This is a genomic window from Aquimarina besae (assembly GCF_042434905.1).
In the GTDB taxonomy this organism is placed as follows: Bacteria; Bacteroidota; Bacteroidia; order Flavobacteriales; family Flavobacteriaceae; genus Aquimarina.
This window is the reverse complement of sequence record NZ_CP170199.1, coordinates 3,113,014-3,574,386: the sequence shown is the minus strand read 5'-3', so window position 1 is coordinate 3,574,386 and position 461,373 is coordinate 3,113,014. Positions and strand designations below refer to the sequence as shown.

The following is a 461,373-nucleotide window of genomic DNA, read 5'->3' as shown; positions in this document are numbered from 1 at the left end:
ATTGTGTCGTTCTCTAACAGACCTAGTGATAAAATTATTAAAAAAGGAGATCTAATTCATTGCGATTTTGGAATTACCTATCTTAGGCTGAATACAGATTGTCAGCAGCACGCCTATATTCTTAAGAATGAAGAAATGGCACCACCAGCTTTTCTGACCAAAGCATTCGCGGATGGAAATCGTGTACAGGATATTTTTACCTCAAATTTTCAAACCGGAAAAACTGGAAATCAGATACTACTCCAATCACTGGAAGAAGGAAAAGCAGAGGGTTTAAAACCTGCTATTTACACCCATCCTTTGGGATTGTATGGACATTCATCAGGTACTACTATAGGGATGTGGGATTCACAAGGAGGTGTGCCAGTAAATGGTGATTATCCACTGTATGAAAATACTGCCTACGCAATCGAGTTAAATACTACAGTAACGATTCCAGAATGGAATAAGGATATCAGGATTATGCTGGAAGAGGCAGGATTTTGGGGAGAGAAAGGATTTCAATACGTTAATGGTAGACAAACTGAACTGATCACCATTCCGAGAAGATAAAAGGCTATAAATAAAAAAGCATCCGTAAAATCTTTTAAGGATGCTTTTTGAATATTATATTCTGAATAAATTATAGTTCAATCTCTTCAGTAGTACCATCAGGATATGTTACTGTTGCCTTGTTATCGCAAGTACCATCTCCGTAGTTTATAGAAGCACTCAATGCATTCTTGGTCATGATCAATGTACCCGTAGTAAAGTATCCACAACTTACCGTACCTTCCAAAGCAGGATCAGTAGCTAGTGAATAAGTATCTGCATTTAAAGTAACTGTCCAGTTTCCACTTAAGGAATATGATGCATCAACATCAAAGCCTGTAAGCGCATAGGTTTTAGTTCCTTGTTCTGAAGCTGTTGTTCCATCCGCTAACGTAATGGCAAGATCTGAAGTAACTGTGTAAACAAAATTTCCTCCATCAGTAGTATTCAGAGAATATGACGTACTCTTACTTCCATTAATTGAATTTCCGGCATACGTTAAATTATCAAAAGTGATAGAAGTAGAAACTGAGTTATTCTCTACAACAACACTTACGTTGATTGCTCCGCTAATAGTTTCGCCGTCTTCTGTAGTACAGTCCGTAAAAGTCAAAGTGTACCCTGCATCAGTAACACTAAAATCTGCACAACCAGGTCTTCCCAGTTTTGAAGAAATTTCAGCACTCGATCTATTCGTGGAGATGTTGTCTAACGTTAAGTTATCAATGAAATTAGAAATTTCTTCTACTTCCAAACTCTTCATTACATCTTCTTGAGTGATGTCTGTAGATAGATTGTTATTACTGTCGTCATCACTACAACTCACTATAAAAAAAGAAGCTAATACAGCCAAAGCTATTACTTTAATTTTTAAACATGGTTTGTTCATCATTTATTGTTTTTAAGTTTTCAATTAAAACTGAACTTTCTAATTTTTATTTTATGTACAAACGATTTTTTCTTTCTTATAACTTTCGAGTTTAATATATATAAGGCTTGAATTATACAACAAATAGTATTTTACTGGCAAATCAGTTCATTAAAACTAACGGAAAAGGCTTAGATACGATATCTAAGCCTTTTCTATTAATCAAAAATAGGTTATGGATTATGTTTGTATAACTCCTAGATTAAAGGGTTTCTCAATAGGAGCGTGATCTGCGGCCTCAATGCCCATTGAGATCCATTTTCTGGTATCCATAGGATCAATAATCGCATCTGTCCAGATTCTAGCAGCAGCGTAATACGGAGAAATTTGTCTATCATATCTAGCCTTGATTTTATCAAATAATGCTTTTTCATCTTCTTCAGAAAGTTGTTCTCCTTTCTTTTTTAATGAAGCTGTTTCAATTTGCAGTAACACTTTGGCAGCTTGAGCACCCCCCATAACCGCAAGTTCAGCACTTGGCCAAGCACAGATCAATCTTGGATCATACGCTTTTCCGCACATCGCATAATTACCCGCTCCGTATGAATTACCAATAACTATTGTAAATTTTGGGACTACACTGTTACTAACAGCATTTACCATCTTGGCACCATCTTTTATAATTCCGCCGTGTTCGCTTTTACTACCTACCATGAAGCCAGTAACATCTTGTAAAAAGACTAATGGAATTTTCTTCTGATTACAATTAGCAATAAATCGCGTAGCCTTATCAGCAGAATCAGAATAAATAACACCACCAAATTGCATTTCACCTTTTTTCGTTTTCACAATCTTACGCTGATTTGCTACAATACCAACAGCCCAGCCATCGATACGTGCATATCCGGTAATGATTGTTTGTCCATAACCAGATTTATATTCCTCAAAATCAGAATCATCTACCAATCGATGAATGATTTCCATCATATCATATTGCTCGTTTCTCGCCTTTGGTAAAATTCCGTAGATATCTTTTGGGTCTTTTTTGGGCTTTGCAGGCTTAATTCTATTATATCCGGCTTTATCAAAATCTCCGATTTTAGAAACTATATTTTTTATAGTGTCTAAAGCATCTTTATCATCCTTTGATTTGTAATCCGTAACTCCAGAAATTTCACAATGGGTGGTAGCACCACCTAAAGTTTCATTATCAATACTTTCACCAATAGCAGCTTTTACCAGATAGCTCCCTGCCAGGAAAATGCTTCCAGTTTTATCCACGATTAAGGCTTCATCACTCATTATTGGAAGATAGGCTCCTCCAGCAACACAACTTCCCATCACTGCAGAGATCTGTGTAATTCCCATACTACTCATCACAGCATTGTTTCTAAATATTCTTCCAAAATGTTCTTTATCAGGAAAAATTTCGTCCTGCATCGGAAGATAAACCCCAGCACTATCTACCAGGTAAATTATAGGTAACTTATTTTCGATAGCAACTTCCTGAGCTCTAAGGTTCTTTTTTCCGGTAATAGGGAACCAGGCACCGGCTTTAACAGTGGCATCGTTAGCAACGACAATACATTGTTTACCACTTATATGTCCAATTTTGATAACAACTCCACCACTAGGACAACCGCCGTGTTCTGCATACATATCCTCACCTGCAAACGCTCCAATTTCAATGGCTTCCTTATCGCTATCTAATAAATATTCAATTCGCTCTCTAGCAGTCATTTTGCCCTTGGCGTGTAACTTTTCTATTCGCTTTTCTCCACCGCCTAGCTTTATTTTTGCAAGTTTTTGCCGTAAAGCAGAGACCAAAAGTTTGTTGTGATCTTCGTTCTTATTGAAGTTTATATCCATTTGTGTGTATTGTTTGCACGAAAATACAAAAATCAAGGAGTTTTTAAATCATTAAAATTAAAACGAAATATAAGTACATAATTTTAACAAATAAGTTTCATAAATGTTAATGATTAATAGCTAAAGACACTGTTTTATAACAGTTTGCTAACAATTGATTATTAGATAATTAACAAATGACATTTGGTTTTATATCTATCTTAAAACCAGTAAGTTAAATGTTAATCTAAAATCAAAATTCAACTATGAAACTATTTAAATTAAACACGTTTTTTATTTCTTTTTTTATGGCTTTTTTTTTAATTGGCTGTAGCGCAGAAGATGAATCTATTTATGAAGATATTGCATCAGTACCATTGCAAATTGATGGAGAGATCGAAGCAAAAACAAATTATTATGATAATGAAGGGCCTCACGATCATAATTTTTCAGAAAGAAGGGCTGATGGTTTTACAGAAACCTTCGAATCCGGATCTAAGGGTAGTTATGCTGCCGGTAGTGTAAGCCTATCTTCGGGGAGTTGGTATCTAAGTGATGCACTAATTGGAACGTTATCAAATGATCGCAAGTTTGGAGCCAAATCTACAAGAATTAGAAATACAGGATATGCGATAATGTCTTTTGATATGGATAATGGTGCAGAAACGATAAGAATACGTCATGCTAAATATGGCAGTGATGGTAACTCGGCCTGGAGATTGATCGCGTCCTATGATAATGGTGCTAACTGGTATTATGTGGGATCAGAAGTTACAACAAGTTCCACATCATTAAATACAGTAACTTTTGAAGTGAATGAAACAGGAAGTGTGCGTTATGGTATATACAAAACTTCTGGTGGGACTAATCGAATTAATATCGATAATTTTGAAGTCATAACCGGCTCAACCGGAGGAGGTGGCACTGCATCCAGAGATAGTAATATCACTTTTGGTAATCCTTCTAATGCAGGATCTGGTTCTACAAATTATTATTTATCTAAACCGGATTTTGTTTTGTCTTATAACAATAATAAAGGAACTGCTAATTGGGTAAGTTGGCATTTAAGTAGCGCTTGGACAGGAAATACGCCAAGATGTAATTGTTTTAAAAGAGATACATCTTTACCTAGTAATTTTTTTCGAGCAACATCCAGTGATTATACCAATTCTGGATTTGATCGAGGGCATCTATGCCCGTCTGCCGATCGTAATGGATCCGCTGATTCTAACGAAAACACGTATTATATGACCAACATCGCACCGCAAGCACCTGATAATAACCAAAGAAGTTGGGCAAATTTTGAAAACTACCTTAGATCTTTGACATTAGAAGGAAACGAAATTCACATCATAGCGGGAGTTGCAGGCAGCGGCGGAACCGGACGAAATGGTTTTGCTTCGACTATTGATGGAGGAAATATTACAGTACCGGATTCATTCTGGAAAGTAGCATTGATTCTTCCCAATGGAACTGATGATATCAATCGGGTAACTACGTCTACCAGAGTAATTAGTATAAATGTACCTAATGATCAAGGTATTAGTTCTGATTGGACCCAGTTTAGAACTTCTGTAAATGATATTGAGAGTTTAACTGGATATGATCTTTTAGAAAATATTTCGAATTCTGTAGAATCAGTATTGGAATCGAGAATAGATAATGGCCCTTCCAGTTAAATTCAAATAAAAAAAGACTAAAATGAGGACTGAACAATATGAGTCCTCATTTTTTATAAAATCAATTTCATAACTACTTGTTAAACAATATATAAGATGGATTAGTGGCTTAAGATCTCTCTAAAAAGCTGTTTTTTGACGATAAAATACCGATATTTGTATGCTGTTTTTAATGTAGTATTAAAAACATTAAACTAAATAACTTGCTATGGGAATGAATAAAAATACAGTATTAGCGTGGGCTACATTTATAATGATTCTAGCTGGACTTGGATTAATTGCTTTAGGAGCTTTTAGATATAGGGATGTTTCCGGTTGGGGGTTTGCAGCAGTTGGTGTTGGATTTCTGGCAAATGCCTGGGTGTTTAATGCTTTGAAAGGTAGAGTATAACTAATCACATATTTATTCAGATTACAAATAATATTACATAAAATAATTTAGGGGCTTATGTCAGACGATAAAAAGATCATCTTTTCTATGTCTGGAGTAACAAAAACGTATAAAAGTGCAAATACTCCAGTTTTAAAAAATATATACTTAAGTTTTTTCTACGGTGCTAAAATCGGGATTCTAGGACTTAATGGATCAGGTAAATCTACCTTACTTAAGATCATTGCCGGTATTGATAAAAATTATCAGGGTGATGTTGTATTCTCTTCTGACTATTCTGTTGGATATTTAGAACAAGAACCACAGCTGGATCATGAGAAAACAGTACTGGAAATTGTGAAAGAGGGAGCATCTGAGATGGTTGCTGTACTGGATGAGTACAATAAAATTAATGATATGTTCGGTCTCGAAGAGGTATACAGCGATGCAGATAAAATGCAGAAACTAATGGACCGACAGGCTGTTTTACAAGACCGAATAGATGCAGGTAATGGTTGGGAACTGGATACCAAGCTAGAAATTGCTATGGATGCTTTGCGAACTCCTGAGCCTGATAAAAAAATTGGGGTGTTATCAGGTGGTGAAAAAAGGAGAGTAGCACTTTGTCGTCTTTTGCTTCAGGAACCGGATGTATTGCTATTAGATGAGCCAACTAACCATCTTGATGCAGAATCTGTACATTGGTTAGAACATCATTTGGCGCAGTATAAAGGAACTGTAATTGCTGTTACCCACGATAGATATTTCCTAGATAATGTGGCAGGTTGGATATTAGAATTGGATAGAGGAGAAGGGATTCCTTGGAAAGGTAATTATTCTTCTTGGTTAGATCAGAAATCTAAACGTTTGGCACAAGAAAGTAAATCTGCTTCAAAACGTCAGAAAACCTTAGAACGAGAGCTAGAATGGGTTCGTCAGGGTGCAAAAGGAAGGCAAACCAAACAAAAAGCACGTTTGAAGAATTACGATAAGCTGATGAGTCAGGATCAAAAGCAACTTGACGAAAAATTAGAAATATATATCCCTAACGGACCACGATTAGGTATGAATGTTATTGAGGCTAACGGAATTAGTAAAGCATATGGCGATAAGCTGTTGTACGAAGACCTTAATTTTAAACTGCCACAAGCTGGAATTGTTGGGATCATTGGTCCAAATGGAGCAGGGAAGACCACAATTTTTAAAATGATTATGGGTGAAGAAACTCCTGATAAAGGTAGTTTTTCTGTGGGCGATACAGCAAAAATTGCCTATGTAGATCAGTCACACTCAGACATTGATCCGGATAAATCTATTTGGCAAAACTTTAGTGATGAACAGGATTTGATTTTAATGGGAGGTAAAGAGGTGAATTCTCGAGCGTATTTAAGCAGATTCAACTTTTCGGGTAGTGAACAAAACAAGAAAGTATCAACACTCTCTGGTGGAGAACGAAATAGATTGCACTTGGCGATGACGCTTAAAGAAGAAGGTAACGTATTGCTTCTGGATGAGCCAACAAATGATCTTGATGTTAATACCTTAAGAGCTTTAGAAGAAGGGTTGGAGAATTTTGCAGGTTGTGCCGTGGTGATCTCTCACGACAGATGGTTCCTCGATCGTATATGTACTCATATCTTGGCTTTTGAAGGAGATTCTCAAGTGTACTTCTTTGAAGGAAGCTTCTCTGATTATGAGGAGAATAAGAAAAAACGTTTGGGAGGTGATTTGATGCCGAAACGTATTAAATATAAAAAATTGGTTAGGTAGTTTAATTTACAATGAATCAATTCATAAAGCTCATTGTCGCTTTCTTTTTCATTTTAACAATAAATGCTCAGGAAGAATATCCTCATTTATTGGTATTTAAGGATGGAACAGAAATAAGAGGTAAAGTAGTTGTTTGGGATAACTATAAAATTGTTTTTAGAAAAGCAGATACAGATGAAAAAGAATCTTATAAATATAAACTTTTAAGATCTGTAAATGATGTGGAAACCGGAAAAGAATATGAAGGATTATACGTTTTAAGACAATTAAAAGGTAGTGATAGAACACTTAGGCTAAAGAAAGCAATATCAGGAAAGATAGAATGCTTTTACATACCAAGAGAGTCCTCCGCTTACGGTGGATTTGGATCTGATGCAACCACTGTTACTTCACTTTATTTTATATCCAGACTGGGAGAAGATGAAGTTATACAGATTAGATCAGGTCTTAGATCTAAAAAAAACAAAAGAAAGTTAAAAGAATACCTTAGTGATTGTCCGGAGTTGATTTCTAAAATAGATGAAGGTTATTTTAATAACCAAATTGAGTCTTTAGAACAGATAATTAGATATTATAATACCAAATGTTAAATGTTAGATGATATAAAAGTAATTGCTTTTGATGCAGACGACACCTTATGGGTAAACGAAACATTTTTTAGAAAAGCAGAAGAAGAGTTTTGTGAACTGGTATCCGATCATCTTCCCAAAGAAGAAGCAAATAAGCTACTTTTTGAAATCGAAATGCAAAACCTTGGTTTATATGGTTATGGTATTAAACCATTTACGTTATCATTAATAGAAGCAGCGATTAAGATTACTAATGGAAATATGGATATCCAGCTAGTGGAGAAACTAATTGCTAAAGGGAAACAAATGTTACAGGAACCAGTTGAACTATTAGACGGCATAGAAGAGACTCTTGACCATTTGTATAAAAAATATCGTTTGGTGATGGCTACCAAAGGTGATTTGCTGGATCAAGAACGCAAGTTAATTAAGTCAGGATTAGAAAAATATTTTCATCATATTGAAATCGTGTCTGATAAAACAGAAAGGCATTATCAAAAATTAGTAAATCATCTAGATATAAATGAAACTGAGTTTGTAATGGTTGGTAACTCGCTAAAGTCTGATATCTTACCGGTGTTGAATATTGGAGCGCACGCCTTTCATATTCCATTTCATACCACTTGGGCTCACGAAGTACACAATGGAACGATTGACCATCCAAATTTTAGAAGTTTAACCAACTCAAAAGAGCTATTGCAATATTTATAATGAAGAAAACGGAATTAGATCTAACTACTTGGAATAGGAAAGAGCATTACGAGTTCTTTAGTAGTTTTGATGAACCGTTTTTCGGTATTGTATCCACTGTAGATTTCACAAAAGGATATCAAAAAGTTAAAGATAATGGATATTCATATTTTCTCTATTATTTGCATAAAGCTCTAAAAGCTGCTAATGATATAGCGCCTTTTCGATATCGAATAGAAGAAGGTAAGGTTTATATTTATGATCGGGTTCATGCTTCACCTACTATAGGAAGAGAAGATCATACCTTTGGTTTTTCATTTATTGAATTTGAAGATGATTTTAAGGTTTTTCAGGCTAATGCTCAGTTAGAAATTGAAGCTGTTAAAAATTCTACCGGTTTGCGCCATGATGTGGATGCTAAGCGAATGGATAGTTTACATATTTCTTCTATACCTTGGTATAATTTTACCGGAATTTCTCACGCCAGACATTTTCAATATCGGGATAGTGTACCAAAAATTTCTTTTGGAAAATATACTAAGGTGAATGAGAACGTCAATTTACCTGTTTCTGTTCATGTGCATCACGGATTGATGGATGGCTATCACGTTGGATTATATCTAGAAAAGTTTCAACAATTGTTAAACGAATAAAATTCTTATTTCTTTTTAGTAATAAGATACGAATACGACTTATAAAATTACATAAGTCTTTTGGAATGATATATTTAAAAGGCTTCATGATTTATTAAAATCATGAAGCCTTTTTGTGCTAAAAATGGCTAATTAACGATAGACATAACCAACTACACCTTCATAGGCATACCCCGCACTAACTCCTTCATTATAATTGGTTGTATACAAATGATCTGTATTAGAAGCGCCATAAAATCTATAAAGTTTTACTCTTCCGCTTCCGCCACTGTTATGAATGTAAGCAGCTTTTTTAATGTTTCCGTATAATGTTCTAACACTGTAATCTCTAAATCCTCTTCTTAATAAATTCGATTTTTCTGTACTACTAGTAGTCATAACAAAATCTCTATTTCCGGGTGCAAGGAGAAAGAAAATTTGTTTGGTACCGGATGGTGGTGCCGATATGTAATCATACGTTCCTAATTTAAAAGGTCTGCCTTCAAAAGTTCCTATGCCTGCTCCAAGATTTAATACCCGATATGTATGTACTGTATTAGATCCACCTGCATAATAACGGCTTACTGGCGATATAGCAATAGCTTTTCCACTGATTTCAGAAGTTGTACTTACATCTTCAGAGGTAGTGTTTTCCAAAGTGAGATCCTCTTTTTCACAAGACGTTAGGGTCAATACAGCTAGTGCTGCTGTAAATGCGATTGATGATTTTAATGTTGTTTTCATAATTTAAGAATGATTAATATGTTATAAGTCAAAGATGTCACTTATATCATTTTCTCAAATTGTTTTGTGGAGCTATAAGGGGGAAATTGTGGATTACGGTCGTGGTTAGCGTGATCTATGTTTATATCAATTTTTTGATTATAAAATACGTTAAAGTATTTCCATAACTATACTACTGCAAGACATTTTTTAGTTCTATGACCTCCCCAATCTGCATATGTTTAAGCTGTATATGACCAATTCTAACTCGAATCAATCGAAGCGTTGGAAAACCTACTGCAGATGTCATTTTACGTACTTGTCTAAATTTACCTTCTTTTAGTGTGATGGAGACCCAACTGGTGGGACCATGTCTTTCATCCCTTATTTTTTTTGATCTTTCCGGAAAATTAGGAACGTTTTCTATTTTAAAAGCTTCGCAAGGATTCGTTGTGTATTTTTTTCCATCAAAACCTATCTGAATACCACTTTTTAGTCTGTTTATAGCATCTTCTGTGATGTTTCCATCTACTAGGGCATAATACTCTTTCTCAATATCACCGCTACAGATGTTATTACTTGTTTTTCCATCTGTAGTAAGTAGTAACAGACCTTCTGATTTTTCATCTAATCTTCCTATAGCCATTGTTCCTTTCGGAAAATCGTACAGCTCTCCGAGAAGTTTTTTAGAATTTTGTTTTTGACCATTATTAACAAACTGGCTTAAATAACCATAAGGTTTATACATCTTAAAATGTTTATGGTCTTTCTGATTATTGTCGAGCATTGTTAAACAAATAATAGTACTAAATACCGTAGCTAAAAGTGTCAAATGTAATCATTGTAAAACAGACTGAGAATTTTTTTGTCTTTTTATGTTAACCTTTTTGCTCGACATCTAACTAATTGAAAGATAAGCACATGTAAAGATATGATCTCATGTGTTTTTCGTATCTTATAAAAAGCAATGTAATAAATTATAGTTATGTCAATACATATGATAAGACAACCATATCATCGAGATATTATTATTGGAGGATATGGATCAGGAAGAAGAAGAGACAGAGAACCTAATTATTTTGCTCCAAATCCATTAGATCCTTGGCAGAGGGATCAAACTAGAGGTTATTATCAGGTGCTTGAAGATGAGCATTTAATAGACATACTTTATTACAGGTCAAATGATAATGTTTCAATTAATGTATATTCTGTAAAACAATCCGAAGTGTTACTCGTAGAAAGAACCTTGGATTTAATTCCATCCGGACATTTACGTTGGTTAAATGAACGAAAGCCAGCGGGAATCATTTTTGCAAATTCAGCAGGAAGAGGAAGGTCGGAAAGATACACAGGTGGTCTCAATCCTGGATATGATGATCCAAATACTGATTTCTTTGATGAAAGTGAAGGAATCATCATCACCTATGGAGCAATATGGAGATATCAAAACTTGTTGATTACACCTACTTTAATTCACGAAATTGGTCATGTAATGACCCACGGAGGTAAAATTAGTTATCGGTTTTTTTCAGAAGCATCCAGAAATACGTTATCTCATACTAGAGTTTCCAGAAATCCCGGTAGTTTAGAGGCATTGTGTAATGCATATATGTATTTTATTTGTTATAGTAGCTCAAATCCAGCCGTACATCTTTTTGGAAGTAGACCTGCGACATTAGAAAAAAATAGACAAACTCGTGACGCACTTCGCCGATGTCCGGCATTTACCTCGCAAATGCTATCTCCGTCTGAAAGCATAAATTTTAGAGAAAGATGAATAAAGGGACAATAATTATACTAAAAATCATCAAAGATGCGCCATAGGTCTTGGAAATAATGTCATGAATTAGTAAAATCAAAATGGATCTTATATCTTTGTAACAAATAAGTACAAGTTAATTACTGTATGAAGACTTTGTACTTAGTCGTTGTAACCACTGGGTTAATTGTTCGGTAAATCAATCTTCTAGAATTGTCATTTTCCTATCATTCGTTTAGTATTTCGATGACAATCCATTTTAATAAATTAATATTTCATATACCGAATGGCAAAATCACAACAGACTTTTAGCAAAATTGAAAAAGAAAAAAAGAAATTAAAGAAACGCGAAGAAAAGCAGAAAAAGAAGGAAGAGCGCAGAGCAAATTCAAAAAAAGGAAGCGGTTTCGATAATATGATTGCTTATGTTGATGAAAATGGTCACCTTACAGATACCCCACCAGATCCGTCAAAAAAGAAAAAGGTAAAAGCAGAAAACATAGAGATTGGTATTCCTAAAAAGGAACATGTAGAAGAAGATCCTATTAAAAAGGGTAAAGTTGCTTTTTTTAACGACTCTAAAGGATATGGTTTCATTACAGAGCAAGAGTCTCAAGAAAAGTATTTCGTTCACGCAAATGGTTTGATGCAAGAAGTCAAAGAAGGAGATAAGGTCCAGTTTGAACTAGAAATGGGAATGAAAGGGATCAACGCAGTAAGAGTAAAAACGATCTAAAAAGAATCAGTTGAACTATTTAAAAGCATTTGCAGATTATAGCCTGCAAATGCTTTTTTGTTTTATTTTATTGTGGGATACCAATTTAGCTGTATAACTTCTATTTCGCTATTTCCCTTATTTACAATTTCTCTAAATTTAATGATATTACTTAATCCGTCACTACCTCTATAGTGATATGGATACACCTTCTTGGGTTTAAATTCCAAAACTGCATCCGCAGCACTTTCTACGGTCATAGTATATGGTAAATTCATACAAACAAAGGCTTTATCTATATTTTCAAGCGCTCTCATTTCAGGAATATCTTCCGTATCACCAGAAAAGTATAAGCGTTCTTCTCCTAAAGTAATTATATATCCGTTACCGCGTCCTTTTTCGTGGAACTTCAGCGCTTCTTCCCTTAGATTATACATAGGTATCGCTTCGATTGATATTCCGTTTACATCTTTTACTTCTCCGTTATTAATGATGACTAGCTGATCTGTATAATTTGCTGGTAGTTTCTCGGCAACGGCTTGAGGTACTATCAGTTTTGAATTAGAAAGATCAATACTATCTAAGGTTTCTATGTTCATATGATCTCCGTGTATATCGGTAATAAGCACCATGTCAGGAAGTTTCTGATTTTTAAACGCTTTTGCACCACCAGTAGGATCGATGTAGATGGTTTTTCCTTTGTATTCAAGTACGGCAGTTGCGTGCTGAATTGGAATGATTTTGAGATCAGAAACCAGTTTTTCTTTAGGTTGATCATTAGAAGCAGCTTCTTGGGTATCGGTATTAGCCGTTGATTCTTCTTTTTTGTTATCCTTACAGCTTACTATAAAAAGTGATATTGCCAAAAGGAATAGGGTATGTGATTTCATCATAGTTTGTTTTAGTTACCGTAACAAGGTATAAAATGACTATACAATCAGAAAGATTTTAATGTAAGATTAACTATCTATCCAGAGTTTTATGGCCATCGCAATCACCATAATTACTAAAAATATCTTAACAAGTCCGTCTCCTTTTTTTACAGACCATCTACTAGAAAGCCACCCTCCGGAAGCGTTACCGAATGCCAAAACAAAACCGTATAGATAATCTATTTGCTCACTAAAGGCAAAAACCGTTAATGCACCTATGGTATATATAAAAACAACTAATGCTTTTACTGCATTGGATTGTACTAACCCCATTCTGTTAATAGAAGTAAGGGCAAGAAGAATAAATATACCGACACCGGCTTGAATAAACCCACCATAAATTCCGATAACGAAAAATGCCAAAATCGAGAAAAGTCGATATCTGCCTTGTATACGCTCTACAAGGTTTTTGACATTAACTTTCGGTTTAAAAACTATAAAAAATACTACTAGCAACATGACGATGGCTAGTATTTTATTGAATGTTTCACCTTTAATATCAATCGCAATTTTTGCGCCTATTAACGAGCCTATTAATGCCGAAATACCTAAATAAACACTAAAAACTGAAGGTTTAATCCCTTTGCTTCTAAAACCGGCCACAGAAGTAATACTCTGAATAAAAATTCCTATTCTATTCGTACCGTTCGCTACATTTGGTGGCAAACCCATAAAAATTAACATCGGCAAAGTAAGTAAAGATCCGCCTCCTGCAATAGTATTGATAACTCCGGCTATAAAACCAACTAATGCCAAAAGTAAAAGAAGTAATGTTTCGTTCATCCGTTTGTGTTACCATCCAAAAATAACTAAATCTATAAAATACGAATGCTTTTTCTATTTCATTTAGTATAAAATCTTAAACTATCGTAGATTTACAGTACGAATGTCAAAAACATAAACAGTTAAATCTTTATACAACATATTTCCGGTTTTAGAGTCATTAAAGACGTATAACAAAGCAACTTTTATAGCTGATGCTATTGCCGGAATTACGGTAGGAGTGGTTCTTATCCCTCAGGCAATTGCTTATGCTTTGTTAATGGGTACACCACCCATATATGGCTTATATGCTTGTTTAATTCCTTTGATTTTATATGCTTTTTTCGGAACATCGAGACAACTAAGTATTGGTCCGGTCGCTGTAACTGCAATATTGGTAATGAGCGGTGTTAGTCAGTTAGCAGAGCCATTCTCACAAAAATTTATCAATTTGGTAATTTTTTCCGGATTATTGATTGGAATATTACAGTTGATATTTAGCTTTTTAAGAATGGGATTCTTGGTTAATCTCATTTCGCAACCTGTAATTTCGGGATTTATTTCTGCTGCAGCCATTATTATTATCATCTCTCAACTTGGCGAGTCTTTAGGAATGCAAATTCCAAATTTTGATTATCCGCACCAATCCATAGGATTTGTAATACATCATATTTCTTCGATTAATCCAATTACTGTTGGCCTGTGCTTGGGTTCAATATTGGTGATGTTACTACTGAAGAAATGGAAACGATCTTTTCCGGGAGCACTTTTTGTACTTGTCATAACTACGGTAATCACCATAGTTTTTGATTTAAAAAATAAAGGGCTTTCTGTAATCGAAGATGTTCCTAAAGGTTTGCCATCTTTTAGCATTCCTGAAATGAATTATGAATCAATGATTGCATTGATTCCAACTGTGCTTACAGTTACCTTTATTGGATATGTGGGCAGTATTGGTATTGCAAAATCTATAGAAATGAAAAACAGAGATCATATTGTAAAGCCTAATCAGGAGTTATTAGCCTTAGGAATTGCTAAAATAATCGGTGCCTTTTTTCAGGCGATTCCTTCTTCTGGGAGTTACAGCAGATCAGCAATAAATGATGAAGCAGGAGGTAAGACTACAATTTCTTCTATAATTACAGTGATGATGGTGGTGATTTCGTTATTGTTTTTAACTTCGTTTTTTTACTATATTCCCAAAGCTGTTTTAGCAGCAATTATACTAGTTTCTGTTTTTGGACTTATTAATTTTCGTGAAGCTAAACATCTTCTGAAACTGAGACGCAGAGAGTTTATCGTTATGATTATTACCTTTTTCGGGACTTTGATTTTTGGCGTTGAAAAAGGAATTTTTATTGGGGTGATACTGTCATATATATTCTTGCAATATTATAGCTCACGACCTCATATAGCCGAATTAGTAAATATTCCAGGAACACACTATTATCGTAATATCAATAGATTTCCTGAAGCCAAACAGTCTGATAAGTACCTGATTATTAGATTCGATGATCAGCTATATTTTGCAAATACTAGTTATTTTAAAGAAACTATACTAGGGTATATCAAAAAAAGAAACCCATTACCCGAGTTTTTAATTTTAGATAGTTCGAATATACATGATATTGATAGTACTGGATTACATATTTTAGAAGATGTACATCGATATTTAGAAGAATCGGGTGTGCAACTACTAATTTCAGGTACCATAGGGCCTGTACGGGATTTTATGAAAAGATCTGGTTTTACGGATACTTTGGGAGCACAACATAATTTTTTGAATATTGAAGACGCTGTAATATATACCGAAAGTAAGGCAATTCAGAAAAAATCTTTAGAAGTAGCAGTTCAGCATAACAAGAAAAGATCTTTTTTAGATTAAATAGGAAATTAAAAAATAGATCAAAAGGAAGACCTGAAAGGTTTTTTATCACAATTTCCGTTAACCGTTAACTTACGTCCATCATACCTATTTCTCGTACACGTGCATTTTAATACCCATACCATAATTCATAAATCCTTTTTGAATCAGGATATTGTTTTCACTATATTCTTCATCAAAACGTTGCCAGGTTCTATTTTTAAAGAATATTCTTCTGGTAAAAGTTCTATTATCTTCAATCTTATCTGTAAAAGGAAGCAATGGTCTAAATGTTGTAGAAACTTTTACAATTCCTTTTCGAGTTTCTACTTCGTGGTATTTTTTAGTATGTTGAAGTTTTCCTTCTTTATCCATATATCCCAACACTTGTATCGAAACAAATACACCATTTTTGGGTATAAAAATTTTATATTCAGAAATATCTAACTCAAAATTAGTTTTATCTTTGTTTGTGATCCTGAAAATAATGTCATCACCAGGTAATCGTTTACCCGGAAAGCCATCATCATTTTGATAAAACTGCATTTTAAATAAAGTTGAAAAAGACTGTTTCTTACCAGTAGAACCTGAAGATTCCATCATAATCGGTAAATAAACTGAAGCAATTTTGGTTGATTTTAACGGATCTTTTGGGAAAAACACCGCAATTTCTGATTCTACAGTTGGCAACCAACATCTAAAGTAGTCATCGTGTATTTTGGAATTCTTTTTCTTTGTTTTGTATTTACCCAAGTTTTCGGCTTTTACAACTACTTCCTGAAGTTCTGCAATATCCTGAGTTAGTGTAATTGTTTTGGGTAAGTTAAGTGTGCTTAATCCTTTGTTCTTATAACCCAAAGCCGATATATAAATAGAATCGATATCGCTATATCTTTTTTTAGAAAATTGGAAAACTCCATCGCCATCGGCAAATAATCCGTTTCCATTTCCGAATGATATAGTTGCATAAGAAATGGGGAATTTTTCTAATGAATCCAGAATCTTATAAGACTGACCGTACATTGCCTGAAATAGCAGTAATATAAGTATGGGGGATACTTTTTTCATAGTAGGTTAGGGGCATTAATTGTTGCGTAAATTAGTAAAAATAATTTAAAACCTTAAGTCATTTTTGATATTCTCATAACGTTTTAATTTTTTCAACATTGTATTTATTAATCCTATATTATCAAAAAGAAAGCCAAAAAAATAGAACCATTCATCAGTTTAGTAGTTTTTTTAAGAATAACACATGCTGTATATGATAAATAATTACCGGGCAAGTTTTATCTTTGGCCATTATTAGAAAATATCTTTTTGATATATAGAAAGTGAAAAACACTTGAAAAAAGCTATCTATTTTATGATTCTGAGCACCATATCCTTTACGGCTATGAATTTGCTCGTCAAATATCTTATTGGTTATAGTGCATACCAACTTGTTTTTTTTAGATCAATTGGGACTCTGTTTTTTACGATGCCCTTTTTGTTATATCATAAAATACCAATTCTCGGTAATCAAAAAAAACTTCTCGTATATAGAGGTTTAGCCGGAGTAACATCTATGGGGCTGTTTTTTATGTCAGTAGAGTATCTCAAAATTGGATCAGCCGTATCTCTTAGGTATCTTTCTCCAATTTTTGCAACTATTTTAGCGGTGATATTTCTTAGGGAGCGGGTAAAAAATATACAATGGTTGTTCTTTTTGCTTGCCTTTTTTGGGGTTTTAATGATTAAAGGATTTGATACCGATATCAATTCTATTGGGTTATTGCTTATCATCCTGTCTGCATTGTTTAGTGGTGTTGTTTATGTATTAATTAATAAAATAGGCTTAAAAGATCACCCCGTTGTCATTGTAAATTATTTTATGTGGATTGCAACGCTATTAGGAGGGGTTCTTTCAATATTTAATTGGAAAAAAACACCAGAGGGGATCGAGTTAGGTCTGTTATTAAGTTTAGGTATTTTCGGGTATTTCGGACAATTGTTTATGACAAAAGCGTTCCAGTCGCAAGTAACAAACAAGGTGGTTTCTTTAAAATATATGGAGGTTGTTTTTACAATGATTGCAGGTATATTTTTGTTTGGAGATAGCTATCCTTTTTTAAGTATTGTAGGAACCATTATGGTTATTACCGGGCTGATTCTTAATATGTTTTATCGTCCTAAATAAAATTTAAAAAAAATTGATTTTCAAAAAAACACATGTTTAGTTTAAACAATTGCTCCGGGTTTTTTATGTAAACCGCATAGTTCTAAAAACTTATTGGTAAATACAGCTCTTGTATCTTCGTCTAATAGGTGATTGCGAGCATCTATCCAATGTTGTACTGTGGCAGCACCATACATATTCTGTATTCGATCGAAATTAAGATTAAAGTTTATTTTACCCCAATGCAGTGTATAAGAAATGTTTTTAGCTTCCAGTCTGTCCCATAATTTTTCATAAAAATTACGAGTAACCTTAGAATCTACACCATCTAATTCTAGTACACAGGTTTTCTGAAATTTTGTAAATCCTAATAACGCCTCAGTTCCTTTTACGTATCGTAATGATATTCCACCGGGAAAAGGATCTCCATCATCAATAATATTTAATATTTCCTGTACTACTTTTGTACTATCCTTTATGTCTATTCCTAAAGCAGCACTCGCTACTTTACCTCTAAATTTAGTATTGTTATAGGTTTCACCAATAGTCCCTTCTAAAGCTGCAGTTTCTTTGTATGCAAGGGGAAATAATAAGTTTACCAGGCTTGGCACCAACTTTGTTGATAATCCTCCAAGACTGTCCATCATTGTTTGTATTAGACCCAATAAATCATCACCATAGGTTAATCCGTTATTATCTCTGGTTCTACGAGTGTAATTGTCTCTGTATTTTCTTTTGTACGCAACTTTAATATATACTCCTTTATCTGTATCATTTGGTTTAAAATCATAGGGATTGATCAATACTTCAAAATGATACAACTCTCTATCAGGAGAAAACTGCGGAAATGGCAAAAGACTATGAATCCCCGAGAAATCCAGTGTTTTCATTGTATGTTTTAATGTATCGTTGTATGCGATTTTATCGATGCGATGCTCTTCTAATAAATATTTCGGCTCGGTTTCTATTAAAACTCCGTGAATAAAACCAAAACTACCAAAACTTACTAATGCAGCATTGAATAAAATATCGTCCTGAATTCTTTCTGCTTCAAGCCAATCAACAAACTTGTCAGACATTATAGGATTGGAGTGACGCTCGAGCCAAATATGCCTATCTTTTCCAATGATTAGATGTAATCCGACTACAAAATCCTGTAAGGATCCTACATTAAACGCAGATCCGTGTGTTCCTGTAGATAAAGCTCCGGCAATAGTTTGACCGTTACTAGCACCTGATGCTTTGATGGATCTATTAGGTCTCTTTTCCTTCTCAAGCTTTGAATTTAATTGTAGGATGGACATTCCGCATTGTGTGAAAAATAAGTTTTCAGGAATACCTCCTTGATCCAAATAAGGATCGGATACATATGATTTGGAAATAGAAAAGGAGAGACGTAAAGATTTTGTATCAATGATTCCTCCTTCGGAAACTGCAACTTTAGAGAAGGACCAACCACTGCCCATGGCTCTAAGCCGAATTTTATTTTTTATGGCGTGAGCAATTAACCATTGAATATTTTTGGTGGTTGCTTTGTATTTTTCTGAGCTTTTAGATAATGAGTGATCATTTCTAAGTTTAAATGAAGCGTTTTTTGTCAGTTTTTGAGTAAAATTCTGATGTCTGTTTTCCCAAGATGTAATAGGAAGTATTTCGATGCCTTTTGGTAATGCCATGTTGGTTGTTTTGTTAGATATATACTTACAAATCTTCGATTGGTGTGTCTACCGGAGCACATTCCCATTCTACAGTTTGCGGTACTACGATACCGATAGTAATCGCAGAAATCAATATATATCCTAAATTAGTGGAGCTGGTAACAGAATTCATTCGTTTAGACTCACATCCAGGATCAATATCCTTTGGTGTTATTAATCCCCAAGCGTAGCTCCAGGAGGTTTTTGTATACTTTACAACAGAATCATTGTCGTATTCACTAACAACACGTGTTGACATACAGCTTTGAAAGCTTATCATTAATGCAAATAGCACACAGATACTTCGTAATTGAATATAGTTTTGCATACCTCAAGTTTTTTTTAGAGGCAATTAGACTTATAGGTAGGTGTATACGTTAGATGTAAAAATAGAGATATCAAGTAGTTTTAAAAAGGGGGTTTTAACTGTATTTTTATATAAATCAAACTTATTGTATAAAGTATATTTAGTTGTACTTTATTTGTTAATAATAATAATTGTGTATATTTATATATACTTTGTTATATTTGTAACATATAATTTTTAACATATATATAATTATACTTTAAATTATATTATGTATCATGTAGTATATTTTGGTATACTTTAAAATGTAAATTATGGATTTTAATAAGCTTTCGGATGATGATGTTTTGTTAGAACTTACACAACGTGTAAAAAAAAGAAGACTTAATCTTAATATAACCCAAGAAGAACTTTCTAAGAGAGCAGGAGTTCACGTACAAACTATTAAGAATTTTGAATCCGGGAAATCGACCACTTTGCTCACATTTATTCAGATTCTCAGGGCGTTTGGAGAATTGGATTCTTTGAGTTCATTTTTACCTGATCCAGGAATAAGTCCTGTAGAATTACTGAAATTAAAAGGCAAGGAGAGGGAAAGAGCTTCTGGCGGTTCTTCTGATAAACCAAAGAAATCATCATGGTAGACGTTATAAAAATAACCCTTTGGGGACAAGAATTGGGGGCTTTAAGCTGGGACACCAATAAGAAGTATGCGTCTTTTGAATTCTTTTCAGATTTCCTGAAAAATAATTGGGATGTTTCGCCTATCCATATGCCCATTCGTAATTCAGAGAAGCGAATCTACAATTTTCCGCGTCTTAATGAAGATACTTTTAAAGGTTTACCAGGGATGTTATCAGACGTATTACCTGATGATTTTGGGAATCGATTAATAGATCAGTGGCTATTACTTAACAATATTCCTAAAACTCAGTTTACACCTTTAGATCGTTTGTGTTATATCGGAACTCGGGGCATGGGAGCATTAGAGTTTCAACCAGCAAGGAATATCGGCAAGAAAATAGCAAGTACCGTAGAAATCGATAAATTGGTAACACTTGCACAAAGAGTTCTAAATTCTAGAGAACAAATTGAACTCAACATTTCTGAAACCGAACACTTAAACGAATTAATAAAAGTAGGTACTTCTGCCGGAGGACAAAGAGCCAAAGCCATTATTGCCTATAATGCAGCGACTAATGAGATTAGATCCGGACAAACCAATGTCCCGAAAGGATTTGAACATTATCTGTTTAAATTTGATGGTGTTAATGATGTATCTCTTGGCGATCCACAAGGATATGGTAGGATCGAATATGCATACTATCTGATGGCTCTGGATTGTGGAATTCAGATGGAACATTCTCAGTTGTTTGAAGAACACAATCGAGCTCATTTTATGACCAAACGATTCGATCGTTTACCAAATAATGAAAAATTACATATGCAAACGCTGTGTTCCTTGGCACATTTTGATTATAAATCTCCGGGAGCATATTCGTATGAAAATGCTTTTGAAATCATGCGACAGCTTAGATTGCCACATCAAGATGCTATTCAGCTCTATAAAAGAATGTTACTGAATGTTATTGCCAGAAATCAAGATGACCATACTAAGAATATTTCATTTTTAATGGATAAAAAGGGTGTATGGAAATTAGCTCCTGCTTATGACATTACATATTCCTATAATCCTACCGGTATTTGGACCAGTATGCACCAAATGTCCATAAATGGAAAAAGAGATGGGTTTACTCTAGGAGATTTGCTTATCGTGGGAGATAAAATAAGTTTCAAAAAGAACAAAGAAGCCATACAACAAGTTTTGGATGTAGTAGCCAATTGGCATGATTATGCAGATAAGGCAGGAATCCCTATAGACCAAGCAAATAAGTTGCAAAAAGCATTTAGAACTGAGTTATAATACAAGTGTTGAAAATATTGTCGGATTATGGTAAGTAGTCGAATTTCGAGTGCATCAATGCTCATTTGATATTCTTTTGAACCCCAAGGCTCTAGAAAGAATTAGCTGCCATCCTGGTCAGGCTGATACTGAAAATGTATAAGTGCTTAAAATGGAGAATATGGTTTATCCCAAAAGTAAAAATGAACTCACTTTATGATATTTTATTGAGCATACGAGTACAGAGGAAATTTGGTGAATAATTTAGGGCAAAATATTCAAAATCTAGTTGTAATAAGCGGGGCAAAATGTTTTAATTTAGAAACTAAACTAAGTGTTTCCATACTCATATACTCAAAAAAATACGTTTTTTAACTAAAATCTTCTCTTAGATAGAACATTAATTTCGACTTGTCGGTAAAGCTCTTTATAGCAATAATTTCGTCATTAAGTTTGTTATAAATGACTTCTGCAAACAAAAAGTCAATGTAAAAAATACTGTAGTAAAAATCACGATTGGCATCATTGATAGAAAATAGATGTATTCCATTGTTCCAAATGTGATGATATTTTTCTGATAAGTCTTGCGAATTAAAACGCTTTTCCAGGGTAGTTTTTTGCATAAGTATATGATTTTAAGATTTAAAGGCAAGACCAATCTACGGAAAAACCGTAACAACACCAACTAAAAAGCATAAAAAATCTATATATTCCCCTAATTGACGTTAAAAATTACTGTTTTTGGGAATCAAATGTTTCAATAAAGGTTTATCGAAAAACACAGAAAACCTTATTTTAGCATCAAATATTTATATTGAATTGGCAGTAGTTTCACAAAATATATTTCTTACCAAAAAGGAAAAACTAACCTGTGTTTCTTGTGGTAAAAAGATTCCGTTAGGAAAATCGTTTGTAGCAGAAAGTGAAAATCATAAAGGTACTTGTTTCAACTGCTCTCCTTTTGTAGGGTATGTATTGTTACCTCCCGGTAATGTCGCCATGACTAGAAGATCTAAGAAGTATTCTACACTTTGTGGAGTAGTTCTAGCTTGGAATCAACGAAGAAAAAGATATGAGCGTAAAGGACAATTGGTAGAACCCGTGGCAATAGAAAAAGCACGATTAGAATGTGAACAAGATCAGGCTGTAAGAGATCTTAAGAATAAAAAAGCGGCTATCATTAGAAAACAAAAAGATCAGGAATTTATCATTAATTTTGCTCGTGCAATCAGAGTTCAATATCCGAATTGTCCAGTTAAACGAGAGTTTGCTATTGCTTTACACGCTTGCGAAAAGTATAGTGGTCGGGTAGGTAGAACTGCCAAGGCAAAAGAGTTTGATACTAAAATGATAGATTTGGCGGTTGAAGCTCATATACGACATACAGAAACCAATTATGATCAACAATTTGATAAAGGAAAACGGAAGAAAGAGATCAGAGTAAATGTCAAATCCGACATTAATACTATTCTAAATAGATGGAAGTAATCTATTCTCAAATGATATAAATACGTATACTCTATAAATGGCTAAAAAAGGAAGAGAAAAGAACACGCTCAATAAAGCAAAACACTCCAAGCTTATGAATCGCAAAAAGAATAAGCTTAGGAAGGAAAAAGAGCTGAGAGCAGAACGACTCAAGGTGATTGTGCAAAAAATGAACGAGTCTAAACAAAATACTCCTGAACATGAGTAAATGTCATTGTGGAAGACTATTATCTTATGATGTTTGTTGTAGAAGAATTCATCAGGATATTACACTGGCAAGAACTGCAGAAGACTTAATGAGATCCCGTTATAGCGCTTTTGTTGTGGCCGATGGTGATTATTTGATGAAAAGTCATCACAGTTCTACGCGTCCTTTAAAAGAAAAGAAGTCTATTGTAAAATGGACTAAATCGGTAAATTGGGTCAAATTAGAAGTCTTAAATTCTTCAAAAGGTTCTGAGTCTGATGAAGAAGGAACAGTAGCGTTTAAAGCTTTTTATTTTGAAAATGGAGCTCTAGAAATAATTCACGAGAATTCTAAATTTGTAAAAGAAAATGGATTTTGGGTATATCTGGGAGAATCTGATAATTCATAAATCAGAATTAGTAATCCAATGAATTTATACGACGAGATCATAAGCATCGTAGATACAAATTTTATTTTTTGTTTATTTCCATTGTTGATGACTCTAATAATTATAGAATTTATCTTCAAAAATAGATTTAAAACGAAACAGGTTTTGAATTTCATACGATGGAGTATTGTTCTGTATACCATAGTATCTATTCTTCATTTTATCATTGCAATCACCTTCTTACCAAATGAGTTTGCATTTATTAACAGAGCTGTTGGACCATATTGGGCAATATATTGGATTATGCTCTTTTCTTCCTCTATACTGCCTTTTACATTGTTAATAAAAAAAATAGGAAGTAAACCCTGGTATATTTTGTTGGTTGCGGTTTGTTTGAAATTAGGAGTTTATTTTGAACGTTTTGTAATTATTCTGTCCGGCTTCCATAGAGATTACCTCCCAAATAACTGTAGTTCTGATTTTTTAAATTTTCCTACTTATGGTATTTTCCTGTTTTTTATACAAGGATTCATATTGGGCATTTTATTACTTATTTTTTTTGAATTGATCCATCGTAAAAACAATATTTAGCGTGAACTAGATATAAGTTTTAAATGTACAGTAGTATCTAAAGGTTTTCCACAACTTCTTTTTCTTTCATTTTTAGATTTATAAAACCTTTTTCATTTACAAAGGGTAACAAAAAAATTCCTTGTGTATATAAAGATGTACTATCAAAACGCGCGCTTGATTACTACAACTTTTTGAGGTAGCCGAAAATCATCAAGAGTAGGCAAAATCTAAACATACAAATAATGAAAAAGGTATTCTTATTACCCAGAGGCTTAGAAAAATTTTCTTTAAAAGAGATTAAAAACATGCAAGCTATTTTAGGAGGAGCAGAAGATGTTCCTGTTATAATTTACTATCCTACTAGTGGTGGTAGACGATGTGCAGATGGTCAGATTTGGTCAGAAAGACTGCAACGATGCGTTGCAGTCGCTGTAGGGACTCCTGCGGAAATTAGGTAAAAATTTGCTTGTTTAAGCAATCTAAAGGATACTAGGCGAAGCCGGAAAAACTTACTTGTACAACCATAATATCTCCGAACTTCGCTTAGTATTTCATATTTCATACTAACTCATTAAAAATATCTCTTATGCAATTCGATGCTTTAATACTCAAAGTGGCCAGTAGATGTAATCTCAATTGTTCTTATTGTTTTATGTATAATCTTGGGGATACCACGTATAAAGGACAACCTAAATTTATGTCCTACGATATGATTGATTCGATCTTGGATAAAACCAAAAGATATATTACTGCGTATAATAAAACCGAATTTTCTTTCATTTTTCACGGTGGCGAGCCTCTATTAATAGAAAAAGATTTTTACAGAACATTTGTCAAGAAAGCGAATCGCATTAAGGAAGAATTGCCAGGAGTTCTTTTTAAATATGATGTACAGACCAATGGAGTTTTGATTGATAAAGAATGGAGTTTGTTATTTAGAGAACTACAAATATATCCCAGCATAAGTGTGGACGGAACCAAAAAAGCACACGACATGTTTAGAGTAGATCATAAGGGAAATGGAAGTTATGATAGGGTATGTAGTGCAGTAAAGTTACTTAATGATCACATAGGGTATGCAGATACAGTTTGTGTTATTAATATTGAAGAAGAACCAAAAGCTATTTATGATAGCTTTAAAATGATGAAAGTAAATTCTGTAAATTTTTTAATTCCAGACTACACGCACGATAATTTTCCTTTTGATAAAGAGGAAACAGCAATGGCTGATTGGCTGATGCAGCTATTTGATATTTGGATGCAAGATACCGAAAGGTACAAAATACCTATGTTTATTGGATTAATCAATAGATTATTGGGTGTTGGGAAAAATAGTAATAACGAATCTACTGTATTGGTAATAGAAACAAACGGCGAAATTGAAGCGATCGATTCATTAAAAGCTTGTGGTCATGGATTTACCAAATCAGGTATGAATGTGTTGTTTAATGATTTTTCGGATATTAAAAAATCACCATTGGGAAAGCTCTATTTTGAAGATAGTACTATCAAGTTACACAATAAATGTCTTCATTGTCCGATTCGAGATATTTGCCAGGGAGGAAGGTTAGTACATCGCTTTAAAAAAGAAAATGGATTTAATAATCCATCGGTGTATTGCAAAGATCTGATAAAGTTAATTTCACATATTCAAAACACCTTGATGAATATTTTTCCTGAGACCTATTCAAATGAAAATGTGACTCCCATGAATAGTTCGGATATTGTCGAGTTTATAAATGATTTGAAAACAGAAGCTCCATTTAGCAACGAATTAGAATATTTTGCAAGAAATTAATGTTATCCTGATTGTAATTTTCTAAATGAAATAAGGACTATACCAAAGAATCCTTTTTGAAATGATTAATTCCAAGGGTATAGATGAAAAATAAGGAAGAAGAAATAGACTACACTATGGGTGAGTTTGCTACAGTGGATCAATGCAGTCTACGAGGGCATCTTCGGTGTGTATACACTACTGGAAAAGAAGTCTATCGTGATGGTCGAAACGGACATAAAACCATACACTGGTGGCGTATGTCGTATATCGGTAGAGCCTGCGCCAGAAGGTTTGGTAAACAAACAGGTATTTTCTATGAAGCATTATTTGCAATACCACATTATATCGGAATCTTTATAGGCAATGTGGCTGGATATTGTGTGTATCTTCTTTTGGGAGCTAAGAAAAAGTAATTCACTATTGTATTGATAATCAGCTGTAAAATTATTTTCCAACAAAAATCTGTTAAAAACTTCATTTCGTATTCTGATTAAAAAACGATTTATTTGCCTTCGGAAAAAAAGTAGTCATTGGAAGAGCAAGGAACCACAGCAAAGAAGTTTACTCGTAATAATTTTTTTAAAAACACTTATTGTGTATTTAAGGGAGTACGCTTAAGAGAAATCTCCAGAAGAAAACCAAATTATAGAAGTGAATCCGGTAGTACGTATTATTATACTACTAATGGAGTATACCGATTATCCAATCATTGGGGAAGAGCAGCTAAATGCAATTGGAGGCTGGTTTCAGAAATTCCTGTGGAGATTGATGATCTTCGTTTAGGATATGCAGATTGGACTGATTTTAGAGAAAATTTAGATCAAGATGTGGATGCCTATTACATTTCGGTTGATTTTACAACCAAAACAGTGACCTATAAGCATAAGGATAATCCTGATTATGATGAAATCGCGATAATCAGACCTGTAGACGCTACTCGCAAATTAATCAAACAGATCAAAAATCTATTAGAAGATCATAAATGGGCTAAATATTATGACTACGATGATCTGGATGAATTTAGAAAAGAAGTAGTGTTAGAGTTGATCAATACGAATAAAACACTGCACGAAATACGTAGGGAATTGGCAGAGTATTAGTAGCTAATCATCTTCAAAGCCACATAAAACCCTACCGAATTTTTTTTCGGCTTTTTCTTTACAGATACTTCTTATACTGTCTTTACAATTACTCAATCCACCACATTTCTTTTTGTAGTGATATGTCTTGCTGGTATAGCTATTGCAGATATATACTTCTTTTTTACATTTGGTCTTTTCCTTTTCCTGATTATCGTTGCTTTTCGTTTTATGTTGTGACCAGATTCCGATATTATTTTGCTTTGCAATGGTTTCTAAAGTATCATAATTAATATCTGAAGAATACTTTTTAAAATGAATAGCGAATCCATTTGTAACCAATTCTTTATTCAGTGTTTTTCCCTGATACACGATCTCAGCTATAAGCCTTCGGTACCGATCATATTTTCCTTTTGATATTACTTTGACCATTTTCCCAAAGCAAAAATTAGAAGTAAATTGTTTAGCTTTTTTCCAATAAGCCTCTTTTTTCTCCGGACAATCAATATGTTCTAATCGTATTACCACGGGTTTGTTCTTATACAAAACTTCTATGGTATCTCCATCTTTGACACCAATAACTTTAGCCTCAAATTTGTCAGGTAGTTTATTAGAGACGAAAATCGTGATCAGAGTGATCATCGACAAGAAAAAGTGTAAATATTGACTCATAGGCTTCTTATTTTCTAAGGATTAAATTAATCATTTTTTACATCAATTACACATACTACGATCTACATAGGTCTTATTACCATTAGAATTGATATAATAACATCCACCTCTGGAACCTCGAATATATCTTCTGGTAGTTCTAGGTTTATTTCGTTTCTTTTTGGTAGTACTGCTATTTAGAGAATTACTATAGTTAACGGATTTCGTAAAGTATTGTTTATCAGATTTGTAGCTGCTTTTATTTCCTAACTTTTGGTCAATAGAGTCAATTCGTTTTTGAATATCCCGCACTTGTTGTAATAATTCATCTCGCTGCTTTACTAATTCTTCTTTTAAGTAGAGTGTGGTTTCTACGCTTTGGGAATGACATTGATAGGAGGCGGTGATTAAAAGGAATAGCAGTACTATATATCTTTTCATTTTTTTAATAGTATAAAGTCCTTAATAATTTTATCCATATTGGAAGGGAGATCCGCATTTTTAATAGCAAATCTTTTCACATTCATTGATGCTAACCAATTTTTCCAATAAAGTCTAATAACATCCTCTTCATAAGGATTGTCTTTATTTGGATGTAACCCTAAAATCAGTACTTCCAGATTGTAGAGGTCATTTGCTGCAGGAATGAATCCGAAATTTTGATCTTCGATTTTATTTTTCCAATCCTCAGTATTTAGCCTTTTAGATTTTATATACTGGGGTATTAAATAAGAGGTTAAGTTAGCATCTTGACGTTTGATATCTTTATGATAGATATAACCATCGGTTAATACAATTAGAACATTCCTGATTTTATCTTCAATGCAATAATCTTTAACTTTGTTCTTGAAAAATCCCCAAGTATTAGAACCTACATAATCATTATCAGAGATTGCTTGATTATAGATTTCGATCGGAAGTGTTGCATAAACTGAATCGATACTACATAATAGATCATTTGTTACAGTAGTCTTATCAACTTGAAATTTTAACATATTGGAGATATCACTAATTTCTTTTGTTTTAGGTTCTGGATCAAAAAATAGTTGAATCTTGTCATTCATTTGATTAATTCTTTTTGTCCTTAGGTGAAAGTTGAAAGCTTCGGCTATAGATTGTATATATTCAACATCCCTTTCATAATATTCCATTGATTCTTTTGGAAATTTTTTAGGGTCAATTCTATCAGAAAGATCCAAAAGTATACTTATGTTTAGATTTTCCTTCTGATTTTTATTGGAAGTAAATATTTTGGGTATTGGTTTACTTTCAAAGCATGATGTTATTTCTTTTTTTTGTTCTTCCTTACCACACGAAAAAATCATCAAGATTGCTATAGAATATGTGTATAATTGCTTCATTATAGTTGTTTTTTAGTAAATAATAGATGCTGATGATCTATTTGATTCAATTGATGCTCATTTAAATGAGCAGCTGATACCTTTTCGCATTCATCCAATAACTCCTGTTTTTTGTCATGTGGTAGAGCTAGTTCAGCATTTATTGACTGATACCATCCTTCTTTATATTGATAATGGTAATGAAGGTACTCTTTGACTGGAAAAACAAACCCATCAATTTGGGATTGTAATTCTGATATTTTCCCTGTAATCGAAGTTATCTCATGTTTTATTTTATCTATGTTACTTAGTAATTCGGTTTTCTTATCCAAAAGGTTTTGAAGTTCTTCCTTTTTAGCTCTTATAAAGGCTTTTATTTTGTCTACGTTTTCATATTCCTTCATCACAAAATCAAATACTAATCCCCAAATGATATAAACTACAAACCCCGCAAAGATTATCATCCAGAATTCCGCCTCTTCCAATGCTATCTGCAAACCATAAGGATCAGAACTGGGTGTTCGGTTGAAGTCATAAATTTTCTTTTCAATGATATAAGCCAATAAACCATCAAAAAGAAATGTAACAAGAAACAAAAGACCTATTTTTAGATAACTACCGAATCCTTTCCTTTTTTGAACCATATGAATGACATAACCCAATCCCATAAAAACAAAGGGGATGGTTATCACTAATAACCCTTCTAGCCAACTAGCTTTTATAGCATTAGTAAGTGCATTAGGATCAAAGATAGCTGCGGTTAAGCTATCGTTAGAAAATTCTTTAAAAAAAGCAGAGTATGATGCTGAAATATAAAAAACCAATAAGTAAATAGAAATTGGAAGTAAAATAAAAAGTCCTATGTAAAACTGTGCCTTTGGTCTTTTATCAGCATCGATGCCAAAATGATCTGGGTTTTGTTTAACATCAACCATTTCATGTTTTTTGACTTCAATATCTCTATTAATATTGTTTTCTTGTTCCTCATATATTGCAATAGCAGTTTCTCTTTTTTTTAATTCAGTTCTTTGTCTTTCTTGTTCTTCTTTGTAAGGCTGTTTTAAACGCTGTTGTTCTGTTAATTGTTTTCTGCACTGATCTTCAAAACTATTATATAAATTATGAAGACCAGTTCTTAACGTAATAGGACTTCCTGATGCTTTTTTAGAAGCACCATAACCACTTTGATAATATGTTATTCTTATTTGTTCGGCTTGATTTTCTTCGTTATTATTTGAAGTATTAGATTTAGACTCAACTTTTTTAAGTGTAAATAGTTTTTTTACAGACTCCATAGGTTAAGATTTTATTTGTTCAATGATTTCTTCCTTACTAATTCCCTTCTTCACACAATCCAAAAGGTAGTCTGAGAGATCTTCAATATTTTCTTCTAAGAATTGAAACTTTCGACAATATTTTTTCAAAGTTATAATTTCATCTTCTGTAATTTTTTCATCAGCCCAGATCATTCGCGTCAAATCATATAGATATTCGATACGCTCATCTAAACTTTCTGGTATTATCGATTCGTGATCTATTGGACTCAGTAATAATTTTTCAAGCTCTTCTTTTTGAATACCTCGTTCTTCAGCAAAGTGATACAGCATTTGAAGTTCAGGTATACCAAAAGTATCATCAGATAGAGCCATTTTATAAAGCCTTAAGAAATGACTTTTTAATTCTGCCGAGACTGTATAGTTTTCCATATTTAGTTTATTATTAAGGAGATTAGAATTATAATAAAAAGGATGATTAAAGAGGCACATCCATTTCCGCTATTATTGTTTGGTTTTCTTGTCCTTCGGACAGAACTGGTATAATGACCTCTTACATATGTTCCATCTTTTCTGTAATATCCTCGTCGATACGCCATGTTGTTTGCTTTTGATTAACTACATTTACAGCCTTCTCCTACAATCCAATCGCAACAAAAATCATTTTCGCATGTGCCTTTATTTTTGCCAGAGCATCCACAATTAGATGTGTCTGGACAGATATTATTAGAACTATCACTAGAGTCATCTAATTCAGAGCAAGAGTTCATGGTTATTAGTACACAGAGAATTGTTAATGTCAAAAGAATAGTTTTTTTCATTTTCATAAGTTTTATAGCATTAATACGGCCGTTGTTAAGACCAATAGAATTAAAAATAAACACCCACTTTCTTTAGTCTTTTTAAAAGACTTACGATAGACATTCCTGGAATTTCGGTTCTAATTGAATATCCTTTAGAACTTATGGAGCCTCTTTTAGTTCTTTAACTAGGGGTGATACCAGACTTGTTAATATTTAAACCAAATCCTTTACCTAATCTTATCCTACTTATTGTATTTGAATCCCATAAGTTCTAACTATTACTTCGGAGGTTTTCTTTTATGAGGTTTTACAGGGACAGTCTTTGGTCCAGGTTTAGGTTTATTTGGATTTGGTCTGGGTGTTGGAGAAGGTTTAGATCTTCTATGAGGTTTTACAGGAACTGTTTTCTTTGCCATTTATTTGTATTTATAAATTAATCGTTCAGAGATTTCTTTTTCTTCTATAATTTCTTGATTGGGTAATAACATTAATTTCTGATCATTTATAGGATGATCAAAAATGATGAAGTCACTTCTACAATTCTGATATCTATATCGTAATGCTTTTAATCCTGAAATAAACCCTTTTTTGCAAGTTTCTTCATATACATAGTTCGAGCAGGATTTTCTGAAAATGCAGCGTCTTCTTTTAGATTTGGCGACGAAAAACCAGTATAGCTTTATTGGTATGATTAGAAGGATTTTCACTGGCGAGTTATTTTCTTATAAAAACAACCATTTGTCTTGAAGTTGTAAAACCTGGACTGCTTCCAAGTCCAAAACAACCATTAACCGGTTTCACATAAGTAGTTACACTTTCAAGTCTGACGTACTTCCAACCATTGTTATCTTGTTCGTTTATAAGTTTTTCCAATTGATCTGCTACGACTTTTGAAGTTTCTTTATTTCCAATAGAAGCCACGAAGGGTATAACTTTATATTCCATAATTAATTTTTTATTTGAATATTAAAGCACGTTGTTTATGCATCATTTTTGTTAAGCCACTCCCAGACATCTTTTTTTAACCATCCTTGTCTTGGCTGTTTTGTGATGTCAACTATAAAGAGATAATCATTTTCATCAATTATTGGTTTAATTTTTTTGCACCAGTCTTCAGGTGTTAAACTAGTTTTCACAAACCAGTTTGATTTCATGAAGTGTTTGTAATCTTGGGCTTTTTTAATAATTTCAATAATTGATTTATAATCCTGACCATTTACGTTTAGGTCATAGGTTATTAGTAATATTGCCATTGCTATATTTTTTTAAGTTAATACTCTCCAAACTTACCAGTACTTACAACCAATTCCTTGTGGTTTTCCACATTGACTTACATCTTTTGGAAAGAAAAAGACCTGTCAGGTTTTAAAAACTTAACAGGTCGGTATAAAAGCCCGTTACCCCATAACAAGCTTAATGTTGGATTTCAAATAGTTCTTAGGTGAGATCTTCTATTTCTGCGATAGGAGCATTCTTTATAACAGAGTCAATTCCATTTTTACATCCTTGTTTAGACGCATAACCTTCACTAGTAGCAATGATTTCTCCATTGCCAGCCCGAAGATTGAATTGAAATTCACCATTTATTCTTTTTCTGATTTCAAATTTTGGATTCGCCATGATATTTGGTTTATACATTAATACATTACAAACCTAATTTGATTAGAGAAGAGTTCTTTGTGGATTTCCACAATGAGAAGAAATTTCAGGAAATTAGTCCCATACCATTTACCAAATGGATCAATTGAATAGTGGTTTTGGCATCAAAGTCTTGTCTTAGTTTTCGGATTTTGTCCTCAATAGAGCGTTTGCTATTGGGTTCAATACCTTTTTCAGCAAAATGAAGACTGATTTCATCCTGCTTATACCCGTTAGCAAGCAATTTTAAGAGTTGAACTTCGTACGAATCCAGCTGTGTTACATTTTTTTGATGTAAAGCATTTTTAGAAACCGGACAACTAAAAGTGTTTCCTTTATTGACCTCTGTGATGGCTTTTTTTAATTCGGATAAGCCATAGAGGCCTTTACAAACATATCCATCAATTTGATGATTTTCAAAAAGAGATTTGATGATGGCAGGTTTGTCTTCTCCACTAAAAACGATAATCTTTATATCTGGCTGCACGTCCTTGGCAGCGGCAATAAGTTGTTTACCTGAAGTTATTTTATGAGATATTCTAGGGTCTAAGTCAAAGGATAAATCACTAATCAGTAAATCATATGGCTCGTTTTTCTGTAAAGCTTCCTTTATTTTTGACAAGGTTTTATCGCAAGATTGGGTATTATCAACTCTTGCCTTAGTGGATGTGCTGATTGATGATATAATTCCGAGATTCTCACTATCTATATCTTCTGCAATAATAATTTTTGTAAACATAGTTTCTGATATTATGGGGCAAACTCAATAATAGCTTTAAAACCTTCTGATGGTTTAGTCTCAAAAGTAATGGTTCCTTTTATTTCTTTAATGCGGTTTTCCACATTATTCAGGCCATTTTTACTTTTTTGAGAAGTAGTAAAGTCCATACCAATCCCATTGTCTGTATATGTTATCACGATATTATTTTTGCCTTTGGTAACACTTAAAGATACTACGGTCGCTTTACTATGTTTTTTCATATTAGTCAATAGTTCCTTAAGCACCCAGTATAATTCTACTTTTTTATAGTCGGCTATGTTTGTCCAAATATCGCCTTCCCAAGTATTTGTAAAAATTTTAATATCCTGATTTCCATAGGAGTTCAAAAGAGATAATAATTCATCTCCATATTCTGCACCTGTTTCTATGGTATGATCCCTAGAAAAATCTCGTACTTTATGATATACAGCATCTAAACCATCGATGATTTCAGCATTATTTGTTTTTTGGGATTGCTCACTTATATTTTTTAATTGTGACATCAAATAAAATACATCATTACCTACCTCATCATGTAGCTTTTTGGAAAGTCTTTTTTCAGTGCTGTGGCGTTCCTTTATTCTATCCGTTTTATTTCTTTGTATTAAGTAATAAATAATAAAACCTATGGTTAAACAAAGCAGGGATATTAATGAAATAAGAATTAGTCTTTGATTTTTTTGTTTTTGAATAGCTACTTGTTGTTCTGCTTTTTCCTTTTTAAGAGTTAAGATTCTTCTCCGGTTTTCTTCTGTTTCATATCTTATTTTTGCAAATTGATTTTTGGCTTGCTCTCTAGCAGTATAGATGCTGTCTGTCAGTTTTCTATATTCTATTGCTTCCTTTTTTGGATTTTCCTTAAGTTCAATCAAATATGAGAGAGCTTCCGCCTTTGATGTAGCACTTTTTAGTTTATGTCCTATTTGATAAGCTTGGCTAGCGTGAAATAATGCTTTTTTATCTTGATTTTGATCTTGGTAATGCTCGGTAAGGTGAATGTTACTAGCAAATTGACCAGAAAGGTCATTAATTTTTTTTCTTAGTTGTAATGCATTTAGTAATTGCTCTTCTGCTTTTGGATAATTTAGTTTGGATTTAGCATACGCTAAATTATCAATTATTCTTGCCTTTACTTCTGGAGCTTTGGCAAGTATTGCTTCTTTAATTAATAAAGAAAGATTTTCAATTGCTTCCGAATATTCCTTTTTTTCAATATTAATGATCGCTATGTTGTTTTTAATCGTAATCCTGTTCAAAGCATTTTCAGTAATTGCTAAAGCCTTATGATACCAGATACTTGCATCTCTAAAGTTTTTCAATCTTTTTGAAGTGATTCCTAAATCATTATAAATAGCTAACTGATGAGTTCTCGCTATAGAGTCAGATAAGGATTTAGCCAACTTTAGAGCTTCTATAGCATTACTTTCACTAGAATTAAAATCACCTAAAGTTGACTGAATAATGGATATTCTTCGTAGTTTATTTATAGCTTTATTAGTATCTCCAATCCTGAGATTTAATTCCTTAGATTTTGCATAGTATTTTACTGCTGCAAAATATTTTTTACTAACTCTATTATACTTTGCTAAATTATTGTAGGCTTTTAAAATATAAGTGGTATCCTCAAGCCTGATTGATTTAGATAATAATTGTTTAGAACAATATAGTGCACTATCTACATTCTTAAGTTTACCAAATTGAGTAATAGTATTTGCAAGTTTTTGTAATTCATTAGTTTGAATTTCCTGAGAAAAGAAAGACATAGAAATAAAAAAGAGGAATGACGCAAGTATATGTTTCATTCCTCTAAATTAATAAATGTAATGGGAATAATCCCTTTTAATTAATCGTCGTCTTCATCATCAGGAGGGATATGACCTTCTTCACCTTCTGTAGCTAATTCTTCTATAGCGATTTCTTCGGCTAAATCAGCGGTTGTACATGAAAATATTGATAAACTAAACATTACTATTGCTAATATTACAAATGATCTTCTCATCTTTTTTTGTTTTAAAAAATTGAACAATAGTGTTGCTGTTCGGGATGAAAACCCAGAGGATTATTGCCGTTCAGCGAACACGTTAAATGAGAAGAGGCGCCTCTTCGTTTTGGGAAGAATGTTTGGAAAGTCAAAGACAGAAAAAGTAGGTTGTTCTTCCCGGATCAACTGTCTGATCCTGTCTTATATTTCCGGTTTTGAATTAGTTTGTATACATTTGTCTTGATATCTAATCGCGACTTTAACTAAATTCTTTCGCAAGATATACCCACGTTACCCCACTACAGGCAAGTAATTCGGATCATTCGGATGAATTCGGATTATTAGGTCAAATTCGTTATAAGTTTTATTAAAAGTTGTGCCTGTGAATACTTTTGAAGATTATAAAAAGGGGATTTTAGAATATTCTATGAGTATAAAGAATGATTCTAATCATCAATTAAATCGTTTTTTAAGTAAGATTACTCCTGGCAAAATTAAAAGTGCTAGTAAGATTATTTTTGAAACCGAAAATAACAAACAAGACGTTCATACATTATCATCTTATTTTAGAGTTTCAAAGGATAAAGAATTTTTGAAATATTTGGATACAGTAGATGCGGATAAACTTATTCCTGTAAAACAATTTCTTAATAGAAAGACTAAAGAGCCTAGGGAAGAGGTAGTGGAATATACAGCTTGGTTATTAGATTTTAAACCAAGACCATTTGCCAAGTTTCAGAAAATACCAAAAGAGTTGGTTTCCGATAGACTAGATGAAAAGTCAAATCTTGAACAAACCATACTAGATAAAACAAAACCATCTCAAAAAAGTGTTCAAGGTAAATCAAATAAGGATTTTCCCTGGAAGAAAATTACAATTACAATAAGTTTTGTTTCTGTGATTTTGGCAATCGTTTATTTTGGCAAGGCTTTACAGCAAAAAGACTGCATGGTTTGGAAAAATTATAATTATGAAAGAGTAGCTTGCAATTCAAAAGGTGTTAGTCTAAAATATGATCAAGATTGGGTTGATAATTTTAAGAAAGTAAAAAATAATGATACCATTCAAACCTTTTTTGGAGAAGGTGGAGAAAAAGATCCTAAATATTGGTATTATAGAAAAAATAATAAAGTAGAACTTTTTACACAATCCGGAATACATCCTACAGAAAATATTGAGCTGAAGCCCATAACCCAATTAATAGTTCGTAAATATATATTGAAAGAGTAAACATTATTACAAACTACTCAGGCATCACCACATAACTATCATCATTAAGCACTTTAGGAAATTGTTTGTTACGCCATCGGTCTTTAGCTTGTTCTAATTTCTCTTTGCTCGAGGACACAAAGTTCCAATAAATATGTCTTTCTTCAGGAAATGGTTGACCACCAAACAATAATAAATGGGTATTTGGTTCTAAAATCACCGAACAACTATCTTCTATTTTAGAAACTAACATATTTCCTGTTGAAATAGTGTTTTTACAAGCTTGTATTTCACCATCCACAATGCAGATACCAATTTCTCCCTGTAATTCACCTTTGATCTTTAGTTTATATCGTTCAGTGCTTTTTACTTCGACCATAAATAACTCTGAATGCACAGGTAATGGTGATTCTTTCCCGTATCCTTTTCCTGCGATAAGTTTAAATTCTGTGGTTCCATCCATCCAACGTGGTAAGTCATCTTTATCTAAGTGATGAAACTCTGGGGCAATATCTTCTAAATGTTTTGGCAAGGCCACCCAAATCTGATATCCGTGCGCTAAAAATTCTGAACCATCTCGCATATCTTTTGGAGTGCGTTCTGTGTGGGTAACTCCTTTTCCGGCTACCATCCAGTTTACAGATCCCGGAGAAATTCGTTGATTCGTTCCAATACTGTCTTGATGCATTATTTCTCCATCTAATAAATATGTCAGAGTAGATAAACCGATATGGGGATGTTGATCTACATCCATATAATTCCCTTTCTTAATCATGGTAGGTCCCATATGGTCTATAAAAATAAACGGACCTACCATTCTTTTTTTTCTGAATGGTATCAATCTTCCTACCAGAAAATCCCCAATGTCACGACTTCGTTCTTCAATTATTAAACCTTGATTAGACATGAAAACAGCATTTTTTTTATTTATAATTTTCTAAAATACACTTTTTGCGTAGAGTAGATCGTTAAATAAATACTAAGGATCAGTCGTATCAGGATATGAAGTATTTACTTTAAATTATTTTACTATCTTTTCCAAACCAATCTTAAATAACCAATACCAACTTATGGAAATATTCTCCTCGTACAACCTGATTATTGAAGTTTCATTAGTCCTTATTTTGTCCTTTATCTTTAACGGTATTGCCAAGAAAACGAATGTTCCGGCTGTATTGATGTTGATTATTCTAGGTATTATTATTCAGTATGCTATTAATTCATTTGGAGAAGGAGCCTTCAATTTTTTTCCGATGTTAGAAGTATTGGGAATCGTTGGTTTGATTATGATTGTTTTAGAAGCAGCGTTGGAATTAAAACTGAAAAGAGAAAAACTGGTTCCGATTCTGAAATCTCTGGCTATTGCCTTAATAGGTTTAGTAGCATCCGCTTATGTTGCTGCAGTTGTTCTCAAGGCATTAATAGATGGAATGACCTGGCAATCTGCATTATTATATGCAACACCCTTGTCTATTTTATCTAGTGCTATCATTATTCCTAGTGTCGCCGGCTTATCTGAAGCCAAAAAAGAATTTCACGTGTACGAGAGTACGTTTTCAGATATTTTGGGAATTATGATGTTCTATTTTCTTACCGGAAAATTAAACCCCGCAGAGGATGCCGGAGTAACTGGTTTTGTATTTAATTTAATTATAACCATTATCATTTCATTAATAGCTAGTTACGGAATTATCTTAATTTTTCAAAAAATTAAAAGTCAGGTCAAGCTGTTTCTTCTAATTGCAGTGTTACTACTGTTATATGGTGTTGGTAAAAAAATGCATTTGTCTTCATTGATTATCATATTGATTTTCGGACTAGTAATTGCTAATATGAAATTATTTTTTCAATGGAAACTAGAAAAACTATTGGATTATGAAAGAGCCAAAGCTATTTATCACGAATTGCACGTAATTACGGCAGAAACTGCTTTTGTAGTAAGAACTTTGTTCTTTGTGATTTTTGGAATTACCATAACGCTTTCCTCACTGTTAAATATAAAAGTTACCTTGATCAGTATTCTAATTATCATATCTATTTATGTGATCAGATTCGGATTATTGCGATTATTTGTTGGTAAAGACATTTCACCACAGTTATTTATTGCTCCCAGAGGTTTGATTACCGTACTTTTATTCTATGCTATACCGACAGAAGCTATAATTCCTGGATTTGAACCTGGTATTTTATTATTTGTAATTATAGGAACCAGTTTAATTATGACTGGTGGGATGATAAGAGATAAAAGAATAAAAGGAGCGGCGCTAACACCAGAAGAGATTGAAGCTGCTGCAGAAGAAGAAGCGGAGTATATTATGAACACTACCACGGATCTTAGTAAAATTGAAACTCCTGATCCTGATGATGAAGTAGATGTTTAAGTAATACTATGAAGAGACTACATAGATTAACGGCTATTTTAGTAAAATTGCAATCTAAAAAGGTGGTGCAGGCGTCGGATTTGGCCGATAAATTTGATGTCAGTATACGCACTATTTATAGAGATATGTTAGCCCTTTCTGATGCAGGAGTGCCTATAGGAGCAGAGGCAGGCACTGGTTATTTTTTAGTAGACGGATATTCGCTTCCGCCCATTATGTTTACAGAAAAAGAGGCTAATGCCCTGATCACTGCCTCAAAAATTATACATACAAATAATGACAAATCTTTAATCTCTGATTATAACGAAGCTGTCGAAAAGGTAAAAGCAATCCTTAATTCGACTCAGAAAGAAAAACTAGAACTTCTGGAACAACGCATTGTAAGTCCTCCTTTAGAAAAGTCTCCGTCAAGTACCTATTTGTCTGTAATACAAAAAGCTATTACAGATTTACGAGTGTTAGAGATTGAATATACTGCTGCATCTCAGGAATATACCAAACGAACTATAGAACCTCTTGGTGTGTATTTTACCAATACGATTTGGGTAATGATCGCCTACTGCAGATTAAGAAAAGACTATCGTGAGTTCAGAACGGATCGTATCATTAATCTTATCGAAACTTCTGAGTTATTTCCTCCCAAATTTTTCACGCTGGAAGAATATTTTAAAAAATATATCAGAAATTAATTTTACTACTGACATACCGTTGTCATAGGTTGCTTGTAGTTTTGATTAAAATTAAATTATGTATCACTTAATTCAAACTATTATGCTTAGTATGTTTTTATGCTGTGCAACAACTTTTAGTCAAAACAGAAACCTTATGAAAAACAAACCGTACACAATCGAAGTAGTATTATTTGAAGCAAATCCTGATTATTCTAAAGAAGAAGTAAAAACTGCAATTACCTCTTTAAATGATATCATTAAACTATATGATGGATTTATAGACAGAACTACAGCAAGCAACGAATATGGTAAATTCATTGACTTGTTATATTGGACAGATATAAATGCTGCCAAAAAAGCCAACGAGGATATTATGAAAAACCCTGAAGCTGTTGCTATTTTTGAAGTGATCAAACCGGAGACTATGGAAATGTATCATCTGAATGTTTTTAATCAATTTGAAGAATAGTTATATTTAAAAATCAATACGATGTTATACCAAACTTAAAACCAATTACACAAACAGATAGCATGATTCCTGAGCATATCCTAAGCAGAAAAGGACCCAGAAGCCTGAAAGATATTAATCCCGAGGTAATGGATTATATAAATAACGGGCGAATAGAAACCGTAAATCTAATGGAATGGCTTGCGGTAGATCAACTAAAATTATTAAAACTGATATTAGAAGATTTAGATAAGTCTCATTGGTATGATAGCTTTTGTGAAGCTGTTGGTAATCAAAAAAAGCCAACAGCCAATTCCAATACAAAAGTTATAGGAAGTACATTTACCCAGTTAACAAATGACACCACAATTATTGAGTATTTATCCATGCATGCATCTGATATTCCCAGATGTTGGGCTGCACAATATTATGGAGCGATAGAAATGTCAATAACAGAACGATTACATACGATGAAGCCTTTCGCAGCAGATACTCATTTTGGAGTAAGAGAGGTTGCTATTCTTGCTACTAAAGAATATATCATTCAGGATTTAGACTCAGCCATTATGATCTTCTCTAACTGGATCAAAAATGAGGATGAGAATATAAGACGATATGCGGTAGAAGCAACCAGACCAATAGGTGTTTGGACTAAAAAAATAGATGCGCTAAAAGAATCCCCGGAAAAAGCCTTAGATATTTTGGAACCTTTAAAATCCGATACCTCTAAATATGTAAAAGATTCATTAGGAAACTGGTTAAATGATGCTAGTAAATCAAGACCGGATTGGGTACAAAAGATTTGTAATCGATGGAAAAAAGAATCGAATTCCAAAGACACTGCATATATCATTAAAAAAGCTCTACGAACTATTAATAAGTAGATACGGGTTTGTAAACAAATTTTGTAGATTTCTCAATATATCGAAGAATTATTAATTCAAAAATTAGAATACTAAAAAATTATTAAAAAATCATTAAATTTTATTCTTTTTTGAATATTATTAAGGTGAATGTAAGTAAGTTTTTATAGCTTTAAACTGCTTTTTTAAAAGATATTGACAATCAGGTTGATTTCATAAATTTAAGAGTGCAGAATACGATATGCGAGTACTTCACACAAGTTTAGAATGTTATCCTTTGGCTAAAGTTGGTGGACTTGGTGACGTAGTAGGTTCATTGCCTAAATATCTTACAGCCCTAGGCTGCGTTACTGATGTTATTATTCCGTTTTATAATAACAAAAATATCCACAATTATCAGTATGAAGAGATATATAGTGGCACTATACACTTAGGTGAAAACGTATTTGATTTTACGATTAAAAAATTACTGTCTAAAGAATTTGGTTTTCAGGTATATCTCGTTTATCAAAAAGAATTGTTATTCAGACCGGAAGTATACAGTTATGATGACGATACAGAAAGATTTGTGGCGTTTCAACTGGCTATTCTCAACTGGATATCGGATCAAGAGATAAAACCTGACATCATTCATTGTCACGATCACCATACAGGTCTCATACCATTCTTGGTAACGCAGGTAGAAAAATATCAGAGTTTGATTGATATACCAACAATATTAACGATTCATAATGCACAGTACCAAGGACAATTTTCGTATGATAAATTAGAGTATATACCACAATTCGATCTTCATAATATAGGATTGCTAGATTGGGATTATTGCATAAATCCATTAGCTACAGGTATTAAATGCGCGTGGAGAGTGACTACAGTTTCACCAAGTTATATGCAAGAATTACAGCGTCAAGCAAATGGATTGGAAGGCTTATTGTCCCATGAACAAGCAAAATGTATAGGGATTTTAAATGGAATTGACCACGATACATGGGATCCTGAAAAAGATCCAATGGTGATAGAAAACTATGGAGTAAAAAATATAGTTTCCGGAAGAAAAGCTAATAAAAAATGGCTTTGTGAAAAATTTGGATTTAATGAAGATAAACCCCTTTTTGCTTTTATAGGTAGGTTAGTGTATGAAAAAGGTGCAGATCTGTTACCCGATATTATTGCTGAGGCGCTGCATCATTTAGATGTTAATATCTTAATTCTTGGATCTGGTAATACCGAAGTAGAGTCTCGACTACAAGAATTAAAAGAACGCTTTCCAGAGTCTTACAATACATTTATAGGATATGATGAAAGGTTGTCACATATCATATATGCTGGAGCAGATTTTCTGTTGATGCCATCTCGAGTAGAACCGTGTGGTTTAAATCAGATGTACGCTCTACGATACGGATCGATCCCGATTGTAAGAAGAACGGGAGGATTAAGAGATACAGTTATTGATATCGGAGACGATGGCTTTGGCATCTGTCATAATCAGGTAAATTTACAAGATGTATATAATTCAATAAAAAGAGGGATTGAATTTTATAACGATCAGAAACACTATAGGAAAACACAAAAAGAGATCATCAAAATTGACCATTCTTGGAATAATTCGGCTAAGCAATACATTGAATTATATGAATCTTTAAAACAACCACAATGATTAACAAAAAAGTCCTCGCAATTATCCTTGGAGGCGGACAAGGAACAAGATTAGCCCCACTAACAGAAAGCAGATCAAAGCCTGCAGTATCTATTGCAGGAAAATATCGATTGGTCGATATTCCTATTACAAATTGTATACATTCTGATATTAAAAGAATGTTTGTGCTCACCCAGTTTAATTCGGCTTCTCTTAACAGTCATATTAAAAATACTTATATTTTTAGTTCATTTAGCCAGGCTTTTGTGGATGTACTTGCAGCAGAACAAACTCCAACCAACAAAACATGGTTTCAAGGTACTGCAGATGCTGTAAGACAATCGATGCATCATTTTTTAAATCATGATTTTGAGTATGCGCTTATTTTATCCGGAGATCAATTGTATCAAATGGATTTAAACGATATGATCGAGGAGCATATTAAAAAACAAGCAGATATCTCTATCGCCACATTACCTGTGAGCCCTAAAGATGCTACCGATTTTGGAATTCTTAAGACAAACGATGAAAGTTTTATTACTTCTTTCACAGAAAAACCAAATATGGATCAGTTACCAGGTTGGGAATCTGAGGTAAGTGATGAGATGAAAAAAGATAACCGAGAGTATCTTGCATCGATGGGAATTTATATATTTAATCGACAGTTGTTGGTAGATTTACTTTCGGATCCCAGTAGAATAGACTTTGGTAAAGAAATTATTCCGCAGTCCATTAATGATTACAAAGTATTAGCGTATCAGTATGAGGGTTATTGGACCGATATTGGAACTATTTCTTCGTTTTTTGAGGCAAATATCGAGTTGGCTAATGATATTCCTAAATTTGATTTGTTTAATAACGAAAGAAATATACTGACAAGACCTAGAATACTTCCTCCATCTAAAATATCGGGCACTTATTTGAATAAAACCATGATTGCAGAAGGTTGTTTGATTCAAGCCAAAGAAATTGAACAATCCGTCATCGGAATTCGCTCCAGAATAGGTAAGGATACCGTCATAAAAAATACCTATATGATGGGAAGTGATCGATATCAGGATTTAGAAGAATTAGCAATTGACACTAAAGAGAATAGACCCTTTTTAGGAGTTGGTCAGAGGTGTATGATTAATAACACCATTATTGACAAAGATTGCAGAATTGGAGACGATGTCGTAATCAATGGAGGACCTCATTTAGAAGACATCGATAATGATCGATATATTATAAAAGATGGGATAGTGGTCATAAGAAAAGGGGCTGTTATTCCTAATGAATTCAAAATCTAATCCGTAGAATTCTTAATTTATATCTTAATTTTTTGTATTTCAGGTATTTTTTCTGAAACTGGAATAATTGCTATATCGTTATAGTAATATGCGAAAACGTTATTGTTTATAAATTCTTACAATACAGCTCTAAATCTCACAAAATCTTTGATAAAATTTCATAAATAAGTAATAAATTGCTTGACTTGTTATCAAAATACTAAAATCAAATCAATTTAATTTAAAACTTTTCATGTTAAATCAAGAGCGAGTTGTTATTGAAAATGTGTATCCTGAAATTAATAATGGAACATTTTTTATTAAAAGAGTGGTTAATGAAAAAGTAAAGATATCTGCAGATATTATAGGTGATGGCCACGATATAGTTCAAGCAAGTATACGATATAAACACAAGAGTGAACGTAATTGGTCAGAGACCAGAATGCAACCGTTAGAAAATGATGCTTGGAAAGGTGAATTTATAGTAGAAAAGCAGGGGTATTACACCTATCAGATTATAGGTTGGATCGATTATGCTTTGAACTGGCGACACGGAACTACTCGTAAAATAGATGATAATCAAATTGTAAAATCTGAACTTTTAGAAGGTAGAGAGTATCTTCAAGAGTTACTAAAACAAGCCAACGCTAGAGAACAGAAATACATCCATGAGTTATTAGACATATTTGAGGATGAAAAACAATATAATAAGGCAATAGCCGAGGTAAAAGGAGATAGATTACACGATTTGTTTTATAAATATCCTACAAAAGGTTTAATGGCTACTTATCAGGATTTACAGGTATATGTTGATCGCGAGAAAGCCAGATTTAGTACTTGGTATGAGTTTTTTCCCAGAAGTGCTTCAGATGAAGAAGGGAAACACGGTACTTTTAAGGATTGTGAAAGACTATTGCCCAGAATTGTAGAAATGGGATTTGATGTACTGTATTTTCCTCCAATTCATCCCATAGGAGAGGTAAATAGAAAGGGTAAAAATAATACGACCGAAGCATCTGAAGGAGATGTAGGATCACCTTGGGGTATAGGATCTGTCGATGGGGGTCATACGAGTATTCATAAAAAGTTAGGTTCTTTAGACGATTTCAAAAGTTTGGTAAACAAAGCCAAAGATTTAGGGATGGAGATAGCCATGGATTATGCATTGCAAGCCGCACCAGATCATCCTTGGGTAAAAGATTTTCCGGAGTTTTTTAAATGGAGACCAGACGGTACCGTCCAATATGCAGAGAATCCTCCAAAAAAATATCAGGATATTCAACCTATTTATTTTGATACACCGGCATGGAAGAAAATGTGGAAAGAACTATTGGATACAGCACTCTTTTGGATAGAAGAATGTGGGATTAATATATATAGGGTTGATAACCCTCATACCAAACCATTTCATTTCTGGGGTTGGTTGATCGAGGAAATTAAGAAAAAACATCCCGATGTGTTATTCCTTTCTGAAGCATTTACAAAACCAAAAGTAATGCAACAGCTGGCTAAACAAGGATTTACTCAATCCTATACGTATTTTACCTGGAGGACAAACAAGCACGAACTTACAGCATATGTTACAGAATTAACCACGACTGATCAGAAAGAGTATTTTAGACCTAATTTCTGGCCTAACACTCCTGATATTAATCCGTATCATTTACAAGGTGCTAATGAAGCAACATATCTAATTAGATATGCTTTAGCTAGTACATTGAGTTCTAACATAGGTGTTTATGGGCCAGTATTTGAACAAATGGTTTCAGATGCTATTTCGGGCAAAGAAGAATATCTCGATAGTGAAAAATACCAAATACGTCATTGGGATTGGAATAAAAAGAATAAGCTTACTACTATAATGAGTAGTTTAAATCATATTAGAAAAGAAAATCCAGCATTACAACAAACCAATAATATAAAATTCTGTCATATTGAAAATGATCAACTTATGGCATTTTATAAATTTGATGAAGATAAAACCAATGAATTGCTGATAGTAATTAGCTTAGATCCATATTATTCCCAAAATGGACATGTACAATTACCTCTTTATGAGTTGGGTATTCACGAAGGTCATACAGTACAAGTTCATGATTTGATTACCAAAAGTAGTTATCATTGGCATCATGAATGGAATTTTGTCGAATTACATCCAGCATTGCCATTCCACATATTTAAAATCACTAAATGATGTAAACAAATGTCTGATACTAACCAGAAAAAGGACCTGAATGATGTATATATCTATAAATCAGAATGGTCTGAATTATTTGAAAACCCCCAATTTATAAAAGAATTTAGCGAAGATATTTTAGAACCTTATATCATTACCAAAAGATGGTATGGCGGTAAAGCAAGTGCGCTAAAATATATTGAATTAGTAGATTATTTTAGAATTGAGGATGAAAATGATTTGTTCTACGGTTTAGTGTTAGAAGTTAATTTTAGAGAAGCATTTGTTCAGAACTATTTCATTCCACTAGCTATGGTAACAGACCATAATTATGCTCAGGAAGAAATTATAACTAAAGTTCTGCTCAATGAAAAAAAGGGTTTTTTAGTTGATGCTACATTATTAGAATCTTTCAGGAAACAAATTTTTGAAAAAATAATTGAAGGCGCTAAATCAAAATATGGAGAACTGGAATTTAGAAGGGGACGAGGATGTGAAGATTATGAATACGTTTCATCAAAAGCAATGGGAGTGGAGCAAAGTAACACCTCTATTATTTTTAATGACAAGTATATTCTTAAGATTTTTAGAAGAATATTTGTAGATCAAAACCCTGATTATGAAATAAATAAGTATTTAACGGATAAGGGAGTATTTAAAAACACTCCTAGATATAGTGGTAGTATAACTCTTCGGTTTTCAGATAAAAATGTAATCACGCTGGCATTGATGCAACAATTGGTTCCGAATCAGGGTGATGCCTGGGAGTATTTTACAAATAAATTAAAAGATATTTATGAGACACTACAAGAGGTACATCCGGATGTGATGCAACTTAAACCTGTTGATATGTTTGATAAGATCAATATCAAGGCCATTCCAGAGGAAATAAGAGAACATGTTCCGATATCGTTTTTTGAAGATATAGCACAGCTAGGATTTAGAACTGCCCAGATGCACGTCGCACTTGGACTCGAAAGAGTAAATATGCAATTTACACCACAAACATATAGCAGTGATTATACGGTTTGGTTAAAAAACAGATTGATTTATCAGTTTGAGAACCGTGTTAATCTTGTAGAAAATAATCTCCATAAGTTAGAAGGTTTACGCCTGGAGTTAGCACAGGAATTTTTAGATAACAAAAAAATAATACGAAAAAAATTGCTTGATTTTGATGAGCTAAAATTAAAAGGTGAGCGTATACGTATTCACGGAGATTTTCATCTAGGTCAGGTATTGGTAGATCAGGGAGATTTTTATATCATTGATTTTGAAGGAGAACCAGAAAGCACCATTAGAGACCGCAAAGTGAAACAGTCGCCACTTAAAGATGTAGCAGGAGTGTTTAGATCCTTTAATTATGCAGTGTATGCAACCATATTTAATAATCTGGAAAATTTTAATTACTCTAAAGAAGAATTATTTCATTTTGCCGACGTACTTTACAGTTATATGACGGCAGTTTTTCTAAGAAAATACGTAAAGTATGTTCAATCACATAATTTAAGTATTGGATATATAAAAGAAATTAAATTTATGCTTGAGTACTGTCTTTTGGAAAAAGCAGTGTATGAATTAGGATATGAATTAAATAGCAGGCCTAGATGGGCAGTGATCCCGTTAAAAGGAATTTCAAAAATTATTAATAGCCAACCAAAAGTATGAGTAAAGTAATAGTACATAGTTTATTTTCTGAATTTGATATCAATCTGTTTAAAGCTGGAAAGCACTATAGATTATATGAAAAATTTGGATCGCATATTACTACGGTCGATGGAGTAAAGGGGACTTACTTTGCTGTTTGGGCACCATCGGCTAAATCAGTTTCTGTAATCGGTGATTTTAATTTTTGGATAGAAGGAGAACATCAGTTAAATGTTCGTTGGGATGAGTCCGGTATATGGGAAGGTTTTATACCGGAAGTAGGAAAAGGAAGTGTTTATAAGTATAAAATTCATGCCCATAACAATGATATTAAAACCGAAAAAGCAGACCCTTACGCACGTAGATGTGAGCATCCACCAAAAACAGCTTCTGTAGTCTGGGAAGATGTTTATGCTTGGAAGGATGATAAATGGATGAAAAAAAGAAAAAAGAATAATGCTATTAATGCGCCTTTTTCTGTATACGAAATTCATTTAGGTTCCTGGAAAAGAAGAGTTGAAGAAGATAGATCATTATCATATACCGAATTGGCAGATGAATTGGTTGACTATGTTAAAGAAATGAATTTTACCCACGTAGAGTTGATGCCTATTATGGAATACCCTTACGATCCATCTTGGGGTTACCAACTTACCGGATATTTTGCTCCTACCTCAAGGTTTGGTTATCCAGAGGAATTTAAACTTTTAGTAGATAAATTACATCAAAATGACATCGGAATTTTACTGGACTGGGTTCCATCACATTTTCCTGAAGACGCCCACGGATTAGGATTTTTTGATGGATCTTGTTTATATGAACACCCTGATAAAAGGAAAGGGTATCATCCCGATTGGAAAAGCTTGATCTTTAATTACGGACGAAACGAAGTTAAAAGCTTTTTGATCAGTAATGCAATTTTTTGGTTAGACCAGTACCACGCAGATGGTTTAAGAGTAGATGCCGTAGCATCTATGCTATTTTTAGATTATTCGAGAGAAGACGGAGAATGGGAACCTAATATATATGGAGGAAGAGAAAACCTGGAAGCGATTGCTTTTATGAAAGAGCTAAATGAAGAAGTTTATAAAAGTTTCCCTGATGTCCAGACAATAGCAGAAGAATCTACATCATTCCCAATGGTGTCAAAACCTACTTTTCTTGGAGGTCTTGGTTTTGGAATGAAATGGATGATGGGTTGGATGCACGATACATTACAATACTTTGCTAAAGAACCTATTTACAGAAAACATCACCAAAATGATCTAACTTTCAGCATGACGTATGCCTTTACAGAAAACTTTATGTTACCATTATCTCACGATGAAGTAGTGTACGGTAAGAAAAGTATTATTGGTAGAATGCCAGGAGATGAATGGCAACAGTTTGCAAATTTACGATTGTTATATAGTTATATGTTTACCCATCCTGGAACAAATCTGCTTTTTATGGGTGCTGAGTTCGGGCAAAGAGAAGAATGGAATTTTCAAGCTAGTTTAGATTGGCATTTATTACAATATGACTATCATTCAGGAATTAAAAAGCTTATAACAGACCTTAATTCATTATATAAAACATACCCGGCACTCTATGAAAAACAGTTTAGTGCAGATGGTTTTGAATGGATTAGCTATGACGATCATGAGAATTCTGTGGTTGCTTATATAAGAAAAGGTAATAAAGAAGAAGAAGTATTGGTTATAGCTTGCAATTTTACACCAGTGCCAAGAAATACTTACAAAATTGGATTACCTAACAAAGGAAGGCTAATCCAATTATTTAATAGTGATGAAAAAGCCTATGGAGGTACAGGGGATTTTGAATCAAAAGAATACGTGATAAAAAACAAAGAATGGCATTATAGGAAGTATTCTGCAGAAGTTAATATCCCTCCTTTGGGAGCCGTAGTGTTCAAAATTGACACAAAAAATTAAGTCTCATTTGTAAAAATTTAAAACTGTAATTAGAACTCATTAAACAATTGTTAATTCAGTGCAGTTTCAAACGTTTTCGTTGATTTTTCTTAATAAATACTCATTAAAAGAGTTTCTTTATTAAGATAGTTATTGTTTTTTTACATAACAAGAAACAAGATAAAGAAACCAGCCAGCTATGATTACTAATACTGAGTTAGAAATAAAAGGAAATTTATTTCCAGGAAAAATAATATCCTTCTCCCAGAACGTAGATAAAATCAATTTTACTACAGAAAACGGAGTTATATTACAAGTAACTATTCTTAGAGGAAGTGTTATTCGCTTTAGATATGCCACCGATAATAATTTTGAAAAAGATTTTTCATATGCGATCAGCGAGGATGGCGCGAGAGGATATAGTAAACTTGAGGTGGTAGAAAAAGATAAAGAATATCAAATAATCACTTCGCGGGTAGTAGTCCACATCCATAAATTAGATTTAAAAAACACAATTCGAGATCTAGAAGGAAATATTATTTGCAAAGATGACTGGGGGTTTCACTGGGAACAAAGCTATGAATACGGTGGTAACATTGTAAAAATGAGTAAATCCGCTCCGCAAGGAGAATGTTATTACGGCTTAGGTGATAAACCCATGCACCTTAATCTTAAAGGGAAACGAATAGAGAACTGGGCAACTGACCAATATGCTTTCGGAAAAGACCAGGATCCGTTATATAAAAGTGTTCCTTTTTATATAGGGATGTATGAAGAAAGAGCCTATGGGATTTTCTTCGACAATTCTTTTAAAACATTTTTTGATTTCTGTAATGAACGCCGAAATGTTACAAGTTTTTGGGCTCATGGAGGTGAGATGAATTATTATTTCTTCTATGGACCTAATATGCAGGATGTGATCACAAGATACACCGATCTTACAGGTAAACCAGAATTACCTCCGTTATGGGCACTGGGATATCACCAGTGTAAATGGAGCTATTATCCAGAGAGCAAGGTAAAAGAAATTACCTCAAAATTCAGAGACTTGAAAATACCGTGCGACGCCATTTATCTGGATATCGATTATATGGATGGATTTAGATGTTTTACGTGGAATAAAGAATATTTTCCCGATCCAAAGCGAATGGTAGAAGAGTTGGCAGAGGATGGTTACAAAACCATTGTGATCATAGATCCTGGTATTAAAATAGATGATCAATATTGGGTATATCAGGAAGCAATGGATAAAGATTATTTCTGTAAACGTGCAGATGGTCCTTATATGAGAGGGAAAGTATGGCCTGGAGAATGTTTCTTCCCTGACTTTACCAACCCCGAAGTAAGAGAGTGGTGGGCTGGTTTATTTAAAGAGCTTATTGATGAAATTGGAGTTAAAGGAGTTTGGAATGATATGAACGAACCTGCTGTAATGGAGGTGCCGGGCAAAACATTTCCGGATGATGTTCGCCATAATTATGACGGAAATCCATGCAGCCACAGAAAAGCACATAATATTTATGGTACGCAGATGGCGAGGGCAACTTATGAAGGAATCAAACGATTTGCATATCCAAAACGTCCATTTGTGATCACTCGATCAGCATATTCAGGTGCTCAGCGCTATACTTCATCCTGGACTGGTGATAACGTAGCTACTTGGGAGCATCTTTGGATTGCAAATATACAGGCGCAGCGTATGAGTATGAGTGGTATGTCATTTACAGGAAGTGATATTGGTGGTTTTGCAGAACATCCTACTGGTGAGTTATATGCCCGTTGGATTCAATTAGGTGTGTTCCATCCTTTTTGTCGTACACATTCTTCTGGAGATCACGGAAATCAAGAGCCTTGGACTTTTGGTGAGGAAGTAATTGATGTTACCAGAAAATATGTAGAACTACGTTATCAATTATTACCTTATTTATACACCATGTTTTGGGAGTATGCAGAAGAAGGAATACCTATGCTAAAGTCATTGGTATTATATGATCAATTAGACCTTCAAACGCATTATAGAACAGATGAGTTTATATTTGGGAATCAAATACTTGTATGTCCGGTTCAAGAGCCTAATGCAAAAGGTAGAAGATTGTATATTCCTCGAGGAAACTGGTACAATTACTGGACTCGTGAGTATGTAAAAGGAGGTATGGAGCAATGGGTAGATGCCGACTTGGATACCATTCCGTTATTTATAAAAGAAGGAGCGATTATACCAAAATATCCTATACAACAATATGTAGGAGAGAAAAAAATTGAAGAACTAAAGCTGGAGGTATATTATAAATTAGGAAATAAAGAGATTTCTAAAGTATATGAAGATGCGCAAGATGGTTATGATTATGCCAAAGGTAGGTTTAGCCTAAGAAGTTTTGCCTTTACAGGGAAAGAGAATGAAATTATCATACAACAACATAAAAACGGAACGTATATCACCGAATATGAAAATATGAAAATTGAACTAATTGGATTACCATTTACTGTTAGTGAAATTGAAATAGATAACGTAGTGGTGCCTCTCAAGGATTTACAGTTTAACGCAAAAGAAAACACTGTAGTAGTTCCTAAAAATTTCGCAGAATTGCATATTACGGGGTGATTTTTTAAATAAACTTGGTAATTGTTTAAATCCTCATATGAGTTAAAAATAGAGACTGATTATGTTATTATTTGCTTGATATTTTTGTAATTTTAACACTCAATTGTTGATAACAAATCATTATGAAAACAAAAAATATTATAGTCGCTTTTGGATCTATATTCTTATTCCTTTCCTGTGCGACCAATCCCTTCACTGGTAAACAAACACTGGCTTTGGTGCCAAATTCACAGATTTTACCAATGGCTTTTCAGCAATACAACCAGTTTTTGGGAGAGAATAAGGTGGTTACTGGAACAGCAGAAGCCGAAATGGTGAAGAGTGTAGGACAAAAAATAGCTAGAGCATCAGAAAGATGGTTAAATGCTAACGGATATCCTGGATATCTTAAAGATTATAAATGGGAATACAACTTGGTACAAGACAAAACTGTAAATGCGTGGTGTATGCCTGGCGGAAAAATAGTTTTTTATACAGGTATTATGCCCATAGCACAGAGTGAAACCGGTGTAGCAGCGATTATGGGACACGAAGTGGCTCACGCATTGGCTAATCACGGACAACAACGAATGAGTGCAGCACAACTTCAACAAGTGGCCGGAGTAGCTACCGCAGTAGCTGCTAGTGGACAAAAAGAGGAAACACAACAAATTATTGGAACTGCCTTTGGATTAGGAAGTCAGTTAGGAGTGATGTTGCCTTTTAGTAGAAGTCACGAAACAGAAGCAGATCGTATAGGACTGCAATTAATGGCCATTGCTGGATATAATCCGGATGAGGCAGCAGAACTATGGAAACGTATGAAAGCCAACAGTGGTGGACAAGCTCCTCCAGAGTTTCTGAGTACGCATCCTTCAAATGACACACGTATTGCCAATCTGAATGCCTGGTCTCCTGCTGCAAAAGCAGAAGCTAAGAAATTTGGAGTAACATCTTTTAAATAATTGTAAATTTTAAAATCTTAAAAAGATTATACCTATTTTAGAAGCTGTTCTGGAACAATCCGGAACAGTTTTTTTAATTATAAAATATGCGAGAAACACTTCCTAAAGGTCATAAGAAACTGTTAAATGCCTGGGCCTTTTATGACTGGGCAAACTCTGTTTATAGTTTAACCATTGTATCAGCTGTATTTCCGATTTTTTATGGGGCATTATTTGAAAAAGGAGAAATGGTCGAGGTTTTTGGATTCAATATAAGAAGTGTTCCTTTGATTACAATTGCCACGGCAATTGGTTTTAGTTTTGTAGCTGTTACTTCACCTGTATTATCGGGTATCGCTGACTATATTGGTAATAAAAAGGTGTTCATGAAATTCTTTAATTACATCGGAGCTTTATCCTGCGTAGGATTGTTTTGGTTTAATAAAGAAGCCATTTATTATAGTCTTTTTTGTTATGTTACCGCTTTGGTAGGCTTTTGGGGAAGTATTGTTTTCTACAATTCCTATTTACCCGATATTGCATTTCCAGAACAGCATGATAAAGTAAGTGCCAAAGGTTATTCTTTAGGATATATCGGAAGTGTTATCCTCCTTTTATTAAACTTAGGAATGGTAATGTTTCCTAATGTTTTTGGTTTTGGAGATGGTGGAACAGGTTCTTTAACAGGTATGAGATATTCTTTCATACTTGTAGGTGTGTGGTGGATTGGTTTTAGTCAATACTCATATTATTACCTCCCAAAAGGTTACAGCTCTGGACATAAAGTTACCAAAGATGTCTTTTTTAAAGGATTTAGAGAATTAAAAAGCGTTTGGAAATCTATGTCTCAAACTGTTCATTTAAAAAGATATTTGATTGCCTTTTTTGTATATAGTATGGCAGTACAAACAGTAATGTTGATAGCCACTTATTTTGGAGAAAAAGAAATAAATTGGGGGGGCGATGATAATAAAACTATTGGATTAATTCTGAGTATCCTTATTATTCAAATAGTCGCTGTAGGAGGTGCTATAATCACATCTAGATGTTCCAATAAGTATGGTAATATTCATACCTTAATAGTTCTTAATATTATCTGGGTTTTAATCTGTATTTACGCTTTTTTCATGACTGATCCAATACATTTTTATTTGGCGGCAGGGGTAGTTGGGTTAGTGATGGGAGGAATTCAGGCTTTATCTAGATCTACATATTCTAAATTTTTACCCAAAACAGAAGACACCACTTCCTTTTTTAGTTTTTATGATGTTGCAGAAAAAGTTGGAATTGTAATAGGAATGGGAGTCTATGCAATTGTTGATTTGTATACAGGTAGCATGCGGAGTGCTACATTATTTTTAGTAGTGTTTTTTGCATTAGGCATATTTCTTCTTTTCCGAGTACCTAGAAATCAATAGTGGAAAAATTTTCAAAAGAAACAAATATTCTTTCGTTTGAGGACACTTATGTTTCCATTCTAATCTAATTTTATGATCGTCAAATCAACTACGCTTTTAGCGTAGTTATTTTGATTAGAAATCTTAGATAAAAGGGGCTGTAAAAAGAAATATTGAATTGAATTGTCCGTTATTATGTTATCATTTTTAAAGTTTTTATATCTAAAAATAGATCTTGATCGAAAAAGTATGTTGTTTATCTAATAAGTATAGATAGTTTATGATCTATAATGGATCAAAATGCGTAGATATATTGATTTTTGAATTTAATATTGCAACCAAATTTTACATAAACATAAAAACTCATGAAGAAAATAATTTTAATTCTTACCGTTGTATTGCTAGCTTCTTGTTCTGCAAGTCAGAAAACGATCATTGCTGCTAAGAAAACATTAAAAGGAGAGTGGTCTTTGGATAAAATATCCTATGATCGATCTGGTGTTTTTGAGGTTACCTTGTATAATGATGCTTCTGCAGAATGTCTTACGGGAGGTATCTGGAAATTTATTCCGAACAATAATACAGGAATGTATACGGTAAATGAAAATCAATGTACTTCTACAGGAGCACGAAATTTCAGGTTTACTATACCTGAGCCTTCAGAGAATGGTGAATATAGTTTTCTGTTCAAACCAATTGACGAAAAAAAGAGAAGTACTAATGATAATAAAGGTTATAGGATGACTTTAAAACATTTAGATGAAACAACGATGACTTGGACACAAACCGTAAGTCTGGAGGGAAAGCCTTTTGTCATTACAATGAATTTTAATAAACTACAATAACTCAAATCTTTACACAATGATTAAATCAATTTTAAAAAATATAGGAATTGCTTGTATCACACTTGCTATGTTAAATAGTTGTGATGCTGTACAAAATGCAAATAATACTCAAAAAGGAGCTGTAATTGGTACTACAACAGGCGCTGTTCTCGGTGGAGTAATCGGGAACAATGTTGGGAATAAAGAAAATTCAGTATTAGGAGCTGTAATTGGAGGTGTTGTTGGTGGAGTTGCTGGTGGTATTATCGGTAAACAGATGGATAAGCAAGCACAAAAAATCGAGGAGGAAATTCCCGGAGCAGAAGTGACAAGAATTGGAGAAGGAATTGACATCGTTTTTGATGAAAACAGTGGAGTCTATTTCGAGACCAATAAATATAACATCAATACCAAATCAAGAGAGAATTTAAATAAGTTAGTCAATGTTTTTAAGGAATATCCTGATACCAATATTATTGTAGAAGGACATACTGATAGTTCTGGAGATGACGCCTATAATATGGAATTGTCTAAGAAAAGAGCAAATTCTGTAACCAGCTTTCTAATTTCTCAGGGAATAGATAAGGATCGTCTTACTACCTATTATCACGGAGAAACAATGCCAAAATATGATAATTCTACAGCAGAAGGAAGGGCTAAGAATCGAAGAGTAGAATTTGGTGTCGTTGCTAATGAACAGATGATAGAAGATGCAAAACAAAAAGTAGATTAAATAAAGGTAATTATAACTAAATAAAAGCCTCAATGAAACCGCAGTTTCATTGAGGCTTTTTGTTTTTGGTTGTATCCATACCCTGAAAACAGTGATCCTATTTTCACTATATATGATATAGTTTATAGGGTGTGAGATCAGGATATTTGTAGTGTTAAATCTAAATAACCTCTTTAAAACCAAAGTCTTGAGAATATTATCATTAGTAATTTTGTGTGTGTTTTTCTGTAGTTGTGGTGCTTCTGATCAATTAACCAGAGCCGCAGAAAGTTCAATTAACGGAGTTTGGATTTTAAAAGAGGTTAATTTTGATACCGAAAGTAAAGGAACTTATACCGTAACGATCCTGGACAACATTCCTCTCAGGTGCATTGAAAATACCAACTGGGAGTTTATTTCTAATAATAATACCGGTAGCTACGCACTATCGGGATCTGCATGTAATAAAACGGGGATCTACAATTTTATTTGGTCTGTTCCTAAAGAAATGTATGGGTTTAATCATAGTATTCTACTAAAACCGGTAAATGCTAAAATGAAAAGCGAAATCAATAATAAAGGATACCGCATGCAGCTCTTTGAACTTGCAGAGAACAGAATGACCTGGGGCTATGATATGATAGTGAATGGAAAAAAATTCACAATCAAACTAAATTTTGACAAACAATAATCTTCAAATAATTAAAACCAAAACACTTATAACACAAATGAAATCACACAATATCAAAAACTCAAAAAGACCGTTGTATTTAGCAATACTATTGATTACAGTTGTGAGCTGTAAAACGATGAAAAATGCAGAAATCGGAGGCTTTATCGGTGCCGCTGGTGGAGCGGTAATCGGTGGAGTTATAGGAGAGAGCTTAAGTGAAGAAGCCGAGATTGGAGCTGTCATTGGCGGAATTGTTGGTGCTACTGTTGGTAGCATTATAGGAGATCGCATGGATCAACAGGCTAAAAAAATTGAAGAAGAGATGCCGAGCGTTGCTGTAGAAAGAGTAGAAGAAGAGATTAATATTGTATTTGATGAAGAAAGTGGTGTGTATTTCAAAAGTAACAAGCACGACTTAAACGAGTCATCCAAGGAGACTATTAAGAAATTGGCTCTGATTTTAAAAGAATACCCTAATTCTAATGTTCTTATAGAAGGGCATACGGATAACGTAGGTAAAGAAGAATCAAATTTTGTGTTGTCAAAATATAGAGCGCAATCCGTACGAGATTATTTGATTTTGCAAGGAGTTGAAGAGCAAAGATTTACTGTAAAGTACTATGGTGAATCACAACCCAAATATAGCAATGATACCCCAGAAGGGAAATCAAAAAACAGAAGAGTAGAAGTTACTATTTCACCAAATGAAGAATTAAGAAGACAGGCAGTTGCTCAAATAAAAGAGTAAAGTATTGTAATTGAGAATGATAAGCCCCGACTTAGTAATCGGGGTTTTTTTATGCTCAAAATTTACGTATCTTCAATCAATGCATAGTCATTCACACATACTAATTATTGGCGGGGGCTTGGCCGGTCTTACGAGTGCTATTCACTTAGCTAAGTCGCAAATACCGGTTATACTCTTAGAAAAAGATGTATATCCAAAACACAAAGTTTGTGGAGAATATATTTCGAATGAGGTGCTACCTTATCTGGATTTTTTAGGAATAGAATTAGATCAATTTAATCCGGTACGTATTTCAGAACTAAATATCAGTACTGTAAAAGGTAAAATGGTCAAAAGTAAACTTCCTTTAGGTGGTTTTGGTATAAGCAGATTTACATTAGACAGTTATTTATGGAATATGGCCAAATCGCTTGGAGTACAGATGCTTAACGATCAAGTGTTGGATGTAACATATAATCACAAAATATTTCAAGTGACAACCGCTAACCAGGATGTCTTAACAAGTGATTATGTAATAGGAGCTTATGGCAAACGTTCAGGCTTGGATAAAAATTTGAAACGTGATTTTAGTCAAAAAAAGTCTCCTTGGTTAGCTGTAAAGGCGCATTATAAAGCCAGTTTTGATCCTAAAACGGTAGCATTACATAATTTTGATGGTGGGTATTGCGGATTGTCTATGGTAGAAAATAATTTGGTGAATGCTTGTTATTTGGTGAATTATCAAAGTTTTAAGCGATATAAGGACATTACAGGCTTTGAGAATCAAGTACTGCATAAAAACCCTTATTTAAAAGAGTTTTTTGAAAATTCAGAATCTATGTTTAAAAAACCAATTACTATTAGCCAAATTAACTTTAATAAGAAAAAACCCGTCGAGAATCACATTTTCATGATAGGAGATGCCGCGGGGCTTATTCATCCTCTTTGTGGTAACGGAATGGCAATGGCAATTCAAAGTTCGCAAATGTTATGCGATCTATTAGTAAAAAATTACAGTTCAAAACAATATACAACTATAGAAATTCAAAAATTATATAGTCGACATTGGAATTCAGCATTCTCAAAACGATTGTATACAGGTAGAATGTTGCAAAAAATATTACTAGATCGAGGATTTCAACAAATAGCGCACAGTATTGCTCGGGCGCTACCATCGATAGTGCCTCAAATTATAAAACAAACACACGGGAAGCCATTAGTATGTTAGTAAATCTTTCACATAGAAGTAATGAGGCTGAGCTTATGGATGATCCAAAAGTCAACAGAGAGGACCTTGCTGTAGCATTGGCTGATATTTCTACAGTAAATAAATGGTTAGGTGGTAATAATATAACCATTAGTGCTGTTATGGACCGAATAAAGAATGATAGTGCAAAAGAATGGATCATCACTGATCTTGGTTGTGGAGATGGCGAAATGTTAAGACAACTAGCAGATGTACTAAAAAAAAATAAAATAAAAGCTAGGCTTATAGGTGTTGATAATAATGACAAATGCATAGATCAAGCGATAAAATTAAGTGATGAGACCCGCAACATTGAATTTTATAAAAAAGACATTTTAACATTAACAAAAGATGATTTTTACTGTGACATCATTATTTGCACGTTAACATTACATCATTTTAACGATGAAGAGATAAAAAAAGTACTCAAAAAAAGTATAGAATTGGTTTCTGATACAATCATTATCAATGATATCCATCGAAATAAATTGTCATATTATTTGTTTAAATTATTTAGTTTCTTTTTTATCAAAGGATATATCGCAAAAAATGACGGATTAATATCCATTAAAAGAGGGTTTAAGAGAAAAGAGTTATTGGAATTTGCTAAAGATTTACAGTTAAAAAACTACGACTTAAGATGGAAATGGGCCTTCAGGTATCGTTGGATTATCAATAGTTAAATAATAAAGGGAAATACATTGAGTGTTAAAATAATAACGGTCGCAAAACAGTTACCAGAATATGTAAGAGAAACAAAAGAAATTCTTCCTTTTGTTTCGCAATGGCTATCCGGGCAGGAGGATCGCTTTAGGAGAAAGGTTCTTAAGATTTTCGAAAATGCTGCTGTAGATAAGCGCTATGGAATTATGAGTATTGAAGAAGTATTTACAGCAACTTCTTTTCAAGAGAAAAATGATATACATATTCGCGAAGTTAAAAAATTAGGAAACTCCGTAATAAAGAAAGCATTAGATCAAGCAGGTTGGGATCCAAAATCCTTAGATTATATCATTACCGTAAGTTGCACTGGTATTATGATTCCATCATTGGATGCTTATATTATTAATTCATTAGAGCTTAGACAAGATATTGTAAGATTACCTGTTACAGAAATGGGGTGTGCAGCAGGAGTTTCGGGTATGATTTATGCAAAAAGTTTTCTTCAGGCCAATCCGGGTAAAAGAGCTGCTGTCATTGCTATAGAATCTCCAACAACTACATTTCAGCATAATGATTTTAGTATGGTCAATATCGTTAGTGCAGCAATTTTTGGCGACGGTGCAGCTTGTGCCTTGCTTTCGTCAGAAGAAGACGCGGTTGGACCTGCAATTATCGGAGATGCGATGTATCATTTTTATGATGCTACTGCTATGATGGGATTTAAACTTACAAATACCGGTTTACAAATGGTATTGGATAAAGAAGTACCCGATAAAATTGCTAAACATTTTCCAGATATTATTCATCCTTTCCTTAAAAAGCACGGGACATCTATAGAAGAAATAGATCATCTTATATTTCATCCCGGTGGAAAGAAGATCGTGCAGACTGTAGAAGGACTTTTTGGAGATCTCGGTAAGAATATTGATGACACAAAAACGGTATTACGTGAGTATGGGAACATGAGTAGTGCCACCGTTTTATATGTTTTAGAACGTTTTATGGATAAAAAGCTAAGCAAAGGTGAAACAGGACTAATGCTCAGTTTTGGTCCCGGTTTTTCTGCTCAAAGAATATTACTGGAATGGTGATTATATTAATTAAAAATCAACAAAAATGAAAAATGTATGGGGTTATATCGTTTTGACTATTGTTTCTATTTCGTCTTGTTCCAATAACGAGAATTCTGATGTAGGAACAAATAATCCAACCACAGAAACTACTGCAGTAGTTTCTAATGTTTCGGTTACAGGAGAAGAGAATAACTACACTTTTAGTGTAGAAATAAAAAGCCCGGATCAGGGTTGTAATCAATATGCAGATTGGTGGGAAGTCATTTCTGAAGAAGGAATGTTGCTATATCGAAGAATTTTGGCACATAGCCACGTAAACGAACAACCTTTTACCAGATCGGGAGGACCCATAAACATTACTAAAGATCAGATAGTATACATAAGAGCCCATATGAACAATAAAGGATATGGCAACATAGTATTTAAGGGAAGTGTATCTACTGGATTTAGTCAGGAAACAATAGAAATTACTTTTGCAAATGAATTAGAAACGGCAGAGCCTTTGCCAAACGGATGTGCCTTTTAAAAAAATAGATTTTGACAAAAGAACAAATTATAGATAAATTACCTTATCAAGAACCATTTCTATTTGTAGATGAAATTGTAGAAGTTGATGAAAATTTTATTAAAGGCTACTATACACTAAAAACGGATGAGTATTTTTATAAAGGTCATTTTAAACATCAACCGATCACTCCTGGAGTAATTCTAACAGAGATTATGGCTCAAATTGGTTTGGTATGCCTTGGAATTTTTCTTTTTAAAGATAAATTAGTTGATAATCAATTGGCAGGAGTAGCTATGAGCAGTGCCGAAATTGATTATTATAGATCAGTATTACCAAGAGAAAAAGTAATTGTTATATCTGAAAAAGAATATTTTAGATTTAATAAACTAAAGTGTAATGTAAGTATGTACAATGAAGAAAATAAATTAGTTGCAAAGGGTTTCATTGCAGGAATGATTACAAATCTTGATTAAATGAGCATAGGATATTCATTGGTGAAATTAGCGATAAAAATTAAAGGTGAAAAGAAATCCTGGTCAACAGATCCTATTGATTATCTTAAAAAACGCAAAGAAAATATTGATAGCCCTAGCAGTAAGATTTTATTGGGTAACTCTTTTCGCACTAGAAATATTTTGGATAATAAGGTTACAGAAATTATTCCTTCAAATCCATCAAATGAGTTTTTACTATTCTATTGTCACGGGGGAGCATTTATTTACGGGCCAACAAAAAATAACTGGAAATCCATAGCACGAATTGTAAAACACACGAACACTCGTGCCTGGATGATTGATTATCCAAAAGCACCTGAAAATAAAATTGAGACAATCACTAAGAATATTTGTGAGGCATACCACAAGGCATTAGACGAATATGACGCTTCTAAAATCATTTTTATAGGAGATTCTGTGGGGGGTAATTTGCTAACTTCTTTAACTCAGGGATTAATTCAGGATGGAAAAGAATTACCAAATCGTCTAATATTAGTGACCCCAATGGTAGATGCAAGTCTTTCTAATCCTAAAATAGGAGAGATTGATCCTATTGATCCTATTTTAAGTTATAAAGGAGTGCATTCTGCAAAAAAGATGTGTGCCGGAGATTTTTCTTTGAAGGATCCAATTATCTCACCGTTATATGGCTCATTTAAAGATTTTCCTCCTATTCATATTTTTATGGCTACCAATGATATTTTGATGCCTGATCAGGAATTGTTTATAGAAAAAGTTAAAAAAGATGGTGGGCAGATTGATGTAATTGTTGGAGAAGGTATGCCACATATCTGGCCATTTTTACCATTTTTTAAAGAAGCTGCAACAGCAATGAAGAATATTATTTCCATTATCAATACCACGGTTAGAAATGAAAAGTAGGAGAGTTGTTATTACTGGTTTAGGAGTAGTTGCTCCAAATGGAACGAACGTTTTAGATTTTAATCATCATATTAAAAAGGGGATTTCCGGAATTCGATATATTGAAGAATTAAATAAACTTAATTTCTCCTGTAAAATCGCTGGTAATCCAATATATAATAAAGATTACTTAAATAATTACTTTAACTCAATACAATTAAAAGGTTTACAAGCTACAGGTTTAGAATATGGAGTGATTGCGGGTTTGGATGCTTGGCAAGATGCTGGATTATCAATTCGTAATAAAACAGAAGATCCTCTTTGGGAAGCAGGAGTTATTTTTGGAACAGGTATACTTGGTGTTGATAAATTTAGAGAAGCCATTTACAAGGTGGATGATGGCAATGTTAGAAGATTAGGTAGCACCACAGTTATCCAAACTATGGCTAGTGGTATTAGTGCATTTTTAGGGGGAATAATTGGATGCGGAAATATAACAACAACGAATTCCTCGGCTTGTAGTACCGGAACAGAGGCTATTTTTATGGCATATGATCATATTGCGGCCAATAAAGCCGAAATCATCTTAGCAGGAAGCACTAGTGATAGTGGTCCTTATGTTTGGGGTGGTTTTGATGCGATGAGGATTCTACCACATAAATACAATGATAATCCAACAGCAGCATCGAGACCGATGAGCGCAACAGCCAGTGGTTTTGTGCCAGGAAGCGGGGCAGGAGCTCTGGTTATAGAAAGTCTGGAAAATGCTCAAAAACGAGGGGCAACGATTTATGCGGAAATATTAGGTGGACACGTGAATAGTGGTGGACAACGTAATGGAGGAAGCATGACTGCGCCTAACAGTACAGCGGTCCAAAGATGTATTGAGCAAGCGGTCATAAATGCTGGTATAAGCTCTAATGAAGTTGATACTATTAATGGTCATCTTACCGCAACAACAAAAGATGTGGTTGAAATTAGAAACTGGTGTGAAGCCTTAGGAAGAAACGGAAACGATTTTCCTTATATTAATTCATTAAAGAGTCTGGTTGGACATTGTCTTGCAGCTTCAGGCAGTATAGAAAGCGTAGCGAGTGTTTTACAGCTTAAAGAAGGTTTTGTGTTTGGAAATATTAATTGTGAAGATTTACATCCTGAAATTGAGAAATTGGTGCATAGGGACCGGATTCCGATTAAAACCATTACAAAACCAATTAATGTTGCTGCAAAGGCTAGCTTTGGTTTTGGTGATGTAAATGCATGTATTATCTTTAAAAAATATTCAGAATTATAAGTCAATGAAAAAAGAAGTATTACTAGAGAAGCTACAAACGATTATAGAACCATATGTCCAAAATCAAGCAGGACTGCAGCAGCTTTCTGAAGACACAAATTTTATTGATGATTTAGAAATAAACTCCGCAAATTTAGTAGATGTCATTCTAGACGTCGAGGATGAATTCGGTATTGAAATTGATAATGATGGTATGGATAAAATGCTCACCGTTAGAGCCTCGATAGAAGTGATACAAGAAAAATTAGCAGCTAAAAGTAGATGATTGGTAATGACATAGTAGATCTTAAATTGGCCGCAATACAAAGCAATTGGCGTAGAAGAGGTTGGCTGGATAAGATTTTTGAACAGTCTGAACAAGATAGAATTAAGAAAGTACAAGATCCCGAATTGATGGTTTGGCAATTATGGAGTATGAAAGAAGCTGCCTATAAAGCTCACCAGCGACGTTATTCTTTATCCCGAAAGTATAATCCAAAAGATTTTGTCTGTACGGACACCTGCGTTTATATACAAGATACCGCATATCAGACTGTTTCAGAACGAACGGATAACTTTGTGTATACCATTGCTTATAGCATTGCAGATAACACAAATTTTATATCAAAAGTGTACAATCAAAGAGACAACCAGTATAAAACAATACTTCAGCATTATATAGCGGATATCAAAGGAATACATCCCTATGCAGTAAAACTTGAAAAAAATGAAAATGGCATTCCAGGTATAAAAATCTTTGATGAGTCAACAGACATTATTTTTTCATTGACGAGTCATGGTTCATTTTCGGCTTTTGCAATTGATTTATAAAAAAATATTGTCTTTTATTAAGCACCACTAATATGCTTCATAGACTTCATCTTATCAACTACCTCTTTTTTAAGCCTGGTACTTAAGGGTACTATAAAATCCTTTATAAAAATTTGATTATCAAATATTTTATCAATCTTATGTAATGCCACCAAAAATGATTTATGGCTTTTGATAAAATCGTTTTCGGGTAATGAATTTTGCATATTTTTTAATGTACCGTGAGTAATAAGTGTTTCTTGGGTAGTTACAATTTTTATATAGTTTTGTTGCGCTTCGACAAATAGAATTTTGTTCAATGCTATTTTTTTTATTTCTCTGTCTTGTTTGATAAATAAATATTGGCACGTTTCTTTATTACTAATAAGATTAAAGGTTTTGTCAACCGCTTGTTTAAAGCGCTCAAACGAAATAGGCTTAACCAAATAATCAATAACATTAAAATCATAACTTTCCAAAGCATATTCAGAGTAGGCTGTTGTCATAATGGTTGGAGGGACCTTTTTTTGTGTTTTTAACCATTCAATTCCTGTCATTAATGGCATTTGAATATCTAAAAACAAAACATCAACATGCTTTTCTTGTAGTAATATCTCAGCTTGGCGTACATTTTTACATATTCCTATTACTTCTAAAAATTCCACATCCTTGCAATACTCGTTAAGAGCTTCCCTAGCCAAGGGTTCATCATCCACAATAAGACATTTAAGCACCATTATCTATAAATTTATTTCTAAAAACACCTTATGAACATTGTCCTGAGTAGAGATTCGTAGATCATATTGACTTTCATACAAAAGAGCTAATCTTCGTTTTACATTTTGCAATCCAATACCACTTAAGTTTGTGTTAGAATTATTGAAGGAATCAAAGGTGTTTTCTATCGTACATTGTAGTTTATTGTTAGTCTCAAATAATTTGATATTGATTTGATTTTTTGAAGGATCATCATCATTACTTACGTGTTTAAAAGCATTTTCAATAAAAGGAATGAGTAACAGGGGAGCGATCAATTGATCTTCGTTGATATTAGAAATATGATATTCTAGTATAATATCATCTCCTTTCCTAAGTTTTTCAATTTCAATATACTTCGAAATGTAATCCAGCTCTTTTTTTAATGCTATTTTTTGGGAATTACTTTCGTATAATTGATATCGAAGTAAATCTGAGAACCTGAGCAGTGTATTTTTTGCAAGGACAGAATTTTTATCAATAAGATGATAAATACTATTAATTCCATTGAATAGAAAATGTGGATTTAGCTGTGCTTTTAGATATTTTAGTTCACTTCGATGTCTTTCTTTCTGTAATTCTTGTTTCTTTTTCTCGGATTCAAAATACTCTAAAGGAAATCGAAATAAAAAACCTAAAAACATATAAAAGACATTAAAAATAAAATCCGGAAATAACCATATCATCGTAAATTCAAAAAATGTATAACGCTCTTCTATGATATTATTAGCTTCGGTAAAATAATAATCTAAATACCCTTCCAATCCACTAATCAAAAAGAAAAAAAGCAAGGTTGTGGTAAAAAAATTAAAAAATTTATTTTTTACAAAATAATATGGAACAGCAATGAAATATTGCCAATAGAATAGTAACATGTTACTTATAATTCCATAACCAAAAGCTACATACAGCAGATTGTTTTCTGTAGAAAAACCATTCCAGGTTAGATTATCAAATCCTAAAAAGGCAAGGCTCCAATGAGCACCCCAAAAAATGAAATGAAAAATAAAAATCCAACGTCTAAATATTTTCTTTTGCATTAATTCTTCAAATTGAAATTATAGGATATGAGATAGCTAATTATCTAGTTGTTTGCAGGTATTCTACAAAATGTGCAATATACTGTTTAATAAATATATGTTTATATAATCTTATTTTATTAAAGAAAGCATCTTAAAACATAAACCATCAATGGATTGTTTTTTTGGATGAAAAGCAGAAATATTGGTAAGCATAATCACTGCTTTCTGGGATTTCTTATCAATAACAAGACAAGAAGTATACCCTCCGGTTCCGCCGTTATGAAATAAAATGGTTTGATCTTTTTTAGCAATGATATGCCAGCCTAATCCCATAGAAACCTGTTTATTAATTGTATGGGTTTCTTTCTGTGTCAAATTATAAATAGCATCATTACTCATTTGTTTTCTTACAAATTTCTCTAAGTCAATAATATTTGATTTTATTGCTCCTGCACCTGCCAATACATCAAAGTTCCAGTTAGAAGTTTCCTGCCCTTCAGGATCACGACCCATTACAAGACTACTTGACGGTATTTGATTAATATCTGTTGTAGAACTATTCATATTCAACGGTTTGAATATATTTTCTTGCAATAACGTTTCAAAACTTTGATTGGTTTTCAGTGTTAACAAATGACCCAAAAGTCCTGCTCCAAGATTAGAATAGGCACTTTGTTCTCCTGGTTTTGATTCAGTTTTAAAATCTGTTTTTAAGTATTCATATAATTTATCCGAATCATAATTGCGGTATGGGTCATTTTGATTCATTGTAAGTAAGGGAATTAAATTCTGAGGAATTCTTGGTAAACCTGATGTATGATTGGCGAGCATTTTAACGGTAATATTATTTTGATCCTCGCTTGGATTATCTAGTTTGAAAGGAAGCAAGTTCACAACAGGTTCATCTATAGACAAGGTTTCTTCTACAACTAATTTGGATAACAAAGTCGATGTAAATACTTTGGAGATAGAGCCGATCTCGAAAACAGCGTTTTGGTTCTTTTTAATTTGTAAGGAGTCATCATTTTTAAGGAAACCAATAAATTCACTTTTCTCCTGATTAATCAAAGCAACAGAAACTTCGGTTTGATTTGGGAAAACAAATAATTGTTCTTTCAAAAGTTTAGTGATCTCCTTATTTTTAATTTCATTTTTAATACTTTTTTGTGCGTTTACGATATCCGAATAATATTGTGTTACAATGAAGATTCCAAAGAGTACGAGTTTATATTTTATATAAGCCATAATAATGTATTTTGTTTCTCCGAAAGTATTCAATGTTTGATTTGAATACGCACTTTTTTGACAACCGTTACTATTTTTTTGATAAGCGCTTAAAAGTGTATTACTTTTTTAGGTTATTTAATAGAAAAGGTGTAATCCCCCAATAAAATACCGTATTTATACCCTTAAGAGGTTTCTGAATCTTTTGTAGTTTTATTCATGGGAAAACGAAGACATAAAAACTACTCAAAATGATCACTCAATTAAAGACAAAAGGGGAAGAAGTACAAGAAGAGAAAATCGAAATTACACGTTTAAAAGAAATAAATCTGGTAAATCTTGGGCTTTATCATAGCTCTGAAAGACTGTCCAAAGCGTATAGCTTGAAGTTATAAGTAGCGTAAGATGCAAAATCTTTAGTTCAGAATTGGAAAATCGAAAGTAATATTCAACTTGTTTTTATCTCGTTCATCAAAGATATTTACCTCAAAATCACTTGTGTAGATTGTGGTTTTGCCCAGAAGATTTTTGGTGATGTCTAAAGTGAAATTGATAATGATTTCTTGGGTAACTCCTTTGATCGTTAAATCCCCAATCACTTTATAAACATTATTGCCAAAATGAACTACTTCTTTACTTTCGAAAGCTATTTTAGGATATTTCTTTTTGTAAAAAAACTTTTCCCACATTAAATGTCCGTCTCTCAAAAAATTATCAGTATCAATCGTATTGACCAGGGCAGTACCTTTAAAATATGCGTTGTCCGGGTCTTCTGGATTAAAGGATATTTTGAAATCTAAACCTCCAATAGTACCTTTTGTTTCCTCAGAAACGAAGTCGAAGGATATTTTAGCATTCTTTTTATCAAACTCTAACTTAATAAAATCGTTTATTAGTGCATCTTCATGACCTATATATCCGTCTGATCCACTAATCATTTTGTCGGCTGGAGGTGTAAATTGACCATACCCAAGCGGGATCAGTAATACTAAAAATAGAATTAAATTAATCCAGGTTTTCATAATAAAGCTCATTTTTTAAAGATACAAAGGATCAATAATTGTTCCAACATGAAACAGAAATAGATATTGGTAAATTAAATGAAAATCAAGTAAATAATTATAATTTGATGTTAACGTTTCTTCAAAATTCTCAAAAAACATCTAAATTAGAATTGAAATTGATTGTTAGTCAGGTACATAAACCATAAATATTTAGATATGGAAAATCAAACAAAAGAGAAATCCTGGTCAAAAAGAAAGTTTGCAGATTTCCAAACAAAGTATCGTAGATCTTCTAATTTTGGATATGGTTCTAACAGAGATAAATTTGCTATCGCAGGTGATGGTGAGCTTTCTGTTTCAGCCAAAAACAGTGTAGAAGATCAAAATTCTTATAGCTAAAAGTTACTGTTTCGTTTTTTGTATGGAAACTTTTAGATATATAAGAATTCCAATAGAAATTATTGCACAAATCAAAAAACCCAAAAATAGGGGTAGTGCAGTATCTTCAACAAATCTTCCTATATAGGTACTGATAGGAACCGCCATTATTGTGCTTATAAATCCCGTTATGGCAGCTGCGATTCCTGCAATATGACCAACTGGTTTCATAGCCAATGCTCTTAAATTTCCGAATAAAAATCCAATTGAAAAGAATTGCATTCCAAAGAAAATTAAAAGAATCGTCACATTAGGATTCGTTCCGTTATAAAATAAAATTATATATAACAACGAAACACCAAAGAACCCATAGAGCGAAATTGATACTAGTTTCTTCATTCCGTATTTTAGAACCAACGTACCATTCAAAAAAGTTGCAGTACCGATAGAGATGGCTAACAAAGCAAAAATATATGGAAACTCATCTTTGAGCTGATATTGTTGCTCAAAAATCTGTTGAGAACTGCTAAGATATACTAAAAAGGAACCTACAATAAAACCAGAGATAAGAGTATACCCAATAGTAGCTTTGTGTTTCATTAATTCCTTTATACCATCCACAAAAATATGAGAGGAAAACGGTATGCGTTTTGATACGTCTAAGGTTTCCTTCTGACGTTTCCAAAACCAAATGGAGACCAAGGCACTAAACACCAATTGAATATAAAAAATGGCTTGCCAGTTATAATGATCCAATACTGATTTACCTAATGCCGGAGCAATAATCGGAACCAGTATAAAAACTACCGTAATAAAGGACATAATACGCGCCATATAATCACCGCTATAAACATCCCTGATCATAGCAATCGCTATAGTTCTTGGTGCAGAAAGCCCAATTCCTTGTAGTATTCTACCGGCAATCATCATCGTAAGACTATTCGCATTAATACACATAAAACTAGCAATAATGAAGAGTGCAAAACCCATATACACTACTGGTTTTCGTCCGATACTATCCGATATTGGTCCAAAAATAAGAGGACCGATTCCAAGACCTAAAAAGATCATCGTAATTAATAATTGATTATCCGCTAATTCGGTCGTACCAATATTAATTCCTATAATGTCTAATGCAGGTAACAAAGCGTCAATTGCCAATGCCACAATAGACATTAATGATGCCATCAGGACTATAAATTCTAATTGTGCATATTTCTTTTTGAGCATCCGGCAAAAGTAGCTCATTTAAGAATATAGTCTGATATTGATCATCGCTATTTAACCTTTATTTAGTAGCAACATATTTTTTGGTATTAAAATTAGATGGAATCTATTTCATCATCGCTAATTTCATCGTCTTTTGAAAATTATATTGACTTATTTTTCTATTAAAATCTTTCGATTGATGATTTCTTTTCCATTGGTAATCTTTGCGATGTATAATCCAATGGGTAAATGTCCTAAACTGATTAAACCAATTCCATTTTCTATTTGCTCAGAATGTACCGCTTGACCCGCACTATTAAAGATATCGATCTTAGCTACTTTTGAACCATCGATATTAATATGAAGTACATCTGAGAGTGGAACAGGATAAAGGCTCATATGAGTATTTTTAATTTCACCGGTTCTTAATCTAAAATCTTCAACCGTATCAAACCTCCATTGCTGATTTTGATTGGTGCTACTAGAGGTCCATAGATACACATTTTGATCAATAGCGCCACCATGGTTACCATCTAGCGAATAATTGGTTCCTCGTTTTTGTAATCGATAATGCCCCGATCCGGCATCAATTTTTTGCCATTGCTGACCATAATCTGAAGCATCACAAGGTTGAAGTGTTACATCTTGTCCGTTAGCTCCTCCGGATCCACCATCTAAGCATACATTGGTATTGTATTTTTGGTATGAATAATAACCTCCTCCGTGATCAATTTCTGTCCAAGTCAAATTATTGTGTTGCACATAGGTATATAGCTCAACGCTTCTGCCTGGAACCGCTCCGCTACCACCATCAATAGCAAAACCGGTAGCATTTCTTTTTACTAAGTGGAAATTATTTCCACCATTGGTTTCAGCTTGCCCATATACTTGTACTTCAGCCAGAGATAAAATACCAGTTCCTTGTATCTGTACTTTGATTATCTGTCCGATTGTTCCTTCAGCATTTACAGTGATTGACGGGTTAGGAGCAGCGGTAAAAGATTTAGAAAATGTAATAGTTCCTTCAGAATCTATAACGGAAACCGTAAAATTTGATAATCTATTTATACAACAACCATCAGTTCTATTAAAAATAACAATTTCATCAATACTATAACTTGACTTCAAATCTACTTGCCACCAAGGGTTTATTTCATTTTCAGTATGAGTTACAGATCCTCCAGACCATTTTCCATTGGTATTATTGTCTATGGCTCTTGTAGCAGCGCCTCCATGTGTTTGATTTGTAGATGATTGTGTAGCTATACCCGTTAAAGCGAGATTATCTGATCCACCATTATCATTATTAATAGAAATTGTAATACTATTAAGATTAAAGGAATTAGAAACTCCACTAGCTAAAACTTTCATGCTTTGTACTCCTTTGGATAATGTGATTCCTGTTTTAACGGTAAGATCATTCCATATTTGTGTTCCTCCAGTAGAAGGTAGAGTAACTTCACCTGTTTTATCACTACCTCCAAATTCGAATCTGATTTTACCACTAGCATTGATTGCTGCATAGTTTATAGATATATCATAAGTAGTTGTCTCTGGGACATAAACTGTATATGTCAACCACTCACCTGTGGCTATCCAACCTATATTATAACCACCTCCGGTACGATTCTGGATGTCAACATTTTCGTCAGTACGATATTGATTTCCGGAATTGCCGTTAGAAACATCTTTATAGGTTCTTCCATCTCCAATTACAGGAGAGTAATCATAGTTTTCTGCTTCAATCATCATTGGTAAAACATTCATATTATAATTAGGTAATCCATTGGTAAATCCACTGATTGGATCTCCATAACAACCAGATGGTCTCCTATATGTTAGACCTCCCCAACCTAAAGCATCGTTGGTCCAGCCTGCTTGTTCGTATCCATCTATTTCTATTGATTTGTCTCGGGCTCGTAATGTCCATTTCGCTTCATCTTCCGATTTAAATCCTCTACCAATATAATGTCCTACCGACATCTCCCAATTAGGACGATTTTTTGTAAAACCTCCAATACCGTCTGGACTTATAGATTTACTATACCATCTTTCAGTTCTATCAAAACCTTGAAGAAAAGTACTTGGCTCCCAGGGAGAGGTTTGATCAGGATATGAAGCTACATATGATACATTATAACGTAATGAATATTCTAATCCCAATAGTAGTCGATCATCTTCATGGCTGTATAAATCATCACCTTGATTCCAAGCCATTTCTGCCATAGAGTTTAATAATCCTAAACCAAACATCACGTGTGCCTGATCTCTAGAAGATTCTTGACATTGTCCGTTTTCATAGATATAGTTGGTTAATACTTCATTATACCCATAATCTGGGATAGAGTTTCCTTGTGAACTATTATAGGTGTCTGCGTGTTCTCCTGAAGCAATAAGATTTGTGTGCGTTCTTGGACCTGATGGATAGGGTAAGTCATCAGAACGGTGTGGTTGCCCTTTTATATATCTAAGTGCACGATCATACATGATTTCGTTATCCAAAAAGATTCCCATCGCCATGACCGTACGCCAACCTGACAATCCCTGATTACCGTGACGTCCGGAATCTCCTTGATAGGAACTCCAATAAAATGTACTATTAGACCTGATATTAGGAGGAACGGTTATGTTAGAATATCCAGGATAAACTAACATATCTTTAAATTTCTGCATATCAGATGCTGACCAACCAGAGTAGGTACTTTTTATAATCTCTGCAGCCTCAATCATGATATGAGCAATACCACCACTTAGTGCTTCTGTTCCGTTACTAGTCACGGATTTTAAATTAGACCAAGCTTTAAAAATTTCTATGGCTTTCTCAGCATGTCTGGCATCTTCACTAATATACCATCTAAGGGCATTATAATACGCGGCGCGGATGTCACTATTCCAGGCATTATAATTTGTTCTTGGAGCATCTCTTGCCAATACTATAAAACTTTCATCACCCTGAACATTATAATTATAACTGGATTTAGAATCATCAACCATATTTTGATACGAAGTATACCAAGGATCTATTCTTGCTTCTACCATATATTTCATTCTGTCAAGATCTGATTTTTTATGAGATATGCCGGGATGTACCATCTGAGCATCTATAAAATGTATAGCTGTAAAGTAAAAAAAGAAATATGAAATAACTTTTTTAATAGGATAAGAGTAGTTCATTATTAATGAGTTAAGTGGTTATAGTTGATATTGTTTATTAAATTATAAATTGGTTGACCAATTTTTAAATATATGGAGTCACCAAACCTAAGTAGGTTCTTTTTTAGAATTCGTAAGTAATTTTTTAGAATACGAAGGCGATGAAGATTTCTGAATTCTAATATTAACCCAAAATAGTGGTCTACAATGGAATCATAAAACTAAAATTCGTAAATTACAAAAGAAGATTATTGATCATAAGTTGTAAAACAAAATATTAGAAAGATGAGGGTTTTAGTTTTTACATTACTAATAGGAGGAATGTTAATTGGCTGTAACAGTACGAAAAAAACAGTAGAGCCTACTCCAAAAAGTGAAGCTTTGGAAGCAATGATTGCCAAGAAAGCATTTAAGATAGAATCAGATTGGATGTATCCATTAGCAACAACTAGTATGAATGTGATTGCTAATAGTGGATTGCTTCCACCGGGCAGTACTGTTAATGGTATAAGTCTTATTGGAAATCCAAACTATATAAAATTTTATGGAGATAGTATTGCTATGGATTTACCATTCTATGGTGAACGGCAACTACCCGGACAGTATACCCGAAATGAAGGAGGTATTATTTTTAGTGGTATTCCGGATCAATATGAGGTTACAAAAGATGAAAAAAAACAACAGCATATGATCAAGTTTACCGTGAAGAACAACCGAGAATCATATCGCGTAACAATTACCTTATTTCCAAACTGGAGTAGTGATATTAATGTCAATAGTACACATCGTACTTCTATTAGATATCGAGGAACTGTATCCGCTTTAGAATCAGATAAGGTTTTGATTAGTAATAAATTATGAACACATTTTTAAATACTATTATATAGCTCTTCTATATCTTCTATATAGGTTTGGTAAAACTCTTCTACATACGGTCTTCTGCTAGTATATCCTTGTGCCAAAAGTTCCTTTGATGTTTGTAAAATCCTTTTAACATCAGAAGGATTATGGCGTAGTTTCTTTAACGTTTTTGCTTTCCAATAAAACAGATCTGCATTTTTATTGTTTTTTATTCCCAAGTCAAATTTTTCCAGCGCATTTTGAAAATCACCCATTTCAAAATAGGTGATTCCGTAATACATAAAAGCTCTGCTTTCTATGTAACGTAAATCTCCGGATTTAGATTCATGCTCAAAGAACTTTTTAAAATATTCTTGCGCTTTGAGATAGTCTTTTTTCATCATATAAGCTATTCCACGCATAAAATCTATGTTTTCTGACTGCGGGTAATCGACAAAATTTGGTGTAAGTGTATCTAATTCATCGAAATCCTTGATGGCGTTATCGTAATCTCTATAAAAATATAAATATAGATATCCTCGATATCCTTGCCACGATTCCGGATCCAATTCCACTGCTTTTGCATATTTCTTCATCGCCTCAGTATTGATACCTCTTTTTACTCGGGATGCCCCCATTTCTCTGTATACGTCCGATAAGGTAGGATCTAAAACACCTGCTTCATGGATTAAAAAATGCTCTTCTGGAGAACCTTGATAGTAGGATCCGTGTAATCCTTCTATAAATTGTTTTGCATATTTTTTTGACTCTGTTTCATTAAATTCTTTCTTGTATAATTTTGGTTGTTGATTACAAGCACTCATCAATAATACAATACAAAAAACACTAAGGTAAAATATCTTGAATCTCTCCATTTTTTAAAATAAAAGTTACATAGAAGTAAGAATCTCTTTTTACATTTCTAATTACACAAGGTTTCCATTTTTCTACACCAGAAATAATCTCATAGAGATGTGTGACCGTTTCCTTTGAGAATTGTTTCTCGTTATAATCAAAATCAGCTGATTCATCAGTAATAAATTTACCGGCTATACCCTTACAGTTAATAACAAACCTAAAGGTCAGGTATCCTGATGCATTATTTAATTTATTAGCATCTAATTTTTCAAAGATTATCTTTTTTAGATTTCCTTTTCCACCTATAAATCCTGCGCGATCATTTCCACCATTATAGTAATCAGCTATAAACTTATGATCGGTACAAAGTGTTAAGTCTTTGTCTTTATCAATCGTTTTATCAAAATCAATATATCCAACCCGCTGTATACCATGTTTAGATAATGAGTCAAATTGTTTTGGAAGGATTTGTTCTACTAAAATTCTTTTTATAACGTTTTCATCGGTAGTAAGTGTGGATGAGTAGAGTCCTAAATCCCGGACATAAATGTTACGAGAATGATATTGCATGGTATCTCTTCGAGTAGTACCAAAAACTGTAGTACTCGTTGTTGTTTGCTCAATAATTTTTGCAGGTTTAGACTCGATTAAAGTATCCTTAACCAGTTTTGTAATATGTTGAACATCAATATATATAGAGTCCCTATTATGTAATCTTGAGTGATAATAAACCGTATCCTTACTAAAAGGTATGTATGTAGTCTTGATATCATCAGGATATACGGCATTCAGTGTATCTCTAGGGTAATAACGTTTATAATCAACTTCTACTGCATCCGTACCTTCAATTGTAAACTGCTTAGAAGATTGTAATTTAAAGGCTGGATTATAAATGTCTTTAGTATATAAACTATCATTAAGTTTCTTAGTCCACGAATAATCCAGACTGGTTTTTATGTTCTGCTTGTTTTTCGGATATATATGTGTATAATATTTATTTATAACTCCTTCATTTTTGAAATTTTGAGGAATAAAATAACGTTCATTAGTATCCGAGGTGGTGTTGCAGGAGTAACAGATGATACATAATAATAATAGCTGTAGTTTTTGGTGCATTTAGTCGGTATTGATTCTATAATAAAGGTAGTTTAATTTTAGGAATATAAAATCAAAAATACTCCTATCATAATACCGAATAGGGGAACTAGTTTTTTTCGTTTGTTTTTTTCCTTAAAGATTAAACCACCGATCACCACAGCTATCAAAATTTGACTACGTTTTATAGCGGATAATAACATAATTAAAGCATCGGGATCTTGTAATGCTTTAAAATAAAAATAATCTGCAGCTTGTAATAAAACACCAACTGCGACGATCGTCCAACGCCAGGTAAACTTTTTTCGCTTTTCTGGATTGTTAAACCACGTGAGTGATAAAATAACCAACAATATCAAAACGGTATACCAGCAAAACCAGAATTGTAAAGTTTGTGGATTTAATTCTAAACTCTGAATTAAAAATTTATCGTATAAACCACTGGAAGCTCCTAAAAAAGTGGCTCCTATAATGGCGAATATCCATTTGTTTTTTTTGAAATTTATTCCTTCTTTTTTACCGATTTTAGAATATAGGATGACTGAGAAAATAATTAGGAAAAAACCTATCCATTGTAAAGAGTTAGGCCTTTCCTGATAGATTAAAATAGCTCCAATAAAGGTAAAGAAAGGACCTGCAGAACGAATCGGCGTTACAATGGTAATGGGAAGATGTTTTAATGCCTGATATGCTAAAACCCAAGATGCAGCCATGATCATCGACTTTATAAAAATAAAACCATGAGTTTGCCACGGAATTCGATCTATATGAAAACCAATTTGTTTTGTGAATTCTGGGAAAAATTGAGAACCTATAAAAAAGGGTAGTAATACCAAAAAACCTGAACCAATAGTACCAAGAAGTACCGGAAAAACTTCATTTCCCTGTACTGCATGTTTCTTGCACAAATTGTGTAAACCCAAAAAAAGCGCAGCCAACAAACCTAAATACATCCACATGCCGCGAATATAAGTTTTTAGCTGATTTCATGAATAATTGAATATATGATATTTCAATTAATCCAACGATAAAGGAGTCAAAGAATGGAAATCACGTTCAAAAAATTATGAATACGGCAAGTATTGAAAATCTATAAAATCTTATAATGTCATTGAACCGAAAAAGTTAAAATTAATGTAGGATTTATACTTCTTTTATTTTTTTATATAACATTATTATGAATCTTGTAATATTTTATGATAAAAATTAACACTTACGTAAGTATTTAAATATATTTGCCGTCAACTAATTTATTATTCACGCATAATAAATCATCTATTTAACACAAATTAATTAATCTTAAAATCTAAAAATGAAAACTCAACTACACTTTTCTAAAAGATTTTTATGGCTATTTGCCATAGCATTTCTTACCACTGTTGCCACCTATGCGCAACAAGTCATCAATGCCACATTACAAAATGATGGAAGAACAAGACAATACCGGCTGTACGTTCCTGCAAGTTACGATGCCAGTAAGCCGGCTCCACTTATTTTAAATTTCCATGGTTTTACCAATAACATTGACACACAATATAATCAAAGTGACTTTAGACAATTAGCCGAAGACAATCAATTCATTTTTGTGACACCTCAGGGTCTGGGAGGCTTTTTCTCAGGATGGGCCATCAACAATAATTTTGGTGGTAACGAAGATGATTTAGGATTTTCTGATGCCTTGATTGACAAAATACAGCAGGACTATAATATTAATGAAAAGCGTATCTATGCTACCGGATTCTCTAATGGAGGTTTTTTTAGCTATCGATTAGCGTGTGAATTAAGTCCAAGAATAGCGGCTGTTGCATCGGTTGCAGGAAGTATGACAAGAGTATGGATCGATAACAACCAATGTCAACCGCAACATCCTACCGCGGTATTACAAATTACAGGTACTAATGATAACGTAATTTCCATTAACGGTAACGGTACCAACGAACCCATACAAGATGTTATGGAATACTGGGCAGCTTTTAATAATGCGGACTCCACGCCGGATGTGATCCAATTAGGAGGTGGATCTACACGTTCTATTTGGGATAATGGAGATAACGGTGTAACAGCAGAGTTTATAAGAGTTCAGGGCAAAGGACATAGTTGGAATGGGGGAAATGTAAGTACTTCTCAGGAAATCTGGAATTTCTTTTCCCGTTTTGACATAGATGGAGCAATTGATGGCACTCCGCCACCGCCACCAGTAGATACCTGTACAGCTACAATATCATCTTTCCCTTTTAGTGAAAGTTTTGAAAGTAGTTTAGGACAATGGTCGCAATCCAATAGTGATGACCTTAATTGGACTAGAGATTCTGGAGGGACACCTTCTAATAATACAGGACCATCTAATGGAGCAGATGGTAATTTTTATCTTTATGTGGAGGCATCCGGTAACGGAACAGGTTTTCCTAATAAAACAGCAATACTTAATTCACCTTGTTTAGATTTTAGTAATGTACCCACACCAACGCTAAACTTCCAGTATCATATGTTTGGTAGTACTATTAATAGTCTGGTAGTTGAAGCCAGAACGGATAATACCGGAAGCTGGTCTTCTGTGTTTAGTAGAAATGGTAATCAAGGAAATACATGGAATGCAGCTAATGTGGATTTGGTTGCATATGCCGGAGAAGCAAGTGTACAGTTGCGATTTATCGTAGTTACAGGTAGCGGAAATAGTGGATGGCAAAGTGATATTGCGATCGATGCTATCTCAATCCAAAATGGTACAGTTGATCCAGGTCCAAGCTGTGATGCTATTAATTTTAATGATTTTAGTATAAATTCTTTCTCCAATCAGGATAGTGCCGGTGATTTCTCTATACAAAATGGAGGAGGGGCTTTAGCTTTAACAAACAATACCTGGAAATTCATTCCGATCAATTATACAGTTACTGCTAATACTGTAATTGAGTTCGACTTTAGTAGTACATCGCAAGGAGAAATTCACGCAGTAGGTTTTGAGAATAATAACTCGCTAACATCGTCAAGATATTTCAAAGTACATGGTACTCAAAATTATGGAGTAACTAATTTTGACAACTACTCATCGGGGACAACAACGTATGTAATTCCTGTTGGAAATTTTTATACGGGCGCTATGGACAGATTGGTGTTTATTAATGATAATGATGCCGGTTCAGGAAATAATTCTATTTTTTCTAATGTAAAAATATACGAAGGGTCTTGTAGTGGAAGATCTGCTCAAGAAGTTATTGCCGGTTTAGATACAAAAAGACCCATACTGGGTAACGAGGATGAAGGTATCCTAAGTTCTATCCAGATGGTTCCAAACCCAACAAGAGATCGATTCTCTTTTAATGTAAATGCAGAAAGTAACCAGGAAATTATGCTCACGCTTTATACAACATTGGGGCAGAAAAAATATCAAACGAAATTAGATACCGGTGTAAATAATTTCTCTGCCAGCAGCTTAGCGCTTAGTCCTGGAGTTTATATCGTGAAAATTCAATCCAAAGGAGATGAGGATGTTACCAAAAAACTGATTGTTCAATAAAATCATTCACCATTATAGATGATATAGAAAATGCTTCAGTTTTATAACTGAAGCATTTTTTTAATAAAATTATTGGCTTTCCCAATGAACTCCTGAAAAATCATTTATAAAGAAAAAGTAATAAGGGAAGTAAACATTTTGAAAGTAAAGTATAAATTATGAATTTACAGCCCCTAACTAAAACTGTATCTTATCTAATTCATTTAAATAGGTGTCACCAACTGGTATTCTTTGGTCATTGATTACGACCCAATTTTTTCCTTTACTAGTCACTTGATCTATCCTTATGATATACGAACGGTGTATCCTTACATATTCTAACGCATCTGGAGTGGTATTAATAAAATCTCCGATTTTGCACCGAATTGTATAGGTCTTTTTATTTGTAGTGATGTCTAAATAATTGCCTTGCGAATTAATGTATTGAATTTGATGAGTAGGAATTTTAAAATCCTCGCCATTGGCCCTAAAATTATAAAATTGCTCTTTTCTTTTTAAACGCTTAATAGCTAGTCGAATGAGTTCTCTAAAAACATCTTGGTTATAGGTAAGAACACGAATTTTAAAAAACAAGTAGACTAGGCAACAAAATGAGACGAAACAAATACCATAAAACCACCAGCTCTTCCAAAATGGTGGTAGAATGGTGAATGTATAAGATACTAAATGATTGTCAGGATTATTTAACACATTAGCTTTCGCCTGAAATGTATAATCTCCAGGTGATAGGGATGGAAAATGAATTTTTCTATTATCTGTTTTTGTCCATGTCGTATCTTTTTCTTTTAATCGATAGAAGTAATTGATTTTATCTGTGTTTCTGTGTGATACAGCCTGAAGAGTAAAATCTATAGAATTTTGATAGTGTTTAAGGTATGTGTTTAAACTACCGATATTGGTATTATTTACGCTAACTTCTTTCAGTTTTAGAGATATAATTTTAGAAGCTTGTTTTTCTTTAAAAAAATCCTTTGTAAAGTAGCACAATCCCTTCTTTGTAGCTACCCAAATTGTGTCCCCAATAATTTCAATATCATCAATATCATTACTTAGTAATCCATCTGCTTTTGTAATTGAAGTTACAAAATAAGAGTTATTCTTGTTAAAATTTATTCTGTTAAGTCCAGAGTTTGTACAAGCCCAAACCACAGTATCATTTTCAATATGAACTTCGCTAACAATATTATTTGTGAGGCCATTTTTCTGAGTTATGTTATAAATACTATCTCCATATACAATAACTCCCTGACCTTGAGTAGCCATATAAATGGTATTTGATTTTTTATGAAGATCAATATCATCGATTCTTGATTTCAAAATGTCTGTTGGTTGATATTTCTTAATTACTTCGTTTTTTAGAGTAAACAATCCTGAAGATGTTCCAATTAAGACATCACCGTTGTACGTGCATACATCCTGTACTTTTTCGTCCAAATTATATCTTATGACTGTATCATTTTTACGCACATTAAAATAACTAGTACCCGAATTTAATAGTGGATCATCAATATATTCAGGAAGTTTATTGGCCGGCAAAATAGATGGCTTTTTTTTATTGCTATAATTGACCAGACAATTATCACTGTAACCATATAAATTATTGTTTCTACTATTGAATTCTACATAAGCCGGATGGTCGTTCAATCCTTTATAAATAATATCAATTTGCTTATTTGAAATTTTTGCAATATCACCATTGCCATAACCTGCGTATAAAGTGCTGTTATTATCTTTTACCAAGGAAGAAATATGGTCTTTTGTTAGTACCGTAATCCCTGGGTTTTTTATACAATACACTCCATCATCTAATGTGCTAAACCAATAACTACCTTCTGCATCTCTCAAGAAACTTGTAACGGACTTTTTTGGTAAGAATGTTTCAATAATTTCTCCAGATGTATTTTTGATTTCTGCACCATTACTGTAATAACCAACAAAAAAGGTATTATCATCGATCCGTTTTATTCCTATCGGATTATGTTGAGTTTCATAATATCTTAAACCATCCTTCTTAGATAAAACACCAAGTTTTCTATCGATAAAAACAGATTCTTTTTTATTCAAAAACACAAAATCTAATCTGGAAGCAGGGCTATTTTCTGAATTAACAATAACTACGTTGTCTTCCGAGTCGTACTTATGACAGATAGAAAAAAAAGCTTTTTTTGTAGTCAGGACACCAAAATTAATTTGAACATCTTCGATCGATTGATTAAATCTTGAATCCATATTAAATTGCTTAGAAAGCTCTCCGTTTGCCGAGACTGAAAACAAACCGCATATTCCGTAGCCACCTGTGTATAGGGTTTCGTCTTCATCCAAAACAATACTCTTAATAATGGTATTTCCATCAAATTCATTCTTTAATAAGCTATTATACTTGTAGTCTTTAAAACCAGAAAAGACCTCATCAAAATAAAAAAGGCGTTGACTATGGTACCCAAAACACCATATTTGCCCATTTTCCTGAGGGTGAAAATCTAAAATTGTATTATCCGGTAACCCATCTTTGGTGGTGAAGTTTTTAAATTCGGAACCATTAAAGCGAGACAATCCTTTATCTGTAGCAAACCAAATGTATCCTTCTTTATCTTGATATATGTCATAAACTTCAGAACTAGGCAAACCTTCATCAACGCCATAATGTGTATAAATATGAGTTTGAGAATAACTCATTTGAAGGGTAAAAAATAGAATAAGTAGGTAGTTTTTGAAATTCAACGCAATTGTTTTTAACAAATGTATGATTATTTAAAAAATTACTCATACGCAGTGTTTTGCATTCGTCACAAATACATAGGTGTTCGTCACAAACATCTATAAACAGTAGGTTTTGAGGATGTGTCTGCAAGATTTTAAGACTAAAACATCTGTTTTAAAATGAAAAAACGAGTTTAAGAAATTCATCACTTTTTTCTATACGGTTCATCACAAACCGTTTTTTACTAATGAATTGACAAAATTTTAACAATAAATTAGTAATTCGTGTAATTAAAAAAAGATTTCGATATGATAAAAAATACTATAGTTGTACTACTGGTTGTAAGTCTAATCTCCTGCGGAAGAGAAATAAGTAATCAACCGGCAAACGAAACAGGGTTTGTAGCAATTGAAAATGAGTTGAAGACTCAATTTGGAGATAACGCTTATTATACGAATCTTTCAATCATTTTTAATAAATCTATTGGGAACACGGTAGTTGTTACTGTAACAAAAGATCCTCGATCTCTAAAAATGGGACAATGGGATTTGGTACAAGATTCATGGCGTCAAAATTCTGATGTTACTATTGAAATTCCCGATGGTACAGAAGCAAGTGATTTTATGTTTCAGCTAAATGATAAAATCAATCTAGCAAAACTTGGAAAATTGGTTGAACAGTCAGCAGAAAAATTAAAGACAGAGAAGAACTTGAACAATCCAACACTTAGTATCGCCAATATAAAATTCCCTAAAAACGAAGATGTATCCAAAACAGAGTATACCATAAATCTTACACCTGAAAACGGAGGTACCACATTTATGTTTTACTATACCTTGGATGGAGAACTCATCAAAAAGAATTATTAGAATTCTAAAAATAGAATTGAATAGGGTAACAATTTTTAATGAAGTTGTATCTAAAAAAAGAAAACACCTAAAAACAAAAATATGAAAAAACAACTACTACCTATTTTAATGATTTTATTCACATCTATGGTTGGGTATTCGCAAATGGTTGGCGACACCTTTATTGATAGTTTTATAACGTATGAAATCACATCACTCACACCCAATGTTGTAGAGATTATTAATTATAATCCAAATGGAGGTACAGATGTTGTCATACCGAATACCGTTACTCCTGCATCTGCAGGCAAAACATTAATGACAACTTATACAGTCACGAATATTGATGTAAATGCATTTAGATCAAAAGGGTTAACAAGTGCCATAATTGGAGATAATGTGATTTCTATTGCCAATGAAGCTTTTGCTGATAATTCGTTAACCTCTGTTTCTTTAGGGGTAAGTGTCCAGACCATTGGTTTTAGAGCCTTTGGTAATAATCAATTAACCAACATAGAACTTCCTGATAGCGTTACATTCATCGATTGGAGAGTTTTCGAAACTAATTCCATATCAACAGTTACCATACCGGTTAATGTTACATCTATTGGACTAGGTGCTTTTAGAAACAACCCTTTATCTTGTATTGTTTCAAGACCAACTACTGCGCCTTCTATTACTACCGGGAGTAATAATGATTCATTCAATATAGATAGATCTACTATAGATTTAACTATACCTACAGGAACGGGTAGTTCTTATACTTCTGCTCAATGGACAGGATTTAATAGTATAATTGAAAGTGATTTTGGGGCTACTTTCATAGCGGATGATATCACTTATTTAATCACCGGGAGCCCAAATAACGAAGTGATTGCAACTAATTATGATCCTACAGGTGGGACGGTAGTTAATATTCCTGCTACCGTAATAAACACTTGTGTATCCTATACTGTAGTGGGTATTGGAAATAATGCCTTTAGTAGCAATAATTTGACCAGTGTTACTATTCCTAATTCTATAACAACCATTAATTTTGCAGCATTTGCTAATAATAATTTGACCAGTGTAACCATTCCAGATAGTGTAACAGAATTAGGTCAAGACGCTTTTAATAATAATCAATTAACAAATGTAGTTTTATCAAATAATTTAGTCAGTATTGGACAGACTGCATTTGCTTTTAATGATTTGAGTACTGTTACGATTCCAGATAGTGTAACTACCCTTAACAATGGTGCTTTTGTTCAAAATAACAATATGACGACAGTTACTATTGGAAGCGGACTTACCAGTATTGGCGATTTTGCTTTTCGATTTAACAATTTGAATAATGTTGTTATTCCTGATAATATAATTCATATTGGAAACCTAGCTTTTGAGCAAAACAATATATTCAATTTGAATTTAGGAAATGGTGTTCAGACTATTGGCGATAATGCTTTTTCATTTAATATCATAGAGCACGTGGTAATACCTGATAGTGTTATAAGTATAGGTGATAACGCATTTTATACCAATAGTAACGCTCGGGCAAGTATCACCCTGGGAAATAGTTTAACCACTATTGGAGCTGGAGCGTTCATTAGCGGTAGTTCAGCACCATTAAACAGTGTTACAATCCCTGCTAGTGTTACATCTATAGGGGATACCGCTTTTCAGATTCCAACCTTAACCGATGTGTTCTGTGAGGGTACTACACCTGCTATTATTACAACCGGCGGCAACGCAGATACTTTCGCGGTGGATCGTAGTACAATACATTTACATATTCCATCAGGTACTATGGGGGTTTACGTTACAGATTCTGGAGCTTTATGGACAGGTTTTAATCCAATAACAGAAGGAGGAACTTTAAGTATTTCAGAATTCGGATTAGCCAATGACATAGAAATTATAACCTCTACAGAAGGTATACAAATAATAGCGGATAATGATATTAGACTACAAGATTATACCATATATGCCTTATCCGGAGCTAAAATTTCTGTAGGTAATGAATTGAATATCGATACAGCCTCTTTAACTACTGGCGTGTATATTTTAAAGCTTGATTTTGATAAGGGAACAATGGTTAAAAAAATAGTAATTCATTAGAATCAAAGCTTTACTAATTAAAAAAGGGAATGGTCACCCTCTAAAAAAATGGGTGACTTTTTAAATTAATAACAAAAAAAGTAAAATCAATGGAAAAAAGAATAACAATTAAGAGCGAATATAGTTCACTAGACGCACTTCATAATTTTTTAAAAACAACATCTACGCTAGAGAGCACCAAGGAATATGATATCTGGGAACATAGAACAGATGAAAACGGACAAATTGAGCAGTGTTTGGTGCTAAAAAAGAATAGTATGCACGCCATTAAGATGTATTTTGTAAATGATAACACAGTGAAGATTAATTACATTATCCCAAACAAACTGATGCATGCATATTTTGGTAAAAGCGTTAAAGCTAGAAGAGACATCTTTGAAATACTAACCGGAAAAATTAAGGAAGTATTACTAGCTCCTGCTCAGAAGAAGGCTTTTGAAGAGTTAGAAGCTGAAGTATATAAAGCAGTATCCTAAAAAATAACATTCTGAAAATTGTAAAATTTAAATAAAATACTCAATGCAAGAATATTTTTATCAATACCCAATGATCAAATGGATCTTAATCGGTGCTGGAGTTTTGTATTTATTAGATAAATATGGGATTTTTAGTCCCATAGACAATCTGATTAACCTAATTGGAAGGTATAAATTTAAAAGTCACGGACATTTAAATGATCCCCAACTTAAACAAATAACTGAATACTTCAACAAGAAGCAATTCAGCAATGTAGAACAGTTGCTCAAAGGTTTTAACGCCGGTAAACGATCTTTTGCTTTTCAATCTTTAGGACAATATGGCGACTCAAAGGTGACCGATGAATGGATTAAAAAGGAATCTGCTAATGATGTGCCAAAAATCATAAAAGGATATCAGTTAATCCATAAAGCCTGGGAGATACGAGGAGGAGGCACTATTGACAGTGTTTCTAATCAAAAACAAGTAGCTTTTAAAAATCATCTAAAAAAAGCGGAGGCTATTTTAGTTGCAATCAATCTTAAAACCAGTGTTTATAAGACAAATGCCGTTGCTTGTTTATTAACAATATATAAAGCTATTGATGCAAATAGACAGTATGTACATCAACTTTTTGAAGATATCATCAAACAATTTCCAGAGGATGCCGAGCTTCATTTTAGCTATTTACAATTTGTATCTCCTAAATGGGGAGCCACGGTTGAAGAATATGAGAATTATCTAAACCGTATGAATGAGTGGTCACCTTTTATTCAGCAACTCATACTGGCACAGTATTATTTTGATTTGAATTACTTTCAAGATTATGATGATCCCGAGGGCAAAATAGAGCAGCTTATGTCTGAAATTAAGGCCAAACCCATTGAAAATACCAATCCGTATCGATATGAATTGTATAAGCTATTGTATTGGACAGCGAGTAACTTAGATTTAATTCAGCACAAAGCATATTATAAAGAAATGGCGGCTCCTTACTTACAGGATTAAATTATTTAAGTCTCCTTTAGTGAAACGTCTCAAGTTGTTTTTAAATTATAGTGTATGAAGCATTATTCCCCAATTGCTAGCTGTGGTTTATATCCTGCCTCTTTTGGGTGTCTTGCATTATGTTTTAGAAAAAGTAATTGATGTAATTTAATAGGCGAATGAATAAAAAATTACATAACGATTGGAAGCAAGAGAATGGAATATTTAACAACCCTGTTCTTTATTGTGAGGTTGAATATTCATTTGATAATCAACTGAATATTTTAGATGTAATTTGGCGATTTATGGATACAAAGCTTGAGGAGAATGAAGAATTATATTTTTTAGAAGACTGGCACAATCATGACGGTCATATTACAACAGAAAAGAAGATTACCAAAAGAGAATTAGAACAAATGCTTCATAAACCGGAAAAAGTTTTGAGAAATAGAGAACTGGATGTTTATGACCTGGTATATAATGCAAAAGAAAGCTTTATGTTAAGGTGGTATTGTGAATTGGAGCTTGAAGATGAAATTTATTGTGATTTCAGTTTAACGTTATCTGATAAAAATGAATTGGTTAAATTAAAAGAAATAATGCAAGAAAAATATCCGAACCAATGCCTTAAAATTTCGAGTACAAAAGAATATGTAGATGAGCGATATGGAGGTTAAAACGATGTCCTGGAGAAATGATTAAAAAGATGAAAATAATTAACTAAAACTTTGAAATTTAAAACTTTAAAGGATAATATAAGAATTGAAGAAGGCACAGAGGGTGTGGTTTTTAACCATTATTCATTTTGTGAAATGATTACACATATCATGGTTACATATGGAAAAGTTACGTATGATGAAGCTTGTAATAAATTAAAAAATAGTTTTTTAATTGAAGCTCCGACGTCTCTTGATGATGTATGCTATATAACACACGAGTTGGCGTATCATTGGGCTATGTTGCTAGTTCATGGTGATATGTACTGGACAAATGGAATCCCAAGCGATTTTAATGATTTTGAAGACGAATATTTAATATGGGAAACAGAGGTCAGACGTGAACATAATTTGAAAATCCCATATGAATATTATGATATATAATTATAAAATGACGGTTACTGAATTTGAAAATAGAGCGAAATACCAAAATGGATACGATAGAGAATTTGGTGATTGGAAAATAATCGACATACACCAAATACCTACCGAACTCATTGAGAATAGTGAAATTGACTTTTATTGTTCTAATGGAAAAATAATATATCTATTAAGAATTAGGTATAGAGGAACAGAATATTTTGAGGTAAATAATACAGGAAGCCTTTCATATCTGATTGCTGAGTTACCTGTACAGAAAATAGATGACGAGGTACTTAAGGCAATACTAGATAAATTTAATTTAGGATAAATCAGTTTTATTATAATGAAAACACTATACATATTATTATTTGCTTCGCTTATTTCTTGTGCTCCAAAAGTAACTGAGCAAAAAGTATATTTATCTCAAGAAACCCTGGTAAGTAGCGTTTTGGAAAAACTAGACTTAGATACATCGAAAACTCACTTAGAGGCATCAAAAAAATATCCGAATACTAATGATGAAACAATTCTGGTTTTATCTGAAAATGAATTTGCAAATGACAAATACGAAGAAAGTTTAACAAGTCATATTTTGATAGTGAACTCAATAACAGGTAAGATTAAGAACTATTTTTCTGAAAATTCAAAATCAAACGGCTGGGTTTCAGATGCTATATTTATTGATGATATTGCTATAGACACCTTAAATTATAAGCTAAATTCATCTAAAAACGCTTTTGGCGTAATAGTAAAATTTAGGAGTAGCTCACAACCAAATCCATACAGTGAAGAAAGAATTTCACTTTTTACAAAAGAAAACGATAGCCTTAAAAAAATACTAGATTTTTATATGATTCATGAAGATTCAGGAATAGTCAATGTAAACATGAATACGTGCTATGCAGATTTTAAAATAACCACTAATAGACTGTCAATTGGTAACACCAAAACTAACGGATATTACGATATCGTAGTAAACAAAACAATCACCCAAAGAAATTTTAGAGATGATGAAAATGGAGAATGTAACCCAGAAGAAAAAGTCATTGCGACTGAAGAAATTGTACTAAAGTTTAATGGTAAAGAATATAAATAAGGATACAGTGGAATGAAATTTAATAAAACATATGAAGGTGAAAGTTTCGAAAAATATGCTGAATATCTTCAATCCATAAAAAATAGAATTCCAGAAAAGCTATTTCGTTTTGTATCGAATCCGGAAAGACACGATTTAGGAGAAAAAAGTTTACACGATACTCGCATAAAAAAAATCGAATATGAATTTATTTCCAAGGATAACTATGAAATGACCTTACTATTACTAGGTGAGCATAGAGAATTCAAATTACGGTTTGCCAATGTGAGTCAATGGCGAATAAATCAAGTAAACTTTGGCGATCTGTATAAAGATCTAATAACGTATGAGGTAGGAATTGAAAAAGATTTTTCAGAAAATGATAAAATGGTTTTTAGAGCTCAATTTCCTCTTGAAAATGGAATCATAGAAGTGTTTTCAGAGAATATAGAAATAAAAGAAAGCTTTATACAAAGAAGTAGATGATTATGTAAAATGATCGGTAGTTTAATTTGATATTAAAATGAGAGAAACATAAGGCATAAAGTAACCTGAAAATGTGGTATTAATGAAGAATAGTGAAGAATTAACATCAATTATGAATGCAATTTATAAATCTTCAGCTTACTTAGAATTCAAATCAAAGTTGTTGCAGATGGAATCAGCTTCTGATAAATGTAAATTTTTGGATGATGTATCATTCGATTGGAAAAAACTTGATGTAGAGGATAATAATTTGGAGTTTGAAGTAAAGAATTCTCGAGATTTTTATAAAAAAACGAATCTGATTCCGCTTTTTTTTCACGTTGAGGACAAAGTTTTTTATTGCTTTTCACAGAAATATGAAGATAGAATACAAGTATTTGCATTACATACAACTGTTTTTTCTTACAAAAGTTTTAAGGAACTACTGTCCGAATTTTCTAAATAAAAGCACAGCGCTGTGCCTGGTCAAAATAATAACAATACAATGTGGTCAGACAACTACTATTATTTAAATATATATAAAGACGAATCATTAAGTCATGAAGTGTCTACAAATAAATTGATAGATTTTATAACTACCATTCCAGAATTGGAGAAGAATGGAGCATATAAATTCAAGAACACAGGATCGTTTCCATATACTCAATTGTTATTGTTGAAATCAAAAAAATTGGACAGTTGGAACGAAAACGATACAAATGCAAAAAGTACGAATCTGATCACCATTGTATGTTCAAAAGGAGCGCATATCGATTTTAAAGAAATAGAAAGAGTTTTTGTAAAAATTGCTTCCTTCCTGCAATGGACTATAGTAGCGGAGGAAAATGATGATGGAATTGAAAATTATATTGTCTGGAAACCGGAATAAAAAAATTAAAAGTCGTGCTAAATTGTAATTAACAACTGATAAATGGAAATATTACTAATTATTTGCTTATTAACCATTGTGGGCATAATCTTATTCTTGCTTTTTAAAATCCTTAAATGGGTTTTTCAAAAAAAATCAAGGATGACTGTGGTACTTTTTTTATCAGTGAGTATTGGTGCTGGAATCATCATAAACAAGCTCTTTTTTGTAAAAATGGAGTTTATACAATCAAAAGTATATCCGGATTTATACATCATTAAAAATCCAACAAAAGACAAAGATGTTTTGCAAAAAGCCATAAGAGCTATGGTCTTAGAGAAAACAAAGAAAAATTCAAACTATTCAACTTCTGATGTAGAACACCGTATAGATTTCTATGAATATACTAAAGGTTCTTTTTTTATACCCTTTAACGATGCAGGAACGTATTATTTTATAGACCACGAAGAAGACCCGGGCGGTTTTAGTGTAGAAGTTTTAGATATGTATTCAAACTACCGTATTGCTGAGTTTAGTTTACAACGGTGTCAGGAGGATACATCAAGTTATTTGGGGAAATTGAATTACTACCAGAATGCTAAAATTATAAAAACAGATACAATTTTAAATTCGTGTGATAAAGCAAAAAAATGATAAAGAATGAACGGGTAGTATATGGCGATTTCAAAAAAAGGATTGAGAAGCATTACTGTGGATGGACAGAAATTTTACTGGAAATTCGACGGAAAAGTCATGGTGTATTCTGATCAAATTAAAAATGGCTTGTTGATAGTTGATTTTGGATGGTATGACACGTGGTTATTTGTAAATGATAACGACAATAGGCCTTCTGATTTCGAACCAAAATCAGTGACTCCAAAGTTTGTAAGTGAGTCTATTTCATTTGCTCTTACTAAAGGATGGAAAGAAGGAAAAATGGAAATAGAATTTAAAAAAGGATCTTATAAAAAGAAAGCATAAACTATGTCTTATACCTTTGATAATTAGAAGATGAACAAAGAAAAATTAATCAACAAAATTAACCAGGCTTTTAAAAGTGTACAACTTGAGGAAGGGATCGGACTTTGGGAAGCACAAGGGCACGATGACCGACTTACAGCTAAAGAATGCAGAGAACTAAGAAAAAAAGATGAAAAAGAGGATTGGAGCAAAATCCAAATAATTGATTTGTATACGTGTAGTAGTTCATTATCATTTTTTGATGCAAAGGGAATGCGCTTTCACACGCCAATGTTCCTTCTCCTTGCTCTTAATGTATTCGAGAAAGAAGAAAAAGAACTAAACAAAAAAGGAAGTATTCAATCTTGCTTAGAACCAGATATTGAATTTCATTTATTATCAGGATTAGCATACCTGAAATCAGATAATGAAATAATGAAAAACTATAGTGAAGAACAATTTTCTCTATTTAATGTTCCACAAATAGAGTGCATTGTAGAATTTCTAAAATATCGCATGAAAGAAATGGAAGAACACTATAGTAACAAATATGCCAAGGAGTTAGGAACAAATCCTGATGCTGTAATATATGATAAAGATTATATCCAACTTAAAGACGGAGTTAACTATTGGGCTAAAAAAATATAAACTATGAAACACCTACTTATACTGTTTGCTATTGTACTGTTTTCTTGTAAAGAGAAAATAAAAAATGGCACAAAAACTATGGAAACAGCTGTAACCGAAACACCAGAAATAGAGAAAGCAAATAATCCCGAAAAACCAATTGAAAAAGCAATAACAAAAGCACCACAAACTGAGTTTAACTTAATTGATGCCGTTGTTAGACAACTAAAAATCAACCCGGATAAAATAGAATTTGTTGCACATAAAAAGTTGCCCAATAACGAAAAAGAAAGCATTGTTGTCATTGCTGAAACTGCAACAGAAGAGGATGATTATTTTAGGTTCAACAGCCACGTCCTGGTAGTAGAAAGTACAACCGGACAAATTCTCAACACCTTTTTTGAAAGCTATGAAACAAACGGCTGGCAATCTGATGCACTATTTATCGATACGATTGCTATAGATACAGCGCCTTATAATGTTACAGAAACAGATCGAGCATTCGGGATTAGAATTTATTCTCGTACGCTATCTCAGCCCAATCCGTATAACCAGGAATCAATATCTTTATTTGTGGAATCTGAGAATACACTTAGAAATATTTTAAAAAACTACGAAGTAAAAGTATATGGAGGAGAATGGGATACGACCTGTTATGGAGAATTTACAGATGTAAAAAAGACATTAATTATTTCTAAAGAAAAGAGTAATGACTATTTCGATATTGTAGTAAAAAGTAACATCACTAAAATCAATAACGATGAAGATGAAAATGGAGAGTGTATTTCTAAAGAAAAGAAGACTACCTCAAAAACAGTATTGAAATTTAATGCTAAAGAATATAAATCGGAAAACCTATAATCTTTTCGAATCATATAGAATGTCTAAAAATCAGCGCGTATGAAAACCTTAAAACAAATCGGAACCTACAGTATTTGGGCAATCATAGCCCTATTACTTGGTATTGGTTATATGCGAATTGTTTTAGGTCCCAATGAAACAGCCAAAGATGGTTTATGGTACCTACTTCATATTTTTTATGATGTAGGTCTACTTCATATAGGTTTAGTAATCGGAGTTGTAATCGCAGTGTTATTTATTTTTTTAGATATGGTTTATCTTAAAAATAAACTAAAATACCGCAAAAAATCAACAGGTATTCGTTTTTTAATTCTTATTGCTATCGCTATGCTTGTAGGTGTAATTCATTATATTTTAGAGAAAGTTATTGATGTTATTTAGAACCAAAAATCGTATTAGAAAAAACATATGAAATTAAGTAATTCATTTAGCGGAGCGTTAAGAACATTTACATACTTCATCGCTAGCGGAACGCATTATCAATTAAAAGGAGTTGAGTATCTAAAGCTATTTGGCAGTGAACCAAGCGCTATAGAACAAGCGTATGCCATATTTGCCAATGTAATTGAGTTAGATGAAAATGGAGAAGTTCTGAATGCAAAGTATGCCGAAAAACGAGCGGTAGATTACATCCGTTCTTATTGTCAATCGGATTTTAAAGTAGAACCTCCTTATGAGGATTGGGAGATAGAATTGTATTAAACTCAAAAGGAGTTAAAACAAACAATCAATTATTGATCTAATTATTAGAATTATGAACAAGAAGATTATTACAATATGCATTGTATTATGTATGTGTTGTCCATCATCTCAAGCTCAAAAAATGAAAAGTCTCTTACACAAAGAACTCACAGCAAAAGTTGGAGCTATTTGTGAGGAGACACCAGATGATAATCCTTGTGCAGGTAGTCAAATTTACCTAACATTTTTGTTTGATAAAGAACGAGTGCAAGTATCAGAAAAAGAAATATCAACGTGTGATAAGGAATCCATACATAACATAGGAAGCTATACCTGGAAATTGCTAGACAGTAAAGAAATTAAGGTAGATTTTGATCCAATGATGATAAAAGGTACGTATGCAGAGCATATTTTTTTAGAATTACGTGATAAACAACTAATAGGAAAGATAACACATGAAAATGGAGAGGTTGTAGCATATGCATTTGAAAAAACAACAAATGCCAGCCATTCGGTGACTGATATAAAACAAGAAGTGAAGTTAGCGACCATTGATTCCGTAAGTATTACAGAAATAAAAGGAAATACCAGTGGAGACATACCAACTATTTTTGACTTCTACAAGAAGGAACAAATAGATGAAGTAGATATTTGGTCTGATAAAATGTTTGGGAGATGCTGTTCTGAGGCGGATTTATCCTACTCTGAATTACTATACTTTGATATTACTGCAACTATAGATAATAGTAAGTATCCATTAAAAAACGTATTCGATAGAAGATATAGAACAGCCTTTGTATTTAAAGAAAATGATCAAGTAGAGATTTCTCTAAAATTAAAGCGAAATGAAGAAAGCCATAAATATCACACAGAATTGTTGGTTGATGATGTCTTGAAAACCAATGACACGTTGTTAAAACCTTTTAGATTAAGTCTGGTGAATGGGTATGTGAAATCAGAGAAAACTTTTAAAGAAAACGCTAGAATTAAAGAGGTAAAAGTGTTTTTAAATAAGGATTATAAAGGCACGATACAACTACTGGATACTCCTTTGGTACAGGAGTTTGCATTAGATTTTATATTTTCAAAAAATGATACTGTTAGACTAAAACCTATAAGTTATTACAAAGGGACTAAATACAATGATATTTGTATTTCTGAGATACAAAGTTGTCTGGCGCATATTACCCACACTAGTATTAATAAAAAGTATAAAGTACGTGAATTATGGGAAATTGGATATGCTTTAAAAAAAGACAAAAAATGAAGAAAGCAATTTATATAATACTTGCAATCATACTTCCTGCCGGAATAGGAATTTATTTTTATGATGCGAGTAAAGTGCTAGAAACCCATAAAAGTCCGGATGGAGACTATGTCATCATTGTAAAAAGAGAAAACAGTTTTTTTACAACCACAATGCCTGGGGATGGTGGTACGAATATTCCAGTAGAAGTTATTCTAAAAAACACAAACGGAAAAGTAATAGGAACGAGTAGTAGTAATAAGAATTGTGGTGTTTTATGGTTTAGTATTGAGATAAACTGGGATTTGGAAAATCATGAAGTATGGTATGGACGAGGTAAGACAATAAACTTAAAAACAGGTGAAGTAAGTTGTTGAATTATTGAAGGTGCATACCGACCAATTTAGAATTACCTAATGTAGAAAGTGATAGCAGTTACCTATAAAGGAGATGTTTTTACAATAATCAAATAGTATTAAAACTAATGAGACCCAACCAATAACAAATAAAACGATGTAACAATATAAAATACGGTAGTGTTTGTAGTAGCTGGCATTACTAATGAGTAACAATATGGAAATGAGAATTCGATATATTTTAATCACAATTATTTTAATCTCTTGTGCTCAAAACACAAAAGAAAATAAGGCAACTGTAGTTGAAGTACAAGATGCTATTCAACTTTCAGAAGATGTACCTCGAAAAAATGAAAACGCAAGTAATGACATTTCTTCTCAACAATTAAGATTATTAACTGAAGTAAAAGCAATTAAAAAATACGGTACACCTTCATCTATAGAGCAATTTATGTTGGATGACGCTCAGGGAGAGTTTAGAAGTAGTATTTCTTATAAGTACACAGTAGAAGAAAGACAAAGTGAATCTATTTTGATAGAAGAGGTCACCTGGGAAAAAGATGAAAATACTTGGATAACTGTTTGGTATGAGGTTCAACAAGAAAAATCAGTACCCAAAGAGGTTTATGAATGGAAAAAAGGAAGTGAATTTTAAAGTATAGAAAGTCAAAATGTACGTAATCGGAGAAATAACAAAAGGCTACAAGTTCAACTCAGTGTATGCGGTTTTTGAGGATAAAATAAATGCAGATGTCTACCATAAAAAGAATCTAAACCAATTGGAGACTATAAAAATTGATGCTGTGTTTCCTTTTTTTATAATCGAAGAGTTTACGAATCAGGAGAGATATTATAAAAGCATTACTAAGGAAGAGTTAGAAATTAGAACTCAAAAAATTAAAGAATTAGATACCGCTACATCTGTGTATTTTAACCTTTGGCGTATTGATGAGGATTTGTATAATAAAAATTTTCCCGATGAACCTGTATTAAGAGGAATGGATTTTCATATACATTTTACCGATACTGATATGAAAGAAATTGAAACAAATGGTTTTGATGCCTATTGGGATGATATTGTAATAATTTAAAGTATAGTAGAAATATGAAAAACGGATGTACTATCGCAGACGCAATGAACACATATAATATTGCCTTAAGGATTATACTATCTAAAGGTTATAAAGTTTTTCTTATACCCGACAAAAGAGAAGAATATTTTGGTGATTTCTGTGCAGTAAAAGAGAATCGTAAATTCATTGGAGGTGACCCATTAAGAGTATTAGGACTTATTTCTATTTGGGAGAATACGGGTGATGATTGGCAAAACAGTCATTTTTCTGAGCACGATGTAAAAAAAGAATCTTTATATGACAAAATCCTTTCAAGAGCTTATCCCGATAGTGTTGAAGATTTCAATGGCTTGTCAGATGTAGAGTTTGCAGATTTTGTGTTGGATTATAGATTGTTTTTTACACACGTTTTGGATGAAAAATTTCCTAAAAATCCATCAAGACAAGATATGTTTCAATTAGTCAGTACATTTTACTTAGAATAGGAATTGAAAATGGAAGCAGTAAAGACAGAAGTGTATTTTATTCTGGATAAGAACTGGGAAAAGAATTTATTCAGCCTTTCCCAAAAGTATCCTATATGGATTTGTAAATCTAACTCAAATGACATCCAAATAAATAAGATTTGGAAAAAGAATCATTCTAGTTTTAATCCGAATAAAAGTGTTACCTCATTTGAGATGAATGATACCATTGAAAATACATTTTATAATTTTCTGGGAATTATAGATGATCATCATCAAGAAGGGTATTCGAACGTTGTAGAATGGAATAAAATATTGGTTTTTGGGGTAGACTTTAAAAAAGTAACAAAAACAGAAATAGAAGAAGTTTTGGGGTTTCCTGTTACAATTAACAGTTTAGATGAGAGCTTTGAAATTATCAAACAAGAAAAATTAATTAAAATGGAATCATTTGTTGAAAATGTAAATAAGAGTATCGTAAAAGAACAATGGGAGCAGTCAAAACAGAAATAGAAAAAGCTATTAAAACACTTGAACTAGAGCAAGAAGATATTTGTTTAGTTTCGGATGGTAGAAGTTTGTATGTAGAGCTGTTAACTCACTTCGTAAAATCAGGAGATCGGAGATGGTGGTGGGAAGATTTTAAACAAGACTCCTTTAATTTTATAAAGTACGAGCGCCCTTTTGAGCATCTCATCCATATCATCCCAAAAGATATAGATAAAGTTTGGCTTATGATAGAAGATGATGAAGAGGAGTATTACCCAATTTACAATTGCAAAACCTCAATTATTGGTGATGTTATCGGAGAATGTTCTGCATTTGAATATTATGTAATAGATAAAAACAAAGCGTGGTTACTTTGCGAAAATCATAGCGATCAATTAATAGGAGTTGGAGAGAAATTAAGAACAGTGAATCCCGATAAATTACAGTAGACAAGTAGTTCTGATGTATAAGATGATAATATGAGATTAAAATATAGCATCGTTAATTTAACGCTATTAATAGCAGTAAGTTCTTGTGTAACGTTTAAAAATCAAAAAAATAGAAGACCTATCATCCATGAGTTGATAATTATGGGAGAAGAATCCGGCGAAATTTCGATTAAATACTTTAAAAAACACCACGCTATAAATGATGTAAATCAAATAATTGAAAAAGAATTTATTTGGGATTCAATTAAAAATGATATGGTATATAGTGGTAAAAGTATCCCTATAGAATTAACGACTTTGGTTAATTATAACACCCAAAATAACAAATTTGATAGTGAAGAAGTAGTCATAAAAAATGGCTTTGTAACAGGTACTTATAAAGCGCATATATTTAAAAAAGGGAAAAGTTTTGATTCAATTAAAACTATTGAATATGAGAAAGGAAGTATTTCTGGAGAACTAAAAATATTAAATGTAAAAGATAGTATTTTATATCAAACCACCTTTAAAAAGGGCAATGGATACTGGAAAGATTATTATCATAAGGAAAGTAAATTACGAGAAGAGGGCAAGGTAAAAAACAACTATAAGGAAGGAGAATGGAAATATTATAATGTATACGGAAATGTAGATAGTACTAAAACCTATACTTTAAATGATGCTGTAGATGTTCGTTATCCACATTGTTTTTTTAATAAAAAAGAACCTTGTTATTAATTTTTTTTAAACATAACCTTCTAATCGAGTTGATATATTAACTCTAACAACAATGGAAGTATTTAAAATGCTATGAATAGTATGGAGAAGTATCAAATAAAACTACAACAAGCGATACAGGATAAGGCTAGTTTTATGAACTCGACAAAGTGGATAGCGCTATTTACAATCATAAAAGATCTAAACCCGGGATATATTGCAAAAGTAAAGCTCCTTTTAGATAAGGAAGCAAGAGAATTTACCATACCGAATGAAGAGAGTTTTTTGAACGAAAAATATATAGAAGAATACTGGGGCGTTTTTGAATTGAAAGAAATTGAATGGATTTTAATTCCCTCTGAAGTTATATCTGAAAGAAAAAACCGAAAAGAGTTATTAGCTCCAAAAGTAAAGACTCAAAATATTGAATTGATAGAGACAGCATTGCAAACAGGAAAGCAATTTGAATATGAACTATCAAAATCGGGATTAAAAATTTATGGCTACAAATAAAAAAGCTACTTATAAATGAAAACAAAAAACATGAAAAATAAAACCTGGTCACTTGTATTACTTGCCATTTTAATATGTTTTTGCCAAAATGCTTGTAAAGATAAATCTGCAGTGTCTAACAAAAAAGAAAGTAATAGCAAGTTTGAAATAGAAAATAAAAGTGAAGACGCTGTACAATCTAAATCAGAGAAAAAAACACCTGATCCAAGTAAATTGAGCAGTGCATTAAGACCCAATGAAAAAATAGAATTTGGTAAAACATATACCGACACCGTAAATTTTATAAGCTTTGATGATAATTATGATTATTGGTATTTTTTAGCACAAAAAAATAAGGATACTATACAAATAATGTATTATGCCGATGCACCCATAAACAAATTAGTAAAGGGAGATAAAATAGAAATCAATTGGGAGATGAAACGTTTAGAAGAAGCTGGGGATCCTGAAATTTCATACATTAAACCTTACTTAGTTTCATTCAAAAAAATAGGCTCTCCTAAACCCACCGATAAAAACATCAAAGTGTTATGGAGAGGAGAACTTTATGACGAAGATCTAAGGCAAGAGATCAATACTATTATTTTAAACAAAGACTATCAAGAAAAAATAGCTGAACCCGAAAGAGCAGCTTTGGGTTACGTAGCAACATTTATAGGAAACGAATGCGAATGGGATGGAAAAGCAAATGAAAATAGAAGTAATCTTCAATGCAAGCTATTGTCATATTTAGATTTGGGATATCAATGCTCTGATAAGCACTTAAATTTTTTAAAAAAATCCTTTTCAAAAGATACGGTAGCATTAAAAAAACTTAAAACATGCCCTACAATACCAAATACCGCAACGATACAATCAACATTTGATGAAATTTCAATAGAGACAAACACACAAGAACAAACTATATTGATTCACTATAAAGTTAGTAGTATAAATATGCGAGAAAGTATTGTGTCTAGTTACACCAAAATAGACACATTTAAATATGATGGAGATCATCTAACATTGCTTAATTCAGAAAAAATAGAGAACAGTGGGGCTTCTAATCCTATGGACAAGAAATCCTTTGTAATATCCTGTGGTTCGGGATGCGCAATGACCTATTCTGAATATAAAATTGTTGCTAATGATAATCTTAAGGAGGTAACATTTACAGTTGAAATGTATATAAATGAAAAGCTATCAGATGAATACTATGAAACTTACAAATATAAATGTGATACTTCAAACGAAGGAGCACAAATAGTATTAAAAGGAAATGACGATTTTAATATAGAAGAGCAACATAAGGAAATTCAGGAAAATCTGAAGTCGTACATAGGTAGATTATGTAACAAATAGTCTTCTGAAACTAGGTGTATAAAAGAAATAAAGGTACGAATACAAACAGGTAAGCTAACCATACATAAAAGAAATGAAAACAAACCAAATTAACATCTTATATATAACAATCATTTTATTTGGGTTATACAATACAATATATTCTCAAAATACGGATACTTGGTCTGGTAATTTTATTTTGAAATCTTCAAAATCTGAAACTATTGACTCTATAAGAATTAGGAGAACTAGTGACGTAAACAAAGATGATGTCGCTGGTAGATTTGAATCTGATGTAAGTCGATGGAAAATTACTTCGAAAAACGACAACTATCAAAATGAAGTAATAGCAAGACGATTCCTTTTTGATATAGAAAATGATGAAAATGAATATGAACAATTCGATTGGACTGAAATGTATTTAAAAAGAGAAGTAGAATGTATAGATGCAGGTCATTTTTTTATTTGTCGAACAAAACCAAATAGTAATGTCAAAATTGAAAATGAATCCCTTTTTACCAAAACAGGTATTTTCGGAATAAGGCTGCATTATGGATTATTTGAATTAGAAAAATATGAATAAGCTTAAAAAGTACACTAGTAAACATTAGCTATAGCTCATTGCGGCTGAATCCCTTAATTGGAATTCATAGCAATTTTGAAATCTTATGGATGCATCGTAATGTTTCCTTAGGGAAATTCTGGAACAAGTCATACGTAAATCGTTAGTCACAAATAAAAAAATCTCTAATAGATGGATTACAAAGAAATTGAAAACTGGATAAGAGAGAATATAACAAAGAATGGAAACGTATCACTACATATTTTTTCTAAAGAAGAGAAGATTTTTGAAAGTCCGTTTGGTTCTTCTCAAGAACAATCTGAATTGATTAATCTCAATGGATTTCTAAAAAAAATCGGAAAATCTTTAACTAAAGTTAGACAAATTAAATCTGTTTTCTGGTTCAAAATAAATCTAATTGATAATGCTCTTTCAGATTTAGTTGGATTAGGAAAAATAACTGATTTGAACGATTTAGAGCTTATGTCAAGCTTAATTATGTATGATAAAGCTGACCAAAATGGAGATGTAATTGTCGGGATATTTGATACATCAAAAGGATGGTTAATAAAACTAACGAATGACCGAGACAATAATAGAGTTTATATACGATTGTATGGGAAAGGTAAAATAATTGAATTATTAAAAAACAAAGCCAATGGCTAACCATAGTCGGGACATAGGAATAAATATCACGTATTAATGAAAAAAGCAATTATACTACTTTTAATATTTCAATTTCAATCTGTCATTGGTCAAAAAACTTTTGAACAAATTATTGATGAGACACCTCTCTACGAAAACTATTATTCGCCTTTTAGTTATTCTGATCGTGCTGAAAAAAAACAAGGGGTTTCTATACAAAATGAAACTCAAATTTTAAGAAGATTAGAACTTCCTCTTTTAAAGAATAGAGAATATTATATTACAGGTAAATATGAAATAAACAATTTAATTGTTCTTTTCTTTTCAGAATATTCGGTTTCAGAAAATATTCATTTTGCTATTCTTCTTGATAAATCATTAAATATAATAGATAGGTTAAAGGAAACTGCTTATGATAATGATGAAGGTTTTTATGGAGTAAACTCATGGATAGACTATAATATTTTAACTGTCAATATTCATAATATATATAACAATCCAGAATACGTAAAAAAACAATATTCAATTACAGATAGAGGTTTCATCCCTATAAAAAATCAGGTTATTATAAAAACACCATCAGGAATTAGAATACGTAATAAACCAACAACAAATAGTGCTATTGTAGCCACTGCACCAAATCTAAAAGTTTTTGATTACTTATCCAGCAATTCTGAAGTGGATTCAACATCTGTGTTTGATAACGGAAAATATTTAAAAAATCGGTGGTTAAAAATTGCTACAAAAGATTCTATACAACAATTAGGGTATGTTTTTGGTGCTTTTGCAAAAAGACATATGGAAATGATAACTAATGATTATAAAGTGATTCTTGATGAAATATCGAAAGAAGAATTTCATCAACAACAAGGTGAAAATCATAGTAATCCGTCCGTCAAAAAAATTACTGATCTAAAAAAAATACAAAGTATTTTAAAAAATCAATTGATTGGAGAGTATGATGAAGAGGATAATTTTAATATAAAAAAAGTATTGACAGACAACGGTAAGGAAGTCAGTGGCTTTTATGAAGAAGAATGTGTGATTTCGGCCTACTATCCTCAATATCATTATTTATTATTTGAATGTGGCCATGCTTCTGACTATTTAATAAATCTAAAAAATGGAGAAGATGATATTAACCGAATAGGAAATCCGGATTATTACCTATCATCTCCACAAAAAACATTTCGTTTAAACGGCTATTATAGTGGACAAACGAATGTTCATTTTTTAGAAAAAAATAATAAAAATGCTGCTCCAGAGTATCTGTTCAGTATTTCAAGCCTTATTCAGTCCGATTACTTAGAAAAATATTTTTGGAAAGATGATAACACGATTCTATTAAAAGTTGAAAAAATGTATTATAAAATACAATTACAAAAACTTTAATCTATGATAGTAACAAACTATTGCGATAAAATATAGATTACAACGCTACAAATATAGATTGACAGAAGAATTATAAGATAAATATATGATATAACAACAAGTAACTATATCAATGCCATCAAATTAAAGAAATTACGTAAACAAGGAGGCTGATGTAACTTGTTATGTAGAATAAGTACGAATGAAAAATAATTTTGAGATAAGAGAAGTGAAAAAGGATGATAAAAAAATAAGTTTCGACTTTTTTATCGATGGAAAAGCATTGTCCGAATTGTTAAATATTAATCGGTTTGATTTGGCTTACTGTGATTTTGATTTAGATATACTGGAGATGGATACAGATAAGTTTCCAAAGTATGATAGAGCAAAAGTTAATAAAAATGCTGTTGCTCAGTTTTTAGGAATTAACCAACCATCCAATCAATTTGACACAACCCGTATTGTATTGTATAGATGCCATTGTGGTAGTGATTATTGTGGTGTGATTTCATGTAACTTAGTTAAGCAAGATGATGTGATAATCTGGAAAGGGATTACCTATGAGAATGATGATTTTGAATATGATAAAGAGATAGCAAACAGCGGAATAAAACCAATAACAGAACTAAAATTTGCCAGAAGGGAATATGAATTGGAGTTTGAAAATTATTTAGAAAAGTACTGTGCCTGATGTGGTATAAATAAGAGCAGTTTAAGTGATGAAGTGAACATAAAACATAAAATACAATGACTAAAAAAATACTATTAAATCTAAATATACTGACTTTTACAATTTTACTTTTTAGTTTCCATGGAAAAGCACAAAAAATGAAGAATTTGGAAAATGTTTATAAGACTGAACTGGAAAATGGAACTTGGATAACCGATAGAATTTTAGGCTTAGACCCTAACATTAAACAATACAATTTAACAAAGTTTATTGAAAGAAAATTTGCTGGTAATTTGACAAGTTTTGGAGATAAAATAATTTTTAATAGTAGCTATGTTGCACCTTGTGGGAATGATAAGTTTACAACAGTAATTGGAAAATATGAATTCTTCGACAAGGAAAAAATAATCATTTCAGTTGACACTGTTACGTACTCTGGTGAATGGAAAAAACCAACTGAGTATAGAAAACCGAAACAGTTAATATTTTTAATCTCTAAAGTTGATGAGACAATAGTCTTTACAAAACAAAGTGATAAGAAAAACTAAAACGAACCAATAACTTAACCAATCAAATGATACATGGCGTATACAATTAAAAAATCTGAAATCATTGATTATTCACCAGAATCTTTAAAAGATTTCGAATTGTTGATGTATGAATATATAGACAATCTACATTTTACTTTAAACCCAAACAAGTGCCTTGAAAATGCAGATGAATATATTGCAATTGCTAAAGAAATATTTTTAAAATTCGGTTGGGCTGGAGATGGTAATATTGAATTAATGTGGGTGCCACCATTCATGCTAAAGGATGAAGATGGGAAGACTTTATTTTGGAAAAAAACAAAAGGAATTATTGTCTGGCATGTTAAACAGGAAAGTGATGGGATTTCTTGGTTATTAATTCCAAGTGAATTAAAACTGACGTAAGAAAACCAATCTCCAAACTTGAATAGCAATTGTTGATAATAAGAAATAAATACTGTAATTAAAATGGAACTAGAAGAAATAAAAAAAGAAGCTGCACAGTATCAATTTGAGGATGTAAAATCTCTTTCAATAAAAGTTGCTGAGCTTAAAAATAAGGGTATTTCCTTTTTAGGTTGTGTAGCATTTGTACAAGTCAACCAGAAGATCTCATTAAAAGAAGCCCAAGAATTAACCTTACAGCTAGAAGCATATACCAAAGATGAAAAGAGAAAAATCCAAGAAGGAATTGATGTAATGCTTAGTGATTTTAAAGAGGAAGAGTAAAAGTAATCAGTAAATGGAAACCCAACATAAAGGGTATTGAAATAATGAATGGAAGAGAAGAATTTACATTAACCTATAGAAAATCTGTATTAAAACATTATTTCAAGATTGAATTGTAAAAATATAAAAATGAAAAAAATAACAGCAACTATCATTTTTACAGTAATAAATATCACTAGTGTCTTTTGCCAAACTAAAGACACGATTTTTAATGCTTATGTATCCGTTCGAAGTGAGGAGGTTAATTTTTCAAGCCTCAAGAAAATGGAGAATACCAAAATTGAAGACTATGAAGGTGTTTATTATTTTGGGGGTTCTGAGTCTGAGTCCGAATTGAAAATAATTTATAGCAATGGTAAACTATTTGCTTGTTCGAAATATTATGATTGGGAAAATGATAATTGGGTACTAAAAAACGAACGAGAGTCTATTAAGTATGAGAAAGGAAAAATTTACATATCTGATAAATCATATCAATTATATACCTGTATAGATGATTCTAATTTATTCTTAAAAAAAGGCGATAAAGGGTTAGCTTCATTTTATAACGAAGTCGAAAAGGGTAAAACACTGCATTACCTACAGTTTAATCATCATAGTTTTATCAAAAAACCTTTAGGAAAATATCCTGAGACAAGTTTTATAGAATTAATCCCTCTTGATTTAGAAGGTTTTTCAATAGGGGATTTGCAGATTATGAGAAACGAAATTTTTGCTAGAAAAGGACATATTTTTATACAAGGTGGAGAAATGGACAAATATTTTTCTCAAAAAGATTGGTATAACTCATTAGAAAAGTCAAGAAATCCAAGCCTGACCACTATTGAAGAACATAACGTTAATCTTATTCGTTCATTAGAAAACAGGTAACAAAACAGGTGGAAAAGTGATCTATAAACAATAGAGAATATTACAATATGATCAGAAGTAAATAAAAACTTGTATATGGATAAACCTTTGATTCAAATTTGGGATTCAGTTGGATTAGGGCTCATTATAGAATTTCCATCAGGAGTTATGATTTCTAACCAAACAGGAGGGACTTCTTGTTTACACGCAAAAACTGAAGGCGTGTATATGCCATTAGCAAATGATTATAATATGGAAACCAAAGAGTTTTTAAGTCCGGAAATTGAGCTGACAGCATATTTTCAAGGATCAAAATATAAAGGAAGTGGAGCTATCAAAGGTATTGATCTTGAAGATGTGGAGGCAATACGTGCAATTATGGCTACATCAGGTTTACATGAATGTATCGAAATAGACTTAAACAGGTTAAAGGAATCCCACGAGGCCTGGATTAGAATAAAAATACTTGACAACCCTAATAATGCACTAATAAGAGGATTTAAAGGGTATCCTTTAAACGGAATATTAACTTGGTCTAATAGTGATTAAACGAGGTCCTAAAGTGTTCGCTAATATAAGAGTCATATCGGTAATTCTAAATAAATGAAACTAAAAACCCCCATAGAAATGGATTACTTTATTTTTTAAACATGAGAAATGGAAATTAACTATAATCACGTAATTAAGCTTTTAAATTCTGAAACAAATAAAATTGTTGAAGAATTGCGAATAGATAGTACTAAGGAATTAGTAGATAGAAAAAAGAATATTAATAACGCAATTAAATGGTTGAAAAAAGGAATGGATAATCAAATCAATCCAGATTTAAATATCATTACGATTCCTGAAAAAATTACAAAAACACCATCTTCCGAATATAGATTAATTGAAGATCATGAATCTGATGAAAGAAAGTATTGGACTGAGGTTAAACTTAATAATGAAGAATTGAGACCATTGACTGGAGATTTTTTGATTATGAAATAAACGAACAACATAAACGAACCCTAGTAGAACGTCAATATTAATTGGTAAAATGAAACTAAAAACACCCATAGAAGTTGATTTTTTGGAGTTTTTTAAAACGGGAAAATTCGATTATTTAAAGTTAGGACAAACCAAAGAATGGATCATCAATAATTTTCCGGATCCAGATGGCTATGACGCCAGTTTTTTGACAGAAGAAGTAAATATCTGGACCTATGGTGGTATTGAGTTACATTTTGAAAATAAAAAGCTGTATTTGATATTTTCTGATTATTGGTACGAAGGGAAATTAGAAAATAGTAAACAATTAAAACTTAACAAATGGATTTTTAATGATATTGGTAAACTGAATTTACGGTTTGTTTTAGAGTCATTAAATACACAGAACATCGATTTCAAAAAGAAGACAGATACATTAGGAGTGCTTTTACGATTAAATAGTGGGGTGGAGCTAACATTTGAAAATTTAAATGATATTGAAGGACTAGACACCAATGATTTTCATTTAACTTCTTTCGGACTAGTAGCAGAAAACCCTCATCGTTGGAAGTAAAATAAGATTTCATCAGGGTTTGAAATTAAGATTAGTGAAAAAGATACTATCCATAAATCAATGACGGATGCGATTAATGAAATATAAACTGAAATGATAAAAGCCTATATAGCAATTTCAATTTTACTAGCGTCAATATTTTGCTTGTATATACTTAAAGGAATTTCATTTGCCGGACAATTGAGTGATAAAATTCTTTTTTGGACTTGGCTATTAATGACTGTGATCATAGTTGTAAGATTTATTAAAAAAAGATGGGTTAAATGGTATGTAAGTATCATTGGCTTTTTGATTATTTTGAGTTTAATCCCCATGGGAACTCCGTTTCTGATGTTAACTAATTTTACTCTGGATATTAATGGTGATTACGAGGTTAGGATTGAAAACTATAGATTAAGAGAAGAGAAACAAGGTATATATAGTTCACCAATAATTAAAGTTATTAAAAATATAGGAGTATTCGAGATAGAAATTGATGAAATGGATTTTGGTGAATGCGCAGGTGAATATGATACCCTTTCAAACGTCAATGAAATTAATGTGTTAGAAGAAGATAACAATGTATTCTTTGTTTTTAAAATAAGAGACTTTCATTGCAAACGGAAACTTGGTAACTATAGGACGATGAACTTATTATAATTATGTAATAAGAAAACCTATTAATCAATAAGTATAAAATCACAGATAGCTAACCTTTTGAGATAAATAAAAAAATGAACAAAATAGTATTTCTTTTAACCTTTATAGTATTCACTTCCTGTTCACAGAAGAAAGAGAATGCTAATAATTCGATACAACCCGAGCCTAATGATAATCAAATTTCAGAAATAGAAAAGTCAAACACAGCAGAACTAAACGAAGAAGTTTCATTAGGTAACTACAAAGGCAAAATTGGAACCAACTTAGACGTTGTATTTCATTTAGAAGATGAAAATGGAAAGGTGTCAGGATTTTATTATTATGAAAAAACAGGAATAGATATCAGTATACATGGTCATATAACAAAGGATACTTTAATAGTGTATGAATTGGATTTCAAAAAAGATACCACTGCTTTGATAAAAGGAACTATCAAAGAATCTGGTATTCAAGGTAAGTGGGTGAGTGGCACAACTAAAAAAGAATATCCATTAACCTTGGATATCATAAGAGATGAAGTACAGCCTTTGCCCACAACTATAGAAGGAAAATATTATGATGAAATGTGTGGTCTGACACTTTCTGTATTCAAGTCAAAAGGCGCATATTTTTATGAGTATAGTTCAAGCGAGAGAAACCTAAAAGGTAAGATTCGTTTTATCAGAGGTGATGAATTGTATATAAACCTGGAGAATATAGAATATGCAGAGGATTACTTTGATGTAAGTTTGGCAGAAGAAGATCCCGAAAAATCAAAAGAATATGAAAGACTGAAGAAAATAGGAAAACGAAAAATCGGAGTTGAATGCCTTTATACTACAGAAGAAATACTAATTCAAAATTATGGCAATGCAATGAATTATTATGTGAAATTATATGATTGTGGCGAGAAATATATTCATTTCAAAAAGCAATAAGTAGCATACCTAACAAAACTCAATTAAAATACGGCAAGCAGCAAACAATCACTTTTATCCTTACCTTTTCTTAAATGTTTACGAAATGAAATATATACACTACGTCATACTACTAATAATAGGATGTTTCACCTCTTTTTTCCTTTGGATGTATATACAAAGAGCTAATCTTGATTATAACAGTGAAGGAACATTTTTATCTTTAGATGACGGAGTTGTTTATAAAGAACAAACAAAAGAAGTTTACGGAATTCTTGCACTTTGCGGATTGATTTTGACAGGAGTACTTGTTTACAAATTGATAAAAAAATAAACGCAATGGATATTACGGAGGCCAAAAAATTGATACACAAAGAGTTTAATGCAAAAAATGGTTTGGATGTGCTGTTTAGAATGAGCGCAGATGTAGAAGAAGAACGAATAAGAGAGTTTTTAAAAGCTCTAAATTGTATCAAAGAATATTATACTGACAAAAAAAATATTGAAAAAAAGCTGGTGTACCAACTGTTTAGTATGCATCAAACCTTACAAGCCAGCATGGGCCATTGGAAATCGAGCAGACCAGAAGGTTTAGATACAGATACTTGTTTTAAAATTTTTGATGGTATAAGAAGTATTTTTTCAAAATAAAGTACTTGGAAAATGGAGTATAATTTAGCCGCAATTTTTAAGAAAATAGTCGAAGCATCAAAGCATACAGAAGATGGTGGTTTCACGGTGAATGAGCTATGGAAATGGGTGGTTTTTGATTCAGAAAACTTGTATTTGAACAATTCCTTGACCATTCACAATCCTTCTGGTATTGCTGTCAAAGGAAGAGAAACCAAAATAGATACTACTATTTGTATTTATGGAAAATATTTTCTCTTTGATTTTATAGACCACGCACCTTCCTATAGAATCATCTCTTTAAAAACCCTTCAGGAATTAGTGAGTTTGGTGCTGTCAAATTCAGGTATTTTTAATGGTTTTACATCCATTCAGATACCAATTATCAACGGTGAAGTTAGTAATCTGGATGAAGTAATGGCATTCATGGATCAAGCAGGACTAAAAGGAGTATCAATACATCAAGAATTCATAAACGATTTTCAAAAAATATTAAATACAACCATAAATGGTTATGAATTTTACAGTACTTTAAAAGAAGCTCGAAATTGTGTCATTTCATTTAAAGAAAAAGGAATTTCTCAGCAAAAAGCATACGATATAGTTTTGGCTATCAAATTGGTATATATTGCTTTTGGAATTCATAACGTAGATGATTTGATAGATGAAGTATTGGATCATATATCCGGTTATATTGGCAACAAAGAACTATGGATCTGGGAGAAACCTCTCTAGCAATATGTGCATTGATCAAAGAAAGAATATAACAACGTGAAAAGAAGACAGATATATGGCTTTAGACTTTCATAGACTTGATAATAATGAATATTTATTCGGTTTGGATGATACCAAATATGCTCATTTAGAACAGCTATTGATTATGTTTCAACAAAAGACAGGGATAAATGTAGACGCTTATAGTGATACAATACTGTCTATCGATCATCAAAAAGTAATTCTAAAACTCATTGATATTTGGATTAGCGATACGGATCTTAATCAGGATAAACCAAAAATAGTTACAATTATTTGGTTTAAAACGTGGTTAGACCATTTTTCTAACAAAGGTATTGACCTAAAATTGTTAGGAGATTAAATAAAAAAAGAATTGTAAAAACTATCTAAATAGAAGCAAAAAAATATTTATCTATGATTAAAAAAAGTAAGCAGAAGGCATTTACGATAATAGTAGTTTCTTTTTTAATACTATCGTTATGTTTTAATTTATTCCAATGGAAAGAAAAACAATCGTATATAGAACGAATTATAAAGAAAGATAAGGCCATTACAGAAATTCGGAATACGATAAAAATTATTACAAAAGCACCTAATTCGATAGATGCAATTCAGGGCGCACTAAAAAAAGATTTCAATGTCGCTTCAGAAATTATGTATAGCGAAATAGATAGTTCATTTTCTTTTGTTGTTACACCCAAAGATTGGAATCAAATTGATTATCAAGGAATATGGACATTTTATGGGCTGCAAATTGTTTTTGATAAACAGCAAAAATTTCAGCAAATTGACTTTTATAAACCATAAGCAGTGGAAGAAAAAGATACACTTCAAAAGTTAAAAATACTAAGAGAAAAATTGTCCATTCCTCTAGACGTTGCAATGCAATTGCTAAAGGAAAATGATGGTGATGTATTCATATGCGAACAAGAATTTCATAAAAACAACCTAAATACCATATGCAGACTTGCGGAATGCGATGAAATAATAGCTAAAAAGTATTATCAAATCTGCAATTTTGATATAGAGAAATCCATAAAAAAGATTCACCAACGTCTATTTTTTCTTACGACCACCCCAAAAGAAACTATTGATAAAATAGGATTCATACTATGGGCAGAAAATGAAAGGTTAGATACGTATGTAACTTCAAGAGACAGAAGCCTGTTTATTCAGACAAAAGATTTTGACTACATTATCGATGCATTTAAATCCGTTTTTCCAATTATAGATCAAAAAGGAACTATAACCGATAAACATTTTAGTACTACTAGTAGTAACTTTTTTGATAACAAAACCAGTCGAATCATTGTAAACCGAATGTCCAGAATTAAAACCAAAAACCCTAATGTAGAAGCGTTTTTGAGAGATCTTATTAAATGGTTTAATATTCAATTAAGATATGCAGATACAATAGTTGTTTATGGGAATTTATAAAGATCGAATACAGGACGAAATAAGTAGAAACACGAATAGTAATTGAAATGGGTTTTGAATATAAAATAATAGCAAAGTTTACGGAGAAAGAGATTTCAGAAATTAAATGTATACTCGAAACAAGTAAAGTTTTTGATAAAAAATACGTGTTCAATACAAAAGCATTCTGGGATTTTAGACAACTTGACAATAAGGGTAAAATGCCAAATATTAGTATCTGTTTTGAAAATGATGGAATTTACATATGTAGGTATGACGGAAGTTATATGTGGAAAAATCTAAGCCCCTTAAAAGATTATATAGAAAGTAAAAAAAATAAGTACACAATACTTGACTATCAGGAATAGCAAATATGATGAAACAATTAAAAATTGATGATATCAGTCTATCAGATTTCCCAATTAAAGAAATTTCACTTGGAGAAAATAAAGACGAAATTAATATTGTTTCAGAAGGTTCCATTAGAATTAGTGATTTAGAAAAATATAATGAAACACGGATAACAATAAAAAACTGGAAAAAACTACACGTTATCAAGTATGTAACAAAGAATCCCTTTACGAAAGGAGTTTATTTTGAAATAGATTGGACGAACAACCTTGAAACATTTGATTGTATTCAAGAAATCCTCCTTAAAGAAAAAACAACATTAATATTAAATGGATTTAGTAAAGAAAGTGCTGGGTGGTTAACATATAAGTTTGAGGAGTTCGAATATGAAATCAGAACCGTATAAAATGACAAACGAAGACAAATACAATCTCTATAACGCTGAAGACTTGAAAAGTATGACACTGTTTGAGCGGTATAAATATCTTACAGAAAACGATGAAGATATTGTAAAACTCAAAAAACAAATTAACGAAATTGTAGCTCGTAAAAAGTTGTCATCAGTAATGAACGACACCAAGTGGTTGCAGTTACAGCAAGGAATAGAAACTCTACCTTTTCCACCTGCGTATAACGAAAAGTTAGTACAATGGAATGAAGCCAAGTTTAGGTTTAATGATTCTAAAAACGAACCCGCTTATTTAGGAGATTGGTCAAGTTTTTGGGAAGAAGGCCTTCCTATATTCTTTACGATCGAATGGTTGGAAATAAGACCAAAATATAAAAAAAACATAGGACGTTTAGTTCCTCCAAAAATAGTAGATGAAACTGCAGAATTGATTCAACTACTCAATAAATTAAATATTCCTTTTGAAGAAGAAAAAGGATCAATAATTATTTATGGTTATAAGTAAACCCTAAGAAAAAAAAGAATGAAACGTACTGCAGAAAACATAAAACAATTAGTGAAACAAGAGCTATTGATGATTACAAACCTTGTTGTCAAAAATGAATTGGTATCACTATTAATACCAGAACCCATTGCTCACATGAGAGATTGGGATTATGGAGCAGCTGATGACACCTATGAGTGCTGAACCATCGCTATAGATGAAAAAACAGATACATCCATAGTATATTCTGATTTTGGATTTGGCCCTAAAACACCTTGGGGGTTAGTCCCTACAAACAAATTATGGATCGGAGCCGATTCAAGTTGGTTTGGTAGCCTAATCCAATGCTATTTAGATTCATTTTCTGCCAGTGAATTACCTATTTGGGTAGTAGAAAAGGAGGTGGGTGCCATACGAACTGTACTAACACAAAAGACAAAAATGGCAATCGCTTTTAATCAAAGAGACACCTTGATGAAAGAGGATAGTAAAGGAAGATACTATGTGACCTATATGTTGAAATAAGATGATAGTATTTTCTAAATCGAATTAAAGAAACCTATTGAAAATGAATTTTGAATCATTGAAACAGCAAATAAAAACGGCCACTAAAAATGCCTTTTTAGAAAATCTAAGAAAACACGGAAAAGAAATTTGCGGATTTGCATTGGTAAGTGATGATGGTGCTATGACAGTAGTTCCATATACAAACACCAGTACCCACTTACAAAAAATGCAAAAAGAAGATCCAGTTTATAAAGAAGTATATGAATTTGAACCTGCTGAATGGTATACATCAGATGGAGCAAATGATGAAGTAAATGCTATTTGTAAAACTTTAAATAAAGAGGTTTTAAGAGAAAATGTAAATTTTGAGGCTTTTAAAAAACAGTTATTTGAAACTTGCGTAGAAGTATTGGAAGAATTACAACATGATAATTTTTTAAAGGATAACTTACAGAAAGACATTTTAGTATTATTTAGTATATCCGACACAGATGAACCAGAAGAGAATCTGATAAAATGGTCAAAACGTACTAATACTATCACTTATGCAGAAGCTTACCAAGCATATAAAAATAAAGTGTGGGAATAAAAATTAGAGAATAGTATGATAAAATTTGTAGAATGCTTAAACGATACTTGGGATTATTTCTTTTTAACGGATCCCGCCAGTCTTTTACAATTTAAAAAAGAAAATAATTTATCAGACGATTTGATGTATGACTTTACAACCAATGAAAGTGCTGAATTAGCTACTCAAAATGGAGTAATAATACCTATGAGTAATATTAGTAATCAACCATACACTGTTTTTTTTAATACCAATAATCAGACATCTCAATTTGATAAAGAAACAAGCACTTTATTATTTAAAAAGAGTGGATATGTTTTGAATGTAATCAATAATGAAATTTGTTTAGTGACTGTTCCTTATTTAAAAAACTGGACTTTAGAAAATGGAATGAATCGTTTAAAAGAGGCCATAAAAATGGGTGTAAGACAGAGTATTACGCTTCAAAACGGTTGTTACGCTATTACTATTTTGGGAGGCTTTACGTTACAGGAAAGAGAACAAGAAGCTACGTTTGAGTTTCAAATCAATCCAATAGCAAAAGGAACACAAAGTACCGTTACTGATATTGGATTCTGTTATTTAATAGAATAAAAAATACAATGAGAGAATACCCAGCAACATATCAAGATAAAAGAGGCACCGAAGAAATTATTATAAAATCTGATGGCAGCGATATGTATTTTACCCTGAGAGGTATTGATTTTGAAGGTACAGATTTTGAAATGCTTACTGCAGAAGAAATAGATGATTCTAAATTCGACTACGAGATGTTTGCTGATGGTTCTGGAGATATAACCAACTTTAAACTTACTATAACAATTCCTACACAATTTTACAATTCCCTATCCAATCAAACCTTTACAGAAAGCTTAGTAGCGCATATAGAAGTAGGTGAAACCACGGCGATTGATGGATTGGATAGCGAAATAAGCTGTCTAAAATTAACAACTTCTTTTGGTGAGTTTACAGTTGAAAAAAAACTAGAATGGATGGAAGATGCTTTAATAGCATTGCAAGATCAGTTGCCCCCAAACATCTATTTGAAAACTTGTTTGAGTTGTAAGTACAGTAATTACAGTCCCTACGGAAATGGAATGTTTGGGAATATCTATTGTTTTAAAAAAATAAAAGAAGCACTCAAAAAAGTGCAACAAAAACACGATTTATTACATTTGTGGACAGCAGAATTAGTGCAAGAAGGAAAGATATTTTCGGTACAAGAAACCTTTGATTGCCCAGAGCATCGACTACCAACAGAAGGCGATTGGTATTATAAAAGTTGGAGAAAGTTAATCTCCAAAAACGAAGAAATGGAACTAGCAGAAAATAGCTTGTTTTATAAGGAAATGAATACCCTCTTGCGAAATCAGTTTTCTGCTATCAAGCAAGCTATTCATCCCCGATACGAACAACTATTAAAAGAAAGACAATTCTACCACGCGTTACCAATCATTTGTAGGTTTGAATATTCCTCATACGGAGGCAATAGACAATGGCGATTAGAATTGGATTTTGATGAGTATCAATGGTCAAACGAAACAGTAAAACCACATTTTTTAAACGCCTTGGTGTATTTAAGCATAGGAAAAGAGTTGATTTATTTTAAATATCAATTGTGCAGTTCATTTAATGATGAGCTATTTCCAATGGAAGAAGAAAAAATTGAAATTCAAAAATTAAATGATACAGATTTTGTAACAGAAAAAATAAACGAAGTACAACAGTTTTTAAATAGTTTACCCAAGCGTTTTATTCAAGAAATAGAAAAAATAGACTTTGATGATTTAGAGTTCTTAGAAGATATGGAAGAATTGTATCAAGTAATCAACTTACATAAACGTAATGACACAAAAGAATTTCATGCACGAACCCAATTATTTCTTTTAGACGCCATAGCGTTGATGAGTATGCATATTAATGATTATGAAAAAATCATACTAGAGTATGCCAGAAAAATGTATACAAAAGAAATACCATTCTGTATGAATACGCTAAAAAGCTTCCGTATCATCATAGCAAAAAAAAGGCTCAGTGAGGTTAATAATAAAGAGGAGAGAGTACACGTGTTACAAGCAATGAATGGGTTTTTAACACCCTTTGAGGAATATAATAAAAATGATAAAATCGAAAGACCGTATGAACTTGAATATAAAATCGATGATTTGATGCAAGCAGGATTAGAATGGAAACAGTTAATTCCTTTACTAAAAGAACATTTCCCGGAAATTTAAAAAATAGACCTTTACAAATTAGAATTTTTAGAGAATGATGAAGATGAATAAAAAAATACAAGAAAAATGGAAAGAAGGCTATCTACCCGGTTACGATTGCATCACCTATGGGGATGGAACATTTACTATTGCGAATACCTATAGTGTTATTGAAACGGAAACAAAAAATAGCAAACGCTTTTGGTTTCCACTATGTGACACTACATTAGAAGGAATTCTAAAATATGATGATGATATTTGGACGGAAATCGACATTTATCACGGTGCTTTTGAGTATGAAAATCAAAAATTTGTATTTGGTGATGGGGCTATGGGTAACGAAGGTTACATTGCTTCAACAACGGTAACAGGAGAATTAAATTGGGCTATCTTTTTTACATTTTCAAATCCTATACACAAAGCAGAAGTGAAAGACGAACACCTAATATGTTATGGAGATACAGGTGCAATTATTGATATAGATTTAAACAATATCACCAAAATAAAAGTGATCCAACAAAACGATTGGGAAAGACAATAAACTAAAGAGTTGAACTATGTCAATAACTGTAAATGGTTATGAAAAGAATTTGAATCTAGCTAAAGCCAGGCTTAAAAAAGCAAGTCTGGCAATTAGAACATCAAACACAGGAAAAGATTGGCAAGAGTTTAATGAAGCCTCTAAGAATCTTCTAATTTGTGAACGTCAACTCGCTGCTTCAAAAAACGAAGAATATGCTGATATTATTGACTTTCCAGTAGCTTGGGATGTAGGGGCTCCCTTACCTCATTTGTTTATGAATGACAATAAAGCATATTTACTGTTTTATATAAAATCGGTTGATCCAAACTGGGATGGAACGTATACTACTGTGGTGGATACTGCAAGCGATAACGTTGCCTCGTTGGCTTTGGTTGAATTTGAGCATTGTACATCTGCAAAGTTGGGTTCACCAAACGATGAAGTATTAGAAGGTCATCCAATTATATGGAAAAGGTCTTGAATTCTATGCTCCTCTACAAATTATGAATTCGAACTGGATACAAGAAATTCAGAAAGAAAATAGTATACACAGTAATTATAATTCAGAAAATTGGAAAAACATCAAGCACTTCTTTTTTTGCTTTCACGATACTACTTTTGAATGTATTGCAAAGTCTTTTAAAGTTGAATTATACCAAACCAGTTTTAAAGATTTACTGACCATTGTATTTGATAAATTGATGAGCTAAAACAAACCTGAATTACGATCTCAAATAGAAAACATACTATTAAAAAACTTCTGAATACACACCACAAAAATACGCAGCTTTTAGTTATTAAATTTTCTTCAAGTTTAGAAACGACGTTTTACATCATACAGGTTTTTCAAGAAGGTTTATTTTTTGTAGGATACCCCGTTAACTTTTCTGTAAGCGCAATCCAAAACGGACTAACGACTAGTGTTAGCGAAATAAGACTGATGGTAAAATTATACCCAAAGTCCCCAATAATTTCTAATCCGTATGCTGTAGAACTCAGCAAAAAACTTAATTCACCAATTTGAGCTAGTAATGCGCCACCCAATAATGCTTCTTTCCAATTGCATGAGAACACACGTAGAATTAGTGAATTCAGTAAATGATTTACAATATAAACCACCAAAATAACTAGCAGAATAGTCCAAAAATTTTCCTGAATAAAACTCAGATCCAGTTGTAAACCAACACTTATAAAAAAGAAAGAAACAAACAGTATTCTAAAAGAATGTAACGTATCGTGTATCCAATGAGTAGCTCTTGCAGCATTAATGATCATTCCTCCAACAAAAGCACCCAAGGCCGAAGATAGTCCGAAGAAAGAGGTCGCTAACGCACCTCCAAAGCATAAAAAAATTGCCATAAATACCTGCAATTCATGATCTCTGTATATTTTTTTAGAGAAGGGGAGTACGATAATGCCTTTTACATAGATATATCCCAAAACGGCAATAATTAAAATCGCCCCTGTTATCATTAAGATCACACTCTGGATCGACTCTGATTTTCCGCCTAATTGCGAAATAATAATTAGTAATGGTACCAAAGCCACATCTTGTGCCAAAAGAATACTAAGCACATTTTTCCCAACTTTGGTGTTGATCAATTTTTTATCCTGTAATAGCTTGATCACCACGGCAGAACTGCTCAACGCGATAACAAAACCAAGAACTACCGATCTCGCAAAACTCCAATCATAATAATATCCAATCGATAAAACCAAAAGAACACTAATTATAATTTGTGCAAGCGTTCCGATAACGGCAAGCTTCCACCGTTTGAGAAAATCGATAAGATTGATTTCCATTCCGATAAAGAACAGTAAAAGAATCACACCTAATTCTCCAAGTAAATGGATAGATGCACTATCCTTTACCACACTTAATCCGTGATCTCCCAAAATAACTCCGACCAGTATATACCCTATGATATAGGTTTGGTTAAATTTTCTGAGAATAATACTGATAATAATGACCAATATCGCCAAGATAGAAACCATGGTAATAATTGGATCTAGCAACGAAGTAAAGAATATCAAGATGTAATTTTTTATGTATTGTTAAAAGTAGTTCTTTTTTTAGGTTCTGTTCATAGTATATTTCTAATTATATAATTTATTCAATAAAAGCTAGCGAATAATTAATACAGGGTTCCTCTATAGATATATTCCCACAGTCGTGAACAAAGACCTAAGGGGCTTGAAATGAATGATCTCAACAGACTTAACCCTAAATAGAGGGACTCATTTACCCTCGTATAATAGTAAATGTAGAAGGAATACTGTTCATAGATAATTAAGTAATAATTACATATACAATGTTTGTTTCATTATTCAAAAACACTGAGCAATTTGTTCTTTAGAGGTTCGTCTTTTTCCTCCTTTCGTTCGAATAAGATATCTAATGCGTTACTCGCTAGTGATTTATAGTACTTTATATCTTCATCAGGATTGTCTTTTATTAACTTTTTAAAAGTAAGGCTGGCTTTTTCTATGTCTTCGTTCAGTACGTAAGCAGTAGCTAGATACTCCCAAGCATACATCTGACTGTATGAGGATAATTTGTCATAAATAGATGTTATGTGCTCACAAATTTTTACAAATTCGGGGGAGTTAGGTTTGTTATTTTTGTATAGTAAACAGAGATTTAGAGTACCACTTTCTGTGGGTAGGATTTGATAACAAATTCTCCACCATTTTTCTGCTTTGTCGTAGTTATTTAGGTTTTTATACCATAATCCCAGATAGTTGCAAGCTCTTTCGTGTTCTTTTATCGCTTCTTCAATTTTTTTAGTCTTTTTTCCTGTAAAGGGTTCAATTTCTTCTAAATAAGGTTCCAAACTGGCAATAGCTGCTTTATGACAAACATCTTGGCTCTTGCCATCCTCTTCCTTTTGTACCAATATATGTCTTGCCTTGAATAACTCTTTACTGATATCACTTTCACTCGGATAGTTGGGTAGTACGTTAATGCCGATTTTTTTAAGAAAACTTTTTCCGGGTTCTGTTATTTTTTTATTCCAAAGAGATAACAATAGTGCTTTATTTTCTTTGGTAGTAACAAAATCTTCTACCACTTTTTTTCGAATTTCGATTTCCGGAATTTTTCCGTGGTACATAGGTACCGAACATTCTTCATCAAAATCTCCAAAGCTCTTTAAAAAAACTGAGGCTTTTTTCATCAAAAAAGGCTTTATTTCCGGATCTTCCAGTAGTCTCTGTGCTACATTGGCAAGAACAACACAATGCTGGAACATCTCAAAATCTTCACTATAGTTATAGCTATCCTCCCAAGCATCATTTATTCCCGGCGGTCCCCATAAATCCTCAACATCTTCTAAAACTGTTGTAACAGAGGTTTCATCTATTTTATTTTTTAGTGCCCGCATCTGATCTTGTGAATAGATTCCTAAAGAATAGTCGACCACAACTTCATCATTATCATCTTCATCCCAATCCAGATATTGATTTCTTAGCAAGGATATCTTTTTTATAGACTCCGGTTCATAGTTGTCTAATTGTTTTAAAAATAATGATCTATAACTTTTAAAAAGATATTCGGTCATTTCTTCAAACCATTTTATTTCTTCTCCCATCCTTGCTGTAGTGTATGTAAGTTATTATGGGTAAATCTAACTATAAATTGAGATAAGAAGCATCCCTGAAAACTGGGATTTATTCTAAGCTATATGATGTTATTTTGCTTTTTACTGCTGTATCACCTTTTCTAAAACTTCCCAAACATTAGTAGCCAGGATTTGATGCCCTTCAGCAGTTGGGTGAATACCATCCGCTTGATTTAATGCTTCAACACCTCCTACGTCCTTTAGAAGAAAAGGAATGAGCTCTAATTCATTTTTCTTTGCCAGCTCAGGGAAAATTGTTCTGAATTCTGTTGTGTATTCCGGACCCATATTGGGTGGTAATTGCATACCTGCCAATAGGATCTTTGTGTCAGGATTTTTCTTTCGTACAGCATCAATAATCGTCTGAAGATTAGATCTGGTTTCTGTTAAAGGTACTCCGCGTAATCCATCGTTAGCACCTAACTCCAAAATAAACACATCTACGTTTTGATTAAGAACCCATTCGATACGCCTTTTACCGCCTGCAGTTGTTTCTCCACTAACTCCCGAATTTACCACTGTATATCCTAGATTTAGAGAATCGATTTTAGCTTGTATAATTGCCGGATAAGCTTCATTGATATCATCAAGACCGTAACCTGCAGTTAGACTATCTCCAAAAATCAAAATTGTCTTGGTCGCATCTGTAGTAGGTGTCTCAGTAACACTGCTTTCAGTGGGTTTCTCCGTCTTTACAGGTTCTTTTTTAGACGTTTCGCTTCCGCAGGAAAGTAATAAGCCAAAAAACAAAAAATAACAAAACTTTAAGGAAATCGCGCTACACCTGGTCAATAAATCTAAAATCATTTGCTTATTTTTCATCTTTATCATTTCCTACAGAATTAATTGAAGTCTATATGTCAAATATATTAAAGATCCACGAGCTAGAGAAGACTTATAGCAGTGGTTCTAAAAAACTAACAGTCTTACATCACATATCGTTTGAAGTTGAAAAAGGAGCTACCTTTTCCATTGTGGGTCCTTCCGGAAGTGGTAAAACTACCTTATTAGGACTCTGTGCAGGATTAGATCAACCTGATTCAGGTTCTGTAGAGTTATGCGGACAACGTTTAGATGAGCTTGATGAAGATGAGCGTGCGCAATTACGAAACAAAGAAGTAGGCTTTATCTTTCAGAATTTCCAATTATTGCCCACCTTAACTGCTTTGGAGAACGTAATGGTACCTTTAGAATTACAAGGCGCTAAAAATGCTGCTAAAAAGAGTATAGAATTACTAGAAAAAGTAGGGTTAAAAGATAGGTTTCATCATTATCCTTCGCAATTATCCGGAGGAGAACAACAACGAGTAGCATTGGCGCGAGCATTTTCAAATTCGCCTTCTATTTTATTCGCAGACGAACCTACCGGAAATTTGGACGAGGAGACCGGAGAAAAGGTAATTCAACTTCTTTTTGAATTGAATAAAGAAGCCGGAACAACATTGGTCATTATATCGCACGATTTGGATCTCGCCAATAGAACGCAACAGATCCTTCGGTTAAAGGGCGGAAAGATCATTAGTAATGAGAAAACTTTTGTGCAGTGATAGAAATACAGAAAGGTTCACATTCTGGAGCAGAATTCTCTTGGTTATTAAAAATGGCCTGGCGAGACGGTAGAGCAGGGGTTTCCAGATTATTGTTATTTATGGCTTCGATTATATTGGGTATTGCCGCCGTAGTTTCGATACAATTGTTTAGCGAAAACCTGAAAGAGAATATTCAGGCACAGTCCAAATCATTATTAGGAGCTGATTATTTGATCGATAGCAGGCAACTCCCTAATAAAAAGGTACAGGCGATCATTGACTCTTTGGGAGCAGATGCCAAAGAAGTGAGTTTTCCTTCCATGGCAGCATTTCCTAAAAATGGCGCTGCCAAATTGGTGCGGGTTCGTGGTATGGAAGGAAACTTTCCGTTCTACGGAACCCTAAAAACAGAACCCGAGGGTGCTGCTACCGAATATCAGCCAAAAGGAGGTGCGTTAGTCGATGCAACCTTATTACTGCAATATAATATCAAACCTGGTGACTCCATTAAGTTAGGAGCGGTTACTTTTCCGATTATCGGTGCTATCAATTCGATGCCAGGAAGTTCGGGGGTTTCAACAAGCGTAGCACCTACGGTATTAATTCCCTACCGGTTTGTTGAAAAGACAGAACTACTGCAAGTGGGGAGTAGAAAAGAATATCAATACTTTTTTGTAGATCCGGATATGGATCTTGATGCATTAGAGAAAAACTTAGATCCAATTTTAGATGCCGAAAATGCAGACCTGGATACACATACCAGCACCAGTAGACAAATCGGTCGTAGTTATGGTAATCTAGGTAAGTTCCTGAATTTAGCAGCATTTATTGCGCTGTTATTAGGTTGTATTGGCATTGCTAGCTCGGTTCATATTTATATCAAAGAAAAGTTGACAGATGTTGCTGTACTTAAATGTTTAGGAGCTAGCAGGAAACAAACTTTTTTTATTTATTTAATACAAATTGCTGCCATGGGATTGATGGGAGGCGTGGTAGGAACGGTTTTAGGAATAGGATTGCAGTACGCACTCCCTGCACTCTTGCAGGAATTTTTACCGTTCGAAGTTGAGATTTCAACGTCATTACAACCCATTATGATGGGATTATCGTTGGGTGTTTGTATGTCCGTATTGTTTGCCTTGCTGCCGTTGCTAGGCACTTGGTATGTTTCTCCATTAGAAGTATTGCGAGTTTCAGAAGAACGTTCTGTACGCTCCAGAAAGGTTAGAATTTACGTTTTTGCAGCTATCATTCTTTTTGTATTGCTATTTGCCCTTTGGATATTTAACGACCTAAAATTTGCTTCGGCCTTTGTGATAGGCATTTTCGTAGCTTTCGGTATCCTGGCAGGCATATCTGTTTTATTTATTAGAGCTATCAAACACTATTTTCCCGCTTCCTGGGGGTTTACCGCCAGAACAAGTCTATTAAACCTCTTTAGACCTAACAATCAAACAATGGTACTTGTGCTTTCTATAGGGTTAGGGACTTTTCTGATCAGCACGTTGTATTTTACCAAAGATATCCTACTAGGAAAAACGAAGTTGGACAATGACGCTGATCAAGCCAATATCATTTTAGTCGATGTGCAGCCCGAACAACGCGATGGAGCAGTAGCCAGTATCACCAATATCGGATCTGAAGTGATTGATAACCTATCGATCGTTACTATGCGCATGCACAGCATACAAGGAAAATTAGCTAACGAAATCCGAAAGGATACAACTACAACGATTCGCGAATGGGTATTGAACCACGAATTTAGAACCACTTTCCGGGATTCTCTGATCTCTTCGGAAACCGTTGTCGAAGGAAATTGGGTATCAGCTGTGAAACCTAACGAAACAGTAATGATCTCCATTTCTGAAGGATTGGCAGAAGACACCAACCTTGGAGTAGGGGATACAGTCACTTTTAACATACAAGGTGTATTGATGGAAACCACCGTAGGAAGCATCAGAAAGGTAGACTGGACCCGATTACAGTTAAATTTTATGGTCGTTTTTCCTAAAGGAGTGTTAGAAAAAGCACCACAATTTAACGTACTCACTACCTATGTTTCTGATAATACCAAATCAGCCGAGTTGCAGCAGGAACTGGTACGTAAGTTTCCTAATGTAACGGTTTTTGATTTAAGACAGATCTACACAGTTATCGAAGACATTTTAGGAAAGATCTCTTGGGTGATTAATTTTATGGCGTTTTTTAGTATTCTCACAGGATTGATTGTATTGATTGGGTCTGTGCGTACGAGTAAATATCAGCGTATCAAAGAAAGTGTATTATTACGAACGCTTGGTGCCAAAAGCAGACAGATTTTGAATATCACTGCGCTTGAATATTTGTACTTAGGCATCTTAGGCAGTCTTGCAGGGATTCTGTTATCATTGGTGAGCAGCCAATTGTTGGCTACCATATTGTTTGAAGAACCTTTTATACCATCCGGAGTACCGTTTCTTATATTTTTACCTGCGATTGTATTGGTTGTTTTGGCAATTGGATTGAGTAATATCAAAAGTGTTTTAAAAAGTCCGCCGTTGGTAGTTTTGAGAAAAGTGGGATAATTATGAATCATCTTGCTTAATAAACATGTGCTTACAATGGTAGTGTCACTTCAAACGGAAAATTCTTTTTTCACAGTATTGCTATGATAGAACGATCAAAGCTAATAGAAAAGAGGCTGTCTAAAAAGTTACTTTACAATGTCAAACTGAGCCTGTCGAAGTTTTAACTTTTTGATTTTCAAAATGTCTTCGACAGGCTCAGACTGACAATTTCAGGTTTTATAGGCTTATTAGACAACCTCGAATCACTGTAGCTTTCGAACTAACAATTTTGCGAATTGAGTTAATCTCATTAACAGCCATACTCTATCTTCGGAAATATTAAATAAAACATATTACGATGGAACACACAATTAGCATTCAGCATATTGAACATATTAATCACAACGTACTACGCATCGTTGCTGATAAACCAAAGAACTATACCTTTAGACCTGGACAAGCTACAGAGCTCGCGATTAAAAAAGATGGCTGGAAGGATGAAAAACGCCCTTTTACGTTTACCAGTTTGCCGGAAGATGACCGATTAGAATTTACCATAAAGGTATATCCATCTCATAACGGGGTAACCGATCAATTACAAGAGCTGCAAGTAGGAAACGAGCTAGTGATCGGTGATGCTTGGGGTGCTATAGAATTTAAAGGAGAAGGTACATTTATTGCTGGTGGTGCAGGCATTACGCCCTTTATTGCTATTCTCAAAGATTTACTCCACAAAGATCAACTAAAAGGCAATACGCTAATATTTGGAAATAAAGAAGAGCGTGATATCATTTTAAAAGATAATTTAAAAACCTGGTTAGGTAACGATGTCCACTTTATACTATCCGAAGCGTCAAATGATACCTATGACTCCGGTCATATCAATGCCGAATACTTACAAAAGCGAAACCTAAATACTGCAAAACCCGTCTATGTTTGTGGACCACCAGAAATGGAAAATGCTGTCAAAGCTGATTTGATAAAACTAGGTGTTTCTGATGATTTGATTGTATCAGAGGAGTAGAAAGCTCTCTATCTTATACTACAATAAATATTAAAACTTCTTACTAAATTAATTGTTTGCTCTGTCCAATAAGTTGTTAACCTGAGCTTTCACACTGAGCAGTTTACATTGAGCAGTTTACATTGAGTTTATTGAAGTGTACAAGTGTTGTAGAAGGATAGAAGCGAAGTAGGAATGCCAATGCAGATGATAATGATATTCTAGTTTAGTATTTTTTAGTAATTCAAATACAGTAAGTGGATTTTAATTTTTTTATAGCTTCTTATTTTTAGGTGTTTTATATGAAATGGTTAAGAAGAATAAAAGAGTTATATTATTTTTGATATTTAAATACGTTACATAAATCCTGAAAATTTGTTAGAGAAAAGACAGCAATTGCCTCAAGAACAATTTGTAGATATAGATTATTTCATTTACTGTTTAGAAGCGGTTCATGATATAGAAACGGACAAGATTACTGAAGCACAAAGGAAATTGGAAAAATTGACTTCGCAATATGGAGTAGCAAGTATTTATAAAACATGTGATACCATTGAAGGTTTAGAAGCTAGCTTAAATGCATTGGTCTTGGATGATCATAATTTTAAAAACTATGAAATAATCTACCTCGTGATCACAGGTGAAGCAAATAGTATTTGTTTGAATGACTATTATTATAGTCTACAAGAAATTGCAGAAATTTTTGAAGGAAGATTAAAAGGAAAGATTTTACATTTTTCAAATGCAAAAGTTCTAGATTTAAACGAAGAAGAAGCACAATATTTTTTGGATATCACTGGTGCAAAAGGTGTTTCTGGGTATGGAAATGAATATAACGGAATAACTAGCTCAGATCTTGATATAGCATTCTTTAACTTATTTAAAGAAGATGATAATATGTTAGATGTTGTAGAAGAGTTGCATCAAAGACATTACAAAGCCTGTAAACTGCTTGATTTTAGATTGTATTACTAAACACTGGCAATATAGAACATCTGGCGGTGTCTTTATACCTTGTCTGCAGAATCATGTGCGCAGGCAGTTCTGTAATGATTTAAAATGCAAGCATCCATCATTTACATTTGTACTGTAAGGTACTTGCGTGACGCCTGTCCTTGGCGGTCACACGAAGCTTTCACACTGAGCATGTTTACACTGAGTTTGTCGAAGTGTCGAAGGGATAGGAGCGTAGAGGAAAACCAACTTTAGAGGTTCACGATTTCCTAAATATCAAATTGCAAATAATGAGTAATGCCTGTCTACAGTCAGGAAGATGTGTGGAATGGAATGAAACGTTACAATTTTAATCTAAAGAATTCCACGATGCTCTGACTCGGGGTTTCCTATTTCTCCCTCTCCTTTCGGGGGAGAGGGTTGGGGTGAAAGGGAAATATAAAATTTCGTTTTTTGATCCCAAGATCAAAACGAAACCAGCGAAATACCCCTATGGCTCTGCAACGGGGATAGTTGGTTTTAAGAAATTTTTTATTCTTAGTTATCTTAATAACAACCTTCCATTAAAGATGGAAAAAATCTTGAAGATTTCTAGTGTTTACACCCTTTTTTAAGGGTGTAAACACTAGAGGGTTCTAATCAAAAACATATTAACTTACAAATTCAAAATAAAGTCTATACCTTCTTTGAAAGAATGTGAAATTATTAGATACTGTGAAAAGCTTACAAAAAATTTAATTAGAAAAATAATAAGTGATTAACTAACAAATACTGGAGAAAGACTCAAGCAGTTATATACTAAATACAAAGTAAAAAATTATGGCAAATATAATAACAAATATTATTGAGCATGAGAACTCTCAGCCTATATCTAATCTTATGGTGACTTGGTATACAACACCTAAATTTAGTATCCCAAAAGATTTTCTAGAGTCAAAAAATTGGGAAATATTAAAAATGAATAATTGGAAAGATATCAATGCAGGCAGATTAGGTTCATCCTACACAAATAAAAATGGAATAGCTCGATTATCTTATATTGTTAATCCAGAAAATGAATCTTACAATCTTTGGTATACAGTTCAATCACCAGAAATAGCTGGTTCTTCTTCTTGTAGAAATATTATTCATGTTGCCAGTCAAATTGTAATAAATGCAACTGAAAATGAAGAGATTCTCCTAAGGATTCCACATTCAGTATTAGATCGATTTTCAGATCTTAAAAATTTATCTCCTTTAATTGATTCCAAGAGATCATCAGATGATTTTGACATGCATCTCGAAAAAATTGAAAGAGGAAATGTGAAGGCATTAGATTCAAATGTAATCTCTTTTTCTAAGCAGTTTAATAATAGGATTATAAAGGCCAAAGAGCTTTATGAAATTAAATTTGGGAAATCTCAAGGCACTATGTCCTTGAGTATACCTATGATGAAACAGAAAGCTGATTCATCGATTATTGATTTATCAGATGTAGTTTTTGATAAGACTATAAAACAACTAAGCTTAAAAAGCAAAAACAGCCAGCCAGATAAAGTCTTAAGTTTTAAGGGTATTAAGCGGTATAAAAACAAAAACTTAACCTTTAAAAATATTAAGAAACCGCACATAATTATAAATGAATTAACAGGCAATGTAGACATTGTGTTACCAAAAGTACCAGACGTCCTTGAGTTGTCTGAAACGGAACCCACTCCTTTATTTATGTTTTCTAATAAAGAGTAAAAAGATAAAACAAAAATTAACTAAAAGGATGAATAGTAATGGATGAAAATATTTCACAAGTAGTATCAGATATATTGGGTAATGTGGCAGATAATCTGGCCCAATCAATAAGCAGTAAAACTTTAGATGATGTAACTTTTCAGGACTTCTCAAAATATGAATTTCTATTAAATCCGTCCGATTTTAAAAAAGTTGATTTAGCTCCTTTGACAAATGAAGGAATAAATTATATCAATGATTTACAAAGTACAGGTTCCAGCCATGAAATTTTGGAATATATGGCCGATTTACTTGTTAGGCTAGAGGCAAGTGTCAAAAAGGCATTTGCTGAAGGAACGTCCATTTCCATATCAGAGTTAAACACTGCGATCTCAAAACTATCCATAGGTCTATTGCAGAAAGAGGTATTGCATCCTTTATATTCCCTTCATAGGGATTTGATACGACAAATGGTGGATTATGACAGAGTTATTCCATATTTTTTCAATGTTCACCTATATAAATTTTTAAAGAAACAAGCTGAAAGAATTGAGGATTTGGTGGTATCCAGAAGCCAATTAACACTTGATACTGAGCAGGAACCTGCTTACCGGGAGCCAGTTTTCGATTGGGAATGGTTTATGCACTCTATAAAAAATGTCCAATTCAAGGATATACAAATTGACGGTACACACCTAGTTGCAGATTTGGAATATCCTTTTGAATTCTATCCTTCGGGATCTGTAAATGTTGGCACCTCTTTAGTTTATAGGCAACGATGGAAAACCATTGGTCTACAGCCGGGTGAAATTGTAAAAACGATTCCACTGGCACCTGGGCAATCAGAAAAAATTACAACTAAAATTACACGACGCAAAAAAAGAACAACAAATTCAGAAAGCAATATTGAGTCAGAAACTTCTTCTGAGAGCACAGACACAACAAAAGGTTCAAATGAAATTATAGCTGAAGCTGCGAGTAATGAAAATTGGAGTATGTCGGCTAGTGCTAGTTATGGAATTGCAAGCATGGGGTTTGGAGCTAGTTTAAGCGGAGAAATGGGTGGATCAAAAGAAAACAGCAGTAAAAATACTACATCTTCCTTGAGTGAAAAGATGAAAAAAACGGCATCAAAAATAAGGCGCCAAACAAAAGTTACGGTAAGCACAGAGGCTGAAACAGGATTTGAAGAATCAACAACATCAGAAGTAACAAATAAGAATGATGAAGTGCCACTTACCATCCAATACCATATGTTACAATATCAGTATGAGGTTTACACCTATCTTTTTTCAGTAAAGAATGTTGTTTTTGTAGCAGAAAAAGTACCAGCACCTTATGAGATAAATATTTCTTGGGTTAGGCGTAATGACTGGATTATTGCAGAAGAACTTATTGATGAGTCATTCAGACAAACATTAAACGAATTAATTCAGGATGAAGATATTGATTCACTGATTAATTTTAATAGTGCAGATGACCATTACACGTCAATGCTCAAACAAGCAAATACAAAATTCGCAAACTTTAATACGCCAGGAAATCTAAATGGACTCGGAGGACTGGATGTTCCTGACATATATGCTGAACCCCAACGTCAATTTGACCAATTTAGAAAAGGAGAAGAGGCTCGATTACGTGCAAATAAATTGCGTGACATTAAAAGATCCCGATTGTTTAACCATATTCGTGATAATATTTTACACTATTGCAGGGCAATTTGGGCAAGAGAAGATGCAGAACAGAGAATGCTCCGCTATAAAAAAGAAGGTAGAACGGTACCTTTTATATGGAAAGGGCCCTTTGTCGAGGATGGAGTTGAAGAAGATGTGACTCAATATCAACCTACCGAAGTGCGGGTAGCATTGGGTGATATAGTTAATGAAATAACGCCCATTGGTTTTACCGGTAATTATGTTGTTTTCGCGTTGGCACCACCAGATTTTGATTCAGAACAATTGATAGAGTTAAAATTAGATACTCCTAATGGGGAAATTAAGTTACCTCTTCACGAGGTTTTGAATATCAACAGAAATACTTATACCAATTTGAAAGGAACTGCCTTACGTGATCCGGCACTCGATTCATTTATTCAGGAAGCAGAGAACTTGGATCCAGAATCCCTTAAATTGTTGACAGATGAAACAGTTTTAGATTTTATTTCATTCTTGCCACGTCTGGATAAACAATTGATTTTGGAAGGTGAAATTATTCGAAATGTTGATGGAAAATTGAGTTATGAAATTAGCACCGAAGAGTGGGGAACTTACTTATTTAAAAAGAATGCCACAAGGCGATTCCTGGTTGACTCTAATAATCTATACGTTAGCTTACTATTAGGAAGCGGAGTTGCATTAGAACCATTTAAACGTGCCCATCGCTTTATTGACGTATTAAAAGCCGATGAAGAAAGAAAGGCGGAGGTACTGAAAAATGACCGCCGAGAACTACTAAAAAACACACCAAACAATTTTGATCCAGATATTTCTAAGGTTGTAGTTGCTGCACATTCAAAGAATGAAAATTTAGTCGGAGGATTGCTTGATGATTAGTTAATTACTAATTGAAAAGTCTTATTGAGTAAAAAAGGTAAGTCTAAGAGTAGCATTAAGAATATAAAACTAAAAGTGAGCAATATAACTAAAGATAATAAAGGGCTTGGTGTAGGTTCTCGTGGTATTCGATCTAAACCAAAAAAGCAGATATCGATATCCCATGAGACCAAACCAAAAAAATGGTCATCTCTAGGTTATGATACGCATAATGATAACCAAATTAAAACAAGTGTCAATGAACTCGCTAACCAATTAAGTCTTATGCTTTATCGCATGGCAGAGGTTATAGAAGTGAATATTCCAAAAAAGAGCATACCTGTTGTTTATAAATCTTTACCAGTACCAATTGATAAGTCATTTGAATGGATTGAAAAACCTGGAAGAGAACTAAGTATTAGGTTCTTCAAATTAGTTCTTTTTCAATTTAATATTACATTGACAAGATATAGTTTAATTAGTCTTTATAATGCTTGTAATTGGACATTATATATTGATGATACAGATTTACGAAAAAAAATCAAAAACCTTCTTGAGAACGAAGAAACTACAATAGAATATTCAACAAAAGATTTTCCTAAGCTACAAAAATGTTACCGAGCGTGGTTGAAAAAAGAGTCAAAAAGGTTAAGAGAAGCTGCAGCCTGGGCACTAAGTCAACGAGAGAAATCTTCGTTGTTTGTGGTTGACTTCTATATAGCGCATTATAACGGATTAATAGGTGTTACGGAAGGCCTTTCTGAAGTAGGACTGTTACTTCCAAATATTGTTGGAAAAATAAGAGGAAAAGATTGGACGCATGTTAGATTTGAAAAAGCCAGATTAGATTATAAGACACCATGGGGTAAAAGAAATGCTACTTATATGGAAGCAGGTGCAGGTCTAGGTTTAACAGGGCCATTATTAGCTATTACTAAATCTCAAGCTTTAATTTCTACTATGGAAAAAGTGGGAAAAACTCTTAGGTTGAGTCCCCATGTAGCTACTTCTATTAAGGCTTTATTAATAGGGAAAGAAATTGCTGATACAGTTGAAACTTCATATGTAATACAAAGAGCATTAAGCATTATAAATTCAGGGAATATTACTATTAATGGTAAAACAAGAACAGCTACGGAAGAAGAAATAAATGCTGCTTGGGAGAGCTTATTTCTTCTTGGAGTTGGAAAAATAACAAGCTCTTCAATGGCAAAAAGTGCCCGTTCAATGGCTGATAATTTGGGGCACAAAGTTTTAACTCCGGAGCAAGTATTGATTAAGGAACTAAATAGTCCTCTCAATTTTGGGAAAAGGGGTAAGAATAATGAAAAAAAACATAGTGAGACAGGAGCTAGAAGTACATCCAGCAAAGGAACCAACTCTTCAAAATCAACTGAACCAAATCAACAAGGAACAATTAGCACTTTAACTCCAGAAAGGAAAATCATTAATAAAAAAGTAAGATTGCTAAAAAAATCTATCAGACAACAGACTGAAAAAGTTATTAATAAGAAAAAATTAAGAGAAATTGCTGGTAAAAAGCGTCTAGCTGCATTAGGTAATTATAATAACACTAAAAAATTGACTTCAAAGGAGAAAGCCCTTGTAAGGAAACATAAGAAATCAATGAGGGATTATGAAAAAAGCGTTTCAGATTTAGACAGGCTGAAAAATGAATATAAAAAATATGAACAGCAAATTCGAAAAAAGAAGAGTAAAGGCCAAAGAGGACTTGAAGAGGAGGCTATAAGACTGTCAGAATTACCAGACTTCAATGGATTGCCAACTGGTATTAAAGCAATGGATTATGTAGCTAAATCAAAAGGAAGTGATGGGTCTCTTACTTTCCGTCAGCATTTTTTCACTGAAAATAAAAAAGTTATTAATGCATTAAAGATAGGTAATGTTGATAATGTTTCAAGACAAATTAAAAACACTTGTATTACTCCAAAACTTCAAAATTTTAATAGTAATGCTTTTGCAGATTTTGGAAGTTTCTGGAATAATAATAAAAGAGAAAACGGAAAAACATTTAAAGAACAGTATAATTTTGAGTTTCCAGAAAAAAGATCAGATTCATCACTTAAGTTTGAACTAGATATTGGAATTGCAGCTCCTAAACCAGAAAATTGGGCCCAGATTTTTGCGAAAATTAAGGCAGAATTTGTATCTAATACTCATCCAAACGCTAAAATATATATTTACTTTAAACCAGATGAATGATTCGATAAAATTCTATATTCTAATTAAATTGAAAATAAATTCAATTATTCAAAGTAAAATGGTGGGCTGACACGTACTTATATTTGATATTATATCAATCCGCCGCGGCGGACCACCGTTTTACTTATATAAACATATTTGTATTATAATGTACTTGCGTTATGTCACTTTGCTTTGGGAAAAGCAAAGTTTTCTTGTTCTACAGTTTATTTTAAAAGTTTTCTAACGAAAAGTTCCTTTTAAAAAAGGTAATGGAACACTTATTGCCCGCTCGACGATAGGAGAGTAGGGGAATGTGTGTGGAATGGGAATGTTAAATCAATTGTTTATAACTATTAATACGGTTCAATAATTAGCTTTTATTAATAATTATTTTTGTAATTATGACTAATATAATTCAGGCAATAATAAACCTTATAAATAATCCAATTGTAAAAATAAAGGATTATTATGAGGGACGAAATAGAGCTAATAGTGTTGGCGGAGCATTAGAAGTTTATATAAAAGACATATTTGCCAATACAGTAGGTAAAAGCGAAGCAGAAAGTCTTATTGAATATAATAAATGCTTCTCATATTTAGGAAATCAGAACAATCCACCTGATTTAATGATAAAAGGAGGAGATGCAATTGAAGTAAAAAAGATACAAAGTCCAGGAACAGCTCTAGCTTTAAATAGTTCATATCCCAAAGCTAAATTATATTCTGATAGTCCAATGATTACCAAGGCTTGTAGAGAATGTGAAAATTGGAAAGAAAAAGATATTATTTATGCAGTTGGTTATACAACTGATGATTCAATTAATTGGCTTTGGTTAGTATATGGAAGTTGTTATGCTGCTGAAAAAGAAACTTATGAAAGAATTAAAAAGAAAATAAAGGAGGGAATAATTGAAATTGGAGATGTGGAATTTGCTGAAACAAAAGAGTTAGGTAAAGTTAAAAAAGTTGACCCTTTAGGAATTACTGATTTAAGAATTAGAGGGATGTGGCATATTACTAACCCTAATAAAGTATTTAGTTACATAAATGACAATGATGAAGCTGATTTCAAACTGAGAGTTTTAATGCCTCTTGAGAAATATAATTCTTTTCCCGAAAATGATAGAAAAACTCTTGAAGGATTTAAAAATTTAAGTATTGAAGAGTTAAAAATAAAAAATCCAAATAATGTAGCCGATTTAATAGAGGCTAAGTTTATAAAATTCAACGTATAATTTATGAGAATAATTTCCTTTTTTGCTGGAGCTGGTGGACTCGATTTAGGGTTTGAAAAAGCAGGTTTTAAGATTGCTTGGGCAAACGAATATGATAAAGAGATTTGGGAAACTTATGAAAAGAATCACCCTAATACTGAATTAGATAAAAGAAGTATGAGAAATATTTCAATAGAGGAAATTCCTGACAATCCAATAGGGTTAATTGGAGGACCTCCTTGCCAAAGTTGGAGTGAAGCAGGGGCATTAAGAGGTATTAAAGATAAAAGAGGGCAATTATTTTATAATTTTATTGAAGTTTTAGAAAAAAAACAACCTTTATTCTTTCTTGCAGAAAATGTTTCTGGAATGTTATTACCTAGACACAAAGAGGCTTTAAAAAACATAAAAGAAATGTTTAAAAATGCAGGGGTTGGATATGATTTATCTTTTGAATTATTAAATGCTTCGGATTACGGAGTACCTCAAGACAGAAAACGAGTTTTCTTCATTGGTTATCGAAGAGATTTAAATATTAAGTTTAAATTTCCTGAAAAATTTGATAAAAAGATTACACTTGAAGAAAAAATAGGAGATTTGAAAGACTCTGTTTTATCCGCAAGAGAGAAGAATTACACTAATGGAGAAGATTGTAAAGTTCCCAATCACGAATATATGATAGGAAATTTTTCAACTATTTTTATGTCGAGAAATAGAGTTAGAAGTTGGGACGAACAATCTTTTACGATTCAAGCAGGTGGGAGGCATGCACCAATCCACCCGCAAGCTCCAAAAATGAAATTTATTGAACAAAATAAAAGAATTTTTGTTCCAGGGAAAGAACATTTATATAGAAGGTTAAGTGTTAGGGAGTGCGCAAGAATTCAAACATTTCCTGATGATTTTATTTTTTACTACAAAAATGTAACAGCAGGATATAAAATGATAGGAAATGCTGTACCAGTTGATCTTGCTAATGTCTTGGCTAAAAAGATTAAGAAAGATTTAGAATCAATTGGCATTACTGGATATATATCTGCTACAAATAAAACTCAATGGTCAGAAGCAAATACGGATTTGATACAACTAGAGAACGTTCCGCAATAATGCGGAAGATTAAGTCTAAGAATACTAAACCTGAAATTCTTTTAAGAAAAGCATTATGGAAAAAAGGAATCAGGTATAGGCTTAATGTTGAAGAAGTAATTGGTAAACCTGATATCGTAATAAGAAAATATAAGATTGCAATTTTTGTGGATGGAGAATTCTGGCACGGATATAATTGGTCAGAAAAGAAGCAAAAAATTAAATCAAATAGGGATTATTGGATTCCCAAAATAGAAAGAACCATTGAAAGAGATCGAAAAAATAATGAAGCATTGCGAAAAATGGGCTGGAAAGTATTTAGGTTTTGGGAAAAAGAGATAAATAAAGAACTTGACAAGTGTATCAACAAAGTTCAAAGTTACATCTTCAACATTATGTAAAATAGAACCTGTTTTTTTAAAATGGCCTCAGAAAACTTTGGCGCAAACAATAGGTAAAGGAGCGTCAATATTTTAGAGATCTGGTACTAAGGTTTAATCAGAGTTTTACATACTTATTCGAGTTCTAAGCGATCTTATGAGTCAAAATGCTTTCTAAAATATAGCGACTGCGCCGTACATTGTTTCCAAAGTTTTGTGCAGCCCTGCCTGCGCCGAAGCTCCGGCAGGCAGGCTTGATTTTTTTGTTTAGCTCAGCACAGGTTTTTTTGTTCTTTTGTCATTTACCCTGAGTTTATCGAAGGGTCAAGAAAAAAAGACCTGCCTGCCGGCAGGCAGGTATGCAAGCCCTTAGAATGTTTAATCTGTTGTTCTGCAGTGAGCATGTGTATAGAAATTATCTCGTCAGAGTAATTTTATACTCTTGTGGAAACCTTTACGAGAATCGCATAAAAACTTTTATCACGTATATTTTATCAAACCTGCCTGCCATGCGGCAACGGCAGGCAGGTACGCGATTTATAAGCTATCTAAAAGTGTTTGCTTTTTTTGGTGTGGCCAAGCGATGGCAAATTGTGTGTAGATAAAAATGCATTGAGCATTTTTATTTACAAAACAATAAAGCGGTTGGGTGCGGCAATTTTACATAACGGCAAATTATAGCTACAAATGTCAAACGTAGAGTTTAATCATAAACGCCTTAAAAGAAATATTAATGACCCAAGTAGCTAATATTGCTATGAAATAGAATTATCCTGGGATATTTTACATAATACTACATTATAGTTACAATAGAACTAGAGATCCGCAAATTGGCTTTTACATAATTGCTGACGATATAAAACACCTAACGGTGTTATGATATCTGCAACTATGTAAAATACTACGTATGCGCCAATTTGCTTCAATACATACATTTGTACTATAATTTATATTATGTAAAATAGAATATTTTAAAGAAAGATGAATATTACTTCACATTGCCTTTACTATTCTTATCTACATTTATTTTTTATCCAACTCCTTTAAACGTTCCTGAGCTGATTTCGTTAAAGATGCATCTGTATTCAGTGCTATGACTTTATCATACGCTTCTTTCGCGCCTTCCAGATTATTCATTTTTTGCTGCACATCACCAAAATGATACAAAGCATTAGCAGATTCAGGATATAATTTAATGACCATACCTAATATAAAATAACCCGCTTGCAAATTTCCACCTTTCATTACATGAGCTGCTGTCTTTATAAATTCATTTTCAAAATCATAATATTTATATTTCGGATCCTTTACAAATTTTGCTGCATCCGATTGCACTTGTTCAAATTTACCCTCAATAAATAAATTACGCAGATGTTCAAAAGGATCGAAAATTTCATCGCTCTTTGTGGTATAGTTTAATGCAGTTGCTAAAACTGGATCCTGATTGGTTTTATATTCCTCAAAACTCATATCAACGGCTATACTAGGTACAGTAGCATCTCTATTTTCCCATGCCGGTAAATCTTGCCACCAGGCAAACGACAAATATGCATTGATTTTGCTATTGGGTAATGTAACTTTCTTGGAATCTCCATAGAAATTGATGTTTTCTGAAGTTGGTTCACCCACCATAATGGCTTCTGTATACCTGCCTATTTCATTGGTTAGATTTTGACAAGCAGAAAAAGTTCGTCTTCCGATGATATAAAAGAATTTCCCTTTTTGATTGATATTAGGCCTTGCCATTAATCCTTTGATCAGTGGTAAATTGTTATAATTGTTGCCACCACCATTGAGTCGTACGTCATAAATAAGTTTGTCAATCGTATGCGTATCTATAAACTCAAAGAGCCTATTATAAAAATCCTTGAGTGATTCGGATTCGTGATTAAAAACCGAACTTTGGCGTACGTAAAGCGTCTTGGTATCCGGTAAAAATTCGAAATAATAATATTTTTCATGTAAATCCTTTAAATATAACGGAGTTTCTGATGTATCTCTTGCACTAATCCAGGATTCATTGGGAACAGTTAAACTATAATCTCTGGACATTTTTTCTAACTCGATCTTTGGTAATACGTATTCAAAAGTTTTTCCATTTTTTTGTAAGGTAACAGAAACCTTATCTGAGATTTTCGAGATAACTTTTTGAGAATGCAACACATCCGGAACCGTTACAAAACGTAAACCATATGCTTTAAAATATTGATCATTTTCTACAGGCACAACAGGACGCACCAACTCCATCACTTTTTCGATGGACTTACCTCCCACTTTTAAAACCTTGGCTCCCAGAATCTTTTGGTGTGCTTTGGTAGTTCCCTCTATAAAAACTCCGTCATTAAAATGGTACAGATTTACAGGAAGGACTCCGCGTTTTGCTACTGTACTAAACGGAATTTGAGTATGTCCGTACTCGAACAATGATACTATACGCGAAAATGACACCGGAATTTCGTGATCTTCTAAATTAGGAATTTCGTTATACAACTCCTCTACAGAAGTATCAAAAGCTTCTGCAGTTACTTTTTTAAAGAGAAATGGATGATCTTTGTGTACCGTGGTTTGCAAAAACCTAAGGTCTTTCTGCCATTGGCTAGCGGTTAATACGTCTTGCCCTTGAGCATTTAAAACAGTAAAAAATGCGCAAATACAAAGTACCGCAATGGGGATTAAACGAGTTTTCATAATTTTTGATTGATTGGTTACGGTTATTAGTCCGCCTACCTACCTAATTTGTTACAATGTTTTCTGTTTATTTTATCAATCAAACACAATTATATTCTAAAATAAATTCAGAATGAAATTGCGTATTGTTATAATTAAAGATTCTATATACTAGTATCAATCTATTTTTTCAAATAGAATTCCTGCTTCGGATATATTTAATAAAATGCCATGAATTATGTTTTGTTCATTTACCTGAAATGTAAAATTTAAAAAGTTTCCTACTACTTGAGATTTTCGTTCTGTAAAATGATCTTGAAATCGATTTCCGGCTTCATGACTTAAGCGAAATGTAGTAAATGGAACCTTAGCGTATAGTGTTTCTTCTTCCAGATATACCTTAATGTCACCAAATCCTGAATGATGATAAGTTCCTGACAAATCTACTAATGAATGTGTAGGTGGATCAGTTTGATTAATGGTTGTTGGGGTTTTAGGATCTTCTAGACTAATGACAGTTGAAAAATAAGGCTCATTGGAGCCGGTTTCGATAGCAATATCCAAGAACCGTTCACTAATGCGATCAGTAATAGCAAAGGCTGTTCCGGCAGTATTCTGATTAGTTAATACAATAATCCCTAACTGTTTGTCAGGATAATAAACAACGTTAGAAGTATATCCGGAAATCCCTCCTGAATGTTCTATTTTACGATATCCTTTCTGCATACTATTCATCCATCCATATCCATAATATTGGCTTTGTTGAGTGATACTATCAGTATTTATAAGTTGTTGATTACCTGTTGCTTCTTTTATATATTTTGAAGATAAAACACGTTGTTTTTTATAATACCCTTGACTCATCCAAACCTTCAACCATTTAGTCATATCATCAATAGAACTGTAGATATTACCACCTGCATCTCTGGTAGGAAAATTTTCTGGTAATACTTGCATAGGGATTGTATCACGTCTACTTACTCCATATCCCAATGCAAAATTAGGATCTTTACTTGCCGTAACCACATTAGCGTATGTTGTATTCATCTCTAAAGGAGTAAAAATGTATTCAGCCAAATTGTCCTCCCAGTCTTGTTTTGTAATCCGTTCGGTAATTCGTCCTGCTAAAGCATATAAATAGTTGTTATAGATCCAGGTTTCTCCTACATCTGCTTGGGGTTCAATATATTTTAATCGAGGAATGATTGCATTTCTATCATCTGATCTAAAAAACACAGCTGAAGATTCTGTAGGAATATTAGGAATTCCTGTTCTATGTGAGAGTATATCACTAATTTTAATATGCTCGTCCATGGTATCATTATAAAAAGAAAGTTCAGGAATATAGGTCTTTGGCGAGTCTTTTAATTGCACAAGTCCTTTTTGCTCAAAAATGTCAAATAAAGCTGCTGTGAATGCTTTTGTACAAGATCCAATTCCGAAAACTGTAGTTGAATTAACCGTATCTTTCTTTTCTAAATCTTTATATCCAAACCCTTTTTTGTAGATCACTTTTCCGTCTTTAAGGACAGCAATAGCCGCTCCAACAGTATGATAAACATTCATGATAGAATCTACTTCCTTTTCAAACCCCTGTAGTTCTACAACATCGTGCAATGTGGTTGATTGACATGAGGTAATAATTGCGGCTTTAAGAAAGATTAGGCAGACAATATATTTCCATTTTTTAATTATCATTTTCCTTTTCATATTCATAATCTTATAAAATTAATCTACTTTTTCAAACATATTGGCTCCGCCTAAAGACATATAGATAATTTCTCCTTTTTCATTTTCAACAAAACCCAACGTGCGCATACCATCCGTACTTTTAAATAATAAAAGTTCGATTTCTACATAGGTTCTATTCATGATTGTAAATGTATGATCCTTATTAACAACCAATTCTTCCCGATTGGGTTTCCAGCCTGTTTCGCAAGTATGACAATATGTTGTCCACATATAGTGTCCTGCTAGTTTTGTTAGATCAGATTGTTTTTTGCCAGGCTCCATAACTTCTTCTGGTTTTTTCTTTGCAAAAGCTTCTAAAATCATATCGACCATAGCATATCGCATTCGTGTTCCTTCGTGATGATGCACAACAAAAACTCCTAGCTTTTCTTCTGGCACCATAGCCATATATGAAGCATATCCAAGCATATCACCACCGTGGCTAATAGTTCTAAAACCTTGAGCGTCTTCTTCATAAAATCCATAAGCAAATGCTTCTATCATATCGTGTACACGCAATTGTGGATCCTTCATTTGCTTTGCTGATTCAGTACTTAATATTCTTGTATCTTGTAGCATACCGTTGTCTAAATGCATATTCAGATATTTTCCCATATCCGCAACGGTACTATTGATATCTGAGGCGGGATAGGTATGGTAATATTCCCAAGGTTGTGGGACATTAACACCACGCTGATATTCATATCCCCAAGACGCATAGCGTTCTACCTGATCATTCAGAAACATTGATGTCATGTTCATTCCTAGAGGTTCCCAAATATTTTTCTTCATAAATGCATCCAACTGTAATCCACTCACATCTTCTACTAATAATCCAGCTAAGGCAATTCCATAGGAAGAATAACTGGAAATTAAACCAGGTTCTCGTATACGAATTAATCGATCTTTTAAGAATGTATTCAAAGGAATAACTGCTTGTTCTTGATACACTACACGACCTGTTAATTCATCAAAACCAGCACTGTGATTGAGTAAATGCACAGATGTAACGGGTTTTGTATATGTTTTTGGTACCTGAACAGATTTTAAATACTGGTTCACATCTTTGTGAAGATCTACCTTTTTTTGATCTACCAATTGTAACAAAGCTGTAGCCGTAAAGGTTTTAGTAATCGAACCTATTCTAAATATAGTCGAATCAGGATCTACTCTTCTTATTTCTTCCCCTAAACTGGTGTACCCATACCCTTTTTTTAAAATTACATTTCCATCTTTTACAATAATAAATGCTGCACCAGGAATATGCTGTGCCTGCATCGTAGTATGTATTAAAGAATCTAGCTTGGTTTCCAGCTGGTGTATAACAACTTTAGATACTTGCGCACTACACGTTATTCCAGCTAATACCAAACAGCACAGAAAAAACCTAAGAAAAGTCATATTGTAAGTGTGTATTGAATTCAATAATCTATGTGGGTATATGATTTGTGGATGATTTTCCATTGACCCTTTACCTTCAATAACATCATATAATCTGTATACAATCGTTTCATACCAGAAACGTCGATTTCAACTTTAGCCATAGCAGCATTATGAACCACATCGATAGAAACAATTTTTCCAACTCTATCTCGCTTCTGCCCTTCTTTAAAATATCCAATATACTTCTTACCCGATGTAATACGTAGCGTATCATTATCTATAGTATAGAGATTTAGATTCTTATGAAAAGCTTTTTTTATTCTTTCTGTTACTCCATTAGCAGTTCCTTCAATATAATTTAAAAGAGTTTCAGTGATTTGATCTTTGTCGGATTGTGCGGAAGAAAAGGTTACACTTAGCATGCACAAAACTAGTACGAATATATTTTTCATTGTTCGTTTTTATAAGATTGATTTCAATTGCTAATGTATTTGAAACCGTTGGAAACTGAACATAAAAAAATAGAGATGTTCTTCGGATTTATAATTCCGTATAAAATATTATTCTAGTTGTAATGACTTTTTAAATTGTGAAGGGGTCATTCCCTGCTGCTTTTTAAAAGCAGCGTAAAAAGTAGAATTTGATTTAAAGCCACATTCATTTCCAATAGCTTCTAATGTAAGTATCGTATTGGTTTGAATAAACTCAGTAGCTGTATTGATACGGTGATTATTAACATAGTTAGAAAAACTTAATCCTACATTATCATTGAGATATTGAGAGAGTTCGTGAGGTTTTATCCTCAATTGATCAGCAACATCAGACAATTTTAGATTTGGATTTCGATGCATTTCTTGTTCTTGAAATAATACCTCTAACCTTCCGGAAATGGTTGCAGCTTTTTCCTGATCTATTTTCTTATTGGCATATTTCACCGTAGGTGTTAGAAATGTAAGTGTACTTTTTCTACGTTTTATAATCCAAATAACTACTGTTATGTAAAATGTAAATGAAAAAGATAATGCTCCTACGATATACGATGTATAGGTTGTTGTGTTATACGCTAGCCAAATAATAAAACCACCGGTAACGATATTAATGATCCAAAAATCTAAGGTGGTGATTTTTTGCGTTTTATTTAAAAGTGTTTTAAACGCTCCTCTTGCCTGATATATAGCTGCAGCAGTATATATAGTCCACTGCGTAAATAATAGCATCCCAAAAATTCTTGGAGGATTACGCCACCATAAATGTCGATACGCTCTATAAGGATATTCGAGACTGATAATCAACATAAAAATTAATACCGGAATGACGTGAAATAACCACTTCCATGGATGAACTTTAGAAGGATATAACGTAATCCTTGTATAAAGATATAAAAACGGACCTATTAGAAAACAAGCTGTTAGTCCCAGGCTGACAAATCCGGAAGAAGTGCCCGGATAAAAAGTAAGAAATACAGATTTAGTAACTCTTACACTTATTACAAATAGAAGCGCAGCTAAAAAATAAGTTGTTTTACTCCTATTCTTAATTAAAAACCCAAAATAGAAACTAAGAAAAAGTCCATTAAAAGCACCTAACGCACTAAAAAAGAATAATAAATTTTTACTGAATTCCAAAAGACATGATTAATATTACAAATATAACAAATGTTGTTTCCGGTCTAAACGGTTTTAGACTCAAAAGACATCATAAATTTGGTACCAACTCCTAATTCGCTTTCGCATATAATCGTGCCATTCATGGCATCTACATATTTCTTTACGATCGATAAGCCCAATCCTATAGAAGACTCCCCTGCTGTTGGTTGTGCACTGAGTCGCTGAAACCTTCCAAATAGTTTTTTCTGATCATCCTCACTAATCCCGGGACCTTGATCTTCTACTACAATATAGGATTTGTTATTTTTAGAATATACGTGTAACAATATCTCACTTCCTCTTTCAGAAAACTTAATCGCATTAGATAATAAATTTTCTAAAACCTGTATCATATAATTTTTATCTAGATCTGCATAATGACTTCCGGTAGCAGCCTTAACCGCTATATGAATGTCCTTATCTTTGGCCGTAAGAAGAAAGCGTCTCGTCATATCGTCTGCTAAACCAACTAAATCAATAGTCTCATTTTTTAATTTTACCTGATTACTTTCTAACGCGTGTGTATTCAGAATACGACCTACCATATCAGTCAAACGATCGACAGAATTATTAATTTCATTTAAATACATCGCCTGATCCTTAGTCAGCTCCATCGCCGGAATATCCAGTAACCATATAATTCCTTTCATCTGATGCAACGGTGTTCTTAAGTCATGTGCGACCATATCTACCAGCATATCTTTTTCTTTATTAAGATTTACCAACGCTTCATTCTGGCTGGCAACTTCTGCTGTTCGTTCTTTTACTTTTTGCTCTAATATGATATTTTGCTCTTTTATAAGTCGTTCATTTTCTTTGGCTGATATTAAAGCCTGTAATTGAGCATCTTCTTTTTGTTTTTTATACATATTGATTCGGTCTCCCAAAGCAAAAGAAAGCAATAGTACTTCGAGCGCAGAACCGATTTGCATAGCATTTATATATTTCATTACAAATACCAGGTTTAACGATTCTAAGATGGCAAAACAAATACCTATGATCAATGCTCCCCAAGCTAGCAAATAGTAAATAGCCGGGCGATACCCGTTTAGTTTAAATCGTATTCCTAATATCACAAAGTATATCGCCATAAGTAGTAAACCACCTTGTGCCAATTTGAGGCCTTCAATTTTAAAACCAAGAACTACTAACGCACACACTAAAAATCCGACAATTAGAAAAACCATAGAACCTTGGTGTAAACGAGAACCTGATTTCTTTGTGTCTAAGAATTGTTGGGTAAATAACGTAGCAGTAATCATGGTTAATCCAGAACTGACCACTACTAATTGATTTAAAAAAGGAGCATTTGGCCAGAAGTATTCAAAGAAATACCCAAAAACAGAAGCCATAAACCAGGTAATACTAAATACATATGCGATATAATAAAGATAGATACGTTCTCTTATCGAAAAATACAAAAAGAGATTATAAAGAAATATCAAGAGCATAAACCCAAAATAAATCCCTTGCAAAAAGTCTAAATCGTGCTCATATGCTGCAAAATTAGAAAGTGTTCCTACTCTAAGCGGAAAAAATAAAGGTTGGTCACTTTTTACTCTTAGATAAAATGTTCTGGTCGTATCTTCTTTAAGATCCAGAGAGAACAAATAATTACCTACTTCTATTTCGCGAGTATCAAAAGGTAAATCATCACCGGTATGTCGTGTAGAAACCAAATGATCTGTTTCGTCAAATTCATAGAGCGATATAGAATCAATATATGCGGAGCCTACATTAAGATAAAAGTTATCTGAAACTGTTTTTCGTATTTTGAATTTTAACCAATAGGCAGAAGCTGTACTGGAAAAATTAATGGTTTCTTGAGTATTCGGTTTAAATCTGGTGTGTATACCATCAGTTAGAATATCTTCAATAGATAACCCCAAACTGGTATCCTCCAAGTAATAGGTTTGTAAACCAATATCATTTAATTCTGTGGTATCGGTTAAGAGGATTTCTGTTTGACTCCAAAGAAAAAGAGGAGACAATAACAATATTGACAATACTTCTAAGCAGTATTTGTAAAAAGGGGTCATTCGTAATGCTTAATATAGGGAAAAATTATTTTAAATACTTATTGAATTTACTAAAAAATATATTGTAATTAGCTATTTAACTTGTAAGTTTAAGAACCTTTCAGCTAATATATGAACAAACTTGAATTCTTTCAGAAAAAGGCCAAAGAAATCGTTGATAGCGTAGCTGACGATCCACAAGGTAGATATAAATTACGATATCAATTCTATCAAAAATACGGTGATCCTTTTGTAGAAGGTAAAGAAGGTTTTGGTAATTCTGAATTAGCTTTTATGAAATGGGAAATTAAAAGAGGAACACTCAATCCCATGCAAGGTTCTCATCCGGGTAGTCTATGGTGGAGAGAAGTCAATGGTCATTTTTTATATGTAGCTACCTTAGCCCAGTTAATTAAAGAATCAGGGGAAACCTTTACAGGTTTATCTATTCCTGTTAGCCACTGGCTGGAATTCATCAATGCTCCTAATGAGTGTTCGTGGTATCGTGCACATAACTCAAGTATTATTTCTGGATATGAAGTAGCAGATTCGTTGGCTTTTAAGGAAAATATATACGAACAATATTTTGTGAATATCGTCCTCTATCGTTTATTGTATGCCCAGTCGATGGTAGAAGGTGTAAGTTTTGGAATTTTGGGTAAAATTTTTGCAAACCCTCGTGGAAAAGCAGTTTCCATCATTACCGATATTGAAGCTTTTTATCCCAGTAACTATCCATTATCAAAAGAAGACATTGCGTATGTTACCCATCACGCTCATAATCTTCCCGGATTTATTGAAGATATTTTCGATTTGATTTTTATCGTTCCTCATTTAAGTAAGTTATATACTGAAGCTGCTAAATGGAATACCTCTCCTGTTCTTTTGAAATTTGTAAATAAGAATAAGCCGATCTATCCGATTACAGAGAATGACACAAACTCGATTCATTTCATTCATAAATTTACCACGAAGAATATCCCTACTCCTGAAACATGAATAAACTAATAAACCAATACAAATCACACAAATGAAAAAAAAGAAAATAGCCATACTAGGTAGCGGTATGTCGGCGCTTACCTCGGCTTATGAGCTTAGCTCTTACGAAAATTGGCAAGATCATTATGATATTACCATTTATCAAATGGGCTGGCGATTGGGCGGAAAAACGGCTACCGGAAGAGGCCCCAACGAACGAATTCAGGAACATGGCATTCATATCGCTCAAGGTTGGTATGAGAATGCCTTTAGATTGATACAGGATTCTTACAAAGAGTGTGAGAAATATAATCTCATGCCGGATAGTCCTTTTAAATCTTGGGAAGATGGTTTTGATCGTGAGGACACTACGCTACTCACCCACTTTGATCCCAAAACCAACCAATGGATCAAAAAGAATATTATTTTTCCATCTAATAATTACATACCCGGTCAAGGTGGCCCTTTACCTTTTTCTGCTATTGTCAAAAAAGCTGTTGGGTTGATTTTAGAAATTTTGTTTGGTACAGATCCAAATAAGAAAAATTTGCTGAGCGCAGCGCCTCAATCTGCCAAAGAAATAAAAGCTGCAGAGCATCATTCTCTTTGGGAAAATTTCAAATCTAAACTTGAGGGATTTGTAAAAGATAAAGTTTTTAAACACGAAGGTGAAAAATTATTGAATTACGTAGCTGAATTAGTTCAGCATCTAAGTGAAGGAGATCACGATCACTCGGCAAGAAAAGATCATCATTCAATGATCAATGAGCTTTTGGAAACCCTTTCAAAATGGATCTCCAAAATCATTAATTCTATTGCTGAGCACGATGAATATTTCTATTGGTTAGCTGTATTTGTAGAATTCGGAATTGTGAATATGAAGGGAACTTTTGCAGATGTATATGATCCTGAAACTCACGAATTGGATTATGAACGTATCAACGAATTGGATTATCGCGAATGGCTTCAAAAACATGGAGCTAGTGAACGGTTATTGAGTTCTGCTATGGTTAGATTTTTGTATACAGGAACATTCCATAACCTAACAGGAGCTGATCAACAAGGAAGTCTGGCTGCCGGAGTTGGTCTTCATTTCCTTACCAATTCTGCCGGATATAAAGGATCTTTCGTATGGAAATTTAAAGCAGGAACGGCAGATACAATGATTACTCCAATTTACCTGGTACTTAAAAACAGAGGTGTAAACTTTAAGTTTTTCCATAAAGTAGAACAAGTACATTACTCAGACTCTGGAGCCATAGAAAAAGTATCGATGGCAAAACAGGTAACCTTAAAAAATGACACCTACATTCCTACTTATAAATTCAAAAACCTAGATGTATGGCCTGGGGAACCATTGTATGACCAAATTGATGATGCACAAGCTAAAGCCCTTAAAGAAGGTAAGTATGATCTTGAGGAATCTTGGTGTGGTTGGAAGAATGTGGGTCAGGTTTCCTTGGAAAAAGGAAAAGATTTTGATTACGTTATTTTGGGGATTCCTATAGATGTTTTGGGTGGTCAAGAAGGTATTTGTAAGGAGATTATTGAGAATAATCAGGCTTGGCATAATATGTATCATCACGTAAAAAGTATTCCTACGATGTCTATGCAGTTATGGATTAAACCGACACTAAAAGAATTAGGAATGAACTTGCCGGATTGGGGTTTTCCTGAAGGTTCTTTACCAAACTTGGTTACCTATGCAGATCCCCAATATTCTTTTATAGATATGTCTCAGGTAATGCCTTATGAAGACTGGAATGAAGATAAACCGGGTGTGTTAATTTACTATACAGGATCATTTCTGGATCCCGAAGAGATACCTCCATTCTCTGATCATCACTATCCTCACGAGCAATTAGAGCGAATTATGCGTGTTTCAGAACAATGGCTAAGAGATAAAATGGGATGGTTTTTCCCAAACGCTACTACGCTGGAATATCCAGAAGGAATGAAGCTAAGCGTTATCCATGATTTTTCTAAAGCTGCCAAAACCGATTATGGTAGATTGAAAACTCAGTTTTTCAGGGCAAATGTAAATCCAACGGATAGATACACCTTATCACTTCCAGGTTCTAATAAATACCGACTTAAAACGGATGAATCCGGTTTTGAGAATCTTATCCTTACTGGAGATTGGATTAATTTTGGTGTCAATGTTGGTTATTACGAAGGTGCTATCGTCTCTGGGCTTCAAGCAGGTCAAGCTGTACGTGATAAACTTGGTTTACCGAGCGAGACCGCTATTTTTAATGGTGTTAAATTGAATTAACTTCACACCCATTTATAGAAAATATAGAAACGAGTTTGATTAAAGTAATAATTAAACTCGTTCTTTTAAATATTTGTAAATTAAATAATTACATATTCTAAACATCTTAATTTCAATAGTTCAAAAGGTATGAAATACAGAATCACCCAAGAAGATCTAAAGAAAAGGAGTTATGGAATTTCTTTTGATATGATGGATGATGAATTCTTGCGTTTTATTCAAAAAGAAAAGGAACTGAATAATCCTTTTTTGAGTGATGCTAATATTCAAAAACTCGAAAAAGATATTTTAAGAAATATACACAGGAATATTTACACCTATGGTTTATTCGGTATTATTTCAATGGGATATGGCTTGTTTATCTTGTTTAATTTTGAACCTAGAGTTGCGGTCAACTTGTATACGCAATTTCCTCTTATAGAAAATGGGTCGATCCCTGTTGTATTGGGTTTTGGATTCATCATTGGTTCTTTGTACAGTTATAAAAAGAAAAATGAAGTTTTAGTCACCAAAGTGAAATCAAAGATTATTGAATATTTAAAAGAAGTACAAAAAGAAAAGTTAGAAAAAAGTTCTTATCAATATGGGAAAAAGAAAACGAATACTCACTTACAACCTAAAAAAAGGCAGAAAAGGAAATGATGGGTTTACAGAGACGAAATCCATATAGCTTTAGGATTATCAAGATTTTTGTTTATTGTCTTACCCGTCACTTGCACGACATTCACTAAATGTCGTTGTTTCAATTATAGGCAAACTATATTTTTGATCGTGTATTTTTAATCAATAGTTATGCAAAAAATTGAAAGACGTTATGATTTAGACTGGTGGCGAGTTATCTCTATCTTTCTGGTTTTCTTACACCATATCGGAATGCCATTTAACGGTGATGATTTTCATATTATGAATTCAGAATCAAGTAAGTTGTTAGATGATATTATGGTATTTTTTGAACAATTCAGGTTGCCATTGTTGTTTATGATATCCGGAACAGGAACAGTATTTGCTTTCTCTAAACGAAATTGGAGACAATTTGTAAAAGAACGTGCGACTCGGTTATTAGTTCCACTAGTTTTTGGAGTATTTATCATCGTACCACCTCAAACCTATATCGAACGTATTGAATCATATACTTCCTATTCAGAATTTTACACTAAGATTTTAGAGTATTTGGATGTCAATCATCTTTGGTTTATCGAAAACCTGTTTTACCTTTCTATTGTATGCATTCCATTCATTTTATTTATCAAATCTTCTAATTCGACATCCTTTCGAATGACACTAGATAATTTTTGTTCTAAACCATTAGGTATATTTATGTTCGTACTACCGCTCATCATTCTTAAAATAGTCACCAAAAAATATTTCCCAGTTGATAGTACTGCTATTACTAACCTTTCTACTACCCTATTTTATGGCTATTTTTTCATTATCGGAATTGTATTGGCCGGAACGTCAACTTTATGGGACTCATTAAAAAAACATCGAAAATTAAATCTGGTAACCACCATCATTGCTATTATTATATTTTATGTGTATTATTTCTTGCCAGAGAGTATTGCATCATCTTATTGGGACATTTCTACCAGATGGGATATTTGGTATGGTTTGTCAGCGCTTGTTAGCTGGACTGTTGTTATTACTTTGCTAGGATATGGACAGATTTGGTTATCTAAGCCCAGTAATTTATTAAAGAAGCTTAATGAAGGTATCTACCCATTTTATATTTTACATCAGACGGTTCTGATTGTGATAGGATACTACATTTTACAACAACCTTGGGATATTCTTCCAAAACTATTGGCACTAATGATTTCCTCATTTATTGTTATCCTATGTATCTATCGATTTGTGATATATCCATTTGCAGTGCCCCGTTTTCTCTTTGGAATGAAAAAGAAGCAGATTACTACAAAAGAGATTCCATCTATAACCTATAAAAACGCTTAGTATAATATTCAATATGATTGACACTTTATGTAAACAACTTCAAAGAGAATTATAGATAAAAGAAGGTTATTGATTCCTAATTATTATACTAAAAATGATGTTAATTAAGATACTTTTATAAAACAATATTAGTATCTTCTTAATTAATAATCAAATGTTTACAAATATAAAAATATGGTTTTTTGCTTTAGCTCTCGTCGGGGTTTCAACCCGTAGATGTGTGAAGGAAAGAGATACCTTTTATATAGAAAAGGTAGAAACATCCACTGGACCAAAACCGTATCCGGTTAACGCTGATAAGAGTACATTTGAAGAGAATTCTAAAATTACAAGAGCCGTTCTTATTACGCATTGTGGTAGTTGTCACCAAAGTTCTCTAGATTCTCATAAAATAGAAGCTATAAAGATTTTTGATCTGGATATGGCTACCAACTGGCATACTTCTTTATCTGTAGATAATTTACCTGGAATTGCTAGCCGTACAAAAAATAAATCTGCTATTTCTTCAGCACAAAAGGAGGCAATTGACATTTTTTTAAGATTAAAAGAACTACAATTGAAGGAATAAAACCTAAGTTTTTAATAAATCTAACCCTACTATTTATTTAAAAACAAAACTGTTCGTATAAAATTCTTCAAGAAAAATCGGCATTAATACTTAAATAAAACTTATAATTCAAAAGATATTATATAAATAATTGTTAATCATTTAATTATGATTATTCGTGGTATAATAAATTCGATCAATTTTCACTTTTAAATACATCTTTAATCATTCTAAAAATTATTTAATACATTAATTTAATTTATGATTTAGATAATAACTATAAATAAAAATTAATCAACTATATCTATAACTTTGTTCCAGAATTATAAATCAATCGCATATTTTTTTTAATCAAAAAATCTTATTAAAATGGAAACAAAGGATTTAATTCAACTCGAAACTGTGACTCAACAAGTCGAACTAGTAAAAGGTGAATTTACACCATCTGAAGCTGCTCACGTTATTAGCAGTTTAATCAATGAAAAAATAAACTTTCACAAATTACAAAGACTTCAAATATGGGAAGGCGATCACGGATGCAAAACAAATAGATTGGATGGTCGTATCGATGAATTAGAAAATGAAAAGGAAATTGCCACTCAATTTATCAAAAGTATTAGAGGCCTTGGCAAAAACTTGAAAATCAAAGGTACTTTAGAAATTAGTCTAGCAGAATAATAACTATTAAACCACAGTAACAATGGAATTATTTAAAACGAAAGTTTTACCAGCACTCGGAATCACCATATTACTTTTCTTTATTACTCTCTCTTATTACAGCAACCAACTTTTCTTAGATAAAATCTTATTATGCTCCTTTATCATAGGTGGCTTATTAATAATGAAAGCACGAATTAGCATCAAGACTACTAGCTCTTCCAAAGCAGAGATCATGAATACTAAAATGGCTGAAAATGACTTTTCAAAATCTTACAAAAACCAATATTACTAATACTCATATGGAAACTAACGTAAACCAGAAAGTTCCTTTGTCATACAAATTCGTATCTATTTTGTTATGGATACTATTTGCAAGTGGCTTATTATTTCTTGTCCTAAATTTTGATGATTTGTCAAAATGGGAAATTGGAGAGATGCTCAGAATCAATAGTTTTAGCATACTGATTTGCACTACAGTGATCTTTTTTAGTGCTGTTGTTACCAGTTATGCAGCTAAGTATCTAAATGGATTCAGATATCAAAACCAATTTTTGATATATTGCCTATGCTTCACCGCTTCGGTAATATTGTTGGTAGTTTCTAATCACATTTTGTTGCTGCTATTCAGCTGGCTGGTTATGGGCATTTTTATGTCCCGGTTAATTGGTATTAATAAAGAATGGGGAGAAGCCAGAGAAGCATCAAAATTTACATTGAAGTATTTCCTTACCGGGACATTGTTTTTGACCGGTGGAGTATTACTTCCGGCTTTTTACAGCAATGCTTTTACAGTAGAAGAACTGACATTGGTAGCAGCTCAGCTGCCAATGCTAATCATCATACCTTCTGCCCTACTTATTATCGCAGCTGCAATTGTACAATCAGCAATGTATCCATTTCATCGCTGGTTATTATCAGCAATGACAGCACCTACTCCAGCCTCTGCTCTTATGCATGCAGGTTTTGTTAATGGTGCAGGTATATTATTAGCTTTGTTCGCTTCACTATTATTCGCTTCAAACACATTAGACCTTTTGTTTATCATTGGGGGACTCACTGCCATCATAGCACAATTTACCAAACTACTCCAGATCAATGTTAAACACAAATTAGCTTGTTCTACTATCGCTCAGATGGGTTTTATGATTATGCAATGTGGTTTGGGCTTTTTCAATGCTGCGGTAGCACATTTAATACTACACGGATTTTATAAAGCATACTTGTTTTTATCATCTGGTGAAGAAATTGTACAAACTAATCCACAAAAATCCTTACAATTAAAAATAAAACCACTACAAGCAATTGTAGTATTGATTTTTGGAATTCTTGGTGCCTTCTTATTTGCAATATGGACAGGAAAAGGTTCTAGTTTGGATAGTGGGATATTTTTAACCTTAATTGTAGCTATCACGGTAGGTCAGGCAACATATAATATTGTCAAAGAGAGAAGCCTTTCTACTTTACAAAAAATTATGGTAATGCCAGTTTTATTTGTTACAGGAATTGGATTATATGCTCTGATGTATAATGCAGTAACGGTTTTAATGGCTGATCTTCCTATGACAGCTAATGCTACACCATTATCAGTAACACAAATAACTTTTGGAATTATCTTCTTAATAGGGTTTTTTGTAATGAAATTAGGTGGATATCAAAAACTTCCGTGGGTGTATGTAAAGTTAATGAACCTATCACAGCCCAATAAAAAAACAATTTTAATGTATAAATCAAAATCAATATGAATCCTAAAATTCTAAGCAGTATTGATAAAGCGTCAAAAGTAATAGGTAAGACGTGGCCACTCCATACTTTTGTAGCATCTAACCCTTTGTCAGGCTACGAAAACAGTTCCTTTTTTGAAGCTGTAAAAACTGCAAAGAAACATTTTGATGCGAATGTTTTTCCTGAAGCGAAAATGTATCGTGAGGCTTGGGAAAAGGGTGAAATCGATAACGACCTTTTAAAAGGATTACTACTTAAAGAAGGGCTTACGAAGGCACCAGAAGAATATCTTAAAGATATTGAACTACAAAATCAGCAAGAAGCTCTCAATGCAAACCACGATGTGGATCGTATCATGGCAAAATGGCTTGCAGCATTTATGGATGAAGGGCTTGCAGAGTGGAATATGCCTTTTAAAAGTGAAGGATTCTATAACGCCTGGAGACTTCTGGTAATTTATGATGAGGAAACCGGTCTGAAATCCCTGAAAAATATACCACCAACAAGCTTAGATGCTTTAGAGTCAATTTTGACAGATTTTCCAGAAACTGAATACACTAACATATTGACCTATCATCTTGCTGGATTGCTTGGTTGGACAGGATATATTAACCATAGGCAAGAGTCGAACTCAGAGTGGCAACAAAAATATCCTATAACCCTATCCGATTATCTGGCGGCACGTTTGTTGACTGCTAAAAGTCTAGGTATTTCGTTAGTTCCTGAAGTAAAAAGCTCGTTAGATAATGAGTTGATTATAAAGTTACAATACATTTTGCTAAAAGCTTGGGAACAGAGCTGGCAGAATCAACTTGTAAACACTTTGGAGAACCAATCGGTATCATTAAAGACCGTTGAAAATGATAGCTCCCCAGATGCGCAGCTAGTATTTTGTATCGATACACGATCAGAACTAATTCGTAGACACGTAGAATCCAGTGGCAATTATGAAACATATGGTTACGCTGGTTTTTTTGGGATAGCTATGGACTACGAAAGTCTAGAAGATGGAATTGTTCGTAAATCCTGTCCTCCTATCGTTGGTTCAGCTTATAAAGTGACAGAAAAAGCACAAATTAATGGTAAAAACAAATTAGAGAAGTACAATGCTAAAAATGACATTGCTAAGTTTAGCAAGTACTTCTTAAAGCGAATGAAGAATATGTTACCTTCTGCTTTTGGATACGTAGAAGGCTCAGGATTATATTATGGTATATCTCTTATTTCCAGAACACTGTTTCCTCGTGGATTATACCAACAACAAAAGAAAAATTCCTATGAGACAACTTCATTTTGCGAACCGGACATCAATCCGTACAATAGTTCGAAAGCTTGTGAAATTTCTCTTGATGAAAAAGTGGGAATTGTAAAATCAGGATTTGATCTAATGGGTTGGAAAACGTTTTCTCCACTTGTACTCTTTGTGGGTCACGGAAGTCACTCTGCAAACAACCCTTTTGGTTCCAGCTTGGATTGTGGTGCTTGTGCAGCAAGCCCTGGTAGACATAATGCCAGAACTCTAGCCAAACTGGCTAATGAACCTGAAGTACGAAAAGCACTAACAGCAATACACGGATTTCAAATTCCGGAAGTTACTCTGTTTTTGGGTGCAGAGCATAATACAACCACAGATGAGATTGTTTTGTTTGATTCTGAAATACCCGAATCTCATTCAGTACTCGTGGCTAGACTAAAGGAGAATTTAGGCAATGCACAAAGATCAGCCACAGCAGATAGATTAGGAACAAGCACTAAAAGTATCGTCACAGCGGAGAAGAAAGCAAGCAATTGGGCAGAAACCAGACCAGAATGGGGACTTGCTAAGAATGCAGGTTTTATTGTTGGACCAAGAAGTCTAACACAAAATACAAACCTGGATGGTCGTTGTTTTCTTCACTCTTATAACTGGGAATTAGACACTACCGGAAAAGCACTGGAAGGCATTATGCAAGGTCCTATGGTGGTAACACAGTGGATAAATAATCATTACTATTTCTCTACCGTAGATAATAATACTTTTGGTGGAGGGTCAAAAATAACTCACAACATCACTGGTAGATTTGGAGTTGTACAAGGAAATGGTGGAGACCTTAAAATGGGACTTCCTCTGCAATCACTATTCGATTCGGATGACAAATTGTATCATAAACCCTTACGATTGTCCGTGATGATTCAAGCACCAATTAACAGAGTTTCTGAAATCCTTTTGAGAAATGAAAATCTAAAAACATTGCTTGATAACGAATGGATTTATCTGATGGTAATGGATCCTAAACAAAACAACGGGATATTCAGATACAAAAAATCAATTCAGTGGGAACTCTTATCAAAAACAACAAATGATAAACTTCATCAACAAATAAAGGTGAAACAAAACGTGATTGAAGAAGTTTCTGTATAAAAATGTATAATATTTTTTAGAAGAATTTGAACTTTAGGTTATAAACAAATAGTTCTGTTATAAAACTAAGGTTGTTATCATTTGATTAAAAAAAAAGTCCATCATATCGATGGACTTTTCATTAAACTTTGAAAGTATATGTATGTATTAAATAACTTTTACGTTCACTGCGTTTAATCCTTTGTTACCTTCTTGTAGATCAAATTCTACCATATCGCCTTCACGAACCTCGTCTACTAATCCAGAAATGTGTACAAAGTGATCTTTGTTAGCACCTTCTTCAGTGATAAATCCAAAACCTTTAGCGTCATTGAAGAATTTTACTGTTCCTTTATTCATTGTAATGTAATTAAATTAAAATATTGTTTTAAAGTGCAAAAGTGACCCCTTTTTTTCGATATACAACATTTTAATTCATTTATTTTCAATTTATTATAAATATGATGTCTTTAGATCTAATAATAATGGAGTTAAATTTTATCTTTTCTATAACTTGATGGTGTCATTCCTTCAAACTTTTTGAACGCACTATTAAAAGAAGAAAGACTGCTAAAGCCTGTATCGAAGGCAATTGCAGAAATGGTATATTTACCTTCTGCAGTAGAAAGCAATTTCTTAGCTTCCTGAACACGGTAATGATTGATGAAATCATTAAAATTTCGCTTTGCATATTGATTAATAACTGATGAAGTAATTTGTGTGCTTTTTCCCAGAAGTTTACTAAGCTTTGCTAAAGAAACATCTGGTTCGAGATATAATTTTGTATCAGTAATTAGTTTTGAAATCTGGTTAAATAACAGATTATTATCATTTGCTCTAAATGCATCTCCATCCAAATCAGTAGCTTTTAGTTGAAATGCCTTATAACTTAAAAAATAGATGATAACAGAATATAAAATAGGGCCAACAATATACGGTACAGCTTCATCTACAATATTTAATACATAGGTCATCCAGATCACTATAAAACCTATGATAAGAAAACGTAACCAATTAAAAATAGCTCTCTGGGATTTTGTTTGTAATGTTTGCTCGTATTGCTGCTTTGTTTTTTTTAAAATCCACCAACCAAATATTATATAGAAAGCTAAATGTAAATAGATAAATAAAAGACCAATTCCAAAAATGACCATGACAAGTTTACCATTTTCATACCATTCCTTGGTAACAAAAAGGCTAGCGATAAAAATCAAAACAAACGGAATGAGTTCTAAATAATAGTATTTCGGTAGCTTAAAATTAGGATGGGTCATTCCCAAAATATACCATCTAAATAATGGGCCAATTAATAAAAGAAAAGCCAAACCTATAAAAATAAAAATTGGTTCCAGACCATCACCAAAATTGAGCATAACTGATTTCCCTATTCGAAATGCCATAAAGACGAGGATCAATCCAAGTAAGCGATTGGTTAATGTCTTTTTCTTTTTGAATACGATTAAGTAGCACGCAAAAAGTACTCCATGCAAAAGTCCTGCACTACTAATAATAATCAATAATATATCTAAAAAGCTCAAGACACTATTTTTTCCAAATGTAGGGATATTTGATATTCCAAGAAAGCATAAACTTATGGAAGAGTTTATACTTTCTATTTAGCAATAATGCAAGTTTATCCTTTTAGTTTTCGAAATCTTTTGATATTTTTTTTGCATAAGATGTCAACCCAACTAAACTGAAAAATCTTCCAATTTTACCTTGCATAGCCGCTATAATACCGTGTTTTGCTATTAATATTCTTTGCACAGGCTTGTTATCTATAGAAATCATTTGCTTCATTAATTCTTTGGCTTTCTGGAAACCTTCTGTTTCATATACCTTTAAAACTTTGACAGCATTTTCTTCTCCTGTGATTTCTCTATGTTTAGGAGTATACCCTATTTGTGTGATCATGGTTTCGGCTAATTTCCAAGTAGACCAAGGATTTTGACCTGTTATTAAATTTCTATCGTGACTAATGTTTTCTAAATACATAGAACCTTCATTAAATTTCCCTCCTTTTGATATTAATTTATCCTGCAGAAGAAAAGGAAATATAGTTTCGGCATCCGAAATAAGCAGTAATTCTTCATCATTTGTAAAACCACTCACCTTTTTGTTTTCTAATAATGAACGACCAGAATCAAGAGTTACATTTACTAAAGCTGCAGGTCCGTGGCATACTGCACCAATAACCTTATCAGCCTGATATAACTCTTTTATAATAAATTGAATGGATTTATTTTTAGGAAAATCAAACATGGCTCCTTTTCCACCAACAAAGAATACTGCTTCATATAATTCAGGGTTAATATTGTGTACCGGAATCGTATGTTTTGCCTTATATTGAGCCAAACTATCATTTAAGAAAGCAAAATCATAGAGACCCATATCCTCATCATCAATTACTACAGGTGATTCTCCTCCTGATGGACTGGCAATATCTACCTCAAAACCGTTAGCTTGAAAAACGTAGTAAGCCCGCGATAATTCGGTTAATTCATAACCGGTACTTTTATCTGTAGCACCCATAGTATCGGTACTGGTAACGATTGCTAAAATTTTTCCTCGTTTTGGCACAATATCTTTAGAGAGATATGGTAAATCCGACACTTGAGTTCCGGTTATATATGGTCTATTCTCTGCCGATGGTAATAAACTCATAAACCACCAACCAAAAATAAAAAGTGAAATGATAATACCTAAAATGGAAATTATACTCCATTTAAGAATTCGATATTTTTTGAACATGCTATTTAATTTTAAAAATTATAGCACGAAGAACTACATAACAGCTTATAAAACCTGTCGAAATGATAATTCCGTCAGAGTAAATGATGTTTTAGGTTAGTCACTTAATTATAATAAATCTCAAACTTTAGCAATTGAAAAAGTAAAAGTACTCCCTTCTCCTTCAGAAGAAGCTACGGTGATTTCTCCACCTAAGTTTTGGACTATCTTTTTTACGGTTGCTAATCCAATTCCGGTGCCTAAATTGCCGTCCCTATCTTCTACTCCTACAACCGTAAAAAGATCAAATATTTTATCTAAATAATCTTTGGGAATACCGTCACCATTATCTTTAACAGCAAATTCATAAAAACCCAAAACGCTGGTTATCTTAATATCGATTACTATTTCAGGTTTTGAGTTATATTTGATTGCATTCGTAATCAGATTTGTTAAAACCTGCATTAATGCAGACTTATTTGCGATAATTTCTTGTACGTTTCCTAAAACATTAAATTTCGCTTTATGTTCTGAATCGGTAATTTGTTTGAGCTCTTCTACCAAATGTTCAATATCGATTTTCTCTTTTCTATTCTTTATTAAATCGTCACTTTTATAAAACTTCAGGATACCATCAATATAATCTTTTAGCGAGTAGGATGATGTTTTTAGATACTCTAAATACTGTAAAGACTCCTCACCTAGTTTATCTTTATTATCATCTTCTAAAAGCTCTGTCAACGAAATTATATTTGCTAAAGGCGATTTAAGATCGTGGGACACTACACTAGCAAACTTTTTTAGGTCTTCATTTCTTTTTTCCAGCTTATCCCGAAGCTGTGTAAGTTTTAAATTTTGGTATCGTTGCTCAAATAAACTAACTACCTGTTTAGACATTGCGAGCAATGCATTTTTCTGTTCAGAACTTAGCTCTCTGGGTTTTGTGTCGTATACACACAATGTGCCCAGTGTAAAACCTTCAGAATCTATTAATGGTGCACCAGCATAAAAAATTGCCTGATGTTCTGTCACTAAAGGATTTCCTTGAAAACGCTCATCTTCTCTTGAATCTTTTATGATAGTTATGGAATCATCTGAATTAATAGCGTGACCACAAAACGATATCTCTCTTGGAGACTCGCTAAATGGAATTCCATAATGAGATTTTAGAAAATTTCGATCTTTATCCAACAAAGTGATTAACGAAATTGGAGCATCACAGATATAAGACATCACAGACGTGATATTATCAAAACTCTCTTCGGGTAAGGTGTCTAACAATCCATATTTTTCTACTGCAGCTTGTCGTTGCTTTTCATTCTTGGGGTATAAAGGTGCTATCATTGGGATAAATCTAAAGAATAATCAAACTGAAATCAAGATCCGTACATTTTTTCTCAAGCGAATACAACGGACCGTTACTTAATAATAGTCTATGTTTTACAGAAAAAATAACATTAATGTATAATTTTAAGAAGAGACATCATATAGGCGCATTATCTATTTTGCAATACTATGTATTAAGGTTTTGCGGTTTTAATTATGTTTCTAACTTTTCTCCAAAGGTTTTTGGAAGCTAATGATTTATCATCTAATTCTCCCATTAAATGTCCCAGGTTTAGTTTTTCTGTATTTCCTTCGTAAGAAATATTCAATATGTTATTATCAGATATCATAGCCATAGACCAAAGTTTAAAGTCCCGAGATGGTTTTGGCCCTTTCCACATAGTAATAATATCAGAATGCCTTTTATCCTTTTTGATTCTTTCATATAATTTTAAAACATTCTTCTTTGGACCTTCGATAAGCTGAAAGAACACTTTCCTATGATATATAAGACTTCCGGTAATATTATTATCCTCATTTAAAGCTCTGGCTAGAACGATAATATTTTCGATATCAGAGTTTGTAATTCCCGAAAATGCCATCGAACGATAAGTAACTTCGAACAAGAGATCGTCTTTTAGAAACGAATTTTTATATTCGCTAGGAAGCACACCAAATCTTTTTTTGAATAAATTAGAAAAATAACTTCGACTAGTATAACCAATCTGGTAGCAAATTTCTGAAACACTATAATCCGTAGATTGAATCAACTCTTTGGCATATTCTAATCTTAAATTGGTGATATACTGGTTGGCAGAGTATCCATATAAAAACTGAATTCCGGACTGAAGTTTTTTTAAAGACATACCGATTTCTCTGCTTAGTTCTGAGACGGTCAGTTTGTTACTAATATTCTTTCTAATATAATCCCCAAGTTCTGTAATTTTTGAGAGTTCTTCTTTTGTAAGTGTAGGTTGGAAACTCTCGGTATTTAAATCGTGATCGTGAGCTTCAATCTGTGATGCTAACATATTCAAGACACCAGCCTGCGTTAACAATCTTCCGACAAGATCAGTTCTCTTGTTTCTAATAACAATTCTAGCAAAAGTACCTATTCGTGCATCTATATCTCCAAAATATCTATATGGCTTGCCTTCTTTTGTGTTATCAAAAATCTCATTTAGATTAGATCGTAACTGTTTACTGATACTATTTGTACTATGTAAACCTAATGATTTCGGATTTATAATTAAATAACAACATTCAAATTTAGTGTTTCCGGGAATCTCGAATTTTGACTTTTTACCCGGTTCACTCACAAGAATAAAATTCTGACTTTGTTGTATTTTTTTAAATTCAGTTTCATCGGGAAATTTTTGCAATTGGTATCCTGAAACCACGTAGCCAAAATAAAGTGGTTTTTCATTGGAGAATTCGAAGTCAATAACTAAATCCGAAGTAAAATTGATATCATAAACCCAAGCAGTTAAACCCGGAAAAAGCTCATATGCATTAATACTCCCTTTACCTTTACTATTATCAATAATCATAGATGCTGCTCCATAATCTTCATGTAAATCCGCATCAAAATAAACAGAAAATTCACGTAACATCTCAATGGGGCTATTTTCTTTTAATCCTAACATATAATTTATGACATCTACAATGAGTAAATTTAAAAAAGTAAAAGTACTAAAATTTCAATCCTCGGAATACCTACAAGGAAGAAGCTTTCTATGTTCTATGAATACATTAATATATTAAAAATTAAGCATATTTTCAATTTATTGATTGATAAATAGTTATGTTGATTTTACTATATATAGTATGACTTTGATTTATTATGGATTTCTATCAAATAGCGTTAATATTTGTTTAAAATACAGTAAAGACTGAATACATTCATTTAAATTCTTATTTTATGATTAAAAATATTATTCCGAATGCGGAATAATGAAGATTTTAGTTTTTCTTATCATAGATCAACTATTAAAAGCCTATTTATTATAAAATTTGTTATTCAAATGTAAAACAAAGTTTAATCCATCCTAAAAAAATATAACACAATGAGAAATTTTGAATTATATGTCCCAACTAAAATGATTTTTGGCAAGGGTCAAATAGAGAAACTGTCTACAGAAGTACCAAAGGATAAAAAAGTTTTAATGCTCTACGGAGGAGGCAGTATTAAAAAAAATGGTGTTTATGATCAGGTCGTAACTGCGTTAAAAGATCATACTGTGGTAGAGTTTGGTGGTATTGAAGCCAATCCCGAATATACAACCTTGTTAAAAGCTCTTGAGATTATTAAAAAAGAAAATATTGAGTATATGCTTGCTGTTGGCGGAGGTTCTGTAATTGATGGAACCAAGTTTTTGTCATCTGCAGCGCTTTATGATGGTGATAATCCCTGGGATATTCTAGCTAAGAGAATTAGAACATTAAAGGGATTACCGTTTGGAACAGTATTAACGCTACCAGCAACAGGAAGCGAAATGAACAGTGGTGCCGTGGTAAGCAGATCAGAAACCAATGAAAAAATGGCAATGGGAGGCCCTGGATTGTTTCCGGAATTTTCAATTTGTGACCCTACCGTGGTGCACAGTATTCCAAAGAGACAATTAGCTAATGGTGTAGCTGATGCATATACCCATGTGTTAGAACAATACATGACTTATCCAGCAGATGCGCCGCTTCAGGATCGTTTCTCTGAGGGCATCTTGCAGACATTGATAGAAATCGCACCTGCCGTCATGAAAGACCCTAGCGATTATAAGGCAGCATCCAATTTTATGTGGTGCTGTACCATGGCACTTAATGGGTATATTCAAAAAGGTGTACCTACAGATTGGAGCGTACATATGATAGCGCACGAACTTACTGCGTTTTATGGAATTGATCACGCAAGAACCCTTGCAGTAATTTTACCTAGTGCCTACACAAAGAAGTTCGATCAGAAAAAAGAGAAATTAGCACAATATGCAGAGCGCATTTTTAATATCACAGAAGGAACTGTAGAAGATAAAGCCAGAGAAGCAATTAAGAAAACCGAAGAGTTTTATCAATCCCTTGGGATTGATACACGATTAAGAGATTATACAGATGACTATGAAGGGTTTTCTAAAAAAGTAGCAAAAAATCTTACCGATCACGGAATGACTGCTTTAGGTGAACATCAGGATATTACTCCAGAAATAGCTGCTGAAATTGTAGAAATGGCATATTAAACCTAAAATATTATTTATTAATGGCCCTATGAAGTCTTTCATAGGGCCTTTTATTTTCTTTATTACTTTTTTGAGCGTATGAACAACAAAATATATGGATTGAGATAATTGAAAATTTTTGATTTATGTTTCTTTAGTAAAAGTTATTTATAAAAAAATAAGAATTATGGAAAAGAAGAAAAACAATACAATGTACAATTCAGACATCACCGAAAATGATAAACAAGCCTTGGGTGAAAAGATAGAACATCTTAGATCTGATGAGGGCAGAGATGCATTTCTAAAAAATAGAGAAAAACCAGTCGACTTTGCCGGAAAAGAACTTGATGTTCCTGGAAGAACTTTGCCTAAAGATGCAAAGATGAAACTTACCGATGAATAAAATCAATTATATAGTCAAGGTAGTTCGGATAATGAAAATCTAGAACACTCTTCAGACTTTTAATATCCAAACAAATCTTTATAATTAATTAAAAACACAATTATATGCCATTTTTAACACACAAAACAAAAACTCAAAACGTAGATATATTTTTCGAAGATTATGGACAAGGACAACCTGTTATTTTAATTCATGGATGGCCATTAAGTCACCGTGCCTGGGAGCAACAGACCTGGGCGATAGTAGACGCAGGTTATAGATGTATTGCCTATGACCGTAGAGGTTTCGGAAATTCTTCGAGCCCTTATAGATCTTACGATTATTCTACTTTAGCATCAGATTTACACGAGATTATTACTCAATTAGAACTTAAAGATGTAATTATTGTTGGTTTTTCTATGGGTGGTGGCGAAGTAGTAAGATATTGCACAGATTATGGAACAAAAAATATTGCAAAAGCTGCTTTGATTAGTTCTATTATACCGCTAGTTCCACAAAAAGAAGACAATCCTGACGGAGTTCCACAAAAAGATCTTAGAGGAATTATTAACGCCCTCCAAGAAGATAGAGTTGGATTTTTAGAAGGTTTTCATAAAAATTTTTACAACTACAGTGAAGATAATGAAACTGTGAGCTCTGCTCAATTACATTATGACTGGACTATTGCTTCTCACGCTTCTCCTATAGCAACGATACAAGCTGCCTTAGCTTGGGCAGAAACAGATTTTAGAGCAGAATTAGAAAATGTTGATGTACCTACATTAATTGTACATGGTGATGCTGATCATATTGTACCAAAGGCAACATCTGGTGATCAAGCCGCAGAGCGAATTAAAAATAATACGTATCAAGTTATTAAAGATGGGCCACACGGTCTAAACATAACTCATAAAGATGAGCTCAATAAAATACTCTTAGATTTCCTAAAATCCTAATGCAAAAGCCAGGTTAATTACCTGGCTTTTTTCTTTTTCGACATAAAATCCTACTTATTGTGTTATCCCTTCTAAATCCAGCATAAAGGCATATTCTAAAGCTGTAATTTTATAGCGTTCAAAACGTCCGGAAGCACCACCATGACCAGTCTCCATATCACAATCCATAATTAATAGATTATTGTCTGTTTTTACATCTCTCAGTTTGGCAATCCATTTTGCAGGTTCCCAATACTGTACTTGGCTGTCCCAATATCCTGTAGTGATTAATATATTTGGATATTCTTGAGCTGTTACATTATCATATGGTGAGTATGATTTCATGTAATCATAATATTCTTTGTTCTTAGGATTTCCCCACTCATCAAATTCGAATGTCGTTAACGGGATGGTTTCATCCATCATTGTAGAAACAACATCCACGAATGGAACGGCAGCCACTACTCCATTCCAAAGTTCAGGCTTCATATTTAATACCGCACCCATTAACAGACCACCAGCACTTCCGCCCATTGCATATAAATGATCCGGGCTGGTGTAACCATTTTTGACTAAAAATTCTCCAGCATCTATAAAATCTGTGAATGTGTTCTTCTTTTTTAAAAGTTTACCATCTTCATACCAATACCTCCCCATTTCTTGTCCTCCTCTGATGTGAGCCATAGCAAACACAAAACCACGATCTAATAAACTAAGCCTGGTAGCACTAAAATAAGGTTCTGTACTACTACCATAAGAACCATATGAGTATAACAATAAAGGAGTACTAGCACTTCTTTGTGTTCCCTTTTTATAAACTAAAGAAATAGGAACTTTTACACCATCTCTGGCGGTTGCATACAAACGTTCTGAAACATAATTATCTTTTGAAAAATTAGGATCTAGAACTTCTTGCTCTTTCAAAATCGTTTGCTCCTTTGTATCCATATTATAGTCTATAACACTGCTCGGAGTTGTTAAAGAAGTATAACTATAACGCAAAATATTGGTATCAAAGTCGAGATTGGTGGTAGGATATGTCAAATAAGCAGGATCATTAAAAGAAATGTAATGATCATCATCTCCATTCCATTTCATAACACGAATGGTGCTTAAACCATCTTTTCTCTCGCTAAGAACCAAATGATCTTTGAAAACCGTGAAGTCTTGTAGTAATATATCATCTCTGTGAGGTATTACATCTACCCAATTCTCTTTGGTCGTGGCTGTTACAGGAGTTTTTACTAACTTAAAGTTTTTTGCATCCAGATTTGTACTAATGTAAAAATGATCACCAAAATGCGCAATACTGTATTCTAAATCTCTTTCTCTGGGCTGTATGACCTTCCATTCACCATTTGGTGTATTGGCATCCAAATATCTATATTCTGTAGATAATGTTTGATAACTTCCACTTATGATATATTTATCTGATCTAGATTTATAAACAAAGGTGCTAAATGTATCGTCTTCTTCATTAAAAATCAATTCATCTTTTGATTGATCTGTTCCTAGTACGTGCTTATAAATTTTATTAGCTCTTAGCGTGACAGAATCTTTTGAAGTATAAAAAACAGTTTTGTTATCATTTGCCCAGGCTATGCTTCCGGTGGTATTTACCAATTTATCGGATAGCAGTTCATCAGTTTGTAAATTTTTAAAATAAACGGTATAACGTCGTCTTGAGACCGTATCGATACCGTATGCCAATATTTTATTATCAGGACTAACAGATCTGCCTCCTAATGAAAAATAGGCTAGTCCTTTTGCCATTTCCGGACCATTAAGCATAATTTCTTCTGTTGCATTTTCTTCTAACTTTTTTCGACAATATAACGCATAGTCCATTCCCTTTTCAAAACGTGTGTAGTAGGAATATCCATTATCATTATAAGGAACAGAAGAATCGTCTTTTTTAATTCGGCCAACGATTTCATCAAATAATTTTTGCTGCAGACTATCGGTATGTCTCATCGCAGCCTCTGTGTAGTCATTTTCTGCATTTAGATAATCTAATACATCCTGTGTTTGTGCATCAGGTGTTTCTGCATTTTTTTGGTCATCGCTTAGTCGCATCCAGAAATAGTTATCTATCCGTGTGTCACCGTGCGCTACCAATTCTTCAGGTATTTTCTTTGCAACCGGAGCTTCTAATGATTCGTATGGTTTTGATAATGATTTTTCTTCTTTGTCAGTTTTACAAGCCGCAAATAGCAAAGACACAAGAAGAAGTAGATTGATGATGTTTGTTTTCATATATAGAAAGTATTGATTTTGTTGAAAATATTAGCTCTAAAATACATGTAATATTTGAGATAAACATCTTTTATTAAAACTGCGATACATTGAATTGATTTTTTGTCCTGCATTCATATTAGAAATACATAATTAACATCTTAAACGAACTTTTATATATTTAATATTAAGTCAATCATTTAATTAAACTGTGAATGATGATCGAATATTAGCACTTATTTCTTTCTACCGGTTTAGGAAATGGTTCTATATCTTTTGTAATTCAAAAAAGTATTTTCTTTAAACACCTAATTTATCTATCATTTTTTGAACTATAATAAGTGTATTCTGTAATTTTACATAAAGGATTTGTAACGGATTCAAACAAGTCGGTAATTATATAGTCTAAGTTATCTGGTGTTACATCTCTAAAATACCGTATCAGGTCTTTTGTCGTGGCATATTGATCTACGTCTTTTTTAATTTCCCCTTGATAACTCTTCCAATCATCAATAAAGCGCTTCAATGCTATATTGACCTTGTCTTCTCCTATTTCTTCCTGTAAAGCATACATGGCAAGCGCCCCTTTACTATAATATATATAATCTTGATTTTCTACCAATGTGAGTGAAGGTTCTTTGATTATGGATTTCCTTTTATCCTTGTTATAAACGTCTTTTTGAAATTCTAAAAACTGCAATACCTTTTCTTCCGAGTAGTGTTTTTTAAGTACCATCAAGGCTGCATATTGTGATAAGGTTTCTAGAATCATATGGCGACCTTTTACATTTGCTGCTTCTACTTGCATACCAAACCATTGATGCGCCACTTCGTGCGCCGTAACATAAAATACCATATCTACATCCTTTTTATCATCAATATCCAATACAAACCCTATTGACTCAGAAAAGGGAATGGTGTTTGGAAATGATTGCGCAAATGTGGCATACCTTGGAAATTCCATAATGCGTAGTTGTTGATACTGATACGGACTAAAATTGGAACTATAATAATCTAAAGATGCCTTCATAGACGCTATCATCCTATTTAAATTATCATTATGGGTTTTATGGTGGTATATTTCAAGGATCACAGGTTTACCTAAAACATCTGAGGGTGGTTTCCAGATATCATTTTTAATTTCATAATCTGCAGAAACTATAGCATAAAAATTGATCATAGGTTGATTCATTTTATAATGAAAATAGTTACGATCATTATTTTTCCATTCTTTAATGAGTCTACCGGAAGTGATTGCTTTTTGATTTTTTTCTGTGCCTATTAAAGCCTCAAAAGTAATTCCATTAGAATCACCACCAGAAATAGCACTGGTTAATTCTAGTTGCTCCTCTCTCCTAGCCTTGTTCAATCTGGATTCCAGTCCTTGTTTTTTTCGATCATCATTATTTCGTAGTTCGTATTTCTTGTTATAACCTATAGTTGGAAATTCCTGATTATTGAAAAAAGTACCATTATACACTATTTGAGTATCAGAATGTTCATCTTCAAACCCTTTTGGGATATAAGATTGTGTAAAATTCATTCTAATAGAATCCCCTGGTTGTAATTCTTCAGATAAACTATAAATGGTGTAATCAAATTCTTTATATGTGTTATTTATGACAGCATTTCTTTCGAAAGTCACATTATCCAGTACGATGTGCGATGCTATTTTTTTCTGAATGTGAATATCTTTTAATGGCTCATTCAATGTATTCTTTAGTGTATAATAACCTTTTATAACATAGGATCGGGTATTGGGGTAAAGTTCAATTTGCAGGTTCACAGTAGTTATCTTAGGTTGTGCTACATATTCAAAGCGTTTTAGTATTTTTTCGTACTTCGCACGAAAAACAATTTCTTCTGAATTGGTCCAATAATCATTCAGTATATTGATGTTATAAAAGATATACAGACCGATAATTACAAATAGGATACTTGCGAAGATTATAAACCGTTTAACAGGCTGAGTCAGACGATTCCTGACAGTTTTAAATCTTATAAAAAGATTTTTTTCTGTACCTCGGACCAAGATTAGAGCGCTAACTATGAATAACAAAGTGCCAAATATCAACCAATAGGATTTTACCCATAAATATGGTTTTAAAAAATGACCATACCCATTCATACTTGAATAGGTTCCTAAGGTTTTACCTCCAAATTTTAATAAACTATGCTGAAGTCCTAGATATTCTGAACTAACATTCAGAATAAAAAACAACAATAACAGCAGCATTCCAACAAACTTGTTATTGCTAATTGCCTGGAAAAAAAATGCTATAAATGTGTATAAGATTAAAAATGGTAATATTTCTAAGAAAAATCCGAAAAAGTAAACTTTAGGTTCAAAAACATAATAACCACTTGCAATTTGAAATAGTATTCCTGCCACTATCAAACATATCATTAGTACTACATAAATACTTATAAGCGCAATAAACTTACTCATCAAGGAATTGATATCAGAAATAAATGTTGCATCATATATCAAATTCACCTTCGAATTTCTTTCTTTCCAAATAAGCTCTCCTGAATAAAAAACAATAATGATTATGAAGAAATAGAGAGACATTTCTTGCAATTCCTCTACCACAAAATATGTTGCTGGATAACTATCCACTCCATAGACGGTACCTAAACTCACTGAGTTAATTAAAATGATAATCATCCCACAAATAACGATGGCCCAAAATGAAGTTTCCCTAAGCAATGAAATGGTATAAAACTTTGAAAGCTCATATAACTGAATGCAATGTGTTTTGAAATTATCACGTATATGAACTTTTGGAATAGTATATTGAATTTTGGGAGATATTTCCTTATGGATAGATCCTTTTATCTTCTTAATTTTTAATGTTTTGGAAATACTACTAATAGAAAATTTACGATAACCAATGATTAAGATAATGAGTCCCAAAGCACTCCAAAATAACTTATTATACAACATCACATCGTGCAAATTGATTACTAGTGAGTTACGTTCTGTGATAGACCAATTCTTTGACATTTTGGTCATAGTCGTTAATGAAAAAGGATCCAAAATCGCCTGTATATATTCATTTTTTATAGCTTTAGTTAGTAAAAAAACAACGAATACGAATATACCTTGGGTATAAACCACTAAAAGTTTTTTACTTATCATTCCCGTTACAAAGAAGAGACAAGCTCCAAAAAATAGTATGGGAACAACTATCACGAAAAAGGATTGTAGATAAACCAATGGGTTAAACGGCAACAGATCTTTTTGCCAAGGTAAATACTCTCCTGCCATCATACCTAAGAGGACAGCACTAAAAATGAAAAGTAATATTGTAAATGAACCTAAAAACTTTCCTAATATATAATCTCGTTTTTTTATAGGGTTTACTAGAATTACCGAAGCTACGTTATACTGAAAATCACGAAGTATGGGAACCCCCATAATCATTGATACCAAAATCATAAAAACACCTGTAATTGCACCCATAGTTTTTGATATAACCAAAGGTGCATTTTTTCTCATCATACCCATTTCTACTCCCTGAAAAATAAAATCAATTCCAACCAATGAAAATAGAAAAAGAAGAAGAAAGAAAACATATGTCTCTGGACGTTTAGCTCTATATTTTAATTCAAATTTGAATATTTCGTACCACATTGCTATTATTTTAATTATTAGTAATCTGGGAGAAATACACGTCTTCTATTTCGGCTCCTATTCGTTCGAATCCATCTTTTGGGTTATCATCACTAAGAATATGAATAATGGGCTTTCCTAGAAATAATTTTTCGTGAATAACATTGTACTGTTTTTTATAGTCATCCAATTCATTTTTATGAATAGTTTTCTGATACACTTTACCTTCTACGCTTTCAATTAATTCTAGAGGTTTTCCTTGCATTACTACTTGTCCCTCGTTGATAATTGCCATATTAGTACATAATTCTTTTACATCATCTACAATATGCGTAGACAGGATAACCACGGTGTTTTCACCAATTTCACTTAATAAATTATAGAATCGGTTACGTTCTGCCGGATCTAATCCAGCAGTGGGTTCATCAACAATCAATAATTTGGGGTCATTTAGTAATGCCTGCGCAATACCAAAACGTTGTTTCATTCCACCAGAAAAACCACCAAGATTTTTCTTTCTATGTTCGTAAAGATTTGTTTTATGTAATAGTGCACGAACTACTTCATTTCGTTGTTTTTTGTTTGATAAGCCCTTTAGAACAGCTAAATGACTTAGCAGGAATTCTGCGGATACTTTAGGATACAAACCAAACTCTTGAGGAAGATATCCTAGAACTTTTCGAATTGCGAATTTTTCTTTAATTAGATCGATATTATCAAAGGTTATTGAACCATTGTCAGCATCCTGCAATGTAGCGATGGTACGCATTAAAGTAGATTTCCCTGCTCCATTAGGTCCCAGCAACCCAAACATTCCAGTGGAAATATTAAGTGTTACATTTTGTAATGCTCTGGTATTGTTAGCATATGTTTTTGACAAATTATTAATGATTAATTTCATACTGCCCGTTTTTTTTATGATTACTTAATCAAACGTAGTAACTAGTCATTACACATCTAAATTATAGTGACCAATAGGATATAAACAGGTATAGACATAGGACCTGTAAGTGATTAGTGATTTCATCCCTGAATTTATATAGTTTGTACAGAGATCAGTTGTGTACATCAACTTCTTTGGTTGATATACTTTATTTAAGTAATATTGAATATGGCATTTAATTTCAACAACCATAAATCACTCATCTATTCTTTTAAATACTGGATTTTTGCTCTATTTATGGGCATTTTCTTGATATATATTGAGCAAATAGATGACATAGAACCTTTATTTTCAATACTCGCGTTTATATATTGGAGTTTATTGATTTATTGGGCGGCTAGATGGTTATTTAGGCAGATAAAATCAGTTCTGAAACATAAAAAGGAAAAGAACAATATGGAGCTATTACACTTAAAAAGTCAGGTAAGCCCTCATTTCTTTTTTAATACTTTAAATAATTTATATGGTTTGGTAGAAGAAGACCATACAAAAGCGCAAGAGCTAATACTGAAATTATCTGATATGATGCGATATAGTATTTACGAAGGTGAACAAGATTTTGTTACTATTGATAAAGAAATTCAATACCTTCAGAATTACATAGAGCTCCATAAAATGCGTTATCATAAAAAGACAGATATTCAATTCCATTATGATATTAAAGACCCTAAGAGTAAAATAATGCCCTTATGCTTTATTATATTACTGGAAAACGCATTTAAACATGGATTAGAAAATCTAAGAACAAATGCTTTTATTCGATTAAAACTAACCGCTAATACTAAAAAAATCATTTTTGAAATTGAAAACAATTTTGACAGTACTGAAACTACTAAAAGTGCAGGAATTGGTTTAAAAAATTTAAAAAGAAGACTAGAATTGGTATATCCAAAGAAACATTCCTTGTCTTTTGATACAGCAAAAGATATATATAAAGCACGATTAATTATAGAGCAGATATGATCAAATATATAATTGTAGACGATGAGCATATTGCACACGGTATCATTAAACGTTATTGTGACCTTTTACCAAATATGAAGTTAGTGAAGAATTGCTATGATGCTCTAGAAGCATTTGAATATGTAAACTCTAATGCTGTAGACATAATTTTTCTGGATATTAATATGCCTCAACTTAAAGGGTTTGATTTTCTAAAAACACTTCCTTCACCACCAAAAGTAATTGTTACTACCGCGTATAGTGAGTATGCATTAGAAGGTTATGATCTGAACATAACCGACTATTTATTGAAACCTTTTAGTTTAGAACGTTTTCTAAAAGCGGTAAATAAAGCGGTAGCAGCTACTACAAAAACGACTTCTTTATCTATCTTACCGAAAGAAATAGAAGAACGAAGTGTTTTTCTAAAAAGTAATAAAAAATATACACAAGTTTTCCTTGGTGATATTCAATATTTAGAATCAGCAGGAAACTACATAAAAGTAGTTACCATTAAGCAAACAATTACCGTAAGAGATAAGATAACAGATTTATTAGAAACACTGCCCAGCGATGATTTTATCCAGGTTCATAAATCATTTGCCGTAGCTAAAAAGCATATAAAAAGTATCGAAGGGAATAGAATATTGATCGCTGATCATATTATACCAATAGGAACTACTTATAAAATTAACGTAACATATTTGTTAAAATAGTTGAAAGGTTACACGTTTCAAGCCTCGTCAATTTTATTAAGTATTAATTTCCTATAAGATTTACTGATCGGTAGTTTACTGTCATTTTGTAATACCATTTGATTTCCATCTATCAACTTCAGTTTGTTGAAATTGACTACAAAAGACTTATGTATTCTTATAAAATTATTGGATAATTTCTCTAGAAAATCTGATAGTGTGACAGGAGTTAGAATCATTTGATCTGTATAGATTTTAATATAATTTCCGTATGCTTCTATATAATTTATGGTCTCTAAATCTAGTTTGATAATTTTTTTATCGCTTTTGACATAAATGGATTGTGGACTTTTCTTCTTTGCTATAACCACAGGGTTTGCAGGTGCGGTCGATTTTTGCTGAATTTTTGAAACCGCTTGTAAAAACCGTTCCAAGGAAAATGGTTTTAACAAATAATCAAGCACCGATAACTCAAAACTTTCTACTGCGTATTCAGGATAAGCAGTAGTGATAATTACATACGGTTTTTGCTGTAAGGTTTTCAATAAGCCTATCCCAGAAAGTTTAGGCATATTAATGTCTAAAAACATCAGATCTACGGTATTTTGTTGTAAAAATCCCATAACTTCAAAAGCATTCTTACAGCTAGCTACCACTTCTAAGTATGGTATTTCTTTACAGTAATTTTCAATAATCTGTCGAGCAATAGGTTCGTCGTCGGCTATTAAACATCGTACTACCTTCATTTAAAAATTAAGTATTAATTCTACCCGATATGAATCACCAGATTTATCAATTTCTAACTGGTATTTATCAGGATACATCAAATCTAGTCGTTTTTTAGCGTTTTGTAACCCAATACCGCTTTTTCCTTTTTCCAGATTGTTATTTTCGGTTTCAAGGGTATCAATGGTATTCATACAACTAAAAACAAGTTTCTCATCTCGTATTTCAATATTCACTGCAACCTTACTCTTAGAACTCTCTATCGTTCCCAAATGCTTGAATGAATTCTCTACAAATACAATAAATAACATAGGAGCAATTTTTTTTCCGGAGGTATTACCACTCACGTTTAATTGAATGTCTGCTTTGTCTTCCAATCGTATTTTTTCCAGAGAGATATAATTCTCGAGATACTTGATTTCCTTTTCTATATAAACAAACATTTCTTTAGTTTCATATAAGCTATATCTCAATAAATCAGAAAGTTTAAGCATTAGATCTGGTAGTTTTTCTGATTTCACCACAGAGAGTCCATATAAATTATTTAATGTATTGAATAGAAAATGAGGATTTAATTGTGCTTTCAGAAGTTTTAACTCAGCTTCTTTTTCTTCTTGACGCCTAAAAAAACTATCTCTGGCAAGTTTAAGGGCGGTACCAAAAAGTATCACTAATAAAATAGCTCCAAAAACATTCAAGAACATTTTCCATTGAAAATTATTAAAAAAATTACTTAATAGAATTACACCTAGAATTGTAAAAAACATCATATTAAGAAGAAATAAAATCACTCCTAACACCTTATGTTTACTAAAGAATAATGGCAAAATCTTAAGATTGCTGATATAAATTGGAGGCATGATAAATGCGATAAAGGCTAAAGAAGTAAGGAACCTATTCTCCGCTTGAACGACCATTAAAAATATGAATAATAAAAATAGCCATATTACCACATTTTGCAACCACTTATTATCGATCCAAGTATCGAGTTTTGACATACGATTATATTCTAGATTATGATCAAAAATAGATTTTATCAAGTGATTACACACTTTTTCATGACATAAATACAATATTTTGATCTGAACGAATTGTTTTTCGGGTTAAATGAACTTTTTTACCCTAATCATCTAATTCCTGTCGTTTATCATTTTTTTTTCATGATGAAACTGAATTTAGTGAGTTTTGATCCAACAAACTATAAAATCATATTTATGAAAGCTTTACTCAAACTTGTAATACTGTTAACAATCTATATTATTCAATGTATCACATAGGGTAATAAAGTATTGCGGAGCTATTTAATAACAGAAATTGAAAGGTTGACCATAGAAACTTAAAAAACTTATTCATGATATTAGAAATTAATAACGTTTCAAAAAAATATAACAGAAATAAATACGGATTAAAGGACTTTTCTATAAGCATCGAAACAGGAATATTAGGTTTATTAGGACCTAACGGAGCCGGAAAATCAACACTTCTTAAAATGATCGCCACCTTTAGCAAACCAACGCAAGGCACCATAATTCTCAATAAAAATAATGTAGTTAAAGATGCTAATTATATGAGGAAGCAATTAGGTTTTTTGCCTCAAGATTTTGGTGTATACCCTAACCTTAATGCCTACGAATTCCTCAAATATATGGCGGCTTTAAAAGGTATTGGTGGACCGAATCTTACCAATAAAATAGAATACCTACTGGATGGTCTAAATCTTATGAATGCAGCAAAAAAACCAATTGGAAGCTACTCCGGAGGAATGAAACAAAGAGTAGGAATTGCACAAGCACTTCTGAATGATCCAAAAATTCTAATTTTTGATGAACCTACCGTAGGACTGGATCCCGAAGAGCGTGTACGTTTCAGGAATTTAATTTCGGATTTGGCACAGGATTGTATCGTGATTTTGTCATCTCATATCGTTTCTGATATTGATACGATAGCTGATAAAGTGGTAATAATGAAAAACGGTTCTTTAATCTCTCAAGGAAATCGAGAGGAGATAATACAAATAGTAAATCAAAAAGTTTTTGAAGTAATCATCGATAAAAAGCAATTAGATGACTTTAAAAACAATCAAATTGTGGTAAACACATCGAGAAATGGAGAACTGATGAGTGTCCGATACATTTCAGAAACTCCAGTAGAACATTCTATTCCACAGCAAGCAAATCTAGAAGACGCATATTTATTCTTAACTAAAACAAATTAAAACAATGAAAAATTTAACAAACAAAAAGACAATTGCAGGAATATCAGTTGTAACAACACTATTTATAATTGCTGTTCTGGTTTTCCTCAAAAAGCTACATGTCGGAGTCTATTATGCTTACTAATACTATCTATTATGAAATCATTTTTATCTACCACCAAATACGATTATTTACAAAGAACCAGAAGTTATAGCTTCCTGGTGACCTTGTGTATTAGTTTAGCAATGGCCTATACTTTTGTACCAGAGCCTAATGCTTCATATTCAACGATAAGGATTGCAGATCACGTAGGATATTACAATGCTGGTTGGTTTGGTTATGTCACAGCAATAATGACAAGTATATTTTTATCTCTGGCTGGTTTTTATCTGGTTAACAGTGGAATTAAAACAGATCAAATAACAAAGATTGGACAAATTACTGCGGCTACTCCTGTCTCTAATTTTAGATACTTATTCTCTAAAGTTTTTAGTAATTTTTTAGTATTATCAACCATTGTAGTTATTGTTTTTATAATGAGTATACTACTTTTCTTTTTATACAATGAAGAATCTCCTTTTATACTATCACAATTTATAATACCATATCTATTGATTCCCATTCCGGCTATGTTTTTTATTGCTGTATTGGCCGTGGTTTTTGAGGTAATATTTAAAAACTATTCTGTAATTCAAAATATTGGATTCTTCTTTTTATTTTCCGGATTGATGATAACCACAGCTACCGAGGAAATCGAATTTTCACTAGACCCTTTCGGAACTAAAATAGTGATGCACCATTTAGAACAAAGTGTTCGCGATATTTTACAAACTGAAAAAGAAACTGAACTCAATATAGGATATGTCCTTGGTAATATTAAGGAAACAAAGAAGTTTGAATTTAACGGAATAACATTTCCTACGATTTTTATAGTGAGTCGTATCGTGTGGATTTTTCTGGGAATCTTACTCATAAGATTGATTTCACCATTTTTTCATCGTTTCGCTATAAAAGAGAAATCTAGAATTGTACGATCTATTCCTAAACCATTACAAAAAAACAATAGTAAACAAATTCTCATTTCCAGTTTGCAAAAATCGAAACCAAACTATGGTATTCTAACATTAGTAAACACCGAAATCTTAATGCTCTTAAGAACAGGTAAAAAATGGTTATGGATCATTAACTTAATCGGGATGGTATTGCTGGGCATAATTCATATAAAAATTGCGTTCTCCATTGTTCTTCCGGTACTATGGTTTTTACAAGTTCAAAGGCTTTCAGAGATATCATCAAAAGAAGTATTTTACGGAGTTCAGCATTTTACGTTCACTTCATATATGCCATTACGCAGATTATTAGCATCCCAAATAATTGCAGGAATAATTTTGATGTTATTTTTAGCTCTTCCACTAATACTTAGATTATCAATCACTCTAGAGTTACAATCTATAGCGCATCTGGTATTGGGAGCAGTGTTTATTGTTTTATTGGCTGCTACTTTAGGAATACTTACTAACGGAAAAAAACTATTTGAGATTATTTTTTTTCTGATTACCTACTGCAATATCTACAAAATTCTTTTTGCAGACTATTTTGGTGGATTATCACACGGTTCTAATTATACGCTTTTATTAATCATCACAATCATTGTTTTAGGAATAATAGGATTTGTTGTGAGAAGGCACCAATTAAGGAGCTGAAAATTGGTAAATATAATATCATAAAGTTTATTTAAAACTATAGTTTCAATCACCCGCCTTACAATTTGGTGGGTTTTATTTTTATATATTTATATCCTCAATAGCTAACACAAATCATCTCATGATATCATTAAAACTTAATACTTTTCTACAAGTATACTGGTATATTTTTATATCTTCCTTTGTAATCTCTTGTGGGTCGGATACCACTAATAAGGACTTAAAAGAAGCACTGACCTTTTACGCTTCTTTCGACAATGGTGTAAATGCAGATTTTGCATTAGGGGATCCTCAATTATATACAGTACCATCTCGTAATGCAAGAGACTCTGCTAAGGTTGGTCTACACAAAGAAGGAATTAGTATTTCTAAAGCAAATGGACTGAAAGGAGATGCTCTGCACTATAACTCGAATAATAAAGGTTATATTTACTATACTAGCAAGAATAATATTATCTACAGCAAAGAAAAATGGAACGGAGCTATTTCCTTTTGGCTAAATCTTGATCCCGCTACTGATTTAAAACCTGGATATTGCGATCCAATTCAGATCACCGATGTTAGCTATAATGATGCTTCTATTTGGGTAGATTTTACAAAAGAAAATCCGCGTGATTTTAGGCTTGGTGTTATTGGTGATAAAACTACCTGGAAAAAAGATACAACGGTGTCTGACAACGACGATAAGGATTTTATTAGTCAGTTAATACCAGTTGCCGAACCTCCTTTCCAAAAAGGTTCCTGGACACACATTCTCATCAATTTCAAGAATCTAAACACAAACAAAGGAGAAACTTCGTTGTATATAAACGGTCAATTAAAAGGTAATAGAAAAGGAATTTCTGATCCTTTTACCTGGGAACTAGATAAATCCAATATTTACCTGGGATTAGGATACATAGGATTAATGGACGAACTATCTATTTATGATAGAGATCTTAGTCAAAAAGAAATTACCACACTATATACATTAGAAAACGGAGTTCATACCCTTCTAAAATAAAAACTCAGTTACTTTATACACTATAAAATTAAAACTATGATGCGTTTTAAAATCATATTTGCCGGCATTACCGCTTTCCTCCTATTTTCTTGTAAAACTGAAACAAAAGTAGAAATCAGTGAAGAAGAACAAAGATGGGAAACTCATGCACGCAACACTACAATTATTAGAGATGATTTTGGCGTACCTCATATTTACGGAAAAACCGACGCAGATGCTGTTTTTGGTTTACTCTATGCACAATGTGAAGACGACTTTAACCGTGTTGAACAAAACTACATTTGGGCAATAGGTCGTCTGGCGGAAATCGAAGGAGAGGAAGCGTTGTACAGTGATCTCCGCGCAAAATTATTTATGACAAAAGAAGAAGCAATTGCTAATTATGAAAAGAGTCCAAAATGGCTTAAAGACTTATGTATTGCTTTTGCAGATGGTATCAACTACTATCTAAAAACACATCCCGAAGTAACACCAAAATTACTTACTCATTTTGAACCCTGGATGCCTATGTATTTTAGCGAAGGCTCTATTGGCGGAGATATAGAGCGGGTTTCTACACGTAAAATAAAAGCGATGTACGAAAATGGCATGGAAATGCCATTAGCAGATGAAGTAACAATTAAGAAAGAAAAAGAAATGCTTGAACCACAAGGCTCTAACGGAATTGCTATTTCCGGATCGCTCACGCAGTCCGGTAATGCTATGTTATTGATCAATCCGCATACTTCTTTCTATTTCAGAGGAGAAGTTCATGTGGTAAGTGAAGAAGGATTGAACGCGTATGGAGCAGTGACTTGGGGACAGTTTTTTGTGTATCAAGGTTTTAATGAAAAGACAGGTTGGATGCATACCTCTACATATACCGATGTTATTGACGAATTTATCGAAACAACTACCGAGAAAGAAGGAAAACCAATGTATCAATACGGTGATGAATTACGTCCTATCGAACAGTATGATGTTACATTAAAATATAAAGAAGGAAATGAATTAAAAGAAAAAACTTTTCCTGCCTATCGCACACATCACGGACCTATTACACATCTAAAGGACGGAAAATGGGTCGCTACTGCCCTTATGTGGGAGCCTGTAAAAGCATTAGAACAATCTTATATCCGAACAAAACAAGACGGTTACAAAGGATTTCGTGCAATGATGGATATAAAAACAAATTCTTCTAACAATACGGTCTATGCTGATGCCGAAGGAAATATAGCGTATTTTCATGGCAACTTCATTCCGGTAAGAGATGTATCATTTGATTATACAAAACCTGTGGATGGTAGTAACCCGAATACTGACTGGAAGGGTTTACATTCTGTTGACGAAGCAATAACTCTTCTAAATCCAAAAAATGGATGGATACAAAACTGTAATTCTACACCTTACACTGCAGCGTTAGAATTCAGTCCTAAAAAAGAAGAGTATCCAAAATATATGTCAATAGACCGAGAGAACTTTAGAGGAGTTCACGCTATTGAACTATTAAGAAACAAAAAGGATTATACTCTAGACAGTCTTGTTTCATTAGCATACGATCCATATCTGCCAGCATTTGCTAAGTTAATTCCGGGATTGGTAGAGGCCTATGATAAAATAGACAGAACTAAAGAATTGGAAAGTACTATAGAAATCCTCCGCAATTGGGACTACAGAACTTCTAAAGAATCCAAAGCCATGACATTGGCTCATTTTTATGGAACTAATTATGCCAAAAAAGGAAAAAGACCCGAAGAAGGTATCAGTGATATGGAACTTCTCACCTACTTTGGTACACAATCTCCTTTAGAAGAAAGAATTGCCATTTTTAAAGAAACTTTACAACAGCTGAAGGAAGATTTTGGAGGTATTCTTTCATGGGGAGAAGTAAATCGTTTTCAGCGTATTAATGGAGATATCAGACAACCCTTTGATGATGATAAGCCTAGTACTGCCGTTGGATTTGCGTCAGGTCGTTGGGGAGCCTTAGCGGCATATGGTGCCCGATATACAAACAATACCAAGAAAATTTATGGAACCAGAGGTAATAGCTTTGTTGCTGTTGTAGAATTTGGAGATAAAGTGAAGGCCAAAACCAGTTTGGCAGGCGGTCAAAGTGGTAATCCAAATTCTCCACATTTTAATGATCAAATACAACCATACGTGGATGTGCAATTTAAAGAAGCGGCTTATTATAAAGAAGATGTGCTAAAACGCGCTAAAAAAACATATCATCCTGGAGAGCAATAAGTTAAACAAACGCTTTAAATAAAAAAACATAAAAACCTGTAAATCGTGTTAAAAAAAAATCACAGCAACTGGATGTTTGCTAAGAAGTCTATAACTTTTTGTGCTGGCATTTCACAAGGTTTTAATAGCTCTGAGGCAGATGTTACATAGTAGTTTAGACTAATGAAATCATTTCCTTGCAATTCTTTGGCGTATATCTTAAATGACCTACCGTTGTTATAGGTTTCTTTGGTAATACTATATTTTGCTTGATTATATATTCCTTCAGAATACCCGTTGGGAATATTTTTGATAGTATCTAGTAACATATCTCTTATCAGGAACTACAAGACAACATCGAACACCCTACTTTATTTCTTGCCCATTCTGGTCGTTTTGCAAACCATTTTTGATGCTCTGGTTGATCATCGTATGGTTTTTTCAACAATTGATACAATTCGTCTATCAACTTATAATTACCTTCATCAGCTTCATCAATTGCTAACTGTGCCATATAATTTCTAAGAACGTATTTTGGATTCACAGTATTCATTTTTTTCTTTCGCTCTTCATCAGTCATTAACTCTTCCTTCAATCTATCATCATATTTAGCAAACCAGACATTCCAACGTTCTAGTAAATGATCTTTTAAATCATCAGGACTATAAAATGCTTCTTTCACAGTTTGTAACCCTTTTTCAGGAAATCCTTTTTTATAATTAGCAAGGTTCCTAAAAAAAATGGTCATATCAGTTTCGGTAAGTTGTAATAGTTCTTCAAAATCTTTGATGAAAAGATGATCTTTTTTGGACTTTGAAAAAACACCTATTTTAGAAAACATCATATCGATGTATTCAATTTTATAAGAATTTTGATAGTCTTCTAATACTTTTTCTAATGGATCTACCTCTTCAATTAAAGGGTATAGAGCATTTGCTAGTTGATAGAGATTCCAAAGAACAATTTCCGGTTGTGTTCCATACCGGTAACGTTTAAATTGACGATCAGTAGTATTAGGAGTCCACCCCGTATCAAACCCTTCTAACCAACCATACGGTCCATAATCAATGGTTAATCCTAGAATAGACATATTATCTGTATTCATAACCCCGTGCACAAAACCTACACGCTGCCAATCAATCACCATTTTTAAACTCCTCTTACTAACTTCTGACAAAAGTGATACGTAAGCATCTTTTCCGGTGTTTTTTATTTCCGGGAAGAAATGTTTTATGGTGTAATCCGTCAACAATTTTAAATTGTTATGATCACCGTAAGCAGCCAGAATTTCGAAATTACCAAATCGAATAAAAGAAGGTGCTACTCTACATACGATAGCTCCTTTTTCGTAAGCTGCATTACCATTATACATAATATCCCTTAACACCATATCTCCGGTGATTGCAAGAGATAATGCTCGCGTTGTAGGAACTTGTAAATGATACATGGCTTCACTACACAAATACTCCCTTATAGAGGATCGTAAAACAGCTAATCCATCTGCACTTCGTGAATATGGAGTTTCTCCCGCACCTTTTAGTTGAATTGCCCAACGTTTAGAATTATGCACAATTTCTGCTAAATTAATTGCACGCCCGTCTCCAAGCTGCCCGGCCCAGTTTCCAAATTGATGTCCTCCATAATGCATTGCATACGGTCTTGTGTTATCCAACACTTCATTACCTGTCATTATTTTCAGAAACTTATCAGATTGAACATCTCTTTCAGAAAGTCCTAATTCTTGCATCATTTCTTTAGAAACGTGTAGTATTTTGGGATTAGAAGTCTTTTTTGGATTCACATAAGAAAAACAAGCATTTCTAACTTGTCTGCGAGTATTCTCTTCAATTGGATCCGCGGGTAGTTCCTCAGAAAATGTATTTTGGATCGTAAGTTTCATTTTAGACTTCGTGTATTGAATTTAATATAAGAAAATAGAAACAATCATCACTCCTACAAATGCAATGGGCACTATAAACATCATATAGACAAAGGAAACTAAATTTGCTTTGAAAAAAGCCGATATCCAATTACTTTTATAAAAATTTCGAAAAGCCAGTATCAGATATAAGATAAACGAAAGATAGAAAATTGTCTTCAACCAAATTGGAATATCTATCAACGCGTTTCCTAATATCAAAATACACAGAGAAGTAAAAATAAAAGTAAAAAAATAAAAACTGAATACCATATGATGTGCAAAAGCACCTCTTCCCCAATAAAAAATTTTTAAAATAAAGGCAAACAAAGGTAGCATCAAAAACATCGTTATAGGGATAGTATCATACAATGTTTTAAGAATACCACCTCCTTTCTTTTCATAGAACTTAAGAATCTGCGTATAAAACTTTTTGGTAATAGCGCTATCATCCTTCTCCAGTCCCATAGCCTTCAACTTCTCAGCTTCTGAAGCATTATTAGAAATGAGAGAGTCTAATACCCTACGATTAAAATTAAAAGAAAGTTCGGGAGCGTTTTGTTCTGCAGACATTACAGAGTCAATAACTTTCATATCTTCTTCGGATATTTTGGCAAGTGCTGCATTCGCTTTTATCGCTTCTCTAGCTCTTGCTATACCAATAGAATCCTTCATCAATCCTAATGAATCAAGCTTAATTTCTCTGTCAAATCCTTTTTTAAAGGTTTGATTTAGCGTATCATCTGCCTTCCTGACGCTAAAAGAAAAAGAAAAAAAGAATACTACCGATATAAAAAGATAAAACTGCGCCGGATGCAAATAAGAAAGACGTTTCCCATCTACAAAACGTCTTGCTAAAACACCTGGTTTCGTCATTAATGGAATAAAACTTCTAAAAAAACGTGCATCGATAGAAAAATAATTACTAATCGTATTACTAAACAATACACCAAAGGTTAGTTTATCAGCGGTTTCTTGTCCACAATAAGGACAATAATCAAAAGACTCATCAAATGACTTTTCACAATTTTTACATGTATCGATTCCCGACATCTTACCTATTTATTACCCTTATGTAACGAAATTACAAATATAATTTGATCTATTTATCAAGGTTTACGCCTAATCTCCCATCAATGTCCTTACATTAAAATACTTGTGGGGCTATTTTTGCAATCACTTAACAAAATCACACACAAAATCATGTATTTTTGGCAAAATCAAATTAACAATACTCACATATCTTTTATGAAAAAAGTAATTTCTGTTTTAGTCATAACGGCATTCATTGCTGCTTGTGGAACTACAAAAAATGCAACTACGCAATCAGCAAAACCCAAAGTTGAAAAAAATCCCGTTACCTATGCAAATACGATAACTGCAGAAGATCTGAAAACCGCTTTATACACCTACGCATCTGATGAATTTCAAGGTAGAGAAACCGGTGAACCTGGACAAAAATTAGCTATTAATTTTTTAAAAGATCACTATGTTAAATATGGTATTCCTGCGGCAAAAGATGATGGAAATTACTTTCAGGAAGTACCGCTAGAAGTAGTTGGCACTCCAGAAGTTAAACTTAGTGTAAATGATAAATCTTTTACTTATAAAGATGATTTCTTATCTCTAGGTAGCGGTATAACAGACATTCTTTCTTTGGATGAGATTGTTTATGCTGGTTATGGTATTGAAGACAAAAAGTTTTCTAGTTATGCCGATATTGATGTTAAAGATAAATTTGTTCTAATCAAATCGGGCGAACCTAAAAATGCAGATGGAACCTTTGTGGTTACTGGAACATCAGAGGCCTCTAAATGGTCAAATATGCGACAACAGTTTGCTGCCAAAAGTAATGTTGCAAAAGAAAAAGGCGCTAAAGCCATATTATTCTATTTTCCTGAGGTGTATCAAATGGCGGTAGCACAATTTGGTAATGGATCTGATAGAATGTCTCTCTCTGAAAATAAAGAAGGGGCTTATTTTTTTCTTATTAATACAGAATTAGCGAAAGCTCTTTTAAGCGATATAGAGGCTAATGATAAGAGTACTGCTATAAAGACTAAAATGATAATAGATTATAAAAATATTTCTGAAAAAATTACTTCAGAAAATGTTGCTGCTTTTATTAAAGGATCCGAGAAGCCTGAGGAAGTTATTGTAATTTCAGCACATTTGGATCACGAAGGAGTAAAAAACGGAGAAATATATAATGGAGCTGACGATGATGGATCTGGTACCGTTGCTGTAGTAGAAATTGCTGAGGCTTTTGCAAAAGCTGTAAAGGATGGTAATGGTCCTAAACGTTCTATTCTATTTCTAAATGTAACAGGTGAGGAAAAAGGGCTATTAGGGTCTCGTTACTATACAGACATGGATCCCATTTTCCCATTAGAAAATACCATTACCAATTTGAATATAGATATGATTGGTCGTACTGATCCAAAACGAAAAAGTGAAAACAGAAATTATGTATACCTAATTGGTAGCGATAAATTAAGCACTGAATTACACAATATTTCTGAACAAGTAAATACAAAATACACAAATATTGAATTAGATTATACGTATAATGATGAAAATGATCCCAATCGTTTCTATTACAGATCGGATCATTACAATTTTGCAAAAAATAATATTCCAGTAATCTTTTATTTTAACGGAACTCACGATGATTATCATCAACCAAGTGATACTCCTGATAAAATTGAATATGATTTATTGGAAAATAGAGCTAGACTTGTTTTTTATACTGCTTGGGAACTAGCAAATAGAGAAAAACGAATTATAGCAGATAAAGCTACTAAGGAATAATCTTCTAATTTAAATTAAACGAAACCCCTGAATTTGATTTCAGGGGTTTTTAATACAAATCCATCTCTATAAATCCATAAGAAACTAAGCTCTCATGTTTTACAGTCTTGGGGTAATAAACTCTTAAATATTTCTTTCTCATTTTAATGTTTTGAAATCAATAATTAGTTGATCAATGGAAGCCCTATTTAGTCCATCATATATTCCGCGGTTATGTTTATTTTTATTAATTCATAAAAAATTCTCTGTATTCAGGAAATCATCTTCACTCTCTTCAACGCCCAGATCTTCCTCTACAAAATAATGATCCCTTCCTAAATCATAAACTTCCTTTGTGTCACCAGTCACCAAGTGCAATTTATTTGATATAATCTCTTTTTCTTTGGCATATCTTTATAATACAAGAACAGGATCATATTCTGGAGTAACAGAATGAGATAATAACAAGATTGTAGTATCCTCCTTAAATTCTTTCTGAAGCTTAGACATATGGCCGTGTTACATTATATTGTTTGGTGAACCCATAAATTCTCCACCAAAAAGCACAATTAGATTTCCAAAATAATATTCATTGATAATGTGATAATGATAATTTGTTTCTCCATTGCTGTGCGGTGTTACTCCAAAATGTCCACCAGACTTGTCTAAGTCATTTGGGTAACTTCCATCAGGTTCTTTTCTTCCATAAATTAGAAATCCATCTGCCATAATTCCAACTAATTTTTCATCATCGTGAGAAAGAATAGTATTTTCTGGTACGCCCATAGATTCTGAGTGGTAATGGTAACCTGATGGGCCAACGTGGCCTCCTGCATAATCAAAAGTCTCGGCAATTTTTTCTTCTAAAGGTCTGTTAGGACCCTCAGAATCATTAAAAATAGGCGCTCCTGTTACGGATATACCGATTGGTCCTAAGCCAGTAGTTGTACTTTTAACTGCCAAGCCTGGTGCAGAAGATACAGTAAGCATAAAACTACGGTCGCGATGACTACCTATACGTCCTGGTGTTTGCGCAACAGCGACTACGGGTTTAATGTATAAAGAATCTGTTTCTTGCCAATAGGGTGTGGTATGATTAGGAAGACCAGTAGATTCAATAGTGATTTCACTACCATCAAATGAAACGGTAACTGAATTAGGATTAAACTCATCAAACGCAGTCAATGGTGTTAGCTTACCTTGAGCGGTTTCTACAGGTTCATATTTCCTTCTACCTCCTTCGGGTCTTTCCATTCTGGGTTCTCTGGGTGATCTTTCGTCTCTATTTATAGTTTCAATTGTATTAGATTTCTTAGCTTTATCTTGATTTTCACTAGTAACCAATTTTCCACAAGAACATAATACCATTGCACCCAATATAACGGTTGTTACGATTTTTAATTTCATTATAGCTTGAGTTCATATTTTAAAGAGTCATTCTACTCTTTTTTTAGTGTTTTTATATCTGCTATCAGTTGACTGATTGCCGCTTTGTTTAAACCGTTATAAATACCTCTGATATGACGATTTTTATCGATAAGCACAAAATTTTCCGTATGTAAAAATTCATCAAGATCTTTATTTGTTCCTAAATCTTCTTCAACAAAATATTCCTTTCGCCCAAGTTTGTAAATTTCTTGTTGAGTTCCTGTCACTAAATGCCATTTATTAGAAAGAACACCTTTGTTTTTTGCATATTCTTTCAATACAGAAACCGAATCTTTTTCAGGTGTTACAGAGTGGGACAGTAAAATAATGTCGTCATCTTTTAGGAATTCCTCTTGCAAAATTTTCATATTAGCAGTCATTTTCGGGCAAATACCTGGACAAGACGTGAAAAAGAAATCTGCTACATATATTTTGTTTTCAAATGTTTTTTCGGTAATTTTTTTTCCATCTTGATTGATGAGACTAAATGTCCCAATTTTATGAAAAGTGGTTAAAGCATCGGCGTCTGCTGAAATCCACCGAGGTGTGAAGGTAGTTTCGTTATAATAGGGTAATGTTTCAACTCGACTATTATTAGACTCTGTTTGTTTGCAACTTACAAAGCATAGTAAGAGTAATATAATGCTGTTACTTTTCATATTTTTTTAGATTTTGATCTTTCAATCCATAGCATAATGAAGTTTTTTTCATCCCAAAAATTCTTCCGTTTTTTGCTTCATAATTGGCATATAAATCGCCATTCTTTCTAAAGGCTTGTTGAATACCTTCTTCTTTACCCATACTTAAATTCAACTTTTTGTAAAGTTCTCCAGTTTTATACCATTGTTTTTGTTCTCCGTGGGCTTTACCAAAGTGATAATTTAAATGTGCTGTTAATGTATATATCGAATCATTAGACCACAGTTTTTTTTCTCCGTGAAGCTTCCCATTATGATATGTTGCTACTTGTTTCATTTTACCATTGCGAAACCAATAAGTAGATTTGTTTTGTTTTTTCCCATTAAGTATTCCTATTTTTTCTTTGAGTACGCTATCTTGATAAAAAGAGACCATATATCCTGAAAATGGCACCTCGTTTCTTGAAAAAGTAGAAGTTTTATTATCGTATTTTATTTGCTCTTTATCAACATTAAAATTTGGAATCCGTATTTTGATATTACTTTGATTTTCGTTTAATACTACTTTTGTATTATTTTTTTGATTACAACTAATATTTAAAATACCTAATACTACAAATAGCACAATTTTAGTCGATTGCAAATAGTCTAACTTTTCATAAAAAGCCAAACTATTTTCTTTAGTATTAAAAAAATTTCGCATTATAATATAGCATTTGGTGTTCCTTGCAATTGTCCAGCAAAAAGAGCTACTATAGTTCCGAAATAGTATTCGTTAATAATGTGATAATGATAAACTTCAACTCCATTACTGTGTAATGTTGTTCCAGAATGCCCACCTGAAGCATCTAAGTCAGAAGGATGAGATCCATCAGCTTCTCTTCTACCGTACAATAAAAATCCATCAGCCATAATACCAACTAATTTTTCATCATCAAATGAAAGTACTGTGTTTTCAGGCACATCATAAGCCTCAATGTGATAATGATAACCAGAAGGACCATTATGAGCTCCAGCATAATCAAAAGTTTCAACAATTTCTTCTTCTAAAGGTCTATTAGGGCCTTCTAAATCATTAAAAATAGGAACACCAGTTACTGCAATTCCAATAGCTCCCAAACCTGTTGTAGTTCCTGTAACAGCTAATGCTGGTGCAGCAGGAACGGTTACAGTATAGCTCCGGTTTCCACCTATTCGCCCTGGAGTTTGTGCCACTGCAACGACAGGCTCAATGTATAATGGATGCGTTTCTTCCCAATAAGGCGATGTATGGTTAGGCAAACCATTTGATTCAATGGTAATTTCATCTCCATTAAATGATATCGTAACTGCATCTGTATTGAATTCATCGAACGCAGATAATGGGGTTTTAATTCCTTCATCTGTTACATTATCAGAATTGCTATCATCATTATTACAGGATGTAATGAAGAATAGTATGACTAAGAGTGGATATATTAAATTTTTCATATTAAAGCGGTTTAAAATTCTATTTTGTGTTTCTTTTTGAATTTTTTGGAGTTAACTTATTTATAATCTTATTATTATAGAACATCTACTGTTCTCTCCTTGGAAGGCCTTTTCTATCTGGCTTTGGTGCTTTCTCCAACTCTTCTTTGGTAATAAATCCATCTTCATTAGTATCGATTTTAGAGAAATCTCTTCTCAAAGGTCCTTTTACTTCTTCTTCCGTAAGCTTTCCGTCTTCGTCAGCATCCATCATTTTAAATATTTCTTCTACAGTTGGAGGTTTATGATCTTTTCCCCTTTTGTTATTAGATTGCGCATTTGATGTGCAAGACATCATAAGAAGCATCACTCCTACTATGAGTCCAACATTCACTTTGTTTCTTTTTAAATTCATATCTATATGTATTATTAGTTATTATATAGACTATTAAATTAAGTAAAAGTAGTAGAGCAAAGCCCTGTTTTCAACCAATAGCACTATCTTTTCAGTGAATGGTAATTTATATTCAACAGATAGTATTTATAAAAAGAATCTATACCAGGTTTTGCAAAATCACTGACGTTATTTTTACTTAATTTGCAATATGACTACATCAAAAAGGTTCCTTTTCCAAATACTTTTGTGGCTGGCAGTTTGGATAGTTTTATCATTCGGCAGGGTTTATAATCATAGAGTCTTTGTTGAAAATCTGGTATTGTTTTGCTTTCAGGTTTTTCTTATCGCCAGTCTCATATTTTATTTGGCAGAGAAATTTTTATTTAAGAAAAAGTATCTGCTTTTTTTAGTGATATCAATATTAGGTATTGTTATCTGTACATTGATTGTATCCAACTTATTTGCACCTTCAAGAATGTCTGCGATTGGAGAATTAAGACCTTTGCGCAGAAGGCCCCCATCCAATTTTTTGATTACATTATTGTTTTTAACCATATCTTATGTTATCGCTACATTTCTAGAGACTTTCCTATTTGCACAGAAAAAAGAAGAAGAAACTATCCGGAGTAAAAATGAGAACCTTCAGACTGAACTCAAATTACTTAAGTCGCAGATCAATCCTCATTTTTTATTTAATTCACTCAATAATATTTATGCACTTTCAGTAATAGATTCTGATAAAACACAAGAAAGTATTAGTTATTTATCCGATATGTTACGTTATGTACTTTACGAGTGTGAGCGTAACTTTGTGCCTATAAAAAAAGAAATTACCTATATTGAGAACTATATAAAATTATTTTCGTTAAAAAGCAGTAATCCTTATAATATAACCACCGATTTTAATAGTATTGATCAATCAGTATCCATTGCACCAATGTTATTTATACCCTTTATCGAAAATGCGTTTAAGCACAGTAATATTGAAAAACCAAATAATTCCTTTATCAGAATAAAAATCGTTACTATGTCCGGTAATGTTACGTTAACTCTGGAAAACAGCATTCCGAAAGAAAAAATACATAAGGATAAACTAGGAGGAATTGGAATCGAAAATGTTGGAAAAAGATTAAATATCTTATACCCTAATAAACATCAGTTACTTATTAATGAGTATAACGATGTTTTTAAAGTAGAACTGAACATAAATTTGATAGATTATGCTTAAATGTTTGATCATAGATGACGAAGAACTAGCAAGAACACTTCTTAAAACATATATAGACAGATTAAATTTTATCCAAATAGTAAATTCTTTAGAGAGTCCTCTGGATACGATTGAAATTATTCAAAATGAAGCGATAGATGTAATATTTTTGGACATTCAGATGCCAGAATTAAAAGGTACTGATTTTGTAAAAATGATTCCTTCATCAACACAAGTAATTTTTACAACCGCCTATTCTGAATACGCGCTGGAAGGGTTTGAGTTAAATGCATTAGATTATTTATTGAAACCTATCACTTTTGACCGGTTTTTAGTTGCGGTAAATAAGGTTAAAAAAGAAACATCGTCAGCAGCAGAAGACTCCATTACCATCAAATCCGGATATGATCTGTATAAAATTAAATACAATAATATTCTTTACCTAGAAAGTAACAGTGAATATGTTATGTATTATACTAACGAAAGAAAAATAATGAGTTATCAGACTCTAAAATTACTGGAGGAAATATTGCCAACTACCACATTTATGAGAGTACATAGATCCTTCATCGTAAATAAGAATAAAATCACCGCTTTAAAAGGAAAGGATCTTTTTATATCCGAGATTAAAATCCCCGTAAGTTCAAGTTATTATGAACGAGTTAAAAATCAGTTGTTTTAAAAACAAAAAAATAAGGGATTTAACCCTTTTGTATATCCGTTATTTAACCCTTGAACCCTATTTACAAAACAGATAGATTTGCCACAAACTAAAATTATTTCAATTATGGCACAATCATCTTTTCAAGTTCAGACGTATACCTACTATAATTGGTCATCTAGGAATACCGGAAAAACCAATTTAATATTAAGAGGCTCGGGCGGACAAACCTGTTCTGTTTGGTTTCGTGAGGATCCTGACGCGATCCTTCCGGAAGCTACCCAATCCGGTTCTTATTATAGTTTTTATTATCATCATAATCAACTTCAACATTTAATTGATATGCTACGAAACGAAAGTCCGATTTATGTGTATTTTAATAATGACAACGGATTTAACAATTCCAGAATATCAACAGCTAGTGAACCTGTTGGTGAAGGAGAATTGAGTTAATGGCGACATCATAGTCTAAGATTTTAAATCGGAAAGCTGTTTTACTTTCCGATTTTTTATTTACTTGATGTTATACTTTTTCTGGAACAAGAATTTAATTCTGGATAGATCAAAAATCAAACAGTATTGGGATTTATTTAACTCTGCTCCTGCTCCATTTTTAGTACTTTTAAAATCATAGACAATTCGTAAATCACTTCTCATGAAAACTTTCGTTACACTCATCACCTCACTGGTCTTATCTGTTTTGATTCATAATGCGCAAGCTAATTCTTCTTTAAAAATAAACTTTAAAACAGGTAATCCTGAAATCACTTCTATTCATCAAATGAGTTTTGGTCCAGAAGGCATTCTTTTTATAGGAGATAGCGATGCCGCTCAAGTAGTAGCTATAGATTTAAGCGAACATCCAAAGCTTGAAACTACCAAAATCAAAATGGACCAAATAGATAAGTTAATTGCAGATATGATGGGTACTACTATTGATCAGATACAAATTACTGATATGGCAGTTAACCCCGAAAATAACAATATTTACCTTTCTATACACCATAGTTCTGGAGTACCGATATTGCTACGAGTAGAAGATAATATGTTGAAACAAGTTCCGCTAGATAATGTATCCTACAGCAAAACATCCTTACAAAATCCAATAGGTGAAGAAGCAGAAGACAAACGCGGAAGAAAACTACGAAAATGGGCGATAGCTGACCTTACTTATGCAAATGGTAATGTTTTATTATCCGGGCTAAGCAATCAGGAATTTGCCTCTACTTTTAGATCTATTCAATTTCCTTTTAATGACAAACAAGCATACAGTTCGTTAGAAATTTACCACGCCGCACACGGTAAATATGAAACTCACGCACCGATTAAAACTTTTATTGAAACCAATATTAACGGAAATTCACACATCGTTGCTGGATATACCTGTACTCCTTTGGTGCTTTTCCCTATTAACGAAATTAAACCGGGTAAACATCATAAGGGAAGAACTGTTGCAGAATTAGGAAGTGGAAACTCTCCGGTAGATATGATTGAGATTAGTAGTGACGGAAACCGCTATCTATTAATTGCAAATAATAATAGACCACTTATGAAAATGGATTTCAAAGATCTTGAGACTTATCAAGGATCCTTAACTACACCAGTTGTCAAAAAAGGAGCCGCTGTTGGAGTAGATTATGTGAATTTACCCTTTGTAAATGTACAACAACTGGATAGATACGGCCAAGACGGTTTTCTAATTGTACAACGAGAATCTAATGGAAATCTAGCTTTAAAAACGGGAAATAATTGGTGGGTACAATAGAGAAATGTTTTCCTATAGATTTCAGTGGCATTCATAAAGGCATGAAGCATCACGTCTATACTCTATTAGCACTTCTATGTATCATATACAACTCTTATGCTCAATCTTCATCAAACTTTTCTTTTAGTGAGGACGAAATAGTAATAAAGAATAATAAAGCAACAAAAAGTAATCTTACTGTATTTAAAGGTGAAATTTCAGAAAACAACCTATCAGTTTCGACTCCGATCCTGGGAAAAACCATTCAAGGTGAAAAGGAAATTCGGTTTATTCCATTAATACCATTTGGTTGGAATCAAAAATACACAGTTCTTTTTAACGGTGATATTGAATATTTTTCATTACCAATCCCTGCAGGATATGAGCCTCTTACTGTAACAAATATATATCCTTCAGATTCTTTAGTACCTTCTAATATTTTAAAATGGTATGTAAAGTTTTCAAAACCAATAAATAAGGTAAATAGTTATAGCCACATCTCAATACTGACCGAGAAGGGTGATACACTGTCTAGAGCAATTCTAACTTTAGAAAATGTTCTCATTTCAGAAAATGGCACCCTTCTAACAGTATGGATGGAGCCCGGGCGACAAAAACGAGGTCTTATCCCTAATCAACAGTTAGGTCCTGTTTTTAAGGAAAAAGAAACCTATCGCTTTATGGTCTCAAAAGAAATAAAAGATATGAATGGCGTTTCAATGAACATAGGTTATAAACACAAATTTCAAGTAACAAGCGAAGATAGAACAAAGCCATCGATTAAGGACTGGAAAATAAATGTTCCAAATGTAAATTCGGTTTCCAAACTAATTATCCATACTGATGAATCTCTTGATTATGGTAGCTGTATTAGAAATATTATAGTGTTTGATAGCAATCAAATGGAGATTGAAGGTAGCTGGAATATTGATGATAAAGAAACTGTATTATCGTTTACCCCTTTAAAACCCTGGAAAAATGACAACTATCAGATTGTATTCTCTGAGGTAATTGAAGATCTTGCCGGTAATACGCTGAATAGATTATTTGATCAGAATATGAATAATGATCTGAATCCAAAATTCACTCCCAAAAGACATAAATTAGATTTTAATATAAAATGAAAAAGGCAGCGTGCACTGCCTTTTTTTAGTATAAGTAGGAATTATCTCAATAGTAGTTTTGAGACTCATTTAGGATTTTTATTTTCCTGCAAGCAACACAAATGAATTACCTGAAACAGGAGATACATTATAGCTTTTTACATTTTTCAAGGTTTTCATATATTTTTCTGCTTCCATAAAAGCACTTTCCATAGGGCTTATTGATGAATTTTCATTAAGAGTAATAGTCTTAGAAATCACCTCTCCACTATTATACTCTATAGTCATTTTCCATTTTTTTACTGAATGAAAATTTCGAACGACTAGAGAATTTTCTTCGTTAGTGTTTTTCTTCTCTTTTTTGATTTTTTCCTTTTCGTTTTTCGGAGTTGTGTTTGCATATCCCAAGGACACACAGAATAAAGCAGTAAAAAGCAAGAGTTTCATAAGTGATGATTTTTGGATTAGTTTTCACGAATATACATATATAATTTGATTATACAAATATTTTTTTAATAAAATTTTATTTGAATATTAAAAAATTACATGTATGTTTGAATTATGGTAAATAAAAACTTAAAGAAACTCCTTAAAAAAAGTAAAGGAGCTAAAACGGTATACGGGATTTCTAAAACATTAGGAGTAAGCCCTCAAGCGGGAGATTATGTAGTAAAGCGTAAAAATCTTGCTAAAGACTTTGAAAGAATACAGAAGATCGCGGATTATATGGAAGTTGATATAAAGGACATCATAGATGGCACTAAATAATAAAATACAATCCTATTCTTTATTGTTTTCGATTTTCCATTCAATGCTTTTTGAAGAGAATAATCTTCTAAATTATTTTTGATATCTTATGGAATGAGAAGAAGTACTTTGTTGTAATTGGTAAATAAATGTTAAAAAACCGGTTTTTATACTTATATTACCAAAGAAACTCAACAACCTTCTATTAATGAGATATATTTTTATCTTACTATTTTGTAAGCTTTATGTAACTACAATAACTCCGGAAACCTATAAAGGAAAGTGGCAAATTGAAGGTGGGTCCGTAATCGAGATCTACGAATATAAAAATCAATTTTTTGGAAAAATAAACAAACGTGCAGAAAAGCCCATTTCTAACTTAAATGGCTTGGATAATAATAATCCGGATTTCAAGCTCAGGCAACGTCAATTAGTAGGAATAAATATCTTAAACAATTTGAGTTTCGAAGGTGGCGAATTGGCTGGTGGCACTATTTATAATGCTGATAGCGGAAAAACATATGCTGTCAAAGTCTGGATCGACTCGGATAATACGGATCTATGCTATATTAGAGCCTACAAAGGAATTTTATTTAAAACTTTTGAAGCAATCAGAGTAAAAGACTAAAAATCACTCTTGTTTTACCCATCCTTTTTCTACCCTGTTTTTCTAGCAGCATCTACGTACTTACATTGATAAAGATGTCTGTTATTTTACACTATTCGATAACAAATTCTTTAGAAAAGTTAATAGTAATATTAACAAAATTCAGCCCTATAAATTCTTTAAAATATAGTATATTTAAAGATATGTCCTTTATTGTCAATTAATTACATCTTTTTGTTTGGCAAAACACTAGAATTCTAATTCTAACAACCGTTTTAACTTTTTAATTCTAAAATTATTATGAGTATCGTAAGACCAACCCCCAAAGGTAAGGTAAGAAGACCCGACTTCAAAGACCAATATGAGAACTATATTGGTGGAAAATGGACTGCTCCTGTTAAAGGTCAATACTTTGACAACATTTCTCCTGTAGACGGAACCAGTTTCACCAAAATAGCTCGATCAACAGCTGAGGATATTGAACTTGCTATCGATGCAGCCTGGAAAGCTGCTCCAGAATGGAATACCTCTTCTGCCACCGAGCGAAGTAATTGCTTGCTAAAAATTGCTGATGTAATGGAGAAAAATCTAGAAGCTTTAGCCAGAGCAGAAACTTGGGATAACGGAAAAGCACTTCGAGAAACATTAGCAGCCGATCTGCCATTAGCAATTGATCATTTTAGATACTTTGCCGGAGTAATCCGTGCAGAGGAAGGATCTGCAAGCGAATTAGATGCTAATACAGTATCCATAAATATCTTAGAGCCATTAGGTGTTGTTGGTCAGATCATTCCGTGGAATTTCCCAATTTTAATGGCCACTTGGAAAATAGCTCCGGCTTTAGCAGCAGGAAATTGTATCGTTTTAAAACCTGCAGAACAGACGCCTGTTGGGATCATGATATTAATGGAACTAATTGAAGGTATTTTACCTGATGGAGTTCTTAATGTGGTAAATGGTTTTGGTATTGAGGCCGGAAAACCATTAGCATCCAGTACAAGAATAAAAAAAGTAGCATTCACAGGAGAAACCACTACAGGTCAGCTAATTATGCAATATGCCTCCAAAAATATAACACCAGTAACATTGGAACTGGGCGGTAAATCACCAAATATATTTTTTGAAAGCATTATGGATGCAGATGATACCTTCTTTGACAAATGCATTGAAGGCGCAGTATTGTTCGCGCTTAACCAAGGTGAAGTATGCACCTGCCCATCCAGAATACTCATTCAAGAAAGTATCTATGATCAATTTATTAAAAGGGTAATTGAACGCACAGAAGCTATAGAACTTGGGCATCCATTAGATCCTGAAACTATGATGGGGGCACAAGCGTCTAGCGATCAGTACGAAAAGATACTTAACTATATAGATATTGGCAAAGACGAAGGATGTGAAGTACTATCAGGAGGTAAAGCAGCGTATGTTGAAGGTCTAGAAAATGGATATTACATTGAACCAACGTTATTACTGGGAAACAATAAAATGCGTGTATTTCAAGAAGAAATATTCGGCCCTGTTGCTTGTGTGACCACTTTTAAGGATGAAGCAGAAGCCATAGAAATAGCAAATGACACTTTGTACGGTTTAGGTGCCGGAGTTTGGACTCGTGATATGCACCAAGCCTATCAAATATCAAGATCCGTGCAAGCAGGACGCGTATGGGTTAATTGCTATCACACTTATCCAGCTCACGCACCCTTCGGAGGTTATAAAAAGTCTGGTATCGGAAGAGAGAATCATAAGATGATGCTTAACCACTATCGTCAGACTAAAAATATGCTTATTTCATACGATAAAAAACCCCTTGGATTCTTCTAAAACGAACATTTATAATGACTCCGCGCGTTAAAATAACAGAGGCTGCTACAGCTGTTATTGACACCCTTGTAAAAGAACATGGGGAATTGATGTTTCATCAAAGCGGAGGATGCTGCGATGGATCCTCACCTATGTGTTTTCCAAAAGGAGAATTGATGATTAATGAAACAGATATTTGGCTAGGTACCATTCACAACTGTCATTTCTACATGTCTTCAGATCAATTTGAATATTGGAAACATACCCAATTAACAGTTGACGTAACTGAAGGTCGTGGATCAAGTTTTTCTTTAGAAATTCCTTTAGGACTTCGGTTTATCATAAAATCACGGATATTCAAAGATGACGAAGTCAATGAATTAAGTCCAATTCACATTGGCGAGATGTTGTAACTGCACCTGTATTAATCGTTAAATTAGTATCAAACAGGCTGAAAATCAGCCTGTTTTTGTATATCAATTATATATTCCTTAGAAAATAATCTTGTGTCACGTTTACAGCTTAGACGTAAAGGACTCTATTCTTTTTCGCAAACTTTGACCTACAGAATTCTCACTAAAACCAATAAAAACGCCAACTAACAAGGCAAGATTTTCAAAGTTTTTAGTGCCTATATTTTTTGTAGATAATAAATCTCCACTACCAATTTCAACATTAAAAAATCCCGTGATAAAAAATAAATAAAAAATAGAAGACACTAAAGCTACGATTGCCAAACGATATAACGGGTGCGGAATATTATCTCGTAGTGATTTTATTTCCTCAATGGTTTTATTCCTTTTAAATAATGAAAACGAAACCCAAGTTCCCAGCAACGAGCCAATTAAAACAAAAAACCAATTGGTAAGATACCCTTCATCAATATTCATTTTTTCGTAAAATTCATCCTGCAAAATTCCAATTTTCAACAATAACACAAGTACAAGGCACATTAATACAGCTGCAAACATCGTTACCCCCAACTCTTTGATAAACGGAAGCTTTAAGGACCACCATTTTGACGCTACAAAATTAGCCTCAAAAGTATCTAGCTGTTTCTTTGCAAATGAATTATAAGTGGATGTTCCCCCTACCTCTGCAATTCCGTAAAGTGTAGATAAATACTTATCGGCTTCTTCATTAGATTTACAGTTTTCCTTAATGACCGTTTGTATATCTTCTACAGCACTGATAAATTCATATATTTCTGTTGGCATGGTATATCCTTTTGGTTTTTTCAGAAATATTTCAATCCTATAATTTTCATATTCTGTTCTGTAATACCGTATATTTTTTTTGGGGTCAATCGGTTGTGAATTTTTATTTTCATTAGCTCCATTAGTTTCTAATTCTTTGATCACAAACTGTAAATTTTCGATATCTTTCTCACCTAGTTCTAATTGATCTATAAGCAATGTATTTTTCAGTAGTTTTAAAAATTTATCTTTATCAAAATCATCATTAGCAATCTCTTTTAAAAACTCTACTTGTATTTTATTTCTCTTTATCTCTTCTTGTTCCTCAATTTTATATAATATACCCCTAAGTTTCTCTTGTAGCTCTCCCATTATTTTGCGTGTTTAAAGTTGATATGTGTCCTAATAATAAATTACTCTTCCCAATCTGGATCTAATCTTATATCTAATTTATTTTCCCAATCTGCATCCAAACGAATTCGTTCTACTTTATCCCAATCTTTATCTAATCGAATTCTTTCAATACGCTCCCAATCATTATCCACCCGGGTTCTGAGATCCTTCCAATCTTTAGGATCCAATCGAATTCTGGTAATAAGATCTCTAAGAACTTCTCTCTTTTTTTCTTCAGAAAGCTGTTCTGAATTTGATATTCGATAAATGACAGTATTATCTGTTTTTTCTAAATGTAGCTTATCAAGAATACCATCATCAATCATGTCTTTAATCCACTCATCTGTTACATCTTGATTTTGCAATATTTTTTCTAATTTAGAAGGATCAGATTTTGTATCACTTAACATATTTAATAATAGTTCTTTCTTGTTACTTTTTTCTTTTACACCTTTAATTGATGCTAGCAAAAGTTCTATCAATAAGGTTTTTGGTTGTTGATTTTTCATATTACAGCATTGTTATATTACATTGATTTTTTATACATCAAACCATTCCTGATTGATTATAATTTAATTACCGCTAACACCAATTTTGATCATGTTAACGTATTGAAGATTAGTCTGGCGTTGGGGAAAATGATAATTTACAGAAAGCTTCTTTAAAATATTCCATAAATTAATAAATAACCGTTAATTTATTAATTTACAAATAGTTAAATTTGAACTAGTTTATTCTGTGAATCAAAATTATATTTAAAAGCGAATAAAAAAAATACCCTATAAAGGGTATTTTTCGAAAATTAATTATGGCAAGATTACCAATTAACACAGATTATAATTCTTATAAATTTCATAGTAATTTTCAAAAATAACCAAACAGATTTTATGTATTCTACTAAAATCTGTTTGGCAAAATTTGGTAGTATCGACCTTGAGAAAAGTAATTACTTTAATCATCAACACTTACAGGGATTAGTTCAAATAAAATGGGGTAAAAATTTTGGGATATCAACATTAATCTAAAATTATATTTTAGTTTCAATTTTTTCAATAGCATCTTTTAATTTATCTATTTGAGCACTGGTAAATTCTTTCCTAAGATGCGGTCTTACTTCGCTCATAATGTTACCTTCTTCTGGATAATGAAACAAACCTAAAGCGTGACCAATTTCGTGCGGAGCCGTAGAAGTATATAAAAATTCATCTGTTATTAAAGCCCTTTGATTTCTTCCTATTCCGGCAATCGCCACTGTATTAGATCTTTTGATTATATATATTGTTACTCTTCCTTCGTGAAAAGAATCCTGTGTTTGTCGTAAGAATGTACTTGATTCCTCCCCTCGGTTATCACGTAAATCGTATAATTCATCATTAATTAAAGTTCTTTCTTCTCCTTTTACCAAACCGATACCATATCTATTAAAAAAACTACCATTAAGATTATTAATAAAATGTGTAGCATCCAAATTGTATGAACTTTGAGAGTTTCTATTAGATGGCTGCACATAAACAATATCTATGCTAATAGTTTTTTCTAATTCATCAGAAAAAACCTGTTCAATCTGATATGGCACATAATCATCTTCTGCTGTACAAGAAACAAAAATCGATAACACAAATAATATTTTTAAAAATCTCATGGCTTTGTTGTTTTAATGTTGACTTATAAGTAAGCTTAATCCTACTTATTTTTAAATACATAGTTTTTAAGAGAAATATCCCTGTTTTTTAAATAAGCCTTAAAACCGCTAAATCACGTCTTATGTATGATACAGCGTTAATAATTAAAATAACTTTGTGTGATTTGTGATGATCGATCGATTCAAATATAGAAAATAAAAAAGGTGGTATACAAGGGGGTTTTTCCCTTCATAAGGACGGACAAAAAGACATTAACAAACTGTTAAATAATAATTTAACATATTTTAAATGTTAATAAAAAAAATAAGGAAATTGTTCTCTGAATGTATAAAAACCCTTAGTAACAGGGAGTTTACTAATTTTAACATTTAAAAGTTAAAATTTATAATTACGGCTTAACCGTAATGTTGATACTGTTTAATTAAACAATAATATTTTAGTGAAAATTTCAAATTTTAACACACAAAAAACTAAGTTTAACAATTTTAACAATACAATTAAACGTCATAAAATTGCATTTCATCGAAAAAACACAAAATTTTTACTTTTTTTTTTGGATAGTAGTATATATTCTATTTAAACATTCTCATTTATCCGAGAGATTTTAATTCGGTTTAAAATATTTCAGGTGAAAAAAGAATATAGAATTCACCATTATATCATCCTACAAACAGATTTGATCATTATATTTGAATAACTTCTTACTACTTGATATGCATCCTAGGAATATTCACAATACTTCTTACGATTTTATTGGTTTATGTAAAGCTCATGAAGTATTATCCCAATATCTAATCTTTAGCCCAAATGGAAGAAAGAGTATTGATTTTTCTGATAATCGGGCGGTGCTTGCATTGAATAAGGCTATATTAAAAAATCACTATAGACTGAATGATTGGAACATTCCTGAAGGTTATCTTTGCCCGCCAATTCCCGGAAGGGCCGACTATATCCATCACATCGCTGATCTATTGGAAGCTAATGAAAAAAAAACTGGAATTCTTGGTTTAGATATTGGTGTAGGCGCTAATTGTATTTATACCATTTTGGGATCACAAATATATCATTGGAAAATGGTGGGCGCAGATGTCAGCAAGGTAGCAGTTTCAACAGCCAAAGCTAATGTGGATCTGACCCCAGAATTAAGAAGCAACATTGAGATAAGACATCAAAAAGATAATGCTAATATCTTCAATGGAGTTATTTATCCTGATGAGTATTATCATTTTACTATGTGCAACCCTCCTTTTCACGCTTCAGAAGATGAGGCGAAAAAAAGTAGTCTTCAAAAATTAAATAATCTTTCCTCCAAAAAATCTAAAACAAGTAAGGTAGTTTTAAATTTCGGAGGTCAAGCAAATGAATTGTGGTGTAACGGTGGAGAAGCGTTATTTATTAAACGTATGATCAAACAAAGTGTAGACTACAAAACTCAAGTAGGCTGGTTTACTTGTTTGATTTCAAAAAAGGAAAACCTACCAAAAATTTATAAACTATTAAATAAGGTAAAGGCCAATCACGTAACTATAGAAATGTCTCAGGGAAAAAAACAAAGTCGTTTTGTCGCCTGGAATTTTAGAAAAAATTAAAATAAATTGATCCTTTTATTCTGGAGGCCTTCCGTGAATTTCTTCGAATTTGGCATCAAAATTTTCTCTTAAATATGCATTTAATTTTTTACGGTAGTCGTCTTTTAGCCAAGATAAAAAATTATGCGTACTTCGACTGATACATTTTGCATAGCTCTGTATCCTATGATCTATATCGTCTCCTAACATTTTTGCTAAGGCGATAGCATCATAAACGTCTTCGCTATTTTCTATACAAATTTTAGCGTGTTGTTCTATAGATCTTTCTAAAACCACTTTAGAAGACTCACCTTTCCTTACCGAATCTTTATAGGTTTCTTTTATATCAAAATATACTTCTTCAGAATTGGCAAATTCTGCTCTGAGTTCTTCTGGCATTTCATGTTTGAACTTTCCTTCAATCTCCTCATCACTTAGAAGCTTATCCATATAATAGTCTGGCGAATTAAATATTTTCTGCCAGTCCAAATCCGCTCCCCAAGGTCCAAAACGATGATAATTATTTCCTAGATCTATGACATTAAACTTTGATTTATTTTTAAGAATACGTGAACCACGACCAATCATTTGATAATACAAAGTCAATGATTTTGTTGCTCTATTTAAGATTACGGTATCTACCGTAGGTTCGTCAAACCCAGTAGTTAAAATACTCACGGAGGTTAAAATTGCATTCGGAGTTTCTTTAAACCATCTAAGAATCTGTTTTCTTTGTTTTTTTGTGGCTGTATTGTCCAAATGTGCTACCGGATATCCTGCAGACCTAAACGTGTCATACACATGCAAAGATGTATTAATTCCATTATTGAATATCAACGTTTTCTTACCTTTAGAATGCTGTTCATAGGCTTGCACCAACTGACTTAGCATATTACTATTAGTATATAAGTCTTCTGAAGATTTTACGGTATAATCACCATTAGACCCTACCTCTAGAGAAGTTAACCCCATATTGTAGGCATATACTTCTGCACGTGCTAAGAACTCGTTCTCAATAAGTGACCCAATAGACTCACCAACAATCAATTCATCATAATTATCTTTCATTGGCAATTTTGAGTTAGAACTCAAAGGTGTCGCCGTAACTCCTAAAATGAATGATTTTTCGAAAAACTTGAATAACTTTGTGAAGGAATTATAATGTGCCTCATCAATAATCACTAATCCTATATCAGATATATCTAACTTATCTTCATTTAATCTATTATTTAAGGTTTCCACCATAGCAACAAAGCAGCTATACTCACTTTGATCATCTAAGTTTGCTTTGCTACTCACTACCTTATTGTCAACTCCAAACCCAGTGAGCATATTAGATGTTTGCTTACATAATTCTATCCGATGTGTCATCACCAACACTTTTTTGTTGTGATGTTTTAGATATTGTCGTACAATTTCAGAGAATATAACGGTTTTACCACCGCCGGTTGGTAATTGATACAAAAGATGATAGTCTTCTCTAGCATCTTCAAAACTTTTAAAAATCTTGTTGATTGCTCCTTTTTGATAGCTATATAAATCTTTTCCTGTTTTTGTTTCTTGTGATTCTGTGGTAATATCCGACATATTTTCTGATTTCTAGGGCTGCAAAACTACTTCCTTTTATGCTTTTTTGCAGAATTTTTATCATAAAAAATGTCAATTACTTTTTGAAAGCACACATTTTGGTATTCATTTATTCTTATTTGCAAGCGATCATTGGGTAGTTATCTTAACCTCAAAATGTATCTCGTCAGAGATTAAATTATCACTAACGTTACCAAAAAAGCTTCCTGATTGATAAAACATGTTCCACCGGGTTCTATCGATTATAAATTTTGATTCAAAAATGATCTTTCCTTCAAGCTTTTTAATAAAGGCATCAAACGTAATAGGTTGTTTTATTTTTTTAATCGTCAAATCAGCAGTAAGATTTACACCAGAATTAGCTGTGTATTTTATATCTGTTATAGAAAGTTCGGCAAAAGGATATTTTTCAGTTTCAAAAAAGTCAGCATTTTTTAAATGATCAACTAATGACTCACTGTACTCACCATCAGTATTTCTTATAGAGTTCATATCAATTACGAAATTTCCTCCGACAATCTTGCTATTTTTTTCATAGAATTGACCATTATCAAATTCAACAATTCCATAGTGTCCGTTTGTATGAAGTTTATTAAAGCCTTCCCATCTAAGCGTACTGTTTTCTTTGTCTATTTTCAGAACTTTACTACCTAAAGGAACAGAAGATTTTTCTTTTTTTACAATATCAATTAATTCTATATCATATAACAAAGTAGAGTCCGGATGAGGAAATGTTACATTCCCTGTTCTTTTACTTAATGAAGGTGGAACGATGAGTTTTCTGATCTCTCCTATTTTCATTCCTTGTAATCCTTCGTCAACACCTTTTATTACCTGATTTCCGCCAACCAGAATCTTTAATGGATTTTCTCTATTCCTAGAAGTATATACCAAGGAATCATTAGGGTATTTTGTGGTTTCGTGTATGAGAACTTCTTGTCCTGATGTAACTACAGGGCCAGAACCTTCTTTTATCACTTTATATTGAAGACCTGATGCAGTGGTTATGTAGTCTGTTTTTTCTGAGCAACCCAAAATCACAGTAATTACATATATAATTGCAAGTATATAATTATTACTATCAGAATTCATTCTTAAACGATTTTTTACATTAAATTTCATCAATTTTCTTATTTTTTATTTTACATATATCGAAAGTAAAAAGGTGTTTATCCTGCAATGCTAAATCAATTGTAAAAAAGTGTATCACAATTGTAAAATTTCCGTTATTTGTAAAAAAGAAGCCTTTCTGTGAAAAATAGAGTCCAAATATTAGCTACCATAACGATAGTATTGATAGTATTTTTGGTGATCTATGGTTTTTCTTCTAAAGAAGTTTCTTTTTATCCTGAAAAAACGAAAGTGGCACTAAGAATAGCCGGTAATAAGCTATTATTAGCAAATAATGATACTACCTCTTTAGTTTTACCGATAAAAGAAATCTCGAATCATACCTACGAACTTTCTTTTCAAACAGAAATATTTATTGATCCAGAAATATTAGTTCAGGTTATCGACACTGAATTTAAAAAGGCTGGTTTATCAGAAAATTATATTACAGAATTGATTGATTGTAAAACGAACGAGGTTTCATATAGCTACCAAATGTTGGGACCTGTTCAGGAAAATGAGATTCCTTGCATAGGTCGAAATTTTCCTAAAAGCTGTTATGCAATTAGAGTAATCGTATTAGATCAAAACACTACCTCCCTTTATGGAAATTTGGGCAATCCATATACATTATCCTTGATCATACTAATTATAGCTCTTTTAACTTTTACAGCTTTTCTTAAGAAGAAATCAGAACAAAACCCTGCTCGTACTTATTCTGATTACCTATCAATTGGAACACTTAAGTTTTATCCTGATCAACTAAAACTTAGCAATGGTCAGAATGAAATTTCTTTGACTACCAAAGAAAGTGAGCTTCTTGCTATTTTTGTACAATATCCAAATCAAATCGTAAAACGAGAACAACTTTTAAAACAGGTTTGGGAAGATCAAGGAGTTATTGTGGGCAGAAGTCTTGATATGTTTATTTCTAAACTACGTAAAAAATTAGGTAAGGATTCAGGAGTGAAGATTACAAATGTTCATGGTGTTGGTTATAGATTGGAAATTCATTCCTAATAACTTACTTGTCTTTTAAAATGTTAGATTGGATTAATCACTATTCACAGAAAAAATCAGATAAAAACCAGTAAAGATAATCCATGTTGCTAATGATGTTCTTTTTGCCCAAACGGTTTTATAATAATACCCGCACTAAGAATGAACCCATCTGTTGGCGCATAAATCTCCGGAAAAGTAGGATCATTATTTGGAGGTAAAACTAATGGAGAAAATCTGCTTTGTCTGCGATCTGTAAAATTTTCAAAATTCACAAATAGTGTTCCCCAACTAAAATTACGCATTCCTAATAATCCCATGGTTATAAAGTCTGTTGTTTCGGTGCCGTTGGAAAGTAGCTGTTTTCCGGTATAATATGTTTCATAACCAATACGCCATTTTTCGTTTTCATACATCACCACGCTTCCTGCATTATGTTTTGCTGTTAATGGCTTTTGTGGATTACCATCAAGATAGTTTAAACGTGTATCAATAAATGCATAATTAAGAAACCATCTAAAATCTTTGTATGTAAATTTCATATTAGTTTCCGCTCCCTTGCTAACAATATCGTCTTGCGCATTTTCAAATTCAAAAAAACCGTTATTTGCATCCGTTAATAACAGGCCTTTCTGAATCGCTGTGATATAAAACAATTGATTTACAGAAAACTGAATTTCGTCTGTCAAATAGGTATCGTAGTTAAAATCGAGATTTACACCATACGAACGTTCTGCATCTAATGTATTCTTATCGATACCAAGTACGTTGTTAAAATTGATGAATTCTGCCTCTTCTGTAAAAATATCTGGAATCTTATATCCTAAGCCTCCGCCAATTCTGCTAGAAAATGAATTATTTGATTTATAAAGTAATGAAATTTTTGGTAAAGGAAAAAAGCCCCAATCTTTAGCATAATCTGCTCTAAAACCAGTCTCTAATATCCAGTTTTCAGAAAAATCATAAATATTATTGACAAATAATCCTGCTGTGATATCACTCTGATCTCGTTCCAAACCACTAGACTCTTCATCAAAATCAATGGTATATAAATTGGCTCCTAAAATCCAATCGGATCTTTTTCCTTGTTTATGATAAGTTACTTCTGTAAACGAGTTAAACTGATTACCAGTAAAATTTATATTTGGAACAGTCAAATCCCTATCAAAGTAAGCAAAACTATTTTTTACGTTTAAGGATCGCAGAGCATCTATTTCTGTTCTATAAACAGCCTGTGTACTCAAACGTTTGGTTATGTTTTCTTCTATATAAAGCGTATTATTCGCAGTATTTTCAATTCCATTTATATCTCCACCGATCCGATCCTCATAGGTTCCATTAACTCCAAACCAAAAGGTAGTATTATCAGAAGGGTAATAAAAGAGCTTTGGGTTGATCGATACAGATTTTGTTCTTGGTAGATTACTAAAGTTATCATCTTCTGGATCGTATTCTTTTTGATAATGCCCTGATCCATATAAAGTAACCCCAAATTTATTATAACGCTCACTGTAAAAAACATTTGCTGTGGTTCCAAGAGCATGCGTTTGGGTTAGCATGATATCTAAATCTGGTTCTTCTTCTGGGGTTTTTGAGATCATATTTACTAATCCCGCAATGGCACCACCACCGTAAAGTGTAGAAGAACTACCTTTTACAATTTCGAACTGTTTCAAATCCACTGGTGGAATCTGTAAAATACTTAAACCACTGGAAAATCCACCATAAAGCGGAAATCCATCTCTTAATAATTGTGTATAGCGTCCATCTAATCCTTGAATTCTGATATTTGAATTGGCAGTGCTTAAGGAAGTTTGCTGCATTTGTATACCAGTGCTTTCTCTTAAAACCATCGAAATGTTAGTAGCATTCATAGCGTTCTTCTCTCCCAACTCTTCTGCACCAATAAACTCGATTCTTGTAGGGATTCTTTTTATGGTACGAGTACTTCGATTAGACTGCAGAATAACTTCTTCTAAAGCTTCTCCACCCTCTTGAAGCTTTATTACCAATAGTTCTGGATACGGAATTTCTATAGTCTTCTCTATCGATTCAAAACCTAAAAACGATATATCGATATTATAACTACCATTAGGAATATTATTAATTGTAGCAATGCCATTAAAATCTGTTATACCACCTTTATCTATTTCTTTTATATAGATTGTAGCTCCAACAAGAGGTTCATTATTTGATTTTGAAACTACTTTTACTTTTAATATATGTATTTGCGCATTAGCATATGTACATAATGATATAGAGAGCATTATGCTCCATATTACTTTTTTCATTCTGAATTTATATTATTTCAAATAACACCGTCGGATCTAAACCTGATCATAAAAAGTAAGCTCTGATTAGCTATCTAATTTGCGTTATGATCACAACAGATGATGTATCAAAAACTCTATTATGAATAACAAAGATAAATGAAATACAATGCAATAGTTCTGGAAATCCCTTTAAATTACAGAAGTTACCTGTAATAATTCTTACCAGTTGCTTGTTGAAGAAATAAAATTTTTAGGTAAAAATTAAAGAGTCATGAATTATTCTTTCTTGCCGACTAAAATCCATATTTTCTTATCTTCTTCATTTTTCCAAAGACCAAAATCTTTAATCTCTATATGAATAGTAAATCCAGCTCCCAGTAATTCATCTTTTACATAATGCATCGCTATTGTGTGAGCATCCGTTTGTTCTTCTCTGGATTTATTGAGCATAGGTTGCTTAAATTTTTCTATGATTACAATGTTTCCATTGGTTTTAAGAGCATCTTTTACGTGCATTAATATTTTTTTATACTCCTCTATTTCGTGATAAGTATCTAAAATGACTACTACATCCAAATCCTTTTTCGGTAACTTTGGATTATCATAATCTCCTAAAATCATGTGTACGTTTTTTATCTTTCTATCTTTCAGGTGTTCTTCTAATTTTTCCAACCTGTCTTTTCTAACGTCCACAGCAAAAACTTTTCCAGACTCCCCAACTGCTCTAGACATATGAATGGATAAATATCCTTCGTGACAGCCGATATCTGCTACTTTGCTACCTGATTTTATTTCTGAAATATCAAATAATTCAGAAATCTTCATCCAAGTATCCCGTTCTTCCCAATCGTATTCTTTATACTGTGCCCGTATGTAGTTCGTTCCTAAAAGAATGAATGACAATATCAAATTAACTTTAAACCGCATATCTCTATAATTCTGTATAACACTGTAGATGTGATTATTACATGTTTTAAAATATCGTTTAAATGAGCTTTATTCACGAATTTTATGAAAAATTTAAATATTCTTTACATTTAAAAAGGGATATTCATTCATATTCTATATAATATTACATTGTTTTCTTCTTTTATTTATTATTCTAATTAACTCAATCTATGAAAAAAGAGTTATTTACGACACTAAGCGTATATATTTACCTGGCTATTGAGTCTGGTTCTTTTTATAATAGGAGGCATTAGTAACGGAATTACACTTTTAGAATCTGTAAAATATTTTGGTACGGCATTGCTGAAATTCAATTTTATCATTGCAATTCATATACTGTTTGCATTGCTCTATATCGTCTTTTTGATTTTTAGATATTATATGAGAATACAAAAAAAGAAAGGTTTTAAAGTAATGATTAAGAATTTCTCCATCAGATTATTTACTCCGGCTTTTATTCTATTTGGAATATTTAAAATTATAATTGTTAAAAACAGTTCAGAAAACTTTGATTATAACTGGATTCCATCTATTGAAAATACCAGTGGGATCTCTAATGATTTATTCATCAATGATGGAAAACATCGCGGTATGACTGTTTTTGGATGGAATTACAGCGATAATGTAAAAACTGCCATTAATGATTTGGTAAAATCCAATATAGAATGGGTAGCTATCGTTCCTTTTATTGACCAAGAAAATGAGAAGGCATTGACTATGACAAGTCCAAAAATAATTGGTCAATGGTCTAGAAGAGATAGCATACATATCAAAACGATTATTAAACTCAAAGAAAAGAACATACACGTTATGTTAAAGCCTCATCTTTGGTTGGGTACAGGATGGAGATCCAATATCTCGCATACTTCTTCTGATAATTGGGACATTTGGTTTGAATCCTATCGATCAAATATTCTGCACTATGCAAAAATGGCCGCTATAACCCGTGTAGAATTATTCTGTATCGGAACCGAACTAAAGAGCTCATTAAAACATCAACCAGAACAATGGCAATCACTGATTGCAGATATTAAAACTATTTATGAAGGAAAACTAACGTATGCAGCAAATTGGGATGGAGAATACGAATTCATAGACTTTTGGAATGAATTGGATTATATTGGTATCCAAGCTTACTTTCCTTTAACAGAGTCATCAAACCCAGATCTACATACTGTAAAAAAAGGCTGGAGTACTCATACTAAGACACTGGAATCTTTATCCAAAAAACATAATAAACCCATATTATTCACAGAAATAGGATATAAAAGTGAAGCTTCTGCTACTATTAAGCCCTGGGAATGGGGTTCTGCTTTGAGTATATTATCGAAGCAAAAATCAGATAAGACACAACAAATTGCATATCAAGCACTTTATGAAATTTTTTGGGATAAAGATTGGTTTGCAGGGACGTATATCTGGCAGTGGAATACGCAAACCAAAAAGGAAAATGCTGCCACCAATCTGGATTTTTCTCCACGATATAAACCTGCAGAGAATACGATTGCAAAATGGTACGCTACTAAAGTTTGCGATGAATCTGATAAGTAGTATGAATAATAATCACCGAGATCTCCAAAATGTATAAAATCAGCATATCTTTTTCATTGACAATACATGGTATTTATCTAGTCAATAATATCACCATTCTTAGCAACTTATATTTACCCTAAATTAAAAACCCCTGAATCTTTTAAGAGATTCAGGGGTTTATTTTTGCGGTGAAGTTAACAACTATTCTCCTGTTTGTAAATCCTTTAATATACTTTCTGCTTCGGCAATGTTTTTACCATAGCATTTTTTCACCCATTTAGTAAAAAACACAAAGAATGTGATTCCTAAAGGAATAAAAACAACTAGAGGCCATATATTTTTAACATCAGCAAACAGGTCCTTGTTACGAATTATTTTTGTGGTAACCGGAAGTATTAAAAAGATTAAAGCAAAGCTTAGATAATATGAGATATTCTGAAGTGAATAAAATTGTTGTTTATTTTTAGTGTACTTTATCAAAGTCTCCTTGTAACTATTTTTATAAAAATCAATTCCACTCATTTTATGAATTGATCGTAGTGATAATACTGGTAAAACCAAGAGTATAATTGCGGACAAAACACCAAATAATATGTTATACCAAGTTTCTAATTTAGAAATATTAGCAAAAATTAATAGGGCTGCTCCAAAGCATATAATGGTGCCTAACATCTCCGGATAAGCAATCTTATTCCATTTTTTCCTGTATTGTTCTTGTGTCATCATAATAATCATTTTATCAGTTAACTTTTTTTGTTTTTCTAATTGGCCACTTATCTCAGACCATACTGTTTGCATTTCCTCTAACTCCATAGCCGTCTATTTTTTTATTATTTGAGTTTTTAATTTTTGTTTAATTCTCGATATTCTGGTTCCTACATTTGAAGGTGTTAATCCAGTGATTAGCGCGATATCCTCATATTTTTTTCCTTCTAATAACAATAGTATCAAACCTTTTTCCAAATCATTAAGCATTTTTATATGTGCATACAAAATCTTTAACTTCTCTTCAAATTCAGTATTGTAATTCTCGGTTTGCTTCAATATTACTTGATCTATACCTACTCTATTACCGCTTCTTTTCTCCTTTTTTAACCTTGTAATTGCTGTATTTAATGCCACACGATACATCCAAGTACTTACTTTGGCATCTCCTCTAAAGCTATCGAAAGCCTTCCATAATTGATAAACGATCTCCTGATATAAGTCTTGTTGATCTTCTGACCTATCCGTATAAACCGTAGTGATTTTGAAAATAACACCTTCATTATCCTTGATAATCCGAGTAAACTCTTCTTCTTTACTCATATTGAGTTTGTTTTTCTTATTAGTATCTAATACACTCAGAAAATCACATCTTTTTTAAAAAATTAAATTAAAGCTAGGAATTAAATACAACTAAACCCCTGTAAACATTAGAGAATAGTGCAAAATTTAGGAAAAAAGGGAATGAAAGAAATAAGCCTAAAGAAAAAATTTGAATTCTAAATAAAAAAATTACGCTAGTATGAATGATCATAATCGTGATTATAATCAGCATTGAATCAAACAGCTGATTACCTAGTGACTTTGTAAAATTAAATGCTTAAATCAAGTTTACGTTAGAAAAAATAACCTTTAAAGAAAATTAAAAAAGAAGCCATTATATGGCTATAAAAAGCGATCCAAAAGGTATTTATAGCAAAAGAATTATTCTTTTACTACTATAATAGTAGCTTTTACTCCTGTAGTTAAGTTCCATTCATTAGCAGTAATGATATTGCCTTGGTCATCGTGCAATTGAAATTCGGCAGTATTCGGACCAGATGTTCCTTGATTAAGAGCTTGTATATCTATTTTATTAAACCCCTTTACCAAATCTATTTTAAATCCTTGAAAAATAGCGTCCAAATAAACACTTGATCGAATCACATCGTCATTAATGAAAATTCTCACCAAATCTCCGTCTACCGATTGATGATCTCTGTAAACAAGATATACATATTCAGAATTACTTTTGAAATCACCTAAGTACTGATCTGATTTATATTCTTCTTTAATTTCATTATCTTTTTTAAAATATTTGGGAACAACTTTGAAATTTGGTGTTAACAAACCATTATTACCCGTCATATCAAAAGGTTTTTGAGTTCTGTTAAAGCGAATAGAATCCTCTAAATTACTGTATAATGTAAAATTGTTTTTTGGTTTGGTTAAGCCCGGAGAAAGGCTATAGTTACTTGTTTTTAAATCACTAGTATTATCAATTTTTAATGGCGATAACGGTTTTTCTATTTGCCCATTTACAGAAATGGCAAATAAAATTAATAATATCGATGCAACAGTTGATTTCATCTTCATTATTCCTTTGTCGGATCTAGGTGTTAAAGATAACTAATCCCTTACTTTTTTTTATTGTTGGTAATCAAAAACTCGACCAAACTATTGATTTCTTAGAATATTACCACAAAAATTTAAATTTCCTAAAAAAACACCCTTCCAAACTTGTAAGATAAATCCGATATATCTTATTTTGCTTTAAAAATATTTCAAATGATTTACTATATCATCGGAATTGTATTACTTCTCCTCATTATTCTTTTGGGCCTCCGTTGCTTAGCTTTAAGCAAAAAGATTAAAAACAAAAATGAAGAATTAAATACACTACTACGGACTAGCGAACAAAAGGTTCAGAGGAATCAAGAATTTATTACTTCGCTTAGCCAGGAATTAAGAACGCCATTATATGGAATTATGGGGTTAACGAATATTCTCGCAGACGAACACCCAGAATTGCAGCACAATAAAAATCTTGCTTCCTTAAAGTTTTCCGGGGATTATTTGTTGACGCTTATTAACAATGTTTTACAAATCAATGTTTTAGAATCTGAAGAAATTACACCCAATAAAAAGCCATTTAATTTAAAAGAGTTAATACAAAATATTATCAACTCGTTTAGTTATGCAATAGAAAATAGTAGAAATTCATTACAATTAGAATTCGATGATGAAATTCCAGAAATGTTGAATGGAAATCCTGCTATTTTATCTCAGGTAGTCATGAATCTTGTTAATAATGCGCTAAGGTTTACCAGAAATGGTAATGTCATTTTTACTGTTCAATTGATTAATAAAAAAGGGAATGTTAACAACATTTCTTTCAAGGTTACTCACGATGGAAATGAAGTTTCTGAAGAGGACGAACATTCCATCTATCAAGAATTTATAAACATTGAAAATGTAAAAAAGTCATATTTAGGCACGAGCTTAAATTCTACCATTGTTAAAAGGTTAGCCAAATCCATACAAGGAGAAATCATATTACAGAATAATTCGCATTCAGGTTCCGAATATGCTTTTGTTGTCGATTTAGAAACCCTGACTCCAAAGGATCATGCCCATACAGAACTAATAGGAAGTGAAAAGCGAAAAGCTTTAGTAGTAGACGATAATAAATTGAACCTTTTAGTTGCAGATAAAATACTTTCCAAAGAAAATTTTGTTTGTACTACCATTGATAATGGTTTTGATGCTATAGAACTGGCCAGAGAAAATTCGTATGATATTATTTTAATGGACATTAATATGCCGAAGTTAAATGGTATTGGTACCACCAAAAGAATTCGAGAATTTGATACAAAAACGCCTATTATCGCATTAACCGCTGTAGATGTTACACAGTTAAATAGGCAAATTATGCAAGCAGGCCTAAACGATTATATATTAAAACCTTATGATAAGAATATATTATTAGAAATGATGCAAAAATATGTTCAAAACTGACAGTTAATAGATAACTAGTTCTTGTCCGATATTAAGAACAGCATTGTATTGGATAGCATTTATTTTACATATTTCGGATACATCAATATCGTGTTTTCTGGCTATACCATGTAATGTATCACCTCTTTTGACTACATAAATACTTTTTGTTGGATTAGATATATCATCAATCACCTCCTCAATATTAGTTTGAACCTCAATCTTACTTTTTCTTGTAGATCGATGTGATCTGGGCGTCATCCATTTTTTAGTAATTACGATGTCATGCGCCCTCACTTTTGTTTCTTCGGTAAAATCAAAAAGATACTCCGGATGAATACTTCTCCCTCGATATCTTACCTCTAAGTGTAAATGACTTCCTCTAGCGTTACCAGAAATTCCTCCTTTGCCAATTACCTGCCCCTTTTTTACTATATCATTTTCTTTTACCAAATATTCAGAAAGATGAGCGTAAACAGTCTCTAATCCATTCTCGTGGCGAATAACCACTGTTTTTCCATGTCCTCCGTGGCGTCTGGCATAACGCACTTTCCCTCCTAATAAAGCCTTTACATTATCTCCAGTTCTAAGATCTATGTCTATTCCTTGATGCGGTCTACCTCTTCTCCACCCATATCTAGAGGTCACTACAATCTTATGATCAACGGGAGAGGCGAATACTTCATCCTCAAAATGTAAAGGAATAGGATATGTTACACTTTTTTTCCAATATGTATTAAATATAGTGTTGCTCCAGTTCTGTTCATAAACTGAACTTAAATCTTTTTGTTCTGATTCTTTTTGCAGATTGGTATTATCAAGAATGACTTGATAATTAACCTTATAAACAGGTAAGTGGGTGATTGTACCATCAAGTACGATAGTTTTATATGCTACTAGTACCTTTTCTTCTTTGCCATCAAATTGTTGTGCAAAGAGTTTTGTTAACGAACAACAGATCAAAATTCCTAATAGTGATAGTTTTCTTTTATTCAAAAACATGAAGTTCCAAAATTTTTAAATTTCAAAGTAAATCTAATTCAGGGCTTTTGTTTTGTAATAAGACGATATAAATTTTATATCGTTACAGCAATAAAAGAAACAGTGCCAAATATTAAAATTTTGAATCATAATAGAGAAATCTAAAAAATTATAAATCAATATGTTACTAAAAAATGATGTGTAAATTTACCGTAAAAAATTTACGGCATGCTAATTTTTAACAGTTTTTTTTAACAACTTTTAAGAATTTGATGTGAAAAGTTTAGTAGGTGGAATTATAATAAAACGCACAACAATCAGTTTAGTTAGGATATAAAAGATTAATTAAATAACCATGAAAAAAGTATTCACATTAATCGTACTATCCGGGGCTTTAATGACTACCTCTTGTGTATCTAAAAAGAAGTACCTTGCCTTAGAAGAGGATTTAAACAATACTCGTAGTACGTTACAGAAAACCACTGTAGAAAAGGAAGAGCTAGAGTCTAAGTTTGCAAAAATCGAAGCAAGAGTAGCTGATTACAATGCCAAAATTAATTCTCTAAGAGAGTCTAACGATGAAAAAATGGTGATGGTAGATAACCTTGCTGTAATTTCTAATAACACAAAAGAGAAAATGAAAGAGACTTTGGCAAAGGTAAGTCCAGAGAAGCTTGAAGGTGCAAGAACACTTCAGGATTCGATGAACCTTGCTGTTTCTCATAATTTGAAAAGTTCTTTAGACGATAGTTTAAAGGAAGATGAAGATATTTCTATCGATATAGACAATACTGTTGTGATGATTTCTATATCTGATAAAATGTTATTTAGAAGTGGAAGTTACAGAGTAAGTAACAAAGCTAATGATGTTCTAGAAAAACTAGCCCAAGTTATTAATTCAGAACCAAGTCTTGATGTTATGATTGAAGGACATACTGATCCAAGAACTATCAGCACACCTGCTCTCGAGGATAATTGGGATCTTAGTGTAAAAAGAGCAACATCTATTACTAGATTACTACAAAATAAGTACAATGTAGATCCTTCTAAATTGATTGCTTCAGGAAGAAGTAGCTACCAACCTCTTGTTGAAAATGATTCTGAAGAAAATATGGCTATTAACAGACGTACCAGAATTGTATTACTACCTAACTTAGATAAATTCTTTGCAATGTTATCTTCTAATTAGTATAATTGAAAATATTAAATTAAAGAAAAGATGAGCAATTAATTGCTCATCTTTTTTTTGTAGTGTTACTTTTTACAATATTCCACAAGTTTTTCATCTAACACAGAAAACAACATGTTGTTGTCTTTTTGTGCATATCGATCTAGCGCCTTCCGAAATTTTGGTATATCTGTCAAAAACGATTTTATCCCATTTAATTCAAAATCTTTCAGCATTGCACCGTATCCAAGCTTTTGTATATATGCTGCGTTTGCATACTGTTCGAACTGATTTTTAATAGGAACGACACAAATAGGTTTTTTCAAAAATAATGCTTCGGATATGAATGAGTATCCTCCATTAGCCAAAACCGCCTTAGCTGTTCTAAAATTATCAATGAACTCGGTTTCGCTAAATTGTTTTAATTGAACATTACCAATTTTTTCCTCTTTATTAAAACCATATAACAAAAAATTTTCGCCAGACAAACTCTGTAAGATGTTTACGATTTTTTCAGCATTACTAGAAGATTGATAAATCAGTATATGATTGCCTACTTCTGTTTTGGCTTCCAGAATTTCTCTTCTAATTATTGGCGGAACCAGAACACTATTTCTTTTCTTTACTTCAATATCAAAAAATGAAGAAATCAAATATTGATTACAATTTGGGACTTTTGCTTTGATCACAGCTTTTGCAATCTTATAATTTGTTTTTTCTGATTCTGGTATTTGCATATCCAATTTACCTCTATCAATAATTTGCATATTGTCTATACTTATGATAGGAAGCCTGTGATATTTTGCAAATAAATAGGTGAAAGATTCGAAATCAGAGATCACTATGTCAGGACGAAAATCATCAAGTAGATCTTTATACTTTTTAAAGTTTATAACAATATTTTCAGGAGCATTTCTTAAAATATCAATTGACGTTTTTGACTTAGACACAACTCCATCCCTATACGAAAACTGAAAACCTTTTATCTCATATGTTTTATCAGGGAAAATATTTTTCAGAAAATAATAGGCATTATCACTAGATACAATTCTTAAATCGTGGTTTTTACTTAAGTGTGATAAAATTACTTTGGCTCTGGTTGCGTGCCCCATTCCCTCTCCCGGAACTCCGTATAATATTTTCAAGAATTTTATTTATGATTTTATAACAAGCTTAACCAATATAGGTATTGACGCTTGTCGTTAATTTACAAGAATTATGAAGCATTTTCTTAAACCTCAATGCCAGATGCTCATCATTAAACTTCATGGCTTCGCTAATACTCTGAGATAAAACTAATTCTCCTATGAGGTATTCTACAAAATAAGTTTGATCTTCAGTTAACAATACATACTCTGTCATATGGATCCCTATTTTAGAGCCTTTGCAATAATATCTTTTCTTCTTACAGAAATTGGAGCTCTAATATTATCAGATTACAAATTTACTTTTTACTATAACTGGTTTGATACATACTCATTTATTGTTATTAAATTCTTATTCACAATCACTCCTAAAGAAATTATAAAGCGACATCAAAGCAAATAAATCTCACAAAATTTTTGTAACTTATTAAGGTTCAAAACATAAATCACTCCATCATGAAAATATTTATATTCTTTTTTCTCGGTTTATTTTCAACTTCTACAATGAATAATGCCAATACACCTACTCCTATTGATATTTATAACCTAGAGGGAGTATGGGATCTGCAATATCAACTCCTATATGATAACAACCAAGTGTCAGATACCGTTTTTAATATCAATGGATACCGTCAGGTAAAAATGTATAGTAAAGGAAAAGTGATGTGGACCCGATTCGATCCTGCCGATAGTAATGAATGGTTTGGTTATGGATCGTATTCAATAAAAGGTAATATGTTGGAAGAAAGATTAGAATACGCTTCTGGACCTATGATGAAAATTGTAGATACCACACAGGTATTCAAGTTTGAACTTGTTATGGATAAAAATTCTTATCAACAAATTGCAATAGACGAAACCGGGCACTATTCTCAATCTGAAAATTACACAAGAATTGAATGACTAAAGATGATAAGTAGCCTAAATTTAACTGAAATATGAAAATTAGGGATTAGATTACTTTTTGATTTAATATACATCAAAAAAAAGGGGAATAACCCAGTGATAAGGGTCGAACTCCCCTTTTTTTGTGCACTATTTCAACTTATTTTTGAAAAGAGTCAGATGTATAGTTTCGTGCAAATAAAATGCATCTATCCCAAATACCTATTTCTTCTTTGAACATTGACTTTTAATGTTTGTGGGAGCAAATCTTTGTAAAAGAATTTCTTAATAAAATAAGTATCCTATTTAACCATAACTAAATATATTACAATGAAAAAAATTAAATTCCTAGTACTCAGTGCAACTATGACGGTAATACTTTTTTCTTGTCAAAAAAAGGAAATTATTGAAGAAACTCAACAAAACATTTATGAGCCAACCAAGGAGCAACGAGATAAGCTCTATGATATGGGAATAAACATAGATAATGTTTCTATACAGGAAATAACTTATTTAGATGGAAAAACGGCTAATTATCTTGTTTCTGGTGATATTGTAGTTCCTGTTTCAAATCTAAACTCCTATCCTACTCTTAAGCCTTTGGATGGAGGCAATAAACAATATCGGGATGCAAATATTGTAGCTCCAATTCATAGAAACATTGATATTCTGGGATATACCGGCAGTAATTTTGCTTTGACTTCAAAAATGCAAACAGCATTAAGCTGGGCAGTAAATAATTACAATGCACTACCAAATTCACTTAAATTTAACCTTTCTTTTGGAACCAATTTTAGCGCAGCAGACATTGTAGTATACAAAGTAAATAATGTTAGTGCTGGCGGAAGTGCCGGTCTACCTGATGCTCAAGGTAAACCATATAAATGGATTCAAATAAATTCTGGTACCGATGCATTTAACGTGAATGTAAATGAACATGTAATTAGTCACGAAATTGGTCACTGTTTAGGATTAAGACATCAAGACTGGTACAATCTCCAAAGTTGCGGATATACAGGTTCGTTACCCGCCGGACCACCAGCTATTTGGATTCCGGGTACGCCAACTTCTCCTTATGCAGATTCTATAATGTTAGCTTGTTTTGGGCCAAATGAGGATGGGGAGTTTACCGATACAGATAAAATAGCTTTAAATATCCTTTACTAACCTTTGGATTTTAAACAATGTATTTAAAAGTTACATAGGTCGTAAAATATGTGACTTATTTGTTTTCATATTTAAGAACAAATTGCACTCAATTAAACCTTTATAAAATCTAATAGTCCAATAAAAGAACATTAAATATTTAAACTATGAAAAATTTTGGACTACAAAAACTAACAATACCTTTTTTAGTTATCATTTTTTTAATTGGTAACAGCTTTACCTCCACTGCTATAAAATGGGAACATCTAGGCTCCAGAACAGTAAGCTACAAAATTGATCGTGATGTGATAAAAGTAACTGCTCGTAATGGTGCTTTTAAAAAATTAAAAATTAAAGTTACCAACGGTTCGCTTAATATGCATAAAATTATTGTACAATATGGTAATGGTGAAAAAGAAGCAATACCGGTTAAGAAAAATTTTGTCCGTGGTGGTGGTACAAGGCTGATTGATTTAAAAGGAAATAAAAGAATTATAAAGGATATCACCTTTTTTTATGATACAAAAAATCTGTCCAAAAAACGAGCAAAAGTTCATGTGTTTGGTAAGCATTAAAGATTGAATTATCATCTGAGTCTGGTTTGAATAAAATATTTTATAACCTTAGATATTACAATTCATATCAGGCTCAAGTTTATTGGTGATAAACACTATCAGTATTTAGTTAATGTAGCTGATAATATCCACATTTTAAGTAAGCTCCTTCTGCGAAAGTGACAGGATGGTCAATATCGTGATAAGTTTTATCCACGACTTTAAAATTTCTTCCCGTATTTGAAATAACTTCTTCGCAGATCATAAAAAACTCTTTAGCCACAACTCTTGATGAACAAGAAGCCAATATCAATAATCCATTAGTTTTTACTAGTTGAACTCCAAGTTTGGTAAGCCTTGCATAGCTATTTTTTGCTTTTTTAATTTCACTTTCTCTTTTTGCAAATGATGGCGGATCTATTACGATAATATCAAATTTCTTTTTTTCTTGTATTAATTTTTGTAAGCCTTCAAAGGCATCAGCAACCATTATTTGATGAATTCCAGAATGTTTGTTCAACGAAGCGTTATGTTCAGCCATTTTTAGAGCTTGTCTACTAATATCCAAACTTGTCACATCTGTAGCTCCACCTGCTAATGCATGCACCGAGAACCCGCCTGCATATGAGAAGACATCTAGTACTGATTTGCCCTCAGAAAGCTGTCCTACTCGTTTTCGATTATGTCTATGATCCAAGAAGTATCCTGTTTTATGTCCTTTGATTACATTAGCAGAAAACAATACCCCATGTTCTCTAAATATGACAACTTCATTTCCTAAATTTCCATAAATCACCTTTCCATCTTCCATCCCATATAATTCTCCTACAGTTTGCAAAGATCTACTCAGTCGAACAACAACCGTTTTAGATCCTGATTGTTCTATTAAATGAGGGACAATCCAGTTTAAATACGGAAACCAAATATGAGAATACAACTTTATCACCAAGACCGTTTCATATACATCTGCTATAAAACCCGGCATTTGATCATTTTCTCCAAATAATAACCTATAACTATTTGTATCAGTTTGTAACAAAGGTTGTCTGATGGAATAGGCTTGTTCGATTCTATTGATAAACCATTCTTCATTTATCTGAGCTGCTTTCTTAAATTGGATAATCTTAATTCTTATAGGAGAATAGGGATCATATAACCCAATTGCTAAAATTGTATTCTTTTTATGTTCATAAATAATGGCCAAATCTCCCGGATTTCCATCAAGAGATTGTTTAACTATACTATTTTCAAAAACCCACGGATGTCCACGTTTCACCATTTTTTCGGCAATCGATTTAAGCTTTATTGCTAATCTTTGAGTTTTGATTTCGGTAATTATATTCATAGTATGCAAGAATAGCGATATTTTTCTGCTTTCCGGAATTTAGAGAATAAAAAACGGGATTGAAATTAACAATCCCGTTTCACCAATACTTTTTAGTAATTTCACTTCTATGATCAAAGTAACTTATAAACCTTTATAGAAGTGAAAATCTAATCTTAGATTTTAAGAGTTTTTCGTGCGTAATATGTTCGTTGGTCAATGAAAACACGAGTTTCTAACAAAGTCTGGTTTGTGTGTTAAAAATACTACAATTTATGCATTTGTTCCTGCGTGTAAACCTCAAAAAAAGTGCATTAAAATGATTGATTCAACCGTATAAAAAGAAAAAGCGCCTATCCCAAGAAGTATCAGGATACACGCCCTAAAAAAGTATTGTTCGAACTTGTAAGTATTAGTAAAGTAAATCCCGTTTTTTGATTGTCTGTTAAATAGAAGTACTTTTATTTAAAAAGCATTGATCCCAAGCAGTATCAGGATAAACCCTCTTTTCAGTACTTATTCAACTTTTTTATCTGGTAAAAGATTTCGTTGATTACTCTACTGTTTACATCTATATGACGAGCATCGATAGAATTTGTTACACTTTTATTTTATTTTTAATCAAAAAGTTCTTTCTAAAAACCAAAAAACCCATTAAAACAATGGATTTTTGGAGATTTATTTATTTTAAAATAACCTTATTTTTAAGCTTAGAACTGACTAGATGAAAGTTTATTAAAATAGATTACAACTTTTTGGCATTCTTTACTTTGCTTTTTGTTAACGCAAGTTCTAATACTTCGCTCATTTCCTTCACATAATGGAACTTTAATCCTTTCAGATATTCAGGTTTAATTTCTTCAATATCTCTTTTATTATCTTCACAGAGCAAAATTTCTTTAATATGCGCTCTTTTCGCTGCAAGAATTTTTTCTTTGATCCCTCCTACTGGCAAAACTTTGCCTCTTAAAGTGATTTCTCCAGTCATCGCTATACTTTTTTTCACTTTTCGTTGTGTAAACAAAGAAACCAGCGAAGTAAGCATCGTTATTCCTGCACTAGGACCATCTTTTGGTGTTGCCCCCTCTGGTACATGAATATGTACATTATAATTACTAAAAATATCAGGATTGATACCCAAAACATCAGCGTTCGCTTTGATGTATTCCATAGCTATCGTTGCAGACTCTTTCATTACTTTACCTAAATTTCCGGTAATAGTAAGACTTCCCTTTCCTTTGGATAGAATTGATTCAATAAATAAAATATCACCACCAACACTGGTCCAGGCTAAACCCGTGACCACACCGGCAACTTCATTGTTTTCATATTTATCACGTTCTAGCCTGGGTATTCCAAGAACCTGAACAACATCTTCATTACTTACTTTTACATTATAAGGTTCTTCCATCGCAATGTTTTTTGCTGCATACCGAACCATCTTAGCTATTTGCTTTTCCAAACCACGAACTCCGGACTCTCTCGTGTATCCTTCCACGATTTTTTCCAACTGCGCCTTTCCTATTTTAAGGTGTGATTTATCCAATCCGTGTTCAACCAATTGCTTAGGGAGCAGGTGTTGTTTTGCAATTTCTACTTTTTCTTCAATAGTATATCCCGTAACATTTATAATTTCCATTCGATCACGCAATGCAGGCTGAATAGTATTTAAACTATTAGAGGTAGCTATAAACATTACTTTAGACAGATCAAATCCCATCTCAAGAAAATTATCATGAAACTCAGAGTTTTGCTCAGGATCCAGAACTTCTAACAAAGCAGAAGAAGGATCTCCTTGGTTACCCATAGAAAGTTTATCAATTTCATCTAATACAAATACAGGATTACTTGTACCTGCTTTTTTAAGACTCTGAATGATTCTACCTGGCATCGCTCCGATATATGTTTTTCTATGCCCACGGATCTCGGCTTCATCTCGTAAACCACCTAACGATATCCGCACATATTCTCTACCCAATGCTTCTGCAATGGATTTTCCTAAGGATGTTTTACCAACTCCCGGAGGTCCGTACAAACATAAGATTGGTGATTTCATATCATTCCGAAGTTTGAGTACCGCTAAATACTCAATGATACGTTTCTTAACTTCATCCAATCCATAATGATCACGGTCAAGGATTTTCTTTGCACGTTTCAGGTCAAATTTATCTTTACTAAATTCATTCCAAGGTAAATCCAAAAACAAATCAAGATAATTGCGTTGGATAGAATACTCAGCAACCTGTGGATTCATGCGACGCATTTTAGATAATTCTTTATCAAAATGCTTCTTTACTTTTTCGTCCCATTTTTTGTCTTTGCTACGTGCCTGCATCTCCTCTATCTCATCCTCATGAGAAACGCCACCAAGTTCTTCCTGAATAGTTTTCATTTGTTGATGAAGAAAATATTCACGTTGCTGCTGGCTCATATCGTGCTGTACCTTGTTCTGAATATCATTTCTTAGTTCCAATTTCTGAAACTCGAGATTCATATATTTTAAAGTAGCAAGCGCTCTATCCTTAATATTATCTATCTCGAGAATTTTCTGTTTCTCATCTACAGGTAAATTCAAGTTGGAAGAAACAAAATTGATTAAAAAAGAGTTACTTTCAATATTTTTAATAGCAAAAGATGCCTCAGATGGTATATTCGGACTCTCTTTGATAATTTCAAGAGCAAGATCTTTTATAGAATCGATAATTGTATTGAATTCCTGATTTTCTTTAGAAGGTCTGGCTTCAGGAACTTCTAAGATTCTGGCTTTGATATAGGGATTTTCTTCAAGGATTTCATCAATCTTAAATCTTTTCTTTCCTTGCAAGATAACCGTAGTATTGCCATCAGGCATTTTAAGCACTCGTAGGATCCTGGCTACTACCCCTACTTTATTAATATCCTTTGATGTTGGATTTTCTACATCTTCTTCTTTTTGTGAAACCACACCAATGGTCTTATTACCATTATTGGCCTCATTCAAAAGCTTTATTGATTTATCCCGACCAGCAGTGATAGGAATAACTACTCCCGGAAACAATACCGTATTTCTCAATGGAAGTATCGGAAGCGTCTCTGGTAAATCTTCTCTATCTATTTCCTCTTCATCTTCAGGTGTCATTAAAGGAATTAATTCTGCATCTTCATTGATGCCCTGTAATGACAAACTGTCAAGAGTTGTTAATTTAGATTTCGTCATAAGTATATATAAAAGTCATTTTGTCACTAAGTCAAAACAACCTGTTTTAAAAATTTAATAAAATCGATTAAGGAATCATTAACGCTATCAAAATAAGCTATTTACCGATGATTCTGTATATACATTTCAATTCTTATGCCATAAACTTTAAAAAAAATATTTTTAAAACTGTAACAAAAAGTAACTATCGATATCTTTAGGTAAAGTAAACTGAAGTTTTTGACACTAACCAAACTAAATACTGAGGAACTGGTAGAAAGATGCCGCAAGTGTGATCAAGGTGCGCAGATGGAAATTTATAATAGATACTACAAAGCCATGTATAATAGTGCTTTAAGGATTATAAAAGATACTGCAGAAGCCGAAGATGTAATGCAAGAAGCGTTTTTAACAGCTTTTACAAAGCTTTCTATGCTAGAAGAGAATAAATTGTTTGGTGCTTGGTTAAAAAAAATTGTTATCAATTCGAGTCTTACAATATCTCGTAAGCGCAATATACACGGTGAGGTCCCTTTAGAAACCGTAGCATATGCTCTTACAGATGAAACAGAAGGGGTTGTAAGAGAAGATCTAACTAGTGTCAGGGCAAATACAGTTTTGAATACTTTAAAAGATTTAAAAGAAAGCTATAGTACTGCATTATCATTACACCTCATAGAAGGGTATGATTATGAAGAGATTTGTGAAATTTTGAATATATCATATTCTAATTGTCGTACGCTTATTTCTCGCGCGAAGGAAAGTCTACGAAAAAAATTATTAGTTGCATGAAAACTGAAGATGAAATAGAAAAATTATTTGAACGAATGGAGAATCAACTGGATATTTTGGAGCCATCAGCTGATCATAAAGTACGGTTTTTAGAAAAGCTACAGGAGCAAAATAAAGTTGTAACACTTCCAACTACAAAACGAAACTGGATCAAACCATTAGCTATAGCTGCGTCTATCGCCGTACTTATTGGTATGATATCTATTACTCCGGTTTTTAATACTGATGATAGCGCTGATTTAGCCAGTGTTTCATCACAAATGGAAGACACGCAAAATTTCTTTACCGTTGCTATTAAAACACAACTGGAAGAAATCAATAAAAATTCATCGGCAGAAACAATTGAATTAGTTACTGATGCGATGAAACAATTAGAAAAATTAGAATCTAGTTACGAAATTCTAAAAAAAGATCTGGTAGAAAGCAATAATGACAAACGTGTAATCAGCGCGATGATTAAAAACTTTCAGAAACGAGCTTCGCTATTAGAAAATGTATTAGATAAAATTAACAACATTAACAAATTAAAATTATCAGAAAATGAAACCAATATACTATAATATCATCTGCCTCCTACTCTTAGTTCCGGCTATATGTATCGGAAACAGTGATCCTAAAATGAATGGGAAATACACCAAAGAGAAATCCTTAAAAAAAGAATTTTCGGTAAACAGTGATGCCCTTTTAAAAATTAGTAATGACTATGGCAATCTCGATATCACATCTTGGAATGAAAATAAAATCGTACTGGAAATCAATATAAAAGTCAATGGAAATGACGAGGATAAGGTGATCGAAAAATTAGGAGATATTGATGTGATTTTTGAAGCAAGCTCGCAAGTAGTAAGTGCAAAAACCGTATTCAATAAAGAAGGGAAATCCTGGTGGTCCAAATTCTCAGATGGTTGGGGAGGAAGCAATCTTAAGATGGAGATCAATTATACGGTAAAAGTTCCTGCCACAAATAACATAGATCTCAATAACGATTACGGAAGCATTACCCTGGATAAAATTAGAGGAAATGCAAAAATTAATTGTGATTATGGTCAAATCATTTTAGGAGAATTATTGGGTAATGACAATTATATTAGTATAGATTACACAGATAATAGTACCATAAAGTATATGAAAAACGGAAAAATCAATGCTGATTATTCTGATTTCATTCTAGAAAAAGGTGAAGAAGTAATGCTCAATGCTGACTACACACAGTCCAAAATAATTACAGCAAAAGAACTTACTTATAACTGTGATTATGGAAGTCTAAAAATTGAAAATGTTGGAATATTTAAAGGAAATGGGGATTATCTGGATACAAATATTGGAAATGTAAAGAATAGCATAGATATCAATTCGGATTATGGTTCTATCGATATCAAAAATTTAGAATCTACTACAAAAAATGTCACCATACGAACAGACTACACCGGAGTGGATATAGGTTATAACAATGCTCTAAATTTTGACTTTGTTATAAAAACATCTTACGGAGGCATTAATTTAGATGATGATATTAGTATCTTGAAGAAGAATAAAGAAAACTCTAGTAAAGATTATCAGGGATACCGGGGTCAAAAAAACAGTGGAGCAACAATTAATATATCCACTAGCTATGGTGGAGTAAAACTTAGAAAAAATTAATCATTCAAATATTCAATCAATTATGAGAGTAGTAACAATCTTTTTATGTTTGGCATTATGCAGTATGACATCAATTCATGCACAATGGTGGGGAAACGGAAAAAAAATAGAAGGTGATGGTAATGTAGTTACCAAAACAAGAACGACTTCAGAATACGATCAGATCAACGTGAAAGGTAGTTTGGATGTTTCTTTGATCTCTGGAAGTGAGGGAAACATTAAAATTGAGGGAGAAAGCAATCTCATTCCCTATGTAAAAACCGAAATCGAAGGAGAATCGTTAAAAATTTATGTTGAAAAGGGATATTACCTGAAGGTCAGTAAAGGCAAGAAACTAATTGTTACCGTTCCTTTTAAGGATTTAAATAGAGTAAGCTTATCGGGATCAGGAGATGTGTATGGCGATGATGTGATCAAGGCTTCGGATTTTAAAACCAGTGTTTCCGGATCCGGAGATGTCAGACTTGTAGTAGACGCTGATAGAGTAGAAAGTTCAGTGTCTGGCAGTGGAGATCTTATTTTAAAAGGATCAACTAAAAACTTAGAATGTAAAGTTAATGGATCTGGAGATATAAAAGCATATGATCTAAAAGCAAAAAATGTAGTGGCATCTGTTACAGGTTCAGGAGATATTAAAGTTACCTCTACATCATCATTAAAAGCCAGAGTAACAGGATCTGGTGATATTGATTATAAAGGAAACCCTGAAAAAGAAGATAAAAAAGTTTCTGGATCAGGTGATATCACAAAGCACTAAAAAGAAGCATATTTCAATTATCCGAAACTGCTTAAGGAGTTTTACTTCTTAGGCAGTTTTTACATATTAAATCTCTATTTTTGTAAACAACTTAAAGAAAGTGGTAATATTCATTATTCATTAGAGTGTAAAACTTTAATTTTTACCCCAAAACACAATTAGCGCTTTGCAATTTTTATCAAAAAAAGAAATTCCGTTTAATAAAATCGTCCCTAAAGGCTACGTTGACATACATTCACATTTGTTACCAGGAATCGATGATGGAGTAAAAACAATATATCAATCGGCATTTATCATTGAACAATTTGAAAAATTGGGTATAAAAAAAATCATTACTACACCTCATATTATGCAGGATGTTTGGCCAAATACTTCGGAAATCATCAAGTCCAAACATACAAAAATGCAAAATGTCTTATCTTCTCTTGATATCAATGTAACACTAGAATCTAGTGCAGAATACATGTTAGATGACTTATTTTTCGAAAGGATTAAAAAGAAAGATATTATTCCTTTACATAAAAAGCACATTCTTGTAGAGATGTCTACATTTAACCCTCCGATCAACCTAAATGAAATGCTTTTTGAAATTAAATTAGCCGGCTTCACCCCTATTCTGGCGCATCCTGAACGCTATTCGTTTTATAACGATGATATTGATAAGTTTCTGATACTGAAAGAATCTGGTCTCTTATTTCAGCTAAACCTTCTTTCCATTTCGGGATATTATGGTGAAAAAGTAAAAAATCTTGCCGTAAAATTAATGACCGAGAATCTCTTTGACTTCGCTGGCTCAGATATTCATAATTATCAACAATTTGAAATATTAGAAAACGGTTTTATTTCAAAACACGCAAAAATGGTTTCTCGACTTATGGAGAGAAATTGCTTATTTATTTAGTCCTTTGCTCCATAACCATACCCGTAACCGTAACCAACTTTGTCACCTGCTGCGTTAAGAAGCACTGCCATATTAGGTAAGCGTTTTTCTCTATAGAAGTTTTCTGGAACTTGCAAAATTCGTTTATCTGTGTAGTTTTCTCTAACGATATAAATGCTTAGATCGGCAAAGTGACCGATTAGTAATGTATCGGTAACCAAACTTACAGGAGCTGTATCAACCACAATATAATCATAATGTTCTCCCAAATACTCGAACATCTCTTTTACCCTTTCATTCATCAAAAGTTCAGCAGGATTTGGAGGAATAGCCCCAGAAGGAACTACAAAAAGAGGATCTTCTTCTCCTAGTTCATATATAACATCTTTGGGTTTAATCTCAGAATTCATAATGAAATTAGTAAACCCTGGAGTATCTTTGCCTTTGGGTAATTCAAAGAAATTATGAAATTTAGGGTCTCTAAAATCTGTACCCAGATACGCAATCTTTTTTCCGGAAATAGCTAGGGTTTTAGCTAAATTAGATGAGACTAAAGTTTTACCTTCACCTGATATAGTAGAAGTAACAAATATGACCTTCCCAGTTTCTTTTTTGGTTCCAGCCATTAAAAAGCCCAGATTGGTTCTAAGAATCCTAAACGCTTCCGCTACAGATGATCTGCTATTTCTAGAAACTATAATTTTACTTTTCTTCGTTTTTGTTTTCGGTATTGTACCCAAAATCGGCATTGAAAGCACATTCTCAAGATCTTCTCTAGAGTTTATTTTGGTATTAAATAAATCCAATAAATAAATTGTTAAGAATGGAAGTGCAAATCCCAGAAATATAGCACCAAAATAAATCATTCTTTTATTAGGAGAAACGGGATACGATCCCAATGTAGAAGCTTTGTCAATTACACGAGCATTAGATAAAGTAATATGGCTAGTAATCTCAGCTTCTTCTCGTTTTTGTAATAAATATAGATATAACTGTTCCTTAATCCCTTGCTCACGACCTATAGCCGTTAATTCTTTTTGTCGTAAAGGCGCATTATATAGTTTCCCGCTAAAATATTTGTCCTGTGTTCTTAAGCTATTTAAACTTATACTTATAGAGTTTTGCGCTCCATTTAAACTAGCAATCAACCCTTGCCTTAATGAACCAATTTGTTCATCTATGTTTACTACAACCGGATTTTGCTCGCTAGAGGATTTTAATAGTCTTTTTCGTTGACTTATCAGTTGGTTATAACGAGCAACTATTGACGAAACTGACGCATCTTCAAAACCAAGTGTAGAGGGCAGCAAGTCAAATTTTCCATCTTGACTTAGAACAAAGCGTCTAGTAGACTCTATTTTTCTTAGTTGCGTTTCTAATTGATTAATTTCCTGGAGATTTCTAGAATCAATATCAGCCACTCTTTGGGTCTGAGCTGAAACATCATTTGTCAATCCAAATTTAGATTTATATCCTGCAGCTTCGTCATCAACTTGAGATAAATCTCCTGAAATGAGTTCTAATCTTTCATTAATAAATCCTGCAGTTCTTGCAGAGGTTTGTTTTTTATTTTCAATTGTAGATTTATTATATTCTGCTACCAAATTATTGATAATATCTTTAGCTTTTTCTTTGACAGGATCATTGAGCGATAACTTTACAATAGAAGATCCTTTGCCTATTGCGATGACTGATAACTTATTTCGATAACTCTGTGCTACAATATTAACAGGTGTTATTTTAATATGGATTATCTTTCCTTTATGGGTTTCAACACTTTCAACATTCGGTGTAATCACTACATCACCAACACTTGTATTGATGGTTTTTCCAAAAGAATGATCGCTCAGCTTTTTTCCTTCTTTATCCACAAAAGAAAAGGAAGTACCTGAATTAATTAAAACCCTAAAACTTTCAGATTTAGTATGTACTATAGAATCGGCCGATAAAAAATTAATCTCTATCAAAGATTTTGGATAATTCTCGGCTTCCAATACTCTACCCTTCGTAAAATATTGAACATTTAATTTTAGATTGTTTACAACATTGGTCAGTAAAGTTCTTGATTTGATAATCTGAATTTCGTTTTCGATTTTATTTTTTGTATCATCTAATAATCCTAAATCCTTAAATGCAGATAATTCAGATTCACTGACGCTTTCTTCCTGTGAAATTAAGATCGTTCCGGACACATTATATTCGGGAATGGTGTATCGAATGTGTAAATAAGCTAAGGTTCCAAAAACCAGCGCACTTAGCAAAAACCAATACCACTTTTTTACGTATTTAAGAATCTCTTCTCTTAAATTTAAAGTTGACTTTGACGCCTTCGCAAAGGTATTGTTATCAGAATTATTATCAGAAATCATAAATTCTCTATCTTAAAATAAGAGCTAATGCAGCTAAACCTACACTGATCACACTCAAAACAACTCCTACTGTATTATCTCTACCTTTTGACGCTTTAATTTGTGCCTCATTAGGTTCTATATACAAAACATCGTTCTGAGCAAGGTAATATACGGGGGAATCAAAAATAGTTTTGGAAGTTAAGTCAACTCTGTGATAGGTATTTACTCCATCATTTTCTCTAATCACCATTACATTTCCTCTTTTACCTAGGATAGTAAGATCACCTGCTAGCCCAATTGCTTCAATAATCGTGATTCTTTCATTCGGAATCGTAAAAGATCCTGGTCGGCTAACTTCTCCAACAACAGTAATTTTAAAGTTTTTCAACCTAACGTTTACAATTGGATCTTTTATGTAGATTTTTAATCGATCCTTCAGCATGTCTTTTACTTGAACTCTCGTCAATCCTGCAATTTTTAATTTTCCTAATACCGGAAAATCAATATTTCCTTCTTCATCAATTAAATAAGTAGGTTCAAGAGTTCCATTTCCATTAGGCGCAGCACCACTATCACCGGTAGGTAAGGACAAACTAGATCCCTGCATTAAATTAAAAGGTCTCGCTGCATCCATATCTGTTGCCGAAACCAAAATACTAACGACATCATCTACTTTAAAGACCGGAGTAAAAGAATTAGTTGACTTTATTCTTTCTAAATCCTGAGAATTCTGAAAATAAACAACGTCTGTAGGTGTTTTACAAGAAAAAATAAACGTTGAAGCTACTAATAAAAGTAAAAATTTGTATGAATGCATATAGTGAATGCTTTAAGATATATCAATCAACTAACAAAAGTATGATAATAATCTTGTTTATAATAACAATTTTAAAAAGAAGACTATACAAATACTTTTGTGCTTTTGCTTTGAGTTTCTTGGTTCTTAATATCTATACTTTCAAACGTAGAGTTCTTAGAAATAAACTCTGGAACAATTTCCTTAAGTTTGGCAACAATTTGGTGATCTTGATTGAACAAATTCATAATGCATAGATCATCTATTTTATCCATTACTAGCGGACAATCTGCATCATCAAACTTGCTAATCATTATTTTTTTATGATACGTTGGTAAGGTATTCTCTGTATCGGCTAATAGCTCTTCGTAGAGTTTTTCACCAGGTCTTAATCCTGTGATTTCTATATCGATATCATTAGGATAATTTAACCCAGATAATCGGATCATTTTCTTAGCCAAATCGAATATTTTTACTGATTCACCCATATCAAAGATGAAAATCTCACCTCCATTACCCATGGTACCGGCTTCAATTACTAACTGAGAGGCTTCAGGAATTGTCATAAAGAAACGAGTCACATCTTTGTGCGTAACAGTCAATGGCCCTCCTTTTTCTATTTGCTTTTTAAACAAAGGAATAACAGAACCATTAGATCCTAAAACATTTCCAAATCTAGTGGTAATAAATTTAGTTTTACTGGTTCTGTGTAAACACTTAATGTACATTTCTGCCACTCTTTTGGTAGCTCCCATCACATTTGTCGGGTTTACTGCTTTATCTGTTGAGACAAAAACAAACTTATCCACTCCGTATTCTGATGATAAATCAGCTAACTTTCTGGTACCTAATACATTAATTTTAATCGCCTCACAAGGATTATTTTCCATCAGCGGCACGTGTTTGTAAGCCGCTGCGTGAAACACCATATTAGGTGTAAATCTTTCAAAAATAGTTTCAATACGCTGATGATCTCTAATATCTGCTACAATTGGCGTAAAATTAGTTACACCCTTACTCAATAGTTCTTGTTGCAAATCGTACAGGGGTGATTCTGCCTGATCCACCAAAACTAAATGTTTATAGCTATAAAATGATGCTTGTCTTACGATCTCACTTCCTATTGACCCCGCAGCTCCAGTAATAAGAATTACTTTATTATGAAGTTCCTTCTTAATATTTTGATTTTCTAAAGCGATTGGTGCTCTATCTAATAAATCTTCTATCTGAATTGGCTTAATCTGGGATACATTCAACTTACCATCGATCCAATCATTTATGGCCGGGATAATCTTAACTTTTACTGGCAATTTTAGTAATTGATCAGATATTTCAGATAAGCGTTGCTTCTCAATATGAGGAATGGATACGATAATCTCACTTATATTATGTTTGGAAACATAGCTTTGTGTAATAGCTTTAGAACGATATACAGTAATACCATTAATTGTTTTTCCTGCTTTTTGAGGGTTATCATCAATAAAACCAACTACAGTTACAGCTTTTTGCGAATCATTGGTAATGGCCGCTAAAGTGATCAAGCCTGAATCTCCAGCTCCATAAATCATTACTCTTGACGAATCTCCTAATTTTGACTTAACGTAGTGATAGCAATATTTGAATACTAAACGACTAACCGTTAGATTAATGATATTAAGTAAATAATGGATACAAATAATAGAAACCGGTATATTTAGTAGCTCCGGCATCAATGATAACCTACTTGAAACCATCAGTGCCCCGCTCAATGCAATTAATACAGTAACGGCTAAAAATAAGTTATAGGCATCTCTCATACCGGTATGTCTAATCACCCCCTTATGAGATCCTATCATTAAAAAACTAGTAGCTGCTAGCACAGTCATTACAGGAATTTGGTATAGTAAATTCGAAGTATCAAAATCAAGTGCAATACCAAACCTAACAACATATGCTAAAAAGAAATTAAAAATAGTGATTGCTATGTCAATTACTAATACTAGCCATTTTGATGCGTGTTTATGCGAATTATTAATTATGTAGTCCTTAATCATCTCAATATATTTTTAATTACCGACACAATTCTAAATAAATCTTCTTCCTCAAGATTAGACCCGCTAGGTAAGCAAAGTCCTCGATCAAATAGGTCATCAGAAATTCCATTGAGGTACGTATCGCACTCTACAAAAACAGGCTGGCGATGCATTGGTTTCCATAGAGGTCGTGACTCTATATTTTCTTCTGCTAGAGCTAACCTTATACCTTCTCTCAATTTATAAGAAGTAGTTTCTATACAAGTCAGCCATCTGTTAGAATAAAAACCCGTTGGCTCTTCTAAAAATTTAATTTCAGCAGAGTCTCCAAGATGTTGTTTATAAAATTCGTAGTTGTTTCGTCTGTTGTTGACATGTTTATCTAACACCTCCATTTGCCCTCTACCGATTCCAGCAATGATATTGCTCATTCGGTAGTTATATCCAATTTCGGTATGTTGATAGTGAGGCGCATTATCTCTAGCTTGCGTAGCTAAAAAGATTGCTCTATCGCGATGCTCAGATTTTTTCGCTACTAATGCCCCACCTCCAGAAGTTGTTATTATTTTATTTCCATTAAATGATAGTATAGCGATATCTCCAAAAGTTCCACACTTTACACCGTGATAGGAACTTCCTAATGATTCTGCACTATCTTCTAAAACCGGAATTTCATATTCTGAGGCTATTTTATGAACGGCATCCACATTATATGGCATTCCATATAAATGAACAGCAATTATTGCCTTTGGTTTTTTACCCTTTGAAACCCTATCTTTTATCGCTAACTCTAACTGCTCAGGACAAATATTCCAAGTCTGAGCCTCACTATCGATAAAAATGGGTTTTGCGCCTAAATATATTATTGGATTCGCTGAAGCGGCAAATGTCATACTTTGACATAACACTTCATCCCCTTGCGAAACGCCTAACAATTTAAGTCCCAAATGTAAAGCTGCGGTACCCGAACTCAATGCGGCCACAAAATTTTTTCCACCTAAATAACTCTCTATAGATTTCTCAAAACCATCTACGTTTGGACCTAAAGGTGCAACCCAATTTGTATCAAAAGCTTGTTTCACATAGCTTTCCTCCGTTCCCCCCATATGTGGTGAAGAAAGCCATATTCTTTTAGATTCTACTGCATTCATAATTTTCCCCATTAATTAATGAACATTAATCTATACTCAACAATTGTAACAAATGTGTTACCGTCGCTGATATTCTTTTTCATGACAATCTAATAAAATGTAAGGAAGAAGGGGGTAGCACTTCCAAAAATTGTATTTTACTCTTACTTGCTTTAACCACTGCTAAAATAGTTTAGTTATATTTAATATCATTAGAAAAACTGAATTTTTAGATGGAATACAAAAAAAACGCGTTTAACAGCATTACTATTTCGTTATAATTGACAAAACAATGGTTTTACCGTAAGAAAATTACTATAATATTGATTGTATAGTACAAGTAAAAACCTACAAAATATTCTATTTTGTTTAACTATTTGTGTCATAACCCTTATATTTTACGCTTTTTAACTAACATTTATCAAAAAAACATAGTAAATCTCCACTGAAATTAATTAATCCAATAACATCACAATGATACTAGTAAAATTTCAAAAAATTGGCAATGAATCACCTATTTATTTATAGGGTATTTACCCCTTGATTGTTCATTAAAAAATAGTAAGATGCATAGTCAAAAAAAGGATTGTATGAAATAATTAGATTTATTCTTGATTTATTTGATTTAATAAATCAAATTTACAGACTTGAAGAAACTAACAGCATACTGTCTTGCAAATTCTAGATCTGTAAACTACTTGTCCCTTATATTAATATTAGTGCATGTTATTTAATTCCTTAGACTTTTTCATTTTTTTACCAGTAGTATTTGTTCTTTACTGGTTCTTTTTCAATAAAAACTTAAAATTTCAGAATGTTTTTGTTCTTGTTGCTAGCTACATCTTTTACGGAATGTGGGACTGGCGCTTTTTATTTCTGATTTTAGCAAGTACTATTGTTGATTATTTTGTCGGGCAGTCGATTCATCTTAGTAATTCTAATAAGCAACGCAAAAAGTGGTTATGGATTAGTATAATTTTTAACATTGGACTATTAGGATTCTTTAAATATTACAATTTTTTTATAGAATCATGGACCGATTTTGCTTCTATTTTGGGGTATGAACTTCAAAGTTCTTGGACTTTGCAAATTATACTCCCGGTAGGTATATCTTTTTATACCTTTCAGACGATGTCTTATTCATTAGATATCTACTATAAAAGGCTTACTCCTACCAAAGATTTCATTTCTTTTGCAACATTTGTTAGTTTTTTCCCTCAACTGGTAGCTGGTCCTATAGAAAGGGCGTCCAATCTACTTTCTCAGATAACTACTAAAAGAGCTTTTGATTATAAACAATGTACCGATGGATTGAAACTTATTGTCTGGGGACTATTTAAAAAAGTGGCAATTGCAGATTCTATAGCGCCAATCGTAGATGATATATTTGCTAATTATGGAAGCTACCCTGCCTCTACTCTTATCCTTGGTGTTACGCTATTTAGTTTTCAGGTATATGGAGATTTTAGTGGTTATTCTGATATAGCAATTGGTACTGCTAAGTTGTTTGGAATAGAATTAATGTCAAATTTCAAGTTTCCGAGTTTTGCCAGAAATGTTGCAGAATATTGGCAACGTTGGCACGTTTCTCTATCTACTTGGTTTAGACATTATGTTTATATTCCTCTTGGTGGTAGTAGAGTAAGCAAACTAAAATCCGTAAGAAATATTTGTATAATCTTTTTGGTAAGTGGTTTTTGGCACGGCGCCAATTGGACTTTTATTGCATGGGGAGCCATCCACGCACTTCTATATATTCCTGTTTTTCTGATGGGACGCAATCGAATTTACATGAACAATGTAGTAGCAGAAAATAGTTGGTTTCCTTCATTTAAGGAAATATTACAAATGCTACTCACCTTCTCATTAGTGACATTCTCCAGAGTATTTTTTAGATCGGAATCTATCACTGATGCGTTTGGTTTTTTAAAACAAATCTTTATCAACTTTAGTTTTGAAATATATGAACATCCATTAGGATACCGGATGATCGATTATTTTATACTATTAGGACTTTTTGTCTTGTATGAGTTTAGGATCAGAAGAGACGAACGATCTCCTTTTAAATTTAAATCAAAGATCATACGTTTTATCGCATATACTTTGGTAATTTTAGGTATGCTCCTTTTCTTTGATGACAATATTGATAGATCTTTTATATACTTTCAATTTTAAGTTATTTAGGTTATCCGCAACAGAATTTGAACAACATGAAAAAACTTATTTTTAAAAGCGGTTTGTATTTTTTTCTCATACTCGTTTCATTAGAGATACTAGTTAGGGTTTTTCATCTAAGCAAGGATACCCCTACTCGTATTCTTGACGAGCACAAGGTAGAGAAATGGATGCCAAATCAAAATGGCTTTTCTGTAACGGGTAATAGGAGACAAAATTTTTCTGAATACCATATTAATAATTCAGGATATAACTCTTACAGAGAATTTAACCCTACAAAAGATAAAATTGAAGTTGCCTTAGTAGGCGACTCCTTTATAGAAGGGTTTCATCAAAACTACTACAATTCAATTGGTAAAAAGATTGAAAAAATAATACCACAAATTGAGGTGTATGAGTATGGATATGCAGGCTACGACTTTGCAGATCAATTACATCTTATCCACGCATATAAAGAACAGTTTAGCGAGATAGATCATATAATTCTTGGAATCAAATTTTCTAACGATCTCACTAGAGGAAAGTATGAAGTTGTTACAGGTCGATTAGCATTAGAATCCCCTATGAATAAACTTCTAAAGAAAAGTAAACTTCTGGTGTATTGCAAAAGCATAGGTATTTTAGATCCGCCCCAAAAACTATTATATCGATTGAAAAGCATTTTTATTCAAAAACCAAAAACTAAAGATTTATCTGAAGAAGAAAAACTAAAAATTAAAAAAGAAAAAGACACTAAATATTTAGCAAACTTTGTAAGTCTCATAAATGCATATGGATATGACAAGGATAAGTTTACCATGCTTTTAGACTCTAGAATAACCAGCAATTTGTTTTTATCGTATTTAGAAAAAAATAATTTTCATTGTATTGATTTTTCAAAATACTTTGAGGAAAGTAATCGATCTAAAACTTTGATTTATGATCGGCATTGGAATGATCACGGAAGAACCCTAATAGCTAAATCCATAAGTGAACACCTGAAAAGTATCAACATTACAAAAAAGTAATTAACCTCTTGTGATAACTTTTTGCATCTTTGATTTTCCTACTATCAGATAAGATTTTTTACTTTTAGAAATCTCAAAAACCTGAACATTTGATATATTATCAGTGCTTGTATACACAAAATCAAATACAAATTTTCTTAATGCTTTATACTCGTTAGCATTGTAATCTATTCGCACCAACTCCTTATCATACACTACTTTCTCCATAGGAGAAACAAGAAATTCCTCAGTAATAGTATTTGTTGTTTTCTTTCGGTTTGCCTTATACTTTTTATAACGAACATAGACAACTTTAAAAATAAACTCTTTAAGTGTTACTTTTAAAAATTCCATGTTTCCCTTAACTACAGCGATTATAGATTTTTTTGGAAATATAATTTGGTGCTCAAAATTGTAAATATGATTACACCATTCTCTCTTATAGCTCAAATCTCCCATTCCCATTTCATAAGACACGTGATTATTCTCTATTAACCAATCCAGTTTCTTATAGATCTCTACACTTCCCAAACTAAATTTTGAATAATCGATATCATAGGAAGATATAGCACTAAATAGCCTATCTTGAAAATGATGATTTAAGGATACTATGATTGGTAGATCACCGTTAAAGGCTACAAACATAGATGCCTTCTTTTCATTAATTAGAGAAAAATACATTTGCTTATAGTGATCCCATCTCAATAAAGTCTGACTAACATCATTACGTTGCTTAAATCTTCTAATCAGCATTTTCTCCAAGCAATCCATCAGGTCATTATATTCTTCCTTTCGTATTGCTCCGTAGTATGTTTTATAGGAAATAGGAAAACAAGACTCTAATCTATTGATTCTTCTTCTTATACCTTTAGCATTACTTCTAAAACGATGTTTTATATAAGCATCCGCATTTGTAAATCCATCTAAAAAAATTGCATAACCTTTAAAGAACTGCTCTACTTTCTTTACGGTATAAAAATCCGTTGTTGTAGTTGGTTTTAAATAATCAGGAATAAAAAAAACGGAATATATCTTATCTGGACTATTCTTTACATCACCATCATAATCGTGGTTTACTACGAGTTTATCTTTTCCTGCAGAATATATTGCCGGAAATAGTTTAGGGATTGAACATTTTTCATAAAGTTCGAAAAAGTAGTCTATGTTTTCTTTTTTCATCTATTGTTCAATCTATAAAACGGAAAGAAATAATTTTTTAGATCCTCTTTCTCTATATTGGCATATTCTTTATCCGATAACAAACATAATTCGTTATATATTTTTTCATTGACTATTTTTCTCCCTGTACAAAAAATTACATCTTCATCTTTAGGGAAAAGAGACTTTTTATTTTTGTACAATCCATCTCCATCTTTCATTCCTCCACCAAGAACATAATATTTTTTTCCATTCTTAATTGCCCAATCTATTACTTTTACTCTTAAGAAATCATTAGGTCTATAACTAAAATATTCGGCATCGGTCCCACCTAAGAACGCAAAAATCACGTCCTTGTAGTTGATAATAAGTTCTACAGAAATAGGGATATCCTGATAGTAGACAATGACTATAGAAAAATTATCAAGGTTTGATAAAATAAGATTTTCAAAATATGTGCTTGAAAAGAAATAAATACTATCCGCCTTATTTCTAGTCATTGTAGCAACATAAATATTATTAAAAATTTTTATAATTTCTTTCGTGATTTCATCTTTATGAAAAACCTTGAAATCCAGATCATAGTTTATCGCTTTCCTGTAATTATTTCTTACTTTAGGTAAAAAGGTGTTCCATTGATCCTCAAAATTTTCTAATAAATGTCCCTTAACATTAGCCAGTGTCCTTATCAGAGAACCTGAATAATTAAGATGGTTTTCATTCAAGCTAAAACGTATAAACTCTGTTACGATGTTATTTTCATTATACCACAGATCTACCTGCTTCCAAAACTGAATCAGATCCTCTGATGTCACATTTTCGTTATACAGAGGACCACTATACCCGTAAGGGCTAATTACATCTTGATAAGGATATTCTTTTTCTTTTATTTTTATCTTTCTTAGAATGAAAGGCATCAAAATTATGGGAACTCCATTTTTTTCGAACAAAAAGCACCTTAAAGCATCAGACTCTTTTTCAGAATGACGTAAGTGCTCTATAGAATAATACACATTGTTATTCCATTCATTCTTAAGAAGTGATTTATATTTTACAACTTCTGAACGATCATCAAGATCTTTTATGAATAAACTGTAATTTCCCTCCAATGTAAAAATGTTAATATGATTTATTTCGTTTAATGATTGATCCTTTGTTCAGTTTTTTATGACACTTTGATTAAAGTGATCATGAATTTTACCGGCTAACACTTCTGATAACCAAATAATTCTGCCACAATGCTCTACGTGCCACACAGCTTTTCCTTCAAAAATGTTTCCTGCTAATAATGGACCTACAATATGCAAATTATCAGATGTTTCTAAGGATTCGTTTACGTCAAAACCAATCTTAGATTCATTAGGAACACACAACTTCTTTTCCATTATTTTCTTAAGTAACTCCGGAATATCTGTTGCGGTCAAATTTGTACTACCGATACAATTAAAAATGATCTGAACAGCATTTTTAGACATTTTATTAGTATCTGAAGCCGTTTCTAAATATTCCAGAAAATATTCATTGTTTGCGTTTTTCTTCAGATCTACAAATCTTCCTGCAATATGATCGAAACGATTCTCTTCTTTTAAAGCATCAATGGTTTTTGAGTAGTGATAACCAGCACATCTTTGTCTTCTTCCGATGTCATTTCCATACAAACAAGCAAACTTTTTAAGCTCTTCCTGATTTAGTTTTTTTAGCAGGGATCCAAATGCACTTGAGATAATATCTACTGTAGAAGCTGCTCCTAAATCAATTTCGTCTGCCAAGTCTAAATCTCTATACGTAGCGTCCGCTATTTCTTTCGCTGTCAAACTTTCTTGATCAACCAGCGCAAGTAAATTCTTTGGAGCATATTGTTTTTTTCTTTCTTCATCAACAATTGAGTCCGGAGATAATCCCTGAGTAGAAAGAAGGGTAAACGTATTTATTTTAGATTTTATGTTTTCGTGATCATTAAGTTTATAAAGCATTTCTAGACCACTTGCATTTGCTCCAACGATTAGGGCATTCAATTGTTTGTCAGACTTATCTTTGGTAAACGTTTCAATGTTTTCAAAAACTTCTTTTAAATGTGGTTTATAAGGGTTATTCACAAAGATTAGGTCATCTTCTATGATCAGGTCTCTATTTTTCCATAAATGAACCATTGGCAGAGAACCAATAGAAAGAATTACTTTTTCTGAAATAATCTTGTCTTTATTTGCTAGAGAAACAGCATATCCATCGTTAATTCTATCTATATCAACAACTTCGGTATTGATATAGTTTACCTTGATGCTACCATTTTCCTGTGCCTGCTCGATATTCGTCTTAAGTTTTTCATCGATATAGCATCCAAAAAAGCGACGTGGAATAAAGAGATCTTCCCATTCATTATTTTTTAATTTCTCTGCATGATTAGAAATCCATTCTGATGATAAAGAACCCCCATCGGACTTAAATTCTTCTACTAACCATTCCTTATTTATGTTAAGCCACTTCATAAATTTACTCAACTCAGGTTCAGGCAAAAAGTTTTTCAGAGAAGTTATTAAAAGTACTGAAAAACCAGACCTAATACCATAGGGGATTCCTGTATAAAATTCTGGATACTTATCAATAATTGTAATCGATATTTTCTTATTTATCGAATCGATTTTTAGACGATCCAGAAAATGTAAAATTGTGAATGACGAGGAGATACCCGATCCTACAAAAGTGATATCTGTGTGGTTAGTTGTTTCAAAATCCATAAACTATGGTTTTTTTGTTTTTATTACACGAGCTGGATTACCAACTACAGTGGTATATTCTGGAACATCTTTTATTATGACGGTTCCTGCCCCTATTAATGTTTCTTTTCCTATTTCTTTTACGCCGGTCATAGCAGTTACTCCCATACCTATGTATGCATTTTTTCTAACATTAATCAGAGCTCCAATATTTACACCCGAAGACATAAACACTCCATCTTCTAAAGTTACGTGATGCGCGATAGTGCTGTCCATATTAATCATAATATAATTACCAATTGTGGTGTGCGGCATCACGATATTACCGGCAAGCATGTAAACGGCTTCACCTATGGTCACGTCTGGTGCAATCGATACCGTATGGTGCAAAAAACCAGGAATTCCATAACCTTCGTTTTTAAGTGTTGACAGGTATTCGACCCGAACTGCATTCACTCCTATCGGACAGTACACGTCCTGTATTTTGCTCTTGAACTCATCTAAAAACAAGTCTTTATATTTACCAATAACAGGTATATCTATTACTTCTTTTCCTTCAAGTTCAGGGTTGTCATCGATAAAACCAATGATGTTGATTCCAGCTTCTTTTAGATAGGAAGCATATACTTGTCCCTGTGTTCCTGCGCCAATTATAACAGCATTTTTCACTTGTGATATGATAGTTTTTAGTGGTTTTTTATTCTCTTGGTTAATTATTTCCGGTAAAAGTAGGCATATTTACATTTTCGCCACTATTAATGTCTTCTTTAAACAATACTTTCTTAGCCGTCATAAAAATAATCTTCAGATCTAATTTAAAACTTAAATTTTCGGTATACCATACGTCAAGTTTGAATTTTTCATCCCAGGAAATTGCATTTCTACCATTAACCTGTGCCCATCCGGTAATACCAGGTCTTACATTATGTCTCTTTTGTTGAAAATCATTATATAACGGTAAATACTTTACTAGCAGAGGTCTTGGTCCTATCAAACTCATATCTCCTTTTATCACATTAAAAAGCTGTGGAATCTCATCCAGTGAATACTTTCTAATAAATTTTCCGGTTTTTGTGATTCTTTTTTCAAAAGGAAGCAGCTCTCCATCCTTATCCTTTTTGTCATTCATACTCTTAAACTTGATGATCTTAAATATCTTACCGTTTTTACCTGGTCTTTCCTGAAAAAAAAATGGTCTCCCATTATTAGCAATACTCAACAATAGGATAAGTATACATATGATTGGTGATAAAACAAAAACACCTAGTATGCAAAGTGTAAAATCTAAAAATCGTTTTATAAATATCTGATACATAATTTTTTAATTATATCTAAATTGATTTATTCAAGATTTAGATAAATATCTTTTCCCTTTTTTTACCGTTTTTATTACTTCACCCGGAACGCCATATACCAATTTATAATCATCAACATCGTGTAATAATAATGATCCTGCTCCTATGATACTATGTTTACCAATATTTATTCCCTGTATCACATTAGCCCCTAGCGATATTGCTGAACAGAAACCAACAGTAACATTACCTCCTACAGTAACTCCTGGTGCTATACTCGAAAAATTACCGAGTTTTCCATCATGTCCAAAACTGGCATTCGTATTTAGAATACATCCATCCCCAATTTCTGCTAGTGCATTCACTTTTACCGATGCCAATATTACGGTTCCCTTTCCTACTGTTACACTTGAACTTATAATAGCACTTGGATGAATAATTGTTATGAATTCGAACTCGGGAGCTATTTCTTTTATACGATTATGCATACTATGCCTGGTCCAGTTATCTCCAATCGCCACGATACCCTTGGAAATACCTCTTTTTACTAAATCTTTTATTAGATCTTCAGTCCCAAGAATCTCATAACCTAACAACTTATCCCCTGTAGGTTTAAACGAGTCAATCAGTCCGTAAATCTGATATTTTCCGTTTGATTCTATAGTTTCTATAACAACTTTGGCATGACCAGAAGCACCTATAATTACAATTTTCTCCATCGGTTTTTAAAATGATAATCTAATAAAGAAATGAATCCATTTATCACCATACTATGACAAAAATCAGTTACCAATTTCGAAAAGGGAAACTCTCGCATGAAAACCGCTAAAAATAAATTTATAGCAAATAGATTTTATTACGACTTTAATTCTGATTGAATATTATTGACTAGATCTCCTACATTATTCATATTCATTAAATCCATCAATTTAAACTTGATATCAAATTTTTTCTCCACTTCTGTAATTATCATCATATGTGTAATAGATTCCCATCCATCTACATCATTTGCTGTGGTCTCATCAGAAAGTTCAAAGTTTTCGTGTTCTAATACAGCAACAAATGCTGTTTTTACTTTTGATAAAATCTGTTCTCTATCCATTAATCGGTTGTTTTTGATTGTTTAATTTATGTCGAAATGTTTTCTTAATTCTTTTCTATCAATTTTGCCATTAATACTATGAGGAAACTCTTTTATAAATCTCACATGCATAGGAATCATATAGCTTGGCATCACATTTTTCATATGATCAAAAATATATCCTGTATCAAACTCATCAGATTCAATTGCTAAACCTAACTCGGCATTTCCAAGATTATTAGTAATATCAAGGGCTACCATATTAACTTTTTTATCTGATCTAGACTTTGCGTGGTACTCGATTTCTGCAAGTTCAACACGATATCCTCTAATTTTTACTTGAAAATCTGCTCTTCCAACGTACAAAAAGTCGCCATCTTCATCTTTCAAACAAAGGTCTCCGGTTTTATAATATCTAACCTTCTTGCCATTTTCTTGTCTGGTAAAAAAGCTTAGCGCATTTCGTTCTTCGTTTTTCCAATATCCCGGTGTGATTTGTGGACCGCCAAGGCATAATTCACCAGTTTCACCGATACCTACTTCTTGATTATTTTCATTCACCACAAGATATAGTGTATCCTTTTGTGGAGAACCAATAGCAATTATGCCATTGTGTGACTTGGTGTCTGTTTCTTTATGGTAGGGATAAAACCCACTATACACCGTAAATTCGGTAGGACCGTAATAATTGAATATTTTACAATTAGGCAAACAATCACTCCATTCTTTTGCAATATCACTGTGTAAAGCACCACCTCCAAAACTACAATATCGTACATCAGGAGCATTTATTTCTCCAAAATATGGACGCAAATAATTAATTATAGAAGGCACCATCGTAAGTACGGTTAGTTTTTCTTCGTTTATTAACTTAAATATATAAAAATACTTTATGGCTCCTTTAGGTATGGTATACATGCAGGACCCGGCTAGTAACGGAAATAAATACGTTACTACCGAAAAATCAAAAGTAAGTTCAAACATTTGTAAGCATCGATCGGATGGCATCAGATTAAATGTGGGTTCTGCGTCAATGGCACCTACTAAGGCCTGAACGTTATTAAAGGTAATTGGAACTCCCTTTGGCAAACCTGTGGTGCCAGAAGTAAACAGGATGTATGCTAATTGATCCGAAGAAAAATCTTTTGGTTCTAGATTAATCTGAGCATCGGGTAATTCTTTTGAAGCTATTACTTTGTGATTTATATATTCAGAAGTTTCTGATGAATCTATCACATACTTAGTTTCTGTCAATTCAAAAACTTTTATATTTCTTTCAAAAGGAACTTCAGGATTGACGGGAACATATGCTTTTCCCTCTAACCATAAGGCAATAATACCTGCATATGTTTGAATGTCATCATTTGTTACTAAACCAACAAGTTTTTCTGATTCTTCAATAACATCAGTAATAGCTGTTCTTATTTTAGATATTTCTTTGGCAAATTCTTTATATGTATAGAAAACACTATTAATACACAAAACATTTAGTTCTGAATGTTTTTCTATTGATTCCTGTAGTCTTTTTACAAAATCCATGGTTTATTTGATTAGGCTATTGGTTAATAAAAGTGTCCATCACGGTTTAACATCATAACATTATCAATATCTATTTTAGTGTCATTATGTGCTAAACCTTTTTTTGTCACCTTGTGTGTAAAAATAGTCTTGTATCTTTTAGTAATATTATCAGATAATTTAGTGTCATCTGTAAATATGAAAGTTGTTTTATGCTTAATGAAATTTTCCATTAATGCATCAATACATAAATCGTAATTCTCATCATCTTGTACCAAAAAATACTTGATGTTAAATTCGTTGAAATTAACAACGTATGATAAAAATCCAATAAGCCGACCTGCTTTTATAATTTTCAGGTTATGAAGATATATATTATTGCTTATTCCAGTCTGTAATGATTTATGGGGATGCCTTTTAGGTACTGGAGTCTGAAGATACTGCCCAGAATCTATTTGCCAGTTTACGTATTCTTTTGTTTTATATATCAAGTCTTTATCGCAAAGAGGTCTGATAAACTCCCATGTATCATCATCTAATCGATTGATGTACTCGTACGAAAGTTCTTTTACTTTATTCTTGAGTTTAGCAGCATTAAATATCCTTATTACCAACCCCACAAAACCATCCATTCCGTCTAAAATAAACTTAAAAGATTTTAAAAATTTAAATCTTCCAATTAGCATAGAAGCATCTAAGCTAAAAAATATAGTATGCCTTAGTCGAGAAGCGATTACTTTAAAAGGTTGCTTCTCATAGAAAGTATTTACATTTTCTGCATATGATTTAATCAAAATCTGTTTTCTGGTAAGATTGACAGCCTCATTATATATATACGTTCCTAAAACGGTATCCTTATAAGTTTTATGCACCCACCAGGATATCATCCAATACACTTTTTTTGGTTTATTATCCTTTGCATTTAATAAGTCTGGAAACATGAATATAAACGAAATCATTTTGTCTCCTTCATATCCTATTACTCCGCAATAATCATCATCATTAATTCTACCATTAGCAACTAACCATAATGCTTTACTCTTTGGTAATGGCGCGAGATCATTTTTCCAATAGGTATTTTTATCAATAGCCTCGCTTAGCATTTTTTTTGTTACCCCAATTACTTGTAAATCTTTGCTCATTCTATTCTACCTATCCTACTTAAATCCAAATTGATTAGTTAGTACCATTAAACCATTCTGATGTTAGTTCGTTTGATAAATTGACATCTTCTTTTTTAATTACTTTTTTTAGTGTGAGACCCAGTATTTTAAGGTCTAATAAAAAACTACAATTCTCCACATACCAAACATCATATTCAAATTTTTTTTTCCAAGTAATTGAATTTCTTCCATTTACCTGAGCCCAACCTGTGATTCCGGGTCTAACATTATGTCTTTTTTTCTGAGTTTCATTATAAACGGGTAAATATTCTATAATCAACGGTCTGGGACCAATTAAAGACATATCTCCTATTAAAACATTTATCAGCTGTGGAATTTCATCTAAAGACGTTTTTCTAACAAATGTTCCAACAGTTGTCATTCTTTCCTTATCAGGTAATAAATTACCGTCATTATCCTTCAGATCATTCATAGTTTTAAACTTTATGATACTAAATATTTTTTCCTTTTTGCCAGGTCTTTTTTGAATAAAAAAGGGTTTCCCCCTATTAGCAATTGCTAAAAAAATTACTAAGATCAGGAATACCGGTACTATGAACACAAGCAATAACAACGCTGCGCTAAAATCCAAAACTCTTTTAAAAAAATACTTATACACCTTATTTTTCAAGTTTAAAAACAACAATATTTAAAACCGCGGAATATATTCCAGGCTATAACTTTGTAATCAAAAAATGGGGGAAATGAAATAGATAGATGATTTTTATCTGTCAAGGGGAATGCAGTGATTATCATATCTATAATCCTATCCTTAGAATCGGTGACAAATATACAATCTATATTTTACTTTTTTAACTTAATTTAACAACTTTTTTAGTAAAAAATAACTCTCTAGCATTTGCTTTATTTAAGTTTCTTACAAAATTACCTCGTTGACAATTGCTTGTTGTTTACCTGATTTTAATAAAGGGATTTCTGCAACATACTCCACTTTTATTATTGCATCTTGTCCCAAATACATCTTAAATTCTTTAATAAATTCATTTTCATTCTCAAGAGTACCATTTTTTACTTTCAATTTAAAAACATATTCATTGTTTGTTTTCTGAATAATTTGTCGCTGAATTACTTCTTTATATTTATTGATCACTAAAAGTATACTCGTGGACAATATCTCACCTGTAGTACTTCGAATCATATCCATTTTTCTTCCTTCGACTTTTTTAAGCACAAGTTTTGAATTTTTTTCTTGCTCTAAAAATTCTATAATTCCAATATCACCAGTATCATAGCGAATTAACGGAGTGTTGTAATTAAATAAGTCAGTGATAACAATCCGTCCTAGCTCTCCTGGTTCTACCCTATCATTGTCAATAAAACTTAAAACTTCTACAAAGTAACTCGCCCAATTAATTTCAAAATATTCTTTACCAATAGGTTGTTGAGCAATCATCCCATTTTCTGCGTTGGAGTATCTTGATACCATATCCACATCAAAATATTGTTTCATGGACAGTTTTGTGAGAGGATCCAAACGTTCAGACATTCCAATTACAGATCTGAGCTTGCAATCAATTGGTTTAGCTTCAATTGAATCTAAATATTTACAAATTTTATCGAAAGATGATGCATAACCCAGCATCCCTTTGTTTGATCTATCATTTTTTAAAGTATTTACTAACACTTCAATCGAATCCTTTGATAAATCAAATACATCTATTGGAGTAATATTTTGAAGAAAAGACTCAAATTTATTCTTCTTTTTAAACATCTGCCAAAATCTAAGATAGAATAATTTATATCCTAAATAAAAGCCACAAAGTTCTGAGAAATAGATAATATCCGCTGTGTTTCTTGCTTTTTTATTTAGATCTTGATAAACGGTAAATGAAGCACCTGTTGATCCACTTGTAGAAACACCTATTTTCTTTTTATTTTTATAAATTTTAGATTGAAAACTATTGTAAGAAGATTTAACAAGCTCTTTATTTATTACCGGGAAATTTTGAAGGCTTGAAGGATTTATACTATCATAATAATCACAAGTTTCTACGGCGTGTTTTAAGATAGTGTCTAAATAATAGTTTTGTTTTTCGATAGTCTGATGTGAACCTGAATATTCATTTAAACTCTTGATATCCTGGTAATGCTTTCTTACTTTACCTCCGTTAATAAAATCTAATAACCAAAAAGAAATGTTTCTTATCCTTTCACTAACTCTCATGCACTATCTTGACATCTATTAAATACTGTTCAGCAAAACTCAAAGCCACGAAATTATAATGTATAGACTATTCGACATCCCGGGTATCAATCCGAATTAGTCTATAAAGTTATGACGATGTAATTTACTTTTGTGCCCCTAAAATAGAGAATTGTTTTGATATTAATAGAAAATAATATTGCTTACAATTTTCTATATTCCTCTAAAATTTCGTTCCAAACGAATTTTCTTTCATACTTCTGGCAAATCATATCTCTAGCTTTCAGAGATAATTTTGTACAATATTCTTTATCTGTAATAAATTTCTCCATGGCATTATATAGAGCTTCAGAACTTTTCACAGGTATTATGGTTCCGTTGATTCCTTCCGTTATAATTTCGTTACAACCATTGATGTCAGTAACAATACTTGGTAATCCCATCGCTCCTGCTTGCATCACTACGTTAGGAAACCCTTCTCTATAACTCGGAAACGTAAGTGCATCTGCGATGGCAAAAAATGGTCTAACGTCGTTTTGCCATCCTACGGAAATAATATTGGGATTATTATCAATCTCACTTTCTGTTTCGGGTAATAAAGGATCTAATTCTCTTTCATAAGTTCCGACTAGTAAAAGTTTACTATTTGGCTGGATATCATTTATTTTTTTAAATGATGTAATCAACTCATTGATTCCTTTATCCTTGACAAATCGACCCACAAACACATACACAAAATCTTCTTGATCAATTTTTAACTCTTCTCTTAGTTTTGTATTATCATCTAACGAATATTTAGAAGGATCAAAATGAGAGGTATCAATTCCGTTAGAACTTCCATTAGCAATAACCTTTAGTTTTTTTGGACTGGTATACTTATTTTGAAGTATAATATCGTTGAGCCCGAACGAATTAGGATAAATCATCGTTGCACAACCATATGTCAATTTTTCTACAGCATCCAACAACAATCTTTTAGCTCCTGTTGCCTCCAACAAAGGCAATCCGGCTATGGTATGTAATCTGTGAGGTACACCGGCAAACCTTGCTGCAATCATTGATAATGTGCCTGCTTTGGGAGTATGACTGTGTACAATATCTGGTTTTTCTTTCCTGAAAACCTTATACAATTGATAAACAGCTTTTAAATCTTGCACAGGGGTTATTTTCCTTGTCATTTCTACAGGAATCGTTCTGATTTCTTCCTTTTCCCCTACTTTCTCTAAAATGTGCTCTTCTCTACTGGATACACCGATTACATCATAGTACTGTGACATAAATTTTAATTGACCTTGTAGTAGTCCGCCTAATGATCTCGGAACTGTTGTAACTCGAATGATCTTACCCCTATTTTTCACTTGTATGAATAAAATGTATTATTTAACTGCAAATATATAGATATAACAAAGGTTTAAAGTTTTTATTTAATTTCTTTTTTAACATATATTTAATCAATATATTGGAACACGTATCTAACAAATTTAATTTTGAAAGATATAAATCACAACAAAAAGAAAGAAAAAACCTACATAAACATTTTAACCTCTTATAGAATTGGGGGATAATTCCACACTTTTTATGATTTACACACACTTTTCTACAGTTTTTGGCTTATTCAGGTACTATATCTTAGACTTTAGATAAACCATTTATTTATTTTACGGCAAACCCGTATTTTTTTAAATGTTTATATATCAATTGTTTACATTTTTTAAACTTTAACATTTTTTTTCGACATAACGCACAATAACATCGATGAAAATAAGTTATCTATGCAATTGAAAACTTAAAATAACCCCCATCCAAATGAAAAAGTTACCTTATTGTCTACTAATTTTATTGAGTGTTTTATATTTCTCTTGCAGTAATGAGAGCATCGAAGAGCTTGTTTCTGAAGAAGAAGAAATAATTGATGAAGAAGATAATAATGAAGAAGAGGAAGAAGATTCTGATATTACTTCCAGCGATCCCTGTGATTTTGATCTTTCTAGCGTTGCCGCTAATTCTACCGTAGTTATCGACTGTTTATTAGACTTAGAAGGAAAAACGGTGAATTTACCTACTAACGTTACCTTTGATTTTGAAGGTGGTGACATCTTTAATGGTACACTCGTGTTTTCTGGAGGATATATCGATGGAAGACTTTTAAATTCTAAGTTGGAAACACAAGGAGATGTGTTACTTAAAGATCCTACTTTTAAATTTAAAGCATCACGTTGGGAAAATATTGTGCAAGGACAAACAACATCGGATATCGCTTTAAAAAATACTGCTGAGTTTGAAGGATTAATGTACAAAATTAAGGAAATGGGTGGAACAACATTTGAAACGAATGTTTTTGATGCCTATTTTGAAACTACAAAGGTTACCAGTACAACATCTAATCAAAACTTTTATGCATCTGTAGAGGCAATTAATGTTCCTTCGAACTTTCATTTAAAAATGTCTGACAATACAAAGTTACGCCAGTTTCCTGCAGCTTCTGGTGTAGAAAATGGTACTGTAATAGCGATCAGAGATGTAGATAATGTTATTGTTTCAGGAGGTTTTATTATTGGAGATAGGAATCAAAGAATTTACTCGCCAGAAGATGTCGGATTAGAAGGAACTCACTTAATGCATATACACTCTGGAAGAAATGTAACTATTGATGGCGTAAATTTTGTGGAAGGTTCTAAAGGTGCTATCGCAATTTATTCATTAGGTTTTTCTTTCAATCCTGATTACAAGCCAACAACAAACGTAAAAGTGGTGAATTGTACTTTTACAGATATTCGTAGAATGGGTATTGCGCTTACCGATGGACGTGATATTCTTATTGAAGGAAATACATTTACTAATATTGGTCAGCCTATGTCCGGATCTGATGGTGGTGAGGTTGGATATGCTATCAACATTGAAGCATTCAGAACTCGAAACAGTGCGGGAGTTCTTATGGAAAATGAACTTGCTTTCGATATATTAATTACCAGAAACACAGAGATTAATAGTAGAGTTGGATTTACTGCAGCTACTATCGGTCAGAAAATCACTATAGACGATAATGATATACAAACAAGATGTATAATATCTCTTGCTAACGAAACTAAAATCACTAATAATAGATTTAGTGCATCGCCGGCAGCTGGTGAAACTTTTGCTGTGTTTGCAGCTGGAAGCCATAGTGATACTGTTTTTGATAATGAGGTAAGCGGTAATGAAATATCGGGTTATGCTATCGGAATTGCTACAGATACTAATGATATTAATGTTTTCAATAACAACATTACAAATGGAGATATTGGACTACAATTAAAAGACACATCTGACTCCAGTTTTTATAACAATACTATTAACGTTAACCAAACAGGAATTAGTGCAACCAATACTTTTGTAAATAACACGACTATCAACGATAATACAGTAACTGCTGGTAGTTTTCATTTATACCTAACCGGATTTAATAATTCTTCAGACTCCAATGGATATAGCATCACTTTAGAAGGAAATAAGTTTTTAAATTCTAAAAAGGTTACAATCAATAACGCCAATGGTATTATCTTTAGAAATAATGAAGTAACTGGTGGTATTGAATTAGGAACTTCTTCTAATATCGATATTTCCTCTAATACAAAGATAGATCCTAACGATAGTGATGGCATCCGTTTGTACGGTACTCATTCTGATGTTTCTATTACTAACAATAATATATTAGAGCCTTCTGGAGCGGACAGATACGATTGTATAAATAATAATTCTGATACTCCAAATGCAATTACTTTAAACGGTAATACGTGTGCAACCAGATAAGATAAACGTGTAAATAGGTAACCCCTGTATATATAGCGAAGCCGGAATTCATTATTTGTATTCCGGCTTTTTATTTTATAAGTCGATTTTAAAGTTTCTTTTTACTGCATCAAATTTCCCATTTGGTCCAAGCGGAATATCATCTACAACTTGTATTCTATATTTTATATTTTGACCTAGTCTATCTTTCAGGTTATAAATAAGCTTTTCTTTCATTTGGTCATCAAATTTCTGGTCTGCGATCAAGTTTACCAAAATCTCATCTGGAGTTTCCTGAATAATTTGACTCTTCACAATGCCTTCTAAACCTTTATACGCGGTATCCATTCTTCCCACGTATCCTTTTTCTTTGGTCCAAAGGATATCGTCCTCTCTACCTGTCAGTTTCTCTATGATTGGCATAGCACAACCACAGTCACAGGTTTTTCCTTCCTCTGATAGCAAAACAGTATCCTCTATATTATATCTAATTAAAGGTGTTTTAAGATTTGTGAAACTGGTAACCACCAATTGAGCCACTTCTCCTGGTTTTGCTTTTTCTCCTTTTGTATTTACGAATTCAAAAACACCGGAATCCGTATTTAAATGTAAGTTACCTTGTTTACATTCTGTAATAAAAGGACTTCCTTCGCTAGATGCATACTGATTATATACGTGACAATTAAAAGCCTTTTCTATTTCCAATCTTTGATAGTCATATAAGGTTTCTGCAGTCACGGCGATAGCCTTTGGCACAAAATGTAATCTTAGATTGTTTTGATTGATACATCTGCTTATAATATATAAAGCAGAGGGATAACCATCCAAAAGAACAGGATTAAAACGGTTCAATTTTTTTACATAATGAAACAGGTTTTCATCTGTTAAATGATATGTTGACATTAATAATTGATTCTCAAAATAATTATATACCCAAAATGGTGATTTTTTTGCATCCGGCTTTACAATTAATCTTCCGGAGAATCGAACTTGCTTTACCCTCTTGGTTTCTAATCCGATTGCTTTATGAAATCTTCTCCAGAGAGCAAAAGATCTATTGATTGATTCTTTATCAAGATAATTAACGGTTGGTGCTCCAGATGTTCCGCTGGTATAGGCAACTCCATCCGTATTTCGGCTTTTATTTACCAATATATCCGGATTCGTTTTTCTTTCAGCTTTTGTTAGAATTGGCATTTTCTGAAGCACATCATAAGGATTTTCTTCTATATCCTTCAGTTCCACTCCCAATTCCTTCATCTTTTTACTATACCAATCAGAATGCTCTAATACTTCGGATAACAACAATGTCAATCTAGATTTCTGATACGAATCAATTTGATCACTATCAGCATTCCACAAAGCGATGTATTCATTTAAAAACGTATCAAACTCCTTTGTATATCGTTGTTTTGAATTCTGAAACGCTTTTATATTTAACAATATAAACTTAAACGGATAAGGTAAGCTATTGTATATTTTCTCCTGCATTTTTCCCATAGCTATGCTTTTACTTGTTCTAAATAAAATTCCTGAATCTTTTGGGTATTCGAAACGATATCATAGTTACTATCCACTATCTTTTCTGTATTATCATTTTTTATAGTAGCATCTATTTCTAATATCTTCTTAGCCCAATATTCAGCAGGTTTATCAATGGAAAGAAACGCTATATCCTCTGTAAGACTTACTTCTTTAGTAATGCTATCAGAGGCAAAAACTTTGATGCCTGCCGCCTGTGCCTCTATCAAAGTAACTGGAAGGCCTTCATAAAAAGAAGGAAAAACAAACACATCAAACATCTGAAAGAGTTCAGGAACATCTGCCCTTACTCCCAAAAAATGCAAGTTCCCTGAAATTGATAAATTTTCGGCTTCCTTTTCCATAACTTTTTGCAAAGGTCCATCTCCTATCATCACCAAATCACAATCTGGTTTTTGTTTAATTACAGCGGCAAAGATCTTTAGTAAAAAGGTATGATTTTTTTGACTTGCAAATCGTCCAACATGACCAATCACCAATCGATTTTGCAAATTAAAATCCTCCTTATATTTTTTTGCGATCAGAGGGTTGTACTTAAATTTCTTCGCATCTATTGCGTTATTCATGGTTCTAAAAGGAGTGCCATTTCCAAATAACCAATTCCCTGCTTTATCTCCGCAAGAAAATAGATGTGTAGCATCTTTTTTTACTTTCTTTTTTAGTTGAAGTTTAATTAGCTTCTTGAACGTTTCTTTTATGCTTTCTTTTTGAGAAAAAAATGAAGAAAAACTCACATCATCAATGGCAATATGAGCGTGTGCTATTCTACAGGGAATATTAAATTCCTTTGCAATTTTTAAAGGAAAGCAACTAAAAGTGTTCAGGTGAGAATGAATCATAGCATATTCTTGATGTTCCTTGAAAAAAGATCTTAACTTCTGGTAATAGTCTCCTGGAAAAAGTGGATTGATAGCATCGAATCTATAGATTTCCCCACCTAAACTTTCAATTTCATCATCAAAAGCAGCTTTTTCTTTTCTATGAACTAAAAAGTCAAATTGTACTTTGTCCTTATCAATCTTACGATAATAATTCATGATCATAGATTCTGCTCCTCCTCTATTCATGATCGTAAAAATCTGTAAAACACGTATGGTTGCCATTAGAATTCTCCTTTAGTTTTATATCGTATATACAAGTTTAATAACACTCCAAACGGTATTGCCAAAATGGTAGTTAACTTCTTTGGTGACTCGCTTATAAAAGCACTATTTTTTGTAAACATAGCACTGGATACATAATGTATAGCATTTTTAAATCGATCTTTGAAGTTCTCTGCGAGTTTCATTCTGCTTTTTCTAGAAAATGCAAATCCTTTGGGATGCCTTCTATATTGTTTCAAGATATTCATACTTGATCCATCTTGCATATATTCTACTTCACATAATACTTCATTAATGGGTAGCAGTTTATAGTCTTGATCAATCAATTGATATAAATACCCGAGAGGAACGAAACGCTCTCCTTCAAAAATAGGATATGTAGGATATTTCTTCACTACCTCAGTTCTATACACTAATTTTTTATCCCCTAAAACTTTATGTACGTTGTATAAATCATACAAAGTGGTTTCTTTGATGTGTTCGGGAATTTTGGTTCCAATAATTTTACCCTCCGGATCCGCATCTAATCCTACTAACCCTGCAAATTCTGGTTTGTCTTTTATTTTCTCCCAAGCAACAAGAATCTTTTCTATCGCCTCTTCTCCCATGCAATCATCACTGTCAATACATACATTTAACGTAGTTTCAGTTAATCGATACGCTGCATTATGCCCGCCATGCATCCCCTGATTTTCTTGATAATGATATTGTATATCAATTTTACCTTCCTTCATCCAGGAAGCTACCAAAGCTTTAGTATCATCGGTCGAACCATCGTCTATAATTAACCAAACAAAATCCTGGTTAGACTGATTGATTAAACTCTCATAACACTTATGCAAACAATAAGCCCTGTTATAGGTTGGTGTAAATACAGTTATGGTTTTCATTAGTTGATTGTTGTTTAGTGATTATCCCCAATATAAATAGTACATCATATATGTAAACGAAAAATAAACCAGCATGACTTTCCCTATCATAAAATGCTGATTCTTAAAAAACTCCTTTTTTAAAAATGGATAAATAATGACAATAGCCATCATAAACCAAGATAAATAAGCAAACCTATTGGAGTAATTAGCTTTAATCACCAAAATCCAAAATCCATTGCAAATCAGATACGTATTGAGCAACTGATAATAAAATTTATCTTCAAATTTCTTTTTATAAATAAAATACCATCCGGCGAACACAGCAAAAGCACTATGGAATAAGAAATCCCAACGAAATCCTGTACTAGCAAACGTATTTGCATCCACTTCGGATGTTAAATAACCTGTAAGTCGGTCATCTCCAAAACCTAAACCAGCAAAAAGCGTAATCCATAAACTTCCCATGACCAAAGAAAGTGGAATACAAAAAAGCCACCCTTTAAAAAAGGTTTTGGGATTATTATAAAAATTAGTTATAACATAAGCAAAAATTGGTAGGAATAATGTTTTATGAAAAAATGTCGCAGCTAGAAAAAACAAAGCCATAACAACTTTGTTTTGACGGTAGCACAATCCCCAAAGAAAAAGAGAGGTAGCAGCTCCATTTCGCATCCCATTAACTCCGTACGTCCAAAATGAAAACGAAACAATGAACATTACAAAAGAATAATACCAATATTGCCCAAATAATGTCTTCGAAATTTTATATAAAGGGAATACGTATATGAATGCACAAATAGTAAAAAATGTATGTGCTGATACGATCTGTGCTAGAGTTTTCATAAACACATGCCATCCGTAGTCATTTACTTCTGGAATATCTCCACCTAAACGATACCTATCAAAAGTTACGATGTAATTGACGGTATCCCCAAAAATTCCGCTAATAGGACGTTGACCTATATAAAGAATCAAAAAAATTAATAAAAAATATCCTGAGAAATTGATAAAAACAATATTCTTATGTTCATTAATCTGTAAAATTCTAGTATGCAGTAAAGTAAAAACAACCAGAAAGAAGCATAAATTAATATACAACGGATAATAAAACTCTAATGGCACAAAAGTGTTCATTTTACTATGCGATATTAATTATTATATGATTACTATTCTTTTGCACTTTACGGTTTCTTATTTATATCAAGAATTTAAAACTATATTTTTTTTCCATCTTGTTTAATAATGCGCGCGGGATTTCCAACAACAACACAGTTATCCGGAATATCTTTAACTACTACAGCACCTGCCCCTATAGAACAGTTATTTCCGATTTTGATATCACCAATAATAATAGCACCGGTATAAATTGACACATTATCGCCAATGATTGGTCGTTTCCCATCAACCTCTCCAACAGTTACTAAATGATTTACATACAAATTCTCTCCTATGAAATCTGCATTTAGAATGGTACTGTATGGATGTCCTGTGAGCACTCCTCCTCCAAGTTTTGTACTCATATCAATCCTAAAATATTTCTCTTTTCTACAATAAATATTTAACAAGCTGGATACAATCCCCCTGTTTCTAAAATAAAACAATGTTCTAAAGTCAGGTGAATTTGTTAAGAAATTTAAAAGTAGTGATACTTTACCGCCTTTCGCTCCTTTGGCAGTTGCCCAGCGTTCTATATCCTTATCGATATCCTCTTTATTTTTACTCATTTGATAAACTATCACGTGAGGCAATAAAAAGATCTTGTAAATATTTAAAATTAATGATCTCATCTCTTACTTATTAAATCATTAAACATTTCTTGCCAAAGGTTCATCACCGTATCCAATTGATACTTCTTGACATTCTCTCTGGCATTTACGCCCATTTTTTGTATACTTTCCTTATCATTCATCAAATTAGTAAGCTCATTTACGAAAGTATCGTTATCGTATATAGGTACGAGAATACCATTATTCTTATCTATAATATTTCTAGGTCCATAAGGACAATCAAAAGATACAATAGGTAAACCACAAGCCTGCGCTTCTAGTAAAACTAATGGAAAACATTCATTATGAGATGTCATCACAAAGATAGAAGAATGCAGCATCTCCTCTTGAATTTTATCTGTAGACCCCATAAGTTTTATAGTATCCTGAATACCTGCTCTATCAATTTTATCTTGTAGCATATTTATATAACGCTGTTCTCCATTACCATAAATATGAAGTTGCCAATCTTTTATAGCTTTTGCAATTTCTGCCCAGATATCAATTAATATGTCATACCCCTTTACCGCGGCAATCCTTCCAGCAGTAATGATTCTATTATTTGAAAGATCGGATACATCATCAGGATAAAAAGTCAATGGATTGGGAATAACTAAGGTATTTTTACTTTTATAGTAATTGGATTCATCCTTATTTAAAATAACTAACTTATCATATTTTGACTCTACGTAATCCGCATATTTGAAAAAGTATTTTTTAAATAAACTTGGATTTTCTCGTTTATCTTTTTCAATATATCTTGAATAGTGAAATTCTTTTACTTTGGGAATACCTTTTACAATAAAAGGAACAAAATAAGTGTCTACACTATGACTACAAACAACCACCACGTCTGGTTGTATTGCTTTCAATGCCGATTTAGTTCGGGAAATATGCTTTGGTAATTTTTTAAGATTGACCGGATGAAAATAAGACTTTCTTCTATTATAGTTAATTCCTAAATCTTCAAAAGTTATCCTATCATCAAATGCATAACAAGCTTTTTGTTGTTTTTGTTCTGTCGTAAGTATATATACTTCTAAATTTTGCTGAGCGGCAAAATAATTTGCTTTGATGGATAGTACTCTTTCGATACCACCGTGCAAATAAACCTGATCAATAATAAATACTATTTTCATCTTGAAGAGGTGTTTTTTAAACTTTTAAACAACAGATCCCATTCTTTTGCAATAGTTTCGGGCAGGTACTTTTTTACAGTTTCTTTGGCATTGATTCCAAAGGATTCTCTTTGTTTTTGATTCTCAATCAATGATATAATCCCCTCAGCAAAAGCATCAATATCACCATTTTCTACTAAAACACCGTTCTTTCCATCGGTAATAATATCTGAAGGACCATATGGACAATCATAGGAGACACAAGGAACTCCATATGCCATTGCTTCTGTTAACACCATACCAAAACCTTCAAAACGGGAAGACATCGTATAAATTGAAGCCTCTTGATACTTTTCTGAAATATTTTTTATGGGTGGATAGAAATTTACTGTATTCGATATTTTTAGTTTATTTGCCAAAATATCCAATCCCTCCCGCTCATCAATCGTACCGTATATATCTAAAGTCCAGTCAGAGTGCTTTTGTACAACTTGTTTCCAACTTTTCAATAAGCGATCATATCCTTTTTGAAAGCTATGCTTTCCTACAGCCAGTACTTTTTTATTTTCAAGGGTGCTTTTTGCCTCTGGATAAAATGATAAAGGATTCGGAATTACTTTCAGATTTTTAAAAGACCACTCGTTAAGATTTCCACGGGTTAATACAACAAAATGATCATAAAATCTGCCTCCAAAATTCATCAAACCATATTTGACAGATGTAATGATCCTTTTTGTTAATGATCTTTTTCCTTTTTTAATCTCAACACTTCTGGAAACATGCCGCTCATAGATCATAGGACAAGGCTTTCCAAGAATTATAGGAACGAAAAAACCTTTTAAACCATCATCACATACTGCAATTACATCGGGCTTTAACTGTTTAATCACTTTACGCAAACCGTTCATATATCCATACATTCTAGCTACAGGATTCCCTTTGGCGCTTACATTATGGTATGTTAATTTTGGGCTAAAATCATAGAAAAGATCATTGGTATCCTGATTTAGCGTAACTATATGTATATCGTAATTATAATCATCGGTAAGTTTACTTGCCTTAATAGAAAGCACTCTTTCAAGTCCCCCGGGACCATCTATACGATTCACAATATATACAAGCTTCATAAAACTTACTTAAGATTTCTACCTTAATTTTGTTTTTTATTTTTTTATAACGATATCCAAGTACGGGTAGCAAAATCCACTGGTTAAATTTTTATTGAGAGATTTTAAAAATTTAATGTATCGCAATCCTTTAAAACCAACTTTTAAAAATGCTGATTTTTCAAATTTCATCAAGCTACTGACTACATTTAAATCTTTTAAGGGTGCGATCGCCACTTCAAATTCATGATAACTAGCTCCTCTTCCCCATCTTTGAAATTTCATCATACTTTCATCATCTAATTCTCTATAAGAATCTTTGAAATTCTTTCTGTTAGAAAACTTAGAATAATAATAGGCTAACTCATCAGGAAGCCAATCATAAAAAGGCAAAGCTGCAGTATGCGAATCGTAATACCACAATCTGTTGGGTGTTTCAATAACAGCAAGATATCCTCCTTTTGACAACATACTCCAAGCTTGTTTTAATGATTCTAACCGTTCGCTCACTGTCATATGTTCCAGAACAGCATAATAGATAATGTAATCAAACTTTCTATCACTAAAATTCTTTTGGATTTCTTCTCCGTTTACGTGATGAAGTTCAGCTTCAAATCCGGCAATTCTCATTCTATCTTTGGCCACTTCGAGCGCTCCAGCATCAACATCAACCCCAACCACTTTAGCACCTTGTTCACTTAAAGCTAATGTAGATATTCCTGTACCACAACCAATTTCTAACACAGTTGCTCCATTAAGATCTTTAACACTATGTAACCATGGAGCAATACGATTTCTATTATAATATAGTCGTTCAAAGAGCTGACCGCTAATCGCTTGATTGTATTCCTCTGTAGATAATCTACTTTTAGTATTACCTCTATCTAAATAGTTTTCTTTCAGCGATTTGGTTAGTTCTTTTAATTGCTCTTTGGTAAATGCAGTATGTTTTTGTTGCATTTTTTTTGGAGCTTTAAAGAATCTATCCTTTAGCAGTTTTTTAAATACCCTTTTCATCGTTTGTGTGGTTGATTAGATTTTACTTGTTACTTTTTCTTTTAATGCATTGGCTAAATCGTGGTGTTTTTCAAGGTTTTTTACCGTTGTTTCGTTGGTTATTTTCCCTTCTAATCCAAAGTTAGAAGTATAGGCTCCTGTCTTACTATCGATATCTATTCTGTTAAACAATTCAAGAATTCCATCAAATCGGCAGGAGTCTACAAAACTATCAAAACCATTAACAAAAATTACCGGTGTTCCCATCGCCAAGCATGGTAAAGCACAATGAATTCTTGAAGTAATTACGAGTTTTGCTTTTGCATACTTATTTAAAAGATCTTCTGCCATCGCGAATTTCTCTTCGTCTGTATACGTATTTGATGGTGGTTCTTGGTTAATAAATGTAGCACTATCCAACACTTCTTTACTTATGAACTTTTTTATATGCTTATTCTTTTTTCCTAGCTTAAAAACAGAACAGTTAAGGAAATTTTTTATAGTAATTTTTGTGTTGTAAAACACTTTTTCAGGTCTTGGGTAACTATAAAGAGGATCTACAATATAAATATCTTCACCTCTTTCTGAATCATCCACTTTATAAGAATCTAGTGTTAATGTAAGACATCCTGTAAAATAGGCATCAATGCCTTTTGCTTTTAGCGTATCTGCAGTAAATTGGTCTCTACACCCTATAGGTTCGTGTTTTTTTAAATAAGCAATCCCTTTTTCACTTAACATAGCAGGCGCAGCTGTATTATTCATATGAAATGACACAAATACAGGATCTATATCGTCTGAGGGTACCCAATTATGAATATTATGGGTAAACCATCCATTCATGATTAATTTTATGGGATCCCCTTTATATTCACCCAATCGTTCTCTATTCAATAACATATCAACTTTTGGCAAAAATTGCTTTGCCGCTAAACTTTGAATATTATCTCCAACATTAAAGAAATTCTTATTCTCATCGTATGTAAGTAGTCCGTACTTCATGAATTCTACAATTAACCCAGTTTTTTTATTCTATTTGAATTTTCTATATATACTTTGTAACCAAGGAAACTTATTTCTAATGATAAACTTTAGCCTATTTTTTCCTTTATTCGCATTATTTATTTTTTCTTCTAAAAGGCGATCTACTTTTCCGTTTCTGAAATCATTCATATATTCGGTTTCGATCTCCTTATCCTCAAAAACAAAGAAAGTATCAACACTTTTTGCTTTTTCCATAAGTTCCCACCAAAAGTATTTTACTCCTTTACTTCCCGAACCAATATGCAATATTTGATAAATCTTGTTATAAACACTACCATCAACTTTAAAACCGTATTCATTTGGATTCTGGTTGTTGAGTATCAGGCCTAAAATAGTTCTAAAACATTTTTCGCAATAACTACAATTAAACTCTGTCCTTTTTTCAGAATAACACACTCGTAATCTGAATCTCTTATTTTTTTCTGAAGCAAATTTTGCAATTAGGTCTACCTTATCTTGCCTCTTAAGTTCATAACCATCATGAAACACCTTAAAACTGGAGCCCCAAGTTATTTTCTCGTCAATCTCTGGTGTTGATCCCCAATCAATATCTATATGATCTGTATAAGATGATGCTATATGAACAGATTCGTATTTATTTACAAAAGACAAAGGAGCGATAGATCCTACCAGTGCCAGTCCGTGTTGCACTTTTCCCCACCAACCAATATCTTTTAACAAAAGTTCTACCTGATACGTGTAGAAATCCCGAAGATTGGTTTCTATGTATTCTTTATTATTGCCTTTTAAAAGATCTTCGCTTTCTATGAAACCAGTGAAATCATTCCATTGATTTTTATCCTTGATCGTAATATCTGCTCCGTGAAGAGTTATTAAATCAGGTTTCTTATCATAGATTCTTATATATGTGGCATATGCATCTACCCCCCCACTAAAAAGCATTGCGGATTTATTTCCATCAAGCTTATTTTTTATCAACTTTTTAGCGATCAGTTTACCTTCAAAAGAATTGGAAGGATCTCTTTTTGTAAACTCTTTTTTAATTTCTTCCTGTGCATTGAAAAAATCTTTATCTACTTCATCTACTTCGATATCAAAACCTGCGAACCAAGCCATGGGCAACACATTCGATAAAAATGGAATTATTGAAATACTTTCTGGCGTTGAACTGACATCTATTTGATATTTTATATAAAATGGATCATTTTCTACAAATAGTTTCTGGATATTAGAACTAACTGAATAGTCATAATTGATCTTTTGACCATTTTCTGAATATCTAACCGAATGTAATCTTAAAGTATCCATTCTTTTTATTTATTTCGTTTTAACATAGAAACTATAGGTTTTCTAAACAACTCTCTTTCATACTCTAACATACCAATAAAATACATCATAAAGATAAAAACAATAGTATATGAAATGGCTTTTGCGATAAAATTAAGCCAGCCTTCTCCCGGAAAATAATTAATAAAAAAGCCTACTAGTGTAACAAATAAAATGACCAATAAAGTCTTATGAAACAGTTCTCTGAAAAAACGTATAATGTTTAAGCCAATCTTATTATGATAATAAAAGTTCATTACATTCTGCACAATAATCCATCCAGCTACAAGACCAATGATCATACCAATCGCACTGTAGTCTACAGCCAAAAATGCTCCTAACCCCACTCCTAAAAGCATAAAAACAAGATAAAGAATCGCTTTAAAAGATAACTTATTTTTAGCTTCGAGGATAGAATTACCAAACGCTTGTAACAATGGAAGTGTGTATCCAATCATAATGATAAGCGCAATCATATAAATTTCTCTACATTCTTCTGTACCATATTTACCATCGGAAGAAGATTCTCCTCCTCCTACCCAAAGATTAATAAACTGTTCTCCATACAACATAAAAGCCCCAAAAATATACATCAATATGATAAAAGATAATCTTCCTAATTTGATCATCATATCGGTCAATTCTTCTCCACTAGCGTTATTGACAGACATCTGGGTTGCCCTTGGCAAAAACACGCTAGAAATCGCTGTAGAAAACGCTCCGTAATAGCTTCCCAAAGTAATTCCTAATCCGTATATTCCTAAAACCTTTGGAATACTGATCGCCCCTAAAACCCAACTTCCTGATTTCCATTGTAACATATTTACGATTGCGAATACAAAAATCCAACTAGAATATTGAAAAATTTGTAAAACGAAAGCTTTAGAGAGTTTATGAAGTTTAAATCTAACTTTTAGTTTTACCAGCACATAGTAAGCAGATACTGAAATGGTAAGGATATTAAATACAGTATCTACAATCACCAATGCGATCGCTCTTCCTCCAAAAAACAATACTGCTACTATAGTCAATGACCTTAATAAATATCTAATGATTCCAACAGACTCAGGAAATACAAATTTCTCATATCCTTTACAAATACCTGTAAAAATCATTCCTGGTAGCTGAATTGCTAAATTAAAAATTAGAATCACGAACATTATTTTTGCAATTCTCAGCTCTTCTGCATTGAATTTCGTAAAATAGGAATCTATGAAAAAATAAAAAACAACTCCGGAAATCACGACAAGTGCGGAAACCGCAAAGTATAATAATCTAACGGTGCCTAAAAAGTTTTCCTCTCCTTTTCTATCCTTTTCAGCCCTAAATTTAGCTATAAAACGTACTACAGTATTGGTCAATCCGAAATCAAGAAGTGCTATGGTTCCTATCAAAGCACCGATTGCATTGAATATCCCGTACTCATCTTTACCTAAATAACTAACTATCAACGGAGTAATTACAATCCCGATAACATTAATTAGGAAGATCTTTAAATACGTAAGTAAAGCACCTTTCTTTAGTTGGCTCAATGTGGTTGGTTTAAAAAGTTGTTTATTTATAAATAATGAAGATTGTTTTTACTTACAGTCTTCCGTGTACTTCTTCTTCTAAAATTCCTTTTACATCATATAAAACTCCGTTCGGTTTTAAGAGTGATTTCAAATTTAAATTCAGATACTCTCTATGTGCAACGGTTAAAACAATAGCATCAAATTTAGATGTTGGTATCTCGGTAACGGTATCTAGATTATATTCGTGTTTTACTTCACTTGGGTTAGCCCAAGGATCATAAATTGTAATTTTGGTACCAAAATCTTTAAGATTATTAATCACATCTACTGCTCTGGTATTTCTAACATCGGGGCAGTTTTCTTTAAATGTGATACCTAGTACTAATACATTGGCGTCTTTAATCTTGATATCGTGATTGACCATCAACTTGATAACCTCTGAAGCCACATATTGTCCCATACTATCATTTAATCGTCGGCCTGCTAATATAATTTCTGGATGATATCCAAATTCCTGTGCTCTTTGTGCTAAGTAGTATGGATCTACCCCAATACAATGCCCACCTACTAAACCAGGTTTAAAAGGTAAAAAATTCCATTTCGTACCCGCAGCCTTTAACACCTCATTGGTATCAATATCCATAAGGTTAAAAATCTTAGCCAATTCATTAACAAAAGCAATATTTATATCGCGCTGGGAATTTTCTATAACCTTTGCCGCCTCTGCTACTTTTATCGTGGGAGCCAGATGCGTACCTGCTGATATAACAGATGCATATAATGCATCTACCTTCTTACCTATCTCTGGTGTAGAACCTGCAGTAACTTTTAGGATTTTTTCTACGGTATGTAGTTTATCCCCAGGATTGATTCGCTCTGGAGAATATCCTGCATAGAAATCTTGATTAAATTGTAATCCACTTATTCTTTCTAAAACAGGGATACATTCTTCTTCTGTAACACCGGGATACACCGTTGATTCATAAATTACGATATCCCCTTTTTTTAATACCTTACCAACTGTTTCACTAGATTTATACAAAGGAGTAAGGTCCGGTCTGTTATTTTTATCTACCGGTGTAGGAACTGTCACTATATAGTAATTACAATCTTTAATATCTTCCAGATCAGAAGAACAGTACAATCCTTGATCCATAAGCGAATCACTCTTTAATACAGATTGCAATACTTTATCTTCGACCTCTAAAGTAGTATCTCTTCCAGATCTTAATTCATCAATACGCTTTTGATTAATATCAAAACCTATTACAGGGAATTTTGTTGCGAATAACCGGGCTAAAGGAAGTCCTACATATCCCAATCCTATTATTGCTATTTTAATATCTTGCATCTTGTGGTTGTTTAATTTATTTATTGTTATGCAAAGTTATTTTAGATTGTTCCAATACCATTTAACCGCTTCTTTTAATCCTGATTTGATATCAAACTTTGGATCATAATGAAGTAGTTCTTTCGCCTTATCAACAGAAGCTAAAGAATGCGGAACATCTCCTTTACGTTCTGGACCTTTTTTTACTTCAATCTTATTGATTTCTGAATCAAATTCTGATAGATATTTCTTTAATAAAGTTACTAATTCATCTAAAGTTGTTCTTTCTCCAAATGCTGTATTATAAACCTGATTTAAAGCTTCTTGATTATCAGACACAATAGCTTTCAGGTTCATCTGAATTACATTATCTATATAAGTGAAATCTCTGGAAAAAGATCCATCACCATTAATAACTGGTGATTCGTGCTTCATAAGTTGCATTACAAATTTAGGAATCACAGCTGCATAGGCTCCATCAGGATCTTGTTTACGACCAAATACATTAAAATACCGTAATCCTATAGTGTCTAAATCGTATGTTCTTTTAAAATTATCAGCATACAATTCATTTACATATTTGGTAATAGCATATGGTGATAGTGGCTTTCCAATCTTATCCTCTACTTTAGGCAATGCTTTAGAATCTCCATATGTAGAAGAACTTGCAGCATAAATAAATCGCTTAACTTCTGCATCTCTAGAAGCTACTAGCATATTAAGAAAACCTCCTACATTTACATCATTACTGGTTACAGGATCATTGATAGACCTTGGTACAGAGCCCAAAGCTGCCTGATGCAGTACATAATCAACTCCGTTACAAGCATTATGACAATCTTCTAGATTACGAATATCACCTTCAATAAATGTAAAATTTGGATTGTCTTTGATGGCAGCTAAGTTTTTTCTATGTCCGGTTGCAAAATTATCCAAACCTATGACTTTACTACCTTTTTCTAGTAAAGCTTCACATAGATTCGACCCAATAAAACCCGCCGCTCCTGTTACTAAAACAGTTGAAGAACCTAATAGTTCTAATTGATTAGTATTCATGTATTTTTTGTATTACCCCTTGATTTTTAATCCCCTACGCTATGCATATTACATAGACTGCGCGAAATTAAGATTAAACAATAGAACACACAACTTATATCAAAGGGGATTTTAACCCTTAATAAAACTCAGAGTGTTCCGTCATCCCATAAAAAAATCAATTCATCGATTCAAATATCACAAACCACTGAAAATCAAATATATAAAATACCACTCGTTTTTATTAACAAAAAACGTTTTCGTAGTAAAAACAGGTATTAATACTTATACAGCTCTAGAAGCTCTTTTTTAAACCTATTTTTTGCCAAATATTGAGATTCTAAGCTTGGTTCAAAAGGAATCGGTGTTTCTAAACTTGCAACTCTCTTTACTGGGGCATCCAGATATTGAAAACAATTTTCCATAATCAAAGCCGAAATATCTGATGCGATTCCGCCAAACAAAGAATCTTCTTGCAAAATAATAGCTTTACCTGTCTTTCTAACTGATGCCAAGATTGTTTCTGTATCTAAAGGTTGTAATGTTCTTAAATCAATAAGGTCTGCATTGATTTCTGTAAGACTATCTGCGATCTCTAATGCCCAATGAACCCCAGCACCATAACTGATAATAGTGATGTCATTTCCTGTTCTTAATAATGCTGCCTTTCCGAATGGAATAGTGTAATAATCCGCTGGCACCTCTTGTTTAACACTTCGGTATAACGCTTTATGCTCAAAAAACAATACGGGGTTTGGATCCTCGATTGAAGTGAGCAGTAAACCTTTGGCATCAACAGGAAAAGCTGGATACACTACTTTTAATCCAGGTGTTTTTGTAAACCAGGCCTCATTGGTCTGACTGTGAAATGGTCCAGCACAAACGCCTCCACCGCAAGGCATTCTCACTACCACATCAGCAGATTGACCCCAGCGATAATGAGATTTTGCCAACAGATTTACAATGGGATTAAACCCAGAAGAGACAAAATCAGCAAACTGCATTTCTACAACAGCCTTTAGACCATTGACAGATAATCCATAAGCTGTCGAAATCACAGCCGATTCACAAATTGGAGTATTACGAACTCTATCTTTGCCAAAATCATCAACAAAACCCTCAGTAATCTTAAACACGCCTCCATAATCAGCGATATCTTGTCCCATAATTACAAGATCATCATATCGCTGCATTCCTTCTTTCAAACCTTCAGAGATAGCATCAATCAAACGAATTTCCTGGGTGGTACTATTTGGTTGAGTTTGCTGTAATTTGAATGATTTATATACATCATTCAGCTCCAGACTTAAATCCACTGATATTTTTCCTTCATCATTCGCTTTTTGCCAGTGCTCTTCTATTTCAGTTTTTATATTGGAGCGATTATGAATATCATCTGCCTCCGATAGAATACCATTATCGATAAGATAATTTCTATACGTATTAATGGGATCCTTTAATGCCCATTGCTGCATCAATTCATCAGGAACATATTTAGTGCCACTGGCTTCTTCGTGACCACGCATTCTGAAAGTTTTAAATTCTAACAATATTGGTCTTGGATTTTGTCTCATACTCTCTGCCAAATTGTATACTTTATCGTAAACTTCTAAAATATTGTTTCCGTCAATTATATGTGCCTCCATTCCGTATCCAGCACCACGGTCTGCAAGGTCTTTACAATTATATTGTTCACTTGTTGGTGTTGATAATCCGTATCCATTATTTTCAATACAGAATAGTACTGGTAAACTCCAAATTGAAGCAATATTAAGTGCCTCGTGAAAATCACCCTCACTTGTACCACCTTCTCCTGAAAATACCGCTGTAATTTGCTTATTCTTTTTTAAAATATTACCAAGTCCTATCCCGCAAGCCACTCCTAATTGAGGTCCCAAATGTGAAATCATCCCCACGATTTTGTAATCTTGCGTCCCAAAATGAAATGAGCGATCACGTCCATTTGTAAAACCATTTGCTTTACCTTGCCATTGACTAAAAAGTCTATACATAGGCACTTCACGTGTTGTAAAGACTCCCAAATTACGGTGCATTGGTAAAATATATTCCTCATTACCTAAAGCACTTGTTACTCCAACAGAAATAGCTTCTTGACCAATGCCACTAAACCATTTAGAAATTTTACCTTGCCTGAGTAAAATCAACATTTTTTCTTCAATAAGCCTGGGTTTTAGCATTTTGGTATATAAAGAAACTAAAAGCTCATCACTATACTCTTTTCTATCGAAGTTTAATAACAATTTCTCTTCTGCCATAAGGTTAAAAATCAATAAATTCTGATAACTACTAAATTTATAAATACGTAATAAGACAAGTAAATGTAATTATTTTTATCTCAGAACAGATAAAGCTTATCACAATAATATTAAGTAGTTGTTAATTTAAGCGAAACAATTCTACGAATTAATTAAATTTACTAAAGAGTAGAGATTTAATCTTGAAAAATAATTAATTTGACAGTTATGCTGCTGATTTAAAAAAAAACACATTGCTGATGATGTGTTTTTAATGAAATACAGCTATTTTAGTTTAAGAAAATTGAATAACCATGAATAATATACCAAGTGTTGATCTTGCGGATTTTTTATCCGACGATCCATCTCGCAAACAAAAATTCGTAGATGAAATTGGGAAAGCCTATGAAGAAATAGGTTTTGTAGCATTAAAAAATCACTTTCTTAGTGATGACTTAGTAGAAGAATTATATAAAGAAGTAAAAGCGTTTTTTGCATTACCACTTGACGATAAGCAGAAATATGAAATTGAAGGATTGGGAGGACAAAGAGGATATATCTCTTTTGGAAAAGAACACGCTAAAGGAAAAAAAGAAGGAGACTTAAAAGAGTTTTGGCATTTTGGACAAGAACCTTCTGAAGATGCTAATCTGATTGAAGAATATCCACCAAATGTAATTGTTGAGGAATTAAAAGATTTTAATTCTACGGGTATGGAAGCCTACAGAATGCTCGAAAAAACAGGAATATATGTATTAAGAGCTCTAGCTATCTATATTGGTTTAGATGAGCATTATTTTGATCATTGGGCTAGCAATGGCAATAGCATTTTGCGTCCTATCCACTATCCACCAATTACTGAGGAACCAAAAGGAGCTGTTCGCGCCGGTGCACACGGAGACATTAACTTGATTACTTTATTAATGGGAGCTTCTACAGGTGGACTTCAAGTACAACGGAAAGATGGAGCATGGATTGATGCGATACCACAAGAAGATGAATTGGTCATTAACGTAGGAGATATGTTAGAGCGTCATACCAATAACAAATTACGTTCTACAATACACCGAGTAGTTAATCCTCCAAAGGAACAATGGAGTAAACCAAGATATTCCATTCCATTTTTTATGCACCCAAGAAGTGATATGAAATTAAATTGTTTGGAAGAATGTATTACAGAAGATAATCCAAAACAGTATGAAGATATCACGGCCGGAGAGTTTTTACATCAACGATTAGTTGAAATTGGACTGATTAAGAAATAAACAGAAATGGATTTAAGAGATCAATTGAAAAACTTATTTCCGGATCACGAATCCACTGAAGAAGAAGTAGATCCTGAAAAAAAAGATGAGATTTGGATGCAAGAGGATCCTATCATCTGTAAATATGAGAAAAGAAAAGGAAAACCAATAACGATTTTAGAAGGATATACCGGAGCTGATGAAGATTTTAAGAAACTTGCCAAAGAAATTAAAACGAAATTAAGTGTTGGCGGTAGTTTTAAAGATGAACGCATCATTATACAGGGTGATTATCGTGATAAAATCATGGAGATCCTAAAGGCCAAAGGCTTTAAAGTAAAGCGGGTTGGTGGATGAATCATATTGTAGGACAATCTAATATTGATATAATTGGGGGCTAGCATATTACATATTACCAACGGCGATAGTTTAACTGATCGTTTAAAACAAATGCATCTTGCTGATGGAGAATTTTTGGTTTGGCGTGAAATGCTTTGTGAAGGTCCAACAGACATAAAAATCGAAACAGAAGAAGCATTAGTAAAACGAAAAGCATTTCTGAAAAAATATTATAGAATTTCTTATGAAGATTATGATAAGAAGTTTGTAAGCCAATTAGGTAAATTAGACACACCGCAAAAGTATGATGAAATTATACTTTGGTTTGAGTATGATCTTTTTTGTCATATCAATATGATAGCCGCAATCAGTTTATTGCTTCGCAAAGGAATAAATAATGATATTCCTATTTATTTAGTTTGTAGTGGTCGGGTCGAAGGTGTCAAAAAATATCTTGGACTTGCAGAGTTATCAGATGCTCAATTAAAAAATCACTTTGATAATAAAATTAAACTAGATATTAATGATTTAGAACTGGCTGCTCATATCTGGACTTTATATTGCGAGTCAAACCCAAAGAAAATAGCCGGACAAATAAAAAAACAATCATCTTTTGATTATCTATCTATTTGCTTAAGAGCTCATTTACAAAGATTTCCAAATATGCTTACAGGATTAAATATCTTAGAACATAATATTTTGGAAATGATCAACACCTATCAGATCAAGAATATAAAGCAATTAATGGGATACGCCCTGGAGTATCAAGGATTCTACGGCTACGGTGATATGCAGATGAAACGAGTATTAGCCAGGCTTTTCCAATTTTTTGATCAAACTAAAGATCAACTCCTATTATCAGAAAGAGGAAAATTAGCATTACAACAAAAAAAGAATTTTTATAACACACAAAAGTTGGATTGGAATTATGGAGGGGTTAAAAAGTATGATTATCTCTATAATAATGAGACACATAACCTACTAAAATTATAATATGCCAATAGCAGCATCTGAATTGATCCTAAATCAAGATAAGAGTATTTATCATTTAAATCTAAGACCAGAACATCTTGCAAAGACGGTAATACTAGTAGGTGATCCCGATCGCGTAGATCGTATTACTAAATATTTTGATACTGTAGAATATAAAGTTAATAAAAGAGAATTTCATACCCAGACTGGCACCTTTCAAGGAAAAAGGATCACAGTGTTATCTACTGGTATTGGTACAGACAATATTGATATTGTTTTCAATGAATTGGATGCATTGGTAAACGTAGATCTGGAAACAAGAGAAGTTAAAAAAGATCATACTACTCTAAATATTATTCGTGTTGGTACCTCGGGAGCATTACAACCAGAGATACCAATCGATAGTTTTATTGTTTCTGAGCTTGCCATAGGATTTGATAGCCTGCTTCATTTTTATGACAGCAAGGATATACAATTTCCCCAGATTTCTGAACCTTTAATGAAACATTTGGATTGGGACAAAGACAAATCAACACCTTACGTAGTTTCTTTTGATAAGAAATTAGGTAGACATATGCAAAGTGACAAAACAATCAAGGGATTTACACTCACCAATGTTGGTTTTTACGGACCTCAAGGAAGAGTATTAAGGTTAAAAACTTCTGATTTAGAATTAAACAACAAATTAGCTTCTTTTAGCTATGCAGACAAGAAGATAACGAATTTGGAAATGGAAACCTCCGGCATCTACGGTATGGCTAAACTTTTAGGTCATCGTGCAGTATCAATGAACGCTATGATTGCTAACAGAGCAACGGGACAGTTTAGTGAAAATCCAAAAAAAGCTGTTGATCGACTTATTAAGTATACTTTAGATAAAATTGTGAGCTACAAGAATTAAACTTAAAAAATACCCACCTTAGAAATATAAATTGACTTTTCTAACCAATTAATAACAAAAAAATGGACGCTAAAACGTCCAATACTTTTTCAATAGTAAATAGAAATAATTATCCAAACAATATCTTTAAACTTATTAAAAAATTAGTCGCTAATAGTAAGGCGATAAAAATCACAATTCCATTTTCTAATGTATTGCTTTTTAATTTAGCTACCTTAACCTGAGCACTTTTATTTCTTAAAAAATTCTTTTTCATAACAAATATTGTTTTATTTGGTTTTAATTACTTCGAATGTAATCGTAATTATCAGATTTATATTTCAAATATATTACTATTATTTTGAATTAAACGATAAAAAACAAATAAATTCGATGAAATACACATTTTTAACATATTTCATATTTTAGAATCATGGATACTATAAAAATTGGAGGTGTTCCAGAACACTTTAATCTTCCTTGGCATCTTACTATTGAAGAAGGTGCATATCTAGAAAACAACATACAGTTAGCATGGACTGACTTTCCAGGAGGAACTGGAGCAATGTGTGAAGCCTTAAGAAATAAAGATATAGATATCGCTATTATTTTAACCGAAGGAATCGTAAAAGATATTATTGATGGTAATCCAACTAAAATAGTACAAACCTATATTCAATCTCCTTTAATATGGGGGATTCACGTTGGCTATCATTCTGCTTATAAAAACCTCAATGACCTAAAAGGCACAAAGGCAGCAATAAGTAGATATGGATCAGGATCTCATTTGATGGCCTATGTAAATGCGCAAAATAATAAATGGGATACTGACTCCTTAGAATTTGAAGTTGTAAAAAATCTTGATGGTGCTATAAATGCTTTAACAGAAGGTAATGCAGATTATTTTATGTGGGAACATTTTACTACAAAGCCATTGGTAGACAACAAAACCTTTCGTAGAGTAGCAGATTGCCCTACTCCTTGGCCTTGTTTTGTGATAGCCGTAAGGGAAGAGATTTTAGAAACAAAAAAAGAACAAGTACGAAAAATTTTACATACAATTAATAAAACAACTTATGATTTTAAGCAAATACCAAGTATTGATAAGACGCTTTCTCTTAGATACGAGCAAAAATTAGAAGATATAAAAGAATGGTTACAAATGACAGAATGGAGTCAATCCATCATCAATAATGAAACCTTGCACAAAGTTCAAGAACAATTGTTTAGTTTGAATATTATTAACACGATAGTTGACCCAAAGGATTTAATTTTTGAATTGTAAGCAACCATTTTAAATTAATTACGTCTTAAGTAGTAAACAACTTTATTATGACAAAAAGAACATTACTTGTGATTATCATCCTATTCTCATTTCAAATTTCTTTTGCACAAGATCAATCAGATCTACCTCCTAGAGATGTGAACAAAAATGATATAAGTATTAACCCTTTTAATATCATTGCATTTGGCGCGCTTGATATTGGTTATGAAAGAGTTCTTAACGAAAATAGCAGTTTAGGATTTGATTTTTTCTATCGTCTTGCTGATGTAGATGATAACAATGATGATTATGATATCATCGATACAGATGGAATATTTGATAAAGAAATAGCATTTACCACAAGATTCAAATACTTTTTTGGAAGCAGGATTGCCAGAGGATTTTATGTAGAAGCTTTTGGAATGTTATCCTCAGGGGAGCACGACAATTACATAGAGATTTTTGATGATCAGGGTCTTCTAATTAGTGCTGGTGACGTAGAAGAAGAATATACAGATTTTGCCTTAGGATTTTCAGTGGGAGGTAAATTTGTAACCAGAAACGGTTTCTTTTTAGATATTGGATTTGGTATCGGACGAAATCTATTCAATAATAAAAGCCCCGAAGTTGTTTTAAGACCTAATCTATACCTGGGATACCGATTTTAAAAACTCATTTAGACCTTTTTTTATACTAATAAAATAATCGATTGTACGGATGGTGTCTTAGTTTACAATAGTCCACCTTTATATACTTCTTGTTCTAATTACAGATCATTGTTTACAGCAATATGTAATTCCAAAATAAATTAGGAATTATACTTAAGATACAATTATGATTAAAAATAAACCCTTATATAAAATTATTTGATACCACGGTAGGGTATTTTTTTATGAGTTTGTTTTAGAAATCAGAATAGCGTAAACGATAATTGACGTAGTCTTTTATCAATTCAGCACTATTAAGCCCAAAGTTAAAAATTGAATAATAAAAAAATGATAAAAATGAAAACGTTCTTAATTACAATTACGGTATTATTTACAATTCAGATATCCCTTGCACAGGATTCGTCAAACCTCCCTCCGAGAGACATTAACAAAAATGAACTTAGTATAAATCCTTTCAATATTATCGCCTTTGGAGCACTTGATCTTGTTTATGAAAGAGTACTCAATGAAAACAGTAGTTTAGGATTTGACTTTTTCTATAGGCTTGCAGATAATGACAATAATGACAACGATTTTGACACTGATGAAGTGTTCGATAAAGAAATAGCATTTACAACAAGATTCAAATATTTTTTTGGAAGCAGAGTTGCCAGAGGATTCTATGTAGAAGCATTTGGAATGTTATCTTCGGGTGAGCACGAAAACTACGTAAGAGTTTTTGATGATCAAGGCGTATTAATAAGTGCCGGAGATGTAGAAGAAGAATATACAGATTTTGCTTTAGGTTTTTCTGTCGGAGGTAAATTTGTGACCAGAAATGGCTTTTTTATAGATATAGGATTTGGTATTGGACGAAATCTATTCAATAATAAAAGTCCTGAAATCATTATAAGACCAAATTTATATTTGGGATATCGATTTTAGTATTTAGATTTTATCAAATTTATACTATCTCACCAATGAATAATAAAACCGTTATACAGGTTATACCCTTATTTTGGTTATAACCTGTATAATTTCTTTTATTTAACACAGATCACTTAAAAAATGAAAAAAAATTTACTCCTGATAGCAATATTGATTTTTTGTGTAAAATCTGGTCTTTCTCAAGAAGACGAATCCAATCTATACAAAAGAGATACACAAAAAAATGATATCAGTATAAACCTCCATCCATTTCTAATCACTGAAGGTTTTAGTATAAATTATGATAGAGTCCTAAAGAAAGATATTAGCATTGGAATTAACTTTTTTAAAGCATATGATAACCAGAACACTATAGATAATAGAGATATTGATATTACGAGTAGAACAAATTTTTCTATTATGCCCAATATCAAATATTACGTAGGAAAAAGGTTTGCTAGAAGATTTTATGTTCAAGGACTTGCTATGATATCCTCTGGGACACAAACTAGCTTTGTAAATAATAATCAAACGGCTCAAGATATTGATTTTACAGATATCGCTTTAGGAATTGGCATAGGAGATAAAAGAATTTTAAAAAATGGGGTTTTTATTGATTTTGGGATTGCTATTGCCTATAATATCATTGATAAAAATAGTCCTGATATATTAGTTCATCCCAATTTATCCTTAGGCTACAGATTCTAGAAGTAGAGTTTTAGAATATTAAATCATTAGATACTTAATGGTTGACATGGGAAATTATCATTTTTTTAATATTTTTTTATCAGAACATATAATTTACAATAAGAATATTTATGATATAACTAAATCATAAATCTTACAGGTTTTTCATAAGTAAAGCTTCATTTTTTTTTTGTACATTTGCCAAGCCTACCCCAATAAACTAATTATGAAAGTGTACGCAACCTTTTAAGGGTACAAACATCTAATAATTAACTAACAAATCAATTATGATTACATTTCTACTAATTCTTGGAGGGCTTATAGCATTTAATTTTATTCTTTTAAAATTTAGTATACAATCGGTGGATACTGATAAAAGAAATACTAAAGTAAACAAGGTTCAGTCAGTCAATTCTGATAACGAAATCGGGAAGGCTAAAACTGCCGGAATTCCGAAAGCTGCTTAATTTTCGGAACTCTTACCATTGGATTGGCAACTGATTATTTTCAATAAGGTATTTATTTGTTTTACTAAAATGCTTGTTTCCAAACCAATACCCTCTGTTAGCACTCAAAGGAGATGGGTGACCGCTGTTTAAAATATGATGTTTTAGACTGTCAATTTTAGCACCTTTTTTCTTGGCAAAACCACCCCACAATAAAAACACAACATCTTTTTTATTATTAGAAACTGCTTTGATCACGGCATCGGTAAACTTTTCCCAACCTTTACCTTGATGTGATCCTGCCTGATGCGCTCTAACCGTTAATGTTGCATTAAGCAATAACACTCCTTGATTTGCCCATCTTTGTAAATTTCCGTTAGAAGGAAAAGGAACATTGACATCCGCCTCTATTTCTTTAAAAATGTTAATTAAAGAAGGTGGCATTGCGACTCCATCGTTTACAGAAAAACATAAGCCATTTGCCTGTCCTATACCGTGATAAGGATCCTGACCAATAATTACCACTTTTACATCATCAAAACTGCAACAATCGAATGCAGCAAAGATTTCTGTACCTTTCGGAAAACAAGTATGAGTTTGATATTCAGCTTTGACAAAGTTAACCAACTCCTTAAAATATTGTTTTTCAAACTCATCCTCTAATTGCTCTTTCCAGCTTTTCTCAATATTTACATTCATATTAGTATAAAAAAATATCCAATTGTTTACATTTGCTTTTGCGTAAAATTAGCATGAAAACTTGTCAAACAAATAAATCAAGACTGAGTTTTATACTAAAGAAATCAACAAAAAAAAGAATACTTCCTAATAATATAGGACAACAGCATGATCCGTATTTCCGAAAAAACACTAAAAGACCTTGAATTTAACACAGTACTTGATCACATAGCTGACTTATGTAATACTGAACACGGAAAGTTAAAAGCTTTAAAAATCATTCCGTTAAGTACAAATGAAGACTTACACATTTCTTTACAACAAGTTTTTGAATATAAATCGTCATATCTAAATGATTCTAGAATACCAAATCACGGGTTTGACAGTATTGATAAAGAGCTACAGTTGTTAGGAATAGAAAATACGTTTTTAGAAACTTGGAATCTTAAAAAGATTATCTCTATTAGCGTTACGGTAAATGAACTGCTTAGTTTTTTTAGAAAATTTAATGAATTCTACCCTGTTTTATATCAAACTTCAACTGAAGTCCCTTTTACCAAAGAAATCATTAACCTTATTGAAATCGTAGTTGACAAATTTGGAGAAATTAAAGACAATGCCTCTCCTACTCTAAATTCTCTTAGAAAGGATATTAATGAAATACAAGGAAAACTTAATGGTAGCTTCGGAAGGGATTTAAACCGATATAACAGTCTTGGATATCTTGACGAAATCAAAGAAAGTGTTGTAGACAATAGAAGGGTTCTAGCAGTTAGATCCATGTATCGGCGTAAAGTAAAAGGTGCAATCATGGGAAATTCAAAAACTGGGAGCATTGTTTATATTGAACCAGAAGCTACCTTGCAATTTAGCAGAACCTTAAGCAACCTACAATATGAGGAACGAGAAGAAATCGTTAAAATCCTTAAAGATCTTACTAACAAACTTAGACCGTTTTCAGAATTGTTAGGAAAATATCAGGAATATCTGAGTGAAATGGATATCGTGTCTGCTAAATCAAAATATGCTAACAAACTAAATGGAGTGCTTCCTAAAATAACTGAAGATAGAGAACTTACCATAAAAGATGCATATCACCCACTCCTCTACTTAAACAATCAGGAAAAAGGAGAAAAAACGTATCCACAGACCATTTCTTTGGATACCAGCAATCGAATTATTGTTATATCTGGTCCTAATGCAGGAGGAAAAAGTATAACGCTTAAAACTGTAGGACTGCTTCAAATTATGCTCCAAAGCGGAATGTTAATCCCTGTGCACGAGTATAGTAGAATGTGTATATTCAATACAGTACTTACTGATATTGGTGACAACCAATCTATAGAAAACCACTTAAGCACCTATAGCTACCGATTAAAAAACATGAATTACTTTCTGAGGAAATGTAATGATAAGACTTTATTCTTAATTGATGAATTTGGTACTGGTAGTGATCCCGAACTAGGTGGGGCATTGGCCGAGGCATTTTTGGAAGTGTTTTATGAACGTGAATCTTTTGGAATAATTACCACACATTACGCCAACCTAAAAATGTTAGCAAACGAATTACCAAACATGACCAATGCTAATATGCTTTTTGATGCTAAAACTCTAGAACCCTTATTCAAACTATTTCTAGGTGAAGCAGGAAGCTCATTTACTTTTGAAGTTGCTCAAAAAAATGGAATCCCTTATAGCCTGATCAACAAAGCAAAGAAAAAAGTTGAACGAGGCAAAATTAGATTTGACAAAAGTATAGCTAACCTACAAAAAGAAAGATCGAAACTCCAGAAAACTACGTCTTCTCTTAAAACGAAAGAACAAAAAACCGAAGAAGAAAAAGAACGATTGGATAAAATAAATCAACGCTTACAATCAAAATTAGAAAGCTATCAAGAGCTCTACGACAGCAATCAGCGAATGATCTATTTGGGTCAAAAAATAAATGAAATAAGCGAGAAGTATTTCCATAATAAAAAGAAAAGAGAGCTTATTGATGAATTTATTAAAATCGTACAGGTAGAGAATTCTAAGAGAAAGAAGCAAACCGTGAAACAGAGAAAAGCTGAAAAAGCGAAGGAAGAAAAAATTGTTAAAGAAGTAGAGAAAAAAGTAGAAGTTATCCGAGAAAAGAAAAAGGAATTAAAAAAGAAAGAAGAAAAAATTGAAAAAGGCAAACCAAAAATCATTTTAAAGGTTGGTGATAGAGTACGAATGATTGATGGTAAATCAATTGGAACCATTGATACGTTAGAAAAAGGAAAAGCTGTAGTCAACTATGGCATCTTTACTACCAATGTGGCTGTAGATCAGCTGGAATTTGTAGAACGAAAAAAATAGAATACAAGTCAACTATTTACACTATTAAAGATAAAAGGCCGCTAATCGATTGATAAGCGGCCTTCTTTTTGTAGGTAAAGTTCAAGTGATTACTACTTTCCTCCTGCTAGTAAAACAAAAGAATTTCCAGATACAGGAGATACATTATAGCTTTTTACTTTTTTTAGTGTCTTCATATATTTTTCTGCTTCTAAAAAAGCTAGTTCCATAGCACTAGAAGATTTATCATCGTTAATTTCAATGGTTTTAGAAATAATGTCTCCATTAGTATATTCTACTGTCATCTTCCATTTCCCTATGGAATGAAAATTTCTTGAGGTTAAAGAGTTATTGGTAACCTCTTTCTTGTCTTCTTTTCTGTTTTTGTCTTTCTCATTTATCGGACAATTCGATAAAGAATTCGCATTCCCCAGAGTAACGCAAAATATTGTAATTACTAATAAGAGTCTCATTTTTTTAGCGGTATTGATTTGTATGATTCGAATATACAATTATTTTTTGATTATACAAATAAATTTTTATTAAAAAAATATTTGTATATTTATTTCATAAAACACCATTATGTTATGGTTAACAAGAAATTAAAAACACTACTTAAAAAAAGTAAGGGAAAAAAAACAGTGTATGGAATCTCAAAAATTTTAGGGATCAGTCCACAAGCCGGAGATTATATTGTAAAAAGAAAAGACCTAGCAAAAGATTTTGAAAGACTTCAAAAAATTGCAGATTATATGGAAGTAGAAATTAAGGACATTGTAGACTTTAAAAAGAAATGAAGCATTGTGGTTGGATCTATTTGTCCTATTCCTCTTTTAAACAATTAAACAATTAGCACGGAATTTTTTTGTAAAAGCTTTTGGTTATTTTTGAAAACCAAAAATCAAAATTTGTATGCAAATTTACCTCTACCTGGTTACCTATGTTATTTTAATCATTGGATTATCTATTTATATCTCTAAATCCTCTAGTACAGAGGACTTTTTAATTGGTGGTAGAAACCGAAGTGGATGGACTATTCTTTTTTCAAAGTTTGCGGGTGCCATTGGTGTAAGTACCTTAATCACATATACCGGATATGCCTATAAATTTGGATGGGGGCTTTTTGCTATGTCTATTGGATCCGTAATTGGTTATCTTTTATTTGCATTCTGGGCGGCACCACGAATTAAACGTTTATCAATGCAAGGTAATTTTTATACACAGGGTGATTTACCTGCGTATATTACGGCTAATAGAACCACCGGGTTGCTTACCAATGTAATAACTATTATTGTCCAATTCTTTTGGATTCTTCTCTCTTTAGCGGGTGGCGCTAAAGTGATCACTTTTTTTGGTTTATTCACTTATGAAATTGCCTTGCTTATCACAACTTCAGTAGTATTGATATATGTTTTATTTTCGGGTTATAAAGCTGTAATAATCACTGATATCATTCAGGCTATTATCATCCTGAGCTTCTTATGTATTCTAATATATGGAATGGTAGACCTAAAAGACCTTGACAATGTTTTAGCAGTTTCCACTACAGAAACTGTCCAAATAGGCAGTGTCGTTGGACTAATTCTTTATGGAGGTTTGTCCGTTTTTGGTTTAGCTGATAGATATCAACTTTGTTATGCAGCAAAAGATATAAAATCTTTAAAAACTGGAATGAGTCTTGCGATTATACCAGTACTAGTTATTGCCTTTCTACTACTAATTATTGGACTATATGTTTATCAATTAAATACTACTTTAGATCCCGATACTGTATTTGTTTTCGCTATGCAGAATTTGGTTAACGAATCTTGGATGCCTTTATTACTTGTTCTTTTCTTTGCAGGATTAATGAGTACGGCAGATACCTCTATTTTTGCAGTATCTTCTCACCTAATTTATACATCAGAAAAAAACAATAAAGTCAAATCACTGCGCTATGCGACCATTTTCACGGTCATACTTGCTTTTATTACAGCATTATTTTGGAAAAATGTGGTAGATATCACCATTATTGGAGCGGCACTACGGATGACTCTTTCTGTAGCAATGATCTATGTTATCAGAGAAAGAAAAAACAGTGGTCGTTTCATTGCTAGTGCTTTGGGTGGTGTTATTGGTTTACTTTTAGGTATTGCAGCATTTGGCCCAAAACCAACCATCGCAATTACTGTACTTGTGGGTTCACTGACCGGACTCATATTTAGATCCAAACAGGCCTGTTAAAGTATCCTTAAACCTAAATACTCAGAATTTTATCTTTTTATATTTGACGAAACACTCCTAATCGGATCAATATTATAATATGCGAAAACTAGTTGTTATCATTACTTTTAGCCTGTTATCTATACAGCTCACAGAAGCACAGCAACCTAAAAAACTTAATTCTGTAGAAATTCATGAAGCGATTAAAAAGCTGAATTTTTTAGGTTCTGTTTTATATGTTGCAGCGCATCCGGATGATGAAAACACCAGGCTTATTTCGTATATGTCTAACGAAATAAAAGCTAGAACAGCTTATTTGTCTCTTACCAGAGGGGATGGCGGTCAAAACTTAATTGGTCCGGAAATAAGAGAGTTACTTGGTGTAATAAGAACTCAGGAATTATTAGCCGCGCGTGATACCGATGGTGGAGAACAAATGTTTACCCGTGCCAATGATTTTGGATATTCTAAACATCCTGATGAAACTTTGGCAATCTGGGATAAAAAAGAAGTTTTGAGCGATGTGGTTTGGGCCATTAGAAAATTTCAACCTGACGTTATTATCAATAGATTTAATCACAGAACACCAGGAAGCACACATGGTCATCATACCTCTTCTGCCATGTTAAGTGTTGAAGCTTTTGATATGGTATCTGATAAAAATGTATACCCGGATCAACTTAAATATGTAGATACCTGGCAACCAAAAAGATTATTTTTTAACACCTCCTGGTGGTTCTACGGAAGTAGAGAAAAATTCGAGAAAGCTGACAAGTCTAAGTTTTTAGAATTTGATACAGGTGTATATTATCCAGGATTAGGACTTTCTAATACAGAAATTGCCTCACTAAGCCGAAGTCAGCATAAGTCTCAAGGCTTTGGAAGCACTGGAACAAGAGGGACTCAAACTGAATATATTGAATTAATAAAAGGGGATTTACCAAAAGACAAAACCAATATCTTTGACGGCATTGATACTTCTTGGAATCGAATTAAAGGTGGAAAAGCGATAGGTGATATCTTATACGAGGTTGAAAAAAGCTTTGATTTTAGAAATCCTGCCGCCTCTGTAAGTCAGTTGGTAAAAGCGTATCAATTAATACAACAACTCGAAAACAAACATTGGAAAACTGTAAAGTCCAAAGAAATAAAAGATATCATTGCTGCCGCCAGTGGTTTATATCTTGAAGCAGCGGCGAGTGAGCCTTACAGTACAAAAAATAATGGTCTTACCGTACAAATTGAGGCAATTAACAGAAGTAATATACCCATTCGTTTACAATCCATAGAAATTCCTGCTATCGGAATTGCTGAAAATGCATCAATAACACTGGAGATAAATAATGGTAAAAATTATGAGCTAAAAGGAAAAATAGCTCCAGAGGCTAAATATACATCACCCTATTGGTTGAATAAGAAAGGTACTTTAGGTATGTATAATGTATCTGATCAATTATTAATAGGAACACCAGAAACCAAACACCAAACTGAGGCAATTTTTAATATAGAGATCAAGGGAATACTTATTCCTTTTATAAAAGACGTAATTTACAAAACCAATGATCCGGTAAAAGGAGAAGTATACAAACCTTTTGAAATTATCCCTGCGATCTCAGCGAGTATAGAAGACAAAGTTATTATTTATGCTAATGGACCATCAAAAGAGATTCCCGTTATTCTTAAAGCAGGAGAACCTAACTTGAAAGGGACCATTGCACTTAAACATCCCAAAGGTTGGCAGGTTACCCCAGAAAATATTGATTTTAGCTTAGCTGCAAAAGGAGAAGAAAAAATCGTTTTATTTACACTTACCGCTCCGCAAACCCAAAGTGAAGGCTACATTTCGCCAGAAATAAATATTAAAGGTAAAACATATTCTGATGAAGTTATAAATATTGATTATGATCATATTCCTTTTCAGACCGTAATTTTTCCTTCTGAAACAAAAGTTGTTCGATTAGATATAAAAAAGAAAGGACAAAATATTGGATACATACAAGGTGCTGGTGATGCAGTACCGGAAAGCTTACGCCAAATAGGTTATGAAGTTACAATGATCGATCCGGAAACAATTTCTAAGAATACACTACAGTCTTTTGATGCCATTGTAGTCGGTATCCGAGCCTATAATACTGTAGAAGCGTTAAAATTTAAACAAAAACATCTGCTCGATTACGTTAATAATGGTGGAAACCTGATTGTTCAATACAATACTAACAGGAGACTGAAAGTGGAAGATAATCTAGGGCCATATCCGTTGAAGCTCTCTAGAGACCGAGTAACCGATGAAAATGCTCCCGTTACTCTTCTAGCTAATGATCATCCCGTACTTAACACACCGAATAAAATCACAAATAAAGATTTTGATGGATGGGTGCAGGAGCGCGGATTATATTTTCCAAATGAATGGTCAAAAGAATACGTGCCGATATTAGCATCCAATGACAAAAAAGAACCTGAGAAAAAAGGAGGTTTATTGGTTGCTAAATATGGAGAAGGATATTACATATATACAGGTTTGAGCTTTTTCAGAGAATTTCCTGCAGGCGTCTCAGGAGCGTATCGTTTATTTGCAAATATGTTATCTTTAGGAAAATAAACGACTTTAATGGAAAACCCTAAAACCAAAATTGCCTGGAAAAAACTTTATAGCTTAGTCTTAATAGCAAATATACTGTACTTGCTCTTTTTCTATTGGATTACAAATACTTTTTCATAAGATTTTATATGCCGGAACTTTCTAAACCAACTTCATTCACAATAGACAACTAACATATGCAACTTATAGATTGGATTGTACTCACCGGAACTTTATTATTTATTGTATTATATGGAGTTTGGAAAACTCGTGGCAGCAAAAATGTACAAGATTATATTCGCGGCGGTAATGAAGCAAAATGGTGGACAATTGGTCTGTCTGTAATGGCTACACAAGCATCAGCAATTACCTTTCTATCTACTCCCGGACAAGCATTTCATAGCGGAATGGGGTTTGTTCAGTTTTATTTTGGGTTGCCTATTGCCATGATTATTATCTGTATCGTTTTTATTCCTCTCTATCATAAATTAAAAGTATACACAGCTTATGAATACCTAGAAAGTAGATTTGATTTAAAAACTCGTACGGTTACCGCATTTTTCTTCTTGATTCAACGAGGATTAGGCGCCGGAATAACCATTTTTGCCCCGGCAATTATATTGTCTGCTGTTTTAGGTTGGGATCTAACCTCTTTAAATATTATCATCGGAATATTAGTGATCATTTATACAGTTTCTGGAGGAACCAAAGCTGTTAGCGTTACGCAAAAACAACAGATGGCTATTATTTTTACCGGAATGTTTATTGCCTTTTTCTTGATTATAAGTTATTTACCAGAAGATGTAACCTTTACAAAAGCGCTAGAAATTGCTGGAGCTAGCGGCAAGATGGAAGTGTTGGATTTTTCTTTTGACCTTAGTAATAGATATACTGTTTGGACAGGAATCATTGGAGGAACATTTCTAATGCTTTCTTATTTTGGAACCGATCAAAGCCAAGTACAAAGATACTTATCCGGTAAATCTGTAAAAGAAAGTCAATTAGGATTATTATTTAATGGTTTATTAAAAATACCTATGCAATTCTTTATCCTTTTGGTGGGAGTTATGGTGTTTGTATTCTATCAATTTAATTCTGCTCCATTAAATTTTAATCCGGCAGCAACGATAGCGATCGAAAATTCTAAATACACTCTTGAGTATGAAGAACTAGAAGATAAATTAAAAGAAATACAGAATTCTAAAGAATCCTATATCCAAAATTATTTGAAAGCGACAGAAAGTCAACAAAAATTAAAAATTAAAAATGAAATAATCGCTTTAAATGATTCTGAGAAGAAAACAAGAGAGATGGCTAAAGAATTAATAACAATGTCTGATCCAATTGTAGAGACCAATGATAAGGATTATGTCTTTATTCATTTTATACTTAATAATCTCCCCAGAGGACTTATCGGGTTATTGTTGGCAGTAATATTATCAGCAGCCATGTCGTCAACTGCTTCAGAATTAAATGCATTAGCCTCTACTACGGCAATTGATTTATACAAACGAAATATAACTAAAGAAAAAAGTGATCAACACTTTGTGACTGCTTCCAAACTTTTTACATTGCTTTGGGGACTACTGGCGATTCTCGTTGCATGTTTTGCAGATTTATTTGACAATCTCATACAGTTGGTAAATATCATCGGTTCTATTTTTTACGGTAACGTGCTGGGGATATTCTTGTTAGCCTTTTTTATCAAATTTGTAAAAAGTAATGCAGTATTTGTAGCTGCTCTAATTACTCAGGTATTTATCGTATACGTTTGGTGGCAAGATTGGATGCCATTTCTTTGGTTGAACGCTCTTGGTTGTGGAACGGTAATATTTTTAGCAATTATATTAGAATTATTTATACCGACGAGCGAAATTGAAGTTGAAGCGTAATGAACTGAACTATCAATAAAAAAGGGAAGCTTTTATTCAGAAGCTTCCCCTTTTATTTCTTTATTCTATCTTAATTATTACAGTTTATAATATCATTCCAACTACATTCTTGCCATTCATCAAACGTGACATGAGTACACCTCCCGTGATTATTTAAACAGGTCATATATCCACAAGTAGGAAGACAAATATCTTGATCAAGTTTACCTCCTTTTATTAACTTCTGTTGAGTCTTATTTAGCTCTTTTCCTAAGTTTGAAATATTCTTTAACATGATTAATCTATTTTAATTATTAATAACTAAACCAAGAACACTTAAAGGCACTCTCTGTTTATAACTAGAATTATAGAAATTTAAGCTGAAGTAAATGCTTAATCTGCAATACAAGTTAAGTCTCCGGCATACTGATTAGCGCAATGATATCCTGGGGAACATATATAATTAAGTCCACAGATATCAAAGACTATTTTCAATCCTCCATTAACTAATTTCTGTTCGTTTTTGTTTAATGATTTTCCTAAGTTTGAAATGTTTTCTAACATAATTTATATTTTAAAAATTAAAACTCTGTGACCATTTGTAGACACTCACAGTATGTGTCCAATTCTTCGCGAAAGAATATAGATTAAATAATCAGGAAAGAAACACGAGTAACTTTTTCTAATTATGCTGTTCTGTTACAACAATCATTATTTTGTTACCCAAAAAAATTATCTTTTTTTAAGAAAAAATACTAAAGCACTAAGTATTAGCACTAAAATAAGAGAAAAAAGAATTCCGTATAGGAATATATTTGATGAAAATAGTTTGGTTTCAGCATCACCAATTAATATGAAAGTTGCCCAGTAATGAGGAGAAGCATCTGATAAGGAAGCAGATTTTAAGTAGTTAATTTTTGCATTGTGTAATGCTTTGGATTTGGTCTGACCTTCTTCTAAATTATGATAGAAACTCTCCATAATTTGGGCAGTAGATTTATCATTGGCATTCCAAAGAGAAGAGACTACTGTGTTAGCTCCCGCGTAGAAAAAACCTCTTGCCAAACTCATTACACCTTCACCTTCGGCTATTTCTCCTAAGGATGTATTACAAGCGCTTAGCACCACTAATTCTGCCTGATTTCTGGAGGTATACAGCTCATGATACTCTAGATTAGTATCGTAAAATGCGATCTGAAGATTATCAGAAAAATTGGCATGTGTGGCCAGATGAATTATCTTATAATCAGAGGTTTTAGATAAAAAATTTTGTTTGGAAGCCTCTTTATTATCATACCTATCTCCTACTATATTTTTAGTGATACCTGCTATCTCTTCGCTACTATTACTAATATCTTCAAGATCATCGTGATCAAAATTTATAGGGGCAAATGTTACTATGTCTCTAGAAGGCATTCTATTTACAGTAGCATTGTGGTGTAGAAACGACATAGAATACGCGTAACTTATTTCATTATCTTCAACGAGGTATCTACTTGTATCTTTATCTATTATTAAGGACTCAAAGGGAATATATTGTAAGATGCCATCCGGAATAATTACCAAATGTTTCTGATCTAGAGACATAACGATTTTGTCTTTGGGCACTAATAAACCATATAGTTCTAATGCTGTTTTCTGAAAAACTAATCGATCCTGTTCTGTCTCAAATGGCTTAGACAAATAGTTTCTATATATTTTAACAAGCTTTTCTAATTCACTTAGCTCACCAATTCTAATGATCTCTGTTTGTGTTTTAGAAATAAACGTAGCATATACTACACTAAAAGAATCATAATACTCATCCTTATTCGTGATATATGATATTACGATATCGTCTTGATCCATGTTTTCTTGAACCTCCTTTAGATCTACAATGTCGGTGGTATTTTGATCTTTATAATATGCCGGAAATAGTATTTTTAAAGAATCTTCTTGCTTCTGGTATTTTTGTTTTAAATCAAATCGTGCATTTTCTAATAATACAATGTTATCGTTATTTTTATTAGTTAATATTTGATTTTCAAGGTCTAAAATCTGTTTTTTTAAATCATTTTCTAATGCCAATATTGTTTCAGGTAACTCTGACTTATCAATATTCTCAAGAATATCCTCCGTTAAAAGAAGTGCTTTCTTTTTTTCTGAGAAATAAAAAGCTTTTTCACTTTCTTTAAGCACTTCGCAAATTAATATTCCTTTTAGATAAATTTCTGAAGCTTTTTCTCTCCAATATAACCTAGATCCATCTTCTTTACTGATACCAATCAAAATATCTACTAACGTATCTGCTGATAGCAAGTTGGACAATGCAAGCTCTAAGTGTTTTTTATTATTCTTCTCTTCATACAACTTTATAAGGATAGTAGATTTCTGAATTAAAGCCAATAAAATATTATGTTGGTTATCAGAGATTTTTAAGTCATTAAGCTTTGGTAACACTTCAATATTTTCACCTACATTAGCACTCTCACTAAGAGATTTCTGTATATTATCTAATGCTTTATCATACTGATTATGTTCTAAAAAAAAGTGACTAAATTGATGATAGACAACTGACTTCTCTTGTGGTTCTCTAGCATATTTTAGTCCATTTTTTAAGAAAAAGAGAATACTGTCTTTTTCTTGTAATTTATGATCTATATAAAGAAGACCCAATGTAGTATATGAAGTATGTATAAAAGTAGAATCATCGTCCTTTATTGCTTGATCTAAATTTCTATTGCAATAATACTTAGCCTTATCAAAATCATATCTTTCTGCTTTAGTATAAAAATTTGCATAATAATTATTAAAGATTCTATAATCTATTGTTGAATACGTTGGCAGCTGATTAAAGAGCTGATCGATTTTATCTAATAATTCTTTTAATCTATCTAAACTATCAGGAGTACTCATTTCGAGCAAAATTAAAGCGTGGTTCAGGTACTTAATAAGTAGCACATTTTTATTCCCAATTGCCTCGAGTATAGAAATTCCGTGAACATAATATTCATCAGATCTAAAAAAATCCCCAGTCAAACTGTAGTACTTTCCTAATTCACAATGCGCTCTAGCTGTGGAATAATCATCTACATTAAGTGCTATTACTTCTCGATAACATCTTAAAGATTCTTCAAAATTTTTAATTCTAAAATACAAAAACCCTAGTTTATATAGGGCTTTTGCATACTCATTATTCTTTACATCCAACTTTCTATATAAAGATATTTCATATTCTGTGTAATCAATTGCTCTTTCGTATGACTGTATTCTATAAAGTTTCTTTGAAAAATCGCCGGCAATATTAATCGCCTCTAACTCTTCTCTATTACTTTCATATAAAGCAATAATACTGTCAACTTTTTTTTCCATAACGGAAATCTCAATATCCTCGTGATCCCACAAAGATTCATAGTATTCATAAAGATCCTGAGAGTGCGCACCAGTACAAAAAAGTATAAAAAGAACGGATAATTGAAATTTGTACAAGTTCACTAATTCCCGCCATTATAATTATCACAGTTTTTATTAAAGATCACCTGTTTTATTACTTCTCGTAAAGGCTCATCAGATGTGCTACCAACAAGAGGCGCTGGCATTCTAGCTGCTTCCACAGTCCATGTTTCTGTATCTTCATCCTCGCATTGTACCATATCGGAAATTAACAACAAACCTCTGTAATGCACTCGTACTTGATTTTTTACACTTTCGGGAGTCCCTGCTACATAAATGATTAAAACTTCCATTCTTCCTTCCTCGTCTATATAAGGTCTCCATTTTCCTTCAATTGTTTCTTCAATAGTAATATCGTTTGCAACCGGATCAGAGGTACAACCAACGATAAAAATCATTGCACAAATAATTGTAACTTTATTCAAAAAAAATTGTCTAATCATTATCTTACTTTTTTAAATTATAATATTTTCACCCTATTAGTTACCAAAAAGTTCATTTTGTTACCCAGGCGAAGATAGATATTTTGTTTAACTATGGAATCACAATATTTTAATGATTAAAAATGAACAATATCTTACCAGTTTATTGAGCAATGATTCTAAAGGAATCATGAAAATTTATACAGAAGTTTTTCCCAGAGTGAGAAAGTTTCTTTTACAAAATAAGGGCACCCAGCAGGATGCAGAAGATATTTTTCAGAAAGCATTAATTCAAATTACCGTTCGATATAGAAAAGAAAGATTTGAAATCAATACAAGTTTTGAAGCCTATCTATTTACTGCTTGTAAAAATTTATGGCGCAGACAATTAAATACTTCAAAAAATAGGGTAACAAATAGTGATGTTATTGAACTAGTACCTGCAGAGCGCGATACTGCATTAACTATTTTAGAGCAAAAGAGATGGGAATTATTTACAGAAAAACTTGATTTGATCTCAGAAAACTGTAAAAAAATATTGACTATGTTTTTTAACAATAGCTCATATGCCGACATTGTTAATAAAATGGGATATAGTTCTGAAACTGTTGCAAGGCAACGTGTTTTTAAATGTAAAACAAAATTATCCAAGACGATTAAAGAAGATCAACGCTATAATTCACTAAAAAAATTATGAGTATAGAAGAAGACATGCTGATTCAAAATTTTCTTAAGGATACTCTTTCGAAAAAAGAAAGAAGCGAAGTTTTGCTTAAAATGGAAAACGATAATGATTTTCGAGAAAAGGTAAACTTCGAAAAACAATTACTTCTAAACCTAAATGAAAGTGAATGGAGTATTAGTACGAATCATGAATTACAGGAAGTAAAAGAATACGAAGCATTGCTTAAGAGTGAATCTACTAAGGTATTAACAGATACAATTAGTGCCGTAAATCATGAGTACCAGTTAAAACAAAACAGAGGAAGCCAATCCTGGCTTTTATATACAGGTATAGCAGTTATTTTGGTTCTTATCGGTTTCACCATTTTTTCTCCTTTTAAAGCTACTCCCGAAGAATTATATGTAAGTTATTTAGATGTATCGGAATTACCTTCTTTAGTAGATCGAGGAAGTAGTGAACAAAAATCACTCATCGAAGCACAAAAATTATTTGAAACCAAAGAATATGATGAAGTTTTGGATATTTTAATCAATGGTATAGATGGTAATACAAAAAACAGAGCGATCGTTTATTTATATACCGGAATTTCTCAAATGGAATTGAATCAATTTGATAGTGCAGAAAAAACTTTTGATGAGCTAATTAATAGCAACCTAATAGATGCTCCTAAAGGAACTTGGTATAAGTGCTTACTTTATCTAAAACAAAATAAAACAGAAAAAGCAAAGAAATTACTTTCAGAAATGGTCAAATACCCAAATGGTTATAAACACAAAGAAGCCTTAGAGCTTTTGGATAAGTTATAAATAAAAAATCCATCCGCATAAAACGAATGGATTTTTATAATAAACTCTGTATAAATTTTAGAATACTATTTTCTTAATTACCCTAAAACTTCAGCTACTTTTTTACCTATTTCTGCGGGAGAATCCACTACGTGAATTCCACACTCTCTCATAATTGCTTTTTTAGCAGCAGCAGTATCTTCGCTACCTCCAACTATCGCTCCAGCGTGTCCCATAGTACGTCCTGCAGGTGCTGTTTCTCCAGCAATAAATCCAACTACAGGTTTAGAAGTTCCGCTTTCTTTGATCCATCTAGCGGCGTCAGCTTCCAATTGTCCTCCGATTTCACCAATCATCACAACACAACTTGTATCCGGATCATTGATTAATAATTCTACTGCTTCTTTTGTAGTAGTTCCAATAATTGGATCTCCTCCAATACCAATGGCAGTAGTAATACCTAATCCTTGTTTTACAACTTGATCAGCTGCTTCATATGTTAAAGTTCCTGATTTAGAAACAATACCTACATTACCTTTTTTGAAAACAAAACCTGGCATAATACCTACTTTTGCTTCACCTGGAGTGATAACACCCGGACAGTTAGGGCCAATCAAACGACATCCCTTATCTTTTATATAATTAGAAGCAGTTATCATATCCGCCACAGGAATACCCTCGGTAATAGTAATAATTACTTTAATTCCTGCATCGGCAGCTTCCATAATAGCATCTGCAGCAAATGCAGGTGGTACAAAAATAATACTGGTATCAGCTCCAACCTCTTTAACTGCATCTTCTACAGTATTAAAAACTGGTTTATCAAGATGTGTTTGCCCTCCTTTACCAGGAGTTACTCCACCAACAACATTGGTACCATACTCGATCATTTGACCAGCGTGAAAAGTACCTTCACTACCTGTAAAACCTTGAACTATTATTTTTGAATCCTTATTTACTAGAACACTCATTGGGTTATATTTTTTTATTTTTTAAAGCAGTTTCAAAAGTACGCTTTTGAACACGATAGTTAAAATGAAAAACCAAAAAAAAATCATTTTTCGAGTTTTAAATCTTTTTCTATTTATGAAAGATCATTTAACACGATAAAACTTATCAACCAGATACCGATAATTTATTCAGAGAAAAAAGATTTTAAATTTTCCGGTGTATTATCGCCTTGTTGACTAATCTGATATCCTCTATATAATTTACCATCTTTTAGCTCCCAAATAGCTATAAAATGTGCTATTGCCTCTTCTTTATCGGGTGCTTCGATAGTTTTAGCAACATAGGTATATCGAACCGTTACCATACCATCTTCTTCTAAAAGGTGGCTTATCTCGCATCTAAACGTTTCAAAAGAACTAGACATTTCTTTAAACATGGTCTTGATATCATCAAAACCCTTTTTATTATAACCAAAACTACTATTCCAATTAAGCTCTACCTCTGGATGTAAATATTCAGAAAAGGCGTCTATATTATGAATCAAATCCGTTTGATAGAAAGACTTAACTACCTCTTTTGCTGTTTTACTCATTCTTCTTTAATTTTTCTATTATTTCGGGTATTTGCCTGATGGCTGCAATTTCTTTATACTTTTTTCTAAAATCATCTGCGGGTGTCCCAAAATAGCTTTTATTTCCTTCTAACGATTTACTTATTCCGGATTGTGCTGATATTACAGCCTTGGTACCGATAGTTATACCGCTTGTCACTCCTACTTGTCCCCACAACGTAACTTCATCTTCTAGCACCACACAACCAGCAATACCCACCTGAGAAGCTATCAAACACTTTTTCCCGATAACTGTGTCGTGACCTATATGTACCTGATTATCTATTTTGGTTCCTGATTTAATCGTGGTATCACCTGTTACACCTCTATCAATAGTACATAAAGATCCTAGATCAACGTTATCCTCTATTACGACTCTACCTCCAGAAATAAGTTTATCAAAGCCCTGAGGACGTTTTTTGTAATAAAAAGCATCAGCTCCTAAGACTGTTCCCGAATGTATGGTAACATTATTTCCTATTACAGTACCATCATACAAACTCACGTTTGCGTGTATTACGCAGTTATCCCCAATCACAACATCATTGCCAACAAATACTCCAGGTTGAATAACCGTGTTTTTTCCTATTTTGGATGTTTCTGATATAATCGAAGTAGCTTTTTGAAAAGGTTTAAAATATGTAGTTAACATATTAAAATCCCTAAAAGGATCATCTGATATAAGTAATGCTTTTCCGTCGGGACAATCTACTTTTTTATTGATCAATATTACCGTGGCTGGACTTTCCAAGGCTTTGTCGTAATACTTAGGATGATCGACAAAAACAATATCACCTGGCGTAACCACATGAATCTCATTCATACCTAATACCTGAAAATCAGGGCTACCAATAAATTCCGAAGATATTATCGTTGCAATTTGTTTAAGGGTGTGTGCTTGAGGAAATTTCATTATACAATTTAGAGTTTTAGAATTCGGCTTCTAAATTACTCTTTAATACGCTCTTTATAAGTTCCTTTTTCGGTTTCTACCTTAATCTTGTCTCCTTCATTGATAAAAAGAGGTACCATTACCTCTGCTCCAGTTTCTACTGTAGCAGGTTTTGTAGCGTTGGTTGCTGTATTTCCTTTTACTCCAGGCTCTGTTGATGTCACTTCTAATATAACACTTGCAGGCATTTCTACAGAAAGTGGCATTTGATCTTCAGAATTTATTATAACCGTAACTACTTCTCCTTCTTTTAATAAATCAGGAGCATCTAGAGTAGATTTTTCCAACGTAATCTGGTTGTAATCTTCTGTATTCATGAAGTGATACGTATTACCTTCTGCGTATAAAAACTGAAACTTGTGTGTCTCTACTCTGACATCTTCAATCTTATGCCCAGCAGAAAAAGTATTATCAATTACTTTTCCGGTAGTTACACTTTTTAATTTTGTGCGAACAAAAGCAGGTCCTTTCCCTGGTTTTACGTGTAAAAATTCTATAATTTTATATATATCATGATTGTATTTAATACACAATCCATTTCTAATATCACTCGTACTTGCCATTGTTAATTTTATTACTTGTTGCTATTGTCTATTTTCAATATTTATTAATTTGAGAAATATCCTTTCATGATTCCTCGCTGAGAATTTTTAATAAATTCTAAAACTTCATCACGTTCCGGAGTAGCTTCCATTTCTGCTTCTATGATAGCTACTGCCTGAGAATTATTGTAATTACTTTGATACAAGATTCTATAAATGGACTGTATCTCTCTAATTTTTTCTGTTGTGAATCCTCTTCTACGTAAACCGATCGAATTTATCCCAACATACGAAAGAGGTTCACGTGCAGCTTTTGCATATGGCGGAACATCTTTACGAACTAAAGATCCACCAGTTACAAAAGCGTGATTACCAATACTACAAAACTGCTGTACTGCAGCCATCCCTGCTAAAACTACATAGTCTCCTACATTAATATGACCTGCAAGTGTACTATTGTTCGAAAAAATACAATTATCTCCTACAATACAATCGTGAGCAATATGACAATATGCCATTATCCAGCAATTCTTACCGATTTTGGTTTTCATTCTATCAGTGGTACCTCTATTAATCGTAACACATTCACGGATAGTGGTATTATCTCCTATTTCTGTTGTGGTATCTTCATCATTAAACTTTTTGTCTTGCGGAACTGCAGATATTACAGCTCCCGGAAAAATACTACAATTTTTACCTATTCGTGCACCTTCCATAATGGTTACATTAGAACCAATCCAGGTTCCTTCTCCAATAACTACATTGTTATGAATCGTAGTAAAAGGTTCGATAACTACATTTTTTGCGATTTTTGCTCCCGGATGAACGTATGCTAAAGGCTGATTCATTGATTTTATTTTAATGCTTTAGTTATCATCAAATATCGAATGATGTACTAAATAATTATTTTGATTTTACTATTTGTGCCATAAGTTCTGCTTCTGTTACTAATCTTCCATTAGCATAAGCAAAACCTTGCATATGACAAATTCCTCTTCTGATCGGAGTAAGCAATTCTAATTTGAATATCAGCGTATCTCCGGGCAGCACTTGTTGTTTAAATTTTACTTTATCTATTTTCATAAAATATGTCAAGTAATTTTCTGGATCTGGAACAGTGCTTAGAGCCAAAATCCCACCGGTCTGTGCCATAGCTTCTACTTGCATTACTCCGGGCATTACCGGAGCACCAGGAAAATGTCCTACAAAGAAAGGTTCATTCATAGTCACATTTTTCATTCCTACTACATGCTTATCAGACATTTCCAAAATTCTATCAATCAATAAAAATGGCGGTCTATGTGGAAGCATAGACATTATTTTATTGATGTCCATCAATGGTTCCTGATTCAGATCAAATTGCGGAACTTTATTCCTTTTTTCAATTTTTATGATCTTGGAAAGTTTCTTTGCAAATTGGGTATTTACGTAATGCCCTGGTTTGTTAGCTATAATTTTCCCTCTGATTCTAGTGCCTATCAAGGCTAAATCCCCTATAACATCTAGTAGCTTGTGTCTGGCAGCCTCATTTGGGTAATGAAGCGTCAGATTATCTAATATTCCATTAGGTTTGATTGCAATGGATTCTTTTCCAAATGCGACTTTGAGCTTTTCCATCGTATCTTGACTTAGCTCCTTATCTACATACACTATAGCATTATTTAGATCTCCTCCTTTGATAAGACCATGTTCCAGTAACATTTCCAATTCGTGAAGAAAACTGAACGTTCTGGCATCGGCAATTTCTTCTTTAAATTCTGAAAGATGCTTTAAAGATGCATTTTGAGTGCCTAGAACTTTGGTTCCAAAGTCTACCATTGTTGTTACCTGATATTCATCTGACGGCATTACAATAATTTCACTGCCAGACTCCTCATCGGTGTAAGAGATTACATCTTTTACAATATACTCATCTCTTTCTGCTTCTTGCTCTACTATACCCGCTTCTTCCAAAGCTTTTATAAAAAACTTACTAGAACCATCCATAATCGGAGGCTCTGATGCATTGAGTTCTATTAAAAGATTATCTATTTCTAGGCCAACACAAGCGGCAAGAACGTGTTCTGATGTTTGTATACTTACGCCATTTTTTTCAAGGTTAGTGCCTCTTTGAGTGTTTACTACATAGTTGGCATCTGCCTCAATAATCGGGTTACCTTCTAAGTCAACACGACAAAAAGCATACCCATGATTCTCTGGAGCTGGTTTAAAAGTTAACGTAACTTCTTTACCTGTGTGAAGCCCAACTCCTTTTAGTTCAACTTCTTTTTGAATAGTTCTCTGTTTATTTGCAACGGAATTACTCATTCTCTTTTATCTTTTTCTCAAGTTTGTATACTCTGTCTACTATTTTGGGTAAATTTTTAAAATGTACATAAGATTTATTATAATCAGAGTACCCTAAAGCCGGTGATCCTTGTATCGCTTCTCCGTCTTTTATATTTCTTCCTATTCCGGACTGTGCCTGGATTCTAACTCTATCACCAATTACCAGATGACCTGCTATACCAACCTGCCCTCCGATTAGACAATGCTTTCCTATTTTTGTTGATCCTGCAATACCGGTTTGCGCGGCTATCGCTGTATGCTCTCCGATTTCTACATTATGTGCAATCTGGATCTGATTATCTAATTTTACTCCTTTACGAATAATAGTGGATCCGAGTGTTGCTCGATCTATTGTCGTTCCTGCACCCACATCTACGTTTTCTTCAATGATAACATTGCCGGTTTGTGGCACTTTACTATACTCACCTTTTTCATTAGGTGTAAATCCGAAACCATCCGCTCCAACAATTACTCCACTATGAATTACACAATTATCTCCTATAATAGACTCTGAATAAATTTTAGCACCGGCAAAAACAACAACATTATCTCCTATAGTAACGTTATCTCCTATATAAACGTTCGGATAAATCTTGACGTTTAATCCAATATTTACATTATCGCCTAAGTAAGAAAATGCACCCAGATATATATTCTCACCATATTTTGCAGTTTCAGAAATAAAACTAGGTTGTTCAATACCCGCTTTATTCATCTTTACCATATTATAATAATCCAAGAGTTGAGAAAATGCTTTATAAGCATCATCTACTCTTATTAGTGTAGTCTTTATATTAGCCTCGGCTTCAAAAGATTTGTCTACTATAGTAATCGATGCATCGGTAGAATAAATATATGGAGTATATTTAGGATTAGACAAAAAAGTTAACGAACCTTTAGTTCCTTCTTCTATCTTTGCTAGTTTTGATACCTCAACAGTTTCATCTCCTTCGATTTCACCATTTAGTATCCCCGCAATTTGTGTGGCTGTAAAAATCATTAGCAACAAAAGTATAAAAAATGTGTTAATCTATATACTTTGGATAACAGATAAAATATTTAGTTACCGGTTTTGACAATGCCTTCAAGTTAAATTGATCCGTAGCACTCACAATATCAACTATTTTGCTTGATTTATACAAGATGTTTATATTCTGTTTATTTTGATGGTATGCCTGGTTAGAAATCTTTCCTGTAAACACAAAATAACGAGCTTCATCATCAGAAATTTCATGTTTCATCTTAAATTCCTCCAATCGCTTTTTGATTTTACCTTCGCTAAAGGCTTTCTTTTTTATTTTAATTCTTAATAAATCTCGTTCAATGATCATACAACAAAGGTTTCTCAAGACAAAATCATTAGACATGGCCCATTCTTTCATGGCAGAAACAATATCATAATCATCCAGTTTTGCAAAAGTTTCTAAAACCTCATCTGTAAAATTATCTGAAGTAATTTTATTTTCCAGGAAGAATAATAAAGCTTTGCTCGCGTGTAGCTTTTCTCCTAGATTTACTAATTCTTTGGCTCTTTTTAATACTCTTATCAATAAACTTTCTGCCACAAGACTAGTCTTATGCAAATATACCTGCCAATACATCAAACGTCTGGCTAACAAAAACTTTTCTACAGAGTAAATCCCCTTTTCTTCCACCACCAATTCATCATTAACCACATTTAGCATCGTAATCAAACGTTCACTATTAATATTCCCTTCAGCAACACCTGTATAAAAGCTATCTCTTTTTAAATAATCCATACGATCCATATCTAATTGCCCGGAAATTAGTTGATGAAGAAACAGACGATCATGCTCTCCTTTGAAAATTTGAATAGCGAGCGTTAAACTACCGTTAAATTCCTCATTTATTTTCTCCATAAACATGAGAGAAATCGACTCATGATTGACCTCATTTACAATACTATGTTCCATCGCATGAGAAAAGGGTCCGTGCCCAATATCATGTAATAAAATAGCAATACACAAGGCATCTTCTTCCTCTTCAGAAATACTAACTCCTTTAAAACGAAGGACTCGCACTGCGTTCTGCATTAAATGCATACAACCCAACGCATGATGAAATCTGGTATGATGTGCCCCTGGATACACTAGATAAGACAACCCCATCTGTGATATTCTTCGCAACCTTTGAAAATATTTATGTTCAATAAGGTCGAAAATTAGTTCATTAGGTATGGTAATAAAACCGTAAATTGGGTCGTTTAATATTTTAAGTTTGTTTCTTTTTTTCAAGTTTACTATACTTTTGCTAACAAATATATAGGTATGAATTCAGAATTACGAATTCGGCTTAGTGAATTATAAGATATTATATAATTTAGAAAGTGAAACTATAATTCTTTACTTAGAAAAGATTCTACAAATAACAATGAACACGATTTTGAAATTTAGGATACCATAAGGGTACCATAAGAGAAATCATTAAAAAATGACGAATAAAAACTTTAGCAGATAATGAGCAATATAAAGATACTTTGGGTAGATGATGAAATCGATTTATTAAAACCACATATATTATTTCTGGAAAAGAAAAACTACCAAGTTACTAAATGTCAAAGTGGTACAGAGGCACTAGAAACATTAGAAGAAGAAAATTTTGACATCGTATTTCTCGACGAGAATATGCCAGGACTTTCGGGAATAGATACATTATCAGAAATTAAAGAAAAAAACGACAGTCTTCCTGTAGTAATGATTACTAAAAGTGAGGAAGAGTATATTATGGAAGAAGCGATCGGAAGTAAGATTGCAGATTACCTGATAAAACCGGTTAATCCTAACCAGATTTTACTTAGTCTAAAGAAAAATCTGGATCACTCCAGACTGGTTTCTGAAAAAACAACATCAAATTATCAACAAGAATTTAGAAAAATTGCTATGGAGATGGCAATGGTAAATTCTTACCAAGAATGGGTAGAATTATATCAAAAACTTGTTTACTGGGAAATTCAGTTAGAAGATATTGAGGATACCGGTATGTTTGAAATTCTAGAATCACAAAAGGTAGAAGCAAATTCTCAATTCTGTAAGTTTATAGATAAAAACTATCCTGATTGGTTTAATGGAGACGAAGATGCACCTATTATGTCGCATACACTTTTTAAGGAAAAGGTTGTTCCAGAAATTAGTAAAGATCAACCTACTCTTTTTATCGTTATTGACAATTTGCGATATGATCAATGGAAAGCCTTTGAACCTATCGTTAATAATTACTACAAAAAAGAAGAAGAACTTTCTTATTGTAGCATACTACCAACGGCAACTCAATATGCTCGAAATGCAATTTTCTCAGGACTCATGCCGGCTGATATGAAAAAACAACATCCTGATCTATGGTTAGATGATACTGATGAAGGTGGTAAGAATATGAATGAGAATGAATTTCTAACGGCTCAACTCAAAAGATTAGGTCTAAATATTAAGCACGAATATTACAAAATAACCAATGAAAAATCGGGTAAAACATTAGCCGCAAATTTCAAAGGACTAAAAGATAATGATCTCACCGTAGTTGTTTACAATTTTGTGGATATGCTATCGCATAGTAAAACTGAAATGGAGGTAATTAAAGAATTAGCATCTAACGACAAATCATATAGGTCTCTCACCCAAAGCTGGTTTAAAAACTCACCTCTTTTAGAAATGATTCAGCAAGCTCAGCAGATGGGTTTCAAACTGCTTATTACCACAGACCACGGCACAATCAATGTAAAAAATCCTTCCAAAGTTATTGGTGACAAAAACACGAGCCTCAATTTGAGATATAAGACGGGAAAAAGCCTTACATATGAAGATAAAGAGGTATTAGCAGCCACGAATCCTAAATCTATTCATCTACCCTCCATCAATATGAGTAGCTCTTTTATTTTTGCGAAAGGAGATTATTTCTTTGCATATCCTAATAATTATAATCATTATGTGAGCTATTATAGAAACACTTACCAGCATGGCGGAGTTTCGTTAGAAGAAATGATTATTCCATTTGTAGTGTTAAAACCCAGATAATTTCATTTATTAACTAAAAAAACATAAGACTATTTCGACAAATAGTAGTTTGCTGAAATAGTCTTATCCCATAATAAAATATACTCTTAAGAATAAGAATTCTTTTTCCTTAACCACTAATTACATAGAGACTGACAAACACGCAAACTTGTTAAACAATGAGAATATCCATCTTCTCTACAATCCACGTAATCTTGTCTGCAAGTTTGCTGACAAGAGTTATTAAACCCTCCTTGAACTTTTGATTGTGCTGTTTTGTTCATTACTTCTACATTTTCTAATTTTAAAATTTTTTCTAACATGATTATAAAGTTTAATATCAATTACTATTTAATTTCAATTTAAAAAAAAGATAAAACGAAAATTCTAAAAAGTGCTAAACTGTAGAAAAGAGTGGATGAAAGTATTAAATAGAGGGAAGAGTGCAAAAAGCGAATGTTTTATGATGCTTCTAACTATTTATCTAACAGGGTTTAGAACGCTTTAATGCTATAAGAATTCTAGAGCTATGCTTATTGGATGTTATAAATTTAAAGTATAATTTTACATCAAACTTTAGCTGACTAATTTATTACACAAAATGACAATCACATATGCTTTAAATGAGCTTTCTTTTGTAGCCAAAAAAATAGTAAATAATACTACTTGTAAAACGTTGTTATTCTATGCCGAAATGGGTATTGGCAAAACAACGCTTATCAAAGAGATCTGTAAACAATTAGGGGTCAAAGATAATATTTCAAGTCCTACATATTCTCTCGTCAACGAATATCAAGGAGAGAAAGACACCATTTATCATTTCGATTTTTATAGAATAAAAGAAGAAGAGGAAGCCTATGACATAGGTTTTGAAGAGTATCTGGACACAAACGCTTGGATATTTATTGAATGGCCTGATAAAATCTCCAATCTGTTGCCTGAAAAAAGTATTAAAGTTCAAATTCACCAAGAGAAAGACGGTAAAAGAGTACTTGAATTTGGATAATATATGTTAAAAAAACCATTTAATTAAACTTTAACAGAGCTACTCTTTTTCTTACAGCAATAATCCGTTATTTTTATTGTTCATTTTTACTAGTACTTAATCGGTAAAATTATGGATTTTAACATAAATAACACAAAAGAAATACCATTTTTCAATAGCAAAAGTATTGTATTACGGCTTGCAAATTTACATTTTTTTTGAATTGAGCATTTGTCTGATTTTCTTTTATGTTTGGGGTCTAACGAATTTAAAACCCTGTAACAATGAAAATCACAACCACTGTTCTTTTTAGTTTTTTCTTTACCCTAGCTACTTACTTGATCTCAATTACAGATCAAAACGACCAGACAAAATCTGATACCTCAACCACACAAAATGACAACTCCAAGCAAGGAACAACCTCCTCAAAATCCGTCTTCACCAAAAAACCAAAAATTAAAGTACCTGGCAGCAAGTAATATTTTAGTTATTTTAATAGCTGCGATCCCATTTTTGTTTTATGTTAATGATATTTTCCCGGATGGTGCCATCTGGGAAAGTTCTTTTTTTACATACCAAAGTAAATATTATGAAAGCGTTAATGTATTTATCTGGGTCGTACTAGGCAAACTTATCCCCTTATCACTCTTTATCATTTGGTTTTTCACTTGTAAACATTGGTGGTACCTGGTCATATTGATACCTATTACTTTATATTCTTTTCAATTAACCTTTATTATTCTTGAAGATTCCGACCAGATAGATAGCGAACATTTTCATTATTTAATACCTGTCGTTATTATAGTCCTTAGCATAGTGTATACGTTTAGAACAAAAGTTTTTGATAAAATTCATAATATTGATTTGTCAGAATTAGATACCATAAAGGCATCTAATAAAAAATCTTGGTGGAACCGACTTCGTTAATTGTTTATTTAACTAGTTGATTTATTCGATATACTTTAGATCTATTAGCTATCATACGCATATATTTAAATACAAATCAACGAAATTTGGATGCTAATCATTTTTATTCGTAATTTGAAATACAGAATTTCACACAAATGAGCAATCCAACCTCTCCTTTTACCAAAGAACAACTCTTGCCACAGGAGGAAATGTTAGAAGTGGCGCGTAAAAAAGGAAAACTTTTTATTGGTATCCCCAAAGAAACCAGTTATCAGGAAAAACGTGTATGCCTAACCCCTGATGCCGTTGCAGCATTAACAGCACACGGTCATAGAGTACTGATCGAAACAAAAGCCGGATTAGGTGCAAGTTTTACGGATAGAGAATATAGCGAGGCAGGAGCAGAAATTACCAATGATACTAAAAGGGTATTTGGATGCCCTATCATCCTAAAAGTAGAGCCACCTTCTATTGAAGAATTAATATATATCAATCCACAAACCGTTCTAATTTCTGCTTTGCAGTTAAAAACTCAATCTAAAGAGTATTTTCAGGAACTGGCCAAAAAGAGAATTACGGCTTTAGGATTTGAATTTATTCGAGATGCAGACGGTGCGTATCCCGCTGTTCGTGCATTAAGCGAAATTGCAGGAACTGCCGCGGTCCTTATAGCTTCAGAGTTAATGAGTAGCGCTAAGCAAGGTTCTGGATTAATGATGGGTAATATAAGTGGTGTTCCACCGGTAGAAGTAGTTATCATTGGCGCAGGTACTGTAGGAGAATTTGCAGCACGTTCTGCCATAGGACTAGGTGCTAATGTAAAGGTATTTGACAATTCTATTACCAAACTGAGATGCATTCAAACACATGTTGGCAGACCGTTATATACCTCTACTATTCAACCAAAAAACTTATTAAAAGCGCTGAGAAGATGTGATGTAGTTATTGGAGCTGTCAGGGGTAAAAACCGATCCCCTATCATCGTATCCGAAAACATGGTGGAGCGTATGAAAACCGGTGCTGTGGTGATTGATGTAAGTATTGATATGGGCGGCTGTTTTGAAACTAGTGAAGTTACCTCTCACGATCACCCAACATTCGAAAAACACGGTGTTGTACACTATTGTGTTCCTAATATCCCCTCACGATATGCTAAGACATCATCTTTATCTATTAGTAATATATTCACGCCATATATACTACAAATTGGAGATGAAGGTGGCATAGAAAATGCTGTTCGCTTTGACCGTGGATTAAAAAGCGGGTTATATTTCTATCATGGGATTTTAACGAGTAAATCGATTGCAGATTGGTTTGATTTATCCTATAGAGATATAAACTTATTGATCCTTTAAAAAAGCTACAAAGTTTTTAAGAAGCAAAGTTGTAAAGATTATGAATCTTAAACATCTAATGATTTAAAAATCCAGTAATCTAAAACTCTTAACTCACAAACTTTACTTACTTTTGGGCATTCATTTTTGAACACATGAAACTAGCACATCGATTAGGATTTTACTTTTTTGGGTTTATTATCGGATTGTTTTTATTATTATTTTTCCTTGGAGGAAAAAAAGCGTCGTGCGATTATACCCCGAATGCGAGAGTATTAAAAAATATTAGAATTAAAGACCGTATATTTTCTAAAGAAGCATTGGCAATGATGAAAAACTACAGTATAGATACCTCGGACATTTCTAATATTCTAACATCCGGAAACGTCGATTTTGGAAAAAGTAATACTAAACTAGATTCTTGTAATACGTATTTTATTAAAGGGCAAGCTAATCAAAGAACAATTGGACTAATTATAGCTAATTGCGATTCTATTGCAAAGGTAAATACGTTGGAGATAATGAAATAATCATAGCTTTCTTCGCATGACCCAAAAATCAAAATCCTCTTTACCAATACTAAACGGATGTTCGCCTACAATTTCGTACTCATTACGTTTATAAAAGGAAACTGCTTTTTTATTCGATTTTAAAACAGATAACCAGATATCTTTACAATTATTTTCTATTGCTTTATCAAAAATCAATTGCTGTAATTTAGCACCAATTCCTTTGGATACATATTCGTTTAGAACATAAATTTTCTGAAGTTTACATACGCTGGTCGAAACAATAAATTCTGATGGTGTATTCAATTGAATTTTAGCATAACCAATTGGTGTTTTACCCATAAAAGCAATCCAAAACACATTATAAGGTTTTAAGATACTCCTATTTAATTTTTCTGCAGAAAATGTTTTTTCCAAATAATTTATTAAATCCCTTCTATCCTTAAACAAATGACCAAAAGACTGATCAAAAGTCTTTTTCCCTAGAAATGAAAGGTCCTTAATATCCTCCATTATTGCTATACGTATATTAATATTATTCATATCACATATCAAATCTGTAACAAAAAATGAAAACTTTATACTTATAAAATATAATACCTAAAACATCAAAAAATGAAATATAGCTCTGGAACAACTTTAGCATTATTTGGAATGTTTTTTTCAATATTTGGATTGACTATTCTAAAGGATTTTCATATCATTAATTATGTTGCACTAGCCTTAGGTTTTACTTTAGCAATTATCGGTGTCTATTTAGAACTAAAAACAAAAAAATAAAGTCCATCAGAATCCGAATTTATTTTACTCATCTCTCTCTTGGCTTTATAATTGTGTTCAAATCCAATAATTTTTTAAACTTTTCTAGATCTATCGGTTTATGAACAATTTTAGTGCTTACCGGATACTTATCCAATAGATGAGAAGGTCTGGTAGGTCTTTTTGTAAAACCACCCCCACAATTTGGACATACATTCTGTAAAATAGTATCTACACAATCTTTACAAAATGTACACTCAAAAGTGCAGATCATTGCTTCTTCACTATGATTTGGTAATAATTTGCTGCAATTTTCACAGGTTGGTCTTATTTCTAACATTACTATAAAATTACGAATTACGATAGCCAAATGATCTATTGAAAATCAGCTTTTACTGTTTATGCACTTTAATACCGCCTCTGGAACCTCGACCCCCTCAGGTAAATCTAATTCTGAAATAGGATCACTTGCTACTTGTCTTATCGGAACAACACCTGCCCAAATAGGTAAACTGTGATCTTCTTTTTCATCCACAACTCCTTCTGCTCTAACCTTTGCAGAGGCTGTATCTATGTTTATTGCTATGACCAACGTAGCATTAAACTCTTTATCGCTTGGCTTCCTTACATTATTCCAATGCCCCGGAACCATATGGTTCAAAATACAAGCTAAAGCATTCATCTTTTCTATAGGATCTTCCACTTTACGAACCATTCCAAAGACATTAACAGATCTATAATTCGCCGAATGATGAAATGCCGATCGTGCCAGAACCAACCCGTCTAAATGCGTAACTGAAATACTAGCGTTTCCTGCATTGAGTAAGTTAACCATCATTCTGTTTTTTAAAGATCCGTGAACATAAATAGTATTACCTTCTCTACCGTACGCGGTAGGTATTACGATTGCTTGATCATTCCATAAATAGCCAATGTGACATAAAAATGTATCATCAAGAATTTTATTGATTTCTTCTTTATTGTAACTAGCTCTTTTTGAACCTCTCACTACTTTATTGAGTGCGGTTACTTGATATTCGGACATAGTCTGTTTATTTTTTGATTTATCTCAAAATTAGTAGTTTTATGGTACGTTAAACTAATCCAGTTTTTATTATATGAGTAGTCCGGTAATATTTCCTTTTAAAAATAATATTGATTTAAACAGAAAATCTAATCGACATCTCTATTTACAATTATGCGATCAAATCATTGGATTTATTAAATCAGGTAAATTGGCTCCTTCGTCAAAACTGCCAGGATCTCGTAAACTATCTGAAGATTTGAAGGTCCATAGAAAAACAGTAATCGCCGCCTATGATGAACTTATATCGCAGGGTTGGATAGAAAGTATTCCTGCAAAAGGAACTTTTGTAAGTCAGGATTTACCAATTGTTAATCCTAAGAGACTTAAAAATTCTCATAATTCAAAAAAAAAGGAACAAAACGCAGGTTTTCCTTTTAAAAAACGCGAACACCTAGCTAGAAAAGGTATTGAAACAATAAAAGCTGTACTAATAGTAGATGAAGGAGTTCCTGATCATCGATTAGCTCCGATAGAAGATATTGCTAAAAATTACAGAAATATTACAAAGAAAGTACATCATAGAGAACTTCTAACATATGGAGACACCCACGGAAATATTGATTTGCGTAAAGCTTTGGTTTCTTATTTAAATCAATCAAGAGGACTGAAAACAACCATTGATAATATTTTAATAACACGAGGAAGTCAAATGGGAATCTATATCGCCAGCCAATTACTTCTCAATAATGAAAAAACAATTATCACAGGAAACACCAATTATATGACTGCCGATAATACGTTTACCGAAGCTAATGGACTCATCAAAAGAGTATCGGTTGACCAGTATGGAATCAGTACTAATGAAATTGAAAAAATTTGTAAAAAACAACAAATCAGCGCTGTGTATGTGACATCACATCATCATCATCCCACAACCGTTACTTTATCTGCCGAACGGCGTATGCATTTACTGGAATTAGCTCACCAGTATAATTTTGCAATTTTAGAAGATGACTACGATTACGATTTTCATTACAGTAATGCGCCTATTCTTCCATTAGCCAGTAATGATCTTTTTGGAAATGTCATTTATATTGGTGGTTTTACAAAAATCATAGCTCCTGCCCTACGCATAGGTTATTTTGTAGCTTCAAAAGACGTTGTGGATGAAGCAGCCAGCTTTAGACGTATTTTGGACAGACAAGGAGACACAGTACTAGAACAAACCTTGGCTAGAATGATTATCAATGGTGATGTACAAAGACATAGCAACAAAGTAAGAAAAATCTATAAAACCCGTAGAGATTTATTTTGTAGTCTTCTAAAGGAAAAACTAGGTGATTTCTTTGATTTTGAAGTTCCCCATGGTGGAATGGCAGTTTGGGTGCGGTTAAAACAACCTTACAATTGGGATGTCGTAATGACCGAAACTTTAAAACATAACGTAGCATTTAATCCTGAATGGAGACGTTATGACAACGACAACTCCGGTCATAATGGAATACGAATAGGATTTGCGGCTTTGAACGAAAAAGAAATCGCTAAGGTCATAAAGACCCTTGAAATCGTTATGAATTCTATTCAATAATTAAATCATATTTTCTTAATAAACCAATTAATCCTTCCTTCGAGAACGCCGCTTTCTTTAGTAAATTCTTTGAAGGATCAATATTAAACCCAAATGCTGTTCTAAAATCTACTTTCTCAGCATTTGTTTGTTCAAAGACAGCATTTGTCAAATCACAATTTTTGAATACAGACCCTGTTATCGTAGCCTCTGTAAAATCTACCCCTACGAGTTTGCAATCCTTAAACACTATATTTTTGATTGCGAAATCATAGAACGAAGCATACTCCATTATACAGTCTCTGAATTCTACAGAAAACATAAAATCATCACAATTACCGAAATGTACTCCTACCAACTTACAACCTTCAAAAACACAATGATCCCTAAAAGAAGCCTGTTTCATCAATACCTTGGTAAAATTACAATCCCTAAAAGTACATTCTAAAAATGTGACGACTGCTATATCAGCTTCGGTAAAGTCACAGTTCGCAAAGGTGCAGTTATCATATTCGCCGGAAGGTAATTTCTTTCCAGAAAAATTTTTATTCAAGAATTCCTGCTCTATTATTGCTGTAGTACTCATTCATTTCAATTAGAATTATAAAATTAATTATTTCTGCATCAATCTACAGAATCATTTAATTATTTCCTTTATAACATTTGCTAATTAGTGCTTTTTTAACTGATATGCTAAAACTTTTAAACCAATCCATATCATTAAGATCATATTAAGATAAAATTCAAACGAGATTAACTTTTAAGAATGTACTTTTGTTAGAATTGATTTTAAAAGGTGCACATACCCGGTGAATAATAATAAAAAGAAGAAATATAAATGGATAAAAGGATTATCTAAAATTGTTACAGGATTACTTTTAATTTTTATCCTTTTAGTTTTATTTATTAGAAGTCAGTGGGGTCAGAATATCATCGTTAATAGGTTAGTTTCCTATGCATCAGAAAAAACAGGAACTACGATAACGGTTGACAAGGCATATGTAACTTTTTCTGGAAATATCTTGGTAAAAGGACTTTATATAGAAGATCAAAAACAGGACACTTTATTATATTCAAAAAAACTGGAAGCCTCCTTAGCTTTGATTCCTTTAATTCGTGGAAAAAGCTATCATCTTAAATCCCTAGAGTGGAGTGGTGTTAACACTAACATTATCAAAACTGAAAAAACCAATTCTTACAATTTCGCTTTTATAATAGACGCTTTTAATTCTGACACAGCTCCAATTGAACCACAGGAAACAGCATCCAGTGTACCGATAAAAATCGGTGATCTTTCTCTATCTGATTTCGATATTAATTTCTTAGATGAAACGCTTGGAGTTGATAGCAAAATTAAACTTGGATCTCTGGAACTAGATGTTGATACTTTTAATCTCGATTCAATGAACTTTGAAATCGATGAACTAAATTTTAAAGATTCGGATATTGAGTTTAAACAGACTAAAACAATTCCAACAGATACAACTTCGGGAAACTCTATTTTACCTTTGATCAAAACTACAGAATTAAATATAAGCGAAGTAAAAATACATTACGAATCCATTCCTAATAAAATTAATTTTTCTTCAGATGTAGAAAAATTAAAAATTGAAAAAGGCATTGTGGATTTAAAGCAGCAAAAATACAGTACAGAACTACTAACTCTTTCCGATTCTAAAATATCCTTTACCGACTTAAGTGAAAGAGCAGAAAGTATACCTGAAAAAGATCAAGATTTTAATTGGCCTGATTTAAACGTACAAGCGGATAAAATATCTTTGCAAAACAATTCTTTTCTATATCGAAATACATTATCACCAGTTAATCCCAAAGAATTCAATTCGAAATATATTGATTTACAATCACTTAATTTTGTTGCAAATGACTTGCAGCTTGCTAAGGGTAAAGCCGATATCCAGTTACAAAAAGTTTCATTTATTGATCGCAGTGGGTTTAACTTACAACATCTTTCTTCTAAAATTAAAATTAATGAGTCTTCAAAATTAAGTATAGAAAATATAGCGATTAGCACAAATACTAGTAATCTAAAAGGTTCTGTACTTGTTTCTTATAATTCGCTCGCTGAATTTATAAAGAGTCCTGAAAGATCAACTTTTAAAATTGGACTGGATACCGTTAATCTTGGCATAAGCGATGCATACTATTTTCAATCAGATTTGGCGCAAAACGCTTACATAGACTCTTTGGCACAAAAAACAATTGGAGGCTCTTTCTTTGCAAACGGAAAAATTTCTAATTTGAAAACTGAAGTTCCAAGACTTTCCTGGGGAACCCAAACAACATTAGAAGTAAATGGAAGACTTAAAAACCTTCTCACGGGAAACGAAATCACTTTAGATTCTCTTTATTACCGTGTCAATTCAACAAATCAAGATATAAGAACATTTATTAACGAAAAAGACTTAGGTATCTCCATTCCTAAGAAATTGATCGTTGAGGGTCAGATCTCAGGATCAGTTCAAAAATTAAAAGGCACAACGAACATAAGGACCTCTATGGGATCTGTTGCTGTAAAGGGAAATTATTATAATAAAGACAAGATTTCATTTGATGGCAATGTAAATATAAAACAGCTTCAGTTACAGAACCTACTGAATAATGAACAGCTTGGCCCACTTACTGTTGCTGCTAACATCTCTGGATCAGGAACTTCAATAAACACCTTAAATGCTACCTTAGATTCTGATTTCAAACAACTAACCTTGAATGAATACGACTTTTCAGATTTACAACTGGATGGTAAACTAACTAATGGAAAAGGTAAGGTCAAAGCTAATTTTAAGGATAATAATCTTAACTTTCTTTTAGATACAAATGTTGTCTTAGATTCGATTTCACCTCAATTTGATGGAGTTGTAGATCTAAAAGGTGCCGACTTAAATGGATTGGGAGTTACCCAAGATATTATTAAAACACAATTTAAATTATTTTTTGATTTTGAGGGAAACGCAAAAAATTTTAAACTAGATAGCAAGATCGAAGATGCCTTAGTGGTAAAGGCAAATGAACCTTATCCCGTAAGTGATATACAAATCAATGCGCTTAGCAATAAGAACCAATCAAAAATATCGATAGATAGTAGATTTCTGAATGCCAATTTATCTGCAAATACAGGGTTAGAGCAAATATCGTCTTCCTTAAAAAATCAATTGAAAACTTATATTTCAACATCCAGGATAAAAGACACTATTAGTAAGTCGGTAAAGATTGATATGGATCTGGTCCTTAGAGAAAAACCAGTGGTAAGTGATATCCTATTACCGGGAATTAAGGAGTTAGATTCCATTACGGCACGTATTAAATTCATAGAAGACAAAGAAGTATTTAACGTAAGTTTAAACGCCCCTTCATTAAACTATAATGGTACTAGCTTAGATGGCCTTAGCTTAAACATCGACGGTGATCAGAAGGATTTGAATTTTTCTATGAGATGGACAAATATTTTATCAGATCCCATTCATATCAATAAAACTTCGTTTGAAGGCGTACTTAAAGATCAAACTTTACTGTTGGATTTTAGGACAAACAATGAGACAGACGAGATTGCATATCTTAGATCAGAGTTACGACTAAAAAATGATACTCTATACTACCATATCGATCCATCATCTATAGTTTTCGATAAAAATCCTTGGTCAATCGCTTCCAATAATCAAATTACCATTGCGAAAAATCATCTGGAATTTCGAGATTTTCAACTATCTCAAAACCAACAAGAAATATCTATAACTTCAAACGATCCTTCTATTGATAAAAAACATGTGAGTATTTCTTTCGACAGATTTTATCTCTCTACCTTCACCTCTATTCTTAGTAACGATGAAATCCTTGCAAATGGAATTGTTAATGGTAAATTAATTATCGAAAATCCATTTGATGAAACCGGATTAGTGGCTGATCTTGAGATAGGTAATTTAGAGGTTACTGAAATACCTCTGGGCGATCTAAATTTGAATGCTACCTCTAAGAGCTTTCAAAATTACGATCTTACGTTATCACTTAACGGAGAAAATGCTAAACTAAGTCTTGAAGGAGATTATAAAGCAAGAGAAAAAGCGGCGGACATCAATTTTGATTTTAAACTCGAAAGACTAAATGTAAAAGTAATAGAGAAGTTTATTGACGATCAGATTTCGGACACAAAAGGTTTAATCACCGGAAATGCAAAAATAACAGGAACAACTCTAAATCCTTTATACAACGGCATTTTTCATTTTGAAAATACCAGTATGATCGTGAATACTTTGAATACAAGATTCACATTACCTGAAGAAAATATCAAAATTGATAACTCAGGATTGTTTTTAAACAATTTTACGATTGCCGATAGTAACCAAAATACCTTTTCTCTTGACGGAAAAATAGAAACAAAAAAATTAACTAATCCAAATTTTGATCTTACCCTTAATACTAAAAATTTCCAGATATTGAATGCGACCAGAGAAGACAATGATCTGTTCTTTGGTAAAGTAAAAATCACCGCGGATTTAAAAATTCAAGGTGATTTAAACGTACCCAAAATAAGAGGTAATCTTGCAATAGATGAAGGATCAAACTTTACCTTAATCGTCCCTGAATCTCAACTAGAAATCAAAGAACGAGAAGGAGTCGTAGTATTTGTAAATCGTGAAAACCCTGACGCCATTATTACTCGAGTCGAAGAAGATCAATATTCCACAGCATTACTAAAAGGATACGACGTTAATACAAAGTTGAAAATTGATAAAGGCTCGGTATTTAAAATCATAATCGATGAACGAAGTAAAGATAACTTTCAGATTTCTGGCAAAGGAGAGTTTAAGTTTGGTATGGAACCCAATGGTAGAACAACACTATCTGGTAGATATGATATCAATGATGGACACTATGAAGTAAGCTTATACAATTTAGTAAAACGAAAATTTACGATTGCTCCCGGTGGATCTATAACCTGGCTGGGGGATCCACTAGATGCTAAGCTGGATGTGACTGCAATCTATAACGTCGAAACATCAGCGGCTTCCTTAATGGCTGCAAAAACTTCTGGAGAATCTGCTGGTGTAGTCAATCGATTCAGACAAAAACTTCCTTTTCTGGTATATCTAAATGTAGATGGAGAACTCTTAGAACCAGAAATTTCATTTCAATTAGACATGCCCGAAGACGAGCAGGGCGCATTGGGCGGAGAGGTATACGGACAGGTGCAACAGCTCAACAATCAAGAAGAAGCTCTAAACAAACAAGTGTTTTCGCTTTTAGTATTAAATAGATTCTTTCCAGAATCAGGTAGTGATGGTAGTAATGGAGGTGCCGTTTCTATAGCAAGAGACAACGTAAACAAAGTTCTATCTGGACAACTTAATAATTTTTCAGAAAAACTAATCGGAGATACCGGAATCGAACTGGATTTTGGCTTAAACAGTTATACAGATTATCAAGGAAACGCTCCGCAAAATAGAACACAACTGGAGATCAATGCACAAAAAAGATTATTTGATGATCGATTAATTGTACAGGTAGGAAGTGATGTCGATATCGAAGGAAGTAGTCAAAACACAGGAGAAAGCACTCCGGTGATAGGTAACGTAAGTCTGGAATATTTACTAACCAAAAATGGAAGATATCGGCTGAAAGGCTTTAGAAAGAATGAGTTCGAAAGTGTAATTGATGGGCAATTGGTAGTAACCGGAATTGCATTTATTTTTAATAGAGAATTTAATAAATTCAAAGAATTATTTTCCAAATCTGTAAGAGAATTGGAGGAACAAAAACGTAATAAAAAAGAAAACTAACCTTGAATAAAAGTTTCCTATTTCTTATAAGTATGATACTTCTGCAGTATTCTTGTGGAGTTAAAAGGTTTATTCCTGATGGTGAAAAACTATATACAGGTGCAACCTTGTCCTTAGAAACTGATGAAAAAGTCAAGAACCTGAAGGCCATTGAACAGGAAGTAGAAACCGTAGTAGGACCAGAGCCTAACACCAAAATTTTAGGTGTCAAGTTGGGATTATACGCTTATTACAAAAATCAACAAGAACATCCGGGTTTTATCAATAAATTTTTATACAATACCTTTGGAGAAGAACCTGTATACCTGTCTGATATAGATAGGGATCGTATCACAGAGTTGATAGATAATCGTCTGGAAAATAGAGGTTTTTTTAGAAATATAATTAATTCTGAAGTCTATAAAGACAGTGCTTCAGCTTCTATCGCCTATAATGTTTCTATTAGAAGGCCATACACCTTAGAGACCTATCAATTAGACTCTATACGATATCCTATTGTAAAGGATATAAAATCAACTTTTGCGAGTAGTCCTATCAATAAAGGAGATCGTTTTGATTTAGCTCTTTTTGAATTAGAAAGAGAGCGGATTGATAAATCACTTAAAGCTAAAGGATATTATAACTTCAATGCGGACTTTCTAATTTTTGAAGCGGATACCAATCAATATAAAAACAAGCGTTATGATCTATTCTTACGATTAAAAAAAGATGTTCCTGAAAAGTCGCTGGTTCCTTACCGAATTAACAAAGTAAATGTGTACCCTAATTATTCTATAGATACAGATAGTATTTCAAAGGATACCACCCAATATTCAAATATTAATTTTATTCAAAGTCAAGAATTTTTTAAACCAAAGCGTTTAGAGTCTTACATTCTTTTTGAGAAAGGTCAATTATATAATCCTACCATCTCTAAAAGAACCAGCAATCGATTATCGTCTATAGGAACTTATAAATTTATAAATATAGAATATGATGTTTTGGATACTGGTGCAAACGGTACAGGCGAAGGTAATCTTACCGCCAATATTTATTTATCACCCCTTAATAAGCGTGCAATCAGAGCAGAATTACAGGCAGTTTCAAAATCCAATAATTTTGTCGGTCCTAATCTACTCGTTACTTATGCCAACAGAAATCTTTTTAGAGGAGGAGAAACACTAAACATAACGGCCTCTCTAGGATATGAAACACAATTATCAGGTAATGAAAACCGAGGGCTTAGCAGCACACAAATTGGATTAAAATCAGATCTGATTTTTCCTAGGTTGCTATTTCCGATTGAAATTATAGATCGGTTTAAATATGCTGTTCCAAAAACCATTGTTAGTGCAGGTTTCGAATATCTTAACAGAAGTAAATTGTATAGCCTAAATTCTTTGAATGCTACCTTTGGATATAGTTGGAATGCCAATCGCTTTGTAAACCATGAACTGGATCCAATCAGTATCAACTATGTCAATCTTTCTAACACAACACAAGAATTTGAAGATATTCTGAATGAAAATCCTTTTTTGGCAAGTAGTTTTGAACAACAATTTATTGCCGGACTCACCTACTCTTTTACATATAACGAACTCAATGATTCTTCTATTAGAAATTCACTATATTTTAATTTTAATTTTGATATCGCCGGAAATACCATAAGTCTATTTGGAAAAGAAACCGGAGGAAAAAGTTCTAAAACGTTTTTAGATTTAGAATATGCACAATACGTTAAAGCTGATATAGATTTTAGATATCACTTTAGCTTAGGTAAAGATCAAAAATTAGTGACTCGTCTGTTTGGTGGTTGGGGTCTGGCTTATGGAAACTCTGAAACTTTACCTTTTTCTAAGCAATATTTTTCTGGAGGTCCGTTTAGCGTTAGGGCATTTAGAATACGATCACTTGGCCCCGGAACCTATACTCCTATCGAAGGAGATTCAGGATCCTTTTTTGACAGATCTGGAGACATTCGACTAGAGGCTAATCTGGAATATAGGTTTCCCATTATACCTTACCTAAAAGGAGCTGTTTTTGCTGATGCTGGTAATGTTTGGTTGATGGAAGAAAACGACGCATTATCCGGTGGAAAGTTTTCTTCAAATTTCTTAAGTGAGCTTGGAGCCGGAGCCGGCGTTGGGTTGAGAGTTGATATTCAGAATTTTGTGATACGATTTGATCTTGCTGCTCCCTTCTTGGATCCATCAGAAGTAGAAAAGGGATTCGATTTTGATGTAGCTAATCCAATTTTAAACTTTGCCATTGGGTATCCTTTTTAAAAGGGACTTTATTTGATCCTCCAAGGCGGATTTTTACGATTATCGCCCGCAGAATACAAAATGATTTGGTTTCCATCAGGATCCTTTAATCTGGCTTCTCTCCATAACCATCTCTGATCGGTTGGCATTTGGTCAAAATGGATTCCTTCATTAAGTAATCGTTCTACCTCTTTATCGAGTTGTTCTGTTTCAAAATATACATAAACTCCATCACCAACAGGTAATTTTTCAACCTGATGAATCGAAAAAGTAGCATCTCCCTCCTTACATTCGAAACGTGCATAATGAGGTAATGCTTTTACAATCAATCGTAAACCAAGTTTTTCGTAAAACGTGATAGATTGCTCTACGTTAAATGATGGGACTGTTACTTGATTTAGGTTCATTGCTTAAAAATGATTACATATAATAAATTTTATACAACACTTATCTCTCTGTCAAAATACATCCAGACATCTTCCTCACAAGGGGAAAAGAAGCTATATTTATTCTTTTAGTAAATCTTTTGACTGAAGAATCGTTAACATTAAATTGTTGCATTACACGTAACCCGAATTTAACATTTCAAAAATCACAACTTTCGTCTTTTTCTTTCCTTGGATAATAAATCTAATTCTCTGGTCGTTTGTCCTGCAACCGAAGTGTTCTCCTCTGCTCTACGAATCAAATACGGCATCACGTCTCTTACAGGACCAAAAGGCAAATATTTAGCAACATTATAACCCTCTGCAGCCAGATTGAAACTTATATGATCACTCATTCCGAATAACTGCCCCAGCCAGACCCTTGGATCATTCTTCACTATTTTTTGTGTTCGCATTAACTCGATCGCCTGATAACAACTATCTTCATTATGAGTACCAATAAAGACCGAAATATCTTCAAGGTTTTGTAATGTATATTCTAGTGTAGTGTTGAAATTTAGATCAGTGGCAGCTTTACTTTCACAAATTGGTGAAGGATATCCTTTTTCCAAAGCGCGATCGTTTTCTTTTTCCATATAAGCACCACGCACGATCTTCATTCCAATCTTGTATCCTGATTCTTTAGCTTCTTTATGTAATTTTTTTAAATAGTCGAATCTATCGTGTCTATACAATTGTAGAGTATTATACACAATTGCTTTCTCCTTATTATATTTGGCCATCATTTTTGCTACCAACTCATCTGCAGCATCCTGCATCCAGCTTTCTTCTCCATCAATTAAAAGAGGCACATCACATTCATATGCCTTTCTACACACCTGATCAAAACGCTCTTCTATCCTATTCCATTCTTTTTCTTCGGCTGCGGTTAACGGAGTGCCTTCTGTTTTCTTTTGCCAGACCAAAAAACGTCCAAATCCGGTAGGTTTAAATACTCCGAACGGTATTGCCTCTTTTTGATCCACAAAATCAAGAATCTCCATAGTTTTTTCCAGTACGTGATCAAACTGAGCTTCTTCTTCTTTTCCTTCTACAGAATAATCCAATACAGACGAAACTCTGCCTTTTTCGTACATTTTATCTACTACAGGCAAACAATCTTCTTCATCCACACCTCCACAAAAATGATCAAATACCGTGGCCCTAATTAATCCTTTAACCGGTAAATGTGCTTTAAGAGCAAAGTTCGTTACCGCAGTACCGATCCGCACAAGTGGCTCATTAGCAATCATTTTAAAAAGAAAATAAGCTCTCTCTAGTTCAGAATCACTTTTTAGAGCAAAAGCGGTCTCTGTATTATCAAACAAAGTACGTTCTTTCATCAAGTATCTATATTAAATATTCATAACAAAAAGAGTGAATTCAACCAAATTATAATGATATTATCATTTACCACCTCATTGTTTTAAGATATCTGCAAATATAGAACTTGGAAGTTTATTTTATTACAAATTCTACTTAATTTCACAGCCTTTTAAAACACCTTATATGAAGCCTATTGTTTCTAGAGACTCTATCGTTTATTTTAATGACGACTGTTACACTGCATTAAATACATATTTAAAAAAAGCGAATCACTCTAAGATTTTTATTCTTGTAGATAGTAACACCTATGAGAATTGTTATGCCTATTTTATGAGTAATGTAGAAGGAGATTATGAAATTGAAGTAATCGAGATAGAACCAGGCGAGATTAATAAAAATATCGAAACTTGCAGTAGTATTTGGAGTGTATTGGCAGAATATGGAGCAGATAGAAAAAGTTTGTTGATCAATCTTGGAGGTGGTGTGGTTACAGATCTTGGGGGGTTCATTGCTTGTACATTTAAACGTGGTATTAACTATATCAATGTACCAACATCCCTTTTGGCCATGGTAGATGCTTCGGTAGGTGGAAAAACGGGTGTGGATCTAGGTAATCTAAAAAATATGGTAGGTGTGATCAGTGAATCCGAAATGGTATTGGTAGATACTGAATTTTTAGGAACCTTACCTGTCAACCAGATGTGCAGCGGTTTTGCCGAAATGTTGAAACATGGATTGATACAAGATAAAGGCTATTGGGAAAAAATGAGTGATCTCTCTAAACTTACCACAGATGATCTGGATCAATTGATTTATGATTCTGTTGTGATCAAAAATAAAATTGTTTTTGAAGATCCAACAGAGCAAAACATTAGAAAGTACTTAAATTTTGGACATACCTTAGGTCACGCTATTGAATCTTTTTATTTGACACATCCTGAAAAACCTGAATTATTACACGGAGAAGCTATTGCCATCGGAATGATTTTGGAAGGATTTATTTCTGCCGCACAACTATCACTAACCAAAGAAGAACTCACACGAATAAGCCAAGTGATTTTGGCAACTTTTCCAAAAGTTGATATAGACCCCAAAGATTATAACAAAATTATGGAACTACTGGTACACGATAAAAAGAATGAGAAGGGAAATATTTATTTCGTATTGCTTAATACCATTGGTGATGCTAAATATAACTGCATTGTTTCTGATGATTTGATTATGGACGCTTTTGAGTACTATGCCTCATTATAATTCGGTTTGATTTAATATCTTTAAACCTAATTAAAAACAAACCTCTTGAAAAAACGACTCTTTAAACTCCTCAAAATATTCTTCACCAGTTTATTAGTGATTATCATTTTTTTGGTAGCAATCCTTTATTTCTCCTTAAATAAAAAGATGCCAGAAGGAACATCAGGTCCTGAAGCCGATAATTTTGCCTTAAAAATTCAGGAGGCGGTTCAGCATGATAAGTATATAAATACAGATTATATACAATGGACATTTCGGAATAAAAATCACTATCTCTGGAACAAAAAGGCTGGAAAAGTCGAGGTGAAATTAGATGATTTTCAGGCTAATCTGGATCTTATCAACTCTGAAAACAGTCGAGTGTTGGGAGATGATGATTTAATTAGCGAGGAGAAAAGTAAAATGATTCAAAAAGCTTTGGATAACTTTAATAATGATTCTTTTTGGATCGTCGCACCACATAAGCTATTTGATCTAGGTGTTACAAGAAAATTAGTCGATCTTGAAGACAGCAGCAAAGGTCTACTGGTTACCTATAGTTCTGGTGGTACGACGCCTGGAGACTCTTATTTATGGAAAGTAGACGAAAACTATATACCAAAAAGTTATCAAATGTGGGTTTCTATATTACCCATTGGTGGTATTGAAGCCACCTGGGAAGATTGGAAAACTACTAAAAGTGGTGCGTATCTCGCCCAACAACATAAACTCCTGGGCTTTGGAATCCCGATAAGCAACCTGAAAGCCTGGAATGAATAGTTGATGGTTGATTGAAAGTAATTAAAAAACTTTATACTAACTAACCCATTTAGTTTTCTTTATTCTTTATTCTTTTCTCTCTATACTATTTATTCTTTACTATTTACTTAGAGACTAGAACAACAACGATACATAAAATTTAAACAACAGGATCAGAAGGATCACCGAAATGATATTCAAAACCAATCCAGCTTTTACCATTTCAGAGACTTTTACGTAGCCACTGGCAAATACAATCGCATTTGGTGGTGTAGCCATGGGCAACATAAACGCACAACTAGCAGCCATCGTAACCGGGATTAGTAAATGAAGCATCGGGATATCAAGACCTAGCGCAATTCCTGCTACAACAGGAACAAAAATCGCAACCAAGGCTACATTGCTCATCAGTTCGGTCATAAAAAGCATAAAAACAATCAGTAATAACGTAATTACCAGTAAGCTTAATCCCTGATTTGCTGCAATCATATTGGCCACCAATTCTATTAAACCTGCGTGAGACAAACCGCTGGCTAAAGCCAACCCCCCACCAAACAGAATGAGTATTCCCCAGGGTAATTTTTGTGTGTCTTTCCAAATCAACGTGAATTCTCCTTTACTTAGTCGAAACGGGATTACAAACAAAGCAAAGGCCCCCATCATACTGATACCGGTATCAGATAATCTTAAGTTAGGAAAAAAATCGTTAATCGTAGTTCTAGAAATCCACAAAAATATAACTATACAAAAAATGGTAAGTACTCTGCGTTCTGTACGTTTAATTTTACCAAGTTTCTTTAACTCTCGATCAATTACATCTTTTGATGCAGCAAAGCTGGCTAGCCGATTAGGATAAATCCATTTCACAATTATAAAATAGATAATTCCGATCATCATTATAGAAAAAGGAAGCGCTAATATCATCCAATTAAGAAAAGAAATTTCTATTTGATACTCATTCTCTAAAAATCCCACCAAAACAGAGTTAGGTGGTGTTCCAATAATTGTAGCAACGCCTCCTACATTGGCAGAAAAAGCGATACCCAACATAATACTTAGGGCAAAATTTCGATCATTTTTGGTAAAACCATCCTCATCCTCTACCAACAAGTCAATGACTGATAATGCGATAGGCAACATTACCACGGTACAAGCAGTATTACTGATCCACATACTCATAAAAGCAGTTGCAATCATAAACCCGAGAATAACCCGATCCGGACTAGTTCCTGTAATCTTAATAATTGATAATGCGATGCGTTTATGAAGATTTACTTTCTCTAAAGCCAACGCCATTACAAAACCACCGAAGAATAAAAACACAATAGGACTTCCATAGCTTTGAGAAACTGTTTTTAGGTCTAAGATTCCAACAAGCGGAAATAAAATTAGTGGAATCAAAGCAGTAACAGATATGGAAACCGCTTCAGTAATCCACCAAACGATAATCCACACCGCTACCGAAATTACCTTATCGGCAATTTCAGAAACCAGTACAAAAGGTAGATTGATCAAGACCAAAAACAATAAGGGTCCGGCAATCAATCCAATCTTTTTAATCAGTGAATATCTTGTCATTTATTTTTTACTACTTCCTGTGAACTGCTGAGACTTATTCTTAAACAACACATTAAAAGTAGTTAAACTGCCATACATACGCGTAATGTATTGTTGTAGATCTACTTTATCCTGATCATCAATAACCTTCGAGCTATTAATCTTTTGTTCCATCACACGAATGCGGTCCCGTACCATCACTATCTTATGGAAAAAAGTATCGATAGGAATTTCTTTAGAAGCTAAATTTGTATCTCCTGGTTCCAGTATGATCTTTCCTCCTTTCCACTTATCCGCAATCGGAACGATTTCTGAGATATCACTATATCGCTTTAATAATTCTCTAAAGGTTCTTTCTACCTCATAAAAACTAATGGTGTCTACCTCGTCTTCTACGCCATCAATCACCTCAAAATCTTCATCTACATCAATAGTTTCTAAACCGTTTTCTATAAATGTTACCCAATACATTTTTGAAGTTACATTAGTTACCACGCCTAATCCGTGTGTCGGATGTTTAATTCTGGAGCCTATTCCTAATATCATTGATTTATGTTTTTAAGCTAAAATATAAAAGTATCCTGACTTAATTCTGCCTTGTTTCAAAAAATTATAACACCTATTTAACAATTGTAAAAGCCAGTGCCATTTTACTAACACAGTTCAAATAACTACATTTGCAATCTTGGTTAAAATTTATGGCAGGATCAGAAGAAAATATTGAAGTTTTAGGGGCACGAGTTCACAATTTAAAGAATATTGACGTTACCATACCTAGAGAAAAACTAGTGGTTATAACAGGTCTTTCTGGATCCGGTAAATCGTCCTTAGCTTTTGACACGATATATGCCGAGGGACAACGCAGGTATATTGAAACATTCTCTGCCTATGCAAGACAATTCCTAGGAAGTCTTGAACGACCTGATGTAGATAAAATTGATGGACTTTCTCCTGTTATTGCCATTGAACAAAAAACAACTAGTAAAAGTCCAAGAAGTACTGTAGGAACCATTACTGAAATATATGATTTCTTAAGACTTTTGTTTGCGCGTGGTAGTGATGCTTATAGCTACAATACTGGTGAGAAAATGGTTAGTTATAGCGATGAGCAGATCAAAGACCTTATTCTTAATGATTTTAATGGAAAAAAAATAAACATTCTTGCTCCTGTTATACGCTCTAGAAAAGGACATTATAGAGAACTTTTTGAGCAAATTGCGAAACAAGGTTTTGTAAAAGTTCGTACCGATGGTGAGATCATAGATATTACTAAAGGGATGAAACTGGATCGTTACAAAACTCACGATATCGAAATTGTGATTGATCGCCTTGCCGTTAGTAATGATAAGGATAATTCTAAACGCCTGATGGAAACGATTAATACAGCCATGTACCACGGTGATGATGTATTGATGGTGATTGAACAAGAATCTCAGGAAGCACGATTTTTTAGTAGAAATTTGATGTGTCCGTCAAGCGGAATTTCATATCCTAATCCAGAACCCAATAATTTTTCATTTAATTCACCTAAAGGAGCCTGCCCTAAATGTAACGGAATAGGAAATCTATATGAAGTAAATGTCAAAAAGATCATTCCGGATAATTCTAAATCTATTAAAAATGGTGGTTTGGTTCCGCAAGGACCACAAAAAAATAACTGGATTTTTAAGCAACTTGAATTAATCGCGCAACGTTTTGATTTTAAACTAAGTGATCCCATCATAAATATTCCTGAGGAAGCCATGGAAATTATACTTTATGGTGGAAAAGAAAAATTTAGTGTTACTAGTAAAACACTTGGAGTCACCAGAGAATATAAAATTGATTTTGAAGGAATAGCTACTTTTATTGATAATACATATACTAATAATGATTCTACATCTTTAAGAAGATGGGCAAAAGATTTTATGGACAATATAAAGTGTCCCGAATGCAATGGAACCCGATTACGCAAAGAATCACTATACTTTAAAGTTGGTGAAAAAAGTATAGCGGACCTATCTAACATGGATATTATCGAGTTGGCAGATTGGTTTCGGGCACTTCCTGATCAACTTAGTGAAAAACAAAAACAGATTTCCGGAGAAATTCTAAAAGAAATTAACGCCAGACTACAATTTTTAATTGATGTAGGACTTACGTACTTATCATTAAACAGAAGTAGCAAATCATTATCTGGCGGAGAAGCACAAAGAATCCGTTTAGCAACTCAGATAGGATCTCAATTAGTAGGTGTACTGTATATTTTAGATGAACCCAGTATTGGATTACATCAACGTGACAATGAAAAATTGATCAATTCATTGGTACAACTTAGGGATATCGGTAATTCTGTTATCGTTGTAGAACACGATAAAGATATGATTGAGCGAGCAGATCACGTAATTGATATCGGGCCAAGAGCCGGTAAACACGGTGGTGAAATTATAAGTGAAGGAACTCCGGAAGATCTAAAAGATCACGATACGTTAACGGCTGATTATCTGAGTGGTAAAAGACAAATTGAAGTCCCCACAAAGAGAAGAAAAGGAAATGGTAAAAAAATCTCGTTAACCGGAGCAACCGGAAATAATCTGAAAAACGTTTCAATCGATATTCCTTTGGGTAAAATGGTAGCAGTTACCGGAGTTTCGGGTAGTGGAAAATCTACACTTATTAATGAGACTCTCTACCCTATTCTTAATGCTTATTATTTTAATGGTGTTAAAAAACCTATGCCTTACAAAAAAATCAAAGGTTTAGAGCACGCCGATAAAGTAATTGACATTAACCAATCACCCATAGGTCGCACACCCAGGTCTAATCCTGCAACATATACTGGTGTATTTTCAGAAATTAGAAACCTATTTGCAAAAACCCCTGAAGCTATGATCCGTGGTTACAAACCAGGGCGTTTTAGCTTTAATGTAGCAGGTGGTAGATGTGAAACTTGTAAAGGTGGCGGATTACGTGTAATTGAAATGAATTTCCTGCCAGACGTTTATGTAGAATGCGAAACATGTCAGGGTAAACGTTTCAACAGAGAGACGCTTGAGATTAGATACAAAGGAAAATCTATTTCTGATGTATTAGAAATGACCATCAATGAAGCTTGTGAGTTTTTTGAACAAATCCCTAAAATATTCAGAAAATTAAAAACAATCCGAAGTGTTGGCTTGGGATATATTACCTTAGGGCAGCAATCAACCACCTTATCCGGTGGTGAGGCGCAACGTATTAAACTAGCAACAGAATTATCAAAAAGAGATACCGGAAATACCTTTTATATATTGGATGAACCCACAACTGGACTTCATTTTGAAGATATTAGAGTGTTAATGGAGGTATTAAATAAATTAGTCGACAAAGGAAACACCGTTTTAATTATAGAGCATAATCTGGATGTTGTAAAGATGGCTGATTATATTATCGACATTGGATACGAAGGCGGAAAAAACGGTGGAGAAATCGTAGCAAAAGGAACTCCTGAAGAAATTATTAAAAACAAAAAAAGCTATACTGCAAAGTTCTTAAAAAAAGAATTGGAGTACAGCAAGTAGAAATATTAGATGATGACAAGTAAGTTTCATCTTCACTTTAAAATTAAATAAATAAACAACCAATCAAAGCCGCTTTAGTAATACTCTAAAAGCTTTAAAAAAACAATATATGAGAAAAGAACAAAGACATAAGGGATGGAATGAGATAAAAACAAATGACTCATGGGCTATTTTTAAGATCATGGGTGAATTTGTTAATGGATTCGAAAAAATGAGTAAAATTGGACCTTGTGTGTCCATTTTTGGATCTGCAAGAACCAAAATTGATGATAAATACTATCAACTCGCTGTTGACGTTGCGCAAAAAATTGTAGAACACGGATATGGTGTAATCACAGGTGGTGGTCCTGGTATTATGGAAGCAGGTAATAAAGGAGCTCATTTAGGTGGTGGAACATCCGTAGGCCTCAACATTGATTTGCCTTTTGAGCAACACGACAATCCTTATATCGATAGTGACAAAAGCCTTGATTTTGATTATTTCTTTGTTCGTAAAGTGATGTTCGTAAAATATTCTCAGGGATTTGTTGTAATGCCCGGAGGATTTGGAACACTTGATGAACTTTTTGAAGCGATTACTTTAATCCAAACCAAAAAAATTGCCGTTTTCCCTATTATTTTAGTTGGTACAGAATTCTGGGGAGGACTAATCGATTGGGTTAAAAGCACGCTTTTGGATAAATTTGGTAATATTAGCGCAGGAGATATGGATTTGATTCACGTGGTAGATACACCAGAAGAAGTATTGCATATTTTAGATAAATTCTATGGAGAATACAATCTAAGCCCAAATTTTTAGAAAACATTTCGTCTCGCACAAACTCAACAAACTCAACAATGAAAAAATCATTAATAATAGTCGTCACGTTTTTTATTGCTCAAATTTGTTTTGGGCAGGCTACTATAAAAACTATGTTTTACAATGTATTGAACTACCCTACCGCTCCACCAGAAAATAGAGAAGAAATATTAGAAACAATTATCGACAATTATGAACCTGATATTTTTATGATTTGTGAATTAGAAACGGAAGATGGAGGTAATGAAATACTAAATAATTCATTAAATGATGACAACGATAATTACTCCAGTGCTCCTTTCTTAAGTAATTTCTCCAATTCTGATGTAGAATTACACCAGTTATTATATTATAACAATGAGAAGTTTACTTTAATCCAAAGTCAAAGACTAATCACTACGATTAGGGATATCAATTGGTATACATTAGAATTAATATCAGAAGATCAGATAAACAACCCGATCAGAATAGAAGTATTTGTAGCACATCTCAAAGCTAGTAGAGGATCTGATAATGAAACAAAACGTCTTAATATGGTTAAGGCATTTACTGATAATTATGCAAATTTAGACGAAAATGATTACGTAATTTTTGCAGGAGACTTTAACCTATATTCTTCTAATGAACCAGCATATCAGGAATTAATAGACGTAAGTAATAAAATTACTATGGTGGATCCTATTAACACTCCCGGTAATTGGAGCAGTGATAATACATTTACAGCTATACATACACAAAGTACACGGCTGAGTAGTGAGGGTTTTGATGATTTTGGAAGCGGCGGCGGATTGGATGATCGATTTGATTTTATCTTGGTGTCGGAGAATATGATGAATAATACCGAATTAAAATACATACCAAATACCTATAAGGCTTTTGGAAATAACGGTAATTGCTTTAATCAAAGAATAGACGATATTGATTGTACAGGTATATTTGATAGCACTTTAAGAGATGCATTGTACACTATGAGTGACCATCTGCCAGTTGTTATGGAATTACAAACGAATCAACAATTTCTTAGCACACCAGAATTTACAGAAAGTATTCGGAAGATAGAATTGATAAGTGGAACGCTAGTAGACACTCAGCTATCTTTACAAATTAATAATAACTCTACGCCTGTTGATTTCAAAATATATAATACCTTAGGGCAAGAAATGAAATCATTTTCGACAAATGGAAATAATATTATAAATATTTCGGTTTCTGAATTAAGTGCTGGCATATATTATCTTGTTCCTGTCAATACTGGTAATAACACCATTAAATTTGTGAAGAAAAATTGAGTTTTTCCAGAATATCCCATATTACTATAATGTTTTTGATGATGCAGGCAGTTACAGCCCAGCACGATATAGCGATTATTGGAGATCTGGACACTAAAAATAAAACCATAACAATACAGCAAAAAATAACGTATATTAATTCATCAAAGGATACGTTACAAGAGATTTTTTTACACGATTGGGCAAATAGCTTTAAAAGTAAAACAACACCTTTAGGCGAACGCTTTTCTGAAGATTTCTTGAGAAGGTTTTATTTTGCGAAGGACGATGAACGTGGCTCCACTACTATTGAATCCATTATAGATACTTCGAAAAGCGCACTTACCTGGATGCGATATCATCAAACTCCTGATATTATAAAAGTCGAAATGGATCGACCGTTAACACCCAATGAAAGTTTCACATTTCATTTAAACTACAGAGTAAAACTACCCAGTGAAAAATTTACTCGTTACGGATATCATCGAAATGGAGATTTTAGTCTTAAATACTGGCATATTGTGCCAGCGGTATATGATTCTAAATGGAATATTTATAGCCACAAAGATCTTGATGACCTCTATGCTCCACTAGCAGACTACACGATAAAACTAACCATACCATCAGAATATCATCTTAGTAGTGAATTTACGAAGGAAGAATTAACCGATCCCAATAGTCCAACAAAAACAGTACAATTGATTGGTAAGAATAGAAATGAAGTAAATCTATATCTAGAAAGGAATAATTCGTTCTATGATTTTCAAATGAATGGACTACAGCTTATCAGCAATATTGAAGATAACGATTTGATGCCCGAAATGAAAAGTGTGGCAACAAAACGAATTATTGAGTTTCTGGAAAATAGATTAGGTCCCTACCCTTTTGACAAAATTTTGGTTTCAGAAAATGATTACAAAAATAATCCTGTATATGGTTTAAACCAATTACCGGATATTTTAAGACCTTTTCCCGATGGATTTCAGTACGAAATCAAACAATTAAAATCTATTTCAGAAAGTTACCTAGAAAAAACTTTACTTATTAATCCTCGATATGATGCTTGGATAAAAGATGCTATACACATCTATTTGATGATGGCTTATACAGAGCAGTATTATCCTAATATGAAAATCATAGGTAATTTAAGTAAAGTCATAGGTATTCGTTGGTTTCACGCTGCAGACCTAGATTTTAATGATCAATATTTTTTAGGATATAAGAACATGGCCAGACTATTTCTGGATCAGCCACTAACAGAACCACAAGATAAACTGGTCAAGTTCAACAAAAATATTGCAAATGCTTATAAAGCAGGAATTGGTTTTAAATATTTAGAAGACTACCTGGAAGACGATAATATTCTAGCAGATGCCGTAAAGGAATATTATACCAACAACACTTTAAAACCAACTGACTCTAAAGAATTCGAAAAAATACTAAATGACCTAACTCCGAAAAATATTGACTGGTTTTTTGAAGATTTTATCCCTACTAATGAAAAATTAGACTTTAAAATTAAATCTGTAAAAAAGAAAAAAGATTCTCTAGAGGTTACTATAAAGAATAAAAGAAACAACTACATGCCGGTTTCTCTCGCAGGGTTAAGAGACGGACAATTAGTTTCTAAAACTTGGGTTACAGGAATTACAGGAAGTAAAAAAGTAAGAATTGCTAATGAAGATCTAGATAAGTTGGTATTGGACTATGATCAAAATATTCCTGAAATTAACCGAAGAAATAATCATCGAAATCTAAAAGGTATTTTTAACAAACCTATACAATTCAGGTTTTTACAAGATATAGAAGATCCAACACGTAGTCAGATATTTTACATCCCTGAGTTCGAGTTTAACGTTTATGATGGTTTGACTATTGGTTCCAAATTTTATAATAAAACATTTATAAGAAGAGATTTTGATTACAGAATCACACCTAGTTATGGGTTTCTATCAAAAAAACTAATCGGTTCTGCATTTTTTCAATATAGACATCAAATTGCAGATTATGATCTGTATCAAATCAAATATGCGTTTAGTGGCAGTATGTTTAGTTATGCACCCGATTTACTTTTTAGACGCTTCTCTCCTTCTGTTGATTTTTACTGGAGACCAGAAGATCTAAGATCTAACGAAACACAAAGACTATCTATACGAAGTGTAAATGTATTTAGAGAGCGAGATAATAACAATCCCGTAGAAACACCTGATTATAGTGTGTTTAATATAAGATATCGTTATTCTGACTTTAATTTAATAGACTTTACATCTTACCTACTTGATTATCAAATTGCTAAAAATTTTAGTAAGCTATCTACCACAATTAATTACAGAAAATTATTTTTAAATAATAGACAACTTAATCTTCGGTTTTTTGCCGGTGCTTTCTTGTATAATGATACTGAAAAAGATGGAGATTTTTTCAGTTTTGCACTTGATCGACCCACAGATTATCTTTTTGATTTTAGTTATTTAGGAAGAAGTGAAGAAACCGGTCTGGTAAGTCAACAAATAATTATTGCTGAAGGAGGATTTAAATCTCAATTAGAATTTCCTTTTGCCAATCAATGGATCACAACGCTTAATGCCAATACAAATATTTGGAATTGGATTTATGCCTATGGAGATGCAGGCTTTGTAAAGAATAAAGGAGTATCTCCCAAATTTGTATATGATGCAGGTGTAAGAGTAAGTCTGGTTGCTGATTATTTTGAACTCTTCTTTCCGGTTGTATCCAATAATGGTTTTGAAATAAATCAACCTAATTATGATGAAAAAATTAGGTTTATCATTACGCTAAGTCCGCAAACCCTGATTGGACTTTTTACAAGAGAATGGTATTAGCTTGTTACTACAAATATTTTTCTTCTGCCACTGTTACTTTTTCTGGACTATCTTCTACTAAAAATAACATAAAAATATATAAACTTAATACATGGGCAACATTAATAAATACAGTAAAAATATCACTTGGATAGAATATTTCATTGATAGGCAATAGTGATACTATAAATATGCATAGAAATGCCACTATGATGAGTTTTAAACCTTCTTTGTACATATCTTGCATGTAGATTAAATAGGCTACTAAAATATACGTGGTAGAACTAAAAAGACAAAAGACAACCTCCGGAATAGCCTCTTTCACTACTTCCATTAATAGCTGAGAGATAGAATAGATCAAATACGCAACCAATGCACTACAAACCAAAATTGGAGCAGATAAAAATGTGTTTTTCTTGATTTTTCCAATTACCAAATACTTTCTCAAAGCCAGCGTACAGAAAAAAAAGTAAAGTGCCGTTAGTATACAGATAAAGGAAAAATTTTTGATAAAATCTGTATAAATTAAAACATCACAAATGATCATTGAAACTAAACTCAGGACGTACCATATATTTATTTTTATAGCGCGTTCAAAATAGATGGCTCCGATCGAAAAAATGATCATTGGTAGTGCATAAGCCAAATAATTTCTATCAAAAAAAACAGTAATTATTATAACTACTGCAAAAGCTATATAAAATAATATATCCGTGGTTTTTAGACTTTTCAAAAATATAAGCTTACTATTATTTGGTTGGAGAACAATTTAAAAAAAATCCTCATCATACCTGTAATAATAGTAACTATTTGTTTTAATTTATGTTTTAATTTATTTCTTTTCTAAGACGACTTGCAAAAAAAAGAACGATTCAAAAAAGCGATAAAAAAACAGATCTCAACAAATTGTTACCTGAGTAAAATCTAATTAAACTTTTAGCAATCAACTCTATAGAAACAAACAATCTATAAATCTATAAGTCTATAACTTACAACAATTCAATTTTTTAATACGAAATTAGATCCTATTTAGCACAATCAAACTTGAATTTAGATAAATGTGAAAATTTTGAATATTTGTTAATCAAGTCTTAAAAAAACAGGTTTAAAAAAGAATTCCTTAATAAAAAGTCAATTTACTTGAATAATCCGTAACAACTTTAATACTTTCTCTCTTGGAAATGGTATAGATTTTAGCTAAATTTGCGCACCGTAAAATATCGTTCACATGCAGCCTGAAACAACTATTACACCTAATATTTCTTTTGAAGAGTATAAGAATCAAATACTTAGAGATTACAAAATCGCTTTAATAAGTAGAGAGTGTAGTTTGTTAGGACGAAGAGAAGTTCTTACCGGAAAGTCTAAATTCGGAATTTTTGGTGGTGGAAAAGAATTGCCTCAGTTAGCAATGGCAAGAGTTTTTAGAGATGGTGATTTTAGATCAGGATATTATCGAGATCAAACTTTTATGATGGCGATAGATCAGTACACCGTAGAACAGTTTTTTGCTGGTTTATATGCACATACAGATATCGAAAAAGAACCGTTCGCTGCAGGCCGACAAATGGGTGGTCACTTTGCAACCCACAGCCTTAATGAAGATGGTTCCTGGAAAAATTTAACGAAACAAAAAAATTCCAGTTCTGACATCTCTCCTACCGCTGGACAAATGCCAAGATTACTGGGATTAGCTCAGGCATCAAAGGTATATCGAAATGAAAAAAGTGTTGAAGGATATACTAACTTTTCTATTGATGGAAATGAAGTAGCATGGGGAACTATCGGAAATGCCAGTACTAGTGAAGGTCTTTTCTGGGAAACGGTTAATGCAGGAGGTGTTTTACAAGTACCTATGGTTATTAGTATTTGGGATGATGAGTATGGTATTTCTGTCCATGCTAAACATCAAACCACTAAAGAGAACATATCGCTCATATTAGAAGGTTTCAGACGTGACGAAAAACACGATGGATATGAAATTATTGTCGTAAACGGTTGGGATTATCCCGCGTTGGTAGAGGCTTATGAAACTGCCGAAGATTTAGCAAGAGAGCAGCATATTCCCGTTATCGTACACGTAAAAGAGCTTACCCAACCTCAAGGTCATTCTACTTCTGGTTCTCACGAAAGATATAAGAGCGAGGAACGATTGAATTGGGAACGTGAGCATGATTGCAATAAAAAATTTAAAGAGTGGATCATTGATCATAATATTGCTACTGCAGAAGAATTATTAGCGTTAGAAAAGGAATGTAAAAAAACAGTAAGACAAGGTAAAACTAGTGCTTGGAATGCTTATATATCTGAAATTAAAGCTGAAAAAGAACAGGCAATTGCAAGATTAAATGCTGTGGTGGCAAAAAGCGCTAATAAAAATTTTATTTCACCGCTTATTAAAACATTAGCCGATAAAGACGAACCCATAAGAAAGGATATCCTTGAAGCTACTAGAAAAGTGTTACGCTATATTGTAAAGGAAGATTTTCCTGAAAAAACTGAGCTTCAGAACTGGGTTAATAATTATATAGACGAAATACAGCCAAAATATAGTGATCATTTATATAATGATTTCGACAGTAATGTAACCAAAATTAAAGAAATAAAACCCGAGTATACAGAAAATGCAGAAGTTGTTGATGCCCGCTTGATACTTAGAGATAATTTTGATCAAATTTTTAGTCGAATTCCTGAAGCTCTTATTTTTGGTGAAGATAGTGGTAAGATTGGAGATGTAAACCAGGGATTAGAAGGATTACAACAAAAGTACGGAGATATACGAATCTCTGATGCTGGAATTAGAGAAGCCACCATTATTGGACAAGGAATCGGTATGGCTATGAGAGGACTAAGGCCAATAGCCGAAATACAATATCTTGATTATATTTTATATTGCATCCAAGGATTAAGTGATGATTTGGCAACCTTACGATATAGAACGTTCGCAAAACAAAAGGCACCTTTAATCGTACGAACCAGAGGACATCGATTAGAAGGAATTTGGCATTCGGGCTCTCAAATGGGAGGTTTGATACATCTTTTACGCGGTATTCACATTCTAGTACCTAGAAATATGACTAAAGCTGCTGGATTTTATAACACCTTAATGGACAGTGATGAGCCAGCGGTAGTTGTTGAATGTCTTAATGGGTATCGTCTCAAAGAAAAAATGCCAGCAAATCTTTCAGAAATAAGAACTCCGGTAGGAGTTGTGGAGACCATTAAGGAAGGAAGCGATATCACTTTGGTTTCTTATGGATCTACATTGCGATTAGTGGAACAAGCTGCAAAAGAGCTATTATCGGTTGGAATTAGTGCTGAGGTAATCGATGTACAATCTTTAATTCCTTTTGATTTAACACACGATATCGTAAAAAGTGTAGCCAAAACTAATAGAATACTCATTATTGATGAAGACGTTCCTGGTGGAGCAACAGGATATATACTGCATAAATTAATTGATGAACAAAATATTTATCAATATTTAGACAGTGAGCCGCAAACATTAAGTGCGCAACCACATCGACCAGCTTTTGGTACGGATGGGGATTATTTCAGTAAACCATCAACTGAAGATATTTTCGAGAAAGTTTATAATATTATGAATGAAGTGAACCCAAGCGAATATCCAAAACTGAGATAATTTAAAAAGGGTTTTCTATTCGAATACGTTTTCCGTCTTGATAAGAAATAACAAATATATTTCTATCAATGATACCAGACTGGAGTAAAATTTTTCTAAATTCCTGAGCCTCTGCTAGCGTTTCAAATATTCCTAAGCTCAATTTAAAATAAGAAGTGTCACTATAAAAAAGAGCATTGGTAAATTTTTCTGAAACTAAAGGAGATACTTTATCTTTTGTAAAAGACTGGATCTGAACCGAATAAACAGTATCTTTATTTATAAGGCTTCGGTATAAATAGAGATCTTTAATATTTTGAAGCTCTTTTTGACCTTTTTCCAAATCTTTTAATTGATTTTTAAGCACATCGATCTCTGATTGAAATGAAGGTAATTCTTTATTTTTTACAATAGTATTTGCATTCGTGTCATCAACCCAAAATATTGTATAGATCAGTAAAGCAATCGTAGATATCAATAAAATTGAGCAAAGTACTTTTAGCATCATCTTGGATGCTCTGTTCTTTTTAAGTTCTGCAGATCTATCATTCAAAAGATCTTCTAGTTTTCTCTGCTCCACCTCAGCTTTTTCGATTTGATAATGTAGCGATAAAAGATCTTCATTTTTAATATCTGGCATCTTACTTGGGGATTAGAGTTTAATTAGAGTTATGGCAATTTTTGCTTCGTAATTTTATACACAATTCCATCATTTATTTCTAAAATCATAATGGGATTATCCGCTATAATTTTCTGAAAGGCTTTTAATGGAAATCCTCGGGAGATTTGGTTAATATCCTGAATACGGACTTTATCGTTTAATTCCAATCTCTTAAGATTTGTATTTGCATTAGAAACATAATAGTTGTCGTACAAAAAATATAAAGTATCACCATTTTTATCTATATCATATTCGGCTTCATTATATTCTTTAGCTTTTTCTACAGCCTTTTTTCCTGTAAAATACTCAATAAAATCAGCCTCGATAAAAATCACACCGTTATTTCTAAATACCTTTTTAACATAACAATGTTGCCTTGTATATTTTGATTTATTGATCGTATCGTTGTTGATTGGAGTAGTAATATTTTCATTAACACCTGTTTCTATTAGCGAGCTATCTTTATTTGAAACTAATCCACTTTTGTAGTCCGCAATATCAGATTTAAGTTTCGTCAATTCTTTTTCTAGTGAATCATTAATTTTCTGTACTTCATTTATTTTTGACTGTGTGTTTGCTTCAAAATCCTCAGAAATTAGAGTTTTGTCTTGACTTAAATAAAACATTCCCCCTCCCATCAGGATAACAACAGCAAAAAAGAAAATCATAAAAACAAGACTGTTTCGTTTACTTTTCTTAAGTTCTTCGGATATAGAAACAAGTCGATTTTCCAACTTTTGCTGTTTCATTCCGGATTTTTCAATCCTATACTGTACTGATAATAACTCGTCCTCTTTACTTTTCATTCTAAATTACAGATTAAAAGCTACATTTAAATTATGGTATCCACTTAATGTCTTTAAAATTAGGTTTTCTTTTCTCTAAAAACGCATTTCTACCTTCTTTAGCTTCATCGGTCATATAAGCTAGTCGTGTAGCTTCTCCTGCAAAAACCTGTTGTCCCACCATCCCGTCATCTGTAAGGTTCATAGCAAACTTCAACATCTTTATAGAGGTTGGTGATTTTTCCAATATTTCTTGTGCCCATTGATACGCGGTTTCTTCTAGCTCATCGTGAGGAATGACTGCATTGACCATCCCCATTTCATAGGCATCTTGTGCAGAGTAATTTCTTCCTAAAAAGAAAATCTCGCGTGCTTTTTTCTGTCCAACCATCTTGGCCAGATATGCAGATCCGTACCCTCCGTCAAAACTGGTAACATCAGCATCTGTTTGTTTAAAAATCGCGTGTTCTTTACTTGCTAATGTTAAATCACACACTACGTGCAAGCTATGTCCACCTCCAACAGCCCAACCAGGTACCACAGCAATAACAACTTTTGGCATAAATCTAATCAGTCTCTGTACTTCCAGAATATTCAACCTATGCATTCCATCTTGCCCTACATATCCCTGATGACCTCTTGCTTTCTGATCTCCACCACTACAAAAACTATAGACACCATCTTTGGTAGATGGACCTTCTGCAGACAATAACACCACTCCTATTGAAGTGTCTTCCTGAGCATCATAAAAAGCATCATACAATTCGCTGGTTGTATGTGGCCTAAAGGCGTTACGTACATCAGGTCGATTAAATGCAATCCTTGCTACACCATTTGATTTTTTGTAGGTTATATCTTGATATTCTTTAGCAGTTTTCCAGTTTATTGAACTCATTATATATTTTATTTATGCTTTCAAAAATAATACAATATATCGTATTCATCTATACTGTAGACCCCGTTAAATTTGTTTAAAAAATAGAATGCTACAGATTTTGATTAAATTAACACAAGTTCTGCACGATTTTTGATACTTTTAATCGGAAATAATAAAGGAAAACTTATGCGAATTTTCTTTGGAATATTTTTGAGCTGTTTTAGTTTTATGACTTTTGCTCAAGAGAAACCCTCTTTGATTGTAGAATGGGAATCTCTGAACGCTCAGTTATCTGAGAATTATACTAAATATACAATTGAACATCAAGATATTACTCCTTCTCTTTCCTACATAAGGTCTAGAATAGCTACAGGTAATTATCATCTTATGGAAATAGACCTAACAGTAGATCTTAGAAGGCAACGTATCAAAGATGACAGGCCTATGCTTTTGCTTCCGGAAAATAAGTTTGTAAAATCTGATTACTACGTCGCAATTCCTACCATCGAGAAAAGAGACGCAAGTATTACTATTACAGGAAATGGTGGTTATAATAACAGTAATCCTAACAACGGAGGCGTTAAAAACACCGTATATGAAGATGCAAGCACCAGAACAGGAATATACTGTCCGGTCACTGGGCTCCCACTAACTACTAGTCGAAGACCAAATTAAAATAAATGAATTAATGTAATCAAAAATCAGTCTACCAGACGAATTCCGTCTTTTTCTATAACTATCTTTTTTGCTTTATACAAAGAACCAATCGCTTTTTTAAAGCTCTTTTTACTTAACTGAAAAACATCTTTGATGTCGTTAGGATCTGATTTATCGTTGAGATCAATAAATCCACCATTTGATTTTAATTCGTCCAATATTTGTTGAGCATTGGGTTCTATAGCTCGATATCCGTGTCTTTGTAATGTAAGATCTATTTTACCATCAGCTCGAACTTTCTTTACAAAACCTTTAAGCTGATCTCCAGTATTTATTTTCTGAAAAATTTCATCTTCATATACCAGTCCCAAATGTTTTTGATTTACAATCATATTCCAACCATATGGCGATGGATGTGAAGCAATAAGATCTACTTCATCAAAAGGTGATAATAACACTAAAGAATTGTCTAAAAAAGCATTCGTTTTACTTGAACCAACTAGTCTATTAGTCTCTTCATCCAAATACACATAAATGAGATACCAACTTCCTACTCGCATTTTTGAAGCTTGTTCTTTAAAAGGAACGAAAAGCTCTTTCTCCAGTCCCCAATCTACAAAAGCTCCAATATCTGAAACTGTTGTGCATTTTAAATAAGCAAACGAATTTACGGTTGCGTAGGGTTCTAAGGTAGTTGCTACAACACGTTCTTCGTGGTCTAGATAAACAAAAACCTTTAGCTCGTCTCTTATCATAAACTGTTCAGGCACATATTTATTAGGCAATAACACTTCATTTCCATCATCATCACTCAGGTAAACTCCCTGATCACGTTCTCTTACTATTTCCAGCTTATTATAGGTGCCAAGTTTCAACATACTTTATATTTTGCGCAAATATAATTCTTTAATTCTCCTTTTATTAAATTTAAGTAAAAATCTCCGGAGCAAGCTCACGGAGCATCCAAAAGATTTCTCGTTTTCAAACTGTTTACGTTTTACAGGCTAGGCAAGCCTTGGGGTATTAATCCTCCTAGAATAAAAAAGGTGTTCTTTAAAGAACACCTATCAATTTTATATTATCTTTTATTTTATTTATAAACAGACTCTTTTTTAAAGTGTTTAGCTAAAAGGTAATAAACCACTGCTCTATACTTATTTCTGTTAGATTTACCATATGCTTCCATTACAGAAGCAATAGCCTCGTCTAATTTTGGTCCATCAGAAAGACCTAATTTTTTGATCAAGAAATTTTTCTTTACTGTTTCTAATTCTGCAGCATCGCTACCAGACACCGTAGCAGCATCTTTATTATAAATTGATGGCCCACAACCAATAGTAACTTTAGTTAAAAAATCCATATCTGGTGTCTGACCAATTTTATCTTTAATATCAGCAGCATACTTAGTAATTAATTCGTCTCTTTTACTCATAAGATGATAATGTTTTAGGTTTTAGTTAATTTATTATGTTATCTCAAATATAACTTATTTATTAATGAATAATTCATTTATAAATTATATTATATCCCGTTTTTTAGATAAAACACGCAAAATAATCGATTAAAACACTATCGTTTTTTGTTCTTGGCGTAAAAACTTCTAATAACTGAGGCGAATCATTATTTTCATAAAGCTTTTTAAGCTCATTCAATAATGTACTCTCCTCTTCTGCTTTTACATATGTAATATGAAACATTTTACAAAGCTGTTCTGCAGTTAGATGATGTTTTGTTTCGAAAAATTTACTAAAATTTTCACTTTCTGATTTACCGGGTAAGATTCTAAAAATCCCTCCTCCTCCATTATTAATTAAAATAATCTTAAAATTTGGCGGGATCGCATCGTTCCATAATCCATTACTATCGTAAAAGAAGCTAAGATCACCTGTAATCAAAGTAGTTGGTAATCCAGATCCTACCGCTGCTCCAATGGCTGTAGATGTACTGCCGTCTATTCCGCTTGTCCCTCTGTTGCAAAATACCTTGAACGTAGGATTTAACGAGAATAACTGAGCATATCTCACGGTCGAGCTATTGCTTAACTGAACCATCTGATCGTTTGGAATTAAATTAAAAACAGACTCGAATACTTTTAAATCTGAAAAAGCTACATTTTTCAAGAATTCAGCATGGTTTATTCTCCTCTGGTCTCTAACCGTTGTCCAATTAGATTTATAATTCGTTTGTACAATATTGGTATCCGGTAAAAAATCTGAAAAAAATGAATTCGGATTCATTTTTATATGCTCTGTTAAACAGAAATAAGTATCATAAGCTTTCTTTTCATCTACATGCCAATGAACTTTGGGCTGATATTTTCTTAAAAAAGCTTTAATCCGTTTAGATACAACCATCCCACCAAAAGTTAATAAAACCTCTGGCTGCAAGGCTTTAAACTCTTTTTGATTTAATGGTGTAATCAACTGGTCGATGCAATTAAAGTGTGTAGTATGATGAATATTAGAAGTAGTTTCTGTTAGCACCAGAACCGAAGGATCATTAGCAAAGTGATTAATCCATCTTTGCTCAACGAGCCCTGGTGGATTGACACCAATTAAAATTATTTTACGTTCTGCATTATTCCACTCTTTGAGCATACCAGATCTAAGAGTTTCAGAAATTTTATATTCTACTCGCTCTACAGGTATATTTCTAGGAATAAAAGTCGGTTTCTCTATAGCATCATAAAGTGGTTCGTAAAAAGGAACATTAATATGAACCGGACCATTTTTTTCTAAAGCAATATTTAACGCCAGATTAATTTCTCTTTCGTTATGTTTTTGAGCCTCGTGTTGTTTCTGCTTGATTTTTATGTCATCAATCTCAGTCTCGGCTACTATTTCAGAATAAAGATTTGCAGAATAAAGAATATGATTCTCAAATACATTTTTCTGCCGTATTGTCTGGCCATCACCAATATCAATTCGTTCTATTGGTCGGTCGGCACTTAGCACCACTAATGGAATATCACTATAAAAAGCTTCAGAAATTGCAGGGTAATAGTTCAGTAATGCACTACCCGAAGTACATACTAATGCAACTGGCTTTTGAATTTGCTGAGCGATTCCCAATGCAAAAAAAGCTGCGCATCGTTCATCAACAATACTGTAGCATTGCATATTAGGGTTCTCAGTAAACCCAATAGTCAAAGGTGCATTTCTGGATCCGGGTGAAATGATAATATGATGAATTCCTTTTGCTTCGCATAGAGCAACAATTGCTTGGGACAAAGGAATTTTGGAATATAAACGTTTTCTCATTCGAGGTGCTAAATTACGATATCGCAATAATTAAAGCCAACCTTTTTAAAGTATTTTAAGACAAAACCATTTTCATGGTTTCAGTCTTTCTAACTGTTTCCTCCCATTCTTTTTCAGGAACTGAATCTTTAGTGATTCCACCTCCAACATAAATCACAGCCTTATCATCAAACAGTTCCATACAACGAAGATTTACAAAGAGGTTAGATTCTTTTTCTCCATTTTTACTTATGTTTAGTTCACCCAAAAAGCCTGTATAAAACTTTCGATCGTATAATTCATTCTTTATAATAAAAGATTTGGCTTCTTCTTTTGGTAAACCACATACCGCCGGTGTAGGATGTAATGTTTTTATGATATCTTCTATATTAGAATTATTAGGTATCAATGTACCTTTAATATCTGTCCTTAAATGTAATAATGTTCCCGCTTTATGGGTGTAGGTTCCAGATTTTTCAAGAGAATCTACTTTAGAAGAAAGCTTATTGATCACATAATCTGTTACCATAGCTTGTTCTTCTATCTCTTTAGCACCCCATTTCACTTCTAAAGAATCAACATACGGCTGAGTTCCTGCCAGAGACATTGTAAAAAACTGATCCCCTTTTATGGTTACCAAAGTTTCCGGGGTTGCTCCTAGCCAAATGCCAAATGCAGGATGATACCAGCAATATACAAAGGCATTAGGATAACTATCAACTAACTTCGTAAAAACCTCTAAAGGAGCCATGTCAGAAAAATGTATTTCTTCTTTTCTGGATAATACTACTTTTTTGAAAGAATTTTGAGTAATGGCTTCAATTCCTTTGCTAACAAGCTTCAAATGAGCTTCTTTCTCATTATCATCAATATCAATGGATATAGATTGTTTGTTATGCTGAACTTCAAATTCAGTTTCTGAAATAACCGATCTATAATATTCACTGTTTTCGGCTGATATTAGAATTGTATCGTCTCTGTTATCAAATGGTGCAAAAACAAAGCCTGTGGTGTCATAAGAATCTATCTTGTATAATTCATTATTATTTTGAAGAAAACTATGAAGTTCTTTTTCTCCAGATTTCCGATATATTACAAATGGTAATTCTAGATCCCATTGAGATTGGATCTTCATATATAAAAATGAAATATCCATATTATCTGGATTTTGCCAAAGCAATAGTCGTTAGTTTTACTATAGAGATCAGATTATCATCTTCATTACGTATTTTGATATCCCAAAGCTGTGTGGTTCTTCCTCTATGTACAATCTCAGCTCTTGCATATACATATCCGTCTCTAACACTTTTTACGTGATTCGCTGAAATCTCTAAACCTCTAATATAAAATTCTTTGGTATCTAAAAATATATGAGAAGCCGCACTACCCACACTCTCTGCCAATGCTACCATAGCACCACCGTGAAGAACACCATCAGGTTGATGCACTCTGGAAGTTACCGGCATCTTTGCAACTAAATAATCCTCTCCAACATCACAAAAAGAAATATCCAATGTTTCCATCAACGTATTCTCGCACATGATAGCGCATTGTTTCAATATCTCCTCTTTATTAAGCTTCATATGTTTTAAATTTTAAGTAAAAATAAGCAATGGCATTAAATAATTCTAACTATCTTTGAATATAATTTTAACGAACGTTCAATAAAATGCCAAAAACAAAAACATCCAAAGAAGAAGTCCTAAGCAAAGTAATTCCGGTATTAAGAGAACGTGGTGTTTCTAAAAGTAGCATGAGCGAGTTGGCAAAAGCTTGTGAAATTGAAAAATCTCATTTTTACTATTACTTTAATAATAAAGAAGAGTTGATTAAAGAAGTATTAGCAACTGTTAATAGTTATTTTAAGCATAATTTGTTTAAGGTAATTGAAGACAAAAGCCTGACTACCGAACAAAAGCTTAAAAAAGTACATGGCCTTATCGATAAAATGTTTAGAAATGCCAATAGCGGTTGCATTATGGCCAATACTGCCTTAGAAACCGCACACCTTGATCCTATTTATAAAGACGAAATCAAATTCTTTTTTGAAGATTTTATAGCTGGGTTACAGATTCTACTAGAGCCTAATTATTCTAAAGAAGAATCTTTGGTATTGGCAGAACAGATGGTTCAGGATCTGGAGGGTGGAATCCTATTGATGCGTATCTACAACGATCATAAATATATAAACAATGCTGTTTCCAGAATGGAAAAGATAATTTTGAAATCACAATCATGAAATCTTATTTTATAAAATCTAATGATGGATATCCTATTTCGGTGCACGAATTTGTTCCAAAATCATCGAATCATAAAACAATCGTCTTTGCTCCGGCAGTAGCTGTTCCACAAAAATTTTACTTCAATTTAGCTATATATCTAGCAGAAAAAGGGTGTAATGTATTTACTTTTGATTATCGAAGTATTGGCAAATCAACTTCTCAGAACATTCAATCTCTAAAAGAATATGGTTTCTTTTCCTGGGCAATGGACTTCAGAGCCGTATCTAAATTCGTTAAAGAAAAATTCCCAAATAACACCCAATATATGATCGGTCATAGTTATGGCGGAAACAGTGTTGGGTTTAGTGACGCCTACCAATATTATGATAAGTATCTTACCATTGGATCTCAGTTTGGGTTTTACAAACATTTTACACCAAGAATGCGTGCTTTGATATATCTAAATTTCAAAATACTGGTTCCGGTTACTACTTCTATTTTAGGGTATTATCCCTCTGGCTGGTTTGGGTTAGGAAAACCATTAACAACCAAAGCTGCAAAAGACTGGGCTACCTTTCTCTTACATCCAGATTCTATGCTGCACTTTACCAAAGGAAATACTGCAACGTATTACCAGAACATAAAATCATCTATGTTGTTGGTAAGTATTGAAGATGACCTTTTTGCTCCCAAAAAATCCGTAGACATCTTAGGAGATCGCGTGTATAGCAATGCACAAACCATTCGAAAGCACCTAAAACCATCTGATTATAATCTTAAAACTATTGGCCATTTTGATTTTTTTAGGAAGAAAAATCAGGATATCTTGTGGCCATTAATAGATGAATGGTTCCAACTATAAAACCCCACTGATTATGCAAAAAGAGGTTGTATATCAATCCACAAACACCTATGATACTCTGAATGAGCTTACTGAAGAAACGAAAACCGTTTGGTTAGTCTTTCACGGAATTGGCTATCTAAGCCGATATTTTATTAGGTTATTCCAAAGTTTGGATCCTTCAGAAAACTATATTATCGCACCACAAGCTCCTTCAAAGTACTATAAGAATAATGATTATAAGAAAGTAGGATCTAGCTGGCTTACCAAAGAAAACACACAAACTGAGACTAAAAATGTTCTGAATTATGTGGATGCTGTAATAGAAGCCGAAAATCTTCCTTCTACTATCAATTTTGTTGTTTTGGGGTACTCACAAGGCGTGAGTATCGCCAGTAGATGGATTGCCAGCAGAAACATACAACCTGATGGTTTTGTGATGATCTCGGGAGGTTTCCCGAAAGAACTCGCAAAAGAGGATTTTACATTTTTGACAGATAAGACCAAAGTAACTCATATTTTGGGAGAAAAAGATCCTTATTTCGAAATAGATAAAGTAAACGCAGAAAAAGTAAGAGTTAAAGAAATTTTACCACAAATAGAATTTAGAACACATCCTGGCGGTCACGAATTGGATATCACTACCTTAAAAAATATTATTTAGTATCGGATTCTTTTAATTTTTCAACTCTTCTACCATTTTCCTACTTTGCACCGTGTCATAAATAATAGTCAATTTTTGAATTTTGTTTTCAGAAGTTAATTCTAAAATATCCACTACCTTTAATTTCACCTTTTTCTTATTTTTTAGTGTCCAGTTGTAATCAAAAAGCAAAGAAATCCGATTTGTGTTTTTTTCATAGAACAAATCATCAAAGTTTAATCGAGAAGAAGCGGTATCTTCAGATAGTTTTCTATAAAATTCCGTAGCTGGCAGGGCACCATAAAGAGGAGAAATTACAACTCCATTATCGGTAAACAGGCCAATCACTTTATCCATCTCTCCTTTTTCTAAGAAAGAAAGATATTTTTTAGCTACTTCTTCTTTAGTCATTTCAATTGTTTTCGGAAATATATAGACCTATCATTTTTTAAAAACCTGACAGGTCTTGCGTATTATAAATATCTATCTTTAATGACGTCCAGATGATGTTTCTGATGACCAGAAAGTATATAACCGGCAGCTCTGGTACTCATTGGGCTACCACTCGCCTCACCTATTTGAGTTAGCATATCCTCTGTAAAACCTTTAAATAAAGTTATTGAGCTATTTCTAACGGCCTCAAAATCTTCTATAAACTCTTTCTTGGTATAATTGTTCGCATTCGAATTAGCAACATATTCATCCTGATCAAACCCCATTAACGGACTTTTATCTTTTCTCGCAAAACGAAGTGCTCTATAAGCAAAAACTCGTTCTGTATCAATGATATGTTGCAATACTTCAGCAACAGTCCATTTGCCTTTTCCATAGCTATAGGTTAGTTTTTCATTAGGAATTGAATTTACAAAATCAATAAATTTCTGTTTATCAAGCTTTAAGCCATCTACAATATTAGAACTTTCGGCTTTATCAATGTAAACGCCATAATATGGATTATACTCTTCTGGAGTAAGTATAGATTGCATAAATTATCATTTATAAATAAAGTAGAAATGTACTAATTCTTAATTCAATCCATAAACTCATTAACAGTTCTTTATTATTGACTATCACAAATCAACTAACTGCGTTTTGTTTCTCGAGCTTACGCGCTCGAAAATATAAAAACAATGGAAATGCAAATGCAATAGCTACCATAAACGTTAATGGAATAAATATCCACCAGTGTTTCATTTTTAGCTTAATAGCCTCTGGTATATACCAAGCAAAAAAGGTAAATACTACCACTAATAAATCTGCATTAAATGATTTTGCAGGAAACGTAGTTTTTGTTTGTGCAATATAGTTAAGTAAAGAAGTGTCTTCTGCCGTTAAATAAAACTGAATATTAAAATACCACGTAAGACAGAGCCCTAATATCGCTAATAATAAAAATGCGTGTTTGAGTTTCATATGATTTGATTTGTGTTCTTCTCAATCCTTAAGATTATTTTCGAACCACCTCTTCTTTTTGAGATAGAAAATTACTTAAGCCTATAAATATTTCTTGGGTAATCTGATATCCTTACACCCTCATTTTGCAGTTCTTTTAATGCATCTTTCGCGATCCATTTGGCAGTGGAATTATCAATTGCTAACAAATCATTAGCAACCTTAATAGCTATTTGTTTTAAATCAATATTGCGCTTACCAATATTGCGCAATGCCCAGTTTACAGCTTTTTTTACATATAACCTTTCGTCGGTAGCTTCTCTTAAGATCATTGGAAAAAACTGAACAAATATATCATTATCTGATTTTTTATCTGCCATACAATAGGCTGCCATGGTAGCAAAACCTGCTCTTTTTTCGAACTCAGGTTTTCTTTCTGTCCAATCTATGATTTTGGCTAATGCAAATTTACTTCTGGCAAATAATCCCATACAAAAGCTATCGCAAATCTCCCAGTTTTCAAAGGTTTTGACCCACTTTTCCATTAACTCTTCAGTAACATCTTTTGGATCAAAGATCTTACTGCATAATAGACGACCTTCATAAATATCACTATGGAAAAGTTGTAAAGCGAGTTGGTTATCTTTTCCAATTTCTTTAGCTATTACTTTTAAATCTTTATGATATATTCCCAAAGAATTGTTGGATACAATTCCGAATTTATTCTCCCTAAAGGTTACTTTTTCAGGATCTTTCAGCTCATAAAGACGTGTTATTAGCTCGTTATAAGTCAACTCTAAGATTATTTAGATATTTGTTTAAAGGCAATCTTTACCGTGGTCTTTAGATTGCTATCAAAGTATAGTTGCTGATTTTTTAAAATTAAAAACTCTTTAGTTTGGCCCGATTTCAAAGGAGTCATTTTTACTATCTTCTCTTTTTCCTGAATTCGAATAGTAAATTCATTTTGACCAATGTTTTCTATGATCGCATTACTATCTTCACCCAGATAAGGATTATTAACTGCATCCTGACCGGGACCTTTTCCGGCTATAGACATACTTTCATTAGTTCCTATTTCTATGACAGACTTCAACTGTGCAAACACTGTATGTTGAAATAAAAAAACGAAAAATAGTATAATGGAAACTTTATTCATGGTACAAATCATTTATAGATGAATAACGGACAAATATCACCTTCCTAAAATACCTAAAATAAACCTGATGCCCACTAAATGTTTGTTTATTTAACGTCTTTTTAAAATTACTATTTGGTTTGCTTTTGAATCCAGTCGATCATTATCCCCAAGGCATTTGGAGAAAAGGTTTGTTCAATTTCAGCATATTCGCTTAAAACTCCTGTACTACATTCTTGAAATAAATGATTGAGATTTTCTAGGGCTACAATCTCTATGTTCTTATTGCCTGCCTTTTCTAGTGACTTTTTGATACTTGCTAAATTTTCTTTGTATAACACTTGTAAATCTTTCTCTCCGTTCAAGGCCAAAACTGGAATACTTATTTTCTCTAAATATTCGGAAGGTTTTGACTTTATTAAACTTACTACTTCATTTCCTGTTATCTGATTTACCAACAGGTTTCTTTGGTTTTCGGGTAATAGCTTACCATATGTATTCTTATAAAAAGTATGAATGCTATCTTTTAAAGCAATATTGCTAAGTTGGGTGTTTTTAATAATTTCATAAGCTCCTTTTACAAATTCCTGTCCCTGAGCAATTTGTATTTCATTCAATCCCATTGCCTTTTCAATAGCCGATTTTTGAGAAAGCATTAAAGAATCTCCTTCAACACCCGGAGCAGCTAAAAGTACTATAAAACTTATATTTTTGTTTTCTGATGCCACTTTAGGCACCACAATTCCACCTATACTATGTCCAATTAACCCCATTTTGGAATTATCGACATCTTCCCTTTTATTTAAATAATCGATAGCTGATTTTACGTCTAATGATGACAAGTCAATTGTAATGTCTTTAAATTCACCTTTGGATTTCCCCGTACCTCTTTCATCAAATCGCAAAACTCCAATTCCATTTCTTGTTAACTGGTCTGCCAGCAACAAATAAGGTTTATGCCCAAACATTTCACCATCCCTATTTTGAGGTCCGCTACCACTAACGATAACGACTACTGGAAATTTACCATCTTTCTTTGGAAGGGTTAGTGTACCCGTTAGAGTTACCTGATCTATAGAATTTACGAATGATACTTCCTCAACATAATAATCAAAAGGAGGAGTAGGTTCTTGTGGACGATTGAGTACAATTGTTCCTCTTTTAAGAGACAAAGCAATCGGAAATCCGCCTTGTATCAAATTGCCTATGATTTCTCCATTGTCGTTAAGACTTCCTTTATATTCTATTTTAAAATTGGGAAATGAGATGATCAATTCATTATCCATCAATTTGGTACTCGCTGCCTTTGCATCACTTAAACCCTGTTTTGGGATATCCATTGTAGAAACCAGGCTATCTGCTTTCTCTTTGATATGAAAAGCAATCCCTAACTCAGCATTATTGATGCTAATTACCCCCATCCAATCACCAGAGATATCCTGAGAAAATGTATTGATAAAAAAAAACAATAAAAGTAAGCTTACGAATGTTGTGTTTATTTTAGACATTATAAGAGCTATTTGTGTTAATTTCTTACAAGATAGAGGTTTTAAATTTCTTTCCCATTGTCCTATCGAAAAGCTTCTAGGTCAAATAAAACCTTATAAAAGTCATTTATGAAAATAATTTTCTCTTAACTTTTTTAAGGATACTTTTGATATCCTGGGTAATTGTTTGCTCGTTTAAGTATTGATTTAACTCGATTTTTTCGGAACGTATTAATTCGGCTGAACCTTTCTTTCTAACCAAGAACCAGTTATCAAATTTTGATTCAGGATCATAATTAGGATGAGGAATGACTATCAGTTCTACCAACTTCCTAATATGGGGAGTTATTTTCTCATCATTTGTCATCGCTTTTACCCGATCTGTATTTTTTAGACTTGGACTACTTTGATATGTCCAATCCAAATCGTCAAAAAGTATCATCCCATTTGGTTTTAACAACTTATCCACTAAAAAAAAAGCACAACAATCGATCTCAAAATTATGTGAACCATCTACATAGCAAAAATCAAAAATTGGTTGACATATCCCATCCTTCGTTTGCTGATCAATTAACTTCATTAATTCCCAGTTATAGCTCGTATTGGCAAAAATTGGGGTAATATATTGAGTTAATCCGCATTTTTTAGATAACTCATGTACATTTGGTTTTCTATCCATTGCACTCTTGTTATCCATAGTAATCACACTACCTTTTCTCTTTTCATCTAGTGCAGCAGCCATATAACAACTACCTGTGCCGTGGGCAATCCCTAATTCTAAAATACTATCGATATTATTTTCGAGAATTAAGTTATACACTATACTTCCCTGTTCTGGGTTCATGTGAGGCACTTTACCAATAATGGGTATGATTTTTTCTATTTGCATCTGATGTTTTTAAATATATCTGAGATTTTTATATAAATAGTTTTACGTTTTACTTTTACACTTTAATATGGTCTTATTATTACAAACACTGCATAACATTTTCATATACGATTATTACCAGAAGTTGAATGATATCTTTAACGATAATCATTTACCACAAATCAACGCCGAAATCTTCATTGATTTAAGTTTAAAGAAACACAAAATCTTTCATACAAAAAAAACCACAACAATCATTCTGTTGTGGTTTATACTTTAAAATTTTGCTTACTTATGCAGAGTTACGACTGGCATTGATGTTACCAAATAATGAACGAGTCACCATTTTTTCATAAATCTCAAGATTTTCGGCATTATTACCGGTTCTATTGATGTCCTGAATTTTCTTGAGAGCATACTGCTGTATCGTTAATAAAGGTAATACTATGTTTTCTCTTACATCTATAGAAGCTCTACCCGCTGGTTCATTTTCCATAAGCTCTTTGTATCCTGTAAGTTTTAATAACAAACGCTTCGTTAATTGATACTCTTCGTGAATAATATTCCAAAAAGCGCCATACTCCGGATCGTCTTTCATATAAGCAGTCAGCTGAAAAAATGATTTGGTTAAACTCATCATACTATTACCTACTAAAGCTCTAAAAAATGCAGAACCTTTATATAAAGTAATAATTTTGTCAAACTCTCCTCTATCTTCATAAACTTTTAAGGCAGTACCTACTCCATAAAAACCAGGAACATTTTGTTTTAACTGACTCCAGCTACCTACAAAAGGTATAGCTCGCAAATCTCCAAAATCCAAACTAGTACTTTTACTCCGTTTAGAAGGACGGCTTCCAATATTTGCTTTACCATAGTATTTTAATGTACTCATATGCTCTAAATATGGTAAAAACTTAGGGTGATTTTTAAAGTCTACGTAGGTTTGATAACTTATATCCGCTAATTCCTGCATCGTGGCTTTATTCTCTTTAGAAAAAAGATTAGCCTCGTTTGGAGTTAATTGATTTTCTACACCAGCCCCTAATAATTGTTCCAAGTTATACTGACAAGAGTCTAAAGTCCCAAAATTAGAACTAATTGTTTGCCCCTGAACTGTAATTTGTATTTGTTCATCTTCTACTGTTGGACCGAGAGAAGCATAAAATTGATTCGTATTTCCTCCTCCTCTAGCCGGTGGTCCTCCACGACCATCAAAGAATATCACTTTTACATCGTATTTTCTTGAAATTTCGGTTAGGGCTTCTTTTGCTTTAAAAATGCCCCAATTAGCCATTAGATATCCTCCATCCTTGGTTCCGTCCGAGAATCCAAGCATGATTGTTTGCTTCATTCCGCGACGTTTCAGATGTTCCATATAGACCGGATTGCTATACAATGCTTCCATAACTTCATGAGAAACACGAAGATCAGGTACAGTCTCGAATAGTGGAATTACGTCTACTGTCGGTTGTTCCCAACCGCTCAAACGGATCATAGCAAAAGTTTCCATAACGTTAAGCACGCTACCATTGTTACTTATGATATAACGATTAGCACCTCGTTCTCCATTATTTTGCTGTATGGTCTGTATAGCATAAATGGATTCTATAGTAGCTCTCGCCATATCATCATCTAAAACTGAAGGATCTAATTTTCCTGTAACGTTGGTTAATACTTTTATCTGTTCTTCTTCTGATAAAGAATCGTAATTCTCAGGAAAGAAACCAAGTCCCAATTCGTTGGTTTTCCGAACAATTTCAGTTAAAACTTTATGATGTACTCTAGAATCTTGTCTGATATCCAAGGTTCCGAAATGGAATCCAAAAATCTTTACTTTATTGATTAAATCTTGTAATTCTTCTAAAAATAAAGATTGATGCTTACTAATTAATTCTTCTCTAACTTCTAATAAACCATTCATCAATTTATCTATCGATAAAGGCTCTGCAGTTTTAGCATAATAAAAATTATCATATAAGGCCTCTTCTAGGACACTTAACTTATCTTGGAGATTTCCAAAAGTAATTCTACGCTTTAACTTACGCATATCTCGATAATAGTTAATCAAAATGGTTTTGCGAAGTCTTTTTGCAACTTTTAATGTCGTTTCTGTAGTAACGAAAGGATTACCGTCTCTATCTCCACCAGGCCAGAAACCAAGGTTGATCAAATCATTTTCTAAGTCTTCTCCCTGAAAAATATTTTGCTGAATATAATTATAAATAGTTCCAACCGAATGATAAAATACATTTTCGAGATACCAGATCAAACTTACTGCTTCATCGTATGGTGTTGGTTTTTCTTTTTTAAAAAAAGCTGTTTTTCCTAATTGCGCTAATAATCTTTTTATTAACTGTGAGTCATTATTCCGAATCGCGGTATCCAAATCGTGGATAATACCTAAAACCGTTCCTGGATAAAATTGTGTAGGATGTGCCGTTAAAGTTGGTCTGATTTTAAACCTTCTTAGATAACCTTTTAATTCTTCTAACTGTCCTTTTGCCTGTGCTTCTTCTTTAATGCTCCTAAGCGTACCACGACCATCCATATTATTTACAATAGGAAAAGCCGCATCTTCTATCGCATCAAATAATACTACCTGTCGTTCTATATACTGAATGAAACGAAACAAAAGATCGTGCTTTTCTTTATCTGAAGGATTGTCCTGATACAACTTAAAAAAGCTCTCTACAATTTCTGAAGGATTTTTCTTTTGGTCATAACCTTTTTCACAAACTTCTTTAAAAAGCGGAAGTAAAACACCGGTATTAGTAATCTCGTCAAAGGGTAAGGTAATAAATATACTGTTGTATATCTGATACTTAGTAAGAACGTTGTGGTTAAAGCGCTCTAATTTTGGTTGTCTTGCCATAATTGTGGTTACGAATATGGTTGATTAATAAATTATTATACATTAAAAAACCCTCTAAGATTATTCCTAAAGGGTTTATATGTTTGAAAACGACTGCCCTTTACAAATCCTGAAAAATAGAATGCATTAAGCGCTTCTTATCATTAATACTTTCTTCTAAAGAAATCATTGTCTCCGTGCGGTATACACCATCAATATCATCCAATTGGAATATAATATCTTTTGCATGATTGGTGTCTTTTGCTCTTACCTTACAGAAGATATTAAACTTTCCTGTAGTTATATGTGCAACGGTCACAAAAGGAATTTCTCTAATTCTCTGCAATACAAACTTAGTTTGTGAGGTATTCTGAAGATAAATACCAACATAAGCAATAAAAGAATATCCTAATTTTTTATAATCTAATGTAAGCGAAGAACCTTCAATAATTCCTGCTTCTTCCATTTTTTTAACACGTACGTGAACGGTACCTGCAGAAATCAATAATTTTTTTGCAATATCCGTAAATGGAGTACGAGTATTTTCAATCAACATGTCTAAAATTTGGTGATCTACTTCGTCTAATTTAAATTTTGCCATAGTAATTCTAATAAATTTTCCCGATTATTTACATTGCAAAAATAACAGAAAAATAATGTTTTCATACATTTTTTTTCAACTTTTTCTTAATTCTGTTGAGAATAATTCATCGTTTAGATAGAATTTTAACATCTCACTATCTGGAACTACCTCTACTGTAACGTTTTCGTTCTGTATTGCTCTTTTATTGCCGATAATTTCTCTATGTCCGTAAAAATTTTCTAAATTCTCAATTTTAACAATTTTAGGAATGAATTTAATATCATTTTCGGATAATTCTTCGGTATATTGTATTGCGATATCTACATTTCTTTTGTTCAAAATAACGTCTCTGATAATAATGTCGTAAAAACATTTTCCATTTTCAGGAATTTCGAAGTATTTTTCATAAAAATCTCCTGTGATTTCTTTTTCTGAAATGTATGCAACAGCTGTTATCAAGGCGTAAAAAATAAACATTCTGGTTTTCTCTCGGTCATAATCATCCTTAAAATGACCTGCTTCAAACAGTATTGTGGGTATTCCCATATCAGATAAAGTATCTCCAACACAATTGATATTAAAGCCATCATCATATCTTCCCACGCTGTTAGGAATAATCTGTTGAAGCACCTTATTCATCTCTACAATGATTTCCATTGCAATCTTCCTGCAAGGAATAATTGCACGCTCTTTATCGCCTGCAGGTGACAAAAATGAGACTGTAGCCGGATACTTAGTTTCTCCAGCACTAAAAATAGTACGCTGTCCGTGTAAATTAAATGCATAATCCGGTTGAACCTCATCAATTACATTTCTAAGCACTATGCTTTCTTTCTGAGTTTTATTTTGTGCATCGCGATTAAGATCGATTTGATTATAATTGAGTCTCGTATATGCTTCTGCACCATCTGGACTCAATATGGGAATTATATACAAAGTACAAGAAGCTAAAATGTGTTTTGAAACCTCATTAGCATCATCTGTTAGCATATTTAAAAAATCAAATATCGCTTTGGTCGTTGTACTTTCATTTCCGTGCATTTGTGACCAGAAGAGTAACTTCTTTTTTCCGGTACCTAATTTTAAAAGATGAATAGGAGCATTGTTTTCTGAAGTACCTAATATCTCCACCTTAATTGGATCCGAAAACCTTTCTAATAAAGGTTTAATATGTCCCAAATGTATATAGCGACCGTGTAAAGATGATTCTTGGTATTTCTTAAAAGAATCTTGTAAATTTTTGATATCCATAAGCCAATTAAAGCGTCTAAAATACTACTGTTTACTGAAGTTTCATAACAATAGTTATTGTTTTTACTTTTGTAAACTTCGAATAAATTTACAATTGTAAATCGTCTTAATTTACAGTTGTAAACAAGTGAATTACACATATTGTTTACCATCTTAAACAGCAATTAGATCCTGAATGTCAAAAAAAAGCTTACACTATTAAAAGAATATTAATATATTTTTAATTAATTTATTTTCAAATAATTAATACCGTTTATATAAATAAATTATTTAATATTACTATATAACTAAATCTAATTAATTACAATTGTAAACTATTCTTTTTATGTATTTGTTTACTTTTGTAATTATTAACCATCTTTTAAATCGTTTACAATGGTAAACACAGAAGCTTTCGGAAAAAGAATACAAGAAATTATGAAATTCTACCACGTTTCTGCATCAGGATTTGCAGACGCTATGGGTGTTGGTCGTTCTTCTATTTCTCACATTTTATCAGGAAGAAACAAACCTAGCTTAGACTTTGTAATGAAGATTGCAGAAGCATATCCTGAGGCTGAATTATATTGGCTACTTTATGGTGAAGGCACTTTTCCTAAATCAGAAAAAGAAGCTACAAATATTGAAACACCTTCACCAATTAAAACAATGCCCCCTTCTCCTACTGAAACGTCCACGGCCGAAGAAACTGAGCAAGATTTATTTTCTCAAACCGAAATGAATATCACAAGTGCTTTAGATGAAACTATTCCTGAAGAAAAAAAAGAAATCATCAATACTGTTTCTTCTAGTAAAGATATCAGTCAAATTGTATTCTTTTACAGAGATGGCACCTTTGACGTTTACAAGAACTAAAAATCTTAACAACTTTTCTATTGGTTGTTACAAAATCTATAGAAATAGAATTATTTTCGTTGATAGTAATACAAATTTATGAGGCAACTTTGTTTTATATTGCTTGTTTCTGGATTCGCTTCGGGTTGTTATCAACAAGAAAGGGATTGTACAGATTTTCAAGTTGGTACTTTCGAATTTGAGACGTATTTAAATGGTGAACTTGCCAAAACCACCTTTGTTCGTAACGACTCAATAGAAATAGACTATTTTCAAGGTAAAAGCGATACAGCAAGTATTCGTTGGATCAATGATTGCGAGTACATTGTAAAAAAGCTGCATCCTAAAAACATGGCAGAAGAAAAAGCGATACATATGAAGATTCTTACAACTGATAAGGATACCTATACTTTTGAGTATGGTTTAGTTGGGGTAAAAAAAAATAAACAACGAGGAACTGCCAAAAAAATTAACTAACAGTTCTTTGCAAACCACTCAAAGACAATAAAACGAAAACTCACTTCTTGACTAAAGATATGGATAAACTAAAGGAACTACAGGATCGTAGCGGATCTACTTGCGAACTATGTAACGCTACAGAAAATTTATCTATATACGATATACCTGAATCTCCTAATGTAGGATTAGATTCAAGTATTTTAGTTTGTAACACCTGTCTTGATCAAATTGAAAATCCAAAATCTACCGATATAAATCACTGGCGTTGCCTGAATGATAGTATGTGGAGCCAGGTTCCCGGAGTTCAGGTAGTTGCCTGGAGGATGCTTACCCGATTACGATCTGAAGGCTGGCCACAAGGTCTACTTGATATGCTTTATCTTGATGATGATACATTGACTTGGGCTAAAGCTACAGGGGAAGGAGATGATGAAAATACAGCCATAAAACATCTGGATTCTAATGGTACAATATTGCAATCGGGAGATCAGGTAGTTCTAATAAAGGATCTGAATGTAAAAGGTGCTAATTTTACCGCTAAAAGAGGAACAACTGTTCGAAACATATCTTTGGTCCACGATAATCCAGATCATATAGAAGGAAAAATTAATGGGCAACAAATCATTATATTGACCAAGTTTGTTAAAAAATCTTAGTATTGTATAAATTCAGTTAAACGAAAAACAGCCATTTAACCCGATTTACTATATCATAAAAAAATAAACTAAAACTTTATATAAACAAGTGCAAAACATTTTAAATCAGATTTTTAAAATAAAGTTATTTGTTCTCCGTCTCCTTCATCTTCATCATCATTATCAAAGGAAACTCCATTACCCGAACTAGCGTTCTTAGAGTCTGGCGACACCGCTTCTTCTTCTACAACTTCTATTTCCTCTGCCGGAACTTCTTCTGGTTCGTCGTATGGTAATGAATCTAATAAATTAATTTGCCTCACTTTTTCAGTGGTTAATTGATTCCCCTGTGCCTTTATTCCTTTTACCGAAATAAAGTCTTCTAAGCTTATTTCTTCATTTGGCTTCTGATCCTTTCCTCTTAGCTTATTATATACAATTTCTGCTACCGGTCTGTGATCTGTAGAAACAATTTCTAAAAAAGACTTTTGATGATCAGAAATAATTATCTCCTCACGATCCGGATTTTCGACTAAAAACCGTTTCACATAGTATCGCTCCTTTTCTCCATCCCAGTAAATAGCTGAGATTGGTTTCATTGGTTTCCATTTTTCCAAAACAATCATGTCTGAATCAAAGTGAACCGTAATTTCAGGAATAATTGTCTTCACAATTCCTTTTTGATTAATGATCAATAATCTATCTTCTCCTTTAAACTCACCAAGTAGTTCTCCTCTTCCATCTACATTTAATCTTCTAACGGTATCGTCGAACCATATCTTACGAGGTTTTAACGTAGATACACCTTGTTCCTTTAATTCAATTTTTTTGATGTTATATTTGGTAACAATATTACCTTTTACACCTCTTCCTTTTATCAGAAGATCAGAAAAATCGAGATCAAACTTCAATTTCTTAATACTTCCTGCCTGACGAAGGAAAATCGTTATCACTTCAGCTTCTCCATTTGGATTTGCCGTGAAATACGTAACCTTTGAGCCTTTCTTACCTTGTGTTAAATCATACTCCTTATCTCTGGTAACTCCAGTAACCGCAAAACGTTTTACATATGAAGCCCCTCCTCGACCATCCTGATAAATCATGTTGTAGATGGTACGCTTATCTTTCTTTTTAAAGACCGCTACATGGATAATATCTTTACCTACAAAAGTTTTTGCATCCACTTTAGTGATCATCATTTTACCATCTGCCATAAAACAAATGATATCATCAATGTCAGAACAATCAGTTACATATTCATCTTTACGAAGTGATGTTCCTACAAAACCTTCTTCTCTGTTTACATATAGCTTGGTATTTCTGATGACCACTTTAGTAGCTTCGATATCGTCAAAAATCCTGATTTCGGTCTTACGTTCTTTTCCTTTGCCATAAGTATCTTTTAATCTCTTAAAATACGAAATAGCATATTCTACAAGATGCTCCAAATGATGTTTTATCTGAGCTATATCTTCTTCTAAAGCTTCGATCTTTTGCTGTGCCTTATCAATATCAAACTTCGAGATTCTTTTTATTCGAATCTCTGTCAAACGAACAATATCCTCTTCGGTTACAGGACGTTTTAGATGCTTTATATGTGGCTGCAGACCTTTATCAATAGCTTGTATAACTCCTTCCCAGGTTTCTTCTTCCTCAATTTCACGATAAATACGATTTTCGATAAAAATTCGCTCCAAAGAAGCAAAATGCCATTGCTCTTGTAATTCGTTTAGCTGTATCTCTAATTCTTTCTTCAGTAACTCTACAGTATGATCTGTAGAACGTTTCAACATTTCAGAAACGCCAATGAAATTTGGCCTGCTATTTTCTTCGATAACGCAGCCCAAAGGAGAAATAGATGTTTCACAACTAGTAAACGCATATAACGCATCGATAGTTTTGTCTGGAGAAATACCTCCTGGCAAGTGCACCAAAATCTCTACTTCTGCAGCAGTGTTATCTTCTATTTTTTTGATCTTTATCTTGCCTTTTTCATTTGCTTTAAGGATAGAATCAATTAAAGTAGAGGTTGTAGTAGAGAACGGTATCTCACTTATAATCAATGTGTTTTTATCTAGCTGAGAAATTTTTGCACGTACTCTAACTTTACCTCCGCGATTACCATCATTATAATTGGTAAAATCAGCAATACCTGCAGTCGGAAAATCGGGTAATATAGTAAATCGTTTGCCTTGTAGATGTTTGATAGAAGCTTCTATCAGCTCGATAAAATTATGCGGAAGAATCTTTGTGCTCAATCCCACTGCAATACCTTCTGCTCCTTGTGCTAATAAAAGTGGAAACTTTACTGGAAGATTAATCGGTTCTTTTTTTCGTCCGTCGTAGGATAGTTGCCAATCTGTTACTTTTGGATTATAAACAACATCCAGAGCAAATTTAGACAAGCGTGCTTCTATATATCTGGAAGCTGCTGCTCTGTCACCTGTCAGTATATTACCCCAGTTACCTTGCATATCAATCAACAACTCTCTTTGACCTATTTGCACCATCGCATCTGCAATACTTGCATCTCCGTGTGGATGATATTGCATAGTGTGCCCTACAATATTAGCAACCTTGTTATACCTACCATCATCTAAATCTTTCATAGAATGAAGAATTCGACGTTGTACCGGTTTCAATCCGTCTTCAATAGCAGGTACAGCTCGTTCCAGAATTACGTATGATGCATAATCCAGAAACCAGTCTTTGTACATCCCGGTAACTTTGGTAATTACTTCCTGAGGTTGATGATCCTCTGGCGTTAATTCATTATGTAGTTCTTCGTTCTCGTTCTCTATATCCATACCTTTTTTCGGGGCACTTTTTTTGTATTCCTTACAATTAATCCTCTACGACGTCTAATTCTACTTTCAAGTTTTCAATAATAAACTCTTGCCTACTTGGTGTGTTTTTTCCCATATAAAAAGACAGCAATTCTTCTATCGATTTATCTTTGTCTAACATTACGGGATCCAGTCGAATATCCTCTCCAATAAAATGCACAAACTCATCCGGTGATATCTCTCCTAGCCCTTTAAATCGTGTGATTTCTGGTTTTCCTGATAATTTCTCGATCGCATCTCTTCTCTCTTGTTCAGAGTAACAATAAATCGTTTCTTTTTTATTACGAACTCTAAACAATGGTGTCTGAAGAATATACAAATGTCCTTCTTTAATAACTTCTGGGAAGAACTGAAGAAAGAAAGTAATTAATAACAAACGAATGTGCATTCCATCTACATCGGCATCTGTAGCTATTACTATATTATTATATCTCAGGTCTTCTAAAGACTCTTCAATATTGAGTGCTGCTTGCAGTAAATTAAACTCCTCATTTTCATACACAATCTTTTTACTCATATTATAGCTGTTGAGCGGTTTACCGCGTAAGCTAAAAACAGCTTGTGTATTTACATCTCTTGACTTTGTAATCGATCCACTTGCAGAATCTCCCTCGGTAATAAATAAGGTACTCTCTAAATTTCTATCTTTTTTACTGTCTGTAAGATGAACACGACAATCTCTCAGTTTTTTATTATGAAGACTTGCTTTTTTGGCACGTTCGCGGGCTAGCTTACGAATACCTGATAAATCCCTCCGCTCTCGTTCTGCTTGTAATATTTTTCGTTGTAGTGCTTCGGCTACAGTCGAATTTTTATGTAAAAAATTATCAAGTTTTGTTTTTACAAAGTCATTAATATACGTTCTAACAGTTGGCAGGTCACCACCCATTTCGGTAGAACCTAATTTGGTTTTCGTTTGACTTTCAAAAACCGGTTCCATTACCTTTATACTAATTGCAGAAACAATTGATTTTCTAATATCACTCGCTTCATAATTTTTGCCATAAAACTCTCTAATTGTTTTTACAACTGCTTCTCTAAAAGCTGCTTGATGCGTTCCTCCTTGTGTGGTGTGTTGTCCATTTACAAAAGAATGATACTCCTCACTGTATTGAGTTTTGCTATGGGTAATAGCAATTTCTATATCATCACCTAATAGGTGTATGATAGGATATAAACGATCATCTTCATTAATGTTGTCAGAAAGAAGATCTTTTAGCCCGTTTTCAGAAAAATACTTCTCTCCGTTAAAAATAATAGTCAATCCAGGATTTAAATACACATAGTTCTTTAGCATTTTTGCCACATATTCTGTGCGGTATTTGTAATGCTTAAAAATTGTATTATCCGGTACAAAAGAGACTTTTGTTCCTCTTCTGCGCGAAGTTTCATCTAAAACATCCTGATTGGTTAAGTTTCCTTGTTCAAATTCAGCAGAGGCAGATTTACCATCACGAGTAGACTCTACTCTAAAATAGGTAGACAAAGCATTTACTGCTTTTGTACCTACTCCGTTTAATCCAACCGATTTTTTAAAAGCTCTAGAATCATATTTTCCTCCTGTATTCATCTTGGAGACTACATCAACCACTTTTCCTAACGGAATACCACGACCATAATCTCTTACAATTACTTTGTCGCCCTGAATAGAAATCTCAATAGTTTTACCAGCACCCATAACATATTCATCTATAGAATTGTCGAGTACTTCTTTAAGCAAAATATAAATTCCATCATCTGCGGAAGATCCATCTCCTAGTTTCCCAATATACATACCAGGGCGCATACGAATATGCTCTTTCCAATCGAGGGATCGTATATTATCTTCGGTATACTTAGTTTCTTCGCTCATAAAATTTTGGGTAGAATGCTTGCTAATATAAGGTTTCACTTACACAATTGAAATAGTCATATTACAAAGTAATTAACAATTCTAACGTAATTTTTGTTGATTAATTGGGATCCAATAGATTAAATCAAAAATTGGCTAAAATTACAGACATATAGCATTAAATCTTTCTCTGTTTTGATTACTGATATTTATTGTTCATTACATAATATTTATATTTTATTTATTTATTTATTTTTAACTTAAAACACATACACATTTTGAATGTTCTCATTTGACAAAAAGCAATAATGAAAACTAAAACAAACATCCAACTAAATCTTTCGACTTCAGAAAGAGCCAGTCTTAGAAAAAACAAGATTAAAATCTCTGAAGTTCTCAATTATGCACCAGATGAATTAGAAATCATTCTTAATGTTTCTTCAGGAAGAGCGAAAGAAATCTGTGCTTTAGCAGATTTTCAGAGAATTCCTTCTATTGGAATTAAGTTTGCAGAGGATCTAATCTTTCTGGGGTATTACACTATCACTGAACTAAAAGGACAGAATGGTGCTGTGCTAACCAACCAATACGAATATAAAAAAGGATATCGTATTGATGCTTGCGTAGAAGATCAATTTAGGTTAGCTGTGCATTTTGCCAATACTTATGATTACACAAAAAGATGGTGGGATTTCACGAAAGAAAGAAAAAAATACCGCAATGATGTCGGTTTTCCCAAAAACAGACCAAAATTAAACTGGCACGAAGTTGTTGGCGGTCGAAAGATACACGAGACTAAGTAATGAAAATAGTAGTTGAAACCCATAGATTACTATTACGAGAATTTGAAGTCTCGGATGCAAAAGATCTCTTGAAGCTCAACTCTGATCCCGAAGTATTAAAATATACGGGAGACGATCCTTTTACATCCGTTGACGATGCAAGATTGTTTTTAAGAAATTACAATGATTATCAAAAAAATGGGTTTGGGCGTTGGGCGGTAATTTTAAAAAAGACCCATCAATTTATTGGATGGTGTGGACTCAAATTAAATGAAGAAAAGCAAGTTGATTTGGGATTTCGATTCTATAAAAACGAATGGAACAAAGGATATGCTACAGAATCTTCTAAAGCTTCTTTAAAGTACGGTTATGAGGAATTAGATATTCAGGAAATTATTGGCCGTGCTGCTTTAGAAAATAAGGCTTCTATTAAAGTCCTCGAAAAAACAGGAATGACCTTTTGGAAACATACTAAAATTGATAGCATACCGAATGCTGTTTTGTACAAACTTCATAAACAAGATTATGCTTCTAAAGGACACGACAGTAAAAAAGGTAATCCTTAACAGATTACCTTTTCTTACCATATAATTTTCTTTTTTCTTTACGCCAAATCAAAACGATCAAGATCCATAATTTTGGACCACGCAGCAACAAAATCATTTACAAATTTTTCTTTGGCGTCATCAGAAGCATATATTTCTGAAACAGCTCTCAGCTCAGTATTTGAACCAAAAATAAGATCCGCTCTGGTGCCTCTAAATTTCACCTCATTAGTTCTACGATCTTTTCCTTCAAAAATGGTGTCGCCATCATTTACGGACTCCCACGTATACGTGAAATCTAAAATATTTATAAAGAAATCATTACTTAAAGAACCAACATTTTCGGTAAACACTCCATAATCGGATCCATCATAATTAGCTCCTAGAACTCTAAGGCCTCCTACAAGAACTGTCATCTCTGGAATTGATAATGATAACAATTGAGCTTTATCCACTAATAAATCTTCTGCAGGTGATTTTTGATCTTTTTGAATATAATTTCTAAAACCATCTGCTTGTGGTTCTAAATAGCTAAAAGATTCTATATCTGTGCTTTCTTGATTAGCATCTCCTCTACCACTGTTGAAAGGAACAGATACAGTATATCCAGCATTTTTCGATGCTATTTCAACACCTACATTACCACCGAGAACAATCAGGTCGGCAATTGATACCTGTCCGTCAAAATTATCTTTTATTCCTTCATAAATCTTTAAAATTTTGGATAACTCCGTAGGATTATTCACTTCCCAACTCTTTTGTGGTTCTAATCTAATCCTTGCTCCATTTGCTCCTCCTCTTTTATCAGAGTCCCTGTATGTTGAAGCAGATGCCCAAGCGGTTGTTACTAATTGAGAAACTGTAAGACCGGAGTCCTTAATTGCCTCTTTTAATGAAGAAATTTGAGAATCATTTAGTTTTTTACCTTCTGGTATAGCATCCTGCCAGATTAACTCTTCTTTGGGAACTTCTGGACCTAAATATCGTGATATGGGTCCCATATCTCTGTGAGTTAATTTATACCAGGCTCTAGAAAAAGCATCTTCTAACTGTTCTGGATTATCTTTAAAACGTTGCGAAATTTTTAAAAACTCAGGATCAATTTTCAGAGCCATATCCGCATCCGTCATCATAAGTGCTTGTCGTTTAGAAGGATCACCTGCTGTTGGTGCCGTTGGTGCTCCTGAGTCTGTTTTGGGAGTCCACTGATGTGCTCCCGCCGGACTCTTTGTTAACTCCCATTCATAATCCAAAAGTACTTTGAAATAATCATGATCCCATCTGTCCGGATTAGGTGTCCAAGCTCCTTCTAATCCACTGGTAACGGCATCATCCAATACTCCAGTACGATATGTGTTTTTCCATCCCAAACTCATCTGTTGAATAGGCGCTCCATGTGGCTCTACACCAACATATTCATCAGGATTTGCTGCACCGTGAGCCTTTCCAAAGGTGTGACCTCCTGCAGTCAACGCAACAATTTCTTCATCATTCATCGCCATCCGTCTAAACGTAGTTCGCATGTCTTCTGCAGAACCTAAAGGATCTGGTGTTCCGTCGGGTCCTTCGGGGTTTACATAAATTAGCCCCATATGAACAGCACCAAGAGGTGCTTCTAAATTATCTCTGCCTTCAGAAAAGCGGGCGTCATTACCCAACCACTCTGTTTCAGACCCCCAATAAATATCTTGTTCAGGCTCCCAAACATCCACTCTACCGCCTCCAAAGCCAAAAGTTTTTAATCCCATAGATTCTATAGCACAGTTTCCAGCCAATATCATTAAATCTGCCCAAGATATCTTATTTCCATACTTCTTTTTGATAGGCCATAATAATAAACGAGCTTTATCCAAATTACCATTATCAGGCCAACTATTTAAAGGTGCAAACCGCAATGACCCTGAACCGGCTCCTCCTCTTCCGTCGCCTGCACGATATGTACCTGCGCTATGCCAAGCCATACGAATCATCAACCCTCCATAATGACCATAATCAGCTGGCCACCAATCTTGAGAATCTGTCATTAAATTAATCAAATCCTTTTTTAAAGCATCATAATCCAGACTATTAAATGCTTTAACATAATCAAAGTCTTCTCCTATTGGATTTGATTTAGCATCATTTTGTCTTAAAATATTTAATTTCAATTCGTTTGGCCACCAGTCGCGATTTCTAGTACCACCGCCAGCAGTTTTCTTTTGAGGTCCACCCATATATGGGCATTTACTAATATCACCCCCTTTATTGATATTGTAACTATCTGTGTTATTCATAATGTATTGAGTTTTAAAGTATACTTTCAAATTTAATCAATTGTAATTCGATTATCTATAGATTAATCATATATTTAAACAACCTCGCAATCAATAATACTTATAGCTTAACGAGCTAATGATACAACTATCACAATGTAAGTTTGTGTAACCGAATAATTACATGTATATTTGTAACCAAATAGTTACGTATTTATGAGAAGGGATGTTTTCCAAGCTATTGCAGACCCGGTTAGAAGAGATATTATTCATCTTTTGGCTTCACAAACACTGACCATTAATTCTATTGCGGAAAAATTCGATATCAGTCGTCCGGCAATTTCTAAGCATTTAAAAATACTTGAAGAATGTGGAATTATATCAATAACCAAACAAGGTAGAGAACGATTCTGTATCATTCAACCTAAAAATTTGATCCCTGCTTTTTTATGGGTAGATCAATACAAAGTTTTATGGGAAGAAAAACTGGATTCTTTTGAAAATTACCTAAATAAAATGCAATCTAAAACCAATAAAGATGAGTAACTTAAGTAATCGAACCTTATCCTTAAAAAGAACTTTTAACGCACCCATTCAATTAGTTTGGGATGCTTGGTCAAATCCTGAACATATCGTTAATTGGTGGGGACCCAAAGGAATGGAAACCAAAATTATAGAACATAATTTTAGCGTAGGGGGATCTTGGAAATATATTATGCTCATGCCAGATGGAAATGAATTCATTGCAGAAGGTATCTACAAGGAAATTATTGAGCTTCGAAGTATAATTTCATCGGCTAACTTTAAGCCTATGACCGAAGGTGTCGAAATCCAAGCTTTGTTTGAGCAGGCTGGCGATCAAACTAACTTTACTTTTAATGTAGTGCACCCTACCGAAGAATATTGCCAACAACAGGAAAAAATGGGATTCATGAATGGTTGGGGCGCTGTTTTTAATAGATTGGAGACTTATGTTCTAAGACCTGCTTAAAAGTAACAACATACAATATAGGGAGTTAAGAAAACTGATTTTAATTATCAAATTAGTTAAATATCCTTTCCTGAATCTTTCGGCTATCCAAAAAAATAATAACTTTAGCAAAAAACTGCTAACCCTATATTTTACAAACGGTATTAAGTTTATGGAAAAAGAAAACTATGCTGAGGATATGACTAATAACGATAAAGAAACATTACCGGCAAAAAAAGAATATGATACCATCGTAATCGGTTCCGGAGCCGGAGGACTTTCTGCAGCTATTTGTCTAGCTCGTTCCGGTCAGAAGGTATTGGTATTGGAACAACATGATGTTCCAGGAGGGTGGTGTCATAGTTTTTATTTAAATGGATATCGTTTTACACCAGGAGTTCATTATGTTGGTTTGTTAAATAAAGGAGAGTCGACAAGCAATCTTTATGAAGGGCTGGGAATAGCAAACGATATTGCCTTTTTTAGAATGAATCCGGATGCCTATGAACACTGTTGGATTGGTGATGAAAAAATAGACATGCCAGCAGGATATGAAAATATTAAAGAAACACTAGCTAAACGATTTCCGGAAGAAAAAAAAGGAATTGCTTCTTACTTAAAACTAGTAAGTGCCGTAAGCTACGAATTACAATTAATTCCTAAGGTAAAAGGATTCTGGGCTCATATTACTATTCCCTTTCGTACAAAAAACATGGGTAAATATAGTGTTTTTAGTTTACGAAAGGTGATCAAAAAACATATCAAAAGTCCTTTACTCAAAGCTGTATTGAACATACAAATCGGAGATCATGGACTTCCTCCTTCCAAAGCAAGTTTTCCTCTTCACGCAGCAGTTATGGGACATTATTCCAGTGGGGGTTATTATCCCGTTGGCGGTGGTGGTGCCTTAGTGAAAGCAATGACTAAAGCTCTCAAAAAGCACAGCGGCGAAATAAAAACAAGTCAAAAAGTAAAAAAGATTTTATTAGAAGGTAATAAAAGAAAAAAAGCAATTGGAATTCAACTGGATAATGGAGAGAAGATTTTTGCTAAGCGTGTTGTTTCTAATGCAGATCCCGGCAAAACCTTTTTAGATCTTATTGGAAAGGAAAATATCAGCAAGAAATTGAATAAACGCTTACATAAAACTAAATACTCTTGTACTTCATTGATGCTCTTTCTAACGGTAGATATGGATGTTCGAAAAGCGGGTCTGGACTCTGGTAATATCTGGATGATGCAGCATGATGATCTAGATGCATTGTTTGAAGAGACACAAAAAATTGATATTTTAGAAGGAGATGTATTCCCTGGTATGTTTATTAGTTGTACAACGCTAAAAGATCCTATTAGTTTTGACGGCAAATACCATACGATAGAAGCTATTACCTATATCAACCACGAATCATTTAGTGCCTTTAAAAATGAAAACGAAAGACGTTCTGAAGCATACTTAGCTTTTAAGAACCAACTTATTGAAAAAATGATAAGAACGTTGGAGAAAGCAATTCCGGGAATTAGTGATCACATTGTTCAAAAAGAGCTGGGTACTCCGATTACTAATGAATATTATATTAATTCTACCAACGGATGTGTCTACGGAACTGAGAAAAGTTTCTGGCAAATAGGCCCATTTTCATATAAGGCAAAAAGCGAAATCGAAAATCTGTATTTATGCGGAGCTAGTGTATTGTCCCATGGGGTCGCTGGAGCTGGTTATTCTGGAGTAGAAACTGCAGCAAAAATTCTTAACTGCAGGCAAGATGATTTGATACAACCCGATGATTCTCAAAACATTCGCATCTACGAAGCCGAAGATGATTCTAATTATCCGGATTGGATTAGAAAAAAGATGAAAGTTAAAAGAGATCGACTTGCGTCTGGGGTAGATGCATTTGCAAAAACAGAATGAAAATTTTTTAAAATATTCGTTTATCTTTATAACAACAATGTATCCAAGATAAACCAAAAACTTTATGTTTACGATAGAAGAATTAAGTCAAATTCAAAAACGAAAACAACTCATCGATATAGCACATCAAAAAAATATCGATATCAATAAAATACTTTCTAAGATAAGATATGAGGAAGAGCTAAGAGCTTTGCAAGCAGAGCTAGTCAATCTTCAAAATTGGATTGCCAAAAAAAAACTACGCGTAGCTGTAATTTTTGAAGGTAGAGATGCTGCTGGTAAAGGAGGATCTATTAAACGTTTTACAGAGCATCTAAATCCTCGTTCTATGAGAATTGTCGCTCTGGCAAAACCTACTGAAATTGAAAAAGGACAGTGGTATTTTAGAAGATATATTAAAGAACTACCCAACCCCGGTGAAATCGTTTTTTTTGATCGTAGCTGGTACAATAGAGCGGTTGTGGAGCCAGTAATGGGCTTCTGCTCCAATCAACAATACAAAAACTTTATGGTACAAGTTCCCGAATTTGAGCATATGCTATATGAAGACGGTATTATTGTTATCAAATTTTGGTTTTCAATTTCTAAAGATGAACAGAAAAAGCGTTTTGATGCAAGGTTAAAAAATCCGCTAAAAATATGGAAGTTTAGTCCAGTAGATATGGAAGGACAAAACTTATGGAATAAATACACCTATTATAAAGAACAAATGTTTTCTAAAACCCATACAACATTTAGCCCTTGGATCATTGTGAAAACTAACAATAAAAAAACGGCAAGATTAGAAAGTATGCGTTATGTGCTATCACAATTTGATTATATGGGAAGATCAAAATCAAAAACAACTATTCTACCAGACCCCAATGTTATACTAAGATATTATAGGTATATAGAACAAATAGATATTTAAAAATGGCAATTACTCCAAAACCAACAAAAATAAATATTTCTGAAGAAGATCTCGCGCTTGTAAATTCGAAAATTGGTTTAAAATATCTGTTTGCGGATAAGAAAACTGATTTAGAGAAAGTAATTCGAATGGCACGATATGAAACCGAACTCAAAGAATTGCAAGCAGAGCTTATCAAACTACAGGAATGGACTGCCACAAATAATAAGAAAATAGTTATACTTTTTGAAGGGCGAGATGCTGCGGGAAAAGGAGGCGCCATACGAAGAATGACCGCGCATATCAATCCAAGACAATTTAGAATTATCGCCCTACCAAAACCCTCAATAGAAGAGCAAGGACAGTGGTATTTTCAACGATATGTAAACCAACTTCCCCAACCGGGAGAAATTGTATTTTTTGATCGTAGCTGGTATAATCGTGCGGTTGTAGAACCGGTAAATAATTTTTGCACACAAGAGCAGTACCAAACCTTTATGGGACAGGTAAACGATTTTGAAAGGATGTTACTAGAGTCTGATACCTATTTAATCAAATTTTACTTTTCGATTACCAAAGAAGAACAAACTCGCAGATTTAAAGACATTAAAACCAGTCCGCTGAAAAGATGGAAAATGACCACAGTAGACGAAAAGGCACAGGAATTATGGGACGAATACACCAAGTATAAACTAAAAATGTTTGAGCATACCAATACAAAGCTTTGCCCGTGGATTATTATAGAAGCAGATAAAAAAACCAAAGCCAGAGTTGAGGCTATTAGACACGTTTTGGACAAGATTCCTTATAACCAATAACATAAAAAACGGGTCCTTTGACCCGTTTTTGATTTAAATTTTATTCCTATCCTTTTAACCAAGCATTTCTTAGTGCTAATTGTTCTTTTGTTGGATTGTCTACTGGAGATAAGGATTTACCTTTCGTATAAGACGTAGTGAGTTTAGTCTTTATAATAAATTCTTCTCCTGCCCTATCTAGCTTTACCTCTACCGCATCACCTTCTTGCCATTGAAGTGTTTTTTGTAATTCAGCGTTAGCATTATTTAAGGTTAATGCGATTCCATTTACTTCTTTAATAACATCATAAGGTTGTACACCGTTATCAGCCCAAAAACTGTTTTCAGTTACCAATTCGGTAAAGAAAATAGTTCCTTTATCCTGATCACCTCCAACAATAATAGCACTTCCGTTCCTGACGTAATCAGTTTCTATGTTTTTAGTTCCTATAGACAAACCAACTTTATTAAAAAAGTCATTGTAATCGATGGGAGTGTTCCCAATCACATGAGTTTGCAAGAACTGTCCAACTGAAGGATATGTCATAGCCGTAATCTCTTCAATGATCTTATCATCTTCAAATGGTTTATTCTTTCCGTATTTTAGAGATAACTCTTTCATTAATGATAAAATCCCTCGAGTACCATTACTTTCTTCTCTCATCAATATATCGATACACATACCAATCAAGGCTCCTTTTTCATATACGTTTGTATAATTTTTAGCATATGGTTCTTCGATTATGTTTTCACTCATTACGGTAAAACTCATTTCATCATCATAATTACTAGCAGATTCAATTTTACCCATCATTTTTGTGTAAAATTCATCCTCTGACACTAAACCCTGATTTACCTGAAAAACACTTGCAAAATATTCTGTTACTCCTTCATACATCCACAAATGTTTAGAGAAAGTTGGATCATTGTAATCAAAATAATGTACATCTTCAGAGTGCACACTTAGCGGAGTAACAATATGAAAGAACTCGTGTGAAACCACATCAATCATTGCAGAATTTAAAGCATTTTCAGGAATCGCCTCCGGCAATACGACAACAGTAGAAGTATGATGCTCTAGTGCCCCAAAACCAGTTGGAGCTGTTTGAGTTTGGGGAGCAAGGTAAAGATATATATCATATCTAGGTGTGCTATCTATATCACCCAAGTATGCCTTTTGAGCTTTCATCATTTTAAAAACGGTTTCTTTGATACCAGCTGCAGTATAGACTTTGTTAGGAGAATAAACACTCAGTACAATTTTTATTCCATCTACTTCAAACTCCTCAACATCCAGCTTACCATACATCATTGGATTATCTGTAATATCAAAATATCTGGTAGCAAAGTACTTATCTATGGTGATGCTCCCATTTTCAGTTGTCGTAGAACCAACTTTTTGTAATGCAGATGTTCTTTGTATATCGGTAGGAGCTTTTATCTCTAATGCGTATTGATTATTCTTTAAGACATCAAAATACCCAATGAATCCGTGCAGATTCAAAACAAAATTATCAGGTTCTATATTAGTACCCGAAGGTGAAAAAGGTGTACCCTGACTAGTATTTTCGATGTCATAGGTATCATTAACCAAATAAACTACTTTATCCAACTGTTTGGCATTCGTAATTAACCAAGTATTTGCATCTAATTTCTCACTTGCCAACTCTGCTCCATTATAATCAAGTGCTCTAAAATCATCAATAAACTTCCCAAAATCACTAATGGCATAAGTTCCTTGAACAACCTTGGGTAGTAAATATTTTACTGTATCCTGAACAAACCGTCCGGGATTAATAACCACAGGCACTTTATCATCTGTTATTTGAGTTAAATCTATTGCTGCTGCTATTGGTGTTTTGGAGGCAATGTCATTTCCTTGATTTACGGATCCACATCCTAGTACTGTCAAACCAAGAAAAACTATTATTAAGGCATTCTTCATGTATACAATTATTTTACTTTTTATTTACTTTGCTAGACGCTAAAATTTTGGTGTTGTTACAATTTTGGTGTTGCAAAATATAGAATTTAGTAGACTTTAACCTATTTTTGGTCATTATTTACTTACAGACATCCTTTGGATATTATAATTGACACACATCGTTTAAAACTATCCGAAAATCCGGAGTTGTTTGACTCAGCACTACTCACCGTAATTTTTCTTCACGACTCTTTGGGGTGTATTGAGCTATGGAGGGATTTTCCACAGAAAATAAAGGAAGCCGTCAACTGTAACGTACTTTCTTATGACCGAAAAGGTTATGGTCAATCGGATCCCTTTTCTGAATCTGAAAGAGATCACGAATATCTTACGAACGAGGCACGGGTTTTGGGTAAATTAATTGATCATTTGGTATTAAAAAATGTGGTTCTTTTTGGTCATAGCGATGGCGGAAGCATTGCACTCATAGCTGCTTCCTTATTTTCCGAAAAAATAAAAGGAATTATAACAGAAGGCGCCCATATTTTTGTAGAGGAAGAAACCCTGGAGGGAATCAGAAATGCAAAAACAGCCTATGCGACTACCTCTTTAAAGAAAAAGTTATCCAAATATCACGGTGATAAAACAGAAAGTGTTTTTAAAATGTGGACAGAAACCTGGCTATCTTCTTCTTTTCTGGGCTGGAATATTGAGAGTTACCTTCCGGGAATCCAATGTCCTTCTTTAATTATACAAGGAGAAAAAGACGAATATGGAACTTTGAAGCAGGTAACAAGTATCGTGCAAAAAACATCCGGGCGAGCCACCTCTTTGATCATCCCTAAAATTGGTCACACACCCCATAAAGAGGCGCCCGAAATCGTTATTAAAAACACTGTGAATTTTATAAGTATGCTATAACTTATAATATAAAAAGAGCAAAAAAATATTTAAGGAATAAGGTGCTTTGCAATAATATCTCTGAGGTCATTTTTATTTAATGGTTTGTTAATGATATCGTTCATACCGATTTCCATACATTCTTCTTTTACTTCTCCTAATTCTGCTGCGGTAAGTGCTATAATGGGTGTTTTTTTATCAAATTCCCTAATCCTTTTTGTTGCTTCACTACCATTTAAATACGGCATATTAAGATCCATTAGGATCAGATCAAAGTCTTCTTTTTTAACCATCTGTATGGCATTAAAACCATTTTCCACAATTACACAATCATAACCAATCAAACTTAATAGATTTTTAGTTACGATTTGGTTAATTTTATTATCCTCTGCAACTAATATTCTACGGTATACATTAGTTGCTCCGTTATTTCTGTCATTTGTAGTTTGTTCTTCGCCCTCTGCTAAAATCTCTAGTTCTAAATCAAAGTAAAACTTAGTACCTCTTCCTTCATTACTTTCCAGGTAAACTTGACTATCCATCATTTTTAATAGATTCTTGACAATAGACAGTCCAAGTCCAGTGCCCTCTACATTATTAGACTCTCTATCGACCTGTGAAAATTTCTCGAATACAAAATCTTTTTTGTCTTCCGGAATTCCAACACCGCTATCCTCTACTTCATAACGAATACGGATAATTTTATCATTTCTATCGAGAATTTTAATTCTTAACCATATTTTTCCATTCTCTGTAAACTTAGAAGCATTTCCTATCAAGTTGATGAGAATTTCTGATAATCGTAAGGAATCAACGTTAAGTGAATCAGGGATATTATTGGGTACATCCAGTATCAATTCGTTATTTTTACTTTTTGCCTGATATTCAAAGGAATTTAGTAGATTTTGTGAAAGTTTAAATAAATTGGTAGGAGTTTTTGCCAACCTCACTTTATTTGATTCTATTTTACTTATTTGCAACACATTATTGATAAGGTTTAAAAGATAATCCCCGGAAAACTTTAATGAACCCAATAACTGCCTATGTTTTTCTTGTACATCTTCATCTTCGAGCAGTAAGGATGTGATACCTACAACTCCGTAAAGCGGGGTTCTCAATTCGTGGCTAACTGTTGATATAAATTGGGATTTTACTTGTGTTAGTTTTTCTGCTTCAGCTTTTGCTTCAATAAGTTCTGCGTTTTTATCCTTTAATACATCATTTAGTCTTTTCTTTGATCTATATCCTATGTAAAGAAAAAATGCTGTGGCAAATAAGAATATAAGCCCCGCTACAGAGATGATATTAATCATTCTGTTATTCTTTGCCATTTTGGCTTGATATTCTTTTTCTCTTTTGGTGATTTCTAGCTCTCTTTTATATTCATCTACATTAAAACTAACCCGAGCAATCTCTATTTGTTTCAACTTTTCTTTGCTATATACCTGATCTTTATATTTTTGATACTGCTTAATATCTCTATAAGCTTTGTCAAGATTTCCAGTTTTTTCGTACAATTCTGCTCTTGCTTCGTAGAGATAAGACAATTCGAGTAGCATATTATGTTTTTCTGCTATTTCAATCGACTCTTTAAAAAATTCTTCTGCTTCAGGATATTTATTTTGACTTAATGCGAATCTTCCTTTAAGATAATAAACTTCACAAAATCCCTCTATATCTCTATTCTCTATAACTAACTTTTCTGCTTCTTCTAAATACGGAATCGCTTGATCATATTTCTCCGCATCTATATAAGTCCAAGCCAAATTGATAACCGGAGTCATATATTCCTGAGAATCATTTAACAGTTTACCAAGCTCTGTAGCTTTGTTGTAGAATACCAATGATTTTTCCAGATCTTTATATCCATCAGAATATACATTTCCCAAACCATTGTTATTCCATAAAATAAGCAAAGAATCGTTTGCCTTATATGCGTACTCTAGGGATTTACGAAAATATAATTCTGCATTTTGATAATCTACAAGAGTTTCATAATTATAAGCCATTAAATAATAAGCTTCTGACTTGTAATGATCATTATCCAGTTCATGAGCATAGTTAGCAGCTTTGATAGCATACTCAAGAGACTCTTTAATTTTATACTCAAAAGTTAGACTATTAGAGGTTTCTATTAGGTATTCCAAACTATCATTGGCAATAAATCTAGATTCTTTTTGAGCACAAACCAAATTAGGAATAGAGAAGATAAAATATATGAATAGTATTATTTTCTTCAAAATACGAAACTTTTAAAATAATCATCTTGACACGATCCCCAGCTTTGAATTAATTTTACAAGATGATCAATCATTAACGTTAATTTACTAAAAAAAAGTAGAAAATCGCTGGTTTTATTTTGTTATCCTGAAATTAAGCCTTTTGTATTTACCGCTTTTTGTTGTTTCTGGATATCTTATAAATACCAAAAATAACAACAACAGAACCTATAATCTGTAAACCAGATATACTTTCATTCAACAGAAAAAAAGCAAGAATAATAGTTGATACAGGCCCCAGACTTCCGATAATAGCAACATGAGAAGCCCCAATCCTTTCTATAGCATACGAAATCAGATATGATGGAATAATTGTAGCGAAAAAAGCCATCAAAATTGATAATATATATACCTCTGAATGATAGCTTACTAGGTTTCCTCTATCAAAAATTAAATATTGAAAAACAATACACAAAGAAGACACTATCATCGCATATGAAGTAAATGTCACCGCACCAAACTTGGGTATTAACCATCCACTTCCTACTAAATAGATAGCATATGTTAGAGCACTTAAAAATATCAAAAATACTCCTAAAACAATATTAGAGTTATCCGCTAAGAGTTCTTGCCAAAAAGTAATCACCACTCCGATATATGTTATAAATATGGCGGCCAACTGTTGTTTGGTAATTTTATTTTTCAAGAATATTCTTGAAATGATCAAAACCAATGTTGGATAAACAAATAGAATAATACGTTCTAGGCCTGCTTTGATATATTGTAATCCAAGAAAATCAAAGTAGCTCGCCAAATAGTAACCGATAAAACCAAAAAACACAATCCACAAGTAATCTGTTTTTCTAATTTTACTAGTATTTGTTGGTTTACTAAGGCCTGCTATAACAACATAAAAGGGTACCGAGAATGACATCCTGAACAATAATAAATGCTCTGAACTTATATCGTATTTGTATGCCATTTTTACCATCACTGCTTTGGCAGAAAAGAGAATTACGCCAATAACAGCCAATAGAATTCCTAAAAAGATCGGTTTAGATTTTTGCATCCTGTAAAGTTAGATGCGATAGAATATTTGATTTTCGTGAACAGTTTAAAATTACGATGTTCATTAATAAAAAAACCTCTTGAAAATCATTTCTCAAGAGGCCGTTACTATAACTTAAAAACTGTTTTTTTTATACATTAAATAGGAAATGCATAACATCTCCGTCATTTACAACATAGCCCTTACCTTCTACTCCAAGTTTTCCAGCTTCTTTTACCTTCGCTTCGCTGCCATATGATACATAATCATCATACTTTATAACTTCTGCACGAATAAATCCTTTTTCAAAATCTGTATGAATTACACCTGCAGCCTGAGGAGCCGTAGCACCGATAGGAATTGTCCATGCTCTTACTTCTTTTACGCCAGCGGTAAAATATGTTTGCTGATTTAGCAACTTATATGCTGCTCGAATCAAAACCGAAGATCCCGGTTCTTCTAATCCCATATCCTGAAGAAACATTTTTCTTTCTTCGTAATCATCCAACTCAGTAATATCTGCTTCTGTCCCAACCGCCAAAATAATTACTTCGGCATTTTCTGAGGCCACAGCTTCTTTTACTTTTTTTACGTGATCATTTCCGTGAACTGCAGCACCTTCATCTACATTACATACGTATAAAACCGGTTTATCCGTAATAAACTGTAATGGTTTTACGAATGCAAGATGGTCGTCTTCAGAAATTTCTATAGCTCTTACAGATATTCCTGCTTCTAATCCTTCTTTTAGTTTAAGTAATACCGCTTCTTCTTTTTGTGCTTCTTTATTACCAGTTTTAGCTGCACGTTTAATTTTATCTAGCTTTTTTTCAAGAGTTTCTAAATCCTTTAGCTGTAATTCGATATCAATCGTTTCTTTATCACGAATTGGATCAATAGAACCATCAACGTGAACAATATTATCGTTATCAAAACAACGCAACACGTGAATGATCGCATCGGTTTCTCTGATATTGCCCAAAAATTGATTTCCTAAACCTTCTCCTTTACTAGCTCCTTTTACCAATCCTGCTATATCCACAATCTCTACTGTTGCAGGAATAACACGTTCAGGATTTACTAGTTCTTCAAGCTTTTCCAACCTTGGATCCGGTACGTTTACTACACCTATATTGGGTTCTATTGTACAAAATGGAAAATTGGCGCTTTGCGCTTTTGCATTAGACAAACAATTAAAAAGTGTTGATTTTCCTACATTTGGTAATCCAACTATTCCTGCTTTCATATGTATAGATATATAAGAGCAAATTATGTATTTGCTCAAATTTTTGAGAGTGCAAAGATAATGGTATTAAACGATAGTATACAAATACTGCTTGAAGAGATTAAAATTTAATATTATGAGTATTAATAATTACTGATAATTGTCATTCGAATACAATAGCTAAAAAATGATTTTATTACTTTTTTGTAATTTTACAGAAGCTAATAAAAAACCAATGAAAACACTAAGAACCGTAATTACTGTGATGCTTTTCTTTTGCACGATGGTAAATTATGCGCAATCCGAAGAAAAAAAAGAGGAAAAAGATAAACCTACAGAAGCCAAAGAAAATTCATCTGAAGAAGTAGTAACTAAAATCATTAGAATTAAAGGGGCTAACGGAGAAGAAAAAGTAATCAAACAACAACAAGTAATCACTAAGAAAAGTGAGGTAAAATTGAATCCGGATGAGGATGATGATGAAACTAATAGAACCGCAGTCTATACTCCAGAAAAAGTATCTATCAAAAATTCAGGAACTACCTCTAGCCAAAAAATATATAGCAGGGTCGCGGATGGGACTGGCTATGTATTAACCCTAATTGATGAAAATGGCGAAAAAACATCTAAAGCGATGCCACTTTCTAATGGATATTATTTAATACATAACGGGGTTAAAGATAATTCTTTAGGGCATTTTGATGATGCTAAAAATTTAGTTATAGAAACGTATGACACTTCTACAGATGCTGTTATAAAACTGACATACAGATTAAAATAGATTGTTTTTTAAACCTGTTACTATGAAAACAATAGCCCAACAATTTTTTGTTGGGCTATTTTTGGTAGTCAATCTATCTAATATTAAATTAAGTATTTATCTAATTATATTCAGTAAGTAAAATGGCGTGAGCTTAGTTTACACTAAGATCTTTGATTAAAACTTGTCCATATACATTTGAGCTAGAATGACTACTGCTGGTAGATTGTAAGTAACATCCCGCTTTGAAATAATTCTCATCAGCATCTCCTACATTAGCTGAAGTAAACAATGTTCTTACTCTACTTCCACTATTATTTAACTGGTAAAGTCTTACAACACTATTTTTCATCGTTAATTCAAAATAATACTCCGTATCCATATTCATATCGAAGTCGATCGTTCGTCCGCTGCCTTCAACTTCTTCTGTTACATACCCCAAAATTCTCAAATCTATACTACCGGAGTTTTGACCGCTGCTTCCTTGAACCTGTACTCTGATAACATCATCATAACGATCACTTTTTTCATGAATTTGACCAAAGCATAATTTCCCGGACGGCGGAAGATCTTCAATTCTAAATCTCCATTTCATTGAATGTTCTGTATTTGTGGTTCCATCCCAATAATTATCACCTCCATTTACCTTTTCTCTCAGTTCTGATCTTGGATTAGAAGAACCACCAGAAGTTGGGTTTCCAGGATAACATCTAAATGCGGCATATCCATTCTTCTCAAAAAAGAAGTGACTCTCGCTTGTACTTGCATTATCAGCATAATTTAGTCCATTATCATTACTACCCACGTTAAGGTTACCACTAAAACCATTTAATTTCCAACCGCTTCCTATAATACTTGCTGCGGTTCCTCCTGATGGCGGTGGTGGCGGAGGCGTGCTACCTACCTCTGTAAAAAACCATTTCTGACTATTCCAGCCGTTGTACGCCCATTGATCTACATTGCTACCATTAGTTGTGCCTTCTGCTCTTAAACTCTTTCCACTATCTCTGTTTTTTAGTCTGTAATATCCATTCCCTACAGAAATGATTTGCCACTGCTGATGAGTTGTTCCTTGATAAGTCCACTGTTGTACATTAGCTCCATTAGAATTATTCCCACCAGATACCTCAAGTGATTTCCCACTATCTACACCTTTTAGACGAACATATCCATTACCAACAGAAATTATCTGCCACTGTCTGTGAGTTGCACCTGTGTTAGCGTCGGTTCCCCAAACCTGAAGGTTTGCACCATTATTATTACTTTTATCTTTAATATCCAATGTACGACCACTTTTTAAATTTTTGATGGTGTAAATTTTTCCAGCAATAGGTGTTGCTTTTTGAAAAAACTCTTCTTTTAAATCAGATTCTGTAGAATTCTCAAACTCTTCTGATTCACAAGAAACGAAAGCTATAAAGGTTAGAAACAAGAACGTCTTTGCAAGAAAAGGTGAAATTAGCCTCATCCAATGGATTACATAAGTTTTCATAATTATGAGTTTTAATTATTAATATTATTTGTGTTAAATATTTGGTTATCCAATAATATAATTGGTTAACCAATTTAGTTATAACAATATTAATAATTTATGAACACAACTCAAACGTTTTCGTAAAATATTTATGTAAAAAATATCATATCATTAAATATTTAACATTATACTTTATATAAAATAAATTACATGCCTTTATTTACTTAATTCATATACAACGATAACGAAAAAAGACCACTCTTTCGAGCAGTCTTTTTTTTTGAATTTTACAACCATATACTACTTTCTAATACGTAACACTCAATGTCATATCCTTAACTCTAACCTCACCATAAGCATCCGGAGACTCATTATTATACCCTTCTCCTGATTTACAATCTTCTAGGAACATTGTGGATTGTGTATAACATCCTACTTTAAAATATCCTGTACTATCTGCGGATCTCCAATCATCTGTCCAAGCATCTAAACTAGGTCGACTTTCATTTTCTATTCTACAGTAAACTCGACCATTTTGAACGGTAACTGTAACTCTTAATTGCTCTCCTAAACTATAAGGCAACACATTATCCACTTCAATATCATCGTTTTGAACGACGTGTAACCCTTGCTCATCTGACCTATACTCGATACGCAAAGGCTCATTACCTGGACCGTGAATCTGCACCATAGACACTTCTGGTTTTTCTACTGGTAAGTGTGTTGCTCTAACACGCACATCTAGATATTGATAGTCCTGCATACTCCAATAATTATCATTACCTCCCGGCATTTGTCTTAACTCTGATCTTGGATAGCTTGATCCTCCAGTAGTTGCTCCACCGCAATGTGCTTTAAAAACCACTTCATCTCCTTCTACATAAAAATACTCAGCATAAGGTGTAGGAATTCGTCCGATAAGATCTCCCATTTCTATTTCACTATCAGAGGCATTTCTATTTCTATCATTACAGTTATTTCCTGACTTACTATCATTCGTACTATCCTTTCCATTTCCATCAAGTGGGAATGTAATTTTCCATTGATCCAAATTAAATAAAATATCAGAAGGATTAGTATCCCCACTAGTGTTACCTTCCGGAGTAGCAGAAATTGTTCTTGGGGACGATGTATTTCCTGAATTATCTAATGCTACTACGGTAAAAGTATATGATGTTCCGTTATTTAAACCGCTAATAATTCTGTTTTCGCCAGATGTGGTAACATTTTCACCAGCATACATAATACTTATGTTATTAAAATCAGCGTCCTCAGGATTATTCCAACTTAAAGAAACAGAACCATCACCAGCTGTTGCTCTTAATTCCGAAACAGGTCCAGGAGGAGTTGTATCTCCTTGGTTACCAACTTCTCCATAAATTTCTGTTTCTATGATACTATTCCAACTACTACTGGAGTTACCGAAACAAGATATTCTTACGTATCTTGCCTCTATACTATCAAAATTATAGATCTCCAATCCTTCGGTACTACCACTACTTCCATTTGTCTTTGCATCATAAACCGTACTTAGAGAGGATATTGAGTTACCCGCTCTAATTTTGAAATATGCTTTTCTTTCATCTCCTTTAAACCAAGCTATTTTTAAACTTGATATTGTTTTTGAAACACCTAGATCATATGTGATGTACTTACCGGTAAATCCATTAGATGACCATCTTGACTCTGTATTTTCAATTTCTCCGTCTATTGTGTTTTCTGGTCCATAACCAGTTTGATTGCCGTTGGCAGAGACATTTATTGGTACGACCTTATCCGATTCAGTTTGATCACCAGTTTCAGAACTGATAAGTGTAAAATCATCAAAACGAACATCTCCACTATCTCGTGTTCCTAAAATCGTAACTGAAGATGCACTTCCACTATTAAATGAAATAGCAATTTCTTTATAACTACTGGTATTAAAATCACTAATTTGGCCGCCTATAGAGAGTTTTCCATTTCCATATACCCAAGCTTTTAGGATATAATTAGTATTTTGATTTACACTTACAACTTGTTCGATCTTACCTGATGAGCTGGTAACTTTACCCGCTTTAGATCCTGAGTGCTCATCCCCAGAAATAGCATATTTTTCATTGTCACCCCAACCCACTTCACCTGATTCGAATCCTGGATTTTGAAGTAGTACGGGAGCCTTTAGTTCAGAATCATCCTTAATTCCTTCTAAAACTTCATCTTCAATTTGTTCATTGGTACAGCTAACAGCCAAAATAAATAGTAACAATAAGAACATACTGATAAATGACGAGTAAAACAACTTTCCCCTAATGATTGGTAATTTTTTCATTTGTTAGTAATTTTTTAAAAATGTTAACGTTTTTCCCTTAAACTACCGATTTGATTAAATTGGTTAACCAATTTTTCAATATTACTATTTTTTTAACACTTCGCAAACGTTTTCGTAAAATAATTATCAGTTTTTTTTCATATTAATAATTTTAGCAGGCGTTTACTGAATCTAAACCAACCTCAAAATCACACGAAAAATTCTACAAACAGTGTTACTTTATTATTTAAACACACTCTATCTTTTGCTAATCAACCACTTCTATTAGTAAGCCAGTCTTACTGATTTTTTTTCTACTTCAAAACCAACCGGAAATTGAGTAATTTGATAAAGAAGACTTGTCAAAAATGATTCAGTAAATTTTAAAAATCATCAAGTTTTAGTATTCGATTACTCAAAACTTGTAATAAGTAGTGTGCACCCTCTTGCTTTAAGATTTATTGAATATCTTTAAATCTTAAACCAATAAATATTATTACATGAAAAAACTCACACTCATTTTATTTGGCTTATTCACTAGTTTAGGATTTAGCCAACGAATTGTTACAGGAACAGTAACAGACACTTCCGGATCACCTATTCCTTTTGTCAATATTGTAGAAAAGGAATCTGATAAAGGAACAACAACAGATGATGACGGAAAATATACAATTGCTGTAGATGATAATGCAATTCTGGTATTTAGTTTCGTTGGTTTTCAAACTCAGGAAGTTCCGGTAGGCGCCAGAGACATAATTGACGTAGTTCTGCTAGAAGGTGAAGCTCTCAGTACTATCATTGTCGTGGGATCCAGAAGTCCAAAACGTACCGCTACGGATACACCGGTAGCAGTAGACATTATTGATATGCAAGACATTGTAACAAAAAGCGGTAAAATTGAAATCAATGAATTACTACAATATTCTGCTCCTTCATTCAATGCCACCAAACAATCAGGTTCTGATGGTGCGGATCATATTGACCCAGCCAGTTTACGTGGTCTGGGACCAGATCAAACACTGGTTTTAATTAATGGGAAAAGAAGACATTCTTCTTCTCTAATAAATATTTTTGGTACCAGAGGTAGAGGGAATTCTGGAACAGATCTTAACGCCATTCCGGCTACTTCTATCAAAAGAATTGAAATATTAAGAGACGGTGCCGCTGCACAATATGGTTCTGATGCGATTGCAGGAGTTATTAATATTGTCCTGAAAGATAATATTGATAAACTAAGCGGTAGTATCAGCTATGGAGCTTATAACACCAACGCAAAAGGTGATTTCCCCGAAGGAACTCCTAATACGGATGGTAATCGTCTTGATACAGAAAATGACGGAAACCGCATTGGAGATGATCAAGATTTTGACGGTGGATCTGTTAAAGTTACTGCTAATTATGGAGTAGGTATTGGCGATAAAGGATATATCAATTTTACGACAGAATATTTAAGCAAAAACAAGACTCTTAGACCAGGATTTGATTTTAGAAGAGGATTTGGTGAGGCAGCTATCGATGGATTTAATTTCTTTGCCAACGCCAATGTTCCGCTATCAGAAAAGACAGAATTATATGCCTTTGGTGGAAGAAATTATCGTGACACCGATGCTTTTGCCTTTACTCGTAATGGAGGTGAACGTGTTGTTACTGAAATTTATCCCAATGGTTTTACGCCACGAATCACTTCTAACATTATAGACAATTCTATTTCTGCCGGGGTACGAACCGAAACCGAGAATGGCTGGAAAATTGATCTTAGCAATACGTGGGGGAAAAACAATTTCCATTATTTCATTGAAGGAACATTAAATGCCTCACTAGAAACAAATTCTCCTACAGAATTTGATGCCGGAGGACATAGTTTAAGTCAAAATACAATCAATTTAGACTTCTCTAAGTATTATCCCAAACTTGCCAAAGGTTTAAACCTGGCCTTTGGAGCAGAATACAGAACTGAGAATTTTATAATTTTTGCTGGAGAAGCAGGATCATACGGAACATTTGACGCGAATGGAGAAATAGTGACTCCAAGTACTAATTTTAGAAATTTACCCTATTGGAGACCTAATGGTAATTTTGTCGCCACAAATTTCGACACTGTCGGAAATGAAATATTGACCGATTTATTCATTGATAATGATGGTTTAGCACAAAATATGAATGGTGATTATGTAGCCTATTCCGATGTTGCTGATGCTAATGGTAATTTCCCATTAGTTGTTGTCACGAATCCAGGTGATCGACAACGTATTGACGCTTTAGCAATTCAAAGACCAGGTGGTTCTCAAGGTTTTCCAGGTTACAGTCCTGCCAACGAAGTAGATAGATCCAGGACAAACTTATCATTCTATGCAGATGCAGAATTAGATATTACAAATGCTTTCTTATTAGCCGGAGCCGCCAGATTTGAAAATTATAGCGATTTTGGAAGCACCATCAACGGGAAACTTGCTTTTAGGATAAAAGCTACAGAAGATATTAATTTTAGAGGATCTGTAAGCACAGGATTTAGAGCACCATCCTTAGCACAAATCTATTACAACCTTAGATTTACAGATTTTCAAGGAGGTATTGCAACAGAAACCTTATTATCCCCAAACAATAGTCCTGTTACGGCTTCTTTCGGAATTGATCGGTTAAAAGAAGAAACTTCTATTAATGCATCATTAGGTGTCACTGCAAAGTTAGGTGATTTATCTGCTACCGTAGACGGTTATTATATTGATATTAAGGATCGTATTGTACTTACCGGTACTTTTGAAGCAACTGATTTTGACAATGTAAATGAAGCTCAATTCTTTGCGAATGGTGTTGACACCGAAACGGTAGGTATGGATGTTGTTCTTTCCTGGAAAAGTAACTACAGCTTCGGAAACATATCCGCAGTCTTAGCCGGAAACGTCAATAACATGTATATTACCGCTGTTAATACCGATTTGGATCCAGACATCTTTTTTGGAAAAAGAGAGCAAGCATTTTTACTAGCGTCTGCTCCAAGAAGCAAGTTTGCAATGAACCTGAACTATGATACCGATAAATTTAATGCTGGCCTTGGCCTTACAAGGTTTAGTGATATCACCTTAGTAGATTTCACTGATTCAGAAGATGAATACGGTGCTAAAATTACCGCTGATCTTACGCTTGGTTATGAATTTACTGATCAACTTAAACTTACGATAGGTGGAAATAACATTACCAATGAATATCCGGATCAACAAAATGATGGAGAAACAGAAGCTGGCGGATATTGGGATGCGGTACAAATGGGATTTAGCGGAGCATTTTATTACGCCAGACTGGATTTTAATTTCTAAAAAAGCACTGTCACATTGAAGCTTGTCGAGGATAAATAAATCCAGGTTTGGCACACTTCGACAAGCTCAATGTGACGGGCTATTTCTTTAAATTTTCTTACTCAAAACTTCACCAATTGTTTTTGTATACTTATCAAATTTCATTAAATCATTATGTGAGCCTCCCTCAATCGTTATCATTCTCTTATTTGATATTGGTATACTTTCAAAAAGTCTTTTAGCAGAACCGTAAGGAATCACGCCATCTTTGGTGCCGTGAAATATAGTAATAGGACATTGTACTTTCTGAATAAATTGGTTCGATGGAAATCTGAATTGTAATATCTGTTTGACCGGAAAGATTGGTAGCCAATGTGAAGTGACTTCCTCCATAGTGTTATAAGGGGTTTCTAGCACTAAATTACGCGGTTTATTTGTAGAAGCTACCTTTGTAGCAATTGCGGTTCCGAGGGATCTACCATAAACAACTATTTGATCTTCAGCATATTTTTCTAACACATAATCATAAAAGAGCTGAGCATCCGCATACAGATTTTCTTCAGTGATGGCACCCGTACTCTTGCCATAACCTCTATAGTCCATAACAATTACATCATATTCTTTTTTAGCAAAGAAAGAAGTTATATTTCCCCATTTGGACAGACATCCTTTATTTCCGTGAAAATATAAAATCACTCCCTTAGGATTTTTATTCTTAAAATAGATAGCATTTAAGCGTTCACCATCATTAGTTTCAATAAATATTTCTTCAAATGGATATTCAAACTCAAATATATATTCTTGTGAAAGTTTTTTAGGCTGAAATATTATTTTATGTTGAAAGAAGCTTACTAATCCTAACCCTATAACATATAATGCTAGTGCCCAAATTAGGACTTTTTTAAGCTTGGACATTTACTTTTTTTGAAGAGTGTCGAACACCAATACTAGTATTAGAAAGGTTTATTTTTCTCATTTTAGAATTTATAATCTCACCAAGCATACGGTGATAAGATTCAAAATTATTCAGATTTTTATGTCCTCCGCCAATGACCGTATACAATCGGGTTAGTTTAGGTTTTATTTTAGATAATTTAATACTGGATTTAAAAGGTATCAATTTATCGTGTGTCCCGTGTATAATATGAATCGGGCAATTCACGTATTTCAACCACTTATATGTAGGAATTGGATATCTCATAATTAGAGAAACCGGCATGAAAGGGATAAACTTGGCCGCTACTTTACTTAAACTGTAGTAGGGTGCATCCAGAATTAACATTTTTGGATTATTTATAGAAGCTAGTTTAGTAGCAAAACCAGACCCCATCGATCTTCCGTATAAAATGATGTATTTTTCATCTACCTTTTCTTTTAGCTTATTATACACAAATTGCAGATCTCTTTTGATTGCCTTAAAAGATCGTCTGCCTGTACTTTTCCCAAAACCCCTATAATCTAACATACATACGTCGTATCCATGTCTGGTAAAATCAACCGCAAATTTACCCCAACCTTTAATACTTTTAGAATTACCTTTAAGGTATAAAACTACACCCTTGGGATTTTCGACTTTAAAATGAAGTCCATTTATAACAGCACCATCACGTGTTTCTAGATTATATTCTTCAACAACCTGATTGTTATAATGGAACTCAAAATCCCTATCTAATTTCTCAGGTTTGAAGATAAAATACTCTTGCAAATAGTATAGTGCGATACTAGCAGCAATATAAAACCCAAGAATAATAATCGCTATATATCCCCAATTTGGCATATTAATATTCTTTTAAATGTGCTTGTAAGTAACTAATTTACAAAAAATTAAACATAGTTGAATAAAAAATCCTGCCGAAGCAGGATCTACAATTCATATTTCTATAAGATTTTAACGTCTCGCATCGTATATTCTGAAACGCACACCTACTCGTGCATAAATATCGAAGAATTTACTATTATCAGTAAATCGAGAAATTAATACTCCATCGCTTAAATTATTGGTAAAGTCGTTCATCACACCTGCTTCAAAAAAGATATCAAACATTTCGCCTATCATTTGAGAAAAACCTACTCCATAAACACCTCCTATTACTAATTGTTCATAAGCATCAGATTCTAATTCTTCTCCGAAAACTTCAAACTTAGTATTCAGCCTAAAAGAAGGTCCTACATTTACGAAAGCTCTAAAACGATCTTTCCCTCTTCCGAACAAATATCTAAACTTAGGATTAAAACCAACTTGTAAAGCCTTAAATTCACCAGAACCTTCAATCTCACTAGAACGTTGCACTAGATCTAATGAAAAAACAAAACTAGTTTTCGCACGAACACCCATCAGATAACCGTACCCTGCATTAAAATAAAAACCTGTACCAATTTCTGAATCTACATTTTCAAAATTAAGTTTAGAAAATGTTGGTCCACCAGAAACTTCCCAGCGATATTGACCATACGAAGTAACTGAGATAGTCGTCAATAAAATAAAGAATACTAATTTTTTCATAATTTCATGTTTAGATTTGAGGTTAAATTCTTGACGAAAATACTAAAATTTAAAAAATGAGTATAAAAAAACCTATCTAAACGATAGGTTTGTAGTAAATATCTATCCACTAGTCTCTTATTCTTTGTGCATAAATGCTTGTTTCTGTAATAAAAACTCTTCTGTTTCAACTACATCTTCATCAGGCACACAACAGTCTACAGGACATACAGCAGCACATTGAGGTTCTTCATGGAAACCTTTACATTCTGTACATTTATCCGGTACAATATAATATATCTCATCACTCACAGGCTCCTGGGCTTCTTCTGCGTTAACCGCTTTACCACCAGGAAGTACTACATCACCCTCTAGATCAGTCCCATCGGCATATCTCCAGTCATCAGCTCCTTCATAAATAGCAGTATTTGGGCATTCTGGCTCACAAGCACCACAGTTTATACATTCATCTGTTATTATAATTGCCATAGCTCTTTTTTATTCTAAATTTGCATTACAAAAATAACTCGTAAACTAGTGATAAACAAATTAGAGATGGGATTAAATGATCGAATCACCGCTTTTTCAGAATTAGGCAAGTTCTTAAGTCAATTCAAAAATACTGGTTATGAGAAGATTAGCAACATTAAATGTAACGACGATTTTTTTGACGGAATGATTCAAAAAATAGAATCTTCTAAACATCATAATGGCTGGTTTACCGAAGAAAATATTTTGTTTTCGTTGATGCAATGGAGTAAAATACTTACCAAAGATACTATCGAACAATGGATATCTTCGTATTCAGTTGAAGACGTTAGTACGAAGACTATAGGGATTATAATGGCCGGAAATATTCCTCTGGTAGGATTTCACGATTTTATTTCCGTACTGATATGTGGTCATAGTGTATTGGTCAAACAATCGTCTAACGACAATCAATTATTACCATATCTCGCTAATTATCTCATCGCTGTAGAACCTGGATTTAAAGAAAAAATTTCTTTTACTGAAGAAAGATTTACCGATTTTGATGCAGTCATTGCTACGGGAAGCAATAATACGGCTCGATATTTTGAACACTATTTTGGCAATAAACCTAACATCATCCGTAAAAACAGAAATTCTGTCGCCGTACTAACAGGAAATGAATCTAAGGCACAGCTAGTAGCTTTAGGTGAAGATATATTTAGATATTACGGATTGGGATGTAGAAGTGTTTCTAAACTTATGGTTCCTGACGGCTACGATTTTGACTTATTTTTTAAATCCATGTATCCCTACAATACTATTATCAATGGAGCCAAATATGCTAATAATTACGACTATAACAAGACCGTATATTTAATGAGCGATTTTAAGCTGTTAGAAAATGGTTTTCTAATGCTAAAAGAAGATGCAAGTTATAGTTCTCCGATTGCCACACTTTTTTATGAAACTTATACTTCTAAAGATGAATTGATACAAAAATTTGAAGCTGACAAAGACAAAATACAATGTATAGTAAGTGATAATTTTTCGGATAACAGTATTGATTTTGGAACAACACAGCAACCTGCGCTATCAGATTACGCAGATAATATTGATGTTATTGAATTTTTAACAAAAATTGATTAAATAATTTATCATTTTGACAATGATTTTGTTTTAGATTATTAGCACCTTTGTGGTGTTTTTTCTTACCGGTTTAAGGAGCCGGAAAACAACAAGAAAAGTAAATAATATAAAACTAGAAAAACTACTGATGAAAAAGCACAACTTTAGCGCAGGACCTTGTATTTTACCACAAGAAGTATTCAAAGAAGCATCTCAGGCTGTATTAGACTTTAACAACTCTGGGTTATCCATTTTGGAGATTTCGCACCGTAGTAAGGATTTTGTAGATGTAATGGAAGAAGCGCGTAGCTTAGCTTTAGAACTATTAGGGCTAGAAGGTAAAGGCTATAAGGTACTTTTTCTTCAGGGAGGAGCCAGCACACAATTCTTAATGGCTGCCTATAATTTATTACAGAAAAAAGCCGGTTACATTAACACAGGTAGTTGGAGCGATAAAGCGATGAAAGAAGCTAAGATTTTTGGGGAAGTTATTGAAGTAGCTTCTTCTAAAGATGCAAACTATAACTATATCCCAAAAGGATATGATGTGCCAGAGGATTTAGATTATTTGCACTGTACAAGCAATAACACCATTTTTGGCACACAAATTAAAGATTTTCCTACTACCAATGCACCTTTGGTATGCGATATGAGTAGTGATATCTTCTCAAGACAACTTGATTTCTCCAAATTTAGTTTAATATACGCAGGAGCTCAAAAAAATATGGGGCCAGCAGGAACTACCTTAGTAGTTGTGAAGGAAGATATTTTAGGTAAGATGGAACGACAAATTCCATCCATGCTGGATTACCAAGTACATATAAGTAAAAGTAGCATGTTTAATACTCCACCGGTATTTCCCGTTTACGTATCTATGCTTACTCTTAGATGGTTGAAAAATTTAGGCGGTATCGCTGCAATCGAAGAGCAAAATGAGAAAAAAGCGAAACTTATTTACTCTGAAATTGAATTAAACCCTCTTTTCAAAGGATTTGCTGCAAAAGAGGACAGATCTATTATGAATGCCACTTTTTCTCTGGTAGATGAAGATCTTAAAGAAACCTTTGATGCTATGTGGAAAGAAGCAGGTATCAGTGGTGTTAATGGACATAGAAGTGTTGGAGGTTACAGAGCCAGCATGTATAACGCCATGACTATAGAAAGTGTAGCTGCTCTTGTAGACGTAATGAGTGACTTAGAACGAAAAGCATAATAATCTTTCTTTACACAACTTAAAACTTAAAACTAAAAATTAAACCTTTAAAAATGAAAGTATTAGCAAACGACGGAGTATCAAAAAGCGGTATTGATGCGCTGGAAAAAGCTGGATTCGAAGTGCAAACCACCACTGTAGCACAAGATCAATTGGTTGACTATATTAATAAACACGAAATAAATGTATTATTGGTGCGTAGTGCAACCAAAGTCAGAACAGATATTATTGATAACTGTAGCTCATTAAAAATTATAGGTCGTGGTGGTGTTGGTATGGACAATATTGACGTTGCATACGCTCGTGAAAAAGGTTTGCACGTAATCAACACACCTGCTGCATCGTCTGGATCGGTTGCAGAGCTTGTTTTTGCTCATTTATATGGAAGCGTTCGATTCTTACACGATGCCAACAGAAATATGCCACTAGAAGGAGATAGTAAATTTAAGAACCTTAAAAAAGCTTACGCTGCCGGTACTGAATTAAGAGGGAAAACCCTTGGTGTGATAGGAATCGGTCGTATCGGGCAAGCAACAGCCAAAATCGCAATTGGTGTAGGTATGAACGTTGTTGCTTATGATCCTTTTATAGAAGAAGTAGACATCCCATTAGAATTTTTTGATGGTCAATCAATAAATTTTAAAATAAAAACAGTTTCTAAAGAACAAGTCCTTAAAGAAGCTGATTTTATTACATTACACGTTCCTGCTCAAAAAGAATATGTAATTGGTAAGTCTGAAATAGAACTAATGAAAAATGGGGCGGGATTGATCAATGCCGCTCGTGGTGGGGTTATTGATGAAGTGGCACTGGTAGAAGCCTTAGAGAATGGCAAACTGAGTTTTGCAGGTCTTGATGTATTCGAAAACGAACCAAATCCTGCGATAAAAGTTTTAATGAATAATAAAATATCATTAACACCACATATTGGTGCTGCAACAGGAGAAGCACAAGACAGAATTGGCCAGGAACTTGCCGAGCAAATCATCGCTATCCTAAAGTAATTTTTATTAAATAAACGATTTACAATATCAAAAAACGCCTCCTTTAAGGAGGCGTTTTTATTGATTAACAAAAATAATTTCTTTATTAGCCTTTTGTAATATCTATGTCAAGTTCAGAAATGATAGCATTGACCTTTGATGTTAATAAAGAAAGTTCATCAGACAAGTTTTTATTTTGCCTTTCGCTTACTTCTAACTCAGACTTTAATTCCTTAATAGCTTCAAGTAGTACAGGTACTAAACCATTGTAATTTACACTTAGAATTCCTTCTTCATCCTCTTTAACCAATTCTGGATACTGCGCTTGTACCTCTTGGGCAATTACCCCCAATTGTAAAGCGTCACCTCTCTTTTTAGTATCTTTCCAAACATAATTTACACCATTTATGTATTCTATTTTTTCCAAAGTACTTTTAAGAGGAGTTATGTTCACCTTTAATCTACGATCAGAATTTTGCGTAAGTGTTCCTGCCAATACTGCATTACCACTTCTTTCCACATAAAAAGCATTACTTCTTGCACTGGAAAAAAGTCCATTACCTATTACAAAAAGTCTACTATTCGGTCCTGAAACATTAGGATTTACATTATTAATAAAATTATACTGCCCGATAACAAATTGATTTTGTTCAGTCGACTCTGTGTTAGATCCAAATGTTGAAGAATTTGGTGCTCGACTAATCGAGTTATAACCAAAACTTACAGAATTTGAACCTTCAGCAGTAGCAAAAGAACCGCCAGCAAAAGATTGATCACCCGAAGCTTTAGATTTTTGTCCTAAAGCAACAGAACCTATTCCGCTAGCCTCTGATTCATCACCAATTGCAACAGACTTTTCACCACTACTTTTTGTTCTAAAGCCTAAGGCTGTAGAATACTTTCCTATGGCATCTGTATCGTATCCAATTGAAGTAGATATGAATCCAGAAGCCTCTGCAAACGTCCCTAATGCAATCGTATAATTACCGCTGGCAACAGATCTATATCCTGTAGCAATTGAAGAAATACCCTTAGCTGTATTTAAATAACCAAATGAAGATGAATATGTACCTGAGGCTATATTATCTTTCCCAAACGCAACAGACCAGTCACCAATATTAGTAATATTCCATTGCGATCCCCTAGCCTCTCCAGCTCTAAAAGCCCCTTCATTCTTACAGAAAATCACTCTCTTATCATCATTAGTTCCCGAAACATCATTTATACTACTACTACCAAAAACAAAGCTATCACGACTTATATCTCCCAAAACATTTGATGTAACAGCTGATGTTGTTGAGAAAGGAGAACTTCCATTAACCTGTTTTCCATTTGAATCGACATTTATCAAAGAAAATTCATTACCTATGAGCTGCAATCCTTTACCCGCAGTATATTGAGTATCTTTATCATTCGTCACTGTTTCTGCGTGTAAAGCATATGGAACACTTAATAATTGTGAAGTTCCAATTACCGAAAAGGAGTTGCCTCCTTCAATATCAATGGCAACTTCTAGCCAATGAGAATCTTCAGCCCAAGAGATAGTTCCTAAACCACCAGAACTTTTAGTTTTTCCTTCTCCTACTTTAAGCGTAAATAATCCGTAATTGTTGGTTACAGTACTATGCATTTCTTGATATAGTACTTTACCAACAGCATTTCCTTTAATTATTTTAAACTGTACACTTATTTCCTTATTTACTATCACTGCACCAGAAAAATCTCTAGCTACTGCTTGATAATTGAATGATTTTGGAGCTTGTGCTTGCAAAATACTAATAAAGAGAAAACATAATACTTTAATTAAGTTCTTCATTTTATAAATTGATTAGTTAGTTTTTAAAATTCTATATATGTTGGAATGATTATTTATATCGGTTACACGCAGTAAATAGGTCGCAGAGGGTAAATTAGAGATGTCTATAGACTGTTCGGATTCTTTAGAAACTTTTCCTTTCACAGAAGTTTTTTGCAGTAAAGAAGTATATAGCGAATATGATATTTCAGAAGAATTTGTTTTTAAGATAAATACATTTTTTGTAGGGTTAGGCCAAACTTTCACCTGTACATTAGGATTTTTACTTTCCTCAGCCTTATCAATTCTTAAACCTTGATGAAAACCCTGAAATAAATCAATTTCAGAACCTTGAAGATCAATTGTTGCTAGCTCACCAATTGTATAATCTAAAACAACTACTTTACTTGACATCGAGTAACCTGATGAGGACAAAACACTCTGCCCTCTTATATTTGGCTGAATAATAAATATTAAGATCCAAACAATTATTTTACTAAGAATTATTAATCTATCCTTCATGAATATTTTAGTTTTTATTGATTATATTTCTTAGTAACATATCTCAGAAAAAAAGTTACCCGCATTCTTCTTGTATTTTTTTTAAAAACCTGATTATTCTAAAATCCATATAGTATTCAATACAAATAAATATAAATGGCTGATTTCCAAAAAGTCTATATTTCATCGAGTAAAAGTCAACTTAATCGATTAAACAAATAAAATTGACACGCTAAAATGAAGTTCTTATTATTAAAAAATGTAAATTTAAATCACATAATAAAAATTTATAAAACATGTCTGGATTATTAGATTTATTAAATAGTGATATTGGCAAACAAATGATTAGTGGAGTTAGTAGCCAAACTGGTCAATCCGAAGGTAAAACAGCCGATGTACTCAGTATGGCGTTACCAGTTTTAATGGGCGCAATGAAAAAAAACGCTTCGACTCCAGAAGGTGCCTCTGGTTTGATGAATGCCTTGTCGAGCAAACACGATGGAGGGATTCTTCAAAACCTAGGTGGATTGTTTGACGGAGGAGTTGATGAAAACACTATGCAGGATGGAGCTGGAATTCTAGGACATATCCTTGGACAAAAACAACCAGAGGTAGAAAATGCTCTGAGTTCGCAATCAGGTATCGATGCCGGATCCGTTGGCCAAATCCTTAAAGTTGCAGCTCCTATTCTAATGGGTGTATTGGGTCAACAAACTCGTGCTAACAATGTAAACGATTCTAATGGACTAACTTCTTTATTAGGAAGTATGCTTGGTGGACAACCAAAACAAAATCAAAGCCTAATTATGTCTCTTATTGATTCTGATGGAGATGGTAGTGTTCTTGATGATGTTGCAGATATTGTTATAGGCTCTAGTAAGAAAAAAGGCGGGCTTGGTGGATTACTAGGTGGGCTTTTCGGAAAATAAGATAGAAATATTTAATAAAACACAGTAAAAGAGTTTTGATCAAATATCAAGACTCTTTTGCTATTATCAGGGATAATATAAAAATGTTAAACACAAATAGTATTCAATCTACTTTTTGTAATTTGTACATTAGTTATGAAAAACAGTATTTATATATTTATTATAGCGTTGTGCATCTATAGTTGTGGAACTACTAAAGACAGAAAGCTGGATGCTACATCCACAAATGATATCTCAGATACGTTGAGAATTGCAAATGATGATTTAGAATACGAGATCATCATTATAGAACCTGGTTTTAATAATTGGTTAGTTACCCAACAACCCAGAGGATATTATAATCAACAATTTTTGGAAGTTAGAAATCGACAGTACGTAATTGAGTACAATCAAAGAGTAGTTCAGCCGCAACGATTCAATCCTAACTTATACATACAGCAGATAAATTATGATCAATATACCGATTATGGATATGAAGTAAACTATCTTCTTTTTAACTATTTTAAATATTTTGAACAACGGTATAACCAGAAATTTTTTGTAAGTAGAGGCTAAAGGTTTTGACACAAAAAGTTTAAGTCGTATTTTAGCCCCATGCAAAAATTTAAAGATCGTTGGGAAATTAATGCCAACTGGCAACTTCTTTTTCCTTTCCTTGGATTAATAGGATTATTAATTTCGGCATTCTTAATTAGTAAAAGATTAGTATTTGGTCTTTTAAAATTATCAGCAACTGATGATTCCTATGTTCTGGCGGTATCATTAATAACTATATTTCTCTTTATACCGTTACTAGGTTTAACATTAAGGATTTTTGATGCATTAGAAAAAAAATGGAATGTTACGTACCGTTGGGAACTAATTGCCATTTTTATAGCATTTGCAATTACAGGTTCTACTGCAGCTCAGGTCTCTGACCCTATACTAACGCTTCTTGGTTTAAGTAGGGAAACTACAAATGGTTGGATTTATTGGCCTCTTCGAATATTATTAATATTCCCAATATATCAGGTAATTTTATTAATCGTAGGATGGCTATTTGGACAATTTAAATTTTTTTGGTGGTTCGAGAAAAAAATGCTCCGCAGAATGGGGTTCGCTCGATTTTTAAAGGATTAGCTATCTACAAATAAGAGTTTATTTAACGATTTCAACTTCAATAATTTTCGAATCCTTTTCTGAAATATCCTCTTTGTTAAGTACAAAAGTATAAATCCACATTAATGTAAATGAAGGAATAATATCTGTGCCCGGAATAATTTCTTCAATAAAAGTAATAACCGAAGCTATTTTTCCTTTCTTTCCTGGATACATATCCATCATCTTTTTTGCAGCATAAGGCGCCCACAAAATATCTAAAAAAGGACCAATAAAAGGAACTGCTAGAGAGGCCATTCCAATAATATCATAAATGAGACCTTTTTTTAATAAATTATATTTTTCTTTTTTCATAAGTTTCTATTTACTAAAGATATAACAAAAAAAATGCCAAAAAATTGTTATGCCAAATCCGCAGTAATCAATCTCAAAAACTCTGTACGGGTTTCAATTTTCTCAAACTGGCCCCTAAATCCTGAGGTAGTTGTTACCGAATTTTGTTTTTGTACGCCACGCATCATCATACACATATGTGCTGCTTCAATAACCACAGCGACACCTTTAGGCTTCAAGGTTTCATTTATACACTCCAATATGTTATGAGTAAGTCGCTCTTGTACCTGTAGCCGTCTGGCAAAAACATCCACTATTCTCGGTAATTTACTTAGGCCTACAATTTGACCATTAGGAATATACGCTATATGTGCTTTACCAAAGAAGGGTAACATATGATGCTCACATAAAGAATAGAGTTCAATATCTTTTACGATTACCATATCATCATAATCCTCCTTAAACATTGCACTTCTTAGAATTTCTTCAGGATCTTGGTGATAACCCTGCGTCAAGAATTGCATAGCTTTTGCAGCTCGTTCAGGAGTCTTTTCAATTCCTTCTCTGTTTACATCCTCTCCTAGGTCTGTGATTATGGATTTAAATTTATTCTTGACATCGTCAGTAACTTTTATATTATATTCCTCGAATTTATTATATGGCATTATATCGTTATTAGTTCTGTATTTCCTTCTTTAATTTATTCTTAAAAGTATTTTGCAATTTACTTAGTTTTGGGTTAATCACAAATTGACAGTATCCTTGATTACTATTTTGATTATAATAATTTTGGTGGTAATCCTCGGCATTATAAAAAGCACCAAGTTCACTTACTTCTGTTACAATAGGATCTTCAAAAACTCCTTCGGCCGTTAGATTTTCAATAATAGATTGAGCCTGCTCCTTTTGTTCTTCATTATTATAGAATATTGCGCTTCTGTATTGAGTACCTCGATCCGCTCCTTGCCTGTTTAATGTCGTTGGGTCGTGAGTAGCAAAAAAAACTTCTAATAACTCTTGATAACTAATGATTTTTGAATCATATTCGATTCTAATTGCCTCTGCGTGACCTGTTCGTCCGGTAGTAATCTCTCGATATGCAGGATTTTTTATAGTTCCCCCTGTATATCCCGATATCACCTTATGCACTCCTTCTAATCTCTGAAAAACTGCTTCGGTACACCAAAAACATCCACCCGCAAAAACTGCTATCTCCAAGTTATTTTTTCCCATAGTATTGTTAAAATGTAAATATTGTTTAACTAATGTACGCATATACTAAACAGTCGTAATACTTTTTAACTTTTCATTAGTATGTCATGTAGTTGTACAATCCTAGTTTTGCAAGTAAGTCGAAAAAGTAAGGATTTTTTTACAAAACATGAATAAAAAACTACGCCCTATCATAAGTGTGCTTGTGCTGTTGCATACATTTGTTTTATTTAGTCAGGAAAAAAAAGAAATTACTGCAAAAAGAATCACAAACCCTCCTAAAATTGATGGCATTCTGGATGATCAGGTGTGGAAAGACATTCCCGCCTCAGGAGATTTTAGAATGTGGCAGCCAGGAAACGAAGGAACAATTCCGGAAAATCTTCGAACTGAAGTTAAAATGGCTTATGATAACAAAGCTGTATATTTTGCAGCCTATCTATATGATGATCAACCTGATAAAATCCTAAAACAATTTAGTCAAAGAGATAATGTATTTGCACAGGCTGATTTTTTCAACATATCGATAAACACCTACAATGACGGGATCAACGAAACACGGTTTTTTATTACAAGTGCAGGAACAATAGGAGATGCACGAGCGGATCAATTTAGTGAGGATTTTAGCTATAACGTGGTTTTTAATGCCAAAATATCTTATGATGAAAAAGGTTGGTACGCAGAATTCAGAATACCATATAATGCTTTGCGGTTTCCAGAAGTTGAAGTACAAGATTGGAGCATCAATTTTTACAGACGTTTACAAAATAGAAATGAGACACATTCCTGGAACTTTATAAATAATGAAGTTGGGCAGCGTACACAATATAATGGATTGGTGAAAGGAGTAAAAAATATTAATCCTCCTTTGAGACTAACCTTTTTTCCATTTGTTCAAGGTTTGGGAACGAGCATTGATGGAGAAACAGAAACTGATTTCAGTGCAGGATTAGATGTTAAATATGGACTAAGTGACAGCTTTACTCTGGATGCAACATTGATACCTGACTTTGGACAAGCAGCTTTTGATGAAGTACGCCTTAATCTGGGACCTTTTGAACAAACTTTTGGAGAAAATAGACAATTTTTTACTGAAGGAACAGAACTTTTCAATAAAGGAAACATTTTCTTTTCCCGCCGTGTAGGTAATGGCCCAACTGGTTTTGTGTCTAGTGATGATCTAAATGAAAATGAAATAGCAGAAGACAACCCTACAAAAGTAAATTTATTGAATGCGCTAAAAATTTCTGGAAGAACCAAAGGAAATCTTGGAATTGGTTTTTTTAATGCTGTAACCGAAAAAACTGAGGTTCGTATCACAGATACAATTACGGGAAATCAAAGAAGTAAAGTTGTGGAACCATTAGCCAATTATAACATTTTTGTATTGGATCAGCAATTTAACAACAATTCTTCCTTATCCTTAATCAATACTAATGTTACCCGTAACGGTAGTGATTTTAGAGATGCAAACGTAACTGGTTTGGTTTGGAATCTAGCTAATAAAGCAAATTCTTATCGTCTTACAGGTCGATCTATTGTAAGTCAAGTAAATCTTCCTGGTGATAACATTGCTGGCTTTAGATCCGAATTAGATTTTGATCGTATTAAAGGAAAATGGAGATATGGTTTTGGTCACGACTTGGCGAATACGACTTTTGATATTAATGACCTGGGAGTAAACTTTAGAAATAACTTTAATAGCTTTAGAATAAGCACATCTTATCAAATCTTTGAGCCTACTAAAGTATTTAATAATTATCGAATTAACCTTTTTGCAAGACATCGTAGATTGTACGAACCCAGTGTTCAAACATCTAACTCGATAGGTGTAGATTGGTTTTTTGTAACCAAAGAACGTTTCGCTTTCGGTGGATTTACTATTTATGACTCTGATACTGATGATTATTTTGAACCAAGAGTAGATGGTCGGTTTGTAACTTTTAGCGAAAACCTTGGAGTAAATATGTGGGTTTCCTCTGATTACCGTAAAAAGTTTGCTTATGATGTACGGTTATTTCATCGTAATTGGTTTGAAGATGATCAACAAACGTATAGTATGAACCTTTCTCCAAGGTATAGATTTTCAGATAAACTCTTGGTAATTTGGTCCACAGACTACTCCATCAGAAAAAGAAATTTTGGTTACATTGATAATAATGAAACTGATATTTTCCTGGGACAAAGAGACATTACCACTGTAGAAAATTCACTGAGTGCAAGCTATAACTTTGATCCGTATAAAGCAATTAATCTTCGATTTAGAAACTTTTGGAGTACTGCGGATTATACTGAAAATGTGTTTTATGTACTGAATGATGATGGTACACGAACACAAACGGATTATGACACTTCTGCAAACGATCCAAATACGAATTTTAATATTTGGAATCTGGATCTAAGTTTTAGTTGGAGATTTGCTCCTGGTAGCGAGGCAACCCTACTCTATCGTAATCAGATTTTTAATCAGGATGAACTTTCCACCATCAATTATACAGATAGTCTTGATAATCTTTTTGGGCAACCTATTCAGCACACATTGTCCTTAAGAGTTGTTTATTTTCTTGACATTAATAATTTAAAAGGTTCTTTTAAAGGATAATCTTGGCGATTTTTAGGATATTAGTTACTTTCACGGTTTCAAGAACTAAATAGATGATAAGAGCGAAGAATATTCATAAGAATTACGGGGATTTACACGTACTAAAAGGTGTTGATTTACATATAAAAGAAGGTGAAATTGTTTCTATTGTAGGAGCTTCTGGTGCAGGAAAAACTACCTTACTACAGATTCTTGGAACACTGGATAGAGCTTCAGAAGTTAAGGGAAGTGACTTATCCATAAATAATAATATTATCAATTTTCTTTCAGAAAAACAACTATCCAAATTTAGAAACGAACAATTAGGATTTATTTTTCAATTCCATCAACTACTGCCTGAATTCACAGCTTTAGAAAATGTATGCATTCCGGCATTTATCAAAAAAGTACCAAAAGCTGAAGCAGAAAAAAGAGCAAAAGAATTATTAGGTTTTTTAGGCCTCGAACATCGATGCGATCACAAACCCAGTGAACTTTCCGGGGGAGAACAACAAAGAGTTGCAGTTGCCAGATCTTTAATTAACAATCCAAAGGTAATTTTTGCCGATGAACCTTCTGGAAATCTGGATAGTGAGTCTGCCGAGAATTTACATAAATTATTTTTCAAACTGAGAGATCAATATGGTCAAACTTTTGTCATTGTAACCCATAATGAAGAATTAGCAGATATGGCAGATAGAAAATTAGTGATGGTAGATGGTAAAATAGTTGATAAAACTTAGAATAGTTAATTCAATTATAGAAACTACAACTCTGAACAATACCTTGTGAAGAAACTAAGCAAAACTGAACTTAAAGAATTTCTTGACGAAAAAGCTTTCTTTTATGAACAACCAAAATTCATAGAAACAGATCCCGTTCAGATACCCCATCTTTTTACCAAAAAAGAAGATATTGAGATAGCCGGTTTTCTTACGGCGACCATTTCTTGGGGAAATCGTAAAAGCATTCTCAATAATGCGCATAAGTTAATGGAGCTTCTGGGAAATGCTCCTTACGATTTTGTACAAAATCATACAGATACAGATCTTGAAAATTTGGAAGGTTTTGTTCACAGAACTTTTAATAGTACAGATCTTACTTATTTTATAAAAGCATTACAAAATATCTATCGTAAGTATGGCGATATAGAAGGCTTTTTTAAACAATTCGGTAGTGAAACACATTTGCAAAACGCTATCCACTATTTTAAAAAAGAATTCTTCACTTTACCGCATCTGTCTAGAACCCAAAAACACGTAAGTGATCCGCATAAAAACTCTGCAGCAAAAAGGATCAATATGTTCTTTAGATGGATGGTACGAGATGCTAAAGCTGGTGTAGATTTAGGAGTCTGGAAAAATCTATCTCCTACACAATTATCTTGTCCTTTAGATGTGCATTCGGGTAACGTTGCTAGAAAATTAAACTTACTAAGTAGAAAACAAAACGATGGTAAAGCGCTATACGAACTTGATGTTAACTTAAGGTTATTAGACCCCTTAGACCCTGTAAAATATGACTACGCATTATTTGGATTAGGTGTTTTTGAAAAATTTTAACTTAGAATTATTCTAAAGAATAACAATCTGTTTACATTCTAAACATTAGATTGATGTTTCTTTAATAAACATAAAACATTACGGTAAAGAGAATCCGCAAGCGGTCACAGTAAATTTGTGAAAACAAAAATTCACACAATCATGAAAAACTACTTAAAACTACTTGCGCTAAGTTGCGGTTTGGTACTGATCTCTTGTAAAGACGATGACAATAATACAACTCCACCTATCGGAGAATTAATTGAATTGGAAAGCAGATCAAATTCACCGGTTCTTTTAAAGAAAATGTCTGGGTTTACAGATATTGAAATTTACAATTTACTTTCGTCAGAAGACACGTATATTCCGAATTTCACTTACGGATCTATGGCCGATGGAGCAGGTTTATTGCGCAATGCAGATGGAACGTATACTTTGATCAATAATATAGAAGCAGATTACGCAATAGCGCGTATCACTCTTGATGAGACCTTTAAACCTATTAAAGGAGAGCATATATTAAACGCAGTAGCCACCGCAGAAACAGCTCAATGTTCTGGTTCAATGGTTACTCCGGAGGAACACGGTTTTGGTCCCATATACTTATCTGGTGGAGAATGGGGAGGAAATTCTAAAGGAGTTTTTGCAACAGATCCATATAGAGATCCTGCCGTTGCCTCAACTCCAAGAATGTTGACTGCTATGGGACAATGGTCTACCGAAAATGCAGTGGCTATAGGAAAAGATGCGTATCCTGATAAAACGGTTGTATTTATAGGAGATGACAATAGTAATAATGAAATACCATCAGGTCAATTAGGAATGTATGTTGGCAATCGAGGTGATCTTGAGGGAGGAAAATTATATGGTTTAAAAGTAACTTCACCTGGTATTACATACGAAATGGATATGGAAGAAGGAACTGCATATGATATGGAGTTTGTAGAACTTACAGAAAAAAATATTGATTTATTGGATGCTGAAGCCAAATCAAAAGGTGTAATGGGATTCTCTCGATTGGAAGATATTGATTGGAGAAGAGGCTCTGCTGCTAATAACAGAGAACTGTATCTAGCTGTTACAGGAAGAGATAAACCAGACCTTATAGGAAAAGGTACCCGTTCTGGAAGAGTGTACAAAGTAGTTTTAAACGAAAATGATCCTACAGGGGCTGGAAAAATAACCTGTGTGCTTGATGGAGATAAAGAAGGAGGTAAAGCTGAAGCCTTCCATAGTCCTGATAATATTTTAGTAACTGAAAACTATGCGTATATTCAGGAAGACCCTAATGGAATACAAGATTTTAAACCTGCTTCAGCTCATTATGCACGATTATATCAGTATGATCTTAACACTGGAGTTTTAAAGGCTGTATTAGAATGTGATCAGGTAAATGCCGCCGCACAAGGATACGGACCAGCAGATAGAACATGGGAAATTACAGGAATGATCGATATAACTGATATTATCGGTGTGGATGAAACATTCATTTTAATTACCCAAAACCACGGTTGGGAAAGAGCTGACGGTACTCCTTTTACCGATCCTACTGCAAATCCAAATGTTGCCGATAGTAGAAAAGAAGGTAGTATGATGTATGTCATTAAAGGATTAGGAAGATAGATCATTCATAAAATATATGAATCGCATGAAATTATTGTTCACTAACATAATTAAGAAGGGGGCTTATCTTATGATGAGCCTCTTCGCGTTTTTCTTTCTTTTTTCTTGCGAAAAAGAAAGAAAAACAGCACAGACTACTAAGATCCCTTTCAATACCAAAATGCACCAACAATTTGAGAACGATATCAATTTAGCAATTGCACATTTGGACAGCATAAAACAAAATCCAGCAAAAATTGAATATTATTTTAAAGAGTCCAGAAAGTATTTTAAAAAGTTAGAACCTGTGTTGTCGGCTTTGGATATTGAAAACTATGGTTTTTTGAATCAGCCAAACATTCTAAAAGTTGAAGAAGAAGATTTTACGGATATAAAAATCAAATCACCAAGTGGTTACCAAGTACTGGAAGAAGAAATTTTTGTGGATCAAATAGATACCTCAACTATTTTTAAGCACGTTAATTTAGTTTCTGGTAGATTAAAGCTCGTACAAAAGAATACGGGATTTGATCATTTAAAACAGTATCATTTTCTTTGGTTATTTAAAAAAGCTATAGTGAGAATAGCGCTAACGGGCATAACCGGTTTTGACTCTCCGGTTCTCGAAAACTCTTTAGAGGACTCAAGAATAGTGTATCAAAGTTTGCAGACGTATTTATCAATGTTTAAAAATGAGTTTCATGACCAAAACTTATTGAAAAATTGGGAAGATGAGATACAAACTACCATAAAAACCTTAACTGGAGATTTTAACGAGTTTGATAGATATCATTTCATTAAAAACAGAACAAATCATCAGCTACAACTATGGAATAAAACAGTAACTGATTGGAATGTAACATTCCCTTTTGAATTGGCAATAAAAAATGACGCGCCTTCGCTTTTTTCCAATCAAACCTTTAATGTAACCTATTTTGCGGATAGAAATCATAAAGAAATAACGGATGAAATGATTTTCTTAGGTAAGAAATTATTTTACGATACTAATCTTTCTAAAAGTAAAAATATAAGTTGTACAACCTGTCATCAGCCTGAAAAAGCCTTTACTGATGGTCTAAAAATAGCTAAGGGCGTTACCCGAAATAGTCCTACCCTACTTTATGCAGCGCTGCAACAGGATTTTTTTTATGATAAAAGAGCCGGTGGCTTGGAAGGACAGATCATAAGTGTGGTTGAAAATGATAATGAGTTTCATTCGGATTTAGCAACATTAGAAAAAGCAGTAATGAATGATCTAGAATACGTAAAACAATTTGCCAAGGTATATCCTAATCGTGAAATTAATAACAATGATATTAGAAATGCTTTAGCCAATTATATAAGAAGCCTGATTCCTTTCAACTCTAAATTTGATAGAAATATCAATGGTTTAGAAAATACGCTTTCATCAAATGAAATTAATGGTTACAATCTGTTTAATGGAAAAGCCAAGTGCGCAACTTGTCATTTTGCACCATTGTTTAATGGCACTGTTCCGCCGGATTATAAAGAATCTGAAATGGAACTAATCGGTGTTCCTAAATACAAAGACACGGTCGGTGCAATTATCAGTGATGATTTAGGTAGATACGAGGTTTATAAAACTCCGGAAAGGAAGCATTTTTTTAAGACTCCCACAGTACGCAATGTTGGATTAACTGCTCCGTATATGCATAACGGAGTCTACAACAAACTGGAAGAAGTGATGGATTTTTACAACCGTGGTGGAGGAGCTGGGGTTGGTATCGAAGAAGAATATCAAACATTGCCATCGGATCCTTTAAACCTAACAGAAAATGAAATAAATGATATTATTGCATTCATGAAAAGTCTAAACGATAATACATCCGAATATTAGATAAAAAGGATTTTTTGGACATTGATTAAAGGGAAATCTCAATTTGTGATATTTTTTTGTTAATTTTATTAAGAATTGTTTCATACAAGGCAATTCCTGATGAAGATGATTGCACCGGCACTCCCCTTAAACGAAGAATTCAGAATTGAGGCATTAAAGTCATTAGACATTCTCGATACAAAGCCTGAAAATGAATTTGATGAAATCACAGCACTTGCTGCGTATTTGTGTGATACGGAAAGTGCTTTAATATCATTGGTAGACAATGACAGAGAATGGTTTAAGTCTTCATATGGATTTGCTGCCAATGAAATCCCCAGAAAAGAATCATTTTGTGCACACGCCATCTTAGAACCGGATGCTCCCCTTATAGTTCGCGATGCCAGATTAGATGAGCGTTTTTGTGATAACCCTTTGACTAAAGATGGAACCGTTATCTTTTATGCAAGCATTCCTCTTATTGATAAAAACGGATTTGCACTGGGCACTTTATGTGTGATCGACAGACAACCCAAAGAACTTAGCGATAAGCAATTAGAAGCATTAAAATCTTTAGCACATCAAGTAGTTATTCTATTTGAACTTAATAAGAAAAACAAAGACCTAGAAAAAGTAGAAGATAAACTTCGAAAAAGAAATGAATCTTTAAAAGAATTTGCGAGGGTAATTTCTCACGATCTTAAAATGCCCTTAGCCAATGTAATAACGACTTCTGATTTATTAAAACTGAAATTAGCCAATAACTTAGACCAAGAAACTTCAGAATATTTCAATTATATAAAGCAATCATCATTTACAATGAGTGATTATATAAATGATGTCCTTGATCATTACGAAAGTGATAGTTTGGCTCAAAATAAACCTGAAAATTTTAAACTCAATCACCTCTTAAAAGAAATTGCAAAATTACTAAGTATAAAGCCAGACTGTACTATTCATTTTCCGGAATCCAATCCTACCCTAAATTGCAATAAATCGGCATTAAAACAAATATTCTTTAATCTGATAGGAAATAGTATCAAGTATAACGACAAGGAACAAATTATTATAGACATAGAACATACCGAAGATCCGATGTTTTATTATTTTAAGATTACGGATAATGGAATGGGTATTCCTAAAGATAAAATTGATTCAATTTTTGAATTATTTACAACCGCTAATGGTACCGATAGAAATGGTAATAAAGGCAACGGAATAGGATTATCCACTGTAAAAAAATTAGTTGAAAATCTAGGGGGCTGCATCAAGGTTAAATCGATTTTGGGAGTACAAACAACTTTTGATTTTTCTATTAAAAAACAATACGACTTTTAATCAACAGTAGCAATGCAGGCTTCGGCACATTTTTCTCCATCAATCGCTGCAGATATTATTCCGCCGGCATAACCAGCTCCTTCGCCGCAAGGATACAATCCTTTTATTTGTGTATGTTCTAAAGTATACCGATCTCTAGGAATTCTTACTGGAGATGATGTTCGGGATTCGGGAGCATGCACTACCGCCTCATTTGTAAGATATCCTCTCATACTTTTATCAAAAGCCTTAAATCCTTCTTGAAGTGTTTTATGAATAAACTTCGGAAAAACTTCTCTTATATCCACAGACGTTAACCCGGGTTTATAGGAAGTCTCTGGTAAATCCAAAGATGTTTTTCCTTGTATTAAATCTACCAAACGTTGCGCAGGTACTCGTTGTGTTTCTCCTGCTAAATACCACGCGTGTTGTTCTATTTTTTTCTGAAAATACATTCCCGCTAAAGGACCATACTTAGAAAACTCTTTAAAATCTTCTAAACGTAATTCTACAACAATACCACTATTAGAAGTAGGTTGATCTCTTTTTGATGGTGACCAGCCATTGGTTACTACTTCTCCGGGGCTAGTAGCACAAGGAGCAATAACGCCTCCTGGACACATACAGAAGGAATACATTCCCCTACCTCCTACTTGTTTCACTATACTATAAGGAGAAGGTGGAAGATACGGCCCACGTACTTCACATTTATACTGTATTTGATCAATTAATTGTTGAGAATGTTCTACTCTAACACCTAAAGCAAATGGTTTAGCTTCAATATCAATCCTTTTCTTATATAGCAATTCAAAAATATCTCTGGCAGAATGTCCTGTAGCCAATATAACTTTTTTCGTTTCGATTACATCTCCGTTATGAAGCATTACTGCATGGATTTCAGAATTTTTAATCTTGAAATCCGTCACTCTGGTTTCAAAATAAATCTCGCCTCCGTGTTGTTTTATCTTTTCTCGAATAGACGCAATAATGGCTGGCAACTTATTAGTCCCTATATGTGGATGTGCTTCTACTAAAATCTGATCTGTAGCTCCAAAACCAACCAATAAAGTAAGAATACGATTGACATCTCCTCTTTTTTTAGAACGTGTATATAACTTTCCGTCGCTATAAGTACCTGCGCCTCCTTCTCCAAAACAGTAATTAGAATCCTCATTTACTATGTGATCCCTGTTTATGGCTTTAAGATCTCTTCTTCTGCTTCGTACATCTTTTCCTCTTTCTAATACAATCGGTTTATATCCTAATTCTACACAACGTAAAGCCGCAAATAATCCAGCGGGCCCGGCTCCGATAATCACGATCTCTTTCTTGCTTGAGACATCCGGATAGTCTGGTAACTGAATAGATTCTTCAACAAAATCCTCTTGCACATATACCTTAATTTTCAAATTGACTTTTATGGTCTTTTGCCTTGCATCAATAGACCGTTTTAAAATTTGTATGTGTCGGATTTCATCTTGGGGAAGTCCATTTTTCCTAGATACCTGAGTTCTTAGTTGATCAGGATTTGCCGCAACCTCTGGTGAAACTTGTATGCTAAATTCGTATTGCAAGGGATCTCTATTCTAATTTTTGGCGAAGATACAATGTTATAAACAATTCTATTTGTTACGCACATAAATGAGTTTAAACTTTCCGCTACTATGGTCTCGCTGATCTATCTCAAATTGCTTTAGAGAATTAAACAGAGGTGTCAGTTTTGCAAAGCCAAAGTTTCTTGAATCAAAATTAGGCTGTTTTTTTAGAATTAGGGAACCTACATCACCCAAAAACGCCCATCCATCCTCATCTGCTGCATCATCTACAGAGTTTCTAAGTAATCTTATAATATTAGGTGTGATCTTATCTAAATTTGATTTCTCTGATTTTTCTTTACCATCCTTCTTCTCAGTATCTTTCTTAAGAATTTCCAGGTAAATAAACTTATCACAAGCAACAATAAATGGATCCGGAGTTTTCTTTTCGCCTATTCCATATACGACTACACCAGCTTCTCGCAATCGCATGGCTAACTTGGTAAAATCACTATCCGATGATACCAGACAGAAGCCATTAACCTTTTCTGAATATAAAATATCCATAGCATCTATGATCATCGCAGAATCCGTAGCGTTTTTTCCTGTTGTGTAACTATACTGTTGTATTGGATTTATGGCATTTTCCAGTAAGAGATTTTTCCACTTTGCTAAATAAGGTTTAGTCCAGTCCCCATAAATTCGTTTGATAGTAGGAGTTCCATACTTGGTGATCTCTTCCATCATCTCTTTTACGTACTTTGCAGGGATATTATCGCCATCAATCAGGACAGCTAATTTTGTATCTTTAATCATGTGCTTAAAGGTACGTAAATACACTATTTAATAAAAACATTCAATAGTAATCTAATGACCATTCGAAGAATATTGAAAAACACTGGACATCGACCTTGGGAATTACCAAAACAACCGTGGAAATTCTACCAAGAATGGAATAAGGTAATTTTTTTACATTGGAAAGTAGATCTTGATGAACTCAAAAATTTTGTCCCAAAAGAATTAGAAATTGATACTTTTGAAGGGAGTCCTTGGGTGTCTGTGGTAGCCTTTTCTATGGAAAAGATTAGACCAAAAAATCTGCCATACTTTGACCCTATTTCAAATTTTAGTGAAATTAATATTAGAACTTATATTAAGACAGAAAATAAGACAGGGGTTTATTTCTTAAGCATAGAAGGAGGTAAAAAACTTTCCTGTATGATTGCCGAAAAGATTTCTGAACTACCTTATCGCTATTCAAAAATGACCAGAAAATCAGGGATCTATACTTCTACTAATGAACATTATGGAGATTCGCTTAAAATTGACTATAAAATAGGGAAAGAGCAAAATACCAAATCAACACTTGACATTTGGTTGACAGAGCGATATGCACTTTTTCAGGATTCTAAAGAAAATATAAATGAATATGAAATTCATCATCCCGAATGGTCACTACAAGATATTGAAATTAAAAATTTGATGATACAATATCCTCGTTTTGAAACATTATTAGAAAACAATCCAGACAAAATGTGCTACTCCAAAGGTGTAAAAGTACTTGCTTGGGGAATGCAAAAAAAGAATAAGTCTATGTATTATTGACACACTTTAAGGTGATATCATAAAAGATTTAAAATGTAAAAAAGAATATGATTCTCGAGTATAATTGCACTATTTAACCTTTTATTAGGGTGTAAGTTTCTATATTTGGTAATAACAAACAATAAATAACAGATGAAAAAACTATTTTTTTTAGCCATTGCGCTTATCGGTTTTATTACAATTTCTAGTGCTCAAAGTTTTAAATTTGGTATCAAAGGGGGAGTTAATTTTGCTAATATTGATGCAGGTTCTCGCTTCGATCCTGATGCAAGAACAGGATTTCATATTGGAGCTGTAGCTACACTAGGACTTGGAGATAAATTTGCGCTTCAACCAGAAGTTTTATATTCTGCTCAAGGTAGTGATGATTTGAAAGTCGATTATATTAATGTTCCTATTCTCTTAAAGTATAAATTCTTAAAATTTTTAAGTTTCGAAGCTGGTCCTCAATTTGGTATCGCAGTAAATGATGATTACGAAATTGGTGAGCCAGAAAGTTTTGATGTAAGTATCGCTGCTGGAGCTGGTGTAAAGTTTGGAAAATTCTTTGGACAACTAAGATATAATTATGGCTTCACCGATGTTGATGAAACGATCGGTAGTCAAAATAGAACATTTCAAATTTCTGTAGGATATTACATATTCTAATACAAGAAACCCGAAAGATTTAAAAAAGCGGAAGTCAGACTTCTGCTTTTTTTATGCTCTTTTTCTTGTTCTATTATAGTTTCTGTTATTTCGTCTTGATTTTGACTTTCCTTGTTGGTTTTTCTCTGGTTGCGTATGATTATCATCAAAGATAAAACTTGGTTCAAAACCTTCTATAGTTTCTTTAGACAGTGTTACATCTAATAATTTCTCTATTCCTTTAACATAAGCTACTTCGTCTTGTGATACGAGAGAGATTGCTTCTCCACTTGCTCCTGCTCTACCAGTACGTCCAATTCTATGCACATAGTCTTCAGAAATATTTGGCAATTCGTAGTTAATCACGTGTGGTAGTAAAGGAATATCTAATCCGCGTGCTGCGATATCCGTAGCTACCAATACCCTGATTTTATTTTGTTTGAAACCAGCTAGTGCTTTTGTTCTTGCACCTTGACTTTTATTACCGTGAATTGCGGCAGAGGTAATTCCACTTTTTACTAACTTTTCACTTAGGCGATTAGCTCCGTGCTTAGTTCGTGTAAAAATCAGCACCTGTTTCCAATTCCCTTCTGAGATAAGTTTGATCACTACCCCGGTTTTCTTCGTCTTATCTACTTTATACATCTTTTGGTCGACCTTCTCGGCTGTAGTATTTTCGGGGGCAGCTTCTACAGACACCGGATGATGTAAGATGTTATTTGCTAATTTCTTAATTGCTTTAGAAAAGGTAGCAGAAAATAATAAGTTTTGTCTTTTTTGAGGTAATAGTGCCAATATTTTATTAAGATCCCTCTGAAATCCCATGTCTAGCATTCTATCCGCCTCATCCAATACCAAAACTTCTATTTTTGCCAGTGATAAAGCTCGTTGACTATGTAAATCTAATAAACGGCCAGGTGTGGCTACTAATATATCTACTCCATTTCTTAGTGACCTGATCTGTGGATTGGCGTTTACGCCACCAAAAACTACCATGGAACGTATATCAACAAACTCGCTATAAGCCTTTACATTATCCAGAATCTGTGCTGCTAATTCTCTGGTCGGTGTTAATATTAAAGCTCGGATAGGTCTTTTTCTAAAATGTTGTCCTTGAGACAATAATTGAAGTATGGGTAAAGTAAAACCTGCTGTTTTACCCGTTCCTGTTTGAGCAGAGGCCAACACATCTTTTCTTTCTAAAATCGGTGGTATTGCTTTTTCTTGAATTGGGGAAGGAACAGTGTAACCTTTTTTATCGATTGCTCTTAATAAAGCATCGGATAATCCTAATGAATTAAATGACATATAAATTGTTTACGAAATAACAATGTATGATGTAATGCCATTTCTTAATATCTGCAAAGGTACGTTTAATTTTTGTAGGTAAGATAAAAAGTGCCTCTTTCATCCTTTAAATGATATTATTTTAAATTTTTAACCTTTAACCGTATACCTTAAAGTCTTGTATGAATACATTGTATTCTATATAATACAGGACATCAACTTGGTCTGATATACTTAGTGAAAATTAACTGAAAACAGTGTACGTTCAAGATTTTCTAATAACTACATTTATAATGGCTTTTTCGGATCGTGAGATAGTTAACCATATTGTTGCCTAAAATATTTCAGAAATATGAAATTATCAATAAAAACTGAGTACATATTAAATCCTTTGTTCATAGTTTCTTTAGCAATTCTCTTACTTAATGATTTCTATCTAAAGTATGCATATCACAATTGGATGACCGGAAAATTATCTGATGTATTCGGAATCATAGTTTTTGCACTATTTTTTACATCTTTTGTTACCAGTGGTAAAAAGTATATTTTCATTCTCACTGCTGTTCTCTTTGGTTTTTGGAAAACCCCATTAAGCCAATTTATAATTGATTTTTGGAATAGCTTTCAAATCATTCAATATACGAGAGTGATAGATTATACCGATATCGTTTGTTTACTAATCTTAGTTCCTGTTTATAGATTTAATCCATCAATAAGTCAAATTGACACCAAAACCAAGCTATTCAAAACAATAAAATATGTAATCTGTGGTATTACAGTATTTGCCATAATGAGTACCTCGCAAATGCGTTATCCGTTGCCAAATTCCTTTAAACTTAATAAATATATTACGGTTAAAATGCCTAAGGACTCTTTGTTGAATCAACTGAAAACCGATAGCATATACTTTGAAAAAAATGGAAGTTTAATTATAAAAAAGGATACTTTGGAAAAGTATATTCTTAAAAACGTTGTTTTAAATTATGATACAATCCAGAGAATAACTATCGGTTTAAAAGATAAAAGAAAAAAGACCCATATCTATCTTGACAGTATTAAGATCAATGAAAATAAAGGAAATTATTATTTTTTTACATACGACAAAAAATGGCTTAAAAGATATAGAGTGGATTTAAAGGACTTATTAAAAAATCGAGATCAATAAAACTTGTGCAGCAAACTAAAAGAACTACTATAAAAATTCGTTAAGCCTAAACCGTCAATATGAAATCTTATAGTATATTTGACAAACTCTAAACAAGAATGCAGTTTAAACACCCTGAATTTCTTTACGCTTTATTTGCACTTCTTATTCCGATTATTGTTCATTTATTCCAGTTAAGGCGTTTTCAAAAAGTCCCATTTACAAATGTGCAGTTTCTGAAAGCTGTAACAATACAAACACGTAAAAGCTCTCAAATAAAAAAATGGCTTACACTTCTCGCCCGTTTATTGGCGCTTGCAGCACTTATTGTTGCTTTTGCACAACCTTTTTTAGCCTCTGAAGAAATTGTTGGTAAAAAAAGTGAAACAGCTATTTATCTTGATAACTCTTTTAGTATGCAGGCCAAAGGTTCAAAAGGTCCTCTATTACAAAGAGCCGTTCAAGAATTATTAAGTGTTTTACCCGAAGATGAAAGTATTTCTATTTTTACCAATACAAAAACTTTCAAACAAGTCACCAAAAGGGATGTACAGAATGATTTACTCCAGTTAGAATATACTTCTAATCAGATACCTTATGCTGCTGCTTACCTAAAAGCTAAACAACTCTTAAGCGATACTCCCGAGACCATCAAAAGAATCATCATGGTTTCTGATTTTCAACAAAAAAATGAGACCTTTGATCTCCCTTTGGATTCTGAAACCAAAACAAATTTTATTCAACTTAAGCCTGTAACCCGACAAAATATAGCAGTTGACAGTCTTTTTCTAAAGAGAGATGCCAATAATGAATTAGTACTCAATGTCTCACTAAGCAATTCTGAAACTAATACCGATAATGTTTCCGTTGCCTTTTATAATGATGAAAAATTAATTGCGAAAACCTCTGTTACTATTCCAAAAAATGGTAAAACCACTACAATTTTTAAAATTGATGAAAACACAAAGGTCAATGGGCGAATTGTTCTGGAAGATCCAGGGTTGTCATTTGATAATTCGAGATATTTTACCATTAATGCCCCTGAAAAAATCAAAGTTGTAGCAATTAATGAAACAAACGACAACTTTATAAAAAACATCTATACACCAGACGAATTTTCATTAATAAGTACACCTTTAGACAAACTTAACTACAACGATATTAGCAACGCTAATCTTGTACTCGTCAACGAACTCAAAGAAATACCTGTTTCATTAATTAATGCACTTAAATCCTTTGCCAATCAAGGGGGTGTTATCTGCTTTATCCCTTCGGTTAATGGCAATTTAGCTTCCTATCAACAACTTATTAGTGGTTTTTCGACCGAAGGACTATTAGCTCAAAAAACACAGGAAAAGAAAATAACAGGTATTAACTTTTCGCATCCATTGTATAGAGGAGTTTTTGATAAAAAAGTCACTAATTTTCAATATCCAAAAGTCAACTCTTTGTACCAGACAAGTGCTGTCAACAGCATATTGTCGTATGAGGATGGTACTCCTTTCTTTTATCAAACAAATGCGCTGTATATTTTTACTGCATCTATTGATAATGAAAATTCTAATTTTAAAAATTCACCATTAATTGTTCCTACTTTATACAATATCGGAAAACAAAGTTTACAACTATCTGATATTTCATATACAATAGGACAAACAAACGTTTACGATATTCCAATATCGCTAGGACAAGACGGAATATTATCATTAGAATCCGATGAAGAAAGTATTATTCCTTTTCAACAGAGTTTTGCGACAAAAGTCAGAATCACTACAGAAGAAGTTCCTACCAGGGCCGGTATTTATGTACTCAAGGATAAAGAAGAATTGATTCAAAATGTAAGCTATAATTACGATACTTCAGAAAGTAATTTACAATATTATGATCTTTCTACCACCGACGAATATGAAGTAAACGATTCTATAATATCTCTATTTGATCAAATAAAAGAAGAAACCAGTATTCACGAACTTTGGAAATGGTTTATTATTTTTGCTTTGATTTTCTTACTAATCGAAATGCTACTATTAAAATATCTCAAATGAAGTTATTATTAAAGGCCGCTACCATAATTGATCCTTCATCGCCCTTTCATAATCAAACGATGGATATTCTAATTGAAAATGGTATCATTAAAGATATCGATGCGCTCATCGAAGCAAATGAAACAATAGAAGAGATCAAATTAGATACGTTACACGTATCACAAGGATGGTTTGACAGCAGCGTAAGTTTTGGAGAACCTGGATATGAAGAACGAGAAACTATTACTCACGGACTCACTGTGGCTGCCAAAAGTGGATTTACAAATATCGCCCTTAATCCCAATACTTTACCCGTAATAGACACAAGTGCATCTGTAGGTTTCCTAAAAGGAAAAGCGTTACAAAATGCAGTAAACTTGCATCCTGTTGGTGCCTTGACCACAAAATGTCAAGGTGTAGATTTGGCTGAACTGTATGACATGCAACAGGCAGGAGCAGTCGCTTTTGGAGATTATAAAAAACCGGTTGAAAATCCTAATTTGCTTAAAATAGCTTTATTATATGCTCAAAATTTTGATGGACTTGTAATTTCTTTCCCTCAGGATAACAATATTGCAGGAAAGGGTATGGTGAATGAAGAAGAACAAAGCACCTTATTGGGACTAAAGGGAATTCCTGCTCTGGCGGAAGAATTACAAATCTCCAGGGATTTATTTTTGTTAGAATATACCGGAGGAAAATTACATATTCCTACCATATCTACTGCAAAATCAGTACGACTAATAAGAGAAGCTAAAGCAAACGGACTTAATGTAAGCTGTAGCGTATCGGTTCATCATTTATCTCTAACGGACCGAGAATTAATCTCTTTTGACACGAATTACAAAGTTTTACCCCCGTTAAGAACCAAAAAAGATGTTGATGCATTATTAGAGGGTATTAAAGACGGAACTATCGATATGGTTACTAGCGATCATCACCCTATCGATGTAGAACATAAAAAAGTAGAGTTTGATAATGCAGACTATGGAACGATAGGATTTGAAAGTGCATTTGGAATACTAAACAATATATTAAGTATAAATGAAACCATAGGATTACTTACTAAAGGAAAATCTGCATTTGGAATTGAACAGATTTCCATAGATAAAGGAAATAAGGCCAGTTTATCCCTGTTTACTCCAAAAGGAAATACCACTTTTAACAAACAATCTATTTTATCAACTTCTAAAAACAGTGCTTTCATAGGTAAGGCAATCAAAGGAAATACTTACGGTATTATCTCTAATGGTCAAATAATATTAAAATAAATAAGGGCTTTGGTTTATCTGCTATTGATAACAGGTATTTATTGTTACTTAAATTCTTTAGCACAAAAACATTAAAATAACAAACAACATCAATCATGCAATCAGATTACGAAAAACAAGGAAAAACAGCTGCAATTGTATCATATATCACACTTATAGGAACAATCATCGCATTTTTTATGAATCAAGATGATAAAAACTCGTTTGCCAGTTTTCATATTAGGCAAGCATTGGGTATACATATTGGTTTCTATCTGTTAGGAGCATTGGTAAGTATGTTCGATTCCTGGCTAATATCTTCATCCTTTTATGTTTTTATATTTGTACTTTGGGTTTTCGGCTTGATAACAGCCGTTAGAGAAGAGCAAAAACCGGTTCCTATTGTAGGATCTTATTTTCAAGATTGGTTTACGTTTATTAAATAAAATGTACTCATCAATTTGTCCTTTTTGAAACGTTTTTTAAAATTATTTTTAAAATTAATCATCTTCGTTTTTCTTAGCATTCTTACTCAGGTAGGTGGCATTATATACTTAGTGAGCGAAATGGTAATTTCCTCTAGAGTCCGATCATACAGAGTAAAAAAACTTGGTCTGTTTATCGGGTTATACCTGATGAGTACTTTTTTCATTGTACCCAATCTCGCTCCTTTATTCGGAAGAGAAAAAATAAAGAACAATGATCTTGTCCAAAGCTGCTCTTTTTTCACCATCCTTTGTAATAGAAATTACGTAACTCCAGAATTAAATGTTGCTATTCAAAGAATTGCAAAAGCTATGATTAATAGACATTCCAATACCAAACTTGTATATCTAGATGCTAATTTTCCTTTCATTGATGGATTTCCATTACCACCACATTTAAGTCATAATGATGGTAAAAAAATTGATATCTCTTTCATTTACAAAAATAAAACAGGTAAGATTACTAATAAAAAACCAGCTCTATTTGGATATGGAGTATATGAAGATCCCAATCCTGGAGAATATAATCAAATCAAAGTGTGCAAGAAAAAGGGATTCTGGCAATACGATTTTGCAAAATACTTAACCTTTGGAATTACAAATAATCAACTTAAGCTTTCGGAAAAAGTTACAAAAGATTTACTTTTGACCATTGTAAAAGAACCAAAAGTTAGAAAGGTATTTATCGAACCTCATCTTAAAAATCGATTAGGCGTGCAAAGTCCTAAAATAAGATTTCATGGAGGTCAGGCGGTAAGACACGATGACCATATACATCTACAACTGTAAGGTATACTTGTACAAGTCAGTCAAATATAAAAAGAACCCACAAATGGAGACAAAAACGTTATCGCTACATCATATCATTAAAATACCAACAATAAAAAAAGATAAAACACCTGTTTTATTCATGTTTCATGGTTATGGTAGTGATGAGAATGATTTGTTTTCATTTGCTCCAGAGTTGCAGGATGAACTATTTATCATATCCGTTAGAGCTCCTTATCCTATGCAACCATATGGTAACGCTTGGTATGCTATCTATTTTGATGCAGCTCAAGGAAAATTTAGCGATGATAAACAGGCTATAGAATCCAGAGACAAGATTGCCAATTTTATAGACGAGGCTGTTGTAGCTTATGATCTGGATGCTGATAATGTTACCTTACTCGGTTTTAGTCAGGGTACTATTCTTAGTTATGCCGTGGCACTCTCCTATCCTGAAAAAGTAAAAAACGTAGTTGCTCTGAGTGGATATTTGAACGAAGATATTCTAAAAGAAGGTTACGAGCAAAAGGACTTTTCTAAACTTAACCTATACTGCTCTCACGGAAGTGTAGATCAAGTAATACCAATAGATTGGGCAAGAAAAGCTCCTTTAAAACTTGCCGAACTCGGAATACAAACAACCTTAAACGAATTTCCTGTGGGTCACGGTGTAGCTCCTCAAAATTTTTATCAATTCAAAGAATGGTTGAGCAAACATCTTTAAAAACATACCAAAACCATACTAATTAGCAGTTTTTTTCGTTGCAATAGAGTCACTTATCTTAAAACTCTAAATATGAAAACGCTAACCTCACCAATTGTTTTCTTGCTACTTTTTGTAACCTTATTAAGTACAGCACAGATTACTTATCAAGCTGCATTTCCTAATATAGATTTTGAATTTCCTGTAGAAATACAATCTCCAACAGATGGAACAGATCGTATGTTTATTGTAGAACAAAGGGGAAGAATCAAAGTATTCCCCAGAATAAACAATGTGGGTAGTGCTGATGTTGATACGTTTTTGGATATTACAGATCGTGTTCGTTTTAGAGATGGCCAGGAGGTAGGATTATTAGGACTAGCTTTTCATCCAGAATATGAAACAAATGGATACTTCTACTCCTATTATACTACAACTAGCCCTGTACCTAATATTTCAGTAAGAATGGTACTTTCCAGATTTACAGTGGATGCTGTTAACCCTAACTTTGTAGATCCAGACAGTGAACTTATTATTTTCCAGTTTGATAAAAACCAAAATAATAGTAATCACAACGGTGGTAAGATTGCTTTCGGACCTGATGGATACCTTTATATCTCTATCGGTGACGGTGGCGGTGGAAATGATCCCGAAGGGAATGGACAAAACAAAAACACTGTTTTTGGTAGTATTCTCAGAATAGATATAGATCTGGACGGTAATAATCCTGTAGAAGCAAATCCAGAATTACCTAATGGTAATTATGAAATCCCAAGTGACAATCCTTTTCCCGGTAATGTAGGCAATGGATTAGATGAAATTTATGCATACGGAATTAGAAATACCTGGAAATTTTCTTTTGATGACGTAACCGGAAGATTATGGGGTGCTGATGTTGGACAGGGAGCCTTTGAAGAAGTCAATATCATCGAAAATGGGAAAAACTATGGATGGAGCCGATATGAAGCCAATTCTATAGCTAACAGCGGTGTCAATATTACTGAACCTGTTGTTTTTCCTGTTCACTTCTATAACCGAAATCAAGGAGATCGATCGATTACCGGTGGTTATGTATATCGTGGATCCGAAATTACTAGTTTAAGCCCGGACATCAGTTCTAAATATATTTTTGGTGATTATGTAAGCGGAAGAGTTTGGGTTCTGGATTATAATCCATCTACAGGAGCTGCTAGTAGTACATTGCTCTTCAATACCTCTGGTCAATTTGTTTCTTCATTTGGAGTAGATAAAAATGGTGAATTATATTTTAGTGACTACGGAAGTAATGCTCAAATTTATAAGTTAGTGGATGGTACTACTGCTCCATCAGGAACTGCGGTAAATGGTATCGGACGGTGGGAAAATCTAAATCAAGGAATACCAAATGGTATGGTACAATCTGTTGTAACAGATACAAATGGTGATGTTTATCATGCAGGGACATTTAATCAGGCAGGAAATATAACCGCTAATAACATTGCTGTTTGGAATGAATCGAGTGGTTGGAGAACGTTAGGCACAGGATCTAATGGAACCATTAATGTTCTTGCCATTGCACCCAATGGTAATCTCTATGCAGGTGGTTCGTTTTCTGAAATAGGAGGTGTTTCTGCGAACAATATCGCTCTTTGGAATGGTAGCAACTGGTCTGCTCTTGGATCGGGAGTAGATGGAACAGTAGCCGCCTTGGTAATTGACAATAATAGTAATGTGTATGTAGGAGGAGTTTTTGAAACAGTAAATGGAAACACTGTTAGAAATATTGCTTTATGGAGTGGTGGCAATTGGTCTGCCCTCACAGATGCAACCACGGCAGTAGCAGGCACCAATAATGAAATACGGTCTTTGGTTCTGGATAGTGACGGTATATTATATGTGGGCGGAAATTTTGATGAAGCCGGAAATAATACCGCTAATAGAATTGCAACCTGGAACGGAATCAATTGGGGCACTCTCGGAACTGGAACCAGTGGTTTCGTTGAAGCAATAGCAGTAACACCAACCGAAGTATTTATAGGTGGTAATTTTTCTATCGCAGGAGGTCAAACAGTAAATCGTATTGCAAGATGGAATAAAAACACGGCTAGCTGGTCTCCATTAAACAATGGAGTCAATAATATTGTAAATACGTTAATTCACGATGGTTCTAATTTATTTGTTGGAGGTGCATTTGATACTGCTAATATAGATACCAGCAACAGCATTATTGTGAACAATATGGCGCGATGGAATGAAACTGACGGTTGGGATGCTCTAGGTACCAACACGAATGTCGGAGTAGATATTAAAATCAATAGTATGAATTTTGCGTCGGACAGTAATGGGGTAGATAAAATATTTGTTGGTGGTAATTTCTCAATAGCGGGAGCAATTAACTCAAATAATACGGCACAGTGGTTATCAGAAAACATTTTAAGTATTCCTGATACTACAGATCAGCAAACGGTATACCTATACCCTAACCCTACCACCGGAATGGTACAGTTACCTGATGAGAATGATTGGGTGCTCATAGATAACTCAGGTAAAATTTTAAGAAAAGGAAGAAGTGCTATTATTGATATATCAGAATACGCTGTTGGAATGTATTTTTTAAAGATAGATGGCAAGAATTCGTTAAAAATTATAAAACGATAGCTTTCTTAAATTTATCGATATGTATCATTCAACCCAATTCCTTTTAGGATCATAGGTATAATTTTTTCTACTCTTGAAATTCGAGTAGCTTCTCGTTTTGCAGTGGCTATATATTCTTTATATTCCTTTTGCTTAAATGGTGTTAACTTGCCAAAGCGTACCTTCATTTGAGGATTAGTATCTAAGAACTTGTAGTTCGTTAGGCATTTCGATATCCTTAGATTTTTTTATTGTTATTTCTTTACCATCTTTTTGATTCTGAATTGCTTCCTGTACGTATTTCAATACTAGATCTCTGTCTATTTCTGAAATATTATTGAACCGCCACTGTCGCAACCCTCTAGTCTTACCTTCCTGAGCATTTATCAATTTGTTATGTGCATCCTTTAAAAACACACCTTGATAAAACCAAACTCCTACATACGATTTAAAAGCTCCCAAACCTATTACATTTTTACCTCCAATAGTATATACAGGAGCTCCCCATTTTATGGTTTCCTTCATTTCTGTAGAAAGCATGATGGATCTTAATAATTCTAAACTTTCTTTCCATTCAGATTTCTTTGAAATAAATTCTTCTACGGATTTGTTCTTTTCCATTACTTAAAACTTTAGAATATAGGTGACCACAGCTAATGTATAAAAATCCCAGATAATTAATAAATCCTAAAATCCAATCAAATTATTTTCCTAAATATGTTTTCAATCTTTCTCCTATAAAGTAATTCCATCCTTGTTGGCAACTTTCTCTTGTGAATTCGGGAATATCTGATGGGAGATCTTGGGTTACCGTTAGAGAAAGTATAAGCCTTGTCCCCTCATCTTCCTTAAACAACTCAAAGGTAACATAGGCATCACCAGGGTATTCTTCATAACTCCAAGTATAGGTAATCTTCTTATTCGGTATAACCTCAGTAATCTTCCAGCAATGTGTGTATTTTCTATCTTCTACCTGTACTAAAAATTGTGTCTCGAATCCCACTTCTGGTATAAAGGATTCAATAGTATCAAAAAACCAAAGTCGCATCTCTTTTACATCCGTTATCGCTTTCCAAACCTTATCAATTGAAACAGTGAAAGTTTCTTCAACAGTAATGGGTACATCCGTGGTTTTCATGATTTTTTGAATTTTATAGATAACCTTTTATCACTATACCTAAAATAAGGATGTTCTGTGTATCTGCAAAATAACATTACGGCATTAAATTTGATCAGCAATATCAAAATCAAATTATGAGGGCTTTATCGTATATTACATTTTTTTTACTACTATTTTCATCTTGTATACCTACCAGAATAGCACCCAACATCAAAGAAGATAAGGTAATGGTGGCTAAAAAATTCAAAAAAGGACTTCCAAAAAGAAGCTCTTTTATTTTTGAAGATCCTAAAAACGCTAATGAGTTTTATCAGTTTATTAATTACAAATTTAAACTGAATGATAAAGACGTAGCTTGGAACGCTCCTTTTATCATAAATAAGGAAGAATATTATCTTTCTTTTCATGAGGTAGAAAGAACCTCTAGTACAATCAATCTTGCACCAATGATTATAGACGCTGCTTTAGAAGCCAATGAAGTAAATCCGGTTCTAGAAAATTTATACACCAGTCGTAGCGGAAAATGGTACGTAGTTCTTACGGTTAATGACCAAGATTTTAAAGATTGCCTTAAAGACAACTATCTTAAAAGAGATGAAATTGTAACTTTTCTGCGTCAACTCAGAAAAGAATATTTATCTACAAGTAATTACAACAAATATTTATTGATGGATTAACGTAATTAGAATATGACAAACTGGGGTATTACAAAACAACTACCTCAGTTTATTTATTTATATAATAGGTATATAAAAGTCTACCAAAAATTTATTCTCCGGATGTGTTCGGAAATCATTATGATAAATTTCGAAGGGTTTTTCTTCTGCTTTTTGGTACCCTTGTTCACTCATCCATACAAAAAGACTACTCCAGGCCTTTTCAAAATCATTTGGTGTAATTTCAAAACGCCCCACAATACTTCTCCCTTTTTTGATAGTACCCGGAATAAATTCACCTTCAGCAATCACTGGCTTCTCCATTAACATACAGATACTCATTCGCACCTTATCCGGTGAAGTAATCTTAAAACTATCATGAAACACTCTTGCCATTTTGGTTCCAGGATTTTCTAAAATCCCTTTGGATCTCCCCCACTGTATTAATTTTTCAAAAGCGTTTTCGATTCCATTAATTCCTATATGAGTGATACTCGCAAAATGTAACTCAGGTGTTTTTTTAACTTCAATTTTTGCATTCATTGTAATCCAGTTTAAATGATTATTAATATTGCAAATGTATTTTTCGAAGATCAAATTCTCTTGTCCGATCTTGCTTTCGGCTTTACGAATCTTGCTAAATTTACTCGGAAGTTGTTTTCGGAATTCGGTTGGACTCACTCCATAAAACTTTTTGAATGCTCTGGTAAAAGAAGAATTACTATTAAAACCATATTGTGATGATAGTTCGGTAATAGATATTTCTTTTTGATGCATTAATATAGAGGCCATTTTTTCAATGCGTCTTCTATTGATGTACTCATTTAATGTTTCGCCAATGACGGCTTTAAAAATTCTATGAAAATGAAAAGGTGAATAAAAGGCTACTTTCGAAACAGATGCTAATGATACATCGCCATCCAGATGCTCATCAATATATTGCAATGCCAAATTGATTCGACTGATATACTCTTTGTTTGTTTCTTGTTCTGAATAGAGTTTCATACTAGCACCAATTTAATCCAGGTCGTCTCTATTAAAATCCTTTGTAAAATCATTCGTGTTTTTAAAGCCTAATTTTTCAAGCTTTTCAAAATATGGGATATAATCAAGTTCTTCAAATTCATACGAATCCACCTTCCATAAAAAATGTATGATCCATTGGTACCATCTTGCAGGAGCAGGATATTTTTTTAAATATGCTATACGATCATCAAAATTTAATCCTTCTTGATCAAGCCATTCATTCAAAATCATTATATGAGTTTCTCCTCCTCCCATTCTCCACCCCATACTGTATGGATGAAAATTAGGAGCATATATCCACGGTGGTGGAATATCACCATGTGTTTGTATAAGTTCTTTACTGGCTTGTATATACCACTCTGAATTTTTATGTTTTCCCATTTACCTGATTAGAATAGCGTATAACAATAAGATATATGCTATTAAAAATCAAATATACTTAAAACGTTATCTCCACCTTCTCAATCACCGCAGAATTCCAGTCAAATTCTATAGATAAAGTTTTATCTTTTTCATTCCAATCGGCTTCAACGGTTTTGCCTCCAACAGTCACAGATTTTGGAGCGGTTTCAATATTATGTACAATTAATGAGATATTACGGGCTGTTTTAGCATAGTCGTTTCCTGTTTCTGCCTTTAGGCTAATAGAAAGTACGTTATTTGTATTCTTACTTTCGAAATTTAGGATTTCGAACTTTCCTTTTTCAAAGGCATTAGGAGTTTTACCATCATCATCATATAATTTTCCAAAACTGTTTTCGACCGTAGTATCGTGATAATAATGTACCAACAATCCCTTAGTGCTATATGCTTCTGTATGCTGAACCGTTTCAACCATCGGAATAAATGATCCTCCTTTTACAAATACCGGTATATGATCTTCTACAGTTTCTACAGTAATATATCTTCCTCCTTCATATTTTTGACCAGTAAAGAAATCATACCAATTAAATCCTTTAGGGAAGTACACATCTTTTGATGCCACCCCTGGTTTTACAATGGGAGATACCAAGAAATTATCACCCCATAAGTAGGTGTTGGAAACGGTTTGCAATTCTTTAGTATCCGAATCTTCAAAAAACAATGGCCTCATTAACGGAACTCCGGTTTGATTGTTTTCAAAAGCCAAGGTATAATTGTATGGAAGCATTTGATACCTTAATTCTATACTTTTTTTAGCAAGTGCTTTGGTTTTCTTATCGTGAAAAACCGGTTCTGGAGCAATATGTTCTTGAGCGTGTGGCCTGTAAATTGGCTGAAATACTCCATACTGCAACCAACGAGTATATAACTCTGCATCAAACTTTTCGCCACCGGCAAATCCACCAAGATCCGAATGCATATATCCTAACCCCTGAATCGCCATGGATAATGCAATTTCTGTCTGTGGTTGTAATCCTCCCCAACTTCTACTCACATCTCCTGACCAAGGAATCATTCCAAATCTTTGTGATCCAGAATATCCTGCTCGCATTAAGATAAACGGACGTGTATCTGGGAAATCTTTTTGATATCCTTCTTGAACCAATCTTGCCCAATCGTGACCATAGATATTATGTACTTCATCTGCAGATCCTGTTGCATGTAATAATGCTGAAGGATGCACTTCTGGTTCTCCCAAATCTCCCCACCATCCTGCTACTCCATATTCTTTAGTATAGGTTTTATAGATATTCCAGAACCAGGCTGCGCCTTTTTGATCGTAAATATCTATAATTCCGGTATTGCCAAAATAGAAATCATAGGTAAAAGGATTGCCTAAGGAATCTTTTCCTAAAACTTTCTCGGCTACGGCTTCTTCCCATTTTTTTGATGTAGATAAAACGAATGGTTCTGTAATTAATATGGTTTTAACTCCTAGACTTTTGAAGTCATTGATCATTTGTTTAGGATTAGGAAATGAATCTTTAAGAAACTCAAAGTTCCCCATATGTCCTTTAATATCTTTTCCGAACCAATAAATATCAAGTATGACGGCATCTAGCGGAATAGAATCATTCTTAAACTTAGCAACAGTCTCTTTTGTTTCTTTTTCTGAATGATATCCAAAACGACTGGCAAAATTTCCAAACGCCCATCTTGGTGGTAATGGTTGTTTGCCGGTTAAATCTGTATACTGATCCATCAAATCTTTCCAATCATCTCCAGCTACTACCTGATAGGTCTTTCTACCACTAATAGTTTCATAACTCAATGTATTATCTTTTTTACTGTCTATATCCAGAAATCCTATAGGTGCATTATCAAAATGAACCGCATATGTTTTTGAAGATAACACTAATGGCATTGTGTAATTCATGAGTTCAGAACGAGTTTCATATCCATAATGTGCTCGGTTATACAGCTGCAACCGATTACCTCTTCTATTCATGCCTACGACTCTTGCTCCCGCTCCATATATTACTTCTTCTTTATCTAAATTGAAATTCAGAATCTCTGTAGAATCTGTTTTGACATATCCATTCTTTTCAGAAATCAATTCTTTACCTTTATATGTATAGGATATATGAAAAGGTTCTTTGATGATATGAACTTGGATACCATCTGAGCCATACACAATGGTTTTGTCCGTTTCGGTTAGTTGCGAAACAATTCCTTTTTCCAGAACTACTGCGTGAGACTGTGGATTAAAAGTTTCTCCTTTTGGAATAAATGAAGTCTCTATAATTTTATCTGAATATAATTTGATAATGTACTTTCCTTGATCTCTTGGAATCTCAATAAACCTATCTTTTTGGTAGCTATCGATATTAGTGATAAAATCACTAGTGTTTTTTTTACAAGAAAGACATATAAACGTTACAATTCCGAAAAGGAGAAAGGAAAAAGATCTTGACTTCATATAATGAATTTTTTCTAAAATAGATAAGTTTCAAATATAATAGAATCCCTTTAAAATAAGGAGGTAAGTGTAAACAGTGCTTTCGAATTATTGAATTTTCAGCTAAATTCAGAAATCGCAAGAAAAATCACAACAGTTTACTACAACGATTTCGTTTCTATAAGATTCCTTAAAACAAAATAATAAAACACCTAACCTAAAACTAAACATTTCTTGAGACTTACTAAACGATTTGGTAATACCAGAATTCTACTTTTAGGGTATCATTAACCAATTTAATTTTAATCGTTTTACACATGAAAAATCATTCTTATTTTGTTGTATGTAAATACAGAACATCATTACACTTTGCGGTATGTTTTAGCTTGTTCTTTTGTTACACCGTTTTTTCACAGACCGTTGAAGACAAAAACAAACCACAATTTGATCTATCATCAGATAATTATTACGGGCAAGAAATTTATGCCAAAGGTAAAGGTAGATCATTCAGAAATTTTGGGGATTTATTATTTTCCAGAGCAGTTTTAGAAGCAGCTAGTTTTTCGGAGGGTCCAACTTCAGGTTTATTTATTGGCGACGGTCCAATTAATGCACAAGAATTTCCTTTTGAAAACAAACAACCCGTACAAGGTTTCTCTGCCGTACTTAACAATTTTGATGGAACCTTTACAACGATGTCTGATAATGGTTTTGGAAGCATTGAAAACTCGGCCGATTACAACTTACGTCTTTATAAGATAAAACCCCGTTTCGAAACTTTTTTCGGAAGAGGTGAAGGAGATATTAAGGTTTTAGGTAATATTGAGCTAAGTGATCCAAATGGATTAATTCCCTTTACAATTACAAACCAATTTAGCCAAGATAGAATTTTAACCGGTGCTGATTTTGATATTGAATCTATCCAGCGAACTGCTAACGGTGATTATTGGATTGGTGATGAATTTGGTCCTTTTTTACTACATTTTGATAAAAATGGAATTTTATTAGATGCCCCATATGCTTTACCGGATATAGAGAATGTTGGTAAAGAATTGCGATCCCCTCAAAACCCATTTAACGAAGAGTCGAGTGCCATTAGAATAATGAACGCAATGAGAGCGCACGCAGCATCCAATGGAAGTAAAGCTCCGATAATGTCTCCTTGGTTTGTTATGCTGGATGACAATAACGAAAATACATTAGTAGAAAGTAGAAATACACCACCTGATGATTTGATAGCGGCTTCTAGCGAAATATTCAATGTTTCTTCGCTGAATCAGGCAGGACATGACGTAGTGGTATATACAGTTAATGATTCTTCTAATATGAACCGATTATTAGAATTAGGTGTGCAAGGCATCATTTCTGATCGCCCTGATTTGCTGTTAGAAGCTGTTCGGAATTTTGATAAAGATCAGGATGGACTGGCAGACTATATAGATACTGATGGGCTAATTGATGTCACTCTATTTGATGCACAAGGACATCGTGGTGCAAGAAATTTACGTCCCGAAAACACATTACCTTCTATGGAAGCTGCCCTAGATTTTTTAATGCCTACGCTAGAAACAGATTGCGGAATAACTTTAGATAACATTCCTATACTAGATCACGATCCACATATCGAAGCAGCAAAAACCAGAAAGGCTGATGGAACGCCATATACAATTGACGATGAAGTATTGGTAAAGGATTTTACGCTAGACCAAATTCAAAATACTTTTATAGCAGATAAAATTTTATCTGGAAGACCAGAACAGACCAATGATCTTTCATTATCTCCAGTATCTGTCGCTTTTGCCAATGAACGAGGATTTATTAACCCCTATATTATGCCATCGCTGCAACAGTTATTTGACTTTGTAGCGTTCTACGTGAACTATTATAAAAATGGAGACGGATCTTCTCATCCAGAGGCAATAAAACGGTGGAAAAATGCTGCTAAGATTCGTTTCAATATTGAAACAAAAATCAACCCAAGAACTGACTTAGATGATCGAGGAGATGTTTTTGCAGAGAGAACTGTTAGTCCAGAAACTTTTACTAAAGCTATAGCAGATGTAATCATCGCCAATAACTTAACAGATCGAGCTGACATTCAAAGTTTTGATTTTAGAACATTACTAATTGCCCAGAAACAATATCCTGAAATTAGAACTGTATGTTTATTTGGTGATTTTCCTAAAGTTGGGAACGTAGGCGATGGTACTAACTTACAAGATCAGAATGGCGAAAACACACCTTGGTTAGGAGGAATGTATTGGCCATATCGGATGACAAAACTAAATAATCCTTTCAAGGTAAAACAAAGCGGTGGTTTTGAAGGAATGGCTCTCACCACAGATAATACTTCATTATTGCCTTTATTAGAAAAGCCTTTAGATGATAGTGAGAATAACAATCTGCTAATCCACGAATTTAATTTGACTAGCAAATCTTTTACCAAAAATGTATATCAATATCCATTAAATGAAAGAGCAACTGCCATTGGAGATTTTATTATGTTTAGTGGCAATAGAGGATTAGTTATTGAAAGAGATGGATCTCAGGGAGATTTAGAAGGATTTAAAGCCATCTATGAAGTTGAATTAAATAGAGATTCTACTCTGGTTCAAAAACGATTAAATGTAAACCTACTAAAAATTAAAGATCCAAGAAGAATTTCTGAACCTGGTCTACCCGGAGATATTGGCATAGGTCGGGACTTTGCGTTTCCTTTTGTAACTATAGAAAGTATCGTTGTACTAAACCCATACCTGATTGGAGTTTTAAATGATAACAACTATCCTTTTAGTGTAGGAAGACACGTAGGTGAAAAGCTTCCTGATGACAATGAATTTATATTGCTTTGGTTGGATCAACGATTGGGCCTGCCTTGGTATCATAAAAATGAGAGTACTTCGAAGTTTAAAGACCATGATTTTAAAATATATCCTAATACGTTTTCAGAGCAAGTAACTTTTTCTGCAAATAAGAAAAACATCAATAATGTAGGAATACACATTTATGATATCTCAGGAAATCTTGTAAAAACCATTAAAAAATCAAATTTTGATAAAGATCGTTTCGAATATACTTGGAATGGTCAAACAGATACTGGTACAAAGGTAACCACCGGAATTTATTTCGCTATTATTGAAGCAGATGGAGAATTTATAAAGAAAAAACTAGTGAAAATTTAAAAAACAAAATAATCTACTTACTTACCAAACCAAAAGACCTGCAGCTTGCTGTAGGTCTTTATCTTACTATTTTTAAAGTACCCTAACTTTTAGGATACAAAAATGATTTTTCGACTTCAAAATCCACTACTCCATCTTTTCTTACATCGTAAATGATAAACAACTGCCCCCAATAAACTCCATCGGTAAAATCTGCTATGATCCATTTATGGTTAAGCAATCGAACTTTATTAATAGACATATTTCCTTCCATACCAACAAAAGGAACTATCGGATTATCTGCACCGGCCTTATTCTGACTTACAATTTGGTCACTAATAGTTAGCACCAATTCTTTGGCATTATATCCTTGCTCTTCAAAATAGCTTATAGCTTCTTCATCACTTTCTAGAGAAAAATAGGTAAGATCCAGAATTTTATCAATTAAAGAATCCCTTTCCATATCTCTGGACTTTAGCGCATCCTCCTTCTCCTCTATTTTGGCCATTAGATTTTCAATCTTACCGTCGTACGATTCTTTGGCTTTTTTAGCATTCATAAACTGGAACAGTATGAATAACACAGAAAAAATAAATAAGTATAAAAATATTCTGCTTCGCATATCAAATTGTAATTTTTAGATTATCGTAGGCAATAAAAACATTTTTTGGTAATTGCTGTTGTACTTCTTCGTGAAATCCCAACAGATGACTTATATGGGTTAAATAAGCCTTCTCAGGTTTGATTTCATCTATAAATTCTAAGGCTTCTTCCAGATTAAAATGAGAATGATGTGGTTCTATCCTTAATGCGCTTACTACCAATACCTTAACGTCTTTTAGTTTTTTTCGTTCTTCTTTCTCCACAGTTTTGACATCTGTGAGATAAGCAAAATCCCCAAACCGAAATCCAAAGACTTGCAATCTATTATGCATTAAATTTATAGGAATCACATCCAGGTTACCCAGTGTAAATGGTTGGTTAGTTAGTTCATTTTCGATAACACTGGGAGCCCCCGGATACTTATTCTCTGAAGCAAAAATATAACTAAATCTTGTTCTTAATGATTGTAACACTCGTGGATGTGCATATACCGGTATATCTCCTTGTCGGAAGAAAAAAGGCCTGATATCGTCCATTCCCATCGTATGATCTGCATGCTCGTGAGTAAAAACAATACCGTCAATCCAGGAGACATTGTTTGCTAACATCTGCTGCCTGAAATCTGGTCCACAGTCGATAACGTACTGATAATCATCCCAGGACACAAGAACAGAAACCCGTAACCTCTTATCTCTAGGGTCTTTACTTAGGCAAACCGGATGCGTACTTCCTATGATTGGAATGCCTTGTGATGTTCCTGTGCCAAGAAATGTAATTTCCATATGCTATATTGAGCGAAAGCAAATGTAATTATAATTTTTTTGGTCAAAAAGTAATTCATATATCCTCTGGTTATTTATACCAATTATAAAATGCGAAAATTTGCTCAAGGTTTTTTTTAATAATCCTTAATGTATTAGTAACTTTACATAAACAAAAAAAGCCCATTTCGCTATGCCTATTACTATAATGGGGGATAAAGAATTTGAATCTGTCCCTTCGCTTAAAAGCAAAGCCCTTCGAATCAATTTGAATGCCAATATTTACGGCACCTTTGCCGAGATTGGTGCAGGTCAGGAAACCGCCCGTAATTTTTTTAGAGCTGGTGGTGCATCCGGTACAATTGCAAAAGCCATGAGTGCCTATGATAAAGACTTTAGTGATGCGATCTATGGAATCGAAGATGACAAAAGATATGTGACTGAGGCACGTCTTAAAAAAATGCTGAAACACGAAGTACGTCTTATAGAAGAGCGTATTAAAAGAGAGAAACATCCTAATAAATTATTCTTTAGTTACGCTAATACCGTGGCAACTATTGATTTTGCCAAGAAATATAAAGGACACGGTTGGGTAGGTATTCGTTACCAAACCAAACCAGACGAAGATTATAACGAAATTATCTTACATATTCGCTTCCACGAAAATGATGCTAGGTTGCAACAAATGACACTTGGAGTATTAGGTGTAAATTTGATTTACGGAGCTTATTACAAATACGATAATCCAAAAAAACTACTTCGTTATCTTTATGACCATCTCGATAAGGATCAAATTGAGATCGATACCATTAATTTTTCTGGCCCTCGATTTAAAAAGGTAGATAACCGATTGATGAGTTTACAACTGGTTAAAAACGGAATGACAGAAGCCGTTATGTTTGGCCCTGATGGTAATAACGTATTACCGGCAGCTGTATTATACAAGAAAAATATTCTTGCCCTAAGAGGAAGCTTTAGACCTGTGACCAAAGTAAATATGGATATTTACAAGAAATCACTGAATATGTTCCTCAATGAAAATAAGGTTCGCAAAGAAAAAACCATAGAAATTTTTGAGATAACCTTATCAAACTTAAGGGCAGAAGGAGAAATCGATGAAGAAGATTTCATGGCAAGAGCCAGACTGTTATGCTCACTTGGGCAAACGGTAATGATTTCTAACTTCCAAGAATATTATAGAGTTGTAGAATATTTCTCTAACTACACCAAAGAGCGAATGGCACTTTCTATGGGTGTAAATAATTTGGTAGATATTTTTGATGAGAAATATTACCGACATCTTAGTGGTGGTATTCTGGAAGCATTTGGAAAACTATTTTTTAAAGATCTAAAAGTATACTTATATCCATTAAAAGATCACGAAACAGGAGAATTGACAACAAGCGAAAATCTTAAAGTGCATCCTAGAATGAAGGAATTGTATAAGTTCTTTAAGTATAACGGAAAACTACAGGATATTGTAGATTATGATCCGACAATTATGGATATATTCTCTAGAGAAGTACTTCAAAAAATACAGGACGGTGAACCCGGTTGGGAAGAACAATTACCTGAGCTTATTCCAGAAATGATTAAGGAAAATAACTTCTTTGGCTATAAAGCAGCAGAAACGGTTTAGATATTTCATTCCAAAATACAACATAATACTATCTGATTTAAAACGGTTGTAAGTATTTACGAACGCTTACAGTGAAAAAGGTATGTATATAACTACATTGTAAGTAATTTTGACTAAGCAAAATGAATAACCAAGAAATAACCGAAATACAGCCAAATATAATTATTGGAGAAGATTATGATGGTTGGATCAATTTGACTGCTTGGAAAGGATTCGAGAGTCGAAATGGAGTTTATGGTTCTAAAGATTCTGAAAAAGAATCGGATGGAACAATTAAAGTTCATATAATTGGAGAATCAATTGATTATGTCTATGTGTTATCTCAAGCCTAGTTCAATGCGATTAAATTCTTGAAAGAGAATTCGGAACTAATTCGAGACTCATTATTGAATGGTCTTTTGGAGGAGTATCCGAATGCTAAAAAAATTTACGAAGATTTTATGCCTGAAATAAATACCATTGCTGACTATAAAAATAATCTTGGTGTTGCGTTTTTGCACATAATGGATAGTGAAAAGGATGATCACGCCTATGTAGGATTTGAATTAGGTTGTTCTTGGGACGATGAACACGGAGTTGGAGTAATGATGCATAAAGACAGAGTAGTTAAAATAGGACTAGCAGACGAATCATTTAATCATTGGAACTGTTATCATGATAACGGAACCTCTGAATATGAGCAAGGGAAATGGGAAGTAACTCAAGAATTGACACATCAAAATCAAAAAAAATGGTGGGAATTCTGGAAATAAACTAATTACAACATTCTATATGAAATCAGAGCAATATAGTAATAGATCGAAAGGTCATTTGCCTTTTACGGTGGCGCTAGGTTTTTATAAATTAAACAAAAAATAAAAATACACAGATAGATCGATTGGTTCAGGGTTTCTTACCTTGCTCTGATTCATATATATGTCGTTACCCATAATTTGAAAAAAGAATATTACATAACATTTTTAATTTTGATTTTCGGAATCAACATCTATTCGCAAGACATTAAGATTTTGCCTGAATTGAAAATTGATTCTACAAAAATGAAAATCACTCAATCAGATTTTGATTATTACTCTTATACGTCTTATGATAATAAAAAAACAGATTCTCTAATCGTAACAATAGCATCCGTAGGAACAAGTGTAACAGCTTTACAAATTGATTTAACAAATAAACCAATTGCATACATTACCTTATGGTCTGACTATAAAGAATTTGACGGAAAGGATACAAAAAGAATTGAATTTGAAAAATACGAACTGGAACTAAATGCGACTGAATTTAATAAGAATCAACGAATCTATGGACGGTTTAACGGATTGTCTAGACCGATAAAAAATGGAAATGAAACTTATCAAATTGGATTTTCTGGAGAATTTAGTCACATAATCGGAATGTTACTTTTAAAGAAAAAAGCAGGAGACAAATATCTAATTACGGATAACCACTAACGGAATAAAAACTACTTACAACAACATATATTTGATCATAGCGGCTAGGTGATGAATCAAATGGTCATTGAATTTTTGGTAAGGCACGATGCTTGCTCAAAAAAAAGCTAGCAATCACTGCGCAGTTCGTATCGAAAATAGGGTAACATTTTGCTCTGTTACGACACGTATATTAAACGCTATAACACGTTATGAAAAACACGTTTCTGATATTAATTTTCTTAATTACTTGTTCTATATATGCTCAAAAAACTATTCGGAATAAAAAGAAAATGTGTGAAATGCTCACCGAAATGCGAAATGAAGATCAATTGCATAGAGGTACCTTATCGGAATACATAAACAACAAAGAAAAATATTCCCAAAAAGCAATCGATTCGGTTTGGGCTTTACAGCTTGAAATAGACATCCGAAATACTAAAAAACTAATTGAACTAACTAAAAAATATGGTTGGATTAGTGACGAAAGAATTGATTGCCCAAAGCTGAACATCTGGCTGATTTTTAGACACGCACAAGAAGAATATTTTGAGGAAATATCGGAATTAGTCGAAAAAGAATATAAAGCGGAAAGACTAAAGACGTCGCATTATCGATATATAAAAAATCATTTGGAAGGAAGACCAAGAATGAATAACTGAAAAAAATTGCGCTACAACAAAGTGTCCTATGAAAAGCACTAGCTCAGTTTTTAAAAGTTAATATTTATATTTTAAGTATCTCATAATGATTACTTTGAAGTGTTTAAATGTTGGCAATTCTCTTCCTTTTGTTGCAAATCGTCAACATTTAACACTTTATAAATTGCTCCGCATCTTATATGTGATCATAGCGGCTAAGTAATCAATCGAATGGTTTGTGTATTTTTATGAAGGCACAATGCTTGCTCAAAAGAAAAAGCTAGCAATCACTGCGCAGTTTGTATCGAAAATAGGGTAAAATTTTGCTCTGTTACGACACGTATAATAAGCGTTATCTGCAAGCACAAAAAATGAATACTGAAGAATTTGTAAAAGCATTTTATTCTGAAAACAAGGTTTTCTGAAAGAATACCTGTCCGAAAAATCAGAAACAGAAGTTGGACAACTTATTAAGTCTCTTAATTTAACTAACCAACAGACTGAAATAATGAGAAAAGTTTTAGAATCTTCATTTACTGATATTTTTTTACACTATTCTTTTGGGATTGAATGGTTTTGCTTCAATTGGAGGAGCGCAAGAAATATATGACTTAAAAAATGAGAATGGAAATCAACTAAGTGGAGAAATAGAAGGATATGCTTATGAGTATTTTTAAGAGAATAAATAAAATGATATCATGCTCGATTTCTATTTGATAAATGATGAACAACCTAAACCAAGTTATCCTGAACAAGCAAATCTGGAATTCATTTCTGGTTTGAATTCAAAGACTTTTGAAAGCTTAAAAGAAAAAGAAATTATTGATTCTCGATTTGATTATTACTCTGACTTTAGATGGAATTTTCAACTAGTAAAGCAAATCAGTAAAAAAGTAACTAAAAAAAAGAATCTGATACTGACCTTGCAAAGTTGTGTCAGATTTTGGATAAAGCTTTGGAATCGGGGTCAGGAATAATAGTATATGGTGATTAAAAAAGCCAGTAGGCAAAAACATAAGGCATTTGAGTTGAATCGAAAAGTCTGTATTTATTTGCAAAGTCGCAAATAGAAAATTTGACATTTTCAACAAAAAAAATAAAAACAAAATATTATATTTAGCTTAGTACCAATCCGAAACGTATCGCTTATCCCCTGCCCTATAATCTTAACGAATACTAAAAATAAAATTATATGACTCAAGAACTGTATCAGAAGGCTATGAAATTTGCAGGAGAAAAGCACAGTACTCAAAAAGTCCCCGGAACTAATTCCAATTACTTATTACACATCTCAAATGTTGCAATGGAAATACTGCTTTCATATAATTTTGATAATTGTTTTGATATTGATTTTGCAATCCAAACTGCTATTTTACACGATACAATTGAAGATACAAATACGGATTTTGAAGAGATTAAAACCGAATTTGGTGAGCAAATAGCGCACGCCGTTCAGGCTTTGACCAAAAATGAAAATCTTGAATCTAAGAAGAAAAAGATGATAGATAGTCTAAATCGGATAAATAAATTACCAAAAGAAGTAGGTCTTGTTAAAATAGCTGACAGAATAACTAATCTACAAACACCACCGGAGCATTGGAGTAAAAAGAAAGTCATTAGATATTACGAAGAAGCTAAACTAATTTCCAAGTATCTAAGTAATAAAAATGAGTATTTAAATGAAAGACTCACTAAGAAAATAGTAGAATACGAAACAAATTTTATAGTAAACTAAAAGAAAACTTATTACAACAGTTTGTGTTATTTTACTGCTTTAGGAAATCAAAAAACTAATATACAGACTGTTGTAAAATTTATAGGTGCGTTAATAGCTCATTTTTAATGAATTTAAAAAGACATAGTTTACACTTTTTCAAAGTATAATTGGAGATCAAAACCAAATGATAAAAACAGAGAACTTCGACAAAATTGAAATTACCTCCCAAAAAGATCTAAGAACGTGGCTGATGAAGAATCACGCTCAACACAAAAGTGTTTGGCTTGTGACCTACAAGAAAAGTGAGCCAGATAAGTACTTGTCTAGATGGGATGTTTTAGATGAATTGATATGTTTTGGGTGGATCGATGGCATCAGACGAAAGCTTGATGATCAGAAAACTATGCAATTAATATCCCGAAGAAAAATTGAGCATTGGGCGAAAACCTATAAAGAAAGAGCAGCTAAACTAATAGAGAAAGGAAAAATGCACGAGTCCGGATTGAAGGCTATCGAGGTCTCAAAATCAAATGGACTTTGGAACTTTATGGATGACGTGGATAATTTGATTATTCCAAAAGACTTATCTAAGAAACTCTCTAAACTTGATGGGGCTGAGGATTTTTTTAATTCAATTAATCCTTCCAGTAAAAGATTTGTACTAAGATGGATTAAACTTGCAAAAACTGAAAAAACCAGAAAAAATAGAATCAAGAAGATTACCGAATTATCTTCGGAAGGGAAAAAGCTACCAGGAAGTTAAAAAACTGTACTAAGAACTAGCGTAACCTTTCCTTCTCAAGTCTTCAGATTTACTTTTAATATCTACTAGGATTTTTTTAAATGGAAGGATTCAACCAGAGACTTAGATCTAAATAAAACTTTTTGATTAAGCATTTGATTCATATGAGTTTGCCTTGTTAGAATTCTTATATTTAGTGTCAGAACAAAAACAATAATGAAACAAATTATTTCCATATTTTTTCTGTCCTTTACCCTACTCTCTTGTAGCGATAAAAGTAAAAACGAAGCAAAAATTTTAACACCAAAAACCACATCTTTAAAAAACAATATTGATGACTATTTTGCTACGCTTCAAGAAATTGGAAAATTCAATGGAGTTATTTTCGCTTCAAAAAATGACACCCTACTCATACATAAAGCATACAATCTTAATCAGGATAAAAAAAACACAACATACGTAACAACTGAAAGTCAATTTGATATTCAGTCTGTTTCGAAACTAATGGCTCATTACTTAATCGAAAAATTTGAAATGGAAGGTAAAGTCAAAAAAGTGAATCAATTGAAAAGTTCATTCCAGACTTCCCAAATGGTGAAGAGATAACCATTAAGATGTTGCTAAATCATACCTCAGGACTTCCTAGACGGTTTGAGAATATCCAAGGTGATGCGATCAACCTAACATCAGCAGAAATTATTGAGTATACTAAAAAACAACATTTACTTTTTGAACCTGGAACGGATAAGCAATATTCTAATATTGCTTACGAGCTCGTCTATTTTATCATTCAGGAAATATCTGACAAAACATTTGTCCAATGTTTATTGGATGAAGTGTTTTTGCCATTACAAATGGAAAATTCTGGAGCACATTTTCATCTTAAAGAAAATAGACTGAAAAATCTTGCAAAAAACCACGAAAAAGATAATAATACTATAGTACAGGTAGATAACGTTCTACCTGATGAACTACAAACAGCTCGGATATTTTCTACTGCTTCAGACTTAAATAAATTTTTGAACCATATTAAAAAAGAACCCTATGCCTCGCTATTAAAAAACAAATTCAACATAATTGAGAAAAGTGGAGGTTCTGATGGAATTCGAGTTGAAATTTATACCCACTTGGATTATCATTATAATTTTATCTTTTTAGCGAATTATGAAGAGATTCCTTTCCAGAAAACAGTGGAGGATTTTGCCAAAATACTTGAAAATAAACCCTACCAAATCCCGAAAGAGCTAAATCGAAAATCAATCGAATTATATGATGATATTTTAAAAAAATACGTAGGCACTTATACTTTTGCGGATATGGGCAATTTGCAATTGACGTTTGATATTGAACAAAACAATTTGGTAGTGTATCAGAATGGAGAATTGATTGCTATCTTAAATGCTGAATCAGAGTCTACTTTTTTTGAAGACCCAAAAGAACCAGAATCTTTTGAATTTATTGATAATAAAAGTGGAAGTTTCAATGTGTTTATGGGTTGGAAAGGAGTGAAACTGAAAGGTATAAAAAAATAAAATAGTACAACCGGTTTTTTATATCTATCCACTTTATGTAAACCTGATTGCTTTTCTTACTTTTATGTTATTTTAAACCTATGACAGAAGTGCAAATCAAAACTAATCCTGCTGTAAAAAAGTGTATCAAAATTATCCTGATCATGTGCGTGAAAAAATAGGACATCTTAGAAACTTGATTATAGAAACCGCTAATGGGATTAAAGATATCACACACCTTGAAGAAACACTAAAATGGGGAGAGCCCAGTTTTTTAACAAAAAAAGGAAGCACGATCAGAATCGATTGGAAAGAAAAGCAACCTGATCAATACGCAATGTATTTTCAGTGTACCAGTAAACTAATAACTACATTCAGAGTATTATACAAAGATACATTCCGATTTGAAGGAAATCGAGCTATAATTTTTTCGATGCAAACAAACATCCCGACAAGAGAATTAAAAAATTGTATTGCAGCAGCTTTGAATTATCATTCTATAAAGCATTTACCAACATTAGGAATATAAAAAAGCATCTGTATTCCCTACAAATGCTTTTCTAAGTTTGATACTATACAAAAACGCCTACAATATTTGCGCCGCGTGATCTTTTGTTTTTACTTTAGTGATTACTTCAGATATAATCCCGTTTTCATCGATAACAAAAGTAGTACGATGAATCCCGTCATATTCTTTACCCATAAATTTTTTAGGACCCCATACACCAAATGCTTCAATCACTTTTTTATCTTCATCTGCCAATAACGGATAAGGCAATTCATATTTATTTTTAAAATTTTGCTGTCTCTTAGCACTGTCTGCGCTTACTCCAAGAATCTCATATCCTTGAGATTGAAAAGTCTGATAGTTGTCTTTAAGATTACAGGCTTCAGCAGTACATCCTGGTGTACTAGCTTTTGGATAAAAAAACACCACTAGCTTTTTTCCGTTATAATCTCCTAATGTAATAGTATTTCCATCCTGATCCAGTGCTGAAAAATTCGGAGCTTTATCTCCGGCTTTTAATGTTGTCATGGTATATGATTAATGTGAAAACTTAAAAAAATAAGTTTGTTTAATGTTTGATTATAAAATTAAAACAAAAAATACAATCCCTGGATAATTTTATTAAAAATTTAAGCTTTCACTTGGTACACAAAACCATCTAAATATTCATATTTTAGCATAAACTAATGTACTGATATGACTAAGCAGGAAAAGGTAGATTTTACCATCAAAACATTAAAAGAATTATATCCCACCATACCCATTCCGTTAGATCATAAAGATCCGTATACGCTGCTGATAGCTGTACTTATGAGTGCACAAAGTACTGATGTACGAGTAAATCAAATCACTCCCCTTTTATTTGAAAGAGCAGATAATCCTTATGCTATGGTTCGATTATCGGTAGAAGAAATCAGAGAAATAATAAAACCGGTAGGATTAAGTCCTATGAAATCCAAAGGGATTCACGGGCTTTCCAAAATATTGATAGAGAAACATAACGGAGAGGTACCTCAAAGTTTTGAAGCCTTAGAAGAATTACCGGCTGTGGGTCATAAAACAGCAAGTGTAGTTATGTCTCAGGCATTCGGAGTTCCTGCGTTTCCTGTAGACACACATATCCATCGTTTAATGTACCGATGGGGTTTTAGCAACGGTAAAAATGTTACGCAAACCGAAAAAGATGCCAAGCGATTATTTCCAAAAGAACTTTGGAACGATCTTCATCTGCAAATTATTTGGTACGGAAGAGAATATTCTCCTGCAAGAGGATGGATTCTTGACAAAGATATTATTACTAAAACAATAGGAAGAAAAAGTGTAATAAATGAATACCTAAAAAAATAAAAGACCCGTTATGTAGGATAACAGGTCTTTCACAAAGTTTAGTTTTAATTTAGAAGCGCTTCAAACTTCATATTTTTATAATCTATAACACTTAAAGCCTTGGAATAATTGAGAAGAAAATCTACTGTTATTTTCTTCGGTACTAATTGTTGTTGCTCCTCCTTGCGAGAAGACTTAAAGTAAAATTTTGCCATATTAATGATCTTAAATTAAGGGTTATTTTTTATAAATAACGAGGCTAATTTTACTTTATTGCATAAAGAAATGTTAATTTGTCAAAACGATATTGTTTTTTTCAATTACCTTTCTCAAATTGATCAATGCATATCGCATTCTTCCTAATGCAGTATTGATACTTACACCCGTTTTATCAGATATTTCTTTAAAACTCATATCACGGTACATACGCATTACCAAAACTTCCTTTTGGTCTTCTGGTAATTCTTGAATTAAATTACGAAGATCTTCTTCTACCTGATCTTTAATAATTCTTTTCTCAGCATTAAGATCACCATCACTAATAATTGAGAAAATACTAAACTCTCCATTATCTTCGAATTTTGGCATACGATTTCCTTTTCTAAAATGATCGATAACCAAATTGTGTGCAATTCGCATTACCCAAGGTAAAAATTTACCTTCTTCATTATACTTTCCTAATTTAAGTGTGCGAATCACTTTAATAAATGTATCCTGAAAAATATCTTCAGAAACATCGCGATCAAAAACTTTAGAATAAATAAAACTGTAAATACGTTGCTTATGACGTTCGATTAATGTAGATAAGGCGCTTTCGTCACCTTTGATGTAATTGTTAACCAGAATAGCATCTGATATAGTGTAATCCTTCATACCTATTACTTAATTTAGTACCAACAAGCTTGGGGCTCGGGCTATGTTAAACTTTAAAGTAAAGGTTTGCTATAGGCTATTCTTTTTTAGATTTGGTTTATTTACAGGGGCTAATATAGTAACAATCCTTCAAAATCAAACTATTTTTTGTTAATTTTTTTAACTTAACTTTCCATCATAATCCCCTAGAATACTTCTTAAGTAATCATTATATTTGCTCTCACACCGCGAATATGCTATGATTCAAGACATCACAACTTTAGATCCAAAACAAAATATTTTAATTAAAGGAGCTAAACTGCATAACCTCAAAAATTTAGATGCAGCAATTCCAAGAAATAAATTAGTAGTCATTACAGGATTATCCGGATCAGGTAAATCCAGTTTGGCTTTTGACACTTTATATGCAGAAGGACAACGTAGATATGTTGAAAGTCTTTCTTCATACGCAAGGCAATTTTTGGGAAGATTAAATAAACCAAAAGTTGATTATATCAAAGGAATAGCTCCGGCTATTGCCATAGAACAAAAGGTTAATTCTACGAATCCTAGATCAACAGTCGGTACTACTACAGAGATTTATGATTATCTTAAATTACTTTTTGCCCGCATTGGTAAAACCTATTCTCCTATTTCTGGTAATCTGGTAAAAAAAGATACGGTAACCGATGTTATTGAATATGTAAAAACTTTTGAGGAAGGCGAAAAATTATTGTTGTTAGCTCCGATCCACGTGGAGAACGGACGTACCACAGAAGAAAAACTCAAGGTTCTGCAACAACAGGGATATGCACGTGTAAAAATCAATGATGCAGTTTCCAGAATTGAAGATGCACATATAACGAAAAAAGATACCGTTCATTTGGTTATAGATCGAATCATTAAAAGAGATGAAGAGGACTTTTACAATAGACTCGCCGATGCCGTAAGCTCAGCTTTTTTCGAAGGTAAAGGAACCTGCTTGGTAGAAACACTAAAAGATAGTAAATTAAGACAATTCAGCAATAAGTTCGAATTAGACGGAATAACATTTCTTGAACCAAACGTTCATTTATTCAGTTTTAATAATCCCTATGGTGCTTGTCCGGAATGCGAAGGTTACGGCGATGTGATTGGTATTGATGAGGATCTGGTAATCCCCAACACTGCATTGAGTGTGTATGAAGGAGCAGTTTTTCCGTGGAAAGGCGATACTATGAGTTGGTATAAGGATCAATTGGTCAATAATGCCTATAAATTTGATTTTCCGATCCATAAACCCTATTTCGAATTATCATCAGAACAGAAAGAACTCCTTTGGAAGGGTAATGAATATTTTGAAGGTATTGATAGCTTTTTTATAGAGTTAGAAGCCAAAGCCTATAAAATTCAGAATAGAGTAATGTTATCTCGCTACCGCGGAAAAACAAAATGTGCAAGTTGTAAAGGAAAAAGATTACGTCCTGAAACCAATTATGTAAAAATTAGTGGAGCCACATTGACCGACCTGGTAGAAAAACCATTAAATGAACTTGCAGATTTCTTTAAAACTCTGGAGCTAAACGAGTATGACGCTCAAATCGGGAAACGATTATTGAAAGAAATCAATAGCAGATTAGAGTTTTTAGATAATGTAGGTCTACAATACCTCACACTCAATAGAAAATCAAATACTTTATCCGGTGGAGAATCGCAGCGAATTAATCTGGCGACTTCGTTGGGAAGTAGTCTGGTTGGATCCATGTATATTTTAGATGAACCAAGCATTGGATTACACCCTAAAGACACAGAAAAACTTATTAAAGTATTACAGTCCTTGCGTGATCTGGGGAATACAGTAATCGTTGTAGAACACGATGAAGATATTATGAAAGCTGCCGATGAGATACTGGATATCGGCCCGGAAGCAGGTACTTACGGAGGAAATCTTGTGGCGAGTGGAACTTTTGATGAAATTCTACAATCTGATTCGCTTACAGCAAAATATCTTAACGGAGATTTAGAAATAGAAGTTCCAAAAGAGCGAAAATCCTGGAAATATCATCTGGAGATTATTGGCGCCCGTGAGAATAATTTAAAAAACATTGATGTAAAGATTCCGCTTGGTGTTTTTACGGCAATTACAGGAGTTTCCGGTAGTGGAAAAAGTACATTGGTTAAAAAAATCGTATATCCTTCAATATTAAAGCAATTAGGAGGATATGGAGAAAAAGCCGGTCAATTTACCGAACTAAAGGGCAATTATAGCAATATTAAACATGTAGAGTTTGTAGATCAAAATCCTATCGGACGTTCATCCAGATCCAATCCAGTTACGTACATCAAGGCATATGATGATATTCGTAGCTTATTTGCCGGACAAAAACTTTCTAAAATTCGTAATTATCAATCTAAACATTTTTCTTTTAATGTAGATGGTGGGCGCTGTGAAACATGTAAAGGTGAAGGTGAAGTAACTATCGAAATGCAGTTTATGGCAGATGTTCATCTGGAGTGTGAAACCTGTGGTGGAAAACGCTTTAAAAAAGATGTACTCGAAGTTACTTTTGAGGATAAAAATATAGATGATATTCTTACAATGACTATCGATAATGCTATCGATTTTTTTAACGATCATGGTCAAACTAAAATTATACGAAAAATTAAGCCTTTACAAGACGTAGGACTTGGATATGTACAATTAGGGCAAAGCTCCTCTACCCTATCAGGTGGTGAGGCACAGCGTATTAAACTAGCCTCCTTTTTAGTAAAAGGAAACACTAAGGATAAAGCTCTATTTATTTTTGATGAACCCACTACAGGATTACATTTTCACGATATCAAAAAGCTATTAAAATCTTTTAACGAACTTATAGAAAAAGGACATTCTATATTAGTTATTGAACATAATCTCGATTTGGTAAAATGTGCTGATTATGTTATAGATTTAGGCCCAGAAGGTGGTAAAAATGGTGGGAAAGTAATAGCTCAGGGAACTCCGGAAGAAGTGAGTAAAAACAAAAAGTCATACACCGGTCAATATTTAAAAGAGAAACTTTAAATTTTAATACCCTGGATTTTAATTCTTTCAAAATAATTCGGTCTTTCGTTAAAATAATCTTTCTAATCTGTTAATCTATTGGAATAGCAAACTTGAAATAGGTAATTTTAAAAAAACAAATAAAGATGACCGAGAATTACGACACGCTATCGCAAGCTATCGCCGACTTACAAGAAAAAGGCTACGATCAAGATCTAAACGTTAAAAGCAATTGTATCGAATGTAAAGCTTTAAATTACGAAATACTGGCAGAAGAATTTGAAGTTGATGAAATGCATAGGTTTGAAGGGTATACCAGTCCGGATGATTCTTCTATATTGTTTGCAATATCATCAGACAAATATAATCTAAAAGGCCTATTAGTGGATGCTTATGGTGTTTATGCCGATCCTATGACCACCAAAATGATAAAAAAACTTCAATACAAACCTTAGATAAATAGTTTGGGTAATAACAGTTCTTATTAATTATATAAGTGCTTCTTAAGTAAAGTTTATTTGATTAGTACAAATAACGACTTTTATACAATGCAAAAAGAAATCTTTACATCAATTAGAGAACAATCTATTTATATGAACCGCGCCATCTTCCAAGAAATATTCTGAAATCCTTTCTAAAACATCAAATAGTGTTGTTACCATACTTTGGGAAAGCCATCTTACCGTACGAGCATTATATACAAGAGATGACGTTTCGAAAATCATACTACCAAACAAAGCAGAAGTTGACATTTTATTATAAGAAATTAATAAGGTAAACAGCTATGCTTTCTTATAGTAGTGTTCGTAAATGTTTATAGCCTATTCTAGAATTACAAGTAGTACTACGATAATCAGATCAATTAGAACAAGTGGCAGAAAATCTTGTAGCTATAAGTATGTAAAAACCGGATAATTCGCCTACAACATCCAAAATAAAATCTACATTTTAAAATTTGTTCAGATCAAGTAATAAGGTGGCGCAATAATTCAACATAACGCTTACAATCCTAAAAGACGTAACACAAGTTTATACAGGATTTGGAATTGACTTACTTAAAAGTAATGAGAACCAAAACGGTCAGTTACTAATATCTGTAATGTATGTAATTGATCAAAACGGAACCATAATTTATGATTTTACACAAAGAGATTACAAAGAAAGAGCGTATTCTAAAAAATTTTTAACCAACTAAAAAACAATAAATTACACATTTTTTGTTATCCATTTCATTGTGGCTTAAAAATTTTTGGCACACCATTTGGTTACTATCTAATCAAATAGCGGAAACCGAAAAGCTAATGAGTAGGTAAAAACCCAAAACATTTTAGTTATGAAAAAAATGATACTTTTTATCGCAGCAATGTTACTAGTTGGAACAACTGCACAAGCGGCTGATCAAAAACTGTCGGATCAAGTTGATAGGGTTACAAAACGCTATCGTTACGCACAACCAATTGTATTTGTTGAAGGAGGTGTAACATTCTTTGTATATCCTAATGGAGAGATTGATTTTAAACGTCCAAGACGAAGAAATTATGATCATTTGGATTGGAAATCAAGAAACTATAACGCTCCGGGAAGAACCAGAGGATACAGATATAGCAATCGCTTTACAGTAAGATACGATTACTACGGACGATTGAAACGTGTAGGCCTTACCACAATAGGATATAACAGATTTGATCAAGTAAGAAGAATTGGTTCTGTCTTAATGAGATATAACAGAAGAGGAAAATTAGCTCAGGTTGGTGGATTACATATCCACTACGGAAAACGAGGCAGAATCAGACATATTGAAGGTAATATCCATTACACAGGTTGTGGTTATTGTGGAATGAATGGATGTAGTATAACCCATGATCCATATTACAATTTTAACAGAAGATCGAATCAGTATGATCAATTAGATCACAACGAAGATCGGTATCATTATAAAAACAGAAAAAGAAATAAAAAACATAGTCAGCGAGATGATGATTAGTATAAATTAGTTAGTTGGTTAGTTGTTCGAAAGCCCGTTGTTATGTTAGCAGCGGGCTTTCTTTTTTTTAACTAAAAATGTTAAGCTTTCTTTTGGAGTCAATGATTATTTTATATTTATACAGGTATTATTAAATTCCTTGTATTTATGAAATTCCTGAAAATCTCTCTATTTCTTCTTTTTACTTTAGTAATAAATGAAGCTGCATCCCAAAAAATGCAATTTGAAGATTATGATCCACCTTCTACCTTAGTTGTACCCGAAACTATCATTAAGAAAGCAAAATTCCCATTTATTGATGTACATAATCACCAATTCAGAATGCCAACTCAGGATTTGAATGAACTTGTAGCCGAAATGGACAAATTGAACATGGCAGTGATGGTTAATTTATCAGGACGAGGTAGAGGTTCTGATGAACATTTAAAAGGAGCTCTGGAAAATGTAAAAACCAACGCCCCAAATCGTTTTATCGTCTTTACCAATATTAGTTTAGAAGGAATTGATGATCCAGACTGGACTTCAAGAACGGTATTCCAATTAGAGAATGATGTCGCCGCTGGTGCCAATGGTTTAAAAATTTATAAAAGCCAGGGCATGGATAATAAAGACAGTAAAGGTAACCGTATCAAAATTGATGACCCTCGTATTGGACCGGTATGGGAAAAATGCGGTGAATTAGGAATCCCGGTTTTGATTCACGCTGCTGACCCGAAACCGTTTTGGGATGCTCACGATAATCAGAACGAACGATGGCTAGAACTAAAATTACGCTCCAGAAGAAAAAGAGAAGCTAACGTAACAGGTTCCTGGGAAACTATCATACAAGAACAACACAATATATTCAGAAAGCATAAAAATACAAAGTTTATTAATGCCCATCTAGGATGGTACGGCAATAATCTGGCAGAACTTTCTAAATTAATGGACGAAATACCAAATATGTATTCCGAAATTGGAGCAGTAATAGCAGAACTAGGAAGACAACCTCGTAATGCAAAAGCCTTTCTCACAAAATATCAGGATAGGGTGATGTTTGGTAAGGATTCCTGGAAACCTGAAGAATACTACACCTATTTTAGAGTATTAGAATCTGATGATGAATATTTTCCTTATTATAAAAGATACCACGCATTTTGGAAAATGTATGGATTAGATCTGGATGATGAAGTCTTAAGAAAACTGTACTACAAAAATGCATTAAAAGTCATTCCGAATATCGATAAAAGTTTATTTCCTAATTAGTTTATAAAGAATACAAGGGCGTTTGTTTGGAAACCCCCTTGTATTTATATTTTTAGATATTTATTTTATAATAAGTAATTTAGATATTTTGTTTACTCCAGACTTTGAAGTCAAAACATATTGTCCGGAAGATAAACCTTCCGAATTTAATTGAAATGTATTATAACCTTGTTTTCCTTCAAACGTAAACTCTTTAACTTTTTGACCATTCATAGTATATAAAACAAATCGAATTGATGCATCATCATTTAAAGTAATATCTGTAAAAATTGGTGCGCTTTTTTGAATAGGATTTGGGTAAACGTTTAGCTTTTCATTACGATCAACTTCTTTTTCAACTAAAGATGAGCTGCTTACAGATCTAGATGAAGTAACCATTACCGATCTAGGAATACTACGTATAGTTAGTCCAGGAACACCAAGACCCGTTGCTCCCCCAGTATTGTTAGTTACATTACAAGAATAAACTCCATCACTTTCAACTAAAAAAGAATCTGCATTGGGTCCAGAAGGTGACCAGTTATATACATTATCAACACCCCCAACATTCACTGAAACCAAATTATCAACGGATAATTCTGTAGGCACATCCCGCTGAGGATTATAGTCAAAATTAAAAGCATCAAATACACCATTATAAGGAAGAAGATCATCAAAGTGTAAGTTGTTATTACTTACATTTAGATTATTTAATGTTCTATCAGCACCAAAAATATTGGAAGGTAAAGCTAAATCGTCAAAAAAGTTATCTCTTGCATTACATACGCTAAGATTTGGCATATTGCTTAGATCCAATGTTCCTTCAAATTGATTATCTGAAATTATGAAATATAGCATTTCATTATAAGCTCCAGACATTATCAACTCGCTCAATCCTAATCCTTGAACTCTAAAATCCAGTAGTTTTCTCATTTCTGAAATATCCATGGTTTTGCCTGGCATCATTGGATTATTATAAAAATATAGCCTACTTAACTCTGGATTACTGCCAAATTTAAAATCGGTAAATTGATTATCTCGTGCGTTACATTGTCTAAGGTTTGGCATATTTGATATATCTAAGGTTCCTGAAATTTGGTTTTCTGGGATGATCAAATAAAGTAAGTCATTATACGTTCCAGAAACGATTAACCCTCCTAAGTCTAATCCTTGTACCCTGAAATCAACTAGTTTTCGCATTCCGGAAATGTCCATTGTCCGACCCGGAGTTATTGGATTATTATACAAATAGAAACGTTGCAATTCACCATTAGTTCCAAGATTAAAATCGGTAAATTGATTATCTCTTGCATTACATAGCTTTAGGTTGGGCATATTAGATATGTCTAAGGACCCTGAAATCTGATTTTCTGGGATTATCAAATAAAGCAACTCACTATATGTACCAGAAACAATCAGACCTCCTAGATCTAATCCTTGAACCCTTAAATCAATTAACTTTCTCATTCCGGAAATATCCATAGTCTTTCCTGAGGCTACCGGGTTATTATAAAAATAAAAGCGTTGTAATTCGGCTCCAGTTCCTAGATTAAAGTCCGTAAATTGATTATCTCTAGCATTACATAGTTTTAAGTTGGGCATATTAGCTATATCAAGTGTTCCTGAAATCTGATTATCCGAAATAATAAAATACAACAAATTGTCATAATCACCAGCGACCGTTACACCGCCCAATTGTAATCTTGCCGCTCTAAAATCAGTCAATTCTCTCATCTCTGAAAGATCGATTGTTTTGCCTGGTGTAAAATCATTATCCTGAATATGTATTCGTTGTAATTGTTCATTGTTCCCAAAACTGATATCTGTTAAATTATTGCCAGATGCCACCAGATCGATTAAGGATGTCATCCTAGTGATATCCAAAACACCAGAAATATTGTTATTTCTAATGCTTAACCTTTTCAATTCTGTAAGATTTTGAAAAGAAGCTGGCAGGGTACCAGATATATTATTCGTAGAAACACGAAGCTCTGTTACTCTGCAATTTTCCACTTTAACACCATACCACGTTTCCATAGGTCCTGTCAACCAATTTGCATTGTTTGTCCAAGAAGATCCATTAGTAGCGTTGTAAAAATCAACTAAGGCTTGCCGATCTAGATCATAATCACTAGCACTAGAAGAAAAAATACCAAGACTTACTGAATTTAATAATGGAGTGCCGTCTACAACCACACTATAATCTCCAATATCAGAACTACTAAAATCGTTTACTGTTAATGATATAGAAGTCGCTCCACTAATATCGATTCCATCTAGTGTCCATTGGTAGGCACTTCCGGATACAGGCGATATTAATGTTGCGGAAGCACCCTCAACAATCGTCATGGAGGATATAGCTTCTGATTGGACAGATATATTAGGTTGTCCTACAGCGCATTGAGCAAAACCTGTATACCCCAACAATCCTAAAAAAAGAATCACAAAGGATTTAAGTGTAAAGAAATAATTTTTCATGTTTTAAAGTTTTAAGATGAATATTTATTTCTTAGTGGACAACCATTCCAATAGGTTAACTTTCCTTTTAAAAAAAAATAAAATAAAAAACACACTCAAAACTATTGAAAAACAGTTAATTATAATTTAATCAAGATTTTTTAAATTCTTTACTACCCTACCAAGCATACCATAAATTTATTTTTGGCACACTGCTTGATACTATTATAACGAGTGATAAAAACTAATTTTTACACTTCTTTTAAAATCACAGATTATGAAAAATATTGTTTTACTTTTTACAGGCTTATTGTTAGCATCTTTTACTGCTAATGCTTTTGAGACAAACACAGAAACTGTTTCTCGATATTATAACTATGGTAAATCTTTCATCTTTAACGAGAATGGAGTTGAATTCTCTGTATACGCAGATGGTCAATTTGATTTTTATGTAGATAGACCTAGAGGTGGTGTTAGTGTAAATATCAACCGACCTGGAGTAAACATTAGTTTCAATTCTGGTTACGATTATGATGCCTACGTTCAGTACGACGACTACGGTGCTGTAGTGCAGGTAGAAAATGTGCCCATCTTCTATGATTACTACGGTAGAATTAGCCAGGCTGGAGATATCTATATTAACTATAACCGTTTTGGTAGAGTGTCTAGAGTCGGTGGATTATATGTAAACTATAACAGATTTGGTAATTTTATAAACTGTACAGGTTTTATCAACGACTACAACAGATTTTATGTATATAGACCATTTCACGCTTTTTTTACGGTACCTGTGGTTAGCAGATGTATTGTGTTCGATAGACCGTATAGAAGATTTTATAATCCTTACAGATGTTCCTTCGGTGTATTCAGAAACAACTACTATAATGGATACTATGCTAAACCATACAGAAATCGTAACTATTATAGACCTCATCAGAGAGTAACCAGTTATAATAGAGGTTATAGAGTAAATCGTGCAAGAAGCTTGGATTACAGAACCAGAGACAGGAGAACTGCGATGTACCAAAGAAATGATCGTAATTTTAGAACTGTAAATAGAAGTAGATCAACTTCTTTAGACAGCAACAGAGCAAGATCAAATGACAATGTATCTAGAAATAGTACAAGAACTCGCACGGTAACTAGAAATAACGATACTCGTGATCGAGTAAGATCTACTAACAGAGGAACGCAAACTAGAACCAGAGTAGAAACAACTCAAAGAAGTAGAAATACGGTAGCAAATCGTTCTTCCAGAAATGGCGATACAGGGAATCAGTCCATAAGAAATGATAGAAACAGAAACAGAGTAGTATCAGAACCTAGAAATACACAACAGAGAAATAGAGTTAATACTACTCAGAGATCTAAAAGAAAAAGAAATACTGTTACAAATCGTACTGCTAGAACTAGTGACAAAGCGAGAACAACCAGAAGTAGTGGAAATAATCGTTCAGGAAATGTAACAAAACGTTCAAACAACAGTCGATATAGTAGTAAAGGAACAAGCACTAGATCAAAAGTACAAAGACAAAGAAGCAACGCTTCTAACAGAAAAGCAAGATCGAACGATTCAAGATCACGTACAGCTAGAAGTAGAAGCTAAGATTTAATAATAGAAAGAATTTATTTTTTTGGTTGGTTAGTTGGAAAATCCCCCAGAGTCGTATGCTTAGGCACCTCGGGGGATTTTCTTTTTTATTATATCATTAGCTCATTTTTTAAGAACTTCAGAAAATAATCTGGGTAAGACCTTAACAATATTGAGTAACTTTATCTAATAATACAATTACCAACAAATGGGCAAAAAATTAGAAGAGCTAAGTAATGAATTAATTGATTTTATTAGAAAACAAAAGATATTCTTTGTTGGGACTGCTGCTTCTGAAGGTACCGTAAATATATCTCCAAAGGGTATGGATACCTTTAGAGTTTTAAATGATAAAAAAATTATATGGCTTAATCTTACCGGAAGTGGGAACGAAACTGCTGCACATCTTATAAAAAATAATAGAATGACCATAATGTTTTGTTCCTTTGAAGATAAACCTCTTATTCTAAGATTATACGGATCCGCAAAAATATACCATAAAAGAAATTTAGAATATCATCAACATATTGATCTTTTTCAGAAAATGAGCGGATCCAGACAAATCATTGAAATGGATATAGATCTCGTGCAAACCTCTTGTGGATATGCCGTGCCTTTCATGGAATTTAAAGAAGAAAGAACTCAGCTAAAATCTTGGGCCGAAAAACAGGGAGAAGATCGATTAGAAGCATATTGGGAGGAGAAAAATAAGCGAAGTATTGATAATTTTGAAACGGGTATTTAATAGCTAACCATTCTTTTTATAATTGAATTAATATCTTCTGATACTTTTAGAAGGTATAACAAAAAAGTATAACTTACTACAATTATCAAACTTTTAATGCCAATATTTACAATTGGGTGGAATTGAAAATCCCAAAAATAAAACCCAAAAATAAAACCGGTTATTATAAGTATTGTCAAAAAAGTATTTTTAGAAAATGGATGCATTTTAAATTTGGAACGAACGATCATTATTTTTGCGAGATTGTAACAACATACTGCAGTAAATGTTGCCATAGCGGCTCCCTCTACTCCAAAAACAGGAATACAAATCCAATTTAGGACAAAAGCAAGCACCGCCATTCCGATACCGATATATAAGATCAATCGGTAATAATCAGAATTGAATAGTATAGAATTATTGTTGCCTAAAAGGTTATCAAATAATTTGGCACACCCTATCAACAGAACAACCCATATAAATAACTCATACTCCTCTGGAATTAATCTAAAAAGTTGATGAACATTACAGATAATCAATACGAACAATAAACCACTAATAGCAAATAGGTTCAAGGAACTCTTTTTGTATAATTCTTTTAGTTGTCCAAAATTTTTTTGATTAATTAATTTGGCAGTTAATGGATATGTTATTTGGTGCATTGCTCTTGAAGGAATAATGATGACACTGGCAATGTATGCACAGATACCATATTTTGCTACATATTCAATAGGAAGATATCGCTCGATCATTGTTTTATCAAGATCAATTAATAATGTAGCAACAGAACCTGCTAATAGAATTAGCATTGAATACTTAAAAACAGCTACATAATTATTTGGTAATGACAAACTAAATCTAAAACTGTGTAGGTTGAGCGCGTACAAAAGCATAATAATTAATCTAAGTATGTATACCAACACAATAGCATATATAAATTGTTGTACTGTTAGGATATCAAAATAGACCAGAAATAAAAGAATCATTGTACAAGTACGTACAAATAATTCTTTTAAAATATTACCAAAAACACTTTTCAGTTTTACTTTGGCCCAAGCAAAAAATATTTCAAAATAGGACAGCGCTACTGCCAAAACGTAGATAGTCCATACATAAGGTTTTACTATAATATTATCTTCACTAAAAAAATCAAGAATATAGCCATATAATATAGATCCGATCACTCCAAAAAATAAAGCTATACAGAATGGTAAAATCAGCATCATACTCATAAATCTATTTTGTTGATCTTTATTTATGTAAGAAGAGAAAAATTTTACTAAGGTATTATGAACACCAAAAGCCATCAATGGCCAAATTAAATTAGATGCAGAAAGCAAATAAGATACCAATCCGTAATATTCTTCTTCCAAGAATTTAGTAAATAAAAACAACGTATTAATGGCGCCAATCCCAAAACCGAGAACGGTAATGATCACATTTTTTATGGATTGGTTGACTACTATTCCCATTGTTTTGGTCTATGCTCTGTTTTTTAAGTTTTCAAGTAACAAAGACATTTCTTTGGTAAGTTCTCTCCTACTATACTTTTGGATTCCTTTAGTTTCTGCAACTAATTTTCCTTCTCGGAATTTATAAAAATAATTCAGTACTATTTCTTTCATTTTATGATACTCATCATATTCGAAAAAACAACCTGAATTAGTATCTTTTATTAGTTTTGAAATATCAGCTTCACGAGGTCCAATAGCTAAAATAGGCCTTTTAGAAACCATATATTCAAATAACTTACCAGGTATGATACATTTAGTTTCCGGACTATCAATTTCTATTAAAAGCAAAACTTGTGACCTACGCTGAATCTCGATCGCTTCTTTATGCGAAACATATCCTTTACTGTCCAAAAAATCTGATAATCCTGCTTCTATAATCGAAGATCTCACATCTTCACTAACAGCTCCTACCAATTGTAAACTAAAAACATTTGCAAATTCTTTATTTTCCTGAGTTAGATCGTACAAAACTTGCCATAATTTTTCTGGATTTCTTCCTGATAAAAGAGAACCAATATGAGAAATAGTAAATTTTGTATCTAGTAATACAGTTCCAATGTTCTCTCTGTCATATCCATTAGTTATTACTGAAATTGGTTTATCAGTAATCTCCTCAAATTCCTTTTTCGTTGTATAACTTGTCACTACTAGTTGGTCTACCAAATTAAGCACGGCCTCTTCTAGCTGTTTGTGTTTACGAATTGAATATGTTGAAAGTTTTAATTGATGATGATATCCGATAGTTGTCCAGGGATCTCTAAAATCTGCTAGCCATTTAACACCTGTTTTTTCTTTTAACCCCATCCCTATCAAGTGCACACTATGTGGTGGACCAGTTGTAATTATGACATCAATTTGATCTTCTGAAATATACTTTGAAAGAAACTTTATAGAGGGCTTAACCCAAAATTTACGGGCATCCGGAATGAAGAAATTTCCTCTTATATACAGCAAAATTTTTTGAATAAGCGATTGTTTTTCCTTTTTAGCAATAATACCTTTACTAATGATTTTGGATTCTTTTTTAGAAAAAACTTCGGCAAAGCGATAAGGTTCAAAAATAGGATGCTTGATAATCGTTATATCTTTAGGAATATCAGAATGTAAAGATTCATCATACAAAGGGTATGTTGGGTTTTCAGGAACATATACTACAGGTTCGATATCAAAATTTCTAAAGTATTTAACGAACTTAAGCCATCGTTGTACTCCGGGACCACCGGCTGGTGGCCAATAATATGTGATAAGTAAAACCTTCAAAATACGTTATGAGTTCTCTTCTGAAATTACTTCATTTCGTTTTTTAAACTCGAAAAAAAGCGCTCCCAAAAATAATAATCCAAAGATAACTGAACTTGCTAAAGTAATTGCACTTCCTGTTTTTACAACCTGCGGTTCAAATTTGAATTCTATCGTATGCCTACCAGGAGGAACTTTTAAGCCTCTTAGCATATAGTTAACCGGGTAAATCTTTTCTGGTTCCCCATTGATGTAAGCCTGCCATCCATTTTTATAGTACGTTTCCGAAAAAACAAGAAACGCTGGACTTTCTGTGTACACGTTATACGCAAGATGATCTGGGTCTGTTTTGGAGATAGAAACGGTAGACACACTATCTTTAATCGGTTTATAATTCTCAAGTTCTTCTTTAAATGCTTTTCTTATTACCGCTGTTTTCTTCGTGTCAATAACGTCCAATGATTTAAACTCTTCCTTATAATCATCCACAAATTTCAACTCTTCAACAAACCAAGCAGGTCCATTTGCAGAAGGATTTTGTTGCACATCCAAACGTCTTTCTTCATTTTGTTGAATCACATATTTTATGTTCAGCATATTGATAACCTGCAAATTTCCTTTTGCAATGTGACCAAAAAAGATGTCCTCCATCTTTCTCGGACGAACTGCCGAATAGCCATTTACAGAATTGAAGAAATAGTTCGTGTGTGAGTTATTGAATCCTCTTGCTTGATCCAAAACTCTATAGTAAGACTTATCCTTTAAAATTTCCTGATCAACCGCAGTAGGCTGAAAATATGATTTATACGTCCTCTTAGAAATAAATGAATCGCTATCCACGCTTCTACGATCTACTGAAACCAAATCTACAAGAATTAGCAGCCCAACACCAGCAATCATTAAATTTTCTGAGAGCTTTTTCTTTAAAGCTAACCAGAGTACACCTGCAATTAACAATATAAAAATAAGCGACCTGAGACTATCGCTTTTCATGATCGCAATACGATCTTCTTTGATGGCATCAAATATAGCGGGTTGTTCTATAGCTAATTGAACATCATTAGGTGATTTAAAACTAAACAAGCTTCCTCCGAATAACCAAAACACAAGGCATAACCCTCCGAAAACCCCGAGAGATATTAAAAATTTCTTCTGTCGCTCCTGAAATGAAGTTTTCTCATTAAACAATTGGTATAGTCCAAACACAGCAGCAATGGGTACCACTAATTCTAATATAACCTGAATGCTCGAAACTGCTCTAAATTTATTATACAAAGGAACATACTCTACAAAGAATCGAGTCAAAAAATCTAAATTCTTTCCCCAGCTTAATGCAAGAGATAAAATGATTCCACCTAAAAGCCACCATCTTAATCTACCTTTTATTAATAACAACCCTATTAAAGCAAGAAATACAACCGTAATACCAAGATATGGAGGTGCTTCTACAAAAGGTTGTGCTCCCCAATATAATCCTGTAACATTTGCATAATAATCTGCCTGTTCAGGTGGTTGCCCCAATTCAATTAATTTTTGATAAAAAGCAGAATCTTTACCTAAGTCAGAAGCTCTACCTAATCCCATTAATTTAGGAATAAAGAGATTTAAAGACTCTAAAATTCCATAGCTATACTCAGTAATATATTCATAATCTAAACCATTCTTTTCTGAAGACGTTGCAGAGGTATCTGCCAATAAATTTTCACCTCGTATACTAGTATCTGCATATTCTGATGTAGCTAATAATGTAGTAGCATTTGTTGCTAAACCTAATAATGCAGCTACCATTAAAATAGCCGAGGATTTCAAAAAATGCGGAAGTTCTTTTCTTTTAAAAGCATCTATGAAATAAGCAACTCCAATCACAAAAACCAATAACCCTAAATAATAAGTCATTTGATAATGATTCGCTTGTATTTCTAATCCCATGGCCAACGCGGTAAGCATAAATCCCCAGACATACCGCTTCCGAAAAACTAATAATATTCCGGATATTACCAAAGGAAAATAAGCGATTGCGTGTGCTTTGGCATTATGCCCCACTCCTATAATTATTATGAGATATGCAGAAAATCCAAACGCCAATGCTCCAAGAATTGCCATTTTCCAGGGAATTCTCATTACTAATAATAAAATATAAAAAGAAGTAAGGTACAAAAACAGATAATCTGCTGGTCTTGGCAAGAATCGAATTAAGCGATCCAATTTGTCCATATAATCGTGAGGAAACCTTGCTCCGATTGCATATGTTGGCATACCTCCATAAGCCGAATTGTTCCAAAACGTTTCTTCTCCATTTTTAGCACGAAAGTCATTTTGTTGTTTAGCCATGCCCTCGTAATATTTGATATCGTTCTGATACAACATTTTCCCGCTAAGTACAGGATTAAAAAAAGCTAATGAAGCAATTATAAAACCTAGAACAACCAATAAATGAGGTAAGAATCTTTTTAGATAAGACATCATGTGTGAGACGATTTACGAATAAAGCGCCAAATTAATCAATTTCCTCAAAATCGATGTATTCTCCCACATCTTTATTACTAGATTTTTGTTTGGTCTTTTTATCTATAGTAATGTCATCTTGTTCAGAAGATTGGGGTTGTTGGTATTGTTGAAATTGTTGTTGAAATTTTTCTCCAGCTTTCTTTGTCACATATCTAAGCAATAGAGGACCAAATAAACGCGTTAGTATCTTTAGTCCATAATATATCAATAACAGAATGAGAATAACCTTTAATACCCCTGAAAAAGAAGCCACTTGCATAGATTTTTTTTTCAAAAATAGGGAACTCTCTATACAATTACATGAAGTCAATCCTAAAAAAATGATAAAATCTGCTATATTTGAACCAAATCTATTAAATATGAGCCCTAAATCTATGCTATTGCTGATAAGCCTATTCCTACTCGGCTTAATGGCATCTGCTCAATATACAGAGAAAATCAATACCAATAGACCCGGAGTCTCTCAAGGTGCTTTTTCTGTTGGTAATAATGTATTGCAACTGGAAAGTGGTTTTGGTTTCGGAAAGGAAAAACATAAATTATTTGACACCAGAACGAACACCTTTAATCTAGACTATACCGTACGATACGGTTTGCTTATTGAACAATTAGAAATAAACATTAATGGTAGTTTTAGGAGCGATGGAATTAAGCAAACTGTTGGAGCTAATGAACAAAAAATAAGAAGAACAGATTTTGAATTCAATAATATAGGAGTTAAATATCTGATTTATGATCCTTACAAAAAACCTAAAGATAAGGACTCAATCAACTATGATGAATTAAAAAGTTGGAAAGAAAGGTATCGATTTAAATGGAAAAGCCTGATTCCTGCTGTATCAGCGTATGTGGGCATGAACTACGTAAATGCGGATAATCCATTTACTTTTCCCGAGGATCAAACTATTAGTCCAAAGTTTGTCGTAATGACCCAAAATAATTGGTGGACAAGCAATGCCGGTAGTTGGGTACTTGTTACCAACCTGATTGTTGATAAAATCACTACAGAAAATCCTGCCTATGGCTGGATTATAACCAGTACGCATACCATCAACGATAAATGGGCAGTGTTTGGAGAATATCAGGGACAAAAAAGTGATTTTTACAGTGATAATATATTAAGATTAGGTGGAGCTTATTTGTTTAATAATGACCTACAGATCGATGCCAATATTGCCACTAATTTTAAGGACACTCCTTCTATTTTTAGGGTAAGTGTTGGTGCATCCTACAGATTTGACTGGCATTATAAAGATGAAATCATCGAGAAACCTGGATTTGAGAGTGGTATTAAAAAAGAAGATGAAGATGAGGAAGAATTAAATCTAAAAGAAAGTGACAGCTTACGAATCGATCAAGAGTTTGAAGAAATCGAAAACGATAGCTTGAAATTAGAAAAAACTCCATTTATTAATGAATTCGAAGATGGAACCCACAGAGATGCTATGGAAGAGGATCTTGATAAGAGAAGGACTGAACAACGTCTGGAACGCGAACGAATAGAAAAAGAAAAACAAGATAAAAAAGACGATAAGAAATTTAGAAAAGAAGAAAGAAGACGATTAAAGCGTGAAGCAAAAGCTGCCAAGCAGGCGGAAAAAGCTAAAATCAAAGCTGAAAAAGAAAAGCAAAAAATGATTGAAGACATAGACGCTGAACTCGATAAAATGGAACAGGATGAAGGTGTAGACGATGAGTTAAAAAAGATCGATGAGGAGCTCAAAAAGCTTGAAGAAATGGAAAAAGATTTGGAACCTGAAGATGTCAAGGAAAAAGAAGAAAAGAAAGAAACTGAAGAGGAAGAAGACATTGATGCCGAGTATGAAAAACTTCAAAAAGAACAGGAAAAAGCTAAAAAAGAAGAGGAAAAACGTAGAAAAAAAGAAGAGAAAAAACGTTTAAAAGAAGAAAAGAAAAGAAAAAAAGAAGAAGAAAAACGTAAAAAAGAAGAAGAGAAAAAGAAGAAAGAAGAAAATGAAAATGATGATAATAATGAGGGATAATCTTTCCAAAAAAACGTCTACATAAAAAGGGCCGGGTACTAGATACTCGGCCCTTTTTAGTTGAAATTCTGAACTACACCCATTATAATTTTCTAATCTAAAAAATAGGAATATCGAATTAAACAAGATCTATTTTTTGTATTTCACTTATTTTTTAACATTAAATACGAATAGGTTAAAATAATTCTCTTATATTTGGTTAACCAATTTGGTTGACCAATTTAGAATTATGAGAATTAACCTAGAAACCGATCCTCTATCTCCAAAAAACGAAATTGAAACAGTAATTTCTAAAATTAGAGATCTAATTATTAACCGACAATTAGAGCCAGGAGATAAACTACCATCAGAAAGAACTTTATCGGATAAATTTAATGCAAGTAGAAGCCATTTGAGATTGGCTATCCAACGATTAGAATTTTATGGGATCGTAAAGAGATATCCAAAAAGCGGAACTTTTGTATCTAAAATTGGAGTAGGTGCTCTTAATTCTATGCTGGTCAATATTCTACATTTACAAACTCCCGATTTTAAATCTTTAGTAGAAACCAGATTAATACTCGAAACAAAAGCGGTAAAACTAGCGGCTGTTCGCAGAACCGAGAAACAACTATATCAAATAGAACAGGCGCACGAAGCTTACATAGAACAGTCAATAAATGGTCAAAATGCAGTAGACGAAGATTTACTATTTCATCTTAAAGTAGCAGAAGCAAGCTGCAATAGTGTGATTAATTCTCTAATGCTGGTAATTACTCCCGAAATCATTACAAACTTTGTCAGCAATAAAATCTGTGATACGCATAATTTTTCAAATCTTATAAAAGAACACGAGCAGATTGTAAACGCCATAAAAAATAAAGATCCAGACCAAGCCACTGAGAGCTTAAAAATACATTTTAAAGACCTGTACAATTTTTGCAATATTAATTAAAAACAAAGCCTATGTTAATCCCAAAAAAATAAAAAGGATCGTAAACCCCATTCTCTTTCATTATTCTATTATCACTTAAGGTTAGAGAGCGAAGTATAGTAAAAAGAATAATAACATATTATTATCTAGGTAAGCATGCTTACGCAAATAATAGAATTTAGATAAGATATTGCAGACAAAACACGATTAGAATTGGCCTTTTAAGAACCACGATGGTTTTACCTAATTAGAAAACAGTACTGTAAATATAGAAATGAGAGAAACCATTAACCTTGATTATCAAGAATTTCCAATTCCAATTTCAGAAATACTTGCTTTTGAAGGTATCATTTCTAAAAATCCTGGATACTAAAGTTGTGTGTGTATGAATGATAAGTAAAATTATTGTTTGTTAAGTATCCTATACTCCATTGATCATTCATTTGATCAGTGGAGTATTTTTTCATATAATATTTGCCTGAAGATTAATACGAATAAGTTATCGATTGATTCATAAATTGAAGCGTTTCCATTAAAATGTTTAATAAAAGGATCATATATTTGTTATGAACTAGCGAAGTTGTATGATTACGATTAAAGAAATTACCTCTAAAGCAGATTTGACTACATTTGTTAAGTTTCCTTTTGAATTATATAAAGACTCCCCTTATTACGTTCCCTCTATCATCAAAGAAGAGCTGGATGTAATGAATCCTAAAAAAAATCCCGTTTTTAAAAATGCAGTAGCCAAATATTTCTTGGCTTACAAGAATAATAAGATCGTAGGGAGAATTGCTGCTATTATAAATTGGATCGAAGTAAAAGAACAACAAAAACCAAAAGTTCGTTTTGGTTGGTTTGATGTAGTTGATGATATTGAAGTGACCAAAGCGCTATTAGAAAAAGTTACCGAATTTGGTAAACAACATTCTTTAGAATATATGGAAGGGCCTGTAGGTTTTTCTAATATGGATAAAGCAGGAATTTTAATCAAAGGATTTGAGGAGCTCAATACGATGATTACTTGGTACAATTATCCGTATTATCAAAAACATATGGAACAACTGGGTTTTGAGAACGCAGCTACCTGGGTAGAGTACAAAATAAAAGTTCCAAAAGAGACCAAAGAAAAGGTAATAAAGTTTGCGAAAATAATTAAGGAAAGATATCAGCTTCAATTACTTAAGTTTAAAAAAAGTAAAGAACTCTTAAACTATGCAGAGGACATGTTTGATCTACTTAACAAAACGTATAGTAGTTTACAAACATTTGTACCAATACAGCAGTATCAGATTGAAATGTACAAGAAAAAATATTTGCCTTATTTAAATCCTGAGTACATCACCTGTATTGCTGATAAAAACGGAAAGTTGATCGCCTTTTCCATTGTTATGCCTTCATTTTCTAAAGCTTTGAAAAAGATGAATGGTAAAATATATCCTTTAAAATTTCTACACATACTCAAAGCACAAAGAAGAAATGATACTGCGGCTTTTTATCTTATTGGAGTCGATCCAGAATATCAAAACAAAGGAGTTACTGCACTGATATTTAAGGAAATGAACGAAACTTTTATTCGTAATGGTATAGAAATGGTAGAAACCAATCCAGAACTAGAAGAAAACAAAGCCATTCAGGCATTATGGAGTGACTATGAACATGATCAACATAAAAAACGTAGAACGTATAGAAAGAAAATTTAAACAAAAAATCCGCTGATCGGCGGATTTTTTATATAATATGTAAACATTAACTACTCTCCCATTGCTTCAGCTAATGCGGCAGACATTCTTTTATAGGTTCCGTTTTCTAAAGTTTCTCGAATTGCAGAAAACGCATTTAAAGTATCTTCGATATCCTGCATTGTATGAGATGCTGTAGGAATTAACCTTAATAAGATCATTCCCTTAGGAATTACGGGATATACCACTATAGAACAAAAAATACCATGATTTTCTCTTAAATCTTTTACCAGTGCCATAGCTTCAGGGATACTTCCTTTTAAATAGACTGGTGTCACACAGCTTTGTGTAGTTCCCAAATCAAAACCTCTGTCACGCAATCCGTTTTGTAAGGCATTGACATTTTCCCAAAGCTTCGCCTTTAGTTCTGGCATAGTACGAAGCATATCCAAACGTTTAAGTGCTCCAACTACTAGCTGCATTTGTAGTGATTTAGCAAACATTTGGGATCTCAAATTGTATTTCAGGTAATCTATAATTTCCTGATCAGCGGCTATAAAGGCGCCTGTACTTGCCATAGATTTAGCGAACGTAGCAAAATATACATCAATTTCATCTTGCACTCCTTGCTCCTCTCCTGTCCCGGCACCAGTAGCTCCTAATGTTCCAAAACCGTGTGCATCATCCACAAAAAGTCTGAAATTATATTTCTCTTTTAATGCTACTATTTCTTTTAATCTTCCTTGTTCTCCTCGCATTCCAAAAACCCCTTCTGAGATTAATAAAATACCTCCTCCAGTTTTTTGGGCCATTTTTGTGGCTCTCATCAGGTTTTTTTCTATACTCTCTATGTCATTATGACGATAGGTATATCGTTGCCCCTGATGCAATCTAACTCCATCGATAATGCACGCGTGAGCATCTACATCATATACTATAATATCATCTTTACTTACCAAAGCATCAATGGTAGAAACCATTCCCTGATATCCAAAATTCAATAAATAAGCAGCTTCCTTATTTACAAATTCCGCAAGTTCATTTTGTAATTGTTCGTGCAAATCTGTGTGTCCGCTCATCATTCTGGCTCCCATAGGATATGCAGAACCATATGCAGCAGCCGCCTCGGCGTCAACTTTGCGAACTTCATCCATATTGGCGAGCCCCAAATAATCATTAATACTCCAGGTAACCACTTCTCGACCCTGAAACTTCATTCTATTTGATATCGGCCCTTCTAACTTCGGAAAAACAAAATATCCTTCTGCCTGATCTGCCCATTTCCCTAGGGGTCCTTTGTCTTTATATATTTTATCAAATAAATCTCTCATCTACCGCAAATTTGATTTCTTTAAGTGTGCGAAAATACAGAAAATTGATGTGATAGCATAATATTATCCTAAATCACCACCATTAACTAATTTCTCACAAAAAAGCATCTGTACAATACCAGATGCTGCTATTATTTATATTCTAATTTTACTTAACAAATTGAACTTTTGTAGCATCTTCCTCGTGCACACTATCAAAAAATCCCTGTTCAGTCATCCACTTATCACTAAAGACTTTACTCATATATCGTGATCCATGATCTGGTAAAATGATAACTACATTACTATTTTCATCAAACTCACCTTGTCTGGCCAATTGCTTCACGCCTTGAATTGCAGCGCCACTGGTATATCCAAGAAACAATCCTTCGGTTCTTACCAATTCTCTAGCCGTATGTGCGCTATCTTCATCACTTACCTTTTCGAACTTATCAATCACATCAAAATCTGTTGCTGTCGGAATCAGGTTTTTACCCAAGCCTTCTATTCGGTAAGGATAAATTTCATTTTCATCAAACTCTCTAGTTTCGTGATATTTTTTCAAGACTGATCCGTAAGCATCAATTCCCAATACTCGTATGTCGTTGTTTTTTTCTTTTAAATATTTGGCTGTTCCTGAAATAGTCCCTCCGGTTCCACAACAAGCTACGAAATGAGTCAGATTACCATTCGTCTGATTCCACACTTCAGGTCCGGTAGAATTATAGTGCGCATCAATATTTAATTCATTAAAATATTGATTAATATATACCGATCCTTTTATTTCTTCGTGAAGTCTTTTAGCGACCTGATAGTAAGATCTCGGATCATCTGCGCTTACGTGTGCCGGGCAAACATATACTTTTGCACCCAT

The 461,373-nt window shown here is 33.1% G+C and carries 440 protein-coding genes (2 of these 440 cut by a window edge); 252 read left to right on the top strand and 188 right to left on the bottom strand.

Going from position 1 to position 461,373, the window contains the following annotated elements; translation table 11 throughout:
- Nucleotides 1–552: the 3' portion of a M24 family metallopeptidase gene (locus tag ACE94K_RS15815; RefSeq protein WP_378174364.1), read on the top strand. It extends 768 nt beyond the left edge of the window; 552 of the gene's 1,320 nt are visible here — the last part of the coding sequence; its start codon lies off the left edge, out of view; the stop codon is at nt 550–552.
- A 70-nt stretch (nt 553–622) separates the two neighbouring features.
- Here the strand turns inward: ACE94K_RS15815 and ACE94K_RS15810 are convergent, their stop codons facing one another.
- Both ACE94K_RS15810 and ACE94K_RS15805 read right to left on the bottom strand, forming a co-directional pair.
- Entirely contained in the window at nt 623–1,423 is an 801-nt protein-coding gene (locus ACE94K_RS15810; protein ID WP_378174361.1) for a hypothetical protein, read from the bottom strand.
- Nucleotides 1,424–1,639: 216 nt separating this feature from the next.
- Nucleotides 1,640–3,268 (bottom strand): acyl-CoA carboxylase subunit beta, encoded by a 1,629-nt coding sequence (locus ACE94K_RS15805; RefSeq protein WP_378174358.1) that lies wholly within the window; start codon nt 3,266–3,268, stop codon nt 1,640–1,642.
- A gap of 245 nt (nt 3,269–3,513) precedes the next feature.
- On the opposite strand from ACE94K_RS15805, the gene ACE94K_RS15800 reads away from it, so the two are divergent.
- From ACE94K_RS15800 to ACE94K_RS15775, 6 genes are all read left to right on the top strand, one after another.
- The gene (locus ACE94K_RS15800) at nt 3,514–4,926 is read left to right on the top strand and encodes a DNA/RNA non-specific endonuclease (RefSeq protein ID WP_378174355.1); all 1,413 of its coding nucleotides are present in this window, start codon (nt 3,514–3,516) and stop codon (nt 4,924–4,926) included.
- A 208-nt stretch (nt 4,927–5,134) separates the two neighbouring features.
- On the top strand, nt 5,135–5,317 hold the full coding sequence (locus ACE94K_RS15795; protein ID WP_211073417.1) for a CAL67264 family membrane protein: 183 nt from the start codon (nt 5,135–5,137) through the stop codon (nt 5,315–5,317).
- A gap of 57 nt (nt 5,318–5,374) precedes the next feature.
- Complete coding sequence (gene ettA / locus ACE94K_RS15790) at nt 5,375–7,066, top strand: energy-dependent translational throttle protein EttA (RefSeq protein WP_378174352.1); 1,692 nt, start codon at nt 5,375–5,377, stop codon at nt 7,064–7,066.
- Nucleotides 7,067–7,077: 11 nt separating this feature from the next.
- A complete protein-coding gene (locus ACE94K_RS15785) occupies nt 7,078–7,656 on the top strand; it encodes a hypothetical protein (RefSeq protein WP_378174349.1) in 579 nt (192 codons plus the stop codon).
- Nucleotides 7,657–8,346, top strand: a complete 690-nt coding sequence (locus ACE94K_RS15780; protein WP_378174346.1) for an HAD family hydrolase — start codon at nt 7,657–7,659, stop codon at nt 8,344–8,346.
- Entirely contained in the window at nt 8,346–8,978 is a 633-nt protein-coding gene (locus ACE94K_RS15775) for a CatA-like O-acetyltransferase (RefSeq protein WP_378174344.1), read from the top strand. Before ACE94K_RS15780 ends, ACE94K_RS15775 begins: the two co-directional genes overlap by 1 nt.
- 132 nt (nt 8,979–9,110) lie before the next feature.
- Here ACE94K_RS15775 and ACE94K_RS15770 read toward each other — a convergent pair whose 3' ends face one another.
- Nucleotides 9,111–9,701: a hypothetical protein gene (locus ACE94K_RS15770; RefSeq protein ID WP_378174341.1), complete on the bottom strand. Its 591-nt coding sequence runs from the start codon at nt 9,699–9,701 to the stop codon at nt 9,111–9,113.
- 172 nt (nt 9,702–9,873) lie between these two features.
- Nucleotides 9,874–10,467, bottom strand: coding sequence for a pseudouridine synthase (locus ACE94K_RS15765; protein ID WP_378174339.1), 594 nt, complete (start codon nt 10,465–10,467; stop codon nt 9,874–9,876).
- Between the two features lie 198 nt (nt 10,468–10,665).
- Here ACE94K_RS15765 and ACE94K_RS15760 point away from each other — a divergent pair, with 198 nt between their 5' ends.
- Complete coding sequence (locus ACE94K_RS15760; RefSeq protein WP_378174336.1) at nt 10,666–11,457, top strand: hypothetical protein; 792 nt, start codon at nt 10,666–10,668, stop codon at nt 11,455–11,457.
- A 268-nt stretch (nt 11,458–11,725) separates the two neighbouring features.
- Nucleotides 11,726–12,175 (top strand): cold-shock protein, encoded by a 450-nt coding sequence (locus ACE94K_RS15755; protein ID WP_378174333.1) that lies wholly within the window; start codon nt 11,726–11,728, stop codon nt 12,173–12,175.
- A 62-nt stretch (nt 12,176–12,237) separates the two neighbouring features.
- Here ACE94K_RS15755 and ACE94K_RS15750 read toward each other — a convergent pair whose 3' ends face one another.
- Both ACE94K_RS15750 and ACE94K_RS15745 read right to left on the bottom strand, forming a co-directional pair.
- On the bottom strand, nt 12,238–13,044 hold the full coding sequence (locus ACE94K_RS15750) for an MBL fold metallo-hydrolase (RefSeq protein ID WP_378174330.1): 807 nt from the start codon (nt 13,042–13,044) through the stop codon (nt 12,238–12,240).
- A gap of 69 nt (nt 13,045–13,113) precedes the next feature.
- On the bottom strand, nt 13,114–13,869 hold the full coding sequence (locus ACE94K_RS15745) for a sulfite exporter TauE/SafE family protein (RefSeq protein WP_378174328.1): 756 nt from the start codon (nt 13,867–13,869) through the stop codon (nt 13,114–13,116).
- A gap of 139 nt (nt 13,870–14,008) precedes the next feature.
- Between ACE94K_RS15745 and ACE94K_RS15740 the strand changes: the two genes are divergently transcribed.
- Complete coding sequence (locus ACE94K_RS15740; protein WP_378184294.1) at nt 14,009–15,733, top strand: SulP family inorganic anion transporter; 1,725 nt, start codon at nt 14,009–14,011, stop codon at nt 15,731–15,733.
- 87 nt (nt 15,734–15,820) lie between these two features.
- Here ACE94K_RS15740 and ACE94K_RS15735 read toward each other — a convergent pair whose 3' ends face one another.
- Nucleotides 15,821–16,780: a hypothetical protein gene (locus tag ACE94K_RS15735; RefSeq protein ID WP_378174325.1), complete on the bottom strand. Its 960-nt coding sequence runs from the start codon at nt 16,778–16,780 to the stop codon at nt 15,821–15,823.
- A 274-nt stretch (nt 16,781–17,054) separates the two neighbouring features.
- Between ACE94K_RS15735 and ACE94K_RS15730 the strand changes: the two genes are divergently transcribed.
- Nucleotides 17,055–17,888, top strand: coding sequence for a DMT family transporter (locus ACE94K_RS15730; protein ID WP_378174322.1), 834 nt, complete (start codon nt 17,055–17,057; stop codon nt 17,886–17,888).
- Between the two features lie 41 nt (nt 17,889–17,929).
- Here the strand turns inward: ACE94K_RS15730 and ACE94K_RS15725 are convergent, their stop codons facing one another.
- Together ACE94K_RS15725 and ACE94K_RS15720 are read right to left on the bottom strand one after the other, a co-directional pair.
- On the bottom strand, nt 17,930–19,543 hold the full coding sequence (locus ACE94K_RS15725; RefSeq protein WP_378174320.1) for a hypothetical protein: 1,614 nt from the start codon (nt 19,541–19,543) through the stop codon (nt 17,930–17,932).
- 25 nt (nt 19,544–19,568) lie between these two features.
- Nucleotides 19,569–19,892: a hypothetical protein gene (locus ACE94K_RS15720; RefSeq protein WP_378174317.1), complete on the bottom strand. Its 324-nt coding sequence runs from the start codon at nt 19,890–19,892 to the stop codon at nt 19,569–19,571.
- Between the two features lie 293 nt (nt 19,893–20,185).
- Between ACE94K_RS15720 and ACE94K_RS15715 the strand changes: the two genes are divergently transcribed.
- Together ACE94K_RS15715 and ACE94K_RS15710 are read left to right on the top strand one after the other, a co-directional pair.
- The gene (locus tag ACE94K_RS15715; RefSeq protein ID WP_378174314.1) at nt 20,186–20,515 is read left to right on the top strand and encodes a helix-turn-helix transcriptional regulator; all 330 of its coding nucleotides are present in this window, start codon (nt 20,186–20,188) and stop codon (nt 20,513–20,515) included.
- Complete coding sequence (locus ACE94K_RS15710; protein ID WP_378174311.1) at nt 20,509–21,795, top strand: type II toxin-antitoxin system HipA family toxin; 1,287 nt, start codon at nt 20,509–20,511, stop codon at nt 21,793–21,795. Before ACE94K_RS15715 ends, ACE94K_RS15710 begins: the two co-directional genes overlap by 7 nt.
- 350 nt (nt 21,796–22,145) lie before the next feature.
- Here ACE94K_RS15710 and ACE94K_RS15705 read toward each other — a convergent pair whose 3' ends face one another.
- Nucleotides 22,146–22,397 carry a hypothetical protein gene (locus ACE94K_RS15705; protein ID WP_378174308.1) on the bottom strand — a complete coding sequence of 84 codons (252 nt, stop codon included), beginning with the start codon at nt 22,395–22,397 and terminating at the stop codon, nt 22,146–22,148.
- Nucleotides 22,398–22,515: 118 nt separating this feature from the next.
- On the opposite strand from ACE94K_RS15705, the gene ACE94K_RS15700 reads away from it, so the two are divergent.
- The 8 genes from ACE94K_RS15700 to ACE94K_RS15665 all read left to right on the top strand — a co-directional run bounded on the left by ACE94K_RS15700 (nt 22,516) and on the right by ACE94K_RS15665 (nt 27,290).
- A complete protein-coding gene (locus tag ACE94K_RS15700; protein ID WP_378174306.1) occupies nt 22,516–23,262 on the top strand; it encodes a DUF2293 domain-containing protein in 747 nt (248 codons plus the stop codon).
- A 37-nt stretch (nt 23,263–23,299) separates the two neighbouring features.
- A complete protein-coding gene (locus tag ACE94K_RS15695; RefSeq protein WP_378174303.1) occupies nt 23,300–23,470 on the top strand; it encodes a hypothetical protein in 171 nt (56 codons plus the stop codon).
- The gene (locus tag ACE94K_RS15690) at nt 23,463–23,858 is read left to right on the top strand and encodes a YchJ family protein (protein ID WP_378174300.1); all 396 of its coding nucleotides are present in this window, start codon (nt 23,463–23,465) and stop codon (nt 23,856–23,858) included. The genes ACE94K_RS15695 and ACE94K_RS15690 overlap by 8 nt, the downstream gene beginning before the upstream one ends.
- Nucleotides 23,859–24,002: 144 nt before the next feature.
- The gene (locus tag ACE94K_RS15685) at nt 24,003–24,428 is read left to right on the top strand and encodes a hypothetical protein (protein WP_378174297.1); all 426 of its coding nucleotides are present in this window, start codon (nt 24,003–24,005) and stop codon (nt 24,426–24,428) included.
- Nucleotides 24,429–24,652: 224 nt separating this feature from the next.
- The gene (locus ACE94K_RS15680) at nt 24,653–24,868 is read left to right on the top strand and encodes a hypothetical protein (protein ID WP_378174295.1); all 216 of its coding nucleotides are present in this window, start codon (nt 24,653–24,655) and stop codon (nt 24,866–24,868) included.
- Between the two features lie 128 nt (nt 24,869–24,996).
- Complete coding sequence (locus ACE94K_RS15675) at nt 24,997–26,208, top strand: radical SAM protein (protein ID WP_378174293.1); 1,212 nt, start codon at nt 24,997–24,999, stop codon at nt 26,206–26,208.
- Between the two features lie 83 nt (nt 26,209–26,291).
- Nucleotides 26,292–26,603 carry a hypothetical protein gene (locus ACE94K_RS15670; RefSeq protein WP_378174290.1) on the top strand — a complete coding sequence of 104 codons (312 nt, stop codon included), beginning with the start codon at nt 26,292–26,294 and terminating at the stop codon, nt 26,601–26,603.
- A 117-nt stretch (nt 26,604–26,720) separates the two neighbouring features.
- Entirely contained in the window at nt 26,721–27,290 is a 570-nt protein-coding gene (locus ACE94K_RS15665) for a hypothetical protein (RefSeq protein WP_378174287.1), read from the top strand.
- Between the two features lie 3 nt (nt 27,291–27,293).
- Here ACE94K_RS15665 and ACE94K_RS15660 read toward each other — a convergent pair whose 3' ends face one another.
- From ACE94K_RS15660 to ACE94K_RS15595, 14 genes are all read right to left on the bottom strand, one after another.
- Nucleotides 27,294–27,941 (bottom strand): thermonuclease family protein, encoded by a 648-nt coding sequence (locus ACE94K_RS15660; protein ID WP_378174283.1) that lies wholly within the window; start codon nt 27,939–27,941, stop codon nt 27,294–27,296.
- Between the two features lie 42 nt (nt 27,942–27,983).
- Complete coding sequence (locus ACE94K_RS15655) at nt 27,984–28,361, bottom strand: hypothetical protein (protein WP_378174280.1); 378 nt, start codon at nt 28,359–28,361, stop codon at nt 27,984–27,986.
- Entirely contained in the window at nt 28,358–29,281 is a 924-nt protein-coding gene (locus ACE94K_RS15650; RefSeq protein WP_378174277.1) for a hypothetical protein, read from the bottom strand. The genes ACE94K_RS15655 and ACE94K_RS15650 overlap by 4 nt, the downstream gene beginning before the upstream one ends.
- On the bottom strand, nt 29,281–30,555 hold the full coding sequence (locus ACE94K_RS15645) for an ABC transporter permease (protein ID WP_378174275.1): 1,275 nt from the start codon (nt 30,553–30,555) through the stop codon (nt 29,281–29,283). Before ACE94K_RS15645 ends, ACE94K_RS15650 begins: the two co-directional genes overlap by 1 nt.
- A 3-nt stretch (nt 30,556–30,558) precedes the next feature.
- Nucleotides 30,559–30,966, bottom strand: a complete 408-nt coding sequence (locus tag ACE94K_RS15640; protein ID WP_378174272.1) for a hypothetical protein — start codon at nt 30,964–30,966, stop codon at nt 30,559–30,561.
- A 2-nt stretch (nt 30,967–30,968) separates the two neighbouring features.
- Nucleotides 30,969–31,133 carry a hypothetical protein gene (locus ACE94K_RS15635; RefSeq protein WP_378174269.1) on the bottom strand — a complete coding sequence of 55 codons (165 nt, stop codon included), beginning with the start codon at nt 31,131–31,133 and terminating at the stop codon, nt 30,969–30,971.
- A gap of 482 nt (nt 31,134–31,615) precedes the next feature.
- The gene (locus ACE94K_RS15630) at nt 31,616–31,753 is read right to left on the bottom strand and encodes a hypothetical protein (RefSeq protein WP_378174267.1); all 138 of its coding nucleotides are present in this window, start codon (nt 31,751–31,753) and stop codon (nt 31,616–31,618) included.
- Entirely contained in the window at nt 31,754–32,044 is a 291-nt protein-coding gene (yidD, locus tag ACE94K_RS15625) for a membrane protein insertion efficiency factor YidD (protein WP_378174264.1), read from the bottom strand.
- Between the two features lie 7 nt (nt 32,045–32,051).
- The gene (locus ACE94K_RS15620) at nt 32,052–32,282 is read right to left on the bottom strand and encodes a hypothetical protein (protein ID WP_378174261.1); all 231 of its coding nucleotides are present in this window, start codon (nt 32,280–32,282) and stop codon (nt 32,052–32,054) included.
- Nucleotides 32,283–32,317: 35 nt separating this feature from the next.
- Entirely contained in the window at nt 32,318–32,590 is a 273-nt protein-coding gene (locus ACE94K_RS15615) for a hypothetical protein (protein ID WP_378174258.1), read from the bottom strand.
- Between the two features lie 184 nt (nt 32,591–32,774).
- Nucleotides 32,775–32,957 (bottom strand): YegP family protein, encoded by a 183-nt coding sequence (locus tag ACE94K_RS15610; RefSeq protein WP_378174255.1) that lies wholly within the window; start codon nt 32,955–32,957, stop codon nt 32,775–32,777.
- A gap of 85 nt (nt 32,958–33,042) precedes the next feature.
- On the bottom strand, nt 33,043–33,714 hold the full coding sequence (locus tag ACE94K_RS15605) for a DNA-binding response regulator (protein WP_378174254.1): 672 nt from the start codon (nt 33,712–33,714) through the stop codon (nt 33,043–33,045).
- Between the two features lie 11 nt (nt 33,715–33,725).
- The gene (locus tag ACE94K_RS15600; RefSeq protein WP_378174251.1) at nt 33,726–35,537 is read right to left on the bottom strand and encodes a tetratricopeptide repeat protein; all 1,812 of its coding nucleotides are present in this window, start codon (nt 35,535–35,537) and stop codon (nt 33,726–33,728) included.
- 41 nt (nt 35,538–35,578) lie between these two features.
- The gene (locus ACE94K_RS15595; RefSeq protein WP_378174249.1) at nt 35,579–35,734 is read right to left on the bottom strand and encodes a hypothetical protein; all 156 of its coding nucleotides are present in this window, start codon (nt 35,732–35,734) and stop codon (nt 35,579–35,581) included.
- A 364-nt stretch (nt 35,735–36,098) separates the two neighbouring features.
- On the opposite strand from ACE94K_RS15595, the gene ACE94K_RS15590 reads away from it, so the two are divergent.
- Nucleotides 36,099–36,947 carry a hypothetical protein gene (locus ACE94K_RS15590; RefSeq protein WP_378174246.1) on the top strand — a complete coding sequence of 283 codons (849 nt, stop codon included), beginning with the start codon at nt 36,099–36,101 and terminating at the stop codon, nt 36,945–36,947.
- Between the two features lie 13 nt (nt 36,948–36,960).
- Here ACE94K_RS15590 and ACE94K_RS15585 read toward each other — a convergent pair whose 3' ends face one another.
- Entirely contained in the window at nt 36,961–37,833 is an 873-nt protein-coding gene (locus ACE94K_RS15585; RefSeq protein WP_378174243.1) for a pirin family protein, read from the bottom strand.
- Between the two features lie 163 nt (nt 37,834–37,996).
- Between ACE94K_RS15585 and ACE94K_RS15580 the strand changes: the two genes are divergently transcribed.
- The 25 genes from ACE94K_RS15580 to ACE94K_RS15460 all read left to right on the top strand — a co-directional run bounded on the left by ACE94K_RS15580 (nt 37,997) and on the right by ACE94K_RS15460 (nt 64,736).
- Nucleotides 37,997–39,307, top strand: a complete 1,311-nt coding sequence (locus ACE94K_RS15580) for a cation:proton antiporter (protein WP_378174240.1) — start codon at nt 37,997–37,999, stop codon at nt 39,305–39,307.
- A gap of 8 nt (nt 39,308–39,315) precedes the next feature.
- The gene (locus ACE94K_RS15575) at nt 39,316–39,996 is read left to right on the top strand and encodes a helix-turn-helix transcriptional regulator (protein ID WP_378174238.1); all 681 of its coding nucleotides are present in this window, start codon (nt 39,316–39,318) and stop codon (nt 39,994–39,996) included.
- Nucleotides 39,997–40,132: 136 nt separating this feature from the next.
- Complete coding sequence (locus ACE94K_RS15570; RefSeq protein ID WP_378174235.1) at nt 40,133–40,447, top strand: hypothetical protein; 315 nt, start codon at nt 40,133–40,135, stop codon at nt 40,445–40,447.
- Nucleotides 40,448–40,509: 62 nt separating this feature from the next.
- Nucleotides 40,510–41,310 (top strand): DNA alkylation repair protein, encoded by an 801-nt coding sequence (locus ACE94K_RS15565; RefSeq protein ID WP_378174232.1) that lies wholly within the window; start codon nt 40,510–40,512, stop codon nt 41,308–41,310.
- Nucleotides 41,311–41,530: 220 nt separating this feature from the next.
- Nucleotides 41,531–42,946, top strand: a complete 1,416-nt coding sequence (locus ACE94K_RS15560; RefSeq protein ID WP_378174229.1) for a glycogen synthase — start codon at nt 41,531–41,533, stop codon at nt 42,944–42,946.
- A complete protein-coding gene (locus ACE94K_RS15555; protein ID WP_378174227.1) occupies nt 42,943–44,214 on the top strand; it encodes a glucose-1-phosphate adenylyltransferase in 1,272 nt (423 codons plus the stop codon). Before ACE94K_RS15560 ends, ACE94K_RS15555 begins: the two co-directional genes overlap by 4 nt.
- A gap of 232 nt (nt 44,215–44,446) precedes the next feature.
- A complete protein-coding gene (locus ACE94K_RS15550) occupies nt 44,447–46,387 on the top strand; it encodes an alpha-1,4-glucan--maltose-1-phosphate maltosyltransferase (RefSeq protein ID WP_378174224.1) in 1,941 nt (646 codons plus the stop codon).
- A 9-nt stretch (nt 46,388–46,396) separates the two neighbouring features.
- On the top strand, nt 46,397–48,037 hold the full coding sequence (locus ACE94K_RS15545; RefSeq protein WP_378174221.1) for a phosphotransferase: 1,641 nt from the start codon (nt 46,397–46,399) through the stop codon (nt 48,035–48,037).
- On the top strand, nt 48,034–49,950 hold the full coding sequence (glgB, locus tag ACE94K_RS15540; RefSeq protein ID WP_378174218.1) for a 1,4-alpha-glucan branching protein GlgB: 1,917 nt from the start codon (nt 48,034–48,036) through the stop codon (nt 49,948–49,950). The genes ACE94K_RS15545 and glgB overlap by 4 nt, the downstream gene beginning before the upstream one ends.
- Before the next feature lie 178 nt (nt 49,951–50,128).
- Nucleotides 50,129–52,531, top strand: a complete 2,403-nt coding sequence (locus ACE94K_RS15535; RefSeq protein ID WP_378174216.1) for a glycoside hydrolase family 31 protein — start codon at nt 50,129–50,131, stop codon at nt 52,529–52,531.
- Nucleotides 52,532–52,653: 122 nt separating this feature from the next.
- Nucleotides 52,654–53,475 (top strand): M48 family metallopeptidase, encoded by an 822-nt coding sequence (locus ACE94K_RS15530; RefSeq protein ID WP_378174213.1) that lies wholly within the window; start codon nt 52,654–52,656, stop codon nt 53,473–53,475.
- An 86-nt stretch (nt 53,476–53,561) separates the two neighbouring features.
- The gene (locus tag ACE94K_RS15525) at nt 53,562–54,872 is read left to right on the top strand and encodes an MFS transporter (RefSeq protein ID WP_378174210.1); all 1,311 of its coding nucleotides are present in this window, start codon (nt 53,562–53,564) and stop codon (nt 54,870–54,872) included.
- A 344-nt stretch (nt 54,873–55,216) separates the two neighbouring features.
- Entirely contained in the window at nt 55,217–55,696 is a 480-nt protein-coding gene (locus tag ACE94K_RS15520; protein ID WP_378174207.1) for a lipocalin family protein, read from the top strand.
- A 16-nt stretch (nt 55,697–55,712) separates the two neighbouring features.
- Nucleotides 55,713–56,408, top strand: a complete 696-nt coding sequence (locus ACE94K_RS15515; protein ID WP_378174201.1) for an OmpA family protein — start codon at nt 55,713–55,715, stop codon at nt 56,406–56,408.
- A gap of 187 nt (nt 56,409–56,595) precedes the next feature.
- On the top strand, nt 56,596–57,078 hold the full coding sequence (locus ACE94K_RS15510) for a lipocalin (protein ID WP_378174198.1): 483 nt from the start codon (nt 56,596–56,598) through the stop codon (nt 57,076–57,078).
- Between the two features lie 37 nt (nt 57,079–57,115).
- A complete protein-coding gene (locus ACE94K_RS15505; protein WP_378174194.1) occupies nt 57,116–57,808 on the top strand; it encodes an OmpA family protein in 693 nt (230 codons plus the stop codon).
- A 79-nt stretch (nt 57,809–57,887) separates the two neighbouring features.
- Nucleotides 57,888–59,015: an NAD(P)/FAD-dependent oxidoreductase gene (locus tag ACE94K_RS15500; protein WP_378174191.1), complete on the top strand. Its 1,128-nt coding sequence runs from the start codon at nt 57,888–57,890 to the stop codon at nt 59,013–59,015.
- Nucleotides 59,009–59,716, top strand: coding sequence for a methyltransferase domain-containing protein (locus ACE94K_RS15495; protein WP_378174188.1), 708 nt, complete (start codon nt 59,009–59,011; stop codon nt 59,714–59,716). The genes ACE94K_RS15500 and ACE94K_RS15495 overlap by 7 nt, the downstream gene beginning before the upstream one ends.
- An 18-nt stretch (nt 59,717–59,734) precedes the next feature.
- Nucleotides 59,735–60,787: a type III polyketide synthase gene (locus ACE94K_RS15490; protein WP_378174185.1), complete on the top strand. Its 1,053-nt coding sequence runs from the start codon at nt 59,735–59,737 to the stop codon at nt 60,785–60,787.
- 25 nt (nt 60,788–60,812) lie between these two features.
- Nucleotides 60,813–61,295, top strand: coding sequence for a hypothetical protein (locus ACE94K_RS15485; RefSeq protein WP_378174183.1), 483 nt, complete (start codon nt 60,813–60,815; stop codon nt 61,293–61,295).
- 11 nt (nt 61,296–61,306) lie between these two features.
- On the top strand, nt 61,307–61,750 hold the full coding sequence (locus ACE94K_RS15480; protein ID WP_378174180.1) for a 3-hydroxyacyl-ACP dehydratase FabZ family protein: 444 nt from the start codon (nt 61,307–61,309) through the stop codon (nt 61,748–61,750).
- Nucleotides 61,751–62,653 (top strand): alpha/beta hydrolase fold domain-containing protein, encoded by a 903-nt coding sequence (locus ACE94K_RS15475; RefSeq protein WP_378174177.1) that lies wholly within the window; start codon nt 61,751–61,753, stop codon nt 62,651–62,653. It abuts the gene before it with no gap.
- Complete coding sequence (locus ACE94K_RS15470; protein ID WP_378174174.1) at nt 62,643–63,926, top strand: beta-ketoacyl-[acyl-carrier-protein] synthase family protein; 1,284 nt, start codon at nt 62,643–62,645, stop codon at nt 63,924–63,926. Before ACE94K_RS15475 ends, ACE94K_RS15470 begins: the two co-directional genes overlap by 11 nt.
- A 4-nt stretch (nt 63,927–63,930) precedes the next feature.
- Nucleotides 63,931–64,191, top strand: a complete 261-nt coding sequence (locus tag ACE94K_RS15465; protein WP_378174171.1) for an acyl carrier protein — start codon at nt 63,931–63,933, stop codon at nt 64,189–64,191.
- Nucleotides 64,188–64,736, top strand: a complete 549-nt coding sequence (locus ACE94K_RS15460) for a 4'-phosphopantetheinyl transferase superfamily protein (protein WP_378174168.1) — start codon at nt 64,188–64,190, stop codon at nt 64,734–64,736. Before ACE94K_RS15465 ends, ACE94K_RS15460 begins: the two co-directional genes overlap by 4 nt.
- A 17-nt stretch (nt 64,737–64,753) precedes the next feature.
- Here ACE94K_RS15460 and ACE94K_RS15455 read toward each other — a convergent pair whose 3' ends face one another.
- The 3 genes from ACE94K_RS15455 to ACE94K_RS15445 form a co-directional block, all read right to left on the bottom strand.
- On the bottom strand, nt 64,754–65,431 hold the full coding sequence (locus ACE94K_RS15455) for a LytR/AlgR family response regulator transcription factor (RefSeq protein WP_378174165.1): 678 nt from the start codon (nt 65,429–65,431) through the stop codon (nt 64,754–64,756).
- Between the two features lie 24 nt (nt 65,432–65,455).
- Complete coding sequence (locus ACE94K_RS15450) at nt 65,456–66,511, bottom strand: sensor histidine kinase (protein ID WP_378174162.1); 1,056 nt, start codon at nt 66,509–66,511, stop codon at nt 65,456–65,458.
- A gap of 111 nt (nt 66,512–66,622) precedes the next feature.
- The gene (locus ACE94K_RS15445; RefSeq protein ID WP_378174160.1) at nt 66,623–67,738 is read right to left on the bottom strand and encodes a serine hydrolase domain-containing protein; all 1,116 of its coding nucleotides are present in this window, start codon (nt 67,736–67,738) and stop codon (nt 66,623–66,625) included.
- 230 nt (nt 67,739–67,968) lie between these two features.
- Between ACE94K_RS15445 and ACE94K_RS15440 the strand changes: the two genes are divergently transcribed.
- A complete protein-coding gene (locus ACE94K_RS15440) occupies nt 67,969–68,112 on the top strand; it encodes a hypothetical protein (RefSeq protein ID WP_378174158.1) in 144 nt (47 codons plus the stop codon).
- Between the two features lie 21 nt (nt 68,113–68,133).
- Here the strand turns inward: ACE94K_RS15440 and ACE94K_RS15435 are convergent, their stop codons facing one another.
- Nucleotides 68,134–68,739 carry a YceI family protein gene (locus ACE94K_RS15435; RefSeq protein WP_378174155.1) on the bottom strand — a complete coding sequence of 202 codons (606 nt, stop codon included), beginning with the start codon at nt 68,737–68,739 and terminating at the stop codon, nt 68,134–68,136.
- A 198-nt stretch (nt 68,740–68,937) separates the two neighbouring features.
- Between ACE94K_RS15435 and ACE94K_RS15430 the strand changes: the two genes are divergently transcribed.
- On the top strand, nt 68,938–69,120 hold the full coding sequence (locus tag ACE94K_RS15430) for a hypothetical protein (RefSeq protein ID WP_378174153.1): 183 nt from the start codon (nt 68,938–68,940) through the stop codon (nt 69,118–69,120).
- 3 nt (nt 69,121–69,123) lie between these two features.
- On the opposite strand, the gene ACE94K_RS15425 is transcribed toward ACE94K_RS15430, so the two are convergent.
- Together ACE94K_RS15425 and ACE94K_RS15420 are read right to left on the bottom strand one after the other, a co-directional pair.
- The gene (locus tag ACE94K_RS15425; protein ID WP_378174150.1) at nt 69,124–70,329 is read right to left on the bottom strand and encodes a multidrug effflux MFS transporter; all 1,206 of its coding nucleotides are present in this window, start codon (nt 70,327–70,329) and stop codon (nt 69,124–69,126) included.
- A 150-nt stretch (nt 70,330–70,479) separates the two neighbouring features.
- Complete coding sequence (locus tag ACE94K_RS15420; protein ID WP_378174147.1) at nt 70,480–73,482, bottom strand: carbohydrate-binding protein; 3,003 nt, start codon at nt 73,480–73,482, stop codon at nt 70,480–70,482.
- A gap of 264 nt (nt 73,483–73,746) precedes the next feature.
- Between ACE94K_RS15420 and ACE94K_RS15415 the strand changes: the two genes are divergently transcribed.
- Nucleotides 73,747–74,322 (top strand): DUF4251 domain-containing protein, encoded by a 576-nt coding sequence (locus ACE94K_RS15415; RefSeq protein ID WP_378174144.1) that lies wholly within the window; start codon nt 73,747–73,749, stop codon nt 74,320–74,322.
- A gap of 8 nt (nt 74,323–74,330) precedes the next feature.
- Here ACE94K_RS15415 and ACE94K_RS15410 read toward each other — a convergent pair whose 3' ends face one another.
- The 3 genes from ACE94K_RS15410 to ACE94K_RS15400 are packed head-to-tail and all read right to left on the bottom strand — an operon-like array spanning nt 74,331 to nt 77,213.
- Nucleotides 74,331–75,176, bottom strand: a complete 846-nt coding sequence (locus ACE94K_RS15410; RefSeq protein WP_378174142.1) for a tetratricopeptide repeat protein — start codon at nt 75,174–75,176, stop codon at nt 74,331–74,333.
- Entirely contained in the window at nt 75,148–76,275 is a 1,128-nt protein-coding gene (locus ACE94K_RS15405; protein WP_378174139.1) for a hypothetical protein, read from the bottom strand. Before ACE94K_RS15405 ends, ACE94K_RS15410 begins: the two co-directional genes overlap by 29 nt.
- Before the next feature lie 38 nt (nt 76,276–76,313).
- On the bottom strand, nt 76,314–77,213 hold the full coding sequence (locus tag ACE94K_RS15400) for an EamA family transporter (RefSeq protein ID WP_378174136.1): 900 nt from the start codon (nt 77,211–77,213) through the stop codon (nt 76,314–76,316).
- 353 nt (nt 77,214–77,566) lie between these two features.
- Here ACE94K_RS15400 and ACE94K_RS15395 point away from each other — a divergent pair, with 353 nt between their 5' ends.
- A complete protein-coding gene (locus ACE94K_RS15395) occupies nt 77,567–79,768 on the top strand; it encodes a T9SS type A sorting domain-containing protein (RefSeq protein WP_378174133.1) in 2,202 nt (733 codons plus the stop codon).
- A gap of 177 nt (nt 79,769–79,945) precedes the next feature.
- On the opposite strand, the gene ACE94K_RS15390 is transcribed toward ACE94K_RS15395, so the two are convergent.
- Nucleotides 79,946–82,444, bottom strand: coding sequence for a two-component regulator propeller domain-containing protein (locus ACE94K_RS15390; RefSeq protein ID WP_378174130.1), 2,499 nt, complete (start codon nt 82,442–82,444; stop codon nt 79,946–79,948).
- A 333-nt stretch (nt 82,445–82,777) separates the two neighbouring features.
- On the opposite strand from ACE94K_RS15390, the gene ACE94K_RS15385 reads away from it, so the two are divergent.
- From ACE94K_RS15385 to ACE94K_RS15115, 55 genes are all read left to right on the top strand, one after another.
- Nucleotides 82,778–83,338, top strand: coding sequence for a hypothetical protein (locus tag ACE94K_RS15385; protein ID WP_378174127.1), 561 nt, complete (start codon nt 82,778–82,780; stop codon nt 83,336–83,338).
- Between the two features lie 81 nt (nt 83,339–83,419).
- Nucleotides 83,420–85,414, top strand: coding sequence for a leucine-rich repeat domain-containing protein (locus ACE94K_RS15380; protein WP_378174125.1), 1,995 nt, complete (start codon nt 83,420–83,422; stop codon nt 85,412–85,414).
- A gap of 89 nt (nt 85,415–85,503) precedes the next feature.
- Nucleotides 85,504–85,890, top strand: coding sequence for a hypothetical protein (locus ACE94K_RS15375; RefSeq protein ID WP_378174122.1), 387 nt, complete (start codon nt 85,504–85,506; stop codon nt 85,888–85,890).
- A 43-nt stretch (nt 85,891–85,933) separates the two neighbouring features.
- On the top strand, nt 85,934–86,878 hold the full coding sequence (locus ACE94K_RS15370; protein WP_378174119.1) for a hypothetical protein: 945 nt from the start codon (nt 85,934–85,936) through the stop codon (nt 86,876–86,878).
- A gap of 158 nt (nt 86,879–87,036) precedes the next feature.
- Nucleotides 87,037–87,534, top strand: coding sequence for a hypothetical protein (locus tag ACE94K_RS15365; protein WP_378174116.1), 498 nt, complete (start codon nt 87,037–87,039; stop codon nt 87,532–87,534).
- Nucleotides 87,535–87,585: 51 nt separating this feature from the next.
- The gene (locus tag ACE94K_RS15360; protein WP_378174113.1) at nt 87,586–87,957 is read left to right on the top strand and encodes a hypothetical protein; all 372 of its coding nucleotides are present in this window, start codon (nt 87,586–87,588) and stop codon (nt 87,955–87,957) included.
- Nucleotides 87,938–88,264 carry a hypothetical protein gene (locus ACE94K_RS15355; RefSeq protein ID WP_378174110.1) on the top strand — a complete coding sequence of 109 codons (327 nt, stop codon included), beginning with the start codon at nt 87,938–87,940 and terminating at the stop codon, nt 88,262–88,264. Before ACE94K_RS15360 ends, ACE94K_RS15355 begins: the two co-directional genes overlap by 20 nt.
- A 15-nt stretch (nt 88,265–88,279) precedes the next feature.
- Complete coding sequence (locus ACE94K_RS15350; RefSeq protein WP_378174107.1) at nt 88,280–89,032, top strand: hypothetical protein; 753 nt, start codon at nt 88,280–88,282, stop codon at nt 89,030–89,032.
- Between the two features lie 12 nt (nt 89,033–89,044).
- Nucleotides 89,045–89,497 (top strand): hypothetical protein, encoded by a 453-nt coding sequence (locus ACE94K_RS15345; RefSeq protein WP_378174104.1) that lies wholly within the window; start codon nt 89,045–89,047, stop codon nt 89,495–89,497.
- Between the two features lie 82 nt (nt 89,498–89,579).
- Nucleotides 89,580–89,942 (top strand): hypothetical protein, encoded by a 363-nt coding sequence (locus ACE94K_RS15340; protein ID WP_378174101.1) that lies wholly within the window; start codon nt 89,580–89,582, stop codon nt 89,940–89,942.
- A 12-nt stretch (nt 89,943–89,954) separates the two neighbouring features.
- Entirely contained in the window at nt 89,955–90,365 is a 411-nt protein-coding gene (locus tag ACE94K_RS15335) for a hypothetical protein (RefSeq protein WP_378174099.1), read from the top strand.
- A gap of 141 nt (nt 90,366–90,506) precedes the next feature.
- Entirely contained in the window at nt 90,507–90,998 is a 492-nt protein-coding gene (locus tag ACE94K_RS15330) for a hypothetical protein (RefSeq protein WP_378174096.1), read from the top strand.
- A 21-nt stretch (nt 90,999–91,019) separates the two neighbouring features.
- Entirely contained in the window at nt 91,020–91,325 is a 306-nt protein-coding gene (locus tag ACE94K_RS15325) for a hypothetical protein (protein WP_378174094.1), read from the top strand.
- Between the two features lie 30 nt (nt 91,326–91,355).
- The gene (locus tag ACE94K_RS15320; RefSeq protein ID WP_378174092.1) at nt 91,356–91,952 is read left to right on the top strand and encodes a DUF6714 family protein; all 597 of its coding nucleotides are present in this window, start codon (nt 91,356–91,358) and stop codon (nt 91,950–91,952) included.
- Between the two features lie 3 nt (nt 91,953–91,955).
- A complete protein-coding gene (locus ACE94K_RS15315; RefSeq protein WP_378174089.1) occupies nt 91,956–92,792 on the top strand; it encodes a hypothetical protein in 837 nt (278 codons plus the stop codon).
- A gap of 39 nt (nt 92,793–92,831) precedes the next feature.
- Nucleotides 92,832–93,173, top strand: coding sequence for a hypothetical protein (locus ACE94K_RS15310; RefSeq protein ID WP_378174087.1), 342 nt, complete (start codon nt 92,832–92,834; stop codon nt 93,171–93,173).
- Between the two features lie 27 nt (nt 93,174–93,200).
- On the top strand, nt 93,201–93,494 hold the full coding sequence (locus ACE94K_RS15305) for a hypothetical protein (RefSeq protein WP_378174084.1): 294 nt from the start codon (nt 93,201–93,203) through the stop codon (nt 93,492–93,494).
- A 121-nt stretch (nt 93,495–93,615) separates the two neighbouring features.
- On the top strand, nt 93,616–94,740 hold the full coding sequence (locus ACE94K_RS15300) for a hypothetical protein (protein WP_378174081.1): 1,125 nt from the start codon (nt 93,616–93,618) through the stop codon (nt 94,738–94,740).
- On the top strand, nt 94,737–95,096 hold the full coding sequence (locus ACE94K_RS15295; protein WP_378174079.1) for a hypothetical protein: 360 nt from the start codon (nt 94,737–94,739) through the stop codon (nt 95,094–95,096). The genes ACE94K_RS15300 and ACE94K_RS15295 overlap by 4 nt, the downstream gene beginning before the upstream one ends.
- Nucleotides 95,097–95,298: 202 nt before the next feature.
- Nucleotides 95,299–95,730 (top strand): hypothetical protein, encoded by a 432-nt coding sequence (locus ACE94K_RS15290; RefSeq protein WP_378174076.1) that lies wholly within the window; start codon nt 95,299–95,301, stop codon nt 95,728–95,730.
- Nucleotides 95,731–95,746: 16 nt separating this feature from the next.
- A complete protein-coding gene (locus ACE94K_RS15285) occupies nt 95,747–96,166 on the top strand; it encodes a hypothetical protein (protein WP_378174073.1) in 420 nt (139 codons plus the stop codon).
- A 14-nt stretch (nt 96,167–96,180) separates the two neighbouring features.
- Entirely contained in the window at nt 96,181–96,633 is a 453-nt protein-coding gene (locus tag ACE94K_RS15280; RefSeq protein WP_378174070.1) for a hypothetical protein, read from the top strand.
- 9 nt (nt 96,634–96,642) lie between these two features.
- Complete coding sequence (locus ACE94K_RS15275) at nt 96,643–97,125, top strand: hypothetical protein (RefSeq protein ID WP_378174067.1); 483 nt, start codon at nt 96,643–96,645, stop codon at nt 97,123–97,125.
- Nucleotides 97,101–97,550: a DUF6756 family protein gene (locus ACE94K_RS15270; RefSeq protein WP_378174064.1), complete on the top strand. Its 450-nt coding sequence runs from the start codon at nt 97,101–97,103 to the stop codon at nt 97,548–97,550. Before ACE94K_RS15275 ends, ACE94K_RS15270 begins: the two co-directional genes overlap by 25 nt.
- A 30-nt stretch (nt 97,551–97,580) precedes the next feature.
- Nucleotides 97,581–98,267, top strand: a complete 687-nt coding sequence (locus tag ACE94K_RS15265; RefSeq protein WP_378174061.1) for a hypothetical protein — start codon at nt 97,581–97,583, stop codon at nt 98,265–98,267.
- 81 nt (nt 98,268–98,348) lie between these two features.
- Nucleotides 98,349–98,759 carry a DUF6678 family protein gene (locus ACE94K_RS15260; RefSeq protein WP_378174059.1) on the top strand — a complete coding sequence of 137 codons (411 nt, stop codon included), beginning with the start codon at nt 98,349–98,351 and terminating at the stop codon, nt 98,757–98,759.
- 15 nt (nt 98,760–98,774) lie between these two features.
- On the top strand, nt 98,775–100,100 hold the full coding sequence (locus ACE94K_RS15255; protein WP_378174056.1) for a hypothetical protein: 1,326 nt from the start codon (nt 98,775–98,777) through the stop codon (nt 100,098–100,100).
- Between the two features lie 73 nt (nt 100,101–100,173).
- Nucleotides 100,174–100,662, top strand: coding sequence for a phosphate ABC transporter permease (locus tag ACE94K_RS15250; protein ID WP_378174053.1), 489 nt, complete (start codon nt 100,174–100,176; stop codon nt 100,660–100,662).
- 171 nt (nt 100,663–100,833) lie between these two features.
- Entirely contained in the window at nt 100,834–101,307 is a 474-nt protein-coding gene (locus tag ACE94K_RS15245; RefSeq protein WP_378174051.1) for a hypothetical protein, read from the top strand.
- A gap of 36 nt (nt 101,308–101,343) precedes the next feature.
- Nucleotides 101,344–102,678 carry an SH3 domain-containing protein gene (locus ACE94K_RS15240; protein WP_378174048.1) on the top strand — a complete coding sequence of 445 codons (1,335 nt, stop codon included), beginning with the start codon at nt 101,344–101,346 and terminating at the stop codon, nt 102,676–102,678.
- 181 nt (nt 102,679–102,859) lie between these two features.
- On the top strand, nt 102,860–103,348 hold the full coding sequence (locus ACE94K_RS15235) for a hypothetical protein (protein ID WP_378174045.1): 489 nt from the start codon (nt 102,860–102,862) through the stop codon (nt 103,346–103,348).
- 56 nt (nt 103,349–103,404) lie between these two features.
- Nucleotides 103,405–103,875, top strand: a complete 471-nt coding sequence (locus ACE94K_RS15230) for a hypothetical protein (protein ID WP_378174043.1) — start codon at nt 103,405–103,407, stop codon at nt 103,873–103,875.
- A gap of 33 nt (nt 103,876–103,908) precedes the next feature.
- Nucleotides 103,909–104,262, top strand: a complete 354-nt coding sequence (locus tag ACE94K_RS15225; protein WP_378174040.1) for a hypothetical protein — start codon at nt 103,909–103,911, stop codon at nt 104,260–104,262.
- Nucleotides 104,263–104,325: 63 nt separating this feature from the next.
- On the top strand, nt 104,326–104,586 hold the full coding sequence (locus tag ACE94K_RS15220; RefSeq protein WP_378174038.1) for a hypothetical protein: 261 nt from the start codon (nt 104,326–104,328) through the stop codon (nt 104,584–104,586).
- Between the two features lie 129 nt (nt 104,587–104,715).
- Nucleotides 104,716–105,456, top strand: coding sequence for a YARHG domain-containing protein (locus tag ACE94K_RS15215; RefSeq protein WP_378174035.1), 741 nt, complete (start codon nt 104,716–104,718; stop codon nt 105,454–105,456).
- 75 nt (nt 105,457–105,531) lie between these two features.
- A complete protein-coding gene (locus ACE94K_RS15210) occupies nt 105,532–105,984 on the top strand; it encodes a DUF6210 family protein (RefSeq protein WP_378174032.1) in 453 nt (150 codons plus the stop codon).
- A gap of 108 nt (nt 105,985–106,092) precedes the next feature.
- A complete protein-coding gene (locus tag ACE94K_RS15205; protein ID WP_378174029.1) occupies nt 106,093–106,422 on the top strand; it encodes a hypothetical protein in 330 nt (109 codons plus the stop codon).
- Nucleotides 106,423–106,471: 49 nt separating this feature from the next.
- Entirely contained in the window at nt 106,472–106,975 is a 504-nt protein-coding gene (locus ACE94K_RS15200) for a hypothetical protein (RefSeq protein WP_378174026.1), read from the top strand.
- Nucleotides 106,976–107,068: 93 nt separating this feature from the next.
- Nucleotides 107,069–107,614, top strand: coding sequence for a hypothetical protein (locus ACE94K_RS15195; protein ID WP_378174023.1), 546 nt, complete (start codon nt 107,069–107,071; stop codon nt 107,612–107,614).
- A gap of 74 nt (nt 107,615–107,688) precedes the next feature.
- On the top strand, nt 107,689–108,531 hold the full coding sequence (locus tag ACE94K_RS15190; protein ID WP_378174021.1) for a hypothetical protein: 843 nt from the start codon (nt 107,689–107,691) through the stop codon (nt 108,529–108,531).
- Nucleotides 108,532–108,616: 85 nt separating this feature from the next.
- A complete protein-coding gene (locus ACE94K_RS15185) occupies nt 108,617–108,844 on the top strand; it encodes a hypothetical protein (RefSeq protein WP_378174018.1) in 228 nt (75 codons plus the stop codon).
- 5 nt (nt 108,845–108,849) lie between these two features.
- On the top strand, nt 108,850–109,161 hold the full coding sequence (locus ACE94K_RS15180) for a hypothetical protein (RefSeq protein WP_378174015.1): 312 nt from the start codon (nt 108,850–108,852) through the stop codon (nt 109,159–109,161).
- Between the two features lie 12 nt (nt 109,162–109,173).
- A complete protein-coding gene (locus tag ACE94K_RS15175; protein WP_378174013.1) occupies nt 109,174–109,875 on the top strand; it encodes a hypothetical protein in 702 nt (233 codons plus the stop codon).
- A 55-nt stretch (nt 109,876–109,930) separates the two neighbouring features.
- Nucleotides 109,931–110,236: a hypothetical protein gene (locus tag ACE94K_RS15170; protein ID WP_378174010.1), complete on the top strand. Its 306-nt coding sequence runs from the start codon at nt 109,931–109,933 to the stop codon at nt 110,234–110,236.
- A gap of 53 nt (nt 110,237–110,289) precedes the next feature.
- Nucleotides 110,290–110,682, top strand: coding sequence for a hypothetical protein (locus ACE94K_RS15165; RefSeq protein WP_378174007.1), 393 nt, complete (start codon nt 110,290–110,292; stop codon nt 110,680–110,682).
- A 3-nt stretch (nt 110,683–110,685) separates the two neighbouring features.
- Nucleotides 110,686–111,312 (top strand): hypothetical protein, encoded by a 627-nt coding sequence (locus tag ACE94K_RS15160; protein ID WP_378174004.1) that lies wholly within the window; start codon nt 110,686–110,688, stop codon nt 111,310–111,312.
- A 47-nt stretch (nt 111,313–111,359) separates the two neighbouring features.
- On the top strand, nt 111,360–111,659 hold the full coding sequence (locus tag ACE94K_RS15155) for a hypothetical protein (protein WP_378174002.1): 300 nt from the start codon (nt 111,360–111,362) through the stop codon (nt 111,657–111,659).
- A gap of 5 nt (nt 111,660–111,664) precedes the next feature.
- Nucleotides 111,665–112,048: a hypothetical protein gene (locus tag ACE94K_RS15150; protein ID WP_378173999.1), complete on the top strand. Its 384-nt coding sequence runs from the start codon at nt 111,665–111,667 to the stop codon at nt 112,046–112,048.
- Between the two features lies 1 nt (nt 112,049).
- The gene (locus ACE94K_RS15145; protein WP_378173997.1) at nt 112,050–112,556 is read left to right on the top strand and encodes a DUF6678 family protein; all 507 of its coding nucleotides are present in this window, start codon (nt 112,050–112,052) and stop codon (nt 112,554–112,556) included.
- A gap of 18 nt (nt 112,557–112,574) precedes the next feature.
- Entirely contained in the window at nt 112,575–112,739 is a 165-nt protein-coding gene (locus ACE94K_RS15140; RefSeq protein ID WP_378173993.1) for a hypothetical protein, read from the top strand.
- Nucleotides 112,740–113,103: 364 nt separating this feature from the next.
- Nucleotides 113,104–113,631 (top strand): DUF4303 domain-containing protein, encoded by a 528-nt coding sequence (locus ACE94K_RS15135; RefSeq protein ID WP_378173991.1) that lies wholly within the window; start codon nt 113,104–113,106, stop codon nt 113,629–113,631.
- A gap of 15 nt (nt 113,632–113,646) precedes the next feature.
- Nucleotides 113,647–114,204, top strand: a complete 558-nt coding sequence (locus tag ACE94K_RS15130) for a hypothetical protein (protein WP_378173988.1) — start codon at nt 113,647–113,649, stop codon at nt 114,202–114,204.
- A gap of 8 nt (nt 114,205–114,212) precedes the next feature.
- Nucleotides 114,213–115,844 carry a DUF6304 family protein gene (locus ACE94K_RS15125; protein ID WP_378173985.1) on the top strand — a complete coding sequence of 544 codons (1,632 nt, stop codon included), beginning with the start codon at nt 114,213–114,215 and terminating at the stop codon, nt 115,842–115,844.
- Between the two features lie 43 nt (nt 115,845–115,887).
- Nucleotides 115,888–116,364 (top strand): hypothetical protein, encoded by a 477-nt coding sequence (locus ACE94K_RS15120; RefSeq protein WP_378173982.1) that lies wholly within the window; start codon nt 115,888–115,890, stop codon nt 116,362–116,364.
- A gap of 16 nt (nt 116,365–116,380) precedes the next feature.
- Nucleotides 116,381–116,827: a hypothetical protein gene (locus tag ACE94K_RS15115; protein ID WP_378173979.1), complete on the top strand. Its 447-nt coding sequence runs from the start codon at nt 116,381–116,383 to the stop codon at nt 116,825–116,827.
- Nucleotides 116,828–117,192: 365 nt separating this feature from the next.
- Here ACE94K_RS15115 and ACE94K_RS15110 read toward each other — a convergent pair whose 3' ends face one another.
- The 3 genes from ACE94K_RS15110 to ACE94K_RS15100 form a co-directional block, all read right to left on the bottom strand.
- The gene (locus ACE94K_RS15110) at nt 117,193–118,380 is read right to left on the bottom strand and encodes a cation:proton antiporter (protein WP_378173977.1); all 1,188 of its coding nucleotides are present in this window, start codon (nt 118,378–118,380) and stop codon (nt 117,193–117,195) included.
- 290 nt (nt 118,381–118,670) lie between these two features.
- The gene (locus tag ACE94K_RS15105) at nt 118,671–119,936 is read right to left on the bottom strand and encodes a tetratricopeptide repeat protein (protein WP_378173975.1); all 1,266 of its coding nucleotides are present in this window, start codon (nt 119,934–119,936) and stop codon (nt 118,671–118,673) included.
- A 111-nt stretch (nt 119,937–120,047) separates the two neighbouring features.
- Entirely contained in the window at nt 120,048–120,797 is a 750-nt protein-coding gene (locus ACE94K_RS15100) for an arylesterase (protein ID WP_378173973.1), read from the bottom strand.
- A 26-nt stretch (nt 120,798–120,823) separates the two neighbouring features.
- Between ACE94K_RS15100 and ACE94K_RS15095 the strand changes: the two genes are divergently transcribed.
- The 10 genes from ACE94K_RS15095 to ACE94K_RS15050 all read left to right on the top strand — a co-directional run bounded on the left by ACE94K_RS15095 (nt 120,824) and on the right by ACE94K_RS15050 (nt 135,139).
- Complete coding sequence (locus ACE94K_RS15095) at nt 120,824–121,513, top strand: ABC transporter ATP-binding protein (RefSeq protein ID WP_378173970.1); 690 nt, start codon at nt 120,824–120,826, stop codon at nt 121,511–121,513.
- Between the two features lie 53 nt (nt 121,514–121,566).
- Nucleotides 121,567–124,059, top strand: coding sequence for an ABC transporter permease (locus ACE94K_RS15090; protein ID WP_378184292.1), 2,493 nt, complete (start codon nt 121,567–121,569; stop codon nt 124,057–124,059).
- A 340-nt stretch (nt 124,060–124,399) separates the two neighbouring features.
- Entirely contained in the window at nt 124,400–125,065 is a 666-nt protein-coding gene (locus ACE94K_RS15085; protein WP_378173967.1) for an FAD-binding oxidoreductase, read from the top strand.
- A gap of 354 nt (nt 125,066–125,419) precedes the next feature.
- A complete protein-coding gene (locus tag ACE94K_RS15080) occupies nt 125,420–126,019 on the top strand; it encodes a DUF6642 family protein (RefSeq protein ID WP_378173964.1) in 600 nt (199 codons plus the stop codon).
- 798 nt (nt 126,020–126,817) lie between these two features.
- On the top strand, nt 126,818–127,723 hold the full coding sequence (locus ACE94K_RS15075) for a hypothetical protein (RefSeq protein ID WP_378173961.1): 906 nt from the start codon (nt 126,818–126,820) through the stop codon (nt 127,721–127,723).
- Between the two features lie 38 nt (nt 127,724–127,761).
- Entirely contained in the window at nt 127,762–130,254 is a 2,493-nt protein-coding gene (locus ACE94K_RS15070; RefSeq protein ID WP_378173959.1) for a hypothetical protein, read from the top strand.
- A gap of 24 nt (nt 130,255–130,278) precedes the next feature.
- Nucleotides 130,279–132,456, top strand: coding sequence for a hypothetical protein (locus ACE94K_RS15065; protein ID WP_378173956.1), 2,178 nt, complete (start codon nt 130,279–130,281; stop codon nt 132,454–132,456).
- A 383-nt stretch (nt 132,457–132,839) separates the two neighbouring features.
- Entirely contained in the window at nt 132,840–133,673 is an 834-nt protein-coding gene (locus ACE94K_RS15060) for an NgoPII family restriction endonuclease (protein ID WP_378173953.1), read from the top strand.
- 3 nt (nt 133,674–133,676) lie between these two features.
- On the top strand, nt 133,677–134,759 hold the full coding sequence (locus tag ACE94K_RS15055) for a DNA cytosine methyltransferase (protein WP_378173950.1): 1,083 nt from the start codon (nt 133,677–133,679) through the stop codon (nt 134,757–134,759).
- Nucleotides 134,759–135,139 carry a very short patch repair endonuclease gene (locus ACE94K_RS15050; RefSeq protein WP_378173947.1) on the top strand — a complete coding sequence of 127 codons (381 nt, stop codon included), beginning with the start codon at nt 134,759–134,761 and terminating at the stop codon, nt 135,137–135,139. Before ACE94K_RS15055 ends, ACE94K_RS15050 begins: the two co-directional genes overlap by 1 nt.
- Before the next feature lie 1,002 nt (nt 135,140–136,141).
- On the opposite strand, the gene ACE94K_RS15045 is transcribed toward ACE94K_RS15050, so the two are convergent.
- The 6 genes from ACE94K_RS15045 to ACE94K_RS15020 form a co-directional block, all read right to left on the bottom strand.
- Nucleotides 136,142–137,806, bottom strand: coding sequence for a tol-pal system YbgF family protein (locus ACE94K_RS15045; RefSeq protein ID WP_378173945.1), 1,665 nt, complete (start codon nt 137,804–137,806; stop codon nt 136,142–136,144).
- 156 nt (nt 137,807–137,962) lie between these two features.
- A complete protein-coding gene (locus ACE94K_RS15040; protein ID WP_378173942.1) occupies nt 137,963–139,495 on the bottom strand; it encodes a serine hydrolase in 1,533 nt (510 codons plus the stop codon).
- 18 nt (nt 139,496–139,513) lie between these two features.
- On the bottom strand, nt 139,514–140,917 hold the full coding sequence (locus ACE94K_RS15035) for a serine hydrolase domain-containing protein (protein ID WP_378173939.1): 1,404 nt from the start codon (nt 140,915–140,917) through the stop codon (nt 139,514–139,516).
- A gap of 20 nt (nt 140,918–140,937) precedes the next feature.
- Complete coding sequence (locus ACE94K_RS15030) at nt 140,938–141,351, bottom strand: nuclear transport factor 2 family protein (protein WP_378173936.1); 414 nt, start codon at nt 141,349–141,351, stop codon at nt 140,938–140,940.
- A 108-nt stretch (nt 141,352–141,459) separates the two neighbouring features.
- Nucleotides 141,460–142,524, bottom strand: coding sequence for a helix-turn-helix domain-containing protein (locus ACE94K_RS15025; RefSeq protein WP_378173934.1), 1,065 nt, complete (start codon nt 142,522–142,524; stop codon nt 141,460–141,462).
- Nucleotides 142,525–142,568: 44 nt separating this feature from the next.
- A complete protein-coding gene (locus ACE94K_RS15020; RefSeq protein WP_378173931.1) occupies nt 142,569–144,584 on the bottom strand; it encodes a 7TM diverse intracellular signaling domain-containing protein in 2,016 nt (671 codons plus the stop codon).
- A 111-nt stretch (nt 144,585–144,695) separates the two neighbouring features.
- Between ACE94K_RS15020 and ACE94K_RS15015 the strand changes: the two genes are divergently transcribed.
- The 8 genes from ACE94K_RS15015 (at nt 144,696) to ACE94K_RS14980 (ending at nt 155,096) form a co-directional block, all read left to right on the top strand.
- Nucleotides 144,696–145,562, top strand: a complete 867-nt coding sequence (locus tag ACE94K_RS15015; RefSeq protein ID WP_378173928.1) for a hypothetical protein — start codon at nt 144,696–144,698, stop codon at nt 145,560–145,562.
- 31 nt (nt 145,563–145,593) lie between these two features.
- Nucleotides 145,594–147,816, top strand: coding sequence for an NAD(P)-binding protein (locus ACE94K_RS15010; RefSeq protein ID WP_378173925.1), 2,223 nt, complete (start codon nt 145,594–145,596; stop codon nt 147,814–147,816).
- 129 nt (nt 147,817–147,945) lie between these two features.
- The gene (locus ACE94K_RS15005) at nt 147,946–148,458 is read left to right on the top strand and encodes a hypothetical protein (RefSeq protein WP_378173922.1); all 513 of its coding nucleotides are present in this window, start codon (nt 147,946–147,948) and stop codon (nt 148,456–148,458) included.
- Between the two features lie 150 nt (nt 148,459–148,608).
- A complete protein-coding gene (locus ACE94K_RS15000) occupies nt 148,609–149,766 on the top strand; it encodes an acyltransferase (protein WP_378173919.1) in 1,158 nt (385 codons plus the stop codon).
- Between the two features lie 154 nt (nt 149,767–149,920).
- Complete coding sequence (locus tag ACE94K_RS14995; protein WP_378173917.1) at nt 149,921–150,334, top strand: hypothetical protein; 414 nt, start codon at nt 149,921–149,923, stop codon at nt 150,332–150,334.
- 348 nt (nt 150,335–150,682) lie between these two features.
- Nucleotides 150,683–150,991 (top strand): hypothetical protein, encoded by a 309-nt coding sequence (locus ACE94K_RS14990; protein WP_378173915.1) that lies wholly within the window; start codon nt 150,683–150,685, stop codon nt 150,989–150,991.
- 236 nt (nt 150,992–151,227) lie between these two features.
- On the top strand, nt 151,228–152,715 hold the full coding sequence (locus ACE94K_RS14985; RefSeq protein ID WP_378173912.1) for a proton-conducting transporter membrane subunit: 1,488 nt from the start codon (nt 151,228–151,230) through the stop codon (nt 152,713–152,715).
- Complete coding sequence (locus tag ACE94K_RS14980) at nt 152,712–155,096, top strand: DUF2309 domain-containing protein (RefSeq protein WP_378173909.1); 2,385 nt, start codon at nt 152,712–152,714, stop codon at nt 155,094–155,096. The genes ACE94K_RS14985 and ACE94K_RS14980 overlap by 4 nt, the downstream gene beginning before the upstream one ends.
- 147 nt (nt 155,097–155,243) lie before the next feature.
- On the opposite strand, the gene ACE94K_RS14975 is transcribed toward ACE94K_RS14980, so the two are convergent.
- From ACE94K_RS14975 to ACE94K_RS14955, 5 genes are all read right to left on the bottom strand, one after another.
- Nucleotides 155,244–155,435: a cold-shock protein gene (locus ACE94K_RS14975; protein WP_378173906.1), complete on the bottom strand. Its 192-nt coding sequence runs from the start codon at nt 155,433–155,435 to the stop codon at nt 155,244–155,246.
- A gap of 131 nt (nt 155,436–155,566) precedes the next feature.
- Nucleotides 155,567–156,613 carry a helix-turn-helix domain-containing protein gene (locus ACE94K_RS14970; RefSeq protein ID WP_378173904.1) on the bottom strand — a complete coding sequence of 349 codons (1,047 nt, stop codon included), beginning with the start codon at nt 156,611–156,613 and terminating at the stop codon, nt 155,567–155,569.
- A 103-nt stretch (nt 156,614–156,716) separates the two neighbouring features.
- Nucleotides 156,717–157,826: a type 1 glutamine amidotransferase domain-containing protein gene (locus tag ACE94K_RS14965; protein ID WP_378173901.1), complete on the bottom strand. Its 1,110-nt coding sequence runs from the start codon at nt 157,824–157,826 to the stop codon at nt 156,717–156,719.
- A 120-nt stretch (nt 157,827–157,946) separates the two neighbouring features.
- A complete protein-coding gene (locus ACE94K_RS14960; protein ID WP_378173898.1) occupies nt 157,947–159,149 on the bottom strand; it encodes an ATP-binding protein in 1,203 nt (400 codons plus the stop codon).
- 176 nt (nt 159,150–159,325) lie between these two features.
- On the bottom strand, nt 159,326–160,777 hold the full coding sequence (locus ACE94K_RS14955; RefSeq protein ID WP_378173896.1) for a BLUF domain-containing protein: 1,452 nt from the start codon (nt 160,775–160,777) through the stop codon (nt 159,326–159,328).
- Nucleotides 160,778–161,197: 420 nt separating this feature from the next.
- Between ACE94K_RS14955 and ACE94K_RS14950 the strand changes: the two genes are divergently transcribed.
- From ACE94K_RS14950 to ACE94K_RS14940, 3 genes are all read left to right on the top strand, one after another.
- Complete coding sequence (locus tag ACE94K_RS14950; RefSeq protein WP_378173893.1) at nt 161,198–162,358, top strand: iron-containing alcohol dehydrogenase; 1,161 nt, start codon at nt 161,198–161,200, stop codon at nt 162,356–162,358.
- Nucleotides 162,359–162,524: 166 nt separating this feature from the next.
- Nucleotides 162,525–162,740, top strand: a complete 216-nt coding sequence (locus ACE94K_RS14945; RefSeq protein ID WP_378173890.1) for a hypothetical protein — start codon at nt 162,525–162,527, stop codon at nt 162,738–162,740.
- 104 nt (nt 162,741–162,844) lie between these two features.
- Entirely contained in the window at nt 162,845–163,675 is an 831-nt protein-coding gene (locus tag ACE94K_RS14940; RefSeq protein WP_378173887.1) for an alpha/beta fold hydrolase, read from the top strand.
- Between the two features lie 54 nt (nt 163,676–163,729).
- On the opposite strand, the gene ACE94K_RS14935 is transcribed toward ACE94K_RS14940, so the two are convergent.
- The 3 genes from ACE94K_RS14935 to ACE94K_RS14925 form a co-directional block, all read right to left on the bottom strand.
- Entirely contained in the window at nt 163,730–165,910 is a 2,181-nt protein-coding gene (locus ACE94K_RS14935) for a S9 family peptidase (protein WP_378173884.1), read from the bottom strand.
- A 292-nt stretch (nt 165,911–166,202) separates the two neighbouring features.
- Complete coding sequence (locus ACE94K_RS14930; protein ID WP_378173881.1) at nt 166,203–169,526, bottom strand: M1 family aminopeptidase; 3,324 nt, start codon at nt 169,524–169,526, stop codon at nt 166,203–166,205.
- A gap of 10 nt (nt 169,527–169,536) precedes the next feature.
- Entirely contained in the window at nt 169,537–170,406 is an 870-nt protein-coding gene (locus tag ACE94K_RS14925; RefSeq protein ID WP_378173878.1) for an ABC transporter ATP-binding protein, read from the bottom strand.
- Between the two features lie 210 nt (nt 170,407–170,616).
- Between ACE94K_RS14925 and ACE94K_RS14920 the strand changes: the two genes are divergently transcribed.
- Entirely contained in the window at nt 170,617–171,411 is a 795-nt protein-coding gene (locus tag ACE94K_RS14920; RefSeq protein WP_378173875.1) for a sensor histidine kinase, read from the top strand.
- Nucleotides 171,408–172,106 (top strand): LytR/AlgR family response regulator transcription factor, encoded by a 699-nt coding sequence (locus ACE94K_RS14915; protein WP_378173872.1) that lies wholly within the window; start codon nt 171,408–171,410, stop codon nt 172,104–172,106. The genes ACE94K_RS14920 and ACE94K_RS14915 overlap by 4 nt, the downstream gene beginning before the upstream one ends.
- Before the next feature lie 17 nt (nt 172,107–172,123).
- On the opposite strand, the gene ACE94K_RS14910 is transcribed toward ACE94K_RS14915, so the two are convergent.
- Nucleotides 172,124–172,831: a LytR/AlgR family response regulator transcription factor gene (locus ACE94K_RS14910; protein ID WP_378173870.1), complete on the bottom strand. Its 708-nt coding sequence runs from the start codon at nt 172,829–172,831 to the stop codon at nt 172,124–172,126.
- Nucleotides 172,832–173,809: a sensor histidine kinase gene (locus ACE94K_RS14905; protein ID WP_378173867.1), complete on the bottom strand. Its 978-nt coding sequence runs from the start codon at nt 173,807–173,809 to the stop codon at nt 172,832–172,834.
- Nucleotides 173,810–174,162: 353 nt separating this feature from the next.
- On the opposite strand from ACE94K_RS14905, the gene ACE94K_RS14900 reads away from it, so the two are divergent.
- From ACE94K_RS14900 to ACE94K_RS14885, 4 genes are all read left to right on the top strand, one after another.
- Entirely contained in the window at nt 174,163–175,026 is an 864-nt protein-coding gene (locus ACE94K_RS14900) for an ABC transporter ATP-binding protein (RefSeq protein ID WP_378173864.1), read from the top strand.
- Between the two features lie 135 nt (nt 175,027–175,161).
- Entirely contained in the window at nt 175,162–176,709 is a 1,548-nt protein-coding gene (locus ACE94K_RS14895) for a hypothetical protein (protein ID WP_378173861.1), read from the top strand.
- Between the two features lie 121 nt (nt 176,710–176,830).
- Nucleotides 176,831–177,712, top strand: coding sequence for a LamG-like jellyroll fold domain-containing protein (locus tag ACE94K_RS14890; protein WP_378173857.1), 882 nt, complete (start codon nt 176,831–176,833; stop codon nt 177,710–177,712).
- A 36-nt stretch (nt 177,713–177,748) separates the two neighbouring features.
- Nucleotides 177,749–179,941: an acylase gene (locus ACE94K_RS14885; protein WP_378173854.1), complete on the top strand. Its 2,193-nt coding sequence runs from the start codon at nt 177,749–177,751 to the stop codon at nt 179,939–179,941.
- 59 nt (nt 179,942–180,000) lie between these two features.
- Here ACE94K_RS14885 and ACE94K_RS14880 read toward each other — a convergent pair whose 3' ends face one another.
- Genes ACE94K_RS14880 through ACE94K_RS14870 form a run of 3 tightly spaced genes read right to left on the bottom strand, consistent with a single transcriptional unit; the run spans nt 180,001 to nt 182,891 of the window.
- On the bottom strand, nt 180,001–180,249 hold the full coding sequence (locus ACE94K_RS14880) for a peptide methionine sulfoxide reductase (protein ID WP_378173852.1): 249 nt from the start codon (nt 180,247–180,249) through the stop codon (nt 180,001–180,003).
- An 8-nt stretch (nt 180,250–180,257) separates the two neighbouring features.
- Nucleotides 180,258–181,820, bottom strand: a complete 1,563-nt coding sequence (locus ACE94K_RS14875; protein ID WP_378173849.1) for a YdiU family protein — start codon at nt 181,818–181,820, stop codon at nt 180,258–180,260.
- 21 nt (nt 181,821–181,841) lie between these two features.
- Nucleotides 181,842–182,891 (bottom strand): DUF3667 domain-containing protein, encoded by a 1,050-nt coding sequence (locus tag ACE94K_RS14870; protein WP_378173846.1) that lies wholly within the window; start codon nt 182,889–182,891, stop codon nt 181,842–181,844.
- Nucleotides 182,892–183,086: 195 nt separating this feature from the next.
- On the opposite strand from ACE94K_RS14870, the gene ACE94K_RS14865 reads away from it, so the two are divergent.
- The gene (locus ACE94K_RS14865; RefSeq protein ID WP_378173843.1) at nt 183,087–184,649 is read left to right on the top strand and encodes a M28 family peptidase; all 1,563 of its coding nucleotides are present in this window, start codon (nt 183,087–183,089) and stop codon (nt 184,647–184,649) included.
- Between the two features lie 498 nt (nt 184,650–185,147).
- Here the strand turns inward: ACE94K_RS14865 and ACE94K_RS14860 are convergent, their stop codons facing one another.
- From ACE94K_RS14860 to ACE94K_RS14840, 5 genes are all read right to left on the bottom strand, one after another.
- Nucleotides 185,148–186,035, bottom strand: a complete 888-nt coding sequence (locus tag ACE94K_RS14860) for a YHYH protein (RefSeq protein WP_378173840.1) — start codon at nt 186,033–186,035, stop codon at nt 185,148–185,150.
- A 32-nt stretch (nt 186,036–186,067) separates the two neighbouring features.
- A complete protein-coding gene (locus ACE94K_RS14855; protein WP_378173838.1) occupies nt 186,068–186,715 on the bottom strand; it encodes an SCO family protein in 648 nt (215 codons plus the stop codon).
- Nucleotides 186,705–187,397 (bottom strand): toxin-antitoxin system YwqK family antitoxin, encoded by a 693-nt coding sequence (locus tag ACE94K_RS14850; protein ID WP_378173836.1) that lies wholly within the window; start codon nt 187,395–187,397, stop codon nt 186,705–186,707. The genes ACE94K_RS14855 and ACE94K_RS14850 overlap by 11 nt, the downstream gene beginning before the upstream one ends.
- Complete coding sequence (locus tag ACE94K_RS14845) at nt 187,397–188,164, bottom strand: YHYH protein (protein WP_378173834.1); 768 nt, start codon at nt 188,162–188,164, stop codon at nt 187,397–187,399. Before ACE94K_RS14845 ends, ACE94K_RS14850 begins: the two co-directional genes overlap by 1 nt.
- 85 nt (nt 188,165–188,249) lie before the next feature.
- Entirely contained in the window at nt 188,250–188,558 is a 309-nt protein-coding gene (locus ACE94K_RS14840) for an EF-hand domain-containing protein (protein WP_378173832.1), read from the bottom strand.
- 391 nt (nt 188,559–188,949) lie between these two features.
- On the opposite strand from ACE94K_RS14840, the gene ACE94K_RS14835 reads away from it, so the two are divergent.
- The 5 genes from ACE94K_RS14835 (at nt 188,950) to ACE94K_RS14815 (ending at nt 193,276) form a co-directional block, all read left to right on the top strand.
- Nucleotides 188,950–189,768, top strand: a complete 819-nt coding sequence (locus ACE94K_RS14835) for a sensor histidine kinase (protein ID WP_378173830.1) — start codon at nt 188,950–188,952, stop codon at nt 189,766–189,768.
- On the top strand, nt 189,761–190,429 hold the full coding sequence (locus ACE94K_RS14830) for a LytR/AlgR family response regulator transcription factor (RefSeq protein WP_378173827.1): 669 nt from the start codon (nt 189,761–189,763) through the stop codon (nt 190,427–190,429). Before ACE94K_RS14835 ends, ACE94K_RS14830 begins: the two co-directional genes overlap by 8 nt.
- A gap of 105 nt (nt 190,430–190,534) precedes the next feature.
- A complete protein-coding gene (locus ACE94K_RS14825; protein ID WP_378173824.1) occupies nt 190,535–190,861 on the top strand; it encodes a hypothetical protein in 327 nt (108 codons plus the stop codon).
- A 202-nt stretch (nt 190,862–191,063) separates the two neighbouring features.
- A complete protein-coding gene (locus ACE94K_RS14820) occupies nt 191,064–192,173 on the top strand; it encodes a hypothetical protein (RefSeq protein WP_378173822.1) in 1,110 nt (369 codons plus the stop codon).
- Nucleotides 192,161–193,276 carry an Ig-like domain-containing protein gene (locus ACE94K_RS14815; protein ID WP_378173819.1) on the top strand — a complete coding sequence of 372 codons (1,116 nt, stop codon included), beginning with the start codon at nt 192,161–192,163 and terminating at the stop codon, nt 193,274–193,276. Before ACE94K_RS14820 ends, ACE94K_RS14815 begins: the two co-directional genes overlap by 13 nt.
- A 78-nt stretch (nt 193,277–193,354) precedes the next feature.
- On the opposite strand, the gene ACE94K_RS14810 is transcribed toward ACE94K_RS14815, so the two are convergent.
- Nucleotides 193,355–193,702: a hypothetical protein gene (locus ACE94K_RS14810; RefSeq protein ID WP_378173816.1), complete on the bottom strand. Its 348-nt coding sequence runs from the start codon at nt 193,700–193,702 to the stop codon at nt 193,355–193,357.
- Between the two features lie 114 nt (nt 193,703–193,816).
- On the opposite strand from ACE94K_RS14810, the gene ACE94K_RS14805 reads away from it, so the two are divergent.
- From ACE94K_RS14805 to ACE94K_RS14790, 4 genes are all read left to right on the top strand, one after another.
- Nucleotides 193,817–194,023 carry a hypothetical protein gene (locus ACE94K_RS14805; RefSeq protein ID WP_378173814.1) on the top strand — a complete coding sequence of 69 codons (207 nt, stop codon included), beginning with the start codon at nt 193,817–193,819 and terminating at the stop codon, nt 194,021–194,023.
- Nucleotides 194,024–194,210: 187 nt separating this feature from the next.
- Nucleotides 194,211–194,630, top strand: coding sequence for a DUF2147 domain-containing protein (locus tag ACE94K_RS14800; RefSeq protein WP_378173811.1), 420 nt, complete (start codon nt 194,211–194,213; stop codon nt 194,628–194,630).
- Nucleotides 194,631–194,909: 279 nt separating this feature from the next.
- Entirely contained in the window at nt 194,910–196,433 is a 1,524-nt protein-coding gene (locus tag ACE94K_RS14795) for an aldehyde dehydrogenase family protein (protein ID WP_378173809.1), read from the top strand.
- Nucleotides 196,434–196,447: 14 nt separating this feature from the next.
- A complete protein-coding gene (locus ACE94K_RS14790; protein ID WP_378173807.1) occupies nt 196,448–196,825 on the top strand; it encodes a DUF779 domain-containing protein in 378 nt (125 codons plus the stop codon).
- Between the two features lie 102 nt (nt 196,826–196,927).
- On the opposite strand, the gene ACE94K_RS14785 is transcribed toward ACE94K_RS14790, so the two are convergent.
- From ACE94K_RS14785 to ACE94K_RS14775, 3 genes are all read right to left on the bottom strand, one after another.
- Nucleotides 196,928–197,980, bottom strand: coding sequence for a hypothetical protein (locus ACE94K_RS14785; protein ID WP_378173804.1), 1,053 nt, complete (start codon nt 197,978–197,980; stop codon nt 196,928–196,930).
- Nucleotides 197,981–198,021: 41 nt separating this feature from the next.
- A complete protein-coding gene (locus ACE94K_RS14780) occupies nt 198,022–198,510 on the bottom strand; it encodes a hypothetical protein (RefSeq protein ID WP_378173801.1) in 489 nt (162 codons plus the stop codon).
- Between the two features lie 518 nt (nt 198,511–199,028).
- Nucleotides 199,029–199,643: a matrixin family metalloprotease gene (locus ACE94K_RS14775; protein WP_378173798.1), complete on the bottom strand. Its 615-nt coding sequence runs from the start codon at nt 199,641–199,643 to the stop codon at nt 199,029–199,031.
- Nucleotides 199,644–200,357: 714 nt separating this feature from the next.
- Between ACE94K_RS14775 and rlmF the strand changes: the two genes are divergently transcribed.
- Nucleotides 200,358–201,233, top strand: coding sequence for a 23S rRNA (adenine(1618)-N(6))-methyltransferase RlmF (gene rlmF / locus ACE94K_RS14770; protein ID WP_378173795.1), 876 nt, complete (start codon nt 200,358–200,360; stop codon nt 201,231–201,233).
- Nucleotides 201,234–201,248: 15 nt separating this feature from the next.
- Here rlmF and ACE94K_RS14765 read toward each other — a convergent pair whose 3' ends face one another.
- Both ACE94K_RS14765 and ACE94K_RS14760 read right to left on the bottom strand, forming a co-directional pair.
- On the bottom strand, nt 201,249–202,799 hold the full coding sequence (locus ACE94K_RS14765) for a DEAD/DEAH box helicase (RefSeq protein ID WP_378173792.1): 1,551 nt from the start codon (nt 202,797–202,799) through the stop codon (nt 201,249–201,251).
- 129 nt (nt 202,800–202,928) lie between these two features.
- Nucleotides 202,929–203,921, bottom strand: a complete 993-nt coding sequence (locus ACE94K_RS14760) for a YceI family protein (RefSeq protein WP_378173789.1) — start codon at nt 203,919–203,921, stop codon at nt 202,929–202,931.
- Between the two features lie 129 nt (nt 203,922–204,050).
- Here ACE94K_RS14760 and ACE94K_RS14755 point away from each other — a divergent pair, with 129 nt between their 5' ends.
- The gene (locus ACE94K_RS14755; protein WP_378173787.1) at nt 204,051–204,929 is read left to right on the top strand and encodes a winged helix-turn-helix domain-containing protein; all 879 of its coding nucleotides are present in this window, start codon (nt 204,051–204,053) and stop codon (nt 204,927–204,929) included.
- Nucleotides 204,930–205,018: 89 nt separating this feature from the next.
- Here the strand turns inward: ACE94K_RS14755 and ACE94K_RS14750 are convergent, their stop codons facing one another.
- A complete protein-coding gene (locus ACE94K_RS14750) occupies nt 205,019–207,199 on the bottom strand; it encodes a TonB-dependent receptor plug domain-containing protein (RefSeq protein ID WP_378173784.1) in 2,181 nt (726 codons plus the stop codon).
- A 258-nt stretch (nt 207,200–207,457) separates the two neighbouring features.
- Nucleotides 207,458–208,108 carry a class I SAM-dependent methyltransferase gene (locus ACE94K_RS14745; RefSeq protein ID WP_378173781.1) on the bottom strand — a complete coding sequence of 217 codons (651 nt, stop codon included), beginning with the start codon at nt 208,106–208,108 and terminating at the stop codon, nt 207,458–207,460.
- Nucleotides 208,109–208,348: 240 nt separating this feature from the next.
- Here ACE94K_RS14745 and ACE94K_RS14740 point away from each other — a divergent pair, with 240 nt between their 5' ends.
- On the top strand, nt 208,349–209,680 hold the full coding sequence (locus ACE94K_RS14740) for a hypothetical protein (protein WP_378173778.1): 1,332 nt from the start codon (nt 208,349–208,351) through the stop codon (nt 209,678–209,680).
- A gap of 183 nt (nt 209,681–209,863) precedes the next feature.
- On the opposite strand, the gene ACE94K_RS14735 is transcribed toward ACE94K_RS14740, so the two are convergent.
- The 3 genes from ACE94K_RS14735 to ACE94K_RS14725 all read right to left on the bottom strand — a co-directional run bounded on the left by ACE94K_RS14735 (nt 209,864) and on the right by ACE94K_RS14725 (nt 211,996).
- Nucleotides 209,864–210,475 carry a hypothetical protein gene (locus tag ACE94K_RS14735; protein WP_378173776.1) on the bottom strand — a complete coding sequence of 204 codons (612 nt, stop codon included), beginning with the start codon at nt 210,473–210,475 and terminating at the stop codon, nt 209,864–209,866.
- Nucleotides 210,476–210,481: 6 nt separating this feature from the next.
- On the bottom strand, nt 210,482–210,970 hold the full coding sequence (locus ACE94K_RS14730; protein ID WP_378173773.1) for an RNA polymerase sigma factor: 489 nt from the start codon (nt 210,968–210,970) through the stop codon (nt 210,482–210,484).
- A gap of 381 nt (nt 210,971–211,351) precedes the next feature.
- Entirely contained in the window at nt 211,352–211,996 is a 645-nt protein-coding gene (locus ACE94K_RS14725; protein ID WP_378173771.1) for a hypothetical protein, read from the bottom strand.
- 198 nt (nt 211,997–212,194) lie between these two features.
- On the opposite strand from ACE94K_RS14725, the gene ACE94K_RS14720 reads away from it, so the two are divergent.
- Entirely contained in the window at nt 212,195–213,424 is a 1,230-nt protein-coding gene (locus ACE94K_RS14720; RefSeq protein ID WP_378173768.1) for a hybrid sensor histidine kinase/response regulator, read from the top strand.
- 3 nt (nt 213,425–213,427) lie between these two features.
- Here the strand turns inward: ACE94K_RS14720 and ACE94K_RS14715 are convergent, their stop codons facing one another.
- Nucleotides 213,428–214,405 carry a peptidoglycan DD-metalloendopeptidase family protein gene (locus ACE94K_RS14715; RefSeq protein WP_378173765.1) on the bottom strand — a complete coding sequence of 326 codons (978 nt, stop codon included), beginning with the start codon at nt 214,403–214,405 and terminating at the stop codon, nt 213,428–213,430.
- 334 nt (nt 214,406–214,739) lie between these two features.
- On the opposite strand from ACE94K_RS14715, the gene ACE94K_RS14710 reads away from it, so the two are divergent.
- Nucleotides 214,740–215,573, top strand: a complete 834-nt coding sequence (locus tag ACE94K_RS14710) for a flagellar motor protein MotB (protein WP_378173762.1) — start codon at nt 214,740–214,742, stop codon at nt 215,571–215,573.
- Nucleotides 215,574–215,638: 65 nt separating this feature from the next.
- On the opposite strand, the gene ACE94K_RS14705 is transcribed toward ACE94K_RS14710, so the two are convergent.
- Both ACE94K_RS14705 and ACE94K_RS14700 read right to left on the bottom strand, forming a co-directional pair.
- The gene (locus ACE94K_RS14705) at nt 215,639–216,697 is read right to left on the bottom strand and encodes an MJ1255/VC2487 family glycosyltransferase (RefSeq protein WP_378173759.1); all 1,059 of its coding nucleotides are present in this window, start codon (nt 216,695–216,697) and stop codon (nt 215,639–215,641) included.
- A gap of 28 nt (nt 216,698–216,725) precedes the next feature.
- The gene (locus ACE94K_RS14700; RefSeq protein ID WP_378173756.1) at nt 216,726–216,914 is read right to left on the bottom strand and encodes a hypothetical protein; all 189 of its coding nucleotides are present in this window, start codon (nt 216,912–216,914) and stop codon (nt 216,726–216,728) included.
- Nucleotides 216,915–217,153: 239 nt separating this feature from the next.
- Between ACE94K_RS14700 and ACE94K_RS14695 the strand changes: the two genes are divergently transcribed.
- From ACE94K_RS14695 to ACE94K_RS14685, 3 genes are all read left to right on the top strand, one after another.
- A complete protein-coding gene (locus ACE94K_RS14695) occupies nt 217,154–217,600 on the top strand; it encodes a hypothetical protein (RefSeq protein ID WP_378173753.1) in 447 nt (148 codons plus the stop codon).
- Nucleotides 217,601–217,912: 312 nt separating this feature from the next.
- Nucleotides 217,913–218,749, top strand: coding sequence for a M57 family metalloprotease (locus ACE94K_RS14690; protein WP_378173750.1), 837 nt, complete (start codon nt 217,913–217,915; stop codon nt 218,747–218,749).
- 146 nt (nt 218,750–218,895) lie between these two features.
- Nucleotides 218,896–219,303, top strand: a complete 408-nt coding sequence (locus ACE94K_RS14685; RefSeq protein ID WP_378173748.1) for a hypothetical protein — start codon at nt 218,896–218,898, stop codon at nt 219,301–219,303.
- Between the two features lie 109 nt (nt 219,304–219,412).
- Here the strand turns inward: ACE94K_RS14685 and ACE94K_RS14680 are convergent, their stop codons facing one another.
- Together ACE94K_RS14680 and lon are read right to left on the bottom strand one after the other, a co-directional pair.
- Nucleotides 219,413–220,627, bottom strand: coding sequence for a class I SAM-dependent rRNA methyltransferase (locus tag ACE94K_RS14680; protein WP_378173745.1), 1,215 nt, complete (start codon nt 220,625–220,627; stop codon nt 219,413–219,415).
- Between the two features lie 724 nt (nt 220,628–221,351).
- The gene (gene lon / locus ACE94K_RS14675) at nt 221,352–223,802 is read right to left on the bottom strand and encodes an endopeptidase La (RefSeq protein ID WP_378173742.1); all 2,451 of its coding nucleotides are present in this window, start codon (nt 223,800–223,802) and stop codon (nt 221,352–221,354) included.
- A gap of 219 nt (nt 223,803–224,021) precedes the next feature.
- Between lon and ACE94K_RS14670 the strand changes: the two genes are divergently transcribed.
- The 5 genes from ACE94K_RS14670 (at nt 224,022) to ACE94K_RS14650 (ending at nt 227,872) form a co-directional block, all read left to right on the top strand.
- Nucleotides 224,022–224,573 carry an RNA polymerase sigma factor gene (locus tag ACE94K_RS14670; RefSeq protein WP_378173739.1) on the top strand — a complete coding sequence of 184 codons (552 nt, stop codon included), beginning with the start codon at nt 224,022–224,024 and terminating at the stop codon, nt 224,571–224,573.
- Nucleotides 224,570–225,133 (top strand): DUF4179 domain-containing protein, encoded by a 564-nt coding sequence (locus ACE94K_RS14665; RefSeq protein WP_378173736.1) that lies wholly within the window; start codon nt 224,570–224,572, stop codon nt 225,131–225,133. Before ACE94K_RS14670 ends, ACE94K_RS14665 begins: the two co-directional genes overlap by 4 nt.
- Complete coding sequence (locus ACE94K_RS14660; RefSeq protein WP_378173733.1) at nt 225,114–226,214, top strand: hypothetical protein; 1,101 nt, start codon at nt 225,114–225,116, stop codon at nt 226,212–226,214. Before ACE94K_RS14665 ends, ACE94K_RS14660 begins: the two co-directional genes overlap by 20 nt.
- 22 nt (nt 226,215–226,236) lie before the next feature.
- A complete protein-coding gene (locus tag ACE94K_RS14655) occupies nt 226,237–226,971 on the top strand; it encodes a head GIN domain-containing protein (protein WP_378173731.1) in 735 nt (244 codons plus the stop codon).
- Between the two features lie 166 nt (nt 226,972–227,137).
- A complete protein-coding gene (locus ACE94K_RS14650; RefSeq protein WP_378173728.1) occupies nt 227,138–227,872 on the top strand; it encodes a tyrosine-protein phosphatase in 735 nt (244 codons plus the stop codon).
- Here ACE94K_RS14650 and ACE94K_RS14645 read toward each other — a convergent pair.
- The 4 genes from ACE94K_RS14645 to ACE94K_RS14630 all read right to left on the bottom strand — a co-directional run bounded on the left by ACE94K_RS14645 (nt 227,869) and on the right by ACE94K_RS14630 (nt 234,161).
- The gene (locus ACE94K_RS14645; RefSeq protein ID WP_378173725.1) at nt 227,869–230,220 is read right to left on the bottom strand and encodes a GumC family protein; all 2,352 of its coding nucleotides are present in this window, start codon (nt 230,218–230,220) and stop codon (nt 227,869–227,871) included. The genes ACE94K_RS14650 and ACE94K_RS14645 overlap by 4 nt on opposite strands.
- 7 nt (nt 230,221–230,227) lie before the next feature.
- Complete coding sequence (locus tag ACE94K_RS14640) at nt 230,228–231,019, bottom strand: polysaccharide biosynthesis/export family protein (RefSeq protein WP_378173722.1); 792 nt, start codon at nt 231,017–231,019, stop codon at nt 230,228–230,230.
- 83 nt (nt 231,020–231,102) lie between these two features.
- Nucleotides 231,103–233,031 carry a polysaccharide biosynthesis protein gene (locus ACE94K_RS14635; RefSeq protein ID WP_378173719.1) on the bottom strand — a complete coding sequence of 643 codons (1,929 nt, stop codon included), beginning with the start codon at nt 233,029–233,031 and terminating at the stop codon, nt 231,103–231,105.
- On the bottom strand, nt 233,028–234,161 hold the full coding sequence (locus ACE94K_RS14630) for a DegT/DnrJ/EryC1/StrS family aminotransferase (protein WP_378173717.1): 1,134 nt from the start codon (nt 234,159–234,161) through the stop codon (nt 233,028–233,030). Before ACE94K_RS14630 ends, ACE94K_RS14635 begins: the two co-directional genes overlap by 4 nt.
- Before the next feature lie 831 nt (nt 234,162–234,992).
- Here ACE94K_RS14630 and ACE94K_RS14625 point away from each other — a divergent pair.
- Complete coding sequence (locus tag ACE94K_RS14625) at nt 234,993–236,315, top strand: MBOAT family O-acyltransferase (RefSeq protein ID WP_378173714.1); 1,323 nt, start codon at nt 234,993–234,995, stop codon at nt 236,313–236,315.
- Between the two features lie 35 nt (nt 236,316–236,350).
- Nucleotides 236,351–237,322 carry a hypothetical protein gene (locus ACE94K_RS14620; protein WP_378173711.1) on the top strand — a complete coding sequence of 324 codons (972 nt, stop codon included), beginning with the start codon at nt 236,351–236,353 and terminating at the stop codon, nt 237,320–237,322.
- Here ACE94K_RS14620 and ACE94K_RS14615 read toward each other — a convergent pair whose 3' ends face one another.
- From ACE94K_RS14615 to ACE94K_RS14560, 12 genes are all read right to left on the bottom strand, one after another.
- Nucleotides 237,323–238,480 (bottom strand): GNAT family N-acetyltransferase, encoded by a 1,158-nt coding sequence (locus tag ACE94K_RS14615; RefSeq protein ID WP_378173708.1) that lies wholly within the window; start codon nt 238,478–238,480, stop codon nt 237,323–237,325.
- Nucleotides 238,477–239,568, bottom strand: coding sequence for a GNAT family N-acetyltransferase (locus tag ACE94K_RS14610; RefSeq protein ID WP_378173706.1), 1,092 nt, complete (start codon nt 239,566–239,568; stop codon nt 238,477–238,479). Before ACE94K_RS14610 ends, ACE94K_RS14615 begins: the two co-directional genes overlap by 4 nt.
- A 48-nt stretch (nt 239,569–239,616) precedes the next feature.
- The gene (locus ACE94K_RS14605; protein WP_378173703.1) at nt 239,617–241,194 is read right to left on the bottom strand and encodes an FAD/NAD(P)-binding protein; all 1,578 of its coding nucleotides are present in this window, start codon (nt 241,192–241,194) and stop codon (nt 239,617–239,619) included.
- Nucleotides 241,195–241,197: 3 nt separating this feature from the next.
- Nucleotides 241,198–241,842: a NeuD/PglB/VioB family sugar acetyltransferase gene (locus ACE94K_RS14600; RefSeq protein ID WP_378173700.1), complete on the bottom strand. Its 645-nt coding sequence runs from the start codon at nt 241,840–241,842 to the stop codon at nt 241,198–241,200.
- 40 nt (nt 241,843–241,882) lie between these two features.
- The gene (locus ACE94K_RS14595; protein WP_378173698.1) at nt 241,883–242,488 is read right to left on the bottom strand and encodes a sugar transferase; all 606 of its coding nucleotides are present in this window, start codon (nt 242,486–242,488) and stop codon (nt 241,883–241,885) included.
- A gap of 30 nt (nt 242,489–242,518) precedes the next feature.
- Nucleotides 242,519–243,187: an acetyltransferase gene (locus tag ACE94K_RS14590; protein ID WP_378173695.1), complete on the bottom strand. Its 669-nt coding sequence runs from the start codon at nt 243,185–243,187 to the stop codon at nt 242,519–242,521.
- Between the two features lie 137 nt (nt 243,188–243,324).
- A complete protein-coding gene (locus ACE94K_RS14585) occupies nt 243,325–243,570 on the bottom strand; it encodes an acyl carrier protein (protein ID WP_378173692.1) in 246 nt (81 codons plus the stop codon).
- Between the two features lie 21 nt (nt 243,571–243,591).
- Nucleotides 243,592–245,088, bottom strand: a complete 1,497-nt coding sequence (locus ACE94K_RS14580) for an AMP-binding protein (protein WP_378173689.1) — start codon at nt 245,086–245,088, stop codon at nt 243,592–243,594.
- 23 nt (nt 245,089–245,111) lie between these two features.
- On the bottom strand, nt 245,112–246,209 hold the full coding sequence (locus tag ACE94K_RS14575; protein ID WP_378173687.1) for a hypothetical protein: 1,098 nt from the start codon (nt 246,207–246,209) through the stop codon (nt 245,112–245,114).
- 34 nt (nt 246,210–246,243) lie between these two features.
- The gene (locus ACE94K_RS14570) at nt 246,244–246,849 is read right to left on the bottom strand and encodes a sugar transferase (RefSeq protein WP_378173684.1); all 606 of its coding nucleotides are present in this window, start codon (nt 246,847–246,849) and stop codon (nt 246,244–246,246) included.
- 258 nt (nt 246,850–247,107) lie between these two features.
- Nucleotides 247,108–248,415, bottom strand: coding sequence for a CoF synthetase (locus ACE94K_RS14565; protein ID WP_378173681.1), 1,308 nt, complete (start codon nt 248,413–248,415; stop codon nt 247,108–247,110).
- Between the two features lie 182 nt (nt 248,416–248,597).
- A complete protein-coding gene (locus ACE94K_RS14560) occupies nt 248,598–249,671 on the bottom strand; it encodes a glycosyltransferase family 4 protein (protein ID WP_378173679.1) in 1,074 nt (357 codons plus the stop codon).
- 529 nt (nt 249,672–250,200) lie between these two features.
- Between ACE94K_RS14560 and ACE94K_RS14555 the strand changes: the two genes are divergently transcribed.
- Nucleotides 250,201–252,183: a right-handed parallel beta-helix repeat-containing protein gene (locus tag ACE94K_RS14555; protein WP_378173676.1), complete on the top strand. Its 1,983-nt coding sequence runs from the start codon at nt 250,201–250,203 to the stop codon at nt 252,181–252,183.
- A 75-nt stretch (nt 252,184–252,258) separates the two neighbouring features.
- On the opposite strand, the gene ACE94K_RS14550 is transcribed toward ACE94K_RS14555, so the two are convergent.
- From ACE94K_RS14550 to ACE94K_RS14485, 14 genes are all read right to left on the bottom strand, one after another.
- Nucleotides 252,259–253,662, bottom strand: a complete 1,404-nt coding sequence (locus ACE94K_RS14550) for a phenylacetate--CoA ligase family protein (protein ID WP_378173673.1) — start codon at nt 253,660–253,662, stop codon at nt 252,259–252,261.
- Between the two features lie 2 nt (nt 253,663–253,664).
- On the bottom strand, nt 253,665–254,807 hold the full coding sequence (locus ACE94K_RS14545) for a glycosyltransferase family 1 protein (RefSeq protein WP_378173671.1): 1,143 nt from the start codon (nt 254,805–254,807) through the stop codon (nt 253,665–253,667).
- A complete protein-coding gene (locus ACE94K_RS14540; RefSeq protein WP_378173668.1) occupies nt 254,807–255,697 on the bottom strand; it encodes a glycosyltransferase family 2 protein in 891 nt (296 codons plus the stop codon). The genes ACE94K_RS14545 and ACE94K_RS14540 overlap by 1 nt, the downstream gene beginning before the upstream one ends.
- A 21-nt stretch (nt 255,698–255,718) precedes the next feature.
- Nucleotides 255,719–256,813: an EpsG family protein gene (locus tag ACE94K_RS14535; RefSeq protein WP_378173665.1), complete on the bottom strand. Its 1,095-nt coding sequence runs from the start codon at nt 256,811–256,813 to the stop codon at nt 255,719–255,721.
- An 80-nt stretch (nt 256,814–256,893) separates the two neighbouring features.
- Nucleotides 256,894–257,466: a serine O-acetyltransferase gene (locus ACE94K_RS14530; protein ID WP_378173662.1), complete on the bottom strand. Its 573-nt coding sequence runs from the start codon at nt 257,464–257,466 to the stop codon at nt 256,894–256,896.
- Nucleotides 257,463–258,584, bottom strand: coding sequence for a glycosyltransferase family 4 protein (locus ACE94K_RS14525; protein WP_378173659.1), 1,122 nt, complete (start codon nt 258,582–258,584; stop codon nt 257,463–257,465). The genes ACE94K_RS14530 and ACE94K_RS14525 overlap by 4 nt, the downstream gene beginning before the upstream one ends.
- Complete coding sequence (locus ACE94K_RS14520; protein WP_378173656.1) at nt 258,581–259,690, bottom strand: glycosyltransferase family 4 protein; 1,110 nt, start codon at nt 259,688–259,690, stop codon at nt 258,581–258,583. The genes ACE94K_RS14525 and ACE94K_RS14520 overlap by 4 nt, the downstream gene beginning before the upstream one ends.
- A 36-nt stretch (nt 259,691–259,726) precedes the next feature.
- A complete protein-coding gene (locus ACE94K_RS14515) occupies nt 259,727–260,686 on the bottom strand; it encodes a class I SAM-dependent methyltransferase (RefSeq protein ID WP_378173654.1) in 960 nt (319 codons plus the stop codon).
- Between the two features lie 15 nt (nt 260,687–260,701).
- The gene (locus ACE94K_RS14510; protein WP_378173651.1) at nt 260,702–261,667 is read right to left on the bottom strand and encodes a polysaccharide pyruvyl transferase family protein; all 966 of its coding nucleotides are present in this window, start codon (nt 261,665–261,667) and stop codon (nt 260,702–260,704) included.
- A 30-nt stretch (nt 261,668–261,697) separates the two neighbouring features.
- Nucleotides 261,698–262,978, bottom strand: a complete 1,281-nt coding sequence (locus ACE94K_RS14505) for a hypothetical protein (RefSeq protein ID WP_378173648.1) — start codon at nt 262,976–262,978, stop codon at nt 261,698–261,700.
- Between the two features lie 5 nt (nt 262,979–262,983).
- A complete protein-coding gene (locus tag ACE94K_RS14500; protein WP_378173645.1) occupies nt 262,984–264,528 on the bottom strand; it encodes a lipopolysaccharide biosynthesis protein in 1,545 nt (514 codons plus the stop codon).
- A 52-nt stretch (nt 264,529–264,580) separates the two neighbouring features.
- Nucleotides 264,581–265,861: a nucleotide sugar dehydrogenase gene (locus ACE94K_RS14495; protein WP_378173642.1), complete on the bottom strand. Its 1,281-nt coding sequence runs from the start codon at nt 265,859–265,861 to the stop codon at nt 264,581–264,583.
- 36 nt (nt 265,862–265,897) lie between these two features.
- Nucleotides 265,898–266,896 (bottom strand): SDR family oxidoreductase, encoded by a 999-nt coding sequence (locus ACE94K_RS14490; protein WP_378173639.1) that lies wholly within the window; start codon nt 266,894–266,896, stop codon nt 265,898–265,900.
- 257 nt (nt 266,897–267,153) lie between these two features.
- Entirely contained in the window at nt 267,154–269,151 is a 1,998-nt protein-coding gene (locus ACE94K_RS14485) for a thiamine pyrophosphate-dependent enzyme (RefSeq protein ID WP_378173636.1), read from the bottom strand.
- 293 nt (nt 269,152–269,444) lie between these two features.
- Here ACE94K_RS14485 and ACE94K_RS14480 point away from each other — a divergent pair, with 293 nt between their 5' ends.
- Genes ACE94K_RS14480 through ACE94K_RS14465 form a run of 4 tightly spaced genes read left to right on the top strand, consistent with a single transcriptional unit; the run spans nt 269,445 to nt 272,586 of the window.
- Entirely contained in the window at nt 269,445–270,395 is a 951-nt protein-coding gene (locus tag ACE94K_RS14480; protein WP_378173633.1) for an isopenicillin N synthase family dioxygenase, read from the top strand.
- A gap of 6 nt (nt 270,396–270,401) precedes the next feature.
- Nucleotides 270,402–270,731 (top strand): translation initiation factor, encoded by a 330-nt coding sequence (locus ACE94K_RS14475; RefSeq protein ID WP_378173630.1) that lies wholly within the window; start codon nt 270,402–270,404, stop codon nt 270,729–270,731.
- A gap of 33 nt (nt 270,732–270,764) precedes the next feature.
- Nucleotides 270,765–271,706, top strand: coding sequence for a DUF1835 domain-containing protein (locus ACE94K_RS14470; RefSeq protein ID WP_378173627.1), 942 nt, complete (start codon nt 270,765–270,767; stop codon nt 271,704–271,706).
- A gap of 1 nt (nt 271,707) precedes the next feature.
- Nucleotides 271,708–272,586 carry a nucleoside phosphorylase gene (locus ACE94K_RS14465; protein WP_378173624.1) on the top strand — a complete coding sequence of 293 codons (879 nt, stop codon included), beginning with the start codon at nt 271,708–271,710 and terminating at the stop codon, nt 272,584–272,586.
- A gap of 109 nt (nt 272,587–272,695) precedes the next feature.
- Here ACE94K_RS14465 and ACE94K_RS14460 read toward each other — a convergent pair whose 3' ends face one another.
- Nucleotides 272,696–272,842, bottom strand: a complete 147-nt coding sequence (locus tag ACE94K_RS14460) for a hypothetical protein (RefSeq protein ID WP_378173621.1) — start codon at nt 272,840–272,842, stop codon at nt 272,696–272,698.
- Nucleotides 272,843–272,998: 156 nt separating this feature from the next.
- On the opposite strand from ACE94K_RS14460, the gene ACE94K_RS14455 reads away from it, so the two are divergent.
- The 5 genes from ACE94K_RS14455 (at nt 272,999) to ACE94K_RS14435 (ending at nt 276,557) form a co-directional block, all read left to right on the top strand.
- On the top strand, nt 272,999–273,850 hold the full coding sequence (locus tag ACE94K_RS14455) for a substrate-binding domain-containing protein (protein ID WP_378173618.1): 852 nt from the start codon (nt 272,999–273,001) through the stop codon (nt 273,848–273,850).
- 47 nt (nt 273,851–273,897) lie between these two features.
- Nucleotides 273,898–274,497, top strand: coding sequence for a hypothetical protein (locus ACE94K_RS14450; protein ID WP_378173615.1), 600 nt, complete (start codon nt 273,898–273,900; stop codon nt 274,495–274,497).
- A gap of 336 nt (nt 274,498–274,833) precedes the next feature.
- The gene (locus ACE94K_RS14445; protein WP_378173612.1) at nt 274,834–275,421 is read left to right on the top strand and encodes a hypothetical protein; all 588 of its coding nucleotides are present in this window, start codon (nt 274,834–274,836) and stop codon (nt 275,419–275,421) included.
- 123 nt (nt 275,422–275,544) lie between these two features.
- The gene (locus ACE94K_RS14440; protein WP_378173609.1) at nt 275,545–276,111 is read left to right on the top strand and encodes a hypothetical protein; all 567 of its coding nucleotides are present in this window, start codon (nt 275,545–275,547) and stop codon (nt 276,109–276,111) included.
- Nucleotides 276,112–276,377: 266 nt separating this feature from the next.
- Nucleotides 276,378–276,557, top strand: a complete 180-nt coding sequence (locus ACE94K_RS14435; RefSeq protein ID WP_378173606.1) for a hypothetical protein — start codon at nt 276,378–276,380, stop codon at nt 276,555–276,557.
- Between the two features lie 12 nt (nt 276,558–276,569).
- On the opposite strand, the gene ACE94K_RS14430 is transcribed toward ACE94K_RS14435, so the two are convergent.
- Entirely contained in the window at nt 276,570–277,235 is a 666-nt protein-coding gene (locus ACE94K_RS14430; RefSeq protein WP_378173604.1) for a uracil-DNA glycosylase, read from the bottom strand.
- A gap of 147 nt (nt 277,236–277,382) precedes the next feature.
- Between ACE94K_RS14430 and ACE94K_RS14425 the strand changes: the two genes are divergently transcribed.
- Nucleotides 277,383–279,554, top strand: a complete 2,172-nt coding sequence (locus ACE94K_RS14425) for a DNA mismatch repair protein MutS (RefSeq protein WP_378173601.1) — start codon at nt 277,383–277,385, stop codon at nt 279,552–279,554.
- A gap of 92 nt (nt 279,555–279,646) precedes the next feature.
- Here ACE94K_RS14425 and ACE94K_RS14420 read toward each other — a convergent pair whose 3' ends face one another.
- Nucleotides 279,647–280,006 carry a hypothetical protein gene (locus ACE94K_RS14420; RefSeq protein ID WP_378173598.1) on the bottom strand — a complete coding sequence of 120 codons (360 nt, stop codon included), beginning with the start codon at nt 280,004–280,006 and terminating at the stop codon, nt 279,647–279,649.
- A 114-nt stretch (nt 280,007–280,120) separates the two neighbouring features.
- Here ACE94K_RS14420 and ACE94K_RS14415 point away from each other — a divergent pair, with 114 nt between their 5' ends.
- The 4 genes from ACE94K_RS14415 to ACE94K_RS14400 all read left to right on the top strand — a co-directional run bounded on the left by ACE94K_RS14415 (nt 280,121) and on the right by ACE94K_RS14400 (nt 286,205).
- Nucleotides 280,121–280,330, top strand: coding sequence for a hypothetical protein (locus tag ACE94K_RS14415; protein WP_378173595.1), 210 nt, complete (start codon nt 280,121–280,123; stop codon nt 280,328–280,330).
- 115 nt (nt 280,331–280,445) lie between these two features.
- A complete protein-coding gene (locus ACE94K_RS14410) occupies nt 280,446–281,756 on the top strand; it encodes a sodium:solute symporter (protein ID WP_378173592.1) in 1,311 nt (436 codons plus the stop codon).
- A gap of 79 nt (nt 281,757–281,835) precedes the next feature.
- Nucleotides 281,836–284,334: a PIG-L family deacetylase gene (locus tag ACE94K_RS14405; RefSeq protein ID WP_378173589.1), complete on the top strand. Its 2,499-nt coding sequence runs from the start codon at nt 281,836–281,838 to the stop codon at nt 284,332–284,334.
- 176 nt (nt 284,335–284,510) lie between these two features.
- On the top strand, nt 284,511–286,205 hold the full coding sequence (locus ACE94K_RS14400; RefSeq protein WP_378173586.1) for a sodium:solute symporter: 1,695 nt from the start codon (nt 284,511–284,513) through the stop codon (nt 286,203–286,205).
- Nucleotides 286,206–286,577: 372 nt separating this feature from the next.
- Here ACE94K_RS14400 and ACE94K_RS14395 read toward each other — a convergent pair whose 3' ends face one another.
- The 3 genes from ACE94K_RS14395 to ACE94K_RS14385 form a co-directional block, all read right to left on the bottom strand.
- Entirely contained in the window at nt 286,578–286,748 is a 171-nt protein-coding gene (locus tag ACE94K_RS14395; protein ID WP_378173583.1) for a hypothetical protein, read from the bottom strand.
- Nucleotides 286,749–286,916: 168 nt separating this feature from the next.
- A complete protein-coding gene (locus ACE94K_RS14390; RefSeq protein WP_378173580.1) occupies nt 286,917–289,535 on the bottom strand; it encodes a CHAT domain-containing protein in 2,619 nt (872 codons plus the stop codon).
- A gap of 122 nt (nt 289,536–289,657) precedes the next feature.
- The gene (locus ACE94K_RS14385) at nt 289,658–290,059 is read right to left on the bottom strand and encodes a hypothetical protein (RefSeq protein ID WP_378173577.1); all 402 of its coding nucleotides are present in this window, start codon (nt 290,057–290,059) and stop codon (nt 289,658–289,660) included.
- 112 nt (nt 290,060–290,171) lie between these two features.
- Between ACE94K_RS14385 and ACE94K_RS14380 the strand changes: the two genes are divergently transcribed.
- A complete protein-coding gene (locus ACE94K_RS14380) occupies nt 290,172–290,735 on the top strand; it encodes an RNA polymerase sigma factor (protein WP_378173574.1) in 564 nt (187 codons plus the stop codon).
- Complete coding sequence (locus tag ACE94K_RS14375) at nt 290,732–291,529, top strand: tol-pal system YbgF family protein (protein ID WP_378173571.1); 798 nt, start codon at nt 290,732–290,734, stop codon at nt 291,527–291,529. Before ACE94K_RS14380 ends, ACE94K_RS14375 begins: the two co-directional genes overlap by 4 nt.
- Before the next feature lie 77 nt (nt 291,530–291,606).
- On the opposite strand, the gene sucD is transcribed toward ACE94K_RS14375, so the two are convergent.
- The 8 genes from sucD to ACE94K_RS14335 form a co-directional block, all read right to left on the bottom strand.
- Nucleotides 291,607–292,479, bottom strand: a complete 873-nt coding sequence (sucD, locus tag ACE94K_RS14370) for a succinate--CoA ligase subunit alpha (RefSeq protein WP_378173568.1) — start codon at nt 292,477–292,479, stop codon at nt 291,607–291,609.
- 164 nt (nt 292,480–292,643) lie between these two features.
- Nucleotides 292,644–293,051 carry a nuclear transport factor 2 family protein gene (locus ACE94K_RS14365; RefSeq protein ID WP_378173565.1) on the bottom strand — a complete coding sequence of 136 codons (408 nt, stop codon included), beginning with the start codon at nt 293,049–293,051 and terminating at the stop codon, nt 292,644–292,646.
- Nucleotides 293,044–293,982 carry a UDP-3-O-(3-hydroxymyristoyl)glucosamine N-acyltransferase gene (locus tag ACE94K_RS14360; protein ID WP_378173562.1) on the bottom strand — a complete coding sequence of 313 codons (939 nt, stop codon included), beginning with the start codon at nt 293,980–293,982 and terminating at the stop codon, nt 293,044–293,046. Before ACE94K_RS14360 ends, ACE94K_RS14365 begins: the two co-directional genes overlap by 8 nt.
- A gap of 35 nt (nt 293,983–294,017) precedes the next feature.
- Complete coding sequence (gene efp / locus ACE94K_RS14355; RefSeq protein ID WP_378173559.1) at nt 294,018–294,584, bottom strand: elongation factor P; 567 nt, start codon at nt 294,582–294,584, stop codon at nt 294,018–294,020.
- 44 nt (nt 294,585–294,628) lie between these two features.
- Nucleotides 294,629–295,411, bottom strand: a complete 783-nt coding sequence (gene lpxA, locus ACE94K_RS14350) for an acyl-ACP--UDP-N-acetylglucosamine O-acyltransferase (protein WP_378173556.1) — start codon at nt 295,409–295,411, stop codon at nt 294,629–294,631.
- Nucleotides 295,412–295,466: 55 nt separating this feature from the next.
- Nucleotides 295,467–296,870 (bottom strand): bifunctional UDP-3-O-[3-hydroxymyristoyl] N-acetylglucosamine deacetylase/3-hydroxyacyl-ACP dehydratase, encoded by a 1,404-nt coding sequence (locus ACE94K_RS14345; RefSeq protein WP_378173553.1) that lies wholly within the window; start codon nt 296,868–296,870, stop codon nt 295,467–295,469.
- On the bottom strand, nt 296,863–297,891 hold the full coding sequence (gene lpxD / locus ACE94K_RS14340) for a UDP-3-O-(3-hydroxymyristoyl)glucosamine N-acyltransferase (protein WP_378173550.1): 1,029 nt from the start codon (nt 297,889–297,891) through the stop codon (nt 296,863–296,865). The genes ACE94K_RS14345 and lpxD overlap by 8 nt, the downstream gene beginning before the upstream one ends.
- A 25-nt stretch (nt 297,892–297,916) precedes the next feature.
- Nucleotides 297,917–299,146 (bottom strand): HD domain-containing protein, encoded by a 1,230-nt coding sequence (locus tag ACE94K_RS14335; RefSeq protein ID WP_378173547.1) that lies wholly within the window; start codon nt 299,144–299,146, stop codon nt 297,917–297,919.
- Between the two features lie 222 nt (nt 299,147–299,368).
- On the opposite strand from ACE94K_RS14335, the gene ACE94K_RS14330 reads away from it, so the two are divergent.
- The 5 genes from ACE94K_RS14330 (at nt 299,369) to ACE94K_RS14310 (ending at nt 304,656) form a co-directional block, all read left to right on the top strand.
- Nucleotides 299,369–300,919 (top strand): PglZ domain-containing protein, encoded by a 1,551-nt coding sequence (locus ACE94K_RS14330; protein WP_378173545.1) that lies wholly within the window; start codon nt 299,369–299,371, stop codon nt 300,917–300,919.
- A gap of 580 nt (nt 300,920–301,499) precedes the next feature.
- Nucleotides 301,500–301,904 (top strand): tRNA (adenosine(37)-N6)-threonylcarbamoyltransferase complex ATPase subunit type 1 TsaE, encoded by a 405-nt coding sequence (gene tsaE / locus ACE94K_RS14325; protein ID WP_378173542.1) that lies wholly within the window; start codon nt 301,500–301,502, stop codon nt 301,902–301,904.
- Between the two features lie 375 nt (nt 301,905–302,279).
- A complete protein-coding gene (locus ACE94K_RS14320) occupies nt 302,280–302,810 on the top strand; it encodes a hypothetical protein (RefSeq protein ID WP_378173539.1) in 531 nt (176 codons plus the stop codon).
- A gap of 137 nt (nt 302,811–302,947) precedes the next feature.
- The gene (locus ACE94K_RS14315; RefSeq protein WP_378173536.1) at nt 302,948–304,147 is read left to right on the top strand and encodes an alanine dehydrogenase; all 1,200 of its coding nucleotides are present in this window, start codon (nt 302,948–302,950) and stop codon (nt 304,145–304,147) included.
- Between the two features lie 134 nt (nt 304,148–304,281).
- Entirely contained in the window at nt 304,282–304,656 is a 375-nt protein-coding gene (locus ACE94K_RS14310; RefSeq protein ID WP_378173533.1) for a DUF4258 domain-containing protein, read from the top strand.
- On the opposite strand, the gene ACE94K_RS14305 is transcribed toward ACE94K_RS14310, so the two are convergent.
- The gene (locus ACE94K_RS14305) at nt 304,657–305,148 is read right to left on the bottom strand and encodes a GNAT family N-acetyltransferase (RefSeq protein WP_378173530.1); all 492 of its coding nucleotides are present in this window, start codon (nt 305,146–305,148) and stop codon (nt 304,657–304,659) included.
- 102 nt (nt 305,149–305,250) lie between these two features.
- On the opposite strand from ACE94K_RS14305, the gene ACE94K_RS14300 reads away from it, so the two are divergent.
- Nucleotides 305,251–305,415, top strand: a complete 165-nt coding sequence (locus ACE94K_RS14300; protein WP_378173527.1) for a hypothetical protein — start codon at nt 305,251–305,253, stop codon at nt 305,413–305,415.
- Nucleotides 305,416–305,443: 28 nt separating this feature from the next.
- Here the strand turns inward: ACE94K_RS14300 and ACE94K_RS14295 are convergent, their stop codons facing one another.
- Both ACE94K_RS14295 and ACE94K_RS14290 read right to left on the bottom strand, forming a co-directional pair.
- A complete protein-coding gene (locus ACE94K_RS14295; protein WP_378173524.1) occupies nt 305,444–305,734 on the bottom strand; it encodes a DUF1272 domain-containing protein in 291 nt (96 codons plus the stop codon).
- A gap of 45 nt (nt 305,735–305,779) precedes the next feature.
- Complete coding sequence (locus ACE94K_RS14290; protein WP_378173521.1) at nt 305,780–306,439, bottom strand: pyridoxamine 5'-phosphate oxidase family protein; 660 nt, start codon at nt 306,437–306,439, stop codon at nt 305,780–305,782.
- A gap of 73 nt (nt 306,440–306,512) precedes the next feature.
- On the opposite strand from ACE94K_RS14290, the gene ACE94K_RS14285 reads away from it, so the two are divergent.
- Nucleotides 306,513–308,009: a PLP-dependent aminotransferase family protein gene (locus ACE94K_RS14285; RefSeq protein WP_378173518.1), complete on the top strand. Its 1,497-nt coding sequence runs from the start codon at nt 306,513–306,515 to the stop codon at nt 308,007–308,009.
- On the opposite strand, the gene ACE94K_RS14280 is transcribed toward ACE94K_RS14285, so the two are convergent.
- Nucleotides 307,999–308,574, bottom strand: coding sequence for a pentapeptide repeat-containing protein (locus ACE94K_RS14280; protein ID WP_378173516.1), 576 nt, complete (start codon nt 308,572–308,574; stop codon nt 307,999–308,001). The genes ACE94K_RS14285 and ACE94K_RS14280 overlap by 11 nt on opposite strands.
- Nucleotides 308,575–308,797: 223 nt before the next feature.
- Between ACE94K_RS14280 and ACE94K_RS14275 the strand changes: the two genes are divergently transcribed.
- Nucleotides 308,798–313,780 carry a translocation/assembly module TamB domain-containing protein gene (locus ACE94K_RS14275; RefSeq protein WP_378173513.1) on the top strand — a complete coding sequence of 1,661 codons (4,983 nt, stop codon included), beginning with the start codon at nt 308,798–308,800 and terminating at the stop codon, nt 313,778–313,780.
- A gap of 32 nt (nt 313,781–313,812) precedes the next feature.
- The gene (locus tag ACE94K_RS14270; RefSeq protein ID WP_378173510.1) at nt 313,813–316,044 is read left to right on the top strand and encodes a BamA/TamA family outer membrane protein; all 2,232 of its coding nucleotides are present in this window, start codon (nt 313,813–313,815) and stop codon (nt 316,042–316,044) included.
- Between the two features lie 8 nt (nt 316,045–316,052).
- Here the strand turns inward: ACE94K_RS14270 and ACE94K_RS14265 are convergent, their stop codons facing one another.
- Entirely contained in the window at nt 316,053–316,430 is a 378-nt protein-coding gene (locus ACE94K_RS14265; RefSeq protein ID WP_378173507.1) for a VOC family protein, read from the bottom strand.
- A 185-nt stretch (nt 316,431–316,615) separates the two neighbouring features.
- Nucleotides 316,616–317,791 (bottom strand): proline dehydrogenase family protein, encoded by a 1,176-nt coding sequence (locus ACE94K_RS14260; RefSeq protein WP_378173505.1) that lies wholly within the window; start codon nt 317,789–317,791, stop codon nt 316,616–316,618.
- Between the two features lie 166 nt (nt 317,792–317,957).
- On the opposite strand from ACE94K_RS14260, the gene aroB reads away from it, so the two are divergent.
- Both aroB and ACE94K_RS14250 read left to right on the top strand, forming a co-directional pair.
- On the top strand, nt 317,958–319,028 hold the full coding sequence (gene aroB, locus ACE94K_RS14255; protein WP_378173502.1) for a 3-dehydroquinate synthase: 1,071 nt from the start codon (nt 317,958–317,960) through the stop codon (nt 319,026–319,028).
- Nucleotides 319,029–319,073: 45 nt separating this feature from the next.
- Nucleotides 319,074–319,787, top strand: a complete 714-nt coding sequence (locus ACE94K_RS14250; protein WP_378173499.1) for a hypothetical protein — start codon at nt 319,074–319,076, stop codon at nt 319,785–319,787.
- A gap of 114 nt (nt 319,788–319,901) precedes the next feature.
- Here the strand turns inward: ACE94K_RS14250 and ACE94K_RS14245 are convergent, their stop codons facing one another.
- Together ACE94K_RS14245 and ACE94K_RS14240 are read right to left on the bottom strand one after the other, a co-directional pair.
- Nucleotides 319,902–321,344 (bottom strand): SLC13 family permease, encoded by a 1,443-nt coding sequence (locus ACE94K_RS14245; RefSeq protein WP_378173497.1) that lies wholly within the window; start codon nt 321,342–321,344, stop codon nt 319,902–319,904.
- A complete protein-coding gene (locus ACE94K_RS14240) occupies nt 321,345–321,869 on the bottom strand; it encodes a hypothetical protein (RefSeq protein ID WP_378173494.1) in 525 nt (174 codons plus the stop codon). It abuts the gene before it with no gap.
- 152 nt (nt 321,870–322,021) lie between these two features.
- Here ACE94K_RS14240 and uvrA (ACE94K_RS14235) point away from each other — a divergent pair, with 152 nt between their 5' ends.
- From uvrA (ACE94K_RS14235) to ACE94K_RS14220, 4 genes are all read left to right on the top strand, one after another.
- Nucleotides 322,022–324,862: an excinuclease ABC subunit UvrA gene (uvrA, locus tag ACE94K_RS14235; RefSeq protein WP_378173491.1), complete on the top strand. Its 2,841-nt coding sequence runs from the start codon at nt 322,022–322,024 to the stop codon at nt 324,860–324,862.
- A gap of 109 nt (nt 324,863–324,971) precedes the next feature.
- Nucleotides 324,972–325,661, top strand: coding sequence for a TIGR00730 family Rossman fold protein (locus ACE94K_RS14230; protein WP_378173488.1), 690 nt, complete (start codon nt 324,972–324,974; stop codon nt 325,659–325,661).
- Nucleotides 325,662–325,699: 38 nt separating this feature from the next.
- On the top strand, nt 325,700–326,950 hold the full coding sequence (locus tag ACE94K_RS14225) for a T9SS type A sorting domain-containing protein (protein WP_378173485.1): 1,251 nt from the start codon (nt 325,700–325,702) through the stop codon (nt 326,948–326,950).
- Nucleotides 326,951–326,988: 38 nt separating this feature from the next.
- Nucleotides 326,989–329,772: a metalloprotease gene (locus tag ACE94K_RS14220; protein WP_378173483.1), complete on the top strand. Its 2,784-nt coding sequence runs from the start codon at nt 326,989–326,991 to the stop codon at nt 329,770–329,772.
- Nucleotides 329,773–329,779: 7 nt separating this feature from the next.
- On the opposite strand, the gene ACE94K_RS14215 is transcribed toward ACE94K_RS14220, so the two are convergent.
- Complete coding sequence (locus tag ACE94K_RS14215) at nt 329,780–330,484, bottom strand: hypothetical protein (protein ID WP_378173480.1); 705 nt, start codon at nt 330,482–330,484, stop codon at nt 329,780–329,782.
- 495 nt (nt 330,485–330,979) lie between these two features.
- On the opposite strand from ACE94K_RS14215, the gene ACE94K_RS14210 reads away from it, so the two are divergent.
- A complete protein-coding gene (locus tag ACE94K_RS14210) occupies nt 330,980–333,394 on the top strand; it encodes a thiamine pyrophosphate-dependent enzyme (protein WP_378173478.1) in 2,415 nt (804 codons plus the stop codon).
- Nucleotide 333,395: 1 nt separating this feature from the next.
- Here ACE94K_RS14210 and ACE94K_RS14205 read toward each other — a convergent pair whose 3' ends face one another.
- From ACE94K_RS14205 to ACE94K_RS14195, 3 genes are read right to left on the bottom strand one after another with little or no spacing between them, the layout of a single operon-like run.
- A complete protein-coding gene (locus ACE94K_RS14205; protein ID WP_378173475.1) occupies nt 333,396–334,013 on the bottom strand; it encodes a hypothetical protein in 618 nt (205 codons plus the stop codon).
- A gap of 29 nt (nt 334,014–334,042) precedes the next feature.
- Entirely contained in the window at nt 334,043–334,840 is a 798-nt protein-coding gene (locus ACE94K_RS14200; RefSeq protein WP_378173473.1) for a hypothetical protein, read from the bottom strand.
- A 31-nt stretch (nt 334,841–334,871) separates the two neighbouring features.
- Complete coding sequence (locus ACE94K_RS14195) at nt 334,872–335,714, bottom strand: 1,4-dihydroxy-2-naphthoyl-CoA synthase (protein WP_378173470.1); 843 nt, start codon at nt 335,712–335,714, stop codon at nt 334,872–334,874.
- 168 nt (nt 335,715–335,882) lie between these two features.
- On the opposite strand from ACE94K_RS14195, the gene ACE94K_RS14190 reads away from it, so the two are divergent.
- Nucleotides 335,883–336,371 (top strand): hypothetical protein, encoded by a 489-nt coding sequence (locus tag ACE94K_RS14190; RefSeq protein WP_378173467.1) that lies wholly within the window; start codon nt 335,883–335,885, stop codon nt 336,369–336,371.
- 26 nt (nt 336,372–336,397) lie between these two features.
- Here ACE94K_RS14190 and ACE94K_RS14185 read toward each other — a convergent pair whose 3' ends face one another.
- The 5 genes from ACE94K_RS14185 to ACE94K_RS14165 form a co-directional block, all read right to left on the bottom strand.
- Nucleotides 336,398–337,231, bottom strand: a complete 834-nt coding sequence (locus tag ACE94K_RS14185; RefSeq protein ID WP_378173465.1) for a S1 RNA-binding domain-containing protein — start codon at nt 337,229–337,231, stop codon at nt 336,398–336,400.
- Nucleotides 337,232–337,443: 212 nt separating this feature from the next.
- The gene (locus ACE94K_RS14180; protein WP_378173462.1) at nt 337,444–337,785 is read right to left on the bottom strand and encodes a DUF2853 family protein; all 342 of its coding nucleotides are present in this window, start codon (nt 337,783–337,785) and stop codon (nt 337,444–337,446) included.
- A gap of 103 nt (nt 337,786–337,888) precedes the next feature.
- Complete coding sequence (menD, locus tag ACE94K_RS14175; protein ID WP_378173459.1) at nt 337,889–339,613, bottom strand: 2-succinyl-5-enolpyruvyl-6-hydroxy-3-cyclohexene-1-carboxylic-acid synthase; 1,725 nt, start codon at nt 339,611–339,613, stop codon at nt 337,889–337,891.
- Nucleotides 339,614–339,668: 55 nt separating this feature from the next.
- The gene (locus ACE94K_RS14170) at nt 339,669–340,748 is read right to left on the bottom strand and encodes an isochorismate synthase (RefSeq protein WP_378173457.1); all 1,080 of its coding nucleotides are present in this window, start codon (nt 340,746–340,748) and stop codon (nt 339,669–339,671) included.
- Between the two features lies 1 nt (nt 340,749).
- Nucleotides 340,750–341,175, bottom strand: coding sequence for a PaaI family thioesterase (locus ACE94K_RS14165; RefSeq protein ID WP_378173454.1), 426 nt, complete (start codon nt 341,173–341,175; stop codon nt 340,750–340,752).
- Between the two features lie 86 nt (nt 341,176–341,261).
- On the opposite strand from ACE94K_RS14165, the gene ACE94K_RS14160 reads away from it, so the two are divergent.
- From ACE94K_RS14160 to ACE94K_RS14150, 3 genes are read left to right on the top strand one after another with little or no spacing between them, the layout of a single operon-like run.
- On the top strand, nt 341,262–341,831 hold the full coding sequence (locus ACE94K_RS14160; RefSeq protein WP_378173452.1) for a TetR/AcrR family transcriptional regulator: 570 nt from the start codon (nt 341,262–341,264) through the stop codon (nt 341,829–341,831).
- Complete coding sequence (locus ACE94K_RS14155) at nt 341,828–342,676, top strand: alpha/beta fold hydrolase (RefSeq protein ID WP_378173449.1); 849 nt, start codon at nt 341,828–341,830, stop codon at nt 342,674–342,676. Before ACE94K_RS14160 ends, ACE94K_RS14155 begins: the two co-directional genes overlap by 4 nt.
- Nucleotides 342,677–342,689: 13 nt before the next feature.
- Entirely contained in the window at nt 342,690–343,319 is a 630-nt protein-coding gene (locus ACE94K_RS14150; RefSeq protein ID WP_378173446.1) for an alpha/beta hydrolase, read from the top strand.
- A 12-nt stretch (nt 343,320–343,331) separates the two neighbouring features.
- On the opposite strand, the gene ACE94K_RS14145 is transcribed toward ACE94K_RS14150, so the two are convergent.
- The 10 genes from ACE94K_RS14145 to ACE94K_RS14100 all read right to left on the bottom strand — a co-directional run bounded on the left by ACE94K_RS14145 (nt 343,332) and on the right by ACE94K_RS14100 (nt 352,871).
- A complete protein-coding gene (locus ACE94K_RS14145; RefSeq protein WP_378173444.1) occupies nt 343,332–343,709 on the bottom strand; it encodes a nuclear transport factor 2 family protein in 378 nt (125 codons plus the stop codon).
- A 62-nt stretch (nt 343,710–343,771) separates the two neighbouring features.
- Entirely contained in the window at nt 343,772–344,284 is a 513-nt protein-coding gene (locus ACE94K_RS14140; protein WP_378173441.1) for a DinB family protein, read from the bottom strand.
- A 91-nt stretch (nt 344,285–344,375) separates the two neighbouring features.
- Complete coding sequence (locus ACE94K_RS14135; RefSeq protein WP_378173438.1) at nt 344,376–344,711, bottom strand: DUF2834 domain-containing protein; 336 nt, start codon at nt 344,709–344,711, stop codon at nt 344,376–344,378.
- Between the two features lie 71 nt (nt 344,712–344,782).
- On the bottom strand, nt 344,783–345,484 hold the full coding sequence (locus ACE94K_RS14130; protein WP_378173436.1) for a DNA alkylation repair protein: 702 nt from the start codon (nt 345,482–345,484) through the stop codon (nt 344,783–344,785).
- Between the two features lie 8 nt (nt 345,485–345,492).
- Nucleotides 345,493–345,849, bottom strand: coding sequence for a hypothetical protein (locus ACE94K_RS14125; RefSeq protein ID WP_378173433.1), 357 nt, complete (start codon nt 345,847–345,849; stop codon nt 345,493–345,495).
- 110 nt (nt 345,850–345,959) lie between these two features.
- Nucleotides 345,960–347,336 carry an alpha/beta hydrolase family protein gene (locus ACE94K_RS14120; protein WP_378173431.1) on the bottom strand — a complete coding sequence of 459 codons (1,377 nt, stop codon included), beginning with the start codon at nt 347,334–347,336 and terminating at the stop codon, nt 345,960–345,962.
- A gap of 106 nt (nt 347,337–347,442) precedes the next feature.
- Entirely contained in the window at nt 347,443–348,204 is a 762-nt protein-coding gene (locus ACE94K_RS14115; RefSeq protein ID WP_378173428.1) for a class I SAM-dependent methyltransferase, read from the bottom strand.
- Nucleotides 348,205–348,475: 271 nt separating this feature from the next.
- A complete protein-coding gene (locus ACE94K_RS14110) occupies nt 348,476–351,058 on the bottom strand; it encodes a phosphoenolpyruvate carboxylase (RefSeq protein WP_378173426.1) in 2,583 nt (860 codons plus the stop codon).
- 100 nt (nt 351,059–351,158) lie between these two features.
- Nucleotides 351,159–351,638, bottom strand: coding sequence for an Lrp/AsnC family transcriptional regulator (locus tag ACE94K_RS14105; RefSeq protein WP_299601986.1), 480 nt, complete (start codon nt 351,636–351,638; stop codon nt 351,159–351,161).
- Nucleotides 351,639–351,713: 75 nt separating this feature from the next.
- On the bottom strand, nt 351,714–352,871 hold the full coding sequence (locus ACE94K_RS14100) for a M14 family zinc carboxypeptidase (RefSeq protein WP_378173423.1): 1,158 nt from the start codon (nt 352,869–352,871) through the stop codon (nt 351,714–351,716).
- Between the two features lie 375 nt (nt 352,872–353,246).
- Here ACE94K_RS14100 and ACE94K_RS14095 point away from each other — a divergent pair, with 375 nt between their 5' ends.
- The 3 genes from ACE94K_RS14095 (at nt 353,247) to ACE94K_RS14085 (ending at nt 354,820) form a co-directional block, all read left to right on the top strand.
- Entirely contained in the window at nt 353,247–353,726 is a 480-nt protein-coding gene (locus ACE94K_RS14095; protein ID WP_378173420.1) for a helix-turn-helix domain-containing protein, read from the top strand.
- 78 nt (nt 353,727–353,804) lie between these two features.
- Complete coding sequence (locus ACE94K_RS14090) at nt 353,805–354,182, top strand: DNA topoisomerase IV (protein WP_378173418.1); 378 nt, start codon at nt 353,805–353,807, stop codon at nt 354,180–354,182.
- Between the two features lie 59 nt (nt 354,183–354,241).
- Entirely contained in the window at nt 354,242–354,820 is a 579-nt protein-coding gene (locus ACE94K_RS14085) for a PhnA domain-containing protein (RefSeq protein ID WP_378173414.1), read from the top strand.
- A 113-nt stretch (nt 354,821–354,933) separates the two neighbouring features.
- Here ACE94K_RS14085 and ACE94K_RS14080 read toward each other — a convergent pair whose 3' ends face one another.
- Both ACE94K_RS14080 and ACE94K_RS14075 read right to left on the bottom strand, forming a co-directional pair.
- Nucleotides 354,934–357,606, bottom strand: a complete 2,673-nt coding sequence (locus tag ACE94K_RS14080) for a DNA gyrase/topoisomerase IV subunit A (RefSeq protein WP_378173411.1) — start codon at nt 357,604–357,606, stop codon at nt 354,934–354,936.
- 37 nt (nt 357,607–357,643) lie between these two features.
- Nucleotides 357,644–359,497, bottom strand: coding sequence for a DNA topoisomerase IV subunit B (locus ACE94K_RS14075; RefSeq protein ID WP_378173409.1), 1,854 nt, complete (start codon nt 359,495–359,497; stop codon nt 357,644–357,646).
- A 287-nt stretch (nt 359,498–359,784) separates the two neighbouring features.
- Here ACE94K_RS14075 and ACE94K_RS14070 point away from each other — a divergent pair, with 287 nt between their 5' ends.
- Nucleotides 359,785–360,279 carry a helix-hairpin-helix domain-containing protein gene (locus tag ACE94K_RS14070; RefSeq protein ID WP_378173406.1) on the top strand — a complete coding sequence of 165 codons (495 nt, stop codon included), beginning with the start codon at nt 359,785–359,787 and terminating at the stop codon, nt 360,277–360,279.
- The gene (locus tag ACE94K_RS14065) at nt 360,279–360,824 is read left to right on the top strand and encodes a GNAT family N-acetyltransferase (protein WP_378173403.1); all 546 of its coding nucleotides are present in this window, start codon (nt 360,279–360,281) and stop codon (nt 360,822–360,824) included. Before ACE94K_RS14070 ends, ACE94K_RS14065 begins: the two co-directional genes overlap by 1 nt.
- Before the next feature lie 38 nt (nt 360,825–360,862).
- On the opposite strand, the gene katG is transcribed toward ACE94K_RS14065, so the two are convergent.
- Nucleotides 360,863–363,076: a catalase/peroxidase HPI gene (gene katG, locus ACE94K_RS14060; RefSeq protein WP_378173400.1), complete on the bottom strand. Its 2,214-nt coding sequence runs from the start codon at nt 363,074–363,076 to the stop codon at nt 360,863–360,865.
- A 195-nt stretch (nt 363,077–363,271) separates the two neighbouring features.
- On the opposite strand from katG, the gene ACE94K_RS14055 reads away from it, so the two are divergent.
- The 5 genes from ACE94K_RS14055 (at nt 363,272) to ppk2 (ACE94K_RS14035) (ending at nt 367,644) form a co-directional block, all read left to right on the top strand.
- Nucleotides 363,272–363,601 (top strand): ArsR/SmtB family transcription factor, encoded by a 330-nt coding sequence (locus ACE94K_RS14055; RefSeq protein ID WP_378173397.1) that lies wholly within the window; start codon nt 363,272–363,274, stop codon nt 363,599–363,601.
- Nucleotides 363,594–364,046 carry an SRPBCC domain-containing protein gene (locus ACE94K_RS14050; protein WP_378173394.1) on the top strand — a complete coding sequence of 151 codons (453 nt, stop codon included), beginning with the start codon at nt 363,594–363,596 and terminating at the stop codon, nt 364,044–364,046. The genes ACE94K_RS14055 and ACE94K_RS14050 overlap by 8 nt, the downstream gene beginning before the upstream one ends.
- Nucleotides 364,047–364,197: 151 nt before the next feature.
- Nucleotides 364,198–365,937, top strand: a complete 1,740-nt coding sequence (locus tag ACE94K_RS14045) for a phytoene desaturase family protein (RefSeq protein ID WP_378173392.1) — start codon at nt 364,198–364,200, stop codon at nt 365,935–365,937.
- 64 nt (nt 365,938–366,001) lie between these two features.
- On the top strand, nt 366,002–366,847 hold the full coding sequence (ppk2, locus tag ACE94K_RS14040; RefSeq protein WP_378173389.1) for a polyphosphate kinase 2: 846 nt from the start codon (nt 366,002–366,004) through the stop codon (nt 366,845–366,847).
- A gap of 2 nt (nt 366,848–366,849) precedes the next feature.
- Nucleotides 366,850–367,644, top strand: coding sequence for a polyphosphate kinase 2 (ppk2, locus tag ACE94K_RS14035; RefSeq protein WP_378173387.1), 795 nt, complete (start codon nt 366,850–366,852; stop codon nt 367,642–367,644).
- Between the two features lie 46 nt (nt 367,645–367,690).
- On the opposite strand, the gene ACE94K_RS14030 is transcribed toward ppk2 (ACE94K_RS14035), so the two are convergent.
- Nucleotides 367,691–369,568, bottom strand: coding sequence for a peptidase M61 (locus ACE94K_RS14030; RefSeq protein WP_378173384.1), 1,878 nt, complete (start codon nt 369,566–369,568; stop codon nt 367,691–367,693).
- A gap of 135 nt (nt 369,569–369,703) precedes the next feature.
- Between ACE94K_RS14030 and ACE94K_RS14025 the strand changes: the two genes are divergently transcribed.
- Nucleotides 369,704–370,468, top strand: a complete 765-nt coding sequence (locus ACE94K_RS14025) for an alpha/beta fold hydrolase (protein WP_378173382.1) — start codon at nt 369,704–369,706, stop codon at nt 370,466–370,468.
- A 29-nt stretch (nt 370,469–370,497) separates the two neighbouring features.
- Here ACE94K_RS14025 and ACE94K_RS14020 read toward each other — a convergent pair whose 3' ends face one another.
- The 3 genes from ACE94K_RS14020 to ychF all read right to left on the bottom strand — a co-directional run bounded on the left by ACE94K_RS14020 (nt 370,498) and on the right by ychF (nt 374,960).
- The gene (locus ACE94K_RS14020) at nt 370,498–372,687 is read right to left on the bottom strand and encodes a response regulator (protein ID WP_378173379.1); all 2,190 of its coding nucleotides are present in this window, start codon (nt 372,685–372,687) and stop codon (nt 370,498–370,500) included.
- Nucleotides 372,688–372,835: 148 nt separating this feature from the next.
- On the bottom strand, nt 372,836–373,735 hold the full coding sequence (locus tag ACE94K_RS14015; protein WP_378173376.1) for a DMT family transporter: 900 nt from the start codon (nt 373,733–373,735) through the stop codon (nt 372,836–372,838).
- A 130-nt stretch (nt 373,736–373,865) separates the two neighbouring features.
- Complete coding sequence (gene ychF / locus ACE94K_RS14010; RefSeq protein WP_378173374.1) at nt 373,866–374,960, bottom strand: redox-regulated ATPase YchF; 1,095 nt, start codon at nt 374,958–374,960, stop codon at nt 373,866–373,868.
- A gap of 214 nt (nt 374,961–375,174) precedes the next feature.
- Here ychF and ACE94K_RS14005 point away from each other — a divergent pair, with 214 nt between their 5' ends.
- Complete coding sequence (locus ACE94K_RS14005; RefSeq protein WP_378173371.1) at nt 375,175–375,720, top strand: hypothetical protein; 546 nt, start codon at nt 375,175–375,177, stop codon at nt 375,718–375,720.
- A 133-nt stretch (nt 375,721–375,853) separates the two neighbouring features.
- Here ACE94K_RS14005 and ACE94K_RS14000 read toward each other — a convergent pair whose 3' ends face one another.
- Nucleotides 375,854–377,191 (bottom strand): RICIN domain-containing protein, encoded by a 1,338-nt coding sequence (locus tag ACE94K_RS14000; protein ID WP_378173368.1) that lies wholly within the window; start codon nt 377,189–377,191, stop codon nt 375,854–375,856.
- A gap of 289 nt (nt 377,192–377,480) precedes the next feature.
- Complete coding sequence (locus tag ACE94K_RS13995) at nt 377,481–379,484, bottom strand: polysaccharide lyase family 7 protein (protein ID WP_378173366.1); 2,004 nt, start codon at nt 379,482–379,484, stop codon at nt 377,481–377,483.
- Nucleotides 379,485–379,963: 479 nt separating this feature from the next.
- Between ACE94K_RS13995 and ACE94K_RS13990 the strand changes: the two genes are divergently transcribed.
- Nucleotides 379,964–382,777 carry a TonB-dependent receptor domain-containing protein gene (locus tag ACE94K_RS13990; protein ID WP_378173363.1) on the top strand — a complete coding sequence of 938 codons (2,814 nt, stop codon included), beginning with the start codon at nt 379,964–379,966 and terminating at the stop codon, nt 382,775–382,777.
- An 87-nt stretch (nt 382,778–382,864) separates the two neighbouring features.
- Here ACE94K_RS13990 and ACE94K_RS13985 read toward each other — a convergent pair whose 3' ends face one another.
- The 4 genes from ACE94K_RS13985 to ACE94K_RS13970 form a co-directional block, all read right to left on the bottom strand.
- Complete coding sequence (locus ACE94K_RS13985) at nt 382,865–383,671, bottom strand: alpha/beta hydrolase (protein ID WP_378173361.1); 807 nt, start codon at nt 383,669–383,671, stop codon at nt 382,865–382,867.
- Nucleotides 383,658–384,533 (bottom strand): alpha/beta hydrolase, encoded by an 876-nt coding sequence (locus tag ACE94K_RS13980; RefSeq protein ID WP_378173358.1) that lies wholly within the window; start codon nt 384,531–384,533, stop codon nt 383,658–383,660. Before ACE94K_RS13980 ends, ACE94K_RS13985 begins: the two co-directional genes overlap by 14 nt.
- Before the next feature lie 111 nt (nt 384,534–384,644).
- Nucleotides 384,645–385,259 carry a hypothetical protein gene (locus tag ACE94K_RS13975; protein ID WP_378173355.1) on the bottom strand — a complete coding sequence of 205 codons (615 nt, stop codon included), beginning with the start codon at nt 385,257–385,259 and terminating at the stop codon, nt 384,645–384,647.
- Nucleotides 385,260–385,376: 117 nt separating this feature from the next.
- The gene (locus tag ACE94K_RS13970; protein ID WP_378173353.1) at nt 385,377–385,727 is read right to left on the bottom strand and encodes a 4Fe-4S dicluster domain-containing protein; all 351 of its coding nucleotides are present in this window, start codon (nt 385,725–385,727) and stop codon (nt 385,377–385,379) included.
- Nucleotides 385,728–385,793: 66 nt separating this feature from the next.
- Between ACE94K_RS13970 and ACE94K_RS13965 the strand changes: the two genes are divergently transcribed.
- The 3 genes from ACE94K_RS13965 (at nt 385,794) to ACE94K_RS13955 (ending at nt 389,051) form a co-directional block, all read left to right on the top strand.
- Nucleotides 385,794–386,855: an acyl-CoA reductase gene (locus ACE94K_RS13965; RefSeq protein WP_378184290.1), complete on the top strand. Its 1,062-nt coding sequence runs from the start codon at nt 385,794–385,796 to the stop codon at nt 386,853–386,855.
- A gap of 127 nt (nt 386,856–386,982) precedes the next feature.
- Nucleotides 386,983–388,047: a 3-phosphoserine/phosphohydroxythreonine transaminase gene (gene serC / locus ACE94K_RS13960; protein WP_378173350.1), complete on the top strand. Its 1,065-nt coding sequence runs from the start codon at nt 386,983–386,985 to the stop codon at nt 388,045–388,047.
- A gap of 53 nt (nt 388,048–388,100) precedes the next feature.
- Nucleotides 388,101–389,051 (top strand): D-2-hydroxyacid dehydrogenase, encoded by a 951-nt coding sequence (locus ACE94K_RS13955; protein ID WP_378173348.1) that lies wholly within the window; start codon nt 388,101–388,103, stop codon nt 389,049–389,051.
- An 85-nt stretch (nt 389,052–389,136) separates the two neighbouring features.
- On the opposite strand, the gene ACE94K_RS13950 is transcribed toward ACE94K_RS13955, so the two are convergent.
- Both ACE94K_RS13950 and ACE94K_RS13945 read right to left on the bottom strand, forming a co-directional pair.
- Nucleotides 389,137–390,846, bottom strand: coding sequence for a tail fiber domain-containing protein (locus tag ACE94K_RS13950; protein ID WP_378173345.1), 1,710 nt, complete (start codon nt 390,844–390,846; stop codon nt 389,137–389,139).
- Between the two features lie 12 nt (nt 390,847–390,858).
- Complete coding sequence (locus ACE94K_RS13945; RefSeq protein WP_378173343.1) at nt 390,859–391,347, bottom strand: T9SS type A sorting domain-containing protein; 489 nt, start codon at nt 391,345–391,347, stop codon at nt 390,859–390,861.
- A gap of 275 nt (nt 391,348–391,622) precedes the next feature.
- On the opposite strand from ACE94K_RS13945, the gene ACE94K_RS13940 reads away from it, so the two are divergent.
- From ACE94K_RS13940 to ACE94K_RS13930, 3 genes are all read left to right on the top strand, one after another.
- The gene (locus tag ACE94K_RS13940; protein ID WP_378173340.1) at nt 391,623–392,255 is read left to right on the top strand and encodes a DUF937 domain-containing protein; all 633 of its coding nucleotides are present in this window, start codon (nt 391,623–391,625) and stop codon (nt 392,253–392,255) included.
- Between the two features lie 135 nt (nt 392,256–392,390).
- Nucleotides 392,391–392,810, top strand: a complete 420-nt coding sequence (locus ACE94K_RS13935) for a DUF6146 family protein (protein ID WP_378173338.1) — start codon at nt 392,391–392,393, stop codon at nt 392,808–392,810.
- 39 nt (nt 392,811–392,849) lie between these two features.
- Complete coding sequence (locus ACE94K_RS13930; RefSeq protein WP_378173335.1) at nt 392,850–393,374, top strand: DUF6787 family protein; 525 nt, start codon at nt 392,850–392,852, stop codon at nt 393,372–393,374.
- Between the two features lie 18 nt (nt 393,375–393,392).
- On the opposite strand, the gene ACE94K_RS13925 is transcribed toward ACE94K_RS13930, so the two are convergent.
- From ACE94K_RS13925 to msrA, 3 genes are read right to left on the bottom strand one after another with little or no spacing between them, the layout of a single operon-like run.
- Complete coding sequence (locus tag ACE94K_RS13925) at nt 393,393–393,707, bottom strand: hypothetical protein (RefSeq protein WP_378173333.1); 315 nt, start codon at nt 393,705–393,707, stop codon at nt 393,393–393,395.
- A 47-nt stretch (nt 393,708–393,754) separates the two neighbouring features.
- Nucleotides 393,755–394,351 carry a GTP cyclohydrolase I FolE gene (folE, locus tag ACE94K_RS13920; protein ID WP_378173330.1) on the bottom strand — a complete coding sequence of 199 codons (597 nt, stop codon included), beginning with the start codon at nt 394,349–394,351 and terminating at the stop codon, nt 393,755–393,757.
- 10 nt (nt 394,352–394,361) lie between these two features.
- Nucleotides 394,362–394,919 (bottom strand): peptide-methionine (S)-S-oxide reductase MsrA, encoded by a 558-nt coding sequence (msrA, locus tag ACE94K_RS13915; protein ID WP_378173328.1) that lies wholly within the window; start codon nt 394,917–394,919, stop codon nt 394,362–394,364.
- 148 nt (nt 394,920–395,067) lie between these two features.
- Between msrA and ACE94K_RS13910 the strand changes: the two genes are divergently transcribed.
- From ACE94K_RS13910 to ACE94K_RS13885, 6 genes are all read left to right on the top strand, one after another.
- The gene (locus ACE94K_RS13910) at nt 395,068–397,500 is read left to right on the top strand and encodes a DUF5916 domain-containing protein (protein WP_378173325.1); all 2,433 of its coding nucleotides are present in this window, start codon (nt 395,068–395,070) and stop codon (nt 397,498–397,500) included.
- A gap of 53 nt (nt 397,501–397,553) precedes the next feature.
- Entirely contained in the window at nt 397,554–398,222 is a 669-nt protein-coding gene (locus ACE94K_RS13905; protein WP_378173323.1) for an ABC transporter ATP-binding protein, read from the top strand.
- Nucleotides 398,223–398,267: 45 nt separating this feature from the next.
- Nucleotides 398,268–399,041, top strand: a complete 774-nt coding sequence (locus tag ACE94K_RS13900) for a TIGR02757 family protein (RefSeq protein WP_378173320.1) — start codon at nt 398,268–398,270, stop codon at nt 399,039–399,041.
- Between the two features lie 141 nt (nt 399,042–399,182).
- Nucleotides 399,183–400,643 (top strand): alkaline phosphatase PhoX, encoded by a 1,461-nt coding sequence (locus tag ACE94K_RS13895; RefSeq protein ID WP_378173317.1) that lies wholly within the window; start codon nt 399,183–399,185, stop codon nt 400,641–400,643.
- Nucleotides 400,644–400,713: 70 nt separating this feature from the next.
- A complete protein-coding gene (locus tag ACE94K_RS13890) occupies nt 400,714–402,480 on the top strand; it encodes a cytochrome-c peroxidase (protein WP_378173315.1) in 1,767 nt (588 codons plus the stop codon).
- Between the two features lie 99 nt (nt 402,481–402,579).
- Nucleotides 402,580–403,797, top strand: coding sequence for an ATP-binding protein (locus ACE94K_RS13885; protein ID WP_378173312.1), 1,218 nt, complete (start codon nt 402,580–402,582; stop codon nt 403,795–403,797).
- Here the strand turns inward: ACE94K_RS13885 and ACE94K_RS13880 are convergent.
- Nucleotides 403,794–405,350 carry an NAD(P)/FAD-dependent oxidoreductase gene (locus ACE94K_RS13880; RefSeq protein WP_378173310.1) on the bottom strand — a complete coding sequence of 519 codons (1,557 nt, stop codon included), beginning with the start codon at nt 405,348–405,350 and terminating at the stop codon, nt 403,794–403,796. The genes ACE94K_RS13885 and ACE94K_RS13880 overlap by 4 nt on opposite strands.
- Nucleotides 405,351–405,398: 48 nt before the next feature.
- Complete coding sequence (locus ACE94K_RS13875) at nt 405,399–406,127, bottom strand: NYN domain-containing protein (protein WP_378173308.1); 729 nt, start codon at nt 406,125–406,127, stop codon at nt 405,399–405,401.
- Between the two features lie 54 nt (nt 406,128–406,181).
- Here ACE94K_RS13875 and ACE94K_RS13870 point away from each other — a divergent pair, with 54 nt between their 5' ends.
- Nucleotides 406,182–406,916 (top strand): YqjF family protein, encoded by a 735-nt coding sequence (locus ACE94K_RS13870; RefSeq protein ID WP_378173305.1) that lies wholly within the window; start codon nt 406,182–406,184, stop codon nt 406,914–406,916.
- Between the two features lie 132 nt (nt 406,917–407,048).
- Entirely contained in the window at nt 407,049–407,564 is a 516-nt protein-coding gene (locus ACE94K_RS13865; protein ID WP_378173303.1) for a porin family protein, read from the top strand.
- A gap of 51 nt (nt 407,565–407,615) precedes the next feature.
- Here the strand turns inward: ACE94K_RS13865 and ACE94K_RS13860 are convergent, their stop codons facing one another.
- Nucleotides 407,616–408,851, bottom strand: coding sequence for a DEAD/DEAH box helicase (locus ACE94K_RS13860; protein WP_378173300.1), 1,236 nt, complete (start codon nt 408,849–408,851; stop codon nt 407,616–407,618).
- Nucleotides 408,852–409,182: 331 nt separating this feature from the next.
- On the opposite strand from ACE94K_RS13860, the gene ACE94K_RS13855 reads away from it, so the two are divergent.
- The 7 genes from ACE94K_RS13855 to ACE94K_RS13825 all read left to right on the top strand — a co-directional run bounded on the left by ACE94K_RS13855 (nt 409,183) and on the right by ACE94K_RS13825 (nt 417,841).
- On the top strand, nt 409,183–409,995 hold the full coding sequence (locus ACE94K_RS13855; protein ID WP_378173297.1) for a hypothetical protein: 813 nt from the start codon (nt 409,183–409,185) through the stop codon (nt 409,993–409,995).
- A 98-nt stretch (nt 409,996–410,093) separates the two neighbouring features.
- A complete protein-coding gene (locus ACE94K_RS13850; protein WP_378173295.1) occupies nt 410,094–412,019 on the top strand; it encodes a BatA and WFA domain-containing protein in 1,926 nt (641 codons plus the stop codon).
- The gene (locus ACE94K_RS13845; protein ID WP_378173292.1) at nt 412,016–413,269 is read left to right on the top strand and encodes a dihydroorotase family protein; all 1,254 of its coding nucleotides are present in this window, start codon (nt 412,016–412,018) and stop codon (nt 413,267–413,269) included. The genes ACE94K_RS13850 and ACE94K_RS13845 overlap by 4 nt, the downstream gene beginning before the upstream one ends.
- A 95-nt stretch (nt 413,270–413,364) precedes the next feature.
- Complete coding sequence (locus tag ACE94K_RS13840; protein WP_378173290.1) at nt 413,365–413,694, top strand: DUF4870 domain-containing protein; 330 nt, start codon at nt 413,365–413,367, stop codon at nt 413,692–413,694.
- Nucleotides 413,695–413,883: 189 nt separating this feature from the next.
- The gene (locus ACE94K_RS13835) at nt 413,884–414,522 is read left to right on the top strand and encodes a hypothetical protein (RefSeq protein ID WP_378173287.1); all 639 of its coding nucleotides are present in this window, start codon (nt 413,884–413,886) and stop codon (nt 414,520–414,522) included.
- A gap of 43 nt (nt 414,523–414,565) precedes the next feature.
- Nucleotides 414,566–415,225, top strand: a complete 660-nt coding sequence (locus ACE94K_RS13830) for an alpha/beta hydrolase (RefSeq protein WP_378173285.1) — start codon at nt 414,566–414,568, stop codon at nt 415,223–415,225.
- 72 nt (nt 415,226–415,297) lie between these two features.
- Nucleotides 415,298–417,841: a PQQ-dependent sugar dehydrogenase gene (locus tag ACE94K_RS13825; RefSeq protein ID WP_378173282.1), complete on the top strand. Its 2,544-nt coding sequence runs from the start codon at nt 415,298–415,300 to the stop codon at nt 417,839–417,841.
- Between the two features lie 11 nt (nt 417,842–417,852).
- On the opposite strand, the gene ACE94K_RS13820 is transcribed toward ACE94K_RS13825, so the two are convergent.
- The 3 genes from ACE94K_RS13820 to ACE94K_RS13810 form a co-directional block, all read right to left on the bottom strand.
- The gene (locus tag ACE94K_RS13820; protein ID WP_378173280.1) at nt 417,853–418,008 is read right to left on the bottom strand and encodes a YdeI/OmpD-associated family protein; all 156 of its coding nucleotides are present in this window, start codon (nt 418,006–418,008) and stop codon (nt 417,853–417,855) included.
- Between the two features lie 7 nt (nt 418,009–418,015).
- Complete coding sequence (locus ACE94K_RS13815; RefSeq protein ID WP_378173277.1) at nt 418,016–418,441, bottom strand: DUF1801 domain-containing protein; 426 nt, start codon at nt 418,439–418,441, stop codon at nt 418,016–418,018.
- Between the two features lie 82 nt (nt 418,442–418,523).
- Entirely contained in the window at nt 418,524–418,958 is a 435-nt protein-coding gene (locus ACE94K_RS13810) for an SRPBCC domain-containing protein (protein ID WP_378173275.1), read from the bottom strand.
- A 116-nt stretch (nt 418,959–419,074) separates the two neighbouring features.
- Here ACE94K_RS13810 and ACE94K_RS13805 point away from each other — a divergent pair, with 116 nt between their 5' ends.
- Nucleotides 419,075–419,617 (top strand): hypothetical protein, encoded by a 543-nt coding sequence (locus tag ACE94K_RS13805; RefSeq protein ID WP_378173272.1) that lies wholly within the window; start codon nt 419,075–419,077, stop codon nt 419,615–419,617.
- A 57-nt stretch (nt 419,618–419,674) separates the two neighbouring features.
- Here the strand turns inward: ACE94K_RS13805 and ACE94K_RS13800 are convergent, their stop codons facing one another.
- From ACE94K_RS13800 to ACE94K_RS13790, 3 genes are read right to left on the bottom strand one after another with little or no spacing between them, the layout of a single operon-like run.
- Nucleotides 419,675–420,601, bottom strand: a complete 927-nt coding sequence (locus ACE94K_RS13800) for a GyrI-like domain-containing protein (protein ID WP_378173269.1) — start codon at nt 420,599–420,601, stop codon at nt 419,675–419,677.
- A gap of 12 nt (nt 420,602–420,613) precedes the next feature.
- Nucleotides 420,614–421,003, bottom strand: a complete 390-nt coding sequence (locus ACE94K_RS13795; protein ID WP_378173267.1) for a hypothetical protein — start codon at nt 421,001–421,003, stop codon at nt 420,614–420,616.
- A 58-nt stretch (nt 421,004–421,061) separates the two neighbouring features.
- Nucleotides 421,062–423,464, bottom strand: coding sequence for a TIM-barrel domain-containing protein (locus ACE94K_RS13790; protein WP_378173264.1), 2,403 nt, complete (start codon nt 423,462–423,464; stop codon nt 421,062–421,064).
- A 296-nt stretch (nt 423,465–423,760) separates the two neighbouring features.
- Between ACE94K_RS13790 and ACE94K_RS13785 the strand changes: the two genes are divergently transcribed.
- On the top strand, nt 423,761–426,625 hold the full coding sequence (locus tag ACE94K_RS13785; RefSeq protein WP_378173261.1) for an esterase-like activity of phytase family protein: 2,865 nt from the start codon (nt 423,761–423,763) through the stop codon (nt 426,623–426,625).
- 82 nt (nt 426,626–426,707) lie between these two features.
- Here the strand turns inward: ACE94K_RS13785 and ACE94K_RS13780 are convergent, their stop codons facing one another.
- Nucleotides 426,708–427,163: a hypothetical protein gene (locus tag ACE94K_RS13780; RefSeq protein WP_378173259.1), complete on the bottom strand. Its 456-nt coding sequence runs from the start codon at nt 427,161–427,163 to the stop codon at nt 426,708–426,710.
- Nucleotides 427,164–427,227: 64 nt separating this feature from the next.
- Complete coding sequence (locus ACE94K_RS13775; RefSeq protein WP_378173256.1) at nt 427,228–427,989, bottom strand: MBL fold metallo-hydrolase; 762 nt, start codon at nt 427,987–427,989, stop codon at nt 427,228–427,230.
- A gap of 172 nt (nt 427,990–428,161) precedes the next feature.
- Here ACE94K_RS13775 and ACE94K_RS13770 point away from each other — a divergent pair, with 172 nt between their 5' ends.
- From ACE94K_RS13770 to ACE94K_RS13720, 11 genes are all read left to right on the top strand, one after another.
- Nucleotides 428,162–429,607, top strand: coding sequence for a TonB-dependent receptor (locus ACE94K_RS13770; protein WP_378173253.1), 1,446 nt, complete (start codon nt 428,162–428,164; stop codon nt 429,605–429,607).
- 122 nt (nt 429,608–429,729) lie between these two features.
- Nucleotides 429,730–429,939 carry a hypothetical protein gene (locus tag ACE94K_RS13765; RefSeq protein ID WP_378173250.1) on the top strand — a complete coding sequence of 70 codons (210 nt, stop codon included), beginning with the start codon at nt 429,730–429,732 and terminating at the stop codon, nt 429,937–429,939.
- Between the two features lie 9 nt (nt 429,940–429,948).
- Nucleotides 429,949–430,359, top strand: coding sequence for a DUF6985 domain-containing protein (locus ACE94K_RS13760; protein WP_378184288.1), 411 nt, complete (start codon nt 429,949–429,951; stop codon nt 430,357–430,359).
- 285 nt (nt 430,360–430,644) lie between these two features.
- Nucleotides 430,645–431,055, top strand: a complete 411-nt coding sequence (locus tag ACE94K_RS13755; RefSeq protein WP_378173247.1) for a hypothetical protein — start codon at nt 430,645–430,647, stop codon at nt 431,053–431,055.
- 191 nt (nt 431,056–431,246) lie between these two features.
- Nucleotides 431,247–431,696, top strand: a complete 450-nt coding sequence (locus ACE94K_RS13750; protein WP_378173245.1) for a hypothetical protein — start codon at nt 431,247–431,249, stop codon at nt 431,694–431,696.
- A 677-nt stretch (nt 431,697–432,373) separates the two neighbouring features.
- Nucleotides 432,374–432,652: a hypothetical protein gene (locus tag ACE94K_RS13745; RefSeq protein WP_378173242.1), complete on the top strand. Its 279-nt coding sequence runs from the start codon at nt 432,374–432,376 to the stop codon at nt 432,650–432,652.
- 215 nt (nt 432,653–432,867) lie between these two features.
- Entirely contained in the window at nt 432,868–433,410 is a 543-nt protein-coding gene (locus ACE94K_RS13740) for an HD domain-containing protein (protein ID WP_378173239.1), read from the top strand.
- Between the two features lie 166 nt (nt 433,411–433,576).
- A complete protein-coding gene (locus ACE94K_RS13735) occupies nt 433,577–434,155 on the top strand; it encodes a YdeI family protein (protein WP_378173237.1) in 579 nt (192 codons plus the stop codon).
- Between the two features lie 195 nt (nt 434,156–434,350).
- Nucleotides 434,351–434,740 (top strand): hypothetical protein, encoded by a 390-nt coding sequence (locus ACE94K_RS13730; protein ID WP_378173234.1) that lies wholly within the window; start codon nt 434,351–434,353, stop codon nt 434,738–434,740.
- An 8-nt stretch (nt 434,741–434,748) separates the two neighbouring features.
- Nucleotides 434,749–435,666, top strand: a complete 918-nt coding sequence (locus ACE94K_RS13725; RefSeq protein WP_378173231.1) for a serine hydrolase domain-containing protein — start codon at nt 434,749–434,751, stop codon at nt 435,664–435,666.
- A 145-nt stretch (nt 435,667–435,811) separates the two neighbouring features.
- The gene (locus ACE94K_RS13720; protein WP_378173229.1) at nt 435,812–436,174 is read left to right on the top strand and encodes a DUF1801 domain-containing protein; all 363 of its coding nucleotides are present in this window, start codon (nt 435,812–435,814) and stop codon (nt 436,172–436,174) included.
- Between the two features lie 57 nt (nt 436,175–436,231).
- On the opposite strand, the gene bcp is transcribed toward ACE94K_RS13720, so the two are convergent.
- Nucleotides 436,232–436,681, bottom strand: coding sequence for a thioredoxin-dependent thiol peroxidase (bcp, locus tag ACE94K_RS13715; protein ID WP_378173226.1), 450 nt, complete (start codon nt 436,679–436,681; stop codon nt 436,232–436,234).
- Between the two features lie 168 nt (nt 436,682–436,849).
- On the opposite strand from bcp, the gene nth reads away from it, so the two are divergent.
- Entirely contained in the window at nt 436,850–437,500 is a 651-nt protein-coding gene (gene nth, locus ACE94K_RS13710) for an endonuclease III domain-containing protein (protein ID WP_378173224.1), read from the top strand.
- Between the two features lie 44 nt (nt 437,501–437,544).
- Here nth and ACE94K_RS13705 read toward each other — a convergent pair whose 3' ends face one another.
- Nucleotides 437,545–437,694, bottom strand: coding sequence for a hypothetical protein (locus tag ACE94K_RS13705; RefSeq protein WP_280933025.1), 150 nt, complete (start codon nt 437,692–437,694; stop codon nt 437,545–437,547).
- A gap of 73 nt (nt 437,695–437,767) precedes the next feature.
- On the bottom strand, nt 437,768–438,352 hold the full coding sequence (locus tag ACE94K_RS13700; protein ID WP_378173221.1) for an RNA polymerase sigma factor: 585 nt from the start codon (nt 438,350–438,352) through the stop codon (nt 437,768–437,770).
- Between the two features lie 238 nt (nt 438,353–438,590).
- On the opposite strand from ACE94K_RS13700, the gene uvrA (ACE94K_RS13695) reads away from it, so the two are divergent.
- The 4 genes from uvrA (ACE94K_RS13695) to ACE94K_RS13680 all read left to right on the top strand — a co-directional run bounded on the left by uvrA (ACE94K_RS13695) (nt 438,591) and on the right by ACE94K_RS13680 (nt 444,579).
- On the top strand, nt 438,591–441,371 hold the full coding sequence (uvrA, locus tag ACE94K_RS13695) for an excinuclease ABC subunit UvrA (protein WP_378173218.1): 2,781 nt from the start codon (nt 438,591–438,593) through the stop codon (nt 441,369–441,371).
- 125 nt (nt 441,372–441,496) lie between these two features.
- Nucleotides 441,497–441,805, top strand: a complete 309-nt coding sequence (locus tag ACE94K_RS13690; protein ID WP_378173215.1) for a phosphoribosylpyrophosphate synthetase — start codon at nt 441,497–441,499, stop codon at nt 441,803–441,805.
- 878 nt (nt 441,806–442,683) lie between these two features.
- Nucleotides 442,684–443,334: a hypothetical protein gene (locus tag ACE94K_RS13685; protein ID WP_378173213.1), complete on the top strand. Its 651-nt coding sequence runs from the start codon at nt 442,684–442,686 to the stop codon at nt 443,332–443,334.
- Nucleotides 443,335–443,481: 147 nt separating this feature from the next.
- Entirely contained in the window at nt 443,482–444,579 is a 1,098-nt protein-coding gene (locus ACE94K_RS13680) for an amidohydrolase family protein (protein ID WP_378173210.1), read from the top strand.
- 60 nt (nt 444,580–444,639) lie between these two features.
- Here the strand turns inward: ACE94K_RS13680 and ACE94K_RS13675 are convergent, their stop codons facing one another.
- On the bottom strand, nt 444,640–447,036 hold the full coding sequence (locus ACE94K_RS13675) for a T9SS type A sorting domain-containing protein (RefSeq protein ID WP_378173208.1): 2,397 nt from the start codon (nt 447,034–447,036) through the stop codon (nt 444,640–444,642).
- A 256-nt stretch (nt 447,037–447,292) separates the two neighbouring features.
- Here ACE94K_RS13675 and ACE94K_RS13670 point away from each other — a divergent pair, with 256 nt between their 5' ends.
- Both ACE94K_RS13670 and ACE94K_RS13665 read left to right on the top strand, forming a co-directional pair.
- Nucleotides 447,293–448,621, top strand: a complete 1,329-nt coding sequence (locus ACE94K_RS13670; protein ID WP_378173205.1) for a hypothetical protein — start codon at nt 447,293–447,295, stop codon at nt 448,619–448,621.
- 193 nt (nt 448,622–448,814) lie between these two features.
- Nucleotides 448,815–449,351, top strand: a complete 537-nt coding sequence (locus ACE94K_RS13665) for a pyridoxamine 5'-phosphate oxidase family protein (RefSeq protein ID WP_378173202.1) — start codon at nt 448,815–448,817, stop codon at nt 449,349–449,351.
- Here the strand turns inward: ACE94K_RS13665 and ACE94K_RS13660 are convergent.
- Genes ACE94K_RS13660 through ACE94K_RS13645 form a run of 4 tightly spaced genes read right to left on the bottom strand, consistent with a single transcriptional unit; the run spans nt 449,348 to nt 454,865 of the window.
- A complete protein-coding gene (locus ACE94K_RS13660; protein ID WP_378173200.1) occupies nt 449,348–450,802 on the bottom strand; it encodes a polysaccharide biosynthesis C-terminal domain-containing protein in 1,455 nt (484 codons plus the stop codon). The genes ACE94K_RS13665 and ACE94K_RS13660 overlap by 4 nt on opposite strands.
- Nucleotides 450,803–450,811: 9 nt before the next feature.
- Nucleotides 450,812–452,107 (bottom strand): glycosyltransferase family 4 protein, encoded by a 1,296-nt coding sequence (locus ACE94K_RS13655; RefSeq protein ID WP_378184286.1) that lies wholly within the window; start codon nt 452,105–452,107, stop codon nt 450,812–450,814.
- A gap of 3 nt (nt 452,108–452,110) precedes the next feature.
- A complete protein-coding gene (locus ACE94K_RS13650) occupies nt 452,111–454,549 on the bottom strand; it encodes a YfhO family protein (RefSeq protein ID WP_378173197.1) in 2,439 nt (812 codons plus the stop codon).
- Nucleotides 454,550–454,580: 31 nt separating this feature from the next.
- Nucleotides 454,581–454,865, bottom strand: coding sequence for a DUF4834 family protein (locus tag ACE94K_RS13645; protein WP_378173194.1), 285 nt, complete (start codon nt 454,863–454,865; stop codon nt 454,581–454,583).
- Nucleotides 454,866–454,950: 85 nt separating this feature from the next.
- Between ACE94K_RS13645 and ACE94K_RS13640 the strand changes: the two genes are divergently transcribed.
- The 3 genes from ACE94K_RS13640 (at nt 454,951) to ACE94K_RS13630 (ending at nt 459,210) form a co-directional block, all read left to right on the top strand.
- Nucleotides 454,951–456,594 carry a transporter gene (locus ACE94K_RS13640; protein ID WP_378173191.1) on the top strand — a complete coding sequence of 548 codons (1,644 nt, stop codon included), beginning with the start codon at nt 454,951–454,953 and terminating at the stop codon, nt 456,592–456,594.
- 229 nt (nt 456,595–456,823) lie between these two features.
- Entirely contained in the window at nt 456,824–457,528 is a 705-nt protein-coding gene (locus ACE94K_RS13635; RefSeq protein WP_378173188.1) for a FadR/GntR family transcriptional regulator, read from the top strand.
- A gap of 563 nt (nt 457,529–458,091) precedes the next feature.
- Nucleotides 458,092–459,210, top strand: coding sequence for a GTP cyclohydrolase (locus ACE94K_RS13630; protein ID WP_378173185.1), 1,119 nt, complete (start codon nt 458,092–458,094; stop codon nt 459,208–459,210).
- A gap of 50 nt (nt 459,211–459,260) precedes the next feature.
- Here the strand turns inward: ACE94K_RS13630 and ACE94K_RS13625 are convergent, their stop codons facing one another.
- Together ACE94K_RS13625 and ACE94K_RS13620 are read right to left on the bottom strand one after the other, a co-directional pair.
- The gene (locus ACE94K_RS13625; RefSeq protein ID WP_378173182.1) at nt 459,261–460,520 is read right to left on the bottom strand and encodes an aminotransferase class I/II-fold pyridoxal phosphate-dependent enzyme; all 1,260 of its coding nucleotides are present in this window, start codon (nt 460,518–460,520) and stop codon (nt 459,261–459,263) included.
- A 148-nt stretch (nt 460,521–460,668) separates the two neighbouring features.
- On the bottom strand, nt 460,669–461,373 hold the 3' portion of the coding sequence (locus ACE94K_RS13620) for a PLP-dependent cysteine synthase family protein (RefSeq protein WP_378173179.1). 336 nt of this gene lie beyond the right edge of the window; the window shows 705 of its 1,041 coding nt (coding positions 337–1,041); the start codon falls outside the window, past its right edge — the gene reads right to left on this strand; it ends in the stop codon at nt 460,669–460,671.

What these genes read in the sequence shown, in the direction of transcription:
- ACE94K_RS15810 (WP_378174361.1), bottom strand. Translation starts at nt 1,423, where the DNA reads ATGATGAACAAACCATGTTTAAAAATTAAAGTAATAGCTTTGGCTGTA.
- ACE94K_RS15805 (WP_378174358.1), bottom strand. Translation starts at nt 3,268, where the DNA reads ATGGATATAAACTTCAATAAGAACGAAGATCACAACAAACTTTTGGTC.
- ACE94K_RS15800 (WP_378174355.1), top strand. Translation starts at nt 3,514, where the DNA reads ATGAAACTATTTAAATTAAACACGTTTTTTATTTCTTTTTTTATGGCT.
- ACE94K_RS15795 (WP_211073417.1), top strand. Translation starts at nt 5,135, where the DNA reads ATGGGAATGAATAAAAATACAGTATTAGCGTGGGCTACATTTATAATG.
- ettA (WP_378174352.1), top strand. Translation starts at nt 5,375, where the DNA reads ATGTCAGACGATAAAAAGATCATCTTTTCTATGTCTGGAGTAACAAAA.
- ACE94K_RS15785 (WP_378174349.1), top strand. Translation starts at nt 7,078, where the DNA reads ATGAATCAATTCATAAAGCTCATTGTCGCTTTCTTTTTCATTTTAACA.
- ACE94K_RS15780 (WP_378174346.1), top strand. Translation starts at nt 7,657, where the DNA reads ATGTTAGATGATATAAAAGTAATTGCTTTTGATGCAGACGACACCTTA.
- ACE94K_RS15775 (WP_378174344.1), top strand. Translation starts at nt 8,346, where the DNA reads ATGAAGAAAACGGAATTAGATCTAACTACTTGGAATAGGAAAGAGCAT.
- ACE94K_RS15770 (WP_378174341.1), bottom strand. Translation starts at nt 9,701, where the DNA reads ATGAAAACAACATTAAAATCATCAATCGCATTTACAGCAGCACTAGCT.
- ACE94K_RS15765 (WP_378174339.1), bottom strand. Translation starts at nt 10,467, where the DNA reads ATGCTCGACAATAATCAGAAAGACCATAAACATTTTAAGATGTATAAA.
- ACE94K_RS15760 (WP_378174336.1), top strand. Translation starts at nt 10,666, where the DNA reads ATGTCAATACATATGATAAGACAACCATATCATCGAGATATTATTATT.
- ACE94K_RS15755 (WP_378174333.1), top strand. Translation starts at nt 11,726, where the DNA reads ATGGCAAAATCACAACAGACTTTTAGCAAAATTGAAAAAGAAAAAAAG.
- ACE94K_RS15750 (WP_378174330.1), bottom strand. Translation starts at nt 13,044, where the DNA reads ATGAAATCACATACCCTATTCCTTTTGGCAATATCACTTTTTATAGTA.
- ACE94K_RS15745 (WP_378174328.1), bottom strand. Translation starts at nt 13,869, where the DNA reads ATGAACGAAACATTACTTCTTTTACTTTTGGCATTAGTTGGTTTTATA.
- ACE94K_RS15735 (WP_378174325.1), bottom strand. Translation starts at nt 16,780, where the DNA reads ATGAAAAAAGTATCCCCCATACTTATATTACTGCTATTTCAGGCAATG.
- ACE94K_RS15725 (WP_378174320.1), bottom strand. Translation starts at nt 19,543, where the DNA reads ATGGCATTACCAAAAGGCATCGAAATACTTCCTATTACATCTTGGGAA.
- ACE94K_RS15720 (WP_378174317.1), bottom strand. Translation starts at nt 19,892, where the DNA reads ATGCAAAACTATATTCAATTACGAAGTATCTGTGTGCTATTTGCATTA.
- ACE94K_RS15715 (WP_378174314.1), top strand. Translation starts at nt 20,186, where the DNA reads ATGGATTTTAATAAGCTTTCGGATGATGATGTTTTGTTAGAACTTACA.
- ACE94K_RS15710 (WP_378174311.1), top strand. Translation starts at nt 20,509, where the DNA reads ATGGTAGACGTTATAAAAATAACCCTTTGGGGACAAGAATTGGGGGCT.
- ACE94K_RS15705 (WP_378174308.1), bottom strand. Translation starts at nt 22,397, where the DNA reads ATGCAAAAAACTACCCTGGAAAAGCGTTTTAATTCGCAAGACTTATCA.
- ACE94K_RS15695 (WP_378174303.1), top strand. Translation starts at nt 23,300, where the DNA reads ATGGCTAAAAAAGGAAGAGAAAAGAACACGCTCAATAAAGCAAAACAC.
- ACE94K_RS15690 (WP_378174300.1), top strand. Translation starts at nt 23,463, where the DNA reads ATGAGTAAATGTCATTGTGGAAGACTATTATCTTATGATGTTTGTTGT.
- ACE94K_RS15680 (WP_378174295.1), top strand. Translation starts at nt 24,653, where the DNA reads ATGAAAAAGGTATTCTTATTACCCAGAGGCTTAGAAAAATTTTCTTTA.
- ACE94K_RS15675 (WP_378174293.1), top strand. Translation starts at nt 24,997, where the DNA reads ATGCAATTCGATGCTTTAATACTCAAAGTGGCCAGTAGATGTAATCTC.
- ACE94K_RS15670 (WP_378174290.1), top strand. Translation starts at nt 26,292, where the DNA reads ATGAAAAATAAGGAAGAAGAAATAGACTACACTATGGGTGAGTTTGCT.
- ACE94K_RS15660 (WP_378174283.1), bottom strand. Translation starts at nt 27,941, where the DNA reads ATGAGTCAATATTTACACTTTTTCTTGTCGATGATCACTCTGATCACG.
- ACE94K_RS15655 (WP_378174280.1), bottom strand. Translation starts at nt 28,361, where the DNA reads ATGAAAAGATATATAGTACTGCTATTCCTTTTAATCACCGCCTCCTAT.
- ACE94K_RS15650 (WP_378174277.1), bottom strand. Translation starts at nt 29,281, where the DNA reads ATGAAGCAATTATACACATATTCTATAGCAATCTTGATGATTTTTTCG.
- ACE94K_RS15645 (WP_378174275.1), bottom strand. Translation starts at nt 30,555, where the DNA reads ATGGAGTCTGTAAAAAAACTATTTACACTTAAAAAAGTTGAGTCTAAA.
- ACE94K_RS15640 (WP_378174272.1), bottom strand. Translation starts at nt 30,966, where the DNA reads ATGGAAAACTATACAGTCTCGGCAGAATTAAAAAGTCATTTCTTAAGG.
- ACE94K_RS15635 (WP_378174269.1), bottom strand. Translation starts at nt 31,133, where the DNA reads ATGGCGTATCGACGAGGATATTACAGAAAAGATGGAACATATGTAAGA.
- ACE94K_RS15630 (WP_378174267.1), bottom strand. Translation starts at nt 31,753, where the DNA reads ATGGCAAAGAAAACAGTTCCTGTAAAACCTCATAGAAGATCTAAACCT.
- ACE94K_RS15620 (WP_378174261.1), bottom strand. Translation starts at nt 32,282, where the DNA reads ATGGAATATAAAGTTATACCCTTCGTGGCTTCTATTGGAAATAAAGAA.
- ACE94K_RS15615 (WP_378174258.1), bottom strand. Translation starts at nt 32,590, where the DNA reads ATGGCAATATTACTAATAACCTATGACCTAAACGTAAATGGTCAGGAT.
- ACE94K_RS15610 (WP_378174255.1), bottom strand. Translation starts at nt 32,957, where the DNA reads ATGGCGAATCCAAAATTTGAAATCAGAAAAAGAATAAATGGTGAATTT.
- ACE94K_RS15605 (WP_378174254.1), bottom strand. Translation starts at nt 33,714, where the DNA reads ATGTTTACAAAAATTATTATTGCAGAAGATATAGATAGTGAGAATCTC.
- ACE94K_RS15600 (WP_378174251.1), bottom strand. Translation starts at nt 35,537, where the DNA reads ATGAAACATATACTTGCGTCATTCCTCTTTTTTATTTCTATGTCTTTC.
- ACE94K_RS15595 (WP_378174249.1), bottom strand. Translation starts at nt 35,734, where the DNA reads ATGAGAAGATCATTTGTAATATTAGCAATAGTAATGTTTAGTTTATCA.
- ACE94K_RS15585 (WP_378174243.1), bottom strand. Translation starts at nt 37,833, where the DNA reads ATGTCTAATCAAGGTTTAATAATTGAAGAACGAAGTCGTGACATTGGG.
- ACE94K_RS15580 (WP_378174240.1), top strand. Translation starts at nt 37,997, where the DNA reads ATGGAAATATTCTCCTCGTACAACCTGATTATTGAAGTTTCATTAGTC.
- ACE94K_RS15575 (WP_378174238.1), top strand. Translation starts at nt 39,316, where the DNA reads ATGAAGAGACTACATAGATTAACGGCTATTTTAGTAAAATTGCAATCT.
- ACE94K_RS15570 (WP_378174235.1), top strand. Translation starts at nt 40,133, where the DNA reads ATGAAAAACAAACCGTACACAATCGAAGTAGTATTATTTGAAGCAAAT.
- ACE94K_RS15565 (WP_378174232.1), top strand. Translation starts at nt 40,510, where the DNA reads ATGATTCCTGAGCATATCCTAAGCAGAAAAGGACCCAGAAGCCTGAAA.
- ACE94K_RS15560 (WP_378174229.1), top strand. Translation starts at nt 41,531, where the DNA reads ATGCGAGTACTTCACACAAGTTTAGAATGTTATCCTTTGGCTAAAGTT.
- ACE94K_RS15555 (WP_378174227.1), top strand. Translation starts at nt 42,943, where the DNA reads ATGATTAACAAAAAAGTCCTCGCAATTATCCTTGGAGGCGGACAAGGA.
- ACE94K_RS15550 (WP_378174224.1), top strand. Translation starts at nt 44,447, where the DNA reads ATGTTAAATCAAGAGCGAGTTGTTATTGAAAATGTGTATCCTGAAATT.
- ACE94K_RS15545 (WP_378174221.1), top strand. Translation starts at nt 46,397, where the DNA reads ATGTCTGATACTAACCAGAAAAAGGACCTGAATGATGTATATATCTAT.
- glgB (WP_378174218.1), top strand. Translation starts at nt 48,034, where the DNA reads ATGAGTAAAGTAATAGTACATAGTTTATTTTCTGAATTTGATATCAAT.
- ACE94K_RS15535 (WP_378174216.1), top strand. Translation starts at nt 50,129, where the DNA reads ATGATTACTAATACTGAGTTAGAAATAAAAGGAAATTTATTTCCAGGA.
- ACE94K_RS15530 (WP_378174213.1), top strand. Translation starts at nt 52,654, where the DNA reads ATGAAAACAAAAAATATTATAGTCGCTTTTGGATCTATATTCTTATTC.
- ACE94K_RS15525 (WP_378174210.1), top strand. Translation starts at nt 53,562, where the DNA reads ATGCGAGAAACACTTCCTAAAGGTCATAAGAAACTGTTAAATGCCTGG.
- ACE94K_RS15520 (WP_378174207.1), top strand. Translation starts at nt 55,217, where the DNA reads ATGAAGAAAATAATTTTAATTCTTACCGTTGTATTGCTAGCTTCTTGT.
- ACE94K_RS15515 (WP_378174201.1), top strand. Translation starts at nt 55,713, where the DNA reads ATGATTAAATCAATTTTAAAAAATATAGGAATTGCTTGTATCACACTT.
- ACE94K_RS15505 (WP_378174194.1), top strand. Translation starts at nt 57,116, where the DNA reads ATGAAATCACACAATATCAAAAACTCAAAAAGACCGTTGTATTTAGCA.
- ACE94K_RS15500 (WP_378174191.1), top strand. Translation starts at nt 57,888, where the DNA reads ATGCATAGTCATTCACACATACTAATTATTGGCGGGGGCTTGGCCGGT.
- ACE94K_RS15495 (WP_378174188.1), top strand. Translation starts at nt 59,009, where the DNA reads ATGTTAGTAAATCTTTCACATAGAAGTAATGAGGCTGAGCTTATGGAT.
- ACE94K_RS15485 (WP_378174183.1), top strand. Translation starts at nt 60,813, where the DNA reads ATGAAAAATGTATGGGGTTATATCGTTTTGACTATTGTTTCTATTTCG.
- ACE94K_RS15475 (WP_378174177.1), top strand. Translation starts at nt 61,751, where the DNA reads ATGAGCATAGGATATTCATTGGTGAAATTAGCGATAAAAATTAAAGGT.
- ACE94K_RS15470 (WP_378174174.1), top strand. Translation starts at nt 62,643, where the DNA reads ATGAAAAGTAGGAGAGTTGTTATTACTGGTTTAGGAGTAGTTGCTCCA.
- ACE94K_RS15465 (WP_378174171.1), top strand. Translation starts at nt 63,931, where the DNA reads ATGAAAAAAGAAGTATTACTAGAGAAGCTACAAACGATTATAGAACCA.
- ACE94K_RS15460 (WP_378174168.1), top strand. Translation starts at nt 64,188, where the DNA reads ATGATTGGTAATGACATAGTAGATCTTAAATTGGCCGCAATACAAAGC.
- ACE94K_RS15450 (WP_378174162.1), bottom strand. Translation starts at nt 66,511, where the DNA reads ATGCAAAAGAAAATATTTAGACGTTGGATTTTTATTTTTCATTTCATT.
- ACE94K_RS15445 (WP_378174160.1), bottom strand. Translation starts at nt 67,738, where the DNA reads ATGGCTTATATAAAATATAAACTCGTACTCTTTGGAATCTTCATTGTA.
- ACE94K_RS15440 (WP_378174158.1), top strand. Translation starts at nt 67,969, where the DNA reads ATGATCACTCAATTAAAGACAAAAGGGGAAGAAGTACAAGAAGAGAAA.
- ACE94K_RS15435 (WP_378174155.1), bottom strand. Translation starts at nt 68,739, where the DNA reads ATGAAAACCTGGATTAATTTAATTCTATTTTTAGTATTACTGATCCCG.
- ACE94K_RS15430 (WP_378174153.1), top strand. Translation starts at nt 68,938, where the DNA reads ATGGAAAATCAAACAAAAGAGAAATCCTGGTCAAAAAGAAAGTTTGCA.
- ACE94K_RS15425 (WP_378174150.1), bottom strand. Translation starts at nt 70,329, where the DNA reads ATGCTCAAAAAGAAATATGCACAATTAGAATTTATAGTCCTGATGGCA.
- ACE94K_RS15420 (WP_378174147.1), bottom strand. Translation starts at nt 73,482, where the DNA reads ATGAACTACTCTTATCCTATTAAAAAAGTTATTTCATATTTCTTTTTT.
- ACE94K_RS15415 (WP_378174144.1), top strand. Translation starts at nt 73,747, where the DNA reads ATGAGGGTTTTAGTTTTTACATTACTAATAGGAGGAATGTTAATTGGC.
- ACE94K_RS15410 (WP_378174142.1), bottom strand. Translation starts at nt 75,176, where the DNA reads ATGGAGAGATTCAAGATATTTTACCTTAGTGTTTTTTGTATTGTATTA.
- ACE94K_RS15405 (WP_378174139.1), bottom strand. Translation starts at nt 76,275, where the DNA reads ATGCACCAAAAACTACAGCTATTATTATTATGTATCATCTGTTACTCC.
- ACE94K_RS15400 (WP_378174136.1), bottom strand. Translation starts at nt 77,213, where the DNA reads ATGTGGATGTATTTAGGTTTGTTGGCTGCGCTTTTTTTGGGTTTACAC.
- ACE94K_RS15395 (WP_378174133.1), top strand. Translation starts at nt 77,567, where the DNA reads ATGAAAACTCAACTACACTTTTCTAAAAGATTTTTATGGCTATTTGCC.
- ACE94K_RS15390 (WP_378174130.1), bottom strand. Translation starts at nt 82,444, where the DNA reads ATGAGTTATTCTCAAACTCATATTTATACACATTATGGCGTTGATGAA.
- ACE94K_RS15385 (WP_378174127.1), top strand. Translation starts at nt 82,778, where the DNA reads ATGATAAAAAATACTATAGTTGTACTACTGGTTGTAAGTCTAATCTCC.
- ACE94K_RS15380 (WP_378174125.1), top strand. Translation starts at nt 83,420, where the DNA reads ATGAAAAAACAACTACTACCTATTTTAATGATTTTATTCACATCTATG.
- ACE94K_RS15375 (WP_378174122.1), top strand. Translation starts at nt 85,504, where the DNA reads ATGGAAAAAAGAATAACAATTAAGAGCGAATATAGTTCACTAGACGCA.
- ACE94K_RS15370 (WP_378174119.1), top strand. Translation starts at nt 85,934, where the DNA reads ATGCAAGAATATTTTTATCAATACCCAATGATCAAATGGATCTTAATC.
- ACE94K_RS15365 (WP_378174116.1), top strand. Translation starts at nt 87,037, where the DNA reads ATGAATAAAAAATTACATAACGATTGGAAGCAAGAGAATGGAATATTT.
- ACE94K_RS15355 (WP_378174110.1), top strand. Translation starts at nt 87,938, where the DNA reads ATGAATATTATGATATATAATTATAAAATGACGGTTACTGAATTTGAA.
- ACE94K_RS15350 (WP_378174107.1), top strand. Translation starts at nt 88,280, where the DNA reads ATGAAAACACTATACATATTATTATTTGCTTCGCTTATTTCTTGTGCT.
- ACE94K_RS15345 (WP_378174104.1), top strand. Translation starts at nt 89,045, where the DNA reads ATGAAATTTAATAAAACATATGAAGGTGAAAGTTTCGAAAAATATGCT.
- ACE94K_RS15340 (WP_378174101.1), top strand. Translation starts at nt 89,580, where the DNA reads ATGAAGAATAGTGAAGAATTAACATCAATTATGAATGCAATTTATAAA.
- ACE94K_RS15330 (WP_378174096.1), top strand. Translation starts at nt 90,507, where the DNA reads ATGACTGTGGTACTTTTTTTATCAGTGAGTATTGGTGCTGGAATCATC.
- ACE94K_RS15325 (WP_378174094.1), top strand. Translation starts at nt 91,020, where the DNA reads ATGGCGATTTCAAAAAAAGGATTGAGAAGCATTACTGTGGATGGACAG.
- ACE94K_RS15320 (WP_378174092.1), top strand. Translation starts at nt 91,356, where the DNA reads ATGAACAAAGAAAAATTAATCAACAAAATTAACCAGGCTTTTAAAAGT.
- ACE94K_RS15315 (WP_378174089.1), top strand. Translation starts at nt 91,956, where the DNA reads ATGAAACACCTACTTATACTGTTTGCTATTGTACTGTTTTCTTGTAAA.
- ACE94K_RS15310 (WP_378174087.1), top strand. Translation starts at nt 92,832, where the DNA reads ATGAAAACCTTAAAACAAATCGGAACCTACAGTATTTGGGCAATCATA.
- ACE94K_RS15305 (WP_378174084.1), top strand. Translation starts at nt 93,201, where the DNA reads ATGAAATTAAGTAATTCATTTAGCGGAGCGTTAAGAACATTTACATAC.
- ACE94K_RS15300 (WP_378174081.1), top strand. Translation starts at nt 93,616, where the DNA reads ATGAAAAGTCTCTTACACAAAGAACTCACAGCAAAAGTTGGAGCTATT.
- ACE94K_RS15295 (WP_378174079.1), top strand. Translation starts at nt 94,737, where the DNA reads ATGAAGAAAGCAATTTATATAATACTTGCAATCATACTTCCTGCCGGA.
- ACE94K_RS15290 (WP_378174076.1), top strand. Translation starts at nt 95,299, where the DNA reads ATGAGAATTCGATATATTTTAATCACAATTATTTTAATCTCTTGTGCT.
- ACE94K_RS15285 (WP_378174073.1), top strand. Translation starts at nt 95,747, where the DNA reads ATGTACGTAATCGGAGAAATAACAAAAGGCTACAAGTTCAACTCAGTG.
- ACE94K_RS15280 (WP_378174070.1), top strand. Translation starts at nt 96,181, where the DNA reads ATGAAAAACGGATGTACTATCGCAGACGCAATGAACACATATAATATT.
- ACE94K_RS15275 (WP_378174067.1), top strand. Translation starts at nt 96,643, where the DNA reads ATGGAAGCAGTAAAGACAGAAGTGTATTTTATTCTGGATAAGAACTGG.
- ACE94K_RS15270 (WP_378174064.1), top strand. Translation starts at nt 97,101, where the DNA reads ATGGGAGCAGTCAAAACAGAAATAGAAAAAGCTATTAAAACACTTGAA.
- ACE94K_RS15265 (WP_378174061.1), top strand. Translation starts at nt 97,581, where the DNA reads ATGAGATTAAAATATAGCATCGTTAATTTAACGCTATTAATAGCAGTA.
- ACE94K_RS15260 (WP_378174059.1), top strand. Translation starts at nt 98,349, where the DNA reads ATGGAGAAGTATCAAATAAAACTACAACAAGCGATACAGGATAAGGCT.
- ACE94K_RS15255 (WP_378174056.1), top strand. Translation starts at nt 98,775, where the DNA reads ATGAAAACAAAAAACATGAAAAATAAAACCTGGTCACTTGTATTACTT.
- ACE94K_RS15250 (WP_378174053.1), top strand. Translation starts at nt 100,174, where the DNA reads ATGAAAACAAACCAAATTAACATCTTATATATAACAATCATTTTATTT.
- ACE94K_RS15245 (WP_378174051.1), top strand. Translation starts at nt 100,834, where the DNA reads ATGGATTACAAAGAAATTGAAAACTGGATAAGAGAGAATATAACAAAG.
- ACE94K_RS15240 (WP_378174048.1), top strand. Translation starts at nt 101,344, where the DNA reads ATGAAAAAAGCAATTATACTACTTTTAATATTTCAATTTCAATCTGTC.
- ACE94K_RS15235 (WP_378174045.1), top strand. Translation starts at nt 102,860, where the DNA reads ATGAAAAATAATTTTGAGATAAGAGAAGTGAAAAAGGATGATAAAAAA.
- ACE94K_RS15230 (WP_378174043.1), top strand. Translation starts at nt 103,405, where the DNA reads ATGACTAAAAAAATACTATTAAATCTAAATATACTGACTTTTACAATT.
- ACE94K_RS15225 (WP_378174040.1), top strand. Translation starts at nt 103,909, where the DNA reads ATGGCGTATACAATTAAAAAATCTGAAATCATTGATTATTCACCAGAA.
- ACE94K_RS15220 (WP_378174038.1), top strand. Translation starts at nt 104,326, where the DNA reads ATGGAACTAGAAGAAATAAAAAAAGAAGCTGCACAGTATCAATTTGAG.
- ACE94K_RS15215 (WP_378174035.1), top strand. Translation starts at nt 104,716, where the DNA reads ATGAAAAAAATAACAGCAACTATCATTTTTACAGTAATAAATATCACT.
- ACE94K_RS15210 (WP_378174032.1), top strand. Translation starts at nt 105,532, where the DNA reads ATGGATAAACCTTTGATTCAAATTTGGGATTCAGTTGGATTAGGGCTC.
- ACE94K_RS15205 (WP_378174029.1), top strand. Translation starts at nt 106,093, where the DNA reads ATGGAAATTAACTATAATCACGTAATTAAGCTTTTAAATTCTGAAACA.
- ACE94K_RS15200 (WP_378174026.1), top strand. Translation starts at nt 106,472, where the DNA reads ATGAAACTAAAAACACCCATAGAAGTTGATTTTTTGGAGTTTTTTAAA.
- ACE94K_RS15195 (WP_378174023.1), top strand. Translation starts at nt 107,069, where the DNA reads ATGATAAAAGCCTATATAGCAATTTCAATTTTACTAGCGTCAATATTT.
- ACE94K_RS15190 (WP_378174021.1), top strand. Translation starts at nt 107,689, where the DNA reads ATGAACAAAATAGTATTTCTTTTAACCTTTATAGTATTCACTTCCTGT.
- ACE94K_RS15185 (WP_378174018.1), top strand. Translation starts at nt 108,617, where the DNA reads ATGAAATATATACACTACGTCATACTACTAATAATAGGATGTTTCACC.
- ACE94K_RS15180 (WP_378174015.1), top strand. Translation starts at nt 108,850, where the DNA reads ATGGATATTACGGAGGCCAAAAAATTGATACACAAAGAGTTTAATGCA.
- ACE94K_RS15175 (WP_378174013.1), top strand. Translation starts at nt 109,174, where the DNA reads ATGGAGTATAATTTAGCCGCAATTTTTAAGAAAATAGTCGAAGCATCA.
- ACE94K_RS15170 (WP_378174010.1), top strand. Translation starts at nt 109,931, where the DNA reads ATGGCTTTAGACTTTCATAGACTTGATAATAATGAATATTTATTCGGT.
- ACE94K_RS15165 (WP_378174007.1), top strand. Translation starts at nt 110,290, where the DNA reads ATGATTAAAAAAAGTAAGCAGAAGGCATTTACGATAATAGTAGTTTCT.
- ACE94K_RS15155 (WP_378174002.1), top strand. Translation starts at nt 111,360, where the DNA reads ATGGGTTTTGAATATAAAATAATAGCAAAGTTTACGGAGAAAGAGATT.
- ACE94K_RS15150 (WP_378173999.1), top strand. Translation starts at nt 111,665, where the DNA reads ATGATGAAACAATTAAAAATTGATGATATCAGTCTATCAGATTTCCCA.
- ACE94K_RS15145 (WP_378173997.1), top strand. Translation starts at nt 112,050, where the DNA reads ATGACAAACGAAGACAAATACAATCTCTATAACGCTGAAGACTTGAAA.
- ACE94K_RS15140 (WP_378173993.1), top strand. Translation starts at nt 112,575, where the DNA reads ATGAAACGTACTGCAGAAAACATAAAACAATTAGTGAAACAAGAGCTA.
- ACE94K_RS15135 (WP_378173991.1), top strand. Translation starts at nt 113,104, where the DNA reads ATGAATTTTGAATCATTGAAACAGCAAATAAAAACGGCCACTAAAAAT.
- ACE94K_RS15130 (WP_378173988.1), top strand. Translation starts at nt 113,647, where the DNA reads ATGATAAAATTTGTAGAATGCTTAAACGATACTTGGGATTATTTCTTT.
- ACE94K_RS15125 (WP_378173985.1), top strand. Translation starts at nt 114,213, where the DNA reads ATGAGAGAATACCCAGCAACATATCAAGATAAAAGAGGCACCGAAGAA.
- ACE94K_RS15120 (WP_378173982.1), top strand. Translation starts at nt 115,888, where the DNA reads ATGAATAAAAAAATACAAGAAAAATGGAAAGAAGGCTATCTACCCGGT.
- ACE94K_RS15115 (WP_378173979.1), top strand. Translation starts at nt 116,381, where the DNA reads ATGTCAATAACTGTAAATGGTTATGAAAAGAATTTGAATCTAGCTAAA.
- ACE94K_RS15105 (WP_378173975.1), bottom strand. Translation starts at nt 119,936, where the DNA reads ATGGGAGAAGAAATAAAATGGTTTGAAGAAATGACCGAATATCTTTTT.
- ACE94K_RS15100 (WP_378173973.1), bottom strand. Translation starts at nt 120,797, where the DNA reads ATGATAAAGATGAAAAATAAGCAAATGATTTTAGATTTATTGACCAGG.
- ACE94K_RS15095 (WP_378173970.1), top strand. Translation starts at nt 120,824, where the DNA reads ATGTCAAATATATTAAAGATCCACGAGCTAGAGAAGACTTATAGCAGT.
- ACE94K_RS15090 (WP_378184292.1), top strand. Translation starts at nt 121,567, where the DNA reads ATGGCCTGGCGAGACGGTAGAGCAGGGGTTTCCAGATTATTGTTATTT.
- ACE94K_RS15085 (WP_378173967.1), top strand. Translation starts at nt 124,400, where the DNA reads ATGGAACACACAATTAGCATTCAGCATATTGAACATATTAATCACAAC.
- ACE94K_RS15075 (WP_378173961.1), top strand. Translation starts at nt 126,818, where the DNA reads ATGGCAAATATAATAACAAATATTATTGAGCATGAGAACTCTCAGCCT.
- ACE94K_RS15070 (WP_378173959.1), top strand. Translation starts at nt 127,762, where the DNA reads ATGGATGAAAATATTTCACAAGTAGTATCAGATATATTGGGTAATGTG.
- ACE94K_RS15060 (WP_378173953.1), top strand. Translation starts at nt 132,840, where the DNA reads ATGACTAATATAATTCAGGCAATAATAAACCTTATAAATAATCCAATT.
- ACE94K_RS15055 (WP_378173950.1), top strand. Translation starts at nt 133,677, where the DNA reads ATGAGAATAATTTCCTTTTTTGCTGGAGCTGGTGGACTCGATTTAGGG.
- ACE94K_RS15050 (WP_378173947.1), top strand. Translation starts at nt 134,759, where the DNA reads ATGCGGAAGATTAAGTCTAAGAATACTAAACCTGAAATTCTTTTAAGA.
- ACE94K_RS15045 (WP_378173945.1), bottom strand. Translation starts at nt 137,806, where the DNA reads ATGAAAACTCGTTTAATCCCCATTGCGGTACTTTGTATTTGCGCATTT.
- ACE94K_RS15040 (WP_378173942.1), bottom strand. Translation starts at nt 139,495, where the DNA reads ATGAAAAGGAAAATGATAATTAAAAAATGGAAATATATTGTCTGCCTA.
- ACE94K_RS15035 (WP_378173939.1), bottom strand. Translation starts at nt 140,917, where the DNA reads ATGACTTTTCTTAGGTTTTTTCTGTGCTGTTTGGTATTAGCTGGAATA.
- ACE94K_RS15030 (WP_378173936.1), bottom strand. Translation starts at nt 141,351, where the DNA reads ATGAAAAATATATTCGTACTAGTTTTGTGCATGCTAAGTGTAACCTTT.
- ACE94K_RS15020 (WP_378173931.1), bottom strand. Translation starts at nt 144,584, where the DNA reads ATGACCCCTTTTTACAAATACTGCTTAGAAGTATTGTCAATATTGTTA.
- ACE94K_RS15015 (WP_378173928.1), top strand. Translation starts at nt 144,696, where the DNA reads ATGAACAAACTTGAATTCTTTCAGAAAAAGGCCAAAGAAATCGTTGAT.
- ACE94K_RS15010 (WP_378173925.1), top strand. Translation starts at nt 145,594, where the DNA reads ATGAAAAAAAAGAAAATAGCCATACTAGGTAGCGGTATGTCGGCGCTT.
- ACE94K_RS15005 (WP_378173922.1), top strand. Translation starts at nt 147,946, where the DNA reads ATGAAATACAGAATCACCCAAGAAGATCTAAAGAAAAGGAGTTATGGA.
- ACE94K_RS15000 (WP_378173919.1), top strand. Translation starts at nt 148,609, where the DNA reads ATGCAAAAAATTGAAAGACGTTATGATTTAGACTGGTGGCGAGTTATC.
- ACE94K_RS14995 (WP_378173917.1), top strand. Translation starts at nt 149,921, where the DNA reads ATGTTTACAAATATAAAAATATGGTTTTTTGCTTTAGCTCTCGTCGGG.
- ACE94K_RS14990 (WP_378173915.1), top strand. Translation starts at nt 150,683, where the DNA reads ATGGAAACAAAGGATTTAATTCAACTCGAAACTGTGACTCAACAAGTC.
- ACE94K_RS14985 (WP_378173912.1), top strand. Translation starts at nt 151,228, where the DNA reads ATGACTTTTCAAAATCTTACAAAAACCAATATTACTAATACTCATATG.
- ACE94K_RS14980 (WP_378173909.1), top strand. Translation starts at nt 152,712, where the DNA reads ATGAATCCTAAAATTCTAAGCAGTATTGATAAAGCGTCAAAAGTAATA.
- ACE94K_RS14975 (WP_378173906.1), bottom strand. Translation starts at nt 155,435, where the DNA reads ATGAATAAAGGAACAGTAAAATTCTTCAATGACGCTAAAGGTTTTGGA.
- ACE94K_RS14965 (WP_378173901.1), bottom strand. Translation starts at nt 157,826, where the DNA reads ATGTTCAAAAAATATCGAATTCTTAAATGGAGTATAATTTCCATTTTA.
- ACE94K_RS14960 (WP_378173898.1), bottom strand. Translation starts at nt 159,149, where the DNA reads ATGATAGCACCTTTATACCCCAAGAATGAAAAGCAACGACAAGCTGCA.
- ACE94K_RS14955 (WP_378173896.1), bottom strand. Translation starts at nt 160,777, where the DNA reads ATGTTAGGATTAAAAGAAAATAGCCCCATTGAGATGTTACGTGAATTT.
- ACE94K_RS14950 (WP_378173893.1), top strand. Translation starts at nt 161,198, where the DNA reads ATGAGAAATTTTGAATTATATGTCCCAACTAAAATGATTTTTGGCAAG.
- ACE94K_RS14945 (WP_378173890.1), top strand. Translation starts at nt 162,525, where the DNA reads ATGGAAAAGAAGAAAAACAATACAATGTACAATTCAGACATCACCGAA.
- ACE94K_RS14940 (WP_378173887.1), top strand. Translation starts at nt 162,845, where the DNA reads ATGCCATTTTTAACACACAAAACAAAAACTCAAAACGTAGATATATTT.
- ACE94K_RS14935 (WP_378173884.1), bottom strand. Translation starts at nt 165,910, where the DNA reads ATGAAAACAAACATCATCAATCTACTTCTTCTTGTGTCTTTGCTATTT.
- ACE94K_RS14930 (WP_378173881.1), bottom strand. Translation starts at nt 169,526, where the DNA reads ATGTGGTACGAAATATTCAAATTTGAATTAAAATATAGAGCTAAACGT.
- ACE94K_RS14925 (WP_378173878.1), bottom strand. Translation starts at nt 170,406, where the DNA reads ATGAAATTAATCATTAATAATTTGTCAAAAACATATGCTAACAATACC.
- ACE94K_RS14920 (WP_378173875.1), top strand. Translation starts at nt 170,617, where the DNA reads ATGGCATTTAATTTCAACAACCATAAATCACTCATCTATTCTTTTAAA.
- ACE94K_RS14915 (WP_378173872.1), top strand. Translation starts at nt 171,408, where the DNA reads ATGATCAAATATATAATTGTAGACGATGAGCATATTGCACACGGTATC.
- ACE94K_RS14910 (WP_378173870.1), bottom strand. Translation starts at nt 172,831, where the DNA reads ATGAAGGTAGTACGATGTTTAATAGCCGACGACGAACCTATTGCTCGA.
- ACE94K_RS14905 (WP_378173867.1), bottom strand. Translation starts at nt 173,809, where the DNA reads ATGTCAAAACTCGATACTTGGATCGATAATAAGTGGTTGCAAAATGTG.
- ACE94K_RS14900 (WP_378173864.1), top strand. Translation starts at nt 174,163, where the DNA reads ATGATATTAGAAATTAATAACGTTTCAAAAAAATATAACAGAAATAAA.
- ACE94K_RS14895 (WP_378173861.1), top strand. Translation starts at nt 175,162, where the DNA reads ATGAAATCATTTTTATCTACCACCAAATACGATTATTTACAAAGAACC.
- ACE94K_RS14890 (WP_378173857.1), top strand. Translation starts at nt 176,831, where the DNA reads ATGATATCATTAAAACTTAATACTTTTCTACAAGTATACTGGTATATT.
- ACE94K_RS14885 (WP_378173854.1), top strand. Translation starts at nt 177,749, where the DNA reads ATGATGCGTTTTAAAATCATATTTGCCGGCATTACCGCTTTCCTCCTA.
- ACE94K_RS14880 (WP_378173852.1), bottom strand. Translation starts at nt 180,249, where the DNA reads ATGTTACTAGATACTATCAAAAATATTCCCAACGGGTATTCTGAAGGA.
- ACE94K_RS14875 (WP_378173849.1), bottom strand. Translation starts at nt 181,820, where the DNA reads ATGAAACTTACGATCCAAAATACATTTTCTGAGGAACTACCCGCGGAT.
- ACE94K_RS14870 (WP_378173846.1), bottom strand. Translation starts at nt 182,891, where the DNA reads ATGTCGGGAATCGATACATGTAAAAATTGTGAAAAGTCATTTGATGAG.
- ACE94K_RS14865 (WP_378173843.1), top strand. Translation starts at nt 183,087, where the DNA reads ATGAAAAAAGTAATTTCTGTTTTAGTCATAACGGCATTCATTGCTGCT.
- ACE94K_RS14860 (WP_378173840.1), bottom strand. Translation starts at nt 186,035, where the DNA reads ATGAAATTAAAAATCGTAACAACCGTTATATTGGGTGCAATGGTATTA.
- ACE94K_RS14855 (WP_378173838.1), bottom strand. Translation starts at nt 186,715, where the DNA reads ATGAAAAGTAACAGCATTATATTACTCTTACTATGCTTTGTAAGTTGC.
- ACE94K_RS14850 (WP_378173836.1), bottom strand. Translation starts at nt 187,397, where the DNA reads ATGCGAAATTTTTTTAATACTAAAGAAAATAGTTTGGCTTTTTATGAA.
- ACE94K_RS14845 (WP_378173834.1), bottom strand. Translation starts at nt 188,164, where the DNA reads ATGAAAAATTTAATATATCCACTCTTAGTCATACTATTCTTCATTACA.
- ACE94K_RS14840 (WP_378173832.1), bottom strand. Translation starts at nt 188,558, where the DNA reads ATGAATTTAAAAAGAAACAAAGTGAATGTTGGACTCATAGTAGGAGTG.
- ACE94K_RS14830 (WP_378173827.1), top strand. Translation starts at nt 189,761, where the DNA reads ATGCTTAAATGTTTGATCATAGATGACGAAGAACTAGCAAGAACACTT.
- ACE94K_RS14825 (WP_378173824.1), top strand. Translation starts at nt 190,535, where the DNA reads ATGGCACAATCATCTTTTCAAGTTCAGACGTATACCTACTATAATTGG.
- ACE94K_RS14820 (WP_378173822.1), top strand. Translation starts at nt 191,064, where the DNA reads ATGAAAACTTTCGTTACACTCATCACCTCACTGGTCTTATCTGTTTTG.
- ACE94K_RS14810 (WP_378173816.1), bottom strand. Translation starts at nt 193,702, where the DNA reads ATGAAACTCTTGCTTTTTACTGCTTTATTCTGTGTGTCCTTGGGATAT.
- ACE94K_RS14805 (WP_378173814.1), top strand. Translation starts at nt 193,817, where the DNA reads ATGGTAAATAAAAACTTAAAGAAACTCCTTAAAAAAAGTAAAGGAGCT.
- ACE94K_RS14800 (WP_378173811.1), top strand. Translation starts at nt 194,211, where the DNA reads ATGAGATATATTTTTATCTTACTATTTTGTAAGCTTTATGTAACTACA.
- ACE94K_RS14795 (WP_378173809.1), top strand. Translation starts at nt 194,910, where the DNA reads ATGAGTATCGTAAGACCAACCCCCAAAGGTAAGGTAAGAAGACCCGAC.
- ACE94K_RS14790 (WP_378173807.1), top strand. Translation starts at nt 196,448, where the DNA reads ATGACTCCGCGCGTTAAAATAACAGAGGCTGCTACAGCTGTTATTGAC.
- ACE94K_RS14785 (WP_378173804.1), bottom strand. Translation starts at nt 197,980, where the DNA reads ATGGGAGAGCTACAAGAGAAACTTAGGGGTATATTATATAAAATTGAG.
- ACE94K_RS14780 (WP_378173801.1), bottom strand. Translation starts at nt 198,510, where the DNA reads ATGAAAAATCAACAACCAAAAACCTTATTGATAGAACTTTTGCTAGCA.
- ACE94K_RS14775 (WP_378173798.1), bottom strand. Translation starts at nt 199,643, where the DNA reads ATGAGATTTTTAAAAATATTATTTGTGTTATCGATTTTTGTTTCTTGT.
- rlmF (WP_378173795.1), top strand. Translation starts at nt 200,358, where the DNA reads ATGCATCCTAGGAATATTCACAATACTTCTTACGATTTTATTGGTTTA.
- ACE94K_RS14765 (WP_378173792.1), bottom strand. Translation starts at nt 202,799, where the DNA reads ATGTCGGATATTACCACAGAATCACAAGAAACAAAAACAGGAAAAGAT.
- ACE94K_RS14760 (WP_378173789.1), bottom strand. Translation starts at nt 203,921, where the DNA reads ATGAAATTTAATGTAAAAAATCGTTTAAGAATGAATTCTGATAGTAAT.
- ACE94K_RS14750 (WP_378173784.1), bottom strand. Translation starts at nt 207,199, where the DNA reads ATGAAAAAAGTAATATGGAGCATAATGCTCTCTATATCATTATGTACA.
- ACE94K_RS14745 (WP_378173781.1), bottom strand. Translation starts at nt 208,108, where the DNA reads ATGCGGTTTAAAGTTAATTTGATATTGTCATTCATTCTTTTAGGAACG.
- ACE94K_RS14735 (WP_378173776.1), bottom strand. Translation starts at nt 210,475, where the DNA reads ATGGAGTTAGAGGAAATGCAAACAGTATGGTCTGAGATAAGTGGCCAA.
- ACE94K_RS14730 (WP_378173773.1), bottom strand. Translation starts at nt 210,970, where the DNA reads ATGAGTAAAGAAGAAGAGTTTACTCGGATTATCAAGGATAATGAAGGT.
- ACE94K_RS14725 (WP_378173771.1), bottom strand. Translation starts at nt 211,996, where the DNA reads ATGAAATCAACTGTTGCATCGATATTATTAATTTTATTTGCCATTTCT.
- ACE94K_RS14720 (WP_378173768.1), top strand. Translation starts at nt 212,195, where the DNA reads ATGATTTACTATATCATCGGAATTGTATTACTTCTCCTCATTATTCTT.
- ACE94K_RS14715 (WP_378173765.1), bottom strand. Translation starts at nt 214,405, where the DNA reads ATGTTTTTGAATAAAAGAAAACTATCACTATTAGGAATTTTGATCTGT.
- ACE94K_RS14710 (WP_378173762.1), top strand. Translation starts at nt 214,740, where the DNA reads ATGAAAAAAGTATTCACATTAATCGTACTATCCGGGGCTTTAATGACT.
- ACE94K_RS14700 (WP_378173756.1), bottom strand. Translation starts at nt 216,914, where the DNA reads ATGACAGAGTATGTATTGTTAACTGAAGATCAAACTTATTTTGTAGAA.
- ACE94K_RS14695 (WP_378173753.1), top strand. Translation starts at nt 217,154, where the DNA reads ATGAAAATATTTATATTCTTTTTTCTCGGTTTATTTTCAACTTCTACA.
- ACE94K_RS14690 (WP_378173750.1), top strand. Translation starts at nt 217,913, where the DNA reads ATGAAAAAAATTAAATTCCTAGTACTCAGTGCAACTATGACGGTAATA.
- ACE94K_RS14685 (WP_378173748.1), top strand. Translation starts at nt 218,896, where the DNA reads ATGAAAAATTTTGGACTACAAAAACTAACAATACCTTTTTTAGTTATC.
- ACE94K_RS14680 (WP_378173745.1), bottom strand. Translation starts at nt 220,627, where the DNA reads ATGAATATAATTACCGAAATCAAAACTCAAAGATTAGCAATAAAGCTT.
- lon (WP_378173742.1), bottom strand. Translation starts at nt 223,802, where the DNA reads ATGACGAAATCTAAATTAACAACTCTTGACAGTTTGTCATTACAGGGC.
- ACE94K_RS14665 (WP_378173736.1), top strand. Translation starts at nt 224,570, where the DNA reads ATGAAAACTGAAGATGAAATAGAAAAATTATTTGAACGAATGGAGAAT.
- ACE94K_RS14660 (WP_378173733.1), top strand. Translation starts at nt 225,114, where the DNA reads ATGAAACCAATATACTATAATATCATCTGCCTCCTACTCTTAGTTCCG.
- ACE94K_RS14655 (WP_378173731.1), top strand. Translation starts at nt 226,237, where the DNA reads ATGAGAGTAGTAACAATCTTTTTATGTTTGGCATTATGCAGTATGACA.
- ACE94K_RS14645 (WP_378173725.1), bottom strand. Translation starts at nt 230,220, where the DNA reads ATGATTTCTGATAATAATTCTGATAACAATACCTTTGCGAAGGCGTCA.
- ACE94K_RS14640 (WP_378173722.1), bottom strand. Translation starts at nt 231,019, where the DNA reads ATGCATTCATACAAATTTTTACTTTTATTAGTAGCTTCAACGTTTATT.
- ACE94K_RS14635 (WP_378173719.1), bottom strand. Translation starts at nt 233,031, where the DNA reads ATGATTAAGGACTACATAATTAATAATTCGCATAAACACGCATCAAAA.
- ACE94K_RS14630 (WP_378173717.1), bottom strand. Translation starts at nt 234,161, where the DNA reads ATGAATGCAGTAGAATCTAAAAGAATATGGCTTTCTTCACCACATATG.
- ACE94K_RS14625 (WP_378173714.1), top strand. Translation starts at nt 234,993, where the DNA reads ATGTGGGACTGGCGCTTTTTATTTCTGATTTTAGCAAGTACTATTGTT.
- ACE94K_RS14620 (WP_378173711.1), top strand. Translation starts at nt 236,351, where the DNA reads ATGAAAAAACTTATTTTTAAAAGCGGTTTGTATTTTTTTCTCATACTC.
- ACE94K_RS14615 (WP_378173708.1), bottom strand. Translation starts at nt 238,480, where the DNA reads ATGAAAAAAGAAAACATAGACTACTTTTTCGAACTTTATGAAAAATGT.
- ACE94K_RS14605 (WP_378173703.1), bottom strand. Translation starts at nt 241,194, where the DNA reads ATGGATTTTGAAACAACTAACCACACAGATATCACTTTTGTAGGATCG.
- ACE94K_RS14595 (WP_378173698.1), bottom strand. Translation starts at nt 242,488, where the DNA reads ATGTATCAGATATTTATAAAACGATTTTTAGATTTTACACTTTGCATA.
- ACE94K_RS14590 (WP_378173695.1), bottom strand. Translation starts at nt 243,187, where the DNA reads ATGGAGAAAATTGTAATTATAGGTGCTTCTGGTCATGCCAAAGTTGTT.
- ACE94K_RS14585 (WP_378173692.1), bottom strand. Translation starts at nt 243,570, where the DNA reads ATGGATAGAGAACAGATTTTATCAAAAGTAAAAACAGCATTTGTTGCT.
- ACE94K_RS14580 (WP_378173689.1), bottom strand. Translation starts at nt 245,088, where the DNA reads ATGGATTTTGTAAAAAGACTACAGGAATCAATAGAAAAACATTCAGAA.
- ACE94K_RS14575 (WP_378173687.1), bottom strand. Translation starts at nt 246,209, where the DNA reads ATGAGCAAAGATTTACAAGTAATTGGGGTAACAAAAAAAATGCTAAGC.
- ACE94K_RS14565 (WP_378173681.1), bottom strand. Translation starts at nt 248,415, where the DNA reads ATGAGAGTTAGTGAAAGGATAAGAAACATTTCTTTTTGGTTATTAGAT.
- ACE94K_RS14560 (WP_378173679.1), bottom strand. Translation starts at nt 249,671, where the DNA reads ATGTCACAGTACTATGATGTAATCGGTGTATCCAGTAGAGAAGAGCAC.
- ACE94K_RS14555 (WP_378173676.1), top strand. Translation starts at nt 250,201, where the DNA reads ATGAAAAAGTTACCTTATTGTCTACTAATTTTATTGAGTGTTTTATAT.
- ACE94K_RS14550 (WP_378173673.1), bottom strand. Translation starts at nt 253,662, where the DNA reads ATGGGAAAAATGCAGGAGAAAATATACAATAGCTTACCTTATCCGTTT.
- ACE94K_RS14545 (WP_378173671.1), bottom strand. Translation starts at nt 254,807, where the DNA reads ATGGCAACCATACGTGTTTTACAGATTTTTACGATCATGAATAGAGGA.
- ACE94K_RS14540 (WP_378173668.1), bottom strand. Translation starts at nt 255,697, where the DNA reads ATGAAAACCATAACTGTATTTACACCAACCTATAACAGGGCTTATTGT.
- ACE94K_RS14535 (WP_378173665.1), bottom strand. Translation starts at nt 256,813, where the DNA reads ATGAACACTTTTGTGCCATTAGAGTTTTATTATCCGTTGTATATTAAT.
- ACE94K_RS14530 (WP_378173662.1), bottom strand. Translation starts at nt 257,466, where the DNA reads ATGAGATCATTAATTTTAAATATTTACAAGATCTTTTTATTGCCTCAC.
- ACE94K_RS14525 (WP_378173659.1), bottom strand. Translation starts at nt 258,584, where the DNA reads ATGAAAATAGTATTTATTATTGATCAGGTTTATTTGCACGGTGGTATC.
- ACE94K_RS14520 (WP_378173656.1), bottom strand. Translation starts at nt 259,690, where the DNA reads ATGAAGCTTGTATATATTGTGAATCGTATAGATGGTCCCGGGGGACTT.
- ACE94K_RS14515 (WP_378173654.1), bottom strand. Translation starts at nt 260,686, where the DNA reads ATGAAAAGGGTATTTAAAAAACTGCTAAAGGATAGATTCTTTAAAGCT.
- ACE94K_RS14510 (WP_378173651.1), bottom strand. Translation starts at nt 261,667, where the DNA reads ATGAAGTACGGACTACTTACATACGATGAGAATAAGAATTTCTTTAAT.
- ACE94K_RS14505 (WP_378173648.1), bottom strand. Translation starts at nt 262,978, where the DNA reads ATGGATACTTTAAGATTACATTCGGTTAGATATTCAGAAAATGGTCAA.
- ACE94K_RS14495 (WP_378173642.1), bottom strand. Translation starts at nt 265,861, where the DNA reads ATGCAAGATATTAAAATAGCAATAATAGGATTGGGATATGTAGGACTT.
- ACE94K_RS14490 (WP_378173639.1), bottom strand. Translation starts at nt 266,896, where the DNA reads ATGAATACTAATCAATTAGAACTATTAGGTTCTTCAACTGTTTTAGTA.
- ACE94K_RS14485 (WP_378173636.1), bottom strand. Translation starts at nt 269,151, where the DNA reads ATGGCAGAAGAGAAATTGTTATTAAACTTCGATAGAAAAGAGTATAGT.
- ACE94K_RS14480 (WP_378173633.1), top strand. Translation starts at nt 269,445, where the DNA reads ATGAATAATATACCAAGTGTTGATCTTGCGGATTTTTTATCCGACGAT.
- ACE94K_RS14475 (WP_378173630.1), top strand. Translation starts at nt 270,402, where the DNA reads ATGGATTTAAGAGATCAATTGAAAAACTTATTTCCGGATCACGAATCC.
- ACE94K_RS14465 (WP_378173624.1), top strand. Translation starts at nt 271,708, where the DNA reads ATGCCAATAGCAGCATCTGAATTGATCCTAAATCAAGATAAGAGTATT.
- ACE94K_RS14460 (WP_378173621.1), bottom strand. Translation starts at nt 272,842, where the DNA reads ATGAAAAAGAATTTTTTAAGAAATAAAAGTGCTCAGGTTAAGGTAGCT.
- ACE94K_RS14455 (WP_378173618.1), top strand. Translation starts at nt 272,999, where the DNA reads ATGGATACTATAAAAATTGGAGGTGTTCCAGAACACTTTAATCTTCCT.
- ACE94K_RS14450 (WP_378173615.1), top strand. Translation starts at nt 273,898, where the DNA reads ATGACAAAAAGAACATTACTTGTGATTATCATCCTATTCTCATTTCAA.
- ACE94K_RS14445 (WP_378173612.1), top strand. Translation starts at nt 274,834, where the DNA reads ATGAAAACGTTCTTAATTACAATTACGGTATTATTTACAATTCAGATA.
- ACE94K_RS14440 (WP_378173609.1), top strand. Translation starts at nt 275,545, where the DNA reads ATGAAAAAAAATTTACTCCTGATAGCAATATTGATTTTTTGTGTAAAA.
- ACE94K_RS14435 (WP_378173606.1), top strand. Translation starts at nt 276,378, where the DNA reads ATGATTACATTTCTACTAATTCTTGGAGGGCTTATAGCATTTAATTTT.
- ACE94K_RS14430 (WP_378173604.1), bottom strand. Translation starts at nt 277,235, where the DNA reads ATGAATGTAAATATTGAGAAAAGCTGGAAAGAGCAATTAGAGGATGAG.
- ACE94K_RS14425 (WP_378173601.1), top strand. Translation starts at nt 277,383, where the DNA reads ATGATCCGTATTTCCGAAAAAACACTAAAAGACCTTGAATTTAACACA.
- ACE94K_RS14420 (WP_378173598.1), bottom strand. Translation starts at nt 280,006, where the DNA reads ATGAGACTCTTATTAGTAATTACAATATTTTGCGTTACTCTGGGGAAT.
- ACE94K_RS14415 (WP_378173595.1), top strand. Translation starts at nt 280,121, where the DNA reads ATGGTTAACAAGAAATTAAAAACACTACTTAAAAAAAGTAAGGGAAAA.
- ACE94K_RS14410 (WP_378173592.1), top strand. Translation starts at nt 280,446, where the DNA reads ATGCAAATTTACCTCTACCTGGTTACCTATGTTATTTTAATCATTGGA.
- ACE94K_RS14405 (WP_378173589.1), top strand. Translation starts at nt 281,836, where the DNA reads ATGCGAAAACTAGTTGTTATCATTACTTTTAGCCTGTTATCTATACAG.
- ACE94K_RS14400 (WP_378173586.1), top strand. Translation starts at nt 284,511, where the DNA reads ATGCAACTTATAGATTGGATTGTACTCACCGGAACTTTATTATTTATT.
- ACE94K_RS14395 (WP_378173583.1), bottom strand. Translation starts at nt 286,748, where the DNA reads ATGTTAGAAAACATTTCAAACTTAGGAAAATCATTAAACAAAAACGAA.
- ACE94K_RS14390 (WP_378173580.1), bottom strand. Translation starts at nt 289,535, where the DNA reads ATGGAAAAAAAAGTTGACAGTATTATTGCTTTATATGAAAGTAATAGA.
- ACE94K_RS14385 (WP_378173577.1), bottom strand. Translation starts at nt 290,059, where the DNA reads ATGATTAGACAATTTTTTTTGAATAAAGTTACAATTATTTGTGCAATG.
- ACE94K_RS14380 (WP_378173574.1), top strand. Translation starts at nt 290,172, where the DNA reads ATGATTAAAAATGAACAATATCTTACCAGTTTATTGAGCAATGATTCT.
- ACE94K_RS14375 (WP_378173571.1), top strand. Translation starts at nt 290,732, where the DNA reads ATGAGTATAGAAGAAGACATGCTGATTCAAAATTTTCTTAAGGATACT.
- sucD (WP_378173568.1), bottom strand. Translation starts at nt 292,479, where the DNA reads ATGAGTGTTCTAGTAAATAAGGATTCAAAAATAATAGTTCAAGGTTTT.
- ACE94K_RS14365 (WP_378173565.1), bottom strand. Translation starts at nt 293,051, where the DNA reads ATGAGTAAAACAGCAAAAGAGGTAGTTAAGTCTTTCTATCAAACGGAT.
- ACE94K_RS14360 (WP_378173562.1), bottom strand. Translation starts at nt 293,982, where the DNA reads ATGAAATTTCCTCAAGCACACACCCTTAAACAAATTGCAACGATAATA.
- efp (WP_378173559.1), bottom strand. Translation starts at nt 294,584, where the DNA reads ATGGCAAGTACGAGTGATATTAGAAATGGATTGTGTATTAAATACAAT.
- lpxA (WP_378173556.1), bottom strand. Translation starts at nt 295,411, where the DNA reads ATGAATCAGCCTTTAGCATACGTTCATCCGGGAGCAAAAATCGCAAAA.
- ACE94K_RS14345 (WP_378173553.1), bottom strand. Translation starts at nt 296,870, where the DNA reads ATGAGTAATTCCGTTGCAAATAAACAGAGAACTATTCAAAAAGAAGTT.
- lpxD (WP_378173550.1), bottom strand. Translation starts at nt 297,891, where the DNA reads ATGATTTTTACAGCCACACAAATTGCGGGGATACTAAATGGTGAAATC.
- ACE94K_RS14330 (WP_378173545.1), top strand. Translation starts at nt 299,369, where the DNA reads ATGAGCAATATAAAGATACTTTGGGTAGATGATGAAATCGATTTATTA.
- tsaE (WP_378173542.1), top strand. Translation starts at nt 301,500, where the DNA reads ATGACAATCACATATGCTTTAAATGAGCTTTCTTTTGTAGCCAAAAAA.
- ACE94K_RS14320 (WP_378173539.1), top strand. Translation starts at nt 302,280, where the DNA reads ATGACAACTCCAAGCAAGGAACAACCTCCTCAAAATCCGTCTTCACCA.
- ACE94K_RS14315 (WP_378173536.1), top strand. Translation starts at nt 302,948, where the DNA reads ATGAGCAATCCAACCTCTCCTTTTACCAAAGAACAACTCTTGCCACAG.
- ACE94K_RS14310 (WP_378173533.1), top strand. Translation starts at nt 304,282, where the DNA reads ATGAAACTAGCACATCGATTAGGATTTTACTTTTTTGGGTTTATTATC.
- ACE94K_RS14305 (WP_378173530.1), bottom strand. Translation starts at nt 305,148, where the DNA reads ATGGAGGATATTAAGGACCTTTCATTTCTAGGGAAAAAGACTTTTGAT.
- ACE94K_RS14300 (WP_378173527.1), top strand. Translation starts at nt 305,251, where the DNA reads ATGAAATATAGCTCTGGAACAACTTTAGCATTATTTGGAATGTTTTTT.
- ACE94K_RS14295 (WP_378173524.1), bottom strand. Translation starts at nt 305,734, where the DNA reads ATGTTAGAAATAAGACCAACCTGTGAAAATTGCAGCAAATTATTACCA.
- ACE94K_RS14290 (WP_378173521.1), bottom strand. Translation starts at nt 306,439, where the DNA reads ATGTCCGAATATCAAGTAACCGCACTCAATAAAGTAGTGAGAGGTTCA.
- ACE94K_RS14285 (WP_378173518.1), top strand. Translation starts at nt 306,513, where the DNA reads ATGAGTAGTCCGGTAATATTTCCTTTTAAAAATAATATTGATTTAAAC.
- ACE94K_RS14280 (WP_378173516.1), bottom strand. Translation starts at nt 308,574, where the DNA reads ATGAGTACTACAGCAATAATAGAGCAGGAATTCTTGAATAAAAATTTT.
- ACE94K_RS14270 (WP_378173510.1), top strand. Translation starts at nt 313,813, where the DNA reads ATGATACTTCTGCAGTATTCTTGTGGAGTTAAAAGGTTTATTCCTGAT.
- ACE94K_RS14265 (WP_378173507.1), bottom strand. Translation starts at nt 316,430, where the DNA reads ATGAACCTAAATCAAGTAACAGTCCCATCATTTAACGTAGAGCAATCT.
- ACE94K_RS14260 (WP_378173505.1), bottom strand. Translation starts at nt 317,791, where the DNA reads ATGAAAGAACGTACTTTGTTTGATAATACAGAGACCGCTTTTGCTCTA.
- aroB (WP_378173502.1), top strand. Translation starts at nt 317,958, where the DNA reads ATGAAGCCTATTGTTTCTAGAGACTCTATCGTTTATTTTAATGACGAC.
- ACE94K_RS14245 (WP_378173497.1), bottom strand. Translation starts at nt 321,344, where the DNA reads ATGACAAGATATTCACTGATTAAAAAGATTGGATTGATTGCCGGACCC.
- ACE94K_RS14240 (WP_378173494.1), bottom strand. Translation starts at nt 321,869, where the DNA reads ATGATATTAGGAATAGGCTCCAGAATTAAACATCCGACACACGGATTA.
- uvrA (WP_378173491.1), top strand. Translation starts at nt 322,022, where the DNA reads ATGGCAGGATCAGAAGAAAATATTGAAGTTTTAGGGGCACGAGTTCAC.
- ACE94K_RS14230 (WP_378173488.1), top strand. Translation starts at nt 324,972, where the DNA reads ATGAGAAAAGAACAAAGACATAAGGGATGGAATGAGATAAAAACAAAT.
- ACE94K_RS14225 (WP_378173485.1), top strand. Translation starts at nt 325,700, where the DNA reads ATGAAAAAATCATTAATAATAGTCGTCACGTTTTTTATTGCTCAAATT.
- ACE94K_RS14220 (WP_378173483.1), top strand. Translation starts at nt 326,989, where the DNA reads ATGATGCAGGCAGTTACAGCCCAGCACGATATAGCGATTATTGGAGAT.
- ACE94K_RS14210 (WP_378173478.1), top strand. Translation starts at nt 330,980, where the DNA reads ATGCAGCCTGAAACAACTATTACACCTAATATTTCTTTTGAAGAGTAT.
- ACE94K_RS14205 (WP_378173475.1), bottom strand. Translation starts at nt 334,013, where the DNA reads ATGCCAGATATTAAAAATGAAGATCTTTTATCGCTACATTATCAAATC.
- ACE94K_RS14200 (WP_378173473.1), bottom strand. Translation starts at nt 334,840, where the DNA reads ATGAAAAGTAAAGAGGACGAGTTATTATCAGTACAGTATAGGATTGAA.
- ACE94K_RS14195 (WP_378173470.1), bottom strand. Translation starts at nt 335,714, where the DNA reads ATGAGTTCAATAAACTGGAAAACTGCTAAAGAATATCAAGATATAACC.
- ACE94K_RS14190 (WP_378173467.1), top strand. Translation starts at nt 335,883, where the DNA reads ATGCGAATTTTCTTTGGAATATTTTTGAGCTGTTTTAGTTTTATGACT.
- ACE94K_RS14185 (WP_378173465.1), bottom strand. Translation starts at nt 337,231, where the DNA reads ATGTTGAAACTTGGCACCTATAATAAGCTGGAAATAGTAAGAGAACGT.
- ACE94K_RS14180 (WP_378173462.1), bottom strand. Translation starts at nt 337,785, where the DNA reads ATGAGTAAAAGAGACGAATTAATTACTAAGTATGCTGCTGATATTAAA.
- menD (WP_378173459.1), bottom strand. Translation starts at nt 339,613, where the DNA reads ATGAGAAAACGTTTATATTCCAAAATTCCTTTGTCCCAAGCAATTGTT.
- ACE94K_RS14170 (WP_378173457.1), bottom strand. Translation starts at nt 340,748, where the DNA reads ATGGATATTTCATTTTTATATATGAAGATCCAATCTCAATGGGATCTA.
- ACE94K_RS14165 (WP_378173454.1), bottom strand. Translation starts at nt 341,175, where the DNA reads ATGAAGCTTAATAAAGAGGAGATATTGAAACAATGCGCTATCATGTGC.
- ACE94K_RS14160 (WP_378173452.1), top strand. Translation starts at nt 341,262, where the DNA reads ATGCCAAAAACAAAAACATCCAAAGAAGAAGTCCTAAGCAAAGTAATT.
- ACE94K_RS14155 (WP_378173449.1), top strand. Translation starts at nt 341,828, where the DNA reads ATGAAATCTTATTTTATAAAATCTAATGATGGATATCCTATTTCGGTG.
- ACE94K_RS14150 (WP_378173446.1), top strand. Translation starts at nt 342,690, where the DNA reads ATGCAAAAAGAGGTTGTATATCAATCCACAAACACCTATGATACTCTG.
- ACE94K_RS14145 (WP_378173444.1), bottom strand. Translation starts at nt 343,709, where the DNA reads ATGACTAAAGAAGAAGTAGCTAAAAAATATCTTTCTTTCTTAGAAAAA.
- ACE94K_RS14140 (WP_378173441.1), bottom strand. Translation starts at nt 344,284, where the DNA reads ATGCAATCTATACTTACTCCAGAAGAGTATAATCCATATTATGGCGTT.
- ACE94K_RS14135 (WP_378173438.1), bottom strand. Translation starts at nt 344,711, where the DNA reads ATGAAACTCAAACACGCATTTTTATTATTAGCGATATTAGGGCTCTGT.
- ACE94K_RS14125 (WP_378173433.1), bottom strand. Translation starts at nt 345,849, where the DNA reads ATGAATAAAGTTTCCATTATACTATTTTTCGTTTTTTTATTTCAACAT.
- ACE94K_RS14120 (WP_378173431.1), bottom strand. Translation starts at nt 347,336, where the DNA reads ATGTCTAAAATAAACACAACATTCGTAAGCTTACTTTTATTGTTTTTT.
- ACE94K_RS14115 (WP_378173428.1), bottom strand. Translation starts at nt 348,204, where the DNA reads ATGCAAATAGAAAAAATCATACCCATTATTGGTAAAGTGCCTCACATG.
- ACE94K_RS14110 (WP_378173426.1), bottom strand. Translation starts at nt 351,058, where the DNA reads ATGGCAAGACAACCAAAATTAGAGCGCTTTAACCACAACGTTCTTACT.
- ACE94K_RS14105 (WP_299601986.1), bottom strand. Translation starts at nt 351,638, where the DNA reads ATGGCAAAATTTAAATTAGACGAAGTAGATCACCAAATTTTAGACATG.
- ACE94K_RS14100 (WP_378173423.1), bottom strand. Translation starts at nt 352,871, where the DNA reads ATGGATATCAAAAATTTACAAGATTCTTTTAAGAAATACCAAGAATCA.
- ACE94K_RS14095 (WP_378173420.1), top strand. Translation starts at nt 353,247, where the DNA reads ATGGTAAACACAGAAGCTTTCGGAAAAAGAATACAAGAAATTATGAAA.
- ACE94K_RS14090 (WP_378173418.1), top strand. Translation starts at nt 353,805, where the DNA reads ATGAGGCAACTTTGTTTTATATTGCTTGTTTCTGGATTCGCTTCGGGT.
- ACE94K_RS14085 (WP_378173414.1), top strand. Translation starts at nt 354,242, where the DNA reads ATGGATAAACTAAAGGAACTACAGGATCGTAGCGGATCTACTTGCGAA.
- ACE94K_RS14080 (WP_378173411.1), bottom strand. Translation starts at nt 357,606, where the DNA reads ATGGATATAGAGAACGAGAACGAAGAACTACATAATGAATTAACGCCA.
- ACE94K_RS14075 (WP_378173409.1), bottom strand. Translation starts at nt 359,497, where the DNA reads ATGAGCGAAGAAACTAAGTATACCGAAGATAATATACGATCCCTCGAT.
- ACE94K_RS14070 (WP_378173406.1), top strand. Translation starts at nt 359,785, where the DNA reads ATGAAAACTAAAACAAACATCCAACTAAATCTTTCGACTTCAGAAAGA.
- ACE94K_RS14065 (WP_378173403.1), top strand. Translation starts at nt 360,279, where the DNA reads ATGAAAATAGTAGTTGAAACCCATAGATTACTATTACGAGAATTTGAA.
- katG (WP_378173400.1), bottom strand. Translation starts at nt 363,076, where the DNA reads ATGAATAACACAGATAGTTACAATATCAATAAAGGGGGTGATATTAGT.
- ACE94K_RS14055 (WP_378173397.1), top strand. Translation starts at nt 363,272, where the DNA reads ATGAGAAGGGATGTTTTCCAAGCTATTGCAGACCCGGTTAGAAGAGAT.
- ACE94K_RS14050 (WP_378173394.1), top strand. Translation starts at nt 363,594, where the DNA reads ATGAGTAACTTAAGTAATCGAACCTTATCCTTAAAAAGAACTTTTAAC.
- ACE94K_RS14045 (WP_378173392.1), top strand. Translation starts at nt 364,198, where the DNA reads ATGGAAAAAGAAAACTATGCTGAGGATATGACTAATAACGATAAAGAA.
- ppk2 (WP_378173389.1), top strand. Translation starts at nt 366,002, where the DNA reads ATGTTTACGATAGAAGAATTAAGTCAAATTCAAAAACGAAAACAACTC.
- ppk2 (WP_378173387.1), top strand. Translation starts at nt 366,850, where the DNA reads ATGGCAATTACTCCAAAACCAACAAAAATAAATATTTCTGAAGAAGAT.
- ACE94K_RS14030 (WP_378173384.1), bottom strand. Translation starts at nt 369,568, where the DNA reads ATGAAGAATGCCTTAATAATAGTTTTTCTTGGTTTGACAGTACTAGGA.
- ACE94K_RS14015 (WP_378173376.1), bottom strand. Translation starts at nt 373,735, where the DNA reads ATGCAAAAATCTAAACCGATCTTTTTAGGAATTCTATTGGCTGTTATT.
- ychF (WP_378173374.1), bottom strand. Translation starts at nt 374,960, where the DNA reads ATGAAAGCAGGAATAGTTGGATTACCAAATGTAGGAAAATCAACACTT.
- ACE94K_RS14005 (WP_378173371.1), top strand. Translation starts at nt 375,175, where the DNA reads ATGAAAACACTAAGAACCGTAATTACTGTGATGCTTTTCTTTTGCACG.
- ACE94K_RS14000 (WP_378173368.1), bottom strand. Translation starts at nt 377,191, where the DNA reads ATGAAAACTTATGTAATCCATTGGATGAGGCTAATTTCACCTTTTCTT.
- ACE94K_RS13995 (WP_378173366.1), bottom strand. Translation starts at nt 379,484, where the DNA reads ATGAAAAAATTACCAATCATTAGGGGAAAGTTGTTTTACTCGTCATTT.
- ACE94K_RS13990 (WP_378173363.1), top strand. Translation starts at nt 379,964, where the DNA reads ATGAAAAAACTCACACTCATTTTATTTGGCTTATTCACTAGTTTAGGA.
- ACE94K_RS13985 (WP_378173361.1), bottom strand. Translation starts at nt 383,671, where the DNA reads ATGTCCAAGCTTAAAAAAGTCCTAATTTGGGCACTAGCATTATATGTT.
- ACE94K_RS13980 (WP_378173358.1), bottom strand. Translation starts at nt 384,533, where the DNA reads ATGCCAAATTGGGGATATATAGCGATTATTATTCTTGGGTTTTATATT.
- ACE94K_RS13975 (WP_378173355.1), bottom strand. Translation starts at nt 385,259, where the DNA reads ATGAAAAAATTAGTATTCTTTATTTTATTGACGACTATCTCAGTTACT.
- ACE94K_RS13970 (WP_378173353.1), bottom strand. Translation starts at nt 385,727, where the DNA reads ATGGCAATTATAATAACAGATGAATGTATAAACTGTGGTGCTTGTGAG.
- ACE94K_RS13965 (WP_378184290.1), top strand. Translation starts at nt 385,794, where the DNA reads ATGGGATTAAATGATCGAATCACCGCTTTTTCAGAATTAGGCAAGTTC.
- serC (WP_378173350.1), top strand. Translation starts at nt 386,983, where the DNA reads ATGAAAAAGCACAACTTTAGCGCAGGACCTTGTATTTTACCACAAGAA.
- ACE94K_RS13955 (WP_378173348.1), top strand. Translation starts at nt 388,101, where the DNA reads ATGAAAGTATTAGCAAACGACGGAGTATCAAAAAGCGGTATTGATGCG.
- ACE94K_RS13950 (WP_378173345.1), bottom strand. Translation starts at nt 390,846, where the DNA reads ATGAAGAACTTAATTAAAGTATTATGTTTTCTCTTTATTAGTATTTTG.
- ACE94K_RS13945 (WP_378173343.1), bottom strand. Translation starts at nt 391,347, where the DNA reads ATGAAGGATAGATTAATAATTCTTAGTAAAATAATTGTTTGGATCTTA.
- ACE94K_RS13940 (WP_378173340.1), top strand. Translation starts at nt 391,623, where the DNA reads ATGTCTGGATTATTAGATTTATTAAATAGTGATATTGGCAAACAAATG.
- ACE94K_RS13935 (WP_378173338.1), top strand. Translation starts at nt 392,391, where the DNA reads ATGAAAAACAGTATTTATATATTTATTATAGCGTTGTGCATCTATAGT.
- ACE94K_RS13930 (WP_378173335.1), top strand. Translation starts at nt 392,850, where the DNA reads ATGCAAAAATTTAAAGATCGTTGGGAAATTAATGCCAACTGGCAACTT.
- ACE94K_RS13925 (WP_378173333.1), bottom strand. Translation starts at nt 393,707, where the DNA reads ATGAAAAAAGAAAAATATAATTTATTAAAAAAAGGTCTCATTTATGAT.
- folE (WP_378173330.1), bottom strand. Translation starts at nt 394,351, where the DNA reads ATGCCATATAATAAATTCGAGGAATATAATATAAAAGTTACTGACGAT.
- msrA (WP_378173328.1), bottom strand. Translation starts at nt 394,919, where the DNA reads ATGGGAAAAAATAACTTGGAGATAGCAGTTTTTGCGGGTGGATGTTTT.
- ACE94K_RS13910 (WP_378173325.1), top strand. Translation starts at nt 395,068, where the DNA reads ATGAATAAAAAACTACGCCCTATCATAAGTGTGCTTGTGCTGTTGCAT.
- ACE94K_RS13905 (WP_378173323.1), top strand. Translation starts at nt 397,554, where the DNA reads ATGATAAGAGCGAAGAATATTCATAAGAATTACGGGGATTTACACGTA.
- ACE94K_RS13895 (WP_378173317.1), top strand. Translation starts at nt 399,183, where the DNA reads ATGAAAAACTACTTAAAACTACTTGCGCTAAGTTGCGGTTTGGTACTG.
- ACE94K_RS13890 (WP_378173315.1), top strand. Translation starts at nt 400,714, where the DNA reads ATGATGAGCCTCTTCGCGTTTTTCTTTCTTTTTTCTTGCGAAAAAGAA.
- ACE94K_RS13885 (WP_378173312.1), top strand. Translation starts at nt 402,580, where the DNA reads ATGAAGATGATTGCACCGGCACTCCCCTTAAACGAAGAATTCAGAATT.
- ACE94K_RS13875 (WP_378173308.1), bottom strand. Translation starts at nt 406,127, where the DNA reads ATGATTAAAGATACAAAATTAGCTGTCCTGATTGATGGCGATAATATC.
- ACE94K_RS13870 (WP_378173305.1), top strand. Translation starts at nt 406,182, where the DNA reads ATGACCATTCGAAGAATATTGAAAAACACTGGACATCGACCTTGGGAA.
- ACE94K_RS13865 (WP_378173303.1), top strand. Translation starts at nt 407,049, where the DNA reads ATGAAAAAACTATTTTTTTTAGCCATTGCGCTTATCGGTTTTATTACA.
- ACE94K_RS13860 (WP_378173300.1), bottom strand. Translation starts at nt 408,851, where the DNA reads ATGTCATTTAATTCATTAGGATTATCCGATGCTTTATTAAGAGCAATC.
- ACE94K_RS13855 (WP_378173297.1), top strand. Translation starts at nt 409,183, where the DNA reads ATGAAATTATCAATAAAAACTGAGTACATATTAAATCCTTTGTTCATA.
- ACE94K_RS13850 (WP_378173295.1), top strand. Translation starts at nt 410,094, where the DNA reads ATGCAGTTTAAACACCCTGAATTTCTTTACGCTTTATTTGCACTTCTT.
- ACE94K_RS13845 (WP_378173292.1), top strand. Translation starts at nt 412,016, where the DNA reads ATGAAGTTATTATTAAAGGCCGCTACCATAATTGATCCTTCATCGCCC.
- ACE94K_RS13840 (WP_378173290.1), top strand. Translation starts at nt 413,365, where the DNA reads ATGCAATCAGATTACGAAAAACAAGGAAAAACAGCTGCAATTGTATCA.
- ACE94K_RS13835 (WP_378173287.1), top strand. Translation starts at nt 413,884, where the DNA reads ATGAGTACTTTTTTCATTGTACCCAATCTCGCTCCTTTATTCGGAAGA.
- ACE94K_RS13830 (WP_378173285.1), top strand. Translation starts at nt 414,566, where the DNA reads ATGGAGACAAAAACGTTATCGCTACATCATATCATTAAAATACCAACA.
- ACE94K_RS13825 (WP_378173282.1), top strand. Translation starts at nt 415,298, where the DNA reads ATGAAAACGCTAACCTCACCAATTGTTTTCTTGCTACTTTTTGTAACC.
- ACE94K_RS13820 (WP_378173280.1), bottom strand. Translation starts at nt 418,008, where the DNA reads ATGAAGGTACGCTTTGGCAAGTTAACACCATTTAAGCAAAAGGAATAT.
- ACE94K_RS13815 (WP_378173277.1), bottom strand. Translation starts at nt 418,441, where the DNA reads ATGGAAAAGAACAAATCCGTAGAAGAATTTATTTCAAAGAAATCTGAA.
- ACE94K_RS13810 (WP_378173275.1), bottom strand. Translation starts at nt 418,958, where the DNA reads ATGAAAACCACGGATGTACCCATTACTGTTGAAGAAACTTTCACTGTT.
- ACE94K_RS13805 (WP_378173272.1), top strand. Translation starts at nt 419,075, where the DNA reads ATGAGGGCTTTATCGTATATTACATTTTTTTTACTACTATTTTCATCT.
- ACE94K_RS13800 (WP_378173269.1), bottom strand. Translation starts at nt 420,601, where the DNA reads ATGAAACTCTATTCAGAACAAGAAACAAACAAAGAGTATATCAGTCGA.
- ACE94K_RS13795 (WP_378173267.1), bottom strand. Translation starts at nt 421,003, where the DNA reads ATGGGAAAACATAAAAATTCAGAGTGGTATATACAAGCCAGTAAAGAA.
- ACE94K_RS13790 (WP_378173264.1), bottom strand. Translation starts at nt 423,464, where the DNA reads ATGAAGTCAAGATCTTTTTCCTTTCTCCTTTTCGGAATTGTAACGTTT.
- ACE94K_RS13785 (WP_378173261.1), top strand. Translation starts at nt 423,761, where the DNA reads ATGAAAAATCATTCTTATTTTGTTGTATGTAAATACAGAACATCATTA.
- ACE94K_RS13780 (WP_378173259.1), bottom strand. Translation starts at nt 427,163, where the DNA reads ATGAATGCTAAAAAAGCCAAAGAATCGTACGACGGTAAGATTGAAAAT.
- ACE94K_RS13775 (WP_378173256.1), bottom strand. Translation starts at nt 427,989, where the DNA reads ATGGAAATTACATTTCTTGGCACAGGAACATCACAAGGCATTCCAATC.
- ACE94K_RS13770 (WP_378173253.1), top strand. Translation starts at nt 428,162, where the DNA reads ATGCCTATTACTATAATGGGGGATAAAGAATTTGAATCTGTCCCTTCG.
- ACE94K_RS13765 (WP_378173250.1), top strand. Translation starts at nt 429,730, where the DNA reads ATGAATAACCAAGAAATAACCGAAATACAGCCAAATATAATTATTGGA.
- ACE94K_RS13755 (WP_378173247.1), top strand. Translation starts at nt 430,645, where the DNA reads ATGAAAATCACTCAATCAGATTTTGATTATTACTCTTATACGTCTTAT.
- ACE94K_RS13750 (WP_378173245.1), top strand. Translation starts at nt 431,247, where the DNA reads ATGAAAAACACGTTTCTGATATTAATTTTCTTAATTACTTGTTCTATA.
- ACE94K_RS13745 (WP_378173242.1), top strand. Translation starts at nt 432,374, where the DNA reads ATGCTCGATTTCTATTTGATAAATGATGAACAACCTAAACCAAGTTAT.
- ACE94K_RS13740 (WP_378173239.1), top strand. Translation starts at nt 432,868, where the DNA reads ATGACTCAAGAACTGTATCAGAAGGCTATGAAATTTGCAGGAGAAAAG.
- ACE94K_RS13735 (WP_378173237.1), top strand. Translation starts at nt 433,577, where the DNA reads ATGATAAAAACAGAGAACTTCGACAAAATTGAAATTACCTCCCAAAAA.
- ACE94K_RS13730 (WP_378173234.1), top strand. Translation starts at nt 434,351, where the DNA reads ATGAAACAAATTATTTCCATATTTTTTCTGTCCTTTACCCTACTCTCT.
- ACE94K_RS13725 (WP_378173231.1), top strand. Translation starts at nt 434,749, where the DNA reads ATGTTGCTAAATCATACCTCAGGACTTCCTAGACGGTTTGAGAATATC.
- bcp (WP_378173226.1), bottom strand. Translation starts at nt 436,681, where the DNA reads ATGACAACATTAAAAGCCGGAGATAAAGCTCCGAATTTTTCAGCACTG.
- nth (WP_378173224.1), top strand. Translation starts at nt 436,850, where the DNA reads ATGACTAAGCAGGAAAAGGTAGATTTTACCATCAAAACATTAAAAGAA.
- ACE94K_RS13705 (WP_280933025.1), bottom strand. Translation starts at nt 437,694, where the DNA reads ATGGCAAAATTTTACTTTAAGTCTTCTCGCAAGGAGGAGCAACAACAA.
- ACE94K_RS13700 (WP_378173221.1), bottom strand. Translation starts at nt 438,352, where the DNA reads ATGAAGGATTACACTATATCAGATGCTATTCTGGTTAACAATTACATC.
- uvrA (WP_378173218.1), top strand. Translation starts at nt 438,591, where the DNA reads ATGATTCAAGACATCACAACTTTAGATCCAAAACAAAATATTTTAATT.
- ACE94K_RS13690 (WP_378173215.1), top strand. Translation starts at nt 441,497, where the DNA reads ATGACCGAGAATTACGACACGCTATCGCAAGCTATCGCCGACTTACAA.
- ACE94K_RS13685 (WP_378173213.1), top strand. Translation starts at nt 442,684, where the DNA reads ATGAAAAAAATGATACTTTTTATCGCAGCAATGTTACTAGTTGGAACA.
- ACE94K_RS13680 (WP_378173210.1), top strand. Translation starts at nt 443,482, where the DNA reads ATGAAATTCCTGAAAATCTCTCTATTTCTTCTTTTTACTTTAGTAATA.
- ACE94K_RS13675 (WP_378173208.1), bottom strand. Translation starts at nt 447,036, where the DNA reads ATGAAAAATTATTTCTTTACACTTAAATCCTTTGTGATTCTTTTTTTA.
- ACE94K_RS13670 (WP_378173205.1), top strand. Translation starts at nt 447,293, where the DNA reads ATGAAAAATATTGTTTTACTTTTTACAGGCTTATTGTTAGCATCTTTT.
- ACE94K_RS13665 (WP_378173202.1), top strand. Translation starts at nt 448,815, where the DNA reads ATGGGCAAAAAATTAGAAGAGCTAAGTAATGAATTAATTGATTTTATT.
- ACE94K_RS13660 (WP_378173200.1), bottom strand. Translation starts at nt 450,802, where the DNA reads ATGGGAATAGTAGTCAACCAATCCATAAAAAATGTGATCATTACCGTT.
- ACE94K_RS13650 (WP_378173197.1), bottom strand. Translation starts at nt 454,549, where the DNA reads ATGATGTCTTATCTAAAAAGATTCTTACCTCATTTATTGGTTGTTCTA.
- ACE94K_RS13640 (WP_378173191.1), top strand. Translation starts at nt 454,951, where the DNA reads ATGAGCCCTAAATCTATGCTATTGCTGATAAGCCTATTCCTACTCGGC.
- ACE94K_RS13635 (WP_378173188.1), top strand. Translation starts at nt 456,824, where the DNA reads ATGAGAATTAACCTAGAAACCGATCCTCTATCTCCAAAAAACGAAATT.
- ACE94K_RS13630 (WP_378173185.1), top strand. Translation starts at nt 458,092, where the DNA reads ATGATTACGATTAAAGAAATTACCTCTAAAGCAGATTTGACTACATTT.
- ACE94K_RS13625 (WP_378173182.1), bottom strand. Translation starts at nt 460,520, where the DNA reads ATGAGAGATTTATTTGATAAAATATATAAAGACAAAGGACCCCTAGGG.